The following is a 461,373-nucleotide window of genomic DNA, read 5'->3' as shown; positions in this document are numbered from 1 at the left end:
TAATCTTGAAGCTGTATCCCTCGAGTGCTCTTCCTGCCTCAGGCATAGGCCAGCTCCAGCATCCTCTCCAGCCGCTCCAGCTTCTCACCCGGATCGCTGTTCTGCTCACGTACCCAATCAATCAGCTTCTTCACTGCCCGGCCGCTGTCGATGATATCTCCCGCCCTCTCCACCCCCTCTCGCAGCTCATCTGAGCGGCCGGCGATGCAGAGCAATGGCGCTGCATTCAGGCATACAATCTCCCTTCTGTCCTCCCTGTCCAAGCCCGACAGGAGCTGAAGGAGCCTTACTGCCTCCTCTTCGACATCCCCGAGGTTGAGGAGGGCCGATTCGTCCCCCCTCTTCAGGCCCAGCTCGCAGGCATTCAGGGCATACTCCCTGATCCTGCCATCCCCGTCCAGCTCCGCCACATCTGTCCTTCCAAGGGTGGAGATCTCATCCATCCCCCGCAGGCCATCGCTGCTCCGGCCATGAACCACAAAAGCCCTCTTGTAGCCTATCTCCCTCATCGCCCGCGCCACAGGCAGAATCATCTCCCGGCTGTAGACCCCGCGGACGCCGTAAGTGGGCAGAGCGGGGTTGGCCAGTGAGGCTGCCACATTGAGGATCGTCCCGAAACGGATCTGGGAGAGGATCCTGGAGAGGGCGGAGGGGTGTACCCTTTTGCTGGTGCCGTTGAAGATGCCAATGCCTGCAACCTCGATGCTTCTTTTGACCAGGCCGACCTCGCAGTCCACATCGACTCCCAGCACCTCCAGTATATCCACTGTCCCGCAGCGCGATGTTACCGCCCGGCTGCCGTGCTTGGCCATGCTGATGCCCTCTGCTGCAGCCACAATCGAGGCCGCTGTGCTGATGTTGAAGGTCTTGATCGAGTCCATGCCTGTGCCGCAGTTCTCCGCCAGCAGCCCCTGGACGTTTGGACTGACCTTCAATGTATCCATCTCATAGACCGCCTCCCAAATGCCGGCGATCTCCTCTGCTGTGGCCCCCTTGGCGGTGATGGCCGCCAGAAATGCCCCTTGCTGCAGATCCGGCTGCTCAGCTTTCAGGATCTGAGTGAATAGATCAAAGGCCTCTTCTCTGCTGAGGCTCTGGCCCTTGATCAGAGCATCAACCCTCCTCCCAAAATGCCTCAGCCTCTCCTCTGAGAATCCCTTCCTTCCATCCTTCGACATCCCATCCCCCCACTGGGCTGCAATCGACGTCGTTCCGATCGATCAGCATCCCTTCAGGCAAAACAAACCACGGACTTGAATCCCGCTCGCCGGGAGGAATGCGCAAATGCCTCCTCGATCCGGGGCAGATCCGTCCTCTTGGTGATGATCCAGTCTGCCTTTATCTGCCCGGACAGCAGGAGGCGGGCAGCCAATCTGTTATGCCTGCTGCTGCAGCCGTACGAGCCGGTGATCGTCTGCTCAAGGTAATGCATCGAGCGCAGGTCAAGCATCTCTGCATCATCTCCTGGCCGGGGACCGGAGAATATGCAGATCCTCCCTCCGGGGGCGAGCAGACTCATCTGCCATTGGTTGATCTTAATCTCCGGGGTGGCAGTCAGGATAGCATCCACTCCTCTGCCATCGGTCTCGCTCAGAATAGTTCTTTCCGCCTCCCTGAAGAGATCCCGTCCATCCCCATCCCTGTCGTCTGGGGATAGGTCAATCACCTGGGCAGAGGTATTCCTCCTGATCTCCCCGATCCGGCCGGGCAGCCTCTCTGCTACCAGGATCTTCTCCGCCCCTTTCAATTCCGCCAGCAGGGCATGAAGAGCACCAATGGGCCCGCCACCCCAGATGAGAACGCTCTCTCCCTCACTGAGCCTGGCCTGCTCCTGGCCGTTGACGCAGCAGGCCAGAGGTTCGGTCAGTGTGAAGAGGACAGGGTCTGCCCCCTCGGGGAGGGGATTGATTGAGCAGGAGAGGCTCTGCCTGGGGAGGGCCAGGCGTTCGGCAAATCCGCCGTCGCAGCTAAAGCCGATTATCCTCATCTTCTGGCAGCGGTTGTCCGCCCCCTGCAGACAGGCAGGGCAGCATCCGCAGGCGATCCCCGGCCAGAGCTGCACCAGCTCGCCCGCCTTGAGCTCTGAGGGGCAGCCGGCCTTTGCCTCAGGATCGATCTCTTCTATCCGGCCCACAACCTCATGCCCCAGGATGCGGGGGTACTGCAGATCTCTGTGCCCCTGATCGAGCATCTTGATATCCGTGCCACAGACAGCACAGGCCTCGACCCTTATCAGCGCCCCTCCCGGAGGGGAGCTGGGCTCAGGCAGATCCAATAGCATCAGGTTCTTGGGGCTTTTCAGCACTGCTGCCCTCATTCTTTTAGACCTGCTTTTTGGGAAGCTCGACTGTCATCAGTACCCGATCGCTCTCGCTGACCAGCTGCTCTTGAGAGAATCCATATAAACCGGCCAGAAGGCTGGCTCCGCCCATGCCCACTCCCTCCTTGACGTAGCCCTGGGCATAGACCTGCAGCCCGGGAACCTTCGATCTCTCCAGGCCTGGATCGACATAGTGATATGGCCTGCCCGCAGCCTCCACTATCTGCCGGAAGCTGGCGCTCCTGTCCTCCATGATGTACTTCGTAGTGGCTATGGATACATCCCCCTCAAGGCCCAGGGCCTTTCCCAATGCCAGTACTGCAGCCATCTGTGTTCCTCCCGCCAGCACCACTCTGCAGCCGGATCTGCTGCCGGACAGGCCGCTCATCAACCCCAGGGCGCAGGGCATCATAGGATCTCCCAATTCTTTTATCGCCTCCATTGGATCATCCTTCAGGCTGCCCGGAGACGCTCCCGCCCTGGCCATCGCCTCTGCTGCCACCTGCTCCTTCAGCCCTATCGGATTGGAGGAAAAGCTGCTGCTTACGTTTTCTCTGTAGCCGAGGGCCCTCAGGACAGCAAGAGCAGTGGTTGTGCCGCCTGCTATTGACTCCCCGATTAGAATGCAGTCTGAGAGCGCAGCAAGCTTGCCTCCCAGCCGTCTGCCCCTCTCAAATATCCCCTGAGGATCTCTGACCCCCCTCTGCTCTCGGATGTCGCCACCCGGCTCTCCTCCCAGCTCGATATAAGGGATGGCAGGCTTCTTTCGCAATCCTGAGGCGATGAAAAGGGAGCCGATGCCCGTAAGGTTCAGGGCGGCCTTGGTTACCACTGCCGGGGTGGGCGAGCCGCCGGGAGCCTCGGGCAGCTCGGGCATGGTGATGATCTTATTGGTCTCCACCAGCTCAGCATCAGCGCCCGGGGTGTAGTCGGTCAGCTCGGGTGTGGTTCCAGCCGCAGAGAGGCCGGGTATCTTGCCGGTGTCCGTATTCGATATGATGCAGAGGAATAAAGGCCGCCTGGGCAGCGGCCCGAAATCGGAGTAGATCCATTCTGGCATGAGATATAATCCGGCGATCTGGGTATATTAAATCAACGCTACATTATTTAATTCAAATTAATTTGATTGACACTAAAGTCCTTTTGAGCTCTCGCGCAGTCGTTCCCGGATAGCTTATTTCAACCCCTCCGCTTCAGTGGCATCTCCTCAGTATAGCCTGCCTGAATGGCTGCTCATCAGGCACTGCTCGACAAAGGCTTATTAAGGAGAAGATGTGACAGGGAGTCGTTATAGGCAAACGACGAAAAGTCTATCGCCGAACAGTGGGATAACTGGAGGCTAATACTTGAGCTTAAGATACATGATTCTTCCCCTGCTGCTTGCATTGCTCACAGCAGGCCTGTCCCTGGGGCAGCCCGCCGGCAGTACAAGCATTGCAGATGATAATTCCAGCATAGAGGCAGTCGTTGATCAGAGCGCCACCCTCTCCTTGAATGAGAGCATCAATGAGAGCACTTCCCTCAATGAAAGCCTCTCTCTAAATGAGACTGGAAATGTGAGCAGTGCTGCAGTCAATGCTATAGCAGCCCCGTTGAAGGCCGATCTGAACTACATCTGGTCGTTCTCCGGGATTGAGGCAGGCCTCATAACCATGGCCCTGGAGCAGAATGGAAGCGTCATTTTGGGCCGGGCCAAGTACGAGCCAGATGATGGAATGGCCTGGAATGCTGATGTTTTGGGCTCCGTGGAAGAAGATAAAGTGGAGCTGACAATGAGCGCCATGAAGGATAATGCATTGACCACCACCAGATTATCTGGGATCTTTGCTGATGAGGCCATAAGGGGCAACTTCACCCAGGTGAGGGATGGCAAGATCGTAGCCAATGGCACCTTCAATGCCACGTGGATCAACCCGGACATCTCCAGCTACACTCCTGCAAAGGTCGAGGCGCCGGCTGCAGTGACAGCCCCCGCTCCGGCAGAGGTCACCAGCACTGCGGATACTGCTGACGCTGCTGTGAATAAGACCACCAGCAAGGTGAATGAGAAAAAATATACAGACGTTCGGGAGTTCAAGGATAAGATCGGCATGGGTGGCGACCTGAGCGGCATTCCTCCTGGTATGAGCGGATTTTAGATAAATGAATGGTGGCGCCAGGAAGCTGGCGCAGCATCTCTTTTTTTTGCCACAGATCTCTTTTTGCCTTAGATATTTATAGCAAAATAACGATAACTCATTGGTCAAGGAAGAATGTGGTGGTTCTAATGAATACTGAGCATTTGAATAGGGGATGGCATCCCCTGATCCTTTTTCTCATCTGTGCTCTCGCCTCCTCTCCTGCCCAGGGGGAGGAGGCTGCGGGGGCAGAGGTGGCCGGGCTCAAGGCAGCAGCACCGCTGCCGGCATTGCTATCGGCTGAGGATGATCTCTCCTCCAATGCGAGCCGGTCAGCACCTGAATCCGGGCAGAGCATATTGGATCTTAGCTATATATGGTCTGTTTCAGGCATCGAGACCGATCGGGTGATAATGGCCCTCAACCAGGAGAACGAGATACTCTATGGCCAGGCAAAATACGAGCCCGAGGATCAGGATGCCTGGAATGCAGTGGTGATCGGTTCGGTAAATGACGATCGGGTAGAGCTGGTCCTGACCTATATCGATGGTGGTGTGGAGACCATCACCCGTCTGAACGGGACGTATGACCCCTCGGACCAATCGATAAAAGGCGAACTGTTGAAGCTGAAGGATGGCGTGATCTCGGAGCGGGGCAGCTTCGAGGCCATATGGATAAATCCCGATACCTCCAGCTACATCCCTGCAACTATACCCCAAAAGGCTGAAGCGGCAGTAGTTCAGAGCACACCGAGCAGCCCGGAGCCTTACGTGGATAGGACGGTTGCTGTAAGAACGGGCACGGGCTCAGAGGGCTACTACTATGATGTCCGCAAGGATGCAGCGAGGATCCTGACTGGAGTGGGAGATCTCAGCCAGATACCAATTGGAATGGGAGGAAGCGGCCTATCTTGAGGGATGTGGCCCCAGGTCTTCCCATAAGAGACAGCGAAGAGCACTTCAGCTTCTCTTCCCTTTTTCTCTCTTCTTTTCTCTCTTCTCTCCTTTGTCTCCTTTCTCATCCTTTTCATGGGACTGGATGATCTCAGAGAATGCATTTATGACCCTCTCCAGCTCCGGGCGGGCCAGTCCGTAGGTGCTCAGCTTGAACTGGCGGGTGAGACCGGGCTTGATTCCGCACACTCCCCTCTCTTTCATCTCCCGGTAGAGGAAATAACGGCCTCCTTTGGCGGTTTGGGATATCTGATAGAGCCTCTCAGCCAAAAAGAACATCAGATCATGGTTATGCGGGCGGTCCCCCATCTGCACCAGATCCATCTTCTCCATCTCTTCAGAGAACCAGCGGGCATTCTCCACCTCCTTTTGCCAGCGGCCCACCCTCTCCACCACCGCCGGGAATGAGGCCATCAGGGTTATGAGGGGCGCTCCCCTGACTGTGCAGCCCAAGAGCTCTACCTCCTTGTTCTTCTTGGTGGCAGAGGGCTTGAATATGATCCGGGCGTACTCTTCTGAGGCCCCCAGGACCCCCACCGGACCGCTGGCGGCCATGGACTTGTGGCCGCTGCCCACGATGATGTCCGCCCCTAGCTCGCGGGCTCTGACCGGCATCCTGCCGATGGAGTAGGCGCCGTTCAGGAGCAGTGGCACATTATAATCATGGCAGATATCGGCGATTGCTCGCGCATCGGGCAGGTTGCCATAGTTGCCATCGGGGTAGGTCAGCAGGGCCAGTGTCACATCCCCCTTCCGCTCATAGGCCCTCTCTATGGCCTGGGCATATCCCTCCGCGCTGATGGCATAATCAGGCTCCTTGCTGGGCGGCACATACTCCACTTCGAGCCCTGCCCGCTCCGCTGCCAGAACTGAGGTGTAGTGGGCATTGCCATCCATCACCACGAAATCCCCCTTCTGGCAGAGGCTGTGCATGGCAGCGAACTTCCCCTCCCGCGCGCCATGGGTGACCCTAACCTCGTCTGTGTCCAGGAATTCCGGAAGGACGCTGTGCACAAACTCCTCCACCGGAGGATTCCTGATGCGATCCAGCATCCCGGCACAGAAGTCGCAGATGGAGTAGCCGTCGCCCCATTCCAGCAACGCGGCCCTTGCCTCGGGGGTCAATATCCCCCCTCTCTGCAGGGGATCGACATTTATCTGGGCGATATCCCTCTTAAGCCTGGTGAACCTCTCTAGATTTTCAAGCATTCACCCATCGGTTATCCTCTTTCAGTATAATACTTTGCCAGCATCAGGCAAAAGGTGATATATTTTCCAGGCAGATTACTTTCAATGGCCCTGCTGATAGCTCACAGCACAACAGCCGCCCAGGCAGCAGAAAACAGCCTGGAGGGGATAATTGCCGCCAAACGCTGCCGGGCGGATTTTGTTCATATGGATGTGAGGCTCTCCTGTGACGGCAAGCTCATGCTGATGCGTGATGAGAGCGTGGACAGAACCACAGACGGAAAGGGGTTGGTAGAGGATCTGGGCTGGATGGAGCTCCGGGCCATGCATGCCGGAAAGGGGCCGGTCCCCACTCTGACTGAGGCTCTATCTCTGGCAGAAGAGCTGGGCCTGGGGGTGGTGGTGGAGATGAGAGAGGAGGGTCTGGAGGCCCTGGTGGCGGAGGTGGTACCGGAGGAGAAGAGCATCATCATCTCTCCCTATCACACCAGCCTGCGCGAGATCAAGGATATCTCCCGTCTTAAAACCGGGATCGTCATCACCTCATTGCCCATAAAGCCAGTAGAGCTAGCCCTCTGGGCTGAAGCGGATGCCATATTCCCTGAGAGGGTCAATCCCCGTCTCTTCAAGGAGGCGCATCAGAAGAGAATTGAGGTCTATCCGGGGGTGGTCAACAGCCTCTCCCAAGCGACCTGGCTTTTGAGGCTGGGGGCAGATGGATTGCTGACGGACGATCCATGCCTCATCGAGGAGGCGCTTCTTCAGCCTGTCCAGGCCACTGGCCGGTCAAACTGCGAATACTATCCCTGCCATTTCGAGGGCCAGGATTGCACCCATTGCTTCTGTCCTCTGTATCCATGCAAGGACGAGGAGTTGGGCAGGTTCGTGAGAACGAAGAGGGGGAAGAGGTTCTGGAGCTGCATCGACTGCAAGCTCGTTCATCTGCCGAATGTGGCAAGATATCTCTCCCTTCATCCAGAATCAACAACAGAAGAGCTCAAAGCCCTTGTAGACTGATCCAATGGCTCTGCCCTGGGAGCATATAGCATCGCCGCTTGTCATCCAGAATATATTCTTCACCGACGGAAAGCTTTATTGATACCTGATGGAAAATGCAGGCCTCATGAGACATATTATGCTTGTATTGATTGCTCTGATTGCTCTGGTAGGGCTTATGTCGGCCGGCATGAGCAAGGATCCTGCACCGTTCGAAATGACAACCATTAGAGAAGCAGGCGATGCCTCTCTACTGACCACTCCTTCCATTGCTGCTTTCTTGAATGATAGCTGGAAACCAACTCCCTTTGTGGCACCCTCTGCAAGCGCTCCTCTCTACAAGAAGAAATCCTTCAGCAATAACACCACCAACACCACATATGCCATCCACGACTTCCTTAAAAACGAGACCAATATCACAACCAATGCCACAGTGGACAACTATATGGTAAAAGGCGGCAGCATTTACCAGTTCCTGAAGGACAACTGGACCCCCTCCACTCCGGTTGAGGTCATCCAGACGGCTCCTTTCACCAAGGGCAAGATGAGCTAGAGCACTGGGGTTGAATCGATTTCCGATGATCGGTTTTCGGTGATCGATTTCCGGTGATCGATTTCCGGTGATCGATTTCCGGTGATTGGTCTCAGCTGATCGATCTCTGACCTTTGATTATTTGGCTGGATCTGGGCTGGCAGAAGGGCCCAATGCACTCTCTGCTGGCCCGAATGATTTAATCCGGGAGAACGGCTTTCTGCTTTTAGGCTTTCTGCTTTTAATCCGGGAGAATGGCTTTCTGCTTTCGGGAATGATGCCCTCATGCTCTTGTTCCGGCGTATCTTCTGATATTGAGGCTCACCACATCAAAGGGGATGGTATGCCTCTCCTGCCGGAGATTCTCCTGAAGCATCTGGCACTCTCTTCTATAGGATGAGGCGACCTCTCTGGCATAAGCCATTCCCTCTGCGGTTAGCATGTATTCATACCTTTGCAGCCACCGGCCCTCCATCTCATAGTGCCTTTGGTCCTGATAGATCATGCCATTGGCCACCAGGATCTGGATATCCTCAAATAGCCTCTCGCTATAGGGAAATCCATATTCAGTATGAAAGCTGTAGTCGAAAAGGCCAAAGAGGCCTCCGGGGCCCTGATCCTTCAGCCGGGCCACCGTTCGGTAAAGCCAGGTTATGTTTCTGATCCTGGGGACCAGGATCTTCTCGCCGTACCTCTCTGAGAGCAGATTCTGCAGGGTGTAAAAGAGCAGCAGCAATCCATCAATGGGAAGATAGCTCTCAGAACGGATAAATGAGAGCAGCTTCGCCGACTGCTCCCTTATATCCTTCAGGGAGATATCCGGCTGCTGATCAGAAAAAAGGATATGGCGATCTGGCGGGTCAGAGACTTGACCAGGCCTGCTGCCAGAGCAGATTCATCATAAAGGAAGCCATCGGTCTGGGTTCTCATCGACCTTGGCACTCCACTCCCGGCGGTGATGCTCACCAGGGCCCCATACTTTTTGCAGAGGGTATCCTCGAAGAGCTTTCTCATCCTCCCGTGGCGGGAGATGGTGGAGAGGGCCATTCTGATATCCGGGGCCAGGGTGCGGTGGTCAAACCTGGCAGCCAGCGGAATCTCCTGGCCGAACTTTATCCGCTGGAGAAGATCGCGGGCGGTCTCGTCTCCCTTATCCCAGATGAACCGCAGCAGGTCTGGATCGGTGTACTCCCGGAAGAAGAGCTCTATCCTCCTCTGGGCATCATCCCGATCCATCCTGGCCAGGGCGTTCTCCAGCGCCAAGAGAAGCATGGCTCTTATGGATTGGACAGAGGGATGGTAGATTAGGGCATTATAATGATGGGCGCGGGCGATGAGCATTGATTCTGCTGCGGTCTGGGACATCTCTGCCCGGTAGTCGCCCTGGCCGGCTAGGGTTATCCTGCCCTTATAAATGATGAGGGACTGCAGGATCTGGTCTGTATCCACCAGGCCCAAAGAGACGCCAGAGTGATGAGAGTCCCTGAGCAGAAAGTCCACCCGATCTGCATCCAGGTCGCCCACAATGATCTGGCCCAAAGGCGGAATCCTGCCACTGGCGATCTCGGCGACCTCAGCAAATAGCCCATCTGCATCGCCGAAATCCCGTTCTGCTATCATTATCGCCTCCTGGCCGAAGGGATGGGAGGTGATTATATCCTGGGTGAACTCCTCATGCCCGGTGGCTCTCTTGCCGCGCAGCAGGGGCTGGATCTCCGGGTTGCGGCCCAAAACCCCCTCCACAGCATGAGAGAGGGCGGAGTGGCCCAGATCGTGGAGCAGGCCAGCCAGCCTGACCTTGCGGATATCATCCCCCGGGAGCTCCAGGTGCTCGGCCATCCTCCCCGCCATATGCATGGTTCCTAAGGAGTGCTCGAAGCGGGTGTGATTGGCTCCGGGGTAGACAGCTTCCACCAGGCCCAACTGCTTAATCCCCTTCAGCCTTTGCACTGGCCGGGATCGGATGATATGCCACTCCAGCAGATCAACGGGAATGGAGCCGTGAACCGGATCGCGAATGGCATCTCTTACAGCGCTCACCATAGGTCGCCAGATGATTGCTGATCAGTCGAAGGGCTCTGGATATCTCACTTCGGAGCGAGGAGCAATATGGCCGCCGCCAGATCTCCCTTGGCCTCCACAAGGGCAGCTCTTGCCTCCTCCTCCTTCGCGCCGGTCTGGGCAACCACTAAATCCACATCGGATTCTGGGATCTCAATCTCCTTCTCCTCCTCCTCCGCTGCTCCGGATAAAGGACGCTCCGAGGCATCGCCTGAGATCTGATAGCTGCGCTGGCCGTGAGCGTCCATTATCGCAACAGAAGCGTTATTCAGAACGATCTCCTTGTCAGACATGCGGATGATGACCTCGGTGACGCCCTCCAGTTCATCGATGTTTATTCCCATGTTCTTGAGCATGCCTTTCATCTTCTTGGGGCTCATGCCACCCCTTCCTCCCAAACCACCTAAACCAGGAAACATGTCGATCACTCCAATGAAAGAGCCGAAGCTCTCTTATCTGGAACTAAATGCTCTGCATATCCTTGGTGCCTTTGCGCCTAGGCATCATAAAGGCTGTTCCAATCCATCATTCACCTTTGGGATGACCTCATTCGCTAATACTGTATATACCTCACCATAACAGGTATCCAAAATACCTGGCGGCATAGACCAGGCCCACCAGGATCACCAGCAGCCCGAAGATCCTGCTGGTCCACTCTCCCACAGATACATACTTCTCCCCGATCCTGCCACCCACCATTCTGGAGAACGTGGTGATGGGGATGATGGGCACTCCATGACCGATGCCAAAGAAGAAGAGCATCGTTCCGCCGACCAGGGGGGTGACGCTTTGGCTCGCCAGCCAGATCAGGACCGGCATCACCATGGAGAGGGCACAGGGAGCCCAACCCAGGGCGAAGAAGATCCCCAGGGTGAAGGCACCGATGAATGCCGAATAGCGGAAGAGGTTGAGGGAGAACTCCACAGCCCTCTGCAGCAGGCTCTTTCTCTCCTCCATAGGCTTGTCTGAACCCTCTCCGGAGGGATCGCCCCGAGAGAGAGAGAGTCGGCCCAGGGGCAAACGAATTGTGACCGGCTCGATGATCTCCCCCAGAGGCTTGAAGCTGCTCACACCAAGCAGCACCATGATGCTTCCGGCGAGCAGGTCGAAGATCCTGGAGTCCCGGAAGAAGACCCCCACCTGAGATATGAACAGGCCGAGCACAAAGAAGACTGCAGCCATGCCAATGGTGAAGGCGACTCCGATCATGAACCCCTCCTTCGAGGTGGAGGCACTGGCCCGCAGGTACTCCTCCTTTCGCCGCACAGTCATGACATAAGAGAACACGGCAATCATCAGGGCGATGGAGCAGGGGGCAAGAGAGGTGAAGATGCCCAAAAGAAACATGCCTAAGGCGGTGGCATCCTTTCTTGAGACCTCTCTCTCCATCCCCGCCCAGAGGGGGGAGAGTATGCCCTTCCCTTCTGCCGAGCCGGCACCCTCTCCAACATCCTGTCCAGCATCCTCTCCAACATCCTGCCCAGCATTCTGTCCAGCATCCTGTCCACCGGAGGGAGGGGCTGCCCCGACTCCTTTCAGAGCAGTCCGGTTCAGATCCTGCGCATCCTGTAAATCCTGCAGATCCTTAAAAAGGCTCTCCGCCTTCTGTACACCATCTGCTATCCCCTCGCCCACCCGGTAGACGTGATAGATCGGGCCGATCCTGCCCTCTTCATCGATCAGGATAATGGTGGGATTGGAGGAGCCTCCCCTCACCATCCAGTAGTCCAGATATTTGCTGCCGATGGGATAGGGGTCCAGGTCCTCGATCCAGGTCCAGGTTATATTGATCTCCCACCAGGCCTGGACCAGCTCCCAACCGTTCATGGAGTAGGGGTTCTTCCTCAGGTTCAATGTGACTATCTGAACGGCAGGATGCATGGCCTTGAGGGCGGCCAGCTCCCTTACCTGCCCCTGCAGGGACTCTTCGCATTCGATGCAGAGTGGATCCTCGATATTAGTTATATGCAGGACGGCCGGCGAGCCCTTCAGATCGGTGAGATTGAAGCTCTTATCATCCCAGCTTCTAGTGCTGAAATCAGGAGCCTGCAACCTCTCCGCAAGCGCGGGATTGGCGGATAGGACAAGAATCGAGAGCAGGGAGATGAGGGAAAGCAGCAGAATGAGAAAACGGGCATATCCCGGGCCCGGTCCGCTCCACCTGCTCCTCCCTCTGGACTGCTTCGGAGAGCTCAGCTCATCTCTCACTGCCATCGGACAGATCACTGCTCCCAGTCGGCTGCATTCTTCTCATAGTAATAGATGGAGTCTTCTATATAGCTATTGATCTGGGCAGTGCTCATGATATCAATCTCGCTATGCCAGCCAACCTCGACCTGGCCATCCTCGGTCTCGATCAGGGTGAGAAAGATGGTGGTGGGGACAAAATTCTGCTTCCCGGTGGGGTTATAGGCATCGAGGATCTCCTTAGCCTTCAGGTATCCGCTTCCCTCCGCCAGCACATCATAGTAATGGATATCATCCCGGTAGGTCTGCACTGCCTCATTGATCCTGGGGACATGGGTCTTGCATGGCACGCAGTTGTTCTGATGGATCAGGATGAGCAGGGGCTTGTCCTCCAGAGCCCTCAGGACCCAGTCCGGATGCTCGACGGCAGACCCTGAGTTTACATTTTTATGCGGATAGACTGTCCACCAATCAGAATCATCCATGCCCACAGAGTGCTCTGGATCGAAGCTGCCATCATCCTCTGCCAGAGCATTGCCTGAAAGAGGGATGGCCAGAAGAGAGACGGCCAGAAGAGATATGATCAAAAACATTAAGGAAATTTTGAATCCATCAAGCATGATTTAGACCTCCTACTTTTTCTTTCTCCGTTCTTTATTTGAATATTTAGAGATTACTATCTCTTGCAGCAGAGATCAACAATGGAGATCTGCAAAAATTCCAGCCATATTGGACCTGCTGGCAGTGCTGCTGGCAATGCACCCCTGGGAGAGGGCTCCACAGGCTCTATTGCATCTGCAAAGAGATTCCCTGACATGAAGCGCAGCCCGGCAGTGATGAGGAAAAAGCTCCAGAGAAAACCGCCGGCCATTGATCTTTTGCATCCTTTATGCAGAACCATTACGAGCCCTTTGGTGATAGTGCTCTGTATTTATTGCTTTTGGGCCGGAATCTGAATATACATGTGATTTTAGCTCAGAAAAACCTTAAATTCAAAGAAGTCGTATTAAAAAGAGGAAACATATTGGAGGATATAAAAATGGCCAATGATACTGTGAAGAAACCAAGATCCAAGAGGAAGAAGAAGGAGATGGCCGGAGAAGGGGCGGCCAGGGTCAGGCCTAAGGGCGCGGCCCGGGGGGGAGGGGAGACGATAGAGTCAGTGGATCTGGTATTCGGCATCAATGCCGGCATCATTTGGGACCTGCTCAACCTGAACGGACCGATGTCAGCTGGGGGATTGGCCAGCTCTGCCGCCCTGAGAATAGAGGATGTCCACGGCGCACTGGGCTGGCTGGGCCGGGAGGACAAGATCGATGTGAAAAAGAAGGGGAGATCGAGGATTTATTCATTGAAGCCCTGAGAGATCCAGGGGCTTTGCAGGCAGACCTTGAGGATCATCTCCTCTTGATCCTCTCCACCCCATCCTCCCGGGCGAGATAAAGCTCATCCAGATTATCGAATATGCCGTGCTCGACCACTCCCGGAATGGGGCTGATTCTGGCAGCTATTGACCGGGGGTCCTCGATGATCCCGAAGTCAACATCCATAACAAAGTTCCCGTTATCGGTGATTACCGGCCCGTCCTTCATCCTCCCCAAGCGCAGCACAGGTCTTCCTCCCATCTCCTCGAGCAGCCTTCCAGCCAGCTTTGCGGCAAATGGCAGAACCTCCACCGGCACCGGCCAGCTCAGCCTTTCCACAAACTTGGACTGGTCGGCAACGATAACGAAAGCTCGGGCCGAACAGGATACCACCTTCTCCCGGGTATGGGCTGCTCCTCCCCCCTTGATCGCCATCAGGTCCCAGCTCACCTGATCTGCTCCGTCTATGGCCAGATCGAGAACCGGATGCTGGTTGAGGCTGGTGAGGCTGATATTAGATTCGATGGCCAGCTCCTCTGCCTGAAAAGAGGTGGGAACGCCATAAAAGTCCAGCCCCTCCTCCCTGACCCTCTCCCCCAGCCTTTTTATCGTCCAGGCGACAGTGGAGCCCGTGCCCAGGCCCACCACCATTCTATTGCTGACCAGCTCTGCTGCCGCCTCGCCTGCCGCCCTCTTGGCAGAGGCATTGGATGATGCGTCCTTCATGCTCCTCTCGATTCGTGGCGATTAATCCAAATTTTTCTCACGCTATCCATCTCACTCTATCTCGACCCATCTCACTCCATCTCGACCCATCTTGCTCCATCTCCATCCATAATCAGAGCAGTCTGCTTCTCACTGTGGTGAAGACCGGACCGCGCAGGTCCATCTTGTGCTTGTAGCTGGTGATATATCTCTCCAGAGAGGGGTGGATCTTGATGTTGATATCAGCCGGGCTTCTCACTATCCTCGCCCTGGTCTCAGACTCCTCTCCGGCCATTGCCCTCTCCTCAACCTCATAGGCGGCCAGGGCAGCAAAGGAATCGATGAACCGAATCCCTGTGCTCACCCCCTCATTGAAGGCCTCCTCCCAGCGGGGGGTTCGGGGAATGCCCATGATGTTCTTCTTGTGGACAACGATCTCATTGAGGGATGCCGGTCCGCAGAGCTTGGTGTTCTCCTCCGGCTCGACCACAGAGACCTGAATACGCCTGCCGAAGAGCTCTCCCTCCCAGGCGAGAAACTCGCAGGGAGAGGCGGCATCCCCCTGCTCAAGGCATACCCCGATCACCGACTCGGCTATTGCCTGCCCCTCTGGAGTGCAGGGGGTATTGTCAACAGTGATCATCTGAGCCATCTCCCGGGGGGAGAGCTCCCAGCCGGTCTGGAACTGGGGATAAGAGAGTGCTCTTACATCCTGAGAATTATGCAGTATCATGGCCAGCCGCTCCACACCCAAACCCAGATTCATTACTGGATAGGGAATATCATATTGAGAGAGTGCAATGGGCGAATAGATGCCGAATGTCGCCACCTCCACCCAGCCGCTGCTGTACTTGGTGGCCGAGCCGACCAGGCCCGGATGATAAGCATAGACCTCGATCTGCGTTCCGGGAATGTAGTATTTGCTCCTCTTCTCGTCCGGCCGGAACTGAAACTTCTGGAAGCCAAACTGGCTGAGAAGGCCATCGGCAACTGCTTTTCCATCCTCAACCGATACATCCTCATCCATGATCACGCAGCTCGCAGAGTAGTAGCTCATCAGCCGGGCGGCATCCTCGGCCTGCTCCCGGCGGAAGCATCTGTCCACAGAGAACAGTCTGATGGGCAGCTTCTGGCGATAGTGCAGATCGGAGAGGGAGAGGAACCACCCGCTGGTCATATGGCTTCTCAATGTGCGGGTGGTGGCTTCGGCCTTCAGGCCCCTGAACTCGGGAAAGACCCTTTCCAGGACGGTGCCGATCAGGGCATCGGGAGCAGAAAGGGCTTTGGCGATCTCTCCCACCAGGTCGTCCCCCTCTACCTGGCCTTTCTTATAGGAGTGGAGGATCTGCCGGAATGCCTCCACCTCCTCTGCTGTGAGCTCGCGGCTGAGAAGGGCATTTATCTGGGCGATCCTCTCGTCTGATATGCCTATATCCGGCCGGGGGAGTCCGGCGAGGTAGAAGCATCTGTCCAGCACTGCCAAAGCCTCAGAGCCGAATTGGCGGTAGACATCCTGGGCATCGACCATCACCGGATTCATGGCCTCATTGAAGCCAAGGCGAACGTAAGCCTCTCGAAGCTTCTGAATGGTATCGAAGATGGGATGAACTGAGCCAAAGGAATAGCTATTTCGCGGATACCTCTCATTTAAGGACGGCCGGCCGAGGTACTCTTTTCCTTGCTGCCAGGTCTTATCGAAATCCTCTCGGGCCGCCTCCTTGATCTGATTGGGATCAAACTTCATGATCTTGACTCCATTATCTCAACTCCATGACCTTGACTTTGTGACCTTGACTTTGTGACCTTGACTTTGTGATCTTGACTTTGTGATCTTGACACTTTGATCTTGATTTTATGATTGAACATCATGAGCTCTTGATTTAAGCTCCTTGAGCCCTCTATTTCGAGCATTGATTTTTAAGCAGTGATGATTCCATCCTGGAGATCTCCAGGGCATTGGTGAGATCTCCTCGTGTTCTCTCCAGCATGGACCGGGCAAGATCGCTCTTCCTTCGCAGACCTCTGGTTATGGCGTCCGGATAGTCAAAGAGCATCAGCAGATAGTAGATCTCCTCCATGACCTGCAGATAGTACTCTCCGTCCTTTGCCCTGCCGGAGCGTATGAGATCGAGAATATGACGGCGAAGCTCTCCTGTGGTGTCGCCCAGTCCGGCCAGATAGTTCACCCTCTCCACTGCTATCTCATCTGGGCTGAGGATCTCATGTCTGGTGATAATGGAATAGACTGAAAGGGCCTCAGCATACTCCTGCTCTGCCCCATCCACAAAGCCGGCATAGCGCACATCCTGGTGGTTAACCAAGAGCGTCCGGATCTTCTCCAGCTCTTCTCCAGCCTGATCGATGAGCCTTTCTGCCTCCTCGATCTCTCCTCTGTGTACTGATCTGATGGACGAGGAGCACAGGCGGATCGCCTTCCGGGAGAGGAGCAGTGCCTCCTCGCGAGCCCGGTCTTTGTCATCAAAGCCTCTGAGCAGTTCAGTTGAGATGCTCTCAAATATGGACGGTCCGGGCATCTTTATGCCCCTCATCTATTAAACATCTTTTTAAGCCTCTTCACAGATCTCTGCCCCTCTTCCAGAGAGCGTGATTCAGTGACTATACGACCACTATAGCCATTCAGGCTGGCTGCTACCTTCTCCCAGGGCACAGTGCCATTGCCCACTGGCAGGTGCTCATCCCTCTCTCCGCAGTTATCATGGGCATGAACATGGATTATCAAATCCCGAAGCTTCAGGAACTCCTCTACATTCCCGTTGGTGTTGGCATGCCCTATATCGAGGATGAATCCCAGGTTATCCCTGTCAACAGTCTCAATTATGCCCTCAATCTCCTCCGGGCGTCTCCCCAAGATGGCAGGCATATTCACCATGTTCTCGACAGCTATCATCATGTCCAGATTCAAGGCATGATCGCAGATCTCCTGAATCCCCTTGATGTTCTGCAGCCAAGCAGCATCCGGCATGTGCATTCCCAGGGGGGAGAAGTGGCCGGGGTGGACAACCGCCAGGCGGGCAAAATCGCATGCCAGGTCCAGACAGCTCTTCATCTGCCTCACTGTCTCCTCCCATATGGGCTGGTTGACTGAGGCTAAATTCAGGTCCGAGTAGGGCAGATGGATGGTGATGACCAGATTTGTGGTCTCTACAATCCTCTTAGCCTCGGGCAGGTTCTCTGCCGTCAGCCTCTGCCTCCCCTCGTTCACTATCTCCCAACCACTGTATCCCAGCTCCTCCAGTTGGTAGGCCCAGTCGAAGGGCCTGTCCACCAGCTTGCTGGATGAAAAACTAAACATCCTCCTCCATTCCCCCTTCGAATAGATCGATCTCCTCCACTGCCACCCCGTTCTCAGTGACCGGAGCCAGCCAATCGATGATCCTCTCCCCCTCTGTGGCCAGAACCTGGATATGCAATGAACCCAGTGGCTCCTCTTGGGGCGGGAAGCTCACCATCCCCATATAGGCCGCCTGCTTGCTGAGCTGAAACTGGATGACATTGCCTCTGATGCCTCCCTGCAGGACCGATCGCGCAGCATCCAGAATTTTCTGGCTTCTAAGGAGACGATGCAATCTGATCAGTGATCGGGGGCCGTTATAAGCATTGATGCGATCGGTGCGAATATCCATTATCAGTCCGGGGAAGATATTCTCGATCGCCAGGACTACCCTATCCACCCTTTCAGTAGGCTGGACGGCTGAATAGACTGTGACCTCGATCGTTCTCATCGCCCCTAGATGTGGCTGGTCTTGTATCTGAGAATAGCAGCTATGCCTCCAAATGCTTTATTCAGTTGCGCCCCTTCCTCAAATTCTGTGGAGATGATCTTGACCTCCGCCCCGCTCAGCTCTGCCAGCTTGGATAGATCTGAGACTATATCCTCCTCCTCCTCTATGGCCAGGGGGCTGGAGCACTTCAGGCAGTTGCCCAGAGGCTCAGATGAGCTGCTCCTTGTCCGGCTCTCGGAAAAATCGCAACTGCGGTTGGTGCAGACGATCTTGGCCCTGGTCTTCCTCAGATCCTCAGACAGGAGAAGGGTATCCACTGCTCCAAGCTCAAGGTTGTGGCGAACCTCCCTCTCTCCGTATGCTGCCAGACCCTTATCTGAAACCAGCTCTCTCATGAAACGGCGCATGATCTCTTTATCCTGGGTTACCTCCAGGCCGGCAAGCTGCTCTTGAGCGGAATCAACCAGCTCATACAGCCCTGACTCATCGGTGTAAGAGACATCCAAGACCGCCAGGATCTTTCGCTGCAGCTCATGGTGCAGAAAACTGCCCTCCACAAATTCCTCTTTGGTGGGTGATGGGCCGCCGATAAGGATTCCCTCCAGGTTCTTGGGATCGATGGGCAGAAATGCGTCATTGGCCGACTCGCCTATTCTCTTATAGAAATCATGAATGGCGATCAGACGGAGCTGCTGGAACCTATGGCTGGACTGGCCGCCCTTTCTCTGCTTGCCCGGAACGGTGGAGGTCAGTGTCTTGATGGGCTCGATGTACTTCCCTTTCAACAGGCCGATTGCCGCCTCCCGCCTGTCCAGGACGATCAGGCCAAAGGTCCTCTTGTCGGCCAGCATCTCCTCCAACGGCTCAAGATAAAAGGAGGAGTCGCAGTGATATCGGTATGTGATCAGGGGGTCGGGCGGCTCCAGAGCGGTGCTGAAGAGCTCTGTGCGATTGGCACCTATGTCCACGCTGCCGATGAACAGGACGACGCCATTCTCTGGAGGTTTTGGGATGAGCTTGAGCCTGGACATGGCCGACTCCAGGGATCCCTGGACGCTGAGCCTTGTTACCCTTGACTTGATGTTGGCTGCCTGTCCATACTCCTCCCGCAACTGGCTGGTGACATCGGATATCTGCTTGTCAGGAGGAATATACAGGGAAATGAGCTCCGTTCCCCTGCCCTTCTTGCTCCGGATGTTGTCAAGAAGACGCTTAAATTCATACCTTTCCTGCGCTGTAAACTCCATTCTGGCTGATCTCCAAATTTTCTCCTGGATCAAGATATAAAAGGCTTCTCCAAAAGGATTTCTTCAGTGAATCGTCCTTGAGGCTCATCATTCCTGATCGAGATCGATTATTATTACTATATCAATAATTCAAATTAGATGACTGTTATAAAGAATGGGGTTCAACCTGGCATCCCAGTTTAATCGACAAGTGCAAACTGTTCAATAGAAATTTCAAGATTTGATCTATTCAAAAACTATATAAAGATATAAGTTATCTTATAATCTATGGACCAATTAGTCGTTCTCCAGGAGATCTATTCATCGTTTTCCCGGGGGGGGGATGGCCTGCAAGAAATCAGCAGCAGGGCCATTGAAGGAAGTTGCCCGGAGCTGATAGCCAAATTGCTGGAAGGTGCGAAGCATGGCCAGATCGATGAGGATGTCTGTCGCCAGCTTTCGGGCTGCCTTGTGGATGTCTATGAGATCAAGCGGATGGGGGATATCTGCCGCGGGGCGGGCATGTATGCTCTGGCCATAAACAACTACAACAAAGCCCTTTCTCTCTGCCACGATTCCGTTCTCAGGCCGGTGCTTCAGAACAACCTTGGCCAGGCCTATGCCCGTCAGGGCGATCTGGCCAGAGCCGTCTTCTATTATAAGAAATCCGCCTGCTGCTTTGAGAAGTCCGGGGATCTCATAGGCCTAGCTCATGTCCTGGGAAACCTGGGATCTGCCTATAGACAGAACAAAGATTGGGATCGGGCCATAGAATACTGCTATCGCAGCCTGAAGACCTTCGAGGAGAAGGGGGACGATCTCGGCATTGCTCAGATGACTGGAAGCCTGGGGCGGATCTATGCCGATATGGGTGAGAGAGATCTAGCAGCCCGATACTTCGAGAGGAGCCTGGAGGACTTCCAAGGGCTGGGGGATAAGAAGAGCGCCGCCTGGATACTGGATCGGATGGGGAGGATTGCCAGTGAGAGATATGACTGGGATGGTGCCTTGAGCTGCTATCAGCAGAGCCTCGCTTTATTCGAGGAGCAAGGTCATACCCCAAGCAAGGGGATTGTCCTCTCCAATATGGGACGGATGCATCTGGAGAGGGGGGATGCTTCAAAGGCTCGCGAATGCCTGGAGGATGCCATACCCCTGATCGGCCAGCGTTCACTGCCCGGCAGGGCGAATGCCCTCTCCGCCCTGGCTGCGACCTACAGCACCCTGGCAGAAGGCAGCCTGCTGGAGGCAGAGGATAATGAGGACCTGGGACTGGGCTCAGGCCGGCTGCAAAGGCAAGAAGCATCAAGGAACTTCAGCCTGGCTTCAGGCTGCTTCTTGGAGCTTCAGTCCACCCTTCCCGGAATAGAGGGGGGTGTGGAGAGAAATGCAAAAATTGCTGAATGCAGGTCTCACCTTGCCAGGTTATCAGGCTACATCTCTGATGAGGAGGCAGTAGACCTCGCAGATAAGGCTCTGGCATCGCTGGATCTGGCAGCAGAGAATGCAGATGAGCCGGAGAGCTCCCGGATCAAAGGGCTGGAGAGGAGCATCACCGGGATCAGAGAGGCAAGATCGATCGGTCTGATGGGAGATGAACCCTGGCGGCTGTCCAGGTCGGTCTGCAGAGCAATCGAGCATCTTCTGGCAGGAGCCAGGGTTTGCGAGGCCTCAGATGTAAGCAGCAGTATGACCCTTGCTCTGGAGGGCTTTTTGGCCAGCATGAAGGTCAAGAATGCAGCAGAGTACCCCGCCGAGGGCCTCAGTATCGCAGTTGCACAGCTGCGCCATGCTGGAGAGCATCTCTCTGCCCATCCTTCTTCTCATCTCCCCGCTCATTCCTCTGCTTTAAAAAGGGACTCCAGGGAGAGGGATGCTCGCAGGCTGATCGAGGCGGCAGCAATTCTGGAGGGACAGAGGAGCAGGAATGATATCTCTGCACCAGCTGGCGAGGATGGTGGCCACAACCGGATATGCTTTGGCCCGGAGAGGGATGCATTGCTGCTCATAGGCAGTGCGATGATCAACAGCCTGCTAGAGCAGATCGATGATACCAGGGAGATCCTGGTCTGGGATGAATCTTTGAATCTGATTCCCAGTGAAAAGAGGATACAGATCGATATCGTCGAAGAGGATGGAGAAGGATACGGGGAGAGTGGAGAAGGATACGGGGAGAGTGGAGAAGGATGCGAAACGGATGAGGAGATCACCTCCGATCCGGAAAGGGATTATGAAATGCTGCCCGATCTGGAGATCTCAGAGGATAGGGCGCAGGCACAGGAACTGATTTTAGCCGATGGCACAGTTGAGCCCTCTGAGTTCTATCTATCCGAGATCGTATATCCCACTGAGAACTGGCTGGTTCCTGCCAGGGGCAGTGCCATTTGCAGGAAGGGCAATCCCATCGGTTTTAATACCTGGAGGCGATCGCAATTCTATGGGCCTGGCCCCTTCGACCGCCTGGAGAAGCCCAGCGACGGTATGGAGAGGATTGAGGAAGGGGCGGATGGTGGACTTCTGGAGGCGCTTCATCTCAATGGCGATGGAGCGGGAGAGAAGGAGAGATGGGAGAACGAGCTTGAACATCCCGGTCCTGGGCCTCGCGAGCCCCTCTTGGAGGGGGAGGGGGAGAAGGATAAAGAGGCAAAAAACAGGGTCTGCCTGTTCAGTTCAAAGACTGCAGTACTCCTGATCAAGGTCATGGCAGTGGTGGTGATTCTGCTCATGGCCATCGAAGCGGTGCTATATTTGATATAGAAGGGTCAGCTATATCTGCACTGATAGGATGAAGAGAAAGCAGTTGGAGATGATGCTAGAGCGGCTGGAGGGCTTCTCTAAACCCTCATTTGCCCGAGAGCAGTACTCAACCCCTGCCTCTGTGGCAGCCGAGCTTCTCTTCCTGGCTGCAATGCATAATGATCTGGGCAGGGTCTGCGATCTGGGGAGCGGGACTGGCGTTCTTGCTATAGGCGCGGCGCTCATGGGTGCGCAGGCAGTGGGGGTGGAGATAGATCGGGATGCTCTGGCCACGGCCAGGAAGAACGCAGATAAACTGGGCGTGGATGTGGATTTTATCTGGGCCGATGTCAAAAGCCTGGAGCTGAAGGGCATAGATACAGTGGTCATGAACCCCCCTTTTGGTGCTCAGAAGACAAGTGAAGGAGATCGCGCTTTCCTCTCCTGTGCCCAGAGGATTGCCAAGAGGATTTACTCTCTTCACAACCGGGGAAGCTCCCATTTCATTAAAAAATATATATATCCTAACCTGGTGCAGGAGGTCTATTGCATCCCCTTTCCTTTGAAGAGGTGCTTTGAGTTTCACAGCCATGATCTGAAGATGATTGAGGTTGAGCTGTACAGAATAACCTGCGGCGATTGCAGCGACTGTGGTGATTGCAGCGACTGTGGTGATTGCAGCGACTGCGGCGATTAAGAGCTATAGCGCCTGCTGCCATTGGGACGGCAGCAATCTCATATGCCCTTTTGGATCAGTACTCAAGATCCGGATGGAGTTGTGTCTTCATGCCAGGCTTTAGATACTAGTAATTTCTAGATGAGAGATGTTAGCGATGAGTACAGCGAATTTACAGAGGAATAAATGATGGACGGTTGCTTTGTGCTTCCTGGAGATATGGTGGGGTCATTGGAGGAGTTCATTCCCGGAGACTATACCTATGCCAGGGAAGGAATGATCTTTGCAAATACAGCCGGCTTGGTCAGGGTTGACCCCAAGACCAGGTCTGCCAGCATCATACCCAAGACCAACCCCCCAGTCAAGCTCAGCCAGGGCGATATAGTGGTGGGTGAGGTGATCGATCTCAAAGATAGCCTGGTGATAGTCTCCCTGGCCTTCAAGAAGGGGCATGAGGACAGGCCGATCTCAGATGAGGAGGCCACTATTCACATATCCAATGTGAGAAACTCCTATGTCAAGGACCTGCGCTCTCTCTTCTCTATGCGCGATATCCTCAAGGCGAAGATCGTCGATGGACGGCAGATGAGGCTATCGACAGGGGATGAGGATCTGGGAGTGATAAAGGCTTATTGCAACCGCTGTCTCACCGGCCTGATGAAAAAGGATGGAAAGCTTGTCTGCCCCAACTGCGGCAATAACGAGACAAGAAAGATGAGCTCTGCCTATGGGCTGGGGGTTGTGTAGATGAATCTGAAGATAATTTCCAAGACCGAGAATGAGGCCGTCATCGAGTTTCTGAGGGAAGGCCATACCATTCTCAACCTGCTCCGAACTGAGCTGTTGAAGGACGAGAGGGTGCTCCTGGCAACTTACGACACCAGGTTTCCGGTAATGGACAACCCCATCTTCCGGCTCATCACCAAAGGGGATGACCCCGTCCTCATTCTGAAGGAGGCTACATCCAGAATCATAGATCAATGTGAGGAGTTCTCGCAAGTGTATGCAGAAGCGATGAAGTAGGTCTGCTCTCTCCGAATAACTGCTCTGAGGGATGCCACCCGCCGGGCGGATATGTTATGGGGGGCCAGGATCACATATCCGGCAGCTGCTCCTGCTGGGACCATCCCCTGCTGCACTGATGTCGCTTCTGCCCTCCTCTATGGCAGGATTTCTCTGAGCATATCGCCTTTATAGAACTCCTTTTCTTTCTTTTATCTTGAATTTTTCATTCAGCAGATATATATACAACCATTCTCCACCTCTCGCGCATAATCCTGAGGAATGAGCATGAAGAATGTAGTAGTGATCTTGGCAGCGGCCTTGATGCTGCTGGTTGCAGTCACAACTGCAAGCGCGCAAGAGACCAGCAAAGTCCCTGAGGCGGCAGAGCAGGTGGAAGAGTCTGCTAAACAGGTAGAAGAAGCGGCACAGCATGCAGAGAATGCATCAGCAGATCTGATGGCTTCCGCTGCCGAAGTGGAGAACCTGACCGCCAACACCACTGAGGCTGAGAACATAACCCAGGCGACAGAGAAGGTCGAACAGAAGGCAGAAGAGGTCAGCCAGGCAGCTGCCAAGGCAGATGAGGCTGCTGAGAAGGCAGAAGAGGCTGCAGAAAAGGTGCCCGGATTTGGAGCGGCCTTTGCTGTTCTTGGACTTCTGTCAGCAGCCTTGATAACTCTGAGAAGAGCTTAATCGAATTGAATTTATTACTTTTTTACCGGCAATTCTTATTAACTCCCTGACCAGACTCCCGGACATAATGAAGATAAGGATCATCCTCAGGATCCTGGGCTTGCTGGCTGTGCTTCTGGGCACAATCATGCTCATACCAGGGATCGTCTCCGCCATCTACAAGGAGCCCTTGGGTGTGGTGGCCTTCGGCATCAGCTCTCTTCTGGCAATTATCGCCGGCCTGATCCTGAAGCATTTCGGGGAGAGATCCGATATGGGGCGGAAGGATGCATTTGCAGCCGTCTCCTTCGGCTGGCTCATGGCCGGGCTGATCGGCGCTCTCCCCTACCTTCTTCTGGGATTGGGGCCAGTGGATGCATTCTTTGAATCTATGTCCGGCTTCACCACTACTGGAGCTACCATTCTCAGCCATTACGATTCGCAATATTACTGGATACTGAGCCAGGAGGTGGTACGCAGCAGCCTGGCCTATGCACTGGTGGAGAGGGCCACACATCAGCTCATCCACTGGTCTCCAGCGGGGATAATCGAGCTTGGATTCGGCATCAGCCTGGATTTTATCGATCTGCTAACCATTAAGGGAAGCTATTTCGGCCTGCTATTCTGGAGATCGTTCTCCCAGTTTCTGGGCGGCCTGGGAATAATCCTCCTGTTCATCGCCATCCTTCCCAACCTGGGCGTGGCGGGAAGGGAGCTTTACTCAGTTGAGGGCCTGGGGCTGATGAAGGAGGCCTTGACCCCCAGGGTGAAGAGTGCAGCGAAGGCCTTCTGGGGGATTTACCTGGGGCTGGCGGGGCTGGAGGCTCTGCTGCTGGTGGCCGCGGGCCTGCCCCTCTTCGACTCCCTCTGCACATCATTTTCAAGCATTTCCACTGCCGGCTTTTCCCCGAGAGCCTACAGCATTGCAGAATACAATAGCATTCTGGTGGAGGCCATAATCTGCATCTTTCTCTTGCTTGGAGGAACCAATTTTATAATATATCATCAGATTGTGCTGAAGAAAAATTTAAATTATCTTTTAAAAGATGCAGAGTTCAGAGGCTATATTTTTATTATGTTTATAGCTATTATAATACTAATACTCTTTGGGCAAATACCAGGTGGCATCACCAATGCCCTGCGCTCATCTGTCTTTCAGGTGATCTCTACCATGACCACCACCGGCTTTGTGAACAACTTCGAGTATGATGCCTGGTCTTTGGCGGCCAAGCTGGTCCTGCTGCTGTTGATGACCATTGGCGGCTGCACAGGGTCCACTGGTGGGGGCATGAAGGTAGGGCGGGTGATAATAGTGCTAAAATATGTTCATGCCGAGCTGATCAGAAGCCTTCATCCCAAGGCGGTCATCACCATAAAGATGGCGGATAAGGTGGTCAGGGAGAATACCGTAAGGGCTGTGGTTTTATTCGTGCAGTTGTACATAATGATATTCATCCTTGCCACTTTGATCTTTTCCATCACTGAATCATCAAATCCCCAGTTTGGCGCCCTCTCCGCTATCTCTGCTGCAGCATGCTCCCTGGGGATAATCGGTCCGGGCTTCGGGGTGGTGGCAATGGATTTTAATGCCGTATCCGATGGAGGAAAGATCTTGGCTGTATTTTGTATGTACATCGGCCGGCTGGAGATCCTTCCTGTGGTATTGATGTTCCTGCCGGAGACCTGGTCGGAGTAGGCCATCATAGGATGGTGCTGGATGATATAGGATGAGACAGAGATACGGATGATTCTGGAGAGACAGGATGAGACAGAGGGATGCCTGAAGAGATTGATATTGCAGAGGGAATAAGCATAGCTTCATATGGAATTGGATTGCAGACCCTATGAAATACTTTTTCGGTCTTTATATAAATAATGGGCCAATCGCATAAAACACAAAAAATTTTATTATAAGTTGATCGATTTCTCTTTGATCTAACTTTATATTCCTCTTATCAAGGATAATTTTTTATCAAAGATCCTTTTTCTTGGGAAAAATTAAAGTAAAATGTGATATGGATAGCATAAGATATGACTGATAGATGGGATACATGCTGGGACGCAGCACCAGGGCTATATGTGCTGCTCAAAGAGAGCAAATCATTAGAGAGCGCACGCAACAAAGTAGCTCGATACATCGAAGCCAGAGAATGGACTTATGCCTGTGATGTGAGCGAGATTGAGGCATGGGATTATACCCTTTTCAAAGAGGCCGTACGAACGCTAAAAAATATAATATCACCAAAAAATGAACGCATCACCGGCACCTCTTCCCTGGAAAAATTGTGGGTGGCGGCAGTCAATGGCGATGCTGATGTGGCTGATGACTTCGTCGATGAGTTCATCCATCTCTTCAAGGCCCTGAAATTAAAGGCGGACGTGTATCCCTCCCGGCTGATGGAGGGAATAGATATCCCAAATTTTGATGAATTCGAGGGCCGGAAAGCGGGAATTATGCGCTCTGACTACCTGGACCAGATGGGAAGGCGAATGGATAGATATCTGTCAAGATATAAATCCGGGCTTGACCCGGGGATCATTGAAAAGCGAGAGGAGAATAAGAGGAGGATTCTCGATATCCTCAACTCCTCTGAGGATGATTGGCATGATTGGCATTGGCAATTTCGCCATATTTTTAAAGATGATAATGGATTAAATATAATCCGCCAGGTGATTGAGCTAGACGAAGAGCATGAGAGTTCTATAAGGCTGGCCATAGATAACAATGTGCCCTTTGGCGTTACCCCTTATTATCTCCATCTTATGGATAAAGAGCCCTGTGACATGGATTATGCCGTGCGCAGGCAGGTCTTCCCCCCGCTCAGCTATGTGGAGAATATGATAGCCCACAGAAAGGACAAGATGTGGGCCTTCGACTTCATGAGGGAGAGGGACACCTCTCCTATAGATCTCGTGACCCGGCGCTATCCCCGGGTGGCCATTGTCAAACCCTATGAATCATGTCCTCAGATCTGCGTCTACTGCCAGCGCAACTGGGAGATCACCTCCCCCCTCATGGTCTCGGCCCAGGCTCCTATGGAGAAGATTGAGGCGGCACTGGATTGGTTTTTAGAGCATGAAGAGATGATGGACATTCTTCTCACAGGCGGAGACCCCTTGGTTATGAGCGACTCCTTGATCGATAGGATCCTGTCCAGGCTGGCCCAGATTCCGCATCTGAAGAACATAAGAGTGGCCAGCAGGATGCCGGCCACAGTCCGTCAGAGGATCACTGAGGAGCTGTGCGAGATCCTGGGCTATTATCAGGAGCTGGGAAGGAGAAACCTCTGCCTGGTAACTCACTTCATGCATCCCTATGAGATAACACCGGAGACTCTGGCGGCAACAGGAATGGTGAAGAGAACGGGAGTTGAGATCTACAACCAGCAGGTCTTCACCTTTGCCAACAGCCGGAAGTTTGAGACGGCATCCCTGAGAATCATCCTGAAGCAGATTGGAGTGGATCCCTATTATACCTTTAATATGAAGGGCAAGACGGAGATCGAGGACTATGCCGTTCCCATAGCTCGTATCCTGCAGGAGCGTAAAGAGGAGGCAAGGCTGCTTCCCGGGATATTTCGCACCGATGAGCCGGTGTTCAATGTCCCCGGCCTGGGTAAGGACCACCTCCGGGCCTGGCAGAACCATGAGCTCATCGCTATCACCTCTGAGGGCAGAAGGGTGTACTCCTTCCTTCCCTGGGAGAAGAACATAGCTCAGGTCTCGCCTTTTGTCTACACTGATGTCTCCATACATCGATACCTTCAGAGGCTGATCAAGAGAGGTGAAGATCCGGAGGATTACAGGAGCATCTGGTATTATTATTGAATTAAGGAGATGGGGCAAAAAGATGTGGTAAAATTACTGGGCGGTCAGCTTCTCATGGGCTCTCTAGAAAAAATCCTGCTGGAGGGTGCGACAGCCCCCTTTTATTGTAGCTTGCTTTATCATTGAAGTTGCGCCCAATGCTCATAACATTGAGAAGAAATAGTTCAGCGTCTGTTAACCCGCAAGCCATCTGGCCATCCCTCTGGCGCGCATGGCTTGTTTGCCTAGTGAAATAAGTCTCGAGTGAATAGATTGAATCTTCACCAAATGCAGGTGAAATAATCAAAAAACCTAATTTATAATACAATATTCGGTAAACACGCCTTTAGGAAGTCTCCTACCTACTGGAATGGCCCGCAAATAAAGTCTCGCGTCTGCAAAGAAAGTCCCTCATTTTAGGGACTTTGCATGCAAAGCCAGTCCCACCGAAAACTACAAATATCTATAATGATTATGCATATAGAATGTCGCCTCATGCGAGGGCATGGTGGGTGTACTGTGGGCTGAAACGCATCCGAGAGCGATCTGCAGAATCTGGCCATTAATTCGCCTCTTCCTGCGAGCAAACGAATTCGTGCCGCTCTCAGGAGCAGCTCGATGGCCCATGCTGCAGAAGATGCATGCCGTCGTGGCAGTTGCATTCGGCTGCGCGCCTGTGGGATAACAGGGCAGGATCAAAAAAATTGCGTCCCTTAACTGGTACAGCAATCTGCCTGGGATCTCGCGCTAATACACATTCGGGGCATGAGGCGACACCTGATCAAGATGATGCCGAAACCGGGATGAGGCCACACAGTGAGATTCTGTGGGAATCCCTGAGGGGATGTTTGCGCGATTGGGTGTGTGCCACTCGTACTCGGCCCAAGTGTCAAGCCCAGGCAGATCAAACCATCGCCATCCGGAATACAGATTCCTCCAGTTGATGCGAGCCCGATCATCACTGATCTGCCTGAGGCTTGGCGCTACTCAGTTTGATTCTATCTCCCTAGGTGCTGTTGTCTGTCATCTTCCCCACTGGAAAGGATGTTATTGGAGAGGAGGCAGTCCTTGGAGAACATGAGATTTATCCCTTCTCCACTTATCTTCGAGTTCTCTATAACTGTGCCATCGGAATCGATCACATAGGCCTCTTCAAACACACAGCCGTCGATATGAGCTTCTGGACACCCTCTGAGCCAGATCTGTCCTGCTGTGAGGTTTTTTAGCTCAAGCTGCTTTTGATCCTCATAATAGAGAATGGGCATCCCATCCTTCTGGCAGCCCTCAAACACAATGGAGAAGTCCTCCAGGACCGATCCGGCCATTGATATCTCCGAATTGATCAGGGACAGATTCTTAAAGATGATCTCCTTTGACCAGTCAACGCATAGAGTGCCGTTGACCACTGTTGCATTGCAAACAGTGGCATTCTGGGAATTGAGCACCCACAGACCCACATCCTTCATTGTGCAGCCCTCGATGGCGCAGTCCTCGGCATTAAATAGATCGATCTCCTTTACCTGGTTGCAGTTCTTGATGGTGCAATTCCTCGAGATCTCAATGATGCTCTCTGCCATCCTCAAAGGGCCATGATTCACCGTCGCATTGGCCAATACCCTCGGCCTCTCAGAGTAGAGTGGTGAGATTGCGCCCTTGATCATGATGCAATCGGCAGTGCAGTTATCAACAATGCTATCAGAGATGCCCTCCAAGAAGATGTTCTTCGCAGTATCATTCTTGATCTGAATGTTATTGGACCTGGAGATGCGAAACATCGAGCCGCTGAGGGCTATGCAGTTCTCGATTATCACATTTTTAGCATTTACCATGCCTATGCCCACAGGCTGGGATGATAGCAACTTGCCTCCCCGACTGTCCACACTGACATTTTTCAGGATTATTGGAGCCCGGGTATCGGCGATCATTATGCCATTTCCGGGCAGGCCATTCAGTGCAAACCCTTCAAAAACATAGGCGCCACTGCTCTCCTGCCGGGGAGAAGCCGCACATGCAATAGCAGCGCTAAGCCCCTCATTTCCCACCCCCACATTGAACAGTCCACTGGACACTCCCAGATTGATCCCCTCGATGATCTGATGGTCAGTGCAAATGATGTTAGCATAGCAGTCCTGACAGTATTCGTTGTAGCTATCGCCGCCGGAGATCACCATTGCATAATCGTCTCCTGATGCTGCTGGCAATGTCGAGAGCAGAATCAGGCACATAAAACATACTCGGTATCTGATCAAAAATCATCCCTGCCTCTATCCCGGTGATATTTGGTTCAGGCTCTATTTCAACCTTTCTTCATAGATAGGGAAAACCGCAGGAGCAGTCTGATACACTCAGCTTAAGATCTCTTCTTTGCGGCAGCTGGCCAGAGCCTCTCTTATCGCCTCGATCCGGGTGGGTTTGGCGATATAGCCATCCATCCCCGCTTCCAGACACAGCTCCTGATCTCCTTTCAGAGCGGAGGCGGTTACTGCTATTATCCGGGGGCCATTCTCCGGCCAGCGGCGGCGTATCTCCCTTGCTGCCTCCAGTCCATCCATCTCCGGCATCTGAACATCCATGAATATTATATCGTATCTCTTTCGCTCCAGTGCCTGAATGGCCTCAATGCCGCTGGCCGCCACATCCGCCTGATAGCCCAGCTTATTGAGCATCTTCTTGGTCACTATTTGATTGATTGCATTATCCTCTGCCAGCAGGATATTTAATTCATTATCGATCTGTCTCCGATCTGAGATCAGCCTATCTCGGGCTGAGCCGGGATGTAATTTAGCCAATCCAAGATGGGATGATTCGAGAGCATCCCCGTCATCCCCGATGACTGGATCCACCTGAATTGTGAAATGAAAGGTTGAGCCTTCTCCGACCTTGCTTATAGCCCACATTCTTCCATCCATCATCTCTGTGAGCTTCTTGCTGATGGCGAGGCCCAGTCCTGTCCCCCCATATCTCCGTGCCGTCGTGGCATCGATCTGGCTGAAAGACTGGAACAGACGTGACATCTTATCTGCCGGTATTCCGATTCCGGTATCTTTAACTGCAAAATGAAGCTCAAGTCTTCCATCTTTCAGTCGATTGCTGGAGACGGAGAGTGTGACCTCCCCTTGATCGGTGAATTTTACTGCATTGTTGAGCAGATTGATTAAGATCTGGCTGATCCTTGTGGGATCGCCCAGGATCACCTGAGGGACGCCCTCCTCGATGGTATAGGAGGTCTTTAATCCCTTATCATTGGCGCTGGTTATCACCAGATTCAAAGAAGACTGGATACATTCATTCAGATCAAACGGCCTGCGGTCAAGCTCAGCCATGTTGGCCTCGATCTTCGTCAGATCCAGGATATTATTGATTATGGAGAGGAGGGTATCACCGCTGCTGCGGATGATATCCAGGCATTCCCTCTGTCCGGCAGTCAGATTCTCCTCTTTCTCATCCATGAGCAGGTCGGCCAGGCCTATGACAGCATTCATAGGCGTGCGGATCTCATGGCTCATATTGGCCAGGAATTCTGACTTGGCCTTTGTAGCCGATTCGGCTTCTTCCTTGGATCTTTGCAGCTCCTCTTCCACATGCTTTCTATCTGTGATGTCACGGATGGACTCTATCGCACCCCAGTAGTGGCCATTTGAGTCGTAAAGGGCAGATGCACTTCCCTGAAGATATGTCTCTCCGCCGTTCAGTGCGGGCACATAGGACTCTCCCACCAGGTAGTTGTCCTCTTTCTTCAAGATATCGTAGCTCTTCTCATAATCCAGGCAGATGGCTTCATTCACTGATGAATCGGCTGCAGGATCGCCATCCGGAAAGATGCCCTTTATCATATCTATCAAGATCGGTCTGCGTTTCCCGTAGAAGGGAATGGCATATTCATAGTCTCCTTTGCCCAAAATCTGATCTGCTCCAACTCCGGTCATATTCTCCATAGCCCGGTTCCAGGCGGTCACTTTTCCCTCTTTGTTAATGACAAATGTTGGATCGGGCAGGAAGTCGATGATCTCCGCCAGGCGGCGTTCAGACTCCTGCAGTGCCCTCTCCGCACTCTTCCGGGCGCTGATGTCCAGGGCCACATGAACCAATCCGGTTATATTGCCGTCTGCATCCCGGAGAGGGTTGCTCCGGGAGATCCATGCCCTACCGTCTGGAGTGACCATATCTCCCTCCTGGGACTGGCCCACCTTCAAAGATCCTGCTGCACTGCAGCCTGAGCAGGGCTCACTGCGGCCGTAGAGGAGCTCATAGCAGTGGAGCTTCCTGCACCCATTTCCGTCGACGCCCAGCAGATCCTGCAGGGAATTATTGATCCAGAGCAGGTGCATTGATGGATCGAGATATGCCACTGTGACATTCTTCAGTCCACTGAGAATTGCCGCTTTCTCCTGCTCGGAATTGCGCAAGGAGACCTCTGCTCTCTTGCGCTCCTCAATCTCCATCAGAGTCGTTGTCAGCAATTGGCTCCTCTCATCAAGGTTTATCTTCTGGCGCACGAGCATCAAAGCTATGACCAATCCTATGCAGGCCGCTATTATGGATTGGCTGATCGTTTGCGGATACTCATAACTCCACATGAGAAGGGAGAATGCTCCTCCAATCCCCAGGTGGGGCAGATAGGGCATGATGGATGATCTGCCAATTCTTGAATTGCTCAGGAACTTCAGAGAGTCGGATGGGTTCTCGCTTGCTTGCAGGAGGCCTGCCAGTCCGAATAATAGGTAGCTTGAGATCCAGGCGACATCTTTGAAGCCTCCAGAGATATATATTGATTTTTGCACTTCAATGGCCCAGAGCACATCTGTGATCAGAAATACTGCTGTACCAATGGCAAGAAAGAAGATCGGAAAGCGTCCGGGAGAGTTGAGCTTTCTTAATAGCAGATGGATGGAGGCTGAGAATACAACCAGATCCATTATCGGATAGAATGCTATTATTAATAATTTTGTATTACCTGTAGAGAGCGATGACAGGACTGGTGCGATGATGAAGACCCAGAATACCAGGGCGGCAGAGACCACCACGATGGCTGTATCCAGGAGGATTCTGTGCCGCTCCCGGGTTGAAGCGACTGCATCTGGCAATAGCAGGATGCCTGCAGAAAAGAGAGGATAGAAGGGAAGGTAGCCAATATTCGCGATAGATTCCAATGGATCATTATCGAATACAAGCTCTATTATAGCCCATGACAGCTCTCCAAAGGTCTGAAAGATCATAGCAATGGCGAGGAGCATCCAGGCTTTTTTGAATCTTCCATCCGTTTTTTGTGCTGCATAAAACAGGAGCAGAGCAGAGACTGCTGCGCTTGATATCAATAGGGCGTCATCGATGAGAAGAGAAAGCGAGCTATCCTTAATCCATATAAGGATGAGGATCTGGAGCAGTACCACTAGTATTGATATCTTGGCTGCAGTGCGAAGGGAGGGTATATGCAAATTTTTTATGGGGTCTTTAGGGGCGATCGAATTTCACCTGATATTATATTGTACCTTAACTAAAAAAAGCTTTTGGTATTGGTCCATTTGAGCATCCCTTGGAGCCCGAACAGAGTAATGGAGCCTTGATCAGCAAATATGTACAATATCTGTATTTCCATGCCCCATTTGCCATGGGAAAGCTTCATCATCATCATCCGATTGAAGAAAATAATTGCGGAGATCTGTATGTATAATAGATCAAAAATAATTCATTCTGGAGCAGGAAAAAATCATCTCGGATCTGGAACAATTGAGATTGTGATGGCTGACATCACCACATTGGAGGTCGATGCCATTGTCAATGCTGCTAACAGCTCTCTTTTGGGTGGGGGTGGGGTTGATGGCGCCATCCACAGGGCGGCAGGAGCAGGGCTCCTGGAGGAATGCCGCCGGATCGGGGGCTGTCCAGTGGGAGAGGCCCGCATAACCGGTGGGTACCGGCTTCCTGCTAGATCTGTCATTCATACTGTGGGGCCGATCTGGAGAGGGGGGGAGCACGGAGAGGATCAGCTTCTCTGCAGGTGTTATCAGAGCTGCTTTGCCCTGGCAGAGAAAAACAAGATCAGGAGCATTGCCTTCCCGGCGATAAGCACGGGAGCTTACGGTTTTCCCTTAGAACGGGCCTGCCATATCGCCCTCCGTGTGATGATCGACCATCTGACTGAGAGAGAAGGGGATGAGAGAATGAGTGTATTCGCCGTCTGCTTCAGTGAAAGGGCATTCCAGTGCTATCAGGAGGTATTTCGTGAACTTTGATATGGTCGAGCAAGAGAAGGGGCTGGAGAAGAGCAATGGGAGAGCAATGGGAGAGCAATGGGAGGGCAATGGGAGAGCAATGGGAGGGCAATGGGAGAGCAATGGGAGGGCAATGGGAGAGCAATGAGAGAGCAATGGAAGAGCAATGAAAGAGCAACGAAAAAGCAATGAGAGAGCGATGGAAGAGCAATGGAATGCTCCTCTCAGGGCTTGACTGCAGTCACCTTTATGCTCAAAACAGAATCTCTGATCTCCTTCTCCTGCTCTGGGGTGATCTCCGGATCCCCGCAGGCTGAGCATCCAGAGCTCTCGAAGATCAATGATTCAACCGGAAACCTGGATTCCGCCACCAACCTGACATCTTTGAAGCCCACGCCCTTGATGATATCGATGTAATCCTCCTTCATTATGGCCCCGGACAGGCAGCTTATATAGGCTTCAGTGCAGTTTTTGACGAACTGGGGCAGCTCCTTGAGCAGAACAACATCAGATACTGCCAGCCTTCCACCGGGCTTCATTACCCGGAAAGCCTCTCTGAAGGCCAGTCTCTTATTGGGGATGAGGTTGATCACACAGTTTGATATGACCACATCCACATACTCATCTGCCACCGGCATGTTCTCCAGATCTCCTTGCCGGAAGTCTATGTTTGTGTATCCACCATTCCGGCAGTTGACCCTCGCCTTTTCCACCATCTCTGAGGTGATGTCAACTCCGATCACCTTGCCCGATGCTCCCACCCTGTTGGATGCCAAGAAGCAGTCAAATCCCGCCCCTGCCCCCATATCCAATACTATCTCCCCTTCAGAAATCGAAGCCAGGGCGACGGGGTTGCCGCAACCCAATCCCAGGTTTGACTCGGGCGGAGCTGCCTGGATCTCTTCATCTGTATAGCCCATCCTCTTGCTCATCTCCTCCTGGGCATCAGCCTCTCCCAAGCAGCACCGGGAGGCGTATTCAGATGTTGCTTGCTTGGCTATTCGGGCATAGCCCGCCTTGACCACTCTCTTGATCTCTCTCTCCTTAAGTGTCAGCATAAGACCCACCAATCCCCGCTCTTCCATCATGACAGGACTGATCATCTGGGAAATCCGTTCTGGCTGCTTGATCACAGCTCATAATTAAGGCTTTTCTTTGACGATGATCAGTCGATGGCGGCGTGAATATTATTTTCCGTAATCTTATACATTTCTTGTATTATTATCATTATTCGGTTTATAATCACCAATGTTTTTTATAAGGGTCTGATGCCGCAACCAGAGGGCGGCGATGACTGCAAGAGATAATACCAGCCAGACGGCAAAATACAGCCTGGCGGAGTTCTCAGTCCAGCTCTGCTGAGAATGGATGAAAGCTGCTGCTCCCAGGGTTACAATCACTGAGAAGAACATATTGGCGGATGGAGCCAGGCCATCCCTATAGGATGTGCAGAAGCGCTCCCATTCCTGCTCTGCCGCTCCTGCCAGTGAGATGGGATTCCTTCCCAGGAATACCCCTATGCGTTTGATCCTGGAATCGGCGGACATGATGTAAAGGTCATAGCTTATCGCCACTAAAGGGACGAAGTAGATGAGCCAGAAGATCCTCGCGATCTCAATTTGAAGATCCACAGAGCTTACTCCAAATAAAACGGTGATAAAAGCCAGCTTCATAGTGATCAGCTTTGCGCGCTCATTCTGAGTTCTTATCTTCTCCTCATGAAGGGCTCGCAAAAACTCCTGATCGTTGTCTTCCATCTTGGCTGCTCCCTTACTCAGTATGTATCCTTTATATTAATAACTTTTGCCTGTTATATAAAACTGATGGCAAGAATGTAACCCTTCGGCTGAATCTCATTCAATAGACCTACTCATATCTGCAGTCAGTCCATATGCATGCTCATATCTGCAGTCAGATCAGTTGACCTCTGTGGTATCAAACAGATAAGCGCCAAGGAACAGCATTGCTGCACAGCATACCCCGAGGACGGCAAAATCGGTCAGGGGCGAGAATGCGCTTGTGCCAATCAGGCAGTACCTCAGCCCGTCCACACCATAGGTGAGGGGATTGAAATAGGCCAGGATCTTGATCAATTCCGGAAATTGGTCCAGTGGATAGAGCGCTCCAGAGAGGAAGAACAGAGGGAAGATCAAGAAGTTCATGATCAGACTGAATCCCGACATATCCTCCATCTTGGAGGCGAAGGCCAGGCCCAGGCCGATGAAGGTCGTCGCAATGAGGATCATGAAGACCAGGGAGAGGATCAGCCCCTGAATGCTGGGAAGGCTCATGCCCAGCATTATCCCCAGGAACAGTATGATCAAGGCCTGAAGAATGCCGGTGGTCAGGCCGCCAGCAGTACGCCCCAGGACGATGGCTATTCTGCTCACCGGCGAGACCATGATCTCCTTTAAAAAGCCAAACTCCCTGTCCCAGAGGACGGATAGGCCGGCAAATGTCGCCGAGAAGAGCAGGGTCATTCCTATGATCCCGGGGGTAAGAAAGCTCATGTAATCAACTCCTTCTGGAATTCCGGGTATCCTGCCGATGTTTCTGAAGCCCATTCCCAGGAATGCCAGGAAGAAGAAGGGGGAGGCAATGGAGCCGAACAGGCGGCTCTTGAGCCGGAAGAAGCGCAGCATCTCCCTGAGCCAGATGCTGTAGATGGCATATAGATCGCCCTTGAGCCTCGCTGCGCTCATCTGCCGCCTCTGGGGGGTGCCATCTCCGCCCTTTTGTTCCTGCTGCCGCTCTCTTCCATCCTCTTGCCAGTGAATTTGATGAAGACATCCTCCAATGTGGGTTTATGCAGGCCGACGGAGCTTATGACTGCATTATTCCTGCTCGCCTCCAGGACTATTTCCGCCACTCTGGATTGGGCATGGTCCACCTGAAGCTTTATGCTTCCATTATCTGAGCTTATGGACTTGATCCAGGAGAATGATTGAAATGAGCGGATGAGGGCATCCTTGTCGCTATCAGTCACCAGGGTTATGGTATCCGAGCCGATGGCGTCCTTGAGGTTCTCCGGCCTGTCCAGGGCAACTATCCTGCCCCGGTCCATGATGGCCACCCGGTCGCAGAGGAAGTCCGCCTCCTCCATATAATGGGTGGTGAGGATGATGGTCACGCCCATTTCCCTGTTCATTCGGCTGATGTACTCCCAGATATAGCGTCTGGTTTGGGCATCCAGTCCGATGGTGGGCTCATCGAGAAAGAGGACATGAGGGCGGTGCATCAGGCCGCGGGCGATCTCCAGCCGGCGCTTCATGCCCCCGGAGTAGTCCTGCATCTGAATGTCTGCCTTGTCCTTCAGGTCGACCAGCTCCAGGACATCGGCTATCCGGGCCTTTCTGAGGGCTGAATCCATTCCATACATCCTGCCATGAAAGTCCAGGTTCTCCCTGCCGGTTAGCATGCCATCCAGAGCCGGGTCCTGGAAGACGACACCGATGGATGATCGAACCTGGCTTCTCTCCCGGACGATGTCGTAGCCCCAGACCTTTGCCTCACCGGACGTTGGGGTGAGCATGGTGGTGAGCATCTTGATGATGGTGCTCTTGCCCGCTCCATTGGCCCCCAAAAGGCCGAAGAGCTCGCCCTTTCTGATCAAGAGATCGATGTTGTCTACTGCAGTCGTCTCGCCAAACCTCTTGGTGAGGCCTCTTGCAGAGATTGCTGCATCATCTACTGCTTTTGCCGGTCTGGCTTCTCTCTCAATGCCATTTGCCAGCTCTCTATCCATCGGCCCTCTATCCATCAGCCCTCTATCCATCAGCCCTCTATCCATCAGCCCTCTATCCATCAGCCCTCTATCCATCAGCCCTCTATCCATCAGCCCTCTATCCATCAGCCCTCTATCCATTAGCCTCTATCCATCAACTCTCTGTCCATTAGCCTCTATCCATCAACTCGCTATCTATCAGCCCTCTATCCGCCGCAGCCCTGGCCCGCCATCCATCTGCATCATCATATCCAATCTCATCAGGCGGCATTCGAAGATATAAAAGGCCAACGGAGAGGAGGGATGCGATCCATTGATATATCTCCTTCGTAATCAATTTATAAATGTAAAACGCCTTTTGTCCTCTAAAGCAGGGTGGAATGAAAAAAACAGTATCGGGCTTTGATATGAGAATTAAAGAGCCCGTTAAGGATAAAAGGGATATAGCATCAGGTACGGGAGGATAATCATGGACTATATCAGGATCGGTGGAGTCTGTCTGCTTCTCATGCTTCTAGCTGCGGCTCTGCCAGCAGATGTATTAGCGCAGCCCTCACCATCATCATCAAACGAGGCTGCCTCAAGCATAAGCCATAGCCTGCTCTCAGGAAGCAGCGCAAAGGAATCGCCGATTTCAGCAGATACATTGTCGAAAAGGAATGTCGGGCTGAAGCCCCTGGGAAGCAAGAGCAGCAGCAGCACATCATCCAGCGCTGCGGCATCTGAGCCGATAACAGCACAGGCTTCATCTGCCCAGGCCACGACACCGGCCCAGACGGCAGCCACGCCCTCCGCGGCAAAAGCTGCAGCAACGCCCCAGAGAGCGGCCCCGGCCAGCCCCCCTGTGCCAGACCAAATGGCATCAAGTGCTCAGGCAGAGTCCACACCTGCTGAGGCCACCAGCTCCACTCAGGCGAAACCCGGGAGTGCAACCACATCGCCACCTGTGAACACCATCACCCCTGACCAGATCGACCAGGGGAAGACGAAAGCAGATTCAAGCGCTGCCAGCACATCTACATCCTCTGCCAGCAGTGAAACCGCCCGGCCGGCCTCTACCAATGCATCCGCCGGCGAGGTCATAACCCCTCCTGAGGATGTTGCCACAGGGACGGTGATCTCGGGTACCGATCCCGCAGCCACTGCTTCCAATAAATCCTCTGCCGAGATCAGTGGGGCGAGGAACGCTTCTGCTGAGCAATCGGCTGAAGAGCGTACAGCAGAAGATGCCTCTGAGAACGAGACCGGAGCAAAATCCGGCGCGGCTGAGAGGGAGGAGGTAGCAGAAGGGGAGAACAGGATCTGGAGTGAGCCTGATAGTCCCTACAAGTACACCTGGACGCCCAGGACGTTCTCTGGATTCTTCTATGATCTGGACAATGAGGTGGGCAGTGAAACGCTAACAGTAAACCTTCAGCCCAATGATAGATCCCTTAAATCCGGCCAGTTGGCCTATTCCACCAAGCCCGAGGACACGGACTTCGAGTTCGATGATTGGGGAAAGTATGAGGTCATAGGCTTTATGGCTGAGAAGTACTTCGCGGGTTATAAGGCAAGCGACTTCTTTAAGCGCGATAGAAGCCTGATAAATGACGGTCAGTTGAGAAAGGTACTGGTCGACAGTGACGAGGAGAAGACTGTTACCACCGGATCGGTTCTAGCCCTGGAGGAGGGCTATGAGCTGCGCATCAAGCAGATAGATCTCAATGGCAATAAGGTCTATATGGCTTTGGCCAAGGACGGAGAGGAGATCGACAGCAAGGTCATAGATCCGCTGAGCCTTCGAAGCTCCACCTACAATTATGAGACCAAGGTCGCTGGAGAGGACACCTCACTGATCCTGGCCCATATCTCCAATGTCTTTGCCAGCACCGAGTCCGCCCTGGTGACCATTGACGGCCTTTTCCAGATCTCCGATAGCTATGCCTCGGTGGAGGATGGCGATAAGTACGGCAAGATGGAGGTGAGAAGCGTATCCGATTCCGGTGTGGACATGGAGAACAAAGACTCCATCACCCTGAGGAGAGGGAGCACAGTGGGGATCTTCGGAGATGTCTCGTTCCTGGTTGCCGATGCCGATGAACTACGGTTTGCCCCATTTGTTCAGAAGACGGGAAGCTATGATGTAAGAGGTACAGTGATAAACCCCTCGGAGAGGGATCGTTTCACCTGGACCCCTTATAACTTCGAGGGATTCTATTATGATATAGATGATGATGTCGGAACTGAGGAGATGACCATCAAAATCAGTGGCGGCAACAAGATCGAGGAGAAGGACCTGGTCTATATAACCAAACCCCTGCCGGTGAAGTTTGAGTTCGATGCCTGGGGCAGGTATGATGTCATCGGTTTCATGGCTGACAAGTACTTTGCCGGCTACAACGATCAGACGGAGTTCACAGACGAGGCCAGCGCCATTGGAGAGGGCGAGCTGAGGCGCGTGCTGATGGACAGCGATGACAGCCGCACCATTGCCAGCGGATCGGTCCTCTCTTTGGAGGAGGGCTATGAGCTGCGCATCAAGCAGGTGGACCTCAACGGGAATAAGGTCTACCTGTCACTGGCCAAGGATGGAGAAGAAGTGGACAGCAAGGTGGTCACCCCATCCAATGATCCATCTGACAGATCCTCCAATTATCTGTATAAGGTAAAGATGGGGGCGGCAAAGGATGTTCCCCTCATTGCTGCTCATGTGGAGAGCGTCTTCAGGAGCACAGAGTCAGATCTGGCTACTGTAGATGGCATATTCCAGATATCCGATAGCCCCAAGTCGGTCGAAGAAGGGGAGATGCATGGCAAGATGAAGGTCGATACCCTTGATCGGGATGAGGTGGTGATGAAGAACGATGGCACCATAAGCCTGTCCAGGGGCAAGGATGTCGATATCATGGAAAATCTGAGGATTCAGGTTGCCGATAGCGATGATAGGCTGCTGGCTCCTGTTGCCACCAAGACAGCGGAGGGGGCTGAGATGTCTCTGACTGCTCCGGATGCTGTGGTGGAGAGATCAACCGGGATCTCTGTCCGGTCTGGAACTGCTCCTCTATCTGGAGTGGCGATCTCAATTGATGGCAGCACCATCGGCATCACCGATTTGGCCGGATCGATCAGCTATACACCGAAGAGCACAGGCACAAAGAATGTTCTTGCCCGGAAGACCGGCTACAAGGATGTCAGTGCCAGTATGGTGGTGAGGACAGCAGCAGAAGCCGCCAATCTCACCGCCGCCCAAAGGGCCAATCTCACCCTGGCCAACCAACTGACCCTCAATGCCCCGGCGGAGGTGGCTGCAGGAGAGAGCTTCTTGATAACCATCACCGAGGGAATAAACCAGACACCAGTTGCTGAAGCACAGATACTGCTGGATGACAGGGTGATAGGAAACACCAGCTCACAGGGTACCTTCACCTATGCCGCCAATTTCACTGGTGAGCACTCCTTGAAGGGAGAGAAGGAGGGCTACAGCCCTGCCAGCAGAAAGATAATGGTGACCTCAGCACTGAAAGTCCTGGAGCTCAACCTGCCAGAGGGTGCTCGTGTCAAGCAGTCCATGAAGATCTCGGCTGTGGTGCAGAACGTAGGCCTGGAAGAGGAGACCATCACCCTCAATCTGATGGCAAATGAGTCCTTTGTCGAGAGCAAGAATGTGACTGTAAGGGGTGGAGAGAACAGCACAGTGCAGTTCAGCTATAAGCCGGAGGAGCCGGGGCTGCATAGATTCAGCGTGGACGGGAAGACAGGAACGGTGAATGTGGAGGAGGCTCAAACCAGCAATTGGCTGATCGGCTTTATCCTCGTCCTGCTAATTGCCATCGGAGCAGGAGTATATCTGTATCAGACCGGAGAGCTGGATCGGCTGCAGCGGCAGATAAAAAGAAAGATGCAGGGGCGATAGAGTCGCGCCATGCATCCTTTTTTTTGTTCTTCACTCTTTTCTGTGGACAGATCTGGGAGGGCGGTTTATCTCGTCGTTGTGCCTTTATTGCTTTGTGGCAAAATCGGTGTGCTTGGGCCTCAGCACAAAGACACCAAGCACAAAGAAGAGTCCTCTGGCCTACAATGCCACATAATTTGGCGAAGAGTCAGATATTAAGAACTCATTTCTCCAGCACTTCGCTCATCAGCTTCATGCTCTTGACGAACGGAGGCATACCAGATGTCAGCAGCACCACTCTCAGCACATCAACTATCTCATCCTTGGTGACTCCGAACTCCTTTATAGCGCTGATCATCTGCTTCTTTGTCGCCCTATCATCGGAGGCGGCGGCATTGATCCCCAGGGCGATGAGCTTCTGGGTCTTATAGTCCAGGACCTTGCCGGTATAGGTGGCCTCATTCAAGGCCACTATTGCCTCGTACAGATCGGGATAATCCTTCTTTACAGTGGCCATACCCTCGCCGAAGAATATCTGTTCTTTCATATGCAGTTCACCAATAGACATGCTACCTGCATAGAGTTATAGATTGCCATCCAAGATGGTCCAAATCAAGGATGGCTCCGATCGCCCATAACTCATTGATGCGGGAAATGGTTTTAGTCCCGGCCTCGCTCCAATATCTCTAATTTTTTTTTAATGGCCTCTCGGGGCATCTTTGGTGGGATGGTGTAGCTTGATTGTCATCTAAGGATCAACCCACGTTCCCCCATCCCCTTCCAAAGCCCTCCTCAACTGCTCGATGCTGCTGATCAGGGCAGAAAGGCCGGTGGATTCAGCGAAGATCGCTGCCGCCTCCACCTTAGGCCCCATAGAGCCCGGGGGAAATTCTCCCCGTGTCAGCAGCCTCCTGGCCCGGGAGGCCTTCATCCTGTCGATGCGCCTCTCAGATGCGCTGCCAAAGCCGGTTGAGACATGGGGCACATCGGTGAGGATGACGAACCTCTCCGCCCCTGTGGCCAAGGCCAGCTTGCAGGCGGTCAGATCCTTATCGATCACCGCCTCAACCCCGGACAGCTCCCCCTTCTCATCCCTTATCACTGGTATTCCGCCTCCTCCCCCGGCAATGACCAGATGGCCATGGCCCACAGCATCCATTATGGTGTGCAGCTCGACTATCTCCAGGGGCCTGGGCGAAGGGACCACCCTTCTCCATCCCCTGTCTGCCCTCTCCCTCATCATCCATCCCCGGGAGCTGATCAACCCCTCTGCCACCTCTTCGGTATAATATGGGCCCACTGGCTTGGAGGGGGTGGCAAATGCGGAATCGCCAGGGTCAACCAGGACCTGGGTCAGGAAGGCTGCTATCTCTCTATCTGGAATCTCATTTCTCAGAGATCGGCACAGAAGATAGCCAATGCTCCCCTGGGTTTCCGCCACCATGATATCCAGGGTCTCAGCTGGTATGTGCTCTCGTGTGGCCTCGATCCGCAGCAGGATCATGCCCACCTGGGGGCCGTTGCCATGGACAAGCACCATTCCCTCCTCCCGGTCCATGAGCAGCCTGACTGCGCGGGCGAATGCCGCTGCCTCTCTCTCCTGAGTCGAGGGATCGCGAGGATCAAAGAGCAGGGCATTTCCGCCAAAAGCGAGAACCGTTGGTCCAGTCATCTCATTCCTCCTCTCTTGCAGAAGCTGGCCCTGTTGAATAGGATGAGGTGAAAGGGATGTCGCTGCTCTCCCCCGGCCATAAGATCCCATCCGCCCTGTTCTGAGCCTGGTCCGGGATCATCTGATGGTCCTCTCCCGCATAGACCACCGTCTCTTTTTATATATGCCTCTCATGCTCCTCGCCCTCCTCAAGGCTCAGATCAGCAGCATCCAGATGAGCCAGCGAATAGAACCTGCGCCGCCTGCCGGGCCAAATCCCCGTAAGTATGCATCTAATATAAATCCCAGCGCAGCGAATATAGATATCGGTGATTCTCCCATGGCGGCAACTGTAATTGAGGATCCGGCCCTCAGGAACAGGCTTGGCGTCTTCAAGGATCGAGATGAGGCGGGAGCTCTTCTGGCCAGATCCCTGGAGAGCCTCAGGGGAAGGGACGCCATCGTCCTTGCCATACCCTCGGGAGGCATCCCCATCGGTCTGGCTGTAGCCGCCCATCTGAATCTGCCCTTTGATCTGCTCATCATCAGGAAGCTTCCCATCCCCGGCAATCCGGAGGCGGGATTTGGCGCAATAAGCCTGGAGGGGGATGTAGTCCTCAATCGCCCCATGGTCAGGATGCTGGGCCTGAGCGATGTGCAGATCGAAAGGCAGGCAGAATCAGTAAGAGAGGAGCTCAAGACCAGGGATCGCCTATTCCGGGGGGGCAGGCCACCGGCGGAGCTGCGGGGAAGGACGCTCATACTGACTGATGACGGACTGGCCTCCGGTTATACCATGATGGCTGCCATCCGCCAGGCCAGAAGAGAGGGGCCCGCGGAGATCGTGGTGGCTGTTCCCACAGCCTCCCTTCATACCATTGATCTGCTGGCCGGGGAGGTGGACAGGATTGTGTGCCTGAATATCAGAACAGGGAGCTATTTCGCTGTGGCTGAGGCCTATAAAGACTGGTATGACCTCTCCCGGGACGAGGTGGTGGCTCTATTGAGAGAGAGCGGATTTCTGGCTGATGATCTCCGATGAGACCGCTGATCATGGGCAACGGTCGGATGCTGATCTGCCAGGATGAGAGAGGCACAATAAGGGATATCTACTTTCCCTATGTGGGCCTGGAGAATCATGGCAACTCCATCCGGGCTGGAATCTACGATCTGGATCGGCGGATATTCAGCTGGCTTGAGGATTGGGATATCGATCAGCACTATAAGACTGACTTTCCAGAGAGCTTTTTTGCTGATCGGCATTCAGATAGGATGCCTCCCAAGGGATATACCTCTCGGGCTTCAAGTATAGGGGAGACAGCATTCCATAATGCCGATCTGGATATCAGGGTTCTGATCTATGATGCTGTGCATCCATCCATACCATTCCTTTATCGGACTGTAAAGGTCGAGAACCTCTCACCTCTTTCCCGGAATCTGAGGCTGTTTTCCAATCAGAACTATATGATCCTGGAGAATAAGATCGGGGAGACTGCAGTCATCGATGGAGATGTACTCGTTCATTATAAGAGGGATCGATACTTCATCCACGGCAGCCGTCCTGTGTTTGATCAGTTTGCAACTGGAACTGCAGAATGGAAGGGGCTGCAGGGCACCTGGAGGGATATGGAGGAGGATGGCGCTCTGAGCGGCAACGTGGTTGTTCAGGGCTCGGTTGACTCCACACTGGCCTGGACGATCTCCGGGCTGCTGCCCCATCAGCCAAGAAGAGTAGATTTTTGGATAGCCATAGCAAAGGGCTATGCCAGTGCAATCCGCATTCACAAGCGGATTTTGAATACAGGAGAAGATAGCATCTGCCGGCAGAGCTTCAACTTCTGGCGGTCCTTCATCGAGCGCATATCGCTCCTTCCAGAATGCAAAGAGATGGGCCAGCTTCCAGAGAATGTGAAAAACATCTTTTATCGCAGCCTGCTGGCTACTGTGGCCCATATGGATGTGAACGGTTCAGTGATCGCCTCCTGCGACTCGGAGATAAAACAGTTTGGAGCAGACCTGTATACCTATTGCTGGCCTCGTGATGCCGCCTGGGCATGTCTGGCACTGGATAGGATCAGATACCATAACCTGAGCGCAGAGGTCTATGGATTCCTCTCAAGGATCCTGACTGATAGGGGATACTTTCTTCATAAGTATACCCCTGCCGGTGACTTCGGGAGCACGTGGCATCCAGTGCCGATGATTCAGATCGACGAGAGCGGCCTGCCCCTTTATGCCCTCTATCAGAACTGGCTGATCTCCAGGGATGTATGGACGACAGGGAGATACTTCTCCTCCCTGATAGCTCCTGCAGCCGATTATCTTGCCAGCACTCTGGACCGGAAGACGGGATTGCCCAGGCCCAGCTATGACCTTTGGGAGGAGAGAAAGGCGGTGAACATCTACAGTGCCTGCTCAGTTTATGCCGGCTTGAATGGAGCATGCCGGCTGGCAAGGCTGCTGGGCAATGATGATGAGGCAGGATATTGGTCAGAAGCAGCAGCGGTGGTGAAAGGGGCAATACCAGGGCTGTACGATGAGAGCCTGGGCCGGTTCAGGCGTTCTCCCTCCGATCCCAGCCTCGATTCATCATTATTTGCTGTCTGGTATATGGGAGTTCTTCCTCCCGATGACAGCCGGGTGGCAAACAGCATGCGGGCAATAGAAAGAGAGCTATTGACCCCCTCGGGAGGGGTGGCCCGCTATACCGGCGACAGCTATCAGGGGCATATGAATGCCTGGATCATATGCACACTGTGGCTGGCTCAGTGGCATATCGCAATGGGAGACCTGTCCCGGGGCTTGGAGCTCATCTGCTGGTGTGCTGACCATGTTGCAATTACCGGCCTCTTGCCCGAGCAGGTGGGGTATGATGGCGCTCCCAGATCGGTTCTTCCCTTGATGTGGTCTCACTGTGCCTTTGTCCTGGCGGTGATGGATTACCTGGACGCCCTGGCACAAGAGAGAATGAGCGGCCATGGAGAAGCCTCTATATAACTGATCTCTCTGCGCTGTACAGCATTGCCTGCAGCATGGCATTTCTGCATTATACAGCATTGCCTGTAGCATGGCATTTCTGCATTGTGCATCATAGCTGCAGAGCATGACATCCTCCTTCCCAGCCGGGAGCCGTATGCAGATCCTCACCTTCCTTCTGCCCGTCTTCGGGCCTTCTTTCCCTCTTCGATCAGCTCCTTTACCTTCTGGCCGCCTTTTTGGCCGATCTTCTCGTAAAACTCTCTGCCATGGGTCTCGGCGGTCTTCATACCTCCCTTTCTTCCCGCCTCCTGCACAGTCATCTTGCCCTTCTCCATCTTTTCCCTTCTCTTCTTCTCCTCCAACAGAACATACCTCCATATATCAGACGGCAGAACCTGGACACACCCTTCCAGCTCCGAGGCCTTCTCCTGTCTTTGCGGCAGTTTATCATTCAGAACTTCTTTAAATATTTATGTTTTGGTCTGAGGCCTCTGCCAACAAGGAAAAAAAGCGGGGTTAAATCCAGGTCAGCAATTCAATCTGATGAGCGCTCTGCGGCCGGGGATGCCAGGCATGGAATAGCAGGCTGAACAATTCCGGTATGCCAGTTCATGCACAATCCCCAATTCCGATCTCCGTCGTTTCGGCGGCCAGTGATCGGGCGATGCCCACCAGGTCCAGCTCCTCCTCCGCCTGCAGGATCTCCTCCCTCCTGGCCCGGGTCATGGGCTTGCTGGGCACAGCTGTGCAGGGCTTCGTCTCAGCAGTCACATCATAGGTGCCGATCTTTCTGGCCAGATTGATTATCTCCAGCTTGTCCATGGCTATCAGAGGATGGTAGACTGGAACCCCTATTGCTGCCTGCTCTGCCAGGATGTTCTCTGCAGTCTGGCTTGCCACCTGGCCCAGGGAATAGCCGGTGACCAGCCCCAGAGCCTCCTCCCTCTCCATAACCTGGGCCGCTATCCGGTACATCAGACGCCGGCAGAGGATGCAGGTGGCGCGGGGATGATGCATCTGGATCTTCTCAATTCCCCTCTTAATGGGAATGGTGATGAAGTTGATCTTCCGGCCGCAGCTCCACTCCGCCAGAACCTCGGCACATCTTTTGGACTGATCTATGGAATCGGCAAAGGGTCGGGAGTCAAAGTGAAGGAGTGATACTGGACAGCCCCTCCTCATCATCATCCAGGCAGCAACAGGAGAATCTATGCCCCCGGAGATCAATGCCAGCATCCTGCCCTGCGATCCCAGGGGCAATCCCCCCAGGCCCGGCACCACATCGGTGAAGATGTAGGCCCCCTCTCTCCTCGCCTCAATGAATATCTCCAGCTGAGGATCATTGAGGTTGACAGCAGCACCAGTGGCCAGACGAACCGCCTCGCCTGCTCTCCGGCCGATCTCCCCGCTGGAAAAAGGAACCCCAAACCGCCGGGGCCGGATGGCAAATGTCCATATGGCTGGGTCTGAGCGTATTACTGAGTCTGAGCGTGCTACTGAGTCTGAACGTTCTGCTGAGTCTGGGCATGCAACCGGGCCTGATCGCACTGCTTCAGCCATAGCGTTCTCAGCCGTCTGCACTGCGGCCCGGCTTATATCATCGAGATTGGGGGGAACAGTCCGAGCAGAGCTGGCGGAGACGACTCCAAAAATCTGGGTGGCAATCCCGGCCGCCCTCACATCAGTGGAATGGATGAATATCCGGCCTGCGCTTCCGGATATCCTGTGATCAACCCCCGCTTTATGCAAACAGATGGCTATATTGCTCTTCAGGATGCGCTCCCAGCTCTGCCTGGTCCAGCTCTCCTTAAGAGCGATTTCCCCGTAGCGTACCAGCACTACGTCCTGGGAAATCATGTTCTGATCTGAGTGGCTTTGATAGATCTCTTTATCTTCTTCACTCTGGAACCAGAGGCGGTATATTTCTGCAGCGGACCGGGCTTCTTATGAGTGACCTCGGCCTTGGTTACCTGCCTGACCTGGCCCTTTCTGCCCTTGATCTTGACCCATTCTACGCTTCCTGTCTTTCCCATGGGACCAACCTATCAAATCCGGATTTAAAAAGGTTGTGATTAGATCAATCCGGTCAGGGGGATTCGTCTTCAAAGACTCCAAACGGAATATTTTTAACCAGCTATCCCATTATCTGATATGTGAAAGGCGAGATAGAGCTTCCTACAATCCAGGCCAAAAAATCAATAGCCTTGATTGCAGTAGGCCTCCTCGCTTACTCTCTTTATCTCTATCATGCCGGCTATCAGGATGTGATAGAGAGCCTGAAAAGCATAAAATTGAGCCTATTTGCTCTGGCCGCACTCCTGGCCCTGCTGGGGGTATTATTTGATGCTCTGGCCTGGAGGTCTATAGTCCTCAAGTTCGACTACAAGGTGCCCATCCGGGATATATTTCTCATCTACCTGTCCTGCGGCTTTATGAACAATCTCATACCCTCGGGCAGCTTCTCCGGGGAGACGGCAAGGATCTACTTCCTGGAGAAGCTCGACGGCGGATCGCGAATCGGCCAGTCCTCGGCCACTGTGGCCACCACCAGGATCATCACCGCCATACCCTTCTTTCTGGGAACAGCCATCGGCCTCGCATACCTGGACCTGGCCACAAATGCTCCCCCCTGGGCTCTGGCCATATGCTATTCCATTGCCCTGGTCCTGCTCGTCCTGAATGGCACATTCTTTGCCATCTGCTTTCTGGACGATTGGCTGGAGAGGATCGCCTTTGCTCTCATCAAGTATGTGGAGATGTTATTTCCCGTCCGTATAGACAAGAGCCAGTGCAGCCGCATTCTGGGCCGGTTTCACCACTCCATGACGCTGCTGGCAGAGCATAAAAAGACCCTCTTCATCAGCACCTTCTGGGCCCTGGCGGCATGGCTATGCATGACCATGGTGGCTGTGGTCGTCTTCCTCTCGATGGGGGTATTCATCCCTCTATGGGCGGTCCTGGCGGTCTATTCTGTCATGATATTCCTGCAGATGCTGCCCATATTCCTGCCCGGCGGCCTGGGGGTGGTGGACATAGTGATGAGCACCCTTTTCACTGCCATCGGCCTGCCCGTGCATACAGCAGTCTCGTCAACCCTCCTCATCCGTCTGGTCCAGTTATGGATGCTGACCTCACTGGGCGGGGTGGCAACTGCTTATCTGGTCAAGAAGATCAACCGGGAGGCCCTGATCGCCGGGGCGGAGAAGAGGTTAGCAAAAGGCTTTTAAGTCCGCCATGCCACTAGAAGCACTCGCTGTTGGGACAGTGGGGTAGCCTGGTCTATCCTCGAGGGTTTGGGACTCTTGGACCGCGGTTCAAATCCGCGCTGTCCCATTTATCATCGATCTGGAGAATCGATTTCAAGTTCTAGAGCACCACTACCTCTTTACAACAGCGGCAAGCCTCTCTCATCTCTCCTGTATCCATTCCTGGAAAATGATCGATCAGACAGAGGTCAGCAGGCTCTGCCCTCTGGAAGAGCCTGGCCAGATCGCCGTGATAGACCTCTATATCGATGGCACCGCTGGCACGGCCCGCCAATACCGGTGCCGTCCCCACTGGCTCAGATGCCTCCTCGGGATACTCTATCTCCTCTATCCCCAGCAGCTCTTGATTGGCCTTCAGGTTGAGGAGGACGTCCTGCACCGCCGGCAGCCAGGCATCATTCAGGACCACTTCTCTCGCCCCGGCCAGGGCGCACATCAGCCCCAGCGTTCCCGGGCCGCAAAGCCCGTCCACCACCCGGAAAGCCCCTCCCTTCAGCATGAGCTGCTCTATTATCCTCATCTTGGGGGCGTTCTGCCTGGAGAACTCGATATGGATCTTCGACTGGTGCTTGTAGATGACAAGCTCTCCAAAGAGGCTCTGGCAGACGTCCGCTCTGAGATCGGATCCGGCCAAGAGCAGATTCTCCTGGGGTTTTTCACCTGCTTTATGCATCCCAGGAATGCCCTGGGAGAGGATAACCCCTCTGATCTCCGAGATCCTCTCCACCATGGCCTGAGCGGCTTTCTGTGATATGTTCTGTCCCTGAATGATCAGCCCCTCCCGCCCCAGGCGGGGTGGATAGGCGAGGGGATAGCCCACAGCTAACAGCGGCGATCCTACGCTTCTTAGAGTATCCCGCTCGTCGCGCAGGCCGAATTCATGCAGAACATGAAGAGCATCGAGCATTACAGCATCAAGCGCCGCCCTACCGCAGGATGGGCACCTCTTTATCCTCCCAGGAAGATCCCGCCAACCGCGGGTCTTGTCCAGATCAGGCTCAGGCGGGCAGTCAGGGCAGGCCAGATACCTCTTCTCTATGTCAGCCAAGACGGCATCTGCAGGCTCGACCATTGCTATTTCGGAAGCGTGGTACCTCATAATGAGCCGATCCTCCAGAAGGACTTTTAACATTTTCCCGAAACAAATATCTTGCCCCGGAGAAAAGTTTGTAAATAAGAAGAGCATTAGGGCGGCGAAGGTGGTTTTGACATGGCGCAAAGAGGCATCAGGGAATATGACGCAAAGAATCTATTGGCTAGATACCTTCCCGAGTACCTCAATGATTTCTCATATAAAGGGAACCTGGTATTGGTTGGGCCTGATACAGATCTGGAGGAGCTGGAGGGAGCAAATCCCTGGCTGAAGACGACCAGGCTGGTGGTCAAACCGGATCAGCTCTTCGGCAAGAGAGGAAGGCTGGGCCTGGTTCTCCTGGATGCTGACTGGGAGGGAGCAAAGGGGTACCTCAGGGAGAACATGGGCCTGGAGGTTACCATAGGAGGAGTAACCGGGAGGCTATCCCACTTTCTCATCGAGCCCTTCACCCCTCATGAGGATGAGTACTATGTGGCCATCAGCTCGGATTATGAAGGGGACAACATCTTATTCTCAATGGCCGGCGGCATCAGCGTGGAGGAGAACTGGGACAGGATGCTCTCCATCCACGTGGACACCTTGGCAGGGATAGACGATCTGGACATAGGCTCCCTGCTGCCAGCAGAGCTGGGAGAGAGAAGGGCGGCAATAGAGAGGTTCATCATCGCCCTATGGAGGTTTTATACTGAGACCGGATTCGCTTACCTGGAGATCAACCCCTTCACCTTCGAAGGCCCCTCTATCGTCCCCCTGGATGTAGTGGCAAAGCTGGATGATGCAGAGGAGTACTGGCAGAGGAAGAGATGGGCGGGCCTGGCCTTTCCCGACCCCTTCGGAAAGACTCCCTCCAAAGAGGAGCTATTCATCCATCAGATCGACTCCAAGACCGGGGCCTCTTTAAAGCTCACCATCCTCAACCCGGAGGGAAGGATCTGGACGATGATCGCAGGAGGAGGGGCGAGTGTGATTTATGATGATACCATCTGTGACCTTGGATATGCCTGTGAGATGGCCAATTACGGCGAGTACAGTGGAGACCCCAATACCGAGGAGACCTACCACTACACCAGCACCATCCTGGATCTGATGACCAGGAGCAAGCACCCTCAAGGAAAGGTGCTCCTCATCGGCGGGGCTATTGCCAACTTCACTGATGTGGCCAAGACCTTCAAGGGAGTGGTCATGGCCCTGGAGGAGTACCAGCAGAAACTGCAAGAGTTCGGGGTCCGGATCTATGTCCGCCGGGGCGGTCCCAACTATGAGCAGGGCTTAAATCTCATGCGCGATCTGGGCAAGAGGCTTGGAGTTCCCATTAAGGTCCACGGACCGGAGACGCATATGACAAGAATCGTCTCCCTGGCACTGGAGGAGAATCAATGAGCAGGAAAGAATACATTCTCTTTGATAAAGATTCAAAGGCATTTGTCTATGGCTATCAGACCAATGCCATCCAGCGCATGCTGGACTTCGACTACATCTGCAAACGCGAGTCGCCCAGCATCTCAGCCATCATAAATCCCAGCAGAGCAGGGATCCATAAGGCATTCTGGGGGACCAAGGAGATAATCCTGCCCATGTACAAGAGCATCTCCCAGGCAGCAGCGGCCTGCTCAGAGGCAGATGTGATGGTCAACTTTGCCAGCCACCGCTCTGCCTTCGAGACCACAATGGAGGCATTGGCGGAAGATACCATCCGCGTCGTCGCCGTCATCGCTGAGGGGGTGCCGGAGAGGCAGTCCAGAGTGATGGCCGCCACTGCCAGAAAGCTGAATAAGATCGTCATCGGCCCGGCGACAGTGGGAGGAATGGCCGCCGGTGCCTTCCGCATAGGGAACACCGCCGGCACCATCGAGAATATCATCGCCTCCAAGCTCTACCGGCCTGGATGCGTGGGCTTCGTCTCCAAATCCGGCGGCATGCTCAATGAGGCCTTCAATATCATCTCCAGAAACACCGATGGCATCTATGAGGGGGTGGCCATCGGAGGAGATCGCTACCCTGGATCGAATATGCTCGATCATATCCTCCGTTATGAGAAAAATCCGGCCATCAAGATGATCGCCTGCCTGGGCGAGCTGGGCGGGGAGGATGAGTACATGATAATCCAGGCCCTGAAAGACAAGAGGATCACCAAGCCCCTGGTGGCCTGGGTCACCGGCACCTGCTCTCCCTTCCTTCCGGCTAGTGTCCAGTTCGGCCATGCCGGGGCCAAGGCCGACACAGAAAAGGAGACCGCTCAGGCCAAGAACGATGCCTTCCGCCAGGCTGGCGCCTATGTGCCCCGGTCCTTCGATGACTATGGAGATGTGGTTCGCCAGGTCTATGAGATGCTTCTCTCTCAGGGCATTGTGCAGAGGTTTGAGGAGCCTGAGGTGCCCTTCATACCCGCTGACTACAGCAAAGCCCTCGCCTCGGGCGAGATCCGCAAGCCCACCACATTCATCTGTACAATATCCGATGATAGCGGGGAGGAGCTGCTGTATGCCGGAAGGAGGCTGTCCGATGTCCTGGACAGGAGGATGGGGATCGGTGGAGTCATAGGCCTGCTGTGGTTCAAGAAGGAGCTGCCCGATTATGCCGCCAAATTCATCGAGCTGGTCATACAGATCGTAGCCGACCACGGCCCGGCTGTCTCAGGCGCGCATAATGCCATAGTGGCCTCCTGTGCAGGAAAGGATCTGATCTCATCCTTATGCAGTGGCCTTTTGACCATTGGCCCCCGGTTTGGGGGAGCAATCGACGATGCTGCGCGGGAGTTCAAGCGGGCACAGGAGACCGGCCTGGCCCCGGAGCAGTTTGTGAATGAGATGAAGAGGAAGGGGATTAACATCCCTGGCATCGGCCACAAGATAAAGAGCGTCAAGAACCCTGACAAGAGAGTTCAGCTGCTCATAAGCTATGCCCGGGCCCACTTCCCCTCGACTGAGCTGCTGGATTACGCCCTATTGGTCGAAGAGCTCACCACAGCTAAAAAGGGCAACCTGATACTGAATGTCGACGGATGCATCGGCATTCTGTTCATCGATCTGATGAGCTCCTGCGGCGCCTTCAGCAAGGAGGAGATCGATGAGGTGGTGCGCCTGGGATATCTGAACGGGCTGTTCGCCCTGGGCCGCAGCATCGGCCTGATAGGGCATATCCTGGATCAAAAGCGCCTCGGCTCCCGGCTCTACCGCCATCCGGCAGAGGATATAGCCTATATGATGCCCTCTGAGGAGGAGATCCAGTGCAGGCCCTCAGATCGGATCGAAGATCGGCAGAAGGGCGTCTGAGATGATGGAGGACTGACATTTGAGAGAGAGAGCGAGCAACACTGAGGCGGGCGGGACTTGGCGAGCATAAGCCAGAAGATCCTCTCCCGTGCCTCCGGCCATCCCGGGATAGCAGAGCCCGGGGAGATCGTGGAGGCGGATATAGATTATGCCATGTCCCATGACGGGACATCTGTCCTGGCCATCCGATCCTTCCGGGAGATGGGCTCGGAGAGGGTCTGGGATCCGGAGAGGGTGGTTGTGCCCTTCGATCACATCGTGCCTGCAAACAATGAAACTGCAGCCGATCTGCAAAGAGAGGTGAGGGAGTGGGCAAGAGAGCAGAGGATATCTCACCTCTTCGACTGCGGTACTGGGGTCTGCCATCAGGTCTTCCCCGAGCAGGGCTTCGCCCTTCCCGGCCTGCTCCTGGTGGGAGCTGACTCCCATTCCTGCACCTATGGCGCTTTTGGAGCCTTTGGTACTGGCGTTGGAGCCACTGACATGGCCGAGATCTACTCAAGCGGCCGGCTCTGGTTCCGGGTGCCCCAGACCCTGGAGGTGCGGGTGGTGGGAGAGGCAGCTCCTTCTGTCTCTGCCAAGGATATCGCTCTCCTGGTGATAGGAGATCTGGGTGCAGATGGCGCCACCTACAAGGCAATCGAGTATACCGGTCCCGCCATAGAGGATCTGAGCATATCCGGGAGGATGACCCTCTGCAATCTGGGTGTGGAGATGGGGGCCAAGGCGGCCATCGTCCCGCCGGATGAGAGGACAGAGCAGTGGCTCCGCGGCCGGGCCCGCCGGCCTTACACCCCTGTCCACTCCGATCCGGGCTCATACCAGAAAACATACGATTACGATATAACTGAGCTTGAGCCTCAGGTAGCAGTCCCCTTCCGGGTGGATAACGTCCGGCCGGTCTCGGAATTGGCTGGGCTGGAGATAGATCAGGTCTTCATAGGAACCTGCACCAACGGCAGGCTGGAGGACCTGGAGGTGGCGGCCAGGATATTGAAGGGAAAGAGGGTCGCAGTCAGAACCCTGGTGATACCGGCATCAAGAGAGGTTCTGCTCGATGCGCTGCGAGGCGGTATCATCCAGACTCTGGTGGAGGCAGGAGCTATGATCGGACCTCCCGGATGCGGTCCCTGCCTGGGAGCTCATATGGGGGTTCTGGCGGAGGGAGAGATATGCGTCTCCACCTCCAACCGGAACTTCCCGGGAAGAATGGGCAAAGGGGGTCTGGTCTATCTGGCCAGCCCTGCTACTGCTGCTGCTTCTGCTCTCCAGGGCCGTCTGGCCATCCCCGAGGTTGGCAGATGAGGTTTGATCTTCACATCCACTCCAACTGCTCAGATGGACGGGACGATGTCAGGACAATTCTGAGGGCTGCTGCCCGCCGGAATCTGGACGGGCTCTCCATTACCGATCATGATACATTGAGGGGATCTCAGCAGGCGATGAAGATCATCCGGGAGGACAAACTGGATCTGATCCTCATCCCCGGAGCGGAGGTCACAACCTCGGAAGGCCATCTTCTGGTCCTGGGAGTATCCGAGCTGCCCCGCCGGGGGCTCAGCCCGGAGGAGACTGCTGATCTGGCCCATGATCAGGGAGGGATAGCAATAGTCCCCCATCCATATCATCCCTTCCGCCATGCTATCGGACGCATACCGGAGTGCGATGCAGTGGAGGTCTACAACTCCAAGCATCTCTTCGGCATAGCCAATGCTCGCGCCTTGATCGAGGCGAGGAGGCGCCGCCTCCCAGCAGTCGCAGGGAGCGACTCTCATTTTGCCGAGACCGTCGGCCTGGGTGTCACAGAGATCGATGCCGGAGATGCTGAAGAGGCGATAGAGGCCATCCGGGCGGGGAGGACGAGGATCATAGGGAAGAGGACGCCCCCCCGGTTTTTCATCGGGAACACCTTCAAGTCGATTTACCTGATCCTGACCACGGGAGGAGGGCGAAGGCGTAAGGCTTAGTTCCGGGATGGACGGACGGCTATGCTTTAAGCGGACAGCCGCGCCCTTCATGACGCGGCAGTTCACTCTGATAATCGTCTCTTCAAGCTCAGGGGGTTCATTAGTGGATATCGAGACACTTAAGCATCTGGCGCTCTTGGGAGCGCTCCACGGTCAGATCAGAGTATCCAGCTCTGCTCTGGCCTCGCTTCTGCTCTCCAGCCCGCAGACCGCCAGCAGAAGGTTATATTCTCTGGAGGGGAAGGGCTGCATCGAGCGCAAAGTGACGGGCTCAGGCCAGAGGATCAGGATCACTGAGATCGGAAGGCTGCTGCTGCTCTCCGAGTATCAGGATTACAGGAATATCTTCGAGAGGGAAAGGAGCACAGTCATGCAGGGGAGGGTGGTGGGTGGCCTGGGCGAGGGGCAGTACTACATCTCTCGCGAGGGCTATCGCAATCAGTTCTTCAAGAAGCTCGGATTTGTGCCCTTTCCGGGCACACTGAATATCAAGCTGGACGATCCCTTCAATCCCGGTCCCCATCAGGTTCTCATTGAGGGATTCCAGGAGAAGGAGAGGACCTATGGTGGGTGCAGGTGCTACAGGATAAAGATCAATGGCCAGGATGGGGCCATCATCCGCCCAGACAGGAGCTCTTATCCTCTGGATCTGGTGGAGGTCATATCCCCTCTGCGGCTGAGAGATGCTCTCAAGCTGAAGGATGGCGATGAGGTGAGACTGACCCTGCAGTGACAGTCCATCCCCTTTAAATTCTCCTTTAATTCTCTTTTAATTCTCCTTTAATTCTCTTTTAATTCTTCTTTAATTCTCCTTTGATTCTCCTTTTTTTCGAAGGTTAATTATATCCCCTGAGAGCTGGCAGATGATCCTGATGCCAATGGAAAAACACTCCACCGGGGCCTGGTTTCTGTTAATCTGCCTTCTCTTGACCTGCACCCTCCTCGTATCCGAATCCCTCCCTGCTCTAGCTGCCACCAGTGGCGCGGGCTCTGACCCTTCCCTTGGCTCCTATTTGCAAGAGGCTATGATCCTCTACCAGAATGGCTCTTATTCCCTGGCCTCAGAGAGGATAAACCAGTCGCTGCAGATGGAGGGGGAAGAGGCTGAGGCATGGCTTCTCAGGGGAAAGATCCTCTTTCAGCTGGGATATCTTCAGGAGGCTGTTCGCTCTCTTGACCAGGCTCTGAGGCTGAACCAGTCCCTCAAGGAGGCCTGGAGCCTGAAAGGAGAGGTACTGATCGAGGCGGGAAGATACAGAATGGCTCAGATATGCCTTGACTACGCCCTCCGCCTCGATCCCGGGAGCATAACCCTCTGGAACCGCAAGGCTCAGACCCAGGAGATGCTCGGAGATTATGATCGCGCCCTGGTAAGCTATGAGAGGGCGCTGGCCCAGGAGGGCGAGAAGAGCGAGACCCTCTCCCGTCAGGGCAGTCTGCTCCTCTCCCTGGGTCGTCATTCTGAGGCCCTGGAGAGCTTCAGCCGGCTGCTGGAGGTGGACAGCGGCAACGCCCTCGCCCTGAGGGGCAGGGCGGAATGCCACCTCCGGTTAGGCGAGAATGATCTGGCGGAAGAGAGCTATCTGATGGCATTGGAGGAGGAGCCGGAGGAGAAGGAATCCTGGCGGGGACTGGCCCTGGCCCGCCGCGCCAGGGGGGATCTGAACGCCTCCCTCCAGGCCTTCAATCAGGCCCTCAGGATAGATCCCCAGGATATGGAGACTGCTCTGGGCAGGGCTGATCTCCTCTTGGCGATGGGGGACTGTACATCGGCTCTGGAGAGCTATTCCCTTGCCCTCCGGATAGATGGGGACAACCTCTCTGCCCTTTACGGCAAAGGGCGATCTCTGGACGGCCTGAAGAGGAGGGATGAGGCTCTGGACTGCTACCGCCAGATCCTGGAACAGGAGCCGGATAACATCATGGTCCTGCAGGAGATGGCTTATGGATTATTAGAAAAGGGCGACCCATCCCAGGCCGCAGAGGTCTACGGCCGCATCCTGGCGAAGGATCATGGGAATACAATGGCCCTGCTGGGGATGGCAAGGGCGCAGTCGGATCTCATGGGATCGGGCCAGGCCCTGCGCTATTACGGGGAGCTTCTCAAGCAGGATGCCAACTGCACCCTTGCCTGGACGGGAAGGGGAGAGATACTGCTGCAGCAAAATGATATCGATCCGGCTATAGAGAGCTTCACGAGGGCATTGGATATCGAGCCACAAAACCAGGACGCCCTCTTGGGGCTGGCAGATGCCCTCTATCAGAGAGGAAGGCTGGATGAAGCCTGGGGCTACTATCAGGCCGCCCAGGCGGCAGGCCCCAGCCCGCGGGGCTACAGGGGGCTGGGAGGCATCCTCTGTGCCCGGGGGGAGTATGCCCGGTCCATCTCTCTCTTTGAGAGCGCCCTTGGCCTGGAGGTAGATGGGACAGAAAGCCTGATGGGGATGGGCCTGGCCCAGGCCGGCGCTGGCAATATCTCCTTTGCCCTGCAGTGCTTCTCAGATATCCTCACCATCGATCCGGAGAACTGGGCTGCCCGGTCCAACCTGGGAAGCCTGCAGGCGGCCCTGGGAAGATATGATGAGGCAGCAGCAAGCCTGCAAGAAGCAGCAAATCTGTCCCCGGCCTCTGCGGACATCTGGTACAACCTGGGCCAGGTGTACAGGCTCCTGGGCAGGCACAGCCAGTCCAGGCAGGCCCTCGAGAATGCGACCAGGCTCTCTCCTGATGACCCTGTTCTGTGGCTGGAGCTGGGCTATGCTCAGGAGAGCTGCGGAGAGGCAGACCGGGCTGCAGAGAGCTTCCAGAGGGCTGCCGCCCTTGATCCGGAGAACGAACTCATTCAGTACTCCCTTGCAATATCTCTGGCCGGCCAGGGCCAGCTTCATGAGGCGCTCTTGGCCTTCGAGAGGGTGATGAAGATCAATCCCAAGAACGATCTGGCTAAGCAGAGCATCAATATGACCCGCAGCCTGATTGATGGATTATGACTCAATACGGATCGGGAGGGGTTGAATGATCATGCGGTTAGGATTAGGATAGATTAAACCAGTGGCTCTGGCTGCTTTCCCTCCGGCATCAGCGGCAGGCCCGCCCGGTGAAGGAGCAGCGGGCCATCAAAATGCATCGCCCGGTTCAGTATCAGCCTCTTTCCCATTGGAGTGAGGGCGAAGACGGGAATGGCAATGCCAATCTGCATCAGCGCCCTTCCTCTCACCACCTCTCGCACCGCCCGGGAGGCGCAGGACCAGACCAGGTCGCAGCATTCCGCCAGAACCTGAGCCTCGCTTATGCTTATGCCCGTGGTGTGAACGGCTAGAATCGCGGCCCCGGCTCCCATAGCTCTCTTTCTCTTCCTCAGCTCTATAGCCTCATCTGCCCTGTGACCGGCCACGGTTACAGCAATCTTTCTGTATCCTGCTTCTGCTGCTCTCTCAAAGCCCTGGATCTGGTCGACCCTCCCCCGTCTGTCGATCAGGATGCAGCCTCTATCCTCCAGGCCCGCCTGGATCTCCTCTATCGGCTCTGTCCTCACCAGCCCTGTCATATGAGCCCCGATGGCCTGCAGAACCTCTGGCTTCGCCACTACCACCGTTCCCGCTCCCTCGCAGACCAGCACTGCGGCATCGACGAGCCCCTCGGTGAGGGCATCGGAGAGGATCTCCGAGGCTCCGAAGCTCACCGGTTTGTTCTCGAGCTCCAGCACTCTCCTCGGGCCGTACATGCCCAGCTCTGCCATATGCTCTTCCAAGACCTTCTTGACAGTCTCTTTGCTCTCTTTATCGATGCCGTACAGATCCCGGCGCAGGGGGCAGGAGCGTATGGCAGGCTCAGTCAGAACCTCCACCTCCCCATCCCGGACCCTGACCCGGGCCCCAGCCATCTCCAAAAGATGCTCGGACACGATCAGATCCAGATCTTGCAATTGCAAAGAAGTCCAGAGGCGATCATAATCAGCAGTCAGGCCGGCCGCTTCAGGCTCGCGGCTCCAGCCTCCTTCTCACCGACTCGGCATGGGCCATCAGCCCCTCCGCCTCGGCCAGAGTGGTTATGGTATCCTCAAGCCCCAGCAGCCCCTCATCGGTGATCATCTGCAGGGTGATCTTCTTGACGAAGTGATCCACATTCAGGCCGGAGAAGATCCGGGCATATCCGGAGGTGGGAAGCACGTGATTCGTTCCGCTGGCATAGTCCCCTGCTGCCACCGGGGTGTACTTTCCGAGGAACACACTTCCAGCATTGCGAATGGACCTCAGGACGTTCATCGGCTCCCGGGTGATTATCTCCAGATGCTCAGGGGCAAAGGCATTGACGAAGTCCAGCGCCTCATCCATATCGTCCGCCAGCAGAACGGCGCTGCTCTCCAGGCTCAGCCTGGCGATCTCAGAGCGGGCAGTTCCCTCCACCTGAATTTCCAGCTCCTCGGCCACAGCGCTGGCCAGGAGATCATCCAGGGAGACGAGGACGGAGATCGACTTGGGATCATGCTCCCCCTGGGCGATCATATCAGCAGCTATAACCCCAGGATCGGCCGTCCTGTCGGCCAGGATCAGAACTTCGCTCGGTCCGGCGGGAAAATCGATCTCCGACGAGCCTCTGATAAGCATCTTGGCGGCAGTGACATAGACATTGCCCGGCCCCACGATCTTGTCCACCCTTTCAATGCTATCTGTCCCCAGGGCCATGGCCGCTATAGCCTGCGCTCCGCCGATCTTGTAGATCTCGTCCGCTCCCGCCATATCTGCAGCAGCCAGAGTCAGGGGATTGATCGATCCATCCTTTTGGGGCGGGGTGCAGACCACAATCCTGGGCACATCCGCCACCTTGGCGGGAATGACTGTCATCAGAGCCGAGCTGGGATAGGCCGCCCTGCCCCCGGGGACATACGCCCCCACAGAGTCCAGGGGGACGACCTTCTGGCCCACCAGCACCCCGGGAGAGGCCTCGCTCATCCAGAGCTCATGCTCTTTCTGTTCATTGTGGAAATAGAAGATATGATCTGCCGCCGAGGAGAGGGCCTCAAGGAGCCTGTCCTCCACCAGGTCATATGATTCATCGATCTCCTCCTGGGTGACGCGCAGATCATTCAGATGTGCCCCATCGAACTTCTCTGTATACCTGAATAAAGCCTCATCTCCCTTCGAGCCAACCTCCATTACGATCTCATTTACTGCAGGAAGGATATCCTGAATGCCCACATCCCTGGAGAGAAGAGAATGCAGATCCTCATCCTTCAGCTCGACCAGCCTTTTGGTTATCACCGTAAAAACCTCCTCGCCCATCCATTATTATCCAAGTGTCATCTGCTTGACTGTATTTTGCTTGATTGTATTGCGCTTCGTTGTATATGCTTCACAATCAGGTTGATAATAAGCTTATTATTGGGAAGATCTCCGATCAGATGTAGTTGTTCCTCCCCCGCTGCCCCTGGTAGAGGGAGGCCACCCTCTCCAGGCTGTCTGCCTCCTCCAGCGATTTATCATCTCTCACCCTCACCAATCTGGGGAACCTGAGAGCATATCCTGATGAGTAGCTCTGGCTCTTCTGTATCTCCTCATAGGCCACCTCGAAGATCACCGCCGGCTTCAGCTCGACCTCCATCCCCTTCTGCATCAAGATCAGATCCTGGAACAGATCCGTCAGCTCCGCCAAAGCCTCGTCCGTGAGGCCGGTAGCCACCCAGCCTATATCCAAAAGCTTATTCGTGGCCTCATCCAGGCAGGCCAGCCGGTATGAGCCCAGGAAGCTGGCTCTCCTGCCCTCGCCCCATCTTGCCCCGATCACTGCCAGATCCAGGGTCTCCATAACCGGCTTGATCTTGAGCCAGTTCTTGCCCCTCTTCCCGGGGGCATATGGAGATAGCGGATTTTTAAGGATCAGCCCCTCATGGCCCTTATCCAGCGCCTGGCGGTAGATCTCCTCTGCCCGCTGGATGCTGTTGGATATGACCTGATCCGCCAGTATCGAGCTATCGGCTATGCCCTCCAGCAGCTCCCGCCGTCGGGTCAGGGGCAGATCCAGGGTGCTGTTGCCATCAAGATATATCAGATCGAAGAGAAATAGATGCAACGGCGTCTCCTTAGCCTGCTTTTCCACTTTGTACTTTCTGCGAAAGCGCTTTAAGATCTCCTGGAAGGCCAGAGGTCTGGAGTCCTTGCCCATGGCCACCACCTCCCCGTCCAGGATGGCCTCATCTGCCCTGACCCCCTGAGCCAGAAGGACGATCTCGGGAAGGGATCTGGTCACATCCTCCAGCCGGCGGGAGAAGATGCGAACTCTCTTTTTGTCCTTGTGGATCTGCACCCTGGCCCCATCGTACTTCCACTCGATCGCTGCAGAGCCCAGCTCCTGCATGGAGGAGGAGATCCCCTCTCCTACCTGGGCCAGCATCATCTTGATGGGGCGGCCTATTTGCACGCTCAGATCGGCGAGGGTACCCCGCCGAGCACTGACGGCCACCAGGCCGATATCATTGGTCAGATTGTAGGCCCTCTCCACCTCTGATGCATCGCGGGAGAAAGCGCGGGCAATGGCATCTCTCATCCCTCCCTCGCCAACCCCAATTCTCATGTCCTCTATCGCCAGGCGGGCGATATATTGCCCCTCCAGAGGAGTGGCCTGGCTGAACAGATACAGCAGGTTCTTGACCTTGGTGTCCTGGCTTCCCTTTCCCGAGGCCCGTGCCACTGTCAGGAGCCTTTGATGAACCTCTTTGATGGAGAGAGGATCATGTCTTATGAAGGCGGCAAATCCGATGGGCTTTTTATTCTCCACCGCTATAGATGCCACCAATCCCGGGTCTCCTGTGGAGCGGAGCCATTCCATGATCCTCTCTGTCGAGCATCCGCAGGCACGGGCCATAGCCTCATAGAGGATGCTCGGCCCCACGCCCATCACCAGATCAAGGCTAGGCGAGAAGATCTCTCCCATAACGAACCCGGAGGCAACCTCCAGTTCATCATCATCCAGATCCTTCAGGAATGATGCCACCAGCTCTATCTTCTCCAGGGAGCCGGAGACCCCCTCCACCCTCTGGCAGAGCTGGGCGAAGCTCAAGAAACTGCTCATTCTTACCCGGTCATTGGCATGTTTTTTTTTTATTTTCTGGAATGCCTAGAATATGGCATCTATCCGCTTGGTCCTGTAAATGCTGGTGATATCGGTTAGAATGGCAGAGGCCGTCTCGATGGAGCCTGCACCAAGGCCGGAGACAGTGATCGTCCCGGAGAGATCGGTGTATATAGCAGCGGAGTTTAAAGTCCCGGCCACAGCCAGGGGGCTGTCCATGGGCACCAGTGTGGGCCGGACGGTCAGAGCGGGCACATCCCCGATCAGCTTTATGGCATATCCCCTCTTCTTGGCCAGAGCAAGGGCTTCGGGGGTCACTCCTGTTATGCCGGTCACATCAACATCGGAGTACTTGATATTCATATCGAACAGAGAGTTGGCCAGTATGACCACCTTTCCTGCTGTATCCACCCCCTCCACATCGTAGCTGGGGTCGGCCTCGGCGATTCCCATATCCTGAGCCTCGCTCAGGGCGTGGGCATAGGGTATGCCCTCCTCGGCCATGCGGGTGAGAATATAGTTGCAGGTGCCATTGAATATGCCCCGGACGCCCAGGATGGCATTGCCCACCAGTGTGCGCTCAACCAGGCTGATCAGAGGCATTGTGCCGCCGACGGTGGCCTCGAACTTGAGCATTACGCCATTGTCCTCAGCCAGCTTCTTCAGGCGGCCGTAGGATACCACCAGTGGCCCTTTGTTGGATGTCACCACATGTTTGCCCGAGGCGAGGGCGGCCTCCATATGGCCCAGCCCCGGCTGGCCGTGGACGATGTTGGTGGGGGTGACCTCGATCATCAGGTCGGAGTCTATGGCATCTATGGCCTCCTTCCCCTTCATGCTCGATGTGGCCACATTGGCCAGTGTCCTCTCGCCCAGTATCTTTTTGGCATCCACTCCATCCTCGGATGTCACTGTGCCGGTGTGATCGGTGACGCTGACCAGCCTCAGGTTCAGGCCCATCTCGCGGAGAAGCTCCCTCTTTCTGCTGAGGACATCAACCACCCCGTGCCCCACTATGCCAAAGCCCACCAGGGAGATTTTAACATCTCTCATACTGCCTCCATCTCAATGGGCTCGATCACGAGCAGCTTCTTCTCCTCGCCCACATTGCGCAGAATAGTCAAAGCCTTGTGGATCTCAGCCTTGCCTGTAGCGCGAATCTTGAGATAGGCGGAGGAGTGCTCACTCACTCCTGGCATGGTCAGGGAGAGGTCCATCACCTCGGCAAAGCCGGTGGAGTCGATCCGGTTTATGGTATCTCCCAGGTCGCTGTCCAGAACATGGCCTACCAGCACCACAGATACTGACTCAATGAATCGGTCCTCGCCTGCACGCACCACAGAGATCCCGCTCTCCTTGAGCCTGGCCTTTACCGCCTCGATTCTTGAGCGATCCATCTCCACAATGAATCGAACCGGGATCATGCCCCGGGGGGTTTTTCGATCCCTGTGGTGGACCACACTGATGATGTTGGCCTTGTTATCGCTCAAGGGTTGCATAGCCAAGAGCAGTTGGCCGGGAACATCCTGAAGCTCTAAATCCATGGAAAGTCGCATAGCATTCCTCATAATTTGCTGAAATTCTCCTGATGGTTAAATTAAATAAACCTTGTGCAGATGGGATCGGGGACCGGTTATTTAAGATTGATAGGAGCAGGGATCTTTGAGCGACGGATCTGGTGGGGAAGGTGATTTATGGGAGCTTGGGATGGATGCCTATCCGATAGTAATTAATATCACCTCTTCCAAGCAGTAGCCAAAGAAAGTAGGAGGATCTTCATGGCAGGTGGAAATGGTCTGGCAATTGGATTGATGCTTATAGGTTTCATAGTGATGTTTATTGTGCCCCTCGTATTCTTGGCCAGCCTGTTCTGATGGCGGAGAGAGTCTGCAGGCTATTCTTTTTGTTTTATAGAAATTAGATCATATAGATAGCCCAAGATCTATTGAATTCACATCTGCATCTAGAGGAGTCGAAGTAGCCCTGCTGCAACCCATTTGGTCTCCTGGTCATGGCGATTGGATCTCTGCTGGATCTATTTGACTTGCCGGTTCCGGGTATCGGAGAGGGATCGAATTAAATGAGGCAATAGCCTCAATCTTTGGGGCATATGATACCGCGGCCCGTCAGGCAATAAGGAATCATTATCAATTGGGATGTCTGACTCTTCAGTCTCACCCTGCTGAACCCGATATAATGGCATCCTAACTTCAACAGATTTTATACACCGCGAGCCTTCAAAGAGGAGCCATCCAAAAAGGCAATGGTTGCAGCAGCAGGATCTGACCTGATCACACTTGACCTTGCCATGGCCGAGGCGGGGAGTGTTGTCTGGAAACAGGTGCTCCTCTTAGGCGAGAGTCTGGAGCTTTTGCCGAAATCATTTAAAAATTGTCAGAGATTTATCGCCCGAGCCTGCGAGCTTCTCAGGGGAGAAGAGCTGGCAGTGGAGGCAATTGAGATCTCAATCGAAAACAAGATCGCCTTCCAAGCCTCTTTATTTCTCGCCGGGGCAGCTCTTGTGCCGCTCACCTCTTGACCTTGGATGGGAAGTTATATGAGAGGGCCAAACCGACCGGGATTGTGCATCTGATTTTGGGCTGCACATCCAGGAGGAGTCATCCAAAAGCTTTTTGGTGGAGAGGGGATCAACCTGGATCGAGGGAAGCGAAATTGCAGGCATCAGGAAGCATAAAAATGGAGGATGTTTTCAACAACAGTAATCTCTTTTCCAACCATTACCTGGAAAGCATGATCCAGAAGTCAGCGGAGTGGGAAGATGAAAGCGGTCTTGCTCTTGCCTACCGCAGGATAAGGGATAAATTCTTTGAAAAGGAGAAGAACCTCCCCCGGTACGTTGAGGCAGATCTGGAGCATAACTGGATCCGCCCGGTCCTGGATGCTCTGGGCCATCATTATGGCGTCCAGGAGAGCCTACATCACGATCCCTTGAAGCCTGATTATGCCTTCTTTCCCCATGCCCAAGCATTGGATGAGGCTTATGCCCATAAGGGGGCGGAGGACTTTTACAAGAGGTCTGTGGCAGTGGGGGATGCCAAGGCCTGGAATATAGCCTTGGACAAGAGCCAGCAGGGAAGGGCCTTGCGGGAGATGACCAACCCCAGCTTTCAGATCGACAACTATCTGCGGGCGACCCCTCCCAAGTGGGCGATCCTGACCAATGGGCGGCTGTGGAGGCTCTACCATGAGGACTCCAGCTTCACCATGGACTCCTACTATGAGGTGAACCTTCCTCATATGATCGCCTGTATCGAGAAGACTGGAGATCTATCTGTCTTTAAGTACTTTTATCTCTTCTTCCGCAGGGAGGCCTTTCATCGCCACGAGGAGTATCTGCTTTGGCATGGCCAGGACCAGCGGTTATGAATGTGGCATCCTGCATGATTCCTTTTTTGCACCTTGAGTTTCATGGCATCAAGTTGCCTTTGCATCCCAGCCCATATTTTCTGGTCTGTACCGGTCTCAGCAAGGCGTTCTCTGAACTTCCATATTGTTGTGGAATCTGGAACAATCTCCGTTGTGCCAAGAAACACTCTAAACGAGATGCGATCGGCAATTTCCCGTTAAAGCTGCTCATCGGATAGGCTGTAAAGCTGTTGAATGAAAAGAGACTTGAGTATCACGATCACATCGAGATGTGGTCAGCCGCCGCGTTCGATATTGTTCTTATACATAGCTTCAAGCAGCGGTCTGAACTCTTCCCAATTCAATCTACCCCCAATATCGACCAGCTCATCACCAAGATCTTTGACCCGTTCGTATTCCAGACGAAGGGCAAAATCAGTGAGGCTTCTCATGAAACATTATATATTAATAACAATATTCATAGTTATCGATTAAAAGAGGTTTTTCAGAGTTCTTTTATGATCCTGAAACCAGGAAAGTAGGCTTTCTGCTATATCAGCCAAGACTATCACTCATTCAGCTGCTTTATTATCTCTTCTCCAAGTCGCTGAGCGAGCAGGGGCGGAACAGCATCACCAATTTGTCTCCTAATCATTGTATCAGATCCGCAAAATGTCCAATCATCAGGGAAGGTCTGAAGCCTCTTGAGTTCTAAGATCCGGAGTTTTCTGCTTCTCCAGTGAAAAGGCCCTGTATACGAACCCGCCTGGGCAGGGATGGTCCAAGATGGAAGATCTGGCGAAAGCTTGAGCAGGAAGCTCCAATATCTTGATCGATATCTGAAATGTGGGATTCCGTCTCCCCGATCGGTAAGATGAATATAATTCTTTCCCGGTGGAATGAGCTGGAGAAGCTTTCCATGCTTACCTCCAATTAGCTCCGCGTCATCCGCACTACCATTATCCAGATCACCAATGGCATCTCCTGCTGTCATAAAGTTGCCATTTGTGATGGTCGGATCGGGTATCCGAGGGATAATATCCTGCATTCCAATTATTATCAGCCGCTTTCTAAGTTGAGGGACACCATAATCTGCAGCATTGACCACGGCCCAGGTGGTGGAATATCCTGCGGATTCCAGCTTTTTTAGGAGTAAATCTAAAAGCGGTTTAGCATGTCTATAGCAAAGGCCTGGCACATTCTCAATAAAGACTGCTCTAGCATTAAGCTCTCGAGCGAGCCTGACTGGCTGGAATATTAGATCAGCCTTATTGGCATCTTTTACCTTGCCCTCTGTCATCCAGTATGCAAGCTTTGAAAATGGCTGGCATGGCGGCCCAGCTGCAACAAGATCTACTTCGTCAATAAAGGAAGCAGACTTGATGCGCTCGCTAGATATCGCTCGAATGTCTTCGCACAGGACCGGGCAGCCTTTGCGGCTCAGCCTAAGGGTTTCGCATCTCACAGGATCGAGTTCTACAGAGGCACGGAACTTGAATCCCGCGTTCTCTAGCCCAATATCAAGCCCTCCTGCTCCAGAAAACAACCCAATGGCTATAGGCCTACTCATGCTAAGCTTCACTCCATAGATTCGTATCGACTTTAATTTATATCATCTAATGGTGGGGTGTATGTAAATATTCGCACAATATAAATATTATCATTGATTTCCAATTCTGTGCTCATAACCTCGGTCGAACAAAGCGTCCTAAGAGATTTCCATAGCAAAGTTGATTCATAGTGCTCAAACTGGGCTGGTATATAGTCTAATAAAAACTCAGAACATATAACAATAAGCTTCATTCTTGCGCGTGAAAATGCGACATTTGAACGCCTAAGATCTAGAATAAACTCTGCATTGGTGCTTATAGCCGAAGGGTCACTCTCTGTTGCAGAGACGATAATAGTCTGTCTCTGCCCCCCCTGAAGGCGCTCAACTGTATCGATAATGTGCAACGGGCCATCCATACCCATAAATTGTTCAAGGCGCCTCTTCAATAGACCACGCTGTCCACGGTGAGGAGTTACAATGGCAATGGAATCAGCCGGTTGAACGCCACTAGATGCAAGGATTTGCTCTACAATGGCCAGCTCAGCCTCGTTGCTTAGCTTTGATTCCCTTTCATTATGAGTTACAAGATAGAGACCTGTTTCTGTCTCCCATATTTTTTCCCAGCCATTTTCTAGTAATTCTAATGGATACTGCTCTTGTGGTCTCCCTTCGAGTTCTATATTGTCTAATCTGTATAGCCGACTGATTAGCTCTCTTATCTCGGCAGGCAAGCGATGAGTGTATCGGAGAGCATTTTGAGCCACAGCTGAATTTGAAACTTTAGATTCAATATTTTGAATCGCCTCATATGCGCTAGTAAATGGTTGATACAAAATAACCGGAGGGCGATCTTCATTCTCCCAATCATGAGCTACAATAGGAGCTAGCTGTCGATGATCTCCTGCCAACATAATTTCTCCACTATTGATATCGATCAAAGTTGCCAGCGCCAAGAAGTGTGGGAACACCATCATACTAGCTTCATCTATAACTAGCTTTGATACTTGCAGATCTTGGAGTCGTTTACCTCTCCTCTCCCACATTTGCAGAAGTGAGGCGGTTGTTCCGCCTATTATTGCGATCGATCGATTACGGATCCTTGAGATGGCTCTCGCGGGCGATTTTGAAATGATTATTTCTATTGTGCCGTCTGGGTGCGAATCATTATCAGATAATACGGTCTTTGCAAGCCCAATTTGAGGCATGGAGAAATCATGTGTTTCAGCATGCTGTTTGAAGGATGGGATAATATTATCAATGCGCTGCAGCAGTTCATCTAATGCAGTATGTGTGCTTGCAGCAATGACTATTACATCACCTTCGGCAAAGCGGGTCGTGAATCTACAATCGGCTGTTATTTATATAACCTATTCCTATATGCTACATGGGGTGTAGCAAAATGGGCAAAAGAGGTCCAAAGCCTCGATTCTTGGATGTAGCATGCCCGAATGAGCAGTGCAATCTATTTGGAATTGCTGGGAAAGGAAACGTCACTGTGTACGGAACTTACAAGATAAGCTCCGGCAAGGTCAGGAAATATATTTGCCACACATGTGGTACCAGATTCTGTGATAGAACTAACACTGCATTCTATGACACAAGAACAAACGAAGAAAAGATCAAGCTGGCTCTAAAAATGGCCATGCGTGGAATGAGTGTCTTAGGAATAGCTGAGATCCTTGAGTCAAAACCATCTACTGTAAGCACTTGGATCTCGAAAGCAGCAAAGCATAGTGAAAAAGTCAATGAAGTTGTCTTGAAGGATGTAGAGACCCCAAAGGTAGAGATGGACGAGGCATGGACTTTTGTGGGGAAAAAACACTACCCAGAGAAGGTGAATACGAAGATAAAGGAACTTGGATCTGGATAAGCATGGCTGCAAATTGCAGGTTGGTGCTTTCACATGTTATCGGTGAGCGATCTCAGGAAAATGCAGATCAGCTCGTTTCAAATACTGCCAAAAGACTCAGATCAATGCCGCTCTTTGTGACAGATGGATTAAGACTATATGCAGCAGCTCTTCGAAAGCAATATGGAAAACTACAGCCGTTCGCACCAACAGGCAAGCGAGGGCGACCTCGAAGTCCTAAATTAATCGTAGATGAACTATTACAATATGCTCAAGTCATTAAAATGAGGGTCAACGGTAGACTAAAAAAGTGGTCAAGAGAATCATATTTGGCAAAGATATAGACCACAAAATGATATCTACCAGCTACATTGAACGGCAAAACCTGACATGCAGACAAGATAATAACCGCATATCAAGGAAAACCATAGGTTTCTCTAAGGAGACTGCAGAATTGAATAACCAAATGACCCTATATTTCGCGCACTTCAACTACTGCCGAAAGCATCGTGCTCTAAAATATAGAAATGAGATGGGCATAACGAAGTTCAATAGTCCCGCGAAGCAAGCTGGCTTAATCGATCATGTCTGGAGCTTGCAGGAACTCTTGACTTTTCCATATTACAAAACTCAAACCCATTAGAGGCTCACGACCCATATTTCACCGCAGTTTCATAAAAGCCTTATATTATTAGTTGCCAAACATGTGGAAGGAGTTGTGAATATGAGATCTTCTACTGCTCTTCTGGCTGCCATCTTTATGCTGGTCTGCCCTGCTCTGCCTGTGCCGGCTCTGGAATTGAATGTCTCGACAGTCTGCGATAAGAGCCTCTTCATCGACCTGGGGCCAAGCTTCGAGATTGTCAGCAACAGATTTGATGACAGCAGCAAAGGAATGATCTCCAATGATATCACCATCTCCGATACGGCACAGGCCGGATCTGCCTATGTATCTGTAATGACTATATTCGATAAAATCCTCAGTATGATGAACCCAGACGCTTTGTCCGGGCTCTTGCAGGCTGCAGGGATAGAGGCAGTGGGAGAGGAAGGCCACAGAGAGATCGGCCAATGGACTGCTCTTGATAGCCGGGGCAGAAATGTCAGCGTCACCACAATGAAAGCGGCGAATGAAAGCGAGCGGGTGCCCGGTGGAATCTATAATATCTCTGTCTGGAATCTGGATAGCAGAACTTATATTTTGATGGTGTCTTCATTTGATGAGAATAACACCACTCAGATAATTAAGACACTGACGATTAGCTAATGTAATGGCTCAAGCGAAGAATTTCTCTTTTTGATTTTTTTCAGAGGAGCGGGCAGCATCTATGAGGGTCTGCCCAGCCTCCTCCCCAGCCTCTCTTTTTGAATCCGGGCCTCTTCAGCATGATGGCCTGCGCCTAGCAGTTTGAAGATAGCTTCAGCCTGAGTGATATGATCTATTGCAGCCTTGATATCATTCTGTTCTTCCTCCAGAGATGCGAGCTTAGTAAGTGATAAGGCTTCACCTCTCCTCTCCCCCAGATCCTGAAAGATCTTGAGGCTCTCATTGTACAGACGGCGTGCCTCCGAGCAGTCGCCAGAAGCCTGAGCCAGAGAGCCCAGGTTGTGCAGTGTCCGGGCCTCGTCGCTCCTCTCCCCCAGATCCTGAGAGATCTTGAGGCTCTCATTGTACAGACGGCGTGCCTCCGGGTAGCCGCCGGAGGCCTCAGCCAGAGAGCCCAGGGCGTGAAGTGTCTGGAACACGCCGCTCCTGTCCACCAATTCCTGCCTGATCTTGAGACTCTCATTGAACAGACGACGTGCTTCCAGGTAGTCGCCAGAGGCCTGAGCCAGCATGGCCAGATCGCGTAGTGTCCGGGCCTCGCCCCTCCTGTCCCCCTGATCCTGAGAGATCTTGAGGCTCTCATTGTACAGACGGCGTGCCTCCGGGTAGTCGCCAGAGGCCTTCGCCAGAGAACCCAGGGCGTGCAGTCTCCGGGCCTCGCCCCTCCTGTCCCCCTGATCCTGAGAGATCTTGAGGCTCTCGTTGTACAGACGGCGCGCCTCCGGGTAGTCGCCAGAGGCCTCTGCCAGAGAACCCAGGGCGTGCAGTGTCCGAGCCTCGCCGCTCCTCTCCCCCAGATCCTGCCAGATCTTGAGGCTCTCATTGTACAGACGGCGCGCCTCCGGGTAGTCGTTAGAGGCCTTAGCCAGAGAACCCAGGTTGTGCAGTGTCCGGGCCTCGCCGCTCCTCTCCCCCAGATCCTGCCAGATCTTGAGGCTCTCATTGTACAGACGGCGTGACTCCGGGTAGTCTCCCAACTGAAAACGGAGATATGCCAATCGATCGAGAACTGCAGCATAGGATCGATTCTCACGCTCTCCCCTCTTCATTTCAGAATAATCCCAGACCAGCCCTTCCAATCAGGCCAGGCGCTCTTTTTTCTTCTCAAGGCTCAAGCCTTCTGGATACATTCCTGTGATCGTGGCCGATTCCATAGTAGTCATCAGCATCCTGTCGGGAACGAATTCAAAGACCCCGCTGCGCCACCCCCAGAAGTCAGGAGCCTCCCGAGCCAGTCGAGTCAGTGCATAATCCGGCAGCCAGAGAAGGAAAGGGAATGGGAAGTCACAGGGAAAGAGATCGCGAGAGATTCAGCCCCTCCAGGGCGGGAACAGACCCCTCTGAGGGAATTGATTGTTCAAAGCCGAAGACCATCAGCACGCGCTTCCCGGTGCCGGTCTGGCCCCCTTCAGTCAGCAATTGGCCCACTGCCGCCCGCAGGTCATCAACCGGCTCCTTGAGATCGACTTCCTGGATCTGCACCTCGCCAACGAGCATCTCCTTCAATAAATCCGCCATTTGGCGACGCTGGACCGGTTGATTGCATTTGACAAGCCCCAGCCGGAAACCCTCTGCAAGGCGAATGAAAGCTGAGATCTGCAGCAGAACCTCCCTGTTCTCGGCAGATATGTCAGCCCTCCAAGGGGGGCTCTTCAGATCTCCAGCCAGGCTCCCATTCCGATCACTGCTGTACATTATTTTCTGCATTCCTCATTTGCTGCACTCACTCTCGCCTAAAGATATCCTTGAACTCCGGAAGCTCTCTTATAGCAGGATGAACGTCGCACCACCTGTTGCCGTTCATATATTCAAGAATGCTGAGGTTATACAACATCGCCTGATGCTTTTCATCATTAGGAGCCCTCTTGTTCCTGGCAACCTGAGCCAAGAGCTTATAATACTCATCAGGGACCATGCGACCATACTCGTTTACCAGGCGTCGAAAGGCCTTCTCGGCCAGATCCATTGTGATGGGAACCCCTCCTCCCCTCACCTGTGCCAGCTCAATGGTATAGCCCAGCAGCCTGATGAAATCTCGCAGCATTCCTCCGCTCTTATCCGCCAGGAATTCCACAACGCCATCGGCGTAGATCTTCTCTATATCCAGCCGCCTCTTTGCCACCTCATAGAGACGGTCTATGCCCTCACTGCAGGGGTTGCCATCCTCCTCCTTGACCTTTATCATGGGGAGGATTGAATAATCCGGAAAGGCTCCTGTGAGGCCGGTGGCCTTGAGAGAATAGAACATGGAGATGGGGACGGTGTAGATCATATGCAAATCCAGGGATTTCAACTGCTCAGCATGCTCCAGGAAGAGTGCATCATGAGTGGTCCGGCCGGTCTTATCATCCAGAACCCTGAAGACGATCCGGTCCAGGTTGTCTATCACCAGGACCAGATCGCGGTAACCCTTTTCCCTTATCTTGGGAATTGCTGCTTGAATGAGCTCATTGACCCTTTCTATGAACTGATAGACCTGAGGATCCAGTTTTAGGCGAACTTCCTTGCGTATGTTCTGGCCGGTCTTGATCTGGCCTGTGATCTTGGCCAGGATCTTGGAAAGTATGGGGAGTGAAATGGGGGTAGAGACGCCCAGCTCAAATTCCGTCTGCAAAGTCGCAGAGACCTCTCTCTCATCCTTCCATCCATAAACGACTTCAGCGAACCACATCGCTACAGCATTTGAGAGTCTGGGATCGATCTGGATATCCTCATCTGCAAAAGCACGCTCCAGACGCTTGATGATCGCCATTAAGAGATCGGTATAAACCAAATCCCCCACATCTATATCCTCGTCCGCAGCAAAGTAGACCACCATATAATTTTTTCTCTTCAGGTCATCCACCAGGCGCAGGAGCTCAGTGGACTTGCCACATCCTCTATGGCCGCTGATGAGCTGCGCCATGGGGCGGGGTGAATTCTCTATGCGCGTGCAGAGAAGCTTTACCACATCCTCCCCTCCTCTGGCCGAACTGCAATCAACATAACGCGGATCTCCGCTCATGAGGGGGTCCAGCTTGACCTCATTGTAAGCAGCCTTCAGATCGGCAGCGCATGATGCATTGCTCATAGAGATTGTATTATCTCTTCGTTCATATCATAGTTTTGCTCTAGTTTTGCTCAAGAGAGATTCAGTATACGGCGGCCTAAACGCAAGGGATTCAGATAAGCCATTGGAAAAGGCTCTCTGCTGTCTCCTGTGGCAGACACCTGGGGCAACTGTATGCTCCATCCTTGCGCCTTGCTGCCTCCGTGAGAAAAATAGGAATTCTCAAAAGGGGTTGGTAAAAATCGAAGATATCAGGCCCAATCTTACGGCGTTCTATTTTGTCGATATTCTCCTAGCTTCAGGTAATCCCATAGAGATTTAATAAATCGTTATTCATCCATCTAACTCATATCCAGCGAAATCATGACATAGCATAAAATATTATGGATTGAGCAGGCTATTTGGCGGATAGATAATGAAATTACTCGATTTCTGGATAGTGCTCAGAGGAGAGTGAAATAACCTGGATTAGAGTCTCATTTGCAAAAATTAGCAGCAAGTTTTTTAAACTTAGACACCCATGTGGTTAACTGGTGATTGGAACGAAATATTCAAGTATAGCTCTTTCAATGAGTGCATTTCTCTTGGCATTATTGATTCTGATCATGCCCGGCTCATCTTTGGAGACTTCTGTGCTGATGACAACAGAACATAATCTATCAATTGACATCGGGCCGGAGTATCTGTTAGGTTTAAAAGGAGCCTTCCAATCAGATGAAGGAAGCATCAACCAGATGATCCTGATCAATAATAGCAGCGATGGAAATGCCACAAACGCTTCTATATTCATTTTATCTCTCCCCTTATATGATGAAGATCTGGAAAAAATAGACCCCACAGCATTCTCTGATTATATGGAAATTATAATTGTCAGTACTTTTAGGCTTTTTGGTCCGGAGATGGTTGGAGAAACATACCTGCAGGATGCAATGGGAAAAAATGTGACCCTCTATTCATTCACCATGCCGGAGAACATACTGAATCCGAAGGGAGAAATGTTCAGCACGGCCGTTTGGAGCATTGACCCCAGAAATATGATACTTATGCTATCATATCTGGATGATGATACCAATAAACAAATAATCCAAACCCTGGAGGTAGAATCCTAAAGGTGCTGGGATGCACCGTTTATTGCAGGGTGCGCAGAGGGTCACTAATGCTCCGAGCTTCAGCTCGGGGATGAAGTGAACCCTCCTGCTTTTCTTGATCACTGGGCTGCGATGATTGCCTCGCCGGCCTTTATATACCTGGCTTCAGCCGAACATTGCCCCCATACCTGCTTCTGCCGACTCAGCCTCTTCCTGGAACGCCTTCAGCAGTGCCTCTCCCTCCTCCCCCTTCAGCTCCTCGGCAGCGCTCTCAGCCAGGTGCTTTTTTGCTTCCTCAGCCAGCTCATCCCTGGCCTTGATGTAAAGGCACATGCCCTCCTTATCAAAGCCCATAGCCCTGCAGTCCCTCACTGTGGGCCCCAGACGCTTCTAGAACTCCTCCTCCAGCATCTTTTGCATCTCTTTGCTCTTATCCATAGGGTAAGTATAGACCAATTCCATCTCTTATGACTCCTCTTTTGGATCATTCAGGCCTTCTATAGATGCTTCAATGCTCTCTATAGATCCTTCAGGGCCTTCTTCAGCATCTCTGTGCACTCGTCCATCAGCTCGGCTGCCCGGTTTATGTCCTGGGCGGCAGCTTCGCTCAAGCCGGCGACCTGGGCCGCTCTCTCTCGAAAAGAGATGCTATGTCCCTGGTTATGCTCTATCCAATGCTCCAGGAGGTGCTCTGCCTGATGCCGGGTCAGAGCATGATCCTTTGAATCATGGCTATGATCATGGCTATGATCGTGGCTGTGATCGTGGCTGTGGCCGTGGCTGTGATCGTGGCTGTGCATAATAATCAACTCCTGATCTCAGGATGATCCTTCCCCAGATTTGAACCTTGCCTTCAGCTTGAAAAAGAGAGGTTAGAAGATCATAACACCCTCTCCAGTTCCTCCTGCCTTGCCATATGCACCTGGACCATATGATGGGGGTGGTAGCGCATCTTCGCCTCCCGGATTCCCTCCACCCCCATATCGCTCTCCCGGTTGATGTAGGTGTAGCCTCCGGCCAGTATCTTCGCCGTCTCGGCATTGATCGCCCGATAGATTCCCTTGCAGTCAGGGAGCCCCTTCTCAAAGTGAACCAGAGCAGTATCCTCGTTCAGCCCCTCAAAGAGGGATATTGCCCCGATCTTACCCTCTGCCCGTATGGCAATGCCCGATAGCTCCAGCTCCTCATAATGGGCCAGGGCAAAGCACAGGGCCTCTTTTTCTGACTCCAGATCAGGATTTGAGTCACAATCCTTCCACTCGCACCACTGCTCTACAAAATCGTTTATCTCTGCGGTGTTGTCCGCCCCCAGATCCTCGACCCTGGGGCTGCAGTTCTTCATGAACTGGTTGAGCTGCCGCCTGATGGTTGAGTATCCCTTTCCAGGAAGAAGGGCCAGATCAGACGCCAGGTAGACATATTCGAAGTACATCCTCTCAGGATCAAGCTTTAGCTCCGGGTAGAGGCTCTTTATCCAGTCCAGTGTCCCCTGGTCCAGGACCACAAAGGGCCTTTCTTCATCGCTCCTCAGGGCGAGCGACATGACCTCATGGAGAAGGTCAGGGTTGTGCGGCCCGATGGGAGGGCGATAGCGCGTCTTGCCGCCTATTGTGCTGGAGAGGAGCACACAGTCCTGGACATATGCATAACGGTAATTTGCATAATAATTCCAGCAGACCATATTGGTGAAGGTGTTGTCGCTGTGCATTTGAGGAAAGCGCCGGTAGTGTTGGACAAAAAAATCCCTATCCTCAAGCTGAACCGGCTTGAAGTCGCCAGAGCTCAGCACCTTCCGCCCTCCCAATCGAGGTGCATGGGCACATGCCCCTCCATCCTGCGAAATCCAAATGAATCATAAAAGGCCTCCTTTCCCGGCTCGGCTATCAGGCTCACCCAGGCGATCCCTCTGGACCGGCACTCCTCCAGCAGTCTATCCAGGATCATTCTCCCCACCCCCTCTGACCGCCAGCCAGGCAGGACCACCAGATCCTGAATATATCCGTCCGATACCCCATCTGAGATCACCCGGCCCATTCCCACTGCTTTGCCGCTCCTTTTCTCAACTGCCACTGCGAAGAGAAAGCTCCCTTGAATCAGGTCATTGATGCGAGACGAATCCATGTACTCCCTCCACCAGCCGCCGGCCCGGTACAGCTCCACTATATCCTCTTGCCTCCAGCAGCTTACGAATTCGACCCCTACACAATTGTTATCATCTAAAAGGCTTTTGTCCTGCAATAGGTCTACCACCTGATGCGCCATTGAGGGCGCAATTGAAAATCATAGGAGAGGGAAATAAGGCATAATCTCTCTGGCGCTCCAGTTATCGATCAAATATCTTCTCAAAGCCTCTGCCAGGCCCAAGCCCAGGCCTATGCCAAGCCCCGGGCCTATCTCAAGCCTCAGATACAGGCCCTCAGGCAGAGGCTTATGCTTAGCTTATGCTTATTTATGTCAAGCCCAGGCTCAAAGGCCGGGCTCAAACGTACATATCGCCTCTCTCCGCCTCTCGGGAGGCCTTCTTGCGCAGCTCCTTGGCCAAAGAGGAATAATACTTCATGGTATCCGGAGTGACAGAAGGCCCGATCTCCTCCAGGGCAGCGAGGAAATGCTTCTGGCTGATCTTCTTGGCACCCATATCCTCCCTCAGGGCCAGCCGTCCGGCCTTTCTGACCAGGGAGGCTATGTCTGCACCAGTGTACTTATCTGTATGCGCGAGAAGTTCCTCAATATTGACATCATCCTCCAGGGGCGAATTTTTAAGGTGCACCTGGAAGATCTTACGCCTGGACTCACTGTCCGGCACGGGCACCAGTATCAGCTCATCGAACCGTCCCGGCCTGAGAAGAGCAGGATCGATTATATCCGGCCGGTTGGTCGCTCCGATCACCACCACGCCGCGCAGCTCCTCCAGGCCGTCCATCTCACTCAATAGCTGATTGACTATCCTCTCAGTAGCATGAGGCTCACCCATTGCTCCCCCCCTGATGGGGACCAATGCATCCAGCTCGTCCAGGAATATGATAGAAGGAGCAACCTGCCTCGCCTTCCTGAATATCTCCTCCACCCTCTTCTCGCTCTCACCATACCACTTGGAGAGCAGAGCGCTCCCTTTGACAGTGATGAAGTTCGCCTCGCTCTCATTGGCCACTGCTTTGGCGAGCATCGTCTTTCCTGTGCCTGGCGGACCATAGAGCAGAATGCCCTTGGGGGCCTCGATTCCCAGGCGATGGAAGCTTTCGGCATGGCGCAGCGGCCATTCGACCGCCTCCACCATCAGGTCCTTGACATTCTCCAGGCCTCCAATGTCCTCCCAGCTCACATTGGGAAGCTCCACCAGGATCTCTCGCATCGCTGAGGGCTGAATCTCCTTTAAGGCCGCCTCAAAGTCGCTCTTCTGTACTATGAGCCGGTCTAAAATCTCCTTGGGAATGGTGGGCTCGTCCAGATCGATCTCCGGCAGGATGCGCCTCAGGGCGTTCATCGCCGCCTCCCGGCTGACTGCAGATATGTCCGCTCCCACAAAGCCATAGGTCTCGTTGGCATAATCCTCCAGGACCACATCCTCATGCAGTGGCATGCCCCGGGTATGGATCTGGAAGATCTCCAGCCTTCCATTCATGTCCGGAACGCCCAGCTCGATCTCCCGGTCGAATCTCCCTGGCCGGCGCAAAGCCATATCCAGAGCTTCGGGGCGGTTGGTGGAGCCGATGACTATGACGTTCTTCCTCTCCTTCAGCCCGTCCATGAGGGATAAGAGCTGAGCCACTACCCTTCTTTCCACCTCTCCGGTCACATCTCCCCTCTTGGGGGCAATGGAGTCCAGCTCATCCAGGAAGATGATGGCAGGAGTGTTCTTCTCCGCCTCCTCAAATAGATCTCTCAAGGCCTTCTCGCTCTCCCCGTAGTACTTGGACATGATCTCCGGGCCATTGATGCTTATGAAGTAGGCCTCGCTCTCATTGGCCACGGCCTTGGCCAGCATGGTCTTTCCCGTTCCGGGAGGGCCATGAAGCAGCACTCCTTTGGGCGGATCGATGCCCAGGCGATCGAAGAGCTCAGGATGCTTGAGGGGAAGCTCAATCATCTCCCGCACCTTGGTTATCACCGGTTTCAGGCCGCCGACATCCTCGTAGACCACTGACGGCACAGTGCGCTCTGGCGTCTCCACCGCCTGGGGCAGAAGCTCAATGTCTGTTCCCTCGGTGATCTTGACGATCCCTCCAGGGCTGGTGGAGACCACCCGGAGCTTGATCTCCCCCAGACCAAAAGCCTGAGCGCCCAAAAAGCCTCGGAATATCTCCTCGAACATAGTCTCCCTGCCCAGGGAGTCGGTAGGTGGCTTTCTCACACTGGTGGTGGATATGACGTCCCCTCTGATCAGCGGCCGGCCATTGAAGACCTTGGTCAGGACATCTCCTGGGGCGAAGATCTGCATGCCCTGGGTGACAGGAGCCAGTGTAACATGCTTGGCCTCCTCCCAGGTCGCCCGCCTGACCTCAACATACTGGCCAATGCTCGTCCCGGCATTGGATCGAATCAGGCCATCCATTCTGATCATGTCGACGCCCTGGTCCTGGGAGTAGGCGCTCACAGCCAGAGCGGCAGTGGGTCGTGATCCGATTATCTCCACTACATCCAATGGCCGGATGCCGATCTTCTCCATGAACCCGTCGCCCATCCTGACTATGCCCTTTCCCACATCACCCTGATTGGCCTCAGATGCCTTCAGCCTCATGGTCTCTCCTTCGGTCATGTCTATTATGCACCTGCTTGTGTCATCATTATTGGGAGTCTATTTTTAAGTAGTTTGCTATCGGGAAAGGTCCTCGTTGATTGGAAAGGATGATCGATGGAGTTCGATCGATCAATATAAGGAGAACTGGTTCTCAGCCGGCTACAAGGCCGATACCTCAGAACTGGAGGGTCCGGATAAACAACAATAAAGGCAACTATTTATGAACATTAAAATGTTGAATCTGATATTCTCCAGCCGGGACAGGTCGAATCGTCAGCTTGCGCCCTGCCAGGGCGGCGGAGATAAAAAGCAGATCGCTCTCATAGAACCCGGGCTTCTTTGGCCTGCACAAACCTTTGGGATGCTGGTATTGCCTCCCCATACCGTACAGATCCCAGATACTGTATATACCAGCATACAGCTTCTGCCTCTGGAAGGGCTCGGGGCCCTCCCGCCCCGCACCCCCCCTCAGGGGAATGGGCAGGAGCCGTTCGTTGTTTGCATCTGAGAATCGAAGGCTGTTCTGCTCTCGGACATACTGACTTCTCAGACATACTGACTTCTCAGACATACTGACTTCTCAGACATACTGACTTGAATATATTTTTTTGAATATATTACTTTGAACGAAATGCTTATATAGGCATAGGACGTAGGTAATATCGGCAAAAGTCGGTAGTTCTATTTCTCCCTCCTACTCCCAGACTTTTGCCTCCCTCATCAAGCAACATGTTTTATATCATCGCAGCCCAATTCATATGGTGTTCTATATAAAATTTATAGGTATAATACTTCGCAGGGCATAGGGATGAAGAGGAGGATGGATATGGGTTTGGGGATGGAAGAGAGTGCTTTGAGAGGACAGCCTGGATGTTGGCCAACTCCATCATTAATCCGACTCCAACGCCATCCAAAGATAGGATCTCCTGGGCGGCCCGTTTGATCTTTGCCAGGTTGAGCGGCGCAATTGCTACCTCTTCATTCTCATGGCACTTTCTCGGATAGCTGTGCTTCAGTCATAGCTTGCCCTTGAGAAGCTGGTAGACGATATAGACCAAGAGGATGAATACCGCCACTCCTGCCAGGTACCAGATGGTTTTCCAGAGGGCGATGACTATGATCACAGCCAGGGCCAAAATGACGAGGTTCTTGATGGTATTATCGCTTTTCATGTACATTAGATGTGTTGTATTTCGATAAAACAGTTTCGAGGGAGATGACAAGAAGTGGCAAGAGGATCTCCGGAAGGCGGACACTTCAGTGATCGGCCTCGCCTGCCCCATTTGCCTCACCTGCTGCACTTGCCTCAGCCGCCACACCTGCCCCAGCTACCATACCTTCAAGTCAATCCCTTCAATCCTCAGCCTCTCTCCCTCCGAGTGCACCACCACCCCTGAATGCACCTTTTGCATCATGCAGTGCTCGGGAAGGAATCGCACCGTCTCCCCCACCTCCGGCCTTCTCCCCCGGCTGATAGTGCCTTCAAAGGCTAAAACCAGGCATATGCCAATGTCTCCGGGTGCGGGCTGTCCATGCAGCAGATGCACCGGCCCAACCATGTGAACAGTGATGACGCCCTGGCTGGATCTGAGAACCCTGGCAAAATGAATGATGGGGCAGCCCAGTGGCCGGTATCGGAAGATCTCCCCCTCATCCAGCCTGACAGCGGGATTGAAGGGATGCAGATCCTCCCGACAGGATGGCTCCCCAGGCAAGGGGGAGAGGGCAAAATCGGCCCGAAGGCCATCCAGAACGCCGATGATCTCCTGTTCCCCCTCCGATTGGTGGGAGATGCTCAGCAGTCTGGCAATCTCCTCTGCCCGGCTCCGGAACCTCTCCTGCTTGAGAAGCGGACATCTCTCCAGGCCGGCCACATCCACCAGCTTGCTGGCAAACTCCCGGCAGCTTGACAGGCCGCACTCACCACAGTTGTACCCTGGCAGGAGCTTCTCTATCCGCAGCATGACCTCTCAACCTCACCTTCTCCAGCTCTATTCACTCTCTCTCCAGCTCCATTCAACCTCACTCACTCCATTCAACCTCACTCATACTCCGGTCAACCCTTCTCATACTCCGTTCAACCCCCCCCATACCTCATTCAACCCCTCTTCTGCTACATTCGCTCCCTTATCACTCGCCGGTGTATTCCATGAAGCCATCCAGATGGCGGAGCATCCCCCGGTGGTGCACCTTGGAGACGCGCAGCTCGCCTGTGCATAATGTGCAGATGGCCAGCGGAGGGTTATGGCGCAATGTCATCTCTCCTGAGATCTCAGGCCAGCCCAAGATCAGCTCAGCGATCTCATAGGAGCCCTTGCCGGTCAGGCCGTTGGCCTCGATGATCCTGCATCCGGGATTGGCCTCCAGAATGCGTTCTCTGAAGACCTCCCTCTCCGCCTGGGAGACGAGGTCCCCCTTGGTCATGACAGCAGCATCGGCAGTGGTAAGCAACGGCCCCACCTTCAGCGGGCTGTTGGGGCCGGTGGTGACATCGATCACACAGATGGCCAAAGCTCCATCTGGATAGGGAGCACAACGCAGACAGAGCCCTGCAGTCTCGTTGAGCAGAATTCCCGCTCCCTGCTCTCTGGCCCAATCGAGCATCTCATCCACATTGTAGATGGCATAATGATCTGGGCACATATCCTTTGAGAGGCCCACCGCCACAGGCAGGCCGAGGCGTTTGAAGCGGAGGTCATCCTCAGTCCACATGCAATCGATCTTCACCAGAGCAGCAGCAGCCCCTGCCCTGATCAGATCCTTGACGGCATGCATGAGAATCGAGGTCTTGCCCGAGCCTGGCGTTCCCGCCACCACCACCATCCTCAAGCCACTACCTCGCCCTGGCGGATGGTCTCCCGCAGGCCGGTGAGCCAGCCGTCCACCCTCTCGATATCCTTGAAGATCCTCTGCTCCTCATCGCTTGTGCTGATGACCTTGACCATGCCGCCATTCTTCATCACAATCCGGCGGGTGGCCATCAGGGCCAGCATGGGATCATGTGTGACCACCGCCACTATCTTTCCTTCTCCTGAAAGGAGGCGCAAAGCCTCTTGCTTTTTAATTCCCGCATTTTCGATCTCATCGATCAAGACTATTGGCGAGTCGCTTATGACAGCAATGTCCGCCACCATCAGGGCACGAGACTGGCCGCCGCTTAGAATGGTGAGCTGGAACTCCGGGCTTATGGGCTCGCCGGTCAGGGTATTGGCCAGCTCAATTACCTTTTCAGCCAGGCGTGGATCCTTTCCCCTGGATTTGGCATGCATCCGCAGGAACTCTCCCACCTGCATGTCCGCCAGAAAATGCATATTCTGGGAGAGCTGAGCTACAAGCTTCTTTCTCGGGTCGTAGCGCTGCTCATTTTCCGGCACCTGGCCGTTGATCAGAATGCTGCGCCCGCTGGGAGTATCCCCCAGGGCAAACTGCTCTATATCGGCGATAAGAGTGCTCTTGCCCGAGCCTGTGGGCCCCACAATCCCTATTATCTCTCCCCGGCAGATCTCTATCTCAGGGACAAGATCCTGGTGGCCGTTCTTGTCCACCCCTCCCAGGATGGTGAGCGTCAGGGGATGATCATCGGTCTTCAGCCCCTGCCTCTCCTCAGCCCTGAGCAATTCCTCCTCTGCAGACATGATTCTTCTCTCCTTAATGGTCTGGCTCACTATCCTTCCTCCAGAAACGCAATTGCATCCTCCCAGGAGGAGACTGCAACATCCGGCTGCAGCATATGGCGAGGATGATCCTCTTTCAGCCTGAGCATGCCGCCGCCGGTTATATTGAGAAGCACAATCTCCTTAGAGGAGATGCTCTTCTCTTCTATCGACTTTTGCAGTGCTGCCACAGCTACAGCCGGGGCATTGAGAATATCTATCTCCTCGGACTGCTCGAAGAGATCTCTGGCTCTGTTTGCCTCTCTATCGGTGATCCCATAGACCATTCCGCCCGTGGCCTTCAGGGCGTCCCTGACCCCTCCGGGCATATCCAATGGAGGCCTGCGGTTGAAGAGGACATCATCGAACATCTCCTCCTGGTATGGCTCGGGCTCCAGGCCCTTCCAGGCATAATAGATGGGGGCATTGGGGATGTTCTGGGCCAGATGGAGCCTGGGCAAAGGAAGCTCCGGGCGGAAACGGCCATCATCTCTCAGCCGCAGGCTGGCCTCCCAGGCGGATATGCCTCCCGTGCCGCTTCCCACCGCCTGGAAGTAGTGATCTGGCGTCCTTCCCAGGGTTATTGCAGCATCCAGCATCACCGTTCCCATGCCGTCCCTGCGGGCGATATTCCTCGCCCCTCCCTCAGGGGTATAGCCCTCGCGGGATTGCACCCTCTCTGCCATCTGAATGGCATCTAGATAATCTCCTTTGACAGCGATCAGAGTTATCCGGCCTGGTGGTACAATCGTCCACATTCTTTCCAGAGCCTTTTCCGGGACAAATAAAAGCAGCGTCTGGCCTGTCAAGGAGGCGATATGGGCAAATGCGCGGGCGGTGTTTCCTGCTGAGGCCACTACCAGTGATGAGCTATCATCCCTCTCCAGGAGCATCTGCATGGTGGGCGGGGCCTCAAGATCTTTGAAGCTGCAGGTGGGCATCCCCGCCCCCTTCTCCGGCCAGTAGCCATTGAAGCTGATGTAAAGGTTCTCAAGGCCAAGCTCCTTCGCCAGCCCCCGGCTCCTGTAGGTCACCGGCCTGCATGTCGCTTCTTCTATGATCCCCTTGACCGGAAGCCAGTCCATAAACCGCCAGATGCCAGGAAGCTCCTTTATCTCCAGCTGCCTGGACTTATACTCCGCCCGCAATAGCGAGCTATCACGGGGGCAGCTCAAGGAATATGGAGGCTGCACCGATCCATCGCTCACACATCTGAGCCGATATTCTCCCATGAGGGATACCCTCTTCAGCGGGGATATAACGTTTTCTATTTGCGACTAAATTTTATCCTTTTTGTACAAGAAAAGAGGCCTTGCCATCACATTTAGGTTATATCGCCGATGATAGCGCTCTAATAGCCTGCCCTCTTCGTTCTTCTTACTTTATCTTTTTGGTTCGACCTGGAGAGCGAACTATCCTAAAAGTAGAAATATTAGCTGTTGCATACCCAATAGTATGTCAAATGTGGAGAGGGTGATGAAGGCCTCCTTCCAGTCGGATGAGAGCCTGCGTGATACTCTGAAAGAGGTTATCGGGGAGCTGGGCCTCTCTGCGCGGGAGTTCTCCCGGGTCTCTGAGATCCCCCAGAGCACCCTTTATAAGATCCTCTCCGGCCACCGGGAGCCGAATATCACCACTCTGCGCCAGATCGTCAGAACCATTCGCCAGTTGGAGGGCCCTGGTGGGGATTTCATCGCCATAATCGCCGCCCGACCCGTCCTGGACAAGATCAGTGAGAAGAAGATGAGAATTGGTGAGAGGATGCTGACCCTAAGAGAGTACTCAGCGACAAATATCGAGGAGGCGATAATCGCCGCAGTGAGAGCAGAGAGGGATGGAGCCTCGGCTCTGGTCTGCGCTCCCATCGTCAGCCCCACAGTGGAGAAGCTTCTTGGCATCCCGGTAGCCACTATCATACCCCAGGAGAGCGTCGTCCGGGCGATCGAGGTTGCCGCCAGGAAGATCGAGTGAAGCCGAGAATCATCAAGTCGAGGAGGGCAGAAGAGCTTTCAGGCGGTCAATTGATGCATTCACCCTTTCATCAAAAAAATTAAAGATTTGAATTCATCAGATGGTGAATCTATATGCCACCCCGCTTAAGAACCTTCCCGCCTCCCGGTAGCTCTTGCCATCCTTTGTGATCACTATGGTATGCCACATGTCCCCGGGAACAGTAAACCGATAGATGCCATCGGACAGGTCTCTTCCAAATCCCTCTGTGCCGACATAATCTCCATCAAGATAAATGTCGTATCCTGAGAGCCAGCTTGACCTGAGGGTCACAGAGGATGTGCCGCTGGCCGGGGCAGGGACATATGGATCCTGATCCTTCCAGGCATCTGGGACCTGGCCGTAGACATAGATATAGATGTAGTTGCTCCATCCATTGCAGTAATACTGCAGGATATGCCAGCCTGGAACATCTCCATTGAACCATTTCTTATTCCATCCGGCAGAGGAATAGCCCAGATATTTTACCCTCAGCTCACCACTGGGATACCACTCATAGAACCAGACCGGCCCGGAGGAGGAGGTCTGCAGCCACATGGGCTGCCAGCCGAACAGACGGCAGGCTCCTGTGACCTGAGGAAAATCGCTCACATAAAGCCTATTTTTTGCTCTTAACACCCCCGGCTCTGCCGCCTTGCTGCTGGATGGATAGCTGTACTCGACCCCGGACATTGCCCTCTTCTGCTGGTCGGAGGAGAGGTCAGTGGCAGATGTAAGTGAATCCTCGGCCCTGCCGGAACTGGGCGCCTCTTTATAATCTGCAATGGATGATTCCAAAGGTATATCCAGCCCCAGGCTATACGGGCTGCTGGGGGCTGTGGGAGCAGGAGCGCCAAAAGGAGCATCTGTCTGATAGAACGGGCTCTCCTTGATGCTGGAGCCTCTCCTGGCCAGGTCGAATCCATCGGATTGGGAATATTGATCCAGCCTTCCATCGGGATGGTACTGATCCTCCGAGAGATATGGGGCGTTCGCATACTGGCTCTTTGTATAACCCCGTTCAAAGTCCGGCTGGCCGTGGGCAGACACCGCCATGAGGAGGACAAAAATGCTCACCATGCTCAGAAAAATGGTTTTATTCATTCACCTCACCTCGATCTTGATACAATCTTACACTCCCCTTTGATTCAATTCTCAAGTTCTCTATCCATTATCAGGACAGATTATATTTTAATCGTTCTCCTGGGTAAAAAAAGTATGTCTTGTATGAGCCTTATGAAGGACCTATCACCGGCCCGTCTCCCCCCCGAGGGAGATACATCAAGGGAACATGGCCACCAGCTCATAGACCCCGGAATCCCGCCTCTTGCTGACTGCAAACCCCATTCTTTTAAAGAGGTGGAATACGGGATCGTTTCCTGCCAGGACCTCAGCCGTGAATCCAAGGAGGCCCTGCCTTTTCGCGAGATATGTCAGATATGCCAGCAGCTCGCCTCCTATTCCATGGTTCTGGCAGTCATCCCTCACCACCAAGGCCACATCAGCAGTGAACATATCGCTGTTGATATCATACTGGCCCAATCCGCAGATGGACTCCATGCCATCCTCCTCTCTGACCGCCAACAGGACCATCTTCTGGAAGTAATCCACTGCAGCAAGCTTCTGAAGCTCCTGGTGAGGAATATCCCTCCGGGCAGAGATGAACCTCTGGTACATGCTCTCATCGGAGAGAGAGTAGAAGAAATCCTTGAGCAGGGGCTCATCGCTGATCTTCACCGGGCGCAAAAGGACTCCAAGGCCGGTTTTAGTCGTCTTCCAGGCCTCCAGCTCCTCCGGGTACTCCCCCTGTGCTCCGGGTATGAAGGCCTGATCAGGATAAATCAGGCGCATCCTCTTCGCCTCCTCGATCAGCCAGAGGCGGAATATGGGGTGAGCAATGGCGATAAGAGCCATAGCCCTCTCTCTGATGTTCTTTCCATGCAGGTAGGCGATGCCGTACTCGGTTACCACATAATGTATATCGCCCCGGGTCAGTGTGACTCCTGCCCCCTCCTTGAGGAAAGGCACTATCCTGGAGACCCTCCCCCCCTCCTGGGAGGCCTCTTTATGCCCCTTATCTTCTCTATACCCTTTCTCTTCTCTATCCCATTTATCCCTGGAATCTGCGCTGGTGATCAGGGCGGTGGAGGGCAGAGCGAGGATGGTCTTTCCCTCCGGTGCAATTGCCGTGCCCCGCATGAAATCCGCCTGGCCCCCGATGCCGCTGTAGAAGCTGTGACCCAGGGATTCTGCTGTGGCCTGGCCGGTGAGATCGATCTCCAGGGCGCTGTTGATGGCGATCATCTTTCTGTTCTGGGCGATGATGAGGGGGTTGTTGGTGTAGTCTATGGCTCTGAACTCTATGCTATCATTGCCCCGCAGGAATTCATATGTCGAGCGGCGGCCCATGCAGAAGGTGGCGATGGTCTTTCCTGGATTGATGCTCTTATTGCTATTGTCCACCACCCCATCCCTGATGAGCCCGGCTATGCCATCGCTCAGTAGCTCAGAATGCACCCCAAGATGCTTTTTCTTCTTCAGGCTGGAGACGATGGCATTGGGAATGCTCCCGTATCCCACCTGGATGGTCGAGCCATCCTCCACGATCCTGGCCACATACCTTCCTATCCTCTGGGCGATCTCCTCTGGCATGTCCTCTATGTACTCCAGGAGGGGCTCGTCCCAGGGGATCAGATAGTCCACATCATCTATAGAGATCCAGCCGTCGCCATTGACTGCAGGCATATGAGAGTTGGGCTGGGCGATTACAAGGCCCGCTTTCTCCACTGCAGTGCGGACGATATCCACGCTTATCCCCAGGTTCAGCCTGCCCTCCTCGTCCGGCGGGGTGGTCTGAATCAGAGCAACATCCAGGGGTATTCTCTCCGATCGGATCAGATGAGGGAGGTTGGAGAGGAAGATGGGGGTATAGTCAGCATCGCCCCGGTTGACGGCGTTTCTGGTATGGTCGCCGATAAAAAAGGAGTTCAGCCGGAAGTTGCTCTGGAACTTCTCGTCAGTATATGGCGCTACCCCAAGGGTGACTATGTTTATCAGCTCAGCATCAAGAAAGGATTTGGGCTGCTCTTTGACGAAATCAAGGAGCGACCTGACCAGGTGCTGAGGCTCCCCGCAACCTGTTCCAATGAATATCCTGTTCCCGGGGCGAATCTCCCGGAAGATAAAGCGTTCCAGATCCCTGAACTTGCCCGGCCACCTCTTCTTTATATCATGCCAGAATGCTTCATTGTATGATTTTGGGTCGAGTGGCCTTTGCATTTCCAGCTCCTGAGTGATAGCATAGTTATGGTTCCTGCTGCCTCCTGTGGACGGGCCTGGGATGCACTTTCTATGCTCTGATATGTTATAATTATTTCGATGAAGCCGATATATGAAGAAAAGCCCTTGCCCTTCTGGAGAGGTGACTGAGGAGGGCTGTATGCGGAGATGCTGCTCGTATGCTGCAGCCAGCAGCTTTGGCATAATCAAGCCCAATCTGAGAGAAGAGAAGGGGAAATTCAGTGGGATGATCAGAGGGGCTCATCGATTCTTTCATATGCCAGCATAACACCGTCCAGCCCGATTCACTGGCCATGCAGAAGAGCTCCTCAGCCGCCCTTCTTTCTCCGGGGGAGGTGAAGGGTGGATCGATGAGAAGAAGGCCGGGGGGTGCTCTTCTCAACAGGGACATGCACCCGGAAAAACCGTCCCCCAGATGAAACGATATGGATGAACGATCGAGGCGCCCGTGATCGGAGCGCCCATGACCAGGGCACCCCTGACCAGGGTGCCCATGACCAAGGAATTCATTCCAGGCTGCTTCGACTGCAGGATCTATATCCCAGATCTCCATCTTGAGATCGGCCTTCTTTCTTTTTGCCAGCTTTGCTAGCAGCAGTGCAGATCCAGGATAGCATTCTATCTGCAAAGGGGAGGATGGCTCAGAGGGGTTCGCCTCCGCCAGAATATCGAAGTAGGGAAAGTCTTTTAGGAGAGGCAGAGCCGGCCAGATCCTGCCGATTCCGCTCTCCCAATCACCAGATGGCTTTAAGGCATACTTCGGGCGTCCTACATGGCTTTCAGCATAAACCAAGCTGCTATCGGGGGTGAGGAGGCAATCTGCCACCTCCAGCAGGAGGAAATGCTTCCATAGATCGCCGGCATTGCCTGCATGCTCTCTGTGATCGTAATGGCCCATCAGTGTGGCTTTATTCGTTCTGGTACATCTTCTTGGCGATATTGAAGGCCTGGGCGGGGGTGGCTACGGCTATCTTGTGGGACTCCTCGAAGTTGGCCTTGGAGGCGGCAGCAGCCGTGGCAGCAGTGCGGAGCAGCTTCTTGTCCACCTCATTGGTCAGCCAGCGGGCCCCTCCTATCCCCACCAATAAGGCGCCGGCGATGGAGGATATCGAGACGGAGATCTCCTCGGTTCCAATTCCTGTGGCTGTGCCAAACAGTACGGCATCGGCAAAGGCTCCATAAAGGCCCCAGGAGACGAAAGCAGCAACTGCTCCCAGGAGGATGTTGCCCGCAAAACCAGGCCGGATGATTGTGACCTCCCCTGCACACTCCTCACTGGGCTTGATGAAGCCGTTATCGCTTACAAGCGCATTCACAATTCCCCCTACTGCACCGCTCAGCATGATGACTCCAATCGGTATTAGCATCGTCATTGGCATTTGCGTCCTCCCTCGAACTTATCTCCGGTTCCGGATCGGCGATACCATCTTAATGGGGCTGGCCATTAAGAATCGATGAATCCGGATCGGATCATATCTCAATAATTTTTTTAAGAATGATTAAAGTTTATACTATTTGAACTTTGCGTTAATTTTTAGATAATTCACCTTTGCAGGCAACTTATAGGTCAGCAATGAGAAAGCAATGAGAAAGCAATGAGAAAGCAATGAGCAAGCAATAAGCCTCATATCATCGGTTAAGTTCTATTACAGCATCCTTCCAGCGGCAAACCAAACTTTTATATAGCTGGTTGCAGATAGGGCCTCGACTAGATGCGAATGAGAGGGAGCAGTAGGTCTTGAAGATCCTTCTTATGGGAAACCCCAATGTGGGAAAGAGTGTGATCTTCTCCCGGCTAACAGGAATCGAGGTGGTCTCGGCCAACTATCCTGGAACCACCATCGAGTATACAGAGGGGCGAATGAAGCTGGGAGAGAGGATGGCCACCCTGGTCGATCCGCCGGGCGTCTACTCTCTCGAACCCACCTCCAAGGTGGAGGAGGTGACCGGCCAGATCCTGGAGCAGGGAGCTGATGTGGTGGTGAATGTGATCGACTCCACCAATCTGGAGAGAAACCTCAACCTTACCCTGCAGATCCTGGAGAGGGGCATTCCCACTGTGGTGGCCCTGAATCTATGGGATGTGGCCACCCGAAAAGGGATAGAGATCGATACCAGCCTCCTGGCAGAGGAGCTGGGGGTGGATGTGGTCCCCACAGTGGCAGTGAGCGGCCAGGGGATATACGATCTGGTGGAGGCCATAGGAAGGGCAAAAGTCCCTCATCCGGTGCAATTTGAGTCATCTGATCAGCGATGGGTGCGGATCGGGGAGATATCTGAGAGGTGCCAGAGGGTTCTGCACAGGCATCCATCTCTTCTTGACCGGCTGGAGGACATCTCTCTTAAGCCCTGGACAGGCATTCCCATTGCCCTATTGCTCTTGTATCTCTCCTTCAGCCTGGTAATCGAGATCGGTGAGATGCTGCAGTTGGAGGTCACAGACCCCCTCTTCACTGCTTACTCGATTTTCATCACCGATGTGGTGCACAGGCATATCAGCTCAGATCTGATCAGGGAGATACTGGTTGGCAGCAGTCCGGAGCTACTGAAGTCCTTTGGAATCCTGACCACCGGCCTGTACATCCCTCTGGGAATAGTCCTGCCTTTCCTGATTCCCTTCTATCTTCTGCTGGGCATTCTGGAGGATATCGGCTACCTTCCCAGGCTGAGCGTCATCCTGGATGCCTTCATGCACCGGATAGGTCTGCATGGTGCTGCTATCCTGCCCTGTGTGCTGGGGATGGGTTGCAGCGTTCCCGCTGTTCTCTCAGTAAGAATACTGGAGTCGCCCAAGCAGAGATACCTTGCTGCCACTCTGATGACCATGGCCATTCCCTGTGCCTCTCAGAGTGCTATGATATTCGGCATCCTCGCTCCCCATGGGCTCAGGTATATCTTCATAGTCTATGCCACCTTATTTCTCTCCTTTGTGGTCACAGGCTATCTGCTCCACCGGCTAATCGGCGGGGAGTCGCCGGAGATCTTCATGGAGATTCCACCCTACCGCATGCCGAATCCAAAGGCCCTCTCGAAGAAGACCTTCGTCCGGGTGCGGGAGTTTCTGAAAGAGGCTGTACCCTATATCGGCCTGGGCATGCTGATAATGAACTTCTTCTATCTGAGCGGTCTGATGCATCTGATCGGCGAGGAGCTAAAGCCGGTTGTATCCGGCCTTCTAGGCCTTCCCAGCGACGCCGCCACTGCATTGATCATCGGCTTTCTGCGCAAGGACGTTGGAATAGGCATGTTCGCCCCTCTGGATATGTCTCCGGTGCAGTATGTCATAGCGGCAGTGGTCCTGGCCATGTATATGCCCTGTGTGGCCACATTCATGGTGATGCTCAAGGAGCTGGGCGTCTCGGGGACGGCAAAATCAGTGGCACTGCGGCTTGTCGCCGCACTGGTGGTGGGAACTGCCCTCAACCTCATTCTCAACTAACGTCCCGCCATTGATCAAAAGAGGCAGACAGTTGGCGCAACACCAGCCCTCCTGGCGGCGGCGGGGTTTGGTTATAAGCTCAGGCTATAACTGCATCAGGCTGGCAGTCTGGCGGATGCACGCCCATGAAGACGATCCTCTCCTCTGCTCTCCCTTCTGCAGGTCCCAGGTCGACGATCATTACACGATCTTCATCGTGTTTTCTCTTGAATCAAGCATCATAACATTTGTTTGATAAGAAAATAGGCTCCATGCATATCGATAGATCTCTCCTGCATGCGATTGATGTCTTTGAGAATGCCTTCATGCCATGACCTATTTTCATGCCTCATGGGTGCCTAGCCAGGCATGACGGTTTCAATCCCTATCGGGTGTTCGAGTACGCTGCAACGGCGCTGGGGAGGCTGGCCCTACGGGCCCTACTGGTCCGTTTCAATCCCTATCGGGTTTTCGAGTACGTTGCAACTTACGCCTTCTCCGGATCCAGTTATGTGAATACTCTGTTTCAATCCCTATCGGGTTTTCGAGTACGTTGCAACTTACGCCTTCTCCGGATCCAGTTATGTGAATACTCTGTTTCAATCCCTATCGGGTTTTCGAGTACGTTGCAACACGCCAGGCTTTCCGTCTGGTGACATGCTGATGAGCTGTTTCAATCCCTATCGGGTTTTCGAGTACGTTGCAACTCTTTGGTTCCAGGCGCATGGTGCCAACACGGTGAGTTTCAATCCCTATCGGGTTTTCGAGTACGTTGCAACTTTCTGGCAGCCGGCACTTCTATAATCATATTGGCGTTTCAATCCCTATCGGGTTTTCGAGTACGTTGCAACACTGAAGGGCTGGCAGATCGTCATAAATGGGAAGCGGTTTCAATCCCTATCGGGTTTTCGAGTACGTTGCAACATCACAACTTCATCTCCTACGGCCATGCCGGTTACAGTGTTTCAATCCCTATCGGGTTTTCGAGTACGTTGCAACGTCACAAGTTCATCTCCTACGGCCATGCCGGTTACAGTGTTTCAATCCCTATCGGGTTTTCGAGTACGTTGCAACATCACATCAAAGGTCTGTCCGACCTCAATATTATGCGGTTTCAATCCCTATCGGGTTTTCGAGTACGTTGCAACGCTACGGTCGATCCTGCCAGCAGCGCCTCTGGGTTTGTTTCAATCCCTATCGGGTTTTCGAGTACGTTGCAACGGCAATTCGAAGTATCCTGGCATATCAAAGCCTCATATGTTTCAATCCCTATCGGGTTTTCGAGTACGTTGCAACTTACTCTATCCTGTGTCACTTTTTATCACCTTTTGTAGTTTCAATCCCTATCGGGTTTTCGAGTACGTTGCAACGTCCGGTGCACCCCAACCACAGAGAATAATTGGGTTGTTTCAATCCCTATCGGGTTTTCGAGTACGTTGCAACTGCGGACCTTATCGGCAGGCCCGCTGCCGTTATTGCCGTTTCAATCCCTATCGGGTTTTCGAGTACGTTGCAACTATCTTTGCCGCCGATCCTGTAGGACAGCTAAATAAGTTTCAATCCCTATCGGGTTTTCGAGTACGTTGCAACTAGGTTTCGCTTGTGTTGCTGGTCGCGATCTTCCGGCGTTTCAATCCCTATCGGGTTTTCGAGTACGTTGCAACAGCGATGCGTCCACGGGGATATCTCAGTGATATCTTGTTTCAATCCCTATCGGGTTTTCGAGTACGTTGCAACGAATAGAATCCAGGGAATCATAAACAGGGCATATTATGTTTCAATCCCTATCGGGTTTTCGAGTACGTTGCAACAGCGCCTTCCCAGATCGGCCAGGACCGTAAAATATAGTTTCAATCCCTATCGGGTTTTCGAGTACGTTGCAACGGTCCCTTGGCGTCGCTCCAGATCGTCGCCCTTCCGGTTTCAATCCCTATCGGGTTTTCGAGTACGTTGCAACTTATCTGTGTCAGTTTTACTATGAAAGAAAATTTAAAGTTTCAATCCCTATCGGGTTTTCGAGTACGTTGCAACTTCTAGCTCGTCGCATGTTTCGGCGGACTTCTACGTTTCAATCCCTATCGGGTTTTCGAGTACGTTGCAACTGAACTGAAATGGTAATATCATTAGATGATATTTCGGTTTCAATCCCTATCGGGTTTTCGAGTACGTTGCAACACTTTTCTTCAAAATATTTGTCAGTATCCGCATCAGTTTCAATCCCTATCGGGTTTTCGAGTACGTTGCAACGATGGTGGTGATGTTTCATGAATGTCGCAACCTGATCGGTTTCAATCCCTATCGGGTTTTCGAGTACGTTGCAACCAATTTCTCACCAATAGAACACGGCAAACATTGGCTGGTTTCAATCCCTATCGGGTTTTCGAGTACGTTGCAACTCTTATGTGACTGTCGCCGAAGCAGAAGCCTACTTTGTTTCAATCCCTATCGGGTTTTCGAGTACGTTGCAACGGTCTTGTGGCTGTGCAGGCACCACAAGGCCAATACGTTTCAATCCCTATCGGGTTTTCGAGTACGTTGCAACCATGGATTGATTGCATGTGCCTCCTTCTGCAGCCCAGTTTCAATCCCTATCGGGTTTTCGAGTACGTTGCAACTGCGATATCGATATCCGGCGGATAGATCCTTCTCCAGTTTCAATCCCTATCGGGTTTTCGAGTACGTTGCAACCAAGCCAGAGACAATGAGCTTACAGCCATGAGGCTGGTTTCAATCCCTATCGGGTTTTCGAGTACGTTGCAACGATTAGCCGGGCTGTCGTGGAACTCGTCCAAAAAAAGTTTCAATCCCTATCGGGTTTTCGAGTACGTTGCAACCACTAAGTTCCTTTCGTATAATATTTCTAATGTCGGGTTTCAATCCCTATCGGGTTTTCGAGTACGTTGCAACTGTACTTGCGAAATGTGGATACAGTTCAAAATATATTGGTTTCAATCCCTATCGGGTTTTCGAGTACGTTGCAACACTGGATAAAGGAGATGTGTAAAATGAGATGATATAAGTTTCAATCCCTATCGGGTTTTCGAGTACGTTGCAACTGTCGCCAGGTGGGCCAAAGCCCCCAACCGCGAAAAGTTTCAATCCCTATCGGGTTTTCGAGTACGTTGCAACCTCATCGGGAATGGTGAAACCCCAGTAATAGAAAAGTTTCAATCCCTATCGGGTTTTCGGTACGTTGCAACGTATCTGCATAACTCTCTATGCGCTCAGCAATAGAGAGTTTCAATCCCTATCGGGTTTTCGAGTACGTTGCAACGTTACCTTTTGGAGCAGCGTATTATCTTGGTACATAGTTTCAATCCCTATCGGGTTTTCGAGTACGTTGCAACGTCCTGGGGGGTGCTATCCCAGCGGACCACATGGCCGAGGTTTCAATCCCTATCGGGTTTTCGAGTACGTTGCAACGGCTCTCTTGCCTCTCCTGTCCGGCAAGGAGCTATCCGTTTCAATCCCTATCGGGTTTTCGAGTACGTTGCAACGGGGCCATTGCAGCCATGGGGCTTGTTGAGGGAGATGTTTCAATCCCTATCGGGTTTTCGAGTACGTTGCAACGGCTCTCTTGCCTCTCCTGTCCGGCAAGGAGCTATCCGTTTCAATCCCTATCGGGTTTTCGAGTACGTTGCAACGATCTTAGCCGTCGTTCCTGTAGGACAGTTAAATAAGTTTCAATCCCTATCGGGTTTTCGAGTACGTTGCAACTTAGACAGGGAGTACTATGCAAAATATGCCCGGTGGTTTCAATCCCTATCGGGTTTTCGAGTACGTTGCAACGGCACCACTAGAATGGCCCTTCTTGGCTATAATCCTTTCTAAAAGCCGGAAAATAAGGCCTCCAGGAATGGACCTCTTCCGTACCAGGCCTTTATAAAGATCCAAGAAAAACTAGATCACATTGGATTTCTTCTCTGGTGTCTTTAGTCCGAGATCGGTAATAGCACCTACGCAGCGCTCACATAGCTCATAGACGCGCACCTTATCACCATCATCAATCTCTGCTTTTATATCATCTTCCATCTGCAGGCGTTGAATGTCGCTGATCTCCAGCTCAAAGACGCTATACTGTTTCCAGGCCCCATAGCTCTCCAGGATCTTGAAGACCCTGGTACGAGTGCGATTATCGCTTATATCATAAGTGACTGCCAATCTCATTTTCTGAACTCCAGAGGGTAGTATTTCTTCAGCTCGCCAGTTATCGCTTTTCTCAGCAATATGGCCTGCAGTCTCACTGCCTTGCGTCGCGAGACAGTATAGCCGAACCGAGGATGAGTGAATTCCTCTTGCATATAGTCATCAAACTTCTCTAAGTAGATCTTGAAGGCATAATCCTTGAGGTGATTGTCCATCTTGAAGTCTTCATGCTTCAGCATAGCCTTGTTTATCAGCCGGAGGGCAAATGCATCGCAGAAAATTGGCCTGAACTCCTCTTGGAGATCCAGTGCTAGCGCAGGCCGTCCATGTCTATCAGCATGCAGTATTCCTAAGAACGGATCCAGATTATATTGTCGCAGAGCTGTATTCGCCGACTCAATTTTGACCCCCCTATTTAAGGAAACGCCAGTTCGTTTTTGACCCCCCCCCCAAAAAGGAAAGCCTTCCCTCTCCAAGTACTCTGAGAGGTGGGCGGTAAGGTGAAAACGATGGCAGATGTACGTAGAATCGTAGACCTGTACGAACTCCATAAGTCCTACAAAAAGTAGCCCGCGAACTGAACATATCCCGGAACACTGTGAAAAGTATCTTCATCAGGTCAAAGATGTGCAAGAAGGATTGGCGGAGGAGATCATTCCCAAAAACCGAAAGATCGTTCAACCCTCTCGCGTTCTCACTGATCTTGTCCGTCAGAAGATACATCAATATCTTGAGTCAAACATGGGATGCCCCAAAAAACAACGACTCACGGCAAAAAGAATCTGGGAGCTTCTCGTCCAGGATGGTCATAAAATAGGTTATACCACGGTCAAGGACGAAGTTGTCCGCTGGAAACGCACTAATGCACCCCGAGAGGTGTTTATCTTGCAGGAGCCGCGCATTGGTCAGCGTGCAGAATTCGATTGGGGCGAAGTCACACTCAATATCGCCGGAGTATGGCAGAAATTCTACCTTGCGGTCTTCGTCTTGCCCTTCTCGCTCTATCGATTTGCTCGCCTCTATAACAGATCAACCCGTCTGGAAGTGATCCAGGCCCACATCGAATTCTTCCGCGAGATCGGCTCAGTTCCCGAGGCGATATTCTATGACAGAATGGCTGCTGTATACGATTCTCGAAAGCAGCAGTTCAATGATAAATTTCTGGAATTCTCTATGCATTTCGGTTTTCAGCCCTGTGTCTGCAATCCAGCTTCACCTAACGAGAAAGGGACAGACGAAGAAAGTGTAGGCTATGTCCGGCGTGCCACTTTCAGCGAAAGGGAGTTCATTTGCATCCATAAATGAGGCTGCTGAATGGCTAAAAATGCGCCTTGGCGAGATAAACGGCCATCCTGTCTATCGTCGATCCGATGCCGGTCCAGGGCCTTGATCAAGAGCGAGCCTTGATGCATCCATTGCCAACACTCGAATTTGAAAACTGCGAACTGAAACGTGCAACTATTTCGCGGTATTCATTGGTAAAATTTGACGGGAACTTCTACTCAATTCCGGATACATACCGTCCTCGATATATTACACTGAAGATGTTGGTGGATAGGATCGAGTTCCTTGATGGAAACGATATCATTGCAGTTCATCGTCGATTGGCTGGGAATCAAAGTATTCGCTTGATATCGCTCATTACATCAAGACTTTTCATCGCAAACCGGGTGCGCTCCCAAATTCCAGAGTTTTAGCTCAGGCAGATGAACTGATTCGGGATGCTTTCAATCGCTATTATGCGAATGATCCAAAAAAATTTCTGCTATTCTTGACCTGATAAAAGAGACCCCCCTGAAAATTTTCAACCGCTCTTGCGATCCTAAAAGAACAGAACATCCATCCGACCAGCGATAGCATTCGGTTTTTGCTTCATCAAACCAATGCTCTGATGGTTGAGCCCTTGACATCGAGGGTGGTTTCGAGGTCCTGGAGCCGGATCTCACCATATTCGATCAGTTTATGGAGGGATAGACTGTGGAACCGAATCTTGCAGATCTATGTAAACAGTTGCGACTGAGCGGAGTCTACAACTACGTCCTGGACTATCAGCCTGATAATGAGGATATGCTGCAGTTTCTGACTTCAGCATTGCAGTCGAACTCGACAAGAGACATCTGAACCGCCAGATGAGAGCGCTTCGGCAAGCCGGCTTTCCGACAAAAAGAGGTTCGAGGATCTATTGATGGATGATTTGCCGCAAGATGGGCGAGAGGCTATTCCTGAACTAAAAGCGCTTGCGTTTCTTAAAGAAAGGAGGAATGTTATTCTCATCGGAAATTCAGGAACCGGCAAGACTCATATGGCTATTGCGGTAGGGATCAAAGCATGCGAGGAGAACTATCGAGTTGTATTTCGCTCCGCAGCGGCATTGGTCAATGAGATGATCGAAGCGAGAAAAGATAACAGGCTCTCAATTTATATCAAACAGTTTAAAAGGTTGATCTCCTCATAATTGATGAGCTTGGGTACGTAACATTTGATCTCGCTGCTGCTGAATTGCTATTTCAGTTGCTTGCAGCACGATATGAGACTATGAGTACTATCATTACCTCGAACCTGGGATTTTCAGATTGGGTGAAGGTATTCCATGACAGGACTCTAACCGCAGCAATTCTGGATAGGATTACCCACCACGCGCTGATACTGAACATGAACGGAGAGAGTTTCCGCAGAAAGTAGCGAGACGTGAACTTTATACTCTATGAGTTAGGTTAGTCGTCTAAGGGGGTCAAAATCGGATCGGCGCGGGGGGTCAAATTTGGACCGGCGGATACACAGAGCACTTAAGACCTCGTTTTTCATCATGCTGTAGGTTAGGGATAGCAAGGAATTGATATGATCCTCTGGGGGCCTTCTCGTTCGTCTCTCAAAGGTCCAACCATCAGCCAGGCAGCCGTTTAGGAGCCTGAAATAGATCTCTGCTGCCTCGCCTTCAATCCCCCTGAGCCCGTCCAGATCTCGGGCCCTGGCGGTCCCCGCCTCCAATGCAGACAGCTTTCCTGTATCACTGACATCTTTGCGATTGAGGAGGGTGCGCGAGTTCCTGATTTTGCCCCGGATGATCTCCTTTGCGATCTTTAAATTCTCTTTTTCAGATAGAGCATACTGGCAACGCCGCACCTCCGCTATGGTGTTTCGCTCCGGAACGAAGCTTCCTCGATAGCGGCCGTTCTGGGTAAAGTAGTTCAGAACTATGCCGTGCTCATTTGCCCTGGCTACAAAAGGAGTGGTGAAGTTGATATTGCCAAAGATGTTGATTGTATCAACCTGCCCCATGGGAAAAGAAGCGATCTCTCCCTCGTCCTTCATGTAGACTGTGATCCTGCCACCATCAACTCCCACCTGGCTACCTTGCCTGGTAACGTAAACTACGCTATCATCGAATATGCCTTCACTGGCTTTGCTCATTTCTCTCTCCTAGCCTTCTTTGCTTCCTCTTTTTCCAGCATCTTCGTCTCCTCAGGCAGACAATACTGCACAGTGCTGCACTTTTCACACTTATTTGGATTATCTGCAAAGCCTGGGATCTTGTCAAGGCTCATGTTGCGAATGGCTTGAACTACCTGCAACACCTTCTCCCGGTGCCAGTCGGTGATAGTAATCGCATAGCGCTCGTTGGTGCCGAAAAGATAGAGATATCCCATGCGCACGGGCTCTCCAAGGTAGTCTTCCAGGAGCATGCAGTAGGCGGCAAGCTGAACCTCGTCGTTAATGTGGTAGGAGAAGCCTCGTTTGCGTTCGATAGGCGTTAAGGTAGTTCCAATGCTTTTAATATTCTTGGACTCCAAGACATCTATTTTTCCATGGATTCCAAGAGTTTCCGATTTTAAATATAGCTCTCGAATCCATCCGCCTCTTCTAGATTGGTTTTTATGCTTTATCAGTCCGTCTTTCAGGAAGTAGTTCATCCCAATCGTATTAAAATAACTAATATAATAGTATCTACGTGGACAGTAAAGATACTGATTTATGTGTCCAGCATTTACGAGTTCATCTTCTTCTCTCATACTCATCCCTGATCAAGCAGTCAATATAGAGAGCATCATGTCCAAAAGCTACACTTCTCATACCTGAATATGGATAAAGGTAAAAGAAATCGCCCAGATTGAACTTGGCTTTGAGATATGAGCCGCTCTGATCTATCAGCCTGGCGAAAATCTTGTATTCTGTCAATGTGTCATTCAAACAGGATAGCGATGGGATATTGGGCTCAGTCTCCACCTTGAATCCATCAACCATTCGCGGTTTTCTGGCATGGTCTGCGGCGTTTAGCATTATTTTTTTGTAATGTGCACCTTCCCCCTTGAAGACCACCTTCCGGGTCTCTTCGCCCAGCGTCCCGTAATACCAACAGAAGCCTGCGGCAAACCTCTTCATCGATTCGTATCTGGGCTTCATATCGGCATCATAATTTTCACCATAAGCTTCCCTCAACCGCTGGGCGAATCTTTGGGAAGGCATAAACTCGACTTTTCCTCGCCGGAGAAGGTACATCAGATCATAAAGATTGAGCTGCTTTTCATCCCTATCAAACATCAAAGCCTGAAATCTAGAACCACGATAGGTTAGAAGGCCTTCTTGCAAACGTCGAGATTCTTCATCAAGCCAATCGAACATTTGACCGTCGATATCTCGGTCCAGAAAGTGGCTTTCCAGTAGTTTAAGCGTTCTTATCCACTCTTCGCCTTGAATCGATTCAGGCATACCTTTTTCACGGTGTTCTTCACCTAGACTATCCTGCCATGTACTCCCTTTTATCCTTGATTTTAAATATAAATATGCTTCCATGGGCGAGTATGTTCTCGAATAAGACGATAAATCGAGTCCGGACTCCATCAATTTATCCAGCTGATCAACAAATTCTTTTCGTGTCAGCCTCAAAGAGCCTGCCCTTGCGGAAAGCCCTTTTAGATGATCATAAAGAACATTAGGTACAAAACAGACAGCCTCGCAGATCTCGTTCTCTGGCTTATTCCTCAATCGCCCAATCCTTTGCAGCAGCTTGCTCTTTGAATAGCCGGAGAAGACAAGGCGGTCAACATTGAAGTCAATGCCCACCTCAACTGAAGAATTTGAAACTAAAACATCGAAATTCTTCAACTTTTCTTCAGTCGCAGGGTGTAGGCCGTCTACACGTTCGACTATGAATCCCTGATCATGTAGCGCATCCTTCAGCACACTAAATATCTCATCCACCTCATAGATTCCGTCCAAAATGAAGACTGTCTTGGCTTTATTGCCATTTGGAAGTTGGCGCCTGCAAAGATCTACAAAATATCCCAAATCTTTTTTGATAAGTTCGTAAGTCTTATAGATTGCTCCACTCCTCACCAATAACTTCAATTGAGGTAGCACTGGGCGCCCTTCTGAACAGGACAGAGGAGTGCTCTTATCGTCGAATATGACAACATTTAATTTAGCTTTCTTTGCCCTTTCGACGATCTGTTGGTTAGGAGTCGCACTCAAGAAAACAAACTTCTTCAGACGGCTTCTTTTATCAGTGCTCATCTCATGCATCATGAAAAGAAGCATGTCACTCTGCTTAACTGAAGCGAGATGAAATTCATCCACTACGATCATATCCACGCTTCGGATGGCTTCTCGAATATTATGCTCGTAGTAGGCGTCCTTTAAGGCGAGAGTTAGTATGTCGGGATTTGTGAGCAAGATGAGCCCACGACCGCGCCCTTTGCGTATGATACGATTTAATAGCTGGCCCTTTCTTAGGCCGATCTCATCAGGATACAACTTCTTCTCCTCAACCAGCAACTCTCCGGTGATGGCTTGAACATGATAATCCTGTGAATTGTAACCGAATCGCTCTAATGACCTATCGACCTGTTTTTTCTGATCGATTACTAAAGCATTGGTGGGATAGACAGCAATCACCTTCATCTTTTCATCTAGGGCTGGTTTTAGCCATGAAATCGTTTTGCCTGAACCTGTTGGACTGTGATTGAAAAGAAAAAATGATTCATTAGACTTGATAAATTTTTCACTATCGATCTGATGTTCGAACGCTTTGAAATCCTTAAGGCTTTCGAAATCTCTGAGATAATCCCAATGCATCTGCGCCAGTCGGATCCCGTCAAGATTCACAACGATCTTTTCAGAATTATCCATCAAATCGGTTTCACTCAAATTCATCGTTTCGCCTTCAAAAATTCCAATTTGTACGGAAGCACAACATCTTCCCGCTTTCCGGAATGAGGTATTCGTATGAACTTGCCCATGTACCGCCCCTGAACTATCAGAGGCACAGGCCTCATTTTAACTGAGATCAGATCGCCTAATGGCATTTTTTCATAATCGTATACACCAAATGGATGGTTGGTGAGAAACTCCCCCTCATCAATCATCCCTTCGACAACTTTGGATCTAATCCTTGCTTTCGATCGTTTTTTCCCGAAACGCACATATCTTGGAATCCTTGAAGCCAATGTATCTGCATCACCTTCATAAGGCAGAATGTAGGCAATTAGCAGGTTCTGCTGATCGAGAACCCGTTCCTTTCCGAATTTAGGCAGATTTTTTCCCTTTTGATCTTTTGGCAAATTTGCTGCTTTCCAATTCTTTACAGCGTACCGATGAGGCCGGGCGTTCCACTGGCTCACAGAGTGTCCGCCCAGATGCGGAAAACGTTTCGCTTTGCCCTTTGAAGCCTGCACACCAAGAATTCTGCCCACATATTCCTCGACTGATTCGGGCTTTGCAGGTGTTATGTAGAACTTTTTATAGATCGCAGAGGTTTCTTCGATATAGGAAGGTTTATTTCCATAGTTGATATACCTCCCGGAAACGAAGCCAAAGGCGTGATACAGTGCAGTGCTCAGGATGAAGTCTCCCGTATCTACCAGATCGCCTACTTCTCTTGATGCATATAGTGTTCGATCCAGAGTCTCAATGGAACATTCCACTGCCGGGAAACTCTCACTCATTCTTTTGTCCCCTTTTTCTTGCCTTTTGGCTTTTCATTCACGCTCTTGAAGAAGGTTGAAGCCTTCTCCTTTTGCTCTTCCAATGCCTTTTTTATTTCACCTTCTTTGATGTGATCGACAAACTCCTTAACTTCATTATTTTCTAGAGCATTGATATTCAAAGCCTTAATCTCCTCATCAAACGCCTGTTTAACAAGCCCTTTTACTTTCTCGATATCGAGCACATGACTGTAGAGTACTTTATTCATGCTCTCACAGTTAAGATCAGCATTATCTGTGGCTAGACGCCTCACCACTTCCTGAGAGAGGAATAGATTTGCAGGTCCTTCCTCTATGCCGTAATAGATTCCAAGGATATGATTATTCATCCGCCCGATCCTTGAAGTAGCTGCACCATAACGTTTATTCATCTTGGTCACACCCAAGACGAAAATCAACTCCTGAAATGTAGCATCTCTCAGTGTGACCACGCATGGAAATAGAGTTCCAGGCATTATGAAATCAGGTTCACGAATTGCAGTTGTAGCACCTTTGGCGAATGCATCTCCAGGTGCATTTTGAAACTTCTCCTCAACGAGAACGCTGGAATCCCTTATTGAGTATGCTGTGTCATACATTACCCGAGAAGTGACTGAGATTGCTTCATCTCCCGCAGCACTACCGTAAAGCATCGACTCAGGCGATTCCTGGTTCATCTTGTTCACATCCATTGTATCCTGAACACCTATGAGGTTCCTCTGCAACTCTTTTGCTTTTCGTCTATCGCTACCTGTCTGTTTTCTCTTGAACATCATCACTGGTGAGTAGTCTACCAATCCATCACTGGCACTGATTCCTACAGTGGTGATATCTGCATCCTGGCCATTTGTCGTGAAAATGGCGCTAGATTGCAGTTCTCTTAGCAGTAAGATGTGGATATAATGTGCGCTAGGTTCGTTAATTAGATTTTCTACAAGCCCTGTTGCCAATTTGCTTTTGATATCTTCGATGCTCATCTCATCTCCTCCATCTCAGTATGATTCTTTTCTTTGTTCAAATTTCTCTCATTCCAATATCTGCGCCGTATGCTCAATGTTGCTGAATAAAAACCATCAGCGAGGCTGTTTGACATCTTTTTCAGCCTGCCCGGTTTACCATCGCAAATATCATTCAGAATCTTATCCACAAAATAATCGGCAAACTCATCCGCTTTAGCATCAAGTCCCATCCTTTGCGGAACAAAAGCCTGATCATCTCCCATTCGATCGATAGTCTTCTGGATGCGTCCAGAGACCGTCGCTCTATAATCACATTTCGAGAGATCGACGCCCCGAAGTTCCGTGATTGCCTTTACTGATTCACGGAACAGCCTTTCCACGGCATGAGGCTTGAAACCCTTTGGCTGAGCAATATTGAAACCAAGTTCTGCCAATTGACATATTTTATCCGATTCGTTCATCTCCTATCACCTTTTCAAACCATCCAGAAATAGAGCCTCTTCGAGTAGATATTGTACCTTGTTTTCATTCTCAGATCCTCGATAAACCATCTTTAAGAGACTCGATCCAGGAAGCACTTCATTCCTAATTACTCTAAGGTACTTTGGAAATAGAGAGTCCTTCAGGCCAGAGCTGGTGTTATATCCAAGACGTATTAGAGCACTGGCTGATTTTATTGTCTCTTCCAGCTTTGAAAGTGGAATGAATTTTCCATAGAAATCAACCACATGTGAATTGATAGAATCCAAAGCTACAATTTCTTTAAAATCTCTGCCACGTATAGTTGTGATAGGCGAATGGCTGACGACAACTCGCATTCCTGTGTATGCAGCAATGATCAGGGCGATGTAAACCCCAAAGAAATGAAATTCCGTAGTGTTCTCTGAGGGTTTGTAGAAAATCATGCTGGCAGTACCGATGGTGTTGCCGTAACCTTGTGCCATATACTGAGCCATGTTCTTACCTTTGGGGCCTTCGTCCTCCTCTTTTACAGCAAGATCTTTTATCCAAGAATTATAGATATCTACATTTATTCCCATTTCCGTAGAGCTGCCTACATATTTAGAGTTAAACGTCCTCTCTGCAAGTGCGGCCATCCTCACTCGGGCCTCATCTGAAAATCTTGAGAGTATAGATTTGACCAGCTCCCATGATTCTGATGTAAAGAAATAGTCCGGAATGAAATGGAAGTATAGAACCTCATTATTCAATCCTTTTGTAAGAACGAAACCGTTCATCCTCAAGGCAAGCTCTACGCCACATGGAACACAGGCATAAATGTTAGTAGGCTTTGATTTTCCAACAAAGACCCTATTGGTGAAGTTGAAAGACAAGAATGAGTTAGAATTCTCCATCTCTTTTTTATTGAGCAGTGTACCACGGTTGCACAGATTGCATGTCTTTCCACTCAACTCATACTCTTTATAGGCATCGCTTAGATCAGACCTATCCAGACGGGAGATAGTCCCATTTATCGTCAAGATATCATGAAGGTATTCTTTCAATTCCTTTCGGTATGTATCGGTTTTTTTTGCTAAAAACTGATCCCATCCGTCCATTTGAGAGATGTTGCTCCAGATCTTATCGAAGAGAAGATCTACTACGTTCATTGAAGGCATATTTCTAAGTTTTATGCCATTGTACTCGCAATCCATCACGTACTGACCTATAGCATAAGAATAATCCCATTTTCCGCCGCTAGCCAAGTATGTAGCATCTTTTTCCATCGAGTTGATTAATGCACTACAAATCTCTTCAGGAACACCCCAAATATCACATGTTTTCTGCAGCGACAGCTTATTATCCGAAATAATCTCGGATATGAAAGATTGATGAACGGTAGCTACAGCCCTGGCGAATCCTAATAAGATCTTTTGACCATCTTTCGAGCTTTCCATCTCTAATGGAACAACCTCTCCGCATCTGATGATACCATCGATCATCGAATCTGTCAAGCCCGCGCTCTTTTCTGCATGAGCCGATGTGATCGACTTCTCGAGGAAGGTACGCAACATAGTCTTAGCACCGCTGAAGAAATAATATTCATCGCTTAATCTATAATATCCAAGTCGCGGCACTTTCAGATTATTTCCAATTCGACTCGGATTTGAAAGAGATGGAGATGATGTCTGGATATTCCGTTCTAAAGCTTCGTAGACACGTTCAATAAAATCTTTTGAGATAGCGGCTCTTTGCATTCCTTTGCCAATATAAACGCAACCATCCTGATATGCCATGAGCATTATCAAACCCTGTTTTTGGAGCATATCAACCATAGTTTTATTGATTATCCCAGAGAGAATGCCCTTAACGTCATCCAGCCTATGGTATTGCAGATTCAATTGTTCTTCTGGCAGGTCTTGCGGAAAACCATCACGAAGCGCCGTTAATGATCGAGCTGAGACCGCCTCTTCGGGAGACGAACAGCTTGCCATATTGTCCATTAGATACAGGAAAGGCTCCAAATCCATGAAACGAGACGTTCGTGCGCCTGAGCGAGAGAACCTGCTCTTGTGGAGTGCAACAGCAACAGAAAGGTAATCCTCCTCCAGTAACTGAGGGGCAAATGAACTCAGATGCATCTCCTCTACGAACCTTTTGACCAGAGCTTCAGGAATCTCGAACTCATTTTCCATTGAGTCCACCCTCTCAACCGCTTCTTCATCCTCGATCCATTCTTCGAATTCCAGCTTGTGAAGTTCATGCACTACGAAGAGAGCAATGCATTCTCGAAGTCCATTCTCATCAAGTGGTCTTGCATTCAGCTTTTCGAGTGCCTCGTTAAAACGCATAAGGAAGAGAATGCCGTTTCTGATGTGGTTGAGCATGCTCTGATCGGTTTTTCCAAACTCGACGCTCTTGGCAGGTTTGAAGGCCATTCCTCTTTCCACAAGATGTATATCCACTACATTGAGATACTCTTCGAACAATCCCGGCTCAAGTTCTTTAGAAGATTTATTATCTCTTTTAAGATCCATATCTCTCAATTTTTTTCGATCTCTAAAAATATCCTGCAAAGAATCAGCTACCATTACTTTCCCTCTCCCACAGTAACCTTCACAGCCCCACACCCTCGGGAAACTGCACTTCCTACGCCGCTGTATTCTGCAAACCTGGCCAGGGCCACAACCCCATTCTTTATGCTCTCTGGCACATCCCTAGCGAGAGTGTACCGACAGCGCCCCATAAAGCCTTGCCTCATGATCGGCCTCGGATGGCCTTTGACCTTGTCGAACACTGTATTCACCACCACACTGTGCGTATAATAGGCCAAAGGCTTTTCCACAATGTATCTTGCCATCTCATCCCTCTCAATATTCATCCTCAGCTCTTCTGGTGAGACCGAATTCCACTTTGACAGGAGGGAGTGAAATACCGCTTCCCGGTGAGGAAACATCTCAAAGACCTTGCTATTCCTGTACTGAATGCAGGCCGCCGATTTGAACTCAAAATCAAGGTATGGGCTTTTAACCTCTCCCGCAGACGTCACAATATCCTGGAAGCTGGCAGCGGTGCTGGAGACCTCCTCCACCCGCAAATCTCCTTTTTCCAGGCGGAGGTTTCTCTCTCTCATGACCAATGGCTGGATGATGGAGCGGAATATATCCACTTCCTTAGGATCGGTTATCCCTATTTTGAGGCTGTATCTTTCACTAGGATCAAGTGCTTTATGCCTCGACCTATGAGTGCGCAGAAATTCGCCCTCCAAAGGGCCCAAAGATATCGAGCTGATAGGAGAATTATGCGTATGGTTGGCGGTCGCCTCGTCTGCCTCCCGCATGATCCCCAGCAATGAAGAGTATAGTTGATAGCCATCGCTGTATGGAATATCAAATCCAGATTCTGGCCGAAGTGTGAGTATGATCTTCTGTGGCATTGATCATTGATTACCTCCCTTTGCATTTAAATCTGTCGATTATTGCAATAATTTCATATTTATGCAATAATGAGAGTATAAATTCGGAAGAATGCAACGGAAAGAATTTATGCTAGGAATTGCAATATTAAGCAATGAAAACCTACCTGTCTCTATCGGGCTTCGATTCCTCCCAGATAGTATCCCTGATAGTGAAATACGGGATTGAAGGAGGGGATAAAATAGTTCTCATCCGGCCTGAGGTGGAGCCGGACACGCGTGGAGAATTGACCACACGGGCTATTCAAGATCTCTCTCATCAGATCGACAGTTCCATAAATCTAGAGATTTACCGGGTCAACCATCAGGATTTCGAGGGGATGGTACTCTCCCTAAAAGACCTCCTGGAAAAAGCTGAAGGCCAAGTCATCGCTAATCTCTCAGGCGGACCGCGTGAGATCTTCTTAGCATTCACAATTGCCTGTATCTCTAAGCCAGATAAGATCCACAAGACGACAAACTTCAGCGATATCGATAGATGTCTCAACGAGATCCATTTGCCCAATATTGTTGCATCTTTAGAGGAAAAACAGATAAAGATTTTAAAGGACATATCTGAGTTCTCGCCCACTAACATCACAAATATTGCAGAGCGCCTCTCCCTTTCTGAGAGCACCATCTCAAGACAGGTTGCCCGGCTGGCTGATAACAAGACCCTGGAGGTATTGCCCAAAGGCAAGACAAAGGAGCTTCGAATTACCCTCGCCGGCAAATTGCTTCTCTGATACTTTTTCTCCTTTTAGCATTGTGATTCAGGTACTACGCGATACGCAGTTGAGAAAGTAGATGAGATCCTCGCCCGCCTGAAGAATGTTTTTTGTGTTTATAGAAATATAAATATAAAAATATAACATAAATGTCTTCCAAGGCGGTTAACTTTTTTAAAAAAAATTATTTAATGACAGCCACAACCTCCCCCATGCCCGTGGTCATGCCCGCAGCCGCCATGGTCATGATCACAGCTATCATGATCATGCTCGCAGGTTGCTGCATTGGCGCAGGAGGCACAGCTATCTATGGTATCCTCCGGTCCGCGAATTATGAACCCTGTCCCGCGATCATCATCCACATAATCGATGATGGTCTCCGCGAGAAGCTCTGCATCCTTGGGCTCCATGTGGATCTCAATTCCCCGGCTCTCGAAAATGACATCGTCATCCTTCGGGTCATCCATAGTCATGCCATAGTTCGCGCCGGATGAATCCACAGCCGCCAGGAACATCCTGACGACCTTGCCCTCCACCCTCTTGCTCTTGAGCATATCAGCCGCTTCTTTAGTAACCTCAATCATTAATAGCACTCCAAAGAATATCTCCTCAAAACTGATATTTAAAGATAGCATGATAGAGGATTTATTATAGAGCATTGATATGTGAGAATCATGGGCGTTGATTTAGGGGAGCTGCTGGATAGAAAGAAGATAGAGATCCGTGATCTCTCCGGCCGATGGGTAGCAATAGATGCCTTCAATACCCTCTATCAGTTCTTATCCATCATCCGGCAGAGGGACGGCACCCCTCTCATGGATCGCCAAGGAAATGTGACCTCTCATCTCTCTGGCCTGCTGTACCGCACCGCCAACCTGATTGAGGCCGGGGTGAAGCTGGCCTTCGTCTTCGATGGCGAGGCCCCAAGCTTCAAGGCACAGACTCTGGCTGTGAGATCAGAGGGCAGGGATAAAGCGGCCTCGGCCTGGGAGGAGGCTCGCGCAGCAGGAGAGGATGGATTCAAATATGCTCAGGCCGCCTCAAGGATCAATTCAGAGATAATCGATGACGGGAGAAGGCTCATCCAGGCCATGGGACTGCCGGTCATCCAGGCTCCTTCCGAGGGGGAGGCCCAGGCCGCTCATATGGCCGCCCGGGGCGATGTGGATTATGCCGGCAGCCAGGACTACGACTCCCTCCTCTTCGGCGCCCCCCTGGTGGTGCGCAACCTGGCCATCACCGGCAAGAGAAAGCTGCCTAAGAAGAATGTCTTCGTGGATGTGCAGCCGGAGGTGATCGATCTGAAGGAGGGGCTGGCCAATCTTGGAATCACCCATAAGCAACTGGTGGAGATCGGCATTATGTGCGGCACCGACTATAATGCCGGCCTGGAGAGGGTGGGGCCCAAGACCGCTCTGAAGCTCATCCGGGAGAAGGGAGATTTGGAGAGCATCCTCCTGGAAAGGGAGGAGAGCATGGCTGAGCTGGGTAAAATCAGGGAATTCTTCCTTTCGCCCCCGGTCACAGACGAGTATGAGATCGCCCTGAGAAGGCCCAGAGTGGATGAGATCGTATCCTTTTTGGTGGAGGAGAGGGACTTCGACCACGAAAGGGTGGAGAAGACCGCCAGAAGGCTGGAGGAGGTCTACAGGAGTGGACAGAGCACCCTCGATCGCTGGTTCTAGCGGGAGCGATCCCGATCCTGGAGGTGACAGCGAGCTGGGATACGAGCTGGATCTAAAGAGGGCGATCGAGCTGATCAAGAGGTCTCAGGCCAGGAGGGTGGGCCTGCAGGCTCCTGAGGGGCTGAAGAGGGCTATGCCCAAGGCCGCCTCCCGGATCGCAGAGGAGACGGGAGCAGAGGTGCTCATCTCCGCAGACCCCTGCTATGGGGCCTGCGACGTGGACATGAGGCTCTGCCAGGAGGTGGAGCTGCTCTTCCATCTGGGTCATGCAGGCCTGGGAGAGGAGCCGGAGAGGGTCGTCTTCCTGGAGGCGAGAATGAATGAGGATCTTGGAGAGGTGGCAGAGAAGGCGGTCGCCCAGCTCAGGTCAAGGCATGTGGGCGTCGCCAGCACCGTTCAGCATATCCACAGGCTGGATTCTGCTTTGCAGGCTTTGGCCGAGCACGGAATAGAGGGGCATGTGGGCCCAGCATCAGGAAGGATCAGGTATCCCGGCCAGGTACTGGGGTGCTGCTATATCACTGCCCGGACCCTCCTTGGAGACAGTCCTGTGGATGATCCCATAGAGGAGTTTCTGTTCATCGGCACAGGCCAGTTTCATCCCCTGGGAATCGCCCTGGCCACAGGAAAGAGGGTGATAGCAGCAGATCCGGTCTCAGGCGAGGTCTCCGAGATCGATCCTGATCCCATGCTCAGGAGGCGTTTCAGAGCCATCTCTAAAGCCTCGGAGGTCAAGGAATTTGCCGTCCTCATCTCCAAGAAGCCCGGTCAGAGGAGAGTGGAGCTTGCAGAGAGGATGATGGCTCTGGGCAGGGCTCATGGCCGAGATATGTATCTGGTCTATATCGACAACATCGAGCCGGAGCTGCTGCTCAATTTAGGGGTGAAGGCCGCAGTCTCCACCGCCTGCCCACGGGTGGCGCTGGATGATGCTGCCAAATACAGAATTCCCATTCTCACCCCGCCCGAGTTCGAGGTTCTGCTGGGGGAGAGGTCTTGGGAGGAATACCAGTTTGATGAGATCGATGAGATCGATGTTAACCGATGTAGATCGATGTAGATCGATGTTAACCGATGTTAACCGATGTAGATCGATGTAGATCGATATACTGCAGAGATTTTTTTGGCCATTATCTGAGTTGTGTGGCCATTGTACTGCAGAGGTCTTCCCCTGTGTCCTTTGTGGCGAGGGGCAGGCATGCCTACCTCACAATCCATATCTTTCGATGACCCGCCCTCCTATGGGGCGGGATGGGGCATAGTTGCATGGATTCGGGATGGCAGTAACTTGGGAGCCCTGGTTCCGGCTTGGGCTAGTGTCTGTCGTATCCCGATTGTTCACCCGACTAAGTACAGCACAGAGCGTTCTTGATATAGGGATTCCGCGCGCTGCCTATTCTCGCGCACGAAAGCATGGGGCTGTCTCTGCTTGGCCGGACGGCCCTCCTGACCCCGTGGCCACGGGGAGGCATGCTGCGAGAAAGGTAATGCCACACTTTCTGCAACTAAAAAGCCAATACTTCGTTTGCATGGGAAATCTATTTCCCTTCTGACAAACGAGTACTCATTATGCCCGTCCTTATGAAAGACCGGGAAAAGCTTGCTCTGGTAGATCAGAGATTATCTGACCTCCCTCCTGAACTTAGAGAGCACTTCAAAGAAAGCTTGCACCATAATCGCAGTGTTCTGAAGCGATTAGCCGAGATGTAGCTGGCGTCTTCCCTCCAGCTTGCGGGCTTTCTTCTGTACCCATCGTAGTATTTTCTTGAGGTTACATTTATATTCGGCTATTATTGTCAGAACTTGAATTAACTCCTCATCTTCTGCGTGGATATGGTAGCCGCCATCCCTTAAAATGAGGTCTGCAGGCTGAAGAGCTGTTCTCTTCTGCCCATGCCAAAATGGATGCCAGTTGTTGCCTATTAAATCTTAGGGCAAATTGGCTCTTCGAAATAATGTAAGCATTGCTGAAAGATCGCGGCGAAGATTCGATTGAGCACAACCCGTCAAGTAAATTACCCGCAGGAGCGGCAAGATGAGGCATCGCTGCCTGGATTCGTGATATCAATGAACCGGAAGCCCGCGATCCGACCTGGGTAATGTTTGTTGCTCCCCGAGGGCTCGCGCCCTTTGGGGTGGGATGCGGCATGGCTACATGGATTCGTGCTGGCAGTAATTAGGGCGCCCACGCTCCCCATCGATTGAGCAGCAAGGCTAATTGAGATTCGTGATAATAGCAATTCGGGAGCCCTGGATCCGTCCTGGGAGAGTGTCTGCTGCATCCTGAGGGCTCGCGCTCCTTTGGAGCGGGGATGGGGCATGGTTGGCTGGGATTCGTGATAGCAGCAATCTTGGATCCCAGGTTCCGACTTGGGCATTCTATCATTTCCAGCAGGTTCGCGCAATTGAATAAATCCAGAACACTTCAGATATAGATACTCCGCGCGGTGGCCTGTTTTTCGCATGCGAGGATTGGAGGTGCTGTCTTTCCGGGGCCGAACGGCCTCGTGGATTTCGGCGGCCCTCTTCCTGGAGTTGTTGTAATCTCAAAAAACAGGATCAATAAAGTTCTGCCAGCTGGAGGCCTTCGATCATCTGGATACAGAAAAAGATTTATGGCTTACAATCCTTACAACGATGCTATGGCAGCAACCAACCGCATTCCCGTATCAAGAGAGATCTGGGAAAGCCTTTCCAGCCTCAAGACTCCAGGCGAAACCTTTGACGAGCTTCTTAAGAGGATGATAGATGCCGAGAAAGAAAGGCGGTTCTTTGATGATATGCAAAAGATAGAGAAGCGAGGCGAGTTCGTGGAGCTCGAATGAGAAAATACTCTGTGCTCATAGACGTGGATGCAGAAACGTTCCTCAAAAAACTTCCTGAGAAGAGTAACCACATAGTCAAAGAGGCCCTCTTATCATTAGGGGACGACCCAATCCCTGGTAAGGGCGATAAAGAGCTGCTTGGCAAAGGTATCTACAGAATACACATTGGCCGATCTTATACCGCGGCCTATAAGATCTCCATGGAAGAAAAAAGAGTCATGATTCTGTGGTTGGGCACCATTGAGCAGGCTCACAAATTGTATGGCCGGCTACTGGAATAAAGTCAAGAGGTTAATCCCTTTTCCTGCATCTACTACTATCATCGCCTCTCTCCGACGAACTCTGATGTCATATCCCTTTGAACTTTGATCCTATACTTTCTGGCCACATCCAGGATTCTCCCCGGCATGAGAATCACGATAGCTTTCGTTCCTTCCTCTAGATCTACTTTCTGCAGTGGTTTGAAGACGCCACCCTCGTAAATAATGTTTGAGCGGGCGGGCAAATTGAATTGCTGCAAAGACTGCCAGAATCTTAGGGCCGATCGCACTTGCGCCCAGGGAGCAGATGGATCTCTCAGGATGGATGATGACTGATACGATGACTGTGTGCCATTGATCTAGCCTGGACGAGGGCCTATCGCTTCCCGAGGGCTCGCGTCCCTGTGGGGAGGAAAGCGGCATGGCTGCTTGGATTCATGCTGGCAGTGATCCGAGAGCCTTAGATCCGGCTTGGGGTAATGTCTGCCGGCACCCGAGGGCTTGCATCCCTTGGAGCTGGATGCTGCATAGTTGCCCAGGATTCGTGATGGCAGTCATCAGGGCGCCCATGCTCCCCGTCGATTGAGCAGCAAGGCTATTTGAGACTCGTGATAATAGTAATTCGGGTGCCCTTGATCCGGCCTGTGGCAATGTCCGTCAATTCCCAAGGGATTGCGCCCTGTGGAGCGGGACCCACTGCTGCGGGAGGACACGGCCAGATGCGCCCGGCTGGACGGGGATGCGAGACAAACCGCATAGCTGACGATGGGAGACAGGCCAAACAGCCACTTGGCAGGCACGCAAACTACATAAGGAGATGTCGAAGGGCCGGGATTGAAAGCTGAACAAACATTGCGGGCAATCATAAGGCAAGTCGGTATGAGCGTTAATGAGTTTACTGGGTTATTATGATTGAGCGATCATTGATCTGAATAACTTTAGGGAATGCGGCATGGTTGCCTGGGATTCGTGATAGCAGTAATCATGGCGCCCGTATCCGTCCTAGGCAAGGACACGGTTCTTACTCCTTCCTCCTTCTCTTGATCTCACCGACGATCTCCTCAAGGCTCTGGTCCAGCCATCTTGCCCTCTCCTTTGTATAGTCGCCGCTACCCAGATCGAAGCTCTGCAAGAATCTGGCCATATCCACTGGCCCCAAAGCTTCTGAGAGAGCATCTATCCCGAGCTTCCTTATCTCGTTTATGCTCTTAACATCTGTTTTAGAGGACATCCAACAACCACCTTGCAGGGTTCATGACTCTGACTTTAATGCCCGCGCCCGTCCTAATCGCCGCCATCACAATCTCATCATCCGTGGTCAGCATGACATCTGCTGATCTCTCCGCACAGGCCAGATGCAAAGCATCCATAGGTTTTAGCCCTTGCTTCTCGATCTGTCGAGCTCTGGAGATGATATATTCATCCATAATGATCTTTTCTCTTGATATCGAGGCAATTTGCTCTACTTTGCCTCGCCTCTCGATATCCGGTATTCTGGAGATTTCGTAGTCAATTGCTTCACTACCTATAAGAGTCCACTCTGAGAGGCATCGCTTTAGGATGACCAAGACTGCCTCTGATTCCATCCTGATTCTTTCTTCGGTTTGGTCATCAAAAGGCCGGTTGATGCAGCAGACGTCCAGGTATATTATCATGAGTATCTTGACCGTGATTGATATCTTGTTGTAGATGGTTGATTTGCTATCTATTAAATCTTGGGACTATTAGCTCTTCGATGGACTGCATCCTTAGTAGTAGATATAATGCAGCATGATTTAACGGATTCGTGACAGCGGCAGGGAGCCCTGGTTCCGTCTTGGGATCGTGGTTGTCGTTTCCCCCGAGGGCTCGCGCACTCTTGGGGCGGGATGGGGCGTGGTTGCGTAGATTATGATAGCAGTAATTCGGGAGCCCTGGTTCCGTCCTAGGATAATGTCTATTTCTGCCCGAGGGCTCGCGCCCCTTGGGGCGGAAAGCGGCATGGTTGCGTGGACCCTTGATGGCAGTTTATCAGGGAGCTCCAATTCAGCATGGGATAGGACCTTGTTTCCTCGGAACTCGCAACTCAGCTATATCGAGATATTGGCAAGTATCTTGCTAAAAATGCTGGCCTGAGTGATCTCCCAATAGCCGCAAGTTATAATTCATTTGTCAGGGATCTATATTAGATATGAGAACTCTGAGCTATCGGATCACTCTTCGCAAGGAACCTGAAGGCGGCTATACTGTTCTAGTCCCGGCACTTCCCGGATGCGTTACCTACGGAAAGACAGTAGAAGAGGCCATTGAAATGGCCAGGGATGCAATCAATGGCTATATCGAAAGCCTGATAGAGGATGGCGAGGCAATTCCGGTCGTGAGCCTCTAATGGGTTTGAGTTTTGTAATATGGAAAAGTCAAGAGTTCCTGCAAGCTCCAGACATGATCGATTAAGCCAGCTTGCTTCGCGGGACTATTGAACTTCGTTATGCCCATCTCATTTCTATATTTTAGAGCACGATGCTTTCGGCAGTAGTTGAAGTGCGCGAAATATAGGGTCATTTGGTTATTCAATTCTGCAGTCTCCTTAGAGAAACCTATGGTTTTCCTTGATATGCGGTTATTATCTTGTCTGCATGTCAGGTTTTTGCCGTTCAATGTAGCTGGTAGATATCATTTTGTGGTCTATATCTTTGCCAAATATGATTCTCTTGACCACTTTTTTAGTCTACCGTTGACCCTCATTTTAATGACTTGAGCATATTGTAATAGTTCATCTACGATTAATTTAGACTTCGAGGTCGCCCTCGCTTGCCTGTTGGTGCGAACGGCTGTAGTTTTCCATATTGCTTTCGAAGAGCTGCATATAGTCTTAATCCATCTGTCACAAAGAGCGGCATTGATCTGAGTCTTTTGGCAGTATTTGAAACGAGCTGATCTGCATTTTCCTGAGATCGCTCACCGATAACATGTGAAAGCACCAACCTGCAATTTGCAGCCATGCTTATCCAGATCCAAGTTCCTTTATCTTCGTATTCACCTTCTCTAGTGTTTTTCCCCACAAAAGTCCATGCCTCGTCCATCTCTACCTTTGGGGTCTCTACATCCTTCAAGACAACTTCATTGACTTTTTCACTATGCTTTGCTGCTTTCGAGATCCAAGTGCTTACAGTAGATGGTTTTGACTCAAGGATCTCAGCTATTCCTAAGACACTCATTCCACGCATGGCCATTTTTAGAGCCAGCTTGATCTTTTCTTCGTTTGTTCTTGTGTCATAGAATGCAGTGTTAGTTCTATCACAGAATCTGGTACCACATGTGTGGCAAATATATTTCCTGACCTTGCCGGAGCTTATCTTGTAAGTTCCGTACACAGTGACGTTTCCTTTCCCAGCAATTCCAAATAGATTGCACTGCTCATTCGGGCATGCTACATCCAAGAATCGAGGCTTTGGACCTCTTTTGCCCATTTTGCTACACCCCATGTAGCATATAGGAATAGGTTATATAAATAACAGCCGATTGTAGATTCACGACCCTCGCATCCTTTCAGGATTATATCACCTGCCGATCTATTCCTGTCAATGAGACAATTTATGTAGCTTATATCTCAATAGCAGCTCACCACGTCCAGAATGGCAAAAGGTGATAGATGAATGGCACAGATAGGCTACAATGAAACCGTTATGGATCACTTCATGAATCCCAGAAATGTGGGGGTGATAGAGAACCCGGACGGATATGGAAAGGTAGGAAATCCCGTCTGCGGCGACCTGATGGAGATATTCATCAATGTCAAGGACGAACGGATCTCTGATATCAAGTTCAGAACCTTCGGCTGCGGTTCAGCCATAGCCGTCTCCAGCATGGTCACAGAGATGGCAAAGGGAAAGAGCCTGGATGAGGCAGTGAAGATCACCCGCGATGATGTGGCCGGTGAGCTGGGAGGGCTGCCCCCTCAGAAGCTGCACTGCTCAAACCTGGGAGCCGATGCCCTACATGCAGCCATCAAGGACTATTGGGTGAAGACCGGAAAGATCAGCCCAAAGGAGGCTGCAGCAGAGGAAGGGGCCCAGGAGGAGGAGCAAGAAGGGGAGTGATATAGGGAGAAATAAGACCTCTCTGCAGTAACATATCCGCGCAATTTAGGGATGAGCAGCCGGGAAGATGCCCTGGGGAAGGCCATGAAAGGAGGCGGGGCAGGAGCCCCAATGGCATCAACCAGCCATCCTGAATAAGCTCAATTGGCCTATGCAGCCAAGTTCAATTTCTGCTGATCATCGTCCCAATGCCCTCTGTGGTGAGCAGCTCCAAGAGGATGGCATGGTGCTTTCTGCCATCGATAATATGGGCTTTCTCCACCCCGCCCTGCACCACAGATACACAGGCCTCCACCTTGGGGATCATCCCGCCCTTGATTATCCCCTCGGCCACCAGCCGGCTGAAGTCCGAGGCAGGGAACTCGGAGATCACACTGGCCGGGTCATCCGGGTTCATGCGCACTCCCTCCACATCGGTGATCGAGAAGAACTTCTTCGCCCTCATGGCTATGGCTACTGCTCCTGCCACAGTATCAGCATTAACATTGAAGTTGTTCCCCTGGTCATCGGTGGCTATGGGGGATATAACCGGAATGTAGCCCTTTCCTGCCATGATCATCAGAATCTCTGGATCCACCTTCTCCACATCGCCCACAAATCCCAGATCCACAGGATCCTCCCCCTCTGCCCTCTGCACAGCCTTCTTCTTGGCCTTCAGGAACATGCCATCCTGGCCGGACAGGCCTATGCCCTTGCCTCCATACTTGCCGATGAGATTGACCAGCTCGGCATTGATATTGCCCAGCAGGACCATGCGGGCGATGGCCAGGGTCTCCCGGTCGGTCACCCGCAGCCCCCCCACGAACTCCGCCTTCTTGCCGAACCTCTCCATGGCCTGGGAGATCTCAGGCCCCCCCCCATGAACGATGATGGGATGGATGCCGATGTAACGCAGGAGGACTACATCCTGGACGAAGTCCTCGAGCACTTCAGTATCGGACATGATCGAGCCGCCGATCTTGAAGACCATGATGGAATCGTAGAACTCCCGAATGTAAGGCAGAGCCTCAATGAGCACCTGTTCTCTCTTCATTGTCAAATCGCATTACCTCTTTCATCCGGCTTTGATCTACTCAATGGATATCAAGACATCGCCGGGGGCGACGGTGGTCCCTTCCTTGACATAGATCTCTCTTATCTTGCCATCCCTATTGGCCAGGATATTCTGCTCCATCTTCATGGCCTCCAGGACGGCCACTGGATCTCCTCTGACCACCCGGTCGCCCTTCTTGACCTGATAGCGGATGACCACACCCTGCATGGGAACGGTCACTCCATCGGTGGGGGCCTTGGGCTGGGCCTCCTGGATGGTCATGCCCGCCGGGGCCACCTTGACCAGATAGGCTTCGCCATCGATTTCGACATTGAGGGCCATGGGCTTGGCCTTTAAGGGAGAGCCCAGATCCAGCGTCTTCTCCTTCTTGACCAGGGGCTCCTCTGTGGCTGCTCCCTGGAGGAACTTCAAAGCCACCTGGGGATAGAGGGCATAGGTGAGATAATCCTCCTCCTTCTTGGCCAGGCCCAGGGCGTCAACTGCCTTCTTTGCCTCCCCATATTCAGGTGGCAGCAGATCTGCAGGCCGTACTGTGATCGCATCCTCATCGCACAGCACCTTGAGCCTCACCTTGGGATCGATCATAGCAGGCGGCTTTCCATACAGCCCCTTGACATAATCCTTGACCTCTCTGGGAACCATCTTGTAGCGATCGCCGGTGACCACATTCAAGACTGCCTGGGTGCCGACGATCTGGCTGGTCGGGGTGACCAGGGGTGGGTATCCCAGATCCTTGCGAACCCTGGGGATCTCAGCCAAAACCTCCTCGTATTTGTCCATGGCCTTCTGTTCAGTCAGCTGGCTGACCAGGTTGGAGAGCATTCCTCCTGGAACCTGATAGGCCAGGACATTGGTATCCACACGGGAGGCGATGGCGTTGAATACCGGGGCATATATCTCCATGATCTTCTCGAAGTATCTCTTGATCTCAGTCAAGAGCCCAAGATCTAGGCCGGTGTCATAGGGCGTTCCCTGAAGAGCCGCCACCAGGCTCTCTGTGGCCGGCTGAGAGCTGCCACCGGAGAGGGGGGACATGGCCACATCCAGGATATCCGCCCCTGCCTGACAGCCGTGAAAGTAGCTCATCTGGGCCATGCCACTGGTGCAGTGAGTGTGCAGGTTTATAGGGAGGCTGACCTCCTTTTTGATCGCCCGGATGAGGTCATATGCATTCTTAGGGCTTATGAGCCCGGCCATATCCTTGATGCAGATGGAGTCGCAGCCAAGCTCCGCCAACTGGACGGCGAATTGAGCAAACTGCTCATTGCTGTGCACTGGGCTGATGGTGTAGCTGATCCCTGCCTGGACGTGCTTTTCCATCTTTTTGACAGCCTTGATTGAACGCTCCATATTTCTTATATCATTGACAGCATCAAAGATCCTGAAGATATCGACTCCATTCTTAGCTGCCTGTTCCACAAATTTATCCACTACATCGTCTGCATAATGCCTGTAGCCCACCAGGTTCTGTCCGCGAAGGAGCATCTGTATAGGGGTGTTAGGCATGGCCCTCTTAAGAGACCTCAGCCTTTCCCAGGGATCTTCATTGAGATAGCGGATACAGCTATCGAAGGTAGCCCCCCCCCAAACCTCCAGGGAGAAGAAGCCGACCTGGTCCATCTTCTCTGCTATGGGTAGCATATCCCTGGTCCTCATTCTGGTGGCCAGCAGAGACTGATGTGCATCTCTAAAAACCGTTTCTGTAAGCATTACCCTGCCCATAAAGACCATCTTTTAATCTGTCCCTCTTTAAAATCCCTTCGCTTTGGAAGGCTGCTCCCAAGGATCGCGATGCTCGATTTTTTCAGCTTTAAGTCTCTAAAGATCTCATTGAACTCCAAAACTATGCTCTTCTATACACAATCGGGCAGTTTTTTTTTTAAAGTCGTTGCGTCGAATATTTTTTTTTGAATTGGTTTACGAGAGTCCAGAATGGTGCAGCTAGAACTTCTGGAAAAGAGAATAAGAAATACTCTTTTTATGATTTCTTGTGAGCCTTGATCGTCTCTTTTCGAATTCGCTATTGGTAATGCTATGATCCAATTCTGCCCACTGCTTGCCCGAAAGAACAGGCGAACTAATTTTTTGCCGCTATTAAGGTCTCTTGAACTCGATTTGTACAGAAGTGTACAGCGAAAGTGTCTATTAATAATACTAATGCCTTTTTAAGGTTGGAGTGATAAGAGATGAGACTCAGAGTTGTCAGCGCCAGAAATGAGATACCTAACCTCAATCCAAATGAGAAGACAGTCCATCTAGCATTCAGGGCCAGCAATGTAGATTTTCTCAACTTGATGCAGAGATGTCCGAGGCTAAGAATGATTCAGGTACCCCCCTCCTACCGCAAGACCATGTCCAATGCCATCCAGGTGTTCCTGGATATGCAGGGCATAGAGCTGCTGGAAGGGGATGTCTGGGGACATAGAAAGGATCTGGATGAGTATTTCACTGTGGATGATTCCACTATCGAGGAGATCCGCTCTCTTGCTGCCAGTGGTGCCAGCATGGACGAGGTGGCAAGCCAGATTCAGAAGAAGGCAAGGCTCGGCCCGGAGCTGATCAAGTATATAGCTCGAACCAAGGCCACTGCCTGATCAAGTATATAGCCCGACCAGGGAACTGCCTGGTTGAGTATGTAGCCCGGACCAGGAACTTCCTGATCTGAAAAGTGCCCGGGCTGAGATCACCATCTGATCAAGCATAGTCAGATCTTCTGTCTGGCTTCGTTTTTTCCTATTTCCTCGGCATCAGTTCCCGATGCTCCCCCGAGATCCGCCGGGAAAGGTTCATCTCACCTGAGCATCCACCCCCTTATTGTGAAATGCGATATACTGGTAGTGGGCGCCTCCTCCGCTGGAATGATGGCAGCCACATCTGCCGCCGAGGGTGGGGCCAGTGTTATGCTGCTGGACAGAAACCTCGGCCGCCTGCAGCATGATGCCAATACCCTCTTCGAGGGAATGGCCACCCTCTCCGGGGTTAGGATCAACGACTGTCTGCTCAGAAAGGAGCTGGATGGTATGCGCATTCTCAGCCCCTCCGGCCGGGGGGTCACCATCCCTGCCAAAGGCTACTTCATCGACCGGGAGGCCTTCGACCGCCATTATCTCCGCCTGGCAGAAAAGGCAGGGGTCGCCCCTCTCTCAGGTGAGGTCAAGAGCATTCGGCTAAGCGGCAAAGAGAGGAGGGTCAGCCTGCAAGGAGCAGAGATTCATGCGCGAGTGGTGATAGATGCCTCTGGGATTGCATCCGGGCTATCGGAGAAGGAGGGGCTGAGACCCATGCGCCACCCAGAGGACATCGCCTGGGCTATGGAAGCAGATATCGAATATCCCTATCTGGGCGAGGAGATGTTCTTCCAGTACTGGCTGGGCAGCATGGCACCGGGCTGGAAGGCCACATTCTCTCCCGCAGGAGGTGATCTGGCCACAATAGGGGTGTTCGTACGCGGTCATGGCCGGGATGTGAGGCCGTTCTTCGATCGGTTCAGCAAGCTATTCCAGGCTTATAAGGCCTCTCAATACAGAGACATTGACCGGATGAAGATACTATCCATCAGGAGGGGAGGAGATCCCATTTGCGTCATGCCCGGGGAGATGGTGGCCGACTCCCTGATGGTCACAGGCGGGGCAGCCGGCCAGAGCGGCCTGGCTTATAGTATGCGTGCCGGCAGCATCTGCGGCACAGTGGCAGCAGAAGCCGTACAGAGAGATGATGTATCCTCTCGCTCTCTATCCGAGTATGTGCGCCGGTGGAGGCGGGAGTTCTACTGGCAGTACCGCATGGGCAGATCATCCCTTCTCACCCTCGGCCAGATGAGGGATGAGGAGATAGAGAGGCTGATCTCGGGCCTCACGGGAAGGGAGCTGCTATCTAAAGGCTCCTTTCTAAAAAAAGCAGTCTATGCCGGGACGAAGGTATCAATGATACGCCCCCGCACTCTCTATGACCTGCTGGCAAATCTCATGCGGGGCTGATCTCCGTCTGGAAAAGTCCATTTAGCAAGAGAGCCATGGACTCTGTATGATCGAGCTGTCAAGCGACCCCTATGTTCTGAAGAGCAGGATCGCTCCTCTGACTGAGGCGGACTTCAGAGTTCATCTCAACATAAACTGGTGTCGCGGGGTACTTTTCAATGTAGTGGCGATGAAAAACTCAATCGCCGTGGTGGAGTATGATGCCATCCTATGGTCGGATGACTCCATCATGTTCATCGAGTACAAGGATTCGCCTGCTGCCTATAAAGGACTCTCCTCCCGAAGGGTGCAGCAGATGAACAGCCTGGCCAAGAACATCGCCCGCGGCCTGGGCTTCAAGAGCTTCAGCTTTGTGGTGGTGGTAAAGGATCTGGAGGATGGGGCCAGCAAAGGGGGAGTCGAGGTCATCCCTCTGGTGGACCTGGGAAGCTACCAGCCGGTGTTCATATCCTCCATCAGCGAGCTGGAGTACCTCGATAAGATGATCGCCAGGTACAGCCGGGCAGGCGAGGTGCAGTTTGTGCTGGATCTGGAAAAGTTCAGGAAGGTCCTCGAGATGGAGCAGTCCTGAATGGCGGATGATTGAATATGAGAGGATATGGGCGGTCGAATGGCGCAGCCTCAGTTCTCAATGCTGTGGCAAACTGGAAGGGCTCAGCCTTTGCAATCGAGCTTGAAACCCGAGCGGAGGTGGAACTGGACAGCTCCCCTGCCATCAGAGGGGATGTCCCGGGTGTGGATACCAGCCTGATTGAGCGCTGTGTGGAGAGGCTCTTGGAGCATCTGGGCCTTGAGTATGGTGGCCGGGTGAGGACCTCCAGTGAGATCCCCGTGGCCAGCGGTCTGAAGAGCAGCAGCGCCGCTGCCAATGCCGTTATCCTGGCAGCTCTCGATGCCCTCGATATGGATATGGATCTGGTGAGAGCGGCCAGGATCGGGGTGGAGGCAGCAAGGGAGGTGGGAGTCACCATAACCGGCGCTCTGGATGATGCTCTGGCCTCGATGCTCGGCGGGGTGGTGGTGACCGATAACCACAGGATGTCCCTCCTTCGCAGGGATGAGCTTCACTGCAGTGTTATGCTCCTGGTTCCCGATCGGAGGATCTTCTCACGAGATACTGATATCTCTCGATCCAGGGTTATTGCCCCTATGGCAGATCTGGCCTTCGATCTGGCCATGAAGGGCGAGTACGGCCGGGCCATGACACTGAATGGTCTGGCCTATTGCGCTGCTCTGGGCCTCTCCTCTGAGCCCCTGATCCTGGCGCTGGAGGAGGGGGCGTGGGGGGCCAGCCTCTCTGGAACGGGTCCCTCTTATGCCGCTCTGATCGATGAGAGCAGGATGGATGGCCTGGAAGAGTCCTGGAGGGCGCTGGGCGGAAGAGTGATAAGAACGAAAGCAGATAACAGGCCTGCATCCAGGGGGCGAGGATTCTGACGGATCTGAACAGATACAGGAGGGATATCGAGGAGATCGACCAGAGGATCGTGGAGCTCATCGATAAACGAATCGGAATCACCAAAATGATCTTCGAGGTCAAGAGGAGAGAGGGAAGGCCGATCCGCGATCCCGAGCAGGAGGGCAGGGTATTGAGCCGGGCGGTGGACCTGGCCACAGAGAAGAATCTGGATGCAGGCGCCATAAAAGGCATCTATGAGATCCTGATTCAGATGAGCACAAAAAAGCAGCAAGAGCTGCAGGACGAGAACCAAAGCCGAGCCTCTGAAAGGGCTTGATGTTGATTTTATTGAGATCGATCTCATGGAGCAGTCATGGTTGATATTGCAGTTATCTCGGGGTCCAGATCGGATCATATGATTGTGGACAGGGTCCTGAAAAAGTTGAATGAGGAGGGCGTTTCATTTGAGTATCGGGTTCTCTCTGCTCACAGGAATCCTCAGGAGCTGGAGGAGTATATAACTGAGACTGACGCCCGGGTCTTCATCGCCATCGCCGGCCTCTCAGCTGCCCTGCCAGGTCTCATCGCCTCCCGGACTCTCCGTCCAGTGATAGGGGTTCCAGTTAGCGCGAAGCTGGGTGGCCTGGATGCACTGCTCTCCATCGTTCAGATGCCTCCCGGCGTTCCTGTGGCATGTGTAGGAATAGATAATGGTGATAATGCAGCGCTACTGGCTATTAGAATTCTGAAATCTGGAAGATAGCTATTTATACAATGTAAGTGAGATAACGGCTCAAAGGTGGGATAGGATGTACAAGCGGATATTGATCGCCACAGATGGTTCAGAGAAATCTAAAGCAGCCGCTAAGGAGGGCATGGAGCTGGCAAAGGCATTGGGAGCAGAGGTCATAGCACTCAATGTGGTCAATGAGGTTGTTATTGCAAGCGCCGTCCGCCAGCTTGGATCGGAAAGGAAAGATGTCGAGGACAGGCTGAAGGCTGCAGGGGAGAAAGCAGTGGGAGAGCTCAAATCCATGGGTGCCTCCGCTGGGGTGAATGTTGATACCGTAGTGAGGATCGGCGCACCCGCAACTGCAATCATAGATACTGCAGGGGCAGAGAAGGCCGACCTGATAGTGGTGGGAAGTCACGGCGAGTCAGGTGCCACCAAGCTGCTGATCGGAAGCGTTGCACAGAAGGTTCTTTATTGGGCCACAATTCCTGTCCTGGTAGTGAGATGATCTGAATGGAATCTCTGGTATTGGGAACGCCCTTTCTCTACTTCTCGTTTGCTATAGTATTCGTAGTAGGAGTGGCCTTGGGTTATCTTGTGATCAGTCTTATCGGCTCAAGCTGAAACCCTTAGCAGATAAGGGCACCGGTTAACCCCGGTGATAGCTTTTTATTACAAACATATTTTTTATTACAAACATATTTTTTATTACAAACATATTTTTTATTACAAACATATTTTTTATTACAAACATATTTTTTATTACAAACATATTTCGTTACAAACATATTTCGTTACAAACATATTTCGTTACAAACATATTTCGTTACAAACATATTTCGTTACAAACATATTTCGTTACAAACATATTATTATATATTTTATCTACATTCTTTTTTATTTATCCAAAAAACATTTTTTAAAAAAATTGAAGACAAACAGCCGGGCGAAAAAAAAGTTGAACTGATATGATGTCAAGCCCCATCCCTGAAGTATCTGGATGCTGTCTCCAGGCTCCTGGCCATCAGATCTGCTGCCCTGTCTATATCCTTTAAATTCAGCACCTCTACCGGGGAGTGGATGTAGCGGGTGGCGACGCTTATCACCCCGGTGGGAATCCCGGATCGGGTTAGGTGAATGGCAGTGGCATCTGTGGTCCCCCCGTCAGAGGCCTCAAGCTGAACTGGAATCTCAAACTCCTTGGCTGTTCCCACCAGCCACTCAATCACCTGAGGGGAGGCTATCAACCCCCTTCCCGAGCCATCGGCCAAGACCAGAACCGGGCCTTTGCCCATCTCTATGGGCGCATCCTTCTTCTCGATCCCCGGGTGGTCGCCGGGTATGGTCACATCAGCAGCAATAGCGATATCCGGGTCCAGGCCAAAGGCGGCGGTCTTAGCTCCTTTTAAACCCACCTCCTCCTGCACTGCAGCCACAGCATAGATGGTGGACTTCGTCTTTGTCCTCTTCAGGGCCTCGATCATCACCACCAGGCCGGCGCGGTTGTCAAAGGCCTTGCCGGTCACAATATCTCCCTGAAGGGGGGCAAACTCTCTATCTATGGAGATGGGGGTGCCAGGCAGGATTCCCAGCCTCTCTGCCTCCTCCTGGCTGGAGCAGCCGATATCGATGAACATATCCTTTGCCTCCACCACCTTCTTCCTATCCTCATCCTTCATCACATGAGGCGGCTTGGAGCCGATCACCCCCACCACAGCCCCGGAGCTGGTATGAATGATGACCCTCTGGTTGAGGAGGGTTTGGTCAAACCAGCCGCCGATACGAATGAAGCGGATGAACCCTTTCTCATCTATCTGCTTTACCATCAGGCCGATCTCATCTGCATGGGCATCGATCATGATCGATGGGCTCTCCCCTTTTTTCGTGGCTATGAGGTTGCCAAGCTTGTCCACTCTCACCTCGTCCACATAAGGAGAGATCTCATCCTGTACAATCCTCTGCACTGAGCCCTCCCATCCGGATATGCCATGTGCATTGCTCAGCTTTTCCAGCATTCTTTTAATATCGCTCATCGGATTCACTCCTGGTTATGGGAATAAAGTTTTTCCCTTTACAGCGACTTCCATATCTTGATAACGATGATCTCCAGAATACCAGGGTTCTATAAGCTTCCCCCCGAGGAGAGGCTCAAGACAGTGGCAGAGCAGGCAGCAATTGGATCAGAGGATATCTCTCAGGTTGAGAGGGGCCTGCTCCTCGATCAGGCGGAGAAGATGGTGGAGAATGTGATTGGAATGTTCCAGGTGCCCCTGGGCATCGCCACCAACTTCATGATCGATGGCCAGGAGGTCCTCATACCTATGGCCACTGAGGAGCCCTCAGTGATAGCTGCGGCGAGCAATGGCGCTCGCATGGCCCGCGGAGGGGAGGCTTTCTCACCTCCAGCACCGGGCCGGTGATGCGCGCCCAGATCCAGGCCACAGGGATCGATGATCCCTTCGCCGCCCGCCAGGCCATCCTCCTGCGCAAGGATGAGCTGATGGCGATGGCCAATGAGCTCGATCCCATGCTCATCAAGTATGGGGGCGGGGTCAAGGATATCGAGGTTTATGTCATAGACTCCCGGCTGGGGCCCATGCTCGTCACCCATCTCATCGTCGACTGCCGGGATGCCATGGGGGCAAATGCTGTCAATACCATGGCCGAGTCTCTCGCTCCCCGCATAGAGCAGATAACCGGGGGCAGGGTCTATCTGCGGATCATCTCCAATCTGGCTGACCTCCGCCTGGCCAGGGCCAGAGCGGTATTCAGGGCGGAGGATATCGGCGGCCCGGAGGTGGTCGATGGCATCATCCTGGCAGCAGAGCTGGCTGTGGTCGACCCCTATCGGGCAGCCACCCATAACAAAGGGATCATGAATGGTGTGACGGCTGTGGTTCTGGCAACAGGAAATGATACCCGGGCGGTGGAGGCGGGAGCCCATTCCTATGCCTCTCAGACTGGCCGTTATACCTCTTTGACCAGATATGAGAGGAACAGGAATGGCGATTTAGTGGGAACGATTGAGCTTCCCGTGGCAGTGGGACTGGTGGGGGGAGCGACGAGGGTCCATCCGGTGGCCAGGACTGCTGTGAAGATACTGGGGGTTAAGAGTGCCGACCACCTCTCCCGCATTATCGCTGCCGTGGGCCTCTGTCAGAACTTCGCCGCCCTGCGCGCCCTGGCCTCAGAGGGAATTCAAAGGGGGCATATGTCCTTGCATGCCCGCAATGTGGCCGTCCAGGCGGGGGCGAAGTGCGACCTCATCGAGCTGGTGGCCGCCCGCATGGCAGCAGAGAGGAGGATCAATGTGGACCGCGCCGCTGAGCTATTGCGGGAGCTGGAGGAGAAGGGGCCGGAGGAAGTTTGAAGACCAGGATAGGAGTGCTCGGCCCAGAGGGGACCTACTCTGAGAAGGCGGCTTTGATCTGGTCGGAGGGCATGCCCACAGCGAGCCTGGCCTACTATGAGGACTTTGATGACGTCCTGCGAGCGGTGGAAGAGGGCGAGCTGGACTACGGGATCGTCCCCCTGGAAAACAGCCTGGAGGGAGCAGTGACCGTGGTCAATGATCTTCTCCTGCGTATGAGTGTGGTGATAGTGGGGGAGGTCAATGTCCCGGTGAGGCACTGCCTGGTGGGCCGGGGGGAGGGAGAGATCAGGGTCATTCTATCCCATCCCCAGGCATTGGCTCAGTGCCGCCAGTTCATTAGAGAGCACTATCCAGGAGCGGAGACCAGAACCACGGGATCGACCAGCCATGCCGCCCGCCTGGCGCAGGAGTTTGGGGAGATGGCGGCGATTGCAGACGCCGGAGCAGCAGAGAGGTACGGCCTGCGCATACTGGCCAGGGATGTACAGGATGTGAGGGAGAATGTCACCAGGTTCATAGTGACAGGACGGCAGAGCCCTCCCCCCTCGGGCAGGGACAAGACATCGCTCATCATCCACCTGGATCAGGACAGGCCGGGGGCCCTTTATGCTATATTGAAGGAGTTTGCCGAACGCAACATAAACCTGACCCGGATAGAGTCCCGGCCCAGCCGCCTGCGCCTGGGGGACTATTACTTTTATATCGACCTGGAGGGGCATCAGGATAACAGCGAGGTTAGGGATGCCCTGGAGAGGATAAGGGCCAAGGCGGGAATGGTCAAGGTCCTGGGATCCTATCCCGCAACGGCTGAAAAAGATAAAAAGATAAGAGGATAGGGCGATAAAATAACTGTAGCTCAGAGGATAGCATAGAGAGGTCACATTGTCCGGACAACTGGATAGGATCATCGCTTATCATCGGGAGACAAAGCATCATACCAATAGAATGGCTCGCGGCCCGGGAAGGATGGATTGGGCAAATCAGCCCGATCCCTACCGCAGCTATGAAGGGGCAGAGAGAATCGCCCTGGATCGCTTGGGATTCGAGGGCATATCTGGCCAGCCCAGGCCCCTTTCTCTGAACAGGGAAAACCTCTCCCGGTTCTTCTTCGAGAGCCTGGCCCTCTCCGCCAGGAAAGCCGTTGCGGGCTCGGAATGGAGCCTGAGGGTCAATCCCTCCAGCGGCAACCTCCATCCCACAGAATGCTATCTATTGGCGGGAGGAGGCGAGAGGCTGGACCTCTCTTCAGGGATATACCACTACCAGCCAAAGGATCATTCCTTGGAGTTCCTGGCGGGATTGGATGATGAGGGCTGGCAGTCCATCCATCTCCCTCCGGGCGCTCTTCTTCTCATCCTCACCTCCATCCACTGGCGCGAGTCCTGGAAGTATGGGGCGAGGGCCTTTCGCTACTGCATGCTCGATTTGGGGCATGCTCTGGCTGCAGCCGGCGAGTCGGCCCGATGCCTGGGCTGGGAGATGGCCTTGCTGGATGACATGGGCACGGAGGATCTGTCCAGGATCTTATGGAATGGGCCGGAGGGATTGGATGCCGATCTCCGCTCCGGGGCGGAGAGGCCTGATCTGATGCTCACCTTATTCAGCGATGGCAGGGCTCATAGAGTTGTAGAGGGCCTCGCCTCCATTGCCAAGCTCAGGAGCAGAAGCCTTCCCCTTCGCCCCAATATCCTGAGCCCCAGCATCATCCCCTGGCAGGAGATCGATATGGTGAGCCGGGCAGCGAGAAAGCCGGCCACCTCTGATATCTATCATCGATCCCATCCAATGGCCGAGAAGATGCTGCAGGATGAGCCTGGAGAAGGATCGGACCCATCCAGAAAAGCAGACTCGTCATCGCATTACTGCCACCTCCTCCGTCACCGGCGCAGCGCCCAGGCCATGGACGCCAGGGCCATGATGCCTCTGGAGAGCTTTCATTCTATCTTGAAGGCAACACTGCCCGAAAGGGCAAATCCCGCTCTGCCCTGGAGGCCGCAGGTCAATTTAGTCCTCTTCGTCCACCGGGTGGAGGGGATGGAGCGGGGGTTGTACATCCTCTTGCGGGATGGCAGCTCAAAACGGGAGCTGAAGGAGGCGATGGACCCGGATTTTCTCTGGGAGAGGCCATCGCGCACTCCCGCTGGCCTGCAGCTCCACCAGCTCGCAGCGGGCGATGGCCGTCTGGCGGCCAGGGAATCCTCCTGCCGGCAGGATATAGCTGCGGATGGGTGCTTTGCCGCTGCCATGATATCCCGGTTTGAGGAGCCCATAGCTGAGTATGGCCCCTGGTTTTATTCCCGCCTGTATTGGGAATGCGGCCTGATCGGGCAGGCGCTTTACCTTTCAAGCGAGGCAGAGGGCTTTCGCGGCTGCGGAATAGGCTGCTTTTTCGATGATATGGTGCACAGCATGCTCGGCCTCTCGGGCCTGGGGCATCAGGACCTGTATCACTTCACTGTGGGCCGGGCGCTGATCGATCCCAGGCTGATCGACCTGCCCTCCTATGGCTGAACGAACTGCGATCCAAATCGGATTGCCCTTCTGGAGAGCGCCTCTAACGTACATCCAATGGCCTCCTGGAGAGTGCCTCTGGCTATACATCCAATGGCCTTCTGGAGAGTTCCGCTGCCACCAAAAGGATGAAATGCTCTCCAGGAGATGAGCCCTGATGATGATGGCAAAAAGAGCAGTGCAGAGGGAACGAAGGATATTTTATATTGCCCTTCTCCTGGTGCCCATAATGGTGGCTCCAGCCCATGCAGGCCATGAATTCGGACCGCTTGGGCCCTATAATGTCTCTTTTGATATGAATACCACAGAGGATTATACAGTCGTGGTCGAGGCCCCCACCCAGGGAAGAACCTCTGAGGGGATCAATTTCACCCGGCATAACCTGACTGTGGATGGCAGTGATCACTTCATCTTCCTCGTTCTCACCAAATACGACGAGCCCATGCTCGCCAATGTAACTGCCAATGCTTATGTTGTCTGGGATGCTCTGATGAATGCGGGGGCGAGCAAGCCTGTCATCTATCAGCCTCTAATCGACGGAAAGCCAGGGGTGCTGGGCCGCTTCCGGTTCGAGAGGCAGGATCTGGGAGGGGGAAGGTATGAGGAGGGCGATCTGATCGTCGCGGCCAGCTACTCTCCCGACGGCAGAGAGGATGAGGACGGGATCTACAGGGGAAATACCGACTGCCGGGTCATATCCACCTTCCCCTGGGATGTCATCAGAGATATGCTGAATACCCTGCATGTGCAGGTGCCTGAGAGATGACCGGCGCGCACAAAAACGGCCGCATCAAGGCCGATCAAATCTTTTATCAACCACCGCGAAGAGGCCATCAGATCGCCAGGCACAGAAAAACCTGCACCAATAGCCTGAAATCAGCCTGAATGAAATAAGCAACACTTATCGAGTCCTTCCAGTATGCTGATGAGCATAATGCCATATGATATTCGCCATGCCTACACGATATGCGCCATGCCTACACGATATCGTTTATATGTCTGAAAGTTTTTTGAGGCAAATATTATATTTCTTTATTTCAAACGCTCATCTCCTGCCACTGAAATAGGTAAATTCAGCAGCAAGAGGTTCATGGAGGATTCATATAGACGCTAGGTGATATCTACATAAAAATCACCTTTTAATATTGGGCTGGAATACATGGTGGATGGAGGAATCAGAAATAAAAGCGATCAAGTTTATATTGGCAGTGCTCGCACTGGGGCTCTTAGTTGCCGTAGGGGCAGCCTTTGAGGGCCACGACGGATCATCTCATGGAAAGCCATCACATGGTCATCACGACTTCGGAGGCTTCCACGACTGGCTCAGTCCGGGGGCTTACTATTATTATTCCTATAGCTACTACCCGACCTATACCTACACCTACCCGGCCTATTACTATCCCGCCTACTACTACCGGACCTACGCACCCGTCTACACCTACACTGCTCCAGTGGTGACCACCCCCGTGGTGTATGACCCCTGGTGGTCAGTGAATGTCTATGGGTTGGGTGCTACCACATACTACTACACCAGCAGCTGGTCCTGGTCGTCATATGGCGGCGGATTTTACTTCCGCTAGATGGGCAGATAGCATAAAGAAGCAAGATGTACAGAAGAAGCCGGATATACAAAAAGAAGCCTGATATACAAAAGAATCCAGATATACAAAAGAAATAAGATATGCCAAGACGGGCATGAGGGAAGAGGGCGGGCTGTGGTCGGGCAGCCCGCCCGCTCACCTCGATATGATGCGATATCTCATAATTCAGTCGTGTTCACTGCTGTTTTCTATGGGCGAATCTGGGGATACTATCTCTCTCCTCTTTGCGCCTTTGCTTCTCTATGATAAAACCAGGATGCTTGGGCCTCACCATAAAAAGCAGCAAGGCACAAAGAAAAAAATCCGGTGGACAATGCCACCACAATTCAGTGAAGAGCCTTCACTCTTCTCTCAGAAGGCAGTCTTCTCTCCTGAGACCGAGCTCTCCTCTGAGACTGAGTTCACCACTGAGGCAGGACCCTCCTCTGGGGCGGGACTCTCCCCTATCGTCTTGGGCTCCATGCCCTGGGGCAGATCCTGTGCTCCCCCGGCCTCGCTCTCCTTTCCCGGGGGCGAGATCAGCTCCGCCCGGACCCTCTCTCCCTTATGCTTCTCTATGTAGTGCACCTCTTTCATGCCCAGATGCTGGATTATCAGATCTGCCAGACCGCGCCGGATCATAATCCATTCCTTATAATAGTTCAGCTCCCAGGGAACGGTGATCACTGCTATCTCATCCTTTATCTCAGCTTCAAGATTCACCCGGCCAAAGGTCCTGATGAGAGCTTTAAGCCTCTCAGTCTGGTCCTCCACCGCCTCCCTTATGCTGTACTCATAGACCACCGTTTTTCCTGCTAAAGGATGGTTGAAGTCTATGCTCACCTTTCTGCCGATCACCCTGCTGACGGTTCCTGCCCGGTCATCAATGCTCACCTGCATTCCTGGTACCGGCCGCTCCTCCTTGAACCGGTTCAATGGCACCGTCTCAATCTTCTTTGGGTCGTGCAGGCCGAAGGCATCCTCTGGCCCCAACTCCACCCGGCCAGAGTAGCCTATCTCTTTGCCCACCAGATCATCCTCGAAGCCTTTCACCAGCTGGCCTGCTCCCATCACTATCAGGTGGGGGCCGTACTGGATGTCCTCGCTGTAAATACCCCTCTCCTCAGCCAGAGCCTTCTCAGTGGTGGCAATCGCCTGGTCGTCAACGAACTCTGTATAATCGATTCTGATGAAATCGCCTTTTTTTACTGTCATCTCATACTCCATCCTGATGTTGCTGAAGGCCTATCCTCAACCTGCGCCGTCAATTTTCTCGATCCTATCTATACCTTCGCATCCCTATGCCCTGGGCGGCTCCTCTGGCTGGGGTTCTGAAGGCTCATTCAACTCGTGCGGGATGCTTGACCGCTCAGATCAGGTATTCTGCTATCCCCTCAGTGAGGGGCTGCTCGCAGTAGAGGCAGCGGAGCAATACCGGATTCTTTCCTTTGACCAGCATGCGGGACTTTATCGGCTCTTGGGTATTGGATATGCAGTTGGGATTCTGGCAGCGTACCACCCCCACGATCTCATCAGGCAGATCCACTGGCCGCTTCTCGGTCACCTTGCAGTTGCGGATGATATTGATGGAGGCTGCCGGGGCGATCAGGGCGATCCGGTCCAGCTCCTCCTCTCTCAGCTCCCGATCCTCGACTTTGACTATATCCTTTCTTCCCAGCTTCTTGCTCTCCACATTCATCACCACTGAGACTGTGGCGCCGGTGGTGCCAGATATTCCCAATATCTTCAGGACGTTTAGGGCCTGGCCCTCAGCAATGTGGTCTATCACCGTTCCGTTATTGATGGGCTTGACTCGAAGCCCGCCGGGCTCATCCTTCGATCTATCCATCCTCTCATCCTCTCTCAATGCTGCCGGGAATTCCGCCATCCTAGCCGCCTCCAATTAGCATCTTCAGTAGGGCCATTCTCACCGGTACTCCATAGAAGGATTGTTGAAAGTAGCGGGCATGGATGGTATCATCAACAGTTGGCGATATCTCATCCACCCGGGGGAGGGGATGCATGATGATCAGATCCTTCGGCGCGCGGGCCAGGAACTCAGGGGTGATGCGGTAGCTGCTCGCCACCCTCTGGTACTCCACCGGGTCTGGGAATCTCTCCCTTTGGATACGGGTCATATAGAGCACATCCACATTGTCTATCACCTCGCCCAGGTCAGATGTCTCGCGCACAATGGTGCCCTTGCTGGAGAGGTCGGCCTTGATGGAATCGGGCATCCTAAGAGTGAGGGGGGAGATCAGGGTTATGTCTGCTCCATAAAGGGATAGGGCATAAGCCAGGGAATGGACAGTGCGCCCGTACTTCAGATCGCCAACCAGGGCGATATGCAAATTCTCCAGGTGGCTCTCCTTTCTGATGGTATACAGATCCAGCAGGGTCTGGGTGGGATGGTGGCCTGCTCCATCTCCGCCATTGAGCACCGGTACAGGGGAGAACTGGGAGGCCAGACGGGCTGAACCCTCCTTGGGATGGCGGATGACCAGGGCATCGGCATAACCCCCTATCACCCGAACTGTATCCGCCAGCGATTCCCCCTTGGATATGGAGCTGCCCTCTGCCGGGCCGAGGCTTATAACGCTCCCACCGAGTCGCTTCATCGCCGTCTCAAAGGACATTCGAGTCCTGGTGGAGGGCTCGAAGAAGAGAAGAGCCAAGATCTTGCCCGCGAGCATATCGCTCTTCCTCCCCCGAGCCATGGGTTCCAGAGATTGAGCAAGATCCAGGACGGAATCGATCTCCTCTTTAGAAAACTCTCGCATGCTGAGAACATGCCTCTTCATGAACATGCTCGAACACTTCAATTTCTGAGATAATAAGCCTTGCACCCGCTAAGCCCTGCACCCGGTAAGCCTTGCAGCCAGTGAGCCTTGCAGCCGACACCACTACATTGATAAGCTATTGAGATGAAAGAGCATTATGTTTCAGAGGATTCTTATTCCAACAGACTTTTCCAGGTATTCGCAGAACTTGCTCGAGTGTATAGCTGAGCTTCCCGGCGAGAAGAGCGTAGTGCTCTTGCATGTGATCCAGAGAAAGACAGTGGAGCGAACATGGGATCCGGCTGCTGAGGTCACAGAGGCTCAGGAGAAGATCGAGGAGCAGAAGCACTACCTTGAAGCCTTGCGGATTGCTGTAAAGACCAGGGTGGAGAGCATACTGGAAGGCAATATCGCAAGGACCATCCAGAAGGTTGCAGATGAGGAGAATGCCACACTGGTTATGATGGGGGCACGGGGCATGGGGAGGATCAGCGGCCTGTTTCTGGGGAGCGTCTCCCGTGATGTTCTGCGCTATGGGCGAACCAATCTCCTGATAATGAGATACAAGGTCTTAAAGGGGGATAACCTGGGCCGGTTCTGCAGGAGCCTCTTTGCCAGAGTCATCTGCCCCACAGACTTCTCTCATCTAGCAAAGGATGCAATACTCGCCATAAAAGAGGTGAAGGCAGTGGGCGAGATCGGACTGGTATATGTCGTCTCCAGCGGGGAGACCGATGAGCAGATAGATGCTGCTATCCGGAATGCGGGCAGCAAGCTCAACGACATCATCAAAGAGATTGAGAGACCTGGCCTGAAGCTCAAGGCCCATGTCCAGGTGGGAGATGCAGCACAGGAGATAAGCTCCCTGGCAGATAAGGAGAATGCATCATTGATCGCCATGAGCTCCCATGGTGCCGGGTGGCTGGAGCAGATGGTGGTCGGCAGCACGACATATGAGACCGCCAGGATAGCCAACCGACCTGTTCTGATTGTGAGAGTGGGAAGGAAGGCCTGATCCCAATTTTTTGCAATCACCCCTTTTTACAGAGGGCCGATCTCCACTCTGCTTCCCTCCGGGTCGATTTCTCTCCGGCCATTTTGGGTGGACAGAGGAGCGGTTAGTGGAGAGAGAAGCGGTTAGTGGAGAGAGGAGTTTTCGGGCGGATAAATGAGCTTTTTAGGTAGATAAAGAAGCTTTTAGTTGGATAGATGAGTTTTTAAGTGGAGAGAGGAGTGTAAGAAGTTGGAGAGATGGTCTTCTCGCCTGGTTTTCATCCTGGCAGCTATAGGCTCAGCAGTGGGCATAGGCAATATCTGGCGTTTCCCGATGATTGTGGGGCAGAATGGAGGAGGAGCCTATTTAATTCCTTATTTCCTGGCTGTGGTCTGCCTTGCTGTCCCCCTCATGATCCTGGAGATGGCAGTGGGAAGGCACTGGCGGTCAAATCTAGTCGCCTCCTTTGGCCTGGCGGGAAGAAAGCTTGAGGCCGTAGGCTGGTTGGTCTGCCTGATAGTCCTCCTGATCCTGAGCTATTACCTTGTCATAACGGGCTGGACTCTGGCATATCTGGTCTTCTCCCTCCTGGGCAGCGGTGTCAGCTTTTCCGCCTTCAGCTCATCACTTCAGCCGGTGATCTTTTTTATGATCTCAGTGCTGGTGACGGGAGTTATTGCAAGCCTGGGGGTGAACATGGGAATTGAGAGGATCGTATCTTTTATGATCCCGTTTGTATTCCTCATTCTGTTGGCTTTGACCCTATTCTCCATCAGCCTTCCCGGATTTCGCCCCGGCATGGACTTCTTCCTCCGGCCGGATTATTCAATGCTCAGCCGGCCTGAGGTATGGATAGCGGCTATCGGCCAGGCATTCTTCTCTCTGTCCGTCGGCATGGGCGTTCTCATCACCTATGGATCCTATCTAAAAACCGATGCTGATATACCACAATCTGCCCTGATCATCACGTTCTTTGATCTTCTCGCCTCCATGCTGGCTGGGATGGTCGTCTTCTCTTTGGTCTTCACCTTCGGCCTGGAGCCTGCTGCAGGCGCTGAGCTCGCCTTCTCCACTCTGCCTAGGGCCTTTGGATTGATGCCTTACGGCAGGGTCTTCTCCGTTCTCTTCTTCGCCCTCCTCTTCTCTGCCGCCCTCACCTCAGCGATATCCATGATGGAGGTGAACGTGGCTGCCATCATGGGCCAGAGTGGAGTGAGCAGAAAAAGAGCAAGCCTCTTTCTGGTGATCCTCCTGGCAGGAATAGGCGCCCCCTCCGCCCTGAGCTACAGCTCTCTTGATCTGAGATTTTATGGATCAAGGATCCTGGATCTGATGGATGTGAGCGTGGGGACAGTTGGGCTTTCCTTTTCTGCCCTCTTAGTGGCCATAGCCTTCCGCTGGTTCATATCCGATGACGTACTGGCGCGCGAGACACATCTTTCCAGAAGGCAGCTATCTGCTGTCAGCAACCTCACAAAGTATGCGATACCTATCGCCCTGCTGATGATAACCGTTGCCATGATAATGTAGCTTCAAGCAAGCCGTTGTCCGGCCTTCTTGACTTTGTGCCTTTATGCAAAATCGAGACTCTTGAGCTTCATCACAAAGAGAGCAGGGCACAAATCCGGCCTTGAAAATAAATGCCTGAATCATTCGCTCACGGAAAAAGGTCCTCAAAACGAAAAACGGATTGCCCGGCTCGGGCATACAGCAATGCAGCAGCCGCATAGTATGCACTCGGCATTCTCCATGCACCCCTGCTCAACCATGCTGCTCACCTCCAGTCCCATAGGGCACTCATTTGAACATCTTCCGCAAGCAGTACACCGGCCTGGATCTGCCGATAGGTGAAGTGCAGGCCAGCGAAAGAGGGTTTGAACCTTCCTCCCGATAATTGCTATCACTGCAATCGGGCAGAAATAATGACAAAAGCCGCGCTTTCCTGCCAGCAAGGCAAATAGAGTGATGAAGGCGATCTGAACTAGGTATATCACATATGCACCCTCTCTGGCAATGGAGATTCCATGATCGGTGCGATAGAAAGGATCTATGCTCATCAATCCTCCAGAGGAATGAACTGCAGAGATGAGGGGGATAAGAATCAGCGCTAGGAATGCGAAATACTTAAGCCAATTGAGAATAGCGATTTTTACTTTATTATTGTTTACATGAAAGTAAATTTCTTGAAGCCCTCCAGCCGGGCAGAGCCATCCACACCAGAGCCTCCCTAAAAAAAGCGAACTGGCAAAGATCAGTATGAAGACAATCATGCCTCCAGTTATAATCCCTTTGGAGGCCCCATCTATTATTATTGGACAGGATATATATGCGAAAGTAACTGGCATCAGGACAAATGAAAAGATGATTAAGGCCATTCTGGCCCTCTGCCTACCCATGGGTTTTTCCATGTTAGAACTCACATGTCGCTTTAGATATTTAATAGATGCTCTTTTAGCCCATTTTGAGCAGCATTCTCTTATAGCCGCGTGCTGGATCGATATCGCCTGCCTTATCCAATGCATGAACTGCCTTGTCTTGCTCTATTGGGCCCAAAAAGCAACCCTTTTATTTCCTCATGCCCTCTTCCCTGCCTTTTTCCCTGCCTTTTTCTATGCATTCCTCCAATGAAGATTGGTTCTGATGACCCCGTCAACTGCCGCACCCGAAATGGTGTAGCTTGTAGAAAGCGATTAGCCTGCTACAACTGGCGCATTGACAGGCAGCCTGCTATGATCAGAACTGTTGAAGGTAACGATGCTTCTGGATGCATTCAAATCAGCATCGATCTTGAGATCGATGAGAATGATGGCCTTGAAACTGAAGGGATGGTGAGCATTTGCCGCCATCGCTGCTCACTTAATCCCTTCCGCAATGGGATTTCCTGGATTGAATTTGACCAAGAACTGCAGCACAATATCTGCCAATGTTGATGAGATCATAGTCTATTCATTTTATCTTAAAAATAAAAATACAAAGTTCAATTGGCGATTCATCACCGCCGATTCCCAAGCTGAGCTATCTTATACCAAGGCTTCATGAAGAGATCGACCAGCGAGGCCAGACAGCGAGATCGGTCAACAGTTGGATGGTTGAAAAAGCATTTATACTTGTTTCGGCGTAAGGGTTCTGGTTTGTTCCTTATCATCTCGGAGGATTGAAGAATTGACAACTGTTTACGACGTACCTCCCCATGACTTGATAGCCGCCGCGGCTGAAGAGCTGAAGGCGGCGGGCAAGGTCCAGCCACCGGCTTGGGCTGAGTTTGCCAAGACTGGGGTAAATAGGGAGATGCCACCCATCAATCCAGACTGGTGGTTTGTGCGGTCGGCATCCATCCTGCGCAGGATATATATCGATGGGCCGGTGGGAGTATCCCGGCTAAGAACCTTCTATGGCGGAAAAAAGCACAAGAGGGTGGTCACCGGGACCTTTGCCAAGGGCAGCGGATCAGTGGTAAGAGAATCCCTGCAGCAGCTGGAGAAGGCCGGGCTGGTCAAGAAGTTGAAGAAGGGGCGGCAGATGACTCCAGAGGGCCAGGCATTCCTGGACGGCATAGCCCATAAGCTGGCCAGCAAAAGAGAGGTTTCAATTGAAGCTGCATCTGAACCAGCCGCAGAATCAACAGCATAAGGAGGAATCTAAGAATGGCTGATGATGAGCTTGCAGAACTGAGAAGAAGGAGGCTGGAGCAGATCCAAAGGCAGCAGATGGATTCACAATTAGCTGCTGCTCAGCAGGAGCAGGCTCAGCAGGAGATGGAGGCCAAGAAGGCAGCCTTGATGAGGACCATCCTCACTCCTGAGGCTCGCGAGAGGCTGAATGCCATTCGCATGACCCGACCAGAGTTCGTCTCTCAGATCGAGGCCCAGCTCATCATGCTTGCACAAAGCGGCAGGCTGAGAGGCCCGATCACTGATGAGCAGCTCAAGGCGATACTCACCCAGGCCCAGCCCAGGAAGAGAGATATCAATATAACCAGAAGATGAGAATCTGGGAACCAGTCGGTTATGAGGGTCGTAGTCCTGTTCTCCGGCGGAAAAGACAGCAGCCTGGCGGCCCTTCTCCTCGAGCCATTCTTCGAGGAGATAGAGCTGGTGAACTTCAGCTTCGGCCACGACGATTCCTGGACGAGAGCAGAAGATGCAGCAAGAGAGCTGGGACATCCCCTGAGAAGGGTGATCTTCAGTGCGGATGTTCTGGAGAGAGCCCTGGAGATGCTGCAATCCACCGGCTATCCCTATGACGCTCTCAATTATATTCATCCCATTGCAGTAGAGACAGTGGCAAAAGAGTGCGAATTTGTGGCGGACGGAACAAGAAGGGATGATCGCGCCCCAAAGATGGACTTCGGCGCCATCCAAAGCCTGGAAGACCGGTTGCACGTGCAATACTTAAGACCCCTGGCGGGCCTGGGCAAAAGAGCCATCAAGGCCATGGCCTCGCGCTATTTGGACTTCGAGGAGGCTCTCTCCGAGAGGTATCCTGCCTCGGACTTCGAGGTGGGCCTGAGATATGCGCTTCGAGAGAGGCATGGCCAGGGGGAGGTCGACAGGATCTTCCCCTCCAATCATACGCACACGAGAGTAATTCGGAGGAAGAGATTTGTCCAAGAAATTAAAGGGCAAGAAGATCAGGCTTGCCAAAGCATTCAATCAGAATCGTAGGGTCCCCTCCTGGGTCATAGTCAAGACCATGAGGAAGGTAGTTGCTCATCCAAAGAGAAGATATTGGCGAAGAAGCAGCCTAGAGAGATGACAATGACGGACACAGAGAGAGTCTACACCATACCCCTGGGTATTGTGAAATGCGTTCCCGTTTACAGAAGGTCCAACCGGGCCATGACTGAGATAAGGAATTACCTTGCCCGGCATATGAAGGTCCCAGCCGAGGATGTGAAGATCGACCCCGGCTTAAACCAGGTGATATGGAGAAGAGGGGCTGGCAAACCTCCAAGGCGGGTTAGGGTACGGGCGGTTAAATTCGAAGACGGCGGAGTGGAAGCAGAGTTTGCCGGTGAGAGATAAGAGGACAAAGATCGCCGGCAGCAGTCTTCTGGGGGTCTTCGCCCGCTGCACAGATGATCTGGTGCTTCTGCCGGCAGATGTTGGAGAAGAGGATCTGGCAGCAATAGAAGAAGAGCTTGAAGTTAAGGCGGTATCTATCCCGCCTGGCATAGGCTCGGTGGTCGGCTCGCTCATATCTGCCAATAGGTGCGGATTTGTGGTCAGCCGCCATGCTGATGCCGATGATCTGAGAATACTTCGCCTGCATGGTAATGTCTCCAAGCTGCCTGCCAGGATCAATGCTGCGGGCAATGTGATTCTGGCCAACGATAGTGCGGCTTTAGTTCATCCCGCCCTCTCCACCAAAGCCTGCCGGACGATTGAGGAGACTATGGAGGTGAGGGTGCAGAAGGGCACCATAGGAGGCCTGAGGACGGTGGGCATGGCCGGGGTTGCCACCAACAAGGGCCTTCTTGTCCACCCTCGGGTATCAGAGCAGGAGATAGCAGTGCTAGAGGAGCTGTTCGGACTGCCCGTGGACGTGGGCACAGTCAACCTCGGCTCGCCTCTGGTGGGCTCAGGTCTGCTGGCGAATAGTTTTGGCTACCTGGCAGGAGAAGAGAGCACCGGTCTGGAACTGGGCCGCATTGAGGATGCATTGGGTTTCCTGGCATAATAAAGGTGAGAATTCATGAACAATTTTGAGATCAAGGGAAGATATAAGGGCGGACTTATCGGCAAGACCTGGCTTCCTTTCAGCAAGGTAGTGAAGAGCCAGAATGAGGCTAATGCCGTAAATAAGGTCTACTCCCTTATGGGCAGCAAACATGGCCTGAAAAGAGGCCTCATCAAGATAGACGAGGTGAAGATCATTGAGTAGCTCTCCTGGAAGCGAGGAGGAGATCAGAAGGCTCCTGGCCGCATATGAGCAATACCAGGTCCAGGCAGAAGGAATCTCTCATCAGCTCGGCCTGACTCAGATCGCCGCTCAGGGCCTGGAAAGGGCTCTTGGCGCTGTTGAGGCTCTGGAGGAGGCGGAGGTTGATCAGGAGATTCTGGTTCCCATAGGCTCTGGATCTTTCATCCACGGCAAACTCGCCTCCAAGGAGAATGTGATCTTGAATGTCGGGGCAGGTGTGAGCATAGAGAAGAGCCCTGCCGAGGCCAAAGAGATCCTGAAGCTGCGCAAGAACGAGGTCCTTGAGGGCTCGAAAAAGCTCAGCGAGATCCTTGCCAAGATCGATCAGGAGATGCAGAAGATTCAAGGGATGATGCAGCAGTACGAAAGCCGCTTTGGCGGCGGACAGGAGAGCGAAGGGGTTGTTTAACCGGTTCAAGGAGAAGCTTTCCGGCTACAAAGAGGCCCTCTCAGCCAAGATCGCGGAGAAGGTTTCTGCCTCTGGAGCAAATAAAGAGCCGCGGCCTGAGGAGATCGAGGCCGAGGGGAGACTGGCTTTGGAGGCAGAGGGCAGCAGCAGGAAGGATTCCAGATCGAAGGGATCTGGAGAAGGGCCCAGAAAAAAGTCCCCAGAGGAGAGCCAAAGAGAGGCCGAAAAGGCTGCATCTCTTCCCTCTGCCCTGGAGGAGCCCCAGGCGCAGGCCCCGGACAATGAAAAGGCTGATAATAAGAAGAGCAGATTCTCATTCCTGCAGAAGGCCAAAACACTGGTCTTCGAGCAGGAGATAATCCTGGAGGAGAAGGATCTGGAGGAGCCCATGTGGGCCCTGGAGATGGCTCTCATGGAGAGCGATGTCGCCCTTCCAGTAGCAGAGGAGATCGTGCGAGAGGTCAAGTCCGATCTGGTGGGAAAGAAGAGGAAGATCGGGGCGGACACCGGCCAGTTGGCTGAGGACTCGCTCAGAAGTGCACTGATAACCCTTCTCTCCAGGAACCATCTGGACTTCGATGAGTACATCCGCACGAAGGAGAAGCCGGTCAAGATCCTCTTCGTGGGGGTGAACGGCACTGGCAAGACCACCAGCGTCGCCAAGGTGGCTAAGTATCTCTTGGACCAGGGCTACTCTGTGGTTCTGGCGGCAGGCGACACCTTCCGGGCGGGGGCGATTGAACAATTGGAGGTTCATGGCAACAACCTGGGGCTGAAGGTGATAAAGCACAAGACCGGTGGGGATCCGGCGGCAGTGATCTTCGACGCCATCGAGTATTCCCGCGCCCATAACAAGGATGTCGTTCTGGCGGATACAGCTGGGAGGCTGCACACCAACATCAATCTCATGGACCAGATGAAAAAGATCGTCCGGGTCACCAATCCTGATCTGCTGATATTCGTGGATGAGGCAATAGCAGGCAACGATGCCGTTGAGAGGGCGCGCCTCTTCAATGAGTCGGTGCCCATCGGGGGATCGATCCTCACCAAGACGGATGCCGATGCCAAAGGAGGATCTGCCATATCCATCGCCCATGTCACCGGAAAGCCGGTGCTCTTCTTGGGCGTAGGACAGACATATCCCGATCTGGTGAAGTTCGAACCCGAATGGCTGGTGGACAGACTGATGGGTGAGGCAGAGGCATAGATTTTTTCCAGAGAGCATTCGACACCACTCTTGATGATCTCCTGGGCAGCGACGCAATGGCCTTCGGTCCTGCCGATTAATTCATCTACATCGCCGGGGCACTCAGGGATTTCTTAGGCAGGACCTATGGCAGGACCTATTATCCGTCCAAAGGGAAGGTAGCTGGAAAGGCCTATGCTGCATTTGCCGTCGGGCGGGAGCAGAGGAGAGATCGCCCTTGAGGTGCTCGATTGCATCTGCAGGCCATTACAGCCGACAAAACCATCCCCGGCATCTCCTGCCAGGGGCCCCCTCGCCCGGTATCCTGGCGGAGTGCAGAAGAGCAGGGCAAAGCTGATGGAGGCGGCGGAGAAGTGAGCTGCAGTCTTCCCTGCTCATATCGAGGATAACAGGGATTCCTGGCTGGGAAGATCCTCATCTGCACATCGCCCGCGCAAATCAGCGAAGAGCCAGAGTTTTTAGATCAGTTCTGAAGATCAGTTCTGAAGATCAGTTCTGAAGATCAGTTCTGAAGACCAGTTCTGAAGATCAGTTCTGAGGATCAATTCTGAGTGCCAAACTCGACGGAGGGCAGAGCCTTCCACATCCTCACCGCATGGCATCCCTGGCCGTAGTAGTTGCGGATGATCTCCCTTTCCCTGTACCCTGCCTTGCGATACAGCCTCCGGGCACCGGGCTTCTCCAGGGCGGCCTCCAGGCGGACGGCATTGGCGCCCATCCGGGCGAGCCTCTTTTCCATGGCCAGCAATAGCTTAATTCCTATTCCCCTCCTCCGGTAGCCAGTATGGACATCCAGGGTATAGACTGCGCCTGCACTCCCGCTGGTATATCCGATTATAAATCCCAGGATCTGATCCTCAGGCTCACAGGCGACTATTGCCACAGCATAACGGATCAGATAGGCAAACACCCCCGGAGGAAATGCCGTCTCCTCCGGAAAGCAGAGCGATTCGATCTGCAGCATCTGCGGCAGATCCCTTGGCTCTGCTCTGCGAATTCTCATCTCTTCTCTTGGACCTTCCCTGAAACCTGCGCAACTACATTCGAATAGGCCCCAAAGACCTCAGGGATATCGATGGTTCCAATTACATCCACTATGCCGATGGCGGCAACAGCCTTGCCCTGCTGCAATACCGGGGCGACGGATACAGGAATGCCTTTAAAGGTCCCGCTCTCGGGGATGGTTCGGATGGGCTTTGCAGTTCTTATGGCCTCTTCCAGGACCGGACCGGTATATTCCCCATCCACCACCTTGCCATCCTCCACCCGGACACCAGGGTGTTTCGCCCCCCTCATGGTCACAGGAAGGCGAACGATCTCATTTATGGCAATTGCGAGATCTGCGAGTTGCTCAGATCTGGCCTCTTCAGATATCACCAGTTTGGACATATTGATGTTATATGGAGGCGATATCAAATAAATGCTCTCCTTTATCTCCCCTCTTCTCCTTTTTCCCTTCTTCTCCTTTCACCTCTCCTTTCTCTTCAGCAGCCTGGCCTGGAAGCCATGATACTTGGCAAAGCCCTCAGCATCCTTCTGGCTCAGGGTCTGGGAGTCGAAGGAGACCATATCCTGGGAATAAAGGGCATCCGGGGACTGGCGGCCTACTGGGACAGCGCTGCCGCAGAAGAGCTTCATCCTGACTGAGCCGTTCACTCTCTTCTGAGACTGATCGATGAAGGCATTCAGGTCTGCATAAAGGGGATCCTCCACCAGGCCCATATAGGCCAGCTCAGACCAGAATTCGTCCACCATGACCTTGAAGCGAAGCTCATTGCGGGATAGGACCAGCCGTTCCAGATCCTTATGGGCCGTCAAGAGGATGGTGGCAGCAGGATGCTCATAGTTCTCCCGTGCCTTCAGCCCCATCACCCGGTCCTCGATCATGTCCGTCCTGCCCACACCGTGCTCGCCACCGATCTGGTTGAGCTTCTCGATCAGCTCCAGGCCGTTCATCCCCCTTCCATCCAGTGAAATGGGCACGCCCTCTTTGAACCCGATCTCAACTATCTGAGCGGATCTATCAGAGCTCGGGGTCTTGGTCCAGTCGTAGATCTCCTCCGGCGGCTCGAAGTAGGGATCCTCCAGTTTGCCCCCCTCGATCGAGCGGGACCATATGTTCTCATCGATCGACCAGGGTTTATCCTTGGTCACAGGCACATCGATGCCATGCTCGCGGGCATAGTCTATCTCCCATTCGCGAGAGAGGTCCAGCTCTCTCATGGGGGCTATAACCCGGCAGTCTGTAGCCCTGAATATGGCCTCGAAGCGGAGCTGGTCATTGCCGCGACCAGTGCACCCATGGGCCAGGTTCTTAATGCCCAGCTTTTCAGCGATCTCCGCCGATTTGCTGGCGATGAGGGGGCGAGCGATGGCCGTTCCCAGGACATATCCCTCATATGAGCCATTGGCCTTGATCAGGGGGAAGAGAAATCTCTCCACGAACTCCATCCTGGCGTCTACAGTATAATGCTCATCTGCCAGCAATTTCGCTCTGAGGTTCCCCCTCTCTATATCCGACCTCGGCTGGCCGACATCCACCAGAACGGTAACTATCTTATCAAATCCATAGCGCTCCCGGAGGAGAGGAATGCAGACTGATGTATCCAGGCCGCCGGAATAGGCCAGTACAACTTCAGACACTTTGGCAACACCATTTCCGTACAGGAGGATGGATCGATTTAATCTTATCTCTTCCTTCCCCCTGGGCGATAACTCTATAACTGCACTGAAAAAAGGATCTCTGATGACCCAGCTTATCAAGACGGCCGCTCTTTGTGTGGACTTTGATAGGGATGCTCGGGCCCTACAAGCCCAAGGCGCCCTGGCGCGAATGATCCAGCCGGTTTTGAATATGGCAAACCAGAGGCTGGAGGAGGAAAAGCCTGCCCAGGTCAGGCTGAAGGATCTGGTCGCCAGCACCTGGCTTCCGCCCATTCCCAGCGGCCCGTTCAAGAGGCTGCTTATAAACGAGGCGCGGATGGCAATAGGGAGGCCTGTTCCCCAGACCGTCTCCATAGAGGTCACCAGAAGCTGTGGCGCTAAATGCGATCACTGTCTGATAAAGGAGGGGGAGGGCGAGCTGAGCTTTGAGGAGATAAAAGGAGTCATCGATCAGGCCCTGGATATGGGCACCTGCATCATTACCTTCACTGAGGGCGATCCTCTCCTGAGAGATGACATCTTCGATCTGATAAGATATGTAGACCGGGAGAAGGCAGTGGTGAATCTGTTCACCCCCGGACTGGAGATGACTGTGGAAAGAGCAGTCAAGCTCAGAGAGGCGGGGCTCTACAATCTGATAATCGGAGTCTATAGCACTGTTCCCGAGGAGCACGATCAGGTGAGAGGCGTTCCCGGCGCTCAAGCCAAGGCTCTGGAGGCGATCCGCATTGCTCTGGACACCGGCCTGATGGTCACCATGTCCTGCCACATTCTCTCCGGCCAGGTGGACAGGATAGTGGAGCTTCACCAGCTTGCCAGCGAGATGGGGGTTCAGGAGCTGTCCATCTGGGAGGGCATGCCCAAGAATCCAGAGCAGGCCTTGACCCAGATTGAGAGGGAGAAGATAATAAACCTCTACCGCAAGATCAATTCCACCCCGGACGGCCCCCGCCTCTTCGCCAATACCTATTTCGAAGGGCAGATGCTGGGATGCATGGCTGGAAGGAGATGGATGCATGTGGCTGTTGATGGCACAATCAGGGCCTGTCCGTATATGCGGGATAGCTATGCCGATATCCACGAGGTATCGCTCAAAGAGGCCTGGAAAAGGCTGCGAAGCAGCGGTCAGTTCGATGGCTTTATATCCCATTGTCCGGCGCAGAACATGTCTGCCTGATGCCAGGCCATCAATTGAATATCGCAAACTTTTAGTATATTCTGTGGACATACTCCGCGGTCATGCTCAGTGGCCATATTCTGTGGCGTGGCCATGCCGGTTCAATCTTCAGCCATATTCCCAGAACCGGCCTTCAATTTCATCTCCGAACAGGCCTCAATTTTTATCCCATGTAAAAGAGATTTCAGGTTTTATATATAAAAATATTAAACAATTCTTTTCAGCATATCCGTCTGATCGAGATCCGGGAGGGACTTTCCCTGACAAAAATAATTGATTTCTGGAATATAAATGGTTGCTTATTATGATATTCATAAGATAGTGAATATTTCTACCCTGCCGGATGGATGACGGCTGAATAAAAGACATGGAAAATTATTAGTACAGATATGTCCTAATCTCATCTGAGGTAGTACATGGGTTTCATGAGCAGCTTCAGAGAGAACCTTGGAGCCTGGATAAAAAAGATCTTCAAGAAGAAGAGGGCTAAGATCGGGTTATACGGCCCTCCCAATGCCGGAAAGACCACTCTGGCCAATCGAATATTGAGTGATTGGAGCGGAGGAGACTCCATGGGAACGGTCTCTCCCATTCCTCATGAGACCCGCAGGGCGATGAGGAGAGAAGGGCTGGTAATCAATGCCAATGGATCGAGCATCGAGCTGGATATCGTTGACACGCCGGGGATGGCGACCAAGATTGATTTTAAGGAATTCATGGCCTTTGGGCTGTCTGAGGCCGAATCCAAGAAGAGGGCCAAAGAGGCCACAGAAGGAGTCATAGAGGCCATAAAATGGCTGGATGACCTGGATGGAGTGCTGCTGGTTATGGACTCCACTGAAGACCCCTATACACAGGTCAATGTGACAGTGATAGGAAATATGGAAGCGAGAAAGCTGCCCCTCCTCATTGTGGCCAACAAGATGGACCTGCCCAATGCCTCACCCTCCAGAATCAGCGCTGCCTTTCCCCAGCATTCCATTGTCCCGATCTCCGCTTTAGAGGGATCTAATTTAGACGACCTTTATCAGGCAATCGCGAATCACTTCGGGTGATCTTGATGAGAGAAGTGCATATGGACCTAATCTCCGAGGAGAAGCTGGAGAATATGACATCTATGGAGAAGATCAGGCTCATACTGGACAAGGTGAAAACGGGAAGGATCGTTGTCCTGGAGAGCGGCCTGACTCCGGATGAGGAGGTGCGGCTCATCGAGATGACCATGACTGAGATCAGGGTTGATGAGTTTTCCGGAATTGAGATCGAGAGCTATCCATCCAAGAAGGGAGGATCTTTTTTAAACCGGATATTTGGAAAGGGCTTCAAGGGCAGGATGACGGTAATCGGCCCGGCAAATCAGATTCACACCATTGAGAAGGACGAGTTTCAGATCAGCACCAAGGTCTCTGTGGGGGATTGAATGCCTCACATCTGCACCCGCTGCAATAGCGTTTTCAAGTCAGGAGAGGATATCCTCAAAGGCTGTCCATCCTGTGGCTGGAAGAAATTCATGTTCATGCGCAAGCTCCCACAGGGCGAGGATATGCCAGCCGCAGGAGAGGATCAGTTGATAACCAGCGCTATGGGAGTAAGAAAACCTCCCAAAGCAGAGAGACATGTATCCTCAAGCATCCAGCCGTCAAGAAAAGAGCAGTCCATCGGCAGGTCATCCATAGATGGATCAGACCCAGACAGATCAGCTACAGATAGATCGGTCGTGGACAGATCAGCCATGAACAGATCGGTCCCAGATAGATCGACCAGAGGGGCTGCTCTCCCTCCCAACCACCCGGGGGCAGACCATCGGAGCGATGACCGCCAGAATAAACTCCTATGGCCGGGAGAGGAGAGAGCCCTGGAGAGCGTGAAGATCACAGCTCCAGGAACCTATGAGCTGAACCTGCCATCTCTGTTCGAGAGGGATGAGCTGATCATGGCGGTCAAAGAAGGGACCTATTTCATAGATCTTACCTCTGCCTTTAAAAAGGGCAAGCGGGATTGAGAGATGGTTTTCAGTCAATCATTAGATATCTTGATCCCGATTATCTTCCAGCAGCGAGATCTCTTTGCCGTCCACCTCAGCTCTGCTGCCATCTCAATCGCATTCCTCTTTGATCCTTCAAGCTCCACCGAATATGGCTATTGGCGGGGTGATGACCGAAGCACCAGAGGAGACCGCCTGAGGCAGAGTGAAGACTGTTCCTCCAAGATTGCCTGCATCGGCATTCTTAACGGCGAACATGGGGGTGACTGTGATTGGTGAAGCCCCTTTGATAACAGTTGCAGGGACAGCAGGCTCTATCTTCTTCCCAAGGGTGCTCAGATCCATAACATTGCTCTCTACATCGCCTCCCAAGGCGGTGGGTGCGATGGTGGGCATGGTGGGAGATATCTGGGGAAGGGTCAGGACACTTGCTTTTGATTTCTTATTTATTGTGCTCAGATCAAGAACATCTGCAGCGCTGGCTGCAGCTATAATGCTTGATAAAAAAACAATAGCAACGACGGCTGTGAGAATCGACTTCATTTATGAACCTCCTAATGAATGGGTGTGTACCCCATCAATTCTCGTAGTTGGGCTTTTACCATTTATTCTTTTTGCCTATTGAATGATGGGCTGCATCCTGGGCATCATGATAGGCATGATGCAGATTAACTATCATAAATGGCGAAGAGGTATCAGCAAAATCAATAAATTCAAGCGATAGATAAATTCAAGCGATAGATAAATTCAAGCGATAGATAAATTCAAGCGATAGATAAATTCAAGCGATAGATAAATTCAAGCGATAGATAAATTCAAGCGATAGATAAATTCGGTCGTGAATCTACAATCGGCTGTTATTTATATAACCTATTCCTATATGCTACATGGGGTGTAGCAAAATGGGCAAAAGAGGTCCAAAGCCTCGATTCTTGGATGTAGCATGCCCGAATGAGCAGTGCAATCTATTTGGAATTGCTGGGAAAGGAAACGTCACTGTGTACGGAACTTACAAGATAAGCTCCGGCAAGGTCAGGAAATATATTTGCCACACATGTGGTACCAGATTCTGTGATAGAACTAACACTGCATTCTATGACACAAGAACAAACGAAGAAAAGATCAAGCTGGCTCTAAAAATGGCCATGCGTGGAATGAGTGTCTTAGGAATAGCTGAGATCCTTGAGTCAAAACCATCTACTGTAAGCACTTGGATCTCGAAAGCAGCAAAGCATAGTGAAAAAGTCAATGAAGTTGTCTTGAAGGATGTAGAGACCCCAAAGGTAGAGATGGACGAGGCATGGACTTTGTGGGGGAAAAACACTACCCAGAGAAGGTGAATACGAAGATAAAGGAACTTGGATCTGGATAAGCATGGCTGCAAATTGCAGGTTGGTGCTTTCACATGTTATCGGTGAGCGATCTCAGGAAAATGCAGATCAGCTCGTTTCAAATACTGCCAAAAGACTCAGATCAATGCCGCTCTTTGTGACAGATGGATTAAGACTATATGCAGCAGCTCTTCGAAAGCAATATGGAAAACTACAGCCGTTCGCACCAACAGGCAAGCGAGGGCGACCTCGAAGTCCTAAATTAATCGTAGATGAACTATTACAATATGCTCAAGTCATTAAAATGAGGGTCAACGGTAGACTAAAAAAGTGGTCAAGAGAATCATATTTGGCAAAGATATAGACCACAAAATGATATCTACCAGCTACATTGAACGGCAAAACCTGACATGCAGACAAGATAATAACCGCATATCAAGGAAAACCATAGGTTTCTCTAAGGAGACTGCAGAATTGAATAACCAAATGACCCTATATTTCGCGCACTTCAACTACTGCCGAAAGCATCGTGCTCTAAAATATAGAAATGAGATGGGCATAACGAAGTTCAATAGTCCCGCGAAGCAAGCTGGCTTAATCGATCATGTCTGGAGCTTGCAGGAACTCTTGACTTTTCCATATTACAAAACTCAAACCCATTAGAGGCTCACGACCGATACTTCAGAAGGTGAGATATTTTCTAATCCGAATTCAGAAAACACTTTTTCGACTTTTCTTGTTGCCACTCCCGCGAGATAAGATTCAGCAACAGCGACTCTAACAGATTCTTCTACTCGAGAATATCTCTCGAAGACAGTGGTCTTGAACGGGAATTCTCTGATTTGAGGTTTTTCAAGCTCGATTTCGCCGTGAATAGTCTTGAGCTTTCGCGGTCGTGTTCCATTCCTGTGCGCCTTTCTCTTGCCAGTGCGTTCATAGGGGCGGGCCTGGATCTGGTTCTCTGCTTCCTGCTGCATTACCTCATTTAAGAGCGTGGTGGTTAGCTTCTTCATGCACTCTTTCCGATCTTTCACTTACAGGGAAAGAGTCCCGATCACAATCGGGACATCGACAAGATAATCATCTGCTAAGTCAGTTGTATTCATGGCTCTGTGTCCCTCCTGAGTTTTGCGACTTGGGGATACAGGGCCAATTATAATACCTCGCAGAATAACTTGTTGCTATCTCGCGGACAGCAAGTCGTTTTCCGCTACGGAATATTACTGAAAATTTTACAGCAAAATCGTCAGGCTACCCGAGATTCGAGATATTGCTCTGGAATTTCCTGGATATGGCCATCGAAGGATAACTGCAGAGCTCCATCATCGCGGCTATCCCGTCAACCAAAAGCAGGTGCTAAGGCTCATGCCTCTGGATAACCTGCTGTGCCATAAGAAGAATAAGTTCAAGCCAGTAACAACCGATTCCAGTCATGGACTGCCGGTGTATCCAAACCTTCTGAAGAACACCATTGTGACCGGAGTGAATCAGGTCTGGGCGTCGGATATCACATACATCCAACTGCGGCATGAGCATATCTATCTGGCAGTGATCCTGGATCTCGCCAGCAGAAAGTGTATCGGCTGGGATCTGGGCCGGAGTTTGGGAGGCCAGCTGGCCATGAATGCATTGGCCAAGGCATTGAGGAATAGATGGTCAGAATCTCTAACTGGGCTCATCCATCACTCAGATCAAGGGGTGCAGTATGCATCTAAAGATTATGTTGACTGTCTTAAAAACCATAATATTCTGATCAGCATGTCCAGAAAAGGAAATCCATATGACAATGCGTTTGCGGAGAGCTTTATCAAGACTCTAAAGGTCGAGGAGGTATATCTTAATGAGTACGGAACGTTTGTTGATGCCTATGAAAACATCTGGCATTTCATTGAGAAGGTTTACAATAAGAAGAGACTGCATTCGGCACTGGATTACATGTCTCCGGATCAGTTCGAATTGGAGGTTGCTTTAAATACCATTGCTTAACTACCTGTCTACTATCAGGGGTTCACTCCAGGGCGATATACGAGGAGCTGGGAGAGAAACAAGGTGGAAGCTGAGGCGAAGCCATCTTCGCATGAGTTGATTAAGCGATCAATGAGTATGACGGCTTTGGGATCTAGCAATGGGCGGTATCCAAAGACCAAGCATATGGTTGCAGGAACCTCGGAGAATGTTTTAGAAAAGGCCGAGGCTAAGAGCTGGTGGCAATTCTGGCGGTGAAAGAAATGGACGCTTATATCATTATATCACTAATGGTACTGATTCTAATAGGAGTTATTGCTTTAATTCTTCAAATGATTACCCCAATGTTGGGGTTCTTGAGTGTATTGGTGGGCCCGTTTTTTGGTGCACTTGTTGGTGTATATTTAGGATTCAAACTAAATGATGAACATAGAAAGGAGTTAGAAGAAGAAAAACGATTATTTTTCATGAATTTGCTTATGCATGAAGCAAAGGAATCGATTAAACTTTTGGATGGTAGCGTAAATTTAATACCTATAGATGCGTGGAATTCCATAGTGAATTCCGGAAATATTGCTCTTTTTAAGGGTAAGGCAATAGATTTAAGCGCCATTTATTTTCAAGTGAAAAATTATAATTATGAAGCATTACGAGTAAGGGACGCCGTGGAAGAAGAGCGTCTTCACCCAACAACTACAGATAGAGATCACGCTTCTAAGCTTCAAAAGAACTTCCATGACAATATCAAACCAGAAACATTAGATCGTCTAAGAGATCTTGAAGAATGGCTAACTCAGCTTGAAGTTGAACCGGTAACCACTAAAGTAAAGCTCACTAATGTTTTGGGCGTTAAAGGTTCCGACGGTAAAGAGAAATAGGGAAGCAAGGCGAAGGGCCACCAAAGACGAATAATAGGCACAATATATCGCCATGTGGCACAGCACACCCAAAGTATAAGCCTATTTACCTTAACATCAAGTCGGAAAAGGCCAAGGCAAAGAGACAATGGTGATTCTTCCATGGAAAGAAGAGATCAAGAAAAAGAGCTGGTGGCAATTCTAGCGGTAAGGTTGAGGCGATACGGCAGAAGCGACCGATAATCGAAAGAAAATTCCTGCAAGTGAGATTCTGACCAAGATCCGAAAGGGGGAGACAGGTGAGTACGATAACAAAATCATTGGAGGAGAATACGGCATTGCTTTCTCTCCATTTACTGTTTCCCCTCAAGGTATATTACAGGCTTCATTGTCAATTGTGTTTATCTAATTACCATCTTTAAAATCTATTCTTAATTATAATTTCTGTAGCACGATTTAAGGGCCCATCCTGGTGCTTATGAATTCACCTGCCGGCAGGTGTTCTTTAAGTGATCGAAGGATGGCATGGCTGGACAAGCCCTAAACCGCCCTTTAGTGTATTCGCCGACTCAATTTTGACCCCCCTATTTAAGGAAACGCCAATTCGTTTTTGACCCCCCAAGAAGGAAAGCCTTTCCTCTCCAAGTACTCTGAAAGGGGTAGTGTCTCGAAAATGCTGTAATTTCGTAGCCGCCTTGTATCCTACTATCATTATACCCTCTCCCAAGATCACCAATATGGTATGGCCCTTTTATCAATATTTAGATCATCCAACAAACAAATCAACGTTTGGGTCAAGAAAATTATGGCAGTGTAGCTAATTTTCTGTAATTTGATAATAAGAAAGATATAGGCCCTGTATCCAATCCAATCTTGGCAAAAGGAGGAAACAGGACCATGATACCAATAGAACTCCTAGAAGATTATCTTATCGATCAAGATGATGGAATAAAGAAGCTTCTGACCTGGTTCTTGAACCTGGTCATGCAGCTGGAAGCAATACAGCAGGCTGATGCAGAACCGTATCAGAGAATTGACTCCCGAAAGGCACACAGGAACGGCTATAAGGAACGATCTCTGAAAACGCGAGTAGGAGAACTCAGGCTTAAGAAGCCTCAATTCCGGGAAATTTCCTTCGAGACCAAAGTTTTTGATAGATATTCGCGCGTGGAGAAGGCTCTGATCAATGCCGTAGTCGAATCGTACCTTCAAGGAGTCTCAACCAGGCGAATCCAGGATATCGTATCAAGACTTGGAGTTGAGAATCTATCCGCGTCTAGCGTTTCCAGGATATCTCAAGAGCTTGACGAGAAAGTAGAAGAATTCCTCAAGAGACCGATTGATCATCCTATTCCTTATCTTTATGTAGATGCAAGCTACTTCAAAGTAAGAGACAATTCAAGATATGTCTCTAAGGCCTTCATGATAGTCATGGGAGTCAGAGATTATGGATATCGCGAGATACTGGGAGCCAGAATAGCAGATGGCGAAGACGAACTCTTCTGGTCTGGATTGTTTCAGGACCTGGCAGATCGAGGATTATCTGGAGTGAAGCTCGTAATATCTGATGGCCACAAAGGAATTCAGAAAGCAGTGGAGAAATCATTTCTGGGCGCCTCATGGCAGATATCGCTGACTGAAGTCAGCGAGAGTTCCGACAGAGTCGGAACATGTGTCATGTTCATCTGATGCGAGCAGTTCTGAGGAACGTTGCCAAGAAGTACCAAGAGGAGATAGCAGAAAAAATCAAGATAGCTCTCGAAGACGAAACAAAGATGCAGCAATTGATTCAAGAACTGGAAGATCGAGGATATTCCAAATCCGCGGATACGGCTGAGCGCTTCAGATTCAGCTTATGGAATTACAGGGCGTTCCCCAGAGAGCATTGGCGGAGGATCAGGACGACCAATGGACTGGAGAGGATCAACAAGGAGTTGAAAAGGAGATCAAGAGTAGTAGGCGCATTCCCGAGCGATAAATCGTTCATGAGGTTAGGCGTGTCGATATTGATAGACATCAACGAAGAATGGATGACAACTAGAAAGTATTTATCTATGGATATGGAGTAATGAGTGGGATAACAGGGCCTGTACAAAATTACAGAAAATTCGGCACACTACCAAAATTATTCGAGCAACCCTCTTTTCGATGCTAACCTTCGTATATTGATGGTTTCGGTTCATTCCTAGAAAATTCTTAGCTATATTAAAGAAATCTTCAATATTCGACCTTATTATCTTGAAACTCTCCCATTCATAGATTAGTTTTTTGAAAGCAACTACAGTTCGTTTCCAAATGGCCAAATTATATTTTTTACAAAAAAACAAATCCAAAGGTGGATTTAGGTTATGAATTATCTTCTCTAAATTTGTGTTTTTCCTAGGATATATGATCGGAACGATATTAAATCTATTGATGATAGTCTGATAATTGTTTTTTGACGTAAAACCCTTATCACAGATGATTATATCTTCCGATTTGATAATTCTGGAGCGATATAGCTTATCGAGGAAAGGAATAAGCATTTTAGAGTCATTGGGCGAGTTTTTGAAAATTTCAAACCCCAGGATCTCATTATCCTGATTTATTGCCAAAATCAACTTAAATCCGACATAATATCCTATAGATGGACCATATGAATATTTATATTCTTTATCTCCCTTACCAATTCTATATTGGTTTCTCCACAAATTAAGGTCGATAACGATAGAACTAGTGTCAATAATTACTGTTTCTACCTTTTTATCCCTCAATCTCTTTCTAAGCTGAAATAATCTTTTAAAAAACGTGAAAATCAATTCATAATCGAGATTTGACTGCATCTTGTATATTTCATTTGCTTTTAACTTTAAATTAATCCTTAAAAGCCTCTTTAAGGCAATATTTTCATTTATTTCGGAAACAAGCCTTGAAATATCTCTTTCAAATAGATCCGATAGGATTAAGACTTTGATTGACAATAAAAATTTATCTTTGTCATATGTTTTTAATCTACCCGCCTGTACTTTCCAACTTTTAGCTTTATTTATAATATATTTTGATTAATTCAAATCTCAAACGCGATTTTAAAATTTAAAGTTTTTATACTTGGATTGATTTTACTCGTATGGGAGTAGAATGATCAAAATAGTAAAGGTACCATTACAATTAGAGCCGTTCTTGAAAAATTTGAGGATCTCTTTACCAAACCGAGCTATTGCTCATTTCGAGACCTATGCGGGGCTCTGAGCGTATGTGATAAATCCAAGACTGTCGCCAACCTATGTGATACTATGGCGGACTGCAGTAAAGGTAAAAAGGCACGTTCTTCATATAATTGGTTTTAAGCGATGCTAACTGGGATGAGAAATGAGGTCGCGCAGCGTAAAGTGGATCTTTTCATCGATAAATTATGTTTAAAAAATAATGATAAAATACTGCTAATAATTGATGATACATATAACGAAAAGAATGGAATCCAAACGGATGGTGTTGGTAGATTTTACGATCATAGTAAAGAATCCTACATTTGGGGTAACAATTTTGTTACCTCTGTAATCCAGTCAAAAGGATTATTCATTCCACATAAGGCTAAGATGTACTTCAAAAATAGCGATGAATGTGTGAATTTCAAGACAAAGCTGGAAATTGCCTTTGATGAGATAATTGAACCATTGAAGGTCCCAAAAGGGATGGACCTCTGTATAGTTTTCGATAGCTGGTGGTCATCCGAAGACTTAATTAATAAATGCATAAATTTAGGGCACAGCGTAGTGTGCCAAATTAAATCCGATAGAAAAGTTGGGATAAATAACATCATGAAATTCCAAGTTAAGGAAATGGCAAACCAAATTGATGAAAAGCATTTCACCAAGACAATTATCAATGTCCGGGGAAAGAAAAAGACCTATTACACATTTGAAAAAAAATGTTATAATTGATCGCATCGGAGAGGTCAAACTTGTTATCTCTAAAAGAAAGAGAGACGGGGGAACAAAGTATATCATAAGCACCGACAAATCCCTTTCTTCGAAAGAAGTCATATCTATTTACGAGGATAGATGGGATATCGAAACAGCCCACCGAGAAACAAATCAAAAATTGGGGTTCAAAGATTATCAATTAAGGGATAAAAACTCCATTGAGAGATTTATCCAACTTGTTTTTTCAGTATGGGCTGCAATTCTCTTCTGGGAAATAGACAATCCATCAGCAAAAGACGGCTCAAATCCAAGAACAATGGGCGAGATGATCGATCAAGTAAAAATGCAGGCACTTGGAGAAACATTTGAATACATCATGATGTATTTTAATTTACCTGTGCCGAAAGGTGGACTACTTCATGTGCTTAAAGGTCTAGGATTGAAAATCTAACGAGGAGAATAATTTGAATAATAAAAAATTAGGAGAAACTTGGAAAGTACAGTACCCGCGATTTTATTAGCTCTTGGAGAAGCGATAATCTCAAGTAATTTGACGACTATAATCCATTTTGGATGCCTGATATCAGGAATCAAGGGAGACAACATAATATCCAACCTCCTTTGGTTGTGCAACCTGATATTAGGTGTCCAAATTACTTAACAGTTTTCATAGCTACTTGAATTCGTATCTTGAACATCCACCTGAGTTTAATCAAAAAAATATTCTAAATTTGTAAGTTAAATTTGAATTCAGCTCGAATGAAGCCCTAAGATAAAATAGATTTTAGGAGAGGGGTATATCATTACTCTACGTCCATCGTTAAATACTCTTTACCTGTGACCCATTCTTCATTTATATTTATCATGATGCATCCTGCTAATCTCATCAGGGATTGATCACTCGGGAATGCTCCCACAGGGCTGCTTCTGCGCTTCAATTCCTTATTGATGCGCTCAATGATGTTTGTGGTTCGTATCCTCTTCCAATGCGCCTTCGGATACGCCTTATAATTCCATAGATCGAATCTGAACCTGTCGATTGTCTCTGCAGCAGGATCGTACCCTCGATCTCTCAGCTCCTTCGCCAATTCCTGCATCTTCATCTCGCCATCCGATGCCTCTTTCAACTTATCGGCGATCTCCTGTTTGTCCTTGTTGGGAATGCTCTCCAGGACCGCCCTTGAATGGTGGACATGGCAGTACTGCCAGGAGGCTCCCACAAACGAAGCTTCCACGGCTTTTTGAATCCCCTTGTGTGCATCCGATATCACCAGCTCGACGCCTTCTAATCCCCTATCGCCCTGGCCTTCTGTTCGGCCAGATCGATCCCCTTGTTGTAGCAGCTGATCTCGCCCTCCCCTGCCCGGGCCGTATGGCAAAGCAGAAAGCAGAGCAGAACCACAGGCACCAGGAGAGGCAAAAAATGCCCTTTCATCGAATTCACCCCATTGCATACCTCACTGCAGATCGCACCTCTGCTTATCTGAAGAAAAAGATTGCGGAGGAAAGCTGATTGTGGAGGAAAGCTCTCTGAAGGGAATGGGGAGGGGCAAGAGAAGATCATAGAGGTGGCATGGATGGTCAATATCCAGGATACAGCCGTCTTCTCATGAACGCCTTGTAGAGAGAGGCAAGAAAAAGTCCGGCCACAAACCCTCCAACGTGTGCCCAGTAGGCCACCCCGCCAGTATCCGCCACCACTCCTAAGGATGCCACTCCGCTGAAGATCTGGATGATAAACCAGACGGAGATGAAGAGCAGTGCAGGAACCTTGGTGATGCGATAGAAGAATCCGAAGAACAGCAGAAGGCGCACAGTGCCGCTGGGCAGGAGCACCAGATAACCTGCCAGGACTCCTGCTATCGCCCCGCTGGCCCCACATTGGGGATCATCGATGTGGGATCGGCGGCGATCTGGGCCGCTGCTGCCGCAAGGCCGCAGACCAGATAGAATGCCAGATAAGCCGCCCGTCCCATCATGTCCTCGACGTTGTCCCCAAAGACGGCAAGGAAGATCATGTTAGAGAGGATATGCAGCAGGCCCGCGTGAATGAACATGGAAGTGAAGAACGTCAGGTAGTAGGGCAGAAGAGAGCTCTTGCCACTGATGACATAAGCTGGCACCAGGCCAAAGCTGCTGAAGAATGATGCCACCCCCACCTGTCCCTCTGTGATCAGGATGAATATCTCGTAGAGAAAAAACAGGACGTTTACAGCTACTATTGCTGCTGTCACTATGGGATAGCTCTTACGAGGTATAATCTCCTCTGTGCCCACCGGCGCGAACATCTCTTGCCTCAGCTCCTTGCTTCCTCTCTTTACGATCTGCCCTTCAGATATAGATTTGCTATGGCTTTGGAGGATATCCTCTCTCCTGTTCTCTGGGGCCGGCGCTCTGAAGTTTTATATTCAAAACCAGGCTGCCAGATTGCTCTTCATTGATGCCTCAAATACAGAACGATCAAAAGATCCATTGAAGCAAGAGCAAAAGATAGATAACCCCTGAGATCAATCGCTGCATATGGCCAATATGATCAGAACGACCCTATTGCTGGCCGGTCTGACAGGAATCTTGCTCTTGATCGGCGGCTTTCTCGGTGGAAGAGGTGGCATGCTCATAGCCCTTATCTTCTCCGTTTTAATGAACTTTGGATCTTACTGGTACAGCGACAAGCTGGTCTTGAAGATGTATAAGGCCCGCGAGCTGAGCGGAGCGGAAGCCCCGGAGCTCTTCGGCATGGTTCAGAATCTGGCCGCCAAGGCCGGCCTTCCCATGCCCAGGCTTTATGTAGTCGATAATCCCATGCCCAATGCCTTTGCCACGGGCAGGGATCCAAAGCACGCAGCCGTTGCCGTGACCACCGGGATCACCAGGATCCTCGATAAAGAGGAGCTGGCAGGGGTGATCTCCCATGAGCTGGCTCATGTCAAGAACCGTGATACACTGATCAGCACCATAGCAGCAACTATTGCCGGGGTTATCACATTTATGGCCAATATGGCCCAATGGTCGCTGATCTTCGGCGGAGGGGACGATGATGGTGCCAATCCCCTGGGAATCCTGGCCATGGCCATCCTAGCCCCCATTGCCGCCACCATTGTTCAATTGGCGATATCCAGGGGCAGAGAGTTCGAGGCCGATGCTACGGGGGCGAGGATATTCGGCAATCCCTTCCCCCTGGCCAGCGCCCTGGCCAAGCTGGAGGCAGGCAACCGGGCAGTGCAGTCAGATGTGAACCCATCCACAGCCCATATGTTCATCGTCAATCCCCTCAAGGGGAAGGCAGTAGCCTCTCTCTTCTCCACCCATCCCAGCACTGAGGAGAGGATCGCCCGGCTCAGAGCCATGCAGATCTGAGCCGGTTTGCAGATCGGATATCAATGATTTAAATTTTTTTAGCTTTTAGCTTTTGATCGTTGACGCCAACTCCGCCGGTTGGGCCGAGCTTTTCAGGGCCTCCTTGGCCCTTCGATGGCAGCTCTCGCAGACCCCCTCCAGATCAAAGCTCGATCCAATCACAGTGAAGTTCGCCTTGCGGGATATATTTCTTACCAGTTTTTGCATTATTGGGTCCATCCAGTCGGTGATGCTGCCGCACTGCAGGCATATCAGGTGTACATGGGGCTCTGTATTGGGATCATATCTGGTCTGGGATTGAGGCAGATTCAGCTCGCAAATCAGGCCGGTCTCTTTTAAGATCTTGATTGTAGTGTATATGGTGGCCAGGCTGACAGTGGGATGGGTCCTCTTGATTTCCTGATATATCCTCTGCGCTGTAGGATGCTCATGATTGCGCAATATGTATCTGCTTATGGCGATTCTCTGGGGGGTGGCCCTATAGCCGCTGTTGCGAAATGTCTTTATGATGGTCTGATCCAGGCTCTCAGCGCTGTTCATAGTAATTATTAGCTAATAATCACTCTTAAATAAAGCTATCCCCATTGGAATCCGTGATGGAGGCGGAGATCGCAGCTACTTGCAGGAGATAACCCAAGAGAATCAATATATATGTTAAAGGAGAAGTATTAAGTATGTCCGTAACTGATAAATCCACCCCTTCCAGGGGATTTGCGCATAGCGATATAGCCGAAACAATCAGCTTTCCATTGATCGGAGATAAATTCCCCTCCCTGGAGGTCAAGACCACCCATGGAACGATGAATATGCCGGATGCATATGCCGGAAAGTGGTTTGTCCTTTTCAGCCATCCTGGGGACTTCACCCCGGTCTGCACCACGGAGTTCGTGGCCTTTCAGAAGATGAGAGGCGACTTCGATAAGCTGAACTGCGAGCTGATCGGCCTATCGGTGGATCAGGTCTTCTCCCACATGAAGTGGACCCAGTGGATCAAAGAGAACCTGAAGGTGGAGATCACCTTCCCCATAATCGCCGACGACTTGGGAAAGGTTGCCATGGCTTTGGGAATGATCCATCCCGGCAAAGGGCCAAATACAGTGAGAGCGGTTTTCATCGTCGATCCCGAGGCCGCAATTCGCCTGATCCTCTTCTATCCTCAGGAGATAGGGAGGAATATGGATGAGATCATCAGGTCTTTGAAGGCGCTGCAGGTTGCAGACAAGAACAAGGTGGCACTTCCTGCCAACTGGCCCAACAACGACTTCCTCGGCGACCAGGTCATAGTGCCCCCGCCAGGAGATGAGAAGACTGCAGCCACCAGAAAGACCAGCGGAGATATGGTCTGCGAGGACTGGTGGTTCTGCCACAAGAAGCTTTGAGCGGCTATTTCAAGGCATGCATCAAGCCAATACATCAAACCAATACATCAAGCCAATACATCAAACCAATACTTCAAAGCCATATTTCAAGGCGATATGTCAAGGTGATATAAGATGGCTGATAAGAAAAAATATGTCCTCCCCGATCTGCCCTATGCTGGCAATGCCCTGGAGCCTCATATCTCCGAGGGCCAACTGGTGCTGCATCATGATAAGCATCATGCTGCTTATGTGAACGGCGCCAATGCCATTCTGGAGAGGCTGGAGAAGGCACGGGAGTCAGGATCGGACATCGATATAAAGGCCACACTGAAAGAGCTCTCCTTCCAGGCGGGAGGCCACGTTCTGCACAGCCTCTTCTGGCAGAACCTCGCTCCTGCCTCCAAAGCGAAGAAAGAGCCGGAAGGAGTTTTAGCAGAGGTTCTGAAAAAGGAGTTCGGGTCATTCGAGCGCTTCAAGAAGGAGTTCACCTCTGCTGCTGTGAGCACAGAGGGCTCTGGATGGGCGGCACTCTCCTGGTGTGGCATGACCGGCAGGCCGATCATTATGCAGATCGAGAAGCATAATGTGAATGTCTATCCCATGTTTCGCATCCTCATGCTCCTGGATGTCTGGGAGCATGCCTACTACCTGGACTACAAGAACGAGAGGGCCAAGTTCGTGGAGGCCTTCTGGAACATTGTGAACTGGGATGAGGTAAACCGGAGGCTGGAGGCAGCAATCAAATAGCCACCTCTCTTCACCTCTCTCTTTTTTCCCCTGAGACGCTGGCGATGAGCTGATGATGATCATCTGATATACCCGCCATTCTCAGCCTTTGAACGCCCGACCTCCATTAGGATCTTCGCCGGTACATAGGTATCGGCAGATGACCTGGCCATTGACTGCATCCTCAACTGAAGCCCCTCCCGGGAAGGCCCTCCCGGCGGATCGATTGCCTCTTTTTTCTGCTCCCGGATGCCGGCGATGGCATGCATACAGGAGGTGGGGAGCTGGTGCTGGGGTTTTAACAAAGCCCTTAAGAGCGAGTACTGCGTCAACACTCTCGTGGAGATGGCTGAAGAGAGGAGAAAAATGCAGCCCTTGGCAAATGTGAGGGCCTATGACATCAATATCCAGGAGGTCACCAGAACCCCTGCCCCCAGCAGCAGCGATAAGCGAGAGCTCCTCGCCGCCCAGATCCATCAGCGCCTGGATCGCCTGCCAGCAACGGCATATCTGGGGGAATTGTGCCTCCTTTGGATATGCTATCACGAAGCCAGCACGCCAATAGCATCATGATAGCATAAGAGAGGGCATCGGCTGTGAGACAGAAGACAGGATAGAAAGAAATGGCATCAATGATGGCATCAGCGAGGGCATAAGAGATGACAACAATTGAGGTTGACGGCAGAAGCATCCAGGTTCCTTCTGATCTCTCAGTCAAAGAAGCCCTGGAGGTGCTCGGGTTTAGCATTGCAATGCATCCCTCTGACAAGGGCCTGTTCATGCCCTGCCAGGTGGGAGGCTGCTGGGCCTGCGCCCTGGAGATAGACGGCGCAAACAGGCCTGCCTGCACGACGCAGGTGCAGGAGGGAATGAGGATAAGGACAGCCTCACCCAAAGGGACGCCTCGCAGGATGGTGGCAGGCTTCATGGGCCATATGGCTGGGGGGGTGGGCACACCCTGGTGGCTGAAAAGCGGTCTGGGCTTTCTGGAGGCGGTCTGCTTCACCTCCGGCTGCAACCTCTGCTGCCCTCAGTGCCAGAACTGGCAGTATGCCTACATAGACTACGGAGAGCTCCTCACCCCGGAGGAGGCGGCAGAGAGGATGACTGAGACCAAAAGGGAGTGTGGAGTGGAGAGGATAGCCATCTCCGGCGGGGAGTGCACCCTCAACCGGCCCTGGCTGATCTCTTTCATAAAGCTTCTAAAGGAGAAAAACCCAATCGCCCGCATCCATGTGGACACCAACGGCTCGATTCTGACCGAGGATTACATCGATGAGCTGGTGGATGCGGGCATGACCGACATAGGCATCGATCTGAAGGCCCTTAGGCTCTCCACCTTCATGGAGATGACCGGCCTTATGGATGCGGGTCTGGCGGCCAAATATCTGCAGACCGCCTGGGAGGCAGCAAAGTACCTGCACGACCGCCATCCTCAGGTCTTCTTGGGCATCGGCATTCCATTCAATGAAGATCTGATCAGCATAGCAGAGATCCAGGAGATGGCGGAGAGGATCGTGGAGATAGATCCCTGGATCCAGGTCTCCCTCCTGGACTACCGGCCGGAGTTCAGAAGAATGGATCTGCTCCGGCCCAGCCACTGGGAGATGCTGCAGATCCATTATATCCTCAGGGACTGCGGCCTGCAGTCTGTCGTCTGCCAGACGGAGCGGGGAAAGATCGGGCCAGGAGGAAGGCTATTGGGATGAGCTTAGGGCGAATATATAAACAGGGTGGAACCCCAAGATTTAAGGCTCATTAAGAGAGATACAGGAGTATGCTCTCCTGCAATAGCAGCCGCCTTGAGTTCGAAGAGAGGATAAAGGTGATATCTGCCTCTCTATCATTGATCTTCATCCTTGTCGTTCTGCACTCATTTCCCGTTGCCCAGGCCCAGGACTACCAGGCCCGCGAGCTGGTGATTGAGCTTGAAGATGGTCTGGCAACAGATGCCCAGCTCACCCTGCCGAAATCCGGCCCGGGCCCCTTCCCCGGTGTTCTTCTTCTCCAGGGCAGCGGGACGATAGATATGAATGAGTACCTGCCCCCGGAGGTTACGGGATCGGATGAGCCCTCCCGGCCATTTCTGCAGATCGCCGATTATCTCTCTTCCAGGGGCTTTGCAGTCCTGCGGTTCAACAAGAGAGGGGTGGGGCTGAACGGCACCATCCTCAACGCCAGCATTGTGGCCAACTCCACCTACCACAGCTATAAGAGCGATGCAGAAAAGGCCCTTCAGCTCCTCAGAGCCCAGCCGGAGGTGGACCAGAGCGACATAACCCTTCTCGGTCATAGCGAGGGGGCCATCATCGCTCCCAGGATCGCCCGGCAGGATGAAGGGATAGGAAAGCTGGTCCTGCTCTCCGCCCCGGCGGGAAACCTGAGGGATATCCTTCAGTTCCAGCTATTTACCCGCCCGCTGCTCTATGCTGAAGAGGTGATGGACGGCGACCACGACGGCTTTCTCTCTATAGCAGAAGTGGAGGCGACGATGAATAAGCCGGGGGAGAGCCTGGCCCCGCTCCAAGCGGCAGGGCTGGTCAAGTGGAACAATTCGACAGAAGAATACCAGTGGCATTCGGCCATATCTGCTGACCCGAGGAGCAATATCAGCATCAAGGCCAACATCGAGCCGCTGATCAGAAAGCAGGTCCAGCAGCTCCTCTCCCCTGAGGTGGTCCAGGCCAGCCCCTGGCTGTCATCCTACTTCGCCCTGAATAACAGCACGGATATCATAGAGGATGTATCGGCCAGCATCCTCATCCTCCAGGGAGAAAACGACACTCAGATCCCTGTCCGGGAGGCCAGGCTGCTGGATGAGAGGCTGAAAGAGGCCGATCACCCGGATCATACCCTGATCATCTATCCGGGGCTGGGGCACAGCTTTTATCCCTCAAAGGGCTGGATTCAGCCCCTGGGGCCGATGGAGGAGATCGTGCTGCAGGATATGTACGCATGGCTGAGCAGCCCAAAGAGAAATATGAGGGAGGAGGCTGGCTGAGCTGAAACTGCCACCTGCTTTTTTTCCGGCTCATGCTGGCGCTCTTTTCACCAGCCTGTTTAACTGATACAAAGCGATCATTATCAGTGTTATTCCCAGGAGCTGCAGCCAGGAGAGGGTCTCATTCAAGAGGAGATAGCCGAAGATCACCGTCACCACTGGGATGAGGTTGAGGAAGGCGGAGACGACCGTCAACCCCAGCCTTCTGGCGGAATAGATGTAAAATACATAGGCGAGGCCGGAGCAGAAGACTCCCAGAAAGAGAAGATTGGCGAAAACCGTCAGCGTTATCTCTGAGGGCGCAGGCCATCTTCTCATCTCCGGGATGACCAGAGGAATGTACAGGGCTATGCTGGCGGCTGATTGAAGGGCGGTTAAGCTCAGGCTGGGGTAATGCGCAGAGATCCTTCGATTCAGGATGGAGTAGATCACCCAACTGATGATCGCTCCCATCACCAGCAGATTGCCTAAAAGCCTTGCTGATGATAGATCCAGCCTTCCGTCGACTGTGACCACCAGGGCCACCCCAATGGTGGACAGAAGCAAGCAGAGAATCATGCCCCTGGTGACCTTCAGCTTATAGAGCAGAGCCTCTGCAAATAGGGTGAATATGGGAAGAGAGGCTACAATCATAGAGGCGTTGGATGCTGTGGTGTACTGGAGCCCGGTGTTCTCAAGCACAAAGTACATCACTATTCCAAAGAGGCTGGCCAGGACGATATACCCTGCATCCTTCTTCTCCACATTGAGCTGGGTTCGGGTGAGAGAGAGAAGGATGATCAGGGTAATTGTGGCGATGATCTGCCTGAACAGAGCTATCGATATAGGTGGAATCTGTGAGAGGACCACCTTGGTGCTTATGAAAGAGAAGCCCCAGAACAGCACAGCCAGGATTATAAATAATACTGCCAATTGGTATCCTCTGTCTTCGGCCATGGAATCTCTCATTATCTCTCAATATTTCTCCATATCTCCCGGCGTCTCCTGGTAGGGTGACGATCATGCTCTCAAAGGATATTATGCAGCGATATTCTTTTATCCTTTTTTTTAAATAATCTTTCCTCCTGGCCGGTGGTTCTTCGATGCTTTATGATCGGCCAAAGCTGATCGGCCAAAGCTGATCGGCCGAAGCTGATCGGCTGAAACCGAAAGGCTGATCAATCCGCCTGGACTTCACTTCACATAAAGGTGCAGGATGGAGGAGTGGATGGATGGAGGAGTGGATGGATGGAGGAGTGGATGGATGGGATATGAGATATCACTGGATTTGTCCTGGAGGGAGCTGGAAGGAATGGACTTCCCGCCCTACTGCAGCCTATCGCTGATTCGAGATCGATATGAGATAAGGCTTGCCGAAAGGGAGGTTCTGCTCCTTCCTTCCCGCCTTCCCGCCAGCGAGGTTGCATCTGTTCTCATCCTGCGCTATCTGATCGGCAGATCGAAGAGGGGATACAATCCTCTGGGCGATTGGATCTCCATCAAAGAGACCACTGGGGGAAGGCTATTTTGCTCCAACTTCACCCGCCAGGCCATCAGGCCGCTTGTAGAGCGATTTGGCCGGGACCCGGACGGTCTGGCCAGGATACTCCAGGAGGGTTTTGCCGGCAGTAGAGTGGAGGGGGCGGATGTGGCAGTGGAGGTGGGGACATTTCCCGGGATCCTTGTTCGGATTCTATTTTGGAGGGGCGATGAGGACCTTCCAGCCGATGCCACGATGCTCTTTGATCGCGCCTTGAGTGAGATCTTCATCATGGAGGATCTGACTGTCCTGCTCACCCTGCTGACAGAGGCTATCTTGAAGGCAGCAGAGGAGGGCATCTAGAGGAGGCAGGATGCGGACGATAATGCATGTCGATCTGGATGCCTTCTATCCCTCTGTGGAGGTGCGGGAGCGTCCAGAGCTGAAGGGAAAGCCGGTGATCGTGGGCGCTGACCCCAAAGAGGGACGGGGGCGGGGCGTTGTCAGCAGTGCATCCTATGAGGCGAGGAGCTTTGGCATCCGTTCGGCTATGCCCATATCCCGTGCCTGGAGGCTCTGCCCGCAGGGTGTCTATCTCCGTCCGGACCACGAGCTCTATCAGCGGGCGTCCAATAGTGTGATGAGAATTCTGAGAAGCCATGCTGATAGGTTTGAGCAGGGGGGGATAGATGAGGCCTACCTTGACCTCTCCACCCGGGTGCAGGATCTCCATCAGGCCGCCGGTCTGGCCAGGAGAATAATGGAGGAGGTCCTGGAAAGAGAGGCTCTGAGCTGCTCGATTGGAGTTGCCCCCAATAAGATGCTGGCCAAGATCGGCTCCGACTTCAAGAAGCCCTATGGATTGACGATCATCAGTGAGAAGGAGGTGAGTGAGTTCCTCTCTCCTCTTGAGGTCAGGAAGATTCCCGGTGTGGGTCCCAGGACGGAGGAGATATTGCATGATCTGGGGATCAGGAGCATCGGCCAGCTGGCGGGGACAGATCCCGACCACCTGGCCAGGCATCTGGGGAGTCTGGGACGAAGGCTGCATCAGCGCGCTCAGGGCATCGACCCGAGCGAGGTTGTGGTGGACGGTGAGACGAAATCCATTGGCCGCGAGGTTACATTTGAGAGGGACATAATAGATGCCGCCCCCATCCTGGAGACGATGGACGGCCTGGCAGAGGAGATCTGCTCTGAGCTGCTCCAGTGCGGCTTTCGCTTCAGGACCATCACCGTTAAGATCAGATTCGAGCACTTCGATACATTCACGCGATCGAGATCTCTTGCCTTCGCCACCAAGGATCTTGCTATCCTCAGAAACAATGGCAGGCGCCTGGTTGATCTGTTCTTAAGAAGACAGAAGAGGGTGAGGCTGATTGGCCTAAGAGTCTCCGCCCTGAACAGGCTCTAAAGGGCTTTGAAGGGCGAGCCAAACCCCACCCCTCTGAGCGATGTCATCAATATCAGCGATATCATCGATATCATCAATATCAGCGATATCATCGATATCATCGATATCAGCGATATAAATGCCGGAATCTCTATTCTATTCCCTGCCCAGGGCCGCTCCTGCAGAGCTTGCCATATCCAGCATATCTTTTCTCGCCAGGGCGGCATCCGGCGCGATGCCATCGACCATGCGAATGATATCCTTCAGCTCAAACCCGAGCATCTTCAGGGCGAAGGCGAAATCGTCTGCGGCCTTGGCATAGCTGGCAACATCTGCATCCCCCTGGCTGGTAACGATAATGGCCCTCTTTCCCGGGCGGAGGCGGGGGACGAATGCTGCATCGATCAGAGAGTACATCCTGTCTTCCATCAGCTTGAACTGCCCGCTGAACAGGAAAAAGTATATCGGCGATCCGAAGACCACCGCATCCGCCTCTTTCATCTCCGCGAATAGCTCTGTGAGGTCGTCATCCAGGCGGCAGTGATCATGAGACTTGCAGTACTCGCATGCCTGGCAGCCGGAGTAGTTCATCTCATTGAGGATGTACTTGGAGGTCTCAAGCCCCGCCTCCTGCGCTCCTTCCAGGACCTTTGAGACCAGGGTGTCCACATTGCCGTTCCTTCTTGGGCTTCCCACAATTCCCAGCGCCTTCATGATTGTTCACACCCAAGGTCACTGGATTCCATTTTTATTTAATGATTTCGAGCGGGGTTTCTACAGAGTAGTTCTTGCAGGGATGCTTTTTATAGTGTAGCTTCTATAGTATAATTTCGATAGTGTGGCTTCTATAGTGTGGCTTCTATAGTGTGCTCTTTTCATCGCCCAGAGATTAAAAAAACTAGCCTTCCAAAAGACAAATATGCTTGAACATCCCCGCTCTGCTCATGGCCCGCTTCATTGTGGTGCTGGGCACCACCTCCCACTCCGGCAAGAGCACCCTTGTCGCTGCTCTCTGCCGCCTTTTATCCGACCGGGGATGCCGCGTCGCTCCCTTCAAGTCCCAGAATATGAGCCTCAACTCCTGGGTGACCAAGAACGGCTCAGAGATCGGCATCGCCCAGGCAGTGCAGGCCCGGGCCGCCCGGACTGAGCCCACAGAGTTCATGAACCCCATCCTCCTCAAGCCCAAGGGGGACAGAACGTCCCAGGTCATAGTACTGGGAAAGCCCCTGGCGGACAAATCAGCAGAGGAGTACTACCGCGATATCGAGGGGCTGAAAGAGGTGGTGGATAGCGCTGTAAGAGAGCTGGAGAAGGAGTACGACTACATAATCGTGGAGGGTGCGGGAGGGGCAGCAGAGATAAACCTCTTCGAGCGGGATTTGGCCAATATCTATGTAGCTCGCCTCTTGCAGTCCCCCATAATCCTGGTGGGGGATATCGAGCGGGGAGGGGTCTTCGCCAGCCTTTATGGCACCCTCCAGCTCCTCCCCCCGGACATCCGCTCTTTAGTTCGCGGCATGGTGATCAACAAATTCAGAGGAGATCCCGCCGTCCTCGGCCCGGGTTTGAGCTCGCTATATGAGCTCACCGGCGTTCCCGTCCTGGGAGTCCTCCCCTATCTCGATCTGGATATACCCTCAGAGGACTCCGTCTCCCTGGGAGACAAGAAGGCCCGCCTCTCCTCCGAGGCGGTGGAGATAGCAGTGATCAGGCTTCCCCGGATCAGCAACTTCACCGATTTTGAACCCCTGGAGAGGAGGGCCTATATCAGATATGTAGATCTGGACGAGCCCCTGGGCCATCCCGATGCTGTGATCATACCGGGGACCAAGAACACTGTATCCGACCTTATGGAGATGAAAAGGAAGGGGATGGCAGATCAGATCAAATCCCTCACAGGAACTCCGATCCTTGGCATCTGCGGAGGCTATCAGATGATGGGAAGGGAGATCATCGACTGCGAGGTGGAGGATACTGAGGGCCGCCTCTGCGGGCTGGGTCTGCTCAATGCCACCACCCGCTTTGACCGATATGAGAAGAGGACAGCGCAGGTCAATAAGCCAGTCACAGGCAATGGCCCCATCCTGGAGAGGCTCAGAGGCCAGGAGGTAACAGGCTATGTGATTCACACGGGCCAGACAGACTCCCTGGATCCAGCGGCCTTTGGAGATGATGGGGCAGTGGCAGAGAACGGCCTGGTGATGGGCACCTATCTGCATGGCATATTCGATAACCAGAATTTCGGGGATGCATTCTTAGATTTCCTCTATGAGAGAAAGAATCCGGCAGGGAGGGGGCCAGCGCCCGGAGCCCGGAGGGCAGAAGAGCGACCCCTCAGGGCTGAGGGGAGGAGAGGAAGCGGCTACAGTGAGCTGGCTGAGGCGGTGCGGTCCCATCTGGATATGGAAAAGATCTGGGGGATGCTCAACTTAGAGATGCCAGAAGGAGAGGAGGGGGCCAAATAGCAGCACAGGATTCCATGAGGCTGGGCGTATTGTTCTCCGGGGGGAAGGACTCAGTCTACGCCTGCTGGAGGGCACAGGAGAAAGATAAAGTGGCCTGCCTGATAACCCTCCTCTCCCAAAATCCGGACAGCTATATGTTTCACACCCCTAACATCCGCTTTGCCTCCTCGCAGGCCGAGGCCATGAACATCCCCCAGTTATGCTGGCCCACCCGGGGGATAGAGGAGGAGGAGCTGAAGGACCTGAAGGCTGCCCTGGCCGAGGCTAAAGATCGATATGGCATCGAGGGGATTGTCAGCGGGGCGATAGAGTCGGTCTACCAGGCTGCCAGGGTGCAGAGGATCTGCCAGGCCCTCGACCTGTGGTCTTTCAATCCCCTCTGGCAGACCGATCAGATCGATTATCTGCGGACTTTATTGAGAGATGGCTTTCGGGTGATCATCTCTGGGGTCTATGCCTATCCCTTTGATGCCAGTTGGCTGGGGGAGGAGCTGACGGAAGAGATGGTCATGAGGCTGGCCCGGATGCAGGAGAGGTATCAGATCAATCCCTCTGGAGAGGGGGGAGAGATCGAGACCTTTGTCCTGGACGGGCCTCTATTCAGAGAGCGAATTGAGGTCCTGCGAGCCTCCAGAGTCTATGCCCATTACCGGGGGCAGTACATAATAGAGGCGGTGAGGCTGGTGGAGAGATGAATGGCAGAGCCGAAATCTTGCTGGTGGATAACTGCCGCCAGGCAGGCTCCCTCTCCCGATATGAGTTCGTGCATCCGGTCCAAAGAGCTCTGGAGAGGGCCGGCGCATCCTGCCGGACCTGCCACTACACCCTCCTGGATAGACCGACCCTGGAGGGCTGCGATAAGGTCCTCCTTTGCGGCACAGCCCTGAAGGATAAGGAATGCCTGAACCATCTGGATAGATATAGCTGGCTGAGAGAGTGGACAGGGCCGGTGTTGGGGATCTGTACAGGCATGCAGATCATTGCTGCTGCCTTTGGAGGCGGGCTCCTCCCGCGATCGGAGCCTGCCATCGGCCTGGATGAGATCCAGGTGATCTGTCCCTCCCCCCTTCTGGGCCCCTGCGGCAAGATCGAGGTCTATCATCTCCACGACATTGATGTCTCCCTGCCGGACGAATTTCTGTGCCTGGCCGGGACTGATCGGGCTCCTGAGGCCTTCTCTCACACCTATCGGCCCATCTGGGGGCTGATGTTTCATCCCGAGGTGCGCAACCGCTGGATACTGGAACGATATGCAGAGCTTTAAACTTCGACCTCAACCGGAAAGCATATTCCTTCGAAACCGATTTATGTAATGAAATCATCAATTGACCACATTATGCAAGACTACTCCCTGAACCAATTTCTCCGTTTGGCCGGAACTCCGCCTCTGGATATAGAGGTCTGCGATGTAACTTTACGCGATGGGGAGCAGATGCCAGGAGTGGTCTTCAAGGCCGATGAGAAGCTGGATATCGCCATCCGGCTGGACGAGATCGGAGTGGAGGTCATCGAGGCAGGCTTTCCCGTAGTCTCGTCTGCAGAGATGAACGCCGTGAAAGAGGTCTGCAACCTGGGGCTTAAAGCCAAGATCTCCGCCCTATCCCGGTCGGTCAAGAATGATGTCGACGTTGCCATGAGCTGCGGCGTGGACATGATCAGCGTCTTCATCGCCACCTCAGACCTGCATCTGAAGCACAAGCTCCATATGAGCTGCCCTGAGGCCATAGCCTGCGCCCTACAGACAGTGGAGTATGCCAAGGAGCACGGCCTGATAGTGCGATTCTCAGCGGAGGATGCAACACGCACTGATTTTGAGACCCTGAGAAAGCTGTACAAGAAGGCTGAGGAGTACAATGCCGATTACGTGAGCGTAGCGGACACTGTGGGCATCATGAACCCCCGTACAACCTACTATATGATCAGCGAGCTTCGCAAGACCATCAAGACTCCCATCTGCATGCACTGTCATGATGATATGGGGCTGGCCCTGGCCAATACCCTGGCCGGTGCAGAGGCGGGGGCAAGGCAGTTGCACACCACAGTAAATGGAATCGGTGAGCGCAGCGGCAATACCCCCCTGGAGGAGCTGCTGATATCTCTGCGGATGCACTACAATATCGACAGCTATGATCTGACCAAGATAAAGGATCTCTCCCAGTTGGTCGAGACCTACTCCGGCGTCCCCCTGGCCAAGAATAAGGCGGTGGTGGGAACCAATGCCTTCTCTCATGAGTCGGGGATCCATGTGGCAGCAGTCCTGGAGGAGCCCAGGACCTACGAGCTCTACTCTCCGGAGATGGTGGGGGCAGCAAGGCACATAATCATCGGCAAGCATACGGGAGTCAAAGCCCTGAAATATATCACCCAGAGGATGGGCTACTACCTCAAGGATAAGGAGCTGGAGGAGCTGTCCGAGAGGGTGAAGATGTGCAGCGAGTACAAGCATACCATCAACTGCGAGGAGCTGCGAAAACTGATACTCAATATGGAGAACATCGAGGTCATATATCCCGGACCCTGAAGATCTCTTTTTTCCATCAACCCTCTCGCCAGATCGAAGAGTATATCTTATCGTCAGGCCTACACCGGGCCCATGGATGCAGAGTCGAGGGCTCTTTGAGGGGTGAACTGTGAAGGCGCTCATACTTTCAGGCGGCTCAGGGACGAGGCTGAGGCCTCTGACCTATTCGCAGCAAAAACAGCTGATTCCCGTGGCCAACAGGCCGGTTCTATTCTATGCCATAGAGGATGTGATTGAGGCCGGGGCGGAGGAGATAGGCATAATCCTGGGGCCGAACAAGGAGCAGGTCATAGAGACCGTCCGCTCAGTAGACTGGCCGGTCCCCATCCGGTTCATATATCAAGGCGAGCCCAAAGGGCTTGCCCATACCATCCTGGTGGCGGAGGATTTCCTGGATGAGGATTTTGTTATGTACCTGGGGGACAATATCCTCCGAGACGGCATAGTCAATCATGAGAAGCGCTTTCGGGCTATGAAGAGCAGTGCGAGCGTTCTGCTCACCCCGGTAGACGATCCCCAGCGCTTCGGGGTGGCTGACCTGAACCCGGACGGGAGCATCAGAAGGCTGGTGGAAAAGCCGAAAGAACCACCCTCAAATTTTGCCCTGGTGGGGGTATACTTCTTCACCCCAACGATCATCCAGGCCTGCAAGTCCATCACCCCCTCCTGGAGGAATGAGCTGGAGATCACCGATGCCATTCAGTGGCTGATTGAGCACGGCTATAAGGTGGATGCCTCCTTTGTGGAGGGATGGTGGAAGGACACCGGAAAGCCAGAGGATATCTTCGATGCCAACCGCCTGATCCTGGATGACATCGATGGAAGGTGCGAGGGAGAGGTGGAGGAGTCCAGGATCCTGGGACGGGTGGTGATGGAGAAGGGAGCCAGAATCATAAGGTCGGTGGTGAAGGGCCCCTGTATCATTGGGGAGAGGAGCACGATATCCGATTCCTACATCGGCCCTTACACCTCCATTGGCATCGGCTGTCGGATATCCGGCACTGAGATCGAGGACTCGATCGTCATGGATGAGAGCAGCATTCTCAATGCCGGAAAGGTGGTAGAGAGCCTGATCGGCAGAAATGTCAGGATCAGGGAATGCGATAGTCTGCCCAGAGGAAGCCGGCTGATTGTGGGCGACAACTCAGATATATCGCTGTGATGGCCATGAATCTTCTTGTTACCGGAGGGCTTGGCTTCATAGGCAGCAACTTCATCCGCCTGATCTTGAGCCGAGATGAGGACTGCAGGATCCTGAACCTGGATGCCCTGCACTTCGGCTCCAACATGCAGAATCTAGCTGACTTCGCAGATGACTGCAGATACACCTTCTGTCAGCGGGATATAACCGATCGCGCTCTCCTGGCCAGGCTGGTGGACAAGGCGGACATGGTGGTGAACTTCGCTGCCGAGACCCATGTGGACCGGTCCATCTCCCATCCCGACTCCTTCCTGCAGAGCAACGTCATCGGGGTCTACACGCTGCTGGAGGCGATAAGAGCTCATAACCCCTCTGCCAGGTATGTCCAGATCTCAACTGACGAGGTCTACGGGGATATCCTCACCGGCTCGTTCACTGAGGAGTCGACATTGAGGCCCTCCTCGCCTTACTCTGCCAGCAAGGCAGCAGGGGACGTATTCGTCCTGGCCTATGCCCGAACCTACGGCCTGGAGGCGGTGATCACCCGCTGCACCAATAACTACGGGCCGTACCAGTTTCCAGAGAAGCTGATTCCCAAGACCATAATAAGGGCCCGAGAGGGGCTAAAGATCCCCATTTACGGCACAGGAGAGAATGTGAGAGACTGGATCTATGTACGAGATCACTGCCTGGCAATAGAAGAGGTGCTCAGGAGGGGCAGAAAAGGGCAGATCTATAATATCTCTGCCGGAGAGGAGAGGACCAATCTGTTTATCGCTAGATTCATTCTGGAGCTGCTGGGCAGGGGCGAGGATCAGATCGAGTTTGTGGAGGACCGGCCGGGCCACGATGCCCGCTACAGCCTGGACTCATCCCTGGTGAGAGAGGAGCTGGGCTGGAGGCCGGAGCAGAGCTTCGAGGAAGGTCTGAGGATGACTGTGGAATGGTATCTGAACAACCCCGATTGGTACCGGCCGTTGATAGATGATTCCATATTGAGCGCCACCCCCTGGCGGGTGCAGTGGTAGGAGCGGTATTTCATGAAGATCTTTATAACCGGGGGCAGCGGCCTGGCAGGAAGCAGGCTGGCAGAGATGGCATTGGCCAGAGGAGATGAGGTATTAAGCGGATATGCTCATAACCGGCCGGCCTGCGGGAGGGGGGTCAGGCTCGATCTGCTCGATCCAGATGGCATTCACGATATCATCGAAAGGACAAGACCGGATGCAATTGTGCATAGCGCAGCCCTCACCGATGTGGATCGATGTGAAAGGGAGAAGGATCTGGCCTTCAAGATTAATGTGGAAGGAACGAGGGCGGTAGCAGAGGGGGCGAGGGCTGCGGGCTCCTTCCTGGTCTACGTATCCACTGATTATGTCTTCGATGGCCGGCGGGGGCTGTACCGGGAGGGTGATCAGACGGGCCCGGTCAGCTATTACGGCCTCTCCAAGCTCTTGGGGGAGGAGCTCTCTTTGGATCAGGGGTGTGTTGCCAGAACCTGCGTCATCTATGGCCGCCGGCCAGCCAGCGGCAAGGTCAACTTCGCCCTGTGGATCTTGAACTCCCTGGGGTCGGGCAAAGAGATCAGCGTGGTCACAGACCAGTTCATCACCCCTACATTGAACAGCAACCTGGCGGCTATGCTGCTGGAGGCGGCGGACAGGCAGCTATCCGGGATCTATCATCTATCCGGGGCCAGCAGGGTGTCAAGATATGATTTTGCCTGCCAGCTGGCCGATACATTTGAGCTTGATAGCAGACTGATCCTTCCCTCCCGCATGAGCGATCTTGACTGGCTGGCGGAAAGGCCGAAGGACTCGTCCCTCGATACCAGCAAAGCCAGGCAGATGCTGAAGAATGGGCCTTTGCCATTGAACGATTCCCTGCAACTGCTCAAGAAGGAGATCATTGAGGGATGAAGGGTGTGGGAAGATTGCTGAAAGATGAATGATGAGAGATGAATGATGAGAGATGAATGATGAGAGATGAATGATGAGAGATGAATGATGAAAGATGAATGATGAAAGATGAATGATGAAAGATGAATAATGAGAGATGAAGCGGGTGAGATGCACAAAGACAGGGCTTAAAAAGGAAAAGATCATAGAAATAGCCAAAAAGCCCTGAAAAAATGATGAGGTCGTATGATGCTGCCCGGAATTGTGGTAAAACCATTGAAGCGATTTGCCGATGAGCGCGGATTTTTCACTGAGATCATGAGGACGGACTGGAGGGATGTCATCCAGGACGATATTGTGCAGGCCAATATGTCTCTGAGCTATCCGGGCATGGTAAGGGCCTGGCACCGGCATGAAAGGGGACAGGTGGATCATTTCCTTGTAGTTCGAGGCGCGCTGAAGATCTGCGCCTATGATGATGAGAGCTCTGAGCTGGATGAGGTCATATCCGCTGGAGAGAATCCCCAACTGGTCCGGATTCCAGGTCATTACTGGCATGGCTTCAAGGTGGTGGGCAACGAGCAGGCCACTCTGATCTACTTCGTCAACCGGCTGTATGACTATTCGAGCCCTGATGAGGAGAGGAGGCCCTGGGATGATCAGACCATTATCCCGGAGACGATCAATGGCAAGAGGGATGATCGCTGCGGGAGAGCCTGGGACTGGTTTCTGCCTGCCTTTAAGTGATCTGCAGTGAATACCATTCAGAGGATAGCTAAGAATACAATCTTTTTAGCTTCCTCAAATATCATTGGATTTATATTCAGTTTCTTCTTTTTGGTTTATACCACCCGTTATCTGGGGTCGGAAGGTTACGGACTTCTCTCTTTTGCCATCGCCTTCGCCTCGATCTCCATCTTTTTAGCGGACATGGGAATCACCTCTGTCATCGTCAGGGATGTGGCCAGAGATAGGTCGAAGACGGCAACCTATATTGGAAACTCCATACTGATCAAGCTCGTCCTGGCAGCGATCACCATCCTGGCCACAGCAGCCATAGGCTTCATCCTGGGCTATCCTTTCTCCACCATGAAGATAGTAATGGTGATCCTTCTCTCTCTCATTGTGGTCTCTTTCTCCGGCATCATCAGCTCAGTCATATCTGCCTATGAGATCATGGAGTATATCTCCATAGGCACCGTAATATATAATTCAATCATGCTCACCTTTGCTCTCCTGGCCATCGGTTTGGAGGTGGATGTCTACGGCTTTGCTTATGTATACCTGCTATCGAGCTTCTTCTCGCTGGGCTATTATGCCCTTGTGTCCCTGAGAAGGTTCCCCCGCCCCAGGTGGGATATAGATCTAGATCTTTGGAAATACATTATAAGGGAGGCTATCCCCTTCGGCCTCTCATCGGTTTTTGTGAGGGTGTACTATTATGTCGACACCGTTATGATATCTCTGCTGATATTGAATCCCAACGAGGTCATGGGATGGTACAATGCAGCATACAGGATGGTGATCATCCTCTCCTTCATACCGGTGACCTTCTTGGGATCGCTATACCCCATCATGTCCAAGCTCTATGTCTCCTCAGATAAGTATCTGGGGTTCATGTATGAGCGCTCTTTCAAGTATCTGATGATTCTGGCCATTCCCATTGGAGTGGGGACGACGGTATTGGGTGAGGATTTGATCTCTCTTGTCTATGGCCCGGACTTCGCACCCTCAGCCATTGCTCTCCGGATCTTGATCTGGTCTGAGGTCTTGATCTTCATTAATTCTTCTTTTGGATATCTGTTCAACTCCATAAACCGCCAGATGATCGTGGCAAAGCAGACCATGCTGGCGGCAGGCTTCAATATAATCTTGAATCTGTTCCTGATACCCCAGTATAGCTATATAGGGGCGAGCAGTGCAACTGTGGCCACACAGCTCCTATCATTCTTCTTCCTGCTGCACTTCGCCTCAAAAGAGGGCTATGGGCTTCCAAAAGATATGGCCTTCTCCTTTATCAAGATCTCAATAGCCTGTTTGATAATGACTCATTTAATCGGGGTGCTTGATGGCCTTTCCATACCGCTTTTGATAGCTATATCTGCTGCCATATATTTCATTTTGATATTTTTGTTTAGAGTGATCGATGACGTCGATATCCAGATGGCAAAGCAGCTTATAGGCGGATTTAAGGCACCTGGCGGAGAGGGCGGAGATTAATTCTTTATGCCTCGATAATGCCCGATACGATCATTCCCGATACGATCATTCCCGATACGATCATTCCCGATACGATCATACCCGATACGATCATTCCCGATACGATCATACCCGATACGATCATGCCAGATACGATCATGCCAGATACGATCATGCCAGATACGATCATGCCAGATACGATCATGCTCGATAAGATAAGGGCATGATCTTTCCGTAAGTTAGTTTCGGCAAGATATATATCTCATGATATGATGTAGACATAGATTTAAATGCAGACTGATTCTATCTATCGATTCTTGAAACTTAAATGCATAAGATCAAGACGGATATGGAATAGATACTGCCATCCACATTTGGATCCTGCCATTTATCAGGATTGCCTGAAGGGCAAGAGAGGAATCGAGATCGGTGGACCTTCAGTGCTCTTCAGCGATGCCCTTCCATTGTATGATGTGGTCGATGAGATCGATTGCATAAATCATAGCGATGAGACGATCTGGTTCAATAGAATGGCTGAGCCAGCTGCCAGGCGGCGCTTTGCGCATGAGTATGTCTGTGATGCTGTTGATTTAAACATGATTTCAGATGAGTCATATGACTTTCTCTTATCCTCCCACTGCTTAGAACACATAGCCAATCCGCTGAGGGCCCTGGCGGAATGGATGAGGATATTGAAGCATGGGGCATATCTCTTGATCATTGTGCCCGACAAGAGGCTCACCTTCGATCATCTCCGCCCGGTTACGCCATTCCGCCATATACTGAATGACTTTGAGCAGAATACAGGAGAGGATGATCTGAGCCACCTTCCGGAGGTGGTCAGGCTGCATGATGCAAAGCTGGATCTGCTGAGCAAGGAACTGGGCTCTGACTGGTCAGACAATCTCCACACCCGGCGGATGCATCATCACGTCTTTGACAGGGAGCTTCTCGTGCAGATGGCCGACTATTCAGGCCTGAAGGCGGTTAGACTGGATTGGATGAATCCTTATCATATCATCATGCTGGCAAAGAAGGCCTGACAACAAGAAAGCAAGAAAGGAAGCAAGAAGGGAAGCAAGAAGGGAAGCAAGAAGGGAAGCAAGAAAGGAAGCAAGAAGGGAAGCAAGAAAGGAAGCAAGAAAGGAAGCAAGAAGGGAAGCAAGAAGGGAAGCAAGAAGGGAAGCAAGAAGGGAAGCAAGAAGGGAAGCAAGAAAGGAAGGCAAGAAAGGAAGGCAAGAAGGGAAGGCAAGAAAGAATAACGAGGCTGATCAACAAGAAAATGCTATTTGCGGGATACATTCATGGCTACTGATCCATTGGTGTCAATAATCACACCCACATATAATCATGAGAAGTTCATCGCACAGTGTCTGGAGAGCGTCTTATCCCAGAGATATCCTGCCTGGGAGCAGATAGTAGTTGATGATGGATCAAGCGATCGAACAGGGGAGATCATATCTCAATACAATGATGAGAGAATTAAATATATCTACCAAAATAATAAAGGCATAATGAGGCTTGCTGAGAGCTACAATATGGCCCTTCAGATTTCAAAGGGTGAATATATAGCCGTCCTTGAGGGCGATGACATGTGGCCTCCTGATAAGTTGAAGATTCAGATAGATGCCATGAGGAAGAGCGATGCCATCCTGAGCTGGGGGAGGGCAGAGGTGATCGGCGAGAGGGGCGATCTTCTGGCTGTTCTCCCCGATAATATGGAGGCCTTTATGAATCTGTCCTGGGAGCAGCAGCTGTGCAACTTGCTCATCGCCAATCCCATGCATTCCTGCACCATTGTCTGCAGAAGGGATGCATTGCAGTCCATTGGCGGATTCAAGCAGCTCGAAGGCCTTCCTTACGTAGACGGATCGACATGGCTGGAGCTGAGTCTGATCGGCAATTTCTTGCCCATAAATGCTGTTTTGGGCTGCTATCGGAGGCATGATAATCAGATATCATCGGCCATGAAAAGCTCAATGATAAGGGCAGGCCTCTATTCAGTTGAATTTTTTAAAAATATCCCTGCAGATGTCAGGGCTTCTCTGCTCGATGAGGACTCTGATATCGCTGCCAGGATGGACCGGAAGGCAAAGGAGATCGATTACTATCTGGGGAGGGCCTACCTGAGGGAGGGAAGGTGGTCTGATGCTCGAAGACATCTCTTAAAAGCCATCCGGGAGGAGAATCTCCTCTCCATCAAGGCGAAGGCCATCCTGGGGATCTTATGCGGCCTGCTGAGGAGGGATCTGGAGGGAGCAGCCTCTCTTCTTGATAGGAGGATCGGCCCGCATTGATGGGGATTCAGTGCCCTCCATCCGGTCCGGCCTTTATCAACTCATTCATTGTCCTGATCAATCCATCCTCTCTTCTCTTCTCCGGAAATAGCTCGACTATCCTCTCTCTGGCTCTGCTGCCCCTATCACCCCGATCCTGCAGGGCTTTTCTGATGGCCTCTGCCGCCGCCACAGGCTCTCCATAGGGCACAATGAAGCCAGTATCTCCTATGGCTGTGGGTATGCCATTGCGATCAGTGCCCACAGGAATGCACTCACAGAGCATCGCTTCGCATAAGGCATTGGGCAGCCCTTCCCGCATGGAGAGCTGGCAGTAGATCATAGCCCTCTGATAGGAGCGGATCAGCTCGTCCTGGGAGATATGTCCAGTGAACTGGACGTTCTCGGGGGCCATCTCCTTGAGCCTCAATAATGCCTCCCCATCGATGCCTACCACCCTGAAGCAGATCTGGGGCAGGTGTTTTGCCGATTCTACAAAGACATCAATGCCTTTGATCTGAACTCTCTCCCAGCTCTCGCCCATGGCAACTGTCAGCACCTGAGGTTCCTTCTCTCCCTGGGGATGGAACTCAAGGCTGTTGAATCCTGTAGGAAGATATTCTATATTATGCCCATTGACCCCGGCATTTTTTATAGCATCATCCTTTAAAGAAGGATCAACCACCAGCACCCTGTCAGCATGATGCAGGGCAAGCTTGGTCAACAGCCTCCTTGTCCAGCTCTGAGTGAATCGGCCGTAGTTTATCTCAGGGATACAGGCGACATCAAAGCCGCCGACAACGATTATGCTCTTTTTTCCCAGGAGCTTTGCGAGGAGGACTGTTGCCGCTGCATGCCCTCCGGCAAACCATATCACGGCCAGGTCACAGTCCATCATCGCCCTCAACAGCCTTGTGGCGGATTCAGATGAAGAGAAGTTGATCGCTTTCACTGTGTGGTTGCGGGATAGTATATCATAATCTCTTTGAATGAAGGAGGAGAGATGGCCATAGTAAACAAGGACTATATCTATTTTTATCCCTCATCAGTATTTTAACATCAGCGGCTCAGCCCCTCCAGCAAAGATCGCAATTCTTGCTCTCTCTTTTTGAGGCTGAACTTCTCTTCCACCCGTTCTCTCGCCTTCAGCCCTCTTTTCGAGGATAAAGCCTTTTCTATCGCCTCTGCAGTGGCTCTGATATTGTCATAAGGAACATAATAGCCCGTATCACCTACAACCTCCGGCAATGCCCCTCGCTCTGTTACCACAGGGGCACATCCGCAGGCCATGGCCTCCACCAGCGCCATCCCAAAGGACTCCCGGTAAGAGAGCTGACAGTAGACCTTGGCTTTCTGATAATGGGCCAATAGCTCCTCTTGAGTCTCATATCCAGAGAGCAGGACGTTTTCCGCCGCCTTGGATTGCAGCTCTTCTCGGTCTGCCTCGGAGAGGCCTACAACCAAAAACCTCACCCCTGGAAGCAGGGCAGCAGCTCCTATGAAAGAATTCAGGCCCTTGAGCCTTATCACCCGGCCAGAACTGGAGGCCACAGTCATCACCAGGTCTTCTTTCTCTCCCTGTGGCCGGAATTCGTCTGTATCAATGCCTGGATAGAGGAGTTGAATCCTCTTCGGTCTCACCCTGGCCAGGACCTCTGATCTGGTAAATTCGGATACAGAAAGAATGATATCCGCATTTCTCAGCACAATGTCTGCATACATTCTCTTATGCTTGGGCAGGGTATACTGCCCGTAGTCGATCTCCGGCTCATAGGCCACATCATAGCCTCCAGCAACTACTGCCGACCTCTTCCCCATGATCTTACAGAGCAGAACAGCAGCAAATGAGTGTCCGGAAGCAAACCAGGAGAACGTAAGATCTGATCGCCAGATCGGCACTATCATCCTGATTGCATCGCAGGGATTTTTATAACCGATCCTCTCCACCTGAAAATGCCTGGATAGGGATGCACAATCATGCTCAACAAACGATGATTGTGGATAGTATAAAAATAAAATTTTCATACATGTCCATTATTCATACATGTCCATTATTCATACATGTCCATTATTCATACATGTCCATTATTCATATTAGCTAAATATATCAATTCATCATATATTTCATTATGTTCATCCATCACATAAATCGATTATATTAACCCATTAATTTAACCCATTAATAATCCATCATTCAACCAATTATATTCATTTATCACTCTTTCATTCATTTATATTCATCCGCCACTCATGTCGCACATTCGCATTATATTATTTTAATGCTGCATTTAACAGGACCTTTTCATAATCACTGGATATGACTCTCCAGTCATACCTCTCAGCCAGAGACCGGAACCTCTCTGTAGCTCTTCTCATCATCATTATCCTCCCCACCTGCTCGATGAAGCTCTCCACGTCGTCATAATAATATATCTTATCCCCAAGCAGCCTCTCCAGTGAGACCATCCGGCTGGACAGGACCGGCCGCCCGCAGGCCAGGTAGTTGAAGACCTTTCCCCCAGCGGCATACTCGTTCTTCTTCATCATCTTCAGGGGATTCAGGCCGATGTCCATGGCGCTGATGTACCTGGAAAGCTCGTTATAGGGCACAGCTCCAGTGAATACCACTCGTTCTGCCACCCCCAGATCCTCTGCCATCCTCTTTATCCCCTCGCCATAATCGGTAAAGAGCCCCGGTCCCACCACCAGGAGGGTGGCATTCAGGTGCGGCAGGGCTGCTATCACCATCTCCAGGTCCACCCAGTGCTCCAGAGAGCCGACATAGCCTAAGACAGTGCCCCTAAGCCCAAGAGAGCTCTTGGACTCGGACATGGACAGTGGTTGCAGGGTGCGGCTGTCCACCCCATTGGGTATCACAGCAATATCCTTGACCCCCACCCCCAGCAGATACTCTCTGAGCTCTCGGGTTACAGTTATGACGGATCGGGCATGGCGGAGGTTGAATCTGGTGATTTGGCCCACTACATACTTGACGATCTCCCCCAGGGCAGAGCCAGGATAATAGATCGATGCCGACTCTTCCAGGTGATCGAGATAGTCGAAGACTATTGGCTTTCGGGAGAGGTTGGCGGCCAGGGAGGGCAGAACATTGGTGGATAAAATGACCTCAATCCCTTTTTCTTTCACTATCCTCCTGATCTTCCAGATATGATAGGGAAAGTTCAGGATGTAATAGAGGGAGGGATCAAAGACCTCTATCCAGCTTGCTCCCAACAGCCGGCAGTTCGTCCCCCGCTCTTCCATATTGCGAAACCTCTTCAGATCAAAGTGCAGTACATAGACCTCATGCCTCTCTGCCAGAATATCGAAGATGAAGTTCAGACGGTTGGGAACGGGATGCCTGATCCAGTCGGTGGTGGGAATAACCAGTACCTTCATTTTTTGCCCTCTTATCCGGGCTCCTATAAAAGCCTGGGCTTTCTCATTGCCCCTCATTATTATCCATATCTATTTTTTAAATATGATTGACCGAAAAGATCTAAAGCCATACAGGACTTATACATGGATTTAAGGACTCTGGCTGTGATGGATTTGAAGGGAGTTATACTGGCGGCAGGTGAAGGCCGCAGATGCAGACCGCTTACCCAGACCCGATCCAAGGTCATGCTTCCAGTAGGCAACCGGCCTTTTATGGAATATGTTATTCGCGCGCTGGCAGCAAACGATATCAAGGAAATCTATGTGGTGGTAGGCTATCAGAAAGAGAGAGTTATGGACTACTTCGAGGACGGCATAGACTTCGATGTCAATATCACCTACATTGAGCAGAATGAGCTTTTAGGTACGGCCCATGCCCTGCTCAAGGTCAAGCCTTATGTGGACGAGGAGTTCCTGGTGGTGAATGGGGACAACCTCATCGATAAGAGGGCAATTGCCGAGCTGGTCATGGCTGAGGGAGAGAATGTGATACTGTCTGCCCTCCGCCGCCATTCAGGAGATTACGGGGTCCTGATCATTGACAATGGGCTGGTAAAGGAGATAATCGAAAAGCCTGGACGGCCCTGCTCGGGAATCCTGAATACAGGGGCCTACAAATTCACCCCCGAGGTCTTCGATGCCCTCAAACAGGCTCCAATATCAGAACGGGGGTCCTATGAGCTTCCTGAGACCATCATGCATATGATCCTGGAAGGAGTAGAGGTCAGGCCCCAGATAACCAAGGGGATCTGGGCGGATGCCATATTTGCCTGGGACCTGCTCAATGCCAACAACCTGGCCTTGGGAATGGATGAGCCAAAGATCCTGGGCGGCGTGGAGGAGGGGGCAGTGATCAAGGGTCCGGTGCATGTGGGTGCAGGGAGTATAATCCGCTCCGGGTCCTATCTGGTGGGCCCGATCTCTATTGGTGAGGACTGCGATATCGGTCCCAATGCCGTCATCCTTCCCTCCACCTCAGTGGGCAGCTCGGCCAAAATCGGCCCCCTCACAGAGGTTAGAAATAGCATCTTGATGAACGATGCCCGGATCGGTTCGAGCAGCATAGTCTCAGACTCAGTCATCGGGGCAAGCTGCACCCTCGGTGATCAGGTGGTGGTGGAGACGGGCGACTGTGTGGTGGAGATAGAAGGGCTCTTCCAAAGGGCGGAGTTCGGGGCGATCATTGCCGATGATGTCTCAGCCGGAGCCAGGGTCCTGGCAAGCCCAGGTACAGTGGTGGGCACCAAAGCCTGCATCGGATCAGGTGCGGCAATCAGAGGGATGATAAAGAGAGATAGCAGGGTGATCTGCTGATGTGTGGAATCGTGGCCTACATTGGAGAGGATAAGGCTGGACCGATCCTCTTTGATACCTTGAAGAGGCTGGAGTATCGGGGCTACGACTCCGCCGGAGTGGCTGTTTTATCACAGGGCTCAGTCAAGGTGCTGAAGTCATCTGGGCGGATAGCGGACCTGGAGAAGAGCTACAAGAGAATGGGAAGCCCGGGAGAGGGAATGGGAATAGGCCATACCCGCTGGGCAACGCACGGCCGGCCCAGCGATATAAACGCCCATCCCCATACCTCCGGAGAGATCGCCATAGTCCATAACGGCATCATTGAGAACTATCTGGATCTAAGGGAGCTCCTGGCTGAGATGGGATATGAGTTTCAGTCCGAGACGGACAGTGAGGTCTTGGCCCATCTCATCCACTTCTATTACAAGGAGGACCTCTTTGCTGCCACCCTCAAAGCCCTGGAGAAGGTGGAGGGCTCCTATGCCATAGCAGTGATGGCTGCCAGCTCCCCTTATATCGTCTGCGCCAGGCGGGAGAGCCCTCTGGTATTGGGCAAAGGAAGCTCTTCAGTCTTTGTGGCATCCGATATACCGGCCCTCCTTCCCTATACCCGGGATGTCATCCGATTGAAGGATGGCGATGCCGCCCGCATCTATAAAGATAGAATCGAGATCATCGATCGCTCCGGCAGGCTCTTGGAGGCGGAGGTCGAGCGCATAACCTGGGATGCAGATGCAGCTGAGAAGGGCGGCTACACTCATTTCATGCTCAAGGAGATCCACGAGCAGCCCAGAGCCATCAGGGAGACCATCTCCGGCCGGATCTCAGAGATAGATGGTGATGTAAGGCTCTCCCTGGGGATAAGCGAGGAGGAGATAAGATCCTTGGAGAGGGTGAGCATCATCGCCTGCGGCACCTCATATCACGCCGGTATGCTGGCCAAAAACCTCTTCGTCCGCGCTGCCGGCCTGCCGGTGGATGTGGAGGTGGCCTCTGAGTTCATCAATCTTCAGCTCCGTCCCAGAACCTTGCTCTTGGGGATCACTCAGTCCGGAGAGACCGCTGACACCCTCCTGGCCTTGAAGAAGGCCAAGGCCTGCGGCGGGCGGAGCCTGGCTATAACCAATGTCGTGGGCTCGACGGTGACCGAGCTGGTGGATGGGACCATATTCACCCGTTGCGGCCCGGAGATCGGGGTGGCAGCCACCAAGACCTTCACCTCCCAGCTGGTGGCCATCATCCTCCTCGCCATCCGCCTGGGCAGAGCACGGGGCCATCTGACCCCCGACCAGTCGAGAAAGATGCTGATCGAGCTCAGCAAGCTTCCGGGACTGGTGCAGAGGGTCCTGGAGAAGAGGGAGGAGATCAGGAAGGTCGCCGAGAGGTTCTCTGCTGCCAGCAGCTACTTTTTCATTGGCCGGGACTACCTTTACCCGATATCCTTAGAGGGGGCGCTGAAGATGAAGGAGATCGCCTACATCCCCTCAGAGGGCTATGCCGGCGGGGAGCTCAAGCACGGCCCTTTGGCCCTGATTACTGAGAAGACCCCGGTGGTGGCTCTGGCCACCTGTGGCAAGAAGATCCAGTCCAATATCAAGGAGGTCAGAGCCAGAGGCGCCGAGGTCATCGCCCTGGCCGCGGAAGGAGATCCTGATATCGCCAAGATGGCAAGCCTGGTGATAGAGCTTCCTGAGACCAGGCCCATCTACTCTGCAGTGTTATGTACAGTGGCAGTTCAGCTCCTGGCCTATTATACCGCCAACAAGCTGGGATTGCCCATCGATAAGCCCAGAAACCTGGCCAAATGCGTGACTGTAGAATGAGATCCCGCTGAGAGCAGCAGGGAACCTGGCCTTCGCTGAATTGGGCAGGCTATGTGCTGCAGCGAGATCGGGATCCATGGGCCCTCAGCAGAAAGATGGCAGGGCTCAAGGGGAAGGGATAAGTTCACAGGCTCTCGTAGACCTCACGAATGACCTGATCGTTCATGTCCCAGAATCGATAATCCTCCCTGGACATCGGTTCAGGCTCTCTTGCCAGGTTATCTCTCACCGCCCTCTCCAGATCGCGGGAGGGCACAATCACCAGGTTCTTTCTCTTCTCGATCATAGTCACCCCCGATGCCACCACCACCTTGCCCAGAGCCAGATACTCATTGAGCTTCCAGACGCTCTTATCTGTGGAGTAGGGGGTGAGAGCATTCTCCTCGCGGGGAATCAGGCATAGGCTGGCTTTGCCTAGCAGTGCCGCCACCTTTTCATGAGGCTGCCAGCCCAGATCTATGACGTTTGCCGGCCTTCTCCACAGATAATAGCGGGCGAAGGGGCCGCCGCCTACAATCCAAAACTCCCTCTCTGGAATGGCCCGCGCCAATTCCAGCAGCCTTCCGATTCCCTCCTGGGTGCAGACCCTGCCAATGAATATTATCGGCCCCTTCTCCTGCCGGATGGCATGCTCTCCTCCCTCGATATCGCTGACCTCCTGGCAGAAGGAACGCTGTGGATAGTTGGGGATGATATGGACCCTCTTTCCCGGGGCATACTCTCTCACCTTCTCCTGCAAGGGCTCATTGACAGTGGTGATGATATCAGCCGCTCTTGCCAGCTCCCTTTCGAAGCGCTCGGCAAACAGCTTCCCCGGAGCTTTAAAGGTCTGAGCGAACTCCACCCCCCAGGGGGAGCGGTAGTCGTAGATCAGCCTCTGGTAGCCCTTTCCCCGCAGTCCGGCAAAGCCATGATAGATCACATCCGGGACGTTGAAGATATGAACCACATCCGGCTTTTCCTCCATGACCATCCTCTTCGCCTGACCGGCGATGCTGATCCAGTTCCTTGTGCCGAAGCTGGGGACAACGACCTCATGCCCCTGGGACTGAAGGGTGCCTGTGAACATCCTCAGCCTGGTGGTCCTCTCCGGCTGGTTGGCCAAAAGCAGTATCTTCAAGATCCACCTGGCCCGGCCAGCCCCTCCATCAGGTCAACGATCATGGCACTCGCCCTGCCCTTTCCGAATACATCCTGGCGCTCATGCCTGGGCTGAAATTCCCTGATTGCAGAGGCGATATCCTCCCCCGGAGGGACCAGGATATTCCAGCCATCGTCTACTGTCTCTGTCCATTCTGTGCTCTCTCTCAGGGTTATGCAGGGGATGCCCAATAGATAGGCCTCCTTCTGCACCCCTCCCGAGTCGGTGACGATCTTCTTGGCGTTCTTCTCCAATACAAGCATATCCAGGTAACCCACCGGCTTGATCACCCTGATCTTTCGGCTCACATCTTCCCACAGCCCGAACTCCCTCAGGCACTTCTCAGCTCGGGGATGGCAGGGAAAGACCACATCATCCAGTTCCAGGAGGGCCTGGGCGATTGCCCTCAGATTCTGCGGATCGTCTGTGTTCGATGCCCTGTGGACAGTTGCCAGATAATAATCCCCGATCTCCAGCCCCAGGCTCTCAATGATATGGGACTCGCTCTGGGCAATCCGCTCGCAATCCTTCTGCGCATCCACCATCACATCTCCAGTTAGGTGGACATTCTCTACGATCCCTTCTCTTTTCAGGTTATCGACTGCCGTCTGGGTTGGACAGAGGAGCAGATCGGAACAATGGTCAACCAGCACCCGATTGATCTCTTCGGGCATCCTCTTATCAAAGGACCTCAGCCCGGCCTCGACATGGGCGCACTTGATGTGCAGCTTTGCCGCCGCCAGTCCGCCGGCCAGGGTGGAGTTGGTGTCCCCGAATACTATGACCGCATCCGGCTCCTCCTTCTGCAAGACCTCTTCTATCTTTTTGAGCATCTCGCCAGTCTGAAAAGCATGGCTGCCAGAGCCTATGCCCAGGTGATAGTCAGGCGCTGCTATGCCCATCTGATCGAAGAATATTCTGTCCATCTCATAGTTGTAGTGCTGGCCGGTATGGACTATGACCTCATCGATATCTCGTTCTCTTATCTGCTTTGATACTGGCGCCAGCTTGATGAAATTGGGCCGGGCCCCCACTATGGTTGCTATCTTCATATGATTGGTATTCACATGCTTCTTCATATGATTGGTATTCGTTTGATTTTTCATATGATTAGTATTTGCGTGGCTCCTCATATGATCGGACTTCATATGATCAGTCCTGAGATGCTCTTCCAGGCTCGAAGCTGAGCTGGAAGGGGTCGAAGACCAGGTCAGCCTCGTCTGGATTGATGCTCCTGAAGCCTCTGGCTGCCACCTCTGACTCATCGAGCAGTGGATCGGCCACATAGACATTGAGACCTCTATCGCAGAGAAGCTTTGCCAGCGCCAGGTTTCTGCTGTGATAGAACTCCCGCACACCAGCCCGGAAGGTTATGCCCTTGATGCAGATCTTGATATCAGATAGAGGTTTGTTGATCCTCAGGCATTGCAGCAATATCCTCTCCGCCCAGTAATGGATCATATCATCATTGATGATGCGAGAGGTATGAAGGAGGCGGCATTTGTCGAAGGCCTCCCTCCTTTCCATCTCTTTGATCAAGAACCAGGGATAGACAGGAATGCAGTGTCCCCCTACACCAGTAGAGGGCAGGTGGATGTGACAGAACTGATGGCAGGCCATCTCTCTTGCCTCGAAGAAGTCGACTCCAAGATCCTGGCAGATCTTATAAAGCTCATTGGCGAGGGCGATGTTCACATCCCGGTAGCAGCCCTCCATCACCTTGGTCATCTCCGCCACACTGGCCGATGAGACCAGATGAAGGTTGGAGATGAACTGCCGGTAGAGCTGATATGCCACCAGGCCGCTCTCCTCATCTGCGCCCCCGATCACCTTGGGAAACTCCCTCAGCCGGGAGATGCTGTATCCGGTCATTATCCTCTCCGGGGAGTAGGCCAGGAAGAATTCTCCCTCTGCAAGGCCGCTGCTCTCGCACAGCAGTCTTCTGACCCTTCCCGATGTCGTCCCCGGGGGGAAAGTGGTCTCCAGGACCACCAGATCTCCCTTCTTCAGTATCCGGCCCAAAGACTGCAGGGCCTTATCCATAATCGAGAAATCGGGATGATTGCTCTCGTCCACCAGCAGAGGGACGATCACTATGAAGCTCTTGCATCCTCTGGCATCCTCAAAATCTGTTGTGGCAATGAGGCTCCTCCCTCCGTGTTGGGCTATCAGCTCTCCCAGTCCCTTCTCCTCGGGGATGGGATTTGCTCCCTGGTTTATCTGCCGGCAGCGTTCTTCATTTATGTCCACCCCCAAGACAGCCATGCCTCTGTCGGCGATGACTGCAGCCAGGGGCAGACCGGCATTGCCAAGGCCTATGACTGCTATCTCTGCTCTCTTATCGGATATCTCCATAGTTCATCTCCTTTCTGCCCTTCATCCCCTTCTGCCCTTCTCATTCCCCTTGTATGCCCGCTGTGCCTCATTGCTCTCTTTTATGCCTTCTTTGCGATCTCCACATCCCTTCCGCAGGATGAACATCTATACAGAGTCCTGCTGCCCTCGTCGTGCAGGATCATGTTCAGACGGTGGCCGCAGCGGCAGACCCAACCCCTCTGCCGGCCCGGATTGCCCAGGATCAGGGCATAGGGTGGTACATCCTCAGCCACAACGCTTCCCGCTCCGATCATGGCATACTCGCCTACTGTTATGCCGCATATAATAGTGGCATTGGCCCCGATGCTTGCCCCCCGGCAGATCCTGGTAGCTGAGACGTGCTCTTGGTCCCAGATGAAGGCGCGGGGATATAGGTCGTTGGTGAATGTGGCCGATGGTCCGACAAAGACATCATCCTCGATCCTCACCCCCTGGTAGACGGAGACGAAGTTCTGGATCTTCACATTGTCCCCCACCACTGCACCGGTGTCGATGTAGACGCTCTTGCCGATGTTGCAGTCCCGGCCGATCCTGGAGCCCTGGCGCACATGGGCGAAGTGCCAGATCTTCGTCCCCTCGCCTATTGAATCGCTCTCCACTATGGCTGTGGGATGGGCATAATGGGCAAGAGAGCTGTGCTCAGAAAGGCTCTGAGAGCTATGCTCAGATGAGCCCTGAGAGCTATGCTCAGATGAGCCCTGAGGGCTGTGCTCAGAGGGTGCCTGAGAGCTGCCCTGGGAATCGCCCCGGGAATCCGTCAATCAGACTCCCCCCGGGCGGGAGAGAATGCCGTCACTGCAATCCCTTCTCTGCTTTCAATCCCGATTTCAATCCCGATTTGATCCTCTCGCAGATCTCCAGGTTCTTCAGCCCCTCTTGGGGGGTTACCGGAAAGCTCTTATCCTGCCTTATGCAGTCCAGGAAGGTCTTCAGCTCCACCTTCAGGGGCTCGACCTTAGCCACCAGCACCTTCTCGATGATGTTCTCCTGCAGATATCTCTCACCCTCCACCCGGTATTTCCCCGGTTTTCGGTAGATATATACCTCCTGAGTCATGAAATCGCCCTCGGTGGTGAACTCCTCCGCCTCCACATAGAAGGTGCGAAACTTCTTGGAGGAGAGGCGGCTGGCGGAGATCGAGACCACTGAATCAGAGAAGACCGCCATCGCCTCGCAGACATTGCGGCTGCCGGCGCTGAATATATGATAATCCTCCACCCCTTTGAAGAGGACATTGAAGACGATATCTATATCGTGGATCATGAGATCCTCGACCACCGAGGCATCGGTTATGCGGTTGGAGGTGGGGTTATGCCTCTTGATGGAGACATAGTCCGGCCGCTGAGCGATCTTCTTGATCTCCTCTACAATGGGATTGAACCTCTCGATATGGCCCACCCCCACTGTCAGATCGCTCTTCTCGATCTCTTCCAAGAGCCGCTCTCCCTCCTGTACTGTCAAAGTGATGGGCTTCTCGATCAGGCAGTTGACCCCTGCCTTTACGGCCTCCCTGGCCAGCTCGAAGTGGTAGCGAGTGGGAACGCAGATGCTTACTGCCTCCGCCCTGGCCAAAAGCTCCTCAGAGCTCCTGCAGACGGTGGCGAACTCGCTGGCGCGCTGGGCGTTCTCTTGTACTGGATCGTAGACGTAGACTGTGTCCACTCCCTTCAGCTCAGAGTAGACCCGCACATGGTTTCTTCCCATGGCCCCGACACCTAAAACACCAACGTCCATCGTTCAATCCTCGAAACAATTTAGGGTATCGGCTATATACTCAAGGTCAGAGGCGCTCAACGAGGGGTGGACGGGCAGGCTCATCACCCGGCGGGAGATATCCTCGGATACCGGGCAGATATCCTTGCCCAATCCCATCTCCCGGTAGAGGGGCTGCTCATATACCGCTTTGGGGTAATGGACGGCAGTGGCGATGCCACTGGCCTGGAGGTACTCCATCAGCTTTTCCCTGGAGACGGGAGAGTCATCCTCCACCATGAGGACATATTGATTGTAGACATGGCGTACATCTGCCATCTGGAAGGGCACTCTCAGCCCATCGATCTTGATCGTATTATTCAGAGCCCTGGCATTTTCGATCCTTCTGGCGATAAAGCCCTCCAGCCGCTTGAGCTGGACTGAGCCTATGGCTCCCTGGATGTTGGTCATCCGGTAGTTGTAGCCCAGTGATATGTGGTTGTACTTTCCGCTGTCGCCATGATTTCTGAGCAGACGCAGACGATTCGCCAGGGCGTCATCGTTGGTGGTGATCATGCCGCCCTCGCCGGTGGTCATGTTCTTGGTGGGATAAAAGGAGAAACAGCCGGTTCCAAATGAGCCCACCATCTCATCTTTATATCTCGCACCATGGGCCTGGGCGCAATCCTCCACCAGGGCGATCTTATGATCCTCACAGATCTGGGCCACAGCCTTCAGGTCGATGGGCTGGCCGTAGAGATGGACCCCGATCACTGCCCGGGTGCGGGGTGTGATCTTCTCTGCAAGATCGTCTGGATCGATATTGAATGTCTTCCGGTCCACGTCTGCAAAGACAGGAACTGCACCTTGGTAGAGGATGGCATTGGCTGTGGCAATGAAGGTGAATGCCGGGGAGATGACCTCATCTCCCGCTCTGATGCCAAGGCCCTTCAGGGCCAGGTCCAGGGCGATGGTGCCGTTGCCGACGGCGATGGAATGGTCCACTCCCAGGTACTCGCTGAATTCATCTTCAAAATTCTTGACCTTCTCCCCCTGAGTGAGCATGCCACTCCTCAGCACCTCTCCCACTGCTTCGATCTCCTCTTCGCCCACTGTGGGCTTGGCTATGGAAATAAAATCTCTCATCAAGATCTCCTTGAAAACTCTTCTCTCGCCTGATCTTTATTCGAACTATCAACCTATTTTACTCAACTTATCTTTATTCAATTGATTATTATTCACGTTATCTCTGGCCTGTCCCATCTCTTGCTCATCCTGTCTCTTGCTCATCCTGTCTCTTGCTCATTCTGTCTCTTGCTCATTCTGTCTCTTGCTCATTCTGTCTCTTGCTCATTCTGTCTCTTGCTCATCCTGTCTCTTGCTCATCCTGTCTCTTGCTCATCCCGTCTCTTGCTCATCCCGTCTCTTGCTCGTCCTCACACTTGAAAAGGCTTATCGCTCAAGCTCATTTGATTCATTAATTTCATTTGATTTATTTAAACGCCCTCTCTGAAGAGCAGTGGCCCCGGATGACCTCTGCCGGCCGGCCCCAGTAGGAGGGTTCGATTACCGTTCCCGGATAGATGGAGGTGTTGATCCCGGTCATGACCTCATGGCCCATGATCACGCCCAGCTTGCGTCTGCCGCTGTCAGTCTTTTCCCCTTTGAGGTAGGACTTTATGCTCCCCTTATCATGGCGCAGATTGGAGCAGATGGTCCCTGCGCCGAGGTTGCATCCCTCGCCGATGACGCTGTCTCCCACATAGGAGAGATGGCCGATCTTGCTGCCGTTCATAATGGCACTGTTTTTGATCTCCACGGCATTGCCTATCCGGACGTTGTCGCCTATGCAGCACGCCGGCCGGATATAGCAGTTGGGCCCGATATCAGAGTCCTGGCCGATCAGGACGGGCCCCACGATGTAGGATCCCGAGCGGACGACTGTTCCTTTGCCAATGGATACCCTCCCCTTCAAGGTCGCTCCCGCTTCTACCTCTCCCAGGATCCGGGGCTCAACCTCCGGGAGACGGGCGGCATTGGCCTCCAGGATGTCCCAGGGGCGGCCGATCTCCAGCCAGCGCTTCAGCTCTACTATCTCTACGGCCTCTCTTTTTGCCGCCCGGTTCAGGCCATCTGTCAGCTCGTACTCCCCGCGGGAGGATCTGGGCAGGGCCCTCAGCTCATCGAAGATCCATCTCTTGAAGAGATAGATTCCGGCATTGGCCAGGTTTGAGGGGGGGTTGTCGCTCTTCTCGACCACCGACTGGAAGATGCCGTTCTGCAGCAGAAAGACTCCATACCGACGTGGGTCATCGACCCTGAACGCCGAGACTGCCATCTCCTTTTTCGCCAGCTCCTTCAGGGCATCGATATCGGGAATAACATCTCCGTTCAGTACTATGAACTGCTCTGAAGCCAGGCTCTCCGCCGCCATCAGGGCATGGGCAGTTCCCAGCTGTTCCGCCTGGATGGCGTAGTCTATCTTCACCCCCAGGCGCCGGCCATCCTGGAAGTGATCCCGCACTGAGCCGGCGGCATAGCCCACCACCAGGACGAATCTGTCAATTCCTGCCTCTTTTGCCCGGAGAACGATATGCTCAAGAAGCGGCCTGCCGGCCAGCGGGAGCATGACCTTTGCCACCCTTGCGGTCAGGGGCCGCATCCTGCTTCCCTCGCCCGCAGCGAGAATTATCGCTTGCATTATCCACCCCGGTGATCTGAGGTCTCAGGAGAATAAAAATGCTTCTGTAAAAAAACCGAAAAGGCTTTAGGGTTATATGTGCTAGGTGGAGACATGTTGGATGAGTTCGCCCGCTACACCGCCCTGCAGCGCGATCAGATGCCCCTGGCAATGCTTCTGGTATACCTGAAGAGGAAGGGCGGGTTTGTGCAGCTCAACCAGATCTGGCGGGAGCTGGGGCCCACTGGCGGGGGACCATTCTGGAACCAGACCACCCTCATCAATAAGCTGGACAAGCTGGAGAGGCTGGAGGTGGTGGTCATGGAGAAAAGAATCCTTCCCTCTCCCCGCGATGCGGCCAAGAGGAAGACCAACACCTTCTACCGGCTCAACCCGGCTACTCCCCTCTATCCGTACATCTACGGCATGCTCAAGATCTACAAAGAGGAGCAGGACAGATACTCCTCAGAGCTGGTGGAAAAACCGCTCGATCATCTCTGCCTCCTGGCGGGAAGGTCTGGTGCATCAGATCCCCTCATCGGCAGGGAGCTGGAGGTGGCAAAGGAGCTGATCTCCGAGGTCTTCGGCGTGGGCATTGATGAGGTGAGGCTGATGATCAGGGAGAGGATGGCCCGCAAGGGGATGACACGGGATCGGAAGAGGGCCTCTCCTGAGGAGATGTCAGAGGTCAAGGTCAAGGTCAAGGCGAAATCCGAGAAGGCTGAGAGCAGCAGGGCAGGGGGCCGGGAAAGCCAAAAGGCCGTCCCGGCGGAAGAGGAAAGAGGTATCCGGAGAGGGAGAGAGTGAGTGATCGAGAACAAGCGAAAGAGCCAATCATATTCTGAGCGCAAAAAGTCGATTACGATCTTGAAGAATCAGAGATGAGAAGTCAGCCGGACAGCATTTTTTATATATCATCCGACACTAATTGAGATCGATGCATAGTGTGACAGCTTATGTCTCAGGAAAGGTGCAGCAGGTGGGATACAGGTCTCGAGTTCTGGCCGCCGCCCGGGCGCTCGATATCACAGGCTATGTCACGAACCTACCGGATGGTAGGGTTAAGATCGTTGCAGAGGGCGCTAAGGCCGATCTTGATAGATTCCTCAGATCGGTGAGGATAGAGAACACACTCATCGCTGTTACAGATATCAGCATTGAGTATTCAGAGCCAAAGGGCTGCTATGATAGTTTTTATAAGATCACCGGCGAAGGAGAGACAGATACCCGGCTGGACACAGCAGCCAACTACCTCAAAGAGCTGATAGTCGCTGTCCGAGAGGGATTCTCCGCTGTTAACTCCAAGCTCGACACGATAATCTCCGGACAGGCAGATCTGATGGAGGGGCAGAACCGCCTGGTAGAGGGGCAGAACCGTCTGGTGGAAGGGCAGAACAGCCTGGTGGAGGGGCAGAACAGCCTGGTGGAGGGGCAGAACCGTCTGGTGGAAGGGCAGAACAGCCTGGTGGAGGGGCAGAACAGCCTGGTGGAGGGGCAGAACCACCTGGTGGAGGGGCAGAACCGTCTGGTGGAGGGGCAGAACCACCTGGTGGAGGGGCAGAACCACCTGGTGGAGGGGCAGAACCGTCTGGTGGAAGGGCAGAACCGTCTGGTGGAGGGGCAGAACAGCCTGGTGGAGGGGCAGAACCGTCTGGTGGAAGGGCAGAACAGCCTGGTGGAAGGGCAGAACAGCCTGGTGGAGGGGCAGAAATGTTTGGCGGAGAGGTTCGAATCAGGCATGGAAAGACTGGCAGAGAGGTTCGATGCGAGCCTTGAGAATACAGCCGAAAGGATTGAGGTTGGCCAGGAGCATCTTGTGGTTAGGGTTGAAGAGAGTGCCGAGAGCATCGTCGCCGAAGTACGGGGCCTGCGATCAGACCTGGAGGGCCGGGAGGAGAGGATGGCGAGGCTGCAGGGAGATGTCTCGGAGATCAAGGCGAAGATTGCCCGCTGATGCGATCTGCTTATGAATCTGTATATTTAAACAAATGACGTCTTCAGTGTCTCAATCAACGTCTGATGATAGAACCTGCATTTCACATCGACAGAGAACTTCCAAATATAATTCAAAATAATAATAAATCTTTTAGTCTTTTTTTGATCGCACAGCATTCGCACCATCTGCACATCCGCTACGTTGCCAAGGCAATTTGGCTTGCCTGAGCAGAAGTGATTTGAAATTGGCAGAGGATTTGCCAATGGATCCGGCAGTCCTCATTGAATGAGCCGATCACTTCCTCATTGCTATAGCTGGCGCCAGAGGCGATCGGAGACTGCCATTCCACCGGCCCTAAGGCCAAGGCAAGAGAAGGCAATAGAGTAGAATAGAATAGAGGGCAAGAGAGCCCAGTGCTGATGGCACATCTCATTGATGAGGCGGGGATATTAAAAAGCAAAAATCGCTTTTATTGGGGCATGTGAAACAGCTCGCCAATAAAAAAATATGAGATAAGAGGCCTGCCCTAGAGGGCGACCCCCTCCGCCTCATCCGGGGTATAGCCCTCATGGACGACCTTGCACAGCCTTCTTACCAGCAGAGTGGGATTCTCCGCCTGGAAGACATTGCGCCCGAAGGCCACCCCTGCTCCACCGACCTGCACGGCATCATAGACCATCTGCAATAGATCCCTTTCTGTGTCCATCCTCGGCCCGCCGGCGATGATCACCGGCACGCTGCAGCCTCTTACTACCTCCCGGAAGGTATCTGGCGAGCCTGTGTAATTGGTCTTAACGATATCCGCCCCCAGCTCAGAGCCTATGCGGGCGGCAAGCTTCACATGCTCCACATCATGCTCGGAGCCCACCTTCGGCCCGCGAGGATACATCATGGCCAAAAGAGGCATTCCCCACCGATCGCAGCTTCGTGCCACCCTCCCCAGGTCATGCAGCATCTCTGCCTCATCATCGGCGCCGATGTTGATGTGGATGCTCACAGCATCTGCACCCACCCTTATAGCGTCCTCAACATCGGTCACCAGAACCTTGTGATTTGGATCTGGGCCCAGGGAGCTGGATGCAGAGAGATGAATGATCAATCCCACATCCCTGCCGTACCCCCGGTGGCCGTGCAATGGCAGGCCCATATGTCCCAGGACGGCGTTAGCTCCTCCTTCTGCCACTTTGTCTACTGTGGCCGGCATATCTATCAGCCCGGCTATGGGTCCCACAGAGATCCCATGGTCCATGGGAATGATGACCGTTCTGCGTGTCTTGCGATCCAGTATGCGCTCCAGACGGATCGCCTTTCCGATCTTGCTCATGTGGTGAGGGATGCTTACTCTCAAATTAAAGATGATGGTTGAGCGGGCAGGAGAGAGCCTGAGGGGATGATGAGGATGGAGAAGGAGAGATGGAGAAGAAGAGATGGAGAAGGAGAGGGATGGGGGGGGAGAGGGATGGAGGAGGAGAGGGAGGTATAAGGGCCTATCTCTCCAGCCCGGATGGCGGGAGGTTGGGGGCGGAGAAAAGGGATCAGACAAGAATCAGCAGAGGTTGAGGCAGCAGTACCATACGCTTATATATCTTTGAGAGCGTTTTTGATTGGGGATTATATGAAGTGGTCGGTTATATTGTTCTGTACTATAGCCACAGCCGTGCTCTCTGCAGCAGCACTGGGAGAGAGCTATCCTCTTACAGTTGAGGGGATAGGAACGGTTACCGTTCCGGCAGATATCGTGAGCATCTCCATCTCAGTGGCCAGCAGCAATGAGAATTTGAGCCAGGCCCAGTCTGAGTTGGAGGAGGAGATGAACAGTGTGATCATTGCTCTGAAGAAGGCGGGGGTTAAGGATGAGGAGATACTTCCCGGACAGGGAAGCGGCATATCCAGTTTCCAGTCATCAAGCAATGTCTGCAGGATGGTGAATAACACCACTGTATGCGAGAATACCACAGAGAGTTCAGTCTCTCTACAAAGATCGGCAATGGTTCGCCTGAGATCTGCTGATGAGCCCAGGATTAACAGGGCTCTGGATGCCGCCCGGTCGGCGGGAGCCAATGCCTATGTAGTGGGATACGGCCTGAAGGATGCAAGCGGCGCCCTGGCAGAAGCCCGCAAAGAAGCTCTGGCTGACGCCCGGAGAAATGCAGCTGCATTGGCAGAGGATGCTGGGGGAAGACTGGGGAAGGCCATGGATATCTTCACTTATCCCAGCCTGGGGATCGACTATTCCTATGGCAGCGGCTCGACCAGGAGCGGGATGGTGGATGTCAGCGCCAGGGTCATGGTGACCTATGAGTTTATTTTATAAGAGATCTTGATGTCATCATATAAGGGGGCTAGATTATGAAAAAAATGTGCATAGCTTTAATGGGAATGTTGCTGCTCTCGTTAGCCGGGCCTGCAATGGCTGCTGCTGACGAGAAAGAGATCTCCAAGCTCAGGGTAGAGGGCGAAGGAAAGGTGAGAGTGGCTCCGGATATGGCAACGATAGTATTAGGCGTGGAGAGCAGGAGCACCAAAGCAGCAGAAGCAGTGGAAGAGAATGCCAGACTGATGAACCAGACCATCAACGCCCTGATCGAGGCCGGCATCAGTGAGAGCCAGATGCAGACCAGCAGGTTCAGCCTGACCACTGTGCCTCAGGATGAGAAGCTGGGCGCTGATGCCATAGAGCAGCCTTTGGTCTTCCTGGCCACCAACCAGGTGACTGTGAAGCTGGATAAGACCGAGGATGTGGGCCGGGTGCTGGATGTGGCAGTGGGTGCAGGCTCAAACAGCATACAGGAGATCAAATTCGATCTCAAGGACCCGGCCCCCCAGAATGATGAGGCCATGGCTTTGGCCATCAAGGATGGGCAGAGAAAGGCCCAGGTTGCCGCCAGCGCTGCCGAATTGGAGCTGGGCAGGATTCTGGAGTTGACTGTGGGCTATGGATATGTCATGCCGGCACAGAGAAGCTACTCATTAGCCATGCCTGTCATCCCCATCCAGCCAGGGGAGGTGGAGGTCTCAGCCAGTGTGAGCCTGGTCTACGAGATCCTTTGATTCAAGACTGAAAAGAACTCCTGAGAAGGCCAATAAGCCTTCACTCTCAGCCTCTCTTTCCCAAACGGGGAAGGGCGGCGAAGCTTTTTTTTGATGACCCTCCGCCTGCCTTTCCGGTTTGGGATACCACTCGCCGGGCCTAAGCTACTAACTCGAACCTCAACAGCGTCACATCAACTGCTTTGCATCAACTGCTTTGCATCAGCTGCTTTGGGGGAGATCGTTGCAGGCTCTCAGATGCTGGCCACTTATTCCAGCACATGATGCAAATGGAAACGGTGAATCCCCAGCTTCCCCTCGTAGTTGGCGGCAGTTATCTGCAGAACTCCTGGCACCTGGCAGGCAGCATGAATCCCCGCCCGCATGGCACTCTCTATTGCCTCCCGATCGACGCCATTGATCACGATCTCAAAGACACAGGATACATCCTCCGCCAGCACGCAGACTCCATCCTCCCGGAGCGATGCACAGAAGGCGGAGTTGGTGGAGGCCTTCAGCCCTTTGTACTTTGAGCCCACCTTAGATCCGCTTGAGACCACTCCCCCCGGAAAGGGGGTGATGGCACCCTCGACCTTGCGAATGGAGTCTATTGCCACCTCGGCTGCAGTCAGAGCCGACATCTGATTTTGGCCCTGGATCAGGAAGTTGCCCCCGGCAATCCCCTCCACAGCGCCAAAGCTGTTCTCGATGATGAAGTCGCCGGACATGAGGGGTATATTCCAGATCTTCCGTCCAAACCTCTCCTCCGATTTCTGGTAACCATCGCCAAAGAAGCTCAGCTTCCTGCCGGTATCGAACTGAGTTTCTGCATCATCCATGCCGTTATAAGCCGCAGCGGTGGGAGCAGTGAGCACACACTGGCCCAGCCTCATGAGCAATGAGTTCTCCAGGTTCTTGAGACCCATGTTGCATATCAGAATGTTCACACCCGGCCGGCCGTCGACGGTCTCCCTGCCATCGACAAAGCACTCTATTCCTGCCTCCGCTGGACAGCCAATCACCGAGGTTCCAAACCCGGTGGCCTCCCTGGCCGCCTCCTGGGCCCATCTCTCAGTCACTGCTGTGATCTGCACCCTTGCCATCTTAATGGGAAAAGCCTCAGCAAAGGTATCATCGATTAATACGCCATTGATCTCCATAATTTTTACCTCAAAATTCCCTTCCAGCCCGATCAATCCGGGTTATATGCAGCGAGAACGAATCCCCCTCCATCTTCCGCAGAGCTTGCCATGGCAGCAGCAGCACAGACCGGCCTTTCAAAGGAGAGTTCATAGGCTCTGCGAGCCATGCCGGCGGAGTCTTCGGCTGAGAGAGAGATGGCCTGAAAATCGGTCTTCTCATAGGTTGCTACCATCAAGGCAGAATCCTCATCCAGCCCAAACTGTTTCACCCTGAGCTCCTCTTTGCTGGCGATCCCCAGCCAGCCCCTCTCCCCCTGCACTGCCCCGGCGATGCGGGGTGTATCCAGCTCATCTCTCTCATAGCCGAAAGCGAGCAGGCTCAGGGCCATGGCATCACCGGGGCTCTGGCCGTCCTCGATCCTCTCTGCTATCATATCGGTGTGGGTGCCATTGGAGACCACTGCCAGGCCATCTGCCGTCCGGATACAGCTATAAGAGATGTAAGGATTTTTTACCAGATCAGCAGGATTCAGGGGGGAGATGGTTATCCCCTTCCCCGAGACCTGAGCTATCCGGTTGGGAAAAGAGCGGGAGGAGACTCTATAGGCTACAAAGCTCCTCCCCCGGGCTCGGCCCACCACCACTATCCGTCCTACATACATCTTCAGTCAACCAGATTGAACCGGGCGATGTTCCCATCGGCCAGGGACTTGATGTACTTCAGCATATCTGCACCGCCCGGCTTCTTGAACAGGTGCTTGTAGCGCCCCTGCAGGCTCAGATACTCCTCTACAGGCTTTGGTCTGCGGATCTTCTTCACGCCCACCAGGCAGCCGTTGACATACTCAGTTAGGGGCCACAGACCCGTCTCCACCGCCAGCCGGGCAATCTCGATCATAGTGCCTGCATCGAATGTCCAACCGGTGATGCAGGGGGCATTGATCTGGATATAGGATGGTCCATTGATCTTCAAGGCCTCCTTGACCTTCCTTCTCAGATCCACAGGATAAGCCACTGAGGCAGTGGCCACATAGGGCACACCATGGGCCAGGGCGATGGCCGGCATATCCTTCTTGGGGCGGGGATTGCCCAAAGACTCCGATCCCGAGGGGGTGGTGGTGGTGTGCACGCAGAAGGGGGTAGAGCCACTGCGCTGCACTCCAGTGTTCATGTAGGCCTCGTTGTCATAGCAGATGTAAAGCACCTTATGGCCCCGCTCGAACATGCCGGAGTTCGAGCCCATGCCGATGTCGAATGTGCTCCCGTCTCCTCCTATCACTATCACATTGGTATCCTTGCCCCGTCGTTTGAGCATGACCTCCACGCCGGAGGCCACTGCTGCGGGGTTCTCGAACAGGGAGTGAATCCAGGGAACACACCAGGCGCTCTCCGGAAAGGGAGTGGTGACAACCTCCAGGCAGCCGGTGGGCGAGACCACAATGGTGTTCGGCCCAGCCGCATCCAGGATCAGCCTGATGGCTGTGGGCATGGCACATCCCGCACAGGCCCTGTGCCCCGGTGCCAGCAAAGATTTTTCCATTTTTTATTGCCTCCTAAAGAATCTCCTCTCTCAGATCCAGGAACTCGAACTCGTTCTCGATCCCCTTCTCGGCAGCGAGGGCCTTATCCACTATCTTTCTTACGTCTTTGAGGGTGATATCACGGCCCCCAAGTCCAGCGGCAAAGCCGATGATAGGGGCTTTGATATCGGTGTTATAGAATGCCGCCTTGAGGTCAGTCACAAGCCCGGCCTCATATCCTATGGAGACATCCTTCTCCACCACTGCAATCACCTTAGCCCCAGCCAGGGCCTGGCGCAGGGCGGCTACTGGAAAAGGACGATAACATCTGAGCTTGATCAGCCCCACGCTGATGCCCTCTGCCCTCATCTCATCGATGGCATCCTTGATGGTGCCAACGACTGAGCCCATGGCAATTAATATAACCTCGGCATTCTCGGCATAATAGCTGTCAAGAAGGCCGCCATAATACCGGCCAAAGGCCTTCTGGAAGTCCCTGGCCACCTGATCTATCTTCTCCAGGGCCTTCTGATGGGCCACAAACTGCTGATAGCGGAACTCAGTATAGGTGGAGGGATCGGCGAAGGCTCCGAAGGTCAGGGGATTGTTCGGGTCCAGGATATTCGCCGGCTTGAAATCGGGCAGAAACTCCCTTGCCTTATCCTTGTCCAGGAGCTCGACCGGCTCGTAGACATGGGTGAGGATGAAGCCATCCATGCAGACCATGATGGGTGTTCTGATCTCCGGGTCCTCGGCGATCTTATAGGCCTGAAGGGTGGCGTCCACTGCCTCCTGCACATTCTCCACATAGATCTGCAGCCATCCCACATCGCGAGCACCAATGGAGTCCTGATGATCGTTCCAGATGTTCAGGGGAGCGCCCATGGCCCGATTGGCCACGGTCATCACTATAGGCAGCCTCATGCCGGAGACGTTATAGAGGACCTCGTACATCAGGGCCAATCCCTGGCTGGTGGTCGAGGAGTATCCCCTGCCACCACAGGCGGTGGAGCCGACCAGAACGGAGAGGGCGGAGAATTCGGAGTCAACCGTCAAGAATGTGCTATCCAGCTCGCCATCAGCCGCCATCTGAGAGAGGTTCTCAACGATGTGGGTCTGCGGGGTGATGGGATAGGCGGAGATCACCTCCGGCCGGCAGCACATAACTGCATGGGCTACTGCATAGGAGCCCTCTACCACTCTCATATTGGCAGTATTCTTGGGCATACTGCTATCGCTTCCGCTTCCTTTGGTCATCACTTCTCCTCCAACACCATAGTAATCGCCATGCGGGGACATTCATTGGCGCAGACGCTGCAGCCCTTGCAGTAATCCAGGTCGGGGACGAACTGCCCGTCCACCAGGTGGATACAGCCCTCAGGGCAGTAGATTGCACAGAGACTGCATTTTATACATGCCTTATGATCGACAACGGGCACAAAGGTCCGCCAGGCGCCAGTCTTGGTCATTCTGGTGCTGCACGGATCTACCAGTTTACCAGCCTTCAGTTCCATTACATGACCCTCTCATAGGCTGTTTTAATGGCCATAAGGTTCTTCTTTCCCAGTTCTCCCGAGAAACGCTCGGATATGGCCTTGTTCAGGCTTTCCAGCCCTATCTCTTTGCTGGCGCCGCAGAATGCTCCGAGCATTGTGGTGTTCACAATGGGCCTTCCCAGGATCTCCATGGCGATGTGGGTGGCATCGATGGTGATGACCTCGGCCTTGGTATTGAGCTTGAGCAGCTCTGGTGAACGGTCGGTGTTGATTATTATCTTGCCATCCGGCTTCAGTCCGCTGGCCACATCGACAACATCCAGAAGGGTCACGTCCTGGACGATGACATAGTCCGGCTCATAGATCTGGCTTCTCACTCGGATGGGTCTGTCGGCAATTCTGGCAAAAGCCATAACTGGCGCACCCCTCCTCTCAACTCCAAAGGCCGGAAAAGCCTGCGAGAACCTTCCGTCCTCAAAGGCGGCAACGGCTATTATCTCGGCCGCCGTGACTGATCCCTGACCACCACGGCCGTGCAATCGTATCTCTTTCAAGGGCTGACCTCCTATATCTTGTGCGCTGATCTCCTCAACTGCTGCGAAAGAGAGATGAGCGAATATATCTTTTTCGGAGCCCATCCGGGGCGGGAATTGGAAAAACTGGTTATGAGAGGAGCGCCCAGAATGCCACCAGAATCGATTGAACCAGTATGAACCAAGAGCCATGCTATTGTATGCCAAATCGGCAAACCTCTCTCCCAGACTGGAGGGGCCGGGATCGATATCCTCCAACTCGCGAATTGGGGGATGATCATGTACAAACGGATCGGGAAGTTCCAGTCTTCTCAAATAGCCAACCTCCACAGAGCTGGTATCTTGCCTAATAGAAATATAGCCATCGATCAATGAAATGCTCTGATACCTAATCCAGTGCCTCCTCCTTCTCTCCATCCGGCTTTTCTGAGGGGGCATCCGCCAGGATACCATGCATCACCAAAAGCAGGAGGATGATCAAATAGAAGTATACATTAATGACTCTGTTCATGGCGATGAATAAGAGCAGTGCCCCCGCCATCCACCCCCAGCGATCTCGGGGTTCCATTCTCTGCACTGCCAGGACAAATATGGCGGATATGACCATGCCTTGAACGACTATCATCCAATCCCAGGGAACGACACGGGATATCAGATAGGAGAGGTTCACTGTGGGGGTGTCGACATAAAACCAGTTGCCATATACTCCAGCAATGAACTCCTCTGGAGAGCCCAAGAGGAAGGGGAGTACGATTATCAGGGCGATTACTACTGCTATCAATGAATTCGCTATGGCCTTTTTCATTCCCCATCTCTTGAAGGCCGAAACCACAATAAAAGGAAAAATAACCCAAACGAATTGATAGACGGCGAGGGCATATCCAGATGCAATCGAGCTTGTCCACATTCTGTCATTTCTGTCGAGGAAAAAAACGATTGAAAGGATGAGAAATAGAACCCCCAGATAGATCTCATGCCGGTACTGAAGATATGGAGTCAACAGGAATACCGGGACGAGCAGAATGCTATGATCACTGGAGCGCCTTGCTGAATATGCTAAAATGAGGGCGGAGAGCACAACACTAATCAGGTTCATAAACCGCAGATCCACGCCAAATGCAGTAGCTGGCAGATACGCCATCCACATTCCGGGCAGGTAGGTGAAGACCTGATGAGGGGGATGGTAGAGAAGGTCATGATACCCATAAGGGGTCAATCCAGCCAGGAAGGACTGACAGCCGGAGAGGATGAGGGGGAGCATATCAGATCTCTGTGCGTGAAGCGGGAATGAGTCTATGCTCAACAGGTATGTGCCGATATATCCGGCCAGGGCGATGAAGAAGAGATGGTCCGGGGATGCGCCCCTGATGAGCTGATACAAGAGGACGGCTGAAATAAATGCAAATAAGAGAACGGCTACCGGGATGTCAAGATGATAGCCGAAAGGGGCATATCTGATATCCTGCACAATCAGCAGGGCAAAAGCCATCACCTCGAAGATCAAGATTATCACCGCCGTCAGCCTGACTGCTGAAATGCGGTCGATGACGGATAGGTGAGCTTCAGCTATCTCAGGTTTTATAAAAATAATGAATGCTATAAGGAATAAGCAGGTATAAGGAAGCAGTATTATCTGAAAGATGGGCTCTGAGAGGCGGTCCGGCAGAGGAAAATACCGGTCGGATTTCACACTCAAGAGAAGACCAAGCACTGCGAGGGCCAAAATCCTTATTTTCATCTTTTTATCATCGGGTATTATTCTGCTGGGATGTTCACCCTCACTCTGCAGCACATTCGTCACCGTCTGTCACCTTCATGGGTCATGGGCAGGCTCGCCATTGGACCGGGCCCGGAATACCTGCTTCAAACGAGCTTTTGGTAGTGTTGATTGATTATTTAAGGCTGATTCAAGGGGGTCGGAGCCCGCATCGCATCCAGGTGCCCGGCCGCCTTAGAGCCTGATATTCTGCCCACAGTCTGCCCATCAGAGCAGGCTGCTTGCTGGGAGCAGCCCCAGCGATTGAAGCATTCCATCCTATCCGGGGTTATGCCACACATAATTTGTGCTTGAAAGATAATTAAATACAAATACAATCAATATCGCCAGGGACTCAGCAGCAAGATAGTGAATTTTTGCTCCTTCCGTTAAAGCAAATAGAACGGACAGGTTGATGAGCATGCCGGCAAAAGAGATGATATGGTACCTGAACATCGCACTGAATAGCGCCCCCATGTCCATGAAATCGTAATTGAACGTTGCCTTGGTATTCAGGAAAAAGTTCCATACAATGCTTGACTCTATTGCTATCAATGCCGATATTACATAATATATGTGCACATGCTCTGTCAGAAACCAGAGAACAGCCAGGTTGACCACAGCCCCTGTGGCCCCGACGAGTGCAAATTTATATACAAATCTCCCCGACCTGTTCTCCCGATTGATTTAAGGTCTGACATGGAGAGCATATCAGATCAGCAATTCTCTCTCATATCCGGCCTGTATAATAGGGCTGAATGCCGGGGGCTGATCCCCTGGGCTCACCGAAGGCTTGCCCCGTGAGCCTGCCTTCGGGATTGATTCATTGTATTGTGCCTGCAGATTCTGCACGGCGATGCACATCACCATTCGCCCCTTATCCGCCCCAGCTTGAGCTGGATGAGAAGCTCAAATATCCTGATCATCTCCTGCAGGCCATTCATATTGAAGCCCACCTTCGAAGAGCCTGCTTTCCTCTCACAGAATGATATGGGGACCTCCAGCGCCTCGACCCTTGACTTATACACAATCTCTATCACTATCTTGAATCCCTTGGGTTTAAGCTCAAGATCATCGAATACATCCCTCTTTGCCACCATAAAGCCGGTCATGGGGTCCTTCAGGTCCACACCCAGGATCAGCCGGGTCAATCGGGCAAAGGCGATGGTTACCAATCTCCTTGCCCAGGCATCATTGCATTCCCCGCCATCGATGAGCTTCGAGCCGAGGACTATATCACAATTCTCTATCAGTCGAAGCATTCTCTGGAGGTCTTCCGGTCGGTGAGAGCCGTCGCCATCCATGAGGGCGATTATATCTCCTCTGGAGCAGGATAGACCCTCAAGAAAGGCATTGCCCAGACCATTTGATCTCTGGATCATCACCTTTGCTCCCTGTACCACTGGCGCTGTGAGGCTTTTATCTATTATCAGTATCTCGTGGTCCTGCTTTATGACAGCATTGATGCTATCTACAAGCTCCTGAATGGTTGGTTCATCCTTGGTGGGAATGATGATCGAGGCGAACATCTGCTGCTCTTCCCCCTCCATAGGATCTATCTCCATTCCTCGCTTAAATAATTTATTAATTTTATATATTCTGCCGTAAATTTTCCAGCAGTGCTCATGCTGCGGGTTTGGGTGATAGGTCTCGCACTCCCCTCACCCTCTCCCCGTCACCTCCACCACCAGGACATCGACAAAGGCCTTTGCATTCCCACCGATTGAGGCCACAATGCTCACGTTGTACAATCCAGGCGAGATATTGGCATTCCAGACCCCCATGTACCTCCCCCCGGATGTCTGCAGCAGGCTGGTCCTGGCTACCTCAATGCCATCGGCTCCATCTATCACTGCGCTGCAGCTCAAGGTGCCATCCCGGACCCCATCGCCGATGCCCGGGGAGGGAGAGGTCGCATTGGCGGAGGCAGAGCCCTGGGTTGCCCTCCCAGTCGAGCCGATCTGCACATACCCGTCCTTGCGGTCGATGTTGGCGAATCCCTGAGGGGAGCCAAATCCACAGGTGGCGCATCCCTTCACCGTCAGCTTTGCCTCTTTTGTTGCTGAGGAATTATCTGCAGAGGCCTGTGATGCCGCCGATTCCCTCTCCCGGAATGATGCAGTTATGGTGGTCGCACTCCCCGATCTCACTGGATTGGGCTGGGCGGAGGCCTCTATCAGCTCATAGGGGAACTTGGGCTGGCTCTCCAGCCAATCCCGCCAGGTGTAGAGCCGGGCATCATAGCCGGTGACACTGAGGGCATACCACAGCAATGCAGCCTCGACCCCGATATTGGTGTAGACCACCACTGTGCGGTTTCGATCCAGATTGGAGAGGAGCCCCTCCAGCTCCCGGACGGGCTTCATGCTATCATTGATCAGCACTCCCTGGTAGGGGATGTTGACTGCTCCGGGAATGGATGCCAGCTCATAAGCATTCTTCGGCCTGGCATCAACTATCTGCGCCCCACCGGCAACGACATATTCATAGGTGGCAAGAAGCTCCGGCCGGATATGGGGAAGGTACTCAGTTCTCGGCCTGCTGGCAGGGCGGTTGCTGATATTCAATCCCGCCGCCTTCCAGTCATCGATTGTGCCCTCCAGCACCCTGACCCTCTCATGGCCCAGGTACTTCAGAGCCCAGTAGGTGAAAAAAGCCGGCGACGGCCCGCCGCCGCAGGGCAGGCACTCCCCGGCGATCAGCAGGGGATCATTGCTGCTGATGCCTGCATCTCCCAGGAGACGGGCCATCTCTGCCGCCGAGAGCATCTCTCCGCCCTCTGAGAAGAAGCGATCATAATTGAGATTGACTGCGCCCTCGATGTATGCAGGGGCGCTGGGGCTGATGTCCAGTATGACTTCATCCGGGGAGATCGAGTCCGGGGTGGCTACTGCCCCCCCAGGCCCATGGCTGGCATTGTTACTGTTGCCTGGATTGCTGCTGTTGCTGGCATTGTCCATTGCCCGGGAGGAGTTGCCGGCCGGGGATGAATTCTGACGGATGCCGTTTTTCATATCCTCTTCATAGGCCGCCTTCTTGTCCAGCCAGCCGTCCAGGTTGACCCAATCCGGGCAGTCGGGGCAGAACTCACCGCTCTCAGTGCCTGCGCTGGCCAAGCCTGCCAGGAGAGAGAGATAAAGATGAGAGAAGATGGACAGGAGCATCAAGAGGGCCAGGATCGCCCTTGCACTGTCCGCCGACCTGGCTGAGGCTGCCTCTTTCCCCCCCTTGGGCGGGAGGAGAAAGCAGGAGAGATCAGAGAGCCGTCTCATTCAGCCCCCTGGGCCCCTCCCCCTCCGGGAGATCCGGCGCCTGGTCTGTTATCCAGTCCAGGTAGCTGTAAAGCCGGGCATCATAGCCCATCATCTCCAGGGCGAACCAGAGCACTGAGCCCTTTATGCCGGTATTAGTGAAGACTACCACTGGCTGGTCCTTCCTGAGCACCATGAAGATCATATCCAGACGCTCCTCGCCGGTGATCCTATTATCGTTAAGGGCGCCCTCATAGGGCAGGCTGATTGATCCGGGTATGGTTCCTGTGAGATACTCGGGCAGGCTGCGGGCATCGATGATCTGCGCCTGGCCGCTTCTGACCAGATCGTAGGTGGCGGTGTAGTTTGAGGTCTCCTGGGGCATGTAATCCACCTCTGGAAGGACTGCCGCTATCTCTGAGGTCGCTCCCCCTGCTGCCGCCCAGTCCTCGGCTGTGCCGTCCAGGACGGTGACATTCTCATGGCCCAGGCCCTTCATCATCCAGTAGACGTAGGTGGCCACCGAGGGCCCTCCGCCGCAGGGCAGACATTCCCCGTAGATGAGCACAGAGTCCTCCCTGGAGATCCCCGCCCGGCCCAGGATGCCGGCAATCTGATCTGCCGGCTTCAGCACCCCAGGCTGAACAAAGAACTCCGTATAGGGAATGGCCACTGAGCCCTCAATATGCTTGCTTGTACCCCGACCTGCACTCTCGCTAACATTTAGAAGAATATAAGCATCAGAGAGCTGATCCAGGGGCAAGAGCATCTCCCGCGCCTTGAGGCTGCGGGTCATATTGATCTCTCTTTCTGCTATCCTTGCCAAAGCTACATTCTGAGCATCTCCGGTCTCATTTGCCTCTGCCAGCCGGGCGCTATCAGCCGGTGCTACGGCCCCGCCATCTCTATCCTCTCCGCCCTGGGAGGAGTTCATCCCCCAGCGGATCTCGCGTGATCTCTTGGGCCAGCTGGTTCCAGCCGGCTGCTCTCGAGCGGCAGTGACATTGCCAATCTCATTCAACTTGGCTATGGGATCCCAGCCGCCGCTGGAATCGTCGCACGCTCCTCCCAGAGAGGCGCACTCCGCACCGGCAGAAGCGCTCTGGATGAGGAGCAGGGCTGCGAGAAGCGTCCCGCAGATGATGCCCATCAAGATCGGGATCGATCTGGCTTTGGTCATCCAGTCCACCCCCAGGATTCATGGAGCTTCTCTTTCACCCGCTCTACCACCCTAGAGCAGATCGCCCGGTCGATCGCAAGCTCCTGGGTCTTCTCTATGCCCAGCTCAGTGACAATGATCTGTATGGCCGGATCTATCTGCAGATGCTGCAGTGTCCTGGCGGCACATCTCATCGGACAGCCGTCAATGGAGATCATCAGTTCTGCCTCTCGTGCCGCCTTCACCATTGCCTCTATGTGAGCTGCCACTGCCGCCAGGCAGAAGAAGCCTGCTACACCCTCATTTGATAGGTTTACAGCCGCCTGGTTGGCGATCTGGCCGACATTGCAGGCTCCAGAGCAGGCCACCGCCCGCACATCAGAGGAGCTGCAACTGCACCTCTCTTTATCATCCATTGGTGACACCATTGCATTGGCCAATTCCACAATTCCCGATCATCTCTTGAGCATCCTTTTGATCTCTTCCACAGTTGCCGTTCTTCCTGTCAAGACCGACTTTCCATCTATATAAAGGGCTGGTGTCATCATCACTCCCCGATCCATGATCTCCTGGATGCTATCCACCTTGATGATCTCTGCATCACTTCTCGATTCCTCCACTGCCTTCTGCACATTCTTGAGCAGGCTCTTGCACTTGGCACAGCTTGTGCCCATGATCTCAATCTTCACCATATGATTCACTCCAGCTCCATTCAGCATTCTGTCTGCTCCAGCTCGTCCTCAGGCAATAAGGATTGTTTTCCGGCAAGCATGGGGGGATGTGCAGGATGTGCTGGATGTGCAGGTCAGGAGATGAGGGGAGAGGTACTCCATCAGTGCTTCCGTGCCTGCCTGAAAAGCAGCGGCGACAGCATAAGGATCTGTGATGGTCATTGGATCACATCAAATCTGCAATTGATTCCCCTGGTTGCCGATCCGGTGCTCGTAGCCCTTCCCCACAATCTCTCTTCTCTCCCCCTCCCTTTCCATCCAGATTCCCTCCTCCACCACCTCGCCGATCACCGTCAGGCTGCAGGCCTCCCGCGCCGCCTGCAGGCCCGAGGGGCGCAGGGTGAATGCCAGCTCAAAGTCCCCTCCTGCGCCAAGGGCCATCTGCAGGGCCATCTCCTCTCCCACCATCTCCACCAGCCCCGGGGCCAGGGGCAGCTTATCCTGGAAGACTGAAAAACCCACTCCGCTTACCTCTGAGAGATCGGAGAGGGAGAGGGCCAGACCATCGCTGTTGTCCATCATGGCGGTGACGCTTCTGCTCTTTGCCAGCGCCCGCCCCTCCTTCAGCCTGGGCTCGGGTTCCAGAAGGCTGGTTATCAGCTCGCTTTCCACGCCATTCTGCCAGGCCCACAGTCCTCCGCCGGCTGCGCCCAGGGAGCCGGTGGTGCAGAGAAGGTCTCCCACCTGCGCTCCCCGGCGGCGCAGGATCAACTCCTTTTCCACAAAGCCCAAAGAGGTGCCGGTGATGGTCAATTCCTGGTGGCTATCGGTGTCCCCCCCCAGAACACGGGTGCCATAAAGGGCAGCGCAGTCGGCAAAGCCGCTGAATAGCTCATCGATGAAATAGCAGTCCGCCTCTGGTGGAAGACCGGCGGCGATGAGCAATCCCGCCGGTTCTGCTCCCATGGCGGCGATATCGCTCAGATTGACTGCCACTGCCATCCAGCCCATCTGCCAGGGGTTCATGATATCGGGAAAGTCCGTCCTCTGGTGGAGCATATCAGTGCTCGCCACAAAGTACCTCTCCCCGAGATCGATAACAGCGCAGTCGTCATGCTGGATCCCTCCCAGGATCACAGAGATGCGCCGAATCAATTCCCTCTCCCCAATAGTCTCTTTCATCCTCTCTTGCCCCCTGATCCCGTCCAGTTCCGAAAGCTATTAAGATTCAAAGATGCATTAAATAATGTTATGCTCGATTACAAAAGGCTGTCTGTCCGGGGATCGGTTCCCCTTCTCCTGCTCTCCCTTCTGCTCTCTCTTGTGCTCTTAGCTCCGCCTTCAGTGGCATCAGCACAGACAATGCGGATCTGTCCGCAGGGCTGCGGCAATATCAGCATCCAGGAGGCCTTGATTGAAGCCTCTCCTCTGGATACGATCATCGTGGAGGGCGGAATCTACACTGAGCCCTTTATAATGGCTCGGCCAGTAAATCTTCTGGGCCGGGAGGCAGGCGGTGGAAGGCCGATCCTCAATCCGGAGAAAGGGAGGGTGATCCTGGCCGCCCAGGGTGCAGTAATCTCAGGCTTTGACTTCTCCCAGGGCAGTGCCATTGAGGAGGAGAGGACAGACTGCAGTCTGGAGGTCGTCCTTCCTGCCACCATATACCTGAACGACTTTCCGGGAAAAAGGAGCGTCTGCCCGGAAGATCTGGCTCTTTGGAACTCAAGCCACATGATAAGCTATCAGTACAACAGCCGGGTGCAACGGGGCTTTCTAGGCAATTACTGGGCAGATTACTCTGGAGAGGATAAGGATGGAGACGGGATCGGCGATGAGCCTGTGATTTTGAACCAGGAGAACATAGACTACCATCCACTGATGCAGCCTGCTGGGCACTACCTGATTGTAGATGAGGCTGCTGCATCAGAACGGGAGGTGGATACCATCTCGGCGCAGGTGGGAGAGGTATTTGAGATCTCCCTCCCAGCTAACCCCACCACCGGCTACAACTGGAATGTGGACTATGATTCCACCCTCTTGAGCCTGAAAAGCACTCAGTATGCTGTTCCCCCATCCCGGGCACTTGGGGCCAAAGGCAGCTCGATCTATCTCTTCGAGCCCCTCCGCCCGGGCAGGACCACCATATACTTCGTCTACAAACGTTCCTGGGAGAACATCGTAGCAGACAAGCGAGCATTTCAGGTGGATATATCCGCTGGGTGATAAAGGGGTGCTAGAGGTGTTGAAGGGGTGCTAGAGGTGTTGAAGGGGTGCTAGAGGTGTTGAAGGGGTGCTAGAGGTGTTGAAGGGGTGCTAGAGGTGCTAAAGGGGTGCTAGAGGTGCTAAAGGGGTGCTAGAGGGGGGCTGGATGGGGAGATGATGAAAGGAGGATGAGGCTGCTATGAAGGCTGACAGGCCAAATCCATCCCGAGGGCGGGGAGGGACTCTTGGACAGGGCATGAACTATTTATACAGTAATGCATGATCAAGCCCTGATCATCACAATCCTTAAGGAGATCTCAATTTGGCAAAATCCGATATCAAATCTGAGGAGAAATCAGATCAAAAAACAGAGGTGAAGACGCCTGCCTCCAGAAAGCCTGAGATCAATATCGGCATGGTTGGACATGTCGATCACGGCAAAACCACACTTGTCCGGGGGCTATCAGGAAGCTGGACCGACCAGCATAGCGAGGAGGTCAAGAGAGGCATCTCCATCCGTCTGGGCTATGCAGATGCCACATTCAGAAAGTGCCCCAACTGCCCGGATCCGGATGCTTTTACTGTGGAGGAGAAGTGCCCCCACTGTGGCAGCGAGACTGAGATACTGCGCACTGTCTCCTTCGTCGACTCTCCAGGGCATGAGACCCTCATGGCCACCATGCTCTGCGGAGCAGCGATCATGGATGGCGCAGTGCTGGTCATCTCCGCCAATGAGCCCTGCCCCCAGCCACAGACAAAAGAGCACCTGATGGCCCTGGACATAACAGGTATCGACAAAATCGTAATAGTTCAGAACAAGATCGACCTGGTCTCCAGGGAAGAGGTGATGGCGCACTACCAGCAGATCAAGGACTTCATAAAGGGAACTGTGGCTGAGAAGGCGCCCATTGTGCCCGTCTCTGCTCAGCAGAACCTGAATGTCGATCTGGTGATCAAGGCCATTGAGGAGTATATTCCAAACCCCGAAAGAGATACCAAGAAGCCTGCCCTGCTGAAGATAGCCCGATCCTTTGATGTCAACCGCCCCGGAGCGGCACCTGAGGCCCTCAAAGGAGGAGTGATAGGCGGCTCCCTGAGCCAGGGGGTTCTTCATGTTGGCGATAAGATTGAGATCTGTCCGGGCAGGCTGGTGGATTATGAGGGCAGAAAGCAATGGGTGCCAATCCAGACCAAGGTGGTATCCCTCCTGGCAGGCAGACAGAGCCAAGAGGAGCTCACCCCCGGCGGCCTGATCGGTGTGGGCACCCAACTGGATCCGGCGATGACCAAGAGCGATGCACTGGTGGGCCAGGTGGCAGGGGAGCCGGGAAAGCTTCCCCCCATCCGGAGCACATTCACAATGAACATGCAGCTCTTGGAGAGAGTGGTGGGAGTTACAGATGAATCCAGTGTCGAGCCCATCCATTCCAGCGAGCCTCTGATGCTGAACGTGGGTACCGCTACCACAGTAGGGGTGGTGACCAGTGCCCGGGAGGGGGGCGTGGTCCAGGTACAGCTCAAAAGGCCGGTCTGCGCAGATAAAGGGGATCGTGTGGCTGTGAGCAGGCGCATCGGCGCCAGGTGGCGGCTAATTGGCATCGGCTCCATAATCGACTGAAAATATGCAGCAGATAGATGCCGATAGCATAAGGGTGATCATAGACACCAATGCCCTGATGGCGGCAGAGCAGTTCGGGGTGGACATCTTCGGCGAACTGATGCGCCTGGGTTATGTTGAGTGGATCGTCCCCGCTCAGGTGAGAGGAGAGCTGCTCTCAATAGCAGAGAGGGCAAAGAAAGGACGGGATAGGACTGCCGCCAGAGTGGCCCTGGGCCTGGCCGGGCAGTGCAAGGTGGTGGGCATCGACAACTGTCCCGCAGACCAGGCCATTGTGGATCTGGCAGAGAAAGAGGGTGCAGCAGTCTTTACCAACGACAAAGCCCTGAAGAAAAGATTATTTAGCAAAGGCATCACCGTAATATACCTGCGCCAGGGTCGGTACCTAGAGGCGATGAAGAAGGAGTATTGATGTACAAGAGGATGAAGCTTAAGGGTGTGGCCAGGATAGAGCCGGGTCATCTGGGAGATCCCCTCGAAGCGGCAGTGGAGAGAGCACTGCGGGACAAATATGAGGGCGTGGTGGACAAATCTCTGGGGACCATCGTGGCTGTGCTCGGAGCGGATGATATTGGCGAAGGTCACATCCTGGCAGGAGACGGGTCCATCTACTATGAGGTCAACTTCGATGCCCTCGTCTTCAAGCCCGAGATGCAGGAGATAGTAGAGGGAGAGGTGGTGGAGATAGTCAAGTTTGGTGCATTTCTCTCCCTGGGCCCCTTCGATGCCCTCCTGCACGTCAGCCAGATAACCAATGAGTATATATCTTATGATGAAAAGAACGCGCGCCTGGTCAGCAAAGAGTCCAGCAAGTCCCTGGGAGAAGGGGATCGGGTTCGAGCCAGAGTGATAGCAGTCAGCCTGAATGAGAAGGAGCCCAGGGAGAGCAAGATCGGCCTGACCATGAGGCAGACGGGCCTGGGGAAGCTGGAATGGCTTGAAGCCGCAGATGAGGCCCAAACAGAGAACGAGAGCATCCAGACAGAGGCAAAATGACCGAACAGGCATGCAGAGAATGTCGCAGAATAGTCGAGGGGCAGGTCTGCCCCATATGCAATTCAGCCTCGCTGAGCAAGGACTGGAGCGGATATGTGGTAATCATCGATCCCAAGGAATCCATCATCGCTGAGAAGCTGGAGATCAAGCTCCCTGGCAAATACGCTTTGAAGGTGCGATAGCTTGCATACACTTCTTCTGCCTGAAGAGCTGCGCCTATTGCTCAAAAACCCTCTGGGCAGGCTGTGCAAAGGCAATGGCATTGAGTGCATAGAGAAAATGCGGGACGAATTGGAGCAGGCCAGGAAGGTCGCCTCCGTCGGCGATATGAGCACATTCTATCTTTTGAAGTCGGGGATAATTCCGGACCTGGCAGTGGTGGACAACAAGACGAAGAGGGTCCAGATTCCCGATCACGTTCTGCAGAGCTTAGAGCATGATAGCTACAAGAGCATAAAGGTGAAGAACCCTCCCGCTACTCTGACCAGAGAGCTGGTGGAGCTGATAGATGATTCTCTGGCTGGAGAGGAGCGGGTGAAGATTGTGGTGGAGGGAGAGGAGGATCTGGCAACTCTTCCCGCGATTCTCTATGCCCCAATTGGCTCTGTGGTGATCTACGGGCAGCCGGATGAGGGAAGCGTCCTGGTGAAAGTGACCCCTGAGATGAAGGAATATATTGGCGAATTACTAAAAAAAATGATTGTGGAGGAATGAAGTTGGAGATAAAGGTCATTGAAGAGAAGGATAATCCCCTCCTGAACCGCAGGGAGATAGCCTTCAGGATCATTCACGATGAGTCCACGCCGTCCAGAAAGAGCGTGGTCGAGAGGCTGGCGGCGACTATGAATTCAAAGGTGGGCCTGGTCTATGTGGACAGGCTGAAGACTGAGTTTGGAAAACGCGAGACCCTTGGATATGCCAAGATCTATGAGACGGAAGAGAGGGCAGCACAGGTGGAGCGGGCCCATATCATAGAACGCAATACATTCACCAAGCCTGAGGAGAGCGGGTCGGAGGCAAGCTAAATGGCAGAGAAGAAGGGCAAGGGTGGTGAGGTCAAGGGCGTATCCAGATACTACGAGCTTGGCGGAGACTCCATCAAATCCAGAAAGCCGGTCTGTCCGAGATGCGGAAATGGCGTCTTCCTGGCGAACCACGGTGACAGGCAAAGCTGCGGCAAATGCGGTTATACTGAGTTCAAGAAATGATTCTCAGGAACCCGGGCATTGACCCCGGACCTGATTTCACTCTTTTGAGAGATTTTCCTGCCAGTTTTATCATTATTCTTGCTGGTTATCTATTTAAGCCTTGAAGAAAAACATTATAAGGGGTGTTCACTTGGATCCATTCAGTACGATATTACCTCTATTTGTTGTGCTAGCTATACTATCACAGGCGATCAAGATCGTGCGAGAATATGAGAGGGTGGTCATATTTCGTCTGGGTCGCTTCAGCGGAGTAAAAGGCCCTGGCATATTCTTCATCATCCCCATCATCGACCGGGTCATACTCCTCGACCTGAGGGTCTTCACCATCGATGTGGCCAAGCAGGTGGTCATAACCAGGGATAATGTGAGCGTGGAGGTGGATGCAGTCATCTACTACCGGGTGGTCGATCCGGCAAGCGCGATCATTCAGGTGGAGAACTACCGGGTGGCTACCTCTCTCCTCTCCCAGACCACACTGCGTGATGTCCTGGGACAGATCGAGCTGGATGACCTGCTCAGCAAGCGCGATGAACTGAACAAGAGGCTACAGGAGATCTTGGACCAGCATACCGATCCCTGGGGGATCAAGGTTACGGCCGTCACCTTGAGGGATGTTGCCCTGCCCGAATCGATGAGAAGGGCAATAGCCAAGCAGGCGGAGTCCGAGAGGGAGAAGAGGTCGCGCATCATCCTGGCAGATGGCGAGTTCCAGGCATCCAAGACCATGACCGATGCTGCTCGGCTCTATGAGGAGGTCCCTGCTGCCCTTAAGCTCAGGGAGCTGCAGACCCTGGTGGACATCGCCCGCGAGAAGACCCTCATCGTCGTCACCCCCAGCGGAGATCCGGCCACGGGATCGGTTACCGGCCTGACTGCCGCCCTGAACCGCGAGCTCTCAGAGAGGGAGATGGGGCGGGCGGGTGAGGAGAGAACGGAGAGCGTGATAAAGGAATCTGTCCTGGATAGAGCCAGATTCAGGAGATGAATGGCAGCGGAAGGCAGGCCGGAATAAAGGCCTCGGGGCCTGCCTGACAGTAGGTATCCGATCGATGTCAAATGAGGATCTCATGAATAGAGGGAGGAGAATGCCAGCCCGGATGCTGGGGATAGCATTGCTCTTCCTTCTCATTGCCGGCCAGGCACAGGCGACGGGCAATGTTTTGATGGTGGACATGAAGGGGACCATCACCCCTGCCAGCGATGATATCCTCTCCGCCGCCCTGGAGAGGGCAAGGGCTGAGGATTCCCTGGCTCTGATTCTCCTCCTGGACACACCTGGCGGAGGCCTCGCCGAGACCACTGAGATTCTGAGGCTGATAGATGAGTCGAAGATCCCGGTCATCGGCTACGTCCATCCTGAGGGAGCAGTAGCCTGGTCTGCAGGGACGATCATCCTGATCGGTACCGATCTGGCGGCCATGGCCCCCCATACCATCATCGGCTCGGCTCAGCCGGTACAGCTCTCGCCAACCGGGGGGACGGTGCCAGTAAACGATAGCAAGACCACCAATGCCATAGTGGCACTGATCGAGGAGAAGGCGCGAAAACATGGCCGGAATACCACTGCTGCCAGGGAGTTCGTCCTCTCCAATCTGAATCTGAATGCCGATGAGGCGAAAAGCTTCCGGGTGATCGAGCATATCGCCTCCAGCCCAGAGGAGCTCATGGATCAGATCAACGGCACCAGGATCAAGAACACCACCCTCATCACTCAGGGTGCAGATCTGAAGCTCTTCGAGCCGCCAATAAATCTGCTGTTCCTCAAGCTTCTCTCCGATCCCACCATCGCCGGGCTCTTAATGCTGATCGGCCTGTATTCTCTCATCTACGGCTTCTCCAGTCCGGGGATGGGTGCAGAGGTCTTCGGCCTGACGGCCCTGGCCCTGGGGCTGATCGGCCTGGGATTCAATGTGAACGTCGGGGCCATATTCCTCATCCTCTTGGGCCTGGGGCTCATCCTGGCGGAGCTGCACAGCCACACCTTCGGCGCCCTGGCGGTGGCCGGGCTGATCTGTGTGATAGTGGGCAGCATATTGTTTGTGCCCACCAGCTTTCCGGAGTGGTATGTGCCCGGAAGCTACCAGCGCTCCATGGCCCTGGCCCTGATCCTGCCCTCGCTCATACTGGGATTGTTCATGGCCTTTGCCATCTACAAGGTGGCTCTGGCCCGGTTTGCTCCAGTGGTGGTCGACGTCTTCGAGGGGGAGGAGGCAGTGGCCCTGGATCGGCTGGATCCCAAGGGCTATGTTCTCTTCCAGGGAGAGTACTGGCAGGCAGAGGCGGAGGGGACGGTGGAGAAGGGGGAGAAGGTGACCATTATGTCCCGGGAAGGAAGTAAGCTGAGGGTCATGGCCAAGCAGAGATAGGCTGGCTGCTGCCCGCTGGTGGCTGCCTGCCAAATGCTTTAGATACCTGGCCAGTGTTAAATTATTCTAGAATGCCCGCTGATGCTGTAGCTAAATGGGAGGAGTTCCTCCGATCCCGATACTGGGATGAGATCCTGAAGCTGGCTGATACCTATCCGGACGAGCGCAGCCTCAGGATCCAGTTCTCAGACCTGGATAAGTTCGATCCGGATTTTGCCGAGGAGCTGATGGAGCGCCCGGAGGAGACCCTGGAGGCCGCCCGGACTGCCATGCTGGAGCTGGATCTGCCCATGGATGTCTATTTGGATCGGGCCCATGTGCGAATCGCCGAGCTTCCCCGCCACTTCAAGACCCGCGAGCTTCGATCTGATCATATAGGCAAGCTCCTGGCCATAGATGGCCTGGTGAGGACGGCCACTGAGGTCAGGCCGAAGATAGTCTCTGCCGCCTTCCAGTGCCAAAGATGCGGTTTTACCTTCTTCAAAGAGCAGAGCGGGACCAAGTTCGAGGATCAGAATCTTAAGTGCATGAATCAGGCCTGCGACCGGGGAGGCCCCTTCAAGCTCATCCTCTCCCAGTCCAAGTTCGTCGATGCTCAGAAGATCAGAGTACAGGAGTCGCCTGAGGACCTGCGCGGCGGCCAGCAGCCTCAGACCCTGGACGTGGAGCTGGAGGATGACCTCGCAGGCCGGATCTTTCCTGGCGATAGGGTGATTGTGAATGGTGTTTTGAAGTCCTATCAGAGGACCAATCCCCAGCAGGGGAAGAGCACCTACTTCGATCTCTTCCATAAAGGGGTCTCGGTGGAGATGAAAGATCAGGAGTTCGAGGAGATAGAGATCTCTCCTGAGGACGAGGAGGCGATCTTGGAGATGTCGCGCGATCCTGAGATCTATGAGAAGATCAAGGACTCCATTGCTCCCTCCATCTATGGCTATGATGATGTAAAAGAGGCCCTGGGCCTGCAGCTGGTCTCGGGCTTTGAGAAGCATCTGCCAGATGGAGCGCGCATCAGAGGAGACATCCACATCCTTTTAGTGGGCGATCCGGGCATCGCCAAGTCGCAGCTTCTGAGGTACATGGTCAAGCTCTCCCCCCGGGGGATCTATACCTCAGGAAAGAGCTCCACCTCCGCCGGCCTCACCGCCACAGCAGTCAAGGACGAGCTGGGCGACGGCCGATGGACTATAGAGGCCGGGGCCCTGGTCCTGGCGGATAAGGGGATCGCCGCCATAGATGAGATGGACAAGATGAACAACGAGGATAAAAGCGCCCTGCATGAGGCCATGGAGCAGCAGACGATAAGCGTGGCCAAGGCCGGGGTGATGGCCACCCTCAAGTCCCGCTGCTCTCTCTTAGCGGCGGCCAATCCGAAGCTGGGGAGGTTTGATAAGTACGAGCCCATAGCCCCGCAGATCAATCTCACCCCTGCCCTCATGTCCCGCTTCGATCTCATCTTCGTTCTCACCGATGATCCGGACACCAAGAGGGATTCGGCCATCGCCCAGCACATCCTGAAGAGCAACTACGCTGGAGAGCTCTCCACCCAGAAGCCCTGGAATCCGGAGATATCCCAGGAGGATATCGATAATGCCCTCACTGTGATCGAGCCGGCGATCGATCCTGAGATGCTGAGAAAGTATGTGGCCTATGCCCGCAAGAATGTATTTCCCACCCTCACTGAGGAGGCGAAGGAGTATTTCCTGAACTACTACGTCGGCCTGCGCACTCAGGGACAGGACTCGAACAAGCCAGTGCCGGTCACTGCCCGGCAGTTGGAGGCGCTCATAAGGTTGGGTGAGGCCAGTGCCAGGCTGCGGCTGAGCCACAAGGTGGCACTCGATGATGCCCAGCGGGTGGTCAGGATCCTGGAGGCCTGCCTTCGCAAAGTGGGGATAGATCCAGAGACGGGCTTTTTGGATGCAGACATCATCGCCTCGGGCACTACAAAGAGCACCCGGGACAGAACAAAATCGGTGATGGACATCATCAGAGATGTCAGCCGGGAGGAGCAGGGGCCAGCCTCAAGGGAGGAGGTTCTGGACAGGGCAGAGGAGTTGGGGATAGAAAGGTCTAAAGCGGAGGAGATCATCGACCGGTTGAGAAGAGATGGGGATGTCTTCGAGCCCAGGCCTGGGATGCTGAAGCTTCCCTGAGGTTGAAGAGATGGAGATGGAAGATAGCATCGATCGGGTTGGCGGGAAACAGGTTGGCAGGAAAGCACCGGAGGAGAGATATGAGGATGAGGCCGCCCAGATATGTCTTAAGACCTACAGGCACGGAAAGGAGACTCTTATCGCCGTATGCGATAGCGAGATTCTGGGATGTGAGTTCAGGGAGGGCGATCTGCATATCGAGGTTTGCTCTGATTTTTATGGAGAGGAGAGGGCGAGCTTATCCCAGGTTGAAGAGGCCCTCCGTGGGGCAACTATGGCCAATTTTGTAGGACGAAAAACGATAAGATACGCCATCTCTTTGGGCTATGTGAACGAGGAGAATGTCCTCTCCATCGATGGAGTTCTCTATGCTCAAATGGTGAGGATGTGATGCAGCCTCTCTGCCCCAAATGCGGCCGCCCGGCTGATGAGGGGCTCTGTCTGCAGTGCCGGATGGAGGCCATTAAGCTTGTCCAGTTTCCAGCTGTGGCGGAGGTGGTGATCTGCTCAGTCTGCCGGTCTCAGCAGATAAAAGGAAAGTGGCAGTTGCCTGAGAGCCGGCCCGTGGAGGATCTGGTATCCAGTGCGGCAGTCGAATCCCTCTGGCTTCACCCTGAACTCCTCCATCCGGATATAGAGGTCGAGGTGCAGAGGACTGGAGCCACTCAGTATATCACCAAGATAATGGCCAAAGGGAGCTTCATGGGGCTGAGGGTGGAGGAGAGCGGCGAGGTGCAGGTGAGGATCAGGCAGTTGGCCTGTGGGCGCTGCAGCCGCATGGCGGGAAAGTACTTCCAGTCCACAGTGCAGTTGCGGGGAAACGGCAGCCGGCTGATCAGTCCCTGGGAGATGGAGGAGTGCAGGAGGATGGCTCAGGATATGGCCGATGCTGGCTACCGGGGAGGCGATCAGCTATCCTTCATCCAGAATATAAAGGAGGTCAAGGGCGGCCTGGATATAATTTTGGGTTCGACCCAGTTGGGGAGGAGGATGGCCCGGGCGGTGCAGGAGAGGTTCGGCGGGAGGCTGCTGGAGACATGTAAGCTGGTGGGAAAGAAGGAGGATCGCGATGTTTACCGTTCCACATTGCTGGTCAGGTTCCCCCGCTTGAGAAGGGGGGATATCGTATCCCACCGCGGCTCGATCTATATGGTCTCGGGATTTGAGGGCAAGAGCATTCTATTGACCTCGGTGGACAGGTCTCATCACACAAGCATATCCGAGGAAGCCTCAGAAGAGGTGCAGATACTGGGAAACAGGGCCGGTGCCATGAGGGCTACTGTCATCTCCAAGGATGATGCTGTCCTGGAGATCATGGATCCGGAGACATTCCATTCCGTCCTCGCGTCTCGTCCCCGTGGCCTGGAGGTGGAGCCCGGAGAGGAGGTGCAAGTAGTACGAACAGCGGACGGGTTCATAGTTTTATAGAAAATTTTATATAACTTGAGCGAGGCCATTTATCCTCCATTCAGCCCATCTCTACCACAAAGTTCTTAAACTAGATTCGTGCAATTTTACCTGGTAGAAGAACACATCTGAGCTTCAAATCTCAATATAATTAAGCCCTCAGTAAAACATGGGGCGATGAAATGCCAGCAAAGCGAGAAAAAAATGCTCATGTGTGGGCATTTCTATCAGATGTTCAATGATAATGATAATTAAACGCTGAGATAGTTGGATAAATTCACAATCATCACTCACTGCTCATTGCCTGCCTGGGATCAGGCATGGCCTAAAAGCGGCATTGGTCGCAAAAATGGCCCCCTTTGGATGTCTGTAGCTATGGCTGCAAGATGTTAGTGTGACTTTTATTCGACTATTTTAAATTAAAAGAGGTCATATAATCATGCAGAATGTTGATACCACTAAGTATGTCATTTATGCGGATATAACTGCGGAGGGCATAGTCGAGCGGCCTGATGTGGTCGGCGCCATCTTCGGCCAGACAGAGGGTCTCCTTGGAAGCGACCTTGACCTGCGAGACCTTCAAAAAACAGGTAGGTTGGGCAGAATCGATGTGCAAATCACATCCAGTGGAGGAAAGTCAGGCGGCACCATCTCCATTCCTTCCAGCTTCGACAAGGTAGAGACGGCCATATTGGCTGCCGCTCTGGAGACCATAGATCGGGTTGGGCCCTGCATTGCCAGAATCGCCATCAATCGCATTGAGGATGTGCGTGCCTCCAAGAGGAAGTACGTCATAGAGAGGGCCAAACGCATCCTGGTGGAGATGTTCGATGAGAACATCTTGGAGACGGAGGAGATCACAGAGGAGATCAAGCAGTCCGTGCGGGTGGAGGAGATAATCCATCTGGGCAAGGACAACCTCCCCGCCGGACCCAATGTCCTCGACTCGGATGCCATTTTGGTGGTTGAGGGCCGGGCGGATGTGCTCAACCTGCTCAAGTACGGCATCAAGAATGCCGTAGCTGTGGGCGGGACCAATGTGCCTCCCACCATCGCCGACCTCTGCGCCAAGAAGGTGGTGACCGCCTTCACCGATGGCGACCGGGGAGGGGAGCTGATAGTAAAGGAGCTCCTTCAGGTGGCAGATATCGATTATGTGGCGCGAGCACCGGAAGGGAAGAGTGTAGAGGATATGACTCAAAAGGAGATCGTCCGCGCTCTGCGCCAGAAGATCCCGGTGGAGCAGGTGCTAGATCAGTATAAGATCAAAAACCAGCCCCGGAAGAGAAGGGAGATCACCACCAAGAGGAAGAGCCTGATCCGGGAGAGGCCGCTATGCGTGAGAAATGCCGCTGAGAGGGCAGAGGCCATCGCTCCGCGCAGGATAGTGCCCAGAGAGGTGGTGCCGAAAGCCGCTCCCGTGGCCGAGGAGATCGTTGCCGCCCCCCCGCCGGAGCCTGCTCTCAAGCCCGAGCCGGAGAGGGAGTGGTTCAGACAGCATATGGATGAGCTGGACGGAACCCTGTGCGCGAGGCTGATGGACAAGAACCATAATGTCCTCCGAGAGGTGGCAGTGAGGGATCTGGCCCGGGAGCTGAAGGACTCCAATGGAGATATCAACGGAGTTATATTCGATGGCGTAGTGACCCAGCGCGTCCTGGACATCGCTGCCGACAAAGGCCTGGAGTATCTCATCGGGGCGAAGATGGGCAATATCGTGAAGAGCCCCTCCTGCGTCAGAGTGGTCACCAAAGAGGCATAGCATTCGCCTCTTCCTATTTTTAAAAAACCTTTTTTCCTTGGCAGCGGGGCAGTATTCATGGAGTTCAAGCAGTGCATTGTTATCAGAGAGGATCTGAAGCTATCGGCGGGGAAGCTGGCGGTGCAGGTGGCTCATGCCGCAGTGATGGCTGTGGAGAGGGCGGAGAGGATGGACCGGTCAGCGGTCAGCGAATGGAAGGCAGAGGGGCAAAAGAAGGTCGTCTTGAAGGTTCCCGGTGTCGCTGACCTCTTCCGCCTGCGTGAGGATGCAGAGAGGGTGGGAATACCATCCGCCATTGTAGCCGATGCCGGGCTGACGGAGATCCCGTCCGGCACCATAACCGCCCTGGGGTTGGGGCCGGCGCATGGCAAGCTCATGGACAGAGTTACAGGCAAGCTCAAGCTGGTCTGAGGGAGAATGATACCGGCAACTGATCTGGACAGATTCCTGGGGATGAACTATTATATCACCGACAGCCCTGGCTGCGGAGGGATCATCAGAAGCAGCCCGGAGGACTTCCAGGTGGAGGAGGTCTTCGAGGAGTTCGTCTACGAGGGTGGGAGGTATCTGGTGATAGAGGTGGAGAAGAGGGACTGGGACACCCACCACCTCATCCGGGAGATGTCCAGGCATCTTGGCATCAGCCAGCGGAGGTTTGGCTGGGCGGGAACCAAGGATAAGAGAGCCAGAACCCGTCAGAGGATCAGCATCATGAATCTGGATGAGCCGGAGCTGGAGAGGATCAAGCTCCCCGACATCAGTATAAACGTCCTGGGCAGGACGAACCGGGCGGTGGGCCTGGGCGACCTGCTGGGCAACCGCTTCGCCATCACCATCCGGGACCTGGCCTGCCCCGAACCGGCTCGTAGACTGGCCTCCATCAGCGAGGAGATCAGGAGGCACAGGGGAGTTCCCAATTACTTCGGTGTGCAGAGATTCGGGGAGATAAGGCCGGTCACCCACAAGGTGGGCGAAGCCCTGGCCAGGGGAAAGATCGAGGAGGCAGTCCGCATATTCCTCTCCCTCCCCCATCCCGGGGAGCAGGAGAGGACCAGGGAGGCGAGAGAGAGGCTCTGGGAGAGCGGGGACATTCAGGCAGCGCGCAATGAATTTCCCCCCTACCTGCACTATGAGCTGGCCATGCTCAACTACCTGGCTGAGCATCCAGGAGACTATGCCCATTCCTTTGATGTTCTCTCCGTCAACCTGAGGCGCCTCTTTGTGCATGCCTACCAATCATACCTCTTCAACCGCATCCTGAGCCTCCGCCTGGAGAAGGCGATTCCTCTGGATGAAGCCCTGGTGGGAGATGTGGTCTGCTTCTCCCGCGGGGCCTGCCCGATATAGAGAAGAGCCAGGAGGTGACAGAGGATAACCTGCATGCAGTAGCGCGGCTGGTGAAGAGGGGAAGGGCATTTGTCACCCTGCCCCTGATCGGATTTGAGAGCCGTCTGGCTGGGGGCCGGGAGGGGGAGATCGAAAGGCAGATCCTGGCAGAGGAGAAGATCTCGCCGGAGGGCTTTGAGGTGGCAGAAAACCCCGATCTGGGCTCGCGTGGCACCAGGAGGGCGGCCCTCTGTCCGGTCGATCCCAAGATCAGGGTGGAGGGTGATGTTGCCCATCTGCAGTTCGTCCTGCCCAAAGGGAGCTATGCCACAGTGGTGCTGAGAGAGTATATGAAGAATGCAAGAGGGATCGAAGCCAAAAGCAGCCCTTATGTGGCGTGATTTTCTTATCGGTACTGGATATAGTCCCCACTTTCTTGAACCCCCTGCAACTCAAGCCAGCCAGGCTGCTGCCAGCATGGCACACTCCAGTCCATGGACGCCTGGGGCCTCTGCGGGGAACAAATGGCCAGCATCTGGATATCTTCGAGCTGCAGGCTCTTCGATCTCATTCAGCTTGCGCCTGCTGCCAGGGCGTCCGGGCCTGCCTGGCGTTTAGGGGCGCCTGAGGCAGTAGCGCAGGAGGGGCGAAGGGCTGACGCAGGGGCGTTCTATATGAAGGGGTTGAGTTAGTTTTAATCAGATCAGATGCTTTTTTGTGTGACTAAAAGGATTGAGCAGCAGATGCTTTTGCTCTAGAAATTCTCATTTTGAATCCATCTGCATCAGAGGGTTTATGATAAGAGATGATCAATCAGTTGCCCTGAGGTTTGAGGCGTGCAACTAGAATTAGAAGATCCTTATGTGGTGGTCTACAAGCAGATTCATGCCGTAGTCGATGATGATGCCAAGAGGGTGGAGCTACTGGAGAGGTCCTCCTGCTATGGGGGATCAGCCTGGGCCAGATACCATTACTCTCGCGGTCCTCTGGTCATAAGCTCATACAATCAGGGGGATTGGTTCCGCTATATGCTCTGCCCCGGCAGCGCCGATCTGGAGCTGGCCTCATCCAAGCAATCGGCAGGTATCGAATCGGTCCAGGTATCCGGATCGGAGGTGGAGGTCACGTATGCCGGTTTGGGCGGCGGCGGCGTGGGGGCCACCCTCTCCCGCGCCCGGGCGGAGGATGTGCTGAGATATGATGCCACTGAATGCGGCGGTGGCTTGGTCGCCCGGGGTACTGTAGTCCTGCCCAGGAGGGAGAGGATGATCATCGGGGTTGACGATACCGACTCCAAGACAGTGGGGGCCACCTGGTCATTGGTTCATAACATCGCCCAGAGGGTCGACCGCCCTGAGGCTCGCTACATCTCCCACTCCCTGGTGCAGCTCTTTCCCGTGCCCACCAAGACCCAGAACTGCGTCTCCACAGTGGTGGAGTTCGCCTGCCTGCCGGGGAGAGGAGAGGGGATGCTGGGCGACTTCAGAGCATTGCTGAAAAAATACACCGTCTCCGAGCAGACGGGGATGGCGGTGTTCAGGGATTTCGATCCCTCCGAGCTCCTGCCCTTCGGCCTGAGATGCAAGAGGGAAAGGGTTAGCTATGAGGATGCTGTGGAGGTGGCGCGCCAGGCCGGAGTTCAGATCATCATGAAGGGGCAGGGCCTGATTGGAGCTGTGGCTGCCCTGCCCTTCAATGCCCAGCCGGACACGTCCATAATCCCTGGAACAGTATGAGCGGCCCAAGAAGCATGAAAGGCCTGAAGGGCCTAAATGGCCTGAAGGCTGTTGTCCTGGCAGCAGATGATGCAGAAGCGGCGGTTCGAACCTACGTCCCCGGCTACCCTATAACCGATCTGGCCGCCGGCCTGAAGGCGGAGATCTCCATCGATGAGAAGGTGGCATTGGAGATCGCTCTGGGGGCTTCAGCCACTGGATTGCGCTCGATGGTGGTGGTCAAGCAGGTGGGGATGAATGTCCTGGCCGATCCCCTGGTGATATCCGCCATCCACAGCATCGGCTCGGGCCTGGTGGTGCTGGCCGGGGACGACCTGGGACCTAAGGGCTCCCAGGCGGAGATGGACAGCCGCTTTTACGGGCTGGTGGCAAAGCTTCCCGTCCTCGATCCGCGAGACCCTGAGAATCTGTACCTCTCCATCCTGGAGGCCTATTCCCTCTCCGAGGGGCTCAGGGTGCCGGTGATCGTCCGGATCACTTCGCCAATGCTGGCAGCAGAAGGGGTCCAGATCAGCCCTCAGCCCTCCCCTGGCACGGGACAGCAGTTTGAGAGGGCAGAGCCGGAGCTGACCATGCGCGGTCTGCACCAGAGGCATCACGAGGAGGTCATGGCCCGGGCCAGGGAGGCGGCAGAGTCCTCCTATCTGAACCACCTGGAGAGAGGTGCAGGCTGTGTGGGGATCATCGGGAGTGGACGTCCTGCTGCTCTGGCGGAGGGATTGGGGGCATCCTCTCTCTCTTTGGCCTATGTCAATCCCCTGCCCTGGGGGCTCATCTGCCGGTTCATCGATGATCACCAGATCGTCCTGGTGGCAGAGGAGCCCGAGCCATTCATCGAGTCCCATCTGAGGGGGTGGGGAAAGGTGAAAGGAAGGCTCACCGGCCACCTGCCGCGGGGAGAGCTGAATCGGGAGGATATCATCAGCGCCCTTGAGCTCTTAGAGAACGGAGAGGGTATGACTATGGCCTTGAATATGGCCTGCGCCCCGCTCTCTCAGGAGTATGAAACCGTAGCCGGGCGGGGCTACGCTGGGGTATGCGATGGCTGCCCCTTCGCCAGCCTCTTCTCTGCCCTGGGGAGGCTGGATGTGCCCGTGGCCGGCGATGCCGGCTGCTCCATTCGCGCCAGCCGCAGGCCGTACCAGTCGGTGGATGTGGTATATGGCCTCGGCTCCTCTGTGGGGGTGGCCTCGGGATTCAAGAACAAGGGGATCGCCCTGGTGGGAGACTATGCCCTGGCCCACTCCGGGCTGCAGGGCCTGATCAATGCCCTCTGGCAGAAGCGGGACCTTTTGGCGGTCGTCTTGAAGAACGATGTGGCTGCCATGACCGGCGGCCAGGAGGTGCCCGATCTCACTTCGCTCTTGGAGGGGTTGATGCCCTTCCGTTATATCGATCTTCCTGGATCTGTGGAGGAATTGGAGGGGGTGCTCCGGGAGGAGATGGCCAGGCCAGGTCCAAGGGTGATCGTAGCGCGAGGCGTCTGTCCAGAATTCCATCCACGCCAACAAGATAGCAGATAGCGGCAGAGCATATTTAAATGCCCTTAAAGAACGCCTGCGCCAAAATGGGGAAAATGAGAGTGGTGCATACTACTTATCGCACCACGGCCCATCATTCAGCATCCAGTTGTCCATGTCCGCGGCAGCGATCTTGCCCGCGCCCATGGCGCTGATCACCGTTGCTCCTCCAGTGGTGATGTCTCCTCCTGCCCAGACCCCCTCCATAGTTGTCCTGCCCCTCTCATCCACCACTATAGTTCCCCATTTGGTGGTCTTCAGTTGAGGGGTGCTGGAGGCGATGAGGGGGTTGGGAACAGTTCCCACGGCGATGACCACTATATCCACGTCCTCTATGTGCTCTGAGCCTTTCTTCACCCTGGGGCTCCTCCTGCCCGAGGCATCGGGCTCGCCCAGCTCCATCTTCACCAGCTCCATCATCTTGACCATTCCCCGGTGGTCGCCCAGGAAGCGGGTGGGATTGGTGAGGAAATCGAAGATGACCCCCTCCTCCATTGCATTCTCCACCTCCTCCCTTCTCGCCGGCATCTCCTCCCGGGAGCGGCGGTAGATGACATGCACCTCTTCGGCCCCCAGGCGCACAGCCGATCGGGCGGCATCCATGGCCACATTCCCTCCCCCAATCACTGCCACCTTGCGCCCCTTCTTGATCGGGGTATCATAATCAGGGAACTTATAGGCCTTCATCAGGTTTACCCGGGTTAGATACTCATTGGCAGAGTAGACACCGCTCAGGTTCTCGCCGGGCACATTGAGAAATCGCGGCGCTCCTGCGCCGATCCCCAGGAATATGGAATCGAATTCATTTTCTAGCAGCTCGTGCAGTTGCACCTGTCTGCCCACTACTGAATCCAGCTCCAGCTCCACCCCCAGCGATTTGACGTACTCAATCTCCGCCCGGACGATGGCCTTCGGCAGACGGAACTCGGGAATGCCATAGACCAAAACCCCTCCGCCATCATGCAGGGCCTCGAAGATGGTGACTTTATGCCCCAATCTGGCCAGATCTGCGGCGCAGGTGAGGCCAGCGGGGCCCGAGCCCACCACCGCGGCGCTCTTGCCCGTCGGAGGCAGGATCTCGCAGGGCGGGCATTTCTTCGTCTCCTGCTCCCAGTCGGCCACATAGCGCTCCAGCCGGCCTATGGCCACGGGTGCGCCCTTCTTTGCCAGGACGCAGCGGCTCTCGCATTGCACCTCCTGAGGGCAGACCCGTCCGCAGATTCCGGGCAGGGCGTTCTTTCTCTTAAGGGAGAGGGCCGCGCCGGGCATGTCGCCCTCCCTCAGGGCAAGAATGAATTCCGGAATATCCACTCCGACGGGGCAGCCATCAACGCATTTGGGCTTTTTGCACTGGATACATCTGCTCGCCTCCAAAGCCGCCTGCTCTGCACTGTATCCCAAAGCAACCTCCTGAAAGTTGCCCTTCCTCTTCTCTGGAGATTGCTTGGGCATCTCCACCCGGTTTAAGTTCAACTTGTCTGCCATCTCTTTCACACCGCGCCTCAGAGGCTAAGTTCCCTTACCGCTGATCATCTAATGCTGATCATCCATCTTGGATGATCTACCGCTGATCATCCATCTTGGATGATCTACCGCTGATCATCTCTGTGCTATATAAAAAAGATTTTCCTTTCAGAGCTATCAGAGCAATCAGAGCAACCAGAGCAACCTACTAATACAATTAATCTGCATCATTGCCTGTCACAGATGTCAGAGTATGAGCTTACCATCGATATGCTAGGGGCAAAGAGCGTTGGAGAGCCCGAGCTTCGCTCTATGCCGCAGCGCCGAAGAGTCCCCGGCTGGAGTGGTCTATTCGCTGGGTAAATGATAGGAGGCTAGATGTACGAGATAGTAACCAGGGAGACTGTTGCTCCCAATATCATCCATATGCAGTTCAAAGCGCCCAAGATTGCCAGCAGCGCAAAGCCCGGTCAGTTTGTTATCATCCGGGTGGACGAGAAAGGAGAGAGGATTCCCATGGGCCTGGCAGGCTGGGATGAAGAGGAGGGCACTATAGATATCGTCTTTTATGTTCTGGGAACCAGCACTGCAAAGCTGTCCACCCTATGTGAAGGCGATTCAGTGGCCAATATAGCCGGACCGCTGGGCAAGCCCACAGAGATCGAGAACTTCGGCCGGGTGATATGCGCCTGCGGCTGCTTTGGAGCCGGCCCCTCTCTGCCACTGATCAAGGCCCTCAAGGAGAAGGGGAATACAGTGATCACTGTGATAGAGGGGCGGGGCCCTGATTTCGTCTTCTGGACTGATAAGCTGGCCGAGCATAGCGATGAGCTTCATGTGGTTACGGGCTGCGGCAAGACCGCCTGGGCTAACGATTTCATCGAGCAGGAGCTGGGAGAGGGCAAGAAGATCGACAGGATATTCGTCCATGGCTGCCCCTTTATGATGAAGGTCTCAGCAGATGCCTCCCGGTCGGCAGGAGTGGAGACAATTGTCAGCCTGACCCCGATCATGGTGGATGGAACAGGGATGTGTGGAGCCTGTCGGGTGGAGGTGGCGGGGGAGACCAAGTTCGCCTGCGTGGATGGGCCGGAGTTCTCCGGGCATGCAGTCAACTGGGAGGGACTGGTCCTGAGGCTGCGCCAGCTCATACCGGAGGAGGATAAGTCCTTCAACATCTGGGAGAGAGACAACTGGCATAAGCTCATGGATTGCCGGCACAAGAAGAGCTTCAATCCGGCGAAGAGGATGAGCATCCAGGAGATCGAGCACAGCGAGGCTGACTGCAAGCTGGCGGGGGTTTAGGGCAGGAGGATGTGTTGGCCTGCAAGAGCAGCATCGATTTAATTTTAGTTGTTATATAAGCAACAATGAGCTGCATATCTTCTAGATCATGATATAATATCAAAGCTGCCCAAAGCTGCCCGGACCTCATCCTTCACAAGATCAGAGTGAGGAAGAGGAAGCAAAATGATATCGCTATCGGTAAGATTGCTGGCATCAAATCCCGGCAGGCGCAAACCCATTGCGCTCCCCAGCAGCAGGTACCTGTAGCCCGCGTCATTTACCTGGTGCCGGTGATGGTGATCCTGAGCTTCATCGGGGAGATATCAGGTCGGTTCTCCTTTAGAAGCAGCAGAGGTTAGTTATATTTGAAAATGCCATTTTGATTGCGATGAAGGTCCCAAAGTACCATGTTATGCTGAGATGGGAAGCAGAGGATGAGGTCTATACCGCATGGGTTCCATCACCTCCGGGATGCGTTACCTTTGGAAAGACCATTGATGAGGCCCTGGATATGGCAAGAGATGCCATTGAGGGCTATGTGCAGATATTGATTGCTCATGATGAAGAGGTTCCAACCGACGAAGATATCATCGATCGCACTGTAGAGATCGTTGCCCATGCCTAAGCTGCCTTCGGTCTCTTCTCAGAAGCTTGCCAGAGCTTTGGAGAAGGCTGGCTTCATTCTGGAGAGGACCACAGGAAGCCACAGCATCTATCGCCATCCACAAACCCGCAGGAAGGCGGTTGTTCCCATCCACAGCAAGGATATTCCTAAAGAACTCTGTGCAGGCTTTTAAAGGAATCTGGAATTAGCAAAGAAGAGCTAGCTGATCTGCTATAAGCGTTATTGCCAAAAGTCGCAACAATTCTCTCTGTTCCAATGGACCGGGCTTTGAAGAGATCCAGCCTGCCTATGGCTACGGGTCGGCTGAAAAGAGCAGTTGCAGTCCTGCTCTTAAGAATGCCAAAATGCTTTTATCTGTATAATATCTAAATGCCTTTATTGTTTGTTATCTTGATCCGATATGCTGCCACCTATATCGATTCGAAAGATTGTAAAAAGGTAATGCCATGCCCTCTGAAGCCAAAAAGCCGGTGATCTTCCTCGCATTCGCAAATGAGCGCAATGATCAGGTGGGATATCTTCGCAACCTGCCCCAAGAGGCGCGGAATATCCGAAAGGCCCTCGATCTTGCCAGGAGAAACAAATTATGCGATGTGGTCGAACGCTCCAATTCCACTTTGAAGGATATACTGGAGGTATTCCAGGACCCGGAATACCGGAACCGGATTGCAGTATTCCATTATGGAGGCCATGCCAATGGCTATCAGCTCTTGCTCGAATCCGCAGAAGGATCGACTGTTGCTGCCCATGCCGGGGGTCTGGCATCATTTCTGGGTCAGCAGACCGGTCTGGAGCTGGTCTTCCTCAATGGCTGTGCCACCCAAAATCAGGCGCAGGGTCTTCTCGACGCCAATGTCTCCACAGTTATAGCCACATCCCAGGCCATAGACGACAGAGTGGCAGCAGAGTTTGCCAGCCGCTTCTACAGGAGTCTGGCTGGAGGAGCCAGTATCCAGGGGGCCTACAATGAGGCCAAGTATGCCATCCAGGCAGAGCATGGTGAGAGTGCCGAGATCTGTATGTGGAAGGGATACACTCCCCAGATCTGCCTGAAGACCGCTTTCCTGGCATCTATACAAGCGAGAGGGTGCAGAGCTGGCAGCAGAATGGAACCTGCCCGAAGCTGTCGGAGATCCTCTCTTTGGTCTGCCGCCGATCCCTGCCGGTGACCTGCCGCCCAGCCCCTTCCGTCACCTGAGCTGGTTTGCCAGAGAGCACGCCGAGGTCTTCTTCGGCCGGGGCTATGAGATACGGGATCTGTACCAGAGAGTCATAGATAGAGACTCTGCCCCCATCATCCTCTTTTACGGCCAGTCAGGCGTGGGCAAATCATCTGTTCTGGCCGCGGGCCTGATTCCCCGGCTGGAAAAGAGCCACGAGGTTCATTATCTCCGCCGAGACGGCAAGAAGGGCTTGCTGGGAACGCTGAAAGAGGCGCTCTCAAAGGATGAAGGCATGACCATTGCTGAATCCTGGCTGGCCCAGGAGAGAAAGAGTGCAAAGCCCTTGATCATAATCCTGGACCAGGTCGAGGAGGCATTCACCCGCCCCAATCCCGATCTGCCCCATGAGCTTGAGGATTTTTGGGGTGCCCTCAAGATTATCTTCAATAATCCAGGCCATAGGCCCCAGGGTAAGCTCATCTTAGGCTTTCGCAAGGAATGGCTGGCGGAGATAGAAAAGAAGCTTCGGGATCGTAAGACCCCCTTCTCCCGCCTTCTACTGGAACGGCTGACCAGAAGGGGAATCATAGAATCGGTCAACGGACCGGCAAAGAGCGAGAGGCTGCGACAAAAATACCGCCTTGTAGTCGAGGATGGTCTGGCGGAGATCATCGCCGATAACCTGCAAGAGGACCGGGAGTCGGCCATTGCCCCTGCCATGCAGATCCTGCTCACCAAGATGTGGGAGAGGGCAACGGAGTTGGAGCCTGATCATCCCGAATTCAATAAAGATCTCTACCAGACCTTGAAGAAGAAAGGGATTCTGCTGCAGGACTTTTTAGAGCAGCAGCTAGCCTCCCTGGAGAAACAGAACTCAGAGGTAGTGAACTCTGGATTGGCCCTGGATTTTCTGGACTTCCATACCACGCCATTGGGAACTTCTGAGGAGCGAACGGAAGAGGTTCTTCAAAAGAACTATCGGTATCAGAGCCAGGTCATCGATCCCCTGGTTCAGCAATGCGTCGATCTCTATCTGCTGGAGAGGCTGGGCAAAGCAGCTGCCACCCGCCTCTCCCACGATACCCTCGCGCCCCTGGTCAAGCAGCTCTTCGCCACCTCGGACAGGCCGGGCCAGAGGGCCAGGCGCATTCTGGAGAGCCGGTCAGTGGACTGGAAGGATGGAAAAGAGGGCACTCCTCTGGATGAAACGGACCTGGAGCTGGTGGAACGGGGCAAGGATGGGATGCGAGCCTGGGATGAGGCAGAGGAGAGGCTGGTTGAGGCGAGCAGAGAGGAAAGAGAGAGGAAAAGAAAGGTCAGAAAAATTCGACGGATTTTGGGAGCGGCTGCCATATTGGCGATAATCATCTTTGCAGCATTCGCCTACTATCAAATGGGCCAGGCAAATGAAAAGACAGAGGAAGCACTAGCGCTCTTCCTGGCCTCCCTGTCGACACAGAAGGGGGACTCTTCGGCGAGCGACCAGAAGGCCAAGGTTCTCCTGGCAGTGGAATCGCTGCTCCATAAAGAGACAGTGGAAGGAGACCATGCCTTGCGTAGCAGCATAGCACTGATGGCGCGTCCATTGGCTCAATTGGCTCATGACGTCATGGTGCGGGCCGTGGCCTTCAGCCCCGACGGCTCGAAGGTTCTGACCGGCAGCCTTGACGGCACTGTCCGGATCTGGGATGCATCAAGCGGCCAGGAGGCACACAAGCAGGCTCATGACGTCATGGTGCGGGCCGTGGCCTTCAGCCCCGACGGCTCGAAGGTTCTTACCGGCTACTATGACGGCACTGTCCGGATCTGGGATGCATCAAGCGGCCAGGAGTATCACAAGCTGGCTCATGACGGCATGGTGCGGGCCGTGGCCTTCAGCCCGGACGGCTCGAAAGCTCTGACCGGCAGCGATGATGGCACTGTCCGGATCTGGGATGCATCAAGCGGCCAGGAGTATCACAAGCTGGCTCATGACGGCATGGTGCGGGCCGTGGCCTTCAGCCCGGACGGCTCGAAGGCTCTGACCGGCAGCGATGACGGCACAGCCCGGATCTGGGATGCATCAAGCGGCCGGGAGGTGCACAAGCTGGCTCATGACGGCCTGGTACTGGCCGTGGTCTTCAGCCCTGATGGCTCGAGAGTTCTGACCGGCAGCGATGATGGCACAGCCCGGATCTGGGATGCATCAAGCGGCCAGGAGTATCACAAGCTGGCTCTTGATGGCCCGGTAGAGGCTGTGGCCTTCAGCCCCGACGGCCCGAGAGCTCTGACCGTCAGCGTTGACGGCACTGTCCGGATCTGGGATGCATCGGGCGGCCAGGAGGTGCACAGGCTGGTTCATGACGGTCCGGTGCGGGTCGTGGCGGAGCTTTTAATGATGAGGCTCGCGGAGCGGGATGTGGCGGAGCGGGATGTGGCGGAGCGGGATGTGGCGGTGCGGGCCGTGGCTCTCAGCCCCGACGGCTCGAAGGCTCTGACGGTCAGCTATGACGGCATAGCCCGGATCTGGGATGTATCGAGCGGCAAGGGGGATCACAGGCTGGCTCATGACGGCCCGGTGTATGGCGTGGCCTTCAGCCCCGACGGTTCGAGAGTTCTGACCAGCAGCGTTGACGGCACAGCCCGGATCTGGGATGCATTGAGCGGCCGAGAGGTGCACAGGCTGGATCATGGCGGCTGGGTGCACGACGTGGCCTTCAGCCCTGACGGCTCGAAGGCTCTGACCGGCAGCATTGACGGCACAGCCCGGATCTGGGATGCATCAAGCGGCCAGGAGTATCACAGGCTGGCTCATGACGACCGGGTGTGGGCCGTGGCCTTCAGCCCCGACGGCTCGAAAGCTCTGACCGTCAGCGATGACCGCACAGCCCGGATCTGGGATGCATCAAGCGGCCAGGAGTATCACAGGCTGGCTCATGACGTCATGGTGCGGGCCGTGGCCTTCAGCCCCGACGGCTCGAAAGTTCTGACCGGCAGCATTGACGGCACAGCCCGGATCTGGGATGTATCGAGCGGCCAAGTACACAAGTTGTATCATGACTCTTCGGTGCGGGCCGTGACGGGGTTTTTCTTTGGGATGTGGGCCGTGACGGTGCGGGCTGTGGCCTTCAGCCCCGACGGCTCGAAAGTTCTGACCGGCGGCGTTGACCGCACAGCCCGGATCTGGGATGCATCGAGCGGCCAGGAGGACCACAGGCTGGATCATGGAGGCTGGGTGTACGACGTGGCCTTCAGCCCCGACGGCTCGAAGGCTCTGACCGGCAGCATTGACGGCACAGCCCGGATCTGGGATGCATCAAGCGGCCAGGAGGTGCACAAGCTGGCTCATGGCGGCCCGGTGTTGGCCGTGGCCTTCAGCCCTGACGGCTCGAAGGCTCTGACCGGCAGCGATGACGGCACAGCCCGGATCTGGGATGCATCAAGCGGCCAGGAGTATCACAGGCTGCCTCATGACGGCCCAGTGCGGGCTGTGGCCTTCAGCCCCGACGGCTCGAAGGCTCTGACCGGCAGCGATGACGGCACAGCCTGGATCTGGCCGGTGTCTTATGAGGATCTGATCAAGGAGGCATGTGGCTGCATTGCAGAGAACCTCAGCATTGAGGATTGGGAGAGGTACAGGATAGAAAATGTCAGAACCTGCCCCAGAGAGGGAAGCTTCAATCGAAGCGCTTTTGAACGGATCTGGAACAATCTCTGGCGATTCCCGACCGGCGAGCCCGAATGCCAGCCCTGCATCGCCGAGGCCTTTCGCAGCAGGAATTGAGATGGAATAAAGAGCAGAATCTGCAGAATAATAATCCTGGCATCAGGTGATAGAAAAATGAGCGGAAATGTTGGCGACCTCTTCGCCCTCCTGATAGGAATAGACTGCTACCTGCCCAACAGGCTCCCTGGAGGATATTGCTACTCCGACCTTGGCGGCTGCGTGAGGGATGTCGATAACGTCCACCGCGAGCTTCTGCAAAGGAGGCTGAATATAGCCGGGGACAATGTGATCAAGCTCACATCGACTGCATCTGCCAGGAGCCAGCCTCTGGAGCCTGAGGATCAATGGCCTACATATGAGAATATGGTGGCAGCCTTCAAGAGAATTGCAGATATGGCCGGGCCGGGCGATCAGGTCTACATCCACTACGCCGGCCACGGCGGCAGGACCAATACCATCGACAGGCTGCACAAGGGCGAGCACGGAATCGATGAGGCCCTCGTCCCCATGAACATCGGCAACTCCAAGGCCAGATACCTGCGGGATATAGAGCTGGCCAGGCTGCTCAATGATATGGTCAAAAAAGGGCTCATAGTCACAGCAGTCCTGGATAGCTGCCACTCCGGCGGAATGGTCCGGGGCGGGAGTGCCGCGGCAGGCGATGTGGCCGTTCGCGGCCTGGGAATCGTTGACACCACCCCCCCGCCCGGCTGAGAGCCTGGTTGCCCCCATCGCGGAGCTTATTGGCAACTGGGATGACATGACGCAGAGGTCCGGCACCACCCGCGACCTGAAGGCCGGAAGCGGCTGGCTTCCCGCGCCCAGTGGTTTTGTCCTCCTGGCAGCCTGCCGGCCCTCTGAGTCCGCTCTGGAGTATGCCTTCGAGGGAAGGGAGAGGAACGGCGTTCTGACCTACAACCTCCTCCGTTCACTGGACGATCTGGGACCGGGCCTCAGCTACAAGACACTCCACGATCGGATAGTCTCCTGTGTCCACAGCCGGTTCAGAGAGCAGACGCCGATGATGGAGGGCGATGGCGCGAGAGATGTCTTCGGAAGCGAGAGAGCTGCGCCCTACTATGCTGTAAATGTAATGAGCTACGATGCTGCCGGCAATAGAGTCCTGCTTGCTGCTGGCCAGGCTCATGGCCTGCGCAGGGGCGCACGATTCAGGATCTATCCTTCGGGGACGATCGATCTTTTGGACACGGGAAAAGCCATAGCTCTGGCGGAGATCTCCATCCTGGAGGCAGCAGACTCGTGGGCGGATATAATTGAGAGGTTCAGCGGCTCGATGATAGAACAGGGTGCGCAGGCTGTGCTGCTGGAGCCAAACTCCATAGACCTGGTCAGCAGGGTCTATCTGCACCACAGGAGCGATCTGGGTGCGGGGGTCGAGCAGGACTCTGCCTTGAAGGCAGTGGAGGAGGCGGTAAAAGAGAACAGATGGCTTAAGCTGACCTCTACCTCTATGCTGACCTCTGAAGATGAGAAGCTCGACTTTCAGGTGGCGGTCAATGAGAATGGCGGCTATGAGATCTGGGACCCATCAGGGAGGAAGATCAAAAATCTCCGGCCTGAGCTGAGGGCGGGCGAGGCAGGCTCGGCTGCGGGAGTGGTCCGCCGCCTGGAGCACCTGACCAAGTTCAATGCAGCAAAGGATCTCCGAAACCATGATCCCACATCTCCCCTGGCCAGAAGGCTCATCATCGAGCTCGTGGGCAAAGAGGACAGCGACTACGACCCGGCAAACGAGCCCCATCCCAAGGCCTTTGACAATCCAATGCTGCCCGAGGTGAACAATGGAGAATGGGCATTTTTGAGGATAAAGAATGGCTTTTCAGAGCACCAGCCTGATAACGTCCTGAACATCACCGTCCTGGACCTTCAGCCGGACTGGGGGATCACTCAGATATACCCATCAGGTGCTGCTGAATGGTTTGTCCCTCTTGATCCAGGAATGGAAGTTCTCCTACCGCTAAGTGCCAGTCTGCCCGAGGACTATACAGAAGGCACCGATACCATCAAGGTCTTTGCCACCCTGGGCGGTAGCACCACCAGCTTCCAGTGGCTACAACTGCCCCCTCTGGACCAGCCGCCCAGAAGGGCAACCACGCGGGGCCAGAAGCCAAAAGATCCCCTGGAGGCGATGATGGGGGCGATAACCTCAGAGCAGCCCGGCATGAGAAACCTGGAGCCAGGGCGTTATCCCAGCAAAGTTTGGACCACTGCTGAGATTGAGCTGAGGACAAAGAGGGCATGAGGGCCGGCCTTTGAGAAATGCCAGGAATGATGCGCCTGCAAGGAAAGGATGGGGAGAAAACCCCGAAGAGACTCAATCATTTATATTTGCGCAAGCTCACCTGAGAAGAAGGCCAGCAACCATGCCTTTCGATTCTGAATTAATAATTAAATAATTACAGATCCGCTGCAACCGCAACCCTTTTAGATAATATCCCGGCAAGCATTGGCCACCATAGCGGATGAAGCTGCAGAGCAGGGTGGGAGAGATGCCCCTCAAAGGCTCCCTTTCAAGGGCAAAATGACCTGGAAAGGGGAATGGATGCTCCTGCCCATGGCTGCACTCGCCCGCCCAGGAGGGAGAGAAGATAGCATTCAAAGTTCCTGCTGATATCACCAAGGCAGCCGTAGCTGCCGGATGCACGAAGTGCAATATGACCTGGCAGAAGCTGCTGGTCCTGGGCTTTTTGGCCGGGGCCTACATCGCCTTTGGAGCTCTTCTGTGCGAGATTGTGGCCGGAGGGCTATCCAATGGCACAGTCACCGGTCCGGGGGGAGAGGTCTGGAAGATCGCCCTTCCGGCAGGCCTGGTCAAGTTCGCCGCCGGTGCAGTCTTCCCAGTGGGCCTGATTCTGGTCGTCATCGCCGGATCGGAGCTGTTCACTGGCAACTGCATGTTCGCCCCCATCAGCGTCCTGAACGGCGAGGCGAGCCTCCGCGGCCTGGCAAAGAACTGGTCGCTGGTCTACGTGGGCAACCTGGTGGGGTCGGTCTTCGTAGCCTACTTCCTGGCCTATCAGAGCGGCCTCTTCGACGGCCTGCCCTGGGCAGGCTGGGCGGCGACTGTGGCCAATAATAAATGTGGCCTGGATTTTAGCACAGCATTTCTACGGGGGATAGGCTGCAACTGGCTGGTATGCCTGGCCGTCTGGCTGGCCATCAGTTCAGAGGATGTAATAAGCAAGATCTTCTCCTGCTGGTTCCCCATCATGGCCTTCGTCACCATCGGCTTTGAGCACAGCGTGGCCAACATGTTCTTCATTCCCCTGGGCATCTTTGCCGCCAATGACCCGGCCATCGCTGCCCAGCTCTCCGGAGCAGGCGTGGCCACAGCCAACCTCATGGGCGGAACGGGGTGGTACAACTTCTTCATCACCAATCTGGTCCCGGTCACTCTGGGCAATATCGTCGGAGCAGCCTTATTCGTCTCTCTCCTCTATTGGTATGTCTATCTGAGAGGGCCGCTGTGCAAGACAGCACCAGATAAGAGGGGAAAGCAGTAAAGGGCTCCTCCCAAAATTGTGTGGTCAAAGTATTGCAAGAAAGAAAATTAATGAGCCTGCAGCGAATTGCAACAAAAAAAAAGATTGCGGCACCTCTTGCCCAAGAGAGGGCCGCCACCATTCAATTTCCTGTATGATAATCTTCCCGGAGCTATCAGATAGCCAGGATGGAGAGGGGAGCGTATCCCGCCAGCTCCATATAGCCTATGCCGATCTGCTCTCCGGAGAGGTTAGCCTTCCTCACGCGCATCATTCCCTCCCAGTACTCCGATCCCTCCACACCCACATTCATGGTCTGCTCATCAAAGTATGGCTCTATGGCCAGATCTCCTACCGGAGTGCTGAATGCCCAGTCCAGAGGATAGCTGAAGCCGGAGCCCGAGGTCCACCATCTGGTAGCGGCCATATCGAAGGAATCGCCTCCTGCCCGCCAGGATGCATTCCCCTCTGCATCGATATACGTCAAACCCCTCAAATCCACTAGCTCCTGGCCCATCGGATCCTTGATGGCATAAAGCACCAGGTAGCTCCCATCATCAAGCCTCAGGCTGAACCAGTCCCAGGCAGGATAACACCTTCCAAAGCCCCCCCACTGATGGTCAAACCAGCTCTCACCTCTAACCTCGATCTCATAACCATCTATGCTCACAGTTCCGCTGGTGTTCATGGAGGGATGGGAATAGTAATAGGTCATACCAGTCATGTTCTCCGGCTCCACCTTTTCACACAGCCCGACAACATTCACTCCTCCTGGGTGGTGAAGATAGTAGCCCTGATCATCATTGAACAGGGTTAGATTCAGGGAGATATCATGCCCTTGACCCTTATCATCAGAGAGATCTCCCTTTGTAATGATGCTCCAGGCATCCTGCTCCATCCAGTAGGTCAGGGTGGTCTGGGCATCCTGATAACGCCAGAAGTCTCCCTTTATGCCATCGGTGCCGTTGCTGATCTCTGCCCCCTCCCATGAGGCGGCATATTGGTAACGGGGATGCCAGCTATTGGCTACATCGCTTATCGCGACATGATTGACATAGCTGATCGATCCAGGCTCCAAGTTCTGCTGAAAGAGGGTGTACTGGAACCCAAGCAGCTCGCCGGTCTGAACATCTCTCAAGGCCCCCGTCCAGTAGAGCCACTCCATAAAATGCACTGGATCCTTGACAATGGACTGCGGGGTGTGGAGAAGATGGTCGGCGGGAAAGTCGTAGACCAAATCCGCCTTTGCAGCAGTGGGGTCTGCAGAAGGAGAAGGAATATCACCCAATGCTGTTGCTGGTGATTGCGCCATTGCTGGAAAAACAAGCACGATCATCAGGCTCGCTGCCAGCAGCAAAGAGACTGTGTTCTTAAAGACACTGAGACTAGATCTATTCACGAATATCAAAGCTTTACCTCCAGACAAATTACTATAATAACAATGCATATATAGATTTTGGAATAGCAAGATAATTTTAAAAAACTGCGACCCATATCTGATGGATGATAATTCCCAAAATAACGGCTGAACCGGGGATCCTGTGCTCAGCTTTGTTGAGGGGCTATGTTATGTATAAATATCGAGTGAGCCGCACTATATACAACATACTCGGCTTACGACATACTCGGCTTACGACATACTCGGCTTACGACATACTCGGCTTACAACATATTCGACTCCAAATAGCAGCCAGAATCTTTATGGTATAGCGATAACTGAGAGCTTGGAAGATATTGAGCCAGGAGGTAATGGTAATGGTTGAAGAGAAGCCCAAACCGATCATATTTGCAGAGGCACTGGACGAAGGCGTAAATTCCGCCTTCACGTCCTTGAGGGATGAGATCATGAAGCAGGGCGCATTATCGTCCAAAGAGAAGGCGATTGTGGGGCTGGCATGTGCAGTGGCCATTCGCTGCGATACATGTGTCGAGTTTCATAAGAAGCTGGCCAGTATGGCCGGGGTGAGCAGAGAGGAGATGCTGGAAGCTGCCGCCATTGGGGGACTGGTCCGCCTGGGCTCTGGCTTTGCCACGGCATCTATCATCCTGGATGATTGAGGCGAGCATGGATATTGCTGAGCTGGGGGAGAGGCTCGCCACTGCCGGTCGGCTGAAGCTGCGCCCCCTTTGCGTCTGGGGCGTAGATGAGATACCACCAGGGGCAGCAGCATCCTCCTCCATAGACCGCTGCCTGGCCCGGGCGATATACATCTGCGCCCTCCATCCAAAGACGCCGGTCCTTTATCTGAATGGGGATCAGGGGGGCTGCTGTCCGGGGGGAATGGCCTGGATGGGATATGCTGACCTGCCTTCTGCAGTCAAGTACCTCCTGACCACCGGGCTTCCCGGTTCCGCCTCCGGCCAGGCAGAGCACCTGAAGGCCACCCCGGAGCTCTTTGAGGAGCAGTGGAAGCGGGCTGGCAAGATCAGGCCGCCTGGCAGATATGTGGCCGTTGGGCCGTGCAATGCTGATATCGATATAGAGAGGGCACAGTCGATGATCCTCTTTGCGGAAAGCCTGGCGGCCAGGAATCTGTGTGCTCTGGCCCAGTACAGCAGCCCGGAGCCCTTCCACAGGACAGTGATATCATCCGGGTCCGCCTGCTCGACTATGATCACCTATCCCGCGGGCATGGCTGAGAATGCCCGGATTGATTCCGTTTATATCGGTCCGGCCGATCCAACTGTCAACCCCTGGCTGCCCGGGGAGCTGATGGTCCTGGGGATACCGGTTGGCATTGCCAGGCAGATGGCAGCCGACCTGGAGGGCTCTTTCATCACCAGGCGGGCCGGTATGGCTTATCCAGAGAGCAGGCCCTGAGAGCAGAACGATCATAGATCAGCCCTCACCCTCATAGCCAGCCCACCTGGGGCAGGGCGGAGAGAAGTGTTGCCCTGAGGAGCACATCGATGATCAAGGCGGCAAACAGCCAGGCGCGGTAGGTTACTGACTGATAGAAGAACTGCTCTCCTCTTTTTGCTGTGGGATGGCGGACGAAATCCCAGTTCTGCAAGAGCAGCCAGCCACCGGTTACAATGGCTGCGAGCTGATAGATCCATCCCAGATCAGAGGCCGGTCCCAGGGCAATGGAGAGGGCGATCCCCACCAGCCAGAAGAGGGCGACCATCTTCGCTGTGGCCAGGATGCCGAAGGTGGCAGGGGTAGTGGGAATCCCTTCTTTTCTGTCCCCATCCACATCGCGGGCGGCATCACAGTTAGTGAAGCCCCAGTCAGTGATGCAGATCATCGCCGCCAGGATCAGAGAGGCGGGATGAATGCCGGCGCCTGCTTTCAGGATCCCTGCCGGCTCCATGGCCAGCCAGACGCCAAGGGGCACCAATCCATAGGATAAGCCCACTAATACCCAGGAGAAGGGGGTGTTCCTCTTGGCCCAGGCTGAGTAGATTCCGGCCAGGATGGTGGCAAGGACGAGGATGACAAAGCTCTCCGGGTTCAGGTAGAGGGCAGCAGAGAGGGCGATGAGAAAGAGAAATAAAGACCAATGCTGGGCTTGCCTCCGGCTGAGCCTGGCCGAAGGCAGCGGCCTGGAGGGCATGCCGACCTTATCCACATCGATGTCACAGCAGTCGTTATAGACATAAGAGCTGGTGATGGCACAGTAGGCTCCGAGCACTGCTATGAAAAAAGGAACCAGCGGGGGAAGGGTTCCTTCCACTGCATAGACTGCCAGCAGGGCCGAGGCGGCAGGCATGGCGATGTCCATGGGCGCAAGCGGCGGACGGAGAAGCTCGATATATGCTCTGAAGCTCGCGAAATCTCTATTTATCATTTTTTATCATTTCAGCTCAGTTTAGCTCAGTCATTCTTCTTCTTCAGGCAGCTCTCAAGATCGCTCTCTCTCAGATCACCTCTGAGAAGAGATCCAGGTGATCTCCGGGCCGGGTCAGGTAGTCCAGCCGGCCATGCTCCTTGAGCAGAGGATACATCTCTTTTCCTTTGGTCAGCCCCAGCCGGGAGAGGATCCTGCCGCCCGGCGCATCCGCCCGCCGCAGCTCACCCGCTTCCGGGCAGCGCGGATTCTTGACCCAGCCATCCTGAGTGAAGAAGTACGCCCCTCCCCCCTTATCCTTTATGGGTCCATAAAGAGATGAGAAGTCCCTGGCCACGAAGTTGGACATCTTGAGGATCTTATTGGATCGATTGATGGTGATATGCCCGTAATTGGGGGGGACTAGGACCTTATCCCCGGCAGTGGCATTTATGGCCACCACATCTGAGAGATCGGTGTTTTGCAGCAGATAGAGCGCCTCCCCCTCCAGCACCTCATAGAGCTCCGGATAGGTGACAGTAGATCCCGGCGCCAGGGGATGATAGTGGCCGGCTGTCTTGATGTACTCCTTTCCCATCGTCCCTGGAGGGATAATGGTGATATCATACCTCAGATTCTGATCTCGAAGCTTATCTCCATCCGCCCGGCTTAAGAAGAGATCGCGGAACATATAATAAAGCTCAAAGTTCTCTGCTCCCGCCAGCCAGCTCTGATCGAATATGACCTCTTTCATGTCAAAGAGCCTGCGAATATCGGGCTCTTTGGTCTTGCCACCAAATTCCAGATCCATCTTCTATCCACCTCTCTTCCTTTGAGCATCCGGGATTTATATGGTCTTCTACTCATCTACCCTTGCTCCGGCGGGCAGACGATGGAGGTGATAAGGCTTCAAAGGACGAAGCCTGAAAGGACGAGGCCCGGAGGGATGAGGCTTCAAAGCAAAGAGATGCCATCTCATAGATCCCTGAGTATTTAAACCGCAAGAGGGTGAGAAAAAGATGAAGAGCAAAGCTGGATGTCATGCTTTCTGCTCGACTGACTTATAATCCAAGGATCAAGCCTTGATATACCCGGGCGCTGAACTCAGGCTCAGCAGGCATAAGGGGTGTTGATGGTGAAATACTGAGTGAGGACCTTCCTGTAATCCACTATCACATCCACCCTCCAGTTTCCTGGAAGCCGGGAGACGTCAGTCCCTTTGATCTTCAGACAGCTCCAGACGGGCGCCGCCCACATCCCCGTGAATCCATCGATGGGAGGGATGGTGCTGAAAGAGCGGGCATAGGTCCTGCCCTCGGGCCAGTACCATCTCCACTCCACGGTATGCGATTTGGCGTCCCGCCAGATCAGCATCCAGGAGACGGCCTGCTCATCATCGGTGGTAAATGTGTTCGTCCTGTAAAGCGGCATGCCGCTATCTGTAACATGTTTGGCTATGGTATGCTCGCTCAGGGGAAAGAATATGGCATGGGATGCCAGAGCCCCTCCGCCCATGAGGAGTAATGCCAGTGCCACTAAGGCTAATACTCTCATTCTCATTGCCACTCACCATAAATTTGAAAGCCTTTAAACCCCAATAGTATATTAATCAAATGTAGCATAAAAAGATGACGATTGGCCAGGCCAGGTCGAGGCTATAATCAGTCGACAGTCAACAGGCATCAATCAGTCAACAGGCATCAATCAGCCAACAGGCGCCGGTCAGTCAACAGTCGTCAATCAGTCGACAGGCGCCGATCAGATAAGTGTCAAAGCACTAAGAAAATAAACAATCAGAGAATCAATGGCTTCATGCCCGATCTTCTGCCGATCTCCGCCGGAAGATCCATGATATAATCGACGCTATCGATCACATTGCCGTCACTGGTTAGAATGATCCTCTTCGCTGTCTTCAGAAGGTGGTCGACATTCCTGGCTGTTCTGGCCACGCCACAGAGCTGCCGCTCAGCCATCATCCCTCTCACCATCTCCGCCAGCTCTCCGCTGCGGCTCATCTGTTGATCAAGCAGCACCTCTGTTCGGGCGGGTCCGGCAGAGGCCAGAAGATCAAGGATCCAGTTGAGGGCGATGGCGGTTAGAGGGGAGGCTTTGAAGCCTCTGAAGATCCCCCTGCTGTCCCGGAGGAGGCCGTCATCACATAAATAGACGGGATAGCCTCCAAGGACGCTCTCGGTGGTGATTATGACATTGTAGCCGTCAATGGAGATGCTTTGGCCCCTCAGATCCTCCAGATCGAGCAGCTTGGATCTTCTCGCCCAAGCCAGATCCGATCTCACCACCACCCTCATCAGGATGAACCTCTCCTTCTCCGCCAGACGGTGGTGATTGGAGACAAAGCCGACTGCTGAGTCCTTGGGGTAACCCCGGTCCAGCAGATACCTCGCCTCCTCCAGGGCTTTTCCCATTGTTCTTTTGCAATCTCCCTTGCCGCCTATCCCGCCATCTATCTTTCCGTCTCTCCTGCCGACCTCACTGACAGTCTCACATCCTCGAATAGGTCTCTCCCATGCGAGTCTACCGCCACCACCATCGGACCGAGATTCTCGGCCTCCAGCTCCCAGATGGATTCCGCCATGCCAAGCTCCTGGAAGTGAACGGCTCGAACCCGGAGCTGTGCTGCTGCTGCCGCTCCACAACCCCCGGGATAGGCCAGGTAGACTGCTCTGTTCAGAAATGGCCCTCCTGGCAGACCACCCTTGCCGATGATGGCCCTCACCCCCTGGGCGAGGATCTCATCAGTATAGCGCGCCATCCGGGCGCTGGTAGTGGGCCCCGCAGATATGACTGAACCCGCCTGAATGATGGGGCCGCAGTGATAGAGGGCTGCTCCCTGCAGAGAAACGGGGCTGCCCTGGCGGCGGATCTGGGCATGGGCCTTATCGCGGGCGGTCAGCACCTTGCCGCTCAGATATACAATATCCCCTGCATTGAGCTTCCTCACATCCTCCTGGCTGAGGGGGGTGTGAAGATGAAATACGCTCATAAGATCACCTCGGTGGCGCTTCTGTTCGCCCAGCACTGGAAGTTTATGGCCACCGGCAAGGAGGCTGTGTGGCAGAGCGCCTTCTCAATCCTCAGGCCTAGGACTGTGGTATCTCCGCCCAGGCCCATGGGGCCGATGCCCAGGGCATTAAGCTCTTTCATGAGCCTCCCTTCAAGCCTTGCCACCTCCTCCGGCGAGGTCACAGGAGGGGCAGTACAGCCACCCCGATCAGAGGATTTCCGGGAGAAATGCTGCAGAGCGTGCATATTGAGAAGAGCGTTCTTGGCCAGGCGGGCGGCCAGATCGAAGCTTCCACCAATCCCAATTCCCAGGAACAGAGGAGGACAGGCATTGGCCGCCCTCTCCCTGACTGCATCGATGATGAACTGGAGCGGGTCGTCTGCCGGATTGAGCATCATGACCAGGCTCATGTTCTCAGATCCCGCTCCCTTGGGAAATGCAGTGATCCTCAGGCTTTGTCCCTGGACCTGGTCTAAGATTATATCTGGCATCCCAGGGCCGGTGTTGTCCAGGCTGTTCTTCCGCGTCAGGGGATCGACGGCATTGGGCCGGAGGGGGATCCGGGCAGTCGCTCTCCTCACCCCTTCAGCGATGGCCTCCTGGAGATCGAAGTCTAAGAGAAGGTCCCGACCCATCTGCACATGAAATATAGGAAGGCCGGTATCCTGACAGAGGGGCAGGCCCTTTGATTCAGCCAGGCCGACGTTCTCCAGCATGAACTGCAATTGAGAGCGGGCCAGGGGATTGCTCTCCTTCTCCAGCCCTTCTCTTATGCTCTCCAGGACCCAGGGAGGAAGTGCAGTCTCCGCCCGGTATAGAGCGCGAACGGTGGCATCTGTCACCTGAATGGGGGTGATCATATGGATCGCCATTACCCTTCCGATTTCCTGACCCTCTTACCCGGCTCGATCTTGATGGGCCTGGACTGTTCAGGAAGAACGAGCCTTGTCTCCTGGCCCAATGCCCTCTCCATGGCATCCTTGTGCAGGTCCCCTGAGGTGTGGATGCCTCCCGGACCTCCCCTCACTGCGCGACAGGGATACTGCTGGCAGAACAGGCCAGTAAGTGAGGGGGCCTCGGCCACAGTCTTTCCCAAAATGCTGGAAGCGGCATGCCATGTCGCTCCACAGGGAGAGCCGCGCAGGACATGCACCCGGCTGATCCTGCCATCCTCGGTCTCCACCTCTAGCTCCGGCTTTCCCAGCTTCTCGGCGAACTGATCGATCGCCGGGACGCCACACTCCTCCAGAGTGCAGCAGATCTCATCGACCTCGATGTGAATGTTGTACTCCTCAGCGATCCTCTCCAGCTCATCGATGGAGCCCGCCCGGCCTATGCCTCCTGGGATGATGACTGCTTTGACATGGGCTTTCCCGGCCAGGCGGACGATCTCAGGGGTGAGGTCCGGATGGAATGTGTAGAGAATGAGCAGATCCGCCTTGAATATCTGTGGATCGAAATTCAGATCGCGGACGAACTCCTCCGGGTCCTCGATGAATCCCGGCAGGATCTCCGGGACCTCCACCGACACCACCTGGAAGTCGGTGCGGGCCTTTATTGTCTCCAGCAGGCGCTCGCCATATTTTCCTCTCTTGATTACCCCAACCAGCATGCAGAAGGGATCGGCCAGCGTATTAATATCCTTGCCGGAGAAGAGAGCCTCATATCCACAGCAATCGCAGAAAGGCAGGTCGGAAATAATGCGGGAGAGGTCAACGGAAAGCTCATCAGAAGGATCATCAGGAATCTCAGAGGGTAAGACATTAGAGAGGACATCAGAGAGGACATCAGAAGGGACATCAGAAGGGACATCAGAAGGGACATCAGAAGGGACATCAGAAGGGACATCAGGAGGGCCATCAGTGGGGCCATCAGGAATGCCATCCGAGGGTTCATCGGAGAGGTCATGGAATGAGGCAATTCCGGCAGTGCTCATCGCCGGCACCCACAGCGGTGTTGGCAAGACCACCATCACCCTGGGCCTGATGGCTGCCCTCCGCGCCCGTGGCCTGGTGGTTCAGCCCTTCAAGGTGGGCCCGGACTTCATCGATCCTTCCCATCACACTGCTATCTGTGGCCGGCCTTCACTCAATTTGGACCCCTTCATGATGGGCGAGGAGGGGGTCAGGCGCTCATTCTTCTCTGCCTTGGGGGGGGCGGATGTGGCAGTGGTAGAGGGGGTGATGGGCCTTTTCGACGGCATGGGTGGCACAGAGATAGGCAGCTCCGCCCAGGTGGCCAAGATCCTGGATATACCCGTTCTCCTGGTGATCAATGTGCATGGCATGTCGCGAAGTGCTGCCGCCATGGAGTTGGGGTTTTCCAGTTACGATCCAGGGGTGAAGTTGGCAGGGACGATACTCAACCGGGTGGGAAGCCCGCGACATCTGGATATGCTCAGAAGCTGCCTGCGCAGTCCCATCTTTGGAGCCCTGCCCCGCGATAAAGAGATCGGAATGAAGAGCCGCCATCTGGGACTGGTCATGGGCTTCGAGAAGGATCATGATCCGGGGCTCTTAGCATCCATACTGGAGAGGAATGCTGATATCGATGCGATTCTCAGCCTTCCAGACCGCGTTCGCCCCCCTGCGATGGCCGGCTCTGCTGAGCAGTATGATGCAGCAGCAGTAAGAACAGTAAGAGCAGCAAGTACAGGAAGAGCAGCAAATACAGAAATAGCAGAAAAGGCAGGCGGATCAGGCAGAGAAGGCAAAGAGGGGGCGGTGAGAATCGGGGTGGCCAAGGACCGGGCATTTTGCTTCTATTATCATGAGAACCTCTTGGAGCTGGAGAGGCAGGGGGCTGAACTGGTCTACTTCAGCCCACTGGAGGATCAGTTGCCTGATGTGGGAGGGCTGTACATCGGGGGAGGCTATCCGGAGCTGTATGCCTCTGAGCTGGAGAGGGCTCCTGCAAAAAGACAGATCAAGGAGGCCTCTGAGTACGAAATGCCCATCTATGGGGAGTGCGGTGGCCTGATGTATCTGGGAGAAAGCCTGGAATCTGAGGCTGGTTCTTTTAGAATGGTGGGTGCCCTTCCCGTTACCACCTTCATGGAGAAGAGGCTCATGGCCCTTGGCTATGTGGAGGCAGAGTTCTCGGGGAGCAATCCTCTGGCTGATGTGGGCAGGAGCCTTCGCGGGCATGAGTTTCATTATTCGCGCTGCGAATGCGACAGAGATGCTCGCTGCTGTCTGAGGCTTTCCCGGGGGAAGGGGATTGGCAAGGGCAAAGATGGCCTGGTGGAGAAGAATACCATGGCTGGATATCTACATGCTCATTTCTATTCATTATCAGTAGAAAAATTTGTAGAGGGCTGTGTATCTTATAATAGAACTTAAATAAAAAATGTTGATGGAATGGAATGGATTGCCCATTAAAATCTTCATAAAGCGGTATCGTTCTCAGCGGATTTTGGGCCGGAAAAGAGGTCTTTTGCTGAGCAATTCACCTTTTATCCAAGCGATGCATATTCTATCACGGAAACGTTTATATTCGATAAATAATTTCCTATTACTCATTACAAAATGGAGTGTGAACTATGAGCAAAGCATCAAGCGGACTTGTACTCTTCTTCCTCTTGATAGCTCTATCTATTGGAGCTGCCCTGAGCGAGGAAGTGCTGAACGAAACCCTGAATGCCAGCCAAAACGCCTCTTTGAACATGAGCAACATGACCAATATGACTAACATGACTAACATGACCAACATGACCAATATGACCAATATGACCAACATGACCGATGTGATCAATGCAACTATTGAGACCGAAACCGTCGCTATTGAGTCCGTCAATAAGTAAATCAAATCACAGAAGCAGGAGTCTCAGCCTCGGAGGATCCCCAAAGGAGATGAAAAGAGGCTTGATGTTCTCCCGCCACACATTTTTATCTGAAAGCCATAAACAGCATTGAATTATATTGCCGCAATGAATGGACCAACAGAAGCTTTAAGAAAGGCTTATATTTTTCTTCGAATACGATTTGATTGAGGTATGAATATGAAGTGTACAGGCATGTTGATACTATCGATGATGGTGGCATTCTCTGCCGGGCTGGTCATCGCTCAAGATGCAGCAGAGGTTGCTGCCCCTGCAGATACGAATATCACTAACATCACCAATCTCACGAACGTCACCAATGTCACAAATATGACCAACATCACCGCTGTGGCCGCCATTGAGCCCATCAATGTCACAGAGGCCCAGGCTGGAGCTGTTGCAGATGAGGTTGTTACAGATGAGGCTGTTGTAGAGCCGCCGGTGACAGAGGTCCCTGCGGTGACTGAACCGGTATCAAGGTTCAAGCAGCTCTCCAAGTTTGTCGCCGGCACCTCCGCCACCTTGGGCAAAGGGCTTCCGGGGGGCTATTCCGATGTGACCACATCCGCAGACCAGGCTGCTGTATTCAGCCGGGATTCTGGTGTGCCCACGCCCTCGGTGAAGGTGACCATCACCAAGGTAATTGATACCCCAGAGGACAGGTATGTCCAGGTGACCAATGAGGCTGTTGGGGAGTGGAACCTGACTGCCTGGTCCTTGGAATCGGCGGGGACTACAACCTTCATCTTCCCTGTGCTTGTCCTGGAGGATGGCAAATCAATCAAGGTTCATGAGGGAACAGGCGACGGGACGGCCACTGACATCTATACCAACAGCACTGAGCCTCTCTGGATCGATAATATCGTGACCCTGAAGGATGCTGCGGGAAGGATCATTGCTAGCTATGATGTGACCACAGCTCCTGTACCGGTAGCAACCGTTTATGTCGATCCCTGGAAGGACCTGATCCAGTACTAGAGCCTGATGCGGCCTTGCGGCCGCAGAACATTTTTTTTGGAGTGCAATAGCTTAAGCTTTTTTTTAATTCTCTTTTCTCATCCTCTACCAGCTCGATCTGAAAGATCTACCAGCTCGATCTGAAATAGCCTGGGCCAGAGCTTTCCAGTAACAAAGAGCCGGTCATCTATTGGATCATAGGCTATGCCATTCAATACGTCAACCTTCTTCTTCTGGATGCCTGCCTCATCCAGGATGGAGGAGAGGTTTATCCTTGCAGTCACTATGCCTGTATCCAGGGATATGATTGCAATCCAGTTGCTGGGCCAGAGGTTGGCATAGATCATGCCATTTACGTACTCCAACTCATTCAGCCCCCTGACAGGCTCTCCGTTTGCCGTTACCCTTATGCTTCCCAGCAGTGAGAAATCGTTTGGATCGAGAAGATGAAGGAGATCAGAGCCATCGCTCATGATCAGCCTCTCACCATCTGAGGTCAGCCCCCAGCCCTCAGTCTGGTAGATGAAGCTTCCCGTTCGGCTCAGATTCTCTTTATCCCAGACAAAGCCCTTAAAGGACTGCCAGGTGAGCTGGATTATGCTCTCCTCCCAGATGGTTATGCCCTCGGCAAAGAACTCATCCTCCAGCCGAGCCATATCCATAACCCTTCCGCTCTGGATATCGACCCGGCGGAGGCTGGACTGGCCGTACAGGCCTGTCCCCTCATAGAATACGCCATTGTCATAGACCAGGCCCTGGGTGAAAGCAGATGGATCATGGGGATAAGAATTAATGATCCGATAGCCATAGGTTTTGATGGGGCTGCTGGCAAATGAATCAGCATCCAGCCTTTCTGCCGAGGCGATGCTCATAGCAAGAGCAGCTGCTAAGAGAACCAGAGGCATTAGCCTGGCGCAAGGATCTGTTTTTATATGCAGGACTCCTGCCATACAATAAGGATTATGGATCTAATAACTTATAGATCTTGTCAGACGATCAGAACGATCCAGCAGGCATCCGGGATCAGATAGATGGATCTTTGAAGAGAAGAGCATCGAAAATATCTCATCTTCCATGGAATAGGGATTTAAGGAAAAGGGGCAATAATAGATGATGCTGGGTGATGAAGGATGAAAAAGCTCAACCGAAAGGATATCCACATACTGAAAAAGCTGATCAAACCCCGGGCAGAGGAGACTGAAAAGGGGGAAGCGGGCAGCTTGCTGGCATCCATCTCCAGGTACTATATCAGCGACAGGGATGACTTCCTGTCCCGGTTGGAGAAGCTCTCTGATAAGGATCTCAAGTATCTGGCAGAGCGGGCCATGGACGGCTCAGAATGCCTGCTTTGTATTGCTCCACAATGTGCGGAGATTTTCCTGGATGCAGTTGAAAGAAGGCTTTCCCCGGAGATTGCGGGCAGATTAAGAGAGCTCTTCGAGAACGTCACCACCGGCTACCGGGATGAGGGCTGACCGGCCTTTGCCGGGTGAGGAGTTTGCGGGCATATGGAGCGGATGTAAGGGGGGGACCTAGCCAAACCTTTTTGTGGCAATTGTATTGTACTGCAGAGAGCAAAGAATTAAAAAAAGGTGTCTCCTCCCACCGCCCCAGAGGGAATGGGGGTATATTCGTCTATTTATTGGGCTATGTATTATTGGATCTGGCCCGTCACTGCTGATTGGCAACGATCTTGACGTTATTGGTGGCCTCAGACAGTCCGAATGCAATGGCGTCCCGGTTGCCAACATTGATCTGATCGATATTGACCTTATAGCAGCAATCCATACAGTTAGATCCTGTGCTGCCATTTATCGGCGGGCGCCCGTAACAGCATTCGCAATCTCCTGAATCCTGATTCTTCTTGATCAGCAGATTGTTGGTGGCAATGGGATCTATCCCTGGACCAATGGCCAAAGCCCGATCATTTCCGATATTCAGAATGTCCATATTGACATCTGCATAATCCGGGAATTTCAAGGCTGAAGCTTCCGATTCAAATATTCCTCCATTCCTTCCCAGAATATCCACCCCGCCATAGCCAAAAGGCGCCTGAGCGATGGCAGGCATTATCAGAGCTGCCAAAACTAAAGGCAATGCAAACCCTTTTATCTTCATTGTCTTACCCCCTGAATCCATCGGATTCCGATCACACTAGTACCTAATTATATTTATACGTTTGGGCTGCATATAATAAATGCCGGGGATGCTGAAGATTCTGCAGGCTGGCCGGAGCACATGGGACAGATAGATTTAAGAGGGCTATGTCTCATCTTTCATATCAGACCGGCACAGGCAGCCCGTCCGGCGGGGCAGGAGCAGCAAATGAGATAAATGAGCGGACTGAAATCCAGGGAAGAGTCAGAATGCAGATAGCAGTAGTGGGTGGCGGAGAATGCAGCCTTCACGTTCGGGAGATGGCAGAGGAGCTGGGCAGGCTCCTGGCAGAAGAGGGGCACACCCTCCTTTGCGGTGGCCTGGGTGGTGGGATGGAGGCGGCATGCCGGGGATCGGCTGAGGCGGGAGGAACTGTGGTGGGAATTCTGCCCGGAGAGAGAGGAGATGCCAATCCCCATGTGGGCATAAAAATCGCCACCGGTATGGGGCACGCCAGGAATGCCATAATTGTGAGAAGCTCAGATGCGGTCATCGCTCTGCCCGGCGGATATGGCACTCTCTCTGAGATCGCCCTGGCCCTGAAGATGAACAGACCTGTCATCAGCCTGGAGAGCTGGGATATAGCAGGAACGATGAAAGCGAGAGATCCGCGAGAGGCGATAGAGATCCTCAACCGCCTTCTGTACATTTGAGAGCGGAGAGATGGGAGACCCTCAAGACTTTTTTGAGTGGCGGGGGGTTATTGAGAGAAAGGATGCAATTGCAGAAGAGATAAGAAAAGCAAAAGCGCTGCTCTCCCTTTGATCTCTGATTATTTCAGAGCGGTTGAGCTCAGGATGATAGATGTAGAAATAATCACTGATAAGAAGATCAACTACAGTGAGTTCAGCCCAGATGAAGGCATATTGCCGGCGAGATTGCTCTTCGTCGATGGGCCACTCTTGGAATTCATGGAATATCTTCATAAAGAGCAGCGGCTAAAATACGGATTTCATTTAATAGCTTTACCCCTCTCCCAAGATCACCAATATGGTATGGCCCTTTTATCAATATTTAGATCATCCAACAAACAAATCAACGTTTGGGTCAAGAAAATTATTCGGGCAACCCTCTTTCGATGCTAACCTTCGTATATTGATGGTTTCGGTTCATTCCTAGAAAATTCTTAGCTATATTAAAGAAATCTTCAATATTCGACCTTATTATCTTGAAACTCTCCCATTCATAGATTAGTTTTTTGAAAGCAACTACAGCGTTTCCAAATGGCCAAATTATATTTTTTACAAAAAAACAAATCCAAAGGTGGATTTAGGTTATGAATTATCTTCTCTAAATTTGTGTTTTTCCTGGGATATATGATCGGAACGATATTAAATCTATTGATGATAGTCTGATAATTGTTTTTTGACGTAAAACCCTTATCACAGATGATTATATCTTCCGATTTGATAATTCTGGAGCGATATAGCTTATCGAGGAAAGGGATAAGCATTTTAGAGTCATTGGGCGAGTTTTGAAAATTTCAAACCCCAGGATCTCATTATCCTGATTTATTGCCAAAATCAACTTAAATCCGACATAATATCCTATAGATGGACCATATGAATATTTATATTCTTTATCTCCCTTACCAATTCTATATCGGTTTCTCCACAAATTAAGGTCGATAGCGATAGAACTAGTGTCAATAATTACTGTTTCTACCTTTTTATCCCTCAATCTCTTTCTAGGCTGAAATAATCTTTTAAAAACGTGAAAATCAATTCATAATCAAGATTTGACTGCATTTTGTATATTTCATTTGCTTTTACCTTTGAATTAATCCCTAAAAGCCTCTTTAAGGCAATATTTTCATTTATTTCGGAAACAAGCCTTGAAATATCCCTTTCAAATAGATCCGATAGGATTAAGACTTTGATTGACAATAAAAATTTATCTTTGTCATATATTTTTAATCTACCCGCGATTTTATTAGCTCTTGGAGAAGCGATAATCTCAAGTAATTTGACGACTATAATCCATTTTGGATGCCTGATATCAGGAATTAAGGGAGACAACATAATATCCAACCTCCTTTGGTTGTGCAACCTGATATTAGGTGTCCAAATTACTTAAAAGTTTTCATAGCTACTTGAATTCGTATTTTGAACATTCCCCCGAGTTTAATCAAAAAAATATTCTAAATTTGTAAGTTAAATTTGAATTCAGCTCGAATGAAGCCCTAAGATAAAATAGATTTTAGGAGAGGGGTAAATAGCTTATATCGAAACCAGAGGAAGGACTCCACTGTCATCCCCACCCCAAAGGATGTGGACTTCTCGCTTCGTCCTTTCCGATCCTACCAGTTAAAAGTTGGGAAGAGAGACTTCCCATTTTGAGGCAGCAACTGTAATACAGAAAGCCAGTCAACTGAGATTATGCAATCTGATCTGGCCAGTTGTTGCGTACTATATCCAGATTGCCCCAAAGTATTCCCTGGTTGTAGATTCCTCCTCCTGACAGTGATGGCGATGTGGCTATGTTGTGCTCTATAGAGCCGCTGACCAGGTTCACTGTGCTTTTGTAACTGTTGTAGATTCCTCCTCCCATTGATGCTATATTGGTGTTTATGTGGCCGTTATCAAACAGGTTCACTTGGCCCTTTTCAAGATGTAACTGTTGTATATTCCTCCTCCCGTTGATGCCGTATTGTTGTATATGTGGCCGTTATCAAACAGGTTCACTTTGCAACTGTTGTATATTCCTCCTCCCATTGATGCCGTATTGTTGTATATGTGGCCGTTATCAAACAGGTTCAAGCTCTCTCCGCAATTATAGATTCCACCACCAAAGCCTGCAATGTTGTGAGCTATATTGCTCTGTCCAAGGAGGCTCACTGCGCCGTAATCGTCATTATAGATCCCGCCGCCATAGTCCTTTGCTGTATTGCCGCTGACAGAGCTGTTATCATTCAGACTCACCATGCTGTAATAGCGATTGTAGATCCCGCCGCCATAGTCCTTTGCTGTATTGCCGCTTATAGAGCTGTGATCATTCAGGTTCACCGTGCTGTAATAGTAATTGTAGATCCCGCCGCCGTTGGCTGCTTCATTGCCGCTTATAGAGCTGTGATCATCCAGACTCACCATGCTGTAATAACGATTGTAGATCCCGCCGCCCCAGGCTGCTTCATTGCCGCTTATAGAGCTGTGATCATTCAGGTTCACAGTGCTGTAATCGCCATTATAGATCCCGCCGCCATGATCCTTTGCTATATTGCCGCTTATAGAGCTGTAATCACTCAAGCTCACTGCGCTGAGGTCTGAACTCCAGATTCCGCTGCCTTCATATGCTGTATTGTCGACGATATGGCTATCATCATTCAGGCTCACTATGCTGGAGTTGATGTTCAACATTCCACCGCCTTTATATGCTGTATTACCCCTAATAGAGCTGCTGCCAGACAAATTAACAGCACTATAGGAGCTGCTGTGGATTCCTCCACCCCAGACCGCCGAGTTGTTGCTAATGCAGCCGTTCTCGAGCAGGTCCACTGTGCTGTTGTCGAGATTGTAGACTCCAGCACCATAGGTTGCGACATTTTCAGCTACATTGCTCTGTCCGCTCAGCCTCACTGTGCTGCCGTAATAGTTATAGATTCCACCACCATAGGTAGCCCCGTTTCCGCTTATGGAGCTGTGGTCATTCAGGCTCACCGTGCTGTGGTCAGAGCTCCACACTCCGCCCCCGTTCTCTGCTATATTGCCACTGATGCGGCTTTGATCATTCAATTCTATTGTGCTATTAGTATGTGAGAAAATTCCGCTGCCACTGTGTGCAGAATTTCCGGATATATAACTGTTTTTATTCAAGTTCACCTGGCTATATGAGCCGCTGAAGACTCCTCCTCCTTCATATGCAGCATTGCCTGAGATATAGCTATCATCATTCAAGCTAAGCAAGCCATGCCAGCTACTGGCAACTCCTCCACCACGGTGGACTGCATCATTGCCACTGATATGGCTATTATTATTCAGGCTAACAGTCCCATAATCGTAGTTATAAATCCCGCCGCCCTCATATAATGCTTCATTGCCGCTGATGTAGCTGTTATCATACAGGTTGACTGCACAATTTCCATACCCCTGCCAGCTGTTAAGGATCCCTCCACCACGATGGATTGCTATATTGTCGCTGATATGACTGTTATCAAAAAGACTCACTGTTCCAGAGCCTGAATTGAAGATTCCGCCCCCTTCTTGTAATGCGAGGTTGTTGTTGATATTACTGTTGTTCTTCAGGCTCAATGTCCCATCGATATTGGCAATTCCTCCACCATACAAAGCATTGTTATCTGAAACGGCAACTTCATCAAGCTCTAATGTGGCGAAATTGAGAATTCCACCGCCACTCCGCACAGCGTCCCAGCCGATATCGGTGAAGGTGCCAGAACCTCCCTGAACGGTGACTCCAAAGATGCTGACATCTACCTGGGGATCTTCTCTGCCCACGATGAAGACCGATTTAGGCGATCGCAACATATCTTGATAACTTCCACTGGTGTCCGTTCTGCCATCCACAATGGTCTTATCAGCACCCGCGCCTTTGATATCCAGAGATTTATCTACCTTCACATTCTCGAAGTAGGTGCCGGGAGCGATATTGATGGTGTCGCCTGATTCGGAAGCATCTACAGCTCCCTGGATGCGATTACCGGTGGGGCTGACGTTATCAATCGGTCTGCCATTGCCGACATAATAGCCCAGGAATCCATTGGCATAAGACGTGGAAGCATTCCTTCTGGCATGCATGACAAAGTCGTACTCAGTGCCGTAGTTGGATGTCCTGCTCTTTCTCTCCTTGCCAGCAACTGCAGTGCTGATAAAGGATCCAATGATATGGCCCTTCTTATCCGTCTGTACAACGCCATCCAGACTCTCAGCACTAGCAGCATATCCGGTCAGGTTGCCCTCTATCCTGGTGTTGATCCTGGAATCCGCTGCCTTGAGGCTTTGAGAGAGAGAGGCAGCCAGGGACGAAGCCTCCGATCTCGTCTGGATCAATTCGCCCATTGCTCTATCCACGTGCTGGGATGCCGTCATGCCCTGGGAGGAGGCTGAAGCTAGATCTGAGTATCCCTCTGCTGCGCCACGATCTATCTTCATGCTTGCTGTGGATAGATCCTCTCTGAAGCTCGCGGGCAACGGCTTCATCTGAAGAAGGCCGGCCTGTGCATCAAACTGGATTTCTCCATCCAGTGAGAATACGCTATCCGCCGTCTGTGAAGCAAATACTTCGTCCTTGGAGGCCATGGCCAGATTGCGATATTCAGCCAATGATGCCTTTTTTGCTGGATCGGAGAGCTCGATGCTCACACTTGCGCTGTATCCATTTGAGTTGAAGGCATCTGCATAAGCCCGGATATAATTGGCATTTGAGACCTCCAATGCCTCACTGGCTGCGACATGGGGGTACTGGGATGCTTTCCAGGAAGAGCCCTCTCCCGGCCAGAGGTTATAGCTGTATGAGAACCACTCCGCCTGGCTGATGTTGACGCCCACCTCTGCAGTAGCTCCTGCTGTATTCGATACTGAATGGGTCTCCTTTAGACTTCCCCCGCCTTCAATGATATTGGAAAGCCTATTCGATCCAATTACAGTCCTGCCGAAGACTCTGTCATCATATCCAGCATCTATGACCTCTGTAAACCCTCCACCATCGCTGGATACTGAAATGGAGATACAATTGGCTGTGGATGCTAGAATAATTGCTCCAAATATTAGCCCTGCCACTAACTCTATTTCATATTTCATTTTATATCCTCCCGTTGATACCACTGGCCTCTTTCTGGGATGAGCCAATAGAATTTTAGATAGTCTGATATTAATGACGGTTTGATATTAATTTTTAAATATGTGTTTCAAAGTACAAAAATTTATTCATTTCCTCATTGCCTCTAACGGGGGAGGGCAAAGAACGACTGCTCTCTCAATGTATCCACTTGAGCGGAATCTTCCCGTTATGGACTGCCGTGGCCACCAGAGCCCCGGCAAAGCCTATCTCCTCTAAAGTCAGCAGATCGCCCTCATCCTTAACCCCCCCTCCCAGGATCAGAGGATGGCTGCTGATCCCTGCCGCCTTTTTCAGGAATGCTTCATCCAGGCCTGCGGAGGTTCCAACCCGGTTCAGTTCCAGGATTATGATCTCCTCCAGATCGAGATGGTTCAGCTCCTCCAGGACCTCGAATGGGCTGCAATCGGCAAGAGCTTCATCCCTTGACAGAACCCTGTGGTTTGCCATATCCAGGCTGGCGATCATCCTCCTCTGGCCGGAGAGCTCCTCCATCAGGGAAAGCGAGGCCGTCTCCGTCCCCAGAACGGGAATAACAGATGAGGGAAGAGAGGCCAGATCGCTCAGCTTGGAGGCACCAATATCCGCGATCGTCCTCGTCCTGATTGAGATCTCACTGATAAGAGAGAGGTTATCTCCCCGGCCCATGATCCGGTCCAGGTCGGCCACATAAACCCGTGCCGGCCGGAGTTCGTCCAGAATCTGCAGGGGGTCAGAGGAGTCTGTGACCTGGCTGAAGGAAGCAACAGGCTTATAGCGGCTGCGCTCTCCCCGCAGGGCATGGACAACAGCACCATTAAGTATATCGAAGACGAAGATGCACTGCACATTTGCCCTATCGGGATTGAGAGAATATGAGATTATTGGTCAGCCCCATGAACATGGAAGAGGCGCAAGCGGCTCTCGCAGGCGGCGCTGATATCCTGGATGTGAAGAACCCCAAAGAAGGATCCCTGGGTGCGAACTTTCCCTGGGTTATCCGCTCAGTCGCAGAGCTGGCAGCGGGCAGAGTGCCTGTGAGCGCGACCATAGGCGATCTGGAATTCAAGCCGGGGACGGCAAGCCTGGCCGCTCTGGGTGCAGCCTCCTCTGGTGCAGACTACGTCAAAGCGGGCCTCCTGGGGGTGAAGACCCAAGAGCAGGCTGAGGAGATGCTGAATGCCATTGTGCGGGCAGTCAAAGAGCTCGATCCAGGGAAAAAGGTGGTAGCATCAGGCTATTCAGACTACTCTCGAGCGGGAAGCATATCACCCATGCTCCTGCCCGCTGCTGCTCTCCAGGCAGGAGCCGATGTGGTGATGATGGACACAGCAATAAAGGATGGCAGGCCGACATTCGACTTCATGAATGAAGGGGATTTGGCGGATTTCATAAAGCTGGGCCACTCCCTCGATCTGGAGGTTGCCCTGGCGGGAAGCATCGGATTCTCTCATCTGCCGGCTCTCACTCGCCTGCAGCCGGATATCATCGGCGTGCGGGGCATCGTCTGCGGAGGAGATCGCAGGAGCGCAGTGAAAGAAGAGCTGGTGGCAAAGGTCAAAAGCGCCCTATCGAGATGATAGATATCAGCCGATCAATGAAGCCCTGCTGACCTTTGTGGATCTTTTTTCGGGCGGACGCAATATCAAACCAACCAGCTCTATCTATCTCAGGAAACTCTCGCATCATCCCCGATCTCCTCGGCCACTCCATGGAGAACTTATTGCTCACCGCCTTCATCTCATCCAGATCCTTTTTCACCGCCCAGGCAAAGATGACCTTTCCGCTGGGCTGCTTTATCCCTCCCAGCTCTATGAACTCCCCCTCAATATCAAAGCCCGTCTCTTCTCTAAACTCCCTCTTTGCTGCCTCCAGCAGGCTTTCACCCCCCTCGGCGAGTCCTTTGGAGATGGACCAGGCGGCATCGTCCTTTCCCGCCCAAAAGGGTCCCCCAGGATGAACCAGCATGACCTCAAGCCGGCCATCTCTAAACCTGAATGGCAGAATCCCACAGCTCTTTTTGCTCATATTGTCCTTTATTTATATCTTGAACGATGGCTCTTTTCTCTTCCTCTCTTCCCCTTCAGGATGCTGGTTGTAGTGGACCACTTAATATCAGATTCCGGCAGCTCAAAGCGGGCAATCACCGGGGCATGGTCTGACTCGGGAAAGAAGATCCTGGGAGCGAATACTATGGATTCATCATGCAGCAGCTCGTTGTGCACCTCAGATCCCTTGAAGAAGGCGAGCATCGTTCTTGAGACCAGAATATGATCGAGCATCTTGCCTTTGCCATTATGCAGAAGAGAGTATCGTGCAGGCTCCGGAATATTCCTCTCTGTGGGAACCATAACCCTCATGGCCAGGTCGATGTTCCCCGTATTCTCCACGTCACCCCGGATGGCCTCTATAGAGACCTCATCAAGCTCCTCATTGAAATCCCCGCATACGGCTATGAGAGCACAACGATTGTCATCGAATAGGTTGTCGATCAGAATGCGGGTCTCAAGGGCCTGTCCGATGCGTTTCATGCTGGATATGAAGACCCCTTCCGCCCAGCCAAAAGCCGTCTTCCAGGTCCTCTCGCTCAACTTATGGCCCTGTATATTGGTCGGGCGGCGGGATTTGAGATGCAGGTTGATCACATCCAGCACAGCTCCATTGGGCAGCCTGACCTTGGCGTGAAGAATCGGCCTCTCCCAGGAGATCTCCCTTGCCTCCATCTCCTCGGGCAGGGCGGTGACCTTCTTGTAGCTGGGTGAGGGGGCATACTCATGCTGATACTGATGCTGCTCCATGATATCATAGCGGCTGAGGGTGACCAGATTATGGTGGCCGAGGTAATTTCCATCCTTGTCCACAGTCGAGGCCCTATTGAAGCTCTCATAAGGAGTTCCTTCAAGGAGGCGGTCCAGTGCCCGCAGGCGATCCTTCCCATTACGCTCATGCTGGGCGCAGATCTCCTGCAGACAGAGGATATCTGCATTCAACCGAATGAGTTGAGGCCTTAGAATTGGTATGCGTTCATCAAGGCTTGGGTTTCTATCCGGGCGGTCATCCAGGCTCATGAGGTTAAATGTCGCTATGCTTACCTTGATTGTCATCTTATTACTCCTGGATTTTATTGCTCCTGAATCATCCTTTCCCTTATATCGTCTTATGCTGTGGGGAAGAGGATTTCTCCTTTATACCTGTGATGGTTCGAGTCGTATGCTAAGAGGGCTGAGGATGAAGGAGTGATAACAGCATCGGAGAAATCCCAATATGCCTTCTGTCCTCTATCCTGTGGCTGGCCAGGAAGAGCACAAAGCTGGGATCTTTAGAGCTGATCTGCCTTTTTATATCTTATCGAGGGGGTTGTATGCCAACAGATCGATCAGAGGATGGCAATAATCTTATAGAGAGATGCAGATCATTCTCACTACAATTAAAACACGATCTGAAATCCTTTCGAGGCAGCAATGAGTATGAGATCGATAATGCTTTCGATCATGATACTGGTGATCTTAGGGGGGCTCAATCCCGGTGCACAGGCCGTTCCCGATGAGGCAGTGGGGCGAGTAGTGAGCGTGATCAGCGCTGACTCGTTGGGAATTGAGATGCAGATCAGTGATCCCAGGACTAGAGGCGTGGACAGCATCAGGCTGGCAGACATCCTCGCCCCCTCAACAGTGACTGCGGAGGGAAAGGCAGCCCAAAAGGCTGCTGAGTTGTTGCTGAAGAACCAGACCGTTTATATCGATATCGATGACAGCAGCAACGAGGGGCGCAATGAATGGGGCCAGTTGGTCTGCGTCATCTACCTCATGGATTCCCGGTACCGCCCAATATGGCCACCGGTGAACAGGAGACTGGTGGATGAAGGTCATGCCTATCTTGCTGAAGATAACAGCAATGAGTTCGACTCCTCTGCCTGGTGGAAGGATCCCATCCCCCAGGGCTCAGTTGGGAATATGTTGAGATACAAAGAGATTATGAGTGGGGCCCGGGAGGCAGCCGGAGGCCAGGACAGCGCGAATAAAAGCAGCGTTCTGGAGATGAGCAGCGCCGGGCGGGTCAGCATAGGATACAGGACCTGAACGAAGCCCGCAGGTCTGCACAGGATATAGGAGCTGAACAAGATGAAGATGGCAGTGCTGGCTTCCCCCCCATACATTTTAAAAAATTATTTATAGAGGTCTGGACAGATCAGCAATAAAAGGGGATCGAAAAATGAGAGGGAGAGCAAAAGTACTGGATAGTAGATTCATGGAGTTCATTGAATGCTTACAAAAAATTGGTGAACTTAAGAATATGGTACGGATGATTGACAGTCTGGCGGAGATAAAAAATAATGGATATGAGTGGCTGCATATCGAGCCCAATATCGGGTCGAATATTGGGCTCAATATCGGATCTGATATCGGGCTCAATAACGGATCTGATATCGGGCTCAATAACGGATCTGATATCGGGCTCAATATCGGATCTGACATCGGGCTCAATAACGGATCTGATATCAGGCTCAATAACGGGTCTGATATCGGGCTCAACAATAGCTCTAACATCAAATCCAATCGAACCAATAATAATGGAATTGATTTACTGTATCCCTTCTGGCAGAATGGCTGGATCCAGATTCGTGAGACAGAGAGAAAAGGAAAGGATTGGCACATAAAGGAATATTCTCTCTCGATCCGCCTGGAAGAGATTGTGGCCTATTTCGAGCAGGATAGCCATGAACGCCTCCTGTCAGCTGGATATGCCGAGTTTGAACAGGATGCACAGAACAACTTTTTTTCTGCGCTCGCCGCAAGGTTTTCATATCCATCTCCTTTAGATATGGATTGTGAGCGCATTCGATCGGCTTCATCATCGGATAAAGGAGATATTGCAGGAGCAGGATATCCTTGAGCCAACGCCCCCCCAGGAGAAGGCAATACCAGCCATTCTAGCAGGAGAGAATGTTCTTCTCATCGCTCCCACCGGCACAGGCAAGACAGAGGCAGCAAGCCTGCCCATCTTTCACCAGATCCTCTCCAATGAGGAGGGGAGCATCACTGCTCCCCAAACCCAAAATGCTTCAAGAGACGGCCGGAAGGAGAGAAAAGCAAGCATAGAGGCGGATTCCAGGATAAAAGGAACCAAAGCAGTCTATATCACCCCTCTGCGCGCCCTTAACAGGGATATGCTTCGCCGCTTTGATGACTGGGGGGAGAGGCTTGGGATCTCAGTTGCTGTTCGCCATGGCGATACCAGCCAGAGCGACAGGAGGAAGCAATCACTGAGGCCGCCAGAGCTCTTGATCACCACCCCTGAGACTCTGCAGGTCATGCTCACCGGAAAGAGGCTGCGCCAGAACCTTTCCACTGTCAAAACGGTAGTTGTAGACGAGGTCCATGAGCTGGCCTCCTCAAAACGCGGCTCTCAGCTCTCCGTCCTCCTGGAAAGGCTGGGGGAGCTGGCGGGAGATTTTCAGCGCATAGGTCTCTCTGCTACTGTCGGATCCCCGGAGGCTGTGGCCCGCCTTCTCGTGGGAACCAGCAGGAGCTATAAGATCATCTCTGCCGATGTGGAACGGGCAAGCGACTATCAGGTGGTCAGCCCCCAGCCCAGGGGAGGGGATTTCTCCCTGGCCAGCACCCTGGAGTGTGAGCCCCGTCTGGCGGCTCAGATCCGCTGGATCAGGGATATGGTAAGGGATAAGAAATGCCTCATCTTCGTCAACACCAGACAGGCGGCTGAGGTCTTAGGCTCGAGGTTCAGACAGCTTGGAGAGCCCATTGGCGTTCATCATGGCAGCCTTTCAATGGAAGCCAGGGTGGAGGCTGAGGAGGCCTTCAAGGACGGGAAGCTGGAAGGGCTCATCTGCACCTCCTCTATGGAGCTTGGAATCGATATTGGGGACGTGGATCATGTCATCCAGTACAGCTCTCCCCGGGAGGTATCCCGGCTGCTGCAGAGGGTGGGCCGGGCCGGTCATAAGATAGGCCTTGTCTCCTCAGGAAGCATAATCGCCACCTGTGCCGATGATGTGGCTGAGGCCTGTGCCATCGCCAGAAGGGCGGCCGCCCAAGAGCTGGAGGAGATAAAGATCCATGAGAGGCCGGCTGACGTTCTGGCCAATCAAATTGTGGGGCTGGAGATCGATTCTGGCGACATAAGCCAGGAGAAGGTCCATCAGATAGTCGCCAGAGCCTATCCCTTCCGGAAGCTGAGAGCAGAGGAGCTGGAGGGGGTGGTCTCCCAGATGGAGGAGCACAGACTGGTCAGGCGTGACGGCAGCATCCTGCAGAGGACGCGCAAGGCACGGGAGTACTATTTCGAGAACCTCTCTATGATCCCGGATGAGAAGAGGTATAATGTCTACGATATAGTGGGGCGCAGATCAGTGGGCACTCTGGACGAGGCCTTTGTGGTCGGTTTCGCTCAGCCGGGGGCCACTTTCGTTACCAAGGGAGAGATCTGGGAGATAACCGAGATCGCCGATGAGGAGATCAAGGTGGTCCCCATTCAGCGCAGCGGAGAGATCCCCAGCTGGTCAGGGGAGGAGATCCCCGTCCCCTTTGAGGTGGCCTGTGAGGTGGGACGGATCAGAAGAGAGATCAGTGAGATCCTGGAGTCGGGCAGGGGAGGAGCAGATGCAGAGGAGGGGCTGCAGAGCTGCTATCCAGTGGACAGAGAGGCGGCAGGAGAGCTTGTCGATCTCATAATGAGGCAGAGGGAGAAGCATCATCCTGTCCCAGATGAGTCACTGGTGGTGGTGGAGAGTGGAGGGGATGGAGCGGTCATCAACTGCTGCTTCGGTCACAAGACGAATGATACTCTGGGCAGAATTATCACCTCAATCCTGTCCGCCCGGTTTGGGAGCAGTGTGGAGCTGCAGATCGATCCCTACAGAATAGAGCTGACTGTTCCCAAAGCGATGCTGGCGGAGGAGATCGAGAAGCTGATAGAGGATCTTGAACCAGAGTATGTGGAGCCCATCTTGGAGATGACCCTCAAGAATACCACCCTCCTTCGCTGGAAGATGGTCCATGTGGCCCGCAAGTTCGGAGCACTATCCAGGGATGTGGACTATCAGAGGGTGAGCATGGCCAGGTTGCTGACAGTGTTTGAGGGCACTCCCATGTATCGAGAGGCATTGCGGGAGATCTATCACGATCGCCTGGATATTGAGCGGACCAGGATGGTTCTGAAGAGAATCCGGGAGGGCACAATCGCCATCGCCACCAGCAGCCTCTCGCCCATAGGCACCAGCGGCCGGGGGGGTGGAAGGGATGTCACCTCGCCGGAGAATGCAGATGCAGCAGTGATCAAGCTCCTCAAGAACAGGATTATGAGCGACCGGGTGTTGCTATTTTGCGTGAACTGCAAGAAGTGGAAGTCCATGCGCCAGGTGGAGAGGGTGCCTGACCGGCCGGAGTGCCCTCTCTGCGGCTCCAGGATGGTGGCTGCCCTCAAGCCCTGGGAGGAGGAGGAGATCAAAGTGGTCCGAAAGCTGGAAAAGAAGACCTCAGAGGAGAAGCGCAGGACCAAGAGGGTCTTTCGCAATGCAAACCTGGTCTTGAGCTATGGAAAGACTGCTGCCATTGCCCTGGCCAGCCGTGGTCTGGGGCCTGAGACGGCGGCAAGGGTGGTGGGAAAGCTGCAGAAAGATGAGATCGAGTTCTACAGGGATATTCTCAAAGCGGAGAAGGAGTATGCTCGGACAAAGAGGTTCTGGGGGTGAGCTGGGTTCTTTTTTTTGTGCAGCTAAAAGAGGCTCAATTTCTTCCAGCCCTTCTCCTCAGAGCATTCCAGCAGCCCAGGCACTCGAATTTCTTCTCCAACTCCTCTGAGACCCAAAGGGGCACATTCGACTTGCGAAGCTCAGCCATGATGATATGCTTCATCATGATGCAGTCTCTTTGATCTTCAGCGCCGCAGGTATGCTCAAAATACACTCTTTGGGCGGCCTTCGGATCATATTTCCCCTTCTTTACAAGCTCAATCATCTCTTCCTTCTCCCGCAGCCAGATGCCGAAACCGAGGATCCAGCCATGCCAATTACATCACTGATATGATAGGCAATGTATGTAATTATTAAGCATTATAGACTATATAACCTTTCCCTTCTATGAGATAAATTTGAACTAATAAATAAATTGAAGGGGAGGGCAAGAAGAAGGGGTTATAGCTTATATCCTGATCCCCTCTTCATCCCCTCTTCATCGATCTCTCATCCTTGGCATAGACATCTCTCAGGTCTACAACCTTCCTCGATTTCCCTGCTGTTCTGGGGATTGACCCCTTCTCCACCAGCTCTATCTTGCTGCGCACATTCAAGACCGATTTCAGCTTATCCTCGGTGATCCTCTGGATCCGGGCAAGGTCAGCCAGCTCGCCGGTGAAGGCCTCATCCTTCAATTCCACCTGAATGCTGATCTCATCCAGACCGTGCTTCTTTCTGTCCACGACCACCTGGAAGTAGTTGCCGATCTCTGGAATGCTCATCAGCACATCCTCTATCTGGCTGGGGAAGACGTTGATTCCCCGCACGATCAGCATATCATCTGCCCTGCCCAGGAATCGATGCAGCTTTCTGCTGGTGCGCCCGCAAGAGCACCTCTCATCCATGAGATAGGTAACGTCGCCTGTATGGTACCTTATCAGGGGCATGGCCTCCTTGGTCAGCGAGGTTATCACCAGCTCTCCGGGCTCTCCAGGGGCGCAGGGCTGATCATTCTCATCCAGGATCTCAACCAAGAAATGATCCTCCCAGATATGCAGGCCGTTCTGCTCCTGGCACTCGAATGCCACCCCAGGCCCGGTCATCTCAGAGAGGCCGTAGGAGTCATAGGCCTTGATGTTCAGGGCCTCCTCCAGATCCCGTCTTGCCTCATCTGACCATGGTTCAGCTCCAAAGCAGCCGATCCTCAGCTTGAGCTTATCCGCTATCCCATTGGCCTTGACGGTCTCTGCCAGGTAGAGGGCATAGGAAGGGGTGCAGTGCAGAACTGTCACCCCAAAGTCCATCATGATCTCCAACTGCCGTTCAGTATTTCCCACTCCAGAGGGGACGGCCATGGCACCCATGCGCTCGATGCCATAGTGAACTCCAAGCCCGCCGGTGAAAAATCCGTAGTTTACGGCATTCTGAAATATGTCACCCTTTCTGACCCCGACCATCACAAAGTCCCTGGCCATGAGGTCCGACCAGTTTTCGATATCCTTAGCGGTATAGCCAACCACAGTGGGCTTTCCTGTCGTGCCAGAGGAGGCATGCACCCGTACGACCTCATCCAGGGGGACGGCGAAGAGGCCAAAGGGATAGTTCTCCCTGAGGTTCTGCTTGCGAGTGGTGGGGAGTTTTGTTATATCGCTGAGGCTCTTTATGTCCTCTGGGTCCACTCCAGCCTCTTTGAATCTGTTGTGATAAAAAGGAACATGCCTGTAGACCTTCTCAGCGATGCTCTTGAGTCTTCGGAGTTGCAGCTCTTCCAGCTCATCTCTTTTCATTAGCTCCAATTTAGGTTGCCAGTAATTCATTTTCATACCCTGATGAATTCGATTATCTCTCAGATGATGTATGCTAATGCTACGATGTGGCATGAGAGAGGATTTCAGGGTATATCAATTCTTCCGCCACAGAATGAGGCGGATTATCAGGTTACTCGTATGCAGGCGTCAGTGTGCTGGATAGGTATAAGCCCGTCCACGGAAGACTGCATGGAGCCTCTCCTCTTCAGATGACCTCTGCCCCATTCTCATCTGCCCTGACCCGGATGGATCCAAAGCCTCTGGCGGCGGCATTCAGCGGGCCCCAGCTGCCATACTGAGCCATGATCACGGGATCGTAGTACTCAATAATCCAATGCCCTTCACTCTTCGAGGCATTGATGGCTACTGCCCTGGATTTCCACCGGAAGAGCTTGACCTGGGGGAGGCTCTCAGCACTATCGAGGGCGCTCTCGAATCCCTTCTTATGGGGGATGATGTTCTGCTGAGGATAAGATCTGTTATCCGGCAGCAGTCCGGCGAAGAGGTTGAACTTGGAGATAAGGAACCGGTTGTTATCACTGTCGTTTTTCAGGATGGTCCACTGGAAGAGATTTGAGTCCGGATAGACCTCGAAGCTCTCATCATGAAAGCCATTGGCCGCCTCTTTGCCCTCCAGTCTTATTCCGCTTACGAGCAATAGAATTATGAGAAAGGCAGCGGACACCTTTTTATCGATCTTCATCTCTGGCCGGTCACGGAAGAGCTTTGCCATGAACAGAAGGGCGGCGATCATTATTGCCACCTCTATCGGGCTGAAGATCTCTGCTGAGTACCTGGCAGCAGTCAGTGGATAGAAGAGGGGAACCCCTCCCGAGGTGAGAAAGTCCAGGAAGAGATGGCTGATGAGACCAGCATAAGCATAGGCTAGGGTCAAGGGCGAGAACTGCAGCTCTTCTGTGATCAGCCCCCTGGTCCTGGCTTTGACCGGATCACGAGAGGCCAGAAAGAGCAGGATGGCTACCAAGAAGAAGCCGAAGAAGAAGGTATGGGTGAAGCCCCGGTGCACCAGGAGATGGGAGGTGGGATAGATCTGGTTGATCCAGACTATCAGGGCATCCAGATCGGGTGCAACTCCCCCCAGTACCAGGGCGGCCAGATGCTCCCTTCGGAGCCTCAGGAAGCGCCCCAGGAGATAGGGAAGCAATGCATGAGAGAAGAGGTCCATCAAGGTAATCTGGCGCCTATGGCTATTTTTGCTTTTTGGAAGCTGCCTTGTGAGGGATTAATCAAAGAATATTATGAAACTAAAAATAAAAATTTGAATATCCAGATGGCCATCGACACCTGGAAAGGGCCTCAATTTGCAACATCTAAACGGAAGGCTTTGCAGCCGCCTCAGAGGCCAGGATTGGATCCACCCGATCGGCCTGTGCTGCATGATCGGCCTGCACTACATGATCGGCCTGCTCGGAGAGGGGCTGTCCGGGATAGGGCAGGATGATCAGATAGGGCCCCTGGCCGCTCTCCCGGGAGAGGAAGTCGATCTCTGTTGTGTTATTGCCGATGGCCTCCAGCAGGAAAGATACCTTATCCCCTTTTCCCTTGGCCTGGATGAGCTTTTGAGAGACGTCAAAAGCGTAGATGCTATCGCCATCGCTATTGGTGCTGATTAGAGTGAGATCGTTTTTCGCTATCAGATTCCTGGCAGGCAGGATGTTCACCAGAAAGGTGGTGAGGTCCGACTGCTCATCCCAGTCTGAGCCGATGGCCACCAAAGCCACGATGCTCGATCGATCCATCTGGCGAACCGAGGCTGCTTTGAGCACTAAAATGGCCACATCATCACCGGTGATGTTTATCCCTGAGAGGTTGAATTGAATCACTGGGACCCCTGGATAGCTGTTCAGTGTGGTATTGTTTGCATCCGGCACAGTGATGGCACAGAGCAGAGTATCGCTCTGGCGGTGTACTGTCTCATTTCCTGTTCCCAGGCTGACATAGACATCCTGGGAGGCTGCAATCTCGATTGCTGTACATTGCCCGCTGCCGGCGAGGGCCATCGCCAGCAGCATTAGAATTATCCCCCTTCTGCTCATTGCTCTTCTCTCCTCGATCAATTCTTATCCAGAATGATAATACATAAAATCATAAAATCAATTCATATGCGAACATCAATTCATATGCGAACTACCACGTCCTGAAGGGCGCGGCTTTCCACTTCATCCCCGAGACCTGCATCACCGATAAGTGACTTAGCAGTTTTGGTCCTATGAGCACTGCGGGCTGCTCCATCCCTGCAGTGAGCAAGTTCATGGAGGCATTATAGTCTCGATCACAGAAGAGTCCGCAATAAGGGCGCTCATGTGATCGTGCCGATAGATCTTTTTCTTCGATGCCTCCACAAGCAGAGCACCTTTGAATGGCATCTTTTGGATCTGCTTTTATCAATCTTCGATCAGAATTTTGAGCCTTGTTCTGAGGCATGAATATGAATTTTGACCCTGATGCATTACGAATGCTGCGATGCTTTGGATCCATGAGCCTCAAAGAAGGAGTCATGTTCTGGGCATAGCGGACCTTGTGCTTGATTCCTCTATCTCTTGCTTCATTCAGCTCTTGGAGAAGCCGATTATAAAGCCACCTGCAAGCCTCCAAATCCTCCGCTAACCTCCAGCGAGTCACCTTTTTCGGAAAGATGGGATATTTGTTGCTTGCAATCATACTTTCCCCATTATCAAAGCGTGTGTATCGCATTATTACTTTAAATAGTTATTGTTAGATCGAAACCAGTGGAAGGAATCCACTCGATATTCTTGGCGGGTTTTGTGGCGAGCGGCAGCTGCAAGGCACATCCGCCTTCACTGCCCATATAAACCTGCTCATTGACTCCATCTGGTTTTCATCTTTCGAGTGCGATTCCCTCGCCTGCCTTCTAAAAAAAGAAAAAGAGAGAGAGATATCTGCGGGCCGGGGGTGCAGCAATGCGAACCTGGGCGCTGCCTTCCCTCCTAATCAGATGACGCCTTTCTCAATCCTCTTTGCTTATCGCCAGGACCTCCGCCTTGATCTGCTCCATCTTACTCTTACCGAGGAACACCTCCACCAGCTTCAAGGCGAACTCCATCGCCGTTCCCGGAGCGCGGCTGGTTATGATATTTCCATCCACCACCACCCGATCACTGGAGAACTGAGCACAGGACTTCACCTCCTCCTCCCCCGAGGGGTGGACAGTGGCCCTCCTGCCCTGTAGGACGCCCGCCTTGATGAGAACCGATGGCGCAGCACAAATCGCCGCCACATACTTGTTCGCCTGATTCATCTCCCGCGCCATCCTCAGAATCCTCTCATCCTTTCCCAGGTTGATGAAGCCGGGCGCTCCCCCGGGAAGAACCAGGCCATCAAGATCCTGCTGGTCGATCCTGTCCAAGGTGGTATCAGGCAGCACCCGAACCCCGTGAGCGCCCTCCACCATCCCCTCCTTCAGGCCTGCAGTCACCACCTCTATACCCGCCCTTCTCAGGATATCGATGACGTTCATGGCCTCGATCTCCTCGAAGCCATCTGCCAAAGCAACCAATATCTTCATGCCCAATAGCCTCCTCAATTGGCCTATTGTCACTGGAGCCTTAAGTCTATTACTATTGATGATAGGATTAGTATCATGATATGCAAACGCTGTGGCCAGTGCTGCATTCATCTGGACATCTTGGTGGTCAATCCCCGGTCAATTCTGCCCGATGGAAGCCTGGATAGGAGTGATCCCGAGGCCATGATCTCGAAGCCTGCCGGGCAGATCTGTCCTCATCTTGTATTTGAAGCCAAGGAGGAGGGAGATATCGCGACCTGCACCATCCACAGTCTGCCCTGCTATAAGGAGACCCCCTGCGAGAGGTTCGAGCAGATCGGCCCCCAGGACTCCATCTGCCTGCTGTGCAGTTACTTGAGCGAGCAGAGGCGAGAAGATAGAAAGCGAGGAGGTAGGGAAGTGAGGGGGTGGAGAAGTGAAGAGGTGAATAAGTGCCTGCCCACAGGGCCCGGCCTTTAGCCTCCCCTGGCCTCCAGTGTCTCGGACGCCATCAGGAATCCAATCGCCCTCTCCGCCAGAGGATATCTGTTCACCAGAGCCTTGAACCTCTTGCCATGATTGGGCTCGATGAGATGAGCCAGCTCATGCATAATGACATAGTCCTCCACCCACTGGGGAAGGCTGGCCAGACGGGAGCTTATGAGAATGCTCCGGGCGGCGCAGTTGCACGATCCACGCCTGTGCTCTTGGCGGGAGGAGTACCGAATGCTCTTCCAAGAGAGGCTCCCTTGAAAATATCTCTTGTTCAGGGCCTCTGCCCTCTGGCTCAAATGCAGATCGTCCTTGGGATAGACCCTCTTCTCTAGCCTGATCTGAAGCTTTTCGATGTGAACCCGAAGGGCGGCATCTGAGATAGAGGCTGGAGCTAAGACCTCCATCTTCCCTCCCACCATCCGGGCCTGAATGGTCTTCTTCCTTCGCGCAGATCTCTTCACCACGATCTCCATGGAGACTGACCCCTCCCGAGACAGATCCCGGGATAGGTTAAGGTGGAGGGATATTAATAACTTTCTTCCTTGAGTTTATTTTATAGTTTACGATAAAATACGATATATCAGATTGAGTATACTTTTTTGGTATTGGATATATATGCCACATCTTCCTCGCTAAAATCCCGGTTATCCACAAACATTAACTATAAGAATATTTAAAAAAAACATAAGTTTATATCTGTATTACCTCAATATACCAAGGGGGTTATGGAGCTTGGGAACTGATGTGATAAGAGAGATTCGAAGCAGGATCAAAGGAATGAACCTGACCTGGACGGCGGGCAAGACCAGCATTTCTGAGCTGTCTTTAGAGGATAAGGCCAACTATCTGGGGCTGGTGGTTCCAGAAGAAGAGAAAGCAATGATCCAGGAGATGACAGAAAGGGATCGCTTGCTCGCCGGAAAAGCGGGGACGATCTCCATTTATCCCACTCAGTGGGACTGGAGAGATGTATCCGGAAACGACTGGACGACACCGGTGAAGGATCAGAAACAGTGCGGCTCCTGTGTTGCCTTTGCCACAGTGGCCGCCATCGAGGCCAATTTAGAGATCTTCAAGAGAGATCCCGCCCTCGATCCAGACCTCTCTGAGGCCGATCTCTTCTTCAGGGGCTGCGGCGATTGCTGCGGGCGGGGCTGGACCTTCATCCCTGCCCTGAGATATGCCCAGTCCAGCGGGATTCCAGATGAGGATTGCAATCCATATCAGGGGAACAGCACAGGAAGTTGCCCGGACCGAGGCAAGAGGGTGGTCAAGATAGAGAACTGGAGGACCATAACCAACAGCAACCAGGTCAAGGAATGGCTCAGCCAGCGTGGCCCCCTCATTGGTGGGATGAGCGTCTATGAGGACTTCTTCTATTATGAGAAAGGCGTCTACCAGAATGCATACGGCGGATACGTGGGCGACCACGCAGTCTGCATAGTGGGCTACGATGATGCCAGAGGCTGCTGGATCTGCAAGAATAGCTGGGGAAGGGGTTGGGGAGAGGGCGGCTGGTTCAAGATCGCCTACGGGGAATGTGGGATAGGCAGACAGTTCGCTTTTTATGGCGTCCAGTTTACAGCAGACGATGATCTGGTCATGCCGAAGTCGGGAAGGGTGATTGTGCGCTTTATCGGCAAGAACACCCCTCTGGACAATGAGATATGGCTGTACCGCCCTGAGGAGAGGTTGATCTTCCGGACGGCGGACTGCGAGGTGGGGGCGATCTTTGATCTGGGCGTCTTTCCCGCTGGGGCCAGGCTGACATTTGCCCTTAAGACCTCAGAGGGGCATGTCTTCTACAGCGACCAGCTCTTGAACGATGATGCCTGTGACCACGTCAATAAGACCAGCAAGGGAACCTACAAATGGCAGATGGATTGGGAGGACCTCTACGGCCTGGGAGAGAAGGACTACAACGATGTGAGCATGGAGATTGAGATCTTCAATGCCACCACTGAGGATCTGGTGATGCCCAAGGAGGGAAGGGTCTTTGCCACCCTCAAACGGAGGCATGCCCCCACCAAAGAGGAGTTCAGGCTCAGCTCTCCTGAGGAGCGGTTGATCTTCACCTTGGATGCCCCTATAGGAAAGGCAGTAGATCTGGGAAAGCATCAGGAAGGAGCCAGGCTCACATTTGCCTTCAAGACCCTGGAGGGATACACCTTCTACACCGACCAGGTGAAGAACCCTGACTTCTTGAGCCATGTACGAAAGCTTCCCACTGGATATAACAGGTGGGAGCTGCGCTGGGAGAAGTCCTATGGGATGCGCCTCAAGAGCTACAGGGATCTTGCTGTGGAGATAGTTGTGGCCCCCATCATTCGCGAGGATGTGATTTTGGAGAAGGATAGCCATGTGGTGGCCAGGATGATCAGCAAGAACACTCCCCTTCACAATCAATTCTGGCTCTATCAGCCTGAGAAGAAGCTGATCTTCGACTCCGTCCAGGAGAACGTGGGCAAGAGCTTTGATGTAGGCGACTATCCAGCAGGAACCAGGCTGGTCTTTGCCCTCCAGACCCAGGATGGCAACTGCTTTTACACCGACAGCGGCCTGAATGAGGATGGGAAATCGCATGTCATCAAGCTGAAGCTCGGGTCGAATAGATGTCAGCTTCGCTGGGAGGATCTCTACGGGCTGAAGGACACCGATTACAACGATCTGGTGGTGGAGATCAATATGAATCCGAGATTGAACCTATAGCACGGGAGAAGAAATTCAGGTGCATCAGGAGCAGGGCAGCCAGTCCACGCTGATCTCGCCGGGCTGGCTATCTGACCAAAGCTGGATGAACTTCTCGATGGAGAATACCCCCGTCAGATCCTCAACACTGCGGCCGATGAGAGGATGGCGGCCTTTGGCGTTAGTGGCTGGATCAACAGACTGCCAGGCGATATGGGCATTGCCTATGACATTGGAGCTGATGCTGGCCTCCAGGCCTCCCCTGGAGGATGCTGCAAAATGGGCAGCATCAGAGGCATTCGCATATGCTCCCGTCCGGACCTGAGTATTCCTGCTCAGATGCTCAATACCAGTGTACGATTCAGTCATCGCAGCACCGGTATCATAATTCTTGATGGTGAGAACGTCGCTCTGCCCGCTATTTATCGCCGCTGGGGTATAGGCCAAAGGTATCTCCCCCTGGATGCCCGGCAGGGCAATTGTTGCCGTCATGGCTGCGATAATCAGACAGATCCCTCTTGTCCACATTTATCGATCACCACGTCGATGGTTGCCGTACTGGCATTTCAAGTTGTTGCTTCGGCCTGGAGAGCGATAGCTGCGCTCTATCTGCTGCCCAGGAAGATGATGCGGTCCATATCCTGAAGGGTGTCATCTCTGTTCCTCTGGGCCTGCTCATAATTGGGATCCAGAAGAAGGGCTTTATCGAAGCAGTCCAAGGCCTCCTGGTACCTTCCCATCTTCAACAGGATCACGCCCTCATTGTTCCAGCCGGAAGGCTGCAATGGATCGATCCTGGAGGCTGTCTTAAGGCAGGCTAAAGATCCATAGTAATCGCCTTTATTGGCCAAGGCCATGCCTTTTCCCAGCCAGGCATCGAAATTGGATGGATCCAACTGCAGAGCCTGATCGAAGACGGCTATGGCCTCATCGTCCCTCTTCAATCCCTGGGAGAGGGCTATCCCCTTCAGAAAGAGAGGCTCAACATAAGAGGAGTTGATGGCAGAAGCCTGATCAAAACAGGCGATGGCATCCTGGAATCTTCCCATATTGGCCAGCGCCTTTCCCTTGTTGACCCAGAGATAGACATTGGCCGGATCCAGCCTCAGAGCCTCATCGTAGCTTTCAGCCGCCTCTTGAATGCTGCCGTTTAGAAATTGCCGGTCTCCCAGGCTCGACCAGTACTCTGCATTATCTCCTGCTGCATTCTCTCCCGCTCCCGGCGGGATGCATAACGCCGCCAGGATGGCTATCAATCCGATTGCAAGCTTCATAAAGGCCACTTGTGCAATTAGGAGGTAGATATCTCTATGCCAAAAGCCAATAAAATCCTTCTCCCAAGTGTCGAGCAATTCCCTCATCCCAGACGTCAAGTAATGCCTCCCCAAAGGTTAATTAATTCCCCCTCCCCAAAAGTTAATTAATTCCCTCTCCATAGCACCACATAGCTCAGCTTTGGGCTTTGTAGTCTATGCATATGGGCAGAGGAGTGGAGGTTCTTGGTTTGAAGAGATTTGATGTAATGCTGGAAAATGATATATCCGATTATGAAGGGGAATTTTCCGATCTAATTCATCAGGCCCCGGCTTTTTATAGATTGATGACCCGGCTGCTTGACGACAAGGATCTTCCCAGGTCCATATCCCCCCGGATTATTGCCGCTATTGCTTACTTCATTCTCCCTGAGGACATAATTCCCGAGGATAGATTCGGTCCTGTGGGTTATATCGATGATATCTACCTTTGTGCCTTCGTCGCCAATGAGGTGATGGAGGAATCAGGATCATCCAATATCATATCCCGGAACTGGGATGGAACCAGGCCGGTGATCGAGCTGATAAGAGAGATACTGGATCGGGAAAAAGAGCTTCTGGGCAATGAAAAGGAGCGCATGATGCAATATATTGGCTTTAATGAGGATTAGGATCATTTTTTTCTTCTTCATAAATTTTCATTCTTTAAGACCCTCTCTTCTCCTACCCTCTCTTCTCCTACCCTCTCTTCTCCTACCCTCTCTTCTCCTACCCTCTCTTCTCCTACCCTCTCTTCTCCTACCCTCTCTTCTCCTATCCTCTCTTCTCCTGCCCTCTCATTCTTCTGCCCTCTCATTCTTCTGCCCTCTCATTCTTCTGCCCTCTCATTCTCCTGATCTCTTCTCGGTTTGTAAGGCCTCCTCATCTTTCCCTGGCAATGGATGCAGGTGGTTATCAGGACGCCGTCACGCAGCCTTACCCGGGAGCCCTCCGGGGACAAATAGCTCCCGCAATGCCGGCAATAGAGCTTTTTAAGAGTGAATGGCATTCGAACCCTGGTGCGGGTGCTGATCCTCCGGGCGATCTCCACATATCTCCTGCTCCTCTCTGGATGGCTCCTGTGCTCTTCTTCCGCCAGGAGAAAGAGCCTTTCCATGCGCTGGAGGGCAAGATCTCTGGACCTGTGGCTATTTTTTCTTCTTCTCACATCCAGGGCTATCATTCCCAGGCTATAAACCCATTTCGAAGAGAAGCTATTTCTACGCCCATAATCATCCTCTTGCAATGGCTGCCACATCAATCTCAATCAAGATCGCTCCGGAGATGGAGGAGTACATCCGTGCCCGTTCAACAGACATGCGCATAGCCACCACCTGCGAGGGCCCTCTCATCTTCTCTGTGAAGACCAGCCAGCCCAAACCCACTGATCTTTTAGTAACTGTGGGTGAGCGCCGAGTCTATATCTCTGCCGTCCAGGCACCCCATATCAAAAGCATAGATGCGAGCATGCTGCCCCGTTGCGCTCTGGAAAAGAAGAGGCGAGGGTGATTCTATCTGAATGAAGTCTATTTCGTTGTTCAGATATGCAACTGCCTCTGCCCAGAGAGCCTGAGCTGAAGGATCAGCGGGCCTCCAGCCATTCCTTCAAAGCGTGCATAGCGGCTGCGCGGTGAGAGATGCGATTCTTCTCCTCCAGATTCATCTCCGCCAGGCTCCTATCCCCGACATAGAATATGGGATCGTAGCCAAATCCAGCGCTTCCCCGTGCCTCATAGCCGATCTGCCCCTCCACCATCCCTCGAAACATCTGGATCTCAAGCCCGGGCTCGACATATGCGACCACTGACATGAAAGAAGCCCTACGATCAGAGATGCCCTCCATCAGTCGAAGCATTCCTGCATTGCCAATGGTCTTCTGAACATAGGCGGAGTACACCCCGGGAAAGCCGCCCAGCGCTGTAACGAAAAGGCCTGCATCCTCCAGCATTGCTGGCCCATCAATCCTGGCCATGATCTCTTTCATGCCATAGACTGCCACCTCTTCCAGAGTCTCCGCCTGAATCTCAGTGTAGCCCAGGTCCCTTTGCACCAGGTCATCGATGATGGCCCGGGCCTCCACATACTTTCCCTTATTGCTGGTGATAAAGCTGATCATCCTATCTCCCGGCAGTCCATTCATCGCTTAGCTATTAAGCTTGATCGGAGCTTTCCGCCCCCGCCTCCATCCCCTTCCAGGCCTCCACCTCCAGCCTCACCATCCCCACATGGATATCTCCCTTCTCATCCGGAGGATGAAACTGGATGTATCTCTCGACCAGCTCACTGACGAAATCCGATCTCAGCCTTTCCGGAACCCGTTCCAGATAAGGCAGCCAGGTGCTCTTGATCCATGAGGCCAGCCCCTCTCTGCCCCTCTGGAGCATATCCTTCGGCAATAGCTCCACCCGGACTGCTCTCAGGCCGGAAGCATCCAGCCAGCTCCGGTACTCCTCCGCTCCGTAAAAGCCGTAAGGAAATCGAAATCCTTCGAAGTAAACAGACCACCTCTCCTCCTGGATCATCCCCCCGGCGATGTCCAGAATAGTGGCAGCATTGCCCCTCCCCCCAAACTGCATATAAACCCGCCCGCCTCCCCTCAGGCTCCGCCTGATCCCTGCCAACACCGGTCCATGGTCAAGGATCCAGTGCAGAGCAGCAAATGAGAGGACGAGGTCGAACTGATTGTTGTATGGCAGATCCCGGGCATCTCCCTGCTGGAAATTGAGGTTGGGCCACTCCTCTGCCGGGAATTGGGACCGGGCAAAGCTGATCATCTCCGGGGAGCTATCAAGCCCTACCACCGATCCTCTGGGAACGAGGCGCGATATCCAGGCAGTGATCTTACCATCACCACAACCGATATCGAGCACCCTCTCATCCCCCTGAATTGGGATCTTGGATATAAGCTCCTCAGCCCACCTCTTCTGAGGGGAAGAGCTCTTCATATATGTACTGGGATCCCATCTGTGCATGGCCATGCCTTCTGCCAGTCCTCGGATACCGCTGGTCTCTTCGTCTCTCACCTGCTATCCATCAAGGGCAACGTTTTTAGATAGCAAGTAATAGTCTGGGAAATAGGTTTGCTTTCTGGTGAGGACGAAATGGATCTGGGAGATAGAGTCTTGGTGGAGAGGAACGGCGTCTCCTATGAGGGAGTTCTTATGCCACCCATTCGTGCGGATCGTGTGGTCATAAAGCTCAAGAACGGCTATAACATCGGCCTGAGGGCAAAAGAGGGAGAGATCAAGCTCATAGAGAAGGGGCAGGAGATCGAACCTCCACTGCTGGAGCATCACTTAAGAAAAAAGCCTGGACTGCCTGATGTATCCATTCTCTCAACTGGTGGGACCATAGCCAGCAGGGTCGACTACCGGACAGGAGCTGTAAGCAGCCAGTTCTCTGCCGAAAGGATCATCTCCGCCATCCCTGAGCTGGAGGAGATCGCCAATTATCGGGCCCATGTGATCTACCAGGTCCTGAGCGAGAATATGCGCACAGAGTACTGGACCTCACTTGCGCGGTCAGTGGCGGAGGAGATCAGGAGTGGCGCTGAAGGGGTGATCATAACCCATGGCACAGACACCATGACGTACACCGCCGCAGCACTATCATTCATGCTTAAAACCCCAGTTCCTGTTGTCCTGGTCGGCTCTCAGAGAAGCTCTGATCGCCCCAGCAGCGATGCCCCCATGAATGCCACCTGTGCGGCCACAGTCGCCATAAGCGATATCGCTGAGGTTTGCGTGGTCATGCATGGCACAACCAGTGACGATTACTGCACCATTCATCGCGGGACAAGGGCTCGAAAGATGCATACCTCTCGCCGGGATGCTTTCCAGAGCATAAATCAGCATCCTTTGGGCAGGGTCGATTACCTGAGCAGAGAGGTCGAGACTTACCTCCCCTATCGCCGGCGGGGAGAGGTGGAGCTGGAGCTGAAGGAGAGGCTTGAGCCTAAATGCGCTCTGGTCAAATATACTCCGGGATCCTCTCCAGATATCCTCCATTATTACATCGAGAAGGGCTACCGGGGAATAGTGCTGGAGGGAACGGGCTTAGGTCACGTCTCCTCGGACTGGATAGAGGGCATTGTCAGGGCAAGAGAGGAGGACATACCGGTTGTCATCACCTCTCAATGTCTGCGGGGGAGGATATGCGACCGGGTGTACGATACGGGAAGAGATATGCTGGATGCCGGTGCTATTGAGGGCAGCGACATGCTTCCCGAGGTGGCTTTGGTCAAGCTGATGTGGGTCCTGGCCAACAATCCGGCAGAGGTCGGTCCGGTGATGAAGACCTCGCTGGCAGAGGAGATCTCCCCCTTCACGCCGATCACTGTATGATTGAATTCAAAGCAGATGCCGGGCAAGGATCAAGCAGAGCACAGATCAAGGCCAAAGCCTTATAAGCAAGGCGAATAGTGCATCAACCTCAGGATTATCGGAGGAATTGATTTTGACACGCAAACCAGCAAGCATGTACAGAAGGCATGAACGACCCTATACCCGGAGAGAGTATATGGGGGGCGTTCCCGGAAGCAAAGTGGTTCATTATGATATGGGAAATCTGCATGAGGACTATCCCTTGAAGCTGACACTGGTGGTCATGGAGCCCTGCCAGATCAGGCATACAGCTCTGGAGGCAGCAAGGGTCGCAGCCAATCGTTACCTTGTAAAGCAGATGGGCAGGACCAATTACAACCTCAAGCTCAGGACATACCCCCATCATGTCATTCGCGAGAACAAGCAGGCCACCGGCGCGGGAGCAGACCGGGTCTCCAGCGGAATGAGGATGGCCTTTGGCAAGGCAGTGGGAACAGCAGCCAGAGTTGAAGCTGGCCAGAAGCTGTTCACCCTGGGAGTGCCTCTTCAATACTTCAACGATGCCAAGGAAGCATTGAGGAGAGCTGGACATAAGTTGCCGACACCCATTAAAATCATCGTGGAATCCGGTCAAGAGCTGATAAGGTAATCTGGATGGACGATTATTTAGCGGGCCTGGATAGGGCCATGAAGAAGATGCCCGCCACCAGAGAGTCCAAGGAAAGGTTTGTCATTCCTTCAGCAAAGGTATTCTATGAGGGCAAGACCACCGTCCTGGAGAACTTTGGTGCTATAGCTGATACTCTGAATCGCGATCCTGAGCATCTGATGAAATATCTCCTCCAGGAGATGGGCACTGCCGGGAAGATCGAGGGGCAGCGAGGGATCTTTCAGGGAAAGTTTGGCGAGAACGCCATTGCCCGCCAGATAGAATCTTACTTCGAAGAGTATGTTGTTTGTACTGAATGCAGGCTGCCTGATACTCATCTCATCAAGAGCGATCGCGTGCTAACGCTCAAATGTGATGCCTGTGGTGCCCACCGCCCTGTGCGCAAGAGAAAGGCGACAGCAGCAATCCAGAAGGATGTCATCGAAGAGGGAGAGACCTATGAGCTGCGCATCGAATCTGTGGGCAACAAGGGCGATGGCATAGCAAAGGTGGACAAATATCTCATCTTTGTGCCCGGCACTATAAAGGGAGAGATAGTCCGGGCCAAGATCAAGAAGATCAGCGGAACACTGGCCTTTGCTGATGTTGTGGAGAGAAAGGGCAAGGTGTCCTAGATGGAGGAGATGATCAGCCTCACCTTTACTGCAGAGCACAAGTATCAATTGGAGTTCACTCCCCCGGAGTTCTGGAGGGAGTTTGCAGAAGGCTATTGTGGCATCCCCTGGATGGAGATCAGCAGCGATCGAATGGCGATTGTGGCTGTGAACTACTCCTATCTGCTTGATCTCCTGGTTCAGGCCAGGCTGTACCGTCTCAGCCGGCTGCCATCCGGCTCACAGTTGAAATAGAAGGGATCAGCAGATCAGCAGGATAATTCGGGATTTCAAATCAGGATTTGTGATCGACGGGGATTATGTCCGAGCCAGCAGCAAGTCTAAAGGGGTTTCTGATTCGCGGTCTGCCGGTTATAAAGGAAGGAGACGATATTCCGGCGCTGCTCCGATCTCTATTCGATCTCCAGGACGGGGATGTCCTCTGCCTTGCCAGCACCATAGTGGCCAAAGCAGAAGGCAGGGTGAGGGATCTGAGTGAGTACCAGCCAGACAGCCATGCAGTCGAGATCGCCCGCGAGCTGGGAAAAGATCCCAGATTTGTGCAGGCGGTCTTTAATGAATCAAGCGATGTATTGATTGAGCGGCCATTTCTGCTGGTTGCCACCCGCTTTGGCCATATCGGGGTCAATGCCGGCATAGATCAGTCCAATGTGGGTGACGAAAAGATACTGCTGCTGCCAGAAGATCCCAGCGCCAGCGCCCGCAGGATCCGCCAGGCTCTGGGCAAGGACTGTGCAGTCATCATCACTGATACCTGTGGCCGCCCCTTCCGGTCAGGCGTTGCCGGCGTGGCAGTGGGCTGGGCAGGGATTGCTGCTCTGCGAGACTGGCGTGGCGAGATCGACATACATGGACGCCCCCTCAATATCACCCAGGAGGCGATTGTGGACGAGATTGCTGCTGCTGCAAACCTGCTGATGGGGGAGGCAGGAGACGCTACCCCCGCTGTGGTCTTTCGAGGGCTGATCTACCCCCGCACTGGAGGCAGCTTGTTCCGGGAGAAGGAGAACGATATAATCCGGCCCCGATTGAAGGCCTGAGAGTCCAATAATCAGGAGACTGCATTTTTCATGCTTCGACCGATGCATGTGGTCATCCCTTTCAAGGCCAAAGGGGGAAAGAGCAGGCTCTCGCCGGTTCTCGGACCGGCGGAGAGGAGGAGCTTCTCTCGTGCCATGCTAAAGGACGTTCTGGCAGCGGTAGCAGTCTTCGGTCAGGGCAAGAGGACCATTCTCTCCGATCTGGACTTCGATCCAGAGGAGATGGGAATTGATGCTGAGGTGTTGCCGTCGGATCTGGAGCTGAACGATGCCCTCAACTCCCTGATATCACAGCAGGCAGGCCTCGGATGGCCATCGGATATGTTGATTGTGATGGCTGATCTGGCTCTCTTGCGGGAGAAGGAGATCAGAGATATCCTCAACTGCCCAGGAGATGTGGTCCTCTGCCCGGGGCGGGGGGGAGGAACCAATATGATACTCATTCGCAGCCCTGAATTCCGGACATGCTACCGGGGCCTGAGCTTTCCCAGGCACATCGCCTATGCTCAGCAGACGGGGCTGAGGCTCACTGTATTCGAGTCCTTTCGAGGGAGCTGCGATATCGATGAGCCGCAGGACCTGACCGAGGTTCTTTTGCATAACAATGGCGAGGCAAAGATGGCTCTGGAGATGATGGGTTTTCATCTCACTCCGAGCAGCAGGTCAACTCCAGAGCGCCACCCTCTAAAAAGCGATAAGATCAAAAAAGGTTGAGCGAGGAGACTAGATCTCATCCAGTTTTTCCACACCGATCTTCTTTACCTTTGGCTTCCAGATCTGGTTGGGCATCCAGGCAGGCGCGCCCTTAGGCTTTTTAACCTGAACCCTTTCACCCACAAATATGTGAACCTTTTTTGTTCCTCGCTCTCTGAGCCTTATATCCTTATGGCCCCTGTTCGCTGCCTTTAAAGCTGCTTGCCGGGGTTGTTTCCCCGTGAAGACCCCGATCTCATTGCCTTTTTTGTCCCTGAGGGCAAAATTTCTGGTTTCGGCCATGTATCCCTCCATTTCCGACTGTCGGAATATCATCCACTCAGTTCCTATGTCCAATACCATTATATTAATTTTATCCAGATAAGGTGAGATTCTTCGATAACCGCACGTGGGGATATAGGGATATTTTTTGAAAATTGACGTCTTTAAAACTATAATGGATGGGCTACAGATATCGATTATACGTGGTCTGCTGATGCCAGCATGAGCTGATCGCGGTGAGAGGCAGATAGCATCTTGGGAGATGGTGAGACCAGCTCCGGGCTGGACATCGCAGCCAGCTACCCTAAGATGCCACATAGTCAAGATATAATGATAAACAATCAGGAGGAGGCTATGGAGAGAGGGGCTGAAAAGCGCCGCAGATATAGCTCAGGCTCTTGTAATCCTCTCCTCGCTCACATGAGCACGCAATAAGGGAGGGAGACTTCCCCACAGTGCCATCTCCTCTCCTCTGATCAGGAGGGCACCATCAATCCCCGGCCTGTCGACGGCATCAAAGCACTCCATCAGCGATCCATTCGCCTGCACAGCATTTCCGAGCGCCGTAGCAGCAGCATCTGCCAAAGCCACATCCTCAGATATGACTGTGGCTGCATCAGCACAGCCAAAGGATATCGACGGCCCGACTGTTCCCGAGCTGGTGCAGATGCCAAGAGGACTGCTGCGGGCAGGGATCTCGAGGGCGATATCCCTGAATGGGGAGCTTCCAGCATATATCCCCACCACCGCCGGCTCATCATTCAGGATGCAGATATCTCCTCCATTATCGACAATGGCGTAAGTCGCCCCTGCATCGATCATCGCCTGCACAGCGAAGCCGGCAATGGCCCCAGCCACACAGGCCATGGGGCCGACGCCGATAATGGCGCTGGTTTCGATCATTTGCCTGACAATATCCGGCGGATCTTTTCCTGAAGGCTCATAAGGCTCCAGGGTTAGCATGAAAAAAGGATCATTCCCTATGAAATCCTCGATATAGGAGCGCTGCCTGATGATCGATTCCCTGGCGGCATCGATGTGCTCTCCATCTCGAGCGCAGATGGTGACTATGCTCTCTTTCAGATGAAAGCGCTCACGCAAGATATCTGCCATTGCTCTCTGCCTCACCGGCATTCTGCAGCATTCACTCTGCCGGCTCGTCCTTTGCCCTTTTGCTCAGCCGGGCTACATCCTTTGCCCTTCCCCGCAGGCTCAGGACCAGCTCGTCCTCGTAGCTCACATCCAGAAGCTCACTGGTCTGGTAGAGGCGGGAGAGTTCACCGAAGCTCTGGGAGGTATAAGGAAGCCTGATCTGGTATTTCTTCAATGGCGGCAGAAGCTGATAGATGCATTGCTTAAGCTTGCTCAGCCCTTGAGAGGAGTGGGCTGAGACCATAACCGGATTGGAGGCGAGATCTTCTATCTGATCGATCTTCATCTGGGCATCGAGTTCATCCATCTGGTCCATCTTGTTTAAGACGGTGATCATGGGAGCTGTCACCTGGCAGTCCCAGAGGGCCTTGTGAGATGCCACCAGCTTACGCCTGAGCAGCTCCAGAGGATCGCTGAGATCGGCGACCAAGAGGACCAGGTCAGCCCGGGAGATCTCGGAGAGGGTGGAGTGAAAGGCCTTGATCAGAAAATGCGGCAGATCATCGATGAACCCCACTGTATCGGTGAGCAATGCCCTGCGGCCATTGACCTCAAGGGCCCGGGTGGTGGGCGAGAGGGTGGTGAAGGGCTGATCCAGGGCATCTACCTCAGAGCCGGTGAGGGCATTGAGCAGGGTGCTCTTGCCGGCATTGGTGTAACCGGCCAGGGCGATGAGATCGAAGCCCAGATCTCTGCGTCTCTTTCTCCTCTCCTCGCCCATCGCCTCCACCTCCTTAAGCTCTGCTCTGATCTTTGCCATCCTGCCCCTGATGTCATGGTACATCGACTGCTCATAGGCGCCTGCGCCTCGAAAGCCCGGCTGCTCACTCCTCTTCCTGAAGGAGAGCTCTTCTCTCACCTGAGGGGCATCATAGCTCAGACGGGCCAACTCCACCTGCAGCTTGGCCTCTCTGGTGGAAGCACGGGAGGCGAAGATCTCAAGGATGAGGTTGAACCGGTCCAGGACCTGAACCGGAAACTCGCTGCGAATGTTGAACACCTGGGTGGGACTGAGAGGGTTGTAGAAGATCAGCTTTTTTGGATGGCAGGAGAGGGCCTCCTCTATCTTTCCCCTGCCGATCTGAAAGCGGTGGTCCCTCTCTCGCCGCTGGATTATCTCATCCAGGACCAGGTAGCCGGCAGCATTTGCCAGGCCTCGAAGCTCTTTCATCCTGTAGGGATCTCCTGGATTGACAGGATTTTCCCGCAAGAGAAGAACGGCGGTCTTCTCCTCCTTCATCGATTATCGCCCACTTTCATCGATTGTCATCCTCATTTATCGATTGCCGGCCTCAATTCGGATTACCATCCCTTAATCATCTGGCCATCGAGCAGTGATAAGCCTTCTTCCCGCCAGGGAGATATGATGAGCCAGCTCTATGGCCGTCCTCTCCGCTATGGTCTCGGGATACTTAAAGTCCCTTCCCAGGATGCTCTGTGCCCTCCATACCTCCAGGTTGTAGAAATCCCCTCTCTCCGCAACAATAGTTCCCGGAAGGCATAAGCAGGCGTCGCTTATCAGGCTCGCAATCACATCGATGTCCAGAGCCTCGGCGATGCGGGGAACGAGCCTGACCGAATGGACCTTTTCAATAAAATTAGGTGATACCTGGGCAGATAGGACAGCACAGACCATCATGTATCTGCCCTGCACAGAATGACGGCCTGATATGTCAATCGCCAGGATATCTATCTATTCAGCCCCCGTGGATATCTGCAGAATCTCATCATATTTCATCATTTTGTTATGCCAACTCATGCGGCCTCATCTTATAATCGCATGGTTCCAGACGATATCCTCCGCCTTCCTGAGAGGCAGTCCCGCGCCAAATGCAATCTGAACCGCCCTTTCGCTATCTATGAGATCTCCAGGGGCATGGGCGTCTGTATCCACCACCATCCTCGCCCCGGCCTGAACTGCCATCTGCACCACATGGCCGTTGGTGATGTTATGACCGGAGCGGGCTGTTATCTCCAGGCAGACGCCGTTCTCCCTGGCCATCTGTGCCTCTTCCAGGGTTATGAAGCCGGGATGAGCGAGTATGTCCACCCCTGCCTCCAGGGCGGCCCGGTTGGTGCCAGGGCGGACGGGCTCCACCGGGGACTCTCCGTGGACGACCACGATCTCCGCTCCCAGCTTGCGGGCCAGATCTGCCAGAGGCGCAATCCTCTGGGGGGGGACATGAGTCAGCTCCACCCCGGGAAGGATTCTGATATCCAGTATACCCTCCAGATATTTGACCTTGGAGACACAGCTTATGATGTGCTCTATGTTGGTATAATCAGCATGATCGGTTATTCCAATGGCGGTATAGCCCTTGATCTCTGCCCGGCGCACCAGCTCGCTGGGTATGAGCTCGCCATCACTGAATGTTGTATGGGTGTGCAGATCGATCATATTAATCGCTCAAATTCGTTTGACAGCGGCCTGTTTCTTGTATTTCGCCCTCAAAGATCCGGCGATCTTTTTTAATATGGCCGACTTGGAGCCGGTTTTTGCCACCAGTATTCTTCCAGCCGCCTCCGGGCGGTGCCAGGTCCTGGGATGCCTCTTCTCCCTCTCGATCTCTGGCTTGAACCCTGATTTGATGGATGCAGTAATGATCATATCCAGATTGGGCTCTTTGATGGCTAACTCTCTGGAGACCATCCGCCCCTCATCGCGAGAGCGAGCAGCATCGAAATACAGCGGCCAGATCACAATCTTGCTCTTGTCAGGCATATGCTCCAGCTTGCTCCCCCCTCCTTAAAGTATCTTTGTCTTGGGCCCTTTGCTGAGTCTTTGCGGGCAGTGTAAGGGACGGAGGCAGAGAAGAGATAGCATTCCCGGTCTGCCCCCTGAACCCTGAAAGACGGCGAAGAACCTTTTCATCCACCCAATTCCGGCACGCAAGTCTTTTAGCCAGGCTATTGGATACTAGGGGTTATACAATGCTGGAGTCCGATCATGAGTGAAGAGAGTTATCCCGTTGCCAATGTGAGGGGAGAGGAGATCCCCTACGACCCAGAGCAGTTGAGGAGGATATCAGAGCATCCCTGCTTCAGTGAGAAGGCCTGCCACAGCTTCGGCAGGATGCATCTGGCTGTAGCTCCTAAATGCAATATCCAATGCAAATACTGTATCAGAGACTTCGACTGCGTAAACGAGTCCCGTCCCGGTGTCACCAGCCAGGTTTTAAAGCCGAAGGAGGCTTTAGAGCGGGTCGATCAGGTGCTGGAGAAGTACCACTACATAAAGGTGGTGGCAGTGGCAGGTCCGGGCGAGCCTCTGGCCAATGAAGAGACCTTCGAGACCCTGCGCCTGGTGGGCGAGAAGTATCCTAACATAATTCTCTGCATCAGCACCAATGGGCTGCTTCTGCCTGATAAGATTCAGGAGCTGGACCGCCTGGGCGTATGCAATATCACAGTCACTTTGAATGCCATCGATCCGGAGATTGGCCAGCAGATATACGATTACGTGATATATGAGGGCAAGAGATATGAGGGTCTGGAGGCGGCGGAGCTCTTATGCCGGCAGCAGCTCAAGGGCATTGAGGAGGCTGTGAGGCTGAGGAAGATCATTAAGGTCAATACCGTTATCATTCCCGGGATCAATGATAAGCATATCATCGATATCGCTCATAAGATCAAGTCCATGGGGGTCTTCATCCATAATATAATGCCTCTCATCCCCCAGTACAAGTTCGCTCACATCAAGCCCCCATCGCTTGAGGAGAAGAGAAAGCTTCAGGATGAGCTGGGGAAGATCATCAAGCAGATGAAGCACTGCCGGCAGTGCCGTTCAGATGCCATCGGAAAGCTCGGACGCGATGTGCAGCAGGAGTTCGAGAGCAGGACAAAGGAGCAGGCCTGAGAGAATCAGTATAAAAAAGATTCTGAGGCCGCCTGGTCGCCTGAGAATCTTTTTATAGATTTCACAATCTATATTTTTATTGCTATTATTAGTGCTTGAGCTTCTTGGTCAGACTGCTCGTAGCACTGGAGATGCTCTTGGAGAGGCCAGAGAGCAGGCCCTTCTGTCCACTTGACTTGGAGGAGCCCGCCTGCGCAGCGCTGGCCGAGCTGGGCTTCTTATCTCTCTTCTTGGAGACGGGGTTGCCGTTCTTCATCTGATAGTTGCTGTTTCGATCCTGTGGACCCTTGCTCTTTTTCTTATCCCTTGCCATATTAACCACGCTCTGCCTCTATGTCAAAATTGATATAGATTTCGGCTGCAGGATGTCAGCCGTAGAATGCCAACCATTGGATGTCAGATCTTGTCGACCTCCCATATTAATATCGATATGAACTGCTGATCCATAACATCGATCAGCAGCCTTACTTCTTTCATTCCTTTCATGCCATCTCCAGCCTTCTCCCCATGCTGGAGAGCAGAGCCTTCTCATAGACTGCATGACCCGTTGCCACATCCTGAATCCCCAGGCCAGTGGAGTCGAAGATGGTGATCTCCTCACTGCTGACCCTTCCGGGTTTTTTGCCCGCCAATACCTCGCCGATCTGGGCGTGGATCTCCTCTCGGTGGAGGATTCCCTCTGAGATGGGGACGTTGACCTCGCCGGAATGGACGGATTGAACGATATCATCCACTACTATCTTGGCCCTCTTCAGGAGAGCTGATTCCAACTCCTGCTTGCCGACAGCATCTGCACCGATGGCGTTGATGTGCGTTCCCGGACGAACCCATTCATTCCTGACCACTGGCTGGCGCGAGGGGGTGGTGGTGACCAGGATATCGCATTCGCAGGCCTCTTCTGGCCCTGCGACTGCAATGCAATCGCATTTTAAAAATCCCAGGACATCCTCTGCAAAAGCCCTGGCCCGATCGGCAAAGCTATCGAAGACGTTCACTTGATCGATCTGGAAGTGGCGGGAGAGGCCTTGAAGCTGCGTTCGCGCCTGGGCCCCCGCCCCGATCATGCCTATCACATGAGAATCCGGCCTGGCCAGGTATTGGGCGGCGATGGCACCAGCAGCACCGGTGCGCATGCTGGTGATATAGGTCGCGCCCATAATCGCCAAAGGCTCGCCAGTATGGGGTGAATGCAATATCAAGAGGGCCATCACTGTAGGAAGACCGATCAGTGGATTTCCCGGATGGACATTGACGATCTTCACCCCGGCCATGTCCTGCCCCTCGAGATAGGCGGGCATACATCTCAGGTCGCCATTATGGTCAGGCAGGTGCAGATAGGACTTGGATGGCATCTGCGTTCTTCCCATTCCGTGATCAAGAAAAGCCTTCTGGACGGCAGCTATAGCATCGTCCATGGTCAAAAGCGACCTTACTTCCTTCTCTGTGAGCCAGAGCACTTCCATAAATACACCGGTTACGCGAGAAGGCTGCATAGGAGAAAAAGCCTTTGGCTCGCAGCCTTGGCATGTTGCTTAAGACTGCTGCCCGAGCTTGCTGCTTAAGACTGCTGCCTGAGCTTGCTGCTTAAGACTGCTGCCTGAGTCTGTTGCTTAAGGCTGCTGCCTGAGTCTGTTGCTTAAGGCTGCCTCCTTTGCCGCGCGGGAAAAAGGGCCCGGTCAAGGAGTATCAGAATCAAAGCAGAGGAAAGGGGGTTTAGAGCCTTCGAGAGAAGGGATGTGGGGATATCGCCGGAGGCTCCAAGACATTACTTTTATTTTAAACTATTTAAATTTAATTAATTGTGCTGCGATTGCATTATTCCTTTGAAATAATCATCATGATAATAATGATACTATCGATACTGATGATAGTAATGGGCGCATGAGATTCCGGGCTTAATACACAGTCACCCTCTTTACGCCCTCGATCTCCTTGAGAAGAATCACCAGATCGCCTGGGATCTTTCCCTCAGTGATGATGGTGAGCTTTGGGCTCTCCACAAAGTAGGGATCGTCCGATACCGCCTGGCGGATGGAGAGGCCGTAGCTGGCCACGGCACTGGCTACATCACCCAAAAGTCCAGTCTTGGCAGCATCCACCGGCGCGATCTCAATAACTCCCAACCCCAGGGCAGGAGCCACCTCTCCCAGATAGATCATAGAGCGCACATTCTCAAAGACCTTCCAGAGGAGCTCATCCTCGCGAATGGCCTGGGCTGTGGTGTCCACGACCCTTCTGTCCACCTCCAGCTCCTTTGCAATCTGAGCATGAGGGATCTCGATCTGGCCTGATACCACCCGGGCCTGATCATTTATCTGAAATCCCCTCTGCAGGATGAGGCGGATCACCTTCTCCTGCGCGGGAAACCTCCTAAACTTATCCAGAATCTCCTGCCACATGTAGGTCGGAGCTTATTTGACTTGAAAGTACAAAAGGGCTTCCTTGCAGTTATGAGAACATCTCAAACGGAGGCTGACGGAATTCCCGGCGCGCTCTCGATATTGTCTCCTCCAAATGCTGCTGAGTGATGTTGCATTCGTCCATCAGGGCATGATGCAGCGCTGCCTTGAGGACCTTCTCCACCAGATCCCGTCCTGAGAAGCCCTCCGTCTGTCTGGCAATCCCCTTCAGATCCACACCCTCCATCTCCAGGGGAAGGGTGCAGGCATTCTTCTGCAGTATCTGCAGGCGTTCATCTTCATCCGGCAGCTTGAACTCGATCTCCTCTTCAAAGCGAGAGCGTACGGAAGCATCCAGGACCTCTATCTGATTGGTGGCGGCAATGGTGCAGATGCCCAGCCGGCTGGATATTCCATCCATCTCTGTGAGCAGGGAGTTTACCATCTCAGAGACATCTCCCCTCAGATCCTGATACCGTCTGTCCAGGGCGATAGCATCCAGCTCATCGATGAAAATTATACAAGGGGCCATCTCCTCCGCCTTCTCGTAGAGGCTGTGGATCTGCCTTGCGCCCTCTCCCACGAACTCCCCGATCAGGCTGGTGGACTTGACAGCCAGCATTGGCACTCCCGCCCGGGTGGATAGGGCTTTGGCGATCATGGTCTTCCCAGTGCCAGAGACCCCATAGAAGAGGATATTGTGTGGTGCCCAGCGCCCGAACCTCTCCGGGTCCTGGAGATACCTCTCCACGATCTTCACCTTCCGTTTGGCCATCTCCTGCCCCACTACATCCTCAAAGGAGACATCATAGCTGACCTTTTTCTTCGCTTCTGCCTTCTGCTCCACCTTGATGGTGGTCTGGAAACCGACCACCGAGTTCCTGGGGTAGGCCTTAACCACCTGGAAGGCATAGTCAGGATAGAGTCTGCGGTCGAAGAGGTAGCATCCGGGGTTTACCTCCTCACCATACCACTGCTCCCGAGCATATAGCTCAAAGAGCCTGGCATCGGAGACGGATGGGCACTCCTGAAAAATGCTCTTCAAGGGATAGCCGGCTGGGCGCAGAAGGATGAACCTTGCCCCGATTGCTTTTCTCCTCTCCGGCTTTGCTCCCTGAGGCTTGGCCTGGGTCTTTTGGATCGATCGCACAATATGCATCTTGCCGACGGAGATAGTTAAATCTATTGGCCTTATGGGCGATCTCAATTCTTGGCGATATAAAAATTGGAAAATAGAGATCTACTATAAAGTCAATAGCACTGCTGGCAGTCCACTGGCAGGTATCGAGAAGACCCTTCTTCTTTCCTCCTCCTGTCGCCTGGCTTTATGGGCTCAACCTTTGTTGCCTTTTCCGCTTTCTTCTTTTTCTTCTCTTCATGGTGGGTCAATTTACCGCCTCCGTCCATCTACGTTATTCATTTCATTATAATGTAGCTGATCTCAGATATGACTTCTGGGAGTGATGCACCACCCAGGGAGAGAAGATAAAATGGCCCGCGAAGGAGGGGGAATGCAGGGGAAGGCCCGGGGGGGTAGAAAAGGAAGAGGATAGAGCGGAAGAGAATGGAGAGGAGTAGGAATAGAGCGGGAGAGAATAGGGAGGAGGAGGGTGAAGCGAGGCAGAATAATGAGGGTAAGATAGAGCGGGTAAGAAGAGAGGATGGAGCGAACGGGGATAAAGAGAAGGAGAGCAAGCCGGCCCCTCCCAAATGAGAGGCCAATCCAGCTCGCCTGGGAATCACCCCCATGATGATAGCAGTTCAGCCTCTCCTGTTCTCTACGATGCAGGTGGGATCCTCTCCCAGGAGGTCGCCGTTATAATAGTAGGCCTTCTGGCGGCATCCTCCACACAGATCGCGATAGTTGCACTCGCCGCATTCCCCTTTGAGATTTGATTTAACTGCCCGCAGTGCCAAAAGCTCTGGGGCGGGATGGTCGATCCAGATGTCCTGGAAGGGCCTCTCCCGGACGTTGCCCACCACCACCTGGGGCATGAAGTGGCAGGGGTGAACATCACCCTTATAGCTGATGTTGGCCACCTTGATCCCGGCAGAGCAGCCCCCAGCATTGGTCAGGAGCCTGCGCACATAATCCCTTCTCGGATCCCCCTTCAAGATCTCAAGCAGATATGCCCCGTCCATGGGGGAGTCGGTGGTGAGGATCTCGATATTTTTATCCCTAAGCTCCACTGCCGCCTCGGCCAGCAGGCGGATGACGCTGCGGCGCTGCTCCTGGCTTACATCCTTATCCGATATCCCTGCCCCTCGACCAGTGGGAACCAGATGATAGAGGCAGAAGCGAGGGATGCCTTCCTCCAGGGCCAGGTTGATGAGGGCTGGGATGTCCTGCCAGTTGTCCCGGGTCAGAGTAACCCTCAGGCCGGTTCTCAACCCCGCATCCTTGGCGTTCCTCAGCCCCTGGAGGGCGCGTTCATAGGCTCCTGAAACCCCCCGGAACTCGTCATGCTTTGCGGGCAGGGCAGAGTCCAGGCTGACCCCTACATATCGAATCTCAGCCTCAGCCAATAGCATTGCCACCTCTGGGGTGATCAGGGTGCCATTGGTCGATACCACCGTCCTCAATCCCACCTCCCGGGCATGGAAGGCCAGGGGGAAGAAGTTGCGGCTCATGAGAGGCTCGCCGCCGGTGAGAATAAGAATCGGTATCTTCATTCGCGCCAGCTCGTCTGTCAGGCGCACCCCCTCCTCAAGGCTCAGCTCATCGTCCTCTCGGGGGATGGCATCCATATAGCAATGGCTGCAGGCAAGGTTGCAGCGCCTGGTCAGATTCCACATCACCACCGGCTTTGTCTGGGCGGAGAAGCGGAGAAGATCCGCGGGGATGTCCTGACCCTGACAGGACTCAGATCTCCGCAGGGCCTCCCATACAGTGGCCTGGTCGGCCAGGGCTTTGGAAAATATGATCATGTAGACTTCATCACTCCATTTTATCCTTCGTCACCCCTGGATCAATGCCAGAGGCCCTCTTCCTCCTGGCCAGAGCCTCGAGCATCGCCTCAAAGGTGAACCTCTCCGGGATTATATCCACTGCCACCCCCAGGCGGAATAGCTCCTCGGCAGTGGGCTTGCCAATGGCGGTCACTGTGGACTTGGCCAGAGCATCTCGCAACTTCTCCTCCCGCCCCATCTCCCTGGCCCTTGAAAGGAGGTTTCGGGCAGTGGAAGAGCTGGTGAAGGCGAAGATATCCACCTTTTCCGCCTCTTCTATCAGCCGGTCTAAGCGGGGGTCGGAGGAGTCCACCACCTCATAAAGGGGAATATCGTCCACCACAATTCCCGCCTCCCTCAGGCCGCGCGAGAGATACTTGCTCCCCTGGGCACTGCGCAGGAAGAGGATGCTCTTGTGCCTGCCCTTGAGCATCCTCTCCAGACCCTCTGAGCTGTAGCTCTCCGGCGTCTCCGACTCGATGTCATGCTCCTCCAGGGCCTTCTTTGTCCGGGGGCCGATGGCCACGATCCTCTTTGCTGCCAAGGCCTTGGATATGGCCTTATCCTCAAGGGCGATGTATACCCCGTTGGCGCTGGTGAAGGCCACGCACTCTGCAGCATCGATCCTCTCCAGCAGATCAGCTGGCAGAGGCCTTCTCTTCAGAGCGATGGCCGGAGCGGATAGGGGAATAAATCCATAGCGCTCCGCCAAAGCCACCGACTCCTCCTGCTGGCCAGCCGGCCTGAGGATGGCGATCTTCTCCGGAGCAAGCGCCTCTGCCAGACGGACTACATCCCCCACCACCAGAATGGCTGGGGACTGCACCTTCTCTCTCTTTGCCCTCTCGGCAATATCTTTCAAGGTCCCGGATACAAGCCTCTGATCCGGCCAGCCACCCCTCTCCACTATGGCTGCTGGTGTCTGGGGAGGCTTTCCCGCCTGAATGAGCTTGTCTGTGTTCTCATCCAGCCGGGATACTCCCATCAGCACCACTAAAGTTCCCTCAAGCCGGGCAATGGCATTCCAATCCAGTGGCGATTCCTTTCCCGGCTCCTCATGGCCGGTGACTATGGTCAAGGCCGAGGCCACCCTTCTGTGGGTTACTGGAATCCCCGCCAGACCGGGAGCGGCGATGGCCGAGGTGACTCCTGGGACAACCTCAAACGGTATTCCCCGTTCCCGGCAGGCGACTGCCTCCTCCCCTCCCCGGCCGAAGAGATAGGGATCCCCGCCCTTCAGCCGAACCACTATCTTTCCCTCTTCTGCCTTCTCTACCAGGAGCTGGTTTATCTCCTCCTGCCTGAGTTTGTGCCTGCCCGCATTCTTGCCCACGTCGATCAGCTCTGCATTCAACCCCTCCAGCATCCTGCCGTCGAGCAGCCGGTCGAAGAGGATTACATCTGCCTCCATGAGCCTCTCTCTTCCCTTGACAGTCAGCAGCTCCGGATCTCCGGGGCCAGCTCCCACCAGACAAACTCTACCTATTGCCAAAAAACCTCACCGCCTCATCCACCAGCTCTCTTCCTCCCATCCTCATCAGCCGCTCTCCTATATCCTCTGCCAGTCTCAGATAATCCTCCTCAAGAGGGATGCTCTCCTCCAGGCGGACGAACCGCTTGCCGTCCCGGGATAAGACCTCCGCCAGCACCCTGGCCTTTTCCTTCTCCACTCGCGCATGGGCTGCCATGGGGACCACACAGCCTCCGCCCACCACCTCCATGATCTTGCGCTCGATCATGGTCTCAGTTCTGGTATGAGCATCATCGAGGGGTCGAGAGCAGGCCTCAGCCAGGGACCCGGCCCTGGCAACCACAATTATCGTCCCCTGGTTGGCAGAGGGAACGAACCTCTCCCCGTCCAGCCTCACATGCCCAGGGTTCAGGCCCATGCGCTCAAGGCCTGCCTCGGCCAGGACGATGGCATCATACTCTCCCTGTTCCAGCTTTCTCAGCCGGGTCTGCAGATTACCCCGCAGGCTTGAGATATTCAGGTCGGGCCGGGCGCGGAGAAGCTGAGCTGCCCGCCGCATGCTCGATGTGCCCACTGTTGCTCCCCAGTCAAGCTCCTCTATGCCTTCAGCTGAATCCCTCCGGCAGAGGAGGGCATCGTAGGGGGAGTCCCGCTTCAGGACGGCAGAGAGGGACAGTTCCTCAGGCCTCTTGCTGGGAAGGTCCTTCATGCTGTGCACAGCAAGATCGATCTCTCCTGCGAGCATGCGCTCGTCGATCTCCGTCACGAAGACCCCAAATCCACCAAGCTGGTGAAGGGGCTTGTCCAGGAAGAGGTCCCCGCTGGTCTTCACCCTGCGCAGCTCAGTCTGGATGCCCAGAGAGCTCAGCCTCTCCCGGACGATCTCCGTCTGGCGCAGGGCTAAAGGGCTGCCCCTCGTCCCCACAATCAGCTTTTCAGGCAGGAGCGAAACGCCTCCAGGGTGGTCTCGATCACATCTTGGGTGTGCGCTGCAGAGATAAAATCGGTCTCGTACTGGCTGGGGGTGAGGAAGACACCGGAATTGAGCATCCTGCGGAAGAGGTGCAGATAGCCGGCCCGATCGCACTTTAAGGCCTGGGCATAGTCATGAGGCTCCGGGCCGAAGAATATCTTGAACATGGAGGCTATGCCCACCACGCTATAGTCCAGGCCGAGGTCCTCTACTATCTCTTTGAGGGCCGATCTCATCTCCGCGCCCATCCGGTTGAGCTTATGGAGGGTGTTCTCCTTCTCCATGACATCCAGGGTCGCCAGGCCAGCCGCCAGTGAAGCTGGGCTTCCATTGAACGTTCCCGCCTGATAGATCGCTCCCCCAGGAGCCACCCGGTCCATCAGATCGGCCCGCCCCCCGAAGACCCCGATGGGGAAGCCTCCGCCGATGATCTTTCCCAGAGTGGTCAGATCGGGCTTGATGCCAAAGAGCTCCTGTGCCCCGCCCAGGGATAGGCGGAAGCCGGTGATGACCTCATCGAAGATCAGGAGGATATCGTTCTTCTCAGTTAGGCGCCGTACCTCCTGCAGGTAGCCCTTCTCCGGCAGGATGGGGCCGATGTTCCCCAGGACCGGCTCCATGATCAGGCAGGCGATCTGGCCGCAGAATTGCTCCATGACCTCCTCCAGGGCAGCGGGATCGTTATAGGGCACCTGGAGAGTATTCCTGACGGCATCTGCAGGAACACCCTGTGAATCGGGAATCCCCAGGGTGGTGGCCCCTGAGCCCGCCTTCACCAGAACGCTGTCATGGGCGCCATGAAAGCCGCCCTCGATCTTGATGATCATATCTTTGCCGCTGCTGCCACGGGCGACGCGAATCGCAGCCATGGTGGCCTCGGTTCCGCTGCTCACAAAGCGCAGCCGTTCCATGCTGGGATAATGGCCGGATATCCTCCCGGCCAGGTTGACCTCCAGCTCGCTGGGGGTGCCATAAAGCCATCCCCGGTCCATCTGATCGGCCACAGCGTCTCTTATCGCTGGATGGCGGTGGCCCAGGATCATAGGGCCGTAAGCCAGGCAGTAATCGATGAACCTGTTGCCGTCGCAATCCCATAGATAGGGGCCGTCTGCCCGGGCGGTGTAGAAGGGATGAGGAGATATGGCGCGCACGGGGCTTGAGACCCCGCCAGGCATCAGCCTTCTGGCGCTATCAAAGAGCCGGATGGAAGAGTCAAAACGCATCAGAGGAGGACTCTCTCTGGGCAGATTAATCAATCTTGCGACTAAGGCATATCCTGCCATCATCATATTATTTACAAAAACTATATATAACAGGAATTACAGCTAATACTATATTATTATAATGCAAGTGTTATCAGAGTGCTGAGATTGATGAACGTGATGAGATTGATGAGGGTGATGAGAAGGATTTAAAGAAGAGGGCGTGCGGGCAGCATGGCTATGATAACCAGCATAGATCAGATAGCCGGCATCGATCAAATGGTGATCAAAGGGATGGCACGAATCAGAGATCTGCTGCCCGCCAACCCAATTCCTCCACTTTTCTAATGACTATGCGCAAGGGCAGGCCTGCCCTCTCTGCAATGCCCTTGCAGTCCTCGTACTCTGCCTTGACATTGATTAGGTGGCCGTCCATCCGGCTGATCTTAACAGCAGACTTATAGGTCTCTCCCCCGATCTCCAGCTCCACCGCCTTCATCTCCCTCTCCGCCACAAAACGGTGCAGGCTGGGAAAGACTCTGACCCCCAGTGACCCCGTCTCCCTCACTATCATCCCGGCCAGATTTGACATATCCTCGTGGCTGGTTATGACCCGGATGATATTCCCGCTCCGCCCCTTCTTCATCACAGCGGGGCTGACTGTGACATCCAGTGCTCCAGCCTGCATGAGCTGCTCTATCAAATGGCCCAGTATCTCGCCGGTGATATCATCCACATTGCTCTCCAGTTGCACTACCCGGTCTTTATGCTGATCAGGATTATCATGATCCCCTGCAGCCCTACCGGCAGGAGGGGCGAGCCGTGCCCGGAGCACTCTCAGCAGGTTGGGAACGGCCAGGTCCCGGCTGCCCGCGCCATATCCCACCCTCTCCGCCTCGATTAAGGGGAAGCGGGGGACAAACTCGTCTACAATAGCCGCCAGGAGGGCCGCCCCAGTGGGGGTGAGAAGCTCATCGTCCACCGGCCCCCCCATCCAGGGAATATCCCAAGCCCTCAGGATCTCCAGGGCTGCCGGCCCGGGAACGGGAAGAAGCCCGTGAGCAGACTGGACATATCCCCCGCCTACGGAGACTGGCCGGGACAGGATCACCTCCGTCTCCAGGCTGCTGGCAGCCTCACAGGAGCCGGCGATATCTGCGAGCGCATCCAGGGCACCGACCTCATGAAAATGGGCCCTGCTCTTGGGAATATTGTGAACCCGGCTCTCCGCCTCTGCCAGGATGTCCAGAGCGGCAAGTGCTCTCCTCAGGGCCTCGCCCTCAAGGCTTGAGCCCTGGAGTATGGATACCGCCTCCTCCAATGAGTGATACCTCCGATCGGAGCTCACCCGCACCCTGGTGGCGGCGATGTGCCCCTTCTCTTCCCGAGCGATCTCCAGGCTGCAGCCCACCGACTCCACAGCCTTACGGACCCTCTTTTCATCTGCCCCCAGATCGAGGAGCGAGGCCATGATCATGTCTCCGGCTGCGCCGGCATTGGGGTCAAAGAGAAGGGCAAGCATGCATAGGCCTGAGCGTTCTGCCGATATATACAGATCGGCCGGTCAGAAAAGGCTTATATCCAGGAACCAACATGGGAGGGGCTCCCAGCGGAAAGGCCCCTCAATGGGAGGGGCTCTCAGCTGAAAGGGCCCTCAATGGGCAGAATATGGCTGGAATACCGCAGGAGGAAACAAGATGCGAATCCTGATCACGGGGGCTGGCGAGGTGGGCTTTCTCATAGCCAGCGAGTTGCATACCGATCATGATGTGACTGTCATAGACAAAGATCCCGATGCCTGTGCCAGGCTTCAGGACATGGATGTTAAGGTCCTGCAGGGTAATGCCGCCAATGCCCGGCTCCTCTCCGAGGCGGATGTCAAGAGGGCGGATATCGTTGCCGCTGTGACGGGAAACGATGAGGTGAATGTTATAACCTGCATCATAGCCTCTCATTTTGGGGTGAGCCAGACGATCGCCAGGGTGAGCAATCCGGAGTACATAGATCAGCCAGTCCAGGATCGAAAGGAGGTAGGCATATCTTTCATGATCTGTCCAGAGCTGACCATGGCCGAGGATATGGCAGGCTCTCTTTATTTCACCTCCTTGCTCATGAACCGGGAGCTGGCCAATGGGCTGGTCAATCTGGTGGAGTTCAAGGTGACCGATGAGATGAATATCCAAGGATCGGTGGAGAATATCATCCTTCCCAACAACTGCAACCTGATCGCCATAAACCGGGCAGGTGAGATAGCTATCCCCAAAAAGGGCGATGAAGTGAAGGAAAACGATCATCTCATGCTGCTGTGTGACCACAGATCCATCCCCGCCCTGGGAAGGATGCTGCATGAGTCCAAGGCCACCCAGAAGGCGATGATTGTGGGCGGAGGAATGGTGGGCTTTTACCTGGCCAGCCAGTTGGAGAGGATGGACATGGACGTCAAGATCATAGAGAAGGATGCCGATCGCTGCGCTGAGATTGCAGATAAGCTCTCAGGGACGATGATCCTCAATGGCGATGGCTCTGACCTCTCCCTTCTTAAAGAGGAGGGGGCGGGGACGATGGATGTTGTCTTTGCCGTAACCGGGCTTGATGATAAGAACCTGTTATGCTCCCTCTTGGCCAGACAACTGGGAGCGAAGAAGATCCTCTCCCGCGTCAACAGGAATGCCTATATCAGGCTCTTCGAGATGGTGGGGGTGGACAGGGCGATCAGCCCCGGGCAGGTGACAGCTGATGCCGTCCTCCAGAGGGTGATCGGCGGAGAGGAGGTCATCACACTGAGCGATGAGAGGATGGAGCTGGTGGGTTTCATCGCCAGGCCGGGCTCGAAGATCATCGGAAAATCGATATCCAAAGAGCTTCCCAAGGGCTCTTTGGCTGGAATGATACTGAGAGATGGCATGCCGATCGTCCCCTATGATGACCTCAGGGTGTCAGCCGGCGACCGGGTCTTTGTGATGTCTATGCCGGATGCTCTCTCCAAGGTAAAAAAACTCTTTGTGATTTAAGAGCATAAGAGCAGATCATTTTTATAGGAATACAGGATAAAAGCCACCTCCAGGAGGATGCCCTCCGCCATTTTGGTGCGGCAATATCAGATGAAAATCAGGGTGTTTCTGTGGCTGCTGGCACAGCTTCTGAAATTGTTGTCCGTCTTGCTTCTTCTTCCAGGTGCAGTGGCAGCCATCTATGGGGAGACGGGCGGGGTGATCGCCTTTGCCGCTACCTCCTCATTCAGCCTGGCTACGGGAATGCTCCTGGGAAGGCTCTCCTCTGAGGAAGATCCGGGCTTGAAAGAGGCATTCGCTCTGGTGGCATTGGGATGGTTGGTCGCCGCCTTCTTCGGCGCTCTTCCCTATCTCCTCTTGGGTATGAACCTCGTAGATGGCCTCTTCGAGTCCATGTCCGCCTTTACCACCACCGGCTCATCCATATTCACAGAGACAGATCAGCTTGGATACTGGACGATAAATCAGAGCCTGGTCGAGAGCAGCCTGGCAACGGATATTCAGTTTCAGTTGGTGAGGATGACCGCCGATCTCACCCCCTTCCGGATAAGAGCCGGCCCTGATGATTCATTCATGGGACTGCTCTTTTGGAGGTCCTTTGCCCAGTGGTTGGGAGGAATGGGGATCATACTGCTCTTCGTGGCCATACTGCCCCGCCTGGGAGTGGCGGGCCGGCAGCTTTACCGGGCGGAGGTTCCAGGTCCTGACAAGGGATCTTTTAAGCCGAGGATCAAGCAGACAGCTCGAATGCTCTGGATGGTCTATATCCTCCTGACCATAGTGGAGATAGTCCTCCTCCTTCTGGCAGGAATGCCCCTCTTCGACTCCCTCTGCCATGCCTTCTCCTCCATGGCCACGGGAGGCTTCTCCCCTCAGGGGTTGAGCATCATGGCCTACCATAGCTGGATGATAGATGCCATCATCACCCTCTTCTGTTTCCTGGCTGGATCTAACTTCGCCCTGCACTACAGGATGCTCACCTCTGAACGGAAGGCTCTGATCAGTGACCTGGAGTTTCGGGCTTATGCTCTGATCATCCTTGTGGCCACATCGATCATCATCCTCTGGGGAGGGTTGGAGGGAGACATCTGGCGGAAGATTCAGCTTGCGGGCTTCCAGGTTGTGACAATTATGACCACAACCGGTTTTGCCACAGACAATTTTGACCTATGGGCCCCTGCCGGGAAGATCACACTCCTCTTGCTGATGGTCATTGGAGCCTGTGCCGGTTCTACTGCAGGGGCGATTAAGGTTGTTCGGCTGGTATTGATATTGAAGAGTGCATACAGAGAGCTGATTCGCGCCATCCATCCCAAGGCTGTTCTGAGCGTCCGCCTGGGTGAGGTGGTGGTGAAAGAGGAGGTTTTAAGGGCGAGCAACATCTTTGTCTCCACCTACCTCCTCATCTTCGCCCTGGCAACCCTCCTCCTGGCCATCATCTGCTCTGGTGATCCGGGGATGGATATGGAGGGCATACTCTCGGCAGTAGCCACCACCCTGGGGAACGTCGGGCCGGGATTTGGAATGGTCGGGCCGGCCAACAGCTTTGCCCAGATCCATCCCGCCGGCAAGATGCTCCTCTTCTTATGCATGTGGATCGGCAGGCTGGAGGTGGTGACTGCCCTGGTCCTCCTTGTGCCTGAGTTCTGGAAGAAATGAATGGGAAAGCCCGATATTCAGTCTCTTCGCCAATTGGCCTTTTTCAGCATCCCTTTTGCAGGAGCCTGAAAGAGATTGTCAATCCCGGAGCGCCCGGATTGTTCTGCCAGTGGCTCTATCCTGCGCCCATCAAGCCAGGCGTGATTCAGCAGATGGAGCCGTCAGAGCATACTATGACAGCTAAAACGGCTCTCTCTTTCGACCTTATTGGCCGTTTGGCTTTTATGCTGCATCTCTGGTGCCGTCAGCGGTCTAGCTTTCCCTCCCTCCAATTGCTCTGGACTGGGCGATCGATTTGCTTGATCATCATATTCATTTGCAACTTTCAGTCAATGCCGACGGAATGAATTATATAAGTGGCAAAAGATCAATCCTCAGGCTGTGAGAATACTGTGAAGATAGTCTATAGCAGGGAGATGGAGAGACGGTATCCGACAAACCCGGTGGAGAATGCTGACAGAGTCGCCCTCCCCGCGGCAATGCTGGGAGGTTCCAGTTCATCGAGCCCCTGGCGGCAAGTCTTGAGGATATCGCCAGGGTGCATGGGATTGGACATATCGAACGGGTGAAGAGCTCGGGGCTTTATGATGCCGCTGCCCTTGCCGCCGGAGGGGCTATATGTGCTGCTGAGCTCTCTTTAGAGGGTGAGCCTGCCTTTGCCCTTATCCGCCCGCCAGGGCATCATGCATCAGCCAACAGGGCCTGGGGAATGTGCTATTTCAATAACATGGCCATAGCAGTACAGAAGATCAGGCCCAAAGCGAAACGGGTGCTGATAATCGATATCGATCTTCACTTTGGCGATGGTACAGTGAGCATCTTCCGGGCAGATAGCAATGTGAAGATCGTCAACCCCTGGTCGGTTGACGAGAGCTTTGAGTATCTGAGGATGGATCAGAGCCGGTATCTGGCCCAGGTAAAGGAGGCCTTCCTGGGCTTCGACTGCGATATTGTGGGAGTCTCCGCCGGCTTTGACACCTATTTGGAGGACTGGGGCGGACTCTTGAAGATCGAGGACTATAAGGAGATCGGCAGGGCCATCCGGGAAGGGGCGGAGGAGAAGTGCAGGGGAAGGAGGTTCGCTCTGTTGGAGGGGGGATATCACCCGGACCTGGGATGGTGCATAAAGAGCTTCATCGAGGGCTTCAGGTGAGCGGAGGAAGGCTCCGATCTCACACTCTTATTCCAATCTCTTAATCCAATCTCTTAATCAAATCTCTTAATTCAATCTCTTAATCCAATCTCTTAATCCATACTGCATATTCTTATTGCATACCCTTTTATCTTCATCACTCCAAAACAGAGCCATCGAAAAATGAGAGGGCATTGGATATGGTCGAGGTAGGAGATGAGGCCCCGGATTTCTGCTTGCCGATGGCAACGGGAGGGGATTTCTGCTTAAAAGAGAGGAAGAAAGGATGGCTGGTCTTGTACTTCTATCCCAAAGACAACACCAGCGGCTGCACCCGGGAGGCACTGGACTTCACCGATCACCTCCCTCAGTTTCAGCAGCTTAATGCAGAGGTTGTGGGCATCAGCCGGGACTCGCCCGCAAGCCATGAGAAGTTCGCTGCCAAGCATGGCCTGAAGGTGCTCCTCCTGAGTGATCCTGATCACAGGGTCACAGAGGCCTATGGGGCCTGGGCTCTGAAGAGGATGTATGGCAAAGAGGGATATGGCGTCATCAGATCCACCCTTCTCATCGACCCAGAGGGGAGGATAGCCCATATCTGGAGAAAAGTCAAGGTTGACGGCCATGCCAGCATAGTGAAAAAGAAGCTCGAGCAGCTCCAGGGAATAGCAGAGGGGTGAATGCTCTGAATGCGCCCGCCCCCATTTTCTGGGGGATGCAGGCCGGTATCCAAGCGACAAAAGAATGCCTGGGCATGTCATAACCTCATCTTTGGAGCCGGAATTCCTGTGCCATCCATCCTCTTTTACTTCTTAAAGCATACAAAGAAACAAATGACTCTATGAGACATGCTAAGGCTTGCCTTATTCTGTCTGCTTTGTTCCTGGCTGCTTTTGCTGGTATCAGAGCACCCGGAGCCACAATCTAAATTCTATGAAGGTTAACTATTTATCGTAAAAACTGATATATATGTTTAAGGGAGGATTACATATGGGATGGAAAGAGCAAATCGCAGATGGGCTTGGCATAATCATCATCGCAGCCTGGCTTATCTTAGTATATTTTTTGTTGATCAACAGAGGCGAGAGCGAACTTCTCTGGTCCAGGAGCATGTTCGTATTTGGTTCGGTTGAGGCAATCGCCTTTGCGGCTGCAGGCTATTACTTTGGCAAAGAAGTGCATCGCGAGAGAGCTGATAAAGCAGAAGCCAGGGATCAGAAACATGAAGCCGATGCAAATAAGTTCAAAACAAATGGATGGAAATTGTTGAATGAAATCACGGCGTTGACAAGCATGCATGCTTCTGGTTTTAAACTGATCAGTTCACAAACCACGAGAACAGGATTATTGAGTACTGTACAAAGCGCTGATTCCAAGGACATTGGCGCTATTCTAAGCACGCCAAGTCTGCAGAGCGATTTAAAAAGAATAATACACGATTCTAAGGATTATTTTACATAAATTTACCGGTACTCGGCGTTCCAAGTTCATCCTGCCTTTTTTATTATTGGATTAAACAAACCCCCCGGCTTCAACGAGGATATCTATTGCATCATAGAAAATGCCAAGCTTGATGAAGATTGAGGGGAGAGACTGGAGCGTGAGCTCTCCCAGGAGTACTGCCTAATCATCAGGGGGCGACGGGCAGAAGGGCGTAGTTAATGGCACAGTGGAGCATTTCGTCAACCGGCAATCCCAGGGCAAAACCTCAGCCACCCCCGTCGACAAGCCATCGCCGTTGAAGACCGGGCCTGGACAGAATGCCCGGCGGATCCAGAGGACAGGGCAGCCATTTTGACGGCTCAGGCGGGACAGGAGCATGATGCAAATAGAGATCTTCGAAGAGCACGCAGCAGAGTATGATGAGTGGTATGATGAGCACCAGGCTGCATACAATGCTGAGATCCTGGCCTTGAGATCGCTCATCCCCTCCGCCGGGACCGGCCTGGAGGTGGGAGCGGGAACGGGCAGGTTCACCCTTCCCCTGGGCATCAGAATAGGGGTTGAGCCAGCACGGGCGATGGCAGAGAGGGCGAGAGCGAGGGGGGTTGAGATCATCTATGCCCTGGCAGAAGCCCTTCCCTTTCGGGACGGGGCCTTCGATTTCGTCTTGATGGTCACTACCATATGCTTTCTGAAAGATCCCCTTTCTGCCATCCAGGAGGCGAAGAGGGTCCTCAAGCCGGGTGGCGCTCTAATAATAGGGATGATCGACCGGGATAGCCCCGCTGGCAGGGATTATGAGATGAAGAAGAAAACCAGCAAATTCTATCGCTGTGCCCGGTTCTATTCTGCCCGGGAGGCCTTGAGCTGGCTGGAGGATCTTGGTTTCTGCAATATTCTAGCCCGGCAGGCCATATTCAAGAATGCAAAGATAGATGCCGCTGAGCCCTTTTCTGAGGGGCATGGCAGAGGGGCCTTTCTGGCCCTCTCCGCTCGGAAGAGGAGCCCGTCCCCTGAGGAATGAGTCTCCAAGTCCCGGTACCATCCCTGATGCCAAAAGCGCTGATGCCGCAAGGACTGATACAGCAAGAATTGGTGCTGCCAGCCCTAATGCGTCCACTCGATTATCTCCACCTTGGGGCCTATCCCCCTGGCGATGCCCTCCTTTATCTCATGGAAGTGAGGGCAGGGAAAGCCGATAGGATTGCCCTTGCTGATGCAAGAGGCAATGGCTATTGCCTCCGCACCCCGATCAACCATCATCCTCGCCCTGGGAATGGCCCTCTTTCCTGGGCATCCCCCACAGGAGAGAAAGCCGATGATCTCAACCGGGCCCATCTCTGCAAAGCCCATCTTCCCCTCAGATGCCACCACAAAGTCCATCGTCCCGGGGCACATATCCTCAGTCTGCTGACATCTTATGATGCCGACCTTGACCATTCTTGCTCACCCTTGGGCGCAGGATCTGCTTCAGGACCTGCTCTTCTTTAAATCCTCCCCCATCATCACTCCAGGACCCTTCTCTTGAACTCCTCAAAGCCGATGGAGTTGATAAACTCCCTCATCCTCATGCCCGGCTTTGCCTCCTCTTTGTAGACCTGCAGTATCCGCTCGATGAGGGGGATGATCCTCTCTCGGGGCAGCATATCACAAAGGACCCAGCCCTCATGTGGAGGCCAGCTTCCCCTGCCACCCACCAGCATGATGTATCCCTCCTCTGCCGAGTACTTGGCCGCCTCAGGACAGATGGCCACGCACCGGCCACATCGGACGCATTTATCGTAATCGATGACCGCCTTCCCCTCGACGATGCTTGTGGCCCCCACCTTGCAGACCTCAAGGCATTTGCCGCAGCCGGTACATCTCTCAAGGTCGATCTGGGGCTTGACCCTGCCCATCAGGCCGATCTCATTGAACTGCGGCCGGGCGCAGGGAAAAGCACAACCCCCGATGGCCATCTTCAGTGGTCCGGGGGTCTTCTCGCCGCTGAAGCGCTCGCCGATCTCTCTGGCCAGGGTGATAGTCTCTGCCACTGCTTTGTAGCAGTAATCGGTGCCAAGGCAGGAGACAACATTGCGGAAGACCATTCCGGCCGATCCGGGCTGCAGACCCACCTCCTTCAGCTCGGCCAGGGCCCGATCGAGATTCTCCTCCGGGATCCCCAGGATCAGGACCTGCTGCCGCACAGTGAAATGGACCTGAGAGCCGTACTTGGAAGCCACCTCCCCTATCCTCTGTACCTGCTGGGGGGTCAATAATCCTCCTGTTACCTGCAGCTTTATCTCGAAATTTCCGTCCCTCCTTTGAAAGACTGCTGGCATATTGCCGTATATCACAGGCTTTGGAATCCCTCGTCCTTGAACCATCTTGATATCCTCCTATGCAAGAGATGTGCTCACCGGCTAGAGCATGGTGAACGATTTCATAGTCTAATAAATGCAGTAATAAATATAGCTGCTGGCTAAAACCAGAACCGTCTGAGCTTGATCCAGGAGCAGAATTAAGTATATACTCGCATCCACTGCAAATTGAATAGAGGCTGAATGGGAGCAGAAGGGAAAGAGAGAGTGGGAGAGGACAGAGGAGAAAGAGAGAGTGGGTGGACAGAAGGGAAAGAGAGAGAGTGGGTGGACAGAAGGGAAAGAGAGAGTGGGGCAGAAGGCAGCCTCACTAAGAGGGGGAGCTATTCAGGGCTTCAGCCTCTTAATCTCCAGGTATCCAATTCCATCATCTGAATAGGCGAATACCATCTGCTTTCTCACTGAATGGGCCAGACGGACGGCGCGGGAGAGCACCGGGGGCATGAAGACATGATCTGGGGAGATGGCATGCACCAGATACTCGGAATGAGGAGCTTTTTTCGTCCCCTGCACCTGCTTGTATACCCGAAAGTGGGTACCGAACTTGAATCCCGTCTTGACCACCAGCCTCTTCTCCCTCAGATCCTTGTAGGCAGCAAACTTCAGCCCGAAGTCCTCATCTATCTGCTCTGCCTGGGCGACGAGGGTTGGGAGATCGACTGGCTCTCCCTTGCGGTCAGCCAGCTGAATCTTGCCCTTCTCCAACAGATACGCAGACTCGACCAAAGAGAGCTGTAGCCGTTCACCCACTGGCTTTCCGTAGAATCCATTCTCATGCAGAAGGCGGGAGGCCTCAATGTCCCAAAGAACCACCCGGTCCTCAAGCAGCGTGGCCTGGCCCCCGTACTCCAGATCGATCATCATCCCGGTCATGGAGCGCTCACGCCCCTCATAGAAGGTGATATCGCTCTCCTCATCCACAATTGCCAGCATGAGCCTCTTTCTCATCTGCCCCGCCAGGCGGACGGACTGCATGATCTCCTTTAAAGGCAGGGGATTGCGCTCCGATATGACCAGGACATAGAATTCCGCCGGCCCCTTTCCCGGATGGCCTCCTCTGGGATAGACGCGAAAATCCGGCCTGCCTGGCTGGACATAGTAGCCCCGCTCCCTTAGATCCTTATAGACCACATAGCGGAACTCAAATCCCTTCTCCAGCGAGGAGGCAACTTGAAAAAAAGCCTGGAAGTCGATCTCCTCTCCCTCCTGGAGGATCCTCACTCTGGACCGATCCAGGAGATAGGCCCCTTCCACCAGGGAGAGCTCCAGGCCCTTCCCCCTGGGCCGGCCGAAGTAGCCCTGTTCGTACAGCTCGGGAAGGGCCTCAGGGCCCAGATGGACCTTGCAGCCCTCAAGCCGGCCCTGTATGATTTGCCCGACTTTGGAGTTGAGCATTCAGCAGCTCAGTTCATCCGGCCAGATGCCATGCATGACTCCTAGGCTCTGGTCCACCAGGGAATGGACATTGTCTGCGGGATGGCCAGCAGCGAGCAGGTAAGACTCAACATGGTTTGGCACGGCGATGGACATCTGCTCCACCAGGGAGACCGTCTGCAGGATGGTGTACTCGCCCAGTTTGAAGGGGATTATGGCATCAGAGACTAAAAGCTCGAAGATCTCTGGGTTGATCGGCCGCTCTATGCCTGATAAGAAGGCCTCCAGGATCTCACTTGTCCATTCATGCTTCCTGCCCTCATCCTGATAGGGCACCACCACCACCTCACGCGTCTTGGCACATTGCTCTACCAGCTGATCGGGGGTCACACTCCCCTTGAAGATCAGGTTCAGGAAGTTGGTGTGGGGGATGGTGGTTGGCACCTTGCTCGCCCGGATGGAGAAGTTGACCTCCTTGAAGATCGTTCCGGCATCTGTTCCCTGATGGCCCGCTCCCTTGCCGAACTGAATGGCGCTGGGAGAGGCCTTGACCACAGTATGCGGATCCCCGTGCCTGCGGTCGATGTTCCCCAGAACAGCAGTGAGCCCCAAGGGCCGGGCGGCCAGGGCCAGGCGGGAAAGGCCAGTGGTATTGCAGCTTGTGCACTGCACGAGCCTCGGCTTGGCCTTGGAGAAGAGCTCATAATTCTCCAGACCGAAGAAGAACTCGCGGGAGAAGTCCTCTTTCAGCTCATCTGTGAGCTTGACCTTCTTGTTCTCCTCCAACCCCTTCCAGAGCTCTGGCCGGTCTGCTCCTCCCATGAGAGAGACAAAGCAGTCATGGGCCAGGCCCGCCTCGATATAGGGCAGCTCCTCGTTCCCCGGGGTTCCCACCATTATAAAGTCGGATGCAGAAAAGAAATCATCATAGCCACCCTCGATCTGGACCCCCGCAGCCTGCCACTTCTCTTTGGAGGCCATATCGCTGAGATAGGCATTCACCCCGTAAAGGCGGTTGAACTTGGCCACAATGGATCTGGCCCGGCCATGAGGCTTTCTGAGGAGCACATTGAGATCGCCATCTATCCCCGCCGCCTTCTTGACCTCTGCCAGAGCAAGAAGAGTTCTTTTATTCTCGGTTCCATCAAAACCCACAAAGCCAGCATTGCACTTCAAGAGTCTTCCTCCTGATATGAAGTCTTAGTGACTATATTTTAACCTTTCCAGATTGCTGGAGCTGGTTGCTGAAGTGGATAAACAACCGGCAAGATGCGCCTTCCGGTCAATGATGCTCTTGCCGGATCATCCCGTCCTGCGGCTGGATCATGCCGATCTGTCATCGATCCGGTTGCCGGTGGTTCTGCCGGCCTTGTTGCCCGTCCGCCTGGCCGGATCAGACTGCTCCATAAAGCTCAATAATTCGATCGGCGATGTGGTTTGAGCTCTCCAGAGGGCTGGATCTGGCAGCATCGACCCAAATTTCAGGTGATATCGGCTCCTCATAGGGTACATCAACCCCGGGGATGGTGGTATCTCCTCTCCCTGCCCTCCTGTAGATCCCTTTGGGGGAGAAGACTGCATCCCTCTTCTCCTCTCTATCCATGCATACCTCCAATGGAGCGCGGATGAAGACCTCAGCGAAGTTGGGGATCAGCCTCCTGGCCAGATCCCTATAGCGACGCCTGTTGGCAGTAGCATCTATGATGGTGTTTATCCCCTCCTCTGCCAGGATCTTTCCCATGTAGGCCAGGCTGGCGTAGACGATATCCCTTTCCTCCTCAGTATACTTCGGCACTGGGGTGATGACTCTGCGGATCTCATCCAGTTGGAGGATCTTGACCTTTATCCCTCTCTCCTGCAGCCTCTCTTTCACTTCCATCGCAATGGTGGTCTTCCCGCTGCCGGGAAGGCCGGTGAACCACATTACCCATGCCATATTGGATCTGATCTATCGCCGGAATGATAAACCATTCCATTCCCCTGAAATCAAACAAAAGATTAATATAAGATCAATCGATATATAGGCATGCTGCAAGGCATAAAGCCCAATGCATATGGATAAATGGAGGCAAAATATGGCAGAGAAAAGGAATTTCGCATTGAGGGATAAAGAGGGCAATGAGATAGGCGTCTTCTCAGGCAAACAGCCAAGGCAAGCAGCTTTAAAGGCGGCCAACCGGGGATTCACCGATATTCGCCTCCGGGAGAGGGGGACGAAGAAGGTTCACATATTCGAAGGGGAGAGGATTCAGGTGCCCAAACCATCCAACGCCCCTGACTGGATGCCTGCCAGCATATGGAAGCCGAATGTGAGGAAGCTGGGAGTAGAAAAGCTGGAGGATATTTAACATCTCAGGCCCGGACCTGTAAGACTGAAGAACGCTCGCCAGTAGAAACCCATTTTTTTAAAAAAAAAGAAAAAAAGCAGCTTCAGAAAGCTCAGCCGAAAAGGGCGCCCAGCCCCTCCACGCCGCTCTCCTCTGCAGCCTCTTTGCTCTCCTCCTCCTCCTCGGCGGCGGGAGCGGCGGCAGCAGTGGCAGTTGCAGCAGCGACGGGGGCAGCGGCTGCGGCCACTGGAACAGCAGCAGCCTGGGAGAGGACTGCAGTTATATCTACCCCTTCCAAAGCGGCCACCAGGGCCTTGATCCTGACATCATCAGCAGCCACACCAGAGGCTGTGACTATATTCCTGATTCCTTCTTCAGTGACATCCTTACCTGCACTATGAAGCAGCAATGCGGCATATACATATTCCATTTATATCAACCTCGAATTAGATTTAACCAAATAGAGCACCAAATCCTGCGGCGGTGTCTCCTTCCTCATCCTTCTTTTCTTCCTCTTCTTTTTCCTCGACAGCGGGCGCTGCTGTGGCCTGGGGCGCCACTGGAGCCTTCTCTCCGCTGGCAAGGCTGGCAATGGCTCTGGCATCTGCTGCCGCCCTGGCCAGAATGAACTCCATCATGCTGGGAACGATAATTCCTGTATTCAGCACCAGAGCCCTGGACTTGGCCTGGGCCTTCTGCAGAATGGGTCCAATTGTAGCCGGCGCGGGATATCCAATCTCCACTGCAAAGCTGAATGCTCTGGCCGAAGCCTCGCTCATCTTGGCGACCTGGCCCTCCACATCTATGGCTAGATCACTGGACCTGAATATCAATCCACCCTCATAGGCCCCCCTCAGCTCCAGGCCCACATTCCTGGGGAAGATCTCCATGCTCTTCAGGATCTCTGCTATCCTGGCAGGAACAACCTCTCCCTCCTTGGCCAGAGTGATCTTCTGATTTATGACCACCTTTCCGCCTTTGATAGCCGCCGGTATGCCTGCGGCCTGCAGCTTGCCGACCATGGGCCCAGGAGAGAAGGAGGTCTCACCAGCCTCAATCACAATATCCTTGGGGGCAAGGGTGCCGGCCTTGATGGGCATGGGCTGCTTGCCCTTCTCCAATATGGTGCTGAGCTTGAAGGGATTCAGATCGCTGAAGATCAGTGCTGTCTGATCCTCAATGAAATCGGCCAGTGGTCTTATCTCAGCCGGGGAAGCATCCAGGGCACGGCGAGCGATGGTGTTTCTCACCACCTTTATCTCCACGCTCTCCCTCAGATCCCCTCTCATCTTCTGCAGGCTGTCAGCAGGGATCTCGCGAAGACCCACCACACCGACCACTCTGCTCTTGCTGATCTTATCGACGAGCTCCTCGACCTCTCTTATCTTCCACTCAGGGATGTGGGCAGTGTGACGAACCTGTCCTGCCATTCAGATCACCCTTATGGAAGGACCCATGGTGGTCTTGACGTAAACCGACTTCAGGTTATGCCGACCATCCTTCAAGGTCTGCTCCAGCTTGACCACAACCGCCTCAATATTCTCAGCCAGCTCTTTGGTATTCATATCTCTGTTCCCAATAGACAGGTGAAAGGTCGGCTTATCCCTGGACCTTATCCGGGTCATGTTCTTCAGCCTTTGCACCTGTGGGGCTACATCCTGTGTTGGTGGCAGGGGGGTGGGCATCTTGCCCCTCTTGCCCAGGATTGAGCCCAGGCTCTTACCTATAACAGGCATGAACTGAGTCTCTGCAATGAAGAATCTATACTCATCGGCCAGTTTTCGTGCCGCCTTCTTGTCGTCGGCAAAGTCCTGGATCTCCTCCCCGGAGATCACCCGATCAGCTCCAGCGCTCTTGGCACGCAGGGCAGTCTCCCCGGCAGCGAACACAGCGATTTTGATGGGCTTGCCAATGCCGTGGGGAAGGATGACCTCGGCATCGACCCTGTTCCCGGGCAGGGATAGATCGATGTTGTGAAGGTTTATCGCCAGATCCACGCTCTCAGCGAACTTCCTGGCAGGGGCCTCAGTGATAGCCTGCTTTACAGCTTCTTCGATATTCATTTCAACCCTCCGTAGTCTGCGACTCTCATGGTCTCCTACGGCTTCTCAAAAAAGAGAATCAAATTTCAGATTATAACACTATATTTAAGCCTTCGCTTCCAATATCTCATCGTATTTGCCGCTGGCCACTGCCTGCTGGGCATCTTTGCTGGACATGCCATCCACAGTCACCCCAACCGATCCCGCAGTGCCTATTACCTCGCGAGCGGCATTTTTGAGCGATTTGGATAGAAGGCCCTTTCTCTTGATGTTCGCGATCTTCAGGACCTGCTCCATATTCAGGTCTCCGATTGGCGTCCTGTCGCCTGTGCCCTTTTCTTCACCGACCTCCTTTATTATCAGGGCCGATGTGGGCGGCGTGCCGACCTCGATCTCGAACTCCGTTCTGGACTTCACAATGACCTTCACTGGGACCTGCATCCCATTGAGATCACTTGTCTCTTCATTGATCTTGGCAACCACCTGGGCAACGTTTACACCCAAAGGTCCAAGGGCCGGTCCCAATGGAGGTCCCGCGCTGGCCTTTCCGCCAGGGACCAATGCCTCTACAACATTAGCCAAATAAACCACCTCTAAGTTTCATCTTTGCTGAGAACGCGCACATGATCTCCCCGCACTGTTATGGGAATGGGCACCATGGCCTCGAAGAGCTCTACAGTTATCTCTTCTTTAGCAAGGTCCACGCGCTTCACCCTCGCCTTCTCTCCCTTGAACGGCCCGGATATGAGCTCAACGATTGCACCTTCATTGATGCCTATTACAGCGGGCTTGGGGGTGAGAAAGTGCTCGACCTCTCCGATATTTGAGGCCCCTTTGATCACAGAACGCGCATGTGGTATTCCCTGAATCGCCTGATCTACAATCTCAGGGGCTGGTGATTCCACAAGTACGTAGCCTTTCAGCACATCTGGAACCAGCAGTGCCCTTATATCATACTTTTCCTTGCGCGCTATCTGGGCGATCATGTTGGCCACTGATCGTTCTTGGTTAGCAGTGGTCTTTACAACATATATGCTGGTCTCGGACATTTCGCCCTCTTAGACGAGGGCCGCCTATAAAAAGCTTTGTAATCAATCGAAATCTCTTTATACTATAAGTTAAGGTGATTGTTGAGGGGTGAGTATCTAAAATGAGTGGCAGGACTGATCAATTGCGTGACCTCGTACTGAAGATTGGCGCCACCACCAAGGTTGTGGAAAAGCAGGCTACCCGGCATGGAAGCCTCCGGGGAAGCAGCGAGATTGAGCAGGCCCTTTTGGAAGTAGTCAGGGAGATGATAAAGCAGTACAACATTCAGACGAAACTGACTCCGGAACAGTTATCCTCTGTGGTAAGACTCTTCTACAAGGGACTGAGCGATACTGAGATTGCTGAGCAGCTTGGTGACAGAGCCCTCAATAAAACCGTCAGCAGAGCTAGAATAAAGCTCCATCTTTTCCGGGAGACAGATCTGAAGCCGCCATTCGATAAAGGGGAGTTCATCCGCCTCACTGAAGCCTGCAGATCGGTCAAGGACATGGCAGAAGCCCTTCGCGTAGCTCCTTCCACAATCTCGGAATACAGAAATATCTTCGATAGCCAGAAGGCATCGGAGAGAGATGGCTACACAAAACGGTTTTTGGAGATCCTCTCCGATCAGGATGTCTCTGAGCGCATGGTTACCGTTCATACCGAGGATGGTCTCCAAGATACTATAGATACCGATTATGAAGCTGCAGAGGCTTAGTGCCTCTGCCTTAAGCCTTTAATGTGCAATTATCTTATCCCAGTCCTCTCCCCTTCCTTCTCTCTCCGCTGCTTCATCCCTTCAACTCCTCTATCCAACCTCTCAGCCACCCCTCCTGTACAATCCCCCATCCACTCCTCCGTTCACCTCCGCCCTCCACTTCTTCTCAGTTCCTCTCCTCCCAATAAGCAGGTGATCGCGCAAAAGCTTAGCTATTTTTCTTAATTAAAATCCTTATCTCTTTACCATATCTTTGGTCCACCAGATTTATATCCTATTTTGGATCATATTACTATTGCTGACTGCAGCAAATTAGGCAATTTAAGGTAAAATTGTCTCAAACTTGTAAAAAAGTTATAAAAAAAAGAGGGAAAGTCTATGAAGCGGAGTAGGGATTTAATTATATCTCAGATATTGTTTATTTGTACAAAGGGAGCGAACAAGACCAAGATAGTATACCAGGCGAACCTCAATTTCAGAACGGTTGACCCGTATCTCAAGCTCCTGACGGAGAAAGGGCTGATAAACGTCAAGAGAGAGCCTAATCTAATCTATCAGACCACTGAAAAGGGCGAAGAGCTGCTGGGGAGCCTTAAAGCAATTCAAAGAGAGATATATTAGGTAGCATTCGATATCTGATATCTCCGCCGTGCACTGATTTGCAGCGCAGTGCGAGCTGGCACGGGCAGCAAGTCAGTCTCTTAAGGCGACCATTCCACTCTCTGTGCTCGCTTCATAAAGTTTTAAAAATTTATCTGGAAGATATGCATTGCCCATGCCTCTTCCTTCAGAAATACTCCCCATCCTTTCTCTGGCAGAGGAATATATGGCGGGTAAGGCTCCTATGCACTCGATCGGTATGCCTCTGAACAATAATAAAACCGGCACCGACCAGCAGAGGCTCAATGGGGCCATCGGCCACGATAACCATTCTCCGGCCCGGTCTTATCACCCGGAACAGCTCAATCAGACTCTCCTTTAGGAGGCGCTCTTTGGATGAGGCCAGTATCCTGGCGGACCTCCCATAGGGCGTGTCCAGAACAGCAGCAGAAAGGCTGGCGTCCTTCAGAGGAAGTCGTTTGGCATCGCCCAAAAGCAGTGTGCAATTGAGATCTGCCAGATTGCATAAAGCTCCTTTCACCAGCCGTTTCTGCGCCTCGATTCCCAGGCCTTCTATGCCCATCAAGCAGGCCTCCACCAGAATTCCACAGGTTCCGGCGAATGGATCGAGGAGCCGCTCACCCTCTCGAACCCCGGTCAGATTTACCAGAGCGCGGGCCATGCGGGGCATAAGCACCCCCGGATGAAAGAAAGGCTTCAGATGAGGCCGGCGGGCCTCAAATGAGCCTCGATCCACCCTCGCGGCCTCCGTCCCCAGGACGATCTTCCCGCCGGTGATGATCGCCCTCAACTCCAGCTCCGGCCTCTTCAGGTCTGCCCGAAAGCCCCTCTGAAAGAGCACCCTTCCGATCTCGTGCTCCACAACATCCGCAGCGGGGGTGGCATTCCGGATTCTCTTTGCCCTGATGCGATAGCTTTTGTCCGGCAGGGAGAGGTGGGCAACAGATCTTGAAAGGGCCTTCAGATCGGCATCGCACACGGCCATGACCTCAATGATCCTATGGGTCATGGCCAGACGCCTTCCCATAGCCTGAACATCCAAGCCCTCGGCCTCAATGATCAAGCACTGCTCCAGATGGCACTGCTCGCGATAGCAGCCGGAGAAGACCTCTGCCAATGCCAAGGCCTCACATCTGGGCAGGGACTGGTGCTCTCCAGAGAGCTCGAAGGCATAGCTCTTCATTTTTTCATTTTTTTAGTCCAGGTAGGCGTTCACATCCCGGTAATTGAATCTCTCTGATGCCAGGACGTTCTCCAGGAAGTTGAAGATGGTCCTTCGAACATCATCAGAGAGCAATGGATACCAGGTCGGGCTGGCCACCACCACCGCCCGGAAGGCAAAAAACGGGGCGATCACCTCCAAGAGCTCATCGTCGCCGGTCTTCTCCAGGTAGTTCTCAAAGAATAGCTCGAAGAGATCCTTCAGGTCTCCAGTTAAGCGGAGGCTCTTTTGCACAGAATAGAATATGTAGTTCATAGCCAGAGCAGTGATATCATCCGCCGCTTCGCCCCACTCCCCCCGGCTGCGATCAAGGACGGTGAAATCGGTGCCCTCCCGGAACATGATATTCCAGGGATGGAAGTCGCCATGGACCATGGATAGGCGGTGGGCTTTGCTGCGCAGCCTCCAGCGCCATTCCACACAGATCTTCTCTATCTCCTGCAGCTCATCGGGATCAAGAAAAGAGGAGCTATCCGGGTAGTCGTCCAGGATGCCGAATATGCATTCTCCGTCCCCTACAGTCTCTCTGATCTTACGCTGATATAACGGCGGGCAGTCGTTCTTATTGGCATGGATCTGGACCAGGTAATCTGAGAGGGCGATGACCCTCTGATGATCCAGCTCCGTTGCCCCCCCCTCTTTGACCCTCTCCAGGTCGAAGAAGTACTCCTTTCCCTCGATCTTCTCCATGAGGAGAAAATACTCCCTGGCATCCCCGGCAGATACCAGCCTCCCATCCGGGGTGAAGTAGCCCACATCCACAGATCGGACGTGCTTGGGGAGGTGGGAGAACGTGGCGTTCTGCCAGATGAGTATCCTCGCCCGATCTGAGAAGTGGTCATGGCCGAAGCCGTGCTGCACCCGCATAGTGGAAAGGACACAGGATCCCCTACTCCCCGGCAGCTGATAGTCCACCATCAGTGGCGATCCATATCCAAATCCCTTCACATCCTCAGCTGTGGGTATGGTCTCCCCCAGCTTTCGTACCGATAGGATGGATAGTTCCTTACCGTAGAGGCTCTTGAGATAGGCCTCCAGATTCTCCCTCATTAGGTCCATTCTCGTTCCCCATCTTCTTCAGGTTCCCATCTGCCAGCTGCGCAGGTACTTCTCCTGCTCTGCTGTGAGCCTCTCTGTCTCCAGGCCCATGGAGGCGAGCTTGAGCTCAGCCACCCTCCTGTCTATCTCCACCGGCACCGGGTAGACAGACCTGGCCAGGCTCCTTCCGTGCTCCACGATATAACGCACTGAGAGCGCCTGGTTGGCAAAGGACATATCCATGACCTCTGGCGGGTGCCCGTAGGCTGCAGCCAGATTGATCAGCCGGCCCTCTGCCAGCAGATAGAGCCGTCGGCCGTCGTCGAGCTTATACTCTGTGACATTGTCTTGAACCTCGCTCTTCTCCTTGGCCATCCTCTCCAGGGCGGGGATGTCTATCTCCACATTGAAGTGGCCGCTGTTGGCTACTATCGCCTGGTCCTTCATGAGGGCGAAGTGCTCTTCTCTGATCACATTGATGTTGCCGGTCAGGGTGACGAAGAGGTCTCCCAGGGGTGCAGCCTGAGAGAGGGGCATCACTCTGTAGCCGTCCATTGCTGCCTCTAAAGCTTTGCGCGGCTCGATCTCAATGACGATGACATCTGCTCCCAGCCCCTGGGCCCGCATGGCAAATCCCCGTCCGCACCAGCCATATCCTGCCACCACCACAGTCTTGCCGGCGAAGAGGAAGTTTGTGGCCTGCATGATGCCGTGCAGAGTGCTCTGTCCTGTGCCATAGCGGTTGTCGAACATCATCTTGGTCTCAGCATCGTTGACTGCTATCACCGGGTAGAGCAGGGCGCCGTCCTCGGCCATGGCCCGCAGGCGGACGACACCGGTGGTAGTCTCCTCGCAGCCGCCAAACATCTGTGCTGCCAGCTCCGGATACTCCTTGTGGATTATGGCGATGGTGTCTGCGCCATCGTCCAGGCTGACATTGGGCTCCAGCTCCAAGGCCCGTTTAATGCATTCGTAGTACTCCTTCTCATCCTCCCCCCGGAAGGCATAGACGAAGAGGCCCCGGGCAGCCAGGGCGGCGGCCACATCATCCTGAGTGGAGAGGGGGTTGGAGCCGGTCACTGCCACCTCTGCCCCTCCAGCCACCAGGGTGGTGATCAGATTGGCTGTCTCCACAGTCACATGCAGACAGGCAACTATCCTTGCCCCCTTGAGAGGTTTTTCCCTCTCGAACTCCTCTTTTATCTTCTCCAGTACCGGCATATGCCTGCGGGCCCATTCGATGCGCTTCTCCCCTGCCCCTGCCAGCCTGGGATCCTTGATCACGCTCTCCTGCAAAATATCACCTTTTAAATTTCTTAGTCTAACTGGCGTGATTGATCGCTTTGTTGCTACTTAAACCCAACCCCGGCTTTTCCAGATGCTTCCAAATCCGCCCCGGCCATGGACCCTTCTCTTTTTTTAAATGCCTGGAATTCATCCACTCCTGCACAATGATTCCCTCCGCCGATCTCAGTACGCCAGCATATGATATTGCCCTGGAGAATAGAATCTCATTTTATGATTCCCTTTTTCCTTCTGCGTTCAGGAGGGGAGAAGTAAGCCTTTTGACCCTGGACAGGAAGATGTATGGGAAAGCCAGGGCTCAAGGATTTGTTAAGATGATCTGCGAGCGAGGAGGAATCCAATTGATAGAGAAGGAGAACCAAAAGGAGAATCAGAAAACAACACCAAAGGTGGAGAAGCTTGAAGAGCTGATAGCATATCAGAAGGGCTCTGTGGTCAGCCGGGAGATCATCCGCAAGAGCACAGGGACGGCCACCATCTTCGCCTTCGATCTTGGCCAGGGATTGAGCGAGCACACTGCTCCCTTTGATGCCCTGGTGCATATAATCGATGGCCAGGCGGAGATCACAATCTCCGGAAAGGCCTACAATCTGGCCCGGGGAGACTTCATCATCCTGCCCGCGGGCGAGCCTCATTCCCTCAAGGCAACCAGCAGATTCAAGATGCTGTTGGTTATGATTCGATCGTAATTTTGGATCATGATGGAAATAAGTCAAATATTGTAATGGGTAAATAATGCAGATAAGGTAATGAATTCAGATAAGGTAATGTGATGAGCCTCAAGATAACTCTCCTCGGCACAGGCGTCGGCATCCCCCAGCCGGGGCGTTCCCAGGCAGCAATACTGATAGAGAACGATCTGCCCCTCCTCCTCGATTGCGGTGCAGGCACCCTCCTGCGCCTGGATCAGGTGGGAGCTAGTCTGGAGGCGATCGACACTGTGCTGCTCAGCCATCTGCACCTGGATCATGTGCACGATCTTCTCGCCCTGGCCAATAGCCGCCATCTCTCAGGCCTATCCGGATTGAGGGTATTCGGCCCCGCAGGGACGAGAGAATGGCTCGATATCATCCACTCCGCCTATCCCAACCTGGAGGGGATGGAGTATAAGGTGCAGGAGCTCAAGGCCATGGACTCCCTATCCCTCAAGGGCTTTGATATCTTTGCCGAGGATGCTCAGCACAGCATCACCGCCCTGGCCTACCGGCTGGAGAAGGAGGAGAAGGTGGTCGTCTACTCGGGGGACACCGAGCCCTCGGCGAGGGTGGCAGCTCTCGCAGACGGCTCAGACCTGCTCATCCACGAGTGCTCATTTCCCGAGCCCTTCGATGTCAGCAACCATACCACCCCCATGAGACTGGGCAACATGCTCAGCAATTATGATCTGAAACGGGTAGTCCTCACCCATCTGTATCCCCAGACGGAGGGTCATGAGGATGAGATGGCCCAGCAGGTGATAGAGCTCGCTGGAGCCCCCACCATTGTGGGCTGGGATATGATGATCATAGAGATCTGATCGATCGGGCGAGATACCATGAAAATGAGCTTCAATAGCGATGGAGATGGATGATGAAGGAGATAGGCTGACAATGGAGATGGGATGATAAAGGCCTTGGCTGTCGATATTGACGGCACCCTGACCGATATGAATCGAGTTCTCTGCCCGGCATCTTTGCAGGCCATGAGAGGATTGAAGGTGCCGGTGATCTTGAGCACTGGCAACACCCATTGCTTCTCCAGGACAGTATCCATACTCCTCGGCACCCCCAGGATATTCATCGCCGAGAATGGTGGAGTTCTATCCTACTCTGATGGGGTGATGGAGGTCCTGGCCGATCAGAGGATCTGCGAGGCTGCTTTCCAGAGGCTCTCGGAGGAGTTTGCCCTGAAAAAGTACGAATCCTCCCGGCACAAGTACCGCTTCACTGATGTCATCGTGAAGAATGATTTCGATCTGCCGGCTTTGGTCAGGCGGGCAGAGGAGCTCGAGCTGGGGGTGGAAATCGTCGATTCCGCCTTTGCCGTGCACATCAAGGATCGAAGGGTGAACAAGGGAACTGGCCTGGCTAAAATAGCCCAACACATGAATCTGGATCCGGTTGAGTTTGCGGCCATTGGAGATAGCATGAGCGATCAGCCGATGTTCGCGCGGGCGGGCTTTCGGGCTTCTGTGGGAAATGCCAGCCCTGGTCTGAAGGAGATCTCAGATTATGTGGCCAAAAAGGATTTCGGCGAGGGCTTCGCCGAGATTGTGGATTATATGATCGGAGAGGGGCTGCTCCCGTAAGATCATCTTAGCGATCATCTTAGCGATCATCTCGGCCATCCTGGGGCGAGGAGGAGTCCTCTCCTGACTGCTCCATCCTGGCTAAAAGCTCTGCCCAGTGGCTCTCGCAGATGACCCACCATTCCAGGGTCTCCCTGGCCAGGAGGCGGGCGGCGGGACAGAAGGCGTCCACCGCCAGGTTGTATGGCAGCTGGGCTAAGGGAGGATGGAGAGGATACTTGCGACAGGTTTGGGGCCGGATCTCATAGATCTTGCAGCCTCTCTTATTCTGATCGTAAAACGGGCAGGGCTGCTTGAGAATCCAGGCATCGATGGTTTTGTCATATCTAGAGAGGCTTTTGAGCCTCTTTCTCCCTATCTTGGATGCAATTCTATCGAAGTCCTCCCTCTCCAGGATCAAGCCGGCGCCGGGGGTATAGCAGCACAGTCCGCACTGCTGGCAGCGGAACCGCTCCCAGAAGAGCTTCACCCCCAGCTCAGAGCCCTCTCTCTCATCCCTGGCTGGCAGGGGAAGGGAGATATCAAAGGGCACCTTCTCTCCTAAAGCTATCTGGCGGAACTGCTCTTCCTTCTTGTGCACCGACCAGTGGGGCCGCTTCTGTAGAAGCTCTTTATGCCGCTCCTGTCTCTTCTCCTCGACACATGAGGATGAGCAGAGCTGATGACAGAGTCTGCGCACTTGAGCTATCCGATCCCTGGGCTCTCTCATCTCCAATCCTGCCCCCTTCTAATTTTCAGCTATTAATACCATTTATGCCATCGATACTGGGCACATCGACATCGATGCATCGATACCAGTACACTCCATGCTGCGCCGATACTTCGATAGCAGTGCATCGATGCCGGGTGCATGGACACTTTCGCCCCGCGCGGCTTGTCTTTATCTCTTTTCAGATGGTCGATCTTACCAGCTCTGTGATGATATTTCAGACTTAGGTGATATAGATGTCCAAAATATCCAAGAATTCAGAAATTTTCAAGCTTGCATCCCGCATTTCAGCAAATCAGGATGCCATTCGATCTGCCAATGAGGATCTGATCAAGCTCTCCCAGAGGTTTGGGAGGATGATGCCCCGGCTGCAGAAGCTGGAATCGAGCACCATCCTTCACTGGCTGGGGCTGTACAATAAGATCAAAGACGCTGCAAAGGGGGCTGAGGATGAGCTCTCAGATCTGCTGGGAAATGATCTCGCCACTGCCAACCGCGTCCTGCAGATGCAGATCAATTATTATCAGGCCCAAAGGCAGAGGCTCTACGCCAAGATGGAGGTGATGGACGATGTTCTAAATGGCATGATGGAGGACCTTCTGGAGAATGGGGAGTTCGAGGAGGGGCAAAAAGAGGAGATGCGGGTTGCTTTGGAGGATACCATGGAGAAGAGCCGCAGCCATGCTGATGTGGCACCGGTCCTGGCCTGAATATCTCAGGCCTGCTGATCGTTTTTTCCAAGAGCCATACGCATAGAGGGCAGACCAGGCTGATTGTGCTGCCGATGGAGTCGCCTTGCAGTTGGAGCTCTCCTGCGGTTGGAGTTGCCACAATGTTGGCATCACCCCCACGTTTGGATGAGACCCTCAGTGGAAGCAATGCCCGGATTCTCTTTCCCCGCCCAATGCTGAACGATCGGTCTTCAGCCGGGCAGACCCCGGATCTGGGCTGCAGCGGCCTTTTGCAGCTGCTTGGCCTGGAAGTGCATCCCAGCCATAGCGACCCCAATCAGGCTGTCTTGGAGGATAGCATGGCATATGTGACTACTTAATTCTTATCAGAAGATAGATCGCCAATTTTAAATATATAATAATTTTTGGATAGCCTATTCATTCTTAATATCGATTTTTATCTCTATTAAGATGCATCTGTACAGTATCCTGATCAGAATGAACATAATCGTCTATATCACTTCCCAAATCACATCAATAGAATGAGGTTGAAGTCAAATGAGACCGAAGAGAAGAACCAGTGATATAATCACATCTGAGATACTGAAGCTGTGCATGAATGGCGCATCCAAGACCCGCATTGTCTATCAGGCAAATTTGAATTCCGCCAGTGCAAAGCCTTATATTGAGCATTTGATAAACAATGGACTTGTAGAGAAGGTCCCGGTGGGCTCCAAGATCATATACAAGACCACTCCTAAGGGAGTTGAACTCACCAGAGTATTTAATCAGTTCCATAGCGAGATGAATAAGCTATTTTCATGTGTTTGAAATAGCATGGGACTGAGGTGGTCCCCTATCTCTCTCCATCTGATCCTTTGATTTCGATCATTGCATATGAGGCTTGTCAGATGGAATGCTGAGCCAATGGGCGGCAGCTTGAAGATCCCGCAGTCTGCATCTTTGTTGATCCGGAGGATGCTGGCCCCGCGGAGCTGGTGGAGCATCCGGAGAAGGGGAGGATATGTATTGAGGACTTTGCCGAGAGGTGCATTCTTGAAGCCGGCGAGAGATTCACTTCGAGATCGATGCCAGCCTGGTGGCAGAGGAGATAGCCTGCTCCCAGGAGTCGAAAGGAATACTGAAGATGAAAGGCAATAGCATAAAGTGGAAGACATAGCCTGAATTGATACACAGGAATCGACTGATTCCTGGCAAACATTTATCTCCTATCAACCGTTTTCCCCTCTAAATCCGGAATGTGACCATTAGGTCGAACCGGCCAAGGTGAAGATAGATGAGATCTTTTTACAGCTATATCGGCGATGCCTGGTCCTCTCCTCGGGAGGGATACGTGGGCGCGCTGAGGCAGGGCAGGCTCAAGGCCTGGCGCCAGGAGAGCACAGTGCAGAAGATCGATAGGCCCACCAGACTGGACAGGGCGCGAGCACTCGGCTACAAGGCCAAGCAGGGCATAATCGTGGCGCGTGTCAAGGTAAGGCGGGGCGGCAGAAGAAAATCCCGTTATGAGAGAAACAGAATGACCAGCAAGATGGGAGTCAATACCCTCACCATGGCCAAGTCCATTCAGAGGATCGCTGAGGAGCGGGCAGGAAGAAGGTACCGCAACATGGAGGTTCTGAACTCCTATTGGGTGGCGGAGGACGGCAAGCAGAAGTTCTACGAGGTCATATTGGTCGATCCCCATTCCACATCCATCAAGAGCGACAAGGATCTGTGCTGGGTGGCAGAGAATGTCCACCGGGGTAGAGCAGCACGGGGCAAGACCAGCGCCGGCCGCAAGGGCAGGGGCCAAAGGCACAAGGGCATTGGAACCGAGAAGACCAGGCCCAGCATCAGAGCCCATGGTGGCAGAGGAAAGTGAGAGAGGCTGCAGACCGGCAAGTGAGAGGCATTGATCGATAAGATCTCCATCCGGGCCTTTGTGGCTGCTACAGAGGACGAGGAGCGCGTGCGCGAAGCGCTGAGCATCTTCGTCCCCCTGAACAGTATATCCTCAGATACCGCTTTGGGCCACTTCGGAAATGAGATAAAGATACTTGAGGCCTGCCTGAGAAGGAAGGAGGCACAGGCCTTCTTTCAAATTTTGCGTGAGCAGCTTCCCGCAGAGGACTGCTCTCGTCTTCATCATGAGATACCAGACCGTCTGGAGGGGAAGAGCCACTTCCATCTCCGTCTGGACAAACAGGCTGCCTACAGGGGCCTCTTCCGCCTGACGGACTCGAGGGACTCTCTGGATGTGTGTGCCCTGGTCAAGACCTACCCCTCCAATCGCGATCTGGCCATCAAGATCCTAAGTGAACTCATATGAGCTTTTATGAGTGCCTCAGGGCCTATCCCGAGGGATCATCATCTGCTAGCCGCATGGCATTGAAAGCGAAGAGCCTGGGCTACCGGGGAATTGTGATATGCAATGCAGAGCCTCGCCGCCTCTTCCGGCCAGAGGCCGCAGAGAGGGTAAGAGGGATTCAGGTGGTCATCGGAACGGAGGTGATGGCAGAGGAGACCAGATCCTTCCGTAGCCGGATTGCATCTTTGCGAGCGAGATACCCCCTCCTCCTGGTCAGGGCACAAACAGAGGAGATGGTGCGCCGAACGGCTGAGGATCCCAATGTCGATATACTGATCCCCCCCAGCAACAGCCGCAGGCCTCTGAGCATAGCCGCCGCCCGCTCCGCTCAGCTAAACCAGGTGGCAATAGGATTTGATCTGAGGCCTTTCTTCTCTCTATCTGGGCGGCATCGCTCCCGTTGGCTGGAGGGCGTGGGGCGGAACTTGCTTATGGCAAGAAAGTTCGATCTGAGCCTCATGCTGACTGCCGGGGCCCGCTCCCACCTGGACCTCCGCCCTCCCCGTGATATCATCGCCTTGGCGGAGGTGATGGGCTTTGAGCACCAGGAGGCCTGTCGGGCCCTATCTCTGGTCGGAAGGCTTCTGGACCTCAACCGCCGATGCTGGCCCAGCCCAGGGGTGGAGCTGCTTTGAGAAGCAGGCTGCCCGTCCTCAGAATGAGGAGGAGGTATATGATATTTGATCTGGAGGCTGAAGGGGAGATTGAGGGCCAGGATCTGATGAGAGAGATCCAGATCAGCCAGCGCTCCCTCTTTGGCGAGACCGGCAGCGCAGAGAACAGACTCCAGTTGATCTCCTTTGATGGCCGGCGAGGCATACTGCGTTTTCATCACAGGCGCGCGAGGCAGACCAGGGCCACTTTGGCCTCAATTCGTTCCATTCAGGGAACCAGAACAGCTCTGCTGGTAAAAGGGGTCTCGGGAACGATCAAATCGGCCACAGAAAAGTATTTACCACCTCTAAGTAAGAATAACAGCGATCGCGACAGAAGAAGAATCGAGCTGAAAGAAGTTTCAGGGTGCATTGTTCGCACCCACGGCCTGCAGGTCGATCTCTGTCCAGATGACAGCGAATGGGCCAAAGGATCAGATACCAGATACCTGGGACTGACCTCTTTTGATTTATGTGGAGGACACGAGGATGCAGATGGCACCACAGATGGGTTATGATAGGGCTATCACTGTATTCAGCCCTGACGGCAGACTATTTCAAGTTGAATATGCCCGCGAGGCAGTCCGTAGAGGAACTACGGCAGTAGGCATCAAGGTTAAGGATGGCGTGGCTGTGCTGGTGGACAAGAGGATCACCAGCCGGCTGATGGAACCCAAATCGATCGAGAAGATCTTTCAGATAGACAACCACATCGGCGCAGCCACATCGGGCCTGGTCGCTGATGCCAGGGTGCTGATAGACCGGGCCAGGATAGAAAGCCAGATCAATCGCCTGGTTTATGATGAGCCGATAGGAGTTGAAGCCCTGGCCAAGAAGATCTGCGACTTCAAGCAGCAGTACACTCAGTATGGCGGCGTGCGCCCCTTCGGAACTGCTCTGCTCATCATCGGAGCAGAAGAGGATCGGGCCCGCCTCTTTGAGACCGACCCCTCCGGCGCTCTGCTGGAGTACAAGGCCACCGGCATCGGGGCAGGCAGAGCAGCGGTGATGGAGGTATTCGAGGAGAAGTACAGAGAGGGCCTGACACTGGATGAGGCAATTCTGCTGGGCCTGGAGGCCCTCCATAGAGCAGCTGAGGGCAAGGTGGAGGCTGCAACCACAGAGATCGGCATCATCAAGCTCTCTGATAAGCTATTCTATAAGCTGACAGAAAAAGAGGTCAGCGAGTATGTGGATCGCATGAAAGCAACAGTCGCTTCCAATAAGGTCGAATCAGGCAAGGGTGAAGAAGGAGAGGCATAAGGATGGTCAGACTGGATGACGCCGTTCCTGCCAGGCTGAAGGCCCACGGAACCACCTTCGAGGTTTTAGTGGACCCGGATGGCGCTCTTGCCCTGAAGAGGGGGGACAGCGTCAACCTGGAGGATATCCTGGCAGTGGAGGATGTCTTCGAGAACGCCTCCCGGGGGGATAGAAGCCCGGAAGAAGATCTTCAGAAGGCCTTCGGGACCATCGATCCCCTCTCCATCGCTCCGGTCATCATCAAAAAGGGAGAGATCAGCCTTACTGCTGAGCAGAGGAAGAGGTTCTTGGAGAACAAGAGAAGGCGGGTCATAGAGGTCATCGCCAGAAATGCCATCAATCCCCAGACCAAGACGCCTCATCCACCCGGGCGGATCGATCAGGCCATGACTGAGGCCCGGGTCAATATCGATCCCACCAAATCCACAGATGAGCTGGTCAAGATGGTGATGAAGGCCATCCGCCCCCTCATCCCCATAAGGTTTGAGGAGGTGGAGGTGGCGGTCAAGGTCCCGCCGGAGTATGCCCCTAAGGCCTACGGCGAGATCTCCGCCTTCGGCAAGCTCACCCGGGAATCCTGGCAGAACAATGGCGCCTGGATCGGGGTGATCCAGATACCAGCAGGCATGCAGACGGAGTTTTACGACCTGGTCAACCGGCTGACCAAGGGCGAGGCTGAGACGAAGCTTCTTAAGCATTAAGGATGGAGTAAGAAGCGCATGGATCGCAAGGTGGTGGTACCAGGTGATCTTCTCTCTGAGGATGCCAAGAGGTCGGGCGAGGGGACTTTTGTCAAGGACGGAAACGTCTACTCTTTGCTGTACGGACTTGCGAACTACAGGGATAAGATAAATGTCATACCCCTAGCGGGGAAGTATATGCCCGCAACTGGGGATAATGTAATAGGAGTGGTGAAGGACGTAACCTTCTCCAACTGGATCGTGGACATCAACTCGCCTTATGATGGGCTTTTGCACATCTCTGAGTTTCCCAGGAGGATTGAATCGGATGAGATGTCCAAATATCTGCGCATCGGCAGCTCCATTATGGCCCGGGTGAAGGATGTGGATCCCACAATGAAGGTGGAGCTAACCCTAAATGACAGAAAGCTGGGCCCGATCAGGACGGGACAGGTCGTAGAGATCAGCCACACCCGGGTGCCCAGGCTCATCGGCAAGGGCGGCTCCATGATCAGCATGCTGAAAAAAGAGGTAAAATGCAGCATATTCGTTGGTCAGAATGGCAGAATCTGGATCAACGGCAGTGCAGATGATACGGATCTGGCGCTCAAGACAATTGCCCTGATAGAGAAGGAAGCGCACACCAATGGCCTGACGGACAGGATTGTGAACTTCCTTAAGGCAGAGAAGAAGGCCAGAAGTTGATCGCTATGGATGAGAATGACATATCATTTTTTAAAGATGGACTCCGCCTGGACGGCCGGCGAGCAGATGAGCTCAGACCGGTGAAGATCGAGGCGGGAGTCCTGGCCAGAGCTGACGGCTCGTGTTATATTGAGATGGGAGGAAATAAGGTAATAGCTGCAGTATATGGGCCAAGAGAGGTTCACCCCAGGCATCTGCAGGAGGTGACAAGAGCCATTGTGCGCTACAGATATAACATGGCCTCATTCTCTGTGGAGGAGAGAAAGCGCCCCGGCCCTGATCGCCGCTCCTATGAGCTATCCAAGGTGAGCCGGGAGGCTTTAGAGCCGGTGATACTTACCTCATTTTTCCCCCGGTCGGTGATCGATGTCTTCGTGGAGGTGCTTCAGGCGGATGCGGGAACGAGAACTGCAGGCATAAATGCAGCGAGTGTTGCCCTGGCCGATGCTGGAATCCCCATGAAGAGCATGATATCCTCATGCGCAGCGGGAAAGGTTGGCGGCACAATCGTCTTGGACCCAATGAAAGAGGAGGATAACTTCGGCCAGGCCGATCTTCCCATTGCCATGACGCCCAATGGCGATATAACCCTGATGCAGATGGATGGCAATCTGAGCAAAGAAGAGTTCCGCCAGGCAGTGGAGATGGCCATGAAGGGGGCACGAGACATCTATGAGCTGCAAAGGAGGGCATTAGTGGAGAAGTACAGCCAGATATCAGCAGCACCAGGCCAAGAGGGGGTGCATCTTTGTGAGTAGCGTCATCTCCGAGATCAAGAAGGATTTCATCTATAACCTTCTTCTCAAGGGTGAGAGGATGGATGGTCGGAGCTTCGATCAGTACCGGGAGATATCCATTGAAAGGGATGTCATCCACAAGGCAGAGGGCAGCGCTCTGGTCAAGCTGGGCTCCAGCCAGGTTCTGGTGGGGGTGAAGATGCAGCCTGGAGAGCCCTTCCAGGACTCTCCCAACCGGGGAGTAATAATCACCAATGCCGAGCTTGTACCCCTGGCATCACCCTCATTCGAGCCCGGGCCACCCAATGAGGTGGGCATAGAGCTAGCCCGGCTGGTCGACCGGGGAGTGCGCGAATCCAAGGCAGTGGACCTTGAGGCGCTATGCATCGAGTCAGGAAAGCAGGTCTGGATAGTGTTCATCGATGTGCATATCCTTGACGACTGCGGAAACATCCTCGATGCTGCCTCCCTGGGAGCAATAGCCGCTCTCTTATGTACCAAGGTGCCTGCCTCGAGATTCGGCCTGGGCGAGGATTATATTCTGCCCATCAAAGATATTCCTATAGCCACGACAGCTATTGAATTTTCCGATGCGTTGATGTTCGATCCCGGGGTGGAGGAGGAGGCGATAGCCAACACCAAGCTCACCGTCATCACCACCACAAATGGGGAGATCTGCGGCATACAGAAGGGCGGCACAGGAATGCTCAAGCCTGAGCAGGCCTACCGCATCATTGATATAGCATGTGAGAAGGCGAGGGAAATCCGGGAAAAGTTTCTGGAAGCTTAAACGGAAGTAAAGATCATGGCAAAGCATACTAAAAAAGGAAGAAAGAGCAGATCGGCTGCCAGGTTCAGCTCAAGGTATGGCCGCAAATCAAGGAAGCTGGTGGCTGATCTGGAGGAGAAGAGCAAGGCCTTATATGATTGCCCACAATGCGGGAGGAACAGAGTAAGGAGGACCAGCACAGCTATCTGGAGCTGTAGAAAATGCGGATATACCTTTGCAGGTGGCTCCTTCCTGCCTGAGACCTCCTTGGGCCGCTCTGTCTTGAGGTCTCTCAAGAAGAGCCTTGAGGCGGATTAGAAGATGACCTATAAGTGCACCAGATGCAAGAGGATCGTGGAGATCGATTACGAGTATAGCGGCATACGCTGCCCTTACTGCGGCCATAGGATCCTGATGAAGGAGAGGCCCACCACGGTCAAGAAGATAAAAGCCATCTGATGCTGGTCACCACCTCGCGCGATCCCTCCGCCAAGACGAGAAGGTTTGGCAGAGCCCTGGCGGCGTTCCTCTCCCTTCCCTATCTCAATCGGGGAAAGCTTGGTCTCTCAGGAGGGGAGACCTGGCTGGTGGTGGTGGAGGATCATGGCAATCCCCAGGGCCTGGCCAAGCGTTCGGCGGAAGGAGAGGATTTGCTCTTCTTCCGGCTGCTGGAGGAGCCGGCGATGAGAGGGATGAAGAGAGGGGTGCCAGTGGTGACAGGAATGGCGGCGGAATCGAAGGCGATTGCCCAGTTCTTCGAGCTGGATTGGTCGGAGTCGCCCGATCGGAAGGCAAGATTGATTTCCGTGGCATCTGGCAGGATCGATTTCATGGACGAAGGCAGGACCAGGTTCAGTCTAAGGCTATGAAGGGCTGGGCAGAGCTGGTCTTCGAGACACCTCATCCCCGGGAGATCTATCATGCACTGGCACCGGAGCTGGAGGATGAAGCTCACCGGTCCCAGGTCGAGCTGATCGAGGGACCGGGCTTTGTTCGATTGAAGATCTCAGGCGAGGACGTGGTCTCCCTTCGGGCAGCCTTAAATACCTGGATAAGATTGGTCAAGATCGCAATTGAGATGGTGAGTTTATGAGTGGCGAATTGCCCCCGCAGATACAAAACCAGTTGGCTCAACTTCAACAGCTTCAGCAGCAGGCTCAGGCCGTTATGACTCAGAAGACCCAGATCGAGGGCCTGATCAGAGAAACCGATGCCGCTTTAAGAGAGCTGGAGAAGAGCCCGGACGACGCAGTTATATACAAGAGCGTCGGCGAACTTCTCTTCAGAGCGGATAAAGCTAAGCTGACTGAGGAGCTGAAAGAGAGAAAGGACATGATGGATATCAGGCTTAAGACGATGGTCAAGCAGGAGGAGCGCATTCAAGGGCGTTTCACCCAGCTTCAAGAGCAGCTTAAGCAGTCGCTAGGTCAGATGCCGCCCAAGGGCGGCTAGACAAATTCGCGGACCCGTGGCTTAGCCAGGATATAGCACCGGGCTTCTAACCCGGGGGTCGCGGGTTCGAATCCCGCCGGGTCCGTCTTATCATTGAGAGGATATATGTGCGAGCTGACAGTTTATACCCTTAGAGGTGGCGTCCGGGATAAGGTCATGACGGGCGTGGTCAGATTGGTGGTTCATGAAGGAAAGGTCATCTTAGAGAGCATCTTCGGCGACTCCATGGAGGTCGAGGGGAAGATCTCTGAGGTGAATATCATGTCCCAATCGGCGACGATTATCGGATGACCTTTCAGGTCTATCTTTCAGGTCTGCCCTCCTGCTCACCAATCCGCATCTGCTTCGGCTCACAAGGCTTATGGACTTGAATATCGATCCGAAGGCCATGAGACTGATTGAGATGGCTTGTGTGCTGTCCATATCCCTGCTTATTGCATCGGTGATGGGCTGCATAGCAGATGAGAGCGAAGGCTCCTTAAAAACCAATCCGGATATTCCAAAAACGATGCTACCGGATGGATTCAAGCTTTTGGCTGCTCTCCCTGAGATGGACCCCAGTGTTAATATGACCGAGTATATAACCAAGTTTTATGGAGAGAAAAAGATAGAGCCTCTTGAGATCTCCGTTGGGATATACCAATGGGAGGCCAAGGGCGGCATACCTTATGATGCCAAGATCACCTACATCCGCCTACCTGATGAGGAGCAGGCTCTGGCTGCCATCGATAACTTCAGGTCCCAGGGGGATTACGTCCGGCAGCTCTCCCGGGGCCTTGATATCTTTGGCAATGCCACAGTCAACGGCCATGATGCTCTGGAGATCAGGCATATCCAAAACAGCGAAAGTTATAAATATATTTATCTTTGGAACAATGTTAATGTGGTGGTGCTGACAGAGGGCAATAATGATAGAGATCAGAGCCTGCAGCTTGCTGCTGCCACAGGCCTCTGAACTCTTTTTTTTTAATATAATCCGGTCTTAGAGCGAATCCTACAATCTCTTGTAGCTCAGCTCTAAATCTCCCTCGCTCCATCTGTAGACCGGATAGCTCTTGCGCCTGTGGCCTGAGGCCTGCAAAGCCTGCACCACCAGGGGGACGGTTATGGTGGCATCGGAGAAGACCTGCACCTTGCTTGCCTCCTTTCTCACCTTGCCCCAGGAGACGGCCTCCTCAAATGTGCAGCCAGAGAGCCCACCCCAGTGGGGGGAATCAGTGGTATATTGAATGGCATAGTTGTGGCCACCGGTATAGGTGCCCACCATCTCCGTTATGACCTCTGCCTGCTGGATGAAGTTCTTGGGAACACCACCCCCGATGTAGATCACCCCTGTCTTGTCAGACCTCTCCACGATCCTTGTGATCTCGTCCACATCCTTGATCTGATCAACCAAGACCCGACAGCCATCGCGCAGAGCCATGACCATTCCTATGCCCCAGGAGCTGTCTCCTAAGGCTGGAACGAAGATGGGAACGCCGGATTTATGAGCAGCGCCAAGGATGGTGGTATCTGGAAGATCTCTGCCCACCATCTCCATCAGCTCGCGGGAGGAGTAGTGGCGCTCCCGGTCCAGGCCCTTTACGAAATCCGATATGTAATTGTCCGCCTTATTCAGCTCGGTATCGGAGACGAAGACATTGTAGATCCTGTCGATCTTGCACTCATTCAGATAGGAATCATCAACACTGCAGCTTCCCAGAAAGTGAATTATCCCCATTCCCTCGCACAGGTCGTGGAACAGATTGGCCCCTGTGCTCACCAGACAGTCCACCTTCCTCTCCCGTAATAGATAGGCTATGAACTCGCCCAGCCCTGCTGGGACCATCGCCCCGGCCAACCCCAAGAAGATGGTGACATCCTCCTCCATCATCTTCTCCCAAATGCGCAAGGATGTGCCGAGTTGGCCTCCCTGAAAGCCCATCCTGGCCATATCGCCAACCAGTTCAGCGACGCCCCGATTCTTCACGGGTATCGTCGTCCTGATCCGCTCACCATTGAAGAACGCTTTGTGATCATAATTGTGTTCCATGGCTGGGGATTGACCTGAATACTCTTAAAGATTATCCATCCCTGGCCCACCCCCTATCCTTTTCCTGCATATCTTTTTTCCCCTGTCAAGACGCAATACCCCATCAAATTTCATTGTCCATTCCGCCTTCATCATGAAGTTTTATATACCTTAAAGATCTCTTTAGCAAGGTTCGAAGGGATCGGCCCCGCATCACGGAAAAGCTGAACTGCATGTCTGTGATGCGATCTTGGCTGGTGGAGAGAGCATAGAGGTGGATGAAGTTATTCAGGCCCGAAGGTGTGGGCAGCAGATGAAGGAGGTGGAGAGATGTGTGGACGACTGAAGATTCCATTGAGCTGTACGGAATAGAGAAATGGGGCAACGGCTACTTTTCGGTGAATGATAATGGAAATATCATTATACTGCCCAAAAAGAGTCCCGAGCAATCGGTGGACATCATGGATCTCATCGAGGAGATGGAGAAGTCTCGTGATCTGGAGTTCCCTGTCCTTCTCCGCTTTCCTCAGATACTGGAAGATCGAATAGATGAGATCACCGGAGCATTCATGGGGGCGATAGAAGAGTTCGATTATTCCGGCACCTATCAACCCATCTTTCCCATGAAGGTGAACCAGAGAAAGGAGGTTATCGAGTATATCATCAAATTTGGGGCCAAGCATAACATCGGCATGGAGGTAGGAACCAAGGCCGAGCTTTTAGCCGCCCTCTCCTTGGGCCTGCCCAGGGATGCTCCTTTGATCTGCAATGGCTACAAGGATGAGGACTACCTCCGCCTCGCCCTGAGCGTTCATAATTTAAATAATATAATCATAGTGGTAGACCTTTTCGAGGAGATATATGATATACTGAAGTACGCTGATGCCATGGGGGTGGTGCCCAGGGTCGGGATGAGGGTGAAGCTCTTCGCCCGGGGCTCAGGCCGGTGGGTGGAATCGGGGGGGGAGTCTGCCAAGTTCGGCCTTTCCACCAGCGAGGCTCTGGAGTTATTGAGAATCCTAGATGAGAGGGGGCTTAAGGGCTGCCTGAAGATGCTCCACTTCCACATCGGCTCGCAGATCACAGATATCCGCACAGTCAAGAACGCCATGAACGAGGCGGCAAGGATCTATGCCAAGGTGCGAAAGATCTGCGATATCAAGTATCTGAATGTGGGTGGCGGCCTCTCTGTAGACTACAATGGCTCGAACACCGCCACCCCCTCTTCTGCCAACTACTCTCTGCAGGAGTATGCCAATGATGTGGTCTATACAGTGCAGAAGATCTGCGATGATGAGGAGGTGCCCTATCCCACTATAGTCTCCGAGAGCGGCCGGGCAATTGCTGCCTATCACAGCTTGCTGATCTTCAAGATCATCGGCCGGAAGAACGCCAAAAGCTCCCCCTTGCATCCTCCTGATGATGAGGCCCCCATCCAGATCGATGACCTATGCAGCGCCTTCAAGGAGATCAATATCGATAACTACAAAGAGCACTACCATGATGCTCTGCAGTACAGAGATGAGCTTTACGACTCCTTCAATCTGGGCAATATAGATCTCGAGGAGAGGGCCAAGGGAGAGACATTATTCTGGATGGTCTGCAAGAAGGCGGCCTTCCTGGCCAAGGAGGCAGGGGATGAGTCGGATGAGTTCCTGGAGCTGAAGAAGCTGGTCAGCCAGAAGTACATCGGCAACTTCTCCCTCTTCCAGTCCGTTCCTGACATGTGGGGGGTAGAGCAGATATTTCCCACCATACCATTGCACCGCCTGGATGAGATGCCCAGCGAACGGGGCAGGATCGTGGATATCACCTGCGACTCAGATGGGGAGATCAAGAGGTATGCCGGGGATAGCGAGGGCCTGGAGTACCTGGAGATGCATACCCTGCTGGAGAATGAGGACTACTATCTGGGCATCTTCCTCCTGGGAGCCTATCAGGATACCCTGGGGGATTTCCATAACCTTCTGGGCTGTGCTCATGAGGTGCATGTCATGACAGATGAGAGCGAGTGGTACATCTGCCAGAAGGTGGAGGGCGACACCTGCAAAAAATTGCTTGATTTCTTCAACTACGAGACCAAGGATTACATCTGGGAGATCATGGACCAGTGTGTGACCAGAAAGGAGAGCATCCAAAGGCGGGAGCTGGAGCAGATCGAGGCCGAGCTGAACCGCACCCTCAAGGGCTATACCTATTTCATAACCCGCCCTCGAAAGCAGGCAAAGAGGAAAGAGACGGAGAGGGATATGGGCTGCAGCGTCCTGAAATATTGAGGGGCGGGGCTGAGATATCACAAGGCAGTCGATGCTTTCCTCATCCCGGGGCGCCAGCCCCCTCCTTGCCCTTCCCGGAGTTCTGGCCAGCATCTCCTCTGCAGCCATAGGGCTGCTAGCCCTCTTGACCTCTCTTGCCTCATTTGGCCGGCAGGCGGAGTACGGTTATATCATCTCCCCGGGGGCAGGAGGAATTCTATTCATTCACCTTGCCCTGGCGGGAGCTGTGGGTATGGCCATCTACCTGCAAAGGGAGAGGGGTGCAAGGGGGCTGCAGATATTGCAGGCTCTGAATGCCCTCATCTCACTTCTGCTCTTTGTCCACTTCCGGGAATGGGCAGGCTGCTTATTCCTGATTTTCGTTGCCGCAGCCCTCTATTATTCATACCTGAGGAATAGCAGTGCTCCATTGCTCTTATCTTCCGGACTGATAGGCTTCGTCATCGCCCAGCTGGCCATAACCACCCTTCCATATGGCTGGAAGACCTGGGCCATCCCCGGGGTGCTCTTCCTTCTCGCTGCGCTGATCTCTCTCCTGGAGGGGCGTCTATTTCTGCCGGGAACGGGCCGGGGAGCGGGATCTGGCCGTGCCTGCAGACTCCTCTATGCTCTGTTCTGCGCTCTGATCACATTTGCTGTCATAGCTCTGCTCATGCAGGTTCCTCATGAGGCCGGGCCGGGCCTGGCCGGTGCAGCGAGACCAGGGGCTGCCCTTCCTCTGAATCCGGCAGATGATGCCCTTCCCTGGGGCAAGATCGCCTCCCCAGAGGATGTGCGGACCTTTTCCCTGGGGGAGAGCATCCTCTTTCAGGCCCGGGCATGTGAGAGGGAGCCCTGCCAGTAGCTGTGGTGCTCCGACCGGGATGGCATCCTATCGAGCAACCAGTCCTTTTCCAGCAGCGGCTTAAGCGTGGGATGGCATATCATCACCCTCACCACCGCCGATGCCTCTGGCCAGACCCTCCGGGATTCCATAGAGCTGGGGGTGGCCCCGCCCTCGGCCTGCAGCGATCTCTCCCCCCGGCCCAGGTACTATCCAGTGGACACCCCCTGCCAGGGCGCCTGGCCCAATGGCACCGAGTCCTGCCAGCAGATTGAGGTCTGCCATCCGGATCTGGACTATATTGTGCTGGATGCTGTGCGTTGCTGCAATGGCACCGCCTCCAGTCCCGCCTGCGCCTGGGCACGAGATCGCTCTGAAGGCAACAATAAGCGATGCCGGGGGCTTTACATCATCCGCGCCTTCGGGCCGGATGCAGTCTACATGCAGGGCTATGCCCTCTTCAAGGCCTGCTGCTCCGGCTATCCGGAATGCACCCGCACCACCTGGCCCAGCCCCGCCGGGACGACATCATTCCGGGAGGGCTTCAACCAGAATGTGGCCGGGCTCTCCTGCCGGCCAGAGGAGTGGGGCGTCTCTGCCTGGCGCTCGGACACGAACATGAGCGAGAACAGTGCCGTTCTGGGGCTATTCCCCGCCCATGCCACAATCAACATTCTGCAGACCGGGGTGTGCGTGGATTATGCTGCCGCTCTGGCCACTGCTCTGCGCAAAGCCGGCTACAGCAAGAGCGAGGTCATGGTTGCCGCCAGCCTGGGATATGACCTGTCCCTGCTGGGAGAGCATCCCGGCCATGCCTATAACCTGGTGAAGCTGCCGGGAGAGGAGAGATATTATATCGTGGACACCACAGGAAATGGCGAGGGGATAAATCTGGACGGCCTGCCTCACTACTTCTGGTTTGTGGGCAACTTCATGAGCCAGCCGGTCCGCATCCGGGTCTTTGACTGGTGGGTGGGCTACTGCAGCAAGATCTCTCCCGATGGATTCAATGATCTGGGCAATATAAAGACCCCCCCAAGCTCAGAGATCTGCGGATGTCCGGGCTGAGGAGGAAGATGCAGGCGAATGCTTTGAGGCGCAGGCGGAGGGCCGCCCCGGCCTTATAAGGGAGGGGCTCTCTTGCCAGGAGGGGTAGCAGTGGCCTTGCCGCTGGATGTGGCGATCATCTGTCCAATGGCTATAGTGGCAATGTGGCAAAGCTGCCGGCTCTCGCCCCGCTGCCAAGGGTATTGATCGACCTTTCTCTTGGAGGCTGATAGGTGCTCACTTTAGAGTCTGTCTTGCCCTGGGCGAATACATCCACAATCACCACATTGCTGGGCTGACTGTTGACTACGAAGTAGAGCATATGTCTTCCCGCGCTCTCTGCATAATAGCTCATGCTATTGTAGCCGGAGTTGAACTGATAGGTCATATACTTCGAGCTGACGGCATCGGTCTGGACGGTCTCATAAAAGCCTGCTGTTCCGCTGACCGGTAGATGGGCTACCAGTTGCAGCCAGGTGCCCACTGGAACCACGGCATATTGCGTCCAGTTGTTCGTCCCCTGGATCCACAGGTCGTTGCTCTTGGAGGACAGGGATGCATACTGAGAGTATGGCAGGCCGGCGCCGCCTCCATAGTACACCACTGAGGGCGCTCTATCAGTGATGTCGAACTTTGCCGGATTGCTTATTATCCCGCCGGTTGTCGGTTTTGCCGTCGAATGATACTCTCTGTAAGGGTAGAATGTGCTCTCGCTATATGGCTGGCGGTAGAAGGAGCCATCTGCAGTGTACCAGGGGAGTCTGGGGACCGGCTGGTCCAGCCAGCGCAACATTCCGGCGAGGCCCGGATCGTCTGTTCGACTGGAGCTGACAGCTCTGAAGGCCGAGGAGTCCTGGCCAGAGGAGCTTCCAATCAGCAGGCATACGGCGAGCATTGCCGCAAAGATCATAAGCATAATCCTGTTGCACTTCATAAAATCACCTAACTATTGGATGAACTGATAATTTAAGGGATATTCTTATGAGATATATAATCATGCACGGAGGGTGGAGATTGGATTTTGCATGATTCTGCCTGGCGGCCGCATGGGATCGATCCTTTCTCTGTGTCCCAGCAGCGGAACTGGACGCCCCGGTGGCTCCTCACCCGGTAGCCTATGGCCAGGATCATATCCAGGCTGTAGAAGCCGACAAGCCGCTCTATCCGGCGGCTGCCCTCGGTTTGAACTATCAGGAACTTCCGAATAGTTGCCTTGGGGCTCTGCTCGTGATCGCTGTAAATAGTGGAGATATGCTCACCATCCCGATGACGTATGGCCTTCCATCGGCAAGGAAGACTGGGATGGATGCCCTATTCGCGATCTGAGCGAGTGGCTTGCCTGCCTCAAGCTCGGATATTACTGATATCTTGAGATCTCGGTCGTAACGCCGCCTGGTCTTCTTCCTGCACTTCCCCAGCATGAGTCGGCATTGATCAACTCATTGCCCACTCTGAGGCTCACTCCGCTGATCAATACAAATCGATTTTGCCTCAACCTCAGCGCTCAGGCCATGGAATGAACCAAATGTATTTAAGGCTTAACTGAGATCAAATAAACTTGAAAAAAGACAAATTAATTTAATGGTGATCGAATGAGAGTAAAAGCCTATTTAATCATTCTCGCCCTGCTTCTGGCTCCGGCATTCTCAGAAGAGCAGAACATATCTGTCACCGACGAGGACGGCCGGAATGTGATTGTGCCTGCGAGTCCCAAGAGCATTGTATGCCTCTCTCCAGGGGCTGCGGAGGCGATCTATTCTCTTGGAAGATCAGACCTGATAGTTGCCATTACCGATGACTGTGATATGCCCCCTGCTCTTTTAAAAAAGGAGAGAATAGGAAAGTCCAGTCGAAATGCAGACCTGGAGAGAATAATCGAGTTGAATCCCGATCTTGTGATTGCCAAGACCGGAGGCCTCTTCCCAGAGGATGATGAACAAAGGTTGATGGACTACGGAATTCCCGTCCTGAGGTACCGCCTCCTGCATATAGATGCTCTGATCCAGGTGATCGGCGATATGGGCCGGATTCTAGGAGAGGAGGAGAAAGCAAGCTCTATGGCCGATCAGATCTCTGGATATTATGATTTAATCCTGAATAGAACAGAGACGATAGCAGATGAAGATCGACCCTCGGTCTATTTCATGTCTATGGGCCATTTCGATTGGACAGGCAACAGGAAATCGACTGGACACACCAGAATTACTGAAGCAGGCGGCAGAAATATTGCAGCGAATCTGGAGACCACTGTGCCCCATGTGGATATGGAATGGGTGATCGAGCAAAATCCAGAGATAATCATCTACTCCATGTCAAAAGAGCAGTACAATGCGACTACGCCTACAATTGAGGAGATGGAGGCCAAAAGAGATGAGATCATGTCCCTTCCTGGCTTTGAGAGCATAGATGCCGTTAAAACCGGGCGGATCTACGTCACTGATATTAAGATGGCAAGCGGTCTCTCGGAGATGGTGACCATGCTCTACTATGCCAAGTGGTTACATCCCGACCTCTTCGGAGATATCGATCCTCGAGAGGTTCACGAGGAGCTTTTAAAGAAATACTTCGATATGGAAATCGACGGCATCTATCAGGTTTATCCCGATGCCCCGGTTGATAAGGAGGATGGAGAGGATGCTCTTAGGACGATCACCGATGCCAATGGCAGCTTTGCTTTTAGCAACCTGCCGGCTGGAACATATCCTGTCACCGCCTCCAAGTCTGTGATGGGCATCTATCCTTATCTGGGAAATGCAACCGTTCAGCTCAGGGAAGATCTTGAGGACCTGGAGATAAGGCTGAAGAGCTCTGATGAGAACGAGCTTGCGAAGTTCAATGAAGCGATCCTGGACCTACCGGATGCAGATGGCAATATGAACATCAAAGGAACTGTGTATGGACCAAACCAGCCGGGCGCCAAACCATCCATAATACCTTACGAAGATGCAGAGGTTAAGCTGACTGAGTATTCAACGATATAAGATTTCGGGATTAATTAAGTTTTTTTATTTTTATGTATCATCCTGTACTGCACTTTCCAAGATACTTTCTACTAATTTTTTATTATTCAAATTATTCTCCTTGTTAGATTTTCAATCCTAGACCTTTAAGCACATGAAGTAGTCCACCTTTCGGCACAGGTAAATTAAAATACATCATGATGTATTCAAATGTTTCTCCAAGTGCCTGATTTTACTTGATCGATCATCTCGCCCATTGTTCTTGGATTTGAGCCGTCTTTTGCTGATGGATTGTCTATTTCCCAGAAGAGAATTGCAGCCCATACTGAAAAGACAAGCTGGATAAATCTCTCAATGGGGTTTTTATCCCTTAATTGATAATCCTTGAACCCCAATTTTGATTTGTTTCTCGGCGGGCTGTTTCGATATCCCATCTATCCTCATAAATAGATATGACTTCTTTCGGAGAAAGGGATTTATCAGTTTATGATATACTTTGTTCCTCCGTCTCTCTTTCTTTTAGAAATAATAAGTTTGACCTCTCCGATGCGATCAATTATAATATTTTTGTAACTATTCAGCCACCCAGTCGAACCTCTTTTTTCCTTCCGATACTTCATGAATCATAACGTACGATAATCGGCCCAAAATTTAAATATTAATTGCAATCATATAACCGTAATAATGGAGGGGCGCAATTCTCATCAAATCCTAAAGAAGGGTATCGATCCAGATAATTCCCTCAATTCATCAGATTTAAGCATATCCATTTTGTTGAGTCGCGAAGATATTCTGGCAATTTATGAGGAAGGTCCTGAAGCAGTCATTGCAACCATACAGATCCTATGCTCAATCATCAATAAACAAGCAGCAAGGATTGCCGAACTGGAAGAGAGAGTAAAATCATTGGAGGATCAAATCAATAAGAATAGCCGCAATAGCAGCAAACCGCCCTCTACGGATACCTTTAGAAAGATAAAAGGTCAGCGTAAGCCGAGTGGCAGACCCGTAGGCGGTCAGAAGGGTCATAAGGGACATACCCTGGAAATGGCGGAAAAACCTGATCGCGAGATCGTTCATCAGGTTACAAAATGTGAATTTTGCGGTCGGTCTCTATGCGATGTTGAAGCAACGAATTATGAACGGCGTCAAGTATTCGATTTGCCTCCTATCAAAGTGGAAGTATTCGAACATCAGGCTGAGAGCAAGACCTGCCCCAATTGCGGTTGCCTCAACAAGGCCGCCTTTCCCAAGGAAGTTGCATATCCGGTTCAATATGGAACTCGCTTGAAATCTGTTGCCGTCTATCTAAATCAATATCAGCTCGTGCCCTTTGATCGATTGAGCGAGACTTTCGTTGATCTCTTCGGCCATCGTTTAAGTCAGAGTACTCTGATCGACGCCAATCGTACCTGTTACAATATTTTGGGGCCTGTCGAAGAGGACATCAAGCAGCAAAAGACGAAGGCCCAAAATCTGTTAGAGAGATTGCAGAAGTATCGGAGAGAAGTCTTGGCCTTCATGTATGACTTTGAGGTCCCATTTGACAATAATCAGGCAGAGAGAGATCTGAGAATGATGAAAGTCCAGCAAAAAATCTCAGGAAACTTTAGAAGCTGGGATGGAGCGAAGATTTTTTGCCGCATTAGAGGGTATATCTCTACGGTTAAAAAGAACTCCAGTTCAGTTATCGATGCTATTCAAGGAGCCTTTGAAGGGAAGCCATTCATTCCTCAGAGAACTTTGATTGCGGTCTGAATTCTTAATGATTCCGCGAGCAGGGCTGAATAGTTACCATAAAACATTAGTTATCTTGGGGCAACACCCGCCGGTATTGTCGTCCCTGCCACTGTAATATCGCTGGATTGCACCATCACATTCGCTGAGGTTTAGCCCCAAATCAAAGCATGACGGGGGTCTCCATGCACCTGTATCGGAGATGGTGGTGGTATTATATTGCGGGATGGCATCAACCACGGGGGAAGAGGAGGCCTCAGTCAGTATGGTACGGTTCCCGTATTGGGCCACGGCTTGAACCCTGTTCAACATATCTGCGCCTTCATAATCGAGCTTGACTATCAACTCTATGCTCTGTATGTCGCCTATAGTAAGGGCCAGGAATGACCAGCTCACTACCCGGCCCTGTACAACTGGCTGCATGCTGGAGCTGTAGAATGAAGTGCCTTCTGGCAGCACATCGACGACTTGTACCGGAGACAGAATCTCGTTTCCATCATTAGTGATGTTGATCAAATATGTAATGTAGTTTCCGTCGTTGGCAACGACCATTTTGGTTAAATTGAGGTGAGGGTAGAGGTATTTGGCCACATTGCTCATGGCGAAAGTAGTATCCAGGTTGTAGTTGCCTATTAACATTCTTTCAACTTCTGCCTTATCAATGCCATTAAACTTGCCCCTAAAATATTCCGTTCCATTGAACCTTCCAGTCGTCCCCAAGAAAGAAGGCCCTACCAGCGTCTCCTGTTGAATGTAATCTGCTGAGCTTATGCGTTGCAGTATCTCCGAGCTCTGGCTTGGATTTCTCACATATGAGAACTCGCTCCACTTATTATTATAACTGATGTTGAGACCACCGACTGATTGGTCATTATGCTGGTAGACCATGTTTGAGCTTTTAAGAATAGTGTTAGATGATAATTGCAATTCGGATTCATAGCTGCCGCTTCCGTGCTCGCTGGACCTCAGATCGCATCCCATATTTGCATCCGATGACGCAAAACCAGTCCCTTTGGCGTATTTTGAGTAGCTTCCAGCGTTGAGTGACTGCTCTGTCTGGAAGTCACCGTGGTAAGTCTCGGAGATCTCCAAACGGGTCGCTTTGGTACCCGGTGTGTGAGGCTCTTGTTTCACGTAGCCTATACTGGCTATTCCTCCTGAAAAATTCGATTGGGATGAATAGAGGTCTTGGCTATGATTATTGTAGCCGCCGCTCTTTTTCAGGTCATCCATATATTGATAATTCTCAGCAAAGGAGTCGCCTGTATGGGGATTCTTTATACTGGTCAGGTCAGACCAGGTTGAGCTGAAGCTAACCGTCCTATTCTCGGGCAGATGGAAGGTGGTGGGCTTGTAAGTGGCAGAGATGTCCTTGGCAAGGATAATTGTATCAGCGGTGGTATTGAGATTAGAGATCTCCTCTTCACTATAACTGCCGCTGCCATGCTCTGCGCTCTTAAGATCTGTTCCAAGCTCTCCCTGGATGGCTATCGTACAAGTGGAAGAACTAACTGGCCGGTTATTCTCGTATATGATGGCGGTATTTACCAGGACGGGGCCCTCATACCCGGAAGCGGACAGGCTCTTTCTAACGTTGACGAAACCATCGCCACTTACCGACGAACTTTCATCAAAGGTTATATTTCTGACATGCCGTACTCGAACGCTGACCTGGATAGGTTCACCTTCCCCAGATTTAAGTTCTCCGATATTCCATTGAAGTATGTTTCCTGATTGGGAACTGGGTGCTGGCGAAGCGCTAATCAGGTCCACATTGGGCAGAATATCCTCAATCAAGACGTTATTAGCCGACCTGATGCCATCATAACCATAACTTATATTGTAGTTGACAGCCTCCCCCTCGGCACAGATCGACGTCTCCGAAATCTTATTAATCCATAGGCCGCCCTGGGCAGAAAAGGATAGAGCAGCAAAAATCATCAAAAATAATAGGAGAGAATGAGATGCAATGCGATGCCAGGATTTCATATTTATCTCTATCTCTCCCTTCAGGTGTTATCTTCCAAGGATCTCCCGACTCATTTCTCTGAACGAGCCCAATGAATCACTGGATCTTTGTTGTGCAGGTTATGCCAGTTCGAGGTGTTAATGCTGCTGTTCATGGTGCGGTTCATGGTTGGTGAAATAGCTGGCGGTTGAACCGCAGGCAATGATGTGGTTATGTTTGCTGCACTAATTGTAGACGTAGGAGTCGATTGATTAGCCAGGGACTCAGATGTAGAATTCGTTTGCGCCAGCAATGTATCGGCCTCGTTTTTCAGCATAGCTGATTCATTCCCTGCGTTGAGTGTTGTACTATTTTCTGTAGCATTGACCTTATCCGAAGCTGGAGATGAACTCTGCTCGATCGATCCCTGGCTGGATTCATTTGCCAGCCCGTCGTTCGGGATTATGGTTGCATAGCTGCTCAATAGGTGATCTTTCTCTTGAACCACATAAACCTGGATGCCATTTCCGAAATCGAGCCTTGTTGTGCCATTGTTCTCGGGCAAGACTCCTGGCAGAGTTGAGGTCTCATTGTCTTTTGTCGTCTTTGCATCTACAGGGTTCTCGGGCACTTCTGGCACGGCTGGCGCCGAGATTGTGCTTGTGTTCTCGCTGGAATTGGTTAATATCGCACTGTTGATCGTACCTGATGCGCCAGTATTGTTCACGCTGTTGTTCAAGGTGTTGTTCACAGTGTTGTTCAAGGTGTTGTTCATCCCAGTCATGTTGCCCACAACATCGCCTAATCCTGCTTCAGTCACGTTAGCCGTCTTGTTTGCTGCCATTGCAGAACGAGATACCTGCCCGATGGTAACTGACGCAGTACCATAGCCCTCAATCTGAGAGCTGCAGGGGGTCATGCCTTTGGCTGTAACTTTATTTACCACTACCTTGCCCGAATCGCCCGAGGGCACCTTGCGGGATAGGCTGAAGCTGTAGCTCTTGCCGGGTGACAGAGTTCCTATACTCTTTGTCTGGCCGGTCAGGTTATCGTAAGCTCTGACGTTCTTCAAAGAGACGTCGCCCGTGTTGTTCACCCAGATGGTATAACGGACAACATCGCCGACACTGGCCGAGGTCATGCTCGCAACCTTGGTCACTGTGATCGCAGGGTGAGATATCATATCGACTGTCTTGGTGCTGGAGCTCTCGACCCTTACGCCCGCCGCGGCTCTGCCGGTTGCACTCGCTTTGTTGACCAGAGGCTTGCAGAGGTCTTTCTCTTTAACTTTATAGGTCTGCTCGAAGCTGAAGGTCTGGCCGGGAGCGAGAGAACCTATGTTCTTCCGGTAACCTGTGAGGCTATCGGAGACCATGACGCTATTCAGAGCGACACCACCGGTGTTGTTCACCCAGATCTTATAGCCGATGACATCTCCTAAGCCGGCCTCAGTCACGTTGGCCATCTTGGTTACGGCAATGGCAGGAGGAGATACCTGCCCGATGGTAACTGACGCAGTACCATAGCCCTCAATCTGAGAGCTGCAGGGGGTCATGCCTTTGGCTGTAACTTTATTTACCACTACCTTGCCCGAATCGCTCGAAGGCACCTTGCGGGATAGGCTGAAGCTGTAGCTCTCGCCAGCCGCCAGGGTCCCAATATTTTTTGTCTGGCCGGTCAGGTTATCGTAAGCTCTGACGTTCTTCAAAGAGACGTCGCCCGTGTTGTTCACCCAGACGGTATAACGGACAACATCGCCGACACTGGCCGAGGTCATGCTCGCAACCTTGGTCACTGTGATCGCAGGGTGAGATATCATATCGACTGTCTTGGTGCTGGAGCTCTCGACCCTTACGCCCGCCGTGGCTCTGCCGGTTGCACTCGCTTTGTTGACCAGAGGCTTGCAGAGGTCTTTCTCTTTAACTTTATAGGTCTGCTCGAAGCTGAAGGTCTGGCCGGGAGCGAGAGAACCTATGTTCTTCCGGTAACCTGTGAGGCTATCGGAGACCATGACGCTATTCAGAGCGACACCACCGGTGTTGTTCACCCAGATCTTATAGCCCACAACGTCGCCTAATCCTGCTTCAGTCACGTTGGCCATCTTGTTTACAGAGATTGCAGGAGTTGCAGGAGATACCCTCTCAACTGCAACAGACGCAGTACCATAGCCCTCAGCCAGGGCGCCACAGGGGCTCATGCCTGTGACTGTAACTTTATTTACGATGACCTTGCCCGAATCGCCCGAAGGCACCTGGCGGGTTAGGCTGAAGCTGTAGCTCTCGCCAGCCGCCAGGGTCCCAATATTTTTTGTCTGGCCGGTCAGGTCGTCATGGGCCGTGACGCTGGTCAGAGAGACATCGCCGGTGTTGTTCACCCAGATCTTGTAGCCCACAAAGTCTCCAACCTTTGCCTCAGTAACATTGGCAGTCTTGCTCACCGAGATCGCCGGATTGGATACCATCTCGACGGTCTCGATGTCGAAGCTTTCGACCGTTGCGCTAGACGTGGTGGTGCCGCTGGCTGTCACGTTGTTGACCAGAGGCTTGCAGAGGTCGTTCTCTGCAACTTTATAGGTCTGCTCGAAGCTGAAGCTCTGGCCGGGAGCAAGAGAGCCGATGCTCTCCTGGTGATCTGTGAGGTTGTCGTAGGCGGTGACGCTGTTTAGAACGACATCGCCGGTGTTGTTCACCCAGATCTTGTAGCTCACAACATCACCTATTCCTGCTTCAGTCACGTTAGCCCTCTTGTTTACGGCGATTGCAGGATTAGATACCACCTCTTTCTCGACGGTGACAGACACAGTACCGTAGCCCTCAACCAGGTCGCCGCAGGGGCTGGTACCGTTGGCGGTTACATTATTTACAACGACCTTGCCCGCATCCTCCGCGGCCACCTGGCGGGTTAGGCTGAAGCTGTAGCTCGTGCCGGCCGCCAGAGTCCCTATATTCTCTGTCTGGCCGGTCAGGTTGTCGTAGGCTTTGACGTTATTTAGAGATACATCGCCGGTGTTGTTCACCAGGATGGTGTAGCCTACAACATCCCCGACCTCGGCCTGGGTAACATTGGCCGTCTTGCTCACAGAGATCGCCGGATTGGATACCATCTCGACGGTCTTGAGGCTTGAGCTCTCGACCTCTACTCCTGTCGTGGAGGTGCCGTTGACTGTAATGTTGTTGACCAGAGGCTTGCAGAGGTCCAATTCGGTAACCTGATAGCTCTGGTTAAAGCTGAAGCTCTGGCCGGGAGCAAGAGAGCCGATGCTCTCCTGGTGATCTGTGAGGTTATCGTAGGCTGTGACGTTGTTTAGAGCGACATTGCCGGTGTTGTTCACCAGGATGCTGTAGCCTATGATATCTCCTAAGCAGGCCTCGGTAACATTGGCCGTCTTGCTGACCTCGATTTTCGCTACTTTCGGGACTGCGTTGATCACTCCCAGGGCATCAAAGTCCACTCCGCCGGAGCCGAATGTGACCCACGCATCGTATATCGGGCGGCCTTCGGAATCCTTGAAGTCCCCGCTGCCCGGGATATCCACGATGCGTACATAGTTGATGTTGTTCAGGTCCACGGCCCCGCTGACCACCGCCGGGTCATCAGCAAGGTCGCTCAGGTCGAACGGTGTGCCGTATTTAAAGGCATGCTTGCCCACCAGGTTGTACACGCCGGTGGGATCGATGGTCCCATAGCCTCCCACCCGTCCGGGGGTAAGCGATACGCTCGGGAAGCGGGCGAAGGTCACCCCATCGGTGGACACCTCCACATACCCTAGCTCAGCGAATATGGAGGTCTGACTACCGAACCCGTTCTCGAAGGCCGCGAAGTCCGGACCGGCGCCGTTGGTTATGATCACGTCGAAGCCCAGGGTCAACGAGCCGGGAAGCTCGCCGGCGTTGATCTGCTCCTGAGTCAGGTCGCCCAGGCTTACGATGTGCGTGTTGCTACCGGTCACCGGGCCGAGGGCATTGGAGGGGTCCTTGAAGTTGTTCGTCTGGTTGGCCGGGCTGTAGTCCACCACAGTGGATGCCCAAGCCACAAAGGCGGAGCTGCTTGCTGCTATTGCGGGATCCGGAGCGCCGAGGTTGGTGTTCTCATACGCGGTCGAGTAGATCTTGAGGTTGATGGCGGTCACGTACGCGCTCTTGATCTCATCGTCCGAACCACCGGCGTTGCTCGCAGTCAGCTTGACGGTGTATGTTCCAGCGGTGGAGTAGGTGTAGCTTGGGTTCTGCTCAGTCGAGTCCACTGTGCCGTCGTTCTCAAAGTCCCAGGCCCAGGAGGTCGGAGAGTTCGTCGACAGGTCGGTGAACTGCACTGTTAGGGGAGCGCCGCCGCTCGTGGGGGTAGCGGAGAAGTTCGCCACCGGAGCGCTCACCGGCGTGCTGACCGTGATGTAGTCGGTCTTTATCTCTTCGTCCGAGCCGCCGGCGTTGCCCACAGTCAGGTTGACGGTGTATGTTCCAGCGGTGGAGTAGGTGTAGCTCGGGTTCTGTTGGGTTGAGTCCACGATACCATCATTCTCGAAGTCCCAGGCCCAAGAGGTCGGGGAGTTCGTCGAGAGGTCGGTGAACTGAACGGTGAGCGGGGCGACTCCGCTGGTCACATTAGCGGTGAAGTTCGCCACCGGGGCGGAGGTGATGTCCACGTCTATGTCAACCAGGTAGAGTGCCTGGTCAATCAGCGCTTCATAGCTCACCGGGTCGTAGGGCAGGTAGTAGAACTTTACGTTGTCCCCGTCCTCCAGGGTGTTCTGGGATAGACCAACGGAGGCATAGACATCGTTGATGTAGATGGCCCAGGAGTAGGACCAGTCGGCAGCGTTCTCCACGCCTTCAATCGACTCCAGGAAGAAAGAACCGTAGAGGTCATACCATTCGTCGTTGGCCACGAAGTCGAGGCCAGTACTCTGCAAGGCTCCCAGATCACTCTCGATGGGAAGGTCAGTGTAGACCGTTCCGTCCTTGGCGGTGAAGTCGAAGGTCTGACCGGAGGTCAGGTTCACCGTGTCGTCGTACAGGACCTGCAGCCCCACTGTGATGTAGTCGGTCTTTATCTCGTCATCCGAGCCGCCAGAATTGCTTACCACCAGCTTCACAGTGTATGTTCCAGCACTGGAGTAGGTGTAGATCGGGTTCTGCTCTGTCGAGTCCACGCTACCATCATTCTCGAAGTCCCAGGCCCAGGAGGTGGGGGAGTTGGTCGAGAGGTCTGTGAACTGAACTGTCAACGGGTCAACTCCGCTGGTCACATTAGCGGCGAAGTTTGCCACCGGGGCGGAGGTGATGTCCACGTCTATGTCAACCAGGTAGAGTGCCTGCTCAATCAACGGTGCGTTGGTTCCTGGTTCGTAGGGGAGGTAGTAGAACTTTACGTTGTCCCCATCCTCCAGGGTGTTCTGGGATAGACCAACGGAGGCATAGACATCGTTGATGTAGGTGGCCCAGGAGTAGGACCAGTCGGCAGCGTTCTCCACGCCTTCAATCGACTCCAGGAAGAAAGAACCGTAGAGGTCATACCATTCGTCGTTGGCCACGAAGTCGAGGCCAGTACTCTGCAAGGCTCCCAGATCGGTCTCGATGGGAAGGTCAGTGTAGACCGTTCCGTCCTTGGCGGTGAAGTCGAAGGTCTGACCGGAGGTCAGGTTCACCATGTCGTCGTACAGGACCTGCAGCCCCACTGTGATGTAGTCGGTCTTTATCTCGTCATCCGAGCCGCCAGAATTGCTTACCACCAGCTTCACAGTGTATGTTCCAGCACTGGAGTAGGTGTAGATCGGGTTCTGCTCTGTTGAGTCCACTGTACCATCATTCTCGAAGTCCCAGGCCCAGGAGGTGGGGGCGTTGGTCGAGAGGTCTGTGAACTGAACTGTCAACGGGTCAACTCCGCTGGTCACATTAGCGGTGAAGTTCGCCACCGGGGCGGAGGTGATGTCCACGTCTATGTCAACCAGGTAGAGTGCCTGGTCAATCAGCGCTTCGTAGCTCACCGGGTCGTAGGGGAGGTAGTAGAACTTTACGTTGTCCCCGTCCTCCAGGGTGTTCTGGGATAGACCAACGGAGGCATAGACATCGTTGATGTAGATGGCCCAGGAGTAGGACCAGTCGGCAGCGTTCTCCACGCCTTCAATCGACTCCAGGAAGAAAGAACCGTAGAGGTCATACCATTCGTCGTTGGCCACGAAGTCGAGGCCAGTACTCTGCAAGGCTCCCAGATCGGTCTCGATGGGAAGGTCAGTGTAGACCGTTCCGTCCTTGGCGGTGAAGTCGAAGGTCTGACCGGAGGTCAGGTTCACCGTCTCGTCGTACAGGACCTGCAGCCCCACTGTGATGTAGTCGGTCTTTATCTCTTCGTCCGAGCCGCCGGCGTTGCTCACAGTCAGGTTGACGGTGTATGTTCCAGCGGTGGAGTAGGTGTAGATTGGGTTCTGCTCAGTCGAGTCCACTGTGCCGTCGTTCTCAAAGTCCCAGGCCCAGGAGGTGGGGGCGTTGGTCGAGAGGTCTGTGAACTGAACTGTCAACGGGTCAACTCCGCTGGTCACATTAGCGGTGAAGTTCGCCACCGGGGCGGAGGTGATGTCCACGTCTATGTCAACCAGGTAGAGTGCCTGGTCAATCAGCGCTTCATAGCTCACCGGGTCGTAGGGGAGGTAGTAGAACTTTACGTTGTCCCCGTCCTCCAGGGTGTTCTGGGATAGACCAACGGAGGCATAGACATCATTGATGTAGATGGCCCAGGAGTAGGACCAGTCGGCAGCGTTCTCCACGCCTTCAATCGACTCCAGGAAGAAAGAACCGTAGAGGTCATACCATTCGTCGTTGGCCACGAAGTCGAGGCCAGTACTCTGCAAGGCTCCCAGATCGGTCTCGATGGGAAGGTCAGTGTAGACCGTTCCGTCCTTGGCGGTGAAGTCGAAGGTCTGACCGGAGGTCAGGTTCACCGTCTCGTCGTACAGGACCTGCAGCCCCACTGTGATGTAGCCGGTCTTGATCTCAGAGTCGCTACCGGCACTGTTGGTCGCCGTCAGGTTGACGGTGTAGGTTCCGGCGGTTGAGTAGGTGTAGCTCGGGTTCTGTTCGGTCGAGTCCACGCTACCATCGTTATCGAAGTCCCAGGCCCAGGAGGTTGGGGTGTTGGTCGACACATCCGTGAACTCTACAGCCAACGGGGCCACTCCACGCGTCACGTTAGCGGAGAAGTCCGCCACCGGGGCAGTAGTGGTATCACCGTAGATGGCCGTGGGGAGCCATTGCTTCGAGAGAGCTATGACTCCCCAGGCAGTGCTCTGCATCGGCATATAGCCCGCATTGCTCGATGTCCAATTGATCTGACCATTTTCCTGCTGGAGGCTTATGAGATGGTCGATGGGCGTTTGGCCGTTCTTGACCCATGTCGACGGGTCGTCGCCAATGGCGTAGATGGCCATGATGGCCAGGTTCTCGCTGTTGGAGTTGGAGGGTTGTGTGCTCCCCCCGTCGGCCGGGAAGCCTCCATCTTCGTTCTGGACCGACTCAAGCCAGGAGACCGCCCTCTGTACGGACTCAGAGGACGGATCTTCGCCAGAGGCGATCAAGGCTAGGATCACAAGACTTGTGGTGTCGATGCCGAACCAGTTGCCGTTTGCCCCCTGCTTCTCCATCAGGAAGGCTATGCCCTGCTGGGCCTCGACGCAATTGGGCTCTCCCGCAGCGGCCAGGCCCAATGGCACCAGGGCTTGGGAAAAGAGGTTCGAGTTATTGCCCTTCCTCGCCTCGGTCTTGAGCAGCTCGACGTAGTTCACGCCGCCGAGGTCATAGGGGTTACCGCCCGCGGCAACGACGCCCATCATGTACCGGCCAAGGTTGCCTGCATAGTTGGAAAGGTTGGTCGAGGGCGGATTTGCGGCGAGATAGCCTAAAACGTCGCCCTTTGTCGCCCTGTCGAGGCCGCCAGCCAGGGCCAGAGCCATAGCAGCCTCTGAGGTCTCCCTCTGGTCGCTGGGCTTACCGATGCCGTTGCCAAAGCCCCCGTCGTCATTCTGGCAGGAGAGCACATAATCGATGGCTCTGGCTACGCCGGATGATACATCATCGCCCAAAGACCCGTTGATCCCACCCTCGAGCGTCACCTCTGCAGCCGCAACCGATGTCGCCAGACTCGCCAATATCAATGCCATGCTCCAGAAGAGCACAATAGGACTTTTTTCTCTCAAGCTAGTTGCCTCCCATCTCGTCTGAAGAAATGATATCAAGATTTGCCAGGCTGAAGGCATATACCCTGCCGCGGCCAGCGGTGAAGACCATCCCGTCCGCCACCACTGGAGAAGAGCCACCTGCCGGATAGCTCCAGACCTGCTCGCCGGTGGTGGCATTGAGGGCATAAGTCCCGACGAAACTATCATAGTCCGCCCTGCCGACGAAGACCAGATCTCCGGCATGAGCCAGGGAGCACCTCCAATCGCCGAGCCTCTCGGCCACATCCGTCACCCAGACGAGCTCGCCATTGGCGGCATCAAAGCAGTAGGTCTGAAGGTCGCTGAAACCGTCGCATCCGCCGGAGAGATAGACCTTCCCTCCTGCCAGGACCGGCGTCGAGTCCGTCCGCTGGACCGTCTTGTTCCAGAGGATTGAGCCGTTCTCAAGGGAGAGAGCATACAGGTCCCCATCGCCGTAGAAGTTGTAGGTTGTCATATAAACCCGCTCATCGGAGATCGCTGCAGACCCGCAAGGATGGTTATCTGTGGAGATGTTCCAGATCTCCGTTCCATCGTTCAGGTTCAGGCAGTAGATCTCCCCTCCTATACCGCTGTTCCATTCCCAACCCCCGAGGACGACCCTGTTGCCTGAAACAGCTGGTGTGGATTGAGCATAAGCGCTTCCTACGGAGAAGTTCCACAGCTCGTCTCCCGTCTTTTCATCAAGACAGTAGTAATGCTGACCGTCCCAGTCGCTGACGATTACTCTACCCCCGGCTACAACCGGACCGCCATTGACCGCTGACAGGTTCGTGGGCGGAACAAATCTCCAGATTTCACTTCCGTTTGCGGCATCATGGCATGAGGTTCCCCAGTTGGAGAAGAAGACCCTGCCTTCATTGTACGCAGGAGTGGACCACGATCCGTAGGGGTTCGGCTCGAAGGTCGCATTCCAGAGTACATCCCCAGAGAGCTGGTCCAGGCAGACGAACTGGTGGTTGCAGTTGACGTAGATCCGCCCCTCGGCCACCGATACAGACGCCCCTTCCACGGCACCTATCTCCTCGCTAACCCATGCCATCTGGTTAGTCCTGGAATCCGTCGATGTAGAGGCGCCTGTATGCTCGGGATCGAGGTGGAACTGAGGCCAGTCTCCAAAGGCTTCTCCCCCGCTCGGCTCAGGCACTCGGGCATCCCCAAAGGCCGTAGCCGTCGTGACGAGCAGCAGAGCAAGGCCGAAACCCAATATTTCGCAAATATTCTTCATAACGATCATCCAAATTGATCTGCACCAAATTGCTGGATCAAATGAAACCCAGTTTGTTTTACTTAAAGCTTCTCTAAAGAAGGATCATCCGAAAAGGCGTAGACTCGCCCCCCACCAATGGTAAAAAGCATGCCGTCGGCCAAAGATGGCGATGAACCTCCTTCTGGATAGCTCCAGACCACATCTCCCGTTGTTGCATTGAGAGCGAAGGTTCCGGCATAATCTATGAACTCAGGCCTTCCGGCAAACAGCAGGCCGTCGGCGTAGACCGGGGAACATCTCCAGTCCCCTATGTTCTCGCCGACCGGTGTCTCCCAGATTAGCTCTCCATTTGTGGCATTAAAGCAGCTGGTGATAAGCCGATGGAAGCCCTCGCACCCTGAGCAGAGGTAGATCCTATCCCCAAAGATGGCCGGCGTTGAGTCGGTGGGCGATGTCTTAACCTTCCATAAGACTGAGCCGTCCTCTAAAGATAAGGCCAGTAGATCTCCATCCTCCTCAAAGTTATATGTGGCCATGTAGACTGTGCTGTTGTTTATGGTAGCTGAGCCGCAGGGAGAGTTCTCAGCGGTGAGGTTCCAGATCTCATGGCCATCCTCCAGATCGAGACAGTAGATATTCCCACCCATGCCCCAATCCCAGCCTCCGAAGACCACCTTTCCCTGGTCGATGGCCGGCGTTGACTGGGCATTGCCCACCACGGCGAAGTTCCAGAGCTCCTCTCCAGTCTCCTCATCAAGGCAGTAGTAGTGGTGGCCGTCCCAATCACTGACAACCACCCTGCCATCTACAATTGTGGGGCTACCATCTATAGCGTACTTTAAAGTGGGCTGGGCAAAGCTCCAGACCTCGCTCCCGTCCGAGGCGTTCAGGCAGTAGGTCTTGTCAGAGGTGAAGAAGACCCTTCCCTGACTGTAAACGGGAGTGAAACCAAAGGCGAAGTCTCCAGAGTCATTGAACGGAGTGATCCAGAGAACCTCTCCCGATTTCTGGTCGAGACAGGTTATATTGGTTATACAATTTACGAATGCTTTGCCCTCGGCCACTGAGACCGACGATCCGGCCTGAGCACCGATATCATCGCTGATCCAGGCAGTTTGGTTGGACCTGGGGGCACTGGATGAACTCCACCCTACATGCTGGGGATTGAAGTGAAACTGTGGCCATCCCTCCTCTCTTCTCGCCTCGCCCAGGCAGTAGAGCTTTCCATAATGCTGATCGCCTTCTGTTCCGAAATATAACCTTCCATCAGATATAGCCAGGCCTGCAAGGAGGTAGCCGCTGTCAGGCGGATTGAGCATCCAGAGCAGCTTCGGGGCGGCCCCGGAATCCTCCAGACAGTATATTGAGCCGTTGACCTGAGCGGTGGTAAAGAGAATCCTCGGTAGCTCTGATGCTATCGATATTGAAGGAGAGGATTTCACCCCAGCCTCAACAGGATATGACCAGATCATCTCACCGCTGGAGCCGTTCAGGCAGACAAGAGCCCCGGGATGTCCGTGCTCGCCCACCCCCAGATAGACCCGGCCATTGTAGACAGAGGGCGTAGATGTGCTAAAGCCTGCGGGAGAGCTCCATCCTCGATCCTCGAACCTGCCGGTATCCGGGTTGAGCCCGATCTTCCATGCTGATCCCTCCTGGGCTGAGAGCTCTGAAGTGGTATAGATGTAGCCGTCATGGAAGGTGGCGGATGCCCGGACTCTCCCCGGAGTATCACGGGAGAAGCTGAGCCTCGTGCTGTCGTTCAGATTGAGTTCATCGGCCACCTCGCCGCTGGAACGGTTCACGCTCAGAATGATGCCTTCGTTCCGGCCGAATACCAGGTAGTTGCCAGCCACGGCGGCTCCGCACCACTGGTAGCCCTTTGTCTCTCTGGTGATATTCCAGCACTCGGTGCCGTTCTCGAAAAGGCAGAAGAACCTCTTTTTGCCTTGTCCATATGCTCCCCCCTCACCCAGGTACAGCCGACCATCAATGTAGTTCAGAGGAGACTCAAACCTATTATCCGTCAGATTCTGTTTCCACAGCACCCGTCCGTTCAGGGAATCGATGGCTGCAAGCTGTCCCGAATCCGTGGCCGCAAAGATTTTGTCGCCGCTGCTGGCCAGCGGAGACATCTGGTAGACCCAGCCATCTAGATGAGACCGCCACTTCAGATCACCCGTCTCCTTATCGAATGCCGATACAGAGCCGTTTCCAGCCAGGGCATAGACCATACTTGAGGAGACTGTAGGTGTGGTCTCCATCCTCTGAATGTCAGCTGACCAGAGTATGATGGGATCATCAGGGATCTGGTCAGAGCTGATGCCGGAGTTGGAAATGTCCTTCTTGAATAGCGGCCAGTCCTCAGCACTGACCGCATATAAAACAATCAATAAAGATAAGAACAAAACAGCTGAGATATATCCTCTTTGCATAGTACATCACCTATTAATCATAAATGATTATGAAGCTTTTTAAGAATTATTAAAATTCAGCCTTAAGTTTTATTTTCAAAACCACCTTCTTCTCCTGCCTCATCGGAGAGACAATAGAGGGTACCACTATCTGTCCCGAAATAGACTGACCCACCCGAGATGGCGACGCTTCCAACGGCATATCCTTTATCGGGCGGGTTGAAGGACCAGAGCAATTCTCCCTCTCTTCCCGTGTCCTCGATGCAGTATGCTGAGGTGTCAACCTTGGCCGTGACGAAGCATATGCGGACTTCGTCATCATTCACAGATACGGCAGGAGAAGCCTTGACCCCGCCGTCCAGCGGATACGACCAGATCAATTCGCCGGAGGAGTCATCCAAACAGACCAGCTCGCCTAACTGTCCGTGCTCTCCCACTCCCAGATAGGCCCTGCCATTATAGACGACTGGAGTGGAGGTGCTGAATCCCACCGCGGTGCCCCAGCCATCGTCCTCGAAGAGTCCCGTCGTCTGGTCAAAGCCAATCTTCCAGGCGTAACCGATATTTAGAGAGAACTCGGATGATGTGTAGACGTATCCGTCCTTATATGAGACCGACGACCGGATGCGGCCTGCATCCTCTTTGGCAAAGCTGATCCTTGATTCGTCTCTGAGGTCCAGCTCATCAACGATGGTACCATCCGTCAGGTTAACGCTCACCAGCATGCCGTCGTTGTCACCCCAAATCACAAAATCGCCAGCCACGCTAGCACCGTTCCAGAGATAGCCGCTCGTCTCTGCGGTAGCATTCCAGTATTCGTTCCCATCCCGATCAAAGGAGAAGTACCGCTTCAACCCCTTGCCATAAGCTATGCTTTCGCCAAGAAAGATCCTCCCGTCAGCGTAGGTCACAGGACACTCAAATCTCTTATCGGTGAGATGGTCGGTCCAGATCATCTCGCCCGTCCGGGCGTCAAAGGCGGCCAGATCGCCGGTATCGCTGGCCGCGTATATCCTCTCCCCATCGCAGGCAGGGGTTGAGCTCTGAAAGGCCCTTCCATCCATCTGAGATTTCCAGATTACCCCGCCAGTCACCTCATCCAAGGCCCAGAGGGTGCCATTTCCCGCCAGGACGTATACTGTGCCCAGACATATGATCGGCTGCAAGTCCACGCTCTGAAGATCTGCTGACCAGATGACGGCGGGTTTGATGGGCACATTGTCGCCGGTAAGGCCGGATTTGGTCGCATCTCGCTGAAACTGAGGCCAATCCTCTGCTGCACTGAACGATACCACAAACAGCAGGAGAGCGGCAAAGGTCCAGATTGGGTGTCTTATGCATGTTGACTTCACTAATAACCACCATGAATTCTTTGCGGGTAACGCTTGAACTCCGGCCAGGCTCATTCTTTCTCCCCGCAGATCGGTTTGGTCGCTTCCAGATCGCAATCATAGCAGGTCAGGTTGAATCCCCAGTCAGGCGGCTGCCAAACTTCTGCAGATCTCTCTCCATCTGAGACGCCTACATCGATGATGGCCATTGCATACTGAGTCGGCACGCTGGTACCGTTCACCGCTCCAACATCGACCTCGGCCCAGGTCACAAAGGTTCCTGGCCACAGGGCCTTAGCATCGTAGAATATGGTCTTTGTCTGAAAGGGACCAAGCTCGATCTGGTTCCAGGTCAAGACACCATGCTCGTCTGAGGAGGGTGGGACCGACGCCTCCAGAAACTCCATCCCCTGGGGCAGCGGGTCGGTTATGCGAAGCACCCTGTCGCTCCCTTTCAGGTTCTGAATGGTCAGGCTGTATCTGACTACATCGGGCTGGTCTTGGGATAGCTCTGCGCTCTTGGACACGGCGAGGGTCCTCTGCAGGTTGTAGGCCAGCCAATCGACATCCAGAACGGTGAAGTTGAAGGCTGTGACCCAGGTCTCGTTGTAGGCACCACTCGCCGCCACACGATTGACCAGCTCATCGCCCGCATAGTTGGTCACATCCAGCCAGAGATCGATGACAGCTCGGTCTCCTATCGAGAGGTGAGTAAGTGTCCAGTTGGCGCTGCTGGCCGTCAGCTCTGAGGGGCGGGCAGTGGAGTTGATGTACACTGCATGGGGTGGGAAAAAGTCCTCGATGTAGATGGAATCCAGAGATTGATTGCCATCGTTTTCCAGGGTAATTCTGTACCTGGCAAGGACCGACTCATCTCCATAGTAAAGCTCACCGGACTTATTCACAGCCAGGTGAGGATGATCGACCCTACTCACGCCCTCGATGAGAATATGACGCCTGAGAGAGTATTCTCCAATGTACACCTGATCGATATCGATAGCACCCCGTAGGGCAACTAGATCGATATCATCCTCCAGGACAGTTCTGTATCGGGCTTGCCCTGAGAACTCTGCCTCGGTCTCCATCTCGTTTAAGCCTCTGGCGACCGTCTCCTTTTCCATGTGATCTATTCCGGTGTACTCTTCGCCTATGAAGCTGGTGTCTGGTGTCTTGGAGGAGATCCCCTCGTTCCATTTCAAGGACTGGTTGGAGTAAGGCTCGCCGCCGACCTTGAAGCTCGAAGGCCGGTGTTCGACGCTGATGTTTTTGGCAATATAGTTGGAGGAGCTGGCGATAATCTCCTCGGAGCTGTAATTGCCTGTGCCGTACTCGTAGGATCTCTGGCTCTCCTTAATCCGCTTGTCTACGGAGACAAAGCCGGTTCCTTGGGTGGTTTTTTCGGAGATCGTGCCCGAGCCGTACTCGTCAGTGCGCTGATATATATTGAAGCTGCCCGAGTAGTCCTCTCTGAACTCGACCGAAGGCGTAGCATGTTGGCCTGAGGTCAGGATTGTGCCCATATGGCCCTGGCCCTCGAACGAGGTATCGAACTCCATAGACGTGCCGTTCTTATCGATATCAAAGCGTGATTCGCGGTCGATAGATGTAGCATACCGGTAGTATTCACTCATGGAGCTGCCCGTAGCCCAGTTCTTGGCCCAGGCGCCTTCCATCCACTTAGATGAGTAATCGATGGTACGGTTGTTATAGAGGGCGAAGGCGGTGGGGCTGTAGGCGGCGGACATATTCTTATCCATTGAGATTGACCTGTTCTCTGTCCTCACCCTAAGCCGTTCCTCGCCCTGGTATGAGCCGGACCCGTGCTCACGGGTGGAGAGCTTGGTGCCAGGATCGCCCGAGATGGCCACGCTCTCGCAGTCTCTGAAGACCATATCGCCGGTTTCATCTGAGGTGACATAGACGCAGTTTTCTATGGCATAGGACTCAAGAGAGGTGTCATAGTCGTTGGCGATATTCATAAAGCCCACTCCTGTGACCTCTTGATCCATATTGAACGCCATATCTCGAACCTTGGGGACCTTTACAGTAAGATTTATGGTCATGCCGCCGACACCGACCTCTGGGAACCTCCAAATGCCGTCAGAGTCGGGCGCGGGCGATGCCGAGACGAACTCGACCGATTTGTTGAAGACGTCCCTGACGACGACATTGTGCAAAGGCATGCCTAAAGTGTTATCAATCCGGATAGTGTAGTTGATGTCGTCGCCCCGTTTGACCTCAGTCTTGTCTGCTGTCTTGGATACCACGACCCGGGGATTCTTTCCGATATTCAATCTGTAGTCCTCCACCTCGCCGTCAAGGGCGAGACCGGCAAATGACAGACCTTTCTCGGTGCTGAACCTGAACCTGGCGAAGGTCTCGCTATCCTCTTTTGCCTCTGGGGGGATAAAGAAGGTAAGGCTGTTAGAGCCCTTATTCAATGGCCTGTCGACGAAAATCTGGTCGAGGCCCTCGGCCCAACTGCCGTCGGCTCCAAAATCGATCCAGGCGTTCAGGTAGCCACCGTCGTCCGAGGCATAGACATCGATGGTTGAAGTTGCACCGGGGATCAAAAGCAAATCTGTGATGGACACGCCATCCTCGTCGTTCAGATCATGTATGTTGTCGCCTAATGCATCCGAAGAGGCCCAGGCCTCGGGCTCGCCATCGATGATGTAACCTAGGCAGAAGTTGGGAATAATGACGTGACGCGCGCCATTGCCCGCCAGGAGGGTGGAGTAACTCTCCGGCGCATCACCAAAGTCCAGGGTCTCGGTCTCGAGTGCAATTACATCTTCAGAAGAACTATGTGTAACTTCCTTCCCGGTCTCATCGATCGCAGCCACGTTGACCTCGTTGGTCAGAATGCCGAAGGCTCCCTCCTCAATCTCTGCCGCCAGCTCTATGAAATCCGACTCGCCTCTGCCAAGGTCTCCAATCTCCCAGGTGATCTCGTTGCCTGATAGCAATCCTGAGCGATTGTCAGAGGCGTAAACCAGCCCCGGTGGTAGATGGTCGACCACGGAGACAGCGTGGAGGTCGTCATCCCCCGTGTTAGTGACTGCAATAAAGAAGCTGATCTCGGTTAGAGGAAGCCCTCCTTTAGGAGATGCGCTCTTATGGATTGTAACCGGTATGCTTGGGGTCTTCACCAATGCGGTGCTGGAGTTCTCGTGAGACTTGCCCTCGGGATCCTTACCGCGGACGGTGACTCTGTTGACTACAGGTTTCCCCAGATCTGCTGTTTTGACGGTATACTCGGTGATGAAGGATTTTTTCTCACCTGCTTTTAATGCAGCCCATTTCATTTCCTTACCTGTTAGGTCATCTCTTGCCACCACATCGCTGAGAGACGTATCGCCAGTGTTGTTTACCCAGATGGTGTAGCCGATGACATCGCCTGTGCTGGCCTCGGTCAGGTTAGCTGTCTTTTTCACCTCGATGTTGGGATTTGTAGGTGGTTTTTCTCCCGTCAGGTCAGAGATCAGGGGACCTCCGGCACCACATTTTATAGTCGAGATGCCGTCTATTGGACTGATGTGCCCGAGCCAATAGGTGGCCAGATGTTTGGGCTTTACTGCGTAGATGCCGTAATATGCGTCCCTGTTAAGGGTGATCTCGGGGGTCAAGCCCTCAGAATTTGTGATATATTTATCAAAGCCTACGGTAACCGTCGCCCCCCGCGACGGCGTGCCGCTGAGGATTCCCAATATACGGTCTCTTCTGTGATCTTGACTCTGAAGGACTCGCCCTTGGCGACAGATGCAGGCGTAGCATCGTCCACCCTGGATCTTCGCCGAGTAGCTGTCCGAGTTGGGACCGATCCACTGGTCGATCTCCCCCTCGTGGATGTGCCAGTTGCTGGCGCCCCATTCCGAGAACTTGCCATCGATCCAAAAGGATGGCCCCCAGCCGGGCTCTCCAACGCCAGCCAGCCGATCGATGAATATGCCAAGGCCTCCACCCCAGTCGGTATACTCGTAGCTTGCGCCACTCTGCTGAATGGCGTCCCAACTGGTGGGGTTCACGCCGACCACGTCTACTGTCTTGTTGAAGACTAGGGCGCCATCGTTGAAGACCATCAGCTGCATCAACACGATATCTGGCGATTCTGTCTCTACGGTCACTGTACTGGAGTTCTCATGAGATTTGCCTTCGGGATCCTTGCCGCGGACGGTGACTCTGTTGACTACAGGTTTCCCCAGATCTGCTGTTTTGACGGTATACTCGGTGATGAAGGATTTTTTCTCACCTGCTTTTAATGCAGCCCATTTCATTTCCTTACCTGTTAGGTCATCTCTTGCCACCACATCGCTGAGAGACGTATCGCCAGTGTTGTTTACCCAGATGGTGTAGCCGATGACATCGCCTGTGCTGGCCTCGGTCAGGTTAGCTGTCTTTTTCACCTCGATGTTGGGATTTGTAGGTGGTTTTTCTCCCGTCAGGTCAGAGATCAGGGGACCTCCGGCACCACATTTTATAGTCGAGATGCCGTCTATTGGACTGATGTGCCCGAGCCAATAGGTGGCCAGATGTTTGGGCTTAACTGCGTAGATGCCGTAATATGCGTCCCTGTTAAGGGTGATCTCGGGGGTCAAGCCCTCAGAATTTGTGATATATTTATCAAAGCCTACGGTAACCGTCGCCCCCCGCGACGGCGTGCCGGCAGGGATTCCCCAATATACGGTCTCTTCTGTGATCTTGACTCTGAAGGACTCGCCCTTGGCGACAGATGCAGGCGTAGCATCGTCCACCCGCAGGATCTTCGCCGAGTAGCTGTCCGAGTTGGGACCGATCCACTGGTCGATCTCCCCCTCGTGGATGTGCCAGTTGCTGGCGCCCCATTCCGAGGACTTGCCATCGATCCAAAAGGATGGCCCCCAGCCGGGCTCTCCAACGCCAGCCAGCCGATCGATGAATATGCCAAGGCCTCCACCCCAGTCGGTATACTCGTAGCTTGCGCCACTCTGCTGAATGGCATCCCAACTGGTGGGGTTCACGCCGACCACGTCTACTGTCTTGTTGAAGACTAGGGCGCCATCGTTGAAGACCATCAGCTGCATCAACACGATATCTGGCGATTCTGTCTCTACGGTCACTGTACTGGAGTTCTCATGAGATTTGCCTTCCGGATCTTTGCCGCTGGCGGTGACTTTGTTGATAATAGGTTTGCCAAGATCTGCCGCTTTGACGGTGTAGGTGGTGGTGAAAGAATGATTCTTTCCTGGATCCAGGGATCCAATGTCCTCCTTAAGTTTGGTGAGGCTGTCATCGGCAACGATATCTCTGAGGATTGTATTGCCGGTGTTGTTCACCCAGATGGTATAAAGGATAATACTTCCAGCCTTGTCGACCTCAGTGACGTTTGCCGTTTTGTTGACTGCAATATTGGGATTATATACAGTGTCTACAGATTCGGTGTCGAATCCCTGGTAAACTACGCCATCGTAGGTGCCTCTGGCAGTGACATTGTTAACTATGGGCTTGCCGATATCAACCCTTTTGACTGTGTATTCTGTAGTGAAAGTGTGGTTCTTGCCCGGGTCAAGGAACCCGATGTACTCCTGGTGCTTTGTGAGGTTATCATCAGCAACGACATCGCTGAGAGTTCTATTGCCAGTATTGTTCACCCGGATGGTATAAAGGATAGTATCGCCGGGCAAGGCCAGCGAAACGTTTGCAGTCTTGTGGACGCTGATCACTGGACTTGGGGGAGCTAATCTCGCTGTAGGTAGCCATCCCCCGGTCAGAGAAATTAGGCCAAAGGCGGTGTACCCGGATATGAGAGGGCCAGGAGCATCAGGTTTGAGCCAGATCGAGCCGTTCGGCTGCTGGCAGCTAAGCAGGAAATTTACCGGATTTGCATCACCGATTCGCCAAGGCTCTTCGACCGGCCTCTGACCCATAGCAAGTATGGCCATGACAGCAAGCCCGGTCGAGGGAGAGCAGGACCCGTCCGGAGATGATAAGCAACCTGAGAAACCGCCGTCGTCTTTCTGGACCGATCCAAGCCATGTCAGGGCCTTTTTCATCCACGTAGCGTTTACATCCTCGCCTGAACCGATCAGAGCGCAGAGCACAAGCCCTGTGGTATCAGTATCAGGTAGGGAAGAGTTTTTACCCCATCCGCCCGAGTCAAACTGTCTGCTCTTAAGATCCCTGACATAGGTTCTGGCCTCAATCGATTCGAGCTCTCTGACTGCAATCAATCCGAGTAGGGCGTATGCTTCTTCTGATGGATCGATCTCGGTCAACTGTCTTGAGCGATACTTGAGTATATCAACATAGCCCGATTCTGCGAAATCGTGAGGATTGCCGCCCGCGGCGACAACGCCCATCAAGTACCGGCCCAGGTCGCCTGTACTGACGTTGCTGGCAGGGGGTCTCTTATCGATGAGATAGTCGAGAATTGTCTTGCCATCCCTGATGGCCAGGTTGATATCGCTGGTCTGGGCCAGCGCCATGGCAACATCAGCGGTTACGAGAAGGGCGCTAGAATTTCCCGGAATCTCGCCGAACCCACCGTCTGGATTCTGGCAGGAGAGCAGGTAATTCACAGAGGATCTGATCCGGGGGTCGTCATCGTACAGCGGGAAATCGGCCCCAACAGCGCTGGAAGCTGTGAGCAAAAAGATCAGAGATAGGGTCCGCGTGACAAGTACCAGGAACGGTCTCATCGATTATTCGTCTCCATAACCTGTTTTTCTCGCATGTATAAGCCGGAACCGTGCTCACGGGTGGAGAGCTCGGTGCCAGGATCTCCCAAGAGGACCCCGCTCTTGCAGTCCCTAAAGACCATATCGCCGGCTTCACTGAGGATGTAATCGACAGCTGGAGCTGCGCCCTGGACCCGGATATCCCCGTTTGCCTGCACGAGCTTTACTGTCATCGGAAATAATATAACAAGCAAAATATCGCACAAACTGATGGCCAAAGGTCTTATTCTCTCAGCCAATCCTATAATATTTATAGCTAGTCCTGTTCGCGAAGAATAAGCACCTGTAGCCGCGATAACTGCGTTATATGAGGCTGAGGAACTTATTGTACCGGGGCCGGTGTCAGGCCCGCATGCTCCCCATACATTCCAGTTCGTCAGGTTACTCCATTCTACAGGCATCGATTCCATGCAGCCTTACCCTCCATAAAGCTAAGCGGTGAATTCAAGGCTAATCCATAACACTTGTATAAAGCCATCTAAATTTGACAAGATTACTCGAAATAGGCCAAATATAATTGTTTCGGTTAATCTCACTCCGTGTGTAGTCCCGTCGGGACAACACATGATCTTCCCAGGACCAAAAGCCTTAAGCAAAATCAAATTTCGCTAAGTAAAGTGTAATGAAATAGTGGGTCTGGTCTGCTATTCCGTGCGTCCATTCAAGCCCAAGGCGGAGGGCGGCAGCGAAGCTGACTCCGCCCTGGATCTCCCTGTATTGATAGAGGATTCTTCTCAGAAGAGATATTAAAATTCCTTGATAAATTGGAGATATCATGCTTAATTCCTGCAAGAAGAAATAGCCGCTGCTACTATGAGGAACGCATTCATCTTAATGAACATTTTCGCTATCATAAGCGATTGATAAGATGCGGATGCAAGAAGCTGGGAACTAACCTCTATCTCTTCGAGGATCAAGTCCTAATGCTTGAAGAGCGCGATGCCCTCTATGATAAACTGGATGCAGGCAAAATCACGAAGGTGGAACTTCACGAGGAGATGAAAAAATCAGGGCACATTCTCATTTTATCTAACCGAAAGATGAAAGAGCAAGAAGCCTATGTATTCGCCGACTCAATTTTGACCCCCCTATTTAAGGAAACGCCAGTTCGTTTTTGACCCCCCCCAAAAGGAAAGCCTTCCCTCTCCAAGTACTCTGAGAGGTGGGCGGTAAGGTGAAAACGATGGCAGATGTACGTAGAATCGTAGACCTGTACGAACTCCATAAGTCCTACAAAAAGTAGCCCGCGAACTGAACATATCCCGGAACACTGTGAAAAAGTATCTTCATCAGGTCAAAGATGTGCAAGAAGGATTGGCGGAGGAGATCATTCCCAAAACCGAAAGATCGTTCAACCCTCTCGCGTTCTCACTGATCTTGTCCGTCAGAAGATACATCAATATCTTGAGTCAAACATGGGATGCCCCAAAAACAACGACTCACGGCAAAAAGAATCTGGGAGCTTCTCGTCCAGGATGGTCATAAAATAGGTTATACCACGGTCAAGGACGAAGTTGTCCGCTGGAAACGCACTAATGCACCCCGAGAGGTGTTTATCTTGCAGGAGCCGCGCATTGGTCAGCGTGCAGAATTCGATTGGGGCGAAGTCACACTCAATATCGCCGGAGTATGGCAGAAATTCTACCTTGCGGTCTTCGTCTTGCCCTTCTCGCTCTATCGATTTGCTCGCCTCTATAACAGATCAACCCGTCTGGAAGTGATCCAGGCCCACATCGAATTCTTCCGCGAGATCGGCTCAGTTCCCGAGGCGATATTCTATGACAGAATGGCTGCTGTATACGATTCTCGAAAGCAGCAGTTCAATGATAAATTTCTTGGAATTCTCTATGCATTTCGGTTTTCAGCCCTGTGTCTGCAATCCAGCTTCACCTAACGAGAAAGGGACAGACGAAGAAAGTGTAGGCTATGTCCGGCGTGCCACTTTCAGCGAAAGGAGTTCATTTGCATCCATAAATGAGGCTGCTGAATGGCTAAAAATGCGCCTTGGCGAGATAAACGGCCATCCTGTCTATCGTCGATCCGATGTGCCGGTCAGGGCCTTGATCAAGAGCGAGCCTTGATGCATCCATTGCCAACACTCGAATTTGAAAACTGCGAACTGAAACGTGCAACTATTTCGCGGTATTCATTGGTAAAATTTGACGGGAACTTCTACTTAATTCCGGATACATACCGTCCTCGATATATTACACTGAAGATGTTGGTGGATAGGATCGAGTTCCTTGATGGAAACGATATCATTGCAGTTCATCGTCGATTGGCTGGGAATCAGAAGTATTCGCTTGATATCGCTCATTACATCAAGACTTTTCATCGCAAACCGGGTGCGCTCCCAAATTCCAGAGTTTTAGCTCAGGCAGATGAACTGATTCGGGATGCTTTCAATCGCTATTATGCGAATGATCCAAAAATTTCTGCCTATTCTTGACCTGATAAAAGACCTCCCCTGAAAAATTTTCAACCGCTCTTGCGATCCTAAAAGAACAGAACATCCATCCGACCAGCGATAGCATTCGGTTTTTGCTTCATCAAACCAATGCTCTGATGGTTGAGCCCTTTGACATCGAGGGTGGTTTCGAGGTCCTGGAGCCGGATCTCACCATATTCGATCAGTTTATGGAGGGATAGACTGTGGAACCGAATCTTGCAGATCTATGTAAACAGTTGCGACTGAGCGGAGTCTACAACTACGTCCTGGACTATCAGCCTGATAATGAGGATATGCTGCGGTTTCTGACTTCAGCATTGCAGTCCGAACTCGACAAGAGACATCTGAACCGCCAGATGAGAGCGCTTCGGCAAGCCGGCTTTCCGACAAAAAGAGGTTCGAGGGATCTATTGATGGATGATTTGCCGCAAGATGGGCGAGAGGCTATTCCTGAACTAAAAGCGCTTGCGTTTCTTAAAGAAAGGAGGAATGTTATTCTCATCGGAAATTCAGGAACCGGCAAGACTCATATGGCTATTGCGGTAGGGATCAGAGCATGCGAGGAGAACTATCGAGTTGTATTTCGCTCCGCAGCAGCATTGGTCAATGAGATGATCGAAGCGAGAAAGATAACAGGCTCTCAATTTATATCAAACAGTTTAAAAAGGTTGATCTCCTCATAATTGATGAGCTTGGGTACGTAACATTTGATCTCGCTGCTGCTGAATTGCTATTTCAGTTGCTTGCAGCACGATATGAGACTATGAGTACTATCATTACCTCGAACCTGGGATTTTCAGATTGGGTGAAGGTATTCCATGACAGGACTCTAACCGCAGCAATTCTGGATAGGATTACCCACCACGCGCTGATACTGAACATGAACGGAGAGAGTTTCCGCAGAAAGTAGCGAGACGTGAACTTTATACTCTATGAGTTAGGTTAGTCGTCTAAGGGGGTCAAAATCGGATCGGCGCGGGGGGTCAAATTTGGACCGGCGGATACAAGCCTACGAACTATTTAAGAGAAGAGAAAGTGTTGAGAAGATGTTTGACATCTATAAATCAACGTTATCAGCTGATAGGCTATATTTGCATGATGATGAAAGCGTCTTTGGACATGTGTTTATAGCATTTTTATCTCTTTATGCCTACTGCACACTCGAATTGCTCTTGAAAAAGGCTGGAGCAAATAAAAAAATGACACCTGGTGACTTACTCTTTTAGTTCAGCAAAGTATATCATATTGATTTTGGAGAACGTGGAAAAATAATGGAAGTTCCTAAGAAAATTAGAGATTGAAGCTAAACTTGGGCTAAACATATTCCCCGCATAGTCGGAGTTAAGGTTAAAGCTTGTGGTCATTGGCATAAATTTCAGATGCTGATCTTGCTCAGGGTCCTCATCCCTCCTGCCAGAAACGCTGCAAAGAAGATCAGGAGTATGAGCAAAGATACCCAAGGCAGGGGCTGATCCAGGGCGGCAGCTCGCAGGAATAGGCTGGAGTGGGTAAGCGGCAGAGCATAGAGGGCATACTTCAGCCCGGCTGGAACCTGGGAGAGAGAGAAGAAGGTTCCGCCCAGAAAGGTCATGGGAATCAAGATCAAGCTTGCGAAGGTGCCCATGTCCTCATGAGACCTTGCCAGCAGAGCGGCCAGAACTCCCAGAAAGGCGAATGTAAAGCAGGTCAAAAGAAGGCCTACCAGGAAAAGCGGACCGATGTGAATGGATGGTGCGATGAGCATGGCTACGGCGAGGAATGCAAAGGAGCTCAATAAGCCTCTCACTACCCCGATCATCGCCTTTCCGATGAGTATGGAGGATAGCCCAATCGGGGCCATGAGGCACTCATCAAAGCTTTTGTAGTAGAGACGATCGACATTTAGCCTTGTGCTTGCGCCGTTGAAGCTGGTGGTCATGGCGGTGAGGGCGATGATGCCCGGTATCACGAACTCTAGATAGCTTGTTCCATTGAGATTTATGCCCCGTCCAAGCCCCCAGCCAAATGCCACCAGATAGAGCAGGGGGCTGATAAGAGTGGTGATCAGGTATCTGGACCAGCGCCGCTTCAGGGTTACTAGGTCCGCCCAGAGTATATTACAAGAATCCATATTAACTCTCCAAGACCTTCTGACCGGTCAGTTCAACAAAGACATCCTCCAGATTCGACTCACGCATAGCTAATTTATTGCTCCCCGGCAGTCCCTGAATGAACTGGGCAGCGAACGACCTATCGGGGAAATATCTATACTGGGTGCCGTTTCCGTTAGTTTGCATCTCGACTGCGATCATTCCCAGCTTCTGGCGAAGACTTAAGGGAGAACCAATGGCGATCATTTTTCCTTTATGAAGGATGCCCACCCTTTCGCATAAGGCCTCAGCCTCCTCAATATAATGTGTAGTGAGGAAGACTGTGGTGCCGTCTGAGTTCATCTTGCGAATGAGATCCCAGACCCTCCGGCGGGTCTGAGCGTCCAGGCCCACAGTCGGCTCATCCAGAAATAGCAGCTTCGGCCTGTGAATCAGAGCCCTGGCAATCATGGCTCTCCTCTTCATGCCACCCGAGACATCATCTATGAGATAGTCTGCGTGCTCGGACAGCTCCACATAATCGAGCAGTTCAGCTATCCTTTTCGTTCTCTCTATTTTGGACAGATGATGAAGCCTTGCATGAAGCTCCAGGTTCTCAGCGATTGTCAGGTCTTTGTTCAAGCTCAGATGCTGTTGAACTATGCCGAACTCCGACTTCACCTTAAAGGAATCCTTGACTACATCAAAGCCGTTGATGAGCGCCTTCCCGGAGGTGGGTTTGGTGAGCGTAGTGAGGATTCGGATGGTGGTGGTTTTTCCGGCACCATTCGGCCCCAGGAATCCGAAAAGCTCTCCCCGATCGACCTGAAGGCTTTGGATATCGACTACCCTTTTTCCGGAGTATTCCTTGGCTAGATTCGATATTTCTATCATCTTGATCACAGTGCCCAAAAGATCAGGCGTTGGCCTCCAAGAGCAGCCTGTGCTCACCATCCACTATGCTGTAAAGCGACTCAGAACTCAGATCTGATATCGGATAATATTTCCCGCCGGTCATCTCTGCGATCTCCCGGCAGTAGCCGAGCCTCATGTCCATGAAGGATGAATCCACCACCTCGGTATCTATGACAATGGTGTGAATTCCGAGCTGCTTTGTCCTTTCCGAGATCTCCATTAGCTCATCTTTGATCTTTCCGCTCATTCCCACATTGGCCCTGCCATCGGATACGAGGACCATCATGGGCTTTGTCTCTGCATCCTTTTTCATCTCGCCCTGCAAAATCTGCAATCCGCGAGAAAGCCCTGCAGAAAGCGGCGTCTTGCCGCCTGTGGGGAGCTCCTTTAGCCTGCTTAAAGCCAGATCCACGCTGGAGCAGGGAGGAAGTATCAGTTCTGCCTCCTTTCCCCTAAAGGCCACCATTCCAACTCTGTCCCTCTTCTGATATGAGTCCAAGAGCAAGGAGAGGACTGCTCCCTTGGCACTCTCCATCCTCATCATGGCTCCCATTGAGCCGCTGGCATCCACCACAAAAAGAAGCACTGCTGAGGTCTTCCTCACCCTCTCCTTCTCCCTGATGTCCTCGCTTTTGATCTTAATGGCATAGGGTCCTGATCTGGCCTTTTGATATGGAGCTGCAGCACGAATGGTGGCATCAATGGCAATGTCCTTTCCCTCTTTAGGCATCCTTTGGCGCAGATATCTTCCGGAGTTCTGCAGTGCAAGGGTGTTTATCCTTCTTCCGCTGGTCTTTCTGCGGGGGATTTTATCCCTCTTTCGAGGCATATTGATCTGCCGCACATCTATCGACGCTCCGATCTTGAAGATCTGCTCTTGCGGTGATGCAGCTTGAGACTGATTTTGGTCCTGCTGATCATCGGGCTTCTGAGACTGTTCCTGTCTTTTCTGCGGGGGAGGATTCTTGGGCTGTTGCTCTTGCTTTTGTTGCTGCTGCTGCTTTTCCATGGACTTTTCTAGCTTATCTTTGTTAAGAGTCGGTGGCTCAAAGGGCCGGCTCCTCATCCTGTGAGCAAGCGCCAGCTCCATGGCCTTCTTTGCGTCCTCCTGGTTTACCTCCATTCTTCCTTCAAAGGCAGCTATGGTCTTTGCCGTTCTGGAGATCACTATCTCTGCCCTGTGCGTCTTTACCCCCAGATCGATGCAGGTAGAGGCTATAGTTCTCAGAAGATCATCGCTCATAGTCACCTGGCTGAGGATTTCCTTGGCAGCAGAGATCTTGACCTTCAGCTCATCCTGATGGATCTGCTGCTCCTTAGCAAAGCCCTCCGGATCGGCATCAAACCTCTCGGCAGTCTTTACGATCAGCACTCTTTGATCTACATCTTCAATGCCGACGACATCTACCTGTAGCCCGAATCGGTCCAGCAGTTGCGGTCTTAGCTCTCCCTCCTCGGGGTTCATGGTTCCTACCAGGATAAACCTGGATGGATGAGCAACTGACACCCCTTCCCGTTCCACGATGTTCACCCCCATGGCGGCTGAGTCCAGCAGCACATCTGCCACATGGTCGTCCAGGAGGTTAACCTCGTCTATGTACAGTACCCCTCTGTTGGCAGCAGCCAGGATGCCCGGCTCCAGGGCCCGTATTCCCTCCTTGATTGCCCTCTCAATGTTCAATGATCCCAAAACCCGATCCTCAGTTGCCCCCAGGGGAAGGTCGATCACCGGAGTCTTGCGTAATACCTCCTTTACCTGGCCTTTCAGGCTCTTATCAAAGCACAGATCACACATCTCCTCTGGATTTCTGGGGTTACAGTTGAAGGGGCAGTTCTCCACAACTAAAATATCTTCCAGAAGGTCGGCCAGGGCACGCACTGCGGTTGATTTGGCGGTGCCTTTATCTCCTCTTATCAGCACTCCGCCTATGCGTGGATTTATTGCATTTAGAACTAATGCAAACTTCATGTCGTCCTGGCCCACGATAGATGTAAAAGGAATTGTCCTTCTCTTGATGTGATGCATTTTTCCCCCTAAGCTACGCCTTCGCTGAGAGACTTCAAAGGAATTATGTACGGCCGGTTAAGGTTGTTCATTACGATGGCCTCGACTCCATATACCTCCCGAATGTTCGCTGCGTTCAAAAGATAGGCAGGTTCACCTGCGGCATAGATCCTTCCGTCCTTGAGGATCGCCAGCTTGTCCGCGAAGGTCGAAGCCAGATTCAGATCGTGCAATGCCATGATCGCAGAGATCTTCTTCTCTTTGACCAGGGATGCTATCGTCTCCATAACCTCCAGTTGGTGTTTCATGTCCAGACTTGAGGTGGGCTCATCCAGCAGCAGCACCTCCGGTTCCTGGGCCAGGGCCCTGGCTATCAAGACCTTCTGCTTCTGACCCCCGGATAGCTGGGAGAAGTCCCTCATGGCCAGATTTTCCAGATGCAAAAGCCCCAGGATATCTGCTACCTTATCGAGATCGGAGTCTGATACGCGCCAGCTTATATGCGGCCTCCTGCCCATGAGAACTGTATCAAAAACGGTAGTGGCCAGAGGAGTCGAGCTGGACTGAGGAACATACCCCAGGCGTTTGGCAAGCTCAGTTCTGCTCACAGTATCGATATCTTTGCCGTCTATCAGAATGCTTCCTTTAGGCTTGAGTATTTTATCTATGCACTTGATCAGGGTTGTCTTGCCCGAGCCGTTTGGGCCGACCAGCCCCAGCACTTCTGAATCCTCGACCACCAGATTGAGGCCGTCCAGGATCATGGAGCCATTGTAGCCGAATGTCAGGCTCTTTATAGTGATATTTACCAAAACACCTTCCTCCTTTTCATGAAGAGATAAATGAAGAACGGGACTCCCAAAAATGATGTCATTATGCCCACAGGAAGTATTACCGGTGCGAGGATCGTCCTGGCAAGGGTGTCTGAACCCAAAAGAAGCAGAGCACCCACCAGGGCCGAGCCCGGCAGAAGAAACCGGTGGCCCCAGACGATGGTATTTGCATATGACGTTGATTCAAAGCAGTCGGGAAGAAATCTGGCCATGATGGCAACATAGACCTCTTTTATGCTGAGATCTGCAGAACCGAGGGTGACGGCCATGCTCGCCAGCAATGCGGTCCCCAGCACGAGGATCAGGAAGAAGAGCGCCCTCTTGCCCATATAGCTCTGGTATTCGCCCATCACCTCAGTCTTTGATAGAGACATAGGCCTCCAGAACGATGCCCAAGCAAATCAAAACCCAGGATTTGTTCTCTATCATCCATTCTTCCCTTAGTAAATTGAATTGAAATTAATTCAAATTAAATTGTATTTAAGCGTTTCGGGAAATTTCGAAAAACCTGACCGACTCGATACCACAACTGCTTATGTACAACGATAGTCAGGTTGATCTAGTCGTTGACAGCAAGGTTTTACGGCGAATTATTAATGATTTGGGCGCATCGCTGCTGGTTACGTTGAACAGGATGCAGCTGCTGAAGAACGCTACTGACGGCAGATCCAAATACCTGTGCATGCATAAACCCCTTCGATGTCCTGATCGCCGGAATCGCGAGGCGAACGAGGCTGAGGCACTGATCACAATAAAGAGCAGAGGGTGAAATGGCGGAATACGGTGAATGGAACCGAGAGGGCGCGAGCCTCAGCGACGTGACGGCAAAGAAGGAATATGGCGTGGACCGGGAGTTCATAATCAGGGGAATCAACGCAGGAAAGCTTGAGTTCTGCGAGGAAAGCATCTATGGAAATCCTTATATCAAGGTCTTGAGACGCCAGCTCGAGGAGTGCATCGGCGAAGAGCTAGGGAAAGAGTACCTGAACAAGGCCAAGAACATGACCGAACTCCGAAAGATCAAGAAAGAGATCGCTGAGGTCGAGTGTAGGTTGGCCTCGCTTAAGCTGGAAGAGACAGCGCTTGAGAGATTGCTGGAAAAATAGGGAGAGAGGAAGAGGCCCTTCGCCAGTGGTGCTCGATAAGGAGTATGACTGCAGCTACTCAGTACTGCTCTGGGTCTTTGGCAAGCTGATGGTGGTGGGAGGGATCTTCGAGGATGATCTGGCGTACCTCATAAATACCATCTTGACAGCGCATTCGATGGCCAAGTTCGATTCAGGAGCACAATGGGCCAGGCAAGGCCCGCCGCAAAGCCAGCGATCCCGGCAGGTCCGGCATTTCTGAGGGTCCTGCACAGTTCTTCGTGCCCGAACCATTCGCTCGATCAGCCCCTTTGGGAAATCCGGCTCCTCGATATTGCCCAGTCGAAGCTCCGGACGGAGCATGGAGGGACAGACAAAGGCCTCGCCGCCGGGCATTACAACAACGGACCGGCACGCATCAAAGTAGCAGTGATGAAGCCTCTCTCTTCCTTCTTCTATAGTATTGCGCATTCTCTCCAGTTCCCTGAATCGCACCAGGCTTCCGCCCATTTGGGCCAGGCCTTCTGCACGCTCTATGGCTGCCTCAATGCCTCTGGAAGCAACGGCGGCATCGGGCTGCATCGAGTTATCGCCCCGGCCCGCTTGTCTCAGGAAGTCGATTGCGATTCCCTCAATGTTGCCAAGGTAGCTGCACAGCTCCACGAGCCCCGCAAGAGCCCCAACATTGGCCCTGGAGAGAACACAGGTCGCGCCGACCCGAATTCCTGCTCTTCTAAGGGCCATAATTCCATTCAGTGCAGATTTGGTAGAGCCGCCACGTCCGCTGGAAAAAGGCCGGATACGATCGTTCACTGATGGAGGGCCATCCAGGCTCACGCCTATTCCGATTTTAAGATCATTCAGCCTTCCGGCAACATCGGAAGTGATGAGGGTAGCGTTGGTCTGAACCTGGCAGGGAACGTGCAGGCCCAGCTCACTGAGATAATCCATAGCATTCTCTATGAGATCAAGATTGAGAAGCGGCTCGCCGCCTGTGAACTGGATCTTAAAGCCATCGAAGCATTCCGCCATCACGTCGATGGCCCGCCTGGCAGTGACCCAGCCCATCGAGGCGCTCGACTCGCCGCCGCGGGCATAGCAGTAGCGGCAGCGAAGGTTGCAGTCACTTGTTACGGATAAAGCCAGAAGGCCGGGGCTTTCCTTGGGCATTTTACCAGTTTTAGTCCTTAGCTTCCCGAACTTGCATCGGTTTGTGGTTGATCATCCTCGATCCACCCCTCGATATCCAGATAGATGTCCCGAAGCTCCTCCTTCATCTCGTCAGACGCCTGCCACATCCCCCTCTCCACTGCCTCAAGCAGCCGCTCGGCGATGTTCTGCAGAGCATGGGGGTTCACTTTTTTCAGCCACTCCTGCATATCCCTATCCAGAGCATACTTGTTCGCCAGCTCCTCGTACATCCAGTCCTCCAGGACCTCGGCAGTGGCATCCCAGCCGAAGGCGATGTCCACCATCCTGGATATATCGCCAGCGCCCTTGTAACCATGACGCTTCATGCTCTCGATCCATTTGGGGTTGAGGATGCGGGCCCGAAAGATGTGCTTGGTCTCCTCAACAGTGCTCCTGGTCTTCACCCGATCCGGATCTGAGCTGTCGCCGCAGTACGAACGAGGAAGCTCGCCTTTCAGGGCCTTGACTGCGGCGATCATCCCGCCATGATAGGAGTAGAAATCATCGCCGTCCAGCATATCGTACTCCCGGGTGTCCTCGTTCTTGACCGTCAGGTCGAGACGGCTGAGGCGCCTTCGAAACTCATCTGGAACGGTCACTCCGAAGTTTTTGCGGCCGTAGGCATAACCGCCCCACTTTACGTAGATCTCGGCCAGGTCTTTCTCATCCTTCCAGTTCTTGGAGTCGATGGCATCTGAGACTCCAGCGCCGTAGGCTCCGGGACGGCAGCCGAATATGCGGTAGCTGGCCAGAGTCTTGGCCTGCTTTTCATCGATTCCAGCGGCCATCTTCTCGGAAATGTCTGCAGATACATGCTTTGCCAGGAAGTTCTGCTCCGGCAGCTCCTTCTGCTCTGCCACCAGCTCTACTGCTCTATCAACAAGATGCACGATATTTGGAAATGCATCCCTGAAAAAACCGCTGATGCGCAGCATAACATCTATTCGAGGACGCTGCAGCTCTTCTATGGGAATGAGCTCAATACCTGTTACTCTGCCGCTCCTCTCCTCCCAGACCGGCCGAACGCCCATGAGGTAGAGGACCTCGGCAATGTCGTCTCCCTTGGTCCGCATGGTGGGACTGCCCCAGATAACCATTCCCAGGGATTCCGGATAGCAGCCCTCGTCCTCCAGGTAGCGCTCAAGCAGGGCTTCTGCCTGGGCGACGCCCACCTTCCAGGCCGCCTGGGAGGGGATGGCCTGGGGATCGACGGAGTAAAAGTTTCTTCCCGTGGGCAATATGTCCGCCATTCCCCGAGTGGGAGCCCCGGAGGGTCCGGGGGGCACGAACTCTCCTCTGCAGGCGGCCAGTGTGTTGGTCAGCTCGTCAGTCGTGGAAGCTATATTGGGCAGAAGAGTCGTGCTGATATACTGCAAGACCGCCTCAACATCAGAGTCTCTCCGGTCCATAGCCTCTGATAAAACCGCCGGGATAAGATCAGCAGAATACCCCACATCGCCGAACTTTTTCATTATCTGGAGTGAAAGCTCATGAACCTCCTCGATAATATGGCCCCCGCTTCTTGTGCCATCCAATAGCTTTCCTCTGCAGCGAAGCAGATGATCGTAATCAAATCCTTGCGAGCGGACTAATGCCTCTCTCAATGACGGCACTAGGCCGTTCTTCAACCTGGTGAGTGCCACCAGGAACTCCTCCAGCCTCGATCCCTCGGGCGGCTGGCCAAAGATGTGCAGACCGTCCCTGATCTGTGTGTCTGCTATCTCATGCAGATATTCATGCAGCTTCTCAAGAAAATTGTCAAAATCCCCGAAAGCGGCTTTTTCATCCACCTCCAGGTCGTGATCCAGCTTTGCCTCGCAGACCTTCTCCCAGATCATGTTCCTCTGAACTGGCAGCTTTGCCGGATCCTCGGATGCTATATGGGTATAATCGCGGAGCATCACCTCAAGCTCTGCCATCTCGTCATAGATGTCGGAGTTGTGCATCACAGGAATGAGATGGTCGATGATGCAGCAGTAGCTCCTCCTCTTGGCCTGAGTACCCTCACCTGGGTTGTTTATGATATAGGGATAGATGTTGGGCAGGTCGGATATGGCAATGTCAGGGAAGCATGATTCCGAAAGGCCGGCGGACTTACCGGGGAGCCATTCCAGTGAACCGTGCTTGCCGATGTGCATGACGACATCGGCCCGAAAGATGTCCCGGATCCAGCGATAGTATGCATAATAGTGGTGCGGTATGGGAAGGTCCGGGCTGTGGTAGATTGCAGCTGGGTCCTCCAAGAATCCCCGCGGGGGCTGCAGTCCAATAAATATATTGCCATTGCTGATTCCGGGAATTATTAGTCTTCCCTGATGGGCGAAGAGCTCACCTGGGGGCTCACCCCAGGATTTGAGCATCTTCTCCTGTACATCATTGGGAAGCTCCTCAAACCATTTTGCGTACTGCTCCCCGCTGACCAGGTCGATCGCCTTCTGGGCCATCGCCTCCGGGCTCGACCAGCGTCTGTCGTTTGTAACCCTGGAGATCATGCTCTCGATCAGGATTTGGCCGCTTTCAGGCAGGCTCTCGAGCATGTATCCTTGTCTCTCGAGGTAACAGAGGATGTTGTATACAGATACCGGCGAATCGAGCCCGAAGGCGGTGCCTATCCGGTCGTTTCTGGGAGGATAGTTGTGGAAGATTATTGCCACCTTCTTTTCCGAATTGGGAATATGCCGCAGCCTGGCCCAATTAATGCTCAGGCGCACAATCTTGTTTACGCGCTCGGGCAGAGGCTCAAACCTGATGATTCTAGCTCCTGTCAGCGGATCTACATCAGCTCTATCTCTCGCTGCCACGGGAACAGTAATGAGCATGCCGTCAAACTCAGGCATGACGATTCCCATGGAGATGTCCATGGGGCTCAAACCCTGCATTGACTCTTTCCACTCTGCAGGAGTGTTGTAGGTCACTATAGCCTTCAGGACAGGTACATTCAGCCTCTTTATGAACCACTCATCGGATCTGGCGAACTTCTCCGCCTCGCTACTGTCTGATCCCTCCCAGGGCTTGATGGCCAGAGAAAACATGAGGGTGCTTATCAGAACATCTATTATGGGCCGTCCATCACGCATGAAGAGGTTTTCTACCACCCACTCTGCTCCCTTGGTTCCTCGTTCGACATCCTTGAGGGCGTAAAGGAAGACAGGAACGACATTTGCACCCTGCCCCTCGATCTCCCTGATCAGCCTGTCGATGAAGATAGTATTCTCCGACCGCCAGAGGCTCTGATAGAACCATAGGCCCACCGTCGGCTGTCCGGCCACATATTTTCTCTTAAGATAATCATCCAGGGTTGGGACATAATCGAAATCTGGATGATAGATTCCCTCCCAGATGGGGCGCACAGGATCAGAAAACTCATAATCTGCTCCTGCAAAGCGGTTGGCGAGGTAGAGGAGGAGATGGTAGTAGTTTTCCCGTCCACCATAGTCCAGGTATTGAGATATTTTATGGTAGGTGTCGTCGTCGACAGTTGACAGCTTCATGAGCTCGATCTCAGGCTCATCTGAGGCAGATTGTGCATAGATGAAGGCATTGCTATCCTGTAGTTTTGGGATCAGCTGGTCAAAGCAGGAAAGGCTCTTCTTCCCGCCGTGAAGATTGAAGATAACCAGGTGACAGCTCCTGGCAAACCGCGCGAACTTCTCCAATTGAGCGGCGTCCTTAAGATCTTCGCCGGATCTGACCGCCACCTCCGCAACCTCTTCTTTCTGCCTGATCAACTCCTTTAGCGCAGATACCAGGGGGAAGACGTCGCTTGCTTCCTGGGTAGTGACATAGGCAATCCTGAGTTTTTTCGTAATAATCCATCCCGTTTTTTTATTCATCGGTCAAGCTTTCTCATAACGAAACATTTTTTTATTTAGAGCTAGCTGAGTTGATTTAATAAAGCTTTCGAGAGGACCTCGATGGTTTTTGCGAGGATAGGATCAGATGAGATCGAAAAATGCTGGGGACATCAACGAAATGCCTGCTGGAGAGCTGAAGGTCGCTCTCATTCACGCATCTATTTCCTGGAAGGACAAAGATAAAAATATGGCTAAGCTATTGGCTCTCAACGAGGAGGCAGCGCAGAAGGGCTCCCGCATCATTTTAAATACAGAGCTTGCCACCACAGGCTACGCCTTTGAGAGCAGAAGGGAGATCGCCCCCTTTGCAGAGAGCATTCCCGGGCCGACTACCATCGCCTTTGGACGGATTGCGGAGAAGTATGGATGCTATATCTGCATCGGTATGGCTGAGCGCGACCTGAAAACCGGCATACTTTATAACTCAGCGGCACTTCTCGGGCCGAAGGGCGATGTTGTAGCCAGGCATCGCAAGCTATCTCCGGCCTTCAAGGAGAATCTGTGGTCTGCAAAGGGCAATCTCCCCGTCCCCATAGTCCAGACAGAGTTCGGCTCGCTCAGTATATTGATCTGCGCTGACACCTACTTTTATAGACCTGCGAGGATCGCCGCCCTGATGGGAGCTGAGATTCTTCTGGTCCCGGCCAACTGGCCTCCCACTCATCACAATCCTGAGAAATTTTGGCGGGCGAGGGCTCTCGAAAACGGCATTTATATCCTGGCCTGCAACAGGACTGGAAAGGATAAGGTCATGGAGTGTGATCTTGCGCAATCCTTCATCTTAGATCCTCAGGGCCAAGCTGTGGTTCAGTTCAGTTCTCCTGAGGATACCATTATCTATGGCAATCTGCAGCCAAACACGGTCACGCCGGAGAACTCATTGAGTGCTAGAAGACCTCAATGCTATGGAAACATATCTTTGGATCCATACACGCACATAGGCATTGAGATGCTTCTTGGATTGCCCAAGGCAGCTGAATTTTCAGCCGCAACACTGCAGTTCTGCTCTGAGCCTCTGGATATAAATTCCAATCTGAAAAGAGCGCTCAAGCTCATAGACGATGCCGTGGCCAGGAATTCAGGCGATGGGCATGCAATCAACCTTCTCGTCCTGCCCGAGCTCATCACATCCGGCCCGCTTATCAGCCGGGAAGAGGCGGATCTCTGCTCTGATGAGATCCCGGGGAGGATCACCGACCTTTTTGCCAAAAAGGCGCAGGAAAAAGATCTCTTCATAGTCTTTGGCATGGCTGAGAGGAGCGAAGAAGGGCTCTACAACAGCTCTGTCCTGGTTGGCCCGGAGGGAGTTGTGGGCAGGTACAGAGCAGTCCATCTCTCCTTGCGTGACATGAGCTGGGCCCTCCCAGGCAAGGACGGTTTTGAGGCCTTTGACCTCCCCTTTGCCAGGGTCGGAATGCTTATCGGACGCGATCTAATGTTCCCGGAGGCTTCTGACTCTCTGGCAAAGCTCGGCACCGATATGCTCTGTGTGCCTGTCCTCTGGGAGGATGCCAGCACCAGGTTCATCTGGGAGGCAAGGCTGGGAGAGCAGATGCATATGGCCATCGCCAATCAATGGGGGAACTTCGGTCGGAGTCAGGGCTCTTGGGGAGAGCCTGCTGTGCAGCTACTCCCGCTATCCGGAAAGGGTCTCCAGGCTGCAATCTCCACCGGAAGGCGATGCCATCAATGTGGTGAGGTTCGGGACGAAAGAGTCCAGAGAGAAGAGGTTCCTGGAGAATATAGACTACGATATCCTTCTGGATTTGTCACACAAAGGGGGCTATGAATGAAACTTGCTAAGTTTTATGATGGAGTTGAGCTGCACAGGGAGGAGAAGATGGTCTATGCGCGCTTGGTTGCCCCACACCGGGTTCTTTCCACCTGCCGCAGCTGTTCGGGAGGACTGCATGACGACCTGCAGTATATCTACAATCATCAGTCCTGCGAGCCTGCGGGAGGGCACATGAATAGCAGGATGCACATATTGGCGGTGGATCGTCCTGAGGAGTACAAGAGAGAGGTAGCCAGCAGCCACAACCTTCCATTCCAAAAATGTGCAACGCTTGGAACTGCAGCCAATATGAACAATGCAGCGATCTGCCATGAGCGATTTCAAGATCTGGAGGTTGTGACTGTTTGCACCGGCGGCGTGGAGGGAAATGCAGGTCGGGCAGGAGATCCCGCCTCCTACTACGAGCCACAGGAAGAGAGTGCAGATGAGCGGGCTGAGAAGGGTGGCGGCCTGGAGCCAGGAACTATAAATGCCATGATATTCATCAATCGAGAGCTTCTTCCCGGGGCTATGGTCACCGCAGTCCTCACTGCCACCGAGGCCAAGACTGCAGCCCTTCAGGAGCTGGAGATCCCTTCCCGGTATTCTGAGGGCCTTGCCACAGGCACCGGAACAGATCAGATTGCAGTGGCTTCCCGGCTGGGGGGGAGAGCAATAGCATTTGCCGGCAAGCACTCGAAAGTAGGGGAGCTCATCGGTCGCACCATGCATGACGCAGTCTTAAGGACGCTCTCCCTTCAAAACGGCCTGACGCCCGCCGGCCAGTCTTCCTCACTGGCTCATCTGGAGCGGTTCAGAATCGATGAGCAGGAGATGTGCCAGGGAATTGGGAAGTTCCTTTCTAAAGATGACGCCGATCTGTTTAAGAAAAGTTTTTCAAATATCATCAAGGATCCTATAACTGTTGCTGCTGTTGCTGCTCTGGTCCATCTGAGGGATAAGTTTGTATGGGGCATTCTCCCGAAAAGCTGCACGGCGGAGATAATGGTACTCTACGGGGCACAGATCTCCGCCGCCGTCTCGGGCAAGAGCCAGCGCATAAACGATTATATGCAGATGCTCTCCTCATTGCAAAAGTCCCTGGACAAGCAGTTCTTTCTGGAGTTCGTATATCAGGCATTCGCCCTCGGCTTTTCCGAGAAGTGGGCCGATCCAAAAAGCGAGGGGTGCGGAGGGGCGGGATGCGGAGATGAAGAGGCTGCGATCACTCAATAGCGGCATCTCACCGCCTCCATTTTTGCGGCAAATCCTTTTATCTTAAGCCTCACGGATAGACCCACATCTCCTGCGGCCCTCCGCCGAAAAACTTTTCCAATAGCTCCTGGTGCACTGCCTCAGGATCGATATCCTTGAAGAGATCGGGATGGAACCATTTGGCCAGGTAGAGCTCTCCTATTATTGAGCCTATCCCGTAAGTTACAAAAGATGCCATAGTATGAACCCGACCATCCTTTATGGCCGTAACGTCTGCCAATTCTGGTCGGGAGAGTATTTCATTCCGTGTCCGCACCATGATTTCGGTCAGATTCTCATCGGTCTGGGCAGAAACAGAACGTACGATTACATCTGGATCTATCTCCACCAGCCATTCAGGATCCACTGTGGGATACTTAACCTTCTGATCGGCCACAATATTTATGCCTCCCACTGCAACGGATAGATTGTCGAAGTTCGTTCCCTTACCCATACTATAATACGGCTTGGACCACTCAAAGAAGACTAAAGGCTTATCCGTCTCCTCAAGACCAGCAACGTGCTCATCGATCATGCTCTGATATTGATTGATGAAACTGATGATCTCATTGGCTCGATCTTCCTTCTCCAGTAATATTCCTAAATCTTCCACTACAGTAACCACCGTTTTTGGGTCCAGAGATGAATATACCAGAACAGGTATACCTGCATCTTCCATTTCTTTGCGGTTGTCACTGGTGAGCATACCGTCAGCAACCACCAGATCAGGCTTGATTTTAACGATGGCTTCCAGATCCGGTTTATGGGAGCTTTTAGCAACCACTGCCACATCCATAAGAGGCGCTGGATAGTTTGAATAAGAGCAGCGTCCTATGATTCTATCCCCGCCCCCAAGAGCGTAGATGAGCTCCGAATTGTATGAGCCCATGGAGACAATCGTTTCCACAGGCATTGTTACATTGACCGATTGACCATCGTCATCGAGGATGGTTACTATCTTTTCATTCAACCCTTCCGTTGCATCCTCACATGCTCCTGGGAATCCCACAAAAATAAGGGCTATCAAGAGAATGCCCAAAACTCTGCCAGTCATTTGTCTCAACTCCTTTAAATCCATCTTCTGTCCTACGGATAGACGGACTTCTCCGCCATCTGTTCACCAAAAAACTTCAAGAGAAACTCTCTGTGCACCGCCTCAGGATCGATATCTTCGAAGAGGTCGGGATGGAACCATTTGGCAAGGTAGAGGTCTCCCACCACAGAGCTAATGCCCCATGCCACGGGATTGCCAAGAATATACACCTGGTCATTCTTGACCGCCTTTACATCGACCAGCTCAGGCCGGGAGATAATTTCGTTATGAATTTCCTTCATCTTGTCGGTTAAGTTCTCATCAGCAGTGTTAGTGGCGTAGCTAAAGATGATGTCGGGATCCCTCTCCACAACCCATTCTGGGTCTACAGTTGGATAATCCACAGGCTGATCGGCAGCGATGTTTATGCCACCGGCAGCAACTGTGAGATTGTGGAATGTAGTTGCTGAAGCCATTGTGCTATATGGGTATCCTATCTCTATGCCCGCAGACTCTATCTTCCTGCGATCTTCTTCCGAGAGCATGCTGTCTGCAATCACCAGATCAGGATCGATCTTATGGATCAGCTCGACATTTGGGCTGCGGGAACTCCGAGCAACTACAGGCACGCCTTCCAATGACGAAGGATAGAAGGAATATGAGTCGCGCCCAACTATCTTATCACCAGAGCCCAACGCATAGATGATCTCAGATGCGCGTGATGTGATCGAGACTATCTTTTCCACCGGAAGCGATACATCGACCAGCTCTCCAGTTCCATCTACTATGGTAACAATATCCTCTGTCTCCTGTCCCTCACATGCCCCCAATAATGAAAAAAATATAAGGATCTGGAGAACGCCACCTAAAAGGTTGCCGTTCATTTTTTAACTCCCGATTGTAATGCTTCGATCTCAGGATAGGCCCATGCCCCTTCCAGATCAAGTCCATAAAATTCTCGGAGCATCTCTTTTTCCACCGCGGCTGGATCAATGTCCTGGAACAGCTCAGGATGGAGCCATTTTGCCAGATAAAGCAGATATCCAATCATTCTGGGCCCTCTTCTGATGGATAGATGACTTATGTAGATCCGTCTGTTCTTGACGGCATTGATTTCTTTCAGCTCCGGCCGCGCTAGAATCTCCTCCCTTTTTGCTTGCAGTGTCTCTTTTGTCGTTGGAGACGATGAAGAGACCTGAGAGATGATCACATCCGGATTATGCCTGATCACCCATTCATCACTCACAGCAAGCCTGCCAAGCTCCTTTGTGCCGGCGATATTGACCCCGCCGACAAGAGTTATACCCTCATCCGCAGCAGTGCTGGCTTTGGTGATATAATTCTTAAAAGCGCACTCGTTATAGACCAGGGGCTTGTTCTCGATATTCAGGCTGCCGGTCCTATCTTGAATAATCTTTGCATATCTCTCTAAAAATTCTATAAGTTCTTTCGCTCGATTTTCAGCAGCCATTATTCTGCCCAGGGTGTTAATGTTGCTTATTAGAGCCTCCAGCTCGCAGCCCTTTTCGATTACGACCACAGGTATGCCCGCAGACTCAATCATGCTAAATTCCTCCGGGGGGACACGCCTGCCGGTTATCACTATATCAGGTCTGAGATCCAAGACCATCTCTCCGCTGATGGTCTTTCTAATGCTGCTGCCAACTGCCGGCTTCTCACCCAGGCCAGGAGGAAAGCTGGAATGGTCATCCCGCCCCACAATCCTATCCATTCGGCCGAGGATGCAGATGAGCTCCGAGGCGATAGGTGTCAGGGTGACCACTCGACCGGGTGGACAGGGTATCTCTTCTCTCTCTTCGCCTTCTGCTAGTATTATTTTATTTGTCATTTTACCACCTTGTCCTCCTCAATCATCTCCTCGATCTCCAGATACACATCTCTCAAGTTCTCCTGTGCCGGAGGCTTTTTCTTCCTCTTCTTTATCACGAAACTTGACTAAACACAAGCAAACTTGATTTAATAATCTTTCGGTTTAGCTGGTCAGGGGAAAAATGCTCTCTCCGGGAGGCCCAAATAGCTCTGTCAGAGGAATGACTTCAAGGGCCTGGAAGAAACCTCGGTCGGTGAAGTAGAAAACCAGAAACGTCATGCAGATGCAGGACAGAGCTATCTAAAAAATACGTGCTTGTCGTCTGAAAGCCTTGACGATTGCAGAACCCTTAAGTAAAAAGGAATGCCGTTGAAAATTGCACAGAGAAACACTTCACAGTCTGTGAAGCTCCGTCTTTTTAAATCCTGCCACAATCCCATTTACAGCCACAGTCGAGCCTAAGACGGGAAAAATTCAATTAACATACTTATCCTACCAACAGTTTTATCTATCGAAATGAAATATAGCAAATGATATTGGGTTATAACAAATTAAATTGATGATGTGCAATACTCCGCGTACCTGCCCTTGCCAAGAAATTGCTTCTCGAAATTGTATGCGGCGTGGCTGGTCGCTGATCAAAGGGTGGCAAAAGTGAATAGAATACCTTGTGCACGGCAGATACCTGCGCCGCCTGCGATTGGATCTGCTAGAGCATCTCATTGCAGTGACGCTGGAGCTGTAATAGCGAGAAATCCGGACATTTGAGTGATTTAATGGAAGAAGCTAGTTTGAGCATATCTAGAGGGGCTGAGGATGATAATTCTCGGCAAAATAGTGACTATAGTGACCTGGAGCTCAATCTTCTGGCAGATAGGAGCTTTCTGGACATTCATGGCTGCCCATCGAGGTTGGCTCACTACCACGGAATCGATTGCAAGCTATCCGGTTCGGTCTATGTCGTCTCGGAGATCGAGAGAGCTATTCCCCTGATACACGGCGTTAGAGGATGTGCCTTTCACCAGCGTCTGAGCCCACGCAAGCTCTATTCTCCAGTCTATGATATGGCCTGCACCAACCTAATGGAGGAGGACGTCATTTATGGAGGAGAAGAGAAGCTGAGACGGGGCATATATGATACCTATAAGCGATATAATCCCGATCTTATAGTCGTTCTTCCCACCTGCATATCTGGGCTGATGGGAGAGGATGTGCATAGCGTTGTTGAAGATATCAAAGACGAGGTCCCCTGCGAGCTGGTCATTGTCACCTCGGAGGGCTTTGCCCATCGAGACCACGATTCCATCGACTCCATAATGCAGTATGTAGCTACTTCATGGAAGAACACATCCCAGCAATTTGATTTCCGGGGCTGCGGTCAGGTGGATATGCTGGCAGCTCTGGCCGAGCAGCTGATGGAGGAGCAAGATGTAATCGAGAACTCGGTTAACCTGGAATCGAATGGCAGGAATACCTTTGGTTTCAACCTTGAGCTGCAAGAGGTCGGAAGCATTTTAGGTAAGATGGGGATCACCCTAAATACGGTCTTTCCCACCACGACCGTCAAGAGAATAAAGCAGGCACCCGCCGCCCGGCTTAACATAGCAAGGTCCCGTACAGATAAATGGGCCGCCTATATGAAGGATGAATTTGGGACCGATCACATAAAGAGCTGGCCCCATAACTCTGGAATAGAAGGCATGGCAAGATTCTTAATGGATATAGGCACCAGGATGGGCCTGGATGGCGAGGCGGAAGCGGTGATCGATGAAGAAAAAAAGAGAGCTGAAAAAGAGCTGGTAAAAATCAGACATGCTCTCATGGGATACAGCTTTGCCATCGTCTCCCAGAGCTTGATATTCAATCCCCACCGGGCGCGGGTCTACATAGATGATCTGATGATTCCTATTAAATGTATCTGCATTGATTCTCTAGTGCTCAACCGGCTAAAAGTCTCTCAGGAGACGAGAGATATGATGATAAAGAATATGTACAGCATATTCGATGAAATGAACCTGGACTTTCAGATTACAACCGATCCATCTGCTCAGGAGACATATAAAATATCCAAGGAGGTTGACCACGTATTAGGCGAGTTCATCACCTCCCACGTTTACGAGAGGAATGCTGAGATCCCCGTATTGGACATCACCATGTTCAGCAATATGCTCTACAGGACCAGCTTCAACGTTATCATCGAGCTGGGCCGGTATCTGACGCGGAGGATAAACAGGCCTCAGATAAGGGATAGACATCTCATTGTCTCCCGGCTGAAGTACAACTCTCCCTATTACCCCCTGCTAGATGATCCCAGAATCTCATCCTCTGTGAGCATGTGGCAGGAGATATGGAGGGCAAACTCCAGAGGAGGCTGCTAGAATGGATGGGGGGAGATTCTTAGGAGCCTTTCGGGCCTGCTCGGGAATAACCGACGCTGTGGTGCTTAACCACGTCCCGGTTGGATGCAACTGGGGGGCGGGGATGTTCAATTCCATCTCTCAGCAGGCAGATATCAGACATGCCTGTACTGTTGTGCATGAGCGGGAGATAGTCTTTGGAGGGGAAGAGGCTTTGAAGAGGGCCCTGGAGCTAGCAGACAAGACCTGCAGCACACCCTTATTGGTGGTCATATCTGGAGACGTCCCTTCCATAATTGGGGATGATGTTCAGTCGGTGATCGATTCTCTCTCGCTGAGAAAGGATGTGCTGTGGCTTGAGGCTGCAGGCTATAAGGGCTCCATGAGAGATGGCTACGAGGACGCCCTGGTAAAGCTCGAATCGCTGATGAAGGAATGCGAAATAAAGAGGCGCTCAGTCAACCTGATCGGCCTTTGCCCTGATGACTTCAAGGTTCATGCCGATCTGAATGAGATAAGAAGAAACATAGAAGCCCTGGATATCAGCGTGAACAGCACTATATCTATGTGCAGCCTCGAAGAGTTTTGTACTGCTCCCGCAGCGGAATTGAACCTCGTGATGGGTCAGGGAGTAGATCTGGCAAAGAAAATGAAGGATGATTTTGGCACACCCTACATAGAGCTCGATTACCCCTATGGCCTTGAAGGATCCAGTAAGTTTCTGGAGGCATTATCCGGCCGCCTGGGCGTGGAGTATTGTGAGGAAAAGTTCATCGATCTCGAGCCATTTAAGCGGACGTATCTCCATCAGCATGAAATCTATGGAACAGGTGTGTCGGTTACCGGCGATTTTCGCTGCCATTCGATGTCTGATTTCCTGGAAAGAGAGCTGGGCTTCGAGATTGAGGTGAAGTGCTCTTATGACCAGTGCAGCTCATTTGAAGATGATGTAAGAAGATCCAATACCATGATGCTATTTGGTAGCAGCTTTGAGCGCGGCCTGGCCAGAGAGCTTGCAATTCCTCTCATGAGGTTCGTCTACCCGGTATTTGACCAGGTCTGCATGTACGACTATGCTCCTTATGCCGGACTGAGAGGGACGGTCTTTCTGACCGAGAGCATAATCAATACCTTAATGGGATTCGATAAAAGACCTAGATACTCGGCTTAACAGGAGATGATCTCACAATGAGAAAGTTCTGCGTATACGGCAAGGGCGGGATTGGAAAGTCCACAATGGTATCAAACATAGCGGCAGCTTTAGCCGAGGATGGGAAGCGCGTAATGGTCATAGGATGCGATCCCAAAGCGGATTCGACCCGCAGCCTGATCGGAAAAAGGATTCCGACCATTTTAGACGCCTTTCGCGAAAAGGGCCCCGGCCGGATGAAACTGGAAGATATCGTTTTTGTCGGATTTAAGGGCGTATATTGCGCCGAGTCCGGCGGGCCTGAACCTGGTATTGGCTGCGCTGGCCGTGGGGTTATCACTGCTGCCGAGATGCTGACCCGCCTTGGTGCCTTTAAAGACCTTGATCTTGATGTACTGATATACGATGTTTTGGGAGATGTAGTCTGCGGCGGTTTTGCCATGCCTTTGAGAAACGGTCTGGTTGACGATGTCTACATCGTCACGACCTGCGACTCCATGTCCATCTACGCCGCCAACAACATTTGCAAAGGAATCAAGCGCTTTGCGGAGAGGGGTGATGTCTTCTTGGGCGGCATAATCTACAATGGAAGGAGCGTCGTAGACGAGCCGTCTATAATCGACGGATTTGCCGCGAGGCTGGGGACTCAGGTCGTGGGAAGAATGCCCATGAACGATCTAATTCCGAGATCTGAAATTCACCATAAGACGGTAATAGAATACACTCCAGACTCGGAAATTGCAGAGATATTCAAGAGGATCGGCAGAAACATACTCGAAAACCGTAAAACAACTGTTCCAAAACCGTTATCCGACGAGGAGCTAAACGAGATCAATAGAGAGGTCGAGGATCTATTCAGAGAGAAAACCCTGACTCAGCTCTCCACCTGAGGCTTATTGAATTTAAAAATGCCATAGTAAATGTATGACATTTTAGAATAAAAGGAAAAAGGAGGTATGAATATAAAGTTTTATGAGCTATTATACATATTTATCATCTCGTTCATGGCTGCTACCGCAATGGGCGTCCCGCCGCGCGTTCCCACAACTGATATGGATGGTGCATCAAGGCACCTGAGATGTTCCTTGCTTATTGCCGCATTAACAAAGCCGACGGGCGTTCCAATTACAAGTGCTGGCATAACATCTCCAGAGACTATAAGGTCGCAGAGAGTCAGAAGTGCTGATGGCGCATTGCCTATCAGCACTATGCTTTCAGATAGCTCTTCTTTAAATGCCAAAACGCCTGCTGAAGCTCTGGTTATGCCTTTGCTTTCGGCCAGCTCATCTCCTCTTCCAATCATGACTCTAATGGAGGATTGATGGCCTTTTTTGAGCACACCTTCTTTCACCATGTTGATATCCACAAATATCCTGGCCTTTGCATCCAATGCTTTGAGTCCTGCATTTACCGGGTCCTTTACAAACCTGAGGATCTCAGCCACATTGGGATCTCCCGTAGCTATGGCACATCTCTGTCTAACTCTGTCCTCTGGAGTCGAGTTCCCCACTATCTCTGAGATGATCTTTCTGCTCCTTCTGCTTATGTCCATCGCCTCACGAGTAGTGGCACTTATATCGGAATAGTTCTCATCCATCTGCTCCGCCTCAATCTCTTTTCAATTCAGCGGCTGCGCTCAATAACCAGGTCGATTTAACCATATTTGGTTTAAGTCTAGTTGGTTTGATTTAATAACCTTTCGGTGAACAATAAGTGGGATCAATCATAGACCAGAAATGATGAGTCAAGGGTGCGTGAGAGGCAAAGTTCCGCTGCCTGGAGAGTGAATCGCACCTTTAGTGATGCAGTTCGTTCACTACTCAGCAGGATATGCCGCCATCGATTCCCTCTATGGTTCTCAGACCATAACGGAAGAGCAGGCATTAATAACGCTTTTTAGTTGCAAAATTTTATTTATTACTATTCTAGAAAATAATTAACCTATACTTTATATACAAGTAAACTTGTTTTACTGCAAATTTGTCTTATAAAGGAGGATGAGCAATTGCGAAAAAACATAGTCTTGATGCTGGTATTCCTCAGTCTTCTCATAACGGCAGGAAGTGCTGAGAATATCACAATTGTTGACTCCACCGGACGCTCTGTGAGTGTAGATGTGCCGGTGCAAAAGGTGGTATCGCTGGGGACTGGTGTGGCAGAGTACCTTTATGCGCTGGACGGCAGAGAGATCCTGGTGGGAAGAGACTCGTATTCTCATTTCCCTCCGGCTTTGGAAGAGGTACCTATTGCTGGAAAGAGCTCCCATTCCCCTGACCTGGAGCTGATAGTCTCGCTTAATCCGGACCTGGTGATCGCCGATACAATGCTCACCAACGATGATTTGAAGGAGCTTGAAGGCGCAGAAATCCCCGTTATGCTCGAGTCTATCGTGGATCCGGCCAAAGACTTGGGAGTAATGGAAAAGCTGGGGACAATAATGGGGAAAGAAGAGCGTGCCCAGGAAATCACCGGTTTCATCGAAGGCTATCAGGATCTGATCAAAGAACGCACTGCCGATCTGAAGCCAGAGGATAAGCCCAAGGTCTTCTTCGAATGGGCTGGAAAGCCGTACTACACGGTTTCAAGCGGCAATCCCTCTGATACATTGATCCGGCTCGCAGGTGGGGATAATATTGCAAAAGGTCTGGGCAACAGCACTCATTCGTATCCCACCGTCAGCCCGGAGTGGGTGGTGGAGACCGATCCGGATGTGATAATCCAGCAGAGGTCCAGCGACAAGACATTCACAGAGGATGAGCTGAAAACGCTGAGAGATGAGATCATCGCTCGCTCTGAGCTTGCTGATGTGAAAGCGGTCAAAGAGGGCCGGGTTTACCTGATCTCTGGAGAGATCAGATATGGGGTACGCTCTGTCATCTGCCAGCTTTACATGGCCAAGATGTTCTATCCCGAGAGGTTTCGGGATATAGATCCAGAGGCGGTCCACCAGGAGCTTGCAGAGAAGTTCTACGGTCTGAGTCAACTGGATGGGGTATATATCTATCCCACCGGCTCAGCCAGCTGATTCATATTTTTTTAATATTTGAAGATAATTGAGGCAGATATGAAAGAGATAGTAAGCATAACAGTGGCAGCAGTATATCTTCTGCTATTAATAACGGCAGCATCTGCAGCCGAGTCTGACTTCGTCCTGGGAATTTACGGAAATGCAAATATGGATCAGACCATAGACGAAAGCGATATCGTCTATGTGGAGGAAATCATCAGCGGAGCTAGGGAATCGACGGATTTGGCCGATGCTAATTACGACGGCAATGTGAATGAGCTTGATTTAGATCAGATAAAAAAGATAATTGCAGGGACGGAAGAGAACCTGACGATAGTGGATAGCTACAAAAGAGTAGCTACTATTAAAAAGCCTGTACGGCGAATTGTTTCCATATCGATATACAACAATGAGGCATTGAGGATGTTCGGCGAGCTTGACAAGGTAGTTGCCATCGAAGATAGCACCAAGAAAAAGGACGTGTTCTTCCCTCAAGGCGCCGAAATGCCATCAATCGGAGGTTATCCTCCAAATCCGGAGGCGATATTCAAATATCAACCCGATCTGCTATTGGGCGCAACCTCATGGACAAAGGAACTCTATGATAAGCTACCTGGCAACACCTCCGTGGTAGGCCTCGATTTCACCTCAAAAACACCTTATTCCTTCGCAGAGGAGACTACAAAGCTCGGCTATATCTTGAACCGCAGAGATGAGGCAAAGGATTACCTGGAAAACTTCCAATACAAGTATATCGACGCTATAACGGCCAAAACGGCAAGACTCTCCGATGAGGAGAAGCCCAGAGTATATGTGGAGTCCTCATTCGGCAATTACAAAGCATACGGCGGCAATGGTTCAGGCGCTCAGACCTATCTCGAGATGGCCGGTGGAATTAACATATTTGAGGACTCGCCTCTCTACTTCGAGGCTGATCCTGAGGCAGTAGTAACTAGCAATCCGGACATCATCTTTAAGCAACTGAGAAACGATGTAGGATACCCAGCCAATGACTTCTCAGTCATGAGCGAGGCTAGAGAAGAAATCCTGAACCGGCCTGAGCTTGCCGATGTGAACGCTGTCAAAGAAGGCAGGGTCTACATCATTGACGAAGGGCTCTCCTACGGCTTCAGTTATCAGATAGCAGTGGCGTACATGGCAAAGTGGCTACATCCAGAATTATTTGATGAACTAGACCCTCAGGCAATGCACCAGGAGTTCATCGATAAATACTGTCCAGGCCTGAGCTTCAATGTGTACAAGAACGGGACCTTCATCTACCCGCCACAGGCGGAAAATCATGCTGTCGCCTGAGAGCTAAATATTGGTAGGCACCCGCATACAGCAAACTGGCAAATGAGGCGACAAAACCATGTCGCCTCACATCTCAGGTCAATGTCAGGTCAAATAGCTCGTACTTCAATCCTTCAGACTCCAGGCGTTCCAGGATACCGGGGATCTGCTCGTCCACACTGACGACGACTGAGCTAATACCGTGATAGGCGGCCTCTATCACAGCCTGCTTCGCACCGAAGATCACATCTGGCTCTCTCTTTATCTTTCTAAGGGCCACAAGAGCCTCGATGCCTAAGGAGCCGACCATCTCATAGCCTGAGACCCTCTCTCTCAGAAGATCGAGATCGACATTTCTGGATCCCCCTATCTGGATTCGCGGCACCTTGCATACGATTATCCGTCCTTCCTCAAGACTTATCAGGCCTTTGAGATCAGATACTCCAATATCCTCACCCGCAGAAGCATCTGAGATGGTTATGCCTTTAGCTTCTATGTCGTCTTTTTTATTCGCATAGAGGAGCCCATCCCGCATCTCCAGGGATACCTTTTCACCCTTAATGAGGTCTGATTCTGCCAATGCACTCCAGACAGAGACATGGCTGATAATGTCCTCCATAACCGCTCGAGCATATTGTTTTAGCTCAGCTGCGCTCTCGAGCAACCACTCCACACCTTCCTTGGTAATTCTGTATCGCATGCGTCCGTCTGTAGTAACCAGGCCTTCTGCCACGAGCTCCTTGATGTATTCCGAGATGGCCTGTGGGGTCAGGTCAAGTCTATCTGCTACCTCCTTCTGGCGCAGATTGGGCTGGTGGGCAGCTATCTCTACCAGGATCTGAAAGCGAGAGCTTTCTCGCTTGCTTTTAAGTACGTTGATCATCGGCAATCCTCATTATGATTTTAATGACCATGGGATCGGTAACGGCTGAGCACGCTCTCGAGATCTTCTCTCTTTACCGGTTTGCACATATAATCATCCATTCCTGCCTGGAAGCACATCTCACGATCCTCTTCCTGGTTGCAGCCTGTAACGGCGATGATTTTTATGCTTCGATCGTGCCAGCGATGGCGTATGGCTTTGGTTGCCTCAAGGCCATCCATCTTGGGCATCTGTATGTCCATTAAAATCACATCATAGGACCGGGTTTCCAGGGCATGAAGAACATCAAGCCCATCATTGGCGACGTCTGCATAGAGTCCCATGTACTTGAGCATTCTCAGCATCAACTCCTGGCTGCAAGGGTTGTCTTCCGCAAGCAATATGCGCACGGTATTGTAGGATCCTTCCTTCGCGAACACTTTTAAGGCCACCTACTGTGAATCTTCAGGCAACTTTTCTCCTCTGCCATCTCATGCCTCCTAAGTTGTCCATTCCAGCTTATAAGTGGGAAATGGAAGTGGGTGCCAAACTGCAGTCAGCACCCATCTCCGGATTTGAATAGGGGTGTGCATTTTGTTATCCACTAATTTTGATTTAATACAAATTTACTTTACTTAAAGATTGTGGTATGCTACTCCTGAAAGCGACCAGATCTGTTATCAATGGGGAACTGTATCCAAAGAGGAATAGCAGTAGCGAAGCATCCAAGCGCCGCCACATGAAAATGGTTCCAAGCTAAGCTGACTCAAACCCAAGTTGAATGCGCATGCCCTTTATCCCCCAAGCAAGCATCGGAGTATTACTATAAAGTGAAACGGCGGCGACGCACCCCACCGCCCGGCAGACGGGGCATCCGAGGCGTCGCCGCATAAAGATAATACTACTCGGATCTGATTTAATCCCTAAGTTAGATACGGATGCCCTTTATCCCCGATGCAAGCATCGGGATATTGCGATAAAAATCAAGCCGGATTTATCAAGTGCACCTTCCATAAATCAATTTTTTAATCAGAAAAGTATATATCTCATTGAGGAAGCAATAGACCTGAGGTGAGACATATGCTGGACAAGTTTGTATCAGAGCGCCTATTCGATAAGACGATAGAGGTATACTTTGGAACCGGAAAGTCAGACAGGCTCAAAGGCAAAGTTGTGGATAGCGCCGATGGGGTCTTGGTCCTTGAAAATGCCGGAAGAAGAGACTACATAAACGTAGACAGGGTACTGGCTGCGTGGGAGGTAGATTGAGGTCTAAAGGACCACTGGTTTATTTATTTGTATGTGTTTAGCTCCACTGAATAGTTCGATTGATGCTGGTTTCATCTCATGATGAGCATGAGGTAAATAACCTATCCCAGATGGAAAACGATGATAATAACTGGTCTTGTCCGAAATCTACTATTGAGAATTGGTTGCGCAGGATGCTGCTGAATGGGCTCAATGATATCGATTATGATGAGCTAAACACATACATTTGTTTTAATATTGCATTCTTTATCCTCACATTATTTGACAACCTTCATCTCCTATATGATACGGTTGCGTGCCAGGTACCGCTAAAGCTTCTCATCCTGCAGTTCATATGGATCTGCCAGGCGATTCAGAAGTTCCTTTTCGTAGATATCGGGATCTATAAAAGTCCGGCCAATGATCGGGACGCCTTCATTCCGTTGCTTATCTGGATCTGGACAGTTCACAAGCTCCCTTTCTTTAGTTATTGCATACAGTGCAAAGGTATCAGGATCTTCAAAGGTCCGGCCGACGATCGGGATGTCCTCAAAGGGATCAGATCGCATCAGTGTCAAAGGCACCTTATTTTTGAGAGAATAGGTGTACCGTACTTCTAGCAGATTTTCTTGCCAATGCATACCAGGAGGACGAGATGTGCTATATGCTATAGCAACTGACCAACATTTTTCATTCACATCGAGGTATACCGTAGGGATAAGGAAACGATAGTCTTTTCCAATCATCACTTCATCTTCAAACTTTTTCACTGCTTGACGAGTTGCCGGCTTCGGATCAAACCCACAAAATTTTGGCATCACTTCACCCTCATTTCCTGATATACTATAGCCCTGAGATCTCCAGTCTCCGGAAGGACGCAGTTCTCAGTTTACTTGCCATCTGATCTAGATGCGCTACTTGCCCGCTGATCCTACGGTCTTTGCCGTCTGAAGCATAGAATCAACCGGATATCCCATTGCCCGGGAGAAACTGAACAGCTCCACAGCGAGCTTTGTGAATTCCTGGCCCAGCGACTGCACGAGCAGGGGCTGCGCACCGCTGGAGAGATCCATCTCGATCTCTATGTCGCCCTCCAGTATGACCCCCTCCAGGCTCTGAACTTCATAATTGGACAACGTCTCGTTCAAGTCTTTCATTTTTATGGAACTTCTCTCATCTGCCATCTTATGCCCTCCTTAGCTGTCCATTCCAGCTTATAAGTGGGAGATGGAAGTGGGCGCCAAACCGCAGTTTGCTCCCACCTCCTGATCTGAATGGACGCGTGGATTCCTTGGTCCACTAAATTTGATTTAATACAAATTAGTTTTACTTAAAACTTGCGGTCGAAAGATTTTTTAAATTTTATAAAAATTGATGTGGAGTCAGGACCCTCTCCACAAGAGCACCCTCAGGGACGGGGGTAAACAAATATCAAATCGGGAAATTCCATGCCCATAAAATCGGTCATATATTCTTCGTAGGCTTCTGTCGGATCTGCAGCAAAATCCGGGTGGAGTAGCTTGACCCAGTAAAGATAGCCAACCACGCTGTCCAGCCCCGTCATCAACTCGTTGCTGATCAGGTATACCCGTTTGCTTTTCACTGCATCTATGCTCTCCCAGCCATCGCGATTCAAGACCTCTGCAACTATTGCCTCCGGCTCATCGGTGCCATTCCAGCCCCAGTCCACCTCTGAGCTGTAGACGTACTTCATCACCACCTCTGGGTTCTCGGTGATGATCCACTCGCTATCCACATGAGGATAGGCTTCTGATAGATTGGCCGCAATGTTCCTGCCGCCGGCAAGTTCAAGCACCAGGCTTCCCTTTGCACCCTCTCCATATGTCCCAACATCATTTAGACCCTTAAAGCCCGTCTCCAAAAAGACGCTGGGCCTCTCATCCCGGCTCAAATTGTTCACATATTCATCTATCTGCCTTTCATATCCGGAGCGCCATTGAATATATCGATCCTCTGCCCCATTCGTGCCCAAAATGTAGCTGAGCTTGACCAGTTCTTCTGTCACGAAATTCGGATCTGTGAACTCCAGGGCGACTACGGGTATTCCTGTAGGATCGAGATTCTCCTCCGCTTCGGATATTGGCGGCCATTTTTCGTAGCTGATGACCAGATCAGGGTCAAGGGAGATGACCGCCTCATAGTCCTCTATCTTCCAGCCGCCAACGGATGGCCGATCGGCGAGATCGGGAAAGAAGTAGATCTTCTCATGGATGGTATTGGAGACCCCGACGATCTTGTCTGTAGCCTTTAAAACCTTGAAGGCCTCAGCAGCAAGGCCGCTGGGAACGATGATTCTTTCCACAGGCATATCGATTGACACCGTCCGGTTGGCGGTATCTTTCAAGATGAGCTTCTCTTCTTTGCCTGCTATGATATCCTCAATCTGCGCGATATCCTCCTGGTCGATACTGCCATCGTTGTTGGCATCGGCCAGCTCGTTGTACTCCTCTGTGCCGTTGATGATCCCTTGAATAAAATCGATATCCAACTGATCTATGGTATCATCCAGGTTTGCATTGCCGTAGATCTTCAAGGTGAAATCAAATCCACCTGCCAGGATTGGCAGTGAGCACAGCATCAACCATGCCAATAGCATCCTTATGCGTGTCTTACTAAGCATTTCGATCACCATTTTTTGATTAAAGGAAAGATTAATTGATTTAAGTCTTTCTCAACCGGACAAGGAGCATTTGATTCATTGCCACCCAGTATGACGCATTGGCCCAAGATTTATATACAACTTAATTTGTCTAAAAGTCAATTAAGTTGACTAAATAGGAGGTAGTGACGTTGAGAAAAAAGGCTTTGCAGATCCTGATCTCTCTTTTATTGGTCATCGAGAACCTGGGAAGGGCTCTTGGAAAAGAGGAGCGCGCTTCTGAGCTGGCGGGCCAGCTGAAAGGTTATCATGATCTTATAAAAGAGAGAACCTTGGGCATAAATTCGGAGGAGAGACCAACCGTGTTCTTCGAGTGGCTGGGAAAGCCGTATCATTCGGCATCCAACGGCACATCCTATGACAACTTCATCGACTTTGCCGGCGGAGTCAACATCGCAGCCAATGAATCGGTCGATTATCCCAATGTCAGCCCGGAATGGGTGATAGAGAAAGATCCGGATGTCATACTTCACATTCTGGGAAGCTCGAAGGACTATACAGAGGAGGAGCTAGAGCAGTGGAGGGATGAGATCATATCTCGGCCGGAGCTGCAGAATTCAAGGGCGGTCAAAGAGGGACGGGTCTATGTTTTAAGCGGTACGGTGGCCACGGGAATCCGCTCTGCGATCGGCGAGCTTTACCTGGCCAAGTGGTTCTATCCAGAATTATTCGATGACATAGATCCGGGTGCCGAGCATGAGAAGCTCATACAGGAGTTCTACAACATGAAGCTGGAGGGAGGATACGCTTATCCCTCCGATGCCTGAGCTAGCAATGGTAGCATGAAAACAATGCGTGGTGGAATTAATGAGGACAGCCTTTCTGGTTATTATCTGTATCGGCCTCCTTTCCATTACTGGAAGCGGAGAAATGGTCACAGTAGTCGATTTTACCGGACACTCTGTGAGCGTGGATGCGCCGATAAAAAGCATCGTCTCTCTCGCAGGAGGAGCTTCAGAGATCATTTGTGCTCTGGACGAGGGAGCAAGCCTGGTGGGACGTTCGACCAACTCCGACTTTCCTCCCTATCTGGCCAAGGTTGAAGGGGTGGGGAAGAGTTCCCATTCGCCCGATATTGAGCTGATATTGGAGCTGGACCCTGATCTGGTAGTTGCCGACACAATGATCTCCGACGGGGATAAGAAGATCCTGGAGGATGCGGGAATACCGGTAATGGAGGAGAAATTCATAGATCCCTCCAGGACGATCCTGATTATGGAGAACCTGGGCCAGGTTTTAGGAAAAGAAAAGCGAGCTCAAGAGCTTGTAGAATTTATCAAGAATTACCAGGATAAAATCCAGGACCAAGTTGCTGCTCTGCCGGAAAAGGACGTCCCAAGAGTCTTCTTCGAGTGGTATGGAACGCCCTATCATACCGTTTCATCCAGCGGTTCTTATCATAATTTCATAACATTTGCCGGAGGATTGAATGTTGCCGCTGACCTGGGAAATGAATCGAATTCGTATCCTGACGTGAGCCCCGAGTGGGTAGTACAGATCGACCCAGATATAATCCTTCAGTCGGAGCCCGGCACCAAAAACTACACTGAGGATGAGCTGGCCCAGTTGAGGGATGAGATAATGAGCCGGCCGGAGCTGCAGAGCGTAAAGGCGGTAGAAGACGGAAGGGTCTTTGTGATGAGCGGCAAGATCACATCGGGAATACGGGCGATAGTTGGTGAGCTTTATCTAGCTAAATGGCTTCATCCCCAACAGTTCGAAGATGTGGACCCTGATTCTGTGCACCGGGAGCTCATAGATAAGTTCTATGGCCTTGATCTAGAGGGGGCTTATGCCTTTCCCTCATCTTCCTTATTAGATATGGAGATCAAATAAGAACAACCACACTGTTGATCGTCCTTGCTCTTCTTCTAGCCCCTGCCTTAGCAGAGGAAGAAGAGATGGTCACGATTACGGACGAAGACGGCCGGAATGTGGCCGTGCCCCTGGACCCCAATAGCATTATATGCCTCTCCCCAGGAGCATCTGAGGTGATCTATGCTCTGGGAGAATCGGATCGAATGATTGCCGTCACAGAGGACTGCGACATGCCTCCCACTCTGCTGGAAAAAGAGCATATAGGAAAGTCCGGTGGCGATGCGGATATCGAAAAAATAATCGAGCTGAACCCCGATCTGGTGATTGGCAAAACTGGGGCTCTGTTCCCTGAGGATATGAAGCAGAAGCTGACAGACTATGGGATTCCAGTGCTGCGGTATCGGCTACTGCATATCGATGCTTTGATCCCCATGATCAGGGATCTGGGACGAGTTCTGGAAAAGAAGGATGAAGCCCTGGAAATGGCCGACAGGATTTCCGGATACTATGATACCGTTTTTTGACCGAACTGAGACGATTCCCGATGAGGACAGGCCTGAGGTATATTTCATGTCAATGGGCCACTTCGATTGGACGGCTAATAGGGATTCAACGGGGAATATCAGAGTTGTCGAGGCCGGGGGCAGGAATATCGCTGCAGATCTGCCGACCAAGGTGCCTCATGTGGACATGGAATGGGTGATCGAGCAAAATCCAGAGATAATAGTCTACTCCATGTCACAGGAGCAGTACAATGCGACTACGCCTACAATTGAGGAGATGGAGGCCAAAAGAGATGAAATTATGTCTCTGCCCGGATTTGAAGACATCGATGCCGTCAAGACAGGAAGGGTCTATATAACAGATATAAAGATGGCAAGCGGTCTCAAAGGAACTGTGTATGGACCAAACCAGCCGGGCGCCAAACCATCCACAATACCTTACGAAGATGCAGAGGTTAAGCTGACTGAGTATTCAACGATATAAGATTCCGAGATTAATTAAGTTTTTTTTATTTTTATGTATCATCTTCAATTTCCCCTTCTATCTTCAGATATGCAACTCTGAGCTTCTCTTTCTCCTCATCGGTCGCCTTCCAGTATCCCCTGTTCTCGGCCTCGATGAGTCGTTCCACCAGATGTGCGGCCGCGAATCTGTTGTTCTCCGTAATCCTCTCCCGAGTCATATCGTCAAAAATATAACGCTCAGCAACTGATGCCCAGATCCAGTTGTCCACGATGTGAGTAGTTGCAGCTAAACCCAGGGCATTTTCTACCCGTTTGGCGATCTGCTGCGCTCCGTGATGATCATGCTCCAGCATGCCGTTTATCCATTTGGGATTGAGAAGCCTGGTCCTTATGCCCCTGTTAACAGAGCTTTTTAGATCTTCAGTGCGGATGGCCTCGCCGGTGGTGTCGGAGATGAGCATCTGGGGTCTCACTCCGCACGTCCTCCTCACGGCATTGGACAGCCCGCCGAAGTACTCGAAATAGTGGTCCAGATCGATTATCTCTCGATCATGAGAGTCCCTCACCTGAGAGACGAGCTTGACCCTGGCTAGATTGTCGCGGTATAGAGAATCGACCTTGCATGCATGCAGATCCCTGGCATAGAGGTGATTTACAGACTGGATGAAGACCTCTGCCAGTTCGTCTTCTGTTCTCCATACCGAATCCTCGATCAGCGGTAGGATGCGCGTGCCGTATTCCCCTGCCTGCGGACCGAATATTCGACCGTTGGCCATCTTCCTTTTCGTTTTTGGATCAAGTCCACTCTCCTTCAGGTGCTCAAGGTTTTCCATTGAGTGCTTTCTGATGTAGTTGAACTCCAGCGGCTCATCAAGACCAGCAACAAGGTCGAAAGCCTGATCCAAGAGCTCTATGAGATTGGGGAACATATCCCTAAAAAATCCACATATGTTCACCAGACAGTCGATTCTCGGCCTGCCCAAAGCTTCCAGCGGAACCACATATAACTTTGGCGACCAGGTCCCTCTGCTTCTCTCGATCCTCACGCCCAGATAGCTGAGTATCTGTCCAACCGTCTCCCCACCGGTTTTGGTCGTCTCAAATCCCCAGAGCACTGTTCCAATGCTCTCTGGATAGCAGCCGTTCCTCTCCAGGTGCTCGGACAAGGTATTCCTGGCAATCTCTTCACCTCGCTTAAATGCATTCTCTGTGGGAATTCTTGTGGGGTCAAACTGCGTGAGGTTTCTTCCGGTTGGTAGGATCTCTGGAGAGCGGATAATGTCTCCGCCATCTCCCTGCTCTATAAACTCACCCCGAAGGCCGCAAATGAAGTTGTCGATCTCAACCTCGTTATCAGAGTAGCTTTCCAAAAGCATTATGCCGTATCTCAGGGCTTCTCTCAGCTCAGACCTTCTTTCAGATGAAAGAGCGCTTTCCTCGACCGCCTCATCCAGCGATCTTTCCAGACAGCATTCCACTATACTCGTGCATCTTCTGTCCATCTCTGCAAGCTGAGAGGCATGAGAGGGCCTATCCATTAAGGCAGAGTCGTAATCCAGACCATTCTCCTCTGCCAAAATACGATTTATCGACTTGATGTCTCCTCGATCGTATCTAAGAACAAATTCCAAGAAACGCTTCAGATCTTCCTTTTCATATCCCTCCCCCAAAACATGCAGGCCTTTCGGAATTATCCTTCTTTTCATCTCATAAAGCTCGTCATGGATGCGATCTATATCGGTCTCCTCGAGGTGAAGCTCCTGTGCAACTGCCATTATCCGTTCCTTGATTCGAGAGCATGATTCTGGGTTCTGAACTTCTGCCTCTCCATGCTCGTCTATTAGGTTTTGTAGCAGAACATAATCCTCATACAGGTCAGAAGATGTGAAGGGAGGATTGTTGTGGCTGATAATAGTGGCGTAGAGCCTTCTTTTGGCCACAACTGCTTCTGAAGTATTTGTCACATGGTAGAAGTAAAAGTGAGGCATGTCTCCCATCAGAAGGTCCGGGAAGCATGAGGCACTCATTCCCACCTCCTTTCCTTTTGTGAATTCGGCCAGGCCGTGAGTCCCAACGTGCACGATTGCATCTGCCCTCCAGACAGTCTCCAACCAGCGGTAAAAGGCGATATACTGATGATGAGGCGGCTTTGTCTTATCATGAGACGCTCCAGATAGATCCTGCCCCTTCAAGGGCGGCCTCGCGGGCTGAATCCCCAGGAATACATTTCCCAGCTCGATGCCGGGAATGAGGATCTTCTCTCCCGAGGTCATCACAGTGCCAGGAACATCACCCCATGCCGTGGTAACCTCGTCCTGCATTTTCTCTGGCAAAGAATAGAAGTAGTTTCTATATGCCTCCGCACTAAGATAAAAGCTATTCTTGATGATTTTTTCAGCGCAAAACCACTGGCCTGTGTTTGCAATCGCCAGGTCTTCAAAGAGATCGTGTAGCTTTCCTTCCGGCACATAGACAGAGAATCCTTCATCTTTCATCCTCTTCAAGAGGCTCTTTATGCTCTTGAACACGTCCAGATAAGATGCCCCGCCCAGGTTGCCTTCCCCCGGTGGATAGCTGTAGATGATCAGAGCCACACGCTTTTCTTCATTGGGTTTAGTCTTGAGCTCAATTCTCTTCTGAATTCGGGAGCGTATGCGAATTAATCTGTCAGGTATCGTGACCACCTCCTGAACAGGAGGGCTGCTACCCTGTATCACACCTACCCCGCAGCAAGGGATTGGCTCGATGCTTCCATCCAGTTCCGGCCAGATGACCGATATTATAGCCTCCATGGGATTCAGGCCAGTTGGAGATCTCATCCAATCCACTACCTCTCTCCTGTGCATAGATGCTGGGGTGTAGAGGGGGGCATTAATCTCCTTCAGCAGATCTCTGGTCAGCTGGTGGTTTCCGCCCAGCGGGCCACCGTTCAGGCGGAACATGGTTAGATTTACAATAGCATCAGTTATCGGCTGGCCATCTCTAAAAAAGTATCTCCTCATTGCCTTTAAATTGTTGATGCCGTCGGAATAAACGGGTATGATGTTCATGTCCTCAAAGGATGAGGCGAGTACCTCTATTGCTGATCTGCACTGGTCAAAATATCTCCCGCCGTAAAAGAGGAAACCGATCGTGGGGAGCCGATGGTTAAACCCGAATGCTTCCAGGTACTCTTCAAGGTCTTCGAAGTAGCCGTGCCGGGGATGATATATGCCGAAGTCTGGCCTCTCCGCCGGGTCACCTGCAGGAGGAAGTGATACGCCCAGGTAATCTCTCAGAAGAAGGATCAGAAGATTTTTGTAGTTTTCCCGGCCACCGAATTTCCAGTATTTTGTAAATTTTATGTAGTTTGCTGCATCCTTTATCGGCCCCACAGGCATGACCCTCCCTCCAGCCTGCACCATTTTTAAGGCCATCTCCATCATCCTCCGGCCTTTATCTATCTTCTTCCGAAGGGCGTCGGGGTCCTCATCAACAGGCTGCCCCTTCATCTCCATGCCGGCCATCCTCTCGGCCAGCCATGCTCCATGAAAAGACCCAAGCCTGGTGATCTGCATCATCTCCTGAAAGGCCCGGCCCATGGGGACAACCAGGCTGACGGCAGTATTTCTCTCGCCTTTGAGACTGCTGGATATGATTTCAATCGACCGGCCTCCTGCGCCCATGAGGTCCACTAAAACAGCATCAGCAGACTTGAGCTCTTCTGCGATCTCATCCGATGAAATCTCTTCATTGTCTATTTGGTTTGGATAATAGATCCTGAGATCAAGCTCCAGCTCAAACTCCTCATTCAGTTCTTGAGATGCTTTGATGAGGCTTGTGATGAGAATAGGTGAAATAATGACAATCTTCATGTGAAATCCTCAAAAGTCTGCTTTCAAACGTAATAAACATATCCGTAGAAGTCTTTCCTGTCTGGGAAAGAGATCGCGTCGTGCGGGCACTTTATCTCGCAGCCGCTGCATAGCATCACGCATTCATACGGGCTTGAAACGGTTATCTTGTTCTTGTCATCCTCTGAAAAGACGCCTTTAGGACAGAACTCCAGACAAATTTTGCAGTTCTTGCATTTATGGTGATCGATGGTTGGATACCACTCGATTCGTTCTCTTGGAACAGTGAAGCGGCGCCTCTGTTTTGCCTCTTCCATTATCTTTCTGCGTTTATCATCATCGTCTCCTGCCAGCAGCATCTTGAACATAACCTGGACCTTTAGCTGCAGCGGCATTGTGGCCATCATTGCCTGGCCCATCCTCCTCATGGCTTTTTTGTTCTCTGTTTCATACATGCCAGATACCCATTATATTTTAAAAGTTCTATCTATGTGGGGGTTGTCAGTCCTTCTGCTCAAGCTGATTGACTCATGGGGTAGGCCCAGGGCTCATGCCAGTTCAGATGGTAGAAATCCCGCAGCATTTCCTCATGTACGGCCGCTGGATCAACGTCTGTGAAACGATCCGGATAAAACCAGCTGGCCAAATATAGGAGGCCCACAATTCCTCGTGGTCCACTGAGTGTACCGATATCTATCACGTGGACCCGTCCGCTTTTCACAGCGTCAATTCTGTCAAAACCAGGAAGAGCAGCGATCTCATCCCTCTTGGCTGCCATCTCTTCGATTCTGGGGAACGTAGCCCGGTATTGATCCGGGCGTATGGAGTAGACGATCACCTCAGGATTCTTATCGATTATCCACTCAGCATCGACTGCAGGGACGATGCCTGTAAGATTTCTCCCGATGTTATATCCACCTGCCATCTCGATTCGCTTGTTTCCCGTGCTATCTGAGCCGGCAGTCTGGTAGAAGTCTCCCATTGACATGAAATAGACCTTCGGCCTGTCCTCTGAGGAAATGTCTGCAATTCGTTCGTTAATCAGATTTTGATATCGTTTTATAAAATCCTTAAGCTCATCTGCTTCCCTCTCTCGGTTCAGGATCAGGCTCAAATCCTCGATCATGGGCAGGATGGTGTCCACATAGAGAGCGTTGTAGTGCAAGACCGGGATGCCAGCGCTTTTCAGACTTCTTTCGGTTTCGGCTGAAATGGGAGGCACACCAGAGATCACCAGACCTGCTCCTGTGGCCAGGATGGATTCTGCATCCACCTCTCCGGCTATGCTTCCAAGGCTGGGTATTTTTTCCAGTTCAGGGGGTATTGTACAGGTTTCAGTTCTTCCAACAATCAGATGGGATGCGTTCAGGGTGTAAACAGTTTCAGCGGATGCAGTCGAAAGGCAACGACCCGGGGATTCAAAGGAACGCTTACTGTTATGCCAGCTTCGTCTGTGATGTCAATGCCCACCGGAACACCCCCAGCAGGCGCCAGAAATATAAACAAAAATATATATAATAATATCTTAAATCTGTTAGTATGTATATAAGGTTCATTAATAGCGATCTTTACCAAAATTCCTTCCTCCTTTTCATGAACAGATAGAGAAAGAATGGCACTCCCATGTAGGCGGTCATGATCCCCACCGGCAGTATGACTGGAGCCATGATCGTCCTGGCCATGGTGTCCGCACCCAACAGCAGTAAGGCACCGAAAAGACCCGATGCCGGAAGCAGGAATCTGTGGTCGCCCGACACGACCATCCTGGTGATATGAGGTGCAACCAGGCCGATGAAGCCGATGGTGCCGGTAAAGCAGATCACACTGGCGGTGATCAGAGCAGCCAGCATCATTCCCGAGACCCTGACCAGCTCTACATTGACCCCCAGGCTCTCAGCTGTCTCGTCTCCCGCTCCCAGAGCATTGATGTCCCAGGAGAGCCTCATCAAAATCAAAGAGCAGAGTACAGTCACCAGGGCGATTATACCAACCTTGTCCCAGGATGAGCGACCAAGGCTGCCCATCATCCAGAAGACCACTTCATGAACCTGCTCTGAATGGCCCACATACTGCAGAGACGAGGTCATGGCACTGAAGAGGTACATGATGGCGATGCCTGCCAGAACCATTGTCTCCGGGCTTACTCCTCGATATTTTGCCAGGCCGTAGACGCCCAGCGAAGCTATTATGGTGAAGACAAAAGCGTTGCCAACGATCAGATACTCGCCACCGATGAACCCTGCACCGAGAATTATGGCCAGTGATGCTCCAAAGGAGGCAGCTGAAGCGATTCCCAGAGTGAAGGGGCTGGCCAGAGGGTTCTTTAGAATGCCCTGCATGGCTGCTCCTGCAATGGCCAGCCCCATTCCGGCAAAAATGGCCAGGATCACCCGGTGTAGCCTCAGCTTCCAGACAATGGTATCCAAGAAGTCTGTGGTTACAAAGTGGTCAGGAAAGAACCTGGCCAGTATGCAGGAGTAAACCTGTGTCGGGGTGATATGAGCCGAGCCAAGGGTCACCGCCACTCCTGTCAGGAGGATTATTCCCAGCAGGGAGAGCAGCAAGGCCAGAACCTTGCGTTTCACGAATTGAGAGTACTCATCCTTTAGATTCAATTCCGGTGCTGCTATTCCAGTTTGCAGTCTCTCCACAGAAATTCACCACATTAAAAAGTGCAATGAGCTCACCCTGCCCCTCAAACAGCAGATTGCTGGTTTGGCTTGCCGGGTGTGGGTGCAGTGCTGTTGCTCCATTCTCCTCCATCCGGAATCCTGGCAAAGGAGACATCTTCTACCGTGGAATTGTATGCTTTCTCGTCCACCAAGTTCCCGAACGGATCATAAAGCCTTATGGTGTCCCCATCGTTTCCTTGAAACACGCCGCTCTTGGAGGCGAATATGACCAGGAAATCCCCGGCAGCGATCACAGTCCCATTGGGAAAGACATATTCTCCAGGATTTGATCTGAATACAGTATCCCGAAGGACATATCCGCTTATATCCAGGGATTCATTCCCAGAATTATAAAGCTCTATGAATTCATCATCCATACCGCTAACCACTCCATTGCCATTCCAATCCGAGGCTGGATTGGCCAGCATCTCGTTGATCAGCACATCGGCACCGGCCAGATTTACGGCCATGAGCACCGTTATCGACATCAGTATTCTTCTCAATTTCATCTCTCCTTAAAATAATAATATTACATCCCTTTATCGAATTTGCCGAAGGCTTCTCTTGTGTGTTGGATGAGTATCTGGACAATGCCGTCGTTCTCACCCATCCCCAATAGATTGGAGTCGATCGCGAATCCTTCCTCTTCCAGCATGCTCTTCCAGGATTCCGGCTCATCTCCTGCAAGGTCATTCAGGGCATGATCACCTGCCACGAGCATGAATGGGATCAGCCGGACCTTTCTGACCCCCGATCTCTTCAGGTTGGCGAGCACCTCATCGTAGCCCGGATACCCCTCAACAGTGCCCAGGAAGACATTCTCATGGTCCTCTGCCAGGATGGCTGCCATCTGATAGTAGGCGCTATTTGCCGGGTGCTCAGTCCCGTGTCCCATGAAGACCACTGCCATCTGGCCGGCATCTCTGGGGCTGGAATGGACAGTTCTCTCCACACCAGTGGTATTCTGATCGAACTGCCGGGCCAAGGCAGCAGATACAGCTCGATAATCATCGATCGCCCCGAGGAGAGGGGCGCCCAGCTCCAGATTTCTGAAAGAGAATTTTCCTTTTATTCCTTTAATCTCATTTACGATATTGGCCAGATCATGGAACTCATCTCCCGGTATCACATGCAACGACTGAACAACAACATCGACATGCCCCTTATCATGGAGATGAGAGAGGGCAGTGAGGGGATTGTCTATGGTGACATCATCCCTCTCCTGCAGCTTGCGCCGGATATGCTCAGAGGTGAAAGCCATTCTGATCTCTGCACCGGGAAACTGCTCCCGGTAGATCCTCTCTGCGTTCTCATATGCCGCCTGAGCCTCAGGATAGCTGGTGCCGAATGCCACCAGCAATATCGCCGGATCCTCCCTGGCCGGCCGGTCCATTGCACCCTGGGAGGGAGATAGGAATTCGATGGCGAGCAATGCTGCCAGCCCTGGCATTGATCTTCTCATTGAACCACCTAATCAAATTAATTTTACTTAAGGCAAAAGGGTTGGTTTATAGGATAAAAACATTGCGCTGAATCGATCAGACAGATCAACCTCTATGGGCACAATCAAAGGGATGCTGCCCATTCAAAGGGCATGCCCCTCCTTCGCTCTTCCATCAGATCGATCCATTCTCCTGCGGCAGGCCCAGAAGATGCTGGAACAGGAGATAGGGATCCGGCCGGTCCTGGCAGACGACCAAAAAATTATTAAAATCAAAAACTATTAAAATCAAAAATTATTAAAATCAAAAACTATTAAAATTAAAAACTGTTAAAATTAAAAACTATTAAAATTAAAAAATTGTTAGAAACACAAAAACCGGACTGCAATAAATGAGAGGGCGTTTGAGCCTGATCAGGCTCAGGGCTGCAGATTCTCGATCTGAGCGCGCACTGCTTTCAGCTCTTCCTCCAGATTCCTGGCTACTGCCTCCAGATAATCTCTCTTTTCCTCTGGAGTAGGCTGGCGGAAGGGCTCATCTGGAATATACCCAAATCCTCTGCCATAGCCCCTGCCATAGCCCATGCCGAAACCTGCTGCCCGGCGGCACCAGGGATTATAATATCCTGCTGCTCTATTCCCGCGAGGGCCCGTCCACCAGGGCCCCGTACAATCTCCCCATGGCATACCTATTACACCTCATTTTTTCATTTTACTTTTTACATATTTATATGGACTTACACCGGAAGGCATACCGGCCTTGCAATGCCAGCAGAGCCTTCTGTCCGGTTAATAGTAGCTTATGAGAAAAAGTATTTAAACCTTTCTGTGGTACGAGGTTGAGACATACCCCCTTGCATAACAAAAAAGCATGTCTCCCTGTAGAGGAAGAAGGAGAGGAAGGCGCTGGATATCAAAGGTCCCCTCTGTGCGAAGCCTCTTGCCCGAGGACTGCCCCAGAGTGGAGGGCGTCTCCATCATCTGGAGGAGGCATCTGCCCGCCCGGTCATGATCTCCCCTGCGGTCTGGCCGGTGACCGCCCAGTGAAGCTTGCTCTGGACGATCTTGGAGAGCTCCGTGGTGCTCTCCTCTTGGGAGTCGCAGTCGATGGAGAGGCGCGGATCTCATGGATGCTCTCCAGCTCCAATGAGCCGGCATTGTTGAACCTTTTGTCCATTTGGAGGGGCTCGCGCCACCAGCCTCTTTTATGTCCAGAAGCAATAGTCTCCTCTTGAGGGGAAAGAATGTCATCGATGAGAATTCTATCCTGGAATGTGAATGGCCTGAGAGCCATCTATAAGAAGGGCTTTGTGGACTGGCTTATCAAAGACCGTCCCGATGTGCTCTGCCTGCAGGAGATCAAGGCGGCAGCAGATCAGATGCCTGCAGAGCTCAAAGAGCTTCCTGGCTACTTTGCTTATTTCAGCCCGGGCACAAGAAAAGGACGGGATGGTGTGGCACTGTTCACCAGGACTGAACCTTTGAGTCTGGAGTGCTCACTGGGCTTTGAGGGCCTCGATGATGAGCAAAGGGCTATCATCGCCGACTATGGGGATTTTCTCCTCTTCAATGTCTACTTCCCCAATGGCAAGGCCTCAAAGGAGAGGTTGAGCTATAAGATGAGGTTCTATGAGCTGTTTCTCGATCTCATGGAGAGGCTTTTGGCCGAGGGCAGGAATATTGTGATCTGTGGCGATGTCAACACAGCTCATAAGGAGATAGATCTCGCCCGGCCCAAAGCGAATGAGAAGGTCTCCGGATTTCTCCCTGAGGAGAGGGTCTGGATCGACCGGTTGCTGGAGCACGGCTTTCTGGACACCTTCAGAATCTTCCATTCAGAGGGAGGCAGATACTCCTTCTGGGATACTAAAACCAGGGCTCGCGAACGCAATGTAGGCTGGAGGATCGACTACTTCTTCGTCACTGAGGGCATGCGGGATCGGGTGAAATCGGCTTTCATCCTCGATGATGTCTACGGCTCTGACCACTGCCCGGTGGGAATAGAGATCGAGATTGAAGACGAGACCGAAGACGAGACCGGAATCGAAATCGCTGTCCAGAATTGAATTTCGAGGAAAAGGGTTTTATTGGTTGTTGCCGATAGACTTCTAGGCTATATTAAAGGAGGGATAATGATTTGAGGATCACCAGGCAGATTCCCTGGTTCCTGATTGCATCCATTCTGATCTCTTTGGCAGCTCTCGCTCTGGCTAATCTTCTTGCTCCACCCCTGAAGGAGGCGGGCTCATATCTGGCTTTGGCTCTGGTGGTGCTCATCCCGGGCTACCTTGCAGTCCTCTTCCTCTTCCCCTCTGGAGGCGACCTTGATTTGAGCAGACGCCTTCTTCTCTCCCTGGGGGCATCTGTGCTTTTCGCGGGGCTCATAAGCCTGATTCTCTATCTAACCCCGCGAGGGCTGCAGCCGGCATCATTATCCACCATTCTCTCCCTTCTTATCCTACCGCTTGCTGCAGTATCCTATCTCCGCTGGCGCGCACTGCCCCGCAGCAGAAGGTTCATCATCGGCGCCAGGAGGGGTTATCGCAGCCGCAGGCCAGCCGGCGGCATCCTCTCAGGTCTTATCCCCCGCCGGAGCCCCTTTCCTATCGCCCTGGCTGCAATCCTGATTTTGGCCGGCCTCTCCCTGGCCATCTATCATTATCATCCCGGGTTGAGCCTCGTCTCCTCTCAGGAGAGGTATACCCTATTGGAGGTCTCCTGGCCGGAGAGCGAGATTGCCGGTTCACTTCAAGGACAGGAGGAGCGGGACGGGCAGTACAGTACGATCACCGCCGGCAGGGAGCTGGAGGCCAGGGCGAGGATCGAGAACCATGAGGGCGCTCCAGCCAACTACTCCCTCCGGCTGCTCTTCGGCAACTCCACCATCTTCGTCAAAGGGCTGCATCTGGCGGATAATGAGAGCTGGGATAGCATGCTGGGCTTTGTTCTCGAGGGGGAGCCCGGACGGAAGGAGCTCGCTCTCCTCCTCTTCAAGGATACAGAGAGCACGAGCCCTTACAAGTCCGAGCACATCCTGATCGATCTGATCGATGATCAGCCCATAAATCAGGATTCAGTGGAGAGCAGCATCAATGAGTCAACAGAAGACTCTACAGGCTTGCCGGTCTCATTTGAGGAGAGGACAAAGGTCACCGTCCTCAGCGCAGGAGGCGGTGGCAGCTCTGCATCCCAGGTCAGCGAATCAGCACCCACCTCTTCCACCAAACCGCCGTCCAAATCCATAAAAAAGGTGAGGGGGAAGGAGGAGACAGAGAGGGAGGTGGCGAAGGAGGAGGTGACGGAGGAGGAGGTGACGGAGAAGGAGGTGACAGAGAGGGTGGAGACAGAAAAACAGCAGGTGAAAGAGACTGCAGAATTGCTGCCACCTGCGGATGATGCCCTTCAGGCGGCTGAACCTGAGATGACCGGGGCCCCCATAGCGAGCGGCAGCAGCGAGGCAAGGACCCGATCTGAGGCTGGACCGGACCCAGCTTCTGCAGCCGTCTCATCTGATAATCCGCCGTCATTGTCTGTTCCTGCACCAGCGACAGACGGGAAGGCCAGCCCCATGCTGGTGGCCTCTCCCGCAGCCGATCAGCCGGCACAGGACGATCTCATCTCAGCCCAGCCGGCACAGGACGATCTCATCTCAGTCCGGCAGGCAGAGGAGGATGCCATCTCCAACCGGCCGCCGATCTTATACAGCCTCCTGCCAGACAGGCCCAGCCCGCAGAGACAGGGCGCGTCGATCATCTGGAGGGCAGAGGCAGAAGATCCGGACGGCGACAGAATCCTCTATCGCTTCCTTTTAAATGGCACTGAGAAGAGAAAATGGTCCCGGTCCAGCAGCTGGAGCTGGCCCACTCGATATCTAGAGGCGGGCGAGTATACCATCACCGTACAGGTTATGGACGGTCTTCACTCGCCTTCTGACTCTTATGACAGCTCTCTGGATGCCACCATGACCATCCTGGAACAAAACCAGCCTCCCATTCTGAAGGACCTGGAGGCGGACCCGAAGAGCCCCCGCTCCCAGGGATCTCTGATCACCTGGACCGCCAGAGCAATAGATCCGGAGCAGGATGAGCTATCCTATCGCTTTCTCCTCGATGGGCGGGAGGTCTCAGGCTGGTCGCCCTCAGACTCCTGGATATGGAACAGCTCCGGGATAGCGGCGGGAGATCATGAGATCACAGTTCAGATAATAGACGGCTCTCATGCCAGCCAGGGCTCTTTTGACGGAGAATTGAGCCGCCCTTACACCCTGATGGAATCAAAGATGCTCTCGGGGACAGAATCAGCCGCAGAATCATCTGCTGCGCCTCCAGAAAGCTCAGTTGAGGAGGCCTCAAAGTCCGCGGGTGCTCTAGCAACTCAATCCTCTATTGCATCCCTCAATCAGATCCCGGTGCTCACGGGACTCGAGCCGGATGCAATCAGCCCGATGAAGATGGGCGCGATCGTAAACTGGACTGCCCATGCCACCGATCCCGGCGGAGACCAGCTATGCTATAAATTCCTCCTCGATGATCAGGATGTGACCGGCTGGTCCTCTTCCCCTCTCTGGAGCTGGAACACATCCGATGCCCATCCCGGCAGCCATAAGATCACCGTCCAGGTCAGAGATGGCAGTTGTACCCAGGAAGGCTCTTTCGATGCCTCAATGGATGCGGCATTCACCCTGGAGGAGATCAATCAGCCCCCCATCCTTCTGAGCCTTGAACCGGACCTTCCCAGCCCTCAGGTCCAAGGGGAGATCATCACCTGGAAGGCAGAGGCTACTGATCCGGATAATGATCCTGTCTTTTACAAGTTCCAGCTTGGAGGCAAGGATATGGTCCGGTGGTCGGAATCAAATAGCTGGAGCTGGTCCACCCGGGGCCTGGCCGCCGGTGATTACCTGATAACCGTCCTAGTGAGGGATGGCCATCATGAATCCGAGTATTCATTTGATAGCTCTTTAGAGAGAAGCTTCAGACTCAATACCGCCATTGATCAGCAGATAGAAGATCTGATGCTCCAGAGAAGCTCTAAAGCCACGGATAATGCTGATTTTCGTTCCTCTGATATCCGGGTGGTGGTGGCTGATCCAGAGGTATGATGAGTGTAAGACCCCTGAGGCTTGATGGTTACAGAGTCCCTGAGGCTAGGTGGGTGCAGAGTCCCTGAGGCTGGATGGCATTAGATTTAAGTCCATTATCCCTCCAATACCTTCTCCTATCCATGAGGATCCTTCAGGTATCTCCTTATTTTCCACCCCATCTGGGTGGGGTTGAGTATCATGTGAAAGAGCTGGCCGACGGCCTGAGCAGGAGAGGCCACCAGGTGACTGTGGCTTCATCATGCGGAAGCTGGAATAATGATTTTATCCTCATTCCCAGCATAGATCTCTTTTATGTTCCCGTTCCTGTAAAACGGCCCAGCATCGAGGCGGACATATATCACAGCCATGTGCCCAGCCCCCTCTTCGCCTTCATGCTCCGGGACTCATCTCCCCATGTTATCACCTATCATAACGATGTGGTGATCCCAGGGAACCTGAATGGATACAACCTCCCCCGCTCCATTGGAGCGGCGGTGGAGGGGATAAACCGGGGGATCATCCGGCCAATCCTTGATCGGGCGAAGATCATCATATCCACCACAAGAAGCTATGCTGAAACCTCTCCCGTTCTTAAAGACTACATTCATAAGACCAGGATCGTGCCCAATGCTGTTGATATCTCCCTCTATCCTCGCGTCCAGAAGAAGAGAGGATATGTCCTTTATGCCGGCAGGCTGCTGCACTATAAAGGAATTGAGAGCCTGATTCATGCTATGAAGGAGGTGCAGAAGAGGGCCGATCTCGAGCTGGTTCTGGTGGGCGATGGCTATGACCGTCACCGTCTGGAGAGACTGGCTACAAAACTCGCTGTCAGGGCCAGGTTCACCGGCCGGCTGGATCGGGCCAGCTTCATCGAAGCCCTCTCTCATGCTGAGCTCCTGGTCCTGCCCACCCAGAACCGCCTGGAGGCCTTTGGCATCGTCCTCATCGAGGCCATGGCCTGCGAGACTCCCGTCCTGGCCTTCAATACCCCGGGGGTGGCTGAGATAGCAGAGGAGGGAGGAATGGTCTATTCCAGTCCGGAAGAGCTGAGCGATATGATACTGGAGCTGCACAGAAGCCCTGATCTGAGGAGGAGTCTGGGCCGGAAGGGAAGGGTGGCTGTGGAGGAGAAGTACTCCTGGACGCAAGCCCTGGATCTGGTGGAGTCGGTCTACAGAGAGGTGGCCTATGAGAGCTCGGGTCAATAAGTATTTACAGAATAGATCTTTAGCAATCAATTGATGAATGAGAGACTGAAGGCCACATCATTTGCCATCCTGATGAGCCTCGTCTCCATCGTCCTCATCATCCATTATACTGGTGCCGATATAAGCTGGGAGGTGATCTCGAGGGTCAGTGGGGGGTTCATGATCCTGGCGGTCGCCCTTCATGTCCTCTCCTGGATGATCTACTCCCTCCGGCTCAAGCTGCTGGCATCAATGGCCGGCCACCCAATAGACTTCTCCCTCTCCTTTCGATGCACTCTGGCCTCGAGTTTCCTGGCCGCCATCACTCCATCTTCTGCCGGAGGAGAGCCCCTGCGCGTCAAGATCCTGGCAGATGACGGCATGAGCTACGGGGGTGCTACAGCGGTGGTGATAAGCGAGAGGCTGCTTGACAGCATATTCTTCCTGACCTCACTGGCGGTATTTCTCATGATCTCCGGCTTTTTCGCTGACTTCGGCCTGAAGGTGGGCGCTATCTTCCTTCTCTTTCTGCTGCTTTTCCTGGCATTTCTCAGGCAACTCATCATCCGACCGAGAAGGATTGCCCGTATGATGGAGTGGATTAAGAAGAAGACCGGGAACAGAGGGGTCGTCCTCTCCCTGGAGCGGGAGATCTGGCTGTTTCGGGATGCTGGAATTCAGCTTGTTAAAGAGACAATGCGCTGCTTGCCGGTCCTGGGGATGATGACGGCGATCATCTGGTTGAGCGATTTTCTGGTCCCCTCAGCTCTATTGGCGGGCATGGCCCATGACTCCAGCATCCTTCTCTCGGTGACAGCTCAGAACATCCTGGCGATAGTGGGCCTCCTTCCACTGACCCCCGGGGCCAGCGGAATAGCAGAGCTGGGAATGAGCTACCTTTATTCCGCCTTTGTCTCCCCTGCCCTGCTGCTGCCTTTGATCGTCCTGTGGCGTCTGATCACCTACTTCTTGAACATCGTGGTGGGCGCAGCCTTCGCCGGGGCCAGCATCAATGGAATAATAAAAAAATAAAAAAGCTGTGGCCTGCAGACCATCCTCTGGCCTGCAGTGGATAGATCTAGCTTCTGCTCAGGATATAACCTATGATCCTGCCATAGGCGGGCCTTGCCACCAGCGTTCCCAGGGCCACACCGATGATGATGATCAGGGCGAATCCAGTCAGGGCACCGAATCCCATGTAGAGCAACGGAAGCATGGCCACGACTGTGGTCGCTGCTGCGCCCAGGATGATGGCAAAGGCGCGGGAAAGGCGGCCCAGATAGACCTTGCTGGTGGTCACGGCCGTCGCTTTGCCAATGCCTGCCTTCTCTGCCGCCTCTGCCGCCCTCTCTTTAATGCTTCTCTCAGATGAGGCAGGTGCGGCCTCTCCACCCTTGATCACCTCATCGGTGATGATGACCAGTTGATCGACGCCCGTCCCTATCACCATGATGATGCCGGCCAGGCTGGCCAGATCAAGCTGCCATTTGGCCAGGGACCAGACGCCCAGCATGATCGCCACCTCGCTCAGCGAGGTGAAGAGCATGGGCAGCACTATCCTCCTCTCCCGGTAGCGGTAGTATATCATGGCAGCAACAGCAAGAAGGGCGATCAAGCCGGCTATCACCATCTGGATCTTGAACCGTTTGCCCAGAGCGGCTGATACCTGGCCCGATCCCACAATATCCACATTGACCGGCAGGGCGCCCTCCTGCAGGTGAATCTGGAGCTTCTTAGCCTCCTGGGAGCCTTGCTCCCCTGCGCCCACCCGTGCCTCCAGCCCTCGCGATGGTGCCTTCTGCAGGGTGCTTGCCAGCTCCGGGGAGAGGGGGGCGCTGAAGACAGGCTCCTTGTCCAGGTACATGGTTATGTGGTGTGCCTCCGGGTTCTTGACAGCGCCGGTGTCTATCGCTGCCTTCTGGAAGGCTGCTGCCCCTCCCTCGGAGAGGGTGAAGGGCACTCCCCACTGGCCGCTCCGATCGCCCCTTGGGATGTCCACGGACTCCACTGCATCTCCATAAAGGACATGCATGCTCTGGTTCTCCTCGGTCTGGATCCTGATCTCGAACTTGCCGGGCTTGCCCACTACATCCTGAGCCGAGGCCACATCCATTCCCGCCAGATCGATGAGGATGTACTTGTTGTCCATCATCCTCACTCTGATGTCCTGCAGCCCCAGACGGTTGAGCTTGGAGTCCAGGACCCTCTTCGTATCCTCCACAGTCTCAGGTGTGAGCCCTTCAGCGAAGGTATCCTCGCCTGTGGGCACCTTCCCGCCCACTGGGGCGAGGAGGGCATCAAGGGATTCCCTGGTGACATCGGTCCTGATCTCATAAATGACGGGGGCGAATTGCACAATCTTGACGTCAGCGTCAAGGCCCTTTTGCAGATAATTGATTATTATCGTCTCGGGAGAGGCAGGTATGGTGACCTTGGTGGCGTTGAGAAGCGGTGCCATCTCAGCGTTCATATACCCCAGGCTGCTCGGAAGGGCTGGATCGACGCTGCCCGGAACGGTCACAATATAGCTGTCACCGCGCCTCTCCACGGAGTTGGTGGCAAACTGATACTGGAGAATGCTCCCAGGATTGGCATCCACCTGGGCCATGGCCCCCTGCAGTTTGAGCTGAAGATAAGATCCGCCCTGCAGGTCCAGGCCATACTTGAGGCCAAAGGCCCCTATGCAGATCAAGGCCGCCGCCAGGAATAAAGCGAACAGCACAACTCTCTTGTCCCTGCTGAGGTCTTCTATCAGGCTCATCTCCTCTGCCCCCTTGCTGCCTTGCGAGGCCGGCCTAAATACCATCTCAGCCCCTGGGCATTAGTGATCCAGGTATTGAATACATCTGCCGCCAGGCCGAAGATGAGCACTGTCGACATATCTGCTATCACATCCATTCTGCTGAATGAGGGCAGTAGCAGATGGAGGAAATTGGAGACGATTATGAGAGCGATCACCGCCGAGATCGTGGTTGCGGCCATGGTCAGGCCGGTGCCCATTGCCCCCTTTATCTTCTCATCCACTGTCCCTTTGCGTTTCAAGACCCTCATGGTGAGCAGAATATCAGTATCAACCGAGTAGCCGATGAGCATTAGCAATGCCGCCACCGTCCCCAAGGAGAGCTGGACTCCTGTCAGGTTCATTGATGCCGCCGCTGTCAGGATATCAGCCAGAGCGCAGAGCACCACCAGCAATGAGACAACGACCTGCCTGAATAATATGAAGACCACTATCGCCATGAACAAAAATGAGAGGGGCAGATATTTCACCACCTGCGCCTGAAGGTTCTGGCTGTATATGGGTCCCATATGTCTGATCTCGGCATCGTCTCCGTATCTGTCCACGATCTGCTGGGCAAGCGCCGTGTATTCCTCGTCGCTCATGGGGCCGAACTGAATCATATATCGGCTGCCCACATCTCTCACACCGGCCAGCGGGTATTTATCATACTCTCCGGCTACGGCATCTTCTGAATCGGTAGCTGGCACTGTGACCAGTGTGCCTCCTGTGAACTCTATCCCCAGATTTACGGGCGATCCCGTATTGAGATAGGTTACCCCCAAGCTGATCAATGCTAATATAATGACTGCTATGGGAATCAGCATCATCTGCTTGGGCGGGTACTTGGAAATGATATCGTCCAGTTCCATATAATTCTCCTCGAAATCGATCTGATCAACCAACTGCTAGGCATCTTTGGCTCTGATTGCATCTGCAATCTTCATTGGGATATCCGATCCTTGTTGAGATATGCAATCGTTGTTGTGATATCCGATCGTTATTGGGATATGCAATCCCTATTGGCTGGCATCAACTGACCTATCGATTGACATCTTTCAGTCTTTTTTCAGAATATTTCCCTCTATTTACGGCTTGCTATCCGACCTTCTCCCATTTCTCCAGGTTTACCACCTGAGATAGCGTCTTTCCCCGGCGGATCTCCTCAAAGAGCCTGTCTTCAGTCTTCTCCACCTCTTTCGCCCTTCTCGCGATCTCATAGGCCCTCTCTTTGGGAATCACCACCACACCGCTATCATCGCCCACGATATAATCGCCGGGCCGGACAGTCTGGCCGCCACAGACTATCTCCGAGTTTATCTCCCCCATGCCTTTGGGGTCCCCGGCATTGGGAACCACATCAGAGGAGAAGAGTGGATAGTCCATTGGCCTTATCTCCTGCAGGTCCCGCACTGCGCCATCAACGACAACTCCCTCCACCCCCTTGATCTTGCAGCTCAGTGTGGCCAATCCACCCCAGGGAGCGATGTTATTGCTTCCATTATAGATCACCAGGACGTCGCCTGGGCCTGCCAGATCGATGGCTTCAACCGGTTTTGCCCAGTCTCCAGCAAATGTCTGCACTGTGATCGCCCGGCCCACGATCTTCTTTCCCGGGATCAGGGGGTGAATCCCCCGCATGGCTCCCTTGCGGTGCATGGCATCGGAGATATTGGATGAGGATACACTGCGCAGCAAAGAGACGATCTCCTCATCCAGGCTCATCTTAGGGGTGGTGCTTGCCTGGGCATTGTCGATGGATTCGCGAATCCTCCGCGCAGATTCAGTCACATTTGCGCTGCGCACGATGCTTCCTCCTACGATGACTATGTCCGCTCCGCTGGCCACGGCATCGGCAGCAGAGGCAGCATCCATACCCCCTGCAGCGGCAACAGGGGTCTTCACCTCTTCGACGATCTGCTTAAGAAAATCGATTGTGTCCTTGCCGGTCATCTGCTGGTCTATTCCCACATGAACGCAGATGTAGTCCACTCCCAGCGCTTCCAGCTCACGGGAGCGGCCAACTGGATCGGGTACAGTGAGAAGATCCATCATTATCTGCACCCCATACTTGCGCGCCGCCCGCAGGGCATCCTCGACGGTGGAGTTGTCGGATGCTGCCAGCAGTGCCACAATATCCGCCCCCGCCTTGGCTGCCATCTCCACCTCCATGGCGCCGGTGTCCACGGTCTTCATATCTGCTACGATCTTCGTCCCGGGAAGGGCTCTTTTCATCTCGCGCACAGAGTCCATGCCCTCGCTCTTGATGAGAGGGGTGCCGGCCTCGATCCAGTCTGCTCCACCCAGTACGGCCTCTTTGGCTATCTGAATCGATCTGTCCAACTCCAGAAGATCCATTGCCACCTGTAGAATGGGTTTAATACCAAATCACCACCACAACATAACAAGCTTTAGCAAAAGGATGCATGGTATATAAAATGAAGCTGGCAGAGATTTCTGAGATAGAGCTCGAAGACGGTCCCTTTCCGCCCCACAGCCTTGGCTTTGTCAAGCTGCATGGAAATGGCAATGATTTCATCCTCATAGATGAGATCTCAAGGGAGCTTGTGGCTGAGAGCGCCAAGAGGAGAATTGCTATCGCATGCTGCCGTCGCAGCTTTGGCATAGGAGCAGATGGAGTTCTGTTTCTGACAGGCAGCCAGCGAGCAGACCTGGGCATGAGGCTGTTTCAGCCGGACGGTTCAGAGGCGGAGATGTGCGGCAATGGCATACGCTGTCTTGCCAAGTATGCCTGGGAGACGGGCTATGTGGGCCAATCCTTCGATGTAGAGACACTGGCGGGCATAATCCCAGTCCAGGTTCGGGAGAGGGATGGGGGCTTTTGGGCCAGGGTGGATATGGGAGTGCCCCGGTTCGATAGACCCTCCATTCCTGCCTGCGGCAGCGGCGATCTGATAAATGAGACGATAGGAGATTATGCCATCTCGGCGGTCAATACCGGCGTTCCCCATGCCGTTATCTTTGTGGAAGACCTGGATATTGATATCGATGATGCTGCTCCGCCAATCAGACACTGCACTCTCTTTCCTGAGGGGGCGAATGTCAACTTCGTCCGGGCAGGGTCATCATTGCAGGTCAGGACCTTCGAGCGGGGGGTGGAGGGGGAGACCTTCTCCTGTGGAACGGGAGCTGTGGCCTCAGCCAGTATTGCCCGCAGGCTGGGGCTGCTCGGGGATGAGATTCTGGTGGAGACTAAGGGAGGGCCGCTGATCATAACATTTGCCGGGGATAAGGCATTTATGGAAGGGCCAGCGGTAACTGTATATTCCGCTGAGATGGACGAAGAGTACTGGTGGAGCCTGTTTGCGGAGATGTGATAAGATTATAGCGACGAGAGGCTGGATGGCGGCAGGGCTATCTTGGTTGATGGTACTGTTTATCCTCCTGGTACCAGTCAATGCAGAGCATTACACAATGCAGATCGGCAGCAAGAGCAATCCCAATGCCCATCTCTTCTCCTATGACCAGAAGTTCCGCCAGAACACCCTGGTCAATAACATTCCGCTGCTGACCCGGGCGAATGTGGAGTTCACCGATGCCACCCGCCTCTCGACAAAGATGGATCTGCGAACGGAGGCCAATCTCACTGAGATCACAATCGATGCTGATTTCATCGGCATAGGGCGTTTAGGTTATCTGGTCTTGGACCCTGAGAGCGGCGATGTCAGGCACGAGCAATCGCGGATCAACCACCTCTTTGCGGGCAACTTCAGCATCGAGGAGCAGATACTGGTAGCAAAGGATCATATGAGAGAGTGCGGATACGGCTCATTGCCCTGCACCTAGGATGCCTATTTTTATATCATTTTTGCCGGAGAGCTGCTCTGAGATGATGCTGTCCATCATCTGCAGGAATTCCTCTTTTGCCTTCTGAGGAATGGTCGCTCCGGCAGCGACATTATGGCCCCCTCCCATCCCACCCACAGCCCGGGCGGAGAGGGAGAGGGCAGAGGCCAGATCCAGGCCGGAGCGAACCAGATCCTGGGTTCCCCGGGCGGATACCTTGAGATCTCCCTCCTCGTTCTGGGCAAAGGCCAGGATGGGCCGGTTGCGGTCCGCCATCTGGAAGCTCATTCCGGCTACAATCCCGATGATCGTGTCCAGGATGGCATCTCCAGCATCGAAGTACTGGATGCTCTTCAATGGGGTGATCCCCCTCTCGGCGACCAGCTTCAGTCCGGCTACCAGGTTCTGGCGATGCTGTCCCAGGAGGGCGCGGGCCTGATCGAGGGCCTTCTCTCTATCCCCCATACTGACCTTCAGACCGACACTGGCATGGCCGTAACGGGCGGTGGCATTCAGGAGGGTCGAATACTCAGAGGCATCTTTGAGCTCAGTTCCCTCCCGCTCCTTCAGCAGGATGTAGACCTCGCCGATCAGCCGCTCCAGCCTGGTATTGGAGATGCCGCTGCGCATCCCTTTCTGAATGATGGCCGTGACCACTGCAGCCTTCTCCTCCTGGCTGAGATCTATCCAGCGCCGCCATCTCTCCCCGCCCAGACGGATTCCAATCTCTTTAAGGAAATCAATGCATGCGTCCTCTTTGCCTGAGAGTCCGGGCAGATAAGGGTCCTGGGAGTACTCTAGCATCTTATAGACCGGGCGGGTCTGCCTGCCGAAGAGCTTGATGTCTCTGCAGTAGTCTATCACCCCCGCTCTTGAGCCTATATCCAGGATGTGGCGGTTCAGGCCGATGAGCTGGCCGCTGGCCATATCCTGCAGATCGCCCACTGCTCCCACCACTGCCAGTGCCGCCAGATCGTCATTGGCCCCGGGGTCGGATGCCAGGGCCCTGGCCAGAAGAAATGAGCTGCCGCTGCCGCTGAGCTGGTTTGCTCCATCTGCTCCCACCAGATGGGGATTGATGTGGGCCAGGGGCTGTGATGAGCAGTCCTGTGGCTTATGATGGTCGGCCACAATTGCATCCAGCCTCCTATCTGAGATCTCCTGGATCATCCCGCTGCCAAGGTCTGTGAATATGACCAGGTCAGCTCCCTGGTCGGCGACCTCATCCAGTGCGACCTCATCCAGTTGCCGGAAGAAGAGGGGCTTGTACTCGATATTCCTTCTCTTCAGGGCAGTGCAGATGATGGCAGCAGCAGTCAGACCATCAGCATCCACATGGGAGACGACTGAGATCTCCTTATGCTTGCAGATCAGATCTCCGCAGCCTTTACAGAGCAGATTCAGCTCGTCGAACCTCCTCATGCTCCTGGCTTCTGCCCCTCCCGCCATATCTATTACAATTTTAAGGAATATTTATAAATCTTTGGCCTGGGGCGAAGATGATTCTATGGGCCAATTTTTGCATCGATGGAATCTATCTTTCCTGACCAGGGCATTCCCAGAAGCCTGAAGCTTCCCGGTCTTCTCTCCATCCTGGGGTATCTATTGATGAGGGTTTCATTGGATGGCTTGGCTTTGGTGAAGAGGAGCTGATTCAAAATGGTGACATTCTGGGAGTGGTTGGATTGAAAGAGATACCTGTTCACAACCTCTCCTGTGCCGTGAACCTCTCCTATGGCTTTTGTGCTCTCCGCCGAGCCTATATCGAAGTCGGTCATGACTGTGCCCGTTCCAGCAACGTTGTGGCTGTACTCTATAACATTCAAGGCCATAGCCTCCCCCAGTACCCAGATCATCATGGCCATGAGAATTAACCGGGGGACTTTTTCTGCTATCATGTCTCAAGCCTCTGTTTTTCCCTTTTCTTATTTAAGAGCAGCGAAGGGGGCTTGTCATCATGCCGGTCACGCTGCTGGATGTGTATGCTAAGATCTGTAAGCGAAGTTTACAAAGACGATACATGCAAAGATGATGTAAGCAAGGATGATACATGCAAGGATGATACATGCAAAGATGATACATGCAAGGATGATACATGCAAAGATGATGTATGCAAGGATGATATATGTAAAGATGTGAAGATGATGTATGCAAAGATGGTATATATGCGGAGAATATAGAGAAGATCATCTTATGTGGAGACAATGCACCGGATCGGATATTCATGACTTCGCCCTTCAGTCAGCTTGATATAGCACCTACAGCCGCCCGGCTGCTGGGGGTAGATCTGCCTGCCAGTGATGGTCAGCCAATCGACCTGGTGGAGGGGTGGGGCTGCAGGAATGCCGCCATCATAATAGTGGACAGCCTGGGGTACGATCTGATGCTCTATCTGCTGCCTCGGATGAAGAATACAGCCCGGCTTATCGATGATGGGCTTCTTCTCCAAGCCAGAGCAGTCTCCAATCACACCACCCCTGCTATAGCCAGCATTCTGAGCGGGCTGCTGCCTGAGCACCACCAGATCTTCGATAAGGAGGGGGCGAAGAGCTCAAGCATTCCCAGCCTGCCGGAGATAGCCAGCGCTGCCGGCCTGAAGTCAGCAGTGATAATGGAGAGCAATGGTGCAGAGGTCTATGAGGGCCTGATCGAGATCATCCATGGAATATCTGACCGCATCCCTCCGGAGGAGTTCGACCAGAAGGCCTGCCAGATGACCGTTCAATCCCTGCGAGAGAACCCCAGACTTCTAGTCTCCTATTTCATTGGGATCGATAAAAGCGTTCACCTGGGACGGGAGTGGGCTGGCATTCGCAATGCGGCATTGAATATCGATCGTTTCCTGGGAGAGATTGCAGAAGAGGCAGATGAGAAGACCCTTTTGATGATCTGCGGAGATCATCCCATTCATGCCGGGCCCTTGAAGAGGAGCTTTGAGCCACTCCGTGTTGCTCTCATCCTGGCCAGAGGAAGGAGAAAAAGAGGGCAGATTGATGAAAACGGGCCGTGATTCCATAATTCAACTCCGATATGCATAGCTCCGATATGTACAGCACCGATATGCATAGCTCCGATATGCATAGCTCCGATATGCACAGCTCCGGTATGTACAGCTCAGATATGTGTGGCCTGATATGCATAGCCAAGATATGTGTAGCTCAGGTACGATAGGTTTAAATGCCGTAAGCGAATAGATGAGTCCGATGGACGAGAATATCTCCGAGGTTTTTCAGTTGATTGCTGAAGATGAGCGAAGACGCAGGTATCTCAAGGAGGTTGGCGACTGGTTGATAGATGAATATTTCGAGCCCCATCAGGCATCATAAACCTTTTTAAATTCCTTGGCTGCGGTCTGCAATCGGCCACCCAACTCAATCCCTGAAAATTCTGCGCGCCTTTCATCTCATCGGATTTTGGTGTGGCGGTGACGATCTCAATATCTCATCTACGCCCCCGATTCTGCATGCTCTGCGCGCACGACCAAACCAAATTTTTTGCCATGATTGCAGTGTGAATAGATCATCTCTCAAAAATTTCGGCATTAGGAGGCCTTTGTGAAACGATTTCACAGCTGAAAAACTCCGCCGCGCAAAAAAATCAGCTTTACTGATAGCGTATCGTCCTAATAGTAGTCGCCTGAACTTCCTTTTCACAATACATTTTGCCCGGATTTAACCGTCAAATGGCTTTTGTGTGAAATACTATTCAGACTACTATTAGAGCTTTATTTGCTTAAATAAACCAAAATACTTGTTTTAAGCTATTAACTACAACTATCGACTATTAGAAAGTTTTATATACCACAAAAATAAGGTTAATATTGTGCCAGAAAGGCCAGACAACCTGTCCAAATACATCGGGACGGGGCGGATGGAGGGGTTATTCGTCTGAGGGGATGGATGAACCTTAAAAGCATATCTGGGAAGTGAGGAGCGCGTATGGTGAATATGCCCTGAGCGTAGGGTCCGTCTGTTCCGCCATAAACATTGTGGTGGAACTCCCGGTTCCTGGCGGCAAGTTCACCACAGTCCGACTATAACGTGCACCAAGAAGGGATGGCATCGGGAGTAGCAATGAAGGGGATATCGATGATCTGGGAATGGTCTTTCGATGGTTGGTCTAGACGCTTCACAACCAATTCACTTCCTATAGATAATGGCACAAGGGGTAGCATGAAGGAGTGCATACAGAGTCCTGGTTCGATCATCTGTCTAAACGACTGTTCATAGCCGGGAAGGGACGGCCTGTGAATGGGTTGAAGATGATCCTCTGCCTGGATAAGACCAAGGCGCTCATTGCTGGAAAGGGACGGCAATGAGAATCTGGAGGCAGAGCCGGGATTGTGGCGCATCAGTAGTGACAGGCAGCGTATGCCAACAAAAAAGACATAGCCTGGTTTTAAGGGAGACCGGGTCTATTGCTCAGCCTGCCTGCCTGTTGAACAAAGGGGATGGCACGAGAGGAAATCAGAGATCGGATCCAGCGATGATGGATTTGCGGAGGGGAGGATGATGAGAGGGCAGATCAAGCTATTTACACTGCAGATGGACCTGGAAAGAGGCAATCAATTGGGACTCTCCAGGATGATGAACGGGAAGTTCGACCTCGAAGGGTCTCCTGTATCCGGCAGGGGCATATCCCTTCCAAATCTGGCATTGATATCTGGAAGATGATATGGCGGATGTTATGCTGGAGGGGAGCGGGAGGAGAGGATGAGGATCCGGATTGAGATCGAGGATGGCGGACTTAAATCATCATATGAATTCGAGTCGCAGAATATGGATAAAGAGGCTTTGAGGGAGAAGATCATAGGCTTTCTCTCCGCTTCCAGCATCTTCGAAGGCAAGGAGGAACGGGCTGCAATAGCGCATATACCCGATTACAGCAGCGGTGGCACCCTCATGAACCGCCTGGAGAAGTTCATCAAATATGAATTTTCCAATACCTGGTTTAACTCTCAGGAGCTGAGAGAGAGGTATGAGACGATAGCCGATGACATAAAGCTCAGCACAGTCTCCACGTACCTGTCCAGAATGAATCGCGATGGTCTGCTGGAAAGGAGAGGGAACAGAAACAATCGCCAGTATAGACTGATAGAGCCAGTCGAGCAGGAGATGCTGCCAAATCACAATTATCAGCGACAGAATGGCTATGAAAAGAGAAGAGCAGAGGGCAGATGAGATGGCCTGGCCGGAAGGGCATCAATGGCTTTCCCACCTCCAAGTCTCCATTGTTATTCCGGCCTCTCTGCTCTAAACCTCAGGCCAGTTCTCCTCGCCTTTGCAACTTGTCATGAAGATTATTTAAAATCATTGGCCAGAATATGCCTTCTTGCTATGAAAACGATATTATAATCACTATCCTGCAACCATTACATCCTTCGGATGCGATTCCCTCATCAGCCCTCTAAAAAAAGAATCATGCTGTCTTGTGCCATTGTGGTGGCTCAAGGATGCCTATTTCGGCACAAAGACAAAAAAGATACAAAAAAGGAGAATGCATCCCCGGGATCAGAATGAGCAGCAATCAGAACAGGCAGCAATCAGAACAGGCAGCAATCAGAACAGGCAGCAATCAGAACAGGCAGCAATCAGAACAGGCAGCAATCAGAACAGGCAGCAATCAGAACAGGCAGCAATCAGAACAGGCAGCAATCAGAACAGGCAGCAATCAGAACAGGCAGCAATCAGAACAGGCAGCAATCAGAACAGGCAGCAATCAGAACAGGCAGCAATCAGAACAGGCAGCAATCAGAACAGGCAGCAACCAGAACAGGCAGCGATCAGAATGAGAAATGAAATAGAGCCGATGAGCTTGAAAAGGCCTTAGTCCTTATTGGAGGGATGGAATGAATTTGAACCTATCGCTTATCCTTGTTTTTTTGGCTATGATCGCAGCAGTCGCTTCTCCTTCTCCGGACAGAGGATCAATAACAGATGGCCTGACCATGATTCATGACATTCAGGGAGATGGGCTATCAAGCCCGCTGGAGGGAAAAGAGGTCTTGATAGAGGCTACTGTCACTGGTATATTTCAAGGATCGGATAGACTGGAAGGATTCTTCGTCCAGGAAGAGGACTGTGATATAGACGATAATATCCTGACCTCGGAAGGCCTCTTCATCTACGATCCCGGGCGGCTGGGAGAGAAGGAGGGCATCTCTATAGGGGATACAGTCCTGGCCAGGGGGGATATCGAGGAGTATCATGGCCTGACTCAGATGAGGCTGAAAGAGATAAAAAAGTCTGACCGGGGCGGGAAAGAGAGTGCATTGACCGCCCATGAGCTCATTTTGCCTCTGGCGCAGGACTCAGTGAGACTGTGTCCGGAGATGGAGCGATATGAAGGAATGCTCCTGATGCTCCCGCAGGATCTTGTCATAACCGATATTGGGAACCTCTCCCGGTACGGAGAGCTGAGCCTGTCTCCTCACTCCCGGCTGCCTATCCCCACCAACGTGGCCCAGCCCGGGGCCCCCGCAGCAGGGATTCAGGAGTTGAACCGGCGCAGCATTATAATCCTCGATGACGGCAGCGGCCGAAGGTATCCCGAATCTTATCCCTTCCCGAAGACCGTCCGCTGCGGAGATACCATCCGGGGAATTACGGGGATAATGAGCTACAGCTACGGGAACTATAAGATAGAGCCCTTGAACATCTCTGAAATCATCATATCCAATCCCCGGCCGGAAAACCCCGAGCCTGTAGGGGGCAGGTTGAGGATCGCCAGTCTGAATCTGGAGAACTATTTCAATGGCGACGGGCTTGGAGGCGGCTTTCCGGCGGCAAGAGGAGCCAGATCAAAAAGCGAGTTCCAGATGCAGAGAGCTAAGATCCTGCAGGCCATAGCGGATATGAAGGTGGATGTGATCGGGCTCATTGAGATCGAGAACGATGGCTACGGGAACAGCAGTGCCATCAGCGACCTGAATGATGGACTGAATGCCCTCGATGATGGGGCGGGCATGCAGAATTATGAGTTCATTGATCCGGGACTGCCAAAGCTGGGCGGCGACCTGATATCAGTGGGATTCATCTACAACAGAACTAAGATAAGACCAACAGGCAGAGCGGCAACAACCCCGAAGGGGGCCTCTCTCTCAGGCAACCGCCAGCCTCTTGCCCAGACCTTCGAGGAGATCAGCTCTCAGGAGAGGTTCACCCTGGTGGTCATCCATCTGAAGTCCAAGAAACCTACCAGAGAGGGAGCACGGGCAGAGGGAGATAATGCAGACCGCGGAGATGGCCAGGGGTACTGGAATGCTGACCGCACAGAGGCAGCCAATGAGCTGATCCGCTGGCTCTCATCCGACCCCACAGGAAGCCATGATCCCGATTACCTGATCCTGGGGGATATGAACTCATACCGGAACGAGGACCCCATCAAGGCCTTCAGGAATGCTGGATATGTGGACCTGATAGCCTCCCGCCACCCTGCCGAGTCCTACTCGTATGTATACGAGGGCCAGTGGGGGGAGCTGGATCATCTCCTGGCAAGCCCCAGCCTGGCTGAACAGGTAACCGGTGCCACCATCTGGCATATAAATGCCGATGAACCACCAGAGCGCGGCTACAGTGGCATCTGGAGCAGCCCGGATAAATATCGCTGCTCTGACCACGATCCACTGATTGCAGGAATAAGCCTTGGGAATAGCAGCTTATGATCAGCTGCCCCCATCCTTATCTTTGGCAGCCAGAGATCCGCTGCCCCGCGCCCTCAGGATCAGAGCAGCATTGGTCTGCCAGATGGTCCCAAAGACAATGAGGCAGAAGCTCAATGCATCTTTTCTTCCCCCTCTGAAGCCCTCCCGCTTGATGGCTGCTGCCTTCTTTAGAAGCTCCAGCTTCTGCTCGCTTGATAGGCCAAGGCTCTTCTCCAGCAGAAAGCGCACCCTGTCCAGGACAGCGTTCTCGAATTGCGATGCTTCAGCAAAGCTCTTCATCTTCTCATCAGAGGATGGAATCATACTCCTCTGGTAGATGTTCGCTGACTCCACCTCATAAAAGAGGGCCTTGACCGCCAGGCCGGTTGCCTTCTGGGGCAGGATCACCGCCAGGATAATGGAGGCGAAAGCAATGCTCTGGGGCACCATGATCGCTTTCAGCTTCTCCCACCAGGTGAAACGGGGGTTGATCTCTGGACGGATATCCCGGCCGAAGAGGATCTTCCCTTCATGCTTTATCTTGTAGAGAAGGGTGAGCTGGCTGGCTACGAGAATGGCGCCCGGCAATAGATCTGGGCGCTTGATCAATCCTTTCCCCCAATCGATATCGTCCGGTCCGAACACCTCGAAGGGCTTGTAGAGCCTGGCCTGCTTCTCTAAAAACTTGATTGAACCTTCCAGGATGCCCTCGCTCGATCCGGTTGAGAGCACCTTGCCAAATTGCATGCCATGCCTCTCATCCAGCTGCCAGAAGAGGGATTCAGCGAACCTCTCCACCCTGCGAACCCCTGCACTGCTCTTGGTCTGGATGATGAGATCCACATCGCTCTTTCCCAGGATGAACTCTCCCCGGGCTGCGCTTCCGAACAAAAGGATAAAATCGATATCTTCGCCCATCGATCTGCTCAGTCCGGAGACGAACTCCTCTAAGAATAGCTCTGCCTTCTCCTGGTCAGCGGTCTTTATCTTTTTTTCTGTTTTTATTTTGGCCTCTGTCTTTGGATTGTCCATCATCTCTCATCGACTATTGGCGGCAAAGACTCAAAAAGCTTGGCATTTATATCGAATCTCTCCTGGCCTTTGCAGGCCGGCGGCAGTGGTCGATAACAGCCTCTGTTCACATCTGCGAGAGAAGGGATTGCTTCTGACTCATCCCCCCTCCAGAGCCCTCGATACTGCCTCTGCTCCCTCCAGCCCACTCCTCCATCTCCGCCCTGCCAATCGGGGTGATCCGGCCGTCTTCCAGGAGGCAGACTCTATCTCCGATGCTGGCCATGTCCCTCAGATCATGGCTGACAATGATGCTGGGCACATTGCAGCTCTGAATCCTCTCCCGCAGCTCCCTTCTCATCACCGCCTGCTTTCGAATGTCCAGGGCTGAGAGCGGCTCGTCCAGCAGGAGGAGAGACGGCCCGATGATCAGCGCCCTCGCCAGGGCAACGCGCTGCTTCTGTCCGCCGGAGATCTTGGCCGCCTTTGCCCTCCGGATCTCCCACAGTCCCGCCTCCTGCAGGTGATCCCTGACCAGCAGATCTATCCTCTCCTCCGAGAGCTTACGAGTGCGCAGGCCGAAGGCCACATTATCATAAATGCTCATGTGGGGAAAGAGGGCATAGCTTTGGAAGACATATCCGACATTCCTTGCCTCTGGAGACAGGTTCACCCCGGCAAAGGAGTCGTAAAGCGCCCTGCCATCCAGCAGAATCCTTCCCTGGTCGGGAGTGACCAGCCCGGCGACAAGGTTCAGAAGCGTCGTCTTCCCACTGCCGTTGTCCCCCACCAGCATCAAGATCTCTCCTCTGGAAACAGACAGCTTCACATCGAGATCGAGGTCACGAAGCCTCTTGCTGACATCAATCTCTAGCATCTGCTGCACATCCTCCGGGCGAGTATCCCCACCAGGGCGATGATCAGGAAGGAGATGACCACCAGTATCTGGGAGATACATAAAGCGACGCCCAAATCCCCCTGCATGGCGGTGTAGATGGCCAGGGGCATGGTCTGCGTCCTCCCCTGGAAGTTTCCGGCGAACATGATGGTTGCCCCGAACTCGCCCAAGGAGCGGGCAAAGGCGGTGATCGCCCCGGAGATCATGCCATTCATGGCCAGGGGCAGGATCACATAGATGAAGGTGTAGAGCCGGGAGGCTCCCAGGGTGCGGGCGGCATTCTCCAGGGCCAGATCCACGTCCTCGAAGCTCGTCTTTGCCTGGCGGATATAAAAGGGGCTGGAGACAAAGACCTGGGCCATGATCACCGCCAGGGTGGTGAAGGCGATGGAGATCCCGAAGGTGTTCAGGTACTGCCCCAGTACGCCCATCCGGCCGAACGCCATCAGCAAAGCAATGCCTGCCACTGCCGGGGGCATGATCACTGGAAGATGGGTTATTGCGTCCACGACCCCTTTGCCTGGATAGTGATAGCGGGCGCTGATGTAGGCTATGGGCGTTCCCATTATCACCACCATCATCGTGGTCAGAGCAGAGGTCATCATGCTCAGCCGCAGGGCATCTTTGACCATGGGGTCGCCCAAGGAGCGCAAGGTTGCATCCAGGGGGCTCTTAAGAAACAGGGAGGCCACAGGCAAGGCTATGAACATCAAAGTCAGACAGATGACCATTGCCAGGCCTGCCTTGAGAATCCAGTGCCATCTCCCGGGATTTGGGGCTGGCTGCCCAGTGTATTTGTATTCTCTTGCCGCCATCTTTTTCTGTTTATCCGCCTCTTATTCTATTGTCCTCTTGCCCTCTTGCTCTCGCGCCCTCTTGTACTCTTATCCTATCGCTCTCATGCCCTCTTGCTCTCTTGCAGCTCATTCAGGGGTATAAACCCGTAATTTTTTAGTATGTTCTGCCCCTCCTGTGCCATCACCAGATCTATGAATCTTCTGGCCTCTTCCGGTCTTCGGGATTGGTTCAGCATTCCCAGGGGGAACAATCCCAGCACATTGTACTCGTCCGGAACTGCTATCCTTGTGACCTGGCCCCTCATCTTGGGGCTGACATCGGATATAAAGGCAAAGCCCGCATCTGCTTCTCCTAAAGCTATTTTAGAGACGATGCGGTTGACTGTGGTCTCCTCTGAGACTACATTGGCCAGCACGGCATCCCGATAAGCAGAACCATATTTTGGATCATCCGCCATCTTGTTCAGAACCTGCCGGGCATAATCTCCCGCCGGCAGATCACTGGTCCCGATGAGGATCTTCAATCCAGGCTCCATCAGATCAGACAGAACGGTGATATTGGCAGGGTTGTAATTGGGGACGATTACTGCCATCTTATTTCCGGCGAAGATCTGCACAGTGCTGTTATCCATATAGCCTTCCGCCTTCAGAGCATTCATGTGCTTGAGGTTTGCAGAGACCAGGACATCGGCATAGGCTCCCTGCTCAATCTGGGCCCGGAGGGCGGGCACGCCATCGAAATTAAACGCAATGCTTGAATTGCTCCGGCTCTCGTATATCTCTCCGATCTCGCTGAAAGCGCCTGTAAGTCCAGCGCCGCAGAAGACGACCAGATCTTTCTGCTCTTCGGCACAGGCGCAGGAGAGCAGAGCGATCAGGGCCAAAAAAAGAGAGACTCCTGACCTTCTCGTTATCAGTCCGCTGCTCTTTTGAGCATTCATCTGCTTATTATTGACTGGGGCGAATAGCTCAGTACAGGCGCCATTCTCAATCTGGATGCGCAGAGCCGGGGGGCCATCGATGAAGTCGGCCAGCTCTCTTCGTTCTTCGGCCAAACCGGCCAATGTGGCCGGAAGAAGAACGGCCATCGGGTATGAAATCGCTCTATTTGTGGTCATGGAATGCAATCCTCCAATTGCTGCTCATCTGGGGTTTACGTAAATGATATTGCTTACTATTATTTCATTATGTAAACGCTCTGCGCCATTTGCGTTTATCCTAATAACCCTTGCGTTGAGTTGAATATCACAGCCTCAGATGGAGAACGCTGCCCGCCGGCTGATATGGAGTGAACCCCTCCGATGGACAATAAACAGCCCTAAAAAATGCATTCCGTGATATGCGGCAAGATAGCGATTATCTAACCACTATCATAATATCATAACAATTTGGATTAGCGGATACAGATAACAACTGCTGCTTGCCAGCACTGTAACCCCAGGCTTATCCATAGCAGACATGAAAAGCCAAAAATATCACCATTTGAGCAGCTCTCTGGCAGCAGAGAGCTCTTCCAGGCTCATCTGCCCGGGGGCGGTGCTCTCTATAACATAAGCATAGGCCAGAGCGGAGCCATATAATGGAGCCACCGCCCGCAGATGCCTGCCCAGTTCTCCCATCGCGACGAGAGATACGGGCATATCCGCAGACAGCAGAAACCCCAGAAGATCCAGGCCGTCCTTCAGGCTCCCGGGAGTCACGGCGATCTTGGCGATGGCGGCACCGGCCGCTCTCATCCTCTCCAATAGGAGAGCAATCTCATCGATCTTCGGCATTCCCTGGAAGTCATGGTAAGAGAGTATCGCCGGCCGGCTGACCCGGGATATAATCTCCCCTCTTCCCTCTGCCTGAAGTTCGATGTCTATGAAATCGGCATATTCCGAGGCCTGAGCCAGGATCTCCATCCTCTCTCTCTCCGATCCCAGAAACCTTCCTCCCTCTGCCCGGAGGCGGTTGGTGGCGATGATCGGCTTTCCGGTGGCCTGTCGAATGGCCCTTGCCGCCGGGAGAGGATCCCGGATAAGATCCAGCCGCAGCTCTATCATATCGGCTTTGGATGCCAGCCTGATGTCCTCAGTTGCCCCCTCCCCCAGAACGGCAACGATCTGCGGCCTGTTCATCTCCGGCTCATCTCTCCACAATGCTCTCCTCTATCTTCATGCCGAAGTGACGGGCCGCCTCCTCCAGATGGACCAGCACCTCATCCCCGGCCTTGAGTTCAGTCACCGGCTTGGTCCTGCCATCGCTGCTCACCAGCTTTATGGTCTCTGCATTCTGCAGAAGAGTGCTAATCAGCACCCCATCCGCCTCCGCCTCGATGAGGATCATGGGCCTCTTCTCGATCTTCGCCCGCCCGACGATGGCGCTCCTGGTGAGGCCATCCTTGTTCACTATGCTGACCTCATCCCCCGACTTGAGCTCAGAGAGGTAACGGGTCTTATCCCCCACCCGGATATAGGCATGAACGGCACCGGCGTTCACCCGGAAGGGGCGGGCAGCGACATAGGGACTGTCCTCGGACTCGCTATGAACCAGAAAGAAGCCCTTTGCCTGGGAGCCGATGAGCATTCCCTCGCCCGGGACCATCATGCTGGCAGAGTCGACGCAGACCCGGTCGCCCATACCCACAGCTTTGACTGAGGTCACCCTGGCGGATATGAGATCCAGGCGGCCTTTCTCTGACTGCTCTGCCGCATTCATAACCCTCTTGATCTCAGAGAGGTCGGAGCTCTCCAGGAGGACCCCATCCGCCCCCTGCTCCAGGGTGGCCAGGGCCAGCTTCGCCTCATCTGAGCTCTTAACCCCGCTGATGATCTTGACAGAGGAGCCCTGCAGGCCGGCGATCATATTCTCCAGGGGAATGACCTTCCAGTCAGTGCCGATCACCAGGAGATAATCGACATGCTTTCCCATCTCCACTGCGAACTGTTCATACTTCTTGCCGGCGATGACCACATAGGCGGCTTTGCTCCCGGATACGGTCTTGGCCAGGGCATAGTCCATGGAGCTGTTCAGGTCCTTGGGCAGAGGCACCGATCCATCCCCCTCGCCATGCCTGCCGATCACCAGGATATCCTCAGCCCCCCTCTCAGCACCAAAGCACGCCACACGGATCTTTCCCAGCTCTCTTACCCTCTCGATGTTCTCCCGGTCCACAATAACACAGTCGAATCCCGATTCAAGGGCGGTGGTCATCTGCGGTTTGATCTCCTCCCATGATCCTTTGGCCATGAGCCACTTCTCTTTCATATGCCAATCTTTAACATACCATTACAAATCTCTTTTGCAGACCACATAGCACACAGGATACACAAGAGTTATACGCCTGGGATAGCAATGAATGATAGAATGGAAAACCGCCTGATCTACTATCCAGTGGGCATGCTTATCATGCTCATCTTTGCATTCTTGATCGTTGTAGTGGTGAGCTTTCTCTTCCTGAACCTGGCAAAGACGGCCTTCATCAAGATCGGTTTCTCCTGGAGCCAGGCTCTCTTTGTGCTCCTGGCATCTCTGGTGGGGTCGAGCATCAACATCCCCCTGACCAACCTGCGATGCAGTGCCACTATGGTGGAGGATAGATACATCCGGGCCTTTGGAGTAACCTACCGCGTCCCAGTGGCCGGCAGCTGCAATACCCTTCTGGCCATAAATGTGGGGGGAGCCCTGATTCCGATGTTTATCTCCTTCGCCCTGATCTATCGCTTCCCTCAGTCGCTCTATTATGCCCTTGCCGGGATCGCTATAGTGGCCATCGTCACCAACCGGGTGGCAAAGCCGGTCCGGGGGCTGGGGATTGCAACTCCCGCCTTGATCCCACCCCTTTGTGCCGCCCTGGCGGCGATCCTGATGGTCTACGGTCTGGGCGCTCCACATGATCTTATCTTCCTCATCGCTTATGCGGCAGGAACCCTGGGAACTCTTCTCGGGGCAGACATCCTCAACCTGGGAAAGATCAGGGACATGGGCGCTCCAGTGGCCAGCATCGGCGGTGCTGGAACCTTCGATGGCGTCTTCCTCAGCGGCCTTATTGCTGTGCTCCTGCTGTGAGGATAGATTAAATTGAGAGTCGATAGATAATTAGCACGGGAATACACATAAAGAGGGCGGAAAAAGGTGACGAAAAGAGAGACGGAGGGAAGGATGGAGAGAGAAGCGGGAAGAGGGGCAGAACAGAGAGGGAGGGGGAGAGGATGAGCTTCAGGGGCTATCTGGAGGATCTGGAGAGGGCCGGCCTGATCGCTCATGTCCATGAGCCGGTCTCTCCTGTTCAGGAGGTCACAGAACGCTCCTGGGGCAGAGGCCCGGTTCTATTTCATGATGTATCCAGCCACAAGTGCTGCCTGAACATCCTTGGGACGCGGGAGCTCCTGGCCCGAGCCCTGGGCGTCCCCCCCCGGGATATGGTCGCCCATCTATCCCGGATCGGCTGCCAGGGGCCAGTGCGAGAGGTGGAGTGGTCCTCTTTTCTGGAGAATGTCTCCCCGCCGGATCTGGGCCGCCTGCCGGTATTGACCCACTTTCCCGGGGACGGAGGCCCCTATATCACCTCCGGGGTGGTGATAAGCAGCTTTGGTGGGAGGATCAATGCCTGTGTTCACCGCCTGATGCTCCTGGAAAAAGATCGACTGGCGGCAAGGCTGGTTCCGGGAAGGCATACCCATCAGCTCTATGAGGCCGCCTTAGCCAGGGGCGGGGAGGTTGCAGTGGCTGTGGCCATAGGAGTGGATCCTCTGGTACTGCTGGCTGCCTCCACCCGTGTCCCGCCCCAGATGGAGTTTGGATATGCTGCTGCTCTGCGGGGCTCCCCTGTAGAGCTGGTCCCTCTGGAGAACGGGGTGCTCGTCCCCCATGCAGAGATCGTTCTGGAGGGATACATCACTGCTGAAAGAGCTGCAGAGGGGCCTTTCGTGGATATCACCGGTACTCGTGACCTGATCAGGCAGGAGCCGGTCATCAGGCTGACCAGGATGATGATGCGCACCGATCCCATCTATCACGGCCTTCTCCCGGCGGGAGGAGAGCACAAGATGTTGATGGGGATACCCTATGAGCCCCTCATTTATCAGGCGGTCTCCAGGGTGGCTAAGGTGAGAGATGTCATGCTTACTGAAGGCGGCTGCTGCTACTTCCATGCCGTGGTGCAGATCGAGAAGGAGAAGGAGGAGGATGGGAAAAGGGCTATCGATGCGGCAATCAAGGCCCATGGATCCTTGAAGCATGTTCTGGTGGTGGACTCGGACATCAATATTCGCGATCCGCAGGACCTGGAGTACGCCCTGGCCACCCGGATGCGCGGCGATGAGGATATCGTCCTCTATCCCAATGTGCGCGGCAGCACCCTTGACCCCAGGAGCAATGAGGGCATGACCACCAAGGTGGGCGTGGATGCCACCGCCAAGCTGGACCGGCTCTGGAAGTTCCAGAGGGTGACCCCAGCCGGTCAGGGCTGAGAGGGGCCGGAGGAGTGGCTAGAGGGGAGAGGGACGGGATGGGGGCTGAGGGGAGGTGAGAGGAGGTGAGAGGTTCAGAGGAGGCGGGATCGCCCTGGCGCAGCCGTTTGCATCCCTCCAGGCCTTCTTCTCCCTCCTCTCCACTCAGATCTCCAGATAGAGGCGGATGCTATAGATCACACCGATTCCCAGGATTATGGCCAGGGTTAAAGCAATTATCTGGAATAAGAGCTCATTCATCTCTCATCAACCTCTATCCGGTGAAGGCCTGGCACCGGCTGGCAGGCAGGCGCATCCCCTCCAGTGGATCTGCCTCTTCCCCCGCAGGTCCCAGCACCTGGGCCGATTTCACACCGGTGATTATGGCCATCAGCCTCACCCTGCCCCTCAGCTCCGGCCTTATCCGCGCCCCCCAGATGACATTCGCCTCCGGATCGAGATCCTGGGTGAGGTTGCTGGCGATGGCTGCCGCCTCTTTCAGCGTCATATCCGGTCCGCCGCTGATATGCAGCAGACAGCCTTTTGCCCCTCTGAGATCCACATCTAAAAGGGGGTTTTTCAGAGCAGAGCGAACGATCATCTCCGGGCTTTTTTTCATGCTCCCTCCGCCCACCAGCATATAGCTCGCTCCCCCGGTGTTCATGATGGTGTGCACATCGGCATAGTCCAGATTGATGAGCGAGGGGCAGGTCAATGTCTCGCAGATGCCCTGAATGATCTCGCCGGCCAGGCCATCGACAAGGGAGAAGGCCTCCTGGAAGGGGAGGTGGGGAGCAGACTGCAGCAGGCGGTTGTTGTCCATCACTATAGAGGTATTGGCATAATTGCGCAGGTCCTCCAGCCCCTCCTCAGCGATGAAGATCCTCTTTCTCTCCACGTGAAACGGGGTGGTGACCATGGCTATCACCAGGGCACCCTGCTGGCGGGCGATTCTGGCCAGCACAGGTGCTGCGCCGGTGCCTGTGCCTCCGCCCATTCCCGCCAGGACGAAGACCAGGTCTGCGCCGCGCAATAGATCCTCCAGCTCTGTTCTGGCGCTCTCCGCCGCCCTTCTTCCCACCTTGGGATCCCCTCCAGCTCCCATCCCCCGGGTGAGCTTTTTGCCGATCAGCATCTTACAGTCTGCGGAGATGCTCTCCAGGTGCTGCCGGTCGGTGTTTATGGCAATGCACCTTGCCCCGTCAAAGCCCATTCTCTTAAGCCTGCTGATAGTGTTTCCCCCTGCGCCGCCGCAGCCTATCACCAGTATCCTGGGGCTGCCCAGGCCGTCAGCCGATTTTGAAAAATCCACAGTATCCCCTAGATCAAGTTCCATCCCTATCCCTTCATTGCTTTCTCTGAATCAATTAGTGATATATGTTAATAATAATTGCGATCGACAATAGATAAGAATGATCCCGTCCATAATGGATGCAGATGACTGAGCTGCCGGCGGAGGGGGATCAGTTGAAGGGGGATCAGTTGAAGTGGGATCAGTTGAAGTGGGATCAGGCGGAGGGATCAGGCGGAGGGGATCAGACGGAGGGGATCAGGCGGAGGGATCAGACGGAGGGGATCAGGCGGAGGGGATCAGACGGAGGGATCAGGCGGAGGGGATCAGATGAAAGGGGATCTGGCGGAAGGATCAGATGAAGGGGGATCAGTTGGAGAAGGATCTGGCGAAGGGAGATCCGGCGGAGAGGGATCTGGCAGAATTCATCGCCAAACACTACTCCGGCCGGGTGGCGGAGGTGGGGGTGGGCCATCGCCCCCATCTCGCCCGAATGCTCTTGGATTTGGGCCTGGACCCCATCCTCACCGATAGGGAGGAGAGGCTCTTGGATGGGATGCGGGTGGAGAAGGATGACATCTTCGCCCCCCGCTGGGAGATCTACCAGGGGGCAGCTCTGATCTACTCCATCCGCCCTCCTCTGGAGATGCAGCTGGCCATAGGTGAGCTGGCAGCGGCTTTGGGCGCAGACATCATCCTCCGCCCCCTGCAGGATGAGGTGGCTGATCTGCCCGGCTTTAAGAGGAGGCTGGTGAATTCCGGGAGGGCGAGCTTTTATCTATTCAGAATGAAGGACTAGGGTTGAACTTGGCCCATGCCCAGAGGATCATTCAGCAAATAGAGTGTGGGCCCGCAGGTTGTGCTATGGCAGAAGGAAATTCTAACTCCGAATGGCTGTCTGAGGTTTGCCGGAAATTAGATGAGATCAAAGAGAGGGCTCTGAACGATCCCATTCGCGCAGGCAGGGTTTTAGATGATGCCCTCCGGGCGCTCGGGGGCATTCAAGAGGAGGCATCCCATCAGCTGGCAGAGCATCATCCTTTGGAGATAAAGGGATCTCCCAATCAGATTGCAAGGGATGATCACTACAGCACTCTCATCGAGACTGCATTTGAGAGCATCGCCATTGCTGTGGATGGCATAATAGTGGAGGCCCACGAGGCCTTTGCCCTGGCCAACGGCTATGAGCACTCTGAGCTGATCGGCTCGCATGTGACCAAATTCCTCATCCCCGAGGAGTATGATGCTGCTTTTGAGGCTCTGAGGAGCAACGACGAGCGCATCAGTGAGTTCTCTGCCCTTAAAAAGGATGGATCGACATTCTCCGTCGAGACGCACGGTCGGATCATAGAACGGGATGGCCTCCCTCTTCGCGTGACGGTGATAAGGGATATCACTGAACGAAAGCAGGCGGAGGAGGAGCTGAGGGAGAGCCGGAGGAGGTATCAGACGCTGATTGAGACCACCAGCGACTTTCTCTGGGAGACCGACTCTCAGGGGAGATACACCTACTGCAGCCCCCAGGCGGAGAGGCTGTGGGGCATCAAGCCGGAGGAGATGATTGGCAAGTTCATCTTCGATCTCATTCCTGCCCGGGAGAACCAGGGTGCAAGAGAGACCTTCTCCCATCTGCTGGCATCACCTGGAGCGTTCTCGGGAATGGAGGTGAGAGCACAGGACGGCCAGGGGCGCCAGATCTTCATGGAGATCAGCGGCGTTCCGTTCTTCGATGACTGCGGCAGGCTGCTTGGATTCAGGGGAATCTCCAGGGATTTCACTGAGCGCAAGAAGGCGGATATGGAGCTGCGCCGGTCGAGGGATGAGCTGGAGCTGAGGGTACAGGAGAGGACGGCCGATCTGCTGAGGGCCAAAGAGGATGCAGAAGCAGCAGTCGAGGCCAAGGCCACCTTCCTGGCGAGCATGTCTCACGAGCTGAGAACGCCCATGAATGCAGTGATCGGCTTCTCCAGCCTTCTCCTGGAAGAGGATCTATCGGGCGAACAGAGGGACTTTATAGAGAGGATCAGGACCAGCGGAGAGAGCCTGCTCGCCCTTATCAATGATATCCTGGATTTCTCCAAGATGGAGAAGAGGAGGATGAGCATCAATCTCAATCCTCTCACCATCAGCAGTCTGCTCTCGGAGTCCATGGAGATGGTGGCGGTGGAAGCTGATAAGAAGGGGCTGAGGCTGAGCCAGACCATAGGCCATGCAACCCCCGAGGTCATAATCGGGGATAATGGCAGGCTGCGGCAGATCCTGATCAACCTCCTCTCCAATGCCGTCAAGTTCACAGATGCTGGAGAGGTATCGGTATCTGTCTTCTCTGAGCCGGTCGAAGGACAGCCCTTGAAGCATAGATTCTCCTTTGCAGTCAAAGATACCGGGATTGGCATACCATCTGAGAAGATGGGGATGCTCTTTTTGCCCTTCAGCCGGCTGGACAGCACTATGAGCAGCAGATATGAGGGGAGCGGTCTGGGCCTGGCCATCAGCAAGAGCTTGGTGGAGCTGATGGGAGGCAGGATCTGGGCGGAGAGCACTCCGGGAAGGGGTTCGGTCTTCTGCTTCACAGTGGATTGCGAGATTGTCCCAGATTCAAAGCACAGAGCAGCATCCACTGCCAGGGCACCGGATGGCCCGGTGGAGGCAGCAGAATACTCCCCCTTGAGGATTCTGGTGGCAGAGGACAACCCCTCCAACCAGAAGGTCATGGTGGAGATGCTCAAGAGGATGGGCTACCGGCCGGATGCTGTGGCCGATGGCAGGGAGGTGATAGATTTGCTGGAACGGCGGCCCTATGACATAGTATTCATGGATGTGAGGATGCCTGAGATGGACGGCTTGCAGGCTACAGAGGAGATAAGAAGGCGCTGGCTGGCCAAAGGGCCCAGGATCATAGCCACCACAGCATATGCATTACCCGGGGACAGAGAAAAATGTCTTGAGGCCGGGATGGACGACTATATATCAAAGCCGGTGCAGAAAGGGGAGATCGCCCAGATCTTGAAGAGGCATGGCCATCTGAGAAGGGATGCTGAAGAGATGCTGAGAAGAGATGCTGAAAAGATGCTGAAGAGATGCTGAAGAGATGCTGAAGAGATGCTGAAGAGATGCTGAAGAGATGCTGAAGAGATGCTGAGAAGAGATGCTGAAAAGATGCTGAAGAGGGATTGAATTGATGCTAGATCAGGATCGATTCCAATTATCATCTTTATGCCTTTCATCCAGGCGCCTGCTGGCCTAATTTGTATAAGTCTGCTCGCTCCAGAATATGTCATTTCCCTTGCTGTCATCTATATCCTGGCTATCGAATATCACTAAGGAAAATATGATGCTCTCTCCTATTATCTCCGGCAGGATATCGTATCCATCCTCGATCTGCTCCAGGACATCCCCCAGCATATCCAGGCCGTGTTCAACCTCAAAGGCCCGAATCTCCTCCTGGGTGATCCCCTGCTCTTCTGCTGTCAATTGCATCAGCCCCTCCATAGCATCTCTCTTTACACAGGCCATCAGATAGACTCTGAAGCCGCCGATATCATCCTCGATCAGATCGATCTGAAGCCAGATTTGCCATGGGTCATTTGATAGCTTCACCCTTTTATTGCTCTTCAATTTCTCTATCAGAGCACGGGAGAGGGGGATCTCTCTTGCTGCCTCATGCATAATGGAGAAGAGAGGGGCATACTCAGAGGCAACACGCTCCACCATCTCCAGCCATAGCTCATAGCTGATATCGTACATTGCTCAGTGCTTCCTGGTCCGATTTATTTGATTCTCACCGATGGTTTTTGAATCACCGGCCTTTAAATCACTGCTTATTTCTCCACCTGATCCATGGCCTTCTGTCTGCATCGCCTTCACAGCCATCTCTCCCTCAGCGCCACCCGGCCCACCCATAAAACGATGACCAGATAGGTTGCCATCCAGGCATATCCTGCTCCCAGGATGCCGAACCTGCTCACCAGAGCATAGCTCAATCCAAGGAGGAGAAAGCACCTGACGGCATTGAGCTTCAGGATGCTCTCCACCCTCATCCTCACATTCTGGATGGGGATGAATAATGAATAGCAGGCCACTGGAAAGCTGGAGAGGGCGATGATTCTCAGAAGGCCGAAGGCTTCTATGTACTCCCCTTTGAGCAGCCCCAGAAGGAAGTCGCCGAAGAAAAATAGCACCAATACAGCAGGGAGCATGATCATCAGGCTTGCCCCCCCTGCTCGCAGGGCGCTTCTTCTGAGCCCACTGCCATGGCTTCCCTCTACAAAAAGAGAGGTTCCAAATGAGCTGGGAATGATAAGCACCAAGGTGCCCAGGGCGAAGGCGATATAGTATTTTGCCGCCTCGGCCTCATCAAGCAGGCTGAGCACCAATATGGGCATGATAAGGGTAGGTGCGGCATAAAGAAGGCTGGAGAGGTAGTTCAAAGAGGAGAAGCGAAAGGAGCTGCGGATGAACTCCCCGTCCACCCGCCTTCTGATCGGAGATATCGCCATATGAATCTTCGCCAGGCAGAGGATGGCAGCGGCCAGATAACCCAGGCCTATGGCAGCGAAGATCCCCAAGGTGCCCAGGAGGGTGAGAGGGAAGAGGACGGGGATCCGAATTGCCTGTATGAGGCTTTGCAGGAGGAAGAGATCGGCCTTTCTATCCGCCACGAAGACATATCCGCCCATTACAGCTATTGAGTTCAGGAGAGCTATCAGAATGAAGGCCAGGGAGTACCCAGGCTCCTGCCATAGAGTCATGGCCGGGGTCAGAACCCTGGCCAGCAGGATGTAGATCCCGCCGACGAGGATTGAGGCCCCGGCGGTAACAATAAGGCTGGTGCTTATGACCTTTCCTTTGTCCTCCAGAGGCAGGAAACGGATTACGGATGAGTCAAAGCCCAAAGCTGCGAAGAGCACGACGAGGGCAAGAGAGGAGATGAGGGCTGTTGCCAGGCCCACCTCCTGCACTGTATAGAGGCGGGCGGCGATGATCCAGAAGAGGAAGCCACAAGCAGCACTTATGATGTTGGAGAAGGCCATGAAAAAGGAGGTTCTATACAGACTGTCTCTGGCCATTCCTGCAATCGTTCTGCAGCTCAGATAACGGAGTGGATTGAGGCTCATGACTGGATTCCAGGCCATTGACGGGCATCATCGGCCAGATCTGGGATATTCTGTATCACTGATCAGCTATCTGATCGAGATATATAAATATATTCATGCAATGGCCGTGCAAGGACAAAGCCGGATATTGGGAAATTATTCATAACGCAAATCAAAAAATTAAAAAGTTATTTATATGGGATTTATCGGTAGATAATATAATCCAGGGGATGGCAAGTATGCCTGCTGGTCCCTTCAACTGGCAGGATCGGAAAGGAAGAAGTGTGATGCGGGAGGAGTCTGCTGATGGGCTGGGCTGAGGGCGGAGTTTAGCGGGGGTCGGTTTATGCATGGCTTTGAGTTCTGTATGGTATCGGGTTATGCATGGCTTTGAGTTCTGTATGGTATCGGGTTATGCATGGCTTTGAGTTCTGTTTGGGGTTGAGCTATGCATTGTTCACTTGCGCCCCGCCAGGAGAAGGTTGATGACGGTACAGATCGGTGTAAATATAATTGCATTAGGAGGACTATCAAATGGGATCATTCTCAGAGAAATCGGGAGCAGAAGATTTAAACAATATTATATATTCTGCCATTGTATCTATTCAGGGAAATAAGATCGTCGCCAAAGATGTCGAAGGGCATGAAATCACCAGTGGTGTGGCTGGGACTGATGACTCGCGTGTATTGACGGAGGCCATAGACTCCGTCCCCAATAATGGCAATGTCCTGATCTCCGGCGGGGAGTACAAACTCAGTGCAGATACTTTATTTTATCTGGATGATGGGGATACAAATCCATTCTGGGTCTGCATCCCAATACTGGAGGGCAAGAACGTCCATATCTTCGGTTATGGGGCCGGTATAACTGTGCTGAAATTGAAGCCGAACCAGTTCTATCTCGACCATCCCGTAGCGATGATCCTCAATCGGGCAACTGGTTCTGTTGATCCGGGATTCACGGCCTTCACTGTTGCCAATATGACCCTGGATGGCAACAGGGACGATCAGGGTCAATGGTACAAGGATGGGGCATCGCTGATATTGACCGGCAGCGCCAGGTCCGGGGGCAAGTACTACAACCTCGAGTTCAGGAACTCATATGGGACGGGCTTGTATCTGGGAAACAACGGGGGCGGATCGGAGTCGTACTCCTCCATCACCAATGTCGTTGCCAGAAATTGCAGCCTGGAGGGCATACTCCTTGATACTGCTCAGCACACTGTGGTCTCTGATTGTGTCTTTGAATATTGCAAAACCGGCCTCACAGTGCACGGGAATGACGATTATCAAACCCGAGGTAAGGATCATATTGTCATAAAGGACCTCTCTTGCATCGCCTCTCCTCTCACCATCTGGTGCATAAACGATCTGGAGATGTCCGGGGTAAATATGGATTGCATTGCAAGCCCGAATGCATATGGCCTATTGATCCATAGCTCGACTGGCATCCATATCAAGGAGTCCATCTTCAAATCAGACCGGAAGAAAGCCAGCTCCTATGGGGGGGCATCCTATATTGATGCCGATTCCGATGGCCCTACAGCAATAACCCTGGAGAACTGCATCCTGGATGGCTTTTATGCATTGCATGTGCTGGGATCGGCGACGGCAACTATGCGCGGCGGGGCGCTAAATGCCTCATATGCCTGTGCCTATCTCCGGGGCATCGAGCCCAGCACAGCCAGCGCAACCCTTATCGGAACGGTATTCATCCCTGCCAGGCATACAATAGACTGCGCCCCGGGCACGACCCTAAACCTCCTCTACTGTTACTCCTCCGCCGTCGGGTCGATGATTCTAGAGGGAAAGCTGAACCACCAGGGTTCACATGGATTTGGATTTCCAAATGTCTGAATTAGAGCCAATTCAGTCTCCTGAGGAGAGATGAGCCTCAAATTCACCGGGGCTCATACGAAAAGAGGCAGACATCTTAAGGATGGCCTGGCCCCGGCAGTGATTTTTGCCATTTAGCAGGCTCTGCTGCATGTCAGGCCATCTGAGAGAAGAAGATTTTAAGCCAGGCCTCCAGGAATATGGCCTTCCATAGATTTCGTGCATGATTTTTATTTCTATACACATGCCCATTTATCTGCTGGCGCAGCTTTCTCACATCGATGTACTCTCTGCAGAGGGGTTCATCCTCCAAGAACCAATCCTCCAAGAGCCTCTGGAAACCCTCCCTCCTCAGCCAGTCAGCTTCCGGGGTTTCATATCCGATCTTATCCCTTCTTTCCAGGATCTCAAGGGGCACGATGCCGGTCATTGCATCCCTTAGCAGCGCCTTGGTCTTTCCCTCTCTGATTATGTACTCATCAGGCAACCCGGAAACGAACTCAATTATCCTGTAATCGAGGAAAGGGACACGTGACTCAGTCTGATTTCCCATCGAATTTCTGTCTTCCCACTTCAGTAGCTGCTCTAGCCGGTACAGCAGATGAAATTGCAGTGACTGGCCCAGGGATCTGCAATTTGAAAAATTCCTGAAGTATTCTGTGGGGGCAATGGAGTCGCTCCTCAACTCTCTGGAGAGGAGTGATTGGTGCAAAAAAATATTTTTCCTTAGTATATATGGTAGCATGAGGTATAATGAGAACTGGATGCCAATCTGATAATTTCTCCCCTTGATTAAATTAAGGCATTCGGAAGCAAGCCTCTTAAACTTAAAAGTCTTTAATAAATCGACTAGATAAAAACCCAGAAAATAGTGATATCCAGCCAGGAGCTCATCCGCCCCCTGGCCGTCCAGCACCACAGTGACCCCATTGCCCTTGGCCAGCTCCTGCACGCAATTTTGAGCATAGATGGAGGCTGATGGAAAAGGCTCGGCGATCAATTTGACAATCCTTAATAAATCCTTCTGCAGCCTCTCCGGTGTGGGCTGGGTCCTGTAATTTTCCATGCCCGTCCTCTCTGCTACAATTGATATATATTTTGATTCATCTCTTTCGAAGCCTTCGTATACTGCAGAGAAGGTCTTTATCTTCATGCTCTTGTCTATCAGACAGGCTATAGTCGATGAATCAATTCCCCCGCTCAGGCATGTGCCCACTGGAACATCACTGATCAGCCTGATATTCACACTATCCTCGATCAAATCCTTGAATGTGGATATCGCCTCTTCATATGTTCCAGCAAATTTTTCTTCATATTCTATATTATACCATTCCTTTATATCCAATTCACATTGCGTGAGATCGAAGGTGGCATAGCATCCTCTGGGGATCTTCATTATCCCCTCAAAGAATGTCTCCTCAGTATGATCGGTTATATTATACAGCAAGAAATCCTTTATTATTTTTTTGTTTGGTGCTGTATTGATTTTGTGCTCCAGCAGTGGCGGTATCTCTGAGGAGAATAAAAATTTTTTATGATCTCTGTCAAAATGATAGTACAGTGGTTTGATTCCCACATGGTCTCTTGCTAAAAAAAGCCTCTTGTTTGCGGAATCGTATATAACGAAGGCGAACATTCCATTGAACCTCTCCAGACATCCTTCCTTCCACTGAATGAAGGAATACAATACCACCTCTGTATCTGTCTTTGATTTGAATGAATATCCCAGTGATTCAAGCTCTTCTCGCAGCAACCTGTAATTGTAAACCTCACCATTGTATATTATATAAAATCTTCTCTGATCGTCAGACATCGGTTGATGGCCGTTTTTGGACAGGTCGATGATGGAGAGGCGCAGGTGGCCCAGTGAGACCTCTTCATCGGCATAGACCCCTTCATCATCCGGACCTCTGTGTCTCAGACTGGAGTTCATCCTCTCAATTAAATATTCGTCCTTCCAATTAAAACCATTGATACCACACATAGTAGTCCTCGAAATAATCACTTCATGTATTAAAATTTGTTAGGGTCTGCATCATATGCCTCAAATGCCGCCGGGCAGCCAGGCAGACTCCCTCTTCCATAACCCAATGCCCAGATCAGCTACATATATCTCTTATAGATCTCCATGAGATTCTCTTTTTGCTTATTCCATTCATAATCCAGTGCATGATTGAGGATGGCATCTCTATTCCATTCCCTATTCAGTGCCTCAAAGATCCTATTGCATAAGTCTGTGCTATCATTGCTCTGGCATATGAGGCCATATTCATTGGAGGTTATTATTTCTGAGACCCCGCCCACATTTGTGCTGATAAAAGGTATGCCGCAGCCCAGGGCCTCAAACATCACTGTGGGATTCCCCTCATTCAGGCTTGCGAGGACGAATATGTCACAGGCATTTATCCACAATGGCAGCTCCTCCCTGGGTTTCCTTCCGACCAGCCATACCACCTTTTCCAGGCCGCACCTTTTTATCTCCTTCTGCAGCTCATTTCTGAGATTTCCCTCTCCCAGGATTATGCATAAAATATCTTTCGCTCTGCCCTCCAGCTCATCGATGGCATGGATGAGGTTCATGTGCCCCTTGACCTTAACCAGGCTTCCTATGGATAGGATTATCCTCTTGTTCAGGGGCAGATCCAATCTCCTTCTGCATGCCTCCCGGTCACGGGGATAGAAGCGTTTGCTATCGTATCCTGTTGGCAAGACCTCCACTGGCCTTTTCACCTCCAGCCTCTTTGCACATTCGGCCAGACTACCGCTGACGGTTATTATGCAGTCCGAGTCGTTCAATATGCACCTGATCCTCTCTTTCCAGGCAGGGCTCTTGAATGGCAGATCATACAGATCATATCCATATCCTGAGACTATCAGCGGTACCTGAAGCCTCTCTTTGAGCCGGGCGCCTACATAGCCGGAGGTCCAGAGGAAGTGAGAATGAATCAGGTCCGGCTGCAGCTTCCTCTCCTCAACTATCTTTAAAATTTTTTGGTAGTGCCTCTGGCCTAACTGGCTGTATTGGCGATCAATGGGAATGAAAAAGGCCGGCACTGCCATGACTGATACATTCTCCGGCTTGCCGGAATACTCTATCAGCGATCTCTTGGTAAAGAGGCTCAATTCATGAATGGGCAGGTAATTGGATATTTCCGTTATCGGATTATGGTACACGAAGACATCAATGGAATTAAAATTGCTTGATATGGACTCTATCTGATCTTTGACAAAATAATTATATGCTGGGGTTATAGCCAGGAGATTATTTTTTTCGGGCATTTCACACCTCAATTCCTAAAATCAGATTTTTATATATTTTTTAATGTTTATTAATAGGTTATTTTTAGACTCGAAATTCCCGATAGCCTTTGAATCCTCCATCCTCCCGATGGTCTTTAAATCCTCCATCATCCCGATGGCCTTGAATCCTCCATCCTCCCGATAGCCTTTGAATCCTCCATCCTCCCGATGGTCTTTAAATCCTCTATCAGCTTCAAATTGAGCTGATCGATATCTCTGATTAGATGGATCTTATTTTGCTTCTCTAATTCCAAAGCCAGATCCAGTTTATTCTCATACTTGCATTCATTGAACTCCTTTAGCCTTGGAACTACGACTGTGATCTTCTTATTGAGAAGGCAGTTGAGAATCGAGCCCGCCCCATCATGGGTGATCACTATGCGGGATTGTCTGATCAGGCTTAAGATCTCCTCATAGCTGGCAAAATCAAATGATTCAGCATTTTCTGGGCAGTAACTTGTACATCCTTTTTGCATAATCATCTTTTCGTCCGTCTCTCCGGCGATGAGATCGCATTTTTTTATGAGCCTATCAAATCCCTGATTATGCATGCCTACAGTGACGAAGATCATATTATTGCCCCTTCATAAACCGCTTTTTTCCATACTTAGAGAGCAATTGGGGCCATTGGACTAGGAAGTGATCAGCCACAGGATACACAATCCTGCCTGTAAGCGAGGGATTGCTCACCCTCGCCCAGCTCTCGATGAAGATGCTCTTGGCGGCGAAGAGCTTTCCAATGTAAAGCGCGGGAATGGCAATTTCAGATCCATTGCTGACTATGAGGTCGGGCCTGTATTCCCTGAAGGCCCTGAGAAAGAGAATGGCTGCCGAGAGCATCTTCAATGGATTATATCCAATATTCTCCATCAGATATTTTTTTTGCTCCAGCTCCCTTGTTCTCTTGGAGTCATAGGTGATTACAATGATATCGTTTCCTTTAAATGCATCCATTAGATATAACATCTGAGTGAGGTGTCCCCCATGAGAGCAGACGATGGCTATCTTCATGGATTCCCCACCATCATCTGCAAGCCTTCATCTATGCTGATGAGGGGCCTCCAGTCGAGTGTGGCTCTTGCCTTTGCTGTGTCTGCATAGCAATCCATTATCTCGTTCTTCCGCCTCTCTCCCTCATAGGCCACTTTGATATTCGATCCATATATTGAGATGATCTTCTCTATTATCTCCTTCACGCTATAGCTCTTTCCATATCCAATATTAAATATATCAAAGTCGCCCTGGTATTCGCCTCCTTTGATATATGCATCCACCATATCTGTTATGTGAACGAAATCCCTTTTCGGCTCGGGATCCCTCACCACGACCTCTCCCGGCAGAGCTCCAGCATGTTTAAAGTGCCGAGGACATTTGTCTCATAGGTGGCATGGGGGCTCTCATAGGATGAGTTCACAGCCGTCCTCGCTGCCAGATGATATACGATATCAATATCCTCCAGCTCTCTTCTCCTTCCCCTGATCAGATCCTTGTCTCTTATGTCAACCCTCTTTCCATTTTGATCCTTCAGCGACACCATCGATGAATTCAGCCTCTTAAGAGCATGGAGCAGATGCCTGCCGGCAAAGCCCTCCTCTCCTGTGATCAATATCGTCTTCTCGCTAAGTCCCATCGATGCTGACCCCTAGCTCTCTGTATATATTCTCTGTATCTTCATTGGCCTTTTCATAATCATCCGGCCGTCCTATGTCCAGCCAGTATCCTTCATGGATATAGCCGTTCACCGTCTCTCCATCAGCAAGCAGCCTCTTCATCAGGTCAGGGATATCCAGATATGAGTTAGCAGGTATATATTCCAGTATGCTCTCATGGAATGCATAAACTCCCATGCTCACCAGATAATCGATCCTGGGCTTCTCTGTATAGCCTCTCAGCCTCCGGTCAGAGTCCAGCTCAATCACTCCAAAATCGATATCAACATGCCTTTGATTGAGGGCTATGGTTGCCTTGGAGCCGGTCCTCTTGTGAAATGCCAGGAACTCAGAAAAATCCAGGCTGGTCAGGACATCCCCGTTCATCACCAGAAAATCATCCTTCAGCCTATTTTTTAATAATCCCAGCCCTCCTGCCGTCCCAAGCTTCTTCTCCTCCCTTGAGTAGTCTATCTTCAGTCCGTATTTGCTGCCATCATTGAAGAAGGCCATTATCAATTCCGCCAGGTGGCCGACTGCCAGGGTGATCTCATCAAAGCCCCTGGCCTTCAGCTGCCTGATAATTATCTCCAGGATTGGGGACTCTCCAATGGGCATGAGGGGTTTGGGAAAGACAGTGGTATAGGGCTTCAGCCTGGTGCCCAGCCCCTGGCAAGGATCACAGCTTTCATCTCTTCTCCTAGCATCTCACTAATTTGACCAGCCCTTATTCTCTCTCATCCAGTCTATCGTCTCCTGCAGCCCCTCCTCCAGTGAGACCTCCGGCTCCCAATCAAGCAATCTCTTGGCCTTTGCATTATCGCACCATAATCTCTGTACCTCGCTTTTCAGAGGCCTGACCCGGGAGGGGTCCTGGATTATGCTTATTCTCTTATTCAAGAGGATTGCGATCTTCTCTGCCAGCTCTCCCATGGATACCTCAAAATTAGATCCGATATTGATGACCTCTCCAATTGAGCTGCCCGACTCCGCTACCTTGATGAATCCATCTACAGTATCCTTGACATAGGTATAGTCCCGCGTCGGAGACAGGGATCCCAGCAGTATCTTCTCATTCTCTATGGCCTGGGTGATTATCGTCGGTATTATCGCCCTTGCAGACTGCCTCGGTCCATAGGTGTTGAAGGGCCTGATCGTTGCCACAGGCAGGTCAAAGGAGCAGTAGAAGCTCTCTGCTATTTTATCTGCTCCGATCTTGCTGGCAGAGTAGGGGGACTGACCCTGAAGGGGATGCTTCTCATCGATAGGCACATATAATGCTGTGCCATATACCTCGCTGGAAGATGTATGGACAACTTTCTCCACCCCCTGATCCCTTGCCGCAGTTAAAATATTTAAAGTGCTCAAAATATTATTCTCGATTGTATCCCTGGGCCTATTATATGAGTAAGGGATTGAGATCAATGAACCCAGGTGGAATATGATATCCACATCTTTGACTGCACTGGATACAGCATCAAAATCCATAAGATCCCCAGAGACGACCTGCAGTGAATCGAGCCTATGTTGAGGGATTATCTCCAGCAATCCCCAATCATTCCTGGAGTTATATCTCACAAAGCCGGTGACATCAGCACCCAAATCCACAAGACGTTCGATCAGATGGCTTCCTATAAAGCCCCCTGCCCCTGTTACCAATACCTTTTTCTTGCTCCAGTGATCATTCATTCTATAGCCTCTGGTAATTTATTATCCAAGCCGCCAGTTCCAGTCCCCATTTTCAAGCCGATATTTATAGTCTGTGCGAATTCCTCTGAGGTCGGCAGTCTGCAGCTCATATCATGATATTATAGTCGTCGCTCTCTTTGATAGAGCCATATGTTTTTCTTCATCGCGCCCTCATATAAATAAGGATTTTTTCCGAATCTAAAATTTTGGATATCCTTTTATTACAATCCAGTACTCCACTGAAGTGCCTCCAGGGTTCAATCTGTATCCAGTTGACTATATCTATGACATTCAAATTTTCATTTATTATAAAATAATTATTTGTATTATATTTACTTCTATTCAAAAGGAAGGCCACATCATTCTCATCGAGGGTCTGAAAGTCCTGAGTTCTGAATGACATTAGATAGAAGTTCTTTGTAAGTTCATCTCCCCTTATCAGTTCTCCGCTACTCTCCTCTCTGATCCATGATAGCGGGAGATTTAAGTAACTAAATTTATCTACATCCTTATTGGAGAGCTCCCCGTTATATATCATGAAGTGATAGACAGGATTCAGGGCCAATAGAATGATTACGCCAACAGCCGCCCATCTCCTGAAAGATCCTCCATTCCTGAATATCCAGGCTATGCTGAAGATGGCGGGGTAGTAAAGAAACCAATCTCCACATGCCCGATCATCAGGCGAATGAATGCCCAGATCACCATGGATGAGAGTATTGATAGTATAAATATGGGCTCTATTCTATGTCTCATCTCAGGCAATGAGATAAAAATAAATTAGAAATAAAATGAGGAAGGCGAGGAGAATGCCATATTTAATATAACCGTATAGGGTTATGCCCTGCGGATAATGAAGATATATCTTTTAGAATATTATCCTGGATGCTGGTAGCAAAGTAGGATAACAGGAATTTATCCAGCACAGATGTTGTGAAAGAGTCGGTCGATTTTAATGCATGAATAAAATTATTATAAACAAATTCAGTGAGTCCCAGCTCAACAATGGTCAATAAAATCAACAATTTGATAGATTGCTCCGACCTGCAATCGAGATTGGCTCTGAATGGATGCCTCGGTTTATTGATTATTATCAGATATATTACAAATGATGATAAAAATAACAAAAAGGTGAAGATGACATCATATGATGTAAATACCAGGGATATACCGATTATCACTGCCATCAGGTGATGCTGCCAGACTGATCTGTTCTTTTCAGAAAACATCAGAAGAAATAGTATCAATAAAGCAAAATATAATATACTTCCCTATGCCATGCAGCCAGAAGAAGATCCTCTGGGTCCCGGCATACCCTGTCGTCAACTCGGTGAGCGATGCCAGGCCTGCCAGAAAATAGCTATCGGAGAGCTTCAACATCAATAAAAAGAAGAGCGTTGCATAGGGGATGAGCTGAAGCGGCGAAAATAATAGAAAGCTGCAATCCTTTCCCAGCATCAGTGCCAGTTGAGAGCCCAATATGTGAAAGGTGGGAACGGTATTTCTATAAGCATCCAGCAGAAATCCTCTTTTATCGTCTCATCCACTGCACTTATTTGAAGGTGCAAAGGCATCTATCGAACTGTTAAAATGCAATAGAATATAAATGTATGATGCAATAGCAGCAATAAAGTATATCCTCTTCACATCAATCAACTGGACTATGGAGCAGTCGATCTGATATCTGTAGCAGTCTGCTCTCTATCCTCTTCTGATATGACATTCTCATTGCCTTCAATAATGCATAATTCCAAATATATATTGTATTACAAAGGCCTATGAAAAGGACATCCAGCCTGTATCTGGTCAACTGGTCATCAGGAATCTTATCATATAATGAGCTGATCAGCAGATGAGAATTTCCCTTAACTGGTGTTATCTCGCCGGTCAGTCCATGCAACATTGCCAGGAGCTTATTATATAAATACTCTGCACCCTGCCTTGAGGCAAAGCCAAAGGTCAGCAACTCCGTAATCAATAGTGAAGGAACAAGCATCAGCAGGCAATTGGTGGATAGATATTTTCTCAATATCGTATATCTTCCCTTCTACAGATGATAGAATTTTTGGGCGTCATTTTTAATATATAGTCGCCTGACCACAGATGAAGGTATGTACAGGATTTTGAATCCATTGAGATTGGCCCTCCAGGAAAAATCGGCATCCTCATTATACATAAAAAAACTTTTATCAAAACCGCCCAGGCTTATATAGTGCTCCCGCCTGATGGCAAATGAGCATCCAGAGAAGCCGCTGATATGCTCTTGGCAAGATTGCGTGCTTGATGTATCACCCAATCCTCTGGTAAAAGAGAGGCCGGAAAAGTGATTTATCGCTCCACAGGTATTGATAACCTCGCCATTATAGGTCAGGATTTTTGGTGTGGTGATGATTTTGTCCCCACTTTTTAAGGGCTTGATGAGCTCCTGCAGCCATCGCCCCTCCACTATGGTATCTGGATTGAGCACCACGATGTATTCGCCATTTGCATGTTTAACCCCCTCATTATTCCCTGCCCCGTAGCCGACATTCTCCCTGCTCTCAATCAATCTGACATTGGGGTATTTCTCTCTTAAGATACGACAACTGTCATCGGTAGAATTATTATCGATGGCAATGATCTCATGAGGGTAATTCTGTGCCATGATGGAATCAATGCATGCTTCAAGATAATAACTGCTATTGTAAAGAACTATTATTATACTGGCTAATCCATTCATATGCCCTGCATACCTCCTCGCAGCGCTCTTATCGGAGCTGGTTTCAAGCCTTTCCCTCCCTTCTCAATCCTCCCTGTGCAATCAGCTCCCTCTTGAACTCATGCATAACCATTGATAAGATATGAAGAATGATCCCTGTCAAGGCCATAAAGGATCCGAACAGGGTGAGCAGGATCATGATCATGGTCGGGCCATACTGCATGCCGCCGCCGTGAACGAAGGATCTGAGGAACTCCAGGGCCATCAGTATGCCCGCCCCTGCCATAAGAGAGCCGGGAACGGTGAAGCAGATGAGCGGCTTTCTCAACTGCATGTCCTGAGAACATTAACCAGGACTCTAACCCCGTGGGCTACCGGGTTCTCTGAGGAGCCATTCACATCGTAGCGCACCCCGATCTCCACCTCCTGGATGCGCAGGCCTGCGGCAGCAGCATCGGCCAGCATCTCGCTCTCTAGGGCCAGCCCCTTCTGATTGAAACGGAATATGCCCTGGTCCGCCGGCAAAAGCTCGAAATCCGCTCTGAGTATCCGGTTATCGAGAGGCCGCTGCAATATTCGTGGCCACATCCAGCACTCTTTGACCTATTCGCCGGTATACGGGCGTATCCTTCTTATTTCCATTGAGATAGCGGCTGCCGTTAACCATATCCGCCTCTCCCTGCAGGATGGGATTCACGAGGCGAGGATGTCGGCTGGATCATGCTGCCCATCGGTGTCTATGGTGACAATGACTGCATCGCCATTGAGGGAGGAGAAGCCCGTCTTGGAGAGCTGCTCCCTTTCCAAGGTTGACCTTTATGGCGTAGCACCTGAGCCCCTGCCAGGGCGGCAACCTCTGCGGTACGGTCCAGGCTGCCGTCATCTATCACAATAACCCGGTCTGCGTATTTGAGCGTGCGCAGGACAATGCTACTCTTGATATCTCCTCATTGTAGGCCGGCAATATAGCTGTGATCTCCCCACCAAACTCTCCACCCCACTCCTGCTATGCATTAATAAAATGGATCAATCCTGGATTGTGATTCGCCCAATGAGTCCTGCAGTCCTTTAGCAGCATAGTCAGTTGGAATACAGCAGGGTACAAAGGCATATAAAAACGCTTTGGATTACCATTTTCCAGGGCCTGATTTACAATGCCAGCGCCTCATATCATTCATCAATTCAGCCACCGGCCTGGCCGTCTGCAGGGATGCATATAGTGGTAACTGATACGAAAATAGGCCTGGCGTATCGATGCGATCTCTCTTGCATGTGATTGATCTCTTCGGAAACGCCTTTGTGCCTTGGTTTTATTATTTTCATGCCTTATGGGTGCCCGGTCAGGTATGACGGTTTCAATATGCCAGAGCGAAAGCACGACCAACCTTCTTTAAAAGGGTTCTGGAATCATAGGTACGTATTATATCATCAGGGCACCTGATTTGGGATCTGTTCTCTTCCGTCGCGCATAGAATGAAGGAGGGTGAAATTTTTTATTGATATACAATTATAAATATTTGTTGCATGAACCCGCCTGCCTTCCTCTGGGCTCAATATCACTGGTCTATGCAGCCATGCCCCATTGGCCCTGAAGGGGAGAGAGGCCCCGGGAGACGGCAGGCATTATCCCAGGGCGGACCAAAAACTCTCTGCAGCATATCGATCTCATCGATCAACATCGATCAACATCGATCAACATCGATCAAAATCGATCAACATCGATCAACATCGATTAACATCGATCAACATCGGTTAACATCGATCTCATCGATCTCATCAAACTGGTATTCCTCCCAAGACCTCTCCCCCAGCAGAACCTCGAACTCGGGCGGGGTGAGAATGGGAATTCTGTATTTGGCAGCATCATCCAGCGCCACCCGTGGGCAGGCGGTGGAGACTGCGGCCTTCACCCCTAAATTGAGCAGCAGCTCCGGCTCGATATTGTCGATATAGACCAGATACATATTCCGGCCATGAGCCTTGCCCAGAGCCATCATCCTCTCTGCAAGCTCCACTCTCCTCTGACCGGGCTTCTTAGAGACGAGGACGGCAAATTCCTTGACCTCCGAGGCTTTAGAGATGGCTCTGAAACGCCTCCTGAGCATGGGATCGGGATCGATCTCGGAGACCTCGCCTGAGACCGGATCTGCTGCTATCACCCTCTTTCCTGTGGCCAGGGCGATTCCCAGGGGATGAAACTGGCCTGTGCCGATGAACAGAAACTCCTCTATGGGATCATCCACAGGACTGTCTCCAAGGAGGGTCCGGGCAGTGATATAGCAGCACCCCAGTACCTGGCCGGGATACCTGATCCTTCCTGATGCTGGGCCCACATGCCCTCTATTCCGTGCTCCGGCCAAAGCCTGCAAAGCAGAATCCAGCCTGTGGATATGCTGAACGGTGCTGGCGACGCCCACATGCCTTGACCTGAGCTGGGCGACCGCCTTCTCTGCCACCTCTCCAAGATCCTCATTCATTCTCGCCTCCAGGAAGACGACCCTCCGGCTCCTCTCCCAGGCCTGCATGACCCAGATGGAAGAGCAGCTCCACCTCCTGGCAGAGCCTCATGTCCACGTCGCAGGCCCCGTAGCAGGGGTCTGCGGAGATGAGCACCTCTGCTCCCGTCTCCTCTGCGATCCGGGAGGCGGCCTTGGGCAGAGCCCTCTTCAGCCCCTCAGGAGCCTGCAGGCCCACCCTCCTGGCTTGAGACCTCTTGATCAGCTCGATCGCCCTCTTTAGATCCAGCCCGTATCCCAGCTCGCTGTCACCTCCGATCGCGATCGCTCCGCTAGAACCAGCGATCGAGGGTGCTCTGTCCACTTCTGTAGACCTCCTCCAGCCTTCTGGCGGTCTTCCCCCCTTTCGTGGTCGAAGTCCCTCTCCTCCACCAAAAAGGATGCGATCTCATCCACTCTGGGCCTTCTCAGGCGATCTCATACTGTCTGTGACCGGGGCGAGAGGAAGAATTCCCTGATCTCCCCAGCTCAGCCATGCTCTCCCTCCCTTTCCAGGGAGGATGCTCTCCAAATCTCCCTCTCCGGATGAGCTTCAGAGCGGTCTTGGGCCCCACCCTCTCCAGGCCGGCATTGTAGTCGGTGCCGCACATAATGCCGATCTCCACCAGTTGCTTATGGGTTATTCCAAGATTGGCCAGCCCCTCCTTCAGATCGATCACCTCCGGCTGCACATCCACGAAGACATTTTTCTTAGGCAGCTTCCTCTTGCCGGTGATGGCAGGGTTGCGCACCACCAGGGGGCGCCGAAGAGGAGGGAGTCTAGTCCTGGCTGCCGGCATAATCCACATCGCCCCGGGCGGCCATATAAGCGGCCTGGGCCTCTCCCTCGGAAGGAGCTTTGATGACCGGCAGCCCCATGGCCTGGATGAGCCTTCTCCCGTCATCGATTACCTCGAATTGATCCTGAGGCGGCCTGAGCATATTTGAATCCATCCTCTCCTGACTGAGCCTCCTCCCAGGCTGAGGCCGCTTTATCCCTGCCCTCCGATCCCAAGCCAGAGTCTGTGCCTTGAAGCTTAGGGCTCGCCATCGAAGACGAATGCCAGCTTCACCCCGGCCTCAATCAGGTTGGCGGTGCGGTACAGCGGCCTGCAGTAGATGAGAGGTCACATTTCCTTGGCGGTCCATGAGAGGGGTGCCGTCCTCTGCCGGATGATGATAAGAACTGATAGAGGGTATTGAAGGCATCTATTGCTACCCACCGGCCGGAGAGATCACGGATCTCTATCTTCTTCTATCCAGCAGCTCCCCAAATCAACGCCCATGATTCTCACATATCAATGCTCTA

449 protein-coding genes, 2 tRNA genes, 22 pseudogenes and 1 CRISPR repeat array are annotated in these 461,373 nt (G+C 52.8%); of the genes and pseudogenes, 233 read left to right on the top strand and 240 right to left on the bottom strand.

What is annotated here, in order from left to right; translation table 11 throughout:
* Positions 1–38: 38 nt before the first annotated feature.
* From trpD to cobT, 3 genes are read right to left on the bottom strand one after another with little or no spacing between them, the layout of a single operon-like run.
* Positions 39–1,178 (bottom strand): anthranilate phosphoribosyltransferase, encoded by a 1,140-nt coding sequence (gene trpD, locus IPI63_RS02360; RefSeq protein ID WP_292476411.1) that lies wholly within the window; start codon positions 1,176–1,178, stop codon positions 39–41.
* A gap of 53 nt (positions 1,179–1,231) precedes the next feature.
* Positions 1,232–2,317 (bottom strand): alcohol dehydrogenase catalytic domain-containing protein, encoded by a 1,086-nt coding sequence (locus tag IPI63_RS02355; RefSeq protein ID WP_214064821.1) that lies wholly within the window; start codon positions 2,315–2,317, stop codon positions 1,232–1,234.
* A gap of 4 nt (positions 2,318–2,321) precedes the next feature.
* Positions 2,322–3,380 carry a nicotinate mononucleotide-dependent phosphoribosyltransferase CobT gene (cobT, locus tag IPI63_RS02350; protein WP_292476409.1) on the bottom strand — a complete coding sequence of 353 codons (1,059 nt, stop codon included), beginning with the start codon at positions 3,378–3,380 and terminating at the stop codon, positions 2,322–2,324.
* 301 nt (positions 3,381–3,681) lie between these two features.
* On the opposite strand from cobT, the gene IPI63_RS02345 reads away from it, so the two are divergent.
* Both IPI63_RS02345 and IPI63_RS02340 read left to right on the top strand, forming a co-directional pair.
* The gene (locus IPI63_RS02345; protein WP_292476407.1) at positions 3,682–4,458 is read left to right on the top strand and encodes a hypothetical protein; all 777 of its coding nucleotides are present in this window, start codon (positions 3,682–3,684) and stop codon (positions 4,456–4,458) included.
* A gap of 128 nt (positions 4,459–4,586) precedes the next feature.
* Positions 4,587–5,351 (top strand): hypothetical protein, encoded by a 765-nt coding sequence (locus IPI63_RS02340; RefSeq protein ID WP_292476406.1) that lies wholly within the window; start codon positions 4,587–4,589, stop codon positions 5,349–5,351.
* Positions 5,352–5,396: 45 nt separating this feature from the next.
* Here the strand turns inward: IPI63_RS02340 and pscS are convergent, their stop codons facing one another.
* A complete protein-coding gene (gene pscS / locus IPI63_RS02335) occupies positions 5,397–6,599 on the bottom strand; it encodes an O-phospho-L-seryl-tRNA:Cys-tRNA synthase (RefSeq protein WP_214064817.1) in 1,203 nt (400 codons plus the stop codon).
* A gap of 84 nt (positions 6,600–6,683) precedes the next feature.
* Between pscS and IPI63_RS02330 the strand changes: the two genes are divergently transcribed.
* Both IPI63_RS02330 and IPI63_RS02325 read left to right on the top strand, forming a co-directional pair.
* Positions 6,684–7,595, top strand: a complete 912-nt coding sequence (locus IPI63_RS02330; protein WP_214064816.1) for a cysteine-rich small domain-containing protein — start codon at positions 6,684–6,686, stop codon at positions 7,593–7,595.
* A 106-nt stretch (positions 7,596–7,701) separates the two neighbouring features.
* Entirely contained in the window at positions 7,702–8,127 is a 426-nt protein-coding gene (locus IPI63_RS02325; protein WP_214064815.1) for a hypothetical protein, read from the top strand.
* 262 nt (positions 8,128–8,389) lie between these two features.
* Here IPI63_RS02325 and IPI63_RS02320 read toward each other — a convergent pair whose 3' ends face one another.
* The 6 genes from IPI63_RS02320 to IPI63_RS02295 all read right to left on the bottom strand — a co-directional run bounded on the left by IPI63_RS02320 (position 8,390) and on the right by IPI63_RS02295 (position 13,255).
* Positions 8,390–8,842: a hypothetical protein gene (locus tag IPI63_RS02320; RefSeq protein WP_292476404.1), complete on the bottom strand. Its 453-nt coding sequence runs from the start codon at positions 8,840–8,842 to the stop codon at positions 8,390–8,392.
* A gap of 71 nt (positions 8,843–8,913) precedes the next feature.
* A complete protein-coding gene (locus IPI63_RS02315) occupies positions 8,914–10,149 on the bottom strand; it encodes an HD domain-containing protein (protein ID WP_292476403.1) in 1,236 nt (411 codons plus the stop codon).
* A gap of 44 nt (positions 10,150–10,193) precedes the next feature.
* On the bottom strand, positions 10,194–10,547 hold the full coding sequence (locus IPI63_RS02310) for a nascent polypeptide-associated complex protein (RefSeq protein WP_292476402.1): 354 nt from the start codon (positions 10,545–10,547) through the stop codon (positions 10,194–10,196).
* A gap of 190 nt (positions 10,548–10,737) precedes the next feature.
* Positions 10,738–12,381: a cytochrome c biogenesis protein CcdA gene (locus tag IPI63_RS02305; RefSeq protein ID WP_292476400.1), complete on the bottom strand. Its 1,644-nt coding sequence runs from the start codon at positions 12,379–12,381 to the stop codon at positions 10,738–10,740.
* A gap of 8 nt (positions 12,382–12,389) precedes the next feature.
* On the bottom strand, positions 12,390–12,947 hold the full coding sequence (locus IPI63_RS02300; RefSeq protein WP_292476398.1) for a thioredoxin family protein: 558 nt from the start codon (positions 12,945–12,947) through the stop codon (positions 12,390–12,392).
* 83 nt (positions 12,948–13,030) lie between these two features.
* Entirely contained in the window at positions 13,031–13,255 is a 225-nt protein-coding gene (locus IPI63_RS02295) for a hypothetical protein (protein ID WP_292476396.1), read from the bottom strand.
* A gap of 138 nt (positions 13,256–13,393) precedes the next feature.
* On the opposite strand from IPI63_RS02295, the gene IPI63_RS02290 reads away from it, so the two are divergent.
* The gene (locus tag IPI63_RS02290) at positions 13,394–13,717 is read left to right on the top strand and encodes a winged helix-turn-helix domain-containing protein (RefSeq protein WP_292476395.1); all 324 of its coding nucleotides are present in this window, start codon (positions 13,394–13,396) and stop codon (positions 13,715–13,717) included.
* Between the two features lie 34 nt (positions 13,718–13,751).
* Here the strand turns inward: IPI63_RS02290 and rpiA are convergent, their stop codons facing one another.
* The 6 genes from rpiA to prf1 form a co-directional block, all read right to left on the bottom strand.
* Positions 13,752–14,444, bottom strand: a complete 693-nt coding sequence (gene rpiA / locus IPI63_RS02285) for a ribose-5-phosphate isomerase RpiA (RefSeq protein ID WP_292476393.1) — start codon at positions 14,442–14,444, stop codon at positions 13,752–13,754.
* Positions 14,445–14,556: 112 nt separating this feature from the next.
* Positions 14,557–16,167, bottom strand: coding sequence for an O-phosphoserine--tRNA ligase (gene sepS / locus IPI63_RS02280; protein ID WP_292476392.1), 1,611 nt, complete (start codon positions 16,165–16,167; stop codon positions 14,557–14,559).
* Positions 16,168–16,321: 154 nt separating this feature from the next.
* Positions 16,322–16,972 (bottom strand): translin family protein, encoded by a 651-nt coding sequence (locus tag IPI63_RS02275; RefSeq protein WP_292476390.1) that lies wholly within the window; start codon positions 16,970–16,972, stop codon positions 16,322–16,324.
* Positions 16,969–17,736, bottom strand: a complete 768-nt coding sequence (locus IPI63_RS02270; protein WP_214064362.1) for a sugar phosphate isomerase/epimerase family protein — start codon at positions 17,734–17,736, stop codon at positions 16,969–16,971. Before IPI63_RS02270 ends, IPI63_RS02275 begins: the two co-directional genes overlap by 4 nt.
* The gene (locus IPI63_RS02265) at positions 17,729–18,166 is read right to left on the bottom strand and encodes an RNA-binding domain-containing protein (RefSeq protein WP_214064363.1); all 438 of its coding nucleotides are present in this window, start codon (positions 18,164–18,166) and stop codon (positions 17,729–17,731) included. Before IPI63_RS02265 ends, IPI63_RS02270 begins: the two co-directional genes overlap by 8 nt.
* A gap of 5 nt (positions 18,167–18,171) precedes the next feature.
* The gene (prf1, locus tag IPI63_RS02260; protein WP_214064364.1) at positions 18,172–19,413 is read right to left on the bottom strand and encodes a peptide chain release factor aRF-1; all 1,242 of its coding nucleotides are present in this window, start codon (positions 19,411–19,413) and stop codon (positions 18,172–18,174) included.
* A gap of 267 nt (positions 19,414–19,680) precedes the next feature.
* Between prf1 and IPI63_RS02255 the strand changes: the two genes are divergently transcribed.
* The 7 genes from IPI63_RS02255 to IPI63_RS02225 all read left to right on the top strand — a co-directional run bounded on the left by IPI63_RS02255 (position 19,681) and on the right by IPI63_RS02225 (position 28,309).
* Positions 19,681–22,149, top strand: coding sequence for a tetratricopeptide repeat protein (locus IPI63_RS02255; RefSeq protein WP_292476388.1), 2,469 nt, complete (start codon positions 19,681–19,683; stop codon positions 22,147–22,149).
* 28 nt (positions 22,150–22,177) lie between these two features.
* Positions 22,178–22,825 (top strand): METTL5 family protein, encoded by a 648-nt coding sequence (locus tag IPI63_RS02250; RefSeq protein WP_292476387.1) that lies wholly within the window; start codon positions 22,178–22,180, stop codon positions 22,823–22,825.
* A 165-nt stretch (positions 22,826–22,990) separates the two neighbouring features.
* Positions 22,991–23,551: an exosome complex RNA-binding protein Csl4 gene (locus IPI63_RS02245; RefSeq protein ID WP_214064367.1), complete on the top strand. Its 561-nt coding sequence runs from the start codon at positions 22,991–22,993 to the stop codon at positions 23,549–23,551.
* The gene (locus IPI63_RS02240) at positions 23,552–23,827 is read left to right on the top strand and encodes a DNA-directed RNA polymerase subunit L (RefSeq protein ID WP_214064368.1); all 276 of its coding nucleotides are present in this window, start codon (positions 23,552–23,554) and stop codon (positions 23,825–23,827) included.
* 267 nt (positions 23,828–24,094) lie between these two features.
* Positions 24,095–24,502, top strand: coding sequence for a PGF-CTERM sorting domain-containing protein (locus tag IPI63_RS02235; RefSeq protein WP_292476385.1), 408 nt, complete (start codon positions 24,095–24,097; stop codon positions 24,500–24,502).
* A 67-nt stretch (positions 24,503–24,569) separates the two neighbouring features.
* Positions 24,570–26,177 (top strand): TrkH family potassium uptake protein, encoded by a 1,608-nt coding sequence (locus IPI63_RS02230; RefSeq protein WP_292476384.1) that lies wholly within the window; start codon positions 24,570–24,572, stop codon positions 26,175–26,177.
* A 335-nt stretch (positions 26,178–26,512) separates the two neighbouring features.
* Complete coding sequence (locus IPI63_RS02225) at positions 26,513–28,309, top strand: KamA family radical SAM protein (protein ID WP_292476383.1); 1,797 nt, start codon at positions 26,513–26,515, stop codon at positions 28,307–28,309.
* A 977-nt stretch (positions 28,310–29,286) separates the two neighbouring features.
* Here the strand turns inward: IPI63_RS02225 and IPI63_RS02220 are convergent.
* Both IPI63_RS02220 and IPI63_RS02215 read right to left on the bottom strand, forming a co-directional pair.
* Complete coding sequence (locus IPI63_RS02220; protein ID WP_292476382.1) at positions 29,287–30,513, bottom strand: hypothetical protein; 1,227 nt, start codon at positions 30,511–30,513, stop codon at positions 29,287–29,289.
* Between the two features lie 120 nt (positions 30,514–30,633).
* Positions 30,634–33,522: an ATP-binding protein gene (locus IPI63_RS02215; protein WP_292476381.1), complete on the bottom strand. Its 2,889-nt coding sequence runs from the start codon at positions 33,520–33,522 to the stop codon at positions 30,634–30,636.
* A 429-nt stretch (positions 33,523–33,951) separates the two neighbouring features.
* Between IPI63_RS02215 and IPI63_RS02210 the strand changes: the two genes are divergently transcribed.
* Together IPI63_RS02210 and IPI63_RS02205 are read left to right on the top strand one after the other, a co-directional pair.
* Positions 33,952–34,521, top strand: coding sequence for an O-acetyl-ADP-ribose deacetylase (locus tag IPI63_RS02210; protein ID WP_292478181.1), 570 nt, complete (start codon positions 33,952–33,954; stop codon positions 34,519–34,521).
* Positions 34,511–34,648, top strand: a complete 138-nt coding sequence (locus IPI63_RS02205; protein WP_292476380.1) for a hypothetical protein — start codon at positions 34,511–34,513, stop codon at positions 34,646–34,648. Before IPI63_RS02210 ends, IPI63_RS02205 begins: the two co-directional genes overlap by 11 nt.
* Positions 34,649–34,724: 76 nt before the next feature.
* On the opposite strand, the gene arsM is transcribed toward IPI63_RS02205, so the two are convergent.
* The 4 genes from arsM to IPI63_RS02185 form a co-directional block, all read right to left on the bottom strand.
* The gene (gene arsM, locus IPI63_RS02200) at positions 34,725–35,558 is read right to left on the bottom strand and encodes an arsenite methyltransferase (RefSeq protein WP_214066195.1); all 834 of its coding nucleotides are present in this window, start codon (positions 35,556–35,558) and stop codon (positions 34,725–34,727) included.
* Between the two features lie 144 nt (positions 35,559–35,702).
* Positions 35,703–36,257 (bottom strand): hypothetical protein, encoded by a 555-nt coding sequence (locus tag IPI63_RS02195; protein WP_214066196.1) that lies wholly within the window; start codon positions 36,255–36,257, stop codon positions 35,703–35,705.
* A gap of 159 nt (positions 36,258–36,416) precedes the next feature.
* Positions 36,417–37,202, bottom strand: a complete 786-nt coding sequence (locus IPI63_RS02190) for an ABC transporter permease (RefSeq protein ID WP_214080243.1) — start codon at positions 37,200–37,202, stop codon at positions 36,417–36,419.
* Positions 37,199–38,365 (bottom strand): ATP-binding cassette domain-containing protein, encoded by a 1,167-nt coding sequence (locus tag IPI63_RS02185; protein WP_292476378.1) that lies wholly within the window; start codon positions 38,363–38,365, stop codon positions 37,199–37,201. Before IPI63_RS02185 ends, IPI63_RS02190 begins: the two co-directional genes overlap by 4 nt.
* Positions 38,366–38,693: 328 nt before the next feature.
* On the opposite strand from IPI63_RS02185, the gene IPI63_RS02180 reads away from it, so the two are divergent.
* Positions 38,694–42,119 (top strand): S-layer protein domain-containing protein, encoded by a 3,426-nt coding sequence (locus IPI63_RS02180; protein ID WP_292476377.1) that lies wholly within the window; start codon positions 38,694–38,696, stop codon positions 42,117–42,119.
* A 202-nt stretch (positions 42,120–42,321) separates the two neighbouring features.
* Here IPI63_RS02180 and IPI63_RS02175 read toward each other — a convergent pair whose 3' ends face one another.
* Together IPI63_RS02175 and IPI63_RS02170 are read right to left on the bottom strand one after the other, a co-directional pair.
* Positions 42,322–42,645 (bottom strand): carboxymuconolactone decarboxylase family protein, encoded by a 324-nt coding sequence (locus tag IPI63_RS02175; protein ID WP_214065253.1) that lies wholly within the window; start codon positions 42,643–42,645, stop codon positions 42,322–42,324.
* 201 nt (positions 42,646–42,846) lie between these two features.
* Entirely contained in the window at positions 42,847–43,770 is a 924-nt protein-coding gene (locus IPI63_RS02170; protein ID WP_292476375.1) for a carbamate kinase, read from the bottom strand.
* Positions 43,771–44,089: 319 nt separating this feature from the next.
* On the opposite strand from IPI63_RS02170, the gene IPI63_RS02165 reads away from it, so the two are divergent.
* Positions 44,090–44,791: a phosphoribosyltransferase gene (locus IPI63_RS02165; RefSeq protein WP_292476374.1), complete on the top strand. Its 702-nt coding sequence runs from the start codon at positions 44,090–44,092 to the stop codon at positions 44,789–44,791.
* Entirely contained in the window at positions 44,788–46,746 is a 1,959-nt protein-coding gene (locus IPI63_RS02160) for a glycoside hydrolase family 15 protein (RefSeq protein ID WP_292476373.1), read from the top strand. The genes IPI63_RS02165 and IPI63_RS02160 overlap by 4 nt, the downstream gene beginning before the upstream one ends.
* A gap of 146 nt (positions 46,747–46,892) precedes the next feature.
* Here the strand turns inward: IPI63_RS02160 and IPI63_RS02155 are convergent, their stop codons facing one another.
* The 3 genes from IPI63_RS02155 to IPI63_RS02145 form a co-directional block, all read right to left on the bottom strand.
* On the bottom strand, positions 46,893–47,090 hold the full coding sequence (locus IPI63_RS02155) for an Em GEA1 (EM1) (protein WP_214066518.1): 198 nt from the start codon (positions 47,088–47,090) through the stop codon (positions 46,893–46,895).
* A gap of 247 nt (positions 47,091–47,337) precedes the next feature.
* Positions 47,338–48,585: a tRNA uracil 4-sulfurtransferase ThiI gene (gene thiI, locus IPI63_RS02150; protein WP_292476371.1), complete on the bottom strand. Its 1,248-nt coding sequence runs from the start codon at positions 48,583–48,585 to the stop codon at positions 47,338–47,340.
* Positions 48,582–48,761 carry a DUF5350 domain-containing protein gene (locus tag IPI63_RS02145; RefSeq protein WP_292476369.1) on the bottom strand — a complete coding sequence of 60 codons (180 nt, stop codon included), beginning with the start codon at positions 48,759–48,761 and terminating at the stop codon, positions 48,582–48,584. The genes thiI and IPI63_RS02145 overlap by 4 nt, the downstream gene beginning before the upstream one ends.
* 120 nt (positions 48,762–48,881) lie before the next feature.
* Between IPI63_RS02145 and IPI63_RS02140 the strand changes: the two genes are divergently transcribed.
* Positions 48,882–49,955: a lysylphosphatidylglycerol synthase transmembrane domain-containing protein gene (locus tag IPI63_RS02140; protein ID WP_292476368.1), complete on the top strand. Its 1,074-nt coding sequence runs from the start codon at positions 48,882–48,884 to the stop codon at positions 49,953–49,955.
* Positions 49,956–49,986: 31 nt separating this feature from the next.
* A tRNA-Pro gene (locus IPI63_RS02135) sits at positions 49,987–50,061 on the top strand.
* Between the two features lie 33 nt (positions 50,062–50,094).
* Here IPI63_RS02135 and IPI63_RS02130 read toward each other — a convergent pair.
* Positions 50,095–51,093, bottom strand: coding sequence for a methyltransferase (locus tag IPI63_RS02130; protein WP_214066514.1), 999 nt, complete (start codon positions 51,091–51,093; stop codon positions 50,095–50,097).
* Positions 51,094–51,204: 111 nt separating this feature from the next.
* Between IPI63_RS02130 and IPI63_RS02125 the strand changes: the two genes are divergently transcribed.
* From IPI63_RS02125 to IPI63_RS02100, 6 genes are all read left to right on the top strand, one after another.
* A complete protein-coding gene (locus tag IPI63_RS02125) occupies positions 51,205–52,470 on the top strand; it encodes an ATP citrate lyase citrate-binding domain-containing protein (RefSeq protein ID WP_214066513.1) in 1,266 nt (421 codons plus the stop codon).
* Positions 52,467–54,362, top strand: a complete 1,896-nt coding sequence (locus tag IPI63_RS02120; protein WP_214066512.1) for a citrate/2-methylcitrate synthase — start codon at positions 52,467–52,469, stop codon at positions 54,360–54,362. Before IPI63_RS02125 ends, IPI63_RS02120 begins: the two co-directional genes overlap by 4 nt.
* Positions 54,363–54,419: 57 nt before the next feature.
* Positions 54,420–55,667 (top strand): 3-isopropylmalate dehydratase large subunit, encoded by a 1,248-nt coding sequence (locus tag IPI63_RS02115; protein ID WP_292476366.1) that lies wholly within the window; start codon positions 54,420–54,422, stop codon positions 55,665–55,667.
* The gene (locus IPI63_RS02110) at positions 55,664–56,329 is read left to right on the top strand and encodes a PHP domain-containing protein (protein WP_214066510.1); all 666 of its coding nucleotides are present in this window, start codon (positions 55,664–55,666) and stop codon (positions 56,327–56,329) included. The genes IPI63_RS02115 and IPI63_RS02110 overlap by 4 nt, the downstream gene beginning before the upstream one ends.
* Before the next feature lie 103 nt (positions 56,330–56,432).
* On the top strand, positions 56,433–57,062 hold the full coding sequence (locus IPI63_RS02105) for a DUF120 domain-containing protein (protein WP_292476364.1): 630 nt from the start codon (positions 56,433–56,435) through the stop codon (positions 57,060–57,062).
* 130 nt (positions 57,063–57,192) lie between these two features.
* Positions 57,193–59,319: a tetratricopeptide repeat protein gene (locus IPI63_RS02100; RefSeq protein WP_292476363.1), complete on the top strand. Its 2,127-nt coding sequence runs from the start codon at positions 57,193–57,195 to the stop codon at positions 59,317–59,319.
* 53 nt (positions 59,320–59,372) lie between these two features.
* Here the strand turns inward: IPI63_RS02100 and IPI63_RS02095 are convergent, their stop codons facing one another.
* The 5 genes from IPI63_RS02095 to IPI63_RS02075 all read right to left on the bottom strand — a co-directional run bounded on the left by IPI63_RS02095 (position 59,373) and on the right by IPI63_RS02075 (position 64,953).
* Complete coding sequence (locus IPI63_RS02095) at positions 59,373–60,233, bottom strand: methanogenesis marker 8 protein (RefSeq protein WP_292476362.1); 861 nt, start codon at positions 60,231–60,233, stop codon at positions 59,373–59,375.
* Positions 60,234–60,303: 70 nt separating this feature from the next.
* Positions 60,304–61,590, bottom strand: coding sequence for a histidinol dehydrogenase (gene hisD / locus IPI63_RS02090; protein ID WP_292476361.1), 1,287 nt, complete (start codon positions 61,588–61,590; stop codon positions 60,304–60,306).
* Positions 61,591–61,726: 136 nt separating this feature from the next.
* A complete protein-coding gene (locus tag IPI63_RS02085; RefSeq protein ID WP_292476360.1) occupies positions 61,727–63,397 on the bottom strand; it encodes an ATP-dependent DNA ligase in 1,671 nt (556 codons plus the stop codon).
* Positions 63,398–63,442: 45 nt separating this feature from the next.
* Positions 63,443–64,450 carry a homoserine dehydrogenase gene (locus tag IPI63_RS02080; protein WP_292476359.1) on the bottom strand — a complete coding sequence of 336 codons (1,008 nt, stop codon included), beginning with the start codon at positions 64,448–64,450 and terminating at the stop codon, positions 63,443–63,445.
* A complete protein-coding gene (locus IPI63_RS02075; protein ID WP_214065722.1) occupies positions 64,447–64,953 on the bottom strand; it encodes an amino acid-binding protein in 507 nt (168 codons plus the stop codon). Before IPI63_RS02075 ends, IPI63_RS02080 begins: the two co-directional genes overlap by 4 nt.
* Before the next feature lie 707 nt (positions 64,954–65,660).
* On the opposite strand from IPI63_RS02075, the gene IPI63_RS02070 reads away from it, so the two are divergent.
* Positions 65,661–65,936, top strand: a complete 276-nt coding sequence (locus IPI63_RS02070; RefSeq protein ID WP_292476358.1) for a hypothetical protein — start codon at positions 65,661–65,663, stop codon at positions 65,934–65,936.
* A 212-nt stretch (positions 65,937–66,148) separates the two neighbouring features.
* Positions 66,149–66,784: a hypothetical protein gene (locus tag IPI63_RS02065; protein WP_292476357.1), complete on the top strand. Its 636-nt coding sequence runs from the start codon at positions 66,149–66,151 to the stop codon at positions 66,782–66,784.
* On the opposite strand, the gene IPI63_RS12835 is transcribed toward IPI63_RS02065, so the two are convergent.
* The 4 genes from IPI63_RS12835 to IPI63_RS02050 form a co-directional block, all read right to left on the bottom strand.
* Positions 66,733–66,951, bottom strand: a complete 219-nt coding sequence (locus IPI63_RS12835) for a hypothetical protein (protein WP_366850446.1) — start codon at positions 66,949–66,951, stop codon at positions 66,733–66,735. The two genes, IPI63_RS02065 and IPI63_RS12835, sit on opposite strands and share 52 nt — an antisense overlap.
* A 108-nt stretch (positions 66,952–67,059) precedes the next feature.
* Positions 67,060–67,215, bottom strand: coding sequence for a hypothetical protein (locus tag IPI63_RS02060; protein WP_292476356.1), 156 nt, complete (start codon positions 67,213–67,215; stop codon positions 67,060–67,062).
* Positions 67,216–67,331: 116 nt separating this feature from the next.
* A complete protein-coding gene (locus IPI63_RS02055) occupies positions 67,332–68,345 on the bottom strand; it encodes a DNA cytosine methyltransferase (protein WP_292476355.1) in 1,014 nt (337 codons plus the stop codon).
* A gap of 20 nt (positions 68,346–68,365) precedes the next feature.
* Positions 68,366–69,520, bottom strand: a complete 1,155-nt coding sequence (locus IPI63_RS02050; RefSeq protein WP_292476354.1) for a DEAD/DEAH box helicase — start codon at positions 69,518–69,520, stop codon at positions 68,366–68,368.
* A gap of 194 nt (positions 69,521–69,714) precedes the next feature.
* Between IPI63_RS02050 and IPI63_RS02045 the strand changes: the two are divergent.
* A pseudogene (locus IPI63_RS02045) lies at positions 69,715–70,807 on the top strand (IS1 family transposase).
* Positions 70,808–70,870: 63 nt separating this feature from the next.
* Complete coding sequence (locus tag IPI63_RS02040; RefSeq protein WP_292476353.1) at positions 70,871–71,431, top strand: hypothetical protein; 561 nt, start codon at positions 70,871–70,873, stop codon at positions 71,429–71,431.
* Positions 71,432–71,490: 59 nt separating this feature from the next.
* On the opposite strand, the gene IPI63_RS02035 is transcribed toward IPI63_RS02040, so the two are convergent.
* The 3 genes from IPI63_RS02035 to IPI63_RS02025 all read right to left on the bottom strand — a co-directional run bounded on the left by IPI63_RS02035 (position 71,491) and on the right by IPI63_RS02025 (position 74,561).
* Positions 71,491–72,540 carry a lipopolysaccharide assembly protein LapB gene (locus IPI63_RS02035; protein ID WP_292476352.1) on the bottom strand — a complete coding sequence of 350 codons (1,050 nt, stop codon included), beginning with the start codon at positions 72,538–72,540 and terminating at the stop codon, positions 71,491–71,493.
* 235 nt (positions 72,541–72,775) lie between these two features.
* Positions 72,776–73,198, bottom strand: coding sequence for a hypothetical protein (locus IPI63_RS02030; RefSeq protein WP_292476351.1), 423 nt, complete (start codon positions 73,196–73,198; stop codon positions 72,776–72,778).
* Between the two features lie 16 nt (positions 73,199–73,214).
* Positions 73,215–74,561, bottom strand: a complete 1,347-nt coding sequence (locus tag IPI63_RS02025; protein ID WP_214066184.1) for an ATP-binding protein — start codon at positions 74,559–74,561, stop codon at positions 73,215–73,217.
* A 512-nt stretch (positions 74,562–75,073) separates the two neighbouring features.
* On the opposite strand from IPI63_RS02025, the gene IPI63_RS02020 reads away from it, so the two are divergent.
* On the top strand, positions 75,074–75,649 hold the full coding sequence (locus IPI63_RS02020; RefSeq protein ID WP_214066185.1) for a hypothetical protein: 576 nt from the start codon (positions 75,074–75,076) through the stop codon (positions 75,647–75,649).
* 144 nt (positions 75,650–75,793) lie between these two features.
* Here IPI63_RS02020 and IPI63_RS02015 read toward each other — a convergent pair whose 3' ends face one another.
* The 11 genes from IPI63_RS02015 to IPI63_RS01965 all read right to left on the bottom strand — a co-directional run bounded on the left by IPI63_RS02015 (position 75,794) and on the right by IPI63_RS01965 (position 85,251).
* Complete coding sequence (locus IPI63_RS02015; RefSeq protein WP_292476348.1) at positions 75,794–75,982, bottom strand: hypothetical protein; 189 nt, start codon at positions 75,980–75,982, stop codon at positions 75,794–75,796.
* A gap of 164 nt (positions 75,983–76,146) precedes the next feature.
* Entirely contained in the window at positions 76,147–76,428 is a 282-nt protein-coding gene (locus IPI63_RS02010) for a hypothetical protein (RefSeq protein WP_292476346.1), read from the bottom strand.
* Positions 76,429–76,508: 80 nt separating this feature from the next.
* Positions 76,509–77,417 (bottom strand): DUF2156 domain-containing protein, encoded by a 909-nt coding sequence (locus IPI63_RS02005; protein ID WP_292476344.1) that lies wholly within the window; start codon positions 77,415–77,417, stop codon positions 76,509–76,511.
* Positions 77,411–77,866, bottom strand: a complete 456-nt coding sequence (locus tag IPI63_RS02000) for a GNAT family N-acetyltransferase (RefSeq protein ID WP_214066189.1) — start codon at positions 77,864–77,866, stop codon at positions 77,411–77,413. Before IPI63_RS02000 ends, IPI63_RS02005 begins: the two co-directional genes overlap by 7 nt.
* Positions 77,867–78,107: 241 nt before the next feature.
* The gene (locus IPI63_RS01995) at positions 78,108–80,384 is read right to left on the bottom strand and encodes a CDC48 family AAA ATPase (RefSeq protein WP_292476343.1); all 2,277 of its coding nucleotides are present in this window, start codon (positions 80,382–80,384) and stop codon (positions 78,108–78,110) included.
* A 196-nt stretch (positions 80,385–80,580) separates the two neighbouring features.
* Positions 80,581–80,937: a hypothetical protein gene (locus IPI63_RS01990; RefSeq protein WP_292476342.1), complete on the bottom strand. Its 357-nt coding sequence runs from the start codon at positions 80,935–80,937 to the stop codon at positions 80,581–80,583.
* A gap of 445 nt (positions 80,938–81,382) precedes the next feature.
* A complete protein-coding gene (locus tag IPI63_RS01985) occupies positions 81,383–81,538 on the bottom strand; it encodes a hypothetical protein (RefSeq protein WP_292476340.1) in 156 nt (51 codons plus the stop codon).
* Between the two features lie 156 nt (positions 81,539–81,694).
* Positions 81,695–82,330, bottom strand: coding sequence for a (Fe-S)-binding protein (locus tag IPI63_RS01980; RefSeq protein WP_292476339.1), 636 nt, complete (start codon positions 82,328–82,330; stop codon positions 81,695–81,697).
* 166 nt (positions 82,331–82,496) lie between these two features.
* The gene (locus IPI63_RS01975; protein ID WP_214066193.1) at positions 82,497–83,195 is read right to left on the bottom strand and encodes a GTP-binding protein; all 699 of its coding nucleotides are present in this window, start codon (positions 83,193–83,195) and stop codon (positions 82,497–82,499) included.
* Positions 83,192–83,935: an ATP-binding cassette domain-containing protein gene (locus IPI63_RS01970; protein ID WP_366850843.1), complete on the bottom strand. Its 744-nt coding sequence runs from the start codon at positions 83,933–83,935 to the stop codon at positions 83,192–83,194. The genes IPI63_RS01975 and IPI63_RS01970 overlap by 4 nt, the downstream gene beginning before the upstream one ends.
* Positions 83,936–84,030: 95 nt before the next feature.
* Positions 84,031–85,251 (bottom strand): cysteate synthase, encoded by a 1,221-nt coding sequence (locus IPI63_RS01965; RefSeq protein ID WP_292476335.1) that lies wholly within the window; start codon positions 85,249–85,251, stop codon positions 84,031–84,033.
* Positions 85,252–85,474: 223 nt separating this feature from the next.
* Between IPI63_RS01965 and IPI63_RS01960 the strand changes: the two genes are divergently transcribed.
* Positions 85,475–85,990, top strand: a complete 516-nt coding sequence (locus IPI63_RS01960; protein ID WP_292476333.1) for a helix-turn-helix domain-containing protein — start codon at positions 85,475–85,477, stop codon at positions 85,988–85,990.
* A gap of 96 nt (positions 85,991–86,086) precedes the next feature.
* On the opposite strand, the gene IPI63_RS01955 is transcribed toward IPI63_RS01960, so the two are convergent.
* From IPI63_RS01955 to IPI63_RS01940, 4 genes are all read right to left on the bottom strand, one after another.
* Positions 86,087–87,112 carry a hypothetical protein gene (locus tag IPI63_RS01955; RefSeq protein WP_292476331.1) on the bottom strand — a complete coding sequence of 342 codons (1,026 nt, stop codon included), beginning with the start codon at positions 87,110–87,112 and terminating at the stop codon, positions 86,087–86,089.
* A gap of 177 nt (positions 87,113–87,289) precedes the next feature.
* A complete protein-coding gene (locus tag IPI63_RS01950; RefSeq protein WP_292476330.1) occupies positions 87,290–89,287 on the bottom strand; it encodes a GNAT family N-acetyltransferase in 1,998 nt (665 codons plus the stop codon).
* Between the two features lie 91 nt (positions 89,288–89,378).
* Positions 89,379–90,206, bottom strand: a complete 828-nt coding sequence (locus tag IPI63_RS01945) for a 23S rRNA (adenine(2030)-N(6))-methyltransferase RlmJ (protein WP_292476329.1) — start codon at positions 90,204–90,206, stop codon at positions 89,379–89,381.
* A 10-nt stretch (positions 90,207–90,216) separates the two neighbouring features.
* On the bottom strand, positions 90,217–90,681 hold the full coding sequence (locus tag IPI63_RS01940; RefSeq protein ID WP_292476328.1) for a hypothetical protein: 465 nt from the start codon (positions 90,679–90,681) through the stop codon (positions 90,217–90,219).
* Between the two features lie 365 nt (positions 90,682–91,046).
* Here IPI63_RS01940 and IPI63_RS01935 point away from each other — a divergent pair, with 365 nt between their 5' ends.
* Entirely contained in the window at positions 91,047–92,747 is a 1,701-nt protein-coding gene (locus tag IPI63_RS01935; protein WP_292476326.1) for a ferrous iron transporter B, read from the top strand.
* A gap of 354 nt (positions 92,748–93,101) precedes the next feature.
* Positions 93,102–96,515: direct repeats of the CRISPR family, unit length 37 nt; unit sequence GTTTCAATCCCTATCGGGTTTTCGAGTACGTTGCAAC.
* 111 nt (positions 96,516–96,626) lie between these two features.
* Here the strand turns inward: IPI63_RS01935 and cas2 are convergent.
* Positions 96,627–96,893, bottom strand: a complete 267-nt coding sequence (gene cas2 / locus IPI63_RS01930) for a CRISPR-associated endonuclease Cas2 (RefSeq protein ID WP_292476324.1) — start codon at positions 96,891–96,893, stop codon at positions 96,627–96,629.
* Positions 96,890–97,258 (bottom strand): annotated as a pseudogene (cas1, locus tag IPI63_RS01925) (CRISPR-associated endonuclease Cas1); the annotation flags it as partial. The gene cas2 and the pseudogene cas1 (IPI63_RS01925), both read right to left, overlap by 4 nt.
* A gap of 241 nt (positions 97,259–97,499) precedes the next feature.
* On the opposite strand from cas1 (IPI63_RS01925), the gene istA reads away from it, so the two are divergent.
* The 4 genes and pseudogenes from istA to istB (IPI63_RS12830) all read left to right on the top strand — a co-directional run bounded on the left by istA (position 97,500) and on the right by istB (IPI63_RS12830) (position 99,554).
* Positions 97,500–98,177, top strand: a complete 678-nt coding sequence (istA, locus tag IPI63_RS01920) for an IS21 family transposase (RefSeq protein ID WP_292476321.1) — start codon at positions 97,500–97,502, stop codon at positions 98,175–98,177.
* A gap of 65 nt (positions 98,178–98,242) precedes the next feature.
* A complete protein-coding gene (locus IPI63_RS13080; RefSeq protein WP_394357577.1) occupies positions 98,243–98,569 on the top strand; it encodes a hypothetical protein in 327 nt (108 codons plus the stop codon).
* Between the two features lie 280 nt (positions 98,570–98,849).
* Positions 98,850–98,993 (top strand): hypothetical protein, encoded by a 144-nt coding sequence (locus tag IPI63_RS01915; protein ID WP_292476320.1) that lies wholly within the window; start codon positions 98,850–98,852, stop codon positions 98,991–98,993.
* A gap of 64 nt (positions 98,994–99,057) precedes the next feature.
* Positions 99,058–99,554: pseudogene (gene istB, locus IPI63_RS12830) on the top strand (IS21-like element helper ATPase IstB).
* 69 nt (positions 99,555–99,623) lie between these two features.
* Here istB (IPI63_RS12830) and cas1 (IPI63_RS01905) read toward each other — a convergent pair.
* From cas1 (IPI63_RS01905) to cas6, 7 genes and pseudogenes are all read right to left on the bottom strand, one after another.
* Positions 99,624–100,283, bottom strand: a pseudogene (gene cas1, locus IPI63_RS01905) (CRISPR-associated endonuclease Cas1); the annotation flags it as partial.
* Complete coding sequence (gene cas4, locus IPI63_RS01900) at positions 100,280–100,882, bottom strand: CRISPR-associated protein Cas4 (RefSeq protein WP_292476316.1); 603 nt, start codon at positions 100,880–100,882, stop codon at positions 100,280–100,282. The gene cas4 and the pseudogene cas1 (IPI63_RS01905), both read right to left, overlap by 4 nt.
* A complete protein-coding gene (cas3, locus tag IPI63_RS01895; protein WP_292476314.1) occupies positions 100,866–103,022 on the bottom strand; it encodes a type I-D CRISPR-associated helicase Cas3' in 2,157 nt (718 codons plus the stop codon). Before cas3 ends, cas4 begins: the two co-directional genes overlap by 17 nt.
* Positions 103,019–103,813, bottom strand: a complete 795-nt coding sequence (cas5d, locus tag IPI63_RS01890; RefSeq protein WP_292476313.1) for a type I-D CRISPR-associated protein Cas5/Csc1 — start codon at positions 103,811–103,813, stop codon at positions 103,019–103,021. Before cas5d ends, cas3 begins: the two co-directional genes overlap by 4 nt.
* Entirely contained in the window at positions 103,810–104,808 is a 999-nt protein-coding gene (gene cas7d / locus IPI63_RS01885) for a type I-D CRISPR-associated protein Cas7/Csc2 (protein ID WP_292476312.1), read from the bottom strand. The genes cas5d and cas7d overlap by 4 nt, the downstream gene beginning before the upstream one ends.
* Positions 104,805–107,669: pseudogene (gene cas10d / locus IPI63_RS01880) on the bottom strand (type I-D CRISPR-associated protein Cas10d/Csc3). Before cas10d ends, cas7d begins: the two are co-directional and overlap by 4 nt.
* A 152-nt stretch (positions 107,670–107,821) precedes the next feature.
* Entirely contained in the window at positions 107,822–108,400 is a 579-nt protein-coding gene (gene cas6, locus IPI63_RS01875; RefSeq protein ID WP_292476310.1) for a CRISPR system precrRNA processing endoribonuclease RAMP protein Cas6, read from the bottom strand.
* 401 nt (positions 108,401–108,801) lie between these two features.
* Between cas6 and csa3 the strand changes: the two genes are divergently transcribed.
* A complete protein-coding gene (gene csa3, locus IPI63_RS01870; protein ID WP_292476309.1) occupies positions 108,802–109,431 on the top strand; it encodes a CRISPR-associated CARF protein Csa3 in 630 nt (209 codons plus the stop codon).
* A 170-nt stretch (positions 109,432–109,601) separates the two neighbouring features.
* On the opposite strand, the gene IPI63_RS01865 is transcribed toward csa3, so the two are convergent.
* Positions 109,602–109,997, bottom strand: coding sequence for an iron-sulfur cluster assembly accessory protein (locus tag IPI63_RS01865; protein ID WP_214065107.1), 396 nt, complete (start codon positions 109,995–109,997; stop codon positions 109,602–109,604).
* A 90-nt stretch (positions 109,998–110,087) separates the two neighbouring features.
* On the opposite strand from IPI63_RS01865, the gene fen (IPI63_RS01860) reads away from it, so the two are divergent.
* The 4 genes from fen (IPI63_RS01860) to IPI63_RS01845 all read left to right on the top strand — a co-directional run bounded on the left by fen (IPI63_RS01860) (position 110,088) and on the right by IPI63_RS01845 (position 114,204).
* On the top strand, positions 110,088–111,098 hold the full coding sequence (gene fen / locus IPI63_RS01860; RefSeq protein ID WP_292476307.1) for a flap endonuclease-1: 1,011 nt from the start codon (positions 110,088–110,090) through the stop codon (positions 111,096–111,098).
* Positions 111,067–112,158 carry a diphthamide biosynthesis enzyme Dph2 gene (gene dph2, locus IPI63_RS01855; RefSeq protein ID WP_292476305.1) on the top strand — a complete coding sequence of 364 codons (1,092 nt, stop codon included), beginning with the start codon at positions 111,067–111,069 and terminating at the stop codon, positions 112,156–112,158. Before fen (IPI63_RS01860) ends, dph2 (IPI63_RS01855) begins: the two co-directional genes overlap by 32 nt.
* Before the next feature lie 1,387 nt (positions 112,159–113,545).
* On the top strand, positions 113,546–113,923 hold the full coding sequence (locus IPI63_RS01850) for a hypothetical protein (protein ID WP_292476304.1): 378 nt from the start codon (positions 113,546–113,548) through the stop codon (positions 113,921–113,923).
* Complete coding sequence (locus IPI63_RS01845) at positions 113,920–114,204, top strand: type II toxin-antitoxin system RelE/ParE family toxin (protein WP_214080168.1); 285 nt, start codon at positions 113,920–113,922, stop codon at positions 114,202–114,204. The genes IPI63_RS01850 and IPI63_RS01845 overlap by 4 nt, the downstream gene beginning before the upstream one ends.
* Positions 114,205–114,242: 38 nt before the next feature.
* Here the strand turns inward: IPI63_RS01845 and IPI63_RS01840 are convergent, their stop codons facing one another.
* From IPI63_RS01840 to IPI63_RS01830, 3 genes are all read right to left on the bottom strand, one after another.
* Positions 114,243–114,473 (bottom strand): antitoxin family protein, encoded by a 231-nt coding sequence (locus IPI63_RS01840; protein ID WP_292476302.1) that lies wholly within the window; start codon positions 114,471–114,473, stop codon positions 114,243–114,245.
* Between the two features lie 731 nt (positions 114,474–115,204).
* On the bottom strand, positions 115,205–115,414 hold the full coding sequence (locus tag IPI63_RS01835; protein ID WP_214065303.1) for a hypothetical protein: 210 nt from the start codon (positions 115,412–115,414) through the stop codon (positions 115,205–115,207).
* On the bottom strand, positions 115,404–115,838 hold the full coding sequence (locus IPI63_RS01830; protein WP_292476301.1) for a PIN domain-containing protein: 435 nt from the start codon (positions 115,836–115,838) through the stop codon (positions 115,404–115,406). The genes IPI63_RS01835 and IPI63_RS01830 overlap by 11 nt, the downstream gene beginning before the upstream one ends.
* A 515-nt stretch (positions 115,839–116,353) precedes the next feature.
* Between IPI63_RS01830 and IPI63_RS01825 the strand changes: the two genes are divergently transcribed.
* Complete coding sequence (locus tag IPI63_RS01825) at positions 116,354–116,551, top strand: type II toxin-antitoxin system HicB family antitoxin (protein ID WP_292476299.1); 198 nt, start codon at positions 116,354–116,356, stop codon at positions 116,549–116,551.
* Here the strand turns inward: IPI63_RS01825 and IPI63_RS01820 are convergent.
* Positions 116,548–117,632, bottom strand: a pseudogene (locus IPI63_RS01820) (IS1 family transposase). The gene IPI63_RS01825 and the pseudogene IPI63_RS01820 overlap by 4 nt on opposite strands.
* 186 nt (positions 117,633–117,818) lie before the next feature.
* Here IPI63_RS01820 and nifU point away from each other — a divergent pair.
* Positions 117,819–118,262 carry a Fe-S cluster assembly scaffold protein NifU gene (nifU, locus tag IPI63_RS01815; RefSeq protein WP_214065680.1) on the top strand — a complete coding sequence of 148 codons (444 nt, stop codon included), beginning with the start codon at positions 117,819–117,821 and terminating at the stop codon, positions 118,260–118,262.
* A gap of 163 nt (positions 118,263–118,425) precedes the next feature.
* On the opposite strand, the gene argB is transcribed toward nifU, so the two are convergent.
* Positions 118,426–119,301, bottom strand: coding sequence for an acetylglutamate kinase (gene argB / locus IPI63_RS01810; RefSeq protein WP_366850431.1), 876 nt, complete (start codon positions 119,299–119,301; stop codon positions 118,426–118,428).
* A gap of 30 nt (positions 119,302–119,331) precedes the next feature.
* A complete protein-coding gene (oadA, locus tag IPI63_RS01805; protein ID WP_214065678.1) occupies positions 119,332–121,038 on the bottom strand; it encodes a sodium-extruding oxaloacetate decarboxylase subunit alpha in 1,707 nt (568 codons plus the stop codon).
* Positions 121,039–121,502: 464 nt separating this feature from the next.
* On the opposite strand from oadA, the gene IPI63_RS01800 reads away from it, so the two are divergent.
* From IPI63_RS01800 to IPI63_RS01770, 7 genes are all read left to right on the top strand, one after another.
* Positions 121,503–121,910: a DUF1699 family protein gene (locus IPI63_RS01800; protein ID WP_214065677.1), complete on the top strand. Its 408-nt coding sequence runs from the start codon at positions 121,503–121,505 to the stop codon at positions 121,908–121,910.
* Between the two features lie 222 nt (positions 121,911–122,132).
* Positions 122,133–123,293 carry an NAD(P)/FAD-dependent oxidoreductase gene (locus tag IPI63_RS01795; protein ID WP_292476296.1) on the top strand — a complete coding sequence of 387 codons (1,161 nt, stop codon included), beginning with the start codon at positions 122,133–122,135 and terminating at the stop codon, positions 123,291–123,293.
* A 46-nt stretch (positions 123,294–123,339) separates the two neighbouring features.
* Positions 123,340–123,864, top strand: coding sequence for a hypothetical protein (locus IPI63_RS01790; RefSeq protein WP_292476295.1), 525 nt, complete (start codon positions 123,340–123,342; stop codon positions 123,862–123,864).
* Between the two features lie 11 nt (positions 123,865–123,875).
* The gene (locus IPI63_RS01785) at positions 123,876–124,730 is read left to right on the top strand and encodes a shikimate kinase (RefSeq protein WP_214065674.1); all 855 of its coding nucleotides are present in this window, start codon (positions 123,876–123,878) and stop codon (positions 124,728–124,730) included.
* Positions 124,709–125,029, top strand: coding sequence for a chorismate mutase (locus IPI63_RS01780; RefSeq protein WP_342673432.1), 321 nt, complete (start codon positions 124,709–124,711; stop codon positions 125,027–125,029). Before IPI63_RS01785 ends, IPI63_RS01780 begins: the two co-directional genes overlap by 22 nt.
* Positions 125,030–125,065: 36 nt before the next feature.
* Positions 125,066–125,455 (top strand): AIR carboxylase family protein, encoded by a 390-nt coding sequence (locus IPI63_RS01775; RefSeq protein WP_214080493.1) that lies wholly within the window; start codon positions 125,066–125,068, stop codon positions 125,453–125,455.
* A 46-nt stretch (positions 125,456–125,501) separates the two neighbouring features.
* Complete coding sequence (locus IPI63_RS01770; protein ID WP_292476291.1) at positions 125,502–125,933, top strand: universal stress protein; 432 nt, start codon at positions 125,502–125,504, stop codon at positions 125,931–125,933.
* Between the two features lie 466 nt (positions 125,934–126,399).
* Here IPI63_RS01770 and IPI63_RS01765 read toward each other — a convergent pair whose 3' ends face one another.
* Positions 126,400–127,458: a M42 family metallopeptidase gene (locus IPI63_RS01765; protein WP_292476290.1), complete on the bottom strand. Its 1,059-nt coding sequence runs from the start codon at positions 127,456–127,458 to the stop codon at positions 126,400–126,402.
* A gap of 66 nt (positions 127,459–127,524) precedes the next feature.
* Between IPI63_RS01765 and IPI63_RS01755 the strand changes: the two are divergent.
* The 5 genes and pseudogenes from IPI63_RS01755 to IPI63_RS01735 all read left to right on the top strand — a co-directional run bounded on the left by IPI63_RS01755 (position 127,525) and on the right by IPI63_RS01735 (position 132,889).
* Positions 127,525–128,795 (top strand): annotated as a pseudogene (locus tag IPI63_RS01755) (hydroxymethylglutaryl-CoA reductase, degradative).
* Positions 128,792–129,634, top strand: coding sequence for a prephenate dehydratase (pheA, locus tag IPI63_RS01750; protein ID WP_292476287.1), 843 nt, complete (start codon positions 128,792–128,794; stop codon positions 129,632–129,634). The pseudogene IPI63_RS01755 and the gene pheA overlap by 4 nt, the downstream one beginning before the upstream one ends.
* 46 nt (positions 129,635–129,680) lie before the next feature.
* Complete coding sequence (locus tag IPI63_RS01745; protein ID WP_292476286.1) at positions 129,681–131,309, top strand: SagB/ThcOx family dehydrogenase; 1,629 nt, start codon at positions 129,681–129,683, stop codon at positions 131,307–131,309.
* A gap of 157 nt (positions 131,310–131,466) precedes the next feature.
* Positions 131,467–132,075: a hypothetical protein gene (locus IPI63_RS01740; protein WP_292476284.1), complete on the top strand. Its 609-nt coding sequence runs from the start codon at positions 131,467–131,469 to the stop codon at positions 132,073–132,075.
* A gap of 400 nt (positions 132,076–132,475) precedes the next feature.
* Entirely contained in the window at positions 132,476–132,889 is a 414-nt protein-coding gene (locus tag IPI63_RS01735) for a hypothetical protein (protein WP_214080385.1), read from the top strand.
* Between the two features lie 372 nt (positions 132,890–133,261).
* On the opposite strand, the gene IPI63_RS01730 is transcribed toward IPI63_RS01735, so the two are convergent.
* The 3 genes from IPI63_RS01730 to pyrB all read right to left on the bottom strand — a co-directional run bounded on the left by IPI63_RS01730 (position 133,262) and on the right by pyrB (position 135,696).
* A complete protein-coding gene (locus tag IPI63_RS01730; protein WP_292476282.1) occupies positions 133,262–134,104 on the bottom strand; it encodes a peptidylprolyl isomerase in 843 nt (280 codons plus the stop codon).
* Between the two features lie 154 nt (positions 134,105–134,258).
* Positions 134,259–134,738: an aspartate carbamoyltransferase regulatory subunit gene (gene pyrI, locus IPI63_RS01725; protein ID WP_214064634.1), complete on the bottom strand. Its 480-nt coding sequence runs from the start codon at positions 134,736–134,738 to the stop codon at positions 134,259–134,261.
* Between the two features lie 40 nt (positions 134,739–134,778).
* The gene (gene pyrB / locus IPI63_RS01720; protein ID WP_292476280.1) at positions 134,779–135,696 is read right to left on the bottom strand and encodes an aspartate carbamoyltransferase; all 918 of its coding nucleotides are present in this window, start codon (positions 135,694–135,696) and stop codon (positions 134,779–134,781) included.
* Positions 135,697–135,826: 130 nt separating this feature from the next.
* On the opposite strand from pyrB, the gene IPI63_RS01715 reads away from it, so the two are divergent.
* Both IPI63_RS01715 and IPI63_RS01710 read left to right on the top strand, forming a co-directional pair.
* Positions 135,827–136,684, top strand: a complete 858-nt coding sequence (locus IPI63_RS01715) for a universal stress protein (RefSeq protein WP_214064631.1) — start codon at positions 135,827–135,829, stop codon at positions 136,682–136,684.
* Positions 136,685–136,912: 228 nt separating this feature from the next.
* A complete protein-coding gene (locus IPI63_RS01710) occupies positions 136,913–138,193 on the top strand; it encodes a sodium-dependent transporter (RefSeq protein WP_292476278.1) in 1,281 nt (426 codons plus the stop codon).
* Positions 138,194–138,336: 143 nt separating this feature from the next.
* Here IPI63_RS01710 and IPI63_RS01705 read toward each other — a convergent pair whose 3' ends face one another.
* The gene (locus IPI63_RS01705) at positions 138,337–139,071 is read right to left on the bottom strand and encodes a 4Fe-4S binding protein (RefSeq protein WP_292476277.1); all 735 of its coding nucleotides are present in this window, start codon (positions 139,069–139,071) and stop codon (positions 138,337–138,339) included.
* Positions 139,072–139,287: 216 nt separating this feature from the next.
* Here IPI63_RS01705 and IPI63_RS01700 point away from each other — a divergent pair, with 216 nt between their 5' ends.
* The 11 genes from IPI63_RS01700 (at position 139,288) to IPI63_RS01650 (ending at position 144,558) form a co-directional block, all read left to right on the top strand.
* Positions 139,288–139,593: a hypothetical protein gene (locus tag IPI63_RS01700; protein ID WP_292476276.1), complete on the top strand. Its 306-nt coding sequence runs from the start codon at positions 139,288–139,290 to the stop codon at positions 139,591–139,593.
* Positions 139,594–139,825: 232 nt separating this feature from the next.
* Positions 139,826–140,293, top strand: coding sequence for a 30S ribosomal protein S19e (locus IPI63_RS01695; protein WP_214065407.1), 468 nt, complete (start codon positions 139,826–139,828; stop codon positions 140,291–140,293).
* Positions 140,294–140,307: 14 nt separating this feature from the next.
* A complete protein-coding gene (locus IPI63_RS01690) occupies positions 140,308–140,649 on the top strand; it encodes a DNA-binding protein (RefSeq protein WP_214065408.1) in 342 nt (113 codons plus the stop codon).
* Between the two features lie 21 nt (positions 140,650–140,670).
* On the top strand, positions 140,671–141,327 hold the full coding sequence (locus IPI63_RS01685) for a 7-cyano-7-deazaguanine synthase (RefSeq protein WP_214065409.1): 657 nt from the start codon (positions 140,671–140,673) through the stop codon (positions 141,325–141,327).
* Positions 141,266–141,418: a 50S ribosomal protein L39e gene (locus IPI63_RS01680; RefSeq protein ID WP_214065410.1), complete on the top strand. Its 153-nt coding sequence runs from the start codon at positions 141,266–141,268 to the stop codon at positions 141,416–141,418. The genes IPI63_RS01685 and IPI63_RS01680 overlap by 62 nt, the downstream gene beginning before the upstream one ends.
* 2 nt (positions 141,419–141,420) lie before the next feature.
* Complete coding sequence (locus tag IPI63_RS01675) at positions 141,421–141,687, top strand: 50S ribosomal protein L31e (protein WP_214065414.1); 267 nt, start codon at positions 141,421–141,423, stop codon at positions 141,685–141,687.
* Positions 141,677–142,342 carry a translation initiation factor IF-6 gene (locus IPI63_RS01670; protein ID WP_214065411.1) on the top strand — a complete coding sequence of 222 codons (666 nt, stop codon included), beginning with the start codon at positions 141,677–141,679 and terminating at the stop codon, positions 142,340–142,342. Before IPI63_RS01675 ends, IPI63_RS01670 begins: the two co-directional genes overlap by 11 nt.
* 15 nt (positions 142,343–142,357) lie before the next feature.
* Positions 142,358–142,546: a 50S ribosomal protein L18Ae gene (gene rpl18a / locus IPI63_RS01665; protein ID WP_214080388.1), complete on the top strand. Its 189-nt coding sequence runs from the start codon at positions 142,358–142,360 to the stop codon at positions 142,544–142,546.
* Positions 142,539–142,994: a prefoldin subunit alpha gene (pfdA, locus tag IPI63_RS01660; protein WP_292476273.1), complete on the top strand. Its 456-nt coding sequence runs from the start codon at positions 142,539–142,541 to the stop codon at positions 142,992–142,994. The genes rpl18a and pfdA overlap by 8 nt, the downstream gene beginning before the upstream one ends.
* Positions 142,987–144,201, top strand: a complete 1,215-nt coding sequence (gene ftsY / locus IPI63_RS01655; RefSeq protein ID WP_292476272.1) for a signal recognition particle-docking protein FtsY — start codon at positions 142,987–142,989, stop codon at positions 144,199–144,201. The genes pfdA and ftsY overlap by 8 nt, the downstream gene beginning before the upstream one ends.
* 174 nt (positions 144,202–144,375) lie before the next feature.
* Positions 144,376–144,558, top strand: a complete 183-nt coding sequence (locus IPI63_RS01650) for a hypothetical protein (RefSeq protein ID WP_292476271.1) — start codon at positions 144,376–144,378, stop codon at positions 144,556–144,558.
* 184 nt (positions 144,559–144,742) lie between these two features.
* Here the strand turns inward: IPI63_RS01650 and IPI63_RS01645 are convergent, their stop codons facing one another.
* From IPI63_RS01645 to IPI63_RS01635, 3 genes are all read right to left on the bottom strand, one after another.
* A complete protein-coding gene (locus IPI63_RS01645; RefSeq protein WP_292476269.1) occupies positions 144,743–145,204 on the bottom strand; it encodes an N-acetyltransferase in 462 nt (153 codons plus the stop codon).
* On the bottom strand, positions 145,201–145,590 hold the full coding sequence (locus IPI63_RS01640; protein ID WP_292476268.1) for a DUF2111 domain-containing protein: 390 nt from the start codon (positions 145,588–145,590) through the stop codon (positions 145,201–145,203). Before IPI63_RS01640 ends, IPI63_RS01645 begins: the two co-directional genes overlap by 4 nt.
* Positions 145,591–145,668: 78 nt before the next feature.
* Positions 145,669–146,844, bottom strand: a complete 1,176-nt coding sequence (locus IPI63_RS01635) for an argininosuccinate synthase (protein ID WP_292476266.1) — start codon at positions 146,842–146,844, stop codon at positions 145,669–145,671.
* Positions 146,845–146,947: 103 nt separating this feature from the next.
* On the opposite strand from IPI63_RS01635, the gene IPI63_RS01630 reads away from it, so the two are divergent.
* The 4 genes from IPI63_RS01630 to IPI63_RS01615 all read left to right on the top strand — a co-directional run bounded on the left by IPI63_RS01630 (position 146,948) and on the right by IPI63_RS01615 (position 150,044).
* Positions 146,948–148,042: a radical SAM/SPASM domain-containing protein gene (locus tag IPI63_RS01630; RefSeq protein ID WP_292476265.1), complete on the top strand. Its 1,095-nt coding sequence runs from the start codon at positions 146,948–146,950 to the stop codon at positions 148,040–148,042.
* Positions 148,043–148,458: 416 nt separating this feature from the next.
* Positions 148,459–149,097, top strand: a complete 639-nt coding sequence (locus tag IPI63_RS01625; protein WP_214066433.1) for an Era-like GTP-binding protein — start codon at positions 148,459–148,461, stop codon at positions 149,095–149,097.
* Positions 149,098–149,117: 20 nt separating this feature from the next.
* Positions 149,118–149,462 (top strand): DUF2073 domain-containing protein, encoded by a 345-nt coding sequence (locus IPI63_RS01620; RefSeq protein ID WP_292476264.1) that lies wholly within the window; start codon positions 149,118–149,120, stop codon positions 149,460–149,462.
* A complete protein-coding gene (locus IPI63_RS01615) occupies positions 149,463–150,044 on the top strand; it encodes a Zn-ribbon domain-containing protein (RefSeq protein ID WP_292476263.1) in 582 nt (193 codons plus the stop codon).
* Positions 150,045–150,161: 117 nt separating this feature from the next.
* On the opposite strand, the gene IPI63_RS01610 is transcribed toward IPI63_RS01615, so the two are convergent.
* Positions 150,162–150,569: a hypothetical protein gene (locus IPI63_RS01610; protein WP_214066436.1), complete on the bottom strand. Its 408-nt coding sequence runs from the start codon at positions 150,567–150,569 to the stop codon at positions 150,162–150,164.
* A 359-nt stretch (positions 150,570–150,928) separates the two neighbouring features.
* Between IPI63_RS01610 and IPI63_RS01605 the strand changes: the two are divergent.
* A pseudogene (locus IPI63_RS01605) lies at positions 150,929–152,020 on the top strand (IS1 family transposase).
* A gap of 2 nt (positions 152,021–152,022) precedes the next feature.
* Here IPI63_RS01605 and IPI63_RS01600 read toward each other — a convergent pair.
* Positions 152,023–152,463: pseudogene (locus IPI63_RS01600) on the bottom strand (transposase); the annotation flags it as partial.
* A gap of 151 nt (positions 152,464–152,614) precedes the next feature.
* On the opposite strand from IPI63_RS01600, the pseudogene IPI63_RS01595 reads away from it, so the two are divergent.
* From IPI63_RS01595 to IPI63_RS01585, 3 genes and pseudogenes are all read left to right on the top strand, one after another.
* Positions 152,615–153,343: pseudogene (locus IPI63_RS01595) on the top strand (IS3 family transposase); the annotation flags it as partial.
* 218 nt (positions 153,344–153,561) lie between these two features.
* Positions 153,562–154,200: a hypothetical protein gene (locus IPI63_RS01590; protein WP_214064575.1), complete on the top strand. Its 639-nt coding sequence runs from the start codon at positions 153,562–153,564 to the stop codon at positions 154,198–154,200.
* Between the two features lie 876 nt (positions 154,201–155,076).
* A pseudogene (locus IPI63_RS01585) lies at positions 155,077–156,248 on the top strand (IS256 family transposase).
* Here IPI63_RS01585 and IPI63_RS01580 read toward each other — a convergent pair.
* A complete protein-coding gene (locus tag IPI63_RS01580; RefSeq protein WP_292476260.1) occupies positions 156,228–157,139 on the bottom strand; it encodes a transposase in 912 nt (303 codons plus the stop codon). The pseudogene IPI63_RS01585 and the gene IPI63_RS01580 sit on opposite strands and share 21 nt — an antisense overlap.
* Before the next feature lie 157 nt (positions 157,140–157,296).
* Here IPI63_RS01580 and IPI63_RS01575 point away from each other — a divergent pair.
* Positions 157,297–158,532, top strand: a pseudogene (locus tag IPI63_RS01575) (IS701 family transposase).
* 352 nt (positions 158,533–158,884) lie between these two features.
* Here the strand turns inward: IPI63_RS01575 and IPI63_RS01570 are convergent.
* The 3 genes and pseudogenes from IPI63_RS01570 to IPI63_RS01560 all read right to left on the bottom strand — a co-directional run.
* Positions 158,885–159,379, bottom strand: a pseudogene (locus IPI63_RS01570) (transposase); the annotation flags it as partial.
* Positions 159,367–159,516 carry a hypothetical protein gene (locus tag IPI63_RS01565; RefSeq protein WP_214065996.1) on the bottom strand — a complete coding sequence of 50 codons (150 nt, stop codon included), beginning with the start codon at positions 159,514–159,516 and terminating at the stop codon, positions 159,367–159,369. The pseudogene IPI63_RS01570 and the gene IPI63_RS01565, both read right to left, overlap by 13 nt.
* A gap of 146 nt (positions 159,517–159,662) precedes the next feature.
* Positions 159,663–160,138, bottom strand: a pseudogene (locus IPI63_RS01560) (rhomboid family intramembrane serine protease).
* Positions 160,139–160,601: 463 nt separating this feature from the next.
* Between IPI63_RS01560 and htpX the strand changes: the two are divergent.
* On the top strand, positions 160,602–161,438 hold the full coding sequence (gene htpX, locus IPI63_RS01555) for a zinc metalloprotease HtpX (RefSeq protein WP_292476258.1): 837 nt from the start codon (positions 160,602–160,604) through the stop codon (positions 161,436–161,438).
* Positions 161,439–161,483: 45 nt separating this feature from the next.
* Here htpX and IPI63_RS01550 read toward each other — a convergent pair whose 3' ends face one another.
* Positions 161,484–161,978 carry a Fur family transcriptional regulator gene (locus IPI63_RS01550; protein WP_214065323.1) on the bottom strand — a complete coding sequence of 165 codons (495 nt, stop codon included), beginning with the start codon at positions 161,976–161,978 and terminating at the stop codon, positions 161,484–161,486.
* Positions 161,979–162,112: 134 nt separating this feature from the next.
* Between IPI63_RS01550 and IPI63_RS01545 the strand changes: the two genes are divergently transcribed.
* The 5 genes from IPI63_RS01545 to IPI63_RS01525 all read left to right on the top strand — a co-directional run bounded on the left by IPI63_RS01545 (position 162,113) and on the right by IPI63_RS01525 (position 166,526).
* A complete protein-coding gene (locus tag IPI63_RS01545; RefSeq protein ID WP_214065322.1) occupies positions 162,113–162,817 on the top strand; it encodes a peroxiredoxin in 705 nt (234 codons plus the stop codon).
* A gap of 114 nt (positions 162,818–162,931) precedes the next feature.
* Entirely contained in the window at positions 162,932–163,546 is a 615-nt protein-coding gene (locus IPI63_RS01540) for a superoxide dismutase (RefSeq protein ID WP_292476254.1), read from the top strand.
* Between the two features lie 237 nt (positions 163,547–163,783).
* Positions 163,784–164,098, top strand: a complete 315-nt coding sequence (locus IPI63_RS01535) for a hypothetical protein (protein WP_214065319.1) — start codon at positions 163,784–163,786, stop codon at positions 164,096–164,098.
* Between the two features lie 86 nt (positions 164,099–164,184).
* Positions 164,185–165,234: a radical SAM protein gene (locus IPI63_RS01530; RefSeq protein WP_292476252.1), complete on the top strand. Its 1,050-nt coding sequence runs from the start codon at positions 164,185–164,187 to the stop codon at positions 165,232–165,234.
* A 68-nt stretch (positions 165,235–165,302) separates the two neighbouring features.
* A complete protein-coding gene (locus IPI63_RS01525; RefSeq protein ID WP_292476251.1) occupies positions 165,303–166,526 on the top strand; it encodes a S9 family peptidase in 1,224 nt (407 codons plus the stop codon).
* 30 nt (positions 166,527–166,556) lie between these two features.
* On the opposite strand, the gene IPI63_RS01520 is transcribed toward IPI63_RS01525, so the two are convergent.
* Positions 166,557–167,438 (bottom strand): DMT family transporter, encoded by an 882-nt coding sequence (locus IPI63_RS01520; RefSeq protein ID WP_292476250.1) that lies wholly within the window; start codon positions 167,436–167,438, stop codon positions 166,557–166,559.
* A gap of 295 nt (positions 167,439–167,733) precedes the next feature.
* On the opposite strand from IPI63_RS01520, the gene IPI63_RS01515 reads away from it, so the two are divergent.
* Together IPI63_RS01515 and dinB are read left to right on the top strand one after the other, a co-directional pair.
* Positions 167,734–168,348 carry a DUF3786 domain-containing protein gene (locus IPI63_RS01515; protein ID WP_292476248.1) on the top strand — a complete coding sequence of 205 codons (615 nt, stop codon included), beginning with the start codon at positions 167,734–167,736 and terminating at the stop codon, positions 168,346–168,348.
* A 10-nt stretch (positions 168,349–168,358) separates the two neighbouring features.
* Positions 168,359–169,399, top strand: a complete 1,041-nt coding sequence (dinB, locus tag IPI63_RS01510) for a DNA polymerase IV (RefSeq protein ID WP_292476247.1) — start codon at positions 168,359–168,361, stop codon at positions 169,397–169,399.
* A gap of 135 nt (positions 169,400–169,534) precedes the next feature.
* On the opposite strand, the gene IPI63_RS01505 is transcribed toward dinB, so the two are convergent.
* The gene (locus IPI63_RS01505; protein WP_292476246.1) at positions 169,535–170,092 is read right to left on the bottom strand and encodes a flavodoxin family protein; all 558 of its coding nucleotides are present in this window, start codon (positions 170,090–170,092) and stop codon (positions 169,535–169,537) included.
* A gap of 230 nt (positions 170,093–170,322) precedes the next feature.
* Here IPI63_RS01505 and IPI63_RS01500 point away from each other — a divergent pair, with 230 nt between their 5' ends.
* The 9 genes from IPI63_RS01500 to IPI63_RS01460 all read left to right on the top strand — a co-directional run bounded on the left by IPI63_RS01500 (position 170,323) and on the right by IPI63_RS01460 (position 179,626).
* A complete protein-coding gene (locus tag IPI63_RS01500) occupies positions 170,323–171,846 on the top strand; it encodes a cobyric acid synthase (protein ID WP_292476244.1) in 1,524 nt (507 codons plus the stop codon).
* Between the two features lie 14 nt (positions 171,847–171,860).
* Complete coding sequence (locus IPI63_RS01495; RefSeq protein ID WP_214064379.1) at positions 171,861–172,541, top strand: diphthine--ammonia ligase; 681 nt, start codon at positions 171,861–171,863, stop codon at positions 172,539–172,541.
* Positions 172,538–173,110 carry a type 1 glutamine amidotransferase gene (locus tag IPI63_RS01490; RefSeq protein WP_214064378.1) on the top strand — a complete coding sequence of 191 codons (573 nt, stop codon included), beginning with the start codon at positions 172,538–172,540 and terminating at the stop codon, positions 173,108–173,110. The genes IPI63_RS01495 and IPI63_RS01490 overlap by 4 nt, the downstream gene beginning before the upstream one ends.
* Positions 173,111–173,182: 72 nt before the next feature.
* A complete protein-coding gene (locus IPI63_RS01485; protein ID WP_292476241.1) occupies positions 173,183–174,367 on the top strand; it encodes a homocitrate synthase family protein in 1,185 nt (394 codons plus the stop codon).
* Between the two features lie 109 nt (positions 174,368–174,476).
* The gene (locus IPI63_RS01480; RefSeq protein WP_292476239.1) at positions 174,477–175,529 is read left to right on the top strand and encodes a glucose-1-phosphate thymidylyltransferase; all 1,053 of its coding nucleotides are present in this window, start codon (positions 174,477–174,479) and stop codon (positions 175,527–175,529) included.
* Between the two features lie 5 nt (positions 175,530–175,534).
* Positions 175,535–176,536: a dTDP-glucose 4,6-dehydratase gene (rfbB, locus tag IPI63_RS01475; RefSeq protein ID WP_292476237.1), complete on the top strand. Its 1,002-nt coding sequence runs from the start codon at positions 175,535–175,537 to the stop codon at positions 176,534–176,536.
* A 12-nt stretch (positions 176,537–176,548) separates the two neighbouring features.
* Positions 176,549–177,427, top strand: coding sequence for a dTDP-4-dehydrorhamnose reductase (gene rfbD / locus IPI63_RS01470; protein ID WP_292476235.1), 879 nt, complete (start codon positions 176,549–176,551; stop codon positions 177,425–177,427).
* Positions 177,428–177,655: 228 nt separating this feature from the next.
* Positions 177,656–178,153: a dTDP-4-dehydrorhamnose 3,5-epimerase family protein gene (locus tag IPI63_RS01465; protein WP_366850841.1), complete on the top strand. Its 498-nt coding sequence runs from the start codon at positions 177,656–177,658 to the stop codon at positions 178,151–178,153.
* 6 nt (positions 178,154–178,159) lie between these two features.
* The gene (locus IPI63_RS01460; protein ID WP_292476232.1) at positions 178,160–179,626 is read left to right on the top strand and encodes an oligosaccharide flippase family protein; all 1,467 of its coding nucleotides are present in this window, start codon (positions 178,160–178,162) and stop codon (positions 179,624–179,626) included.
* Positions 179,627–179,630: 4 nt separating this feature from the next.
* Here IPI63_RS01460 and IPI63_RS01455 read toward each other — a convergent pair whose 3' ends face one another.
* Entirely contained in the window at positions 179,631–179,795 is a 165-nt protein-coding gene (locus IPI63_RS01455) for a hypothetical protein (RefSeq protein WP_292476230.1), read from the bottom strand.
* Between the two features lie 184 nt (positions 179,796–179,979).
* Between IPI63_RS01455 and IPI63_RS01450 the strand changes: the two genes are divergently transcribed.
* Genes IPI63_RS01450 through IPI63_RS01440 form a run of 3 tightly spaced genes read left to right on the top strand, consistent with a single transcriptional unit; the run spans position 179,980 to position 181,902 of the window.
* Positions 179,980–180,648, top strand: coding sequence for a class I SAM-dependent methyltransferase (locus IPI63_RS01450; protein ID WP_292476228.1), 669 nt, complete (start codon positions 179,980–179,982; stop codon positions 180,646–180,648).
* Positions 180,603–180,920, top strand: a complete 318-nt coding sequence (locus tag IPI63_RS01445; RefSeq protein WP_292476226.1) for a hypothetical protein — start codon at positions 180,603–180,605, stop codon at positions 180,918–180,920. Before IPI63_RS01450 ends, IPI63_RS01445 begins: the two co-directional genes overlap by 46 nt.
* Positions 180,910–181,902, top strand: coding sequence for a glycosyltransferase (locus IPI63_RS01440; protein WP_292476224.1), 993 nt, complete (start codon positions 180,910–180,912; stop codon positions 181,900–181,902). Before IPI63_RS01445 ends, IPI63_RS01440 begins: the two co-directional genes overlap by 11 nt.
* A gap of 7 nt (positions 181,903–181,909) precedes the next feature.
* Here the strand turns inward: IPI63_RS01440 and IPI63_RS01435 are convergent, their stop codons facing one another.
* From IPI63_RS01435 to IPI63_RS01425, 3 genes are all read right to left on the bottom strand, one after another.
* Positions 181,910–182,833: a glycosyltransferase family 4 protein gene (locus tag IPI63_RS01435; protein WP_292476222.1), complete on the bottom strand. Its 924-nt coding sequence runs from the start codon at positions 182,831–182,833 to the stop codon at positions 181,910–181,912.
* 107 nt (positions 182,834–182,940) lie between these two features.
* On the bottom strand, positions 182,941–183,828 hold the full coding sequence (locus IPI63_RS01430; RefSeq protein WP_292476220.1) for a glycosyltransferase family 4 protein: 888 nt from the start codon (positions 183,826–183,828) through the stop codon (positions 182,941–182,943).
* 324 nt (positions 183,829–184,152) lie between these two features.
* On the bottom strand, positions 184,153–185,280 hold the full coding sequence (locus IPI63_RS01425) for a glycosyltransferase (protein WP_292476219.1): 1,128 nt from the start codon (positions 185,278–185,280) through the stop codon (positions 184,153–184,155).
* 123 nt (positions 185,281–185,403) lie between these two features.
* On the opposite strand from IPI63_RS01425, the gene glmU (IPI63_RS01420) reads away from it, so the two are divergent.
* Both glmU (IPI63_RS01420) and glmS read left to right on the top strand, forming a co-directional pair.
* Positions 185,404–186,633 carry a bifunctional sugar-1-phosphate nucleotidylyltransferase/acetyltransferase gene (glmU, locus tag IPI63_RS01420; RefSeq protein WP_292476218.1) on the top strand — a complete coding sequence of 410 codons (1,230 nt, stop codon included), beginning with the start codon at positions 185,404–185,406 and terminating at the stop codon, positions 186,631–186,633.
* Complete coding sequence (gene glmS / locus IPI63_RS01415) at positions 186,633–188,438, top strand: glutamine--fructose-6-phosphate transaminase (isomerizing) (protein WP_292476217.1); 1,806 nt, start codon at positions 186,633–186,635, stop codon at positions 188,436–188,438. Before glmU (IPI63_RS01420) ends, glmS begins: the two co-directional genes overlap by 1 nt.
* Positions 188,439–188,562: 124 nt before the next feature.
* On the opposite strand, the gene IPI63_RS01410 is transcribed toward glmS, so the two are convergent.
* The 7 genes from IPI63_RS01410 to glmU (IPI63_RS01380) form a co-directional block, all read right to left on the bottom strand.
* Positions 188,563–189,558, bottom strand: coding sequence for a glycosyltransferase (locus IPI63_RS01410; protein WP_292476216.1), 996 nt, complete (start codon positions 189,556–189,558; stop codon positions 188,563–188,565).
* Positions 189,555–190,631, bottom strand: a complete 1,077-nt coding sequence (wecB, locus tag IPI63_RS01405) for a non-hydrolyzing UDP-N-acetylglucosamine 2-epimerase (RefSeq protein WP_366850839.1) — start codon at positions 190,629–190,631, stop codon at positions 189,555–189,557. Before wecB ends, IPI63_RS01410 begins: the two co-directional genes overlap by 4 nt.
* Before the next feature lie 100 nt (positions 190,632–190,731).
* Positions 190,732–191,934, bottom strand: coding sequence for a nucleotide sugar dehydrogenase (locus tag IPI63_RS01400; protein WP_292476212.1), 1,203 nt, complete (start codon positions 191,932–191,934; stop codon positions 190,732–190,734).
* A gap of 80 nt (positions 191,935–192,014) precedes the next feature.
* Entirely contained in the window at positions 192,015–192,557 is a 543-nt protein-coding gene (locus IPI63_RS01395; protein ID WP_366850837.1) for an acyltransferase, read from the bottom strand.
* A gap of 190 nt (positions 192,558–192,747) precedes the next feature.
* The gene (locus IPI63_RS01390; protein ID WP_292476209.1) at positions 192,748–193,689 is read right to left on the bottom strand and encodes a Gfo/Idh/MocA family protein; all 942 of its coding nucleotides are present in this window, start codon (positions 193,687–193,689) and stop codon (positions 192,748–192,750) included.
* Positions 193,690–193,692: 3 nt separating this feature from the next.
* Positions 193,693–194,793: a DegT/DnrJ/EryC1/StrS aminotransferase family protein gene (locus tag IPI63_RS01385; RefSeq protein WP_292476207.1), complete on the bottom strand. Its 1,101-nt coding sequence runs from the start codon at positions 194,791–194,793 to the stop codon at positions 193,693–193,695.
* A gap of 346 nt (positions 194,794–195,139) precedes the next feature.
* Positions 195,140–196,348 carry a bifunctional sugar-1-phosphate nucleotidylyltransferase/acetyltransferase gene (glmU, locus tag IPI63_RS01380; protein ID WP_292476206.1) on the bottom strand — a complete coding sequence of 403 codons (1,209 nt, stop codon included), beginning with the start codon at positions 196,346–196,348 and terminating at the stop codon, positions 195,140–195,142.
* 93 nt (positions 196,349–196,441) lie between these two features.
* On the opposite strand from glmU (IPI63_RS01380), the gene IPI63_RS01375 reads away from it, so the two are divergent.
* The gene (locus IPI63_RS01375) at positions 196,442–197,134 is read left to right on the top strand and encodes a hypothetical protein (protein ID WP_292476205.1); all 693 of its coding nucleotides are present in this window, start codon (positions 196,442–196,444) and stop codon (positions 197,132–197,134) included.
* A gap of 130 nt (positions 197,135–197,264) precedes the next feature.
* Positions 197,265–198,281, top strand: coding sequence for an acylphosphatase (locus IPI63_RS01370; protein ID WP_292476204.1), 1,017 nt, complete (start codon positions 197,265–197,267; stop codon positions 198,279–198,281).
* 508 nt (positions 198,282–198,789) lie between these two features.
* Here IPI63_RS01370 and IPI63_RS01365 read toward each other — a convergent pair.
* On the bottom strand, positions 198,790–199,587 hold the full coding sequence (locus tag IPI63_RS01365) for a 2-amino-3,7-dideoxy-D-threo-hept-6-ulosonate synthase (protein WP_214065762.1): 798 nt from the start codon (positions 199,585–199,587) through the stop codon (positions 198,790–198,792).
* A gap of 89 nt (positions 199,588–199,676) precedes the next feature.
* Between IPI63_RS01365 and IPI63_RS01360 the strand changes: the two genes are divergently transcribed.
* The 3 genes from IPI63_RS01360 to IPI63_RS01350 all read left to right on the top strand — a co-directional run bounded on the left by IPI63_RS01360 (position 199,677) and on the right by IPI63_RS01350 (position 201,314).
* Positions 199,677–199,823, top strand: coding sequence for a hypothetical protein (locus IPI63_RS01360; protein ID WP_214065763.1), 147 nt, complete (start codon positions 199,677–199,679; stop codon positions 199,821–199,823).
* Positions 199,824–199,863: 40 nt separating this feature from the next.
* A complete protein-coding gene (locus IPI63_RS01355; RefSeq protein WP_292476203.1) occupies positions 199,864–200,577 on the top strand; it encodes an SIMPL domain-containing protein in 714 nt (237 codons plus the stop codon).
* Between the two features lie 65 nt (positions 200,578–200,642).
* Positions 200,643–201,314 carry an SIMPL domain-containing protein gene (locus IPI63_RS01350; protein ID WP_292476201.1) on the top strand — a complete coding sequence of 224 codons (672 nt, stop codon included), beginning with the start codon at positions 200,643–200,645 and terminating at the stop codon, positions 201,312–201,314.
* 248 nt (positions 201,315–201,562) lie between these two features.
* Here IPI63_RS01350 and fhcD read toward each other — a convergent pair whose 3' ends face one another.
* From fhcD to thiL, 14 genes are all read right to left on the bottom strand, one after another.
* The gene (fhcD, locus tag IPI63_RS01345; protein WP_214064953.1) at positions 201,563–202,453 is read right to left on the bottom strand and encodes a formylmethanofuran--tetrahydromethanopterin N-formyltransferase; all 891 of its coding nucleotides are present in this window, start codon (positions 202,451–202,453) and stop codon (positions 201,563–201,565) included.
* 32 nt (positions 202,454–202,485) lie between these two features.
* On the bottom strand, positions 202,486–203,097 hold the full coding sequence (locus tag IPI63_RS01340) for an IMP cyclohydrolase (protein ID WP_214064954.1): 612 nt from the start codon (positions 203,095–203,097) through the stop codon (positions 202,486–202,488).
* 2 nt (positions 203,098–203,099) lie between these two features.
* Positions 203,100–203,975, bottom strand: a complete 876-nt coding sequence (locus IPI63_RS01335; protein ID WP_214064955.1) for a thiamine pyrophosphate-dependent enzyme — start codon at positions 203,973–203,975, stop codon at positions 203,100–203,102.
* 13 nt (positions 203,976–203,988) lie between these two features.
* Positions 203,989–205,212: a transketolase C-terminal domain-containing protein gene (locus tag IPI63_RS01330; protein ID WP_292476198.1), complete on the bottom strand. Its 1,224-nt coding sequence runs from the start codon at positions 205,210–205,212 to the stop codon at positions 203,989–203,991.
* Positions 205,212–205,469 (bottom strand): 4Fe-4S binding protein, encoded by a 258-nt coding sequence (locus tag IPI63_RS01325; RefSeq protein WP_214064956.1) that lies wholly within the window; start codon positions 205,467–205,469, stop codon positions 205,212–205,214. The genes IPI63_RS01330 and IPI63_RS01325 overlap by 1 nt, the downstream gene beginning before the upstream one ends.
* On the bottom strand, positions 205,469–206,005 hold the full coding sequence (locus IPI63_RS12825) for a pyruvate ferredoxin oxidoreductase subunit gamma (RefSeq protein ID WP_214064960.1): 537 nt from the start codon (positions 206,003–206,005) through the stop codon (positions 205,469–205,471). Before IPI63_RS12825 ends, IPI63_RS01325 begins: the two co-directional genes overlap by 1 nt.
* Before the next feature lie 367 nt (positions 206,006–206,372).
* A complete protein-coding gene (locus IPI63_RS01315; protein ID WP_292476195.1) occupies positions 206,373–207,722 on the bottom strand; it encodes a hypothetical protein in 1,350 nt (449 codons plus the stop codon).
* Positions 207,723–208,019: 297 nt separating this feature from the next.
* A complete protein-coding gene (locus tag IPI63_RS01310; protein WP_292478173.1) occupies positions 208,020–208,427 on the bottom strand; it encodes a GtrA family protein in 408 nt (135 codons plus the stop codon).
* A 176-nt stretch (positions 208,428–208,603) separates the two neighbouring features.
* On the bottom strand, positions 208,604–209,305 hold the full coding sequence (locus IPI63_RS01305; protein ID WP_292476193.1) for a glycosyltransferase: 702 nt from the start codon (positions 209,303–209,305) through the stop codon (positions 208,604–208,606).
* Between the two features lie 96 nt (positions 209,306–209,401).
* Positions 209,402–211,012, bottom strand: coding sequence for a sulfurtransferase (locus IPI63_RS01300; protein ID WP_292476192.1), 1,611 nt, complete (start codon positions 211,010–211,012; stop codon positions 209,402–209,404).
* Positions 210,996–212,171 carry a sulfurtransferase gene (locus tag IPI63_RS01295; RefSeq protein ID WP_292476191.1) on the bottom strand — a complete coding sequence of 392 codons (1,176 nt, stop codon included), beginning with the start codon at positions 212,169–212,171 and terminating at the stop codon, positions 210,996–210,998. The genes IPI63_RS01300 and IPI63_RS01295 overlap by 17 nt, the downstream gene beginning before the upstream one ends.
* Positions 212,168–212,578 (bottom strand): putative zinc-binding protein, encoded by a 411-nt coding sequence (locus IPI63_RS01290; protein ID WP_292476190.1) that lies wholly within the window; start codon positions 212,576–212,578, stop codon positions 212,168–212,170. Before IPI63_RS01290 ends, IPI63_RS01295 begins: the two co-directional genes overlap by 4 nt.
* Before the next feature lie 27 nt (positions 212,579–212,605).
* Complete coding sequence (locus IPI63_RS01285; RefSeq protein ID WP_214065750.1) at positions 212,606–212,842, bottom strand: thioredoxin family protein; 237 nt, start codon at positions 212,840–212,842, stop codon at positions 212,606–212,608.
* A gap of 210 nt (positions 212,843–213,052) precedes the next feature.
* Positions 213,053–214,003 (bottom strand): thiamine-phosphate kinase, encoded by a 951-nt coding sequence (gene thiL / locus IPI63_RS01280; protein WP_292476188.1) that lies wholly within the window; start codon positions 214,001–214,003, stop codon positions 213,053–213,055.
* Between the two features lie 69 nt (positions 214,004–214,072).
* Between thiL and IPI63_RS01275 the strand changes: the two genes are divergently transcribed.
* From IPI63_RS01275 to IPI63_RS01185, 19 genes are all read left to right on the top strand, one after another.
* Complete coding sequence (locus tag IPI63_RS01275; protein WP_292476187.1) at positions 214,073–215,047, top strand: protease inhibitor I42 family protein; 975 nt, start codon at positions 214,073–214,075, stop codon at positions 215,045–215,047.
* 352 nt (positions 215,048–215,399) lie between these two features.
* Positions 215,400–216,644: a translation initiation factor IF-2 subunit gamma gene (locus IPI63_RS01270; RefSeq protein WP_342673218.1), complete on the top strand. Its 1,245-nt coding sequence runs from the start codon at positions 215,400–215,402 to the stop codon at positions 216,642–216,644.
* 4 nt (positions 216,645–216,648) lie between these two features.
* Positions 216,649–217,056, top strand: a complete 408-nt coding sequence (locus IPI63_RS01265) for a PIN domain-containing protein (RefSeq protein ID WP_292476185.1) — start codon at positions 216,649–216,651, stop codon at positions 217,054–217,056.
* Positions 217,056–217,640 (top strand): DNA-directed RNA polymerase, encoded by a 585-nt coding sequence (locus IPI63_RS01260; RefSeq protein ID WP_214065746.1) that lies wholly within the window; start codon positions 217,056–217,058, stop codon positions 217,638–217,640. Before IPI63_RS01265 ends, IPI63_RS01260 begins: the two co-directional genes overlap by 1 nt.
* Positions 217,637–217,822: a transcription elongation factor subunit Spt4 gene (spt4, locus tag IPI63_RS01255; RefSeq protein ID WP_013720496.1), complete on the top strand. Its 186-nt coding sequence runs from the start codon at positions 217,637–217,639 to the stop codon at positions 217,820–217,822. Before IPI63_RS01260 ends, spt4 begins: the two co-directional genes overlap by 4 nt.
* Before the next feature lies 1 nt (position 217,823).
* Entirely contained in the window at positions 217,824–218,354 is a 531-nt protein-coding gene (locus IPI63_RS01250) for a GTP-dependent dephospho-CoA kinase family protein (RefSeq protein ID WP_292476181.1), read from the top strand.
* Positions 218,351–218,665 carry a 30S ribosomal protein S24e gene (locus IPI63_RS01245; RefSeq protein ID WP_292476179.1) on the top strand — a complete coding sequence of 105 codons (315 nt, stop codon included), beginning with the start codon at positions 218,351–218,353 and terminating at the stop codon, positions 218,663–218,665. Before IPI63_RS01250 ends, IPI63_RS01245 begins: the two co-directional genes overlap by 4 nt.
* On the top strand, positions 218,666–218,848 hold the full coding sequence (locus IPI63_RS01240; protein WP_214065745.1) for a 30S ribosomal protein S27ae: 183 nt from the start codon (positions 218,666–218,668) through the stop codon (positions 218,846–218,848).
* Between the two features lie 130 nt (positions 218,849–218,978).
* Complete coding sequence (locus tag IPI63_RS01235; RefSeq protein WP_366850404.1) at positions 218,979–219,833, top strand: slipin family protein; 855 nt, start codon at positions 218,979–218,981, stop codon at positions 219,831–219,833.
* Between the two features lie 82 nt (positions 219,834–219,915).
* The gene (locus IPI63_RS01230; protein WP_292476175.1) at positions 219,916–221,214 is read left to right on the top strand and encodes a nodulation protein NfeD; all 1,299 of its coding nucleotides are present in this window, start codon (positions 219,916–219,918) and stop codon (positions 221,212–221,214) included.
* A gap of 71 nt (positions 221,215–221,285) precedes the next feature.
* Entirely contained in the window at positions 221,286–223,370 is a 2,085-nt protein-coding gene (locus IPI63_RS01225) for a minichromosome maintenance protein MCM (protein ID WP_292476174.1), read from the top strand.
* Positions 223,371–223,380: 10 nt separating this feature from the next.
* On the top strand, positions 223,381–223,761 hold the full coding sequence (locus tag IPI63_RS01220; protein WP_292476173.1) for a DUF424 domain-containing protein: 381 nt from the start codon (positions 223,381–223,383) through the stop codon (positions 223,759–223,761).
* The gene (locus IPI63_RS01215) at positions 223,761–224,798 is read left to right on the top strand and encodes a 60S ribosomal export protein NMD3 (protein WP_214065741.1); all 1,038 of its coding nucleotides are present in this window, start codon (positions 223,761–223,763) and stop codon (positions 224,796–224,798) included. Before IPI63_RS01220 ends, IPI63_RS01215 begins: the two co-directional genes overlap by 1 nt.
* A gap of 418 nt (positions 224,799–225,216) precedes the next feature.
* Positions 225,217–226,539 carry a DNA primase DnaG gene (gene dnaG / locus IPI63_RS01210; protein WP_214065740.1) on the top strand — a complete coding sequence of 441 codons (1,323 nt, stop codon included), beginning with the start codon at positions 225,217–225,219 and terminating at the stop codon, positions 226,537–226,539.
* A gap of 57 nt (positions 226,540–226,596) precedes the next feature.
* Positions 226,597–226,950, top strand: coding sequence for a peptidyl-tRNA hydrolase Pth2 (gene pth2 / locus IPI63_RS01205; protein WP_292476168.1), 354 nt, complete (start codon positions 226,597–226,599; stop codon positions 226,948–226,950).
* 6 nt (positions 226,951–226,956) lie between these two features.
* The gene (gene truD, locus IPI63_RS01200) at positions 226,957–227,886 is read left to right on the top strand and encodes a tRNA pseudouridine(13) synthase TruD (RefSeq protein ID WP_292476167.1); all 930 of its coding nucleotides are present in this window, start codon (positions 226,957–226,959) and stop codon (positions 227,884–227,886) included.
* A 14-nt stretch (positions 227,887–227,900) separates the two neighbouring features.
* The gene (truD, locus tag IPI63_RS01195; protein ID WP_292476166.1) at positions 227,901–228,266 is read left to right on the top strand and encodes a tRNA pseudouridine(13) synthase TruD; all 366 of its coding nucleotides are present in this window, start codon (positions 227,901–227,903) and stop codon (positions 228,264–228,266) included.
* Between the two features lie 435 nt (positions 228,267–228,701).
* Positions 228,702–229,601: a methanogenesis marker protein 11 gene (gene mmp11, locus IPI63_RS01190; protein WP_214065789.1), complete on the top strand. Its 900-nt coding sequence runs from the start codon at positions 228,702–228,704 to the stop codon at positions 229,599–229,601.
* A 14-nt stretch (positions 229,602–229,615) separates the two neighbouring features.
* On the top strand, positions 229,616–231,124 hold the full coding sequence (locus IPI63_RS01185) for a thiamine pyrophosphate-dependent enzyme (RefSeq protein ID WP_292476164.1): 1,509 nt from the start codon (positions 229,616–229,618) through the stop codon (positions 231,122–231,124).
* A gap of 69 nt (positions 231,125–231,193) precedes the next feature.
* Here the strand turns inward: IPI63_RS01185 and gltA are convergent, their stop codons facing one another.
* The gene (gltA, locus tag IPI63_RS01180) at positions 231,194–232,606 is read right to left on the bottom strand and encodes an NADPH-dependent glutamate synthase (protein WP_214065787.1); all 1,413 of its coding nucleotides are present in this window, start codon (positions 232,604–232,606) and stop codon (positions 231,194–231,196) included.
* A gap of 357 nt (positions 232,607–232,963) precedes the next feature.
* Between gltA and IPI63_RS01175 the strand changes: the two genes are divergently transcribed.
* The 9 genes from IPI63_RS01175 (at position 232,964) to IPI63_RS01135 (ending at position 242,890) form a co-directional block, all read left to right on the top strand.
* On the top strand, positions 232,964–233,890 hold the full coding sequence (locus tag IPI63_RS01175) for a sulfide/dihydroorotate dehydrogenase-like FAD/NAD-binding protein (protein WP_214065786.1): 927 nt from the start codon (positions 232,964–232,966) through the stop codon (positions 233,888–233,890).
* Between the two features lie 370 nt (positions 233,891–234,260).
* Positions 234,261–234,497: a type II toxin-antitoxin system HicB family antitoxin gene (locus tag IPI63_RS01170; protein ID WP_292476162.1), complete on the top strand. Its 237-nt coding sequence runs from the start codon at positions 234,261–234,263 to the stop codon at positions 234,495–234,497.
* Positions 234,490–234,669 carry a type II toxin-antitoxin system HicA family toxin gene (locus IPI63_RS01165; protein WP_292476160.1) on the top strand — a complete coding sequence of 60 codons (180 nt, stop codon included), beginning with the start codon at positions 234,490–234,492 and terminating at the stop codon, positions 234,667–234,669. The genes IPI63_RS01170 and IPI63_RS01165 overlap by 8 nt, the downstream gene beginning before the upstream one ends.
* A gap of 274 nt (positions 234,670–234,943) precedes the next feature.
* The gene (locus tag IPI63_RS01160) at positions 234,944–235,666 is read left to right on the top strand and encodes a CHAT domain-containing protein (RefSeq protein ID WP_292476159.1); all 723 of its coding nucleotides are present in this window, start codon (positions 234,944–234,946) and stop codon (positions 235,664–235,666) included.
* Entirely contained in the window at positions 235,593–239,423 is a 3,831-nt protein-coding gene (locus IPI63_RS01155) for a hypothetical protein (protein ID WP_366850834.1), read from the top strand. The genes IPI63_RS01160 and IPI63_RS01155 overlap by 74 nt, the downstream gene beginning before the upstream one ends.
* A 57-nt stretch (positions 239,424–239,480) precedes the next feature.
* Positions 239,481–240,080, top strand: coding sequence for a caspase family protein (locus IPI63_RS01150; RefSeq protein ID WP_292476156.1), 600 nt, complete (start codon positions 239,481–239,483; stop codon positions 240,078–240,080).
* Positions 240,028–241,629 (top strand): hypothetical protein, encoded by a 1,602-nt coding sequence (locus IPI63_RS01145; RefSeq protein WP_292476155.1) that lies wholly within the window; start codon positions 240,028–240,030, stop codon positions 241,627–241,629. The genes IPI63_RS01150 and IPI63_RS01145 overlap by 53 nt, the downstream gene beginning before the upstream one ends.
* A 10-nt stretch (positions 241,630–241,639) precedes the next feature.
* Positions 241,640–241,783 (top strand): hypothetical protein, encoded by a 144-nt coding sequence (locus IPI63_RS01140; protein WP_292476154.1) that lies wholly within the window; start codon positions 241,640–241,642, stop codon positions 241,781–241,783.
* A gap of 192 nt (positions 241,784–241,975) precedes the next feature.
* Positions 241,976–242,890 carry a formate/nitrite transporter family protein gene (locus IPI63_RS01135; protein WP_394357580.1) on the top strand — a complete coding sequence of 305 codons (915 nt, stop codon included), beginning with the start codon at positions 241,976–241,978 and terminating at the stop codon, positions 242,888–242,890.
* Between the two features lie 154 nt (positions 242,891–243,044).
* Here IPI63_RS01135 and IPI63_RS01130 read toward each other — a convergent pair whose 3' ends face one another.
* Entirely contained in the window at positions 243,045–244,181 is a 1,137-nt protein-coding gene (locus IPI63_RS01130; RefSeq protein ID WP_292476153.1) for a lipocalin family protein, read from the bottom strand.
* A 443-nt stretch (positions 244,182–244,624) separates the two neighbouring features.
* Between IPI63_RS01130 and IPI63_RS01125 the strand changes: the two genes are divergently transcribed.
* Both IPI63_RS01125 and IPI63_RS01120 read left to right on the top strand, forming a co-directional pair.
* Complete coding sequence (locus IPI63_RS01125; RefSeq protein WP_214065903.1) at positions 244,625–244,927, top strand: carboxymuconolactone decarboxylase family protein; 303 nt, start codon at positions 244,625–244,627, stop codon at positions 244,925–244,927.
* Positions 244,928–244,934: 7 nt separating this feature from the next.
* A complete protein-coding gene (locus tag IPI63_RS01120) occupies positions 244,935–245,690 on the top strand; it encodes a DUF169 domain-containing protein (RefSeq protein ID WP_292476152.1) in 756 nt (251 codons plus the stop codon).
* Between the two features lie 31 nt (positions 245,691–245,721).
* Here the strand turns inward: IPI63_RS01120 and IPI63_RS01115 are convergent, their stop codons facing one another.
* The 7 genes from IPI63_RS01115 to IPI63_RS01085 all read right to left on the bottom strand — a co-directional run bounded on the left by IPI63_RS01115 (position 245,722) and on the right by IPI63_RS01085 (position 251,600).
* The gene (locus IPI63_RS01115; protein WP_214065901.1) at positions 245,722–246,660 is read right to left on the bottom strand and encodes a UbiA family prenyltransferase; all 939 of its coding nucleotides are present in this window, start codon (positions 246,658–246,660) and stop codon (positions 245,722–245,724) included.
* A gap of 70 nt (positions 246,661–246,730) precedes the next feature.
* Entirely contained in the window at positions 246,731–247,450 is a 720-nt protein-coding gene (locus tag IPI63_RS01110; RefSeq protein ID WP_292476150.1) for a glucose-6-phosphate isomerase family protein, read from the bottom strand.
* Positions 247,451–247,749: 299 nt separating this feature from the next.
* Positions 247,750–248,199, bottom strand: a complete 450-nt coding sequence (locus IPI63_RS01105; RefSeq protein WP_214065899.1) for a hypothetical protein — start codon at positions 248,197–248,199, stop codon at positions 247,750–247,752.
* Positions 248,200–248,432: 233 nt separating this feature from the next.
* On the bottom strand, positions 248,433–249,065 hold the full coding sequence (locus IPI63_RS01100) for a DUF434 domain-containing protein (RefSeq protein WP_292476148.1): 633 nt from the start codon (positions 249,063–249,065) through the stop codon (positions 248,433–248,435).
* Between the two features lie 38 nt (positions 249,066–249,103).
* On the bottom strand, positions 249,104–249,643 hold the full coding sequence (locus IPI63_RS01095) for a FumA C-terminus/TtdB family hydratase beta subunit (RefSeq protein ID WP_214079953.1): 540 nt from the start codon (positions 249,641–249,643) through the stop codon (positions 249,104–249,106).
* Complete coding sequence (locus tag IPI63_RS01090; protein WP_292476146.1) at positions 249,640–250,536, bottom strand: fumarate hydratase; 897 nt, start codon at positions 250,534–250,536, stop codon at positions 249,640–249,642. Before IPI63_RS01090 ends, IPI63_RS01095 begins: the two co-directional genes overlap by 4 nt.
* Positions 250,536–251,600 carry a DUF166 family protein gene (locus IPI63_RS01085; protein WP_292476145.1) on the bottom strand — a complete coding sequence of 355 codons (1,065 nt, stop codon included), beginning with the start codon at positions 251,598–251,600 and terminating at the stop codon, positions 250,536–250,538. Before IPI63_RS01085 ends, IPI63_RS01090 begins: the two co-directional genes overlap by 1 nt.
* Between IPI63_RS01085 and IPI63_RS01080 the strand changes: the two genes are divergently transcribed.
* From IPI63_RS01080 to IPI63_RS01070, 3 genes are all read left to right on the top strand, one after another.
* Complete coding sequence (locus tag IPI63_RS01080) at positions 251,542–253,005, top strand: cobyrinate a,c-diamide synthase (protein WP_292476143.1); 1,464 nt, start codon at positions 251,542–251,544, stop codon at positions 253,003–253,005. The genes IPI63_RS01085 and IPI63_RS01080 overlap by 59 nt on opposite strands.
* Positions 253,006–253,283: 278 nt before the next feature.
* The gene (locus tag IPI63_RS01075) at positions 253,284–253,466 is read left to right on the top strand and encodes a hypothetical protein (protein ID WP_292476142.1); all 183 of its coding nucleotides are present in this window, start codon (positions 253,284–253,286) and stop codon (positions 253,464–253,466) included.
* A 192-nt stretch (positions 253,467–253,658) separates the two neighbouring features.
* Positions 253,659–254,462: a lamin tail domain-containing protein gene (locus IPI63_RS01070; RefSeq protein ID WP_292476141.1), complete on the top strand. Its 804-nt coding sequence runs from the start codon at positions 253,659–253,661 to the stop codon at positions 254,460–254,462.
* Between the two features lie 77 nt (positions 254,463–254,539).
* Here IPI63_RS01070 and IPI63_RS01065 read toward each other — a convergent pair whose 3' ends face one another.
* On the bottom strand, positions 254,540–255,391 hold the full coding sequence (locus IPI63_RS01065) for a glutaminyl-peptide cyclotransferase (RefSeq protein WP_292476139.1): 852 nt from the start codon (positions 255,389–255,391) through the stop codon (positions 254,540–254,542).
* Positions 255,392–255,571: 180 nt separating this feature from the next.
* Between IPI63_RS01065 and IPI63_RS01060 the strand changes: the two genes are divergently transcribed.
* On the top strand, positions 255,572–255,916 hold the full coding sequence (locus tag IPI63_RS01060; protein ID WP_214066342.1) for a hypothetical protein: 345 nt from the start codon (positions 255,572–255,574) through the stop codon (positions 255,914–255,916).
* 196 nt (positions 255,917–256,112) lie between these two features.
* Here IPI63_RS01060 and IPI63_RS01055 read toward each other — a convergent pair whose 3' ends face one another.
* Entirely contained in the window at positions 256,113–256,559 is a 447-nt protein-coding gene (locus tag IPI63_RS01055) for a hypothetical protein (protein WP_214066341.1), read from the bottom strand.
* A gap of 146 nt (positions 256,560–256,705) precedes the next feature.
* Here IPI63_RS01055 and IPI63_RS01050 point away from each other — a divergent pair, with 146 nt between their 5' ends.
* Together IPI63_RS01050 and IPI63_RS01045 are read left to right on the top strand one after the other, a co-directional pair.
* Positions 256,706–257,251 (top strand): TIGR00725 family protein, encoded by a 546-nt coding sequence (locus tag IPI63_RS01050; RefSeq protein WP_292476135.1) that lies wholly within the window; start codon positions 256,706–256,708, stop codon positions 257,249–257,251.
* 108 nt (positions 257,252–257,359) lie between these two features.
* Positions 257,360–257,683, top strand: coding sequence for a hypothetical protein (locus tag IPI63_RS01045; RefSeq protein WP_292476134.1), 324 nt, complete (start codon positions 257,360–257,362; stop codon positions 257,681–257,683).
* Positions 257,684–257,781: 98 nt separating this feature from the next.
* On the opposite strand, the pseudogene IPI63_RS12820 reads toward IPI63_RS01045, so the two are convergent.
* The 5 genes and pseudogenes from IPI63_RS12820 to IPI63_RS01025 form a co-directional block, all read right to left on the bottom strand.
* A pseudogene (locus IPI63_RS12820) lies at positions 257,782–258,060 on the bottom strand (transposase); the annotation flags it as partial.
* Positions 258,061–258,274: 214 nt separating this feature from the next.
* On the bottom strand, positions 258,275–258,619 hold the full coding sequence (locus tag IPI63_RS01040) for a hypothetical protein (protein WP_292476132.1): 345 nt from the start codon (positions 258,617–258,619) through the stop codon (positions 258,275–258,277).
* Positions 258,620–258,974: 355 nt separating this feature from the next.
* Complete coding sequence (locus IPI63_RS01035; RefSeq protein ID WP_292476131.1) at positions 258,975–259,193, bottom strand: hypothetical protein; 219 nt, start codon at positions 259,191–259,193, stop codon at positions 258,975–258,977.
* Positions 259,190–262,351, bottom strand: a complete 3,162-nt coding sequence (locus tag IPI63_RS01030) for a hypothetical protein (protein WP_292476129.1) — start codon at positions 262,349–262,351, stop codon at positions 259,190–259,192. Before IPI63_RS01030 ends, IPI63_RS01035 begins: the two co-directional genes overlap by 4 nt.
* Before the next feature lie 175 nt (positions 262,352–262,526).
* The gene (locus tag IPI63_RS01025) at positions 262,527–263,216 is read right to left on the bottom strand and encodes a HisA/HisF-related TIM barrel protein (RefSeq protein WP_214064800.1); all 690 of its coding nucleotides are present in this window, start codon (positions 263,214–263,216) and stop codon (positions 262,527–262,529) included.
* Between the two features lie 26 nt (positions 263,217–263,242).
* Here IPI63_RS01025 and IPI63_RS01020 point away from each other — a divergent pair, with 26 nt between their 5' ends.
* Complete coding sequence (locus IPI63_RS01020; protein ID WP_214064801.1) at positions 263,243–263,947, top strand: (5-formylfuran-3-yl)methyl phosphate synthase; 705 nt, start codon at positions 263,243–263,245, stop codon at positions 263,945–263,947.
* On the opposite strand, the gene IPI63_RS01015 is transcribed toward IPI63_RS01020, so the two are convergent.
* Both IPI63_RS01015 and IPI63_RS01010 read right to left on the bottom strand, forming a co-directional pair.
* The gene (locus IPI63_RS01015; protein ID WP_214064803.1) at positions 263,925–264,395 is read right to left on the bottom strand and encodes an NUDIX domain-containing protein; all 471 of its coding nucleotides are present in this window, start codon (positions 264,393–264,395) and stop codon (positions 263,925–263,927) included. The two genes, IPI63_RS01020 and IPI63_RS01015, sit on opposite strands and share 23 nt — an antisense overlap.
* An 8-nt stretch (positions 264,396–264,403) precedes the next feature.
* Positions 264,404–265,471 (bottom strand): endonuclease/exonuclease/phosphatase family protein, encoded by a 1,068-nt coding sequence (locus IPI63_RS01010; RefSeq protein WP_292476124.1) that lies wholly within the window; start codon positions 265,469–265,471, stop codon positions 264,404–264,406.
* Between the two features lie 363 nt (positions 265,472–265,834).
* Between IPI63_RS01010 and IPI63_RS01005 the strand changes: the two genes are divergently transcribed.
* The 3 genes from IPI63_RS01005 to IPI63_RS00995 all read left to right on the top strand — a co-directional run bounded on the left by IPI63_RS01005 (position 265,835) and on the right by IPI63_RS00995 (position 270,078).
* Positions 265,835–266,446: a thermonuclease family protein gene (locus IPI63_RS01005; RefSeq protein WP_214080395.1), complete on the top strand. Its 612-nt coding sequence runs from the start codon at positions 265,835–265,837 to the stop codon at positions 266,444–266,446.
* Between the two features lie 133 nt (positions 266,447–266,579).
* On the top strand, positions 266,580–267,260 hold the full coding sequence (locus IPI63_RS01000) for a hypothetical protein (RefSeq protein ID WP_292476122.1): 681 nt from the start codon (positions 266,580–266,582) through the stop codon (positions 267,258–267,260).
* Positions 267,196–270,078, top strand: a complete 2,883-nt coding sequence (locus tag IPI63_RS00995; RefSeq protein ID WP_292476121.1) for a DEAD/DEAH box helicase — start codon at positions 267,196–267,198, stop codon at positions 270,076–270,078. Before IPI63_RS01000 ends, IPI63_RS00995 begins: the two co-directional genes overlap by 65 nt.
* Before the next feature lie 34 nt (positions 270,079–270,112).
* Here IPI63_RS00995 and IPI63_RS00990 read toward each other — a convergent pair whose 3' ends face one another.
* From IPI63_RS00990 to IPI63_RS00965, 6 genes are all read right to left on the bottom strand, one after another.
* Positions 270,113–270,343: a hypothetical protein gene (locus IPI63_RS00990; RefSeq protein WP_214064809.1), complete on the bottom strand. Its 231-nt coding sequence runs from the start codon at positions 270,341–270,343 to the stop codon at positions 270,113–270,115.
* A gap of 202 nt (positions 270,344–270,545) precedes the next feature.
* Complete coding sequence (locus tag IPI63_RS00985) at positions 270,546–271,877, bottom strand: phenylacetate--CoA ligase family protein (protein WP_214064810.1); 1,332 nt, start codon at positions 271,875–271,877, stop codon at positions 270,546–270,548.
* Between the two features lie 196 nt (positions 271,878–272,073).
* On the bottom strand, positions 272,074–273,054 hold the full coding sequence (locus IPI63_RS00980; RefSeq protein WP_214064811.1) for a metal-dependent hydrolase: 981 nt from the start codon (positions 273,052–273,054) through the stop codon (positions 272,074–272,076).
* A 145-nt stretch (positions 273,055–273,199) separates the two neighbouring features.
* Positions 273,200–273,925 carry a DNRLRE domain-containing protein gene (locus IPI63_RS00975; RefSeq protein WP_214064812.1) on the bottom strand — a complete coding sequence of 242 codons (726 nt, stop codon included), beginning with the start codon at positions 273,923–273,925 and terminating at the stop codon, positions 273,200–273,202.
* A 91-nt stretch (positions 273,926–274,016) separates the two neighbouring features.
* The gene (locus IPI63_RS00970; protein ID WP_292476117.1) at positions 274,017–274,313 is read right to left on the bottom strand and encodes a zinc ribbon domain-containing protein; all 297 of its coding nucleotides are present in this window, start codon (positions 274,311–274,313) and stop codon (positions 274,017–274,019) included.
* 544 nt (positions 274,314–274,857) lie between these two features.
* On the bottom strand, positions 274,858–275,415 hold the full coding sequence (locus IPI63_RS00965; RefSeq protein ID WP_214064814.1) for a DJ-1 family glyoxalase III: 558 nt from the start codon (positions 275,413–275,415) through the stop codon (positions 274,858–274,860).
* 75 nt (positions 275,416–275,490) lie between these two features.
* Between IPI63_RS00965 and IPI63_RS00960 the strand changes: the two genes are divergently transcribed.
* A complete protein-coding gene (locus IPI63_RS00960) occupies positions 275,491–275,874 on the top strand; it encodes a hypothetical protein (protein WP_292476116.1) in 384 nt (127 codons plus the stop codon).
* Here the strand turns inward: IPI63_RS00960 and IPI63_RS00955 are convergent.
* A complete protein-coding gene (locus IPI63_RS00955) occupies positions 275,871–276,362 on the bottom strand; it encodes a M48 family metallopeptidase (RefSeq protein WP_214065427.1) in 492 nt (163 codons plus the stop codon). The genes IPI63_RS00960 and IPI63_RS00955 overlap by 4 nt on opposite strands.
* Before the next feature lie 259 nt (positions 276,363–276,621).
* Here IPI63_RS00955 and IPI63_RS00950 point away from each other — a divergent pair, with 259 nt between their 5' ends.
* Complete coding sequence (locus IPI63_RS00950) at positions 276,622–278,598, top strand: C1 family peptidase (protein ID WP_292476114.1); 1,977 nt, start codon at positions 276,622–276,624, stop codon at positions 278,596–278,598.
* Positions 278,599–278,622: 24 nt separating this feature from the next.
* On the opposite strand, the gene IPI63_RS00945 is transcribed toward IPI63_RS00950, so the two are convergent.
* Both IPI63_RS00945 and IPI63_RS00940 read right to left on the bottom strand, forming a co-directional pair.
* Positions 278,623–279,105: a hypothetical protein gene (locus IPI63_RS00945; protein ID WP_214065429.1), complete on the bottom strand. Its 483-nt coding sequence runs from the start codon at positions 279,103–279,105 to the stop codon at positions 278,623–278,625.
* 77 nt (positions 279,106–279,182) lie between these two features.
* On the bottom strand, positions 279,183–279,851 hold the full coding sequence (locus tag IPI63_RS00940) for a tetratricopeptide repeat protein (RefSeq protein ID WP_292476112.1): 669 nt from the start codon (positions 279,849–279,851) through the stop codon (positions 279,183–279,185).
* Between the two features lie 230 nt (positions 279,852–280,081).
* On the opposite strand from IPI63_RS00940, the gene IPI63_RS00935 reads away from it, so the two are divergent.
* On the top strand, positions 280,082–280,501 hold the full coding sequence (locus tag IPI63_RS00935; RefSeq protein WP_214065431.1) for a YkvA family protein: 420 nt from the start codon (positions 280,082–280,084) through the stop codon (positions 280,499–280,501).
* A 17-nt stretch (positions 280,502–280,518) separates the two neighbouring features.
* Here IPI63_RS00935 and IPI63_RS00930 read toward each other — a convergent pair whose 3' ends face one another.
* Both IPI63_RS00930 and IPI63_RS00925 read right to left on the bottom strand, forming a co-directional pair.
* Positions 280,519–280,686 (bottom strand): hypothetical protein, encoded by a 168-nt coding sequence (locus tag IPI63_RS00930; RefSeq protein ID WP_292476111.1) that lies wholly within the window; start codon positions 280,684–280,686, stop codon positions 280,519–280,521.
* Positions 280,687–280,698: 12 nt separating this feature from the next.
* Positions 280,699–281,037 carry a ribonuclease P protein component 4 gene (locus IPI63_RS00925; protein ID WP_292476110.1) on the bottom strand — a complete coding sequence of 113 codons (339 nt, stop codon included), beginning with the start codon at positions 281,035–281,037 and terminating at the stop codon, positions 280,699–280,701.
* A 77-nt stretch (positions 281,038–281,114) separates the two neighbouring features.
* Here IPI63_RS00925 and IPI63_RS00920 point away from each other — a divergent pair, with 77 nt between their 5' ends.
* Positions 281,115–281,378, top strand: coding sequence for a hypothetical protein (locus tag IPI63_RS00920; protein WP_292476108.1), 264 nt, complete (start codon positions 281,115–281,117; stop codon positions 281,376–281,378).
* A 73-nt stretch (positions 281,379–281,451) separates the two neighbouring features.
* On the opposite strand, the gene IPI63_RS00915 is transcribed toward IPI63_RS00920, so the two are convergent.
* Positions 281,452–282,009 carry an XTP/dITP diphosphatase gene (locus IPI63_RS00915; RefSeq protein WP_292476107.1) on the bottom strand — a complete coding sequence of 186 codons (558 nt, stop codon included), beginning with the start codon at positions 282,007–282,009 and terminating at the stop codon, positions 281,452–281,454.
* 10 nt (positions 282,010–282,019) lie between these two features.
* The gene (locus IPI63_RS00910) at positions 282,020–282,892 is read right to left on the bottom strand and encodes a methyltransferase domain-containing protein (RefSeq protein WP_292476106.1); all 873 of its coding nucleotides are present in this window, start codon (positions 282,890–282,892) and stop codon (positions 282,020–282,022) included.
* Between the two features lie 78 nt (positions 282,893–282,970).
* Between IPI63_RS00910 and gatD the strand changes: the two genes are divergently transcribed.
* The 6 genes from gatD to cofC all read left to right on the top strand — a co-directional run bounded on the left by gatD (position 282,971) and on the right by cofC (position 287,229).
* Positions 282,971–284,212: a Glu-tRNA(Gln) amidotransferase subunit GatD gene (gene gatD, locus IPI63_RS00905; RefSeq protein ID WP_292476104.1), complete on the top strand. Its 1,242-nt coding sequence runs from the start codon at positions 282,971–282,973 to the stop codon at positions 284,210–284,212.
* 112 nt (positions 284,213–284,324) lie between these two features.
* Positions 284,325–284,840: a 50S ribosomal protein L16 gene (locus tag IPI63_RS00900; protein ID WP_214065436.1), complete on the top strand. Its 516-nt coding sequence runs from the start codon at positions 284,325–284,327 to the stop codon at positions 284,838–284,840.
* A gap of 5 nt (positions 284,841–284,845) precedes the next feature.
* Positions 284,846–285,475, top strand: a complete 630-nt coding sequence (locus tag IPI63_RS00895) for a translation initiation factor IF-2 subunit beta (RefSeq protein WP_292476103.1) — start codon at positions 284,846–284,848, stop codon at positions 285,473–285,475.
* Positions 285,476–285,709, top strand: coding sequence for a hypothetical protein (locus IPI63_RS00890; RefSeq protein WP_214065438.1), 234 nt, complete (start codon positions 285,476–285,478; stop codon positions 285,707–285,709).
* Positions 285,710–285,774: 65 nt separating this feature from the next.
* The gene (locus tag IPI63_RS00885; protein ID WP_292476102.1) at positions 285,775–286,515 is read left to right on the top strand and encodes a coenzyme F420-0:L-glutamate ligase; all 741 of its coding nucleotides are present in this window, start codon (positions 285,775–285,777) and stop codon (positions 286,513–286,515) included.
* Positions 286,516–286,545: 30 nt separating this feature from the next.
* Complete coding sequence (gene cofC / locus IPI63_RS00880; RefSeq protein ID WP_292476101.1) at positions 286,546–287,229, top strand: 2-phospho-L-lactate guanylyltransferase; 684 nt, start codon at positions 286,546–286,548, stop codon at positions 287,227–287,229.
* Between the two features lie 9 nt (positions 287,230–287,238).
* On the opposite strand, the gene IPI63_RS00875 is transcribed toward cofC, so the two are convergent.
* From IPI63_RS00875 to IPI63_RS00850, 6 genes are all read right to left on the bottom strand, one after another.
* Entirely contained in the window at positions 287,239–287,511 is a 273-nt protein-coding gene (locus tag IPI63_RS00875) for a non-histone chromosomal MC1 family protein (protein ID WP_214065441.1), read from the bottom strand.
* Positions 287,512–287,880: 369 nt separating this feature from the next.
* Entirely contained in the window at positions 287,881–288,603 is a 723-nt protein-coding gene (locus IPI63_RS00870; protein ID WP_214065442.1) for a UPF0280 family protein, read from the bottom strand.
* A gap of 31 nt (positions 288,604–288,634) precedes the next feature.
* Positions 288,635–289,882: a GTPase HflX gene (hflX, locus tag IPI63_RS00865; RefSeq protein ID WP_292476099.1), complete on the bottom strand. Its 1,248-nt coding sequence runs from the start codon at positions 289,880–289,882 to the stop codon at positions 288,635–288,637.
* A gap of 72 nt (positions 289,883–289,954) precedes the next feature.
* Positions 289,955–290,314, bottom strand: coding sequence for a DUF2209 domain-containing protein (locus IPI63_RS00860; RefSeq protein WP_292478168.1), 360 nt, complete (start codon positions 290,312–290,314; stop codon positions 289,955–289,957).
* A 93-nt stretch (positions 290,315–290,407) separates the two neighbouring features.
* The gene (locus tag IPI63_RS00855; RefSeq protein ID WP_292476098.1) at positions 290,408–291,040 is read right to left on the bottom strand and encodes a histidinol phosphate phosphatase domain-containing protein; all 633 of its coding nucleotides are present in this window, start codon (positions 291,038–291,040) and stop codon (positions 290,408–290,410) included.
* Between the two features lie 9 nt (positions 291,041–291,049).
* Positions 291,050–291,364, bottom strand: coding sequence for a signal recognition particle subunit SRP19/SEC65 family protein (locus IPI63_RS00850; RefSeq protein WP_214065445.1), 315 nt, complete (start codon positions 291,362–291,364; stop codon positions 291,050–291,052).
* 225 nt (positions 291,365–291,589) lie between these two features.
* On the opposite strand from IPI63_RS00850, the gene nifB reads away from it, so the two are divergent.
* Positions 291,590–292,498: a nitrogenase cofactor biosynthesis protein NifB gene (gene nifB / locus IPI63_RS00845; RefSeq protein ID WP_214065446.1), complete on the top strand. Its 909-nt coding sequence runs from the start codon at positions 291,590–291,592 to the stop codon at positions 292,496–292,498.
* 88 nt (positions 292,499–292,586) lie between these two features.
* Here nifB and IPI63_RS00840 read toward each other — a convergent pair whose 3' ends face one another.
* From IPI63_RS00840 to IPI63_RS00820, 5 genes are all read right to left on the bottom strand, one after another.
* On the bottom strand, positions 292,587–292,820 hold the full coding sequence (locus IPI63_RS00840) for a hypothetical protein (protein WP_214065447.1): 234 nt from the start codon (positions 292,818–292,820) through the stop codon (positions 292,587–292,589).
* Positions 292,821–292,980: 160 nt separating this feature from the next.
* Positions 292,981–293,961: an alanine dehydrogenase gene (ala, locus tag IPI63_RS00835; RefSeq protein WP_292476096.1), complete on the bottom strand. Its 981-nt coding sequence runs from the start codon at positions 293,959–293,961 to the stop codon at positions 292,981–292,983.
* A 432-nt stretch (positions 293,962–294,393) separates the two neighbouring features.
* A complete protein-coding gene (locus IPI63_RS00830) occupies positions 294,394–294,897 on the bottom strand; it encodes an amino acid-binding protein (protein WP_214065449.1) in 504 nt (167 codons plus the stop codon).
* A gap of 49 nt (positions 294,898–294,946) precedes the next feature.
* Positions 294,947–296,047: an AAA family ATPase gene (locus IPI63_RS00825; protein WP_214065450.1), complete on the bottom strand. Its 1,101-nt coding sequence runs from the start codon at positions 296,045–296,047 to the stop codon at positions 294,947–294,949.
* A 101-nt stretch (positions 296,048–296,148) separates the two neighbouring features.
* Positions 296,149–296,286: a hypothetical protein gene (locus tag IPI63_RS00820; RefSeq protein ID WP_292476092.1), complete on the bottom strand. Its 138-nt coding sequence runs from the start codon at positions 296,284–296,286 to the stop codon at positions 296,149–296,151.
* Between the two features lie 175 nt (positions 296,287–296,461).
* On the opposite strand from IPI63_RS00820, the gene IPI63_RS00815 reads away from it, so the two are divergent.
* Positions 296,462–296,611, top strand: coding sequence for a hypothetical protein (locus tag IPI63_RS00815; RefSeq protein WP_214065452.1), 150 nt, complete (start codon positions 296,462–296,464; stop codon positions 296,609–296,611).
* A 47-nt stretch (positions 296,612–296,658) separates the two neighbouring features.
* Here IPI63_RS00815 and IPI63_RS00810 read toward each other — a convergent pair whose 3' ends face one another.
* The 5 genes from IPI63_RS00810 to larC form a co-directional block, all read right to left on the bottom strand.
* A complete protein-coding gene (locus IPI63_RS00810; protein ID WP_292476089.1) occupies positions 296,659–297,825 on the bottom strand; it encodes a radical SAM/SPASM domain-containing protein in 1,167 nt (388 codons plus the stop codon).
* Positions 297,826–297,835: 10 nt separating this feature from the next.
* Entirely contained in the window at positions 297,836–299,338 is a 1,503-nt protein-coding gene (cobA, locus tag IPI63_RS00805) for a uroporphyrinogen-III C-methyltransferase (protein ID WP_214065454.1), read from the bottom strand.
* Positions 299,325–300,248, bottom strand: a complete 924-nt coding sequence (gene hemC / locus IPI63_RS00800; RefSeq protein ID WP_366850831.1) for a hydroxymethylbilane synthase — start codon at positions 300,246–300,248, stop codon at positions 299,325–299,327. Before hemC ends, cobA begins: the two co-directional genes overlap by 14 nt.
* Positions 300,245–301,513, bottom strand: a complete 1,269-nt coding sequence (gene hemL, locus IPI63_RS00795; RefSeq protein ID WP_214065455.1) for a glutamate-1-semialdehyde 2,1-aminomutase — start codon at positions 301,511–301,513, stop codon at positions 300,245–300,247. Before hemL ends, hemC begins: the two co-directional genes overlap by 4 nt.
* A gap of 283 nt (positions 301,514–301,796) precedes the next feature.
* On the bottom strand, positions 301,797–303,014 hold the full coding sequence (gene larC / locus IPI63_RS00790) for a nickel pincer cofactor biosynthesis protein LarC (RefSeq protein ID WP_292476085.1): 1,218 nt from the start codon (positions 303,012–303,014) through the stop codon (positions 301,797–301,799).
* A 175-nt stretch (positions 303,015–303,189) separates the two neighbouring features.
* Here larC and trkA point away from each other — a divergent pair, with 175 nt between their 5' ends.
* From trkA to IPI63_RS00755, 7 genes are all read left to right on the top strand, one after another.
* Entirely contained in the window at positions 303,190–304,503 is a 1,314-nt protein-coding gene (trkA, locus tag IPI63_RS00785; protein ID WP_292476083.1) for a Trk system potassium transporter TrkA, read from the top strand.
* A 135-nt stretch (positions 304,504–304,638) separates the two neighbouring features.
* A complete protein-coding gene (locus tag IPI63_RS00780) occupies positions 304,639–306,162 on the top strand; it encodes a TrkH family potassium uptake protein (protein WP_292476082.1) in 1,524 nt (507 codons plus the stop codon).
* A 356-nt stretch (positions 306,163–306,518) separates the two neighbouring features.
* Positions 306,519–306,731: a hypothetical protein gene (locus IPI63_RS00775; RefSeq protein WP_292476081.1), complete on the top strand. Its 213-nt coding sequence runs from the start codon at positions 306,519–306,521 to the stop codon at positions 306,729–306,731.
* Positions 306,701–307,315: a histone deacetylase family protein gene (locus IPI63_RS00770; RefSeq protein WP_292476080.1), complete on the top strand. Its 615-nt coding sequence runs from the start codon at positions 306,701–306,703 to the stop codon at positions 307,313–307,315. The genes IPI63_RS00775 and IPI63_RS00770 overlap by 31 nt, the downstream gene beginning before the upstream one ends.
* 179 nt (positions 307,316–307,494) lie before the next feature.
* Entirely contained in the window at positions 307,495–307,974 is a 480-nt protein-coding gene (locus IPI63_RS00765; protein ID WP_214065459.1) for a peroxiredoxin, read from the top strand.
* A 310-nt stretch (positions 307,975–308,284) separates the two neighbouring features.
* A complete protein-coding gene (locus IPI63_RS00760) occupies positions 308,285–308,755 on the top strand; it encodes a hypothetical protein (protein ID WP_292476079.1) in 471 nt (156 codons plus the stop codon).
* Between the two features lie 358 nt (positions 308,756–309,113).
* Positions 309,114–309,761 carry a class I SAM-dependent methyltransferase gene (locus IPI63_RS00755; protein ID WP_292476077.1) on the top strand — a complete coding sequence of 216 codons (648 nt, stop codon included), beginning with the start codon at positions 309,114–309,116 and terminating at the stop codon, positions 309,759–309,761.
* 83 nt (positions 309,762–309,844) lie between these two features.
* On the opposite strand, the gene IPI63_RS00750 is transcribed toward IPI63_RS00755, so the two are convergent.
* From IPI63_RS00750 to IPI63_RS00730, 5 genes are all read right to left on the bottom strand, one after another.
* On the bottom strand, positions 309,845–310,177 hold the full coding sequence (locus tag IPI63_RS00750) for a CGGC domain-containing protein (protein WP_214065462.1): 333 nt from the start codon (positions 310,175–310,177) through the stop codon (positions 309,845–309,847).
* 65 nt (positions 310,178–310,242) lie between these two features.
* Complete coding sequence (locus IPI63_RS00745) at positions 310,243–311,103, bottom strand: 4Fe-4S binding protein (protein ID WP_292476075.1); 861 nt, start codon at positions 311,101–311,103, stop codon at positions 310,243–310,245.
* A 321-nt stretch (positions 311,104–311,424) separates the two neighbouring features.
* Entirely contained in the window at positions 311,425–312,492 is a 1,068-nt protein-coding gene (endA, locus tag IPI63_RS00740; protein WP_292476073.1) for a tRNA-intron lyase, read from the bottom strand.
* Positions 312,493–313,647, bottom strand: a complete 1,155-nt coding sequence (locus tag IPI63_RS00735; protein ID WP_292476072.1) for a glyceraldehyde-3-phosphate dehydrogenase — start codon at positions 313,645–313,647, stop codon at positions 312,493–312,495.
* A 217-nt stretch (positions 313,648–313,864) separates the two neighbouring features.
* Positions 313,865–314,407, bottom strand: coding sequence for an adenylyl-sulfate kinase (locus IPI63_RS00730; protein ID WP_214065466.1), 543 nt, complete (start codon positions 314,405–314,407; stop codon positions 313,865–313,867).
* Between the two features lie 139 nt (positions 314,408–314,546).
* Here IPI63_RS00730 and mc1c point away from each other — a divergent pair, with 139 nt between their 5' ends.
* On the top strand, positions 314,547–314,819 hold the full coding sequence (gene mc1c, locus IPI63_RS00725; protein ID WP_214065467.1) for a chromosomal protein MC1c: 273 nt from the start codon (positions 314,547–314,549) through the stop codon (positions 314,817–314,819).
* Between the two features lie 91 nt (positions 314,820–314,910).
* Here mc1c and rpl12p read toward each other — a convergent pair whose 3' ends face one another.
* The 5 genes from rpl12p to IPI63_RS00700 all read right to left on the bottom strand — a co-directional run bounded on the left by rpl12p (position 314,911) and on the right by IPI63_RS00700 (position 317,889).
* Positions 314,911–315,228, bottom strand: a complete 318-nt coding sequence (gene rpl12p / locus IPI63_RS00720; RefSeq protein ID WP_214065473.1) for a 50S ribosomal protein P1 — start codon at positions 315,226–315,228, stop codon at positions 314,911–314,913.
* Between the two features lie 22 nt (positions 315,229–315,250).
* On the bottom strand, positions 315,251–316,228 hold the full coding sequence (locus IPI63_RS00715) for a 50S ribosomal protein L10 (RefSeq protein WP_292476069.1): 978 nt from the start codon (positions 316,226–316,228) through the stop codon (positions 315,251–315,253).
* Positions 316,229–316,861: a 50S ribosomal protein L1 gene (locus IPI63_RS00710; RefSeq protein WP_214065475.1), complete on the bottom strand. Its 633-nt coding sequence runs from the start codon at positions 316,859–316,861 to the stop codon at positions 316,229–316,231. It abuts the gene before it with no gap.
* Positions 316,862–316,945: 84 nt separating this feature from the next.
* Positions 316,946–317,422 (bottom strand): 50S ribosomal protein L11, encoded by a 477-nt coding sequence (locus IPI63_RS00705; protein WP_214065476.1) that lies wholly within the window; start codon positions 317,420–317,422, stop codon positions 316,946–316,948.
* Positions 317,423–317,433: 11 nt separating this feature from the next.
* A complete protein-coding gene (locus tag IPI63_RS00700) occupies positions 317,434–317,889 on the bottom strand; it encodes a transcription elongation factor Spt5 (protein WP_013720297.1) in 456 nt (151 codons plus the stop codon).
* A 122-nt stretch (positions 317,890–318,011) separates the two neighbouring features.
* On the opposite strand from IPI63_RS00700, the gene IPI63_RS00695 reads away from it, so the two are divergent.
* Both IPI63_RS00695 and IPI63_RS00690 read left to right on the top strand, forming a co-directional pair.
* Positions 318,012–318,587: a DNA-binding response regulator gene (locus tag IPI63_RS00695; protein WP_292476063.1), complete on the top strand. Its 576-nt coding sequence runs from the start codon at positions 318,012–318,014 to the stop codon at positions 318,585–318,587.
* 378 nt (positions 318,588–318,965) lie between these two features.
* Positions 318,966–319,208 carry a winged helix-turn-helix domain-containing protein gene (locus IPI63_RS00690; RefSeq protein ID WP_214065480.1) on the top strand — a complete coding sequence of 81 codons (243 nt, stop codon included), beginning with the start codon at positions 318,966–318,968 and terminating at the stop codon, positions 319,206–319,208.
* 166 nt (positions 319,209–319,374) lie between these two features.
* Here the strand turns inward: IPI63_RS00690 and IPI63_RS00685 are convergent, their stop codons facing one another.
* The 3 genes from IPI63_RS00685 to IPI63_RS00675 are packed head-to-tail and all read right to left on the bottom strand — an operon-like array spanning position 319,375 to position 322,752.
* On the bottom strand, positions 319,375–320,391 hold the full coding sequence (locus IPI63_RS00685; RefSeq protein WP_292476062.1) for a THUMP domain-containing protein: 1,017 nt from the start codon (positions 320,389–320,391) through the stop codon (positions 319,375–319,377).
* A 12-nt stretch (positions 320,392–320,403) separates the two neighbouring features.
* The gene (locus IPI63_RS00680; RefSeq protein ID WP_292476059.1) at positions 320,404–321,489 is read right to left on the bottom strand and encodes a phosphotransferase family protein; all 1,086 of its coding nucleotides are present in this window, start codon (positions 321,487–321,489) and stop codon (positions 320,404–320,406) included.
* Between the two features lie 18 nt (positions 321,490–321,507).
* A complete protein-coding gene (locus IPI63_RS00675; protein ID WP_214080279.1) occupies positions 321,508–322,752 on the bottom strand; it encodes an adenosylhomocysteinase in 1,245 nt (414 codons plus the stop codon).
* 335 nt (positions 322,753–323,087) lie between these two features.
* Here IPI63_RS00675 and IPI63_RS00670 point away from each other — a divergent pair, with 335 nt between their 5' ends.
* From IPI63_RS00670 to IPI63_RS00660, 3 genes are all read left to right on the top strand, one after another.
* A complete protein-coding gene (locus IPI63_RS00670) occupies positions 323,088–323,462 on the top strand; it encodes a cupin domain-containing protein (protein ID WP_366850829.1) in 375 nt (124 codons plus the stop codon).
* A gap of 83 nt (positions 323,463–323,545) precedes the next feature.
* Entirely contained in the window at positions 323,546–324,289 is a 744-nt protein-coding gene (locus IPI63_RS00665) for an MBL fold metallo-hydrolase (RefSeq protein WP_292476057.1), read from the top strand.
* Positions 324,290–324,373: 84 nt separating this feature from the next.
* Entirely contained in the window at positions 324,374–325,060 is a 687-nt protein-coding gene (locus IPI63_RS00660; protein WP_292476056.1) for a phosphoglycolate phosphatase, read from the top strand.
* A 19-nt stretch (positions 325,061–325,079) separates the two neighbouring features.
* Here IPI63_RS00660 and IPI63_RS00655 read toward each other — a convergent pair whose 3' ends face one another.
* Positions 325,080–325,769, bottom strand: a complete 690-nt coding sequence (locus IPI63_RS00655; RefSeq protein ID WP_214083680.1) for a YkgJ family cysteine cluster protein — start codon at positions 325,767–325,769, stop codon at positions 325,080–325,082.
* A gap of 236 nt (positions 325,770–326,005) precedes the next feature.
* Between IPI63_RS00655 and IPI63_RS00650 the strand changes: the two genes are divergently transcribed.
* From IPI63_RS00650 to IPI63_RS00555, 20 genes are all read left to right on the top strand, one after another.
* Positions 326,006–326,479 carry a hypothetical protein gene (locus tag IPI63_RS00650; protein WP_292476054.1) on the top strand — a complete coding sequence of 158 codons (474 nt, stop codon included), beginning with the start codon at positions 326,006–326,008 and terminating at the stop codon, positions 326,477–326,479.
* A 122-nt stretch (positions 326,480–326,601) separates the two neighbouring features.
* On the top strand, positions 326,602–326,820 hold the full coding sequence (locus IPI63_RS00645; RefSeq protein WP_214064425.1) for a hypothetical protein: 219 nt from the start codon (positions 326,602–326,604) through the stop codon (positions 326,818–326,820).
* 178 nt (positions 326,821–326,998) lie between these two features.
* Positions 326,999–327,271, top strand: coding sequence for a winged helix-turn-helix domain-containing protein (locus IPI63_RS00640; RefSeq protein WP_292476052.1), 273 nt, complete (start codon positions 326,999–327,001; stop codon positions 327,269–327,271).
* Between the two features lie 466 nt (positions 327,272–327,737).
* On the top strand, positions 327,738–328,325 hold the full coding sequence (locus IPI63_RS00635) for a 50S ribosomal protein L15e (protein ID WP_292476051.1): 588 nt from the start codon (positions 327,738–327,740) through the stop codon (positions 328,323–328,325).
* 30 nt (positions 328,326–328,355) lie between these two features.
* The gene (locus IPI63_RS00630) at positions 328,356–328,772 is read left to right on the top strand and encodes an RNA-binding domain-containing protein (RefSeq protein ID WP_214064977.1); all 417 of its coding nucleotides are present in this window, start codon (positions 328,356–328,358) and stop codon (positions 328,770–328,772) included.
* Positions 328,769–329,446 carry an RNase P subunit p30 family protein gene (locus IPI63_RS00625; RefSeq protein WP_292476049.1) on the top strand — a complete coding sequence of 226 codons (678 nt, stop codon included), beginning with the start codon at positions 328,769–328,771 and terminating at the stop codon, positions 329,444–329,446. Before IPI63_RS00630 ends, IPI63_RS00625 begins: the two co-directional genes overlap by 4 nt.
* A 38-nt stretch (positions 329,447–329,484) precedes the next feature.
* On the top strand, positions 329,485–329,982 hold the full coding sequence (locus IPI63_RS00620) for an Rpp14/Pop5 family protein (RefSeq protein WP_292476047.1): 498 nt from the start codon (positions 329,485–329,487) through the stop codon (positions 329,980–329,982).
* Entirely contained in the window at positions 329,954–330,727 is a 774-nt protein-coding gene (gene psmA, locus IPI63_RS00615) for an archaeal proteasome endopeptidase complex subunit alpha (RefSeq protein WP_214064974.1), read from the top strand. Before IPI63_RS00620 ends, psmA begins: the two co-directional genes overlap by 29 nt.
* Positions 330,728–330,729: 2 nt before the next feature.
* Positions 330,730–331,428 carry a ribosome assembly factor SBDS gene (locus IPI63_RS00610; RefSeq protein WP_214064973.1) on the top strand — a complete coding sequence of 233 codons (699 nt, stop codon included), beginning with the start codon at positions 330,730–330,732 and terminating at the stop codon, positions 331,426–331,428.
* Positions 331,429–331,446: 18 nt separating this feature from the next.
* Complete coding sequence (gene rrp4, locus IPI63_RS00605) at positions 331,447–332,112, top strand: exosome complex RNA-binding protein Rrp4 (protein ID WP_214080227.1); 666 nt, start codon at positions 331,447–331,449, stop codon at positions 332,110–332,112.
* A gap of 5 nt (positions 332,113–332,117) precedes the next feature.
* On the top strand, positions 332,118–332,870 hold the full coding sequence (gene rrp41, locus IPI63_RS00600; RefSeq protein ID WP_214080230.1) for an exosome complex exonuclease Rrp41: 753 nt from the start codon (positions 332,118–332,120) through the stop codon (positions 332,868–332,870).
* Positions 332,863–333,639 carry an exosome complex protein Rrp42 gene (rrp42, locus tag IPI63_RS00595; RefSeq protein WP_214066132.1) on the top strand — a complete coding sequence of 259 codons (777 nt, stop codon included), beginning with the start codon at positions 332,863–332,865 and terminating at the stop codon, positions 333,637–333,639. The genes rrp41 and rrp42 overlap by 8 nt, the downstream gene beginning before the upstream one ends.
* A 15-nt stretch (positions 333,640–333,654) precedes the next feature.
* Complete coding sequence (locus tag IPI63_RS00590; RefSeq protein ID WP_214066133.1) at positions 333,655–333,936, top strand: 50S ribosomal protein L37ae; 282 nt, start codon at positions 333,655–333,657, stop codon at positions 333,934–333,936.
* A 3-nt stretch (positions 333,937–333,939) separates the two neighbouring features.
* On the top strand, positions 333,940–334,077 hold the full coding sequence (locus IPI63_RS00585) for a DNA-directed RNA polymerase subunit P (RefSeq protein WP_214066134.1): 138 nt from the start codon (positions 333,940–333,942) through the stop codon (positions 334,075–334,077).
* On the top strand, positions 334,077–334,487 hold the full coding sequence (locus IPI63_RS00580) for a hypothetical protein (RefSeq protein ID WP_214066135.1): 411 nt from the start codon (positions 334,077–334,079) through the stop codon (positions 334,485–334,487). Before IPI63_RS00585 ends, IPI63_RS00580 begins: the two co-directional genes overlap by 1 nt.
* Complete coding sequence (locus tag IPI63_RS00575; RefSeq protein WP_214066136.1) at positions 334,484–334,711, top strand: KEOPS complex subunit Pcc1; 228 nt, start codon at positions 334,484–334,486, stop codon at positions 334,709–334,711. The genes IPI63_RS00580 and IPI63_RS00575 overlap by 4 nt, the downstream gene beginning before the upstream one ends.
* Positions 334,708–335,070, top strand: coding sequence for a prefoldin subunit beta (locus IPI63_RS00570; protein WP_214066137.1), 363 nt, complete (start codon positions 334,708–334,710; stop codon positions 335,068–335,070). Before IPI63_RS00575 ends, IPI63_RS00570 begins: the two co-directional genes overlap by 4 nt.
* Positions 335,071–335,080: 10 nt before the next feature.
* Positions 335,081–335,155 (top strand) — tRNA-Arg (locus IPI63_RS00565).
* 20 nt (positions 335,156–335,175) lie between these two features.
* On the top strand, positions 335,176–335,361 hold the full coding sequence (locus IPI63_RS00560; protein WP_214066138.1) for a CooT family nickel-binding protein: 186 nt from the start codon (positions 335,176–335,178) through the stop codon (positions 335,359–335,361).
* 97 nt (positions 335,362–335,458) lie between these two features.
* Positions 335,459–336,025: a hypothetical protein gene (locus IPI63_RS00555; protein ID WP_214066139.1), complete on the top strand. Its 567-nt coding sequence runs from the start codon at positions 335,459–335,461 to the stop codon at positions 336,023–336,025.
* Positions 336,026–336,064: 39 nt separating this feature from the next.
* On the opposite strand, the gene IPI63_RS00550 is transcribed toward IPI63_RS00555, so the two are convergent.
* The gene (locus IPI63_RS00550; protein ID WP_292476042.1) at positions 336,065–337,102 is read right to left on the bottom strand and encodes a deoxyhypusine synthase; all 1,038 of its coding nucleotides are present in this window, start codon (positions 337,100–337,102) and stop codon (positions 336,065–336,067) included.
* Positions 337,103–337,413: 311 nt separating this feature from the next.
* Here IPI63_RS00550 and speA point away from each other — a divergent pair, with 311 nt between their 5' ends.
* From speA to IPI63_RS00535, 3 genes are all read left to right on the top strand, one after another.
* Positions 337,414–339,357, top strand: a complete 1,944-nt coding sequence (speA, locus tag IPI63_RS00545; RefSeq protein ID WP_214080228.1) for a biosynthetic arginine decarboxylase — start codon at positions 337,414–337,416, stop codon at positions 339,355–339,357.
* 31 nt (positions 339,358–339,388) lie between these two features.
* Complete coding sequence (locus tag IPI63_RS00540; RefSeq protein WP_292476040.1) at positions 339,389–340,201, top strand: hypothetical protein; 813 nt, start codon at positions 339,389–339,391, stop codon at positions 340,199–340,201.
* Positions 340,202–340,267: 66 nt separating this feature from the next.
* Entirely contained in the window at positions 340,268–341,248 is a 981-nt protein-coding gene (locus IPI63_RS00535; protein WP_292476038.1) for a hypothetical protein, read from the top strand.
* A gap of 130 nt (positions 341,249–341,378) precedes the next feature.
* Here IPI63_RS00535 and IPI63_RS00530 read toward each other — a convergent pair whose 3' ends face one another.
* Together IPI63_RS00530 and rhuM are read right to left on the bottom strand one after the other, a co-directional pair.
* Positions 341,379–342,143, bottom strand: a complete 765-nt coding sequence (locus tag IPI63_RS00530) for a hypothetical protein (RefSeq protein ID WP_214064460.1) — start codon at positions 342,141–342,143, stop codon at positions 341,379–341,381.
* A 50-nt stretch (positions 342,144–342,193) separates the two neighbouring features.
* Complete coding sequence (rhuM, locus tag IPI63_RS00525) at positions 342,194–342,433, bottom strand: RhuM family protein (protein ID WP_292478165.1); 240 nt, start codon at positions 342,431–342,433, stop codon at positions 342,194–342,196.
* Positions 342,434–342,819: 386 nt separating this feature from the next.
* Here rhuM and IPI63_RS00520 point away from each other — a divergent pair, with 386 nt between their 5' ends.
* Entirely contained in the window at positions 342,820–344,208 is a 1,389-nt protein-coding gene (locus IPI63_RS00520) for a helical backbone metal receptor (RefSeq protein WP_292476036.1), read from the top strand.
* A gap of 103 nt (positions 344,209–344,311) precedes the next feature.
* Here IPI63_RS00520 and IPI63_RS00515 read toward each other — a convergent pair.
* Positions 344,312–344,756, bottom strand: a pseudogene (locus IPI63_RS00515) (IS701 family transposase); the annotation flags it as partial.
* Positions 344,757–344,958: 202 nt separating this feature from the next.
* Here IPI63_RS00515 and IPI63_RS00510 point away from each other — a divergent pair.
* Positions 344,959–345,945 carry a transposase gene (locus tag IPI63_RS00510; protein WP_292478163.1) on the top strand — a complete coding sequence of 329 codons (987 nt, stop codon included), beginning with the start codon at positions 344,959–344,961 and terminating at the stop codon, positions 345,943–345,945.
* Positions 345,946–345,978: 33 nt separating this feature from the next.
* Here IPI63_RS00510 and IPI63_RS00505 read toward each other — a convergent pair whose 3' ends face one another.
* The 8 genes from IPI63_RS00505 to IPI63_RS00470 all read right to left on the bottom strand — a co-directional run bounded on the left by IPI63_RS00505 (position 345,979) and on the right by IPI63_RS00470 (position 368,526).
* Positions 345,979–347,865 (bottom strand): DUF11 domain-containing protein, encoded by a 1,887-nt coding sequence (locus tag IPI63_RS00505; RefSeq protein WP_292476035.1) that lies wholly within the window; start codon positions 347,863–347,865, stop codon positions 345,979–345,981.
* 98 nt (positions 347,866–347,963) lie between these two features.
* The gene (locus IPI63_RS00500) at positions 347,964–356,057 is read right to left on the bottom strand and encodes a PKD domain-containing protein (protein WP_292476033.1); all 8,094 of its coding nucleotides are present in this window, start codon (positions 356,055–356,057) and stop codon (positions 347,964–347,966) included.
* Between the two features lies 1 nt (position 356,058).
* Entirely contained in the window at positions 356,059–357,306 is a 1,248-nt protein-coding gene (locus IPI63_RS00495) for a PQQ-binding-like beta-propeller repeat protein (RefSeq protein ID WP_292476032.1), read from the bottom strand.
* A 62-nt stretch (positions 357,307–357,368) separates the two neighbouring features.
* The gene (locus IPI63_RS00490) at positions 357,369–359,681 is read right to left on the bottom strand and encodes a PQQ-binding-like beta-propeller repeat protein (RefSeq protein ID WP_292476030.1); all 2,313 of its coding nucleotides are present in this window, start codon (positions 359,679–359,681) and stop codon (positions 357,369–357,371) included.
* Between the two features lie 104 nt (positions 359,682–359,785).
* A complete protein-coding gene (locus IPI63_RS00485) occupies positions 359,786–361,054 on the bottom strand; it encodes a PQQ-binding-like beta-propeller repeat protein (RefSeq protein WP_292476028.1) in 1,269 nt (422 codons plus the stop codon).
* Between the two features lie 50 nt (positions 361,055–361,104).
* A complete protein-coding gene (locus tag IPI63_RS00480; protein WP_292476027.1) occupies positions 361,105–367,710 on the bottom strand; it encodes a prenyltransferase/squalene oxidase repeat-containing protein in 6,606 nt (2,201 codons plus the stop codon).
* Positions 367,707–368,159 carry a hypothetical protein gene (locus IPI63_RS00475; RefSeq protein ID WP_214066145.1) on the bottom strand — a complete coding sequence of 151 codons (453 nt, stop codon included), beginning with the start codon at positions 368,157–368,159 and terminating at the stop codon, positions 367,707–367,709. The genes IPI63_RS00480 and IPI63_RS00475 overlap by 4 nt, the downstream gene beginning before the upstream one ends.
* 178 nt (positions 368,160–368,337) lie before the next feature.
* Positions 368,338–368,526, bottom strand: a complete 189-nt coding sequence (locus IPI63_RS00470; protein ID WP_214066146.1) for a hypothetical protein — start codon at positions 368,524–368,526, stop codon at positions 368,338–368,340.
* Between the two features lie 83 nt (positions 368,527–368,609).
* Here IPI63_RS00470 and IPI63_RS00465 point away from each other — a divergent pair, with 83 nt between their 5' ends.
* From IPI63_RS00465 to IPI63_RS00445, 5 genes and pseudogenes are all read left to right on the top strand, one after another.
* A complete protein-coding gene (locus IPI63_RS00465; RefSeq protein WP_292476025.1) occupies positions 368,610–368,867 on the top strand; it encodes a hypothetical protein in 258 nt (85 codons plus the stop codon).
* Positions 368,868–369,169: 302 nt separating this feature from the next.
* Positions 369,170–369,643: a hypothetical protein gene (locus tag IPI63_RS00460; RefSeq protein ID WP_292476024.1), complete on the top strand. Its 474-nt coding sequence runs from the start codon at positions 369,170–369,172 to the stop codon at positions 369,641–369,643.
* 93 nt (positions 369,644–369,736) lie between these two features.
* On the top strand, positions 369,737–370,198 hold the full coding sequence (locus IPI63_RS00455; protein WP_292476022.1) for a hypothetical protein: 462 nt from the start codon (positions 369,737–369,739) through the stop codon (positions 370,196–370,198).
* A gap of 293 nt (positions 370,199–370,491) precedes the next feature.
* Positions 370,492–371,108, top strand: a pseudogene (istB, locus tag IPI63_RS12815) (IS21-like element helper ATPase IstB).
* Positions 371,109–371,187: 79 nt separating this feature from the next.
* On the top strand, positions 371,188–371,424 hold the full coding sequence (locus IPI63_RS00445; protein ID WP_292476019.1) for a hypothetical protein: 237 nt from the start codon (positions 371,188–371,190) through the stop codon (positions 371,422–371,424).
* Between the two features lie 149 nt (positions 371,425–371,573).
* Here IPI63_RS00445 and IPI63_RS00440 read toward each other — a convergent pair whose 3' ends face one another.
* From IPI63_RS00440 to IPI63_RS12810, 5 genes and pseudogenes are all read right to left on the bottom strand, one after another.
* Positions 371,574–372,308, bottom strand: a complete 735-nt coding sequence (locus IPI63_RS00440; protein ID WP_214066147.1) for an ABC transporter permease — start codon at positions 372,306–372,308, stop codon at positions 371,574–371,576.
* Between the two features lies 1 nt (position 372,309).
* Positions 372,310–373,161, bottom strand: coding sequence for an ABC transporter ATP-binding protein (locus IPI63_RS00435; RefSeq protein WP_292476017.1), 852 nt, complete (start codon positions 373,159–373,161; stop codon positions 372,310–372,312).
* A 22-nt stretch (positions 373,162–373,183) separates the two neighbouring features.
* Positions 373,184–375,208: a putative cobaltochelatase gene (locus tag IPI63_RS00430; protein ID WP_214080463.1), complete on the bottom strand. Its 2,025-nt coding sequence runs from the start codon at positions 375,206–375,208 to the stop codon at positions 373,184–373,186.
* An 8-nt stretch (positions 375,209–375,216) separates the two neighbouring features.
* On the bottom strand, positions 375,217–375,999 hold the full coding sequence (locus tag IPI63_RS00425) for an ABC transporter ATP-binding protein (RefSeq protein WP_292476016.1): 783 nt from the start codon (positions 375,997–375,999) through the stop codon (positions 375,217–375,219).
* A pseudogene (locus IPI63_RS12810) lies at positions 375,993–376,169 on the bottom strand (iron chelate uptake ABC transporter family permease subunit); the annotation flags it as partial. The gene IPI63_RS00425 and the pseudogene IPI63_RS12810, both read right to left, overlap by 7 nt.
* Positions 376,170–376,790: 621 nt before the next feature.
* On the opposite strand from IPI63_RS12810, the gene IPI63_RS00415 reads away from it, so the two are divergent.
* Complete coding sequence (locus IPI63_RS00415; protein ID WP_292476013.1) at positions 376,791–377,126, top strand: hypothetical protein; 336 nt, start codon at positions 376,791–376,793, stop codon at positions 377,124–377,126.
* 54 nt (positions 377,127–377,180) lie between these two features.
* Here IPI63_RS00415 and IPI63_RS00410 read toward each other — a convergent pair whose 3' ends face one another.
* Both IPI63_RS00410 and cobN read right to left on the bottom strand, forming a co-directional pair.
* Complete coding sequence (locus IPI63_RS00410) at positions 377,181–378,275, bottom strand: radical SAM/SPASM domain-containing protein (protein ID WP_292476012.1); 1,095 nt, start codon at positions 378,273–378,275, stop codon at positions 377,181–377,183.
* A gap of 17 nt (positions 378,276–378,292) precedes the next feature.
* On the bottom strand, positions 378,293–382,129 hold the full coding sequence (cobN, locus tag IPI63_RS00405; RefSeq protein WP_292476010.1) for a cobaltochelatase subunit CobN: 3,837 nt from the start codon (positions 382,127–382,129) through the stop codon (positions 378,293–378,295).
* 106 nt (positions 382,130–382,235) lie between these two features.
* Between cobN and IPI63_RS00400 the strand changes: the two genes are divergently transcribed.
* Positions 382,236–383,939, top strand: coding sequence for a carbon-nitrogen hydrolase family protein (locus IPI63_RS00400; protein WP_292476008.1), 1,704 nt, complete (start codon positions 382,236–382,238; stop codon positions 383,937–383,939).
* The gene (locus tag IPI63_RS00395; protein WP_214066155.1) at positions 383,940–385,160 is read left to right on the top strand and encodes an adenosylcobinamide amidohydrolase; all 1,221 of its coding nucleotides are present in this window, start codon (positions 383,940–383,942) and stop codon (positions 385,158–385,160) included.
* 49 nt (positions 385,161–385,209) lie between these two features.
* Here the strand turns inward: IPI63_RS00395 and IPI63_RS00390 are convergent, their stop codons facing one another.
* The 3 genes from IPI63_RS00390 to IPI63_RS00380 are packed head-to-tail and all read right to left on the bottom strand — an operon-like array spanning position 385,210 to position 388,060.
* Positions 385,210–386,256, bottom strand: coding sequence for an ABC transporter substrate-binding protein (locus IPI63_RS00390; RefSeq protein ID WP_292476007.1), 1,047 nt, complete (start codon positions 386,254–386,256; stop codon positions 385,210–385,212).
* 8 nt (positions 386,257–386,264) lie between these two features.
* Complete coding sequence (locus IPI63_RS00385; protein WP_292476006.1) at positions 386,265–387,095, bottom strand: ABC transporter substrate-binding protein; 831 nt, start codon at positions 387,093–387,095, stop codon at positions 386,265–386,267.
* Entirely contained in the window at positions 387,092–388,060 is a 969-nt protein-coding gene (locus IPI63_RS00380; protein WP_214080462.1) for an ABC transporter substrate-binding protein, read from the bottom strand. The genes IPI63_RS00385 and IPI63_RS00380 overlap by 4 nt, the downstream gene beginning before the upstream one ends.
* Positions 388,061–388,833: 773 nt before the next feature.
* Between IPI63_RS00380 and IPI63_RS00375 the strand changes: the two genes are divergently transcribed.
* The 3 genes from IPI63_RS00375 to nifH are packed head-to-tail and all read left to right on the top strand — an operon-like array spanning position 388,834 to position 392,439.
* Positions 388,834–390,420: a nitrogenase component 1 gene (locus IPI63_RS00375; protein WP_292476004.1), complete on the top strand. Its 1,587-nt coding sequence runs from the start codon at positions 388,834–388,836 to the stop codon at positions 390,418–390,420.
* 1 nt (position 390,421) lies between these two features.
* Entirely contained in the window at positions 390,422–391,570 is a 1,149-nt protein-coding gene (locus tag IPI63_RS00370; RefSeq protein WP_292476002.1) for a nitrogenase component 1, read from the top strand.
* Between the two features lie 17 nt (positions 391,571–391,587).
* A complete protein-coding gene (gene nifH, locus IPI63_RS00365) occupies positions 391,588–392,439 on the top strand; it encodes a nitrogenase iron protein (RefSeq protein ID WP_292476000.1) in 852 nt (283 codons plus the stop codon).
* A gap of 80 nt (positions 392,440–392,519) precedes the next feature.
* Here the strand turns inward: nifH and IPI63_RS00360 are convergent, their stop codons facing one another.
* Positions 392,520–393,146: a precorrin-8X methylmutase gene (locus IPI63_RS00360; RefSeq protein ID WP_292475998.1), complete on the bottom strand. Its 627-nt coding sequence runs from the start codon at positions 393,144–393,146 to the stop codon at positions 392,520–392,522.
* A gap of 408 nt (positions 393,147–393,554) precedes the next feature.
* Here IPI63_RS00360 and IPI63_RS00355 point away from each other — a divergent pair, with 408 nt between their 5' ends.
* Positions 393,555–394,574: an ABC transporter substrate-binding protein gene (locus tag IPI63_RS00355; protein WP_292475996.1), complete on the top strand. Its 1,020-nt coding sequence runs from the start codon at positions 393,555–393,557 to the stop codon at positions 394,572–394,574.
* Positions 394,575–394,613: 39 nt separating this feature from the next.
* Complete coding sequence (locus IPI63_RS00350) at positions 394,614–395,870, top strand: ABC transporter substrate-binding protein (protein ID WP_292475994.1); 1,257 nt, start codon at positions 394,614–394,616, stop codon at positions 395,868–395,870.
* 73 nt (positions 395,871–395,943) lie between these two features.
* On the opposite strand, the gene IPI63_RS00345 is transcribed toward IPI63_RS00350, so the two are convergent.
* Both IPI63_RS00345 and IPI63_RS00340 read right to left on the bottom strand, forming a co-directional pair.
* Positions 395,944–396,732, bottom strand: coding sequence for a MarR family transcriptional regulator (locus IPI63_RS00345; protein WP_292475993.1), 789 nt, complete (start codon positions 396,730–396,732; stop codon positions 395,944–395,946).
* Between the two features lie 20 nt (positions 396,733–396,752).
* Positions 396,753–397,151, bottom strand: a complete 399-nt coding sequence (locus tag IPI63_RS00340; protein WP_292475992.1) for a response regulator — start codon at positions 397,149–397,151, stop codon at positions 396,753–396,755.
* A gap of 640 nt (positions 397,152–397,791) precedes the next feature.
* On the opposite strand from IPI63_RS00340, the gene IPI63_RS00335 reads away from it, so the two are divergent.
* Positions 397,792–397,980 (top strand): MM0924 family protein, encoded by a 189-nt coding sequence (locus IPI63_RS00335; protein WP_214064842.1) that lies wholly within the window; start codon positions 397,792–397,794, stop codon positions 397,978–397,980.
* A gap of 308 nt (positions 397,981–398,288) precedes the next feature.
* Here the strand turns inward: IPI63_RS00335 and IPI63_RS00330 are convergent, their stop codons facing one another.
* The 3 genes from IPI63_RS00330 to IPI63_RS00320 form a co-directional block, all read right to left on the bottom strand.
* Positions 398,289–398,777 carry a hypothetical protein gene (locus tag IPI63_RS00330; protein ID WP_214064843.1) on the bottom strand — a complete coding sequence of 163 codons (489 nt, stop codon included), beginning with the start codon at positions 398,775–398,777 and terminating at the stop codon, positions 398,289–398,291.
* A 96-nt stretch (positions 398,778–398,873) separates the two neighbouring features.
* A complete protein-coding gene (locus IPI63_RS00325; RefSeq protein ID WP_292475990.1) occupies positions 398,874–399,143 on the bottom strand; it encodes a hypothetical protein in 270 nt (89 codons plus the stop codon).
* Positions 399,144–399,367: 224 nt separating this feature from the next.
* Complete coding sequence (locus tag IPI63_RS00320) at positions 399,368–400,612, bottom strand: ABC transporter substrate-binding protein (RefSeq protein WP_214064845.1); 1,245 nt, start codon at positions 400,610–400,612, stop codon at positions 399,368–399,370.
* Positions 400,613–400,770: 158 nt separating this feature from the next.
* On the opposite strand from IPI63_RS00320, the gene IPI63_RS00315 reads away from it, so the two are divergent.
* From IPI63_RS00315 to IPI63_RS00300, 4 genes are all read left to right on the top strand, one after another.
* Positions 400,771–401,406, top strand: coding sequence for an ABC transporter substrate-binding protein (locus tag IPI63_RS00315; protein WP_292475989.1), 636 nt, complete (start codon positions 400,771–400,773; stop codon positions 401,404–401,406).
* A 40-nt stretch (positions 401,407–401,446) separates the two neighbouring features.
* Entirely contained in the window at positions 401,447–402,475 is a 1,029-nt protein-coding gene (locus IPI63_RS00310; RefSeq protein ID WP_214079884.1) for an ABC transporter substrate-binding protein, read from the top strand.
* Between the two features lie 65 nt (positions 402,476–402,540).
* Complete coding sequence (locus IPI63_RS00305) at positions 402,541–402,981, top strand: ABC transporter substrate-binding protein (RefSeq protein WP_292475988.1); 441 nt, start codon at positions 402,541–402,543, stop codon at positions 402,979–402,981.
* Complete coding sequence (locus IPI63_RS00300) at positions 402,926–403,444, top strand: ABC transporter substrate-binding protein (RefSeq protein WP_292475987.1); 519 nt, start codon at positions 402,926–402,928, stop codon at positions 403,442–403,444. Before IPI63_RS00305 ends, IPI63_RS00300 begins: the two co-directional genes overlap by 56 nt.
* A gap of 31 nt (positions 403,445–403,475) precedes the next feature.
* Here IPI63_RS00300 and bchH read toward each other — a convergent pair whose 3' ends face one another.
* The 6 genes and pseudogenes from bchH to IPI63_RS00270 form a co-directional block, all read right to left on the bottom strand.
* Positions 403,476–407,279 carry a magnesium chelatase subunit H gene (gene bchH / locus IPI63_RS00295; protein WP_292475985.1) on the bottom strand — a complete coding sequence of 1,268 codons (3,804 nt, stop codon included), beginning with the start codon at positions 407,277–407,279 and terminating at the stop codon, positions 403,476–403,478.
* Between the two features lie 23 nt (positions 407,280–407,302).
* A complete protein-coding gene (locus IPI63_RS00290) occupies positions 407,303–407,713 on the bottom strand; it encodes a ferredoxin family protein (RefSeq protein ID WP_292475983.1) in 411 nt (136 codons plus the stop codon).
* A gap of 59 nt (positions 407,714–407,772) precedes the next feature.
* Positions 407,773–408,651 (bottom strand): annotated as a pseudogene (locus IPI63_RS00285) (ABC transporter substrate-binding protein); the annotation flags it as partial.
* A 175-nt stretch (positions 408,652–408,826) separates the two neighbouring features.
* On the bottom strand, positions 408,827–409,909 hold the full coding sequence (locus IPI63_RS00280) for an iron ABC transporter permease (RefSeq protein WP_292475982.1): 1,083 nt from the start codon (positions 409,907–409,909) through the stop codon (positions 408,827–408,829).
* A 44-nt stretch (positions 409,910–409,953) separates the two neighbouring features.
* Positions 409,954–410,433: a lamin tail domain-containing protein gene (locus IPI63_RS00275; RefSeq protein ID WP_214064851.1), complete on the bottom strand. Its 480-nt coding sequence runs from the start codon at positions 410,431–410,433 to the stop codon at positions 409,954–409,956.
* Positions 410,434–410,459: 26 nt separating this feature from the next.
* Positions 410,460–411,392 carry a sirohydrochlorin cobaltochelatase gene (locus IPI63_RS00270; RefSeq protein WP_292475981.1) on the bottom strand — a complete coding sequence of 311 codons (933 nt, stop codon included), beginning with the start codon at positions 411,390–411,392 and terminating at the stop codon, positions 410,460–410,462.
* A 94-nt stretch (positions 411,393–411,486) separates the two neighbouring features.
* Between IPI63_RS00270 and IPI63_RS00265 the strand changes: the two genes are divergently transcribed.
* Positions 411,487–411,657, top strand: coding sequence for a hypothetical protein (locus IPI63_RS00265; RefSeq protein ID WP_292475980.1), 171 nt, complete (start codon positions 411,487–411,489; stop codon positions 411,655–411,657).
* Positions 411,658–411,791: 134 nt separating this feature from the next.
* On the opposite strand, the gene IPI63_RS00260 is transcribed toward IPI63_RS00265, so the two are convergent.
* Positions 411,792–412,058 carry a DUF5320 domain-containing protein gene (locus IPI63_RS00260; protein ID WP_214064853.1) on the bottom strand — a complete coding sequence of 89 codons (267 nt, stop codon included), beginning with the start codon at positions 412,056–412,058 and terminating at the stop codon, positions 411,792–411,794.
* Positions 412,059–412,242: 184 nt separating this feature from the next.
* Between IPI63_RS00260 and IPI63_RS00255 the strand changes: the two genes are divergently transcribed.
* Complete coding sequence (locus IPI63_RS00255; protein ID WP_214064854.1) at positions 412,243–412,383, top strand: hypothetical protein; 141 nt, start codon at positions 412,243–412,245, stop codon at positions 412,381–412,383.
* Here the strand turns inward: IPI63_RS00255 and IPI63_RS00250 are convergent.
* Positions 412,349–412,435, bottom strand: a complete 87-nt coding sequence (locus IPI63_RS00250) for a hypothetical protein (RefSeq protein ID WP_292478161.1) — start codon at positions 412,433–412,435, stop codon at positions 412,349–412,351. The two genes, IPI63_RS00255 and IPI63_RS00250, sit on opposite strands and share 35 nt — an antisense overlap.
* Between IPI63_RS00250 and IPI63_RS00245 the strand changes: the two genes are divergently transcribed.
* From IPI63_RS00245 to IPI63_RS00225, 5 genes are all read left to right on the top strand, one after another.
* Entirely contained in the window at positions 412,415–412,606 is a 192-nt protein-coding gene (locus IPI63_RS00245) for a hypothetical protein (protein WP_214064855.1), read from the top strand. The genes IPI63_RS00250 and IPI63_RS00245 overlap by 21 nt on opposite strands.
* A gap of 9 nt (positions 412,607–412,615) precedes the next feature.
* On the top strand, positions 412,616–413,437 hold the full coding sequence (xth, locus tag IPI63_RS00240; protein ID WP_214064856.1) for an exodeoxyribonuclease III: 822 nt from the start codon (positions 412,616–412,618) through the stop codon (positions 413,435–413,437).
* A gap of 71 nt (positions 413,438–413,508) precedes the next feature.
* On the top strand, positions 413,509–416,472 hold the full coding sequence (locus IPI63_RS00235; RefSeq protein WP_292475977.1) for a DUF1616 domain-containing protein: 2,964 nt from the start codon (positions 413,509–413,511) through the stop codon (positions 416,470–416,472).
* Between the two features lie 122 nt (positions 416,473–416,594).
* The gene (locus IPI63_RS00230) at positions 416,595–417,665 is read left to right on the top strand and encodes a glycosyltransferase family 4 protein (protein ID WP_214079882.1); all 1,071 of its coding nucleotides are present in this window, start codon (positions 416,595–416,597) and stop codon (positions 417,663–417,665) included.
* Between the two features lie 33 nt (positions 417,666–417,698).
* Positions 417,699–418,676: a flippase-like domain-containing protein gene (locus IPI63_RS00225; RefSeq protein WP_292475975.1), complete on the top strand. Its 978-nt coding sequence runs from the start codon at positions 417,699–417,701 to the stop codon at positions 418,674–418,676.
* A 46-nt stretch (positions 418,677–418,722) separates the two neighbouring features.
* Here IPI63_RS00225 and IPI63_RS00220 read toward each other — a convergent pair whose 3' ends face one another.
* The 3 genes from IPI63_RS00220 to hxlA form a co-directional block, all read right to left on the bottom strand.
* A complete protein-coding gene (locus IPI63_RS00220) occupies positions 418,723–420,405 on the bottom strand; it encodes a preprotein translocase subunit SecD (protein WP_292475973.1) in 1,683 nt (560 codons plus the stop codon).
* Positions 420,402–421,328 carry a protein translocase subunit SecF gene (locus IPI63_RS00215; RefSeq protein ID WP_292475972.1) on the bottom strand — a complete coding sequence of 309 codons (927 nt, stop codon included), beginning with the start codon at positions 421,326–421,328 and terminating at the stop codon, positions 420,402–420,404. Before IPI63_RS00215 ends, IPI63_RS00220 begins: the two co-directional genes overlap by 4 nt.
* Positions 421,329–421,521: 193 nt before the next feature.
* A complete protein-coding gene (gene hxlA / locus IPI63_RS00210) occupies positions 421,522–422,805 on the bottom strand; it encodes a 3-hexulose-6-phosphate synthase (protein ID WP_324532261.1) in 1,284 nt (427 codons plus the stop codon).
* 56 nt (positions 422,806–422,861) lie between these two features.
* On the opposite strand from hxlA, the gene dapF reads away from it, so the two are divergent.
* Entirely contained in the window at positions 422,862–423,761 is a 900-nt protein-coding gene (gene dapF / locus IPI63_RS00205) for a diaminopimelate epimerase (RefSeq protein WP_292475970.1), read from the top strand.
* Between the two features lie 49 nt (positions 423,762–423,810).
* Positions 423,811–424,230 (top strand): hypothetical protein, encoded by a 420-nt coding sequence (locus IPI63_RS00200; protein ID WP_292478157.1) that lies wholly within the window; start codon positions 423,811–423,813, stop codon positions 424,228–424,230.
* On the opposite strand, the gene IPI63_RS00195 is transcribed toward IPI63_RS00200, so the two are convergent.
* Together IPI63_RS00195 and IPI63_RS00190 are read right to left on the bottom strand one after the other, a co-directional pair.
* Complete coding sequence (locus IPI63_RS00195) at positions 424,213–425,679, bottom strand: DHHA1 domain-containing protein (RefSeq protein WP_214064865.1); 1,467 nt, start codon at positions 425,677–425,679, stop codon at positions 424,213–424,215. The two genes, IPI63_RS00200 and IPI63_RS00195, sit on opposite strands and share 18 nt — an antisense overlap.
* 56 nt (positions 425,680–425,735) lie before the next feature.
* On the bottom strand, positions 425,736–426,128 hold the full coding sequence (locus IPI63_RS00190; protein ID WP_292475969.1) for a hypothetical protein: 393 nt from the start codon (positions 426,126–426,128) through the stop codon (positions 425,736–425,738).
* A gap of 326 nt (positions 426,129–426,454) precedes the next feature.
* Here IPI63_RS00190 and IPI63_RS00185 point away from each other — a divergent pair, with 326 nt between their 5' ends.
* The 6 genes from IPI63_RS00185 to IPI63_RS00160 all read left to right on the top strand — a co-directional run bounded on the left by IPI63_RS00185 (position 426,455) and on the right by IPI63_RS00160 (position 431,893).
* Positions 426,455–427,240, top strand: coding sequence for an alkaline phosphatase family protein (locus IPI63_RS00185; RefSeq protein WP_292475967.1), 786 nt, complete (start codon positions 426,455–426,457; stop codon positions 427,238–427,240).
* Positions 427,241–427,433: 193 nt separating this feature from the next.
* Positions 427,434–427,556, top strand: a complete 123-nt coding sequence (locus tag IPI63_RS00180; RefSeq protein ID WP_292475965.1) for a hypothetical protein — start codon at positions 427,434–427,436, stop codon at positions 427,554–427,556.
* Positions 427,557–428,738: 1,182 nt separating this feature from the next.
* Complete coding sequence (locus IPI63_RS00175; RefSeq protein WP_214064868.1) at positions 428,739–428,903, top strand: hypothetical protein; 165 nt, start codon at positions 428,739–428,741, stop codon at positions 428,901–428,903.
* A 39-nt stretch (positions 428,904–428,942) separates the two neighbouring features.
* A complete protein-coding gene (locus IPI63_RS00170; protein ID WP_214064869.1) occupies positions 428,943–429,410 on the top strand; it encodes a hypothetical protein in 468 nt (155 codons plus the stop codon).
* Between the two features lie 335 nt (positions 429,411–429,745).
* Positions 429,746–430,021 carry a hypothetical protein gene (locus tag IPI63_RS00165; RefSeq protein WP_292475964.1) on the top strand — a complete coding sequence of 92 codons (276 nt, stop codon included), beginning with the start codon at positions 429,746–429,748 and terminating at the stop codon, positions 430,019–430,021.
* A 57-nt stretch (positions 430,022–430,078) separates the two neighbouring features.
* Positions 430,079–431,893 (top strand): ExeM/NucH family extracellular endonuclease, encoded by a 1,815-nt coding sequence (locus IPI63_RS00160; RefSeq protein WP_292475963.1) that lies wholly within the window; start codon positions 430,079–430,081, stop codon positions 431,891–431,893.
* Here IPI63_RS00160 and IPI63_RS00155 read toward each other — a convergent pair whose 3' ends face one another.
* The 6 genes from IPI63_RS00155 to IPI63_RS00130 form a co-directional block, all read right to left on the bottom strand.
* The gene (locus IPI63_RS00155; protein ID WP_292475961.1) at positions 431,894–432,907 is read right to left on the bottom strand and encodes a nucleotidyltransferase domain-containing protein; all 1,014 of its coding nucleotides are present in this window, start codon (positions 432,905–432,907) and stop codon (positions 431,894–431,896) included.
* Positions 432,908–433,010: 103 nt separating this feature from the next.
* Positions 433,011–433,760 (bottom strand): sulfate/molybdate ABC transporter ATP-binding protein, encoded by a 750-nt coding sequence (locus IPI63_RS00150; protein WP_292475960.1) that lies wholly within the window; start codon positions 433,758–433,760, stop codon positions 433,011–433,013.
* Positions 433,754–434,596 carry an ABC transporter permease gene (locus tag IPI63_RS00145; RefSeq protein ID WP_214064874.1) on the bottom strand — a complete coding sequence of 281 codons (843 nt, stop codon included), beginning with the start codon at positions 434,594–434,596 and terminating at the stop codon, positions 433,754–433,756. Before IPI63_RS00145 ends, IPI63_RS00150 begins: the two co-directional genes overlap by 7 nt.
* A gap of 83 nt (positions 434,597–434,679) precedes the next feature.
* On the bottom strand, positions 434,680–435,696 hold the full coding sequence (gene modA / locus IPI63_RS00140) for a molybdate ABC transporter substrate-binding protein (RefSeq protein WP_292475959.1): 1,017 nt from the start codon (positions 435,694–435,696) through the stop codon (positions 434,680–434,682).
* A gap of 357 nt (positions 435,697–436,053) precedes the next feature.
* Positions 436,054–436,719 (bottom strand): type I 3-dehydroquinate dehydratase, encoded by a 666-nt coding sequence (locus IPI63_RS00135; RefSeq protein WP_214064875.1) that lies wholly within the window; start codon positions 436,717–436,719, stop codon positions 436,054–436,056.
* Positions 436,706–437,827: a 3-dehydroquinate synthase II gene (locus tag IPI63_RS00130; protein ID WP_214064876.1), complete on the bottom strand. Its 1,122-nt coding sequence runs from the start codon at positions 437,825–437,827 to the stop codon at positions 436,706–436,708. Before IPI63_RS00130 ends, IPI63_RS00135 begins: the two co-directional genes overlap by 14 nt.
* A 99-nt stretch (positions 437,828–437,926) precedes the next feature.
* Here IPI63_RS00130 and IPI63_RS00125 point away from each other — a divergent pair, with 99 nt between their 5' ends.
* Both IPI63_RS00125 and IPI63_RS00120 read left to right on the top strand, forming a co-directional pair.
* A complete protein-coding gene (locus IPI63_RS00125) occupies positions 437,927–438,628 on the top strand; it encodes a DUF1614 domain-containing protein (protein WP_214064877.1) in 702 nt (233 codons plus the stop codon).
* Positions 438,629–438,771: 143 nt separating this feature from the next.
* Positions 438,772–440,031, top strand: coding sequence for a UbiD family decarboxylase (locus IPI63_RS00120; RefSeq protein ID WP_292475956.1), 1,260 nt, complete (start codon positions 438,772–438,774; stop codon positions 440,029–440,031).
* A gap of 253 nt (positions 440,032–440,284) precedes the next feature.
* Here IPI63_RS00120 and ftsZ read toward each other — a convergent pair whose 3' ends face one another.
* Complete coding sequence (gene ftsZ / locus IPI63_RS00115) at positions 440,285–441,346, bottom strand: cell division protein FtsZ (RefSeq protein ID WP_214079878.1); 1,062 nt, start codon at positions 441,344–441,346, stop codon at positions 440,285–440,287.
* A gap of 101 nt (positions 441,347–441,447) precedes the next feature.
* On the opposite strand from ftsZ, the gene IPI63_RS00110 reads away from it, so the two are divergent.
* From IPI63_RS00110 to IPI63_RS00100, 3 genes are all read left to right on the top strand, one after another.
* Positions 441,448–441,663: a hypothetical protein gene (locus IPI63_RS00110; protein ID WP_292475955.1), complete on the top strand. Its 216-nt coding sequence runs from the start codon at positions 441,448–441,450 to the stop codon at positions 441,661–441,663.
* Positions 441,660–442,100 (top strand): UPF0146 family protein, encoded by a 441-nt coding sequence (locus IPI63_RS00105; protein ID WP_292475953.1) that lies wholly within the window; start codon positions 441,660–441,662, stop codon positions 442,098–442,100. The genes IPI63_RS00110 and IPI63_RS00105 overlap by 4 nt, the downstream gene beginning before the upstream one ends.
* Before the next feature lie 65 nt (positions 442,101–442,165).
* Positions 442,166–444,388 (top strand): PAS domain-containing hybrid sensor histidine kinase/response regulator, encoded by a 2,223-nt coding sequence (locus IPI63_RS00100; RefSeq protein WP_292475952.1) that lies wholly within the window; start codon positions 442,166–442,168, stop codon positions 444,386–444,388.
* Between the two features lie 156 nt (positions 444,389–444,544).
* Here the strand turns inward: IPI63_RS00100 and IPI63_RS00095 are convergent, their stop codons facing one another.
* Complete coding sequence (locus tag IPI63_RS00095) at positions 444,545–445,048, bottom strand: hypothetical protein (RefSeq protein WP_214064498.1); 504 nt, start codon at positions 445,046–445,048, stop codon at positions 444,545–444,547.
* A 116-nt stretch (positions 445,049–445,164) separates the two neighbouring features.
* Positions 445,165–446,436, bottom strand: coding sequence for a lipopolysaccharide biosynthesis protein (locus IPI63_RS00090; RefSeq protein WP_214064497.1), 1,272 nt, complete (start codon positions 446,434–446,436; stop codon positions 445,165–445,167).
* A 495-nt stretch (positions 446,437–446,931) separates the two neighbouring features.
* Between IPI63_RS00090 and IPI63_RS00085 the strand changes: the two genes are divergently transcribed.
* Complete coding sequence (locus IPI63_RS00085) at positions 446,932–448,254, top strand: right-handed parallel beta-helix repeat-containing protein (protein WP_292475949.1); 1,323 nt, start codon at positions 446,932–446,934, stop codon at positions 448,252–448,254.
* 133 nt (positions 448,255–448,387) lie between these two features.
* Here IPI63_RS00085 and asnB read toward each other — a convergent pair whose 3' ends face one another.
* The 15 genes and pseudogenes from asnB to fen (IPI63_RS13075) form a co-directional block, all read right to left on the bottom strand.
* On the bottom strand, positions 448,388–450,217 hold the full coding sequence (gene asnB / locus IPI63_RS00080; RefSeq protein ID WP_214079876.1) for an asparagine synthase (glutamine-hydrolyzing): 1,830 nt from the start codon (positions 450,215–450,217) through the stop codon (positions 448,388–448,390).
* 119 nt (positions 450,218–450,336) lie between these two features.
* Positions 450,337–451,407, bottom strand: coding sequence for a glycosyltransferase (locus tag IPI63_RS00075; protein ID WP_292475947.1), 1,071 nt, complete (start codon positions 451,405–451,407; stop codon positions 450,337–450,339).
* 233 nt (positions 451,408–451,640) lie between these two features.
* Positions 451,641–452,105, bottom strand: a complete 465-nt coding sequence (locus tag IPI63_RS00070) for a glycosyltransferase (protein ID WP_292475946.1) — start codon at positions 452,103–452,105, stop codon at positions 451,641–451,643.
* Between the two features lies 1 nt (position 452,106).
* A complete protein-coding gene (gene pssD, locus IPI63_RS00065) occupies positions 452,107–452,487 on the bottom strand; it encodes a PssD/Cps14F family polysaccharide biosynthesis glycosyltransferase (protein WP_366850824.1) in 381 nt (126 codons plus the stop codon).
* Positions 452,488–452,540: 53 nt separating this feature from the next.
* Entirely contained in the window at positions 452,541–452,858 is a 318-nt protein-coding gene (locus IPI63_RS00060) for a GDP-mannose 4,6-dehydratase (protein ID WP_292475943.1), read from the bottom strand.
* Positions 452,852–453,163 (bottom strand): NAD-dependent epimerase/dehydratase family protein, encoded by a 312-nt coding sequence (locus tag IPI63_RS00055; RefSeq protein ID WP_292475942.1) that lies wholly within the window; start codon positions 453,161–453,163, stop codon positions 452,852–452,854. The genes IPI63_RS00060 and IPI63_RS00055 overlap by 7 nt, the downstream gene beginning before the upstream one ends.
* A pseudogene (locus IPI63_RS00050) lies at positions 453,153–453,874 on the bottom strand (sugar phosphate nucleotidyltransferase). Before IPI63_RS00050 ends, IPI63_RS00055 begins: the two are co-directional and overlap by 11 nt.
* A gap of 19 nt (positions 453,875–453,893) precedes the next feature.
* Complete coding sequence (locus IPI63_RS00045; RefSeq protein WP_292475938.1) at positions 453,894–454,871, bottom strand: GDP-mannose 4,6-dehydratase; 978 nt, start codon at positions 454,869–454,871, stop codon at positions 453,894–453,896.
* 160 nt (positions 454,872–455,031) lie between these two features.
* Positions 455,032–455,409 (bottom strand): hypothetical protein, encoded by a 378-nt coding sequence (locus tag IPI63_RS00040; RefSeq protein WP_292475937.1) that lies wholly within the window; start codon positions 455,407–455,409, stop codon positions 455,032–455,034.
* A gap of 1,110 nt (positions 455,410–456,519) precedes the next feature.
* Positions 456,520–456,900, bottom strand: a complete 381-nt coding sequence (locus tag IPI63_RS00035) for a hypothetical protein (RefSeq protein WP_292475936.1) — start codon at positions 456,898–456,900, stop codon at positions 456,520–456,522.
* A gap of 18 nt (positions 456,901–456,918) precedes the next feature.
* A complete protein-coding gene (locus IPI63_RS00030; protein WP_292475935.1) occupies positions 456,919–457,590 on the bottom strand; it encodes a glycosyltransferase family 2 protein in 672 nt (223 codons plus the stop codon).
* A gap of 43 nt (positions 457,591–457,633) precedes the next feature.
* Positions 457,634–457,897, bottom strand: coding sequence for a hypothetical protein (locus tag IPI63_RS00025; protein WP_292475934.1), 264 nt, complete (start codon positions 457,895–457,897; stop codon positions 457,634–457,636).
* Positions 457,894–458,142, bottom strand: a complete 249-nt coding sequence (locus tag IPI63_RS00020; protein ID WP_292475932.1) for a hypothetical protein — start codon at positions 458,140–458,142, stop codon at positions 457,894–457,896. Before IPI63_RS00020 ends, IPI63_RS00025 begins: the two co-directional genes overlap by 4 nt.
* Positions 458,143–459,311: 1,169 nt before the next feature.
* Positions 459,312–460,263: pseudogene (dph2, locus tag IPI63_RS00015) on the bottom strand (diphthamide biosynthesis enzyme Dph2).
* Positions 460,264–460,357: 94 nt separating this feature from the next.
* A pseudogene (gene fen / locus IPI63_RS13075) lies at positions 460,358–461,350 on the bottom strand (flap endonuclease-1).
* Positions 461,351–461,373 lie beyond the last annotated feature (23 nt).

The organism is Methanothrix sp. (assembly GCF_016706325.1).
Classification (GTDB): Archaea; Halobacteriota; Methanosarcinia; order Methanotrichales; family Methanotrichaceae; genus Methanothrix.
This window is presented reverse-complemented; position numbering and strand designations above follow the sequence as displayed.

Excerpts from the sequence above, each read along its gene's own strand:
- trpD (WP_292476411.1), bottom strand. The coding sequence starts at position 1,178 with ATGTCGAAGGATGGAAGGAAGGGATTCTCAGAGGAGAGGCTGAGGCAT.
- IPI63_RS02355 (WP_214064821.1), bottom strand. The coding sequence starts at position 2,317 with ATGAGGGCAGCAGTGCTGAAAAGCCCCAAGAACCTGATGCTATTGGAT.
- cobT (WP_292476409.1), bottom strand. The coding sequence starts at position 3,380 with ATGCCAGAATGGATCTACTCCGATTTCGGGCCGCTGCCCAGGCGGCCT.
- IPI63_RS02345 (WP_292476407.1), top strand. The coding sequence starts at position 3,682 with ATGATTCTTCCCCTGCTGCTTGCATTGCTCACAGCAGGCCTGTCCCTG.
- IPI63_RS02340 (WP_292476406.1), top strand. The coding sequence starts at position 4,587 with ATGAATACTGAGCATTTGAATAGGGGATGGCATCCCCTGATCCTTTTT.
- pscS (WP_214064817.1), bottom strand. The coding sequence starts at position 6,599 with ATGCTTGAAAATCTAGAGAGGTTCACCAGGCTTAAGAGGGATATCGCC.
- IPI63_RS02330 (WP_214064816.1), top strand. The coding sequence starts at position 6,684 with ATGGCCCTGCTGATAGCTCACAGCACAACAGCCGCCCAGGCAGCAGAA.
- IPI63_RS02325 (WP_214064815.1), top strand. The coding sequence starts at position 7,702 with ATGAGACATATTATGCTTGTATTGATTGCTCTGATTGCTCTGGTAGGG.
- IPI63_RS02315 (WP_292476403.1), bottom strand. The coding sequence starts at position 10,149 with ATGGTGAGCGCTGTAAGAGATGCCATTCGCGATCCGGTTCACGGCTCC.
- IPI63_RS02310 (WP_292476402.1), bottom strand. The coding sequence starts at position 10,547 with ATGAGCCCCAAGAAGATGAAAGGCATGCTCAAGAACATGGGAATAAAC.
- IPI63_RS02305 (WP_292476400.1), bottom strand. The coding sequence starts at position 12,381 with ATGGCAGTGAGAGATGAGCTGAGCTCTCCGAAGCAGTCCAGAGGGAGG.
- IPI63_RS02300 (WP_292476398.1), bottom strand. The coding sequence starts at position 12,947 with ATGTTTTTGATCATATCTCTTCTGGCCGTCTCTCTTCTGGCCATCCCT.
- IPI63_RS02295 (WP_292476396.1), bottom strand. The coding sequence starts at position 13,255 with ATGGTTCTGCATAAAGGATGCAAAAGATCAATGGCCGGCGGTTTTCTC.
- IPI63_RS02290 (WP_292476395.1), top strand. The coding sequence starts at position 13,394 with ATGGCCAATGATACTGTGAAGAAACCAAGATCCAAGAGGAAGAAGAAG.
- rpiA (WP_292476393.1), bottom strand. The coding sequence starts at position 14,444 with ATGAAGGACGCATCATCCAATGCCTCTGCCAAGAGGGCGGCAGGCGAG.
- sepS (WP_292476392.1), bottom strand. The coding sequence starts at position 16,167 with ATGAAGTTTGATCCCAATCAGATCAAGGAGGCGGCCCGAGAGGATTTC.
- IPI63_RS02275 (WP_292476390.1), bottom strand. The coding sequence starts at position 16,972 with ATGAGGGGCATAAAGATGCCCGGACCGTCCATATTTGAGAGCATCTCA.
- IPI63_RS02270 (WP_214064362.1), bottom strand. The coding sequence starts at position 17,736 with ATGTTTAGTTTTTCATCCAGCAAGCTGGTGGACAGGCCCTTCGACTGG.
- IPI63_RS02265 (WP_214064363.1), bottom strand. The coding sequence starts at position 18,166 with ATGAGAACGATCGAGGTCACAGTCTATTCAGCCGTCCAGCCTACTGAA.
- prf1 (WP_214064364.1), bottom strand. The coding sequence starts at position 19,413 with ATGGAGTTTACAGCGCAGGAAAGGTATGAATTTAAGCGTCTTCTTGAC.
- IPI63_RS02255 (WP_292476388.1), top strand. The coding sequence starts at position 19,681 with ATGGACCAATTAGTCGTTCTCCAGGAGATCTATTCATCGTTTTCCCGG.
- IPI63_RS02250 (WP_292476387.1), top strand. The coding sequence starts at position 22,178 with ATGAAGAGAAAGCAGTTGGAGATGATGCTAGAGCGGCTGGAGGGCTTC.
- IPI63_RS02245 (WP_214064367.1), top strand. The coding sequence starts at position 22,991 with ATGATGGACGGTTGCTTTGTGCTTCCTGGAGATATGGTGGGGTCATTG.
- IPI63_RS02240 (WP_214064368.1), top strand. The coding sequence starts at position 23,552 with ATGAATCTGAAGATAATTTCCAAGACCGAGAATGAGGCCGTCATCGAG.
- IPI63_RS02235 (WP_292476385.1), top strand. The coding sequence starts at position 24,095 with ATGAAGAATGTAGTAGTGATCTTGGCAGCGGCCTTGATGCTGCTGGTT.
- IPI63_RS02230 (WP_292476384.1), top strand. The coding sequence starts at position 24,570 with ATGAAGATAAGGATCATCCTCAGGATCCTGGGCTTGCTGGCTGTGCTT.
- IPI63_RS02225 (WP_292476383.1), top strand. The coding sequence starts at position 26,513 with ATGACTGATAGATGGGATACATGCTGGGACGCAGCACCAGGGCTATAT.
- IPI63_RS02220 (WP_292476382.1), bottom strand. The coding sequence starts at position 30,513 with ATGTGCCTGATTCTGCTCTCGACATTGCCAGCAGCATCAGGAGACGAT.
- IPI63_RS02215 (WP_292476381.1), bottom strand. The coding sequence starts at position 33,522 with ATGCTCCTCGCCATTGCTATGATCTTTCAGACCTTTGGAGAGCTGTCA.
- IPI63_RS02210 (WP_292478181.1), top strand. The coding sequence starts at position 33,952 with ATGTATAATAGATCAAAAATAATTCATTCTGGAGCAGGAAAAAATCAT.
- arsM (WP_214066195.1), bottom strand. The coding sequence starts at position 35,558 with ATGCTGACACTTAAGGAGAGAGAGATCAAGAGAGTGGTCAAGGCGGGC.
- IPI63_RS02195 (WP_214066196.1), bottom strand. The coding sequence starts at position 36,257 with ATGGAAGACAACGATCAGGAGTTTTTGCGAGCCCTTCATGAGGAGAAG.
- IPI63_RS02190 (WP_214080243.1), bottom strand. The coding sequence starts at position 37,202 with ATGAGCGCAGCGAGGCTCAAGGGCGATCTATATGCCATCTACAGCATC.
- IPI63_RS02185 (WP_292476378.1), bottom strand. The coding sequence starts at position 38,365 with ATGGATAGAGGGCTGATGGATAGAGGGCTGATGGATAGAGGGCTGATG.
- IPI63_RS02180 (WP_292476377.1), top strand. The coding sequence starts at position 38,694 with ATGGACTATATCAGGATCGGTGGAGTCTGTCTGCTTCTCATGCTTCTA.
- IPI63_RS02175 (WP_214065253.1), bottom strand. The coding sequence starts at position 42,645 with ATGAAAGAACAGATATTCTTCGGCGAGGGTATGGCCACTGTAAAGAAG.
- IPI63_RS02170 (WP_292476375.1), bottom strand. The coding sequence starts at position 43,770 with ATGACTGGACCAACGGTTCTCGCTTTTGGCGGAAATGCCCTGCTCTTT.
- IPI63_RS02165 (WP_292476374.1), top strand. The coding sequence starts at position 44,090 with ATGGCGGCAACTGTAATTGAGGATCCGGCCCTCAGGAACAGGCTTGGC.
- IPI63_RS02160 (WP_292476373.1), top strand. The coding sequence starts at position 44,788 with ATGAGACCGCTGATCATGGGCAACGGTCGGATGCTGATCTGCCAGGAT.
- thiI (WP_292476371.1), bottom strand. The coding sequence starts at position 48,585 with ATGATTTCCCAGGACGTAGTGCTGGTACGCTACGGGGAAATCGCTCTT.
- IPI63_RS02145 (WP_292476369.1), bottom strand. The coding sequence starts at position 48,761 with ATGGGAAAGACAGGAAGCGTAGAATGGGTCAAGATCAAGGGCAGAAAG.
- IPI63_RS02130 (WP_214066514.1), bottom strand. The coding sequence starts at position 51,093 with ATGAGGTACCACGCTTCCGAAATAGCAATGGTCGAGCCTGCAGATGCC.
- IPI63_RS02125 (WP_214066513.1), top strand. The coding sequence starts at position 51,205 with ATGGCGCAAAGAGGCATCAGGGAATATGACGCAAAGAATCTATTGGCT.
- IPI63_RS02120 (WP_214066512.1), top strand. The coding sequence starts at position 52,467 with ATGAGCAGGAAAGAATACATTCTCTTTGATAAAGATTCAAAGGCATTT.
- IPI63_RS02110 (WP_214066510.1), top strand. The coding sequence starts at position 55,664 with ATGAGGTTTGATCTTCACATCCACTCCAACTGCTCAGATGGACGGGAC.
- IPI63_RS02100 (WP_292476363.1), top strand. The coding sequence starts at position 57,193 with ATGATCCTGATGCCAATGGAAAAACACTCCACCGGGGCCTGGTTTCTG.
- IPI63_RS02085 (WP_292476360.1), bottom strand. The coding sequence starts at position 63,397 with ATGAGCAGTTTCTTGAGCTTCGCCCAGCTCTGCCAGAGGGTGGAGGGG.
- IPI63_RS02080 (WP_292476359.1), bottom strand. The coding sequence starts at position 64,450 with ATGAGAGATGTTAAAATCTCCCTGGTGGGCTTTGGCATAGTGGGGCAC.
- IPI63_RS02075 (WP_214065722.1), bottom strand. The coding sequence starts at position 64,953 with ATGCGACTTTCCATGGATTTAGAGCTTCAGGATGTTCCCGGCCAACTG.
- IPI63_RS02070 (WP_292476358.1), top strand. The coding sequence starts at position 65,661 with ATGGTTGCAGCAGCAGGATCTGACCTGATCACACTTGACCTTGCCATG.
- IPI63_RS02065 (WP_292476357.1), top strand. The coding sequence starts at position 66,149 with ATGATCCAGAAGTCAGCGGAGTGGGAAGATGAAAGCGGTCTTGCTCTT.
- IPI63_RS02060 (WP_292476356.1), bottom strand. The coding sequence starts at position 67,215 with ATGAGAAGCCTCACTGATTTTGCCCTTCGTCTGGAATACGAACGGGTC.
- IPI63_RS02050 (WP_292476354.1), bottom strand. The coding sequence starts at position 69,520 with ATGCCTCAAATTGGGCTTGCAAAGACCGTATTATCTGATAATGATTCG.
- IPI63_RS02035 (WP_292476352.1), bottom strand. The coding sequence starts at position 72,540 with ATGAAGAGGGGAGAGCGTGAGAATCGATCCTATGCTGCAGTTCTCGAT.
- IPI63_RS02030 (WP_292476351.1), bottom strand. The coding sequence starts at position 73,198 with ATGCAGAAAATAATGTACAGCAGTGATCGGAATGGGAGCCTGGCTGGA.
- IPI63_RS02025 (WP_214066184.1), bottom strand. The coding sequence starts at position 74,561 with ATGAGCAATGCATCATGCGCTGCCGATCTGAAGGCTGCTTACAATGAG.
- IPI63_RS02015 (WP_292476348.1), bottom strand. The coding sequence starts at position 75,982 with ATGGGCTTTGATAAGGAGGGCATGTGCCTTTACATCAAGGCCAGGGAT.
- IPI63_RS02010 (WP_292476346.1), bottom strand. The coding sequence starts at position 76,428 with ATGCACAGCCACGATCACAGCCACGGCCACAGCCACGATCACAGCCAC.
- IPI63_RS01995 (WP_292476343.1), bottom strand. The coding sequence starts at position 80,384 with ATGACCGAAGGAGAGACCATGAGGCTGAAGGCATCTGAGGCCAATCAG.
- IPI63_RS01990 (WP_292476342.1), bottom strand. The coding sequence starts at position 80,937 with ATGTCTGAGAAGTCAGTATGTCTGAGAAGTCAGTATGTCCGAGAGCAG.
- IPI63_RS01985 (WP_292476340.1), bottom strand. The coding sequence starts at position 81,538 with ATGAAAAGCGATAATACCATCAAGAACCTCGTCATTTTGGCCCTGGCT.
- IPI63_RS01980 (WP_292476339.1), bottom strand. The coding sequence starts at position 82,330 with ATGCTGCGGATAGAGAAGCTCCTGCCAGGGTACAACTGTGGTGAGTGC.
- IPI63_RS01965 (WP_292476335.1), bottom strand. The coding sequence starts at position 85,251 with ATGGGAGAATATCGGCTCAGATGTGTGAGCGATGGATCGGTGCAGCCT.
- IPI63_RS01960 (WP_292476333.1), top strand. The coding sequence starts at position 85,475 with ATGTCAAATGTGGAGAGGGTGATGAAGGCCTCCTTCCAGTCGGATGAG.
- IPI63_RS01955 (WP_292476331.1), bottom strand. The coding sequence starts at position 87,112 with ATGAATAAAACCATTTTTCTGAGCATGGTGAGCATTTTTGTCCTCCTC.
- IPI63_RS01950 (WP_292476330.1), bottom strand. The coding sequence starts at position 89,287 with ATGCAAAGGCCACTCGACCCAAAATCATACAATGAAGCATTCTGGCAT.
- IPI63_RS01945 (WP_292476329.1), bottom strand. The coding sequence starts at position 90,206 with ATGGGCCATTACGATCACAGAGAGCATGCAGGCAATGCCGGCGATCTA.
- IPI63_RS01940 (WP_292476328.1), bottom strand. The coding sequence starts at position 90,681 with ATGACGATGCTAATACCGATTGGAGTCATCATGCTGAGCGGTGCAGTA.
- cas2 (WP_292476324.1), bottom strand. The coding sequence starts at position 96,893 with ATGAGATTGGCAGTCACTTATGATATAAGCGATAATCGCACTCGTACC.
- IPI63_RS13080 (WP_394357577.1), top strand. The coding sequence starts at position 98,243 with ATGCCGGTCCAGGGCCTTGATCAAGAGCGAGCCTTGATGCATCCATTG.
- cas4 (WP_292476316.1), bottom strand. The coding sequence starts at position 100,882 with ATGAGAGAAGAAGATGAACTCGTAAATGCTGGACACATAAATCAGTAT.
- cas3 (WP_292476314.1), bottom strand. The coding sequence starts at position 103,022 with ATGAATTTGAGTGAAACCGATTTGATGGATAATTCTGAAAAGATCGTT.
- cas5d (WP_292476313.1), bottom strand. The coding sequence starts at position 103,813 with ATGAGTGAGAGTTTCCCGGCAGTGGAATGTTCCATTGAGACTCTGGAT.
- cas7d (WP_292476312.1), bottom strand. The coding sequence starts at position 104,808 with ATGAGCATCGAAGATATCAAAAGCAAATTGGCAACAGGGCTTGTAGAA.
- csa3 (WP_292476309.1), top strand. The coding sequence starts at position 108,802 with ATGAAAACCTACCTGTCTCTATCGGGCTTCGATTCCTCCCAGATAGTA.
- IPI63_RS01865 (WP_214065107.1), bottom strand. The coding sequence starts at position 109,997 with ATGATTGAGGTTACTAAAGAAGCGGCTGATATGCTCAAGAGCAAGAGG.
- fen (WP_292476307.1), top strand. The coding sequence starts at position 110,088 with ATGGGCGTTGATTTAGGGGAGCTGCTGGATAGAAAGAAGATAGAGATC.
- IPI63_RS01845 (WP_214080168.1), top strand. The coding sequence starts at position 113,920 with ATGAGAAAATACTCTGTGCTCATAGACGTGGATGCAGAAACGTTCCTC.
- IPI63_RS01835 (WP_214065303.1), bottom strand. The coding sequence starts at position 115,414 with ATGTCCTCTAAAACAGATGTTAAGAGCATAAACGAGATAAGGAAGCTC.
- IPI63_RS01830 (WP_292476301.1), bottom strand. The coding sequence starts at position 115,838 with ATGATAATATACCTGGACGTCTGCTGCATCAACCGGCCTTTTGATGAC.
- IPI63_RS01825 (WP_292476299.1), top strand. The coding sequence starts at position 116,354 with ATGAGAACTCTGAGCTATCGGATCACTCTTCGCAAGGAACCTGAAGGC.
- nifU (WP_214065680.1), top strand. The coding sequence starts at position 117,819 with ATGGCACAGATAGGCTACAATGAAACCGTTATGGATCACTTCATGAAT.
- oadA (WP_214065678.1), bottom strand. The coding sequence starts at position 121,038 with ATGGGCAGGGTAATGCTTACAGAAACGGTTTTTAGAGATGCACATCAG.
- IPI63_RS01800 (WP_214065677.1), top strand. The coding sequence starts at position 121,503 with ATGAGACTCAGAGTTGTCAGCGCCAGAAATGAGATACCTAACCTCAAT.
- IPI63_RS01790 (WP_292476295.1), top strand. The coding sequence starts at position 123,340 with ATGATCGAGCTGTCAAGCGACCCCTATGTTCTGAAGAGCAGGATCGCT.
- IPI63_RS01775 (WP_214080493.1), top strand. The coding sequence starts at position 125,066 with ATGGTTGATATTGCAGTTATCTCGGGGTCCAGATCGGATCATATGATT.
- IPI63_RS01770 (WP_292476291.1), top strand. The coding sequence starts at position 125,502 with ATGTACAAGCGGATATTGATCGCCACAGATGGTTCAGAGAAATCTAAA.
- IPI63_RS01765 (WP_292476290.1), bottom strand. The coding sequence starts at position 127,458 with ATGAGCGATATTAAAAGAATGCTGGAAAAGCTGAGCAATGCACATGGC.
- IPI63_RS01740 (WP_292476284.1), top strand. The coding sequence starts at position 131,467 with ATGATGATGGCAAAAAGAGCAGTGCAGAGGGAACGAAGGATATTTTAT.
- IPI63_RS01735 (WP_214080385.1), top strand. The coding sequence starts at position 132,476 with ATGGAGGAATCAGAAATAAAAGCGATCAAGTTTATATTGGCAGTGCTC.
- IPI63_RS01730 (WP_292476282.1), bottom strand. The coding sequence starts at position 134,104 with ATGACAGTAAAAAAAGGCGATTTCATCAGAATCGATTATACAGAGTTC.
- pyrI (WP_214064634.1), bottom strand. The coding sequence starts at position 134,738 with ATGGATAGATCGAAGGATGAGCCCGGCGGGCTTCGAGTCAAGCCCATC.
- pyrB (WP_292476280.1), bottom strand. The coding sequence starts at position 135,696 with ATGTTCATGAAGAGGCATGTTCTCAGCATGCGAGAGTTTTCTAAAGAG.
- IPI63_RS01715 (WP_214064631.1), top strand. The coding sequence starts at position 135,827 with ATGTTTCAGAGGATTCTTATTCCAACAGACTTTTCCAGGTATTCGCAG.
- IPI63_RS01705 (WP_292476277.1), bottom strand. The coding sequence starts at position 139,071 with ATGGAAAAACCCATGGGTAGGCAGAGGGCCAGAATGGCCTTAATCATC.
- IPI63_RS01700 (WP_292476276.1), top strand. The coding sequence starts at position 139,288 with ATGAAGATTGGTTCTGATGACCCCGTCAACTGCCGCACCCGAAATGGT.
- IPI63_RS01690 (WP_214065408.1), top strand. The coding sequence starts at position 140,308 with ATGGCTGATGATGAGCTTGCAGAACTGAGAAGAAGGAGGCTGGAGCAG.
- IPI63_RS01685 (WP_214065409.1), top strand. The coding sequence starts at position 140,671 with ATGAGGGTCGTAGTCCTGTTCTCCGGCGGAAAAGACAGCAGCCTGGCG.
- IPI63_RS01675 (WP_214065414.1), top strand. The coding sequence starts at position 141,421 with ATGACGGACACAGAGAGAGTCTACACCATACCCCTGGGTATTGTGAAA.
- rpl18a (WP_214080388.1), top strand. The coding sequence starts at position 142,358 with ATGAACAATTTTGAGATCAAGGGAAGATATAAGGGCGGACTTATCGGC.
- IPI63_RS01650 (WP_292476271.1), top strand. The coding sequence starts at position 144,376 with ATGCTGCATTTGCCGTCGGGCGGGAGCAGAGGAGAGATCGCCCTTGAG.
- IPI63_RS01645 (WP_292476269.1), bottom strand. The coding sequence starts at position 145,204 with ATGAGAATTCGCAGAGCAGAGCCAAGGGATCTGCCGCAGATGCTGCAG.
- IPI63_RS01640 (WP_292476268.1), bottom strand. The coding sequence starts at position 145,590 with ATGTCCAAACTGGTGATATCTGAAGAGGCCAGATCTGAGCAACTCGCA.
- IPI63_RS01630 (WP_292476265.1), top strand. The coding sequence starts at position 146,948 with ATGACCCAGCTTATCAAGACGGCCGCTCTTTGTGTGGACTTTGATAGG.
- IPI63_RS01625 (WP_214066433.1), top strand. The coding sequence starts at position 148,459 with ATGGGTTTCATGAGCAGCTTCAGAGAGAACCTTGGAGCCTGGATAAAA.
- IPI63_RS01620 (WP_292476264.1), top strand. The coding sequence starts at position 149,118 with ATGGACCTAATCTCCGAGGAGAAGCTGGAGAATATGACATCTATGGAG.
- IPI63_RS01615 (WP_292476263.1), top strand. The coding sequence starts at position 149,463 with ATGCCTCACATCTGCACCCGCTGCAATAGCGTTTTCAAGTCAGGAGAG.
- IPI63_RS01610 (WP_214066436.1), bottom strand. The coding sequence starts at position 150,569 with ATGAAGTCGATTCTCACAGCCGTCGTTGCTATTGTTTTTTTATCAAGC.
- IPI63_RS01565 (WP_214065996.1), bottom strand. The coding sequence starts at position 159,516 with ATGAAAGGGCATTTTTTGCCTCTCCTGGTGCCTGTGGTTCTGCTCTGC.
- htpX (WP_292476258.1), top strand. The coding sequence starts at position 160,602 with ATGGCCAATATGATCAGAACGACCCTATTGCTGGCCGGTCTGACAGGA.
- IPI63_RS01550 (WP_214065323.1), bottom strand. The coding sequence starts at position 161,978 with ATGAACAGCGCTGAGAGCCTGGATCAGACCATCATAAAGACATTTCGC.
- IPI63_RS01545 (WP_214065322.1), top strand. The coding sequence starts at position 162,113 with ATGTCCGTAACTGATAAATCCACCCCTTCCAGGGGATTTGCGCATAGC.
- IPI63_RS01540 (WP_292476254.1), top strand. The coding sequence starts at position 162,932 with ATGGCTGATAAGAAAAAATATGTCCTCCCCGATCTGCCCTATGCTGGC.
- IPI63_RS01535 (WP_214065319.1), top strand. The coding sequence starts at position 163,784 with ATGGCATGCATACAGGAGGTGGGGAGCTGGTGCTGGGGTTTTAACAAA.
- IPI63_RS01530 (WP_292476252.1), top strand. The coding sequence starts at position 164,185 with ATGACAACAATTGAGGTTGACGGCAGAAGCATCCAGGTTCCTTCTGAT.
- IPI63_RS01525 (WP_292476251.1), top strand. The coding sequence starts at position 165,303 with ATGCTCTCCTGCAATAGCAGCCGCCTTGAGTTCGAAGAGAGGATAAAG.
- IPI63_RS01515 (WP_292476248.1), top strand. The coding sequence starts at position 167,734 with ATGGATGGAGGAGTGGATGGATGGAGGAGTGGATGGATGGGATATGAG.
- dinB (WP_292476247.1), top strand. The coding sequence starts at position 168,359 with ATGCGGACGATAATGCATGTCGATCTGGATGCCTTCTATCCCTCTGTG.
- IPI63_RS01505 (WP_292476246.1), bottom strand. The coding sequence starts at position 170,092 with ATGAAGGCGCTGGGAATTGTGGGAAGCCCAAGAAGGAACGGCAATGTG.
- IPI63_RS01500 (WP_292476244.1), top strand. The coding sequence starts at position 170,323 with ATGGCCCGCTTCATTGTGGTGCTGGGCACCACCTCCCACTCCGGCAAG.
- IPI63_RS01495 (WP_214064379.1), top strand. The coding sequence starts at position 171,861 with ATGAGGCTGGGCGTATTGTTCTCCGGGGGGAAGGACTCAGTCTACGCC.
- IPI63_RS01490 (WP_214064378.1), top strand. The coding sequence starts at position 172,538 with ATGAATGGCAGAGCCGAAATCTTGCTGGTGGATAACTGCCGCCAGGCA.
- IPI63_RS01485 (WP_292476241.1), top strand. The coding sequence starts at position 173,183 with ATGCAAGACTACTCCCTGAACCAATTTCTCCGTTTGGCCGGAACTCCG.
- rfbB (WP_292476237.1), top strand. The coding sequence starts at position 175,535 with ATGAATCTTCTTGTTACCGGAGGGCTTGGCTTCATAGGCAGCAACTTC.
- rfbD (WP_292476235.1), top strand. The coding sequence starts at position 176,549 with ATGAAGATCTTTATAACCGGGGGCAGCGGCCTGGCAGGAAGCAGGCTG.
- IPI63_RS01465 (WP_366850841.1), top strand. The coding sequence starts at position 177,656 with ATGCTGCCCGGAATTGTGGTAAAACCATTGAAGCGATTTGCCGATGAG.
- IPI63_RS01455 (WP_292476230.1), bottom strand. The coding sequence starts at position 179,795 with ATGATCGTATCTGGCATGATCGTATCTGGCATGATCGTATCTGGCATG.
- IPI63_RS01440 (WP_292476224.1), top strand. The coding sequence starts at position 180,910 with ATGGCTACTGATCCATTGGTGTCAATAATCACACCCACATATAATCAT.
- IPI63_RS01425 (WP_292476219.1), bottom strand. The coding sequence starts at position 185,280 with ATGAAGGTACTGGTTATTCCCACCACCGACTGGATCAGGCATCCCGTT.
- glmU (WP_292476218.1), top strand. The coding sequence starts at position 185,404 with ATGGATTTAAGGACTCTGGCTGTGATGGATTTGAAGGGAGTTATACTG.
- glmS (WP_292476217.1), top strand. The coding sequence starts at position 186,633 with ATGTGTGGAATCGTGGCCTACATTGGAGAGGATAAGGCTGGACCGATC.
- wecB (WP_366850839.1), bottom strand. The coding sequence starts at position 190,631 with ATGAAGATAGCAACCATAGTGGGGGCCCGGCCCAATTTCATCAAGCTG.
- IPI63_RS01400 (WP_292476212.1), bottom strand. The coding sequence starts at position 191,934 with ATGGAGATATCCGATAAGAGAGCAGAGATAGCAGTCATAGGCCTTGGC.
- IPI63_RS01390 (WP_292476209.1), bottom strand. The coding sequence starts at position 193,689 with ATGGACGTTGGTGTTTTAGGTGTCGGGGCCATGGGAAGAAACCATGTG.
- IPI63_RS01385 (WP_292476207.1), bottom strand. The coding sequence starts at position 194,793 with ATGAGAGATTTTATTTCCATAGCCAAGCCCACAGTGGGCGAAGAGGAG.
- glmU (WP_292476206.1), bottom strand. The coding sequence starts at position 196,348 with ATGCAAGCGATAATTCTCGCTGCGGGCGAGGGAAGCAGGATGCGGCCC.
- IPI63_RS01375 (WP_292476205.1), top strand. The coding sequence starts at position 196,442 with ATGTTGGATGAGTTCGCCCGCTACACCGCCCTGCAGCGCGATCAGATG.
- IPI63_RS01370 (WP_292476204.1), top strand. The coding sequence starts at position 197,265 with ATGCATAGTGTGACAGCTTATGTCTCAGGAAAGGTGCAGCAGGTGGGA.
- IPI63_RS01365 (WP_214065762.1), bottom strand. The coding sequence starts at position 199,587 with ATGAGCAAGATCGGAAAGGCGATCCGTCTGGAGCGCATACTGGATCGC.
- IPI63_RS01360 (WP_214065763.1), top strand. The coding sequence starts at position 199,677 with ATGGAGAAGAAGAGATGGAGAAGGAGAGGGATGGGGGGGGAGAGGGAT.
- IPI63_RS01350 (WP_292476201.1), top strand. The coding sequence starts at position 200,643 with ATGTTGCTGCTCTCGTTAGCCGGGCCTGCAATGGCTGCTGCTGACGAG.
- fhcD (WP_214064953.1), bottom strand. The coding sequence starts at position 202,453 with ATGGAGATCAATGGCGTATTAATCGATGATACCTTTGCTGAGGCTTTT.
- IPI63_RS01340 (WP_214064954.1), bottom strand. The coding sequence starts at position 203,097 with ATGTATGTAGGACGGATAGTGGTGGTGGGCCGAGCCCGGGGGAGGAGC.
- IPI63_RS01335 (WP_214064955.1), bottom strand. The coding sequence starts at position 203,975 with ATGGAAAAATCTTTGCTGGCACCGGGGCACAGGGCCTGTGCGGGATGT.
- IPI63_RS01330 (WP_292476198.1), bottom strand. The coding sequence starts at position 205,212 with ATGACCAAAGGAAGCGGAAGCGATAGCAGTATGCCCAAGAATACTGCC.
- IPI63_RS01325 (WP_214064956.1), bottom strand. The coding sequence starts at position 205,469 with ATGGAACTGAAGGCTGGTAAACTGGTAGATCCGTGCAGCACCAGAATG.
- IPI63_RS01315 (WP_292476195.1), bottom strand. The coding sequence starts at position 207,722 with ATGAAAATAAGGATTTTGGCCCTCGCAGTGCTTGGTCTTCTCTTGAGT.
- IPI63_RS01305 (WP_292476193.1), bottom strand. The coding sequence starts at position 209,305 with ATGGAGATAGATCCTATGGAGGGGGAAGAGCAGCAGATGTTCGCCTCG.
- IPI63_RS01300 (WP_292476192.1), bottom strand. The coding sequence starts at position 211,012 with ATGAGACGGCTCTCTGATCTCTCCTGCTTTCTCCTCCCGCCCAAGGGG.
- IPI63_RS01295 (WP_292476191.1), bottom strand. The coding sequence starts at position 212,171 with ATGACCAAAGCCAGATCGATCCCGATCTTGATGGGCATCATCTGCGGG.
- IPI63_RS01290 (WP_292476190.1), bottom strand. The coding sequence starts at position 212,578 with ATGGTGTCACCAATGGATGATAAAGAGAGGTGCAGTTGCAGCTCCTCT.
- IPI63_RS01285 (WP_214065750.1), bottom strand. The coding sequence starts at position 212,842 with ATGGTGAAGATTGAGATCATGGGCACAAGCTGTGCCAAGTGCAAGAGC.
- thiL (WP_292476188.1), bottom strand. The coding sequence starts at position 214,003 with ATGAAAGAGACTATTGGGGAGAGGGAATTGATTCGGCGCATCTCTGTG.
- IPI63_RS01275 (WP_292476187.1), top strand. The coding sequence starts at position 214,073 with ATGCTCGATTACAAAAGGCTGTCTGTCCGGGGATCGGTTCCCCTTCTC.
- IPI63_RS01265 (WP_292476185.1), top strand. The coding sequence starts at position 216,649 with ATGCAGCAGATAGATGCCGATAGCATAAGGGTGATCATAGACACCAAT.
- IPI63_RS01260 (WP_214065746.1), top strand. The coding sequence starts at position 217,056 with ATGTACAAGAGGATGAAGCTTAAGGGTGTGGCCAGGATAGAGCCGGGT.
- spt4 (WP_013720496.1), top strand. The coding sequence starts at position 217,637 with ATGACCGAACAGGCATGCAGAGAATGTCGCAGAATAGTCGAGGGGCAG.
- IPI63_RS01245 (WP_292476179.1), top strand. The coding sequence starts at position 218,351 with ATGAAGTTGGAGATAAAGGTCATTGAAGAGAAGGATAATCCCCTCCTG.
- IPI63_RS01240 (WP_214065745.1), top strand. The coding sequence starts at position 218,666 with ATGGCAGAGAAGAAGGGCAAGGGTGGTGAGGTCAAGGGCGTATCCAGA.
- IPI63_RS01230 (WP_292476175.1), top strand. The coding sequence starts at position 219,916 with ATGAATAGAGGGAGGAGAATGCCAGCCCGGATGCTGGGGATAGCATTG.
- IPI63_RS01225 (WP_292476174.1), top strand. The coding sequence starts at position 221,286 with ATGCCCGCTGATGCTGTAGCTAAATGGGAGGAGTTCCTCCGATCCCGA.
- IPI63_RS01220 (WP_292476173.1), top strand. The coding sequence starts at position 223,381 with ATGGAGATGGAAGATAGCATCGATCGGGTTGGCGGGAAACAGGTTGGC.
- IPI63_RS01215 (WP_214065741.1), top strand. The coding sequence starts at position 223,761 with ATGCAGCCTCTCTGCCCCAAATGCGGCCGCCCGGCTGATGAGGGGCTC.
- dnaG (WP_214065740.1), top strand. The coding sequence starts at position 225,217 with ATGCAGAATGTTGATACCACTAAGTATGTCATTTATGCGGATATAACT.
- pth2 (WP_292476168.1), top strand. The coding sequence starts at position 226,597 with ATGGAGTTCAAGCAGTGCATTGTTATCAGAGAGGATCTGAAGCTATCG.
- truD (WP_292476167.1), top strand. The coding sequence starts at position 226,957 with ATGATACCGGCAACTGATCTGGACAGATTCCTGGGGATGAACTATTAT.
- IPI63_RS01185 (WP_292476164.1), top strand. The coding sequence starts at position 229,616 with ATGAAAGGCCTGAAGGGCCTAAATGGCCTGAAGGCTGTTGTCCTGGCA.
- gltA (WP_214065787.1), bottom strand. The coding sequence starts at position 232,606 with ATGGCAGACAAGTTGAACTTAAACCGGGTGGAGATGCCCAAGCAATCT.
- IPI63_RS01175 (WP_214065786.1), top strand. The coding sequence starts at position 232,964 with ATGTACGAGATAGTAACCAGGGAGACTGTTGCTCCCAATATCATCCAT.
- IPI63_RS01170 (WP_292476162.1), top strand. The coding sequence starts at position 234,261 with ATGAAGGTCCCAAAGTACCATGTTATGCTGAGATGGGAAGCAGAGGAT.
- IPI63_RS01165 (WP_292476160.1), top strand. The coding sequence starts at position 234,490 with ATGCCTAAGCTGCCTTCGGTCTCTTCTCAGAAGCTTGCCAGAGCTTTG.
- IPI63_RS01160 (WP_292476159.1), top strand. The coding sequence starts at position 234,944 with ATGCCCTCTGAAGCCAAAAAGCCGGTGATCTTCCTCGCATTCGCAAAT.
- IPI63_RS01150 (WP_292476156.1), top strand. The coding sequence starts at position 239,481 with ATGAGCGGAAATGTTGGCGACCTCTTCGCCCTCCTGATAGGAATAGAC.
- IPI63_RS01145 (WP_292476155.1), top strand. The coding sequence starts at position 240,028 with ATGTGGCCGTTCGCGGCCTGGGAATCGTTGACACCACCCCCCCGCCCG.
- IPI63_RS01130 (WP_292476153.1), bottom strand. The coding sequence starts at position 244,181 with ATGGCGCAATCACCAGCAACAGCATTGGGTGATATTCCTTCTCCTTCT.
- IPI63_RS01125 (WP_214065903.1), top strand. The coding sequence starts at position 244,625 with ATGGTTGAAGAGAAGCCCAAACCGATCATATTTGCAGAGGCACTGGAC.
- IPI63_RS01120 (WP_292476152.1), top strand. The coding sequence starts at position 244,935 with ATGGATATTGCTGAGCTGGGGGAGAGGCTCGCCACTGCCGGTCGGCTG.
- IPI63_RS01115 (WP_214065901.1), bottom strand. The coding sequence starts at position 246,660 with ATGATAAATAGAGATTTCGCGAGCTTCAGAGCATATATCGAGCTTCTC.
- IPI63_RS01110 (WP_292476150.1), bottom strand. The coding sequence starts at position 247,450 with ATGGATCTGGAATTTGGTGGCAAGACCAAAGAGCCCGATATTCGCAGG.
- IPI63_RS01105 (WP_214065899.1), bottom strand. The coding sequence starts at position 248,199 with ATGAGAATGAGAGTATTAGCCTTAGTGGCACTGGCATTACTCCTCATG.
- IPI63_RS01100 (WP_292476148.1), bottom strand. The coding sequence starts at position 249,065 with ATGGGAAAAGCCCTGGAGGAGGCGAGGTATCTGCTGGACCGGGGTTAC.
- IPI63_RS01095 (WP_214079953.1), bottom strand. The coding sequence starts at position 249,643 with ATGAGCGTATTTCATCTTCACACCCCCCTCAGCCAGGAGGATGTGAGG.
- IPI63_RS01090 (WP_292476146.1), bottom strand. The coding sequence starts at position 250,536 with ATGGCGATCCATATGATCACCCCCATTCAGGTGACAGATGCCACCGTT.
- IPI63_RS01080 (WP_292476143.1), top strand. The coding sequence starts at position 251,542 with ATGCCATCCGAGGGTTCATCGGAGAGGTCATGGAATGAGGCAATTCCG.
- IPI63_RS01085 (WP_292476145.1), bottom strand. The coding sequence starts at position 251,600 with ATGAGCACTGCCGGAATTGCCTCATTCCATGACCTCTCCGATGAACCC.
- IPI63_RS01070 (WP_292476141.1), top strand. The coding sequence starts at position 253,659 with ATGAATATGAAGTGTACAGGCATGTTGATACTATCGATGATGGTGGCA.
- IPI63_RS01065 (WP_292476139.1), bottom strand. The coding sequence starts at position 255,391 with ATGGCAGGAGTCCTGCATATAAAAACAGATCCTTGCGCCAGGCTAATG.
- IPI63_RS01060 (WP_214066342.1), top strand. The coding sequence starts at position 255,572 with ATGAAAAAGCTCAACCGAAAGGATATCCACATACTGAAAAAGCTGATC.
- IPI63_RS01055 (WP_214066341.1), bottom strand. The coding sequence starts at position 256,559 with ATGAAGATAAAAGGGTTTGCATTGCCTTTAGTTTTGGCAGCTCTGATA.
- IPI63_RS01050 (WP_292476135.1), top strand. The coding sequence starts at position 256,706 with ATGTCTCATCTTTCATATCAGACCGGCACAGGCAGCCCGTCCGGCGGG.
- IPI63_RS01040 (WP_292476132.1), bottom strand. The coding sequence starts at position 258,619 with ATGTTGTCTCCCTTAATTCCTGATATCAGGCATCCAAAATGGATTATA.
- IPI63_RS01030 (WP_292476129.1), bottom strand. The coding sequence starts at position 262,351 with ATGAAATATGAAATAGAGTTAGTGGCAGGGCTAATATTTGGAGCAATT.
- IPI63_RS01020 (WP_214064801.1), top strand. The coding sequence starts at position 263,243 with ATGAGATTATTGGTCAGCCCCATGAACATGGAAGAGGCGCAAGCGGCT.
- IPI63_RS01015 (WP_214064803.1), bottom strand. The coding sequence starts at position 264,395 with ATGAGCAAAAAGAGCTGTGGGATTCTGCCATTCAGGTTTAGAGATGGC.
- IPI63_RS01010 (WP_292476124.1), bottom strand. The coding sequence starts at position 265,471 with ATGACAATCAAGGTAAGCATAGCGACATTTAACCTCATGAGCCTGGAT.
- IPI63_RS01005 (WP_214080395.1), top strand. The coding sequence starts at position 265,835 with ATGAGATCGATAATGCTTTCGATCATGATACTGGTGATCTTAGGGGGG.
- IPI63_RS01000 (WP_292476122.1), top strand. The coding sequence starts at position 266,580 with ATGAGAGGGAGAGCAAAAGTACTGGATAGTAGATTCATGGAGTTCATT.
- IPI63_RS00990 (WP_214064809.1), bottom strand. The coding sequence starts at position 270,343 with ATGATTGAGCTTGTAAAGAAGGGGAAATATGATCCGAAGGCCGCCCAA.
- IPI63_RS00985 (WP_214064810.1), bottom strand. The coding sequence starts at position 271,877 with ATGAATTACTGGCAACCTAAATTGGAGCTAATGAAAAGAGATGAGCTG.
- IPI63_RS00980 (WP_214064811.1), bottom strand. The coding sequence starts at position 273,054 with ATGGACCTCTTCTCTCATGCATTGCTTCCCTATCTCCTGGGGCGCTTC.
- IPI63_RS00975 (WP_214064812.1), bottom strand. The coding sequence starts at position 273,925 with ATGAGCAGAAGGGGGATAATTCTAATGCTGCTGGCGATGGCCCTCGCC.
- IPI63_RS00970 (WP_292476117.1), bottom strand. The coding sequence starts at position 274,313 with ATGCCTCAGAACAAGGCTCAAAATTCTGATCGAAGATTGATAAAAGCA.
- IPI63_RS00965 (WP_214064814.1), bottom strand. The coding sequence starts at position 275,415 with ATGAAGATATTGGTTGCTTTGGCAGATGGCTTCGAGGAGATCGAGGCC.
- IPI63_RS00960 (WP_292476116.1), top strand. The coding sequence starts at position 275,491 with ATGATATGCAAACGCTGTGGCCAGTGCTGCATTCATCTGGACATCTTG.
- IPI63_RS00955 (WP_214065427.1), bottom strand. The coding sequence starts at position 276,362 with ATGGAGATCGTGGTGAAGAGATCTGCGCGAAGGAAGAAGACCATTCAG.
- IPI63_RS00945 (WP_214065429.1), bottom strand. The coding sequence starts at position 279,105 with ATGTGGACAAGAGGGATCTGTCTGATTATCGCAGCCATGACGGCAACA.
- IPI63_RS00940 (WP_292476112.1), bottom strand. The coding sequence starts at position 279,851 with ATGAAGCTTGCAATCGGATTGATAGCCATCCTGGCGGCGTTATGCATC.
- IPI63_RS00930 (WP_292476111.1), bottom strand. The coding sequence starts at position 280,686 with ATGAGAGGGCAGAAGAATGAGAGGGCAGGAGAAGAGAGGATAGGAGAA.
- IPI63_RS00920 (WP_292476108.1), top strand. The coding sequence starts at position 281,115 with ATGGCTGCCACATCAATCTCAATCAAGATCGCTCCGGAGATGGAGGAG.
- IPI63_RS00915 (WP_292476107.1), bottom strand. The coding sequence starts at position 282,009 with ATGAATGGACTGCCGGGAGATAGGATGATCAGCTTTATCACCAGCAAT.
- gatD (WP_292476104.1), top strand. The coding sequence starts at position 282,971 with ATGGATCTGGGAGATAGAGTCTTGGTGGAGAGGAACGGCGTCTCCTAT.
- IPI63_RS00895 (WP_292476103.1), top strand. The coding sequence starts at position 284,846 with ATGGACGATTATTTAGCGGGCCTGGATAGGGCCATGAAGAAGATGCCC.
- IPI63_RS00890 (WP_214065438.1), top strand. The coding sequence starts at position 285,476 with ATGGAGGAGATGATCAGCCTCACCTTTACTGCAGAGCACAAGTATCAA.
- IPI63_RS00885 (WP_292476102.1), top strand. The coding sequence starts at position 285,775 with ATGTCCGAGCCAGCAGCAAGTCTAAAGGGGTTTCTGATTCGCGGTCTG.
- cofC (WP_292476101.1), top strand. The coding sequence starts at position 286,546 with ATGCTTCGACCGATGCATGTGGTCATCCCTTTCAAGGCCAAAGGGGGA.
- IPI63_RS00875 (WP_214065441.1), bottom strand. The coding sequence starts at position 287,511 with ATGGCCGAAACCAGAAATTTTGCCCTCAGGGACAAAAAAGGCAATGAG.
- IPI63_RS00870 (WP_214065442.1), bottom strand. The coding sequence starts at position 288,603 with ATGGCAGATATCTTGCGTGAGCGCTTTCATCTGAAAGAGAGCATAGTC.
- hflX (WP_292476099.1), bottom strand. The coding sequence starts at position 289,882 with ATGAAGGAGGAGAAGACCGCCGTTCTTCTCTTGCGGGAAAATCCTGTC.
- IPI63_RS00855 (WP_292476098.1), bottom strand. The coding sequence starts at position 291,040 with ATGATCGATCTGCACACCCATACAACATTCAGTGATGGCGAGCTCATA.
- IPI63_RS00850 (WP_214065445.1), bottom strand. The coding sequence starts at position 291,364 with ATGCCTGACAAGAGCAAGATTGTGATCTGGCCGCTGTATTTCGATGCT.
- nifB (WP_214065446.1), top strand. The coding sequence starts at position 291,590 with ATGAGTGAAGAGAGTTATCCCGTTGCCAATGTGAGGGGAGAGGAGATC.
- ala (WP_292476096.1), bottom strand. The coding sequence starts at position 293,961 with ATGGAAGTGCTCTGGCTCACAGAGAAGGAAGTAAGGTCGCTTTTGACC.
- IPI63_RS00830 (WP_214065449.1), bottom strand. The coding sequence starts at position 294,897 with ATGTGGCAGGAGATTCTGGATAAGTTTAGGAGGTTTCCCGCGCAGGAG.
- IPI63_RS00815 (WP_214065452.1), top strand. The coding sequence starts at position 296,462 with ATGGAGAGGAGTAGGAATAGAGCGGGAGAGAATAGGGAGGAGGAGGGT.
- IPI63_RS00810 (WP_292476089.1), bottom strand. The coding sequence starts at position 297,825 with ATGATCATATTTTCCAAAGCCCTGGCCGACCAGGCCACTGTATGGGAG.
- hemL (WP_214065455.1), bottom strand. The coding sequence starts at position 301,513 with ATGCGTTTTGACTCTTCCATCCGGCTCTTTGATAGCGCCAGAAGGCTG.
- larC (WP_292476085.1), bottom strand. The coding sequence starts at position 303,014 with ATGCTTGCCCTTCTCTTTGACCCCAATGCCGGCGCAGCCGGAGACATG.
- trkA (WP_292476083.1), top strand. The coding sequence starts at position 303,190 with ATGCGAATCCTGATCACGGGGGCTGGCGAGGTGGGCTTTCTCATAGCC.
- IPI63_RS00765 (WP_214065459.1), top strand. The coding sequence starts at position 307,495 with ATGGTCGAGGTAGGAGATGAGGCCCCGGATTTCTGCTTGCCGATGGCA.
- IPI63_RS00760 (WP_292476079.1), top strand. The coding sequence starts at position 308,285 with ATGGGATGGAAAGAGCAAATCGCAGATGGGCTTGGCATAATCATCATC.
- IPI63_RS00755 (WP_292476077.1), top strand. The coding sequence starts at position 309,114 with ATGATGCAAATAGAGATCTTCGAAGAGCACGCAGCAGAGTATGATGAG.
- IPI63_RS00750 (WP_214065462.1), bottom strand. The coding sequence starts at position 310,177 with ATGGTCAAGGTCGGCATCATAAGATGTCAGCAGACTGAGGATATGTGC.
- IPI63_RS00745 (WP_292476075.1), bottom strand. The coding sequence starts at position 311,103 with ATGGTTCAAGGACGAGGGATTCCAAAGCCTGTGATATACGGCAATATG.
- endA (WP_292476073.1), bottom strand. The coding sequence starts at position 312,492 with ATGCTCAACTCCAAAGTCGGGCAAATCATACAGGGCCGGCTTGAGGGC.
- IPI63_RS00730 (WP_214065466.1), bottom strand. The coding sequence starts at position 314,407 with ATGGCATGGGTAATGTGGTTCACCGGCCTTCCCGGCAGCGGGAAGACC.
- mc1c (WP_214065467.1), top strand. The coding sequence starts at position 314,547 with ATGGCAGAGAAAAGGAATTTCGCATTGAGGGATAAAGAGGGCAATGAG.
- rpl12p (WP_214065473.1), bottom strand. The coding sequence starts at position 315,228 with ATGGAATATGTATATGCCGCATTGCTGCTTCATAGTGCAGGTAAGGAT.
- IPI63_RS00715 (WP_292476069.1), bottom strand. The coding sequence starts at position 316,228 with ATGGCAGGACAGGTTCGTCACACTGCCCACATCCCTGAGTGGAAGATA.
- IPI63_RS00710 (WP_214065475.1), bottom strand. The coding sequence starts at position 316,861 with ATGAATATCGAAGAAGCTGTAAAGCAGGCTATCACTGAGGCCCCTGCC.
- IPI63_RS00700 (WP_013720297.1), bottom strand. The coding sequence starts at position 317,889 with ATGTCCGAGACCAGCATATATGTTGTAAAGACCACTGCTAACCAAGAA.
- IPI63_RS00690 (WP_214065480.1), top strand. The coding sequence starts at position 318,966 with ATGAAGCGGAGTAGGGATTTAATTATATCTCAGATATTGTTTATTTGT.
- IPI63_RS00685 (WP_292476062.1), bottom strand. The coding sequence starts at position 320,391 with ATGAAGAGCTATGCCTTCGAGCTCTCTGGAGAGCACCAGTCCCTGCCC.
- IPI63_RS00680 (WP_292476059.1), bottom strand. The coding sequence starts at position 321,489 with ATGGACCTAATGAGGGAGAATCTGGAGGCCTATCTCAAGAGCCTCTAC.
- IPI63_RS00670 (WP_366850829.1), top strand. The coding sequence starts at position 323,088 with ATGATCTGCGAGCGAGGAGGAATCCAATTGATAGAGAAGGAGAACCAA.
- IPI63_RS00665 (WP_292476057.1), top strand. The coding sequence starts at position 323,546 with ATGAGCCTCAAGATAACTCTCCTCGGCACAGGCGTCGGCATCCCCCAG.
- IPI63_RS00660 (WP_292476056.1), top strand. The coding sequence starts at position 324,374 with ATGATAAAGGCCTTGGCTGTCGATATTGACGGCACCCTGACCGATATG.
- IPI63_RS00655 (WP_214083680.1), bottom strand. The coding sequence starts at position 325,769 with ATGAGAGAGCCCAGGGATCGGATAGCTCAAGTGCGCAGACTCTGTCAT.
- IPI63_RS00650 (WP_292476054.1), top strand. The coding sequence starts at position 326,006 with ATGTCCAAAATATCCAAGAATTCAGAAATTTTCAAGCTTGCATCCCGC.
- IPI63_RS00645 (WP_214064425.1), top strand. The coding sequence starts at position 326,602 with ATGTTGGCATCACCCCCACGTTTGGATGAGACCCTCAGTGGAAGCAAT.
- IPI63_RS00640 (WP_292476052.1), top strand. The coding sequence starts at position 326,999 with ATGAGACCGAAGAGAAGAACCAGTGATATAATCACATCTGAGATACTG.
- IPI63_RS00635 (WP_292476051.1), top strand. The coding sequence starts at position 327,738 with ATGAGATCTTTTTACAGCTATATCGGCGATGCCTGGTCCTCTCCTCGG.
- IPI63_RS00625 (WP_292476049.1), top strand. The coding sequence starts at position 328,769 with ATGAGCTTTTATGAGTGCCTCAGGGCCTATCCCGAGGGATCATCATCT.
- IPI63_RS00620 (WP_292476047.1), top strand. The coding sequence starts at position 329,485 with ATGATATTTGATCTGGAGGCTGAAGGGGAGATTGAGGGCCAGGATCTG.
- psmA (WP_214064974.1), top strand. The coding sequence starts at position 329,954 with ATGCAGATGGCACCACAGATGGGTTATGATAGGGCTATCACTGTATTC.
- IPI63_RS00610 (WP_214064973.1), top strand. The coding sequence starts at position 330,730 with ATGGTCAGACTGGATGACGCCGTTCCTGCCAGGCTGAAGGCCCACGGA.
- rrp4 (WP_214080227.1), top strand. The coding sequence starts at position 331,447 with ATGGATCGCAAGGTGGTGGTACCAGGTGATCTTCTCTCTGAGGATGCC.
- rrp41 (WP_214080230.1), top strand. The coding sequence starts at position 332,118 with ATGGATGAGAATGACATATCATTTTTTAAAGATGGACTCCGCCTGGAC.
- IPI63_RS00590 (WP_214066133.1), top strand. The coding sequence starts at position 333,655 with ATGGCAAAGCATACTAAAAAAGGAAGAAAGAGCAGATCGGCTGCCAGG.
- IPI63_RS00585 (WP_214066134.1), top strand. The coding sequence starts at position 333,940 with ATGACCTATAAGTGCACCAGATGCAAGAGGATCGTGGAGATCGATTAC.
- IPI63_RS00580 (WP_214066135.1), top strand. The coding sequence starts at position 334,077 with ATGCTGGTCACCACCTCGCGCGATCCCTCCGCCAAGACGAGAAGGTTT.
- IPI63_RS00575 (WP_214066136.1), top strand. The coding sequence starts at position 334,484 with ATGAAGGGCTGGGCAGAGCTGGTCTTCGAGACACCTCATCCCCGGGAG.
- IPI63_RS00570 (WP_214066137.1), top strand. The coding sequence starts at position 334,708 with ATGAGTGGCGAATTGCCCCCGCAGATACAAAACCAGTTGGCTCAACTT.
- IPI63_RS00560 (WP_214066138.1), top strand. The coding sequence starts at position 335,176 with ATGTGCGAGCTGACAGTTTATACCCTTAGAGGTGGCGTCCGGGATAAG.
- IPI63_RS00555 (WP_214066139.1), top strand. The coding sequence starts at position 335,459 with ATGAGACTGATTGAGATGGCTTGTGTGCTGTCCATATCCCTGCTTATT.
- IPI63_RS00550 (WP_292476042.1), bottom strand. The coding sequence starts at position 337,102 with ATGGAACACAATTATGATCACAAAGCGTTCTTCAATGGTGAGCGGATC.
- IPI63_RS00540 (WP_292476040.1), top strand. The coding sequence starts at position 339,389 with ATGCTTTCCTCATCCCGGGGCGCCAGCCCCCTCCTTGCCCTTCCCGGA.
- IPI63_RS00530 (WP_214064460.1), bottom strand. The coding sequence starts at position 342,143 with ATGCTTATGATCTTTGCGGCAATGCTCGCCGTATGCCTGCTGATTGGA.
- IPI63_RS00520 (WP_292476036.1), top strand. The coding sequence starts at position 342,820 with ATGAGAGTAAAAGCCTATTTAATCATTCTCGCCCTGCTTCTGGCTCCG.
- IPI63_RS00505 (WP_292476035.1), bottom strand. The coding sequence starts at position 347,865 with ATGATTTTTGCTGCTCTATCCTTTTCTGCCCAGGGCGGCCTATGGATT.
- IPI63_RS00495 (WP_292476032.1), bottom strand. The coding sequence starts at position 357,306 with ATGAAGAATATTTGCGAAATATTGGGTTTCGGCCTTGCTCTGCTGCTC.
- IPI63_RS00480 (WP_292476027.1), bottom strand. The coding sequence starts at position 367,710 with ATGAGACCGTTCCTGGTACTTGTCACGCGGACCCTATCTCTGATCTTT.
- IPI63_RS00475 (WP_214066145.1), bottom strand. The coding sequence starts at position 368,159 with ATGGAATCGATGCCTGTAGAATGGAGTAACCTGACGAACTGGAATGTA.
- IPI63_RS00470 (WP_214066146.1), bottom strand. The coding sequence starts at position 368,526 with ATGATATCTCCAATTTATCAAGGAATTTTAATATCTCTTCTGAGAAGA.
- IPI63_RS00460 (WP_292476024.1), top strand. The coding sequence starts at position 369,170 with ATGCCCCAAAAACAACGACTCACGGCAAAAAGAATCTGGGAGCTTCTC.
- IPI63_RS00455 (WP_292476022.1), top strand. The coding sequence starts at position 369,737 with ATGGCTAAAAATGCGCCTTGGCGAGATAAACGGCCATCCTGTCTATCG.
- IPI63_RS00440 (WP_214066147.1), bottom strand. The coding sequence starts at position 372,308 with ATGGATTCTTGTAATATACTCTGGGCGGACCTAGTAACCCTGAAGCGG.
- IPI63_RS00435 (WP_292476017.1), bottom strand. The coding sequence starts at position 373,161 with ATGATAGAAATATCGAATCTAGCCAAGGAATACTCCGGAAAAAGGGTA.
- IPI63_RS00430 (WP_214080463.1), bottom strand. The coding sequence starts at position 375,208 with ATGCATCACATCAAGAGAAGGACAATTCCTTTTACATCTATCGTGGGC.
- IPI63_RS00415 (WP_292476013.1), top strand. The coding sequence starts at position 376,791 with ATGGCGGAATACGGTGAATGGAACCGAGAGGGCGCGAGCCTCAGCGAC.
- IPI63_RS00410 (WP_292476012.1), bottom strand. The coding sequence starts at position 378,275 with ATGCCCAAGGAAAGCCCCGGCCTTCTGGCTTTATCCGTAACAAGTGAC.
- cobN (WP_292476010.1), bottom strand. The coding sequence starts at position 382,129 with ATGAATAAAAAAACGGGATGGATTATTACGAAAAAACTCAGGATTGCC.
- IPI63_RS00400 (WP_292476008.1), top strand. The coding sequence starts at position 382,236 with ATGAGATCGAAAAATGCTGGGGACATCAACGAAATGCCTGCTGGAGAG.
- IPI63_RS00395 (WP_214066155.1), top strand. The coding sequence starts at position 383,940 with ATGAAACTTGCTAAGTTTTATGATGGAGTTGAGCTGCACAGGGAGGAG.
- IPI63_RS00390 (WP_292476007.1), bottom strand. The coding sequence starts at position 386,256 with ATGGATTTAAAGGAGTTGAGACAAATGACTGGCAGAGTTTTGGGCATT.
- IPI63_RS00385 (WP_292476006.1), bottom strand. The coding sequence starts at position 387,095 with ATGAACGGCAACCTTTTAGGTGGCGTTCTCCAGATCCTTATATTTTTT.
- IPI63_RS00380 (WP_214080462.1), bottom strand. The coding sequence starts at position 388,060 with ATGACAAATAAAATAATACTAGCAGAAGGCGAAGAGAGAGAAGAGATA.
- IPI63_RS00370 (WP_292476002.1), top strand. The coding sequence starts at position 390,422 with ATGGATGGGGGGAGATTCTTAGGAGCCTTTCGGGCCTGCTCGGGAATA.
- nifH (WP_292476000.1), top strand. The coding sequence starts at position 391,588 with ATGAGAAAGTTCTGCGTATACGGCAAGGGCGGGATTGGAAAGTCCACA.
- IPI63_RS00360 (WP_292475998.1), bottom strand. The coding sequence starts at position 393,146 with ATGGATGAGAACTATTCCGATATAAGTGCCACTACTCGTGAGGCGATG.
- IPI63_RS00350 (WP_292475994.1), top strand. The coding sequence starts at position 394,614 with ATGAAAGAGATAGTAAGCATAACAGTGGCAGCAGTATATCTTCTGCTA.
- IPI63_RS00345 (WP_292475993.1), bottom strand. The coding sequence starts at position 396,732 with ATGATCAACGTACTTAAAAGCAAGCGAGAAAGCTCTCGCTTTCAGATC.
- IPI63_RS00335 (WP_214064842.1), top strand. The coding sequence starts at position 397,792 with ATGCTGGACAAGTTTGTATCAGAGCGCCTATTCGATAAGACGATAGAG.
- IPI63_RS00330 (WP_214064843.1), bottom strand. The coding sequence starts at position 398,777 with ATGCCAAAATTTTGTGGGTTTGATCCGAAGCCGGCAACTCGTCAAGCA.
- IPI63_RS00325 (WP_292475990.1), bottom strand. The coding sequence starts at position 399,143 with ATGGCAGATGAGAGAAGTTCCATAAAAATGAAAGACTTGAACGAGACG.
- IPI63_RS00320 (WP_214064845.1), bottom strand. The coding sequence starts at position 400,612 with ATGGTGATCGAAATGCTTAGTAAGACACGCATAAGGATGCTATTGGCA.
- IPI63_RS00310 (WP_214079884.1), top strand. The coding sequence starts at position 401,447 with ATGAGGACAGCCTTTCTGGTTATTATCTGTATCGGCCTCCTTTCCATT.
- IPI63_RS00305 (WP_292475988.1), top strand. The coding sequence starts at position 402,541 with ATGGTCACGATTACGGACGAAGACGGCCGGAATGTGGCCGTGCCCCTG.
- IPI63_RS00300 (WP_292475987.1), top strand. The coding sequence starts at position 402,926 with ATGAAGCCCTGGAAATGGCCGACAGGATTTCCGGATACTATGATACCG.
- bchH (WP_292475985.1), bottom strand. The coding sequence starts at position 407,279 with ATGAAGATTGTCATTATTTCACCTATTCTCATCACAAGCCTCATCAAA.
- IPI63_RS00290 (WP_292475983.1), bottom strand. The coding sequence starts at position 407,713 with ATGTATGAAACAGAGAACAAAAAAGCCATGAGGAGGATGGGCCAGGCA.
- IPI63_RS00270 (WP_292475981.1), bottom strand. The coding sequence starts at position 411,392 with ATGAGAAGATCAATGCCAGGGCTGGCAGCATTGCTCGCCATCGAATTC.
- IPI63_RS00265 (WP_292475980.1), top strand. The coding sequence starts at position 411,487 with ATGGGCACAATCAAAGGGATGCTGCCCATTCAAAGGGCATGCCCCTCC.
- IPI63_RS00260 (WP_214064853.1), bottom strand. The coding sequence starts at position 412,058 with ATGCCATGGGGAGATTGTACGGGGCCCTGGTGGACGGGCCCTCGCGGG.
- IPI63_RS00255 (WP_214064854.1), top strand. The coding sequence starts at position 412,243 with ATGTCTCCCTGTAGAGGAAGAAGGAGAGGAAGGCGCTGGATATCAAAG.
- xth (WP_214064856.1), top strand. The coding sequence starts at position 412,616 with ATGTCATCGATGAGAATTCTATCCTGGAATGTGAATGGCCTGAGAGCC.
- IPI63_RS00230 (WP_214079882.1), top strand. The coding sequence starts at position 416,595 with ATGAGGATCCTTCAGGTATCTCCTTATTTTCCACCCCATCTGGGTGGG.
- IPI63_RS00225 (WP_292475975.1), top strand. The coding sequence starts at position 417,699 with ATGAATGAGAGACTGAAGGCCACATCATTTGCCATCCTGATGAGCCTC.
- IPI63_RS00220 (WP_292475973.1), bottom strand. The coding sequence starts at position 420,405 with ATGAGCCTGATAGAAGACCTCAGCAGGGACAAGAGAGTTGTGCTGTTC.
- dapF (WP_292475970.1), top strand. The coding sequence starts at position 422,862 with ATGAAGCTGGCAGAGATTTCTGAGATAGAGCTCGAAGACGGTCCCTTT.
- IPI63_RS00200 (WP_292478157.1), top strand. The coding sequence starts at position 423,811 with ATGGTACTGTTTATCCTCCTGGTACCAGTCAATGCAGAGCATTACACA.
- IPI63_RS00195 (WP_214064865.1), bottom strand. The coding sequence starts at position 425,679 with ATGGCGGGAGGGGCAGAAGCCAGGAGCATGAGGAGGTTCGACGAGCTG.
- IPI63_RS00190 (WP_292475969.1), bottom strand. The coding sequence starts at position 426,128 with ATGATAGCAGAAAAAGTCCCCCGGTTAATTCTCATGGCCATGATGATC.
- IPI63_RS00185 (WP_292475967.1), top strand. The coding sequence starts at position 426,455 with ATGACTTCGCCCTTCAGTCAGCTTGATATAGCACCTACAGCCGCCCGG.
- IPI63_RS00180 (WP_292475965.1), top strand. The coding sequence starts at position 427,434 with ATGGACGAGAATATCTCCGAGGTTTTTCAGTTGATTGCTGAAGATGAG.
- IPI63_RS00175 (WP_214064868.1), top strand. The coding sequence starts at position 428,739 with ATGATGAGAGGGCAGATCAAGCTATTTACACTGCAGATGGACCTGGAA.
- IPI63_RS00170 (WP_214064869.1), top strand. The coding sequence starts at position 428,943 with ATGAGGATCCGGATTGAGATCGAGGATGGCGGACTTAAATCATCATAT.
- IPI63_RS00165 (WP_292475964.1), top strand. The coding sequence starts at position 429,746 with ATGAGCAGCAATCAGAACAGGCAGCAATCAGAACAGGCAGCAATCAGA.
- IPI63_RS00160 (WP_292475963.1), top strand. The coding sequence starts at position 430,079 with ATGAATTTGAACCTATCGCTTATCCTTGTTTTTTTGGCTATGATCGCA.
- IPI63_RS00155 (WP_292475961.1), bottom strand. The coding sequence starts at position 432,907 with ATGATGGACAATCCAAAGACAGAGGCCAAAATAAAAACAGAAAAAAAG.
- IPI63_RS00150 (WP_292475960.1), bottom strand. The coding sequence starts at position 433,760 with ATGCTAGAGATTGATGTCAGCAAGAGGCTTCGTGACCTCGATCTCGAT.
- IPI63_RS00145 (WP_214064874.1), bottom strand. The coding sequence starts at position 434,596 with ATGGCGGCAAGAGAATACAAATACACTGGGCAGCCAGCCCCAAATCCC.
- modA (WP_292475959.1), bottom strand. The coding sequence starts at position 435,696 with ATGACCACAAATAGAGCGATTTCATACCCGATGGCCGTTCTTCTTCCG.
- IPI63_RS00130 (WP_214064876.1), bottom strand. The coding sequence starts at position 437,827 with ATGAAAGAGAAGTGGCTCATGGCCAAAGGATCATGGGAGGAGATCAAA.
- IPI63_RS00125 (WP_214064877.1), top strand. The coding sequence starts at position 437,927 with ATGGAAAACCGCCTGATCTACTATCCAGTGGGCATGCTTATCATGCTC.
- IPI63_RS00120 (WP_292475956.1), top strand. The coding sequence starts at position 438,772 with ATGAGCTTCAGGGGCTATCTGGAGGATCTGGAGAGGGCCGGCCTGATC.
- ftsZ (WP_214079878.1), bottom strand. The coding sequence starts at position 441,346 with ATGGAACTTGATCTAGGGGATACTGTGGATTTTTCAAAATCGGCTGAC.
- IPI63_RS00110 (WP_292475955.1), top strand. The coding sequence starts at position 441,448 with ATGACTGAGCTGCCGGCGGAGGGGGATCAGTTGAAGGGGGATCAGTTG.
- IPI63_RS00105 (WP_292475953.1), top strand. The coding sequence starts at position 441,660 with ATGAAGGGGGATCAGTTGGAGAAGGATCTGGCGAAGGGAGATCCGGCG.
- IPI63_RS00100 (WP_292475952.1), top strand. The coding sequence starts at position 442,166 with ATGGCAGAAGGAAATTCTAACTCCGAATGGCTGTCTGAGGTTTGCCGG.
- IPI63_RS00095 (WP_214064498.1), bottom strand. The coding sequence starts at position 445,048 with ATGTACGATATCAGCTATGAGCTATGGCTGGAGATGGTGGAGCGTGTT.
- IPI63_RS00090 (WP_214064497.1), bottom strand. The coding sequence starts at position 446,436 with ATGGCCTGGAATCCAGTCATGAGCCTCAATCCACTCCGTTATCTGAGC.
- IPI63_RS00085 (WP_292475949.1), top strand. The coding sequence starts at position 446,932 with ATGGGATCATTCTCAGAGAAATCGGGAGCAGAAGATTTAAACAATATT.
- asnB (WP_214079876.1), bottom strand. The coding sequence starts at position 450,217 with ATGTGTGGTATCAATGGTTTTAATTGGAAGGACGAATATTTAATTGAG.
- IPI63_RS00070 (WP_292475946.1), bottom strand. The coding sequence starts at position 452,105 with ATGATCTTCGTCACTGTAGGCATGCATAATCAGGGATTTGATAGGCTC.
- pssD (WP_366850824.1), bottom strand. The coding sequence starts at position 452,487 with ATGGATGCATTTAAAGGAAACGATATCATTGTAATCACCTATGACTCC.
- IPI63_RS00055 (WP_292475942.1), bottom strand. The coding sequence starts at position 453,163 with ATGGGACTTAGCGAGAAGACGATATTGATCACAGGAGAGGAGGGCTTT.
- IPI63_RS00045 (WP_292475938.1), bottom strand. The coding sequence starts at position 454,871 with ATGAATGATCACTGGAGCAAGAAAAAGGTATTGGTAACAGGGGCAGGG.
- IPI63_RS00040 (WP_292475937.1), bottom strand. The coding sequence starts at position 455,409 with ATGATATATAACGGGGAGCTCTCCAATAAGGATGTAGATAAATTTAGT.
- IPI63_RS00030 (WP_292475935.1), bottom strand. The coding sequence starts at position 457,590 with ATGAATGGATTAGCCAGTATAATAATAGTTCTTTACAATAGCAGTTAT.